Consider the following 372,483-nt stretch of genomic DNA (forward strand, 5'->3'; position numbering starts at 1 on the left):
CCGACCAGGCATCCCCCGGCACCTCACCCGGCGTCTCCCAGACCACGGCGAACTGACCGTCGGGCTGGATCTCGCCGATCATCACCGGCTTGGTGGCGTGGTGGTTCGGCATCATCGCGGCATAGCCGCCGGAGAGATTGGGCACGGTGACGCCGATCATGGCCTCCTTCACCGCGTCCACGTCCGTGGTGCCGGCCCGCTGCACCGCCTTCACCCACATGTTGAAGCCGATGTAGTGGGCCTCCATGGGATCGTTGGTGACGGCGTCGGTGTCGCCCTGGAACTCGTGCCAGGCCTGGATGAAGTCCAGGTTCTCCTCGGTGGGCACGCTCATGAAGTAGTTCCAGGCGGCGAGATGCCCCACCAGCGGCTCGGTGTCCATGCCCGAGAGCTCCTGCTCACCCACCGAGAAGGCCACCACCGGGATGTCCGAGGCGGACACGCCCTGATTGCCGAGCTCGGTGTAGAAGGGGACGTTGGCATCACCGTTGATGGTGGAGACCACCGCGGTCTTCTTGCCCTGGCTGCCGAACTCGCGCACCTCGGAGACGATGCTCTGCCAGTCGGAGTGCCCGAAAGGCGTGTAGTTGATCATGATGTCCTCGGCGGCGACGCCGCTGTCCTGCAGGTACTGCTCGAGGATCTTGTTGGTGGTGCGCGGGTAGACGTAGTCGGTGCCAAGGAGGGCCCAGCGTTCGACGCCCACCTGGTTCATCAGGTAATCCACCGCGGGGATCGCCTGCTGGTTCGGCGCCGCGCCCAGGTAGAACACGTTCTCCGAGGACTCCTCCCCCTCGTACTGCACCGGGTAGAAGAGCAGCCCGTTCAGCTCCTCCACCACCGGCAGCACGGACTTCCGCGAGACCGAGGTCCAGGCACCGAAGATGACGTCCACCTCGTCTTCGGAGAGCAGCTGGCGCGCCTGCTCGGCGAAGCGCGGCCAGTCCGAGGCCGGATCCACCACCACCGGCTCCAGCTCGCGACCGAGCAGCCCGCCTTCGGCGTTCTGCTGCTCGATCAGCATCTCCACGGTCTCCTTCAGCGTGGTCTCGCTGATGGCCATGGTGCCGGAGAGCGAATGCAGGATACCGACCCGGATGGGGTCGTCCTGGGCCATCGCGGGGCCGGCGGTGAGTCCGGCCAGGGCGAGCGCCCCGGCCACCAGTGCCCGACGCGGCGAATGCGCGCGCAACCGTTGCTCGGTCATTGTTCAGCTCCCTCGTCTGTGCGGTAGCGACCGCGGGCGCGCCACCCTGGGGCGATGGCGACCCGGCCGGACGTTGCATTGCAGCAGACGTGCCAGCCGAGGGAACCGCAGACGCAGCGCGGTTCGCCGACGATCTGCGCGCGGCCGGCGGCATGTGGATGCCCGAAGATGGGGCGGCGGCCAGGGCGGGGTCACCATTCTGGTGCAGCGCTGGTCGCTCGCCCGCTCCCCCACGCCACCGGCGTGGGGGAGAGTTCAGGCGGGAGGCAGGCATGCGCTACTGACGGGAAGGGCCACTCGGCGGGCACTCTCCCGTCAGCTGGGCGCGGTCACCACTCGGCGCGATAGCTGAGGCTCACGGTCCGCCCCTGGCCCTGGGCGAAGGCGCTGTCGGTGCCGAACGACTGGGCCGCCACCGGGAAGTAGTCCTCGTTGAGCAGGTTCTCGACGCCGAGCTGCAGCTCGCCCGGCCCGATGTCGAAGCCGGCGTGATAGTCGAAGATCACGAAGGAGTCCACTTCGTCCGGCGTGCCGGCAAAGTTGGTGGCGCCGTCCGGCTCGCGGTCACCGGAATACAGCAACTGCAGGCGGTTGCGCCACCAGCCGTACGGGCTGTACTCCGCGAAGCCGGTAATCTTGACCGGCGGGACCCGGCGCGTCGGCAGCTCCTCGTCGAGATCGCCGTCGCCGTCCGCGTCCGTGTTGCTGTCCGCCCAGGTGACGGTGCCGCCCGCGGACCACTGCGGGTTCAGCTCCGCCTCGAGGCTCAGCTCAACGCCGAAGATTTCCTCGGGCTCGCGAACGGGCTGGGCGAAGCCCTCGAACGTGGTGCCGAGATCGGACTCCGAGTAGAAGCCGACCAGCGAGCCCTCGATCCTGTCCCAGCTGCCGCGCAGCCCCAGCTCATAGTGATCCACCTTCTGGGCCTCGGGATCGAGGTCCTCGGCGGATCCACCGCCCCCCGCCCAGGCCGAGGCCGCGGACTGCAGCTCGCCGATCGCCTCCGTCACCGTGAAACCCTGGGAGAAGCCACCGAAGAGGTCGATGTTCTCGGTGATGAAGGCCACCCCCCGGGCATTGAACAGCGTCTCCGAATAGTCGAGCTCGCCCCCCTGCACGGTGCCCCCGGGCCCCGAGAACGTGGGGACGTCCAGCTGGATTTCCTCGTGGCGCACCCCGGAGGTGATCGTACCGATACTGCCCACGGGCAGCTCCAGCTGGGCGAAACCCGCAACGGCGTCCTGCTCGACGAACGGCACGGACGCCGTACCGAAGGGGTTGTCCCCAACGATGATTTCGTTCGTCTCCGAGTTGAGGTAGTCGACGCCCCATTGGACTCGAGGGCCCGCGGGGTCGCCGAGCACCGGTGTGTCGATCGTCAGCCGGGCACCGGTTTTCTCCGCCTCGTTGGTTGACCCTGCGAGAAAGTCGGGATCGATGGGAAAGGTCGCCAGGTAATCCTGATAGTACCCCTGGAGGTCGACGCTGCTGCCCCCGATGTCCCGGTTCGTGTAGGTGAGGTTGACCAGCTCGTTCTCCGTACGGCCCTGATTGCCCAGGGGTTCGCCGGGAACCGCCGTCGCCTTCTCGCGCTCGCCGAAGTCACCTGCGGAGGTGACGAAGTCGGTGTCCTGCTCGATGTCGTAGCTGTTGACCATGACTTCCAGACGCTGACGGCCCTGGTCGAAGTCGTAACCGAGCTTGCCGAGGACGTTTCTCTCGTCCGAGTCGGCGAGGCCGCCCTGGCCACCCAGCGGATCCGGCGGGATGCGGTCCCCGTCGGCGTCGAAGAAGCCATTGCGCTGTGCGAAGCTGCCGTTGAGGATGAAGTCGACGCCCCCGCGCTGGCCGGAGACGCCAAGGCTGGCGTGGCCCTGTAAAGACCCGTCCGGATGCTCGGTGGAGAACCGCATACCCGCCTCGGCGAAGCTGCTGAGCGCCTCGCGGCCCGGGTCACGGGTGATGTAGTTCACCAGGCCGCCGGTGGCGCCGAAGCCAAAGGCCGCTGTCCCGCCGCGGATCACCTCGATGCGCTCGATCGCACTGGGATCGATGATCTTCAGATCGCGGGCGCTGTCACGAAGGGGGGTCGAGATCGGCACCCCATCCACGAGCACGAGGAAGTTCCGGCCGCGCAGATTCTGCGTGAAATTGGTCGAACCCTCGGTGCTTATGCCGAAGCCGGGGACCGTCTTGCCGAGGATGTCGCCGATATCGCGGCTGATGGCGGACTGCTGCTCGATGGTCTCGCGATCGACCACGGTGGTGGCGCGGGTGAGATCGGCCGCGGTCCCGCCCGGACGGGCCGCGGTCACGCCGATGGCCTCCACCCGGAGGGCCTGCCCCTGACCCGGGGTGTCCTCCGCGGCCTCGGACGGGCTTGATGAGGTGCCTTGCGACTGACCAAGCACCGCGGGTGAAATGGCAAGCAAGGTTGCGCAGACAGTGGCCGGCGCGTTGCGAGCGCCTAGCCCGCATATCTCACCGATTCGCGAAGCGAGGGCGTGGAGATGGCGGGCAGGACAAGGCGCGCGAGAGTCCGGGCGCGCAGGCGTACTCGACAGTACGTCGAGCACCCGGGCCGAGCGCAACGCCGGCCTGCCTGCCAGATCCGCGCCCGCAGCCGTGAATCGGTGAGATATGCGGGCTAGGCCGGCCCGAAGGAAACGGATGGGATCCACGATGCCCCCCTGAAGTCATTGGTTTTGGGTTTACACACCTCCTGTCAATGCGAATGATTCCGTTTTTGGGAAGCGAGTGCCTGTGGGCAGCGCCAGGAAAGCTATGCGATGTGCCGCATCCGCCGAACAGCCCGGGGCGGGATACCGAAGCGCGCGCGGAAGGCCGTAGCGAAGTTGCTCGGGTGGGTATAACCCGCCGTCTCGGCCGCGGCCTGGACCGTCTGCCCCTCCTCCAGCAGGCGCCGCGCCAGGGTAAGCCGCCGTTCCCGCAGATAGGTGAACACCGAGCACCCGTAGGCCTGAGCGAACTTCTCGCGCAGCGCGCTCGGGCTCATGCAGGCAAGGGCGGCAAGCCCATCCAGGGTGTGGGATTCCCCCGGGCGTGTTTCGAGCCGCTGGCGTACCCGCTCCAGCAGAGCGCGCTCGCGGACCGGACGCGCGCCGGACTGCTCCATCGGCGCGGCCATCGGGAGGGCGTGCGCGAGTAGCTGAAGGGCAAGCCCCATCGCCTCGAGCTCCGCCAGCGCGGCGCGGCGCCCACCGCGGAGCCATTCGTCCAGCCCCGCCGCGAGCCCGCGTGGCAGCGGCACCGGCCAGAGCCCCGGTGTCGGGCACCGAAACCGCGCGCCGAATCGCGCCGCCAGCGTCGGCTCCGGAAGCGGTGAGCCCTCGAGCAGGGAGACATTCACCGCGCGGATGTGCTGGCCGGCCGGGTGCAGCGCCGAGAGTGCTCCGCCTCCCGGATGGACGACCAGAGCTGCCCCACCGCCCCGCAACGGCAGCAACTCTCCCGCACATTCGAGCTCCGCAGTGCCCTGCAGGAGAACGATCACCGAGGCGTGCGCCGGTGCCTCCGGCTGCGCGACCGCTGCATAGGTCCGGTGGATAATGAGGTCGGAGCCCACCATCCGCAGGCCGTCGCGTGGCTCCAGCTCCTCCACCCGCCCCTCGGCCACCGCCGGCAGGCAGGTCGAGCCAGCATCATTGGCAGCCCGCGCAAAACGATGGCGCAGCCGGTAACGGGTCTCGAAGGCAGACAGCTCCGCCGGCGTCAGTATCTGCCCACCCCGGCTGTCGGCGTCCCGGGCAGCGCCTACGCTGGCCATGACACATCCCGGCACGCGCGCGGGTTCGAACCGCCTGCCTCAGTGATTCGCGCAACGAAGGCGGGGAGATGGCGCGCTGGGGTACTCGACAGTATGTCGAGCACGCGGGCCGGGCGCGACGCCGGACTGCCCGCCAAGTCCGCGCCCGCAGCCGCGAATCGATGAGATACGGGGATTGACGAGGCGATGAGCAGCCAGTGAAGGCGAAATCTCGTGGCGGACATGGTCGCGAGGGCTGCCTTACTGTGGTGGTGCAAGCGGGCCGGCATGCCGCAAAGCGCGCGGCGCACGCACCCCGCGCGCGCCCGCAGGAGGCACGGCAGCGAGGCGCGAGGCCCTGAAGACTATAGCGCGACAAAAGCGTTTATGCGAACACGTTGCGTTCGCGTATGCGACTCAGGCCACCGCGTCCCTGAGCATCCCCTCGCGCAGAATGAAGTCGATCACCTGGTCGACGCCCTCGCCCCGGGCAATGCTGGTGAACACGAACGGCCGCTCGCCGCGCATGCGGCGGGCGTCCCGGTCCATGACCTCCAGCGACGCACCGACATGGGGCGCGAGGTCGGTCTTGTTGATCACCAGGAGATCCGAGCGGGTGATGCCGGGGCCGCCTTTGCGCGGGATCTTGTCGCCGGCGGAGACGTCGATGACGTAGATCGTGAGATCCGAGAGCTCCGGGCTGAAGGTGGCGGAGAGATTGTCGCCGCCGCTCTCGATGAACACCACGTCCAGGTCGCCAAATCGGCTCTGCAGGTCGGCCACGGCGGTGAGGTTCATGGAGGCGTCCTCTCGGATCGCCGTGTGCGGGCAGCCGCCAGTCTCCACGCCGACGATCCGCCCCGCGGGCAGGGCCTCGTGGCGGGTGAGAAATTCGGCGTCCTCGCGGGTGTAGATGTCGTTGGTGACCACGGCAATGGAGAGCCGCTCGCGCAGGGCCTTGCAGAGCGCCAGGGTCAGTGCCGTCTTGCCCGAGCCCACCGGGCCGCCGATGCCGACGCGCAGGGGGTTGGAACGGGGTTGGGTCATGGCTGCCTCCTGGGGCGATACCGTTTCGTGTTTCGGGTTTTTGGAGCCGTGCTCCGCGCGGCCGTCGGCGAGCGCTGCGCGCTTGCCGACCTACGCCGTATCCTGCGATGTCAACAGATTCCCTCCAGCGGACCCGCGCTGGGCTAAGCCGAAAGCGTCCGTTCAACTTCGAAACAACCGCGTGTATTGCGTCTCGTGCCAGCTGCTGGCCAGGGAAACGCCGGGTGCGGTTGCGCCGAGATCGTCGTCCGGGAGCGTGGCGGCGTGGGCGACGGCCGCCGGCATTTCCGCGGCGACGTCCCGCAGCACCCGCTGACCCGCCGTCTGGCCAAGCGGGATGATCTTCACGCCCGCCGCCACCTGGCTCTCCAGCCAGGCCCAGAGATAGGCGCGGGCCGCGGCCCAGGCACTTACCTGCCAGCCCACGGCGGCGAGGGCGAAGGCGGTAGCCCAGGTCACGTCGCCATCCACGTCGAAGGCGGCAGCCCGGGGCTCGCCGAGGTCCGCCAGAAGCCGCGCCAGGGCACGGCCGAGATGGCGATCCTCGGCCCGGAGCTCGGCGGTCTCGCGGGCGGCCAGCAGCCGCAGGGTCCAGGCGGCCACCGCGGCGGGCTCATCCGCCGCCCAGGCACGGTGCAGGCGCAGCAGCACCGGTACGTCGAGCCCGGCGAGGGCGTGCCGGATCTGGCCGCCGGTCCAGGCCGCCAGGCCTTCGGCATCCGTCACCCAGCCCTGCTCCACGGCCGTCTCGAGCCCGGCCGAATAGGCGTACGCCCCCACCGGCAGCGACGGGCTCACCAGCTGCCAGAGGCGCAGCTCCGCCATCGCCTCAGCGCCGGTCACCGGTTTCCCCTTCGCCGTCACCGGCGCTGGTCGAGACGCTGGTGGACGCGCTGGCCGTGGCGTCGCCGCCGGCGCGGGCAACCGCCTCGGCATGGGCGCGGCGGTGGGTCTCGAAGTGGGCGTCCGGCCCGGCCCCGTGATCATCGCCATGGCTGTGAGTGTGGCTGTGGGCATGGCTGCCGGACTGGCCGTGGCCGTGGGCGTGGCCGTGGGCGTAGGCGCCGGCCTCCGGTTCGAAGGGCGCCCGCTCCGGGAACACCCGCAGGCCGAGCCCCGTGACCATTTCGTCGAGGACGTGGTCGTGGCGGTAGCGCACCCACGTGTCCCCCACCTCCAGCGCCACATGCCGGTTGCCCAGGTGATAGGCCGCCCGGGCCACCATTCGCGGATCGCGGTGGAAGGCGGTGGAGACGCTCTCCGGGGCGGCGGCGATGCGCACCACCGTGCCGTCCTCGGCCCGCAGCCGCTCGCCGCCCCGCAGCGGCTGCCCACCCCGGGGCAGCATCACCCCGGCCTCACGGCCGTCATCCAGCCGGGCCCGAAACCGCGAGCGCTCCCGCAGCTCGAAAGGCAGCGTCAGCGAGGCGTCGGCCTCCTCCCCCGGCGGCAGTCGCTCGGTCAATCTCATCATGGTCGTCGCTCTCCGATATCTCTGCATCGGTGCTGCGCGCAGCGATTCAACACAACGACACCACGAGCACAACGTCAGAGAAGAAAAGCAGGGTCTTCCGTTGTGATTCGTTGTGCCCTTTGTGTCGTCGTGTTGAATCCCCGCGCCAAGCCAATAATCCCAGCATCAGAACAGGTAATACCGCTGCGTCAGCGGCAGCGCCTTCGTCGGCTCGCAGGTGAGGAGCTCGCCGTCGGCGCGGACCTCGTAGGTCTGGGGGTCGACGTCCACCTCCGGCTGCCAATCGTTGAGCTTCATGTCGGACTTCTTCACGTCGCGGCAGTGGGCAACGGCTACCGCGCGCTTGCCGAGGCCCAGGCGCTCGGCGACGCCGTTCTCCAGCGCCGCCCGGGAGACGAAGGTCACCGAGGTCTTCGCCAGGGCACCGCCGTAGGCGCCGAACATGTAGCGGTAGTGCACCGGCTGCGGCGTGGGGATGGAGGCGTTGGGGTCGCCCATGGGGGCGGCGGCGATCATGCCGCCCTTGATGATCACCCCGGGCTTGGCGCCGAAGAAGGCGGGTTTCCAGAGCACGAGATCCGCGAGCTTGCCCACCTCGATGGACCCTACCTCGTGGGCGATGCCGTGGGTGAGCGCCGGATTGATGGTGTACTTGGCGATGAAGCGCCGGGCGCGGACGTTGTCGTTGCGGTCGTTGTCCTCCGGCAGCGGGCCGAACTGGCCCTTCATCTTGTGCGCCGTCTGCCAGGTGCGGCTGATCACCTCCCCCACCCGGCCCATGGCCTGGGAGTCCGAGGCGATCATGGAGAACGCCCCGCGGTCGTGGAAGATGTCCTCCGCGGCGATGGTCTCGCGGCGGATGCGGGATTCGGCGAAGGCCACGTCCTCGGGGATCGACGGGTCCAGGTGATGGCAGACCATGAGCATGTCCAGATGCTCGTCGATGGTGTTCACCGTGTACGGCCGGGTCGGGTTGGTGGAGGACGGGAGCACGTTGGCCTCGCCGCAGGCCTTGATGATGTCCGGAGCATGGCCGCCGCCGGCACCCTCGGTGTGGTAGGTGTGGATGGTGCGGCCCTTGAAGGCGGCGATGGTGTCCTCCACGAACCCGGATTCGTTCAGGGTATCCGTGTGGATCGCCACCTGGACGTCGTACTCCTCGGCCACGGCGAGGCAGTTGTCGATGGCCGCCGGGGTGGTGCCCCAGTCCTCGTGGAGCTTGAGCCCCATGGCTCCGGCCTCCACCTGCTCGCGCAGCGGGTCCGGCAGGCTGCCGTTGCCCTTGCCGAGGAAGCCGAGATTCATCGGAAAGGCATCGGCGGCCTGAAGCATGCGCTCGATGTTCCAGGGCCCCGGAGTGCAGGTGGTGGCGTTGGTGCCGGTGGCGGGCCCGGTGCCGCCCCCGAGCATGGTGGTCACCCCCGACATGAGCGCCTCCTCCACCTGCTGCGGGCAGACGAAGTGGATGTGGGCGTCGATGCCACCCGGGGTGACGACGCTGCCCTCGGCGGCCATGACCTCGGTGCCGGGGCCGAGGATGATCTCCACGTCCGGCTGGGTATCCGGGTTGCCGGCCTTGCCGATGCCGACAATGCGCCCGTTCTTGATGCCGATGTCGGCCTTGACGATGCCCCAGTAGTCGAGGATCAGCGCGTTGGTGATCACCAGATCCACCGCCTGGTGGCGGCCGTGCTGGCTCTGCCCCATGCCGTCGCGGATCACCTTGCCGCCGCCGAACTTCACCTCGTCGCCGTAGGTCGTGAAGTCCCGCTCCACCTCGATCAACAGCTCGGTGTCGCCGAGGCGAACCCGGTCCCCGGTGGTGGGCCCGTACATCTCCGCATAGGCCTGCCGGCTGATCTTCGCCATCAGAGCTCCCCCATGATCTCGCCGCGGAAACCGAACACCCGCCGCGCACCGGCGTAGGCCACGAGCTCCACCTCGCGCTCCTGCCCGGGCTCGAAGCGCACCGCCGTACCCGCCGGGATGTTCAGCCGAAAGCCCACCGCCTGCTCGCGGTCAAACCGCAGCGCCGGATTCACCTCGTGGAAGTGGTAGTGGGAGCCCACCTGGACGGGCCGGTCCCCGGTATTCGCCACCGTCACCGTGCACGTCTCGCGCCCGGCGTTGAGGGTGATCTCCCCGGGCTCGGCAAGGATCTCGCCTGGAATCATCTGCGTTCTCCTGTGTTCCTGACAGGCAAAGCGGCCAACCGAAAAAGGCGCAGCAATCGCCGGGGGATTCAACACAACGACACCACGGACACCACGGAACACAACGCGGGAACAGAACAATTCTCCGTTGTGGATCGTTGTGCCCATTGTGTCGTTGTGTTGAATCTCATACCGCCTGCAATCCCGAGCCTGCGCCTGTGTTCGTCGTCGGGAGAGGGACCAACCGCAGGGACGCGCAGGACGCGAAGGCAAAGTATTCGCCGCGGGATTCAACACGACGACACCACGAGCACCACGGGGCACAACGCGAGAACGGAAAACAATTCCTTCCCTTGTGAATCGTTGTGTCCGTAGTGTCGTTGTGTTTATTCCCATCCGTCTTCATCTTCGCGCCCTTCGCGTCTTTGCGGTTGTCCCCGCCCCTCACCCGATCGGTTCGTGGACCGTGACCAGCTTGGTGCCGTCGGGGAAGGTGGCCTCCACCTGGACCTCCTTCAGCATCTCGGGGATACCGTCCATGACCTGCTCGCGGGTGAGCAGCTTCGTGCCCTCGCTCATCATCTCCGCCACCGTGCGCCCGTCGCGGGCGCCCTCGACGATGGCGTTGGCGATGTAGGCCATGGCCTCGGGGTAGTTCAGCTTCACCCCCCGCTGCAGGCGCCGCTCGGCGACGATGGCCGCCATGGACAGCATCAGCTTGTCCTTCTCCCGTGGTGTCAGCTCCATGGGTCCTCCTCAGGTGTTCCAGATCCGCGGGCGGCAGGGCTCGCGGCCGTGCAGCGCCGGGCGCAGCGCCGCCCAGGCACGCTCGCGCAGCCGGTAGCCGGCGAGCGTCCCGGGTCCGCGCCAGCGCAGTACCAGCAGATCGCCCAGCAGGGTCACGCCGGCCTCACCGGTGACCCCGGTCACCGCCTCCCGTACCGCCCCCACCTCGGCCTCCCCGGCGCCGGCAGCCACGAGGGTGGCGAAGGCGCTCCAGCCGGCGAGCCCCCAGGGCGAATCCAGGACCTGGCCGTCACCGGCGTAGCGGCCGTGCTCCAGCAGCAGCGGCCGGCCGTCGCGCCAGACCTCGAGGCCCTGGCGGTACTGGCCGCTCGCGAAGCGCTCGCCCGCGGCAGGGCGCCCCAGGCAGCTCAGCTCCCAGGCGATGCAGCGGGCGCCGCCCTGCAGCTCGATGCGGGTGAGCGAGCGGGCCCGGGCGCCGGTGAAGGCGATCTGCTCCTGGGGCAGCCATTCCAGCGTCCCGCCATCGGCCACCTGCAGGGTCTGTACCAGCTGCGACTGCGCCCCCAGGCTGCGGTAGAGCTTGGTGGCCCCGGGGCTGGTGAGCAGGGCCCAGGCGCCAGCGGCCACCTCCAGGTCCAGCGCCAGCCGGTCGCCGCCCACCACGCCCCCCGGCGGGTGGAGCAGATAGCTGTGGCAGGGCCCGCCCTCCGGGTGGAAGCTGCGCTGCACCCGCAGGGGGCCCTCATGGCGGCGATGCACCAGCTCGGTGCGCCCATGGCGCGGGGCAAAGGCGAGCTCGAGCCGCGCCCGCCAGCCTGTGGGCTCCGCCGTGGCGGCCGCCGGGGACAGCCAGTGCTCCCGGGCCAGGGCCATCAGCCGAGGCCGGCCAGCAGCGTCGCGCCGGCCGCCGCGGTGGCCGCCCCGCCAGCGCGCACCAGCACCGCGCCAAGCCGGTAGCGCCCGAGCTGCCCGGCGATCATGCCGGCGGCGTGCAGCAGCGCCGTGGCGGCAAGGAAGCCTCCCCCGTACAGCGCCGCCGAGGCCCCGGCCGCCATCTCCGCGCCGTGGGCGAAGCCGTGGAACAGGGCGAAGGCCCCCGTCAGGGCGATGCCGGCGCCCAGCGGGATGCGCGCCGCGCAGGCCACCAGCAGGCCGAAGGCAAGCACCGACCCGGCGACGCCGAGCTCCACCGCGGGCAGGCCGACGCCGGCAAGGGCGAGGCCACCGCCGGCGGCCATCAGTGCGAGGAAGCTCGCCGGCACGGCCCATAGCGCCCGGCCGCCGGCCTGGGCGGCCCAGAGCCCGACGGCCAGCATGGCCAGCAGGTGGTCGAGCCCGCCCAGGGGATGGGCGAAGCCGTAGCCGAAGCCGCCGACATCGTGGCCGGTGTGGGCGAGGGCCGCACCGGGCAGGGCCAGGGCAGCGAGAGCGAGCAGCGGTGTACGTATGGGCATGATGGTTCTCCTCTCGGGATGAAGGGGTTCAGACCTCGCCGGCGCCGTAGTCGCGCAGCAGCTTGCGGTGCTCGCCGAGCTTGCCGTGGGCGACGGTGGCGCCGAGCACGTCGACGATGGCGCGCACGCCGAGCAGGGCGGTGATCTCGGAGGTGTCGTAGGGCGGCGAGACCTCCACCACCTCCATGCCGCAGATGCCCTCGGCGGCGACCCGGCCGAGCATGTACAGCACCTCCCGGGGCAGGAAGCCGCCGGGCTCCGGCCAGCCGGTGCCGGGGACGAAGCCGCAGTCGACACTGTCGATGTCGAAGCTGATGTAGACCGCGTCCGCGTCCTTCCAGGCCACCTCCAGGGCGATCTCCACCACCTTGTCCAGGCCCAGGCGCTCGACGTCGTGCATGGTGAGGATGGTGGTGTCGCGCTTGCGCGCCTCCTTGATCGCCTGGCGCGGCACCTGCCAGCCGCCGATGCCCACCTGCACCAGATTGGTGGCAGGGACGTTGGGCAGGTCGGTGGCGTGAAACCAGGGCGTGGTGTGCATGCGCTCGTCCAGGTCCTTCTCCTGGATGTCCGCATGCCGGTCGAAGTGGACGATGCCGATGCGCCTGTCCGTGCAGCGGGCGATGCCGCGCACGCAGGGGAAGCCGATGGAGTGGTCGCCGCCCATGATCACCGGCAGCGCTCCCGACCGGAACACGTGCTCCACGCCGCGGGAGATCTGGTCGAAGGTCTTCTCGATGTTGGCCGGGATGGTGAAGATGTCGCCGGCATCACACAGCGTCATCTGCTCGCGCAGGTCGACGCCGAGCTCGTAGTTGAAGGGCGTGTACAGCGCGGAGATCTTGCGCATGCCCTGGGGGCCGAAGCGCGTACCCGGGCGGTAGGTGGTGCCGCCATCGAAGGGCACGCCGAGAACGGCGGCGTCGTAATGGCCGACGTCGCCGATATCCTCGCAGTAGGGCGCCTTCATGAAGGTGTTGATGCCGGCGAAGTGCGGCAGCTCACCCCGGGCGAAGGTGGGGATGGAGCGGTCCTCGATGGAGTCCGCCCCCTGCAGGCCGAGCGCCAGACAGCGGCGCTCCTCGGCGTCCCAGGCGTCGTGGGGCAGCTCCGCCTCCCGGTGCATCATCCTCCAGCCCTGGAGCTGGGTGCGGTCGAAGGTCGGGTGATGCCGGCGCGTGCGGCCGGCGCTGCCGGCCCCGGGCGCGGGTCGGTGACGGTATCTAGGCATGGCGGAGAGCCTCCTGCTGGGTCGGGTCGAGGCCGGCCAGCTCCGGCGGCGGCTCGCCGCGCCGGGCCACCGGCAGGTCGTAGGTGATGGTGGCGCCGTAGCGCTCCGGGGCCTGGGGGTCGTGCCGGACCTTGTCGAAGACCAGCAGCCGGGTGCCCAGGTGGAAGCCCTCCTCGAGGTCGTGGGTGACCATGAAGATGGTCAGCCCCTCGTTCTCCCAGAGCTCGAGGATCAGGGCGTGCATATCCTTGCGGATGCCGGGATCAAGGGCGCCGAAGGGCTCGTCCAGCAGCATCAGCGGCGGCCGGCGCACCAGCGACTGGGCGATGGACAGGCGCTGCTGCATGCCGCCGGAGAGCGCCGTGGCGTACTGATCCCGGGCATGGCCGAGGCCGACCCGCTCGAGCATGGCCTGGCCCTCCGCGACGGCGCGGCGGCGGGACGCGCCGAACAGCCGCCCGAGGCGCGACTCCCGCAGCTCGATGGCGAGCAGCACGTTGCCGAGCGCCGTGAGGTGCGGAAACACCGAGTAGCGCTGGAAGACGATGCCGCGGCGGGCATCCGGCTCGGCAGGCAGCGGCTCGCCGCCGAGGCGGATCTCGCCGGCGCTCGGCGGCTCGGCGCCGAGCAGCAGGCGCAGGAAGGTGCTCTTGCCGCAGCCAGAGGCGCCGACGATGGTCACGAAGGCGCGCTCATCCACCGTCAGGCTGAGCCGCTCGAGGACCTCGGTCGCCCCATAGCGCTTGGCCACATTGTCGATCTCGATATAGGCCATGGCTGCTCCCTAGGCGCTGGCCGCGGTCCACGGGAACGCACGCCGGCGCAGCAGGCGCAGCAGCGTGTCCGCCGAGAAGGCGATCAGGGTGATCCAGGCCACGTAGGGCAGGATCACGTCCATCGCGAGATACCGGCGCAACAGGAAGATGCGGTAGCCGAGCCCTTCCTCCGCGGCGATGGCCTCGGCGGCAATGAGGAACAGCCACGCCGGCCCGAGACCCAGGCGAACGGACTCGATCAGCCGCGGCAGGATCTGCGGCAGCGCCACCCGCAGCAGGATCTGCCCGCTGCTCGCGCCAAGCGTCTGCGCCTTGATCAGCTGCTCCTCCGGGATCTCCAGGGTGCGCTGCTGCAGGTCCCGGGTCATGAACGGGGTAATGCCGAAGACGATCAGCATCACCTTGGCGGCCTCGCCGAGACCGAAGGTGATGAACAGGATCGGCAGCACCGAGAGCGGCGGTATCAGCGAGAAGGCCTTGACCACCGGCGACAGCCCCGCCCGCGCATAGGGCAGCAGGCCGGTGAGGATACCGATGCAGAGCGCGGTCACCGCCGCCACGGAGACACCGAGGCCGATGCGCTCCAGGCTTGCGAGGGTATCGGTCCAGAGCAGGTACTCGCCGGTGCGCCGGCTCGGCTCGAAGGCCATGCGCACGATGGCGTCGAGGAACTGCCCCGGCGCCGGCAGCAGGCGGTCGTCCGGATTCGCCGCAAGCCGTGCCCGCGAGGCGCTCAGATAGACCGCGGCGAGCACGACGAACGGCAGCGCCCCGAGCAGTACCGCGCCGACGCGCCCGGGGCGCCGGTTGATCAGCCGGCGGGCCATGGGCTCGCCATGCGGCGGGGGTGACTGGGGGTCTGGGCGGGCATGGGCTCAACTCCCGTTGCCGTGTCGGGTCCAGGGGGACAGCGCGCCGACCTCCCGGGCTTTTGTCCCGCCGTGTACCCCCCGCAGCAGGAGGCGACGACTCTCGGACCAGACATCCCTCCCGGGACCGGAACCCTAGTCGTCCTTCGCCAGCGCCGGGCCGCTGTCGGCGGCCTGGCAGGGCACGCCCCTGGGCTGGTGAGACCAAAGGAGCAAACGCCGTGCCAGACGCGTGATAGGTCGAGGGATCAGGCAGTTGCACCGACTCGGCGCAGCGACCGCCGAGCCCGGGGCCGGGAAACGCCCTGGCGTGGTGCAGCCACAAGGGCCGGCGCACCGGTGCGGTGCGAGATGATCCCGCCGCGCGTCGCCCTTCCGCCCCGAACGGCAGCCGGACGTCTGCCCGAGCGACCCGTGGCACGCGCGTTGCTTACGGTCCTGCCCGACGCCGATGGACCTTCATCGGCCCGCCCATCGTCCGAGGGAGAGACCCCATGACCGTCCGCAATCCCCTTCGCCCGCTCACCGGCCTGCTCGTGGCCAGCGCGCTCATGTTCGGACCGGGCGCCAGTGCCCAGGATGACGGGCCCTACCGCATCGCCTGGTCCATCTACGCCGGCTGGATGCCGTGGCAGTACATCGGTGACTCCGGGATCATGGATCGCTGGGCCGAGCGCTACGGCATCGAGGTGGAGATCGTCCAAGTCAACGACTACATCGAGTCGATCAACCAGTACACCGCCGGCGCCTTCGAAGGCGTCGTGGCCACCAGCATGGACTCGCTCTCCATTCCGGCCGCCAGCGGCGTCGACACCACGGCACTCATCGTCGGCGACTACTCCAATGGCAACGACGGCCTGGTGCTCAAGGGCAGCGACGACCTCGCCGACGTCGAGGGGCGGGACGTGCACCTGGTGGAGCTGTCGGTGTCGCACTATCTGCTCGCCCGGGCCCTGGACAGCGTCGGCCTCCAGGAGCGGGACGTGAACGTGGTCAACCTCTCCGATGCCGATCTGGTGGCCGCGTTCGACGACGAGGCCGTGACCGCCACCGCCACCTGGCAACCGCTGCTGGACGCCGTGCTCGAGCATCCCGAGGCCAACCTGGTGTTCGACTCCTCCGAAATCCCCGGTCACATCAAGGATCTGCTGGTGGTCAACACCGAAGCCCTGGAGGCCAACCCGGACCTCGGCCGCGCGCTGGTCGGGGCCTGGTACGAGATGATGACGCTGATGTCGGGCGATGACGCCGAGGCGCGGGAGATCCGCACGCAGCTCGGCGAGGCCTCGGGCACGGACCTGGAGGGCTACGACCGCCAGCTCGCCGGCATGCGCATGTTCTACGAGCCCACCGCGGCGGTGGACTTCATCGAGAGCGAGCAGGCCCGCGAGGCCATGGCCCAGGTGCGGGACTTCTCCTTCCGCCAGGGCCTGCTCGGCGAGGGCGCGCCCTCGCCGGACTTCATCGGCATCGAGTTCCCGGACGGCGAGGTGCTCGGCCGCGAGAGCAACGTGCGACTGCGCTTCACCTCGGAGTACATGCGCATGGCTGCCGAAGGCGCGCTGTGACGGCGGCCGCGGCGGCACCGCCGCGGCCGGCCGAGCGCCTGGCCAACGGCCTGCCCCTGCTGCGCCGGCCCGGGGCCCTGCCCTGGGTAGCCGCCGGTATCTGGTGGCAGGCCGGCAGCCGTTATGAACCCGCCGCGAGCCCCGGGCTCGCGCACTGCCTGGAGCACCTCTGGCTCGCCGGCAGCGCCGAGCGCGATCGCCGCATCGACGGCCTCGGCGGGCGCGTCAACGCGGAGACCGGCCGCGAGCTCAGCGGGCTGTACGGCGTCGCCCCGGCCGCGGACGCCGCCGCGCTCGCCGAATTGCTCGCCGACGCCTTCATGGAGCCGCGGCTGGATGCGGCTGCCATCGCTGCCGAGCGCCCGGCCATGCTGGCGGAGCTGGCCGCCCTGCGCGCCAACCCTGCCGAGCGGGCCGTACAGCGTGCCATCGCCCGCGCCTGGGCAGGCCATCCGGCCGCCCGCGCGCCTGAAGGCACACCCGACGGGATCCGAAACCTCGACTCCGCCGGTGTCGGCGACTACCGCGATCAGCGCCTGCACGCCGGCCGGCTGGCGCTGGTCCTGCTCGGCGACTGGCCCAACAGCGCCGTGCAGCCGCTGACCAAGGCTCTCGCCCGCCTGCCGGCCGGCCAGCCACCAAGCCTCGACCCCCTGCCGGTGAGCACGCTGACAGAGCCGGTGCCGGCGGGCGCCTGCCATCTGGTCTGGGCCCTGCCCGCCGCGAACGGCGGCGCGGCCGCCGCCCTCGCGGATCTGCTGGCCGGCGGCCTCGGCAGCCGTCTATTCCGGCGGCTGCGCGAGACCGGGCTCGGCGTCTACGACATTCGGGCCGCGACGGAGGTCGTCGCCGGGGGCGCGCTCTGCCTGCTTTGCACCTCGGCCCCCGCGGGTGCCGGGGCAGAGGTGGCGGCGAGAGTGGAAGCCATGCTCGACGAGCTGGCCGCCGAGGGCCCCAGCGAAGCCGAACGGGCGCTCCTGGCCGCCCGCCAACGGGCCATGGAGGGCCTCGCCGGTCTGCAGCCCGAGGACTGGATGCGACGCCTCGTCCTGGAGCGCCTCGCGGACGCCACCCCGGCCCGGATGACCCGGCCCTGCATTCGCGTCGCCGAGCCGCTGTAACGCGCAGGCGTTGAACGGATCCTCACCGGTACAATCCGATTCAGGTGAACCATCATCCGCATCCCGGGGGGTTTCTTGCGCGTTCTGGTCATCGGCGGCGGCGTCATCGGCACCACCACGGCGTGGTTTCTCGTTCACGACGGTCACGAGGTAACGCTGATCGAACGCGAGCCGGCGCTGGCCGCGGAAGGCAGCCATGCCAACGGCGGCATGCTGCACGCGAGCCACACCGAGCCCTGGAACTCCCCGGCCGCCATCCGTCAGCTCCTGCGCTGGCTCGGCCGGGAGGACTCCCCACTGCTGCTGCGCCCGACCCAGATCCCGCGGCTCGCCGGCTGGGGGCTCGGCTTCCTGCGTTACAGCCGCGCCCACCATCACGCCCGCAACACGCAGGTCAACGCGCGGCTCGCCGTCTACAGCCTCGAGGTCATGCGTGCGCTGCGCACCGAAACCGGGCTGCACTACGACGACAGCGCGGGGGGCATCCTCAAGATCTTCCGCAGCGCAGCGGAGCTTGCGACTGCGCTCCGCACCTCGGAGCTGATGGCGGCGCTCGGCGTCGACTTCGAGCAGCTCGACACGGCGGGGGTGGTAGCCCGGGAACCCGCACTCTCCGACGTACGCGACGAGCTCTGCGGCGGTCTGTTCTACCCCCAGGACGAGATCGGCGATGCGCGCCTCTTCACCGAGCGGCTTGGCGCGCTCGCCGCCGAGCGAGGTGCGGAGATCAGGCTCGGCGAGCGGGTGCAGCGCCTAGAGCGGGATGGAGACCGGATCGGCGCCGTGGTCACGGACCAGTGCCGCCACCGCGCGGACGCCTACGTGCTTGCCACCGGTGCCGAGGCGCCGCTGCTCGCGCGCCAGGCGGGGCTGCGTCTGCCCATCCGGCCGGTAAAGGGCTACTCGGCCACGCTCGACGTCGGCGGCAAGCCCGGCGCGCCGTCCCTGCCCATCATCGACGACGGGCGCAAGATCGTCATGTCCCGGCTGGGGGATCGGCTGCGCATCGCCGGCACGGCCGAGTTCGCAGGCTATGATCGCGAGATCCGGCCCCAGCGGGTGCAGACGGTGATCCGCCAGGGACTCGCCAGCTTCCCGCGGCTCGCCGCCGCGGTGGACCCGGCGACGGCCACCCCCTGGGCCTGCCTGCGGCCGATGACCATGGACGGCCCGCCGATCCTGGGCGCCACACCGGTTCGCAACCTGTTCCTGAACACGGGACCGGGCCACCTGGGCTGGACGTTCGCCGCCGGTGCCGGTCGGGTGGTGGCAGACGTGGTGCAGGGGTGCGAGCCGGCGATCTCTCTGGAGGGGCTCGGCCTGGAACGCTACCGCGGATAGCCGTCTGCGCCGTGGAACGTGCCCCGGCCGCGGCGCGGACTGATAGCCCGCATATCTCACCGATTCGCGGCTGCGGGCTAGGCCCGCTACACCGTCAGGACTCCGGGATCTCCAGGCCGGTCTCGTCCTCGACCATGTACTCGATGGCGGCGCGGATCTCCTCCTCGGTCGCCGATCCGCCCTGGGCCGGCATGTTGCCGTAGCCGTCGTACACGTTGCTCACCAGAGTCTCCCAGCCCTTGCCGATGCGCTCGCCCCAGGCGTCCTGGTCACCCACGGCCGGGGCATTCTGGAAGTTGCCCTGATGGCAGGCGATGCACACCGCCTGGGTCACCTCCTCGCCACTGCGCGGTTCGTCGCTCGCCTCCTCCGCCGAGGCCTGCTGCATGGTGGCCGGCATCGGCTCGCCGGTGAGCCGCACCTCGCCCACCGGGGCAAGGTTGCGCTCGGCACGCTCAATCGCGAGCTCGCGCTGACCTTCGGTATCCGCCTCGTAGAGCACCGTCGCGATGATGATGAGCAAGATGGTCACGCCCACCAGCATGCCGATGACGCCGATGAAGTTCCGGATGAAGATGCTGTCCTGCTCGTGACTCACCGCGTTCCCCTGATCATTGCTGGTAGGGGCCCGTACGAATGCACGCAGTCCCCGGCCCCCGGACAAATCGGCCACCGAGTATAGCGGTAATGCCCAGGGCCGAAAACTCGCACGGCCCCGCGTCCGGGGCTATCGCAGCACACGGGCTTGCGGTTACACTTTGCGGCCGACATAGCGCACCTGCGCCCGTAGCTCAGCTGGATAGAGCGTTGGCCTCCGGAGCCAAAGGTCAGAGGTTCGAATCCTCTCGGGCGCGCCATACATTCAAAGGGGCCACCCGCCAGGGTGGCCCCTTTGCATGTCAGGACCCGCATCTGAGGATTCGAACCTCTGACGAACCAACCCCGGTTCGACAACCGCGCGCAAGCGCGGTTGGACGGCCGGCAGGCCGGGCCCGAAGGGCCGAGGGGCGCAGCCCCGAGCAATCCTCTCGGGCTGCAGTCTCCTCCCGGCGAGAGCCCTCGCATCCTGGTTCCCGATGTTCGATGCTTGGGCGTCACGCACTCGCCTGAAGGAGTCCGCCCCGTGTCCGAGCTCATCCTGCACCACTACCCGCCGTCCCCCTTTTCGGAGAAGGTACGCATCGCCTTCGGCATCAAGGGGGTTGCCTGGCGGTCGGTGGAGATCCCGCGGGTACCGCCGCGGCCCCTGCTCTTCCCCATGACCGGCGGCTACCGGCGCACTCCCGTGTTGCAGGTGGGTGCGGATATCTACTGCGATACTGCACTGATCCTCGCCGAGCTGGAGCGCCGTTACCCCCGGCCGACGCTCTTCCCCGAGCCGGATCCAGGCCTGACCCTCGCCTTCGGGGAGTGGGTGGACGGACCACTGTTCCGCGCCGCGGTGGCGGTCGTTCTGGGTACTGCGGCCGAGAACCTGCCGGAGGACTTCGCACGGGACCGGGTTCGGATCTACTTCGGCCCCGGCGCGCGCCTGGAGGACCTGGTGGCGGCGCTGCCCGACTGGCGCGAGCAGCTCCAGGGGCGGTTGCGCTGGCTGGAGCAGTCACTGCCGGCAGGGGCGGACTACTTCTGCGGCGGGCGCCCCGGGCAGCGGGACGCTCAGGCCTGGTATCTGTGCTGGTTCCTCAATGGCCGTCACCCCGAGGGTCGCGCCATGGTGGACGCCCATCCCCGGCTCGCTGCCTGGTATCTGCGGATGGAGGCCATCGGCCACGGCAGTGAGTCGCCACTCTCGGGGGAGGAGGCGCTGGCCCTCTGCGCCGCCAGCGAGCCGGGGGCCACTGCCACCGGCGTGGCGGACAACCCCCAGGGCCTGCGGCAGGGTGATGCGGTCGCCGTGCGCCCCCAGGGTGAGGGGGGCGATCCTGAAGTGGAGGGCACGCTGCAGTCCCTCGACGCCGTGCGGCTTTCTCTCCAGCGGCGCGATCCGGAAGCGGGCACCGTCACCGTTCACTTCCCCCGGGTGGGCTACCGGCTGCGGGCCTGAAGCCTCATCCGCACGCGTGCAAACGCGAATGCGAGCGGTTAGTGTAGCGGCCAGCCGCGGCGGCGTGTCCCCGCGGCGCGCTGGAACCACGGCGACCGGATTACCTGCATGGCAGCCACCACCGCGTACACCGTCGAGGCCGCGGCCGCGCAAACGCTCTTCGCGCTCCAGGACGTCACCTTCCGCGTCGACGGGCGGACGCTGCTCGGGCCGGTGGATCTGACCCTCGCTGCCGGGCAGGTGCACGGGCTCATCGGCCACAACGGCTCCGGCAAGACCAGCCTGCTGCGCCTGCTCGCGCGCCAGCAACCCTGCAGCAGCGGCCACATCCGCTTTGCCGGCCGCCCGCTGGACGCCTGGCCCCAGCGCGCCCTGGCGCGGGAGATCGCCTATCTCGCCCAGAGCCTGCCCGCTTCCACCGGGCTCACCGTGCGCGAGCTGACCGCCCTCGGGCGCTATCCCTGGCACGGCGCACTCGGGCGCTTCGGCGCCGAGGACCGGGCGCAGGTGGAGGATGCCCTGGCGCTGACGGACATGCAGGGCCTGAGCGAGCGACTGGTGGACACGCTCTCCGGCGGCGAGCGCCAGCGCGCCTGGATCGCCATGCTGGTGGCGCAAAACGCCCGCTGCCTGCTGCTCGACGAGCCCATCTCCGCCCTGGACATCGCCCACCAGGTGGACGTCATGGGCCTGCTGCAGCGGCTCAGTCACGAGCGCGGCCTCACCGTCATCACCGTGCTGCACGACGTCAACATGGCCGCGCGCTACTGCGACGAGCTCATCGCCCTGCAGGCCGGCCGTCTCATCGAGCGCGGCGAGCCCGCGACGATCCTGCAGCCCGAGCGCCTGGAGCGCATCTACGGCATCCCCATGGGGGTGATGACCCATCCCCGCCTCGGCGTGCCCATCGGCTACGTGGCCTGAGGCTCTAGCCCTCACGCCGGTGCAGCAGCCACATGAAGTAGAGCCCTCCGAGCAGCGAGGCGGTGAGGCCCGCCGGCAGCTCGTAGGGCGCCAGCGCCTGGCGCCCCAGCCAGTCCGCGGCCACCATCAGCGCCACGCCGATGGCCGCGGCACCCGCCAGCTGATCCCGCGCCCGGCGCAGCCCGAGCAGGCTTGCGAGATGCGGCGCCATGAGGCCGACGAAGCTGAGCGGGCCCACCACCAGTGTCGCCGCCGCGGTAAGCAGCGCCGCCAGCATGAGCAGCACGAGCCGCCCCCGCCGCACGGCCAGGCCCCGCGCCGCCGCCTGCTCGCCGCCGAGGGCGAGCAGATCGAGCCAGCGATGCAGCGCGAGGCAGACGGGCAGGAGCAGCAGCGCGACCGCGAGGGTGGCCAGCGCCCCCGGGAGGCTCACGCCGTAGGTCGACCCGGATACCCAGTCCAGGGCCCGGCTCCACTGCAGGCTGCCGCTCGCGAGCACCATGCCGAGGCCGCCGTCGAACAGGGCCTTCATGGCGATGCCCACCAGCAGCAGCTGCTCCGGGGCGTAGCCGCCGCGCCGCCCGAGGGCGAGCAGCAGGGTCACGGTCACCAGCCCGCCGGCCGTTCCCGCCGCCATCAGCGCCGGGGTCGACGCGGCCGGCAGCGCCAGGGCCAGGGCAACGACGCCCGCCAGCGCGCCGCCGCTGATGCCGAGCACCTCCGGGCTTGCCATGGGGTTGCGGGTGAGCCGCTGCAGCAGCACGCCGGCCAGCGCCAGGAGGAGCCCGGCGCTGGCTGCCCCGAGCACCCGCGGCAGCCGCCAGGGCGCGAGCTCGGTCACCTGCCACGGGATATCCCAGCGCCAGCCAAGCGGGGTCTGGACAACGGCCACGGCGATCAGGCCGGCCACCGCAGCCGCGGACGCCAGGCCGGCAATGCGCCGGCCCGGCCGCGCGCTGGCGGCCACCGGGGCGGCTCCGGTACGCGGCGTCGCCGGCAGGCGCTGGCGGTGCAGCAGCCAGAGCAGCAGCGGCGCGCCCAGCACCGCGGTGAAGGCCCCCGTGGGCAGCAGGCCCGGAAGCCGGGCATCCAGCGGCTGCACCACCTGATCGGCCAGCCAGAGCAGGCCGGCGCCGAGCAGCGTCGCGCCGAGCAGGCGCTGCGCGAAGGTTCGGGCGCCGCACAGGCGCGCCAGCGCCGGGCCGGCGAGACCGACGAAGCCGATGACGCCCACGGCGCTGACCACGCAGGCCGTCAGGTACACCGCGACCGCGAGACAGAGCAGCCGCAGGCGCTGCAGTGACAGGCCGAGGGCCCGCACCCCCTCGTCACCCAGGCTGAGCAGGGTCAGCGGGCGCACCAGCAGCACGAGCCCCGCGAGCCCGAGCGCGATCCGTGGCGCCAGGAACGCCACCTCGCCCCAGCCATGCTGCGCCAGCGCGCCGCCGCCCCAGAGCAGCAGCCCCTGCAGGTCGTACTCGAAGAACAGCAGCAGCGCCGCATTGAGCGCGCCGGCGTAGAGGCTGACCACCAGCCCCGCGAGCACCAGGGTGAGCGGCTCGAGTCCGCCCCGCCAGGCGAGCGCCACGGTGAGCCCGAGGGCGGCACCGGCGCCCAGCACCGCCACCGGCTCGGCGAGCGCACCAAGCCCGGCCGGCACCAGCAGCGTGCCCACCGACAGCGCGAGCTGCGCGCCGCCGGCCACCCCCAGGGTGAGCGGCGAGGCGATCGGGTTGCGCAGCACCTGCTGCAGCACCGCCCCCGCCGCCCCCAGGGCCGCGCCGGCAAGCAAGGCGACGGCCAGTCGCGGCAGCCAGCCGTAGAGCGTGGCCGTGACCGTGTACGGCGCCGTCGCCGGGTGTAGCCAGCCATCCACGAGGGTACCGATGCCCGGCAGTGCCGGCGCGTTGTGCAGGCACAGGGCAAGCCCAGCCAGCAGCAGCGCTGCGCCGGCGATGCCCGGCCACCGGTCAGCCGCCGCGCGCAACGGCGGGCTCCAGGGCTTCGGCGAAGCGGATGGCGGCGTACATCCCGCCAAAGGCCCAGACCGGCGGCAGCCGCCGCAGGCCGCCGGAGGCGACCGCGGGCAGCGACTGCCAGACCCGGCTCCCGGTCATCATGGTCGCGGCGGCGGCCGGCACCGGCTCGACGATCACCAGCCGCGCCGCCTCGGCGTTCAGCCGTCCCAGCGGCACCAGGGCGAACCCCCAGTGGTTGGTCCCCCCCTGCCAGGCGTTGGCAAGGCCCGCCCGCGCCAGCACCGCCCCGTACAGGCCGTTATCGCCGAATACCCGCAGGTGGGCCGCGTCCATGAACTGCGCGATGTAGATGGGCCCGTCCAGCGCCGCGGCGGTGCGCCGCAGGGCCGCGATGGCAGCCTCGAGGCGGGCGCGCAGGCGCTCGAAGGCCGGCTCCCGCCCATACTCCCCGGCCAGCTCGCGGGCCAGCCCAATGGCCGTCTCCAGCGCATCCGCGCCGGGCACGTGCAGGGAGCGCTCGCGCACCGGGGCGATGCGCTCGAGCCCGGGAGTCCGCCGGTAGGGGGTGACCAGAATGGCCTCGGGCGCCAGAGCGCGCAGGGTGGCCCGGTGCGGGGCGCCGCGGCGGCCCACGTCCACCGTCCCGGCGGGCAGCACCGGCTCGCCGACCCAGTCCCGGTAGGCCGCCGCGTCGGCGACCCCAGCGGGATGCACGCCGAGCGCGATCAGGGTCTCGGCGAAGGGCCAGTCGATGGCCACCACGGGCGCGCGCTCGGCCGCGGCATGACTGCCGGCCGCCAGCATGAGCCAGGCGGCGAGGATCAGCCTGAAGCCGGCGGTGGCCGGCGCCACCGCCGGCGTGCCGGGGGTACTGGCGCGCATCGGGCGGGCTTCCGCTGTCCGAAAGGCAGGCTACGGTATGCAAGTCGCGTCTGATTCGCAATACGGTTCCCGAGGCGGACCGCGGCCGGGTCACCCGCCCAGCGCGGTGAACACCGCCGCGCTCCCCTGCCCGCCCATGGCGGGGACGGCGGCGATGCCGGTCTCGTCTGGGGCGAGGTCGTGGAACAGCCGGCAGACCAGCAGCGCCCCGGAGGCGCCGAAGGGGTGACCGAAGGCGAGGGCGCCACCATGGAGGTTCGTCCGCGCCTCGGGGAGCCCGGCGCCCCGCAGACAGGCGAGAGCCTGCCCGGCGAAGGCCTCGTTCAGCTCGATGCGCGCGGCGCCCGTGAACGGCGCGCGCTCGGCCAGCCGCGCGAGGGCGGGGACCGCCGAGTAGCCGGCACGGCCGGGGTCGCAGCCCGCGCGGGCGGCAGCGACCAGGCGCAGGCTGCGGCCTGGGGCAAGGCGTTGTGCCAGCGCGCTGGAGACCACCAGTGCCACCACCGCCGCGTCCGCCTCTGCGGCGACGTTACCCACGGTGGCGCTGCCGCCGGGGCCGAGGAGCGGCGGCAGGCGCGCGAGGCGGCGCTCGTCGAGATCCGCCCGCGGGCCCTCGTCGGTGTCGTCGCCAACGCACTCGGCGCGCAGGTGCCCGGAGCGCAGGGCCGCAGCGGCCCGGGCGTGGCTGCGTGCGGCCCAGGCGTCCTGCTCGGCGCGGGTGATGCCCTCCGCGGCGGCGAGCACGTCCGCCCCCGCCACGGGGTCGGGATCCGGATACGGCGGCGCGCTGAACGGGGCACGCGGCAGGAACGCGGGCGTGCCGCCGCGATGCGCCGGGCGAGCGACCCGCCAGGGCGCGGTGCTGCAGCTCTCGACGCCGCCCGCGAGCACCGCCTCCGCCTGCCCGGCCGCCACGCGCTGGCAGGCGTCGATGATCGTGTCCAGGCCGCTGGCGCACTGGCGGTCCACGGTGAAGGCAGGGACCTCCACCGGCAGGCCGCCGGCAAGAGCGACCCGGCGGGCCACGTTGCCGCCCTCGAGGGCGTTGCCGAGCCAGACCTCGTCAATTGCCCCCGGCGGCAGGCCCGCGTCCGCCAGCACGGCCCCCACGAGGGGGGCGCCCAGCCGGTCCACCGTGCGCGTGCGCTGCCGGCCGCCGGCACGGCCGACGGCGGTGCGCCGGCAGGCGATGATCAGCGCCTCGGCCCGTGCGCTCACAGCAGACGCTCCCCACGCTCGCCGCCGCCTGCGAGGGCGGCGGCGAGGGCACGGCGATCGAGCTTGCCGCCTGGCGTGCGTGGTGGCACTCCGATGACGCGCGCGACGCGCAGCGGCGCGGGCGCGAGCCCCCGGATCACCCGCCGCAGCGCGGCCCGTGCGCCGGCGGGAGGAGGCCCGGCAGTGACCACCGCCGCGACTGCCCGTGTGGTGCGCCGCGCGTCCGGCACCGCGACCAGCGCCGCCTCCTCGATCCAGGGCAGGGCCTCGAGGCCGTGCTCCAGGGGCGCGGGGTCCAGCAGCACCCCGCCCGCGTCGATGCACGCGTCCGCCCGCCCGAGCAGGCGCAGGTGCCCGCTTCCGGTCACGGCGACGCGATCGTTCACGGTGATCCAGCCGCGGGCATCGGCGAGCGGTCGCGGCGCCCCGTCCGGTCCCTCCTCCGCCAGCGCAGCATAGGGCGTGCGCACGCGCAGGCGGCCGCCGGCGCCAGCCACCGCCTCCACGCCCGGGAACAGCGGTCCGACGTCCGCCAGGTCGCGGGCGTCCAGCTCCGGTTGCAGGGCCAGGAAGCTCGTCTCCGCCGTGCCGTAGAAGGTCGCGATCCGGACCCCCGGCCAGGCGCTGTGCAGGAGGGCGATCTGCGCCGGAGTAGGCCGGGTGCCACCGGTGATGATGCGCTGCGGCCGGGGCCCGCCGCGGGCGGCCGGGGCGAGTCGCGCGAGCCCGGCCACCAGCGCCGGGGCACCGTAGACCACCGTCGGCGCAAGCGCCGTGAGCAGGCGCCGGGCGACGCCAGGGCGCACCCGCGGCAGGACGCCGAGGGCAGCGCCCAGGTGAAGCGCCCGCAGTGCGGCATAGGGCACCAGGGAGAATTGCGGGCCGCCGAGCACGAGGACACGATCCGCCGGGCTCAGCCCAAGCAGTGATTCCTCGGCCGCAAAGCAGCGCAGCCAGGCGCCGCGGTCCCGCAGCAGGCGGCGTGCCGGGCCGGTGGTGCCGGTGGTGCGCAGGGCCATGCACGGGACGTCTTCGGGGCCAGGAGCCGGCGCCTCGCCGGATGCCGGCGGCCCCTCGGAGCGCCCCATTGGGTCCAGCGTCCAGACCGAGCCGCGCAGGGCGCAGCCGGCGAGCCAGGGCAGCCAGATGCGGACGTCCTCCCCTGCGACGGGACAGCGCTGCCCGGGTGCGAGAGATGCCGCCGCCCCAAGGGCACGGCACAGGAGCTCCTCGCGACAGAGCGCGCCCACGGGGGCGAATACCGCCGGTGCCTCCGGGGCCGTTCCGGCCGCCCTGGCCCAGCGCGCCAGCAGCCCGGGGCCAGCGGCGCTCATGCTCGCTGCAGCACCGGATAGCCCCGCTGCACCGCCGCTGCGACCAGGGCCGCCGCGACGGCCTTCAGCAGGTCACCGGGCAGGAAGCCCGCCGAGAGCAGTAGCACCTGGGCGATCGAGGTGTCGGTGATCAGCGCCCAGTAGGGCACGCCCGGCAGATACAGTCCGCCAATGCCGCCCACGACGCTCGCGATCAGGAAGCGTGGCACCGGCGGGCGCACCGGCAGCCGCTCGGCGAGCAGCCCGGTGATCCAGGCGCCGAGGACGAAGCCGAGCAGGAAGCCCCCCGTCGGTCCGGCAAGGATGCCGAGCCCGCCACGCCCGCCGGCGAGCAGCGGCAGGCCCAGCAGGACCAGCAGCACGAAGATCGCCATGGCCCCGGCGCCACGGCGCGCGCCGAGGATGCAGCCGGCGAGCATCACGCCCATGGACTGCGCGGTGATGGGCACGCCGAAGCCGAGGGTGATCTTGGGCATGAGGCCGAGCGCCGCCATCACGGCGGCGAACAGTCCCATGAGGACGAGGTCGCGGGTCGGGTGGCTCATTGCGGTTCTTCCTGCTCCCTGTGGTCATGGTGGTCGTCCGTCTCCCTGGCCAGCGCGCCCCGCGCCTCCACCGCCTCGGCCACGCGGTCGGAGAGGCGCAGCGCCCGGATTGTGAGCGGCACGGCGAGGGCCAGGGGGTTGCGGCGAAGCCCGCGCGCCGCCTGGGCTGCGCGCGCCTCCTCGATCATGCCCTGGAGCATGGGCACGAATCGCACCGCCATGGTCAGGGCAAAGGCGATCCGGGCCGGGGCGACACCCAGGCGGCGCAACGGCGCCAGGACCCGCTCGAGCACCGCCATCATCTCGGAGAAGGGCGTGGTGGCCGTCACCAGGCCTGCCGCCCAGACCAGTCCGAGCACCCGCGCCACGGTGAGCGCAGCCGCCGTCGGGCCGTCGAACCAGGCCTGGGCGAGCGCGATCAGGGCAAGCAAAGGCGCCAGGTTGCGGGCCTGGTGCCAGACCGCGGCAACCGGTACCCGGCCAAGGGGATAGAGGGCCGCCACCACCGTGGCACCGGCAACGGTGACCGGCAGGCTCGGGACGGCGAAGGCCACGGTGCCGAGCAGCATGAGCGCGAGCAGCTTGGCACCCGCCGGCAGGGCGTGCACGGGGGACGGCCCGGGGACGTACAGGCCGGCGATCATGCGGCTGCCTCCGCCGCCTCACGCGCCTCGACCAGCGCCAGGTAGGCGTCGACGGCCGTGCCCGGTGGGGCGTCGGCGTGCAGACGGCCGCCGTCGACCACCAGCACCCGGTCGAAGCCTTCCAGCAGCTCGAGATCGTGAGTGGCGACGATCAGGCGCTGGGACAGCGGCTCCAGCAGTCGCCGCAGGCGACGCTGCCCGGGCAGGTCCAGCATGCTGGTGGGCTCATCCAGCACCAGGATTTCCGGGCGCATGGCGAGGATGCAGGCAAGGGCAAGGCGGCGCTTCTCGCCGCCGCTCAGCAGGTGCGCGGAGCGCGCGGTCATTCCGGCGAGACCGAACTGCGCCAGCGCCGCCTCCGCGCGCTGGCGGCGGGCCTCTGGCGCCAGGCCCAGCGCCTTCAGACCCAGATCCATCTCCTCCCCCACCGTGGGCATGAGGATCTGCGCATCCGCGTCCTGGAAGACGAACCCCACCCGGCGGCGCACCCGGCGCGTGGCGCGGGCCACGTCCAGACCGTCCACCCGCACCCGTCCGGCAGTGGGGGTGACCAGCCCGTTCAGGCAGCGGAGCAGCGTGCTCTTGCCGGAGCCGTTCGCCCCGATGAGGCCGATGCGCTGCTCCGTCAGCCGCAGCGCCGGGATATCCAGGAGCTGCTGCCCGTGGGCCTCGACTCGCAGCGCCTGCAGCTCGATGGCGGGCTCAGCGCCCATTGCCCGCCCCCGCGACGATCACGCTGAGGAACCGACCGGTGAGGGCCGCGCGCCCGGCCCCCTCTCGCTCCAAACGGGCCGCGGTCTCCAGCCAGTAGCGCCCGCCGCCGAGCGGGCGGAAGCGCTGCGGCCGCCCACGCAGGCGGATGCGCTGGCCGGCGGCCACGGGGCTGCGGATGCGCAGGCCGTCGTAACCCGCCTGCAGCAGGCGCTCGGCCCAGGGCAGCGGGTAGAGGCCCTGCAGCAGGCCGGCGGCGAGCCCGACCAGCAGCGCGCCCTGGGCGACAACGGGCTCGCCGGCAGCCAAGCCGCCTCCGTGGATCGGCTGGTCGTCGCCGGTGAGCGCTGCGAACTCACGGAACGCGGCCAGCGGGACCGGCTGCCACGCCGTCGGTGGCAGCTCGCGACCGACGGCCTCGGCGAGTGAGTCCGGCGTCGGCCAGGGCGTTGGCGCCGCGGGGGCGTCCGGGCACGGCATGGGGCTCTCCGGTGAGTGACGGCGGCATCGCTGTTCGCTGCCGCCACGACGAAACGGAATGAACGCCAGTCTGCCGGGCGGGACGGGGTTCGTAAACCTGAGATGGATCGGTGGGGTTTACGGCAGCCGCATGGCGGGACCACGGGCTCCGGGCTTGCGCGCGGAGCGCAGTGCCGGACGCCGCGCAGCGGCGTTTCGCGGTCGGAGACCGCTCCCAAGGGGATCGCGCCGGAATCGGCGCGGCGGCGGGGACCTGCCCCGCCTCGCGTCCGGAACGCCCGCTGGAGCGGCTCCAGCGCCGCGGCGCACAGGCCCGCTGAGACCTGACAATACTTCCGAAACGATTAGTAACCAGGTCCCCTGATGCCGGCGAGGCGCTCCCGCCCGATGTGGCGGGAGAGGCCAACGAAGGCCTCGACATAGGGCAGAGCCGCGTCCTCCTCGCGCACCGCGGCGTAGAGGGTGCTCCAGAGCCCATCGCGCCCGAGGGCGACCGAGGTAACGCGTCGGCGGTCCTGGTGCTCGGCAAGGGCCCAGGCCGGCAGCGCCGCCACGCCGCGCCGGCTCGCCACCAGCTGCACCAGCAGCGCGGTGAGCTCGGCGGTGCGCACCGCCGCCGGCTCCACCCCGGCCGGGGTGAGAAAGTGCTGGAAGATATCGAGGCGGCTGCGACAGACGGGGTAGGTGATCACCGTCTCGCCGGCGAGATCCTGCGGCTCGACCGAGGCACGTCGGGCCAGCGGCGCCTCCGCCGCCACCGCCAGCCGGACCTCGTGGCGGAACAGCGGCAGATAGCGAATGCCGCCAAGCAGCGGATCCGGGTCCGCCGTCACCACCAGGTCGATGGCGCCGCGCAGCAACGCCGGCAGGGCATGGAAACTGAAGCCGAGGGAGACGTCGGTCTCCACCTCCGGCCACTGCGCCCGGTAGGCGTCCAGCGCCGGCAGCAGCCACTGGAAGCAGCTGTGGCACTCGAGGGCGAGATGCAGACGCCCACTCTGCCCGCCCTGCAGGCGCTCCAGCTGGCGCAGGGTGCCGTCGACCTCGGGGAGCACCCGGCGCGCCAGGTCGAGCAGCCGCTCGCCGGCGGCAGTCGGCCGCAGCGGCCGGGCTGCCCTATGGAACAGCACCGTGTCGAGCTGTGCCTCGAGCGCCTTCACCTGGTGGGACAGTGCGCTCTGCGTGAGATGCAGGCGCCCGGCCGCCGCCACGAAGCCGCCACCCTCCTCGATGGCGAGGAGCGTGCGCAGATGGCGGAGCTCGATCTTCATGAGACTACCTCATATTGATGATGAACATCATGAGCTTGCCTCACCTCGGATCGGATGCCTAGGCTCCCGGGTCACCCCACATCACGGTGAGGCAGCCCCATGCCACGGATTCACAACCTCGGATTCCCCCGTATCGGCGCCCGACGCGAGCTCAAGCGCGCCCTCGAGGGCTACTGGGCCGGTCGGCTCGACGCCGACGAGCTGCAGCGCCGCGGCGCCGAGCTCCGGCGCCGGCACTGGCGCCAGCAGGCCGCCGCCGGGGTCGACCCGGTGCCGGTGGGCGACTTCTCCTGGTACGACCATGTGCTGGACGTCACGGCCATGCTCGGCGTCATCCCCGAGCGCTTCGCCGGCAACCCGCTGGATCTGGATACCCGCTTCCACATGGCCCGGGGGCGTGCGGCGGGTCGGCCCGACGTCGCGCCCTGCCCGATGACCAAGTGGTTCGACACCAACTACCACTACATCGTCCCCGAGCTCGAGGCGGCGAGCCGCTTCCGCGCCGACCCGGCGCCGCTGGTCGCGGAGCTCGCCGAGGCGCGGGCCGAGGGCCACACCCCCAAGCCGGTGCTGGTGGGGCCACTGACCTGGCTGCGGCTTGCCCGGCCCATCGACGGCAGCGACCCGCTTGCCCACGCGGACGCCCTCGCCGAGGCCTACGCGCGGCTGCTGCAGGGGTTGGGCGAGGCCGGCGCCGACTGGGTGCAGCTGGACGAGCCGGCGCTGGCCACCGATCTGCCGCAGGACTGGTGGGCCGCCGCCGAGCGGATCTACGATGCCCTGCGGACAGGCCCCGTGCGGGTGCTGCTGGCGGTCTACTTCGGTGACGCCGGGCCCTGGCAGCCCCGCCTGGAGTCGCTGCCGGTGGCCGGCCTGCACCTGGACGGGGTGCGTGCCACGGAGACGCTGGCCACTGCACTGGAGCGCTGGGACGGCGAGCGCGTGCTCTCGGCCGGGGTCATCGACGGCCGCAACGTCTGGCGCAGCGACCTCGACGCCCTCGCCGGCCGCCTCGGGCCGGCGGCACGCCGCCTCGGCGATGCCCTCTGGCTCGCTCCCTCCTGCCCGCTGCTGCACGTGCCGGTAGACCTGGAGGGCGAGACCCGCCTGCCCGAGGGGCTCCGCCCGCGGCTCGCCTTCGCCGTGCAGAAGCTCGACGAGCTCGGCGAGCTGGCGCGCCGGCTCGACGCCGCGGAGTTGCCGGCATCCGCCGGCGGCGCCACCGCCACGACCAGGGCAGAGGACGTGGTGTTCCCGCCGGAGCGGCTGCGCCGCCGCCGTCCCTACCCCGAGCGGGCCCCACGCCAGCGCGAACACCTGCGCCTGCCACGCGTGCCCACCACCACCATCGGCTCGCTGCCGCAGACGGCGGAGATCCGCCGCACCCGCCGGGACTGGCGCGCCGGGCGACTCGACGATGCAGCCTACGAGACGCGGATGCGCGAGGAGATCGGCCAGGCCATTGCCGAGCAGGAGGCCCTGGGGCTGGATGTGCTGGTGCACGGCGAGGCCGAGCGCAACGACATGGTGGAGTACTTCGGCGAGCGTCTGGAGGGCATTGCCACCACGGCCGGCGGCTGGGTCCAGAGCTACGGCAGCCGCTGCGTCAAGCCGCCCATCGTGCACGGGGCGATAAGCCGGCCTGGCCCGATCACCGTGCCCTGGTTCCGGCATGCGCAGTCGCTCACCGAGCGCCCGGTCAAGGGCATGCTCACCGGGCCGGTGACCATCCTGCAGTGGTCCTTCGTGCGCACTGACCAGCCCCGGGCGGAGACCGCACGGCAGCTCGCCGAAGCCCTGCGCGCGGAGGTGGCGGAGCTGGAGGCCGCCGGCGCGCGCATCATCCAGATCGACGAGCCTGCCCTGCGCGAGGGCCTGCCGCTGCGCGCCGCCGAACGCCCCGACTACCTGCGCTGGGCGGTGGACGCCTTCCGCCTCGCCTCCGCCGGGGTGGACGACAGCACCCAGATCCACACCCACATGTGCTATTCCGAGTTCGGTGACATTCTCGACGCCATCACCGAGCTCGACGCCGACGTCATCACCATCGAGGCGGCGCGCTCGCGCATGGCCCTGCTGGACGCCTTCGCCGAGCACGGCTATCCGAACGAGATCGGCCCAGGGATTTATGACATCCACTCCCCCCGGGTGCCCGAGCAGCAGGAGATGCTGGCCCTGCTCGAGGCCGCGGCACGCGTGTTCCCGCTGGAACGGCTGTGGGCCAACCCCGACTGCGGGCTGAAAACCCGCAGCTGGGCGGAAATCCGCCCGGCGCTCGCCAACCTGGTGGCCGCGGCGCGCACGCTGCGGGCACGCCACGAGGACTGACCGCCTACCGGCACAAGGGCCAGGGGCGGTCCGACCCCTGGCCGAAGCCCGCACAGGTCCATCCGCTCTGCAGTGATACAGTCCAAAGAATCGAGGCCGCGTCCGGGGCCATGATGTGCGGGGCTCCCGGTGGCGCCATCCGGCAGTGGGGGCAAATGCAGCGGCGGTGAAGAGGCGGCCAATGCTCCACGTCTTCGTCGTGGACGATCAGAATACCAATCGCAAGCTCCTGGCGAAGCTGGCTGGATCGCTCCGCCCGGCCGTTCGTGTCCACGAGTTCGCATCGCCCCTGCAGGCGCTGGATGCCGCCGCCACTGCGGCGCCGGACCTGGTCGTGACCGACTACGTCATGCCCGAGATGACCGGGGCCGAGCTGGTGCGCGCCCTGCGCGCGATCCCGGAATGCATCGAGCTGCCGGTGATCGTGGTCACCGCCTACGGCGACCGCGAGTACCGCTACGACGCTCTGGCCGCCGGCGCCACGGACTTCCTCCTGAGCCCGGTGGACCACGCCGAGTTCAAGGCCCGCGCCGGCAACCTGCTGGTCCTCCGGCGCCAGCAGCGGATCATCCGCCGCCGCGCCGCCCTGCTGGAGGCGCGCCTGAGCAGCCGCACCCGCCTGCAGGAGGAGGAGCTGCGGCACAGCGAGGAGAAGCTGCGCCTGGTGGTGAATACCGTGCCGGCCATGGTCAGCGCCATCGATCCGCAAGGCCGCTGCGTCTACATCAACAACCGCCAGGGGGTGTTCTTCGGTGTCGATCCGGAGATCGCCGCCGGCCAGCCGCTGGACAGAGTCTTCGATGCCGACTATGCCCAGCGTCACCAGGCCCTGAACGCCACCATCCTGCAGGAGCGCAGCGGCATCCAGGACATAGAGGAGCGCCTCGCCGACACCCATGGCCGCGAGCACGTGTTCCTCACCACCAAGGCCCCGCTGTACTCGGTCAATGACAGCATCTCCAGCATCGTCACGATCTCGGTGGACATCACCGAGCGCAAGGAGCTGGAATCCAGCCTCTGGAACCAGGCCCACTACGACGCGCTCACCGGCCTGCCCAACCGCAGCCTGCTGCACGACCGGCTCACCCATGCGCTGACGCGGGTGCACCGGGAGCATGCCCTGCTCGGCGTGTTCTACGTCGACCTCGACGGCTTCAAGGACATCAACGATGCCTACGGCCACAGCGTGGGCGATCAGGTCCTGCGCGCCTCGGCCGAGCGCCTCGGACAGAGGGTGCGGGCCGCGGATACCCTCGCCCGCCTCGGCGGCGACGAGCTGGTGGCGGTGGTCGAGGGCATGCGCTCCGCGGACGAGGCCGACACCTTTGCCAGCAAGCTACTGGACGCGCTGCGCGATCCGCTGCCCGCCGCCGGTCTGCGCTTCCAGCTGCGGGCGAGCATCGGCATCGCCCTGAGCTACGATGGCCAGGAGAGCCCGGAGAGCATCCTCTCCCAGGCGGACGCCGCCCTCTACGACGCCAAGGCCCAGGGCGGCAACCAGTGGGCCTACTACACCCCCGCCCTCACCGCCCGCGCCCAGCGCCGAATACAGCTGGAGGGCGCGCTGCGCCATGCGCTGGACCAGGATCTCGCCCAGCTCGGCCTGGCGGTGCAGCCGATCCGGACACTCGAGGGCGACGTGCTCGGTCACGAGGCGCTGGTGCGCTGGGAGCACCCGGTGGACGGCTGGGTGCCGCCGCACGAGTTCCTCGCCGTCGCCGAGTCCACCGGGCTCATGTCGGAGCTGGGCCGGCTGATGCTCACGGCGGCGACCCAGTGGGCGATGCGGGAGGACGCGGGGCGGATCGCGGTCAACGTCTCGCCGGAGGAGCTCGCGGCCCAGGGCTTCACGGCCACCTGCCTCGGCATCCTGGAGCGTACCGGCCTGCCACCGCAGCGACTGGAGCTGGAAATAACCGAGGGGGGGCTGATGCGCCAGGACGAGGCCACGCTTCACCGCCTGGACAGCCTGCGCCGGCGCGGGGTGAGCATTGCCATCGACGATTTCGGCACCGGCTATTCCTCGCTCCAGTACATCAAGGCCCTGCCCGTGGACCGGCTCAAGATCGATCGCAGCTTCATCGCCGGACTGGCCGGAGATGCCGATAATCGCGCCATCGTTGCCGCCGCCCTGACGGTCGCCCAGCATTTCGGTCTGGAGGTGGTCGCCGAGGGCGTGGAGAGCGCCGCGGATGCCGAGGCCCTCGCACAGATCGGCGTACGCGAGATGCAGGGTTTCCACTGCGGGCGCCCGACGCTCGTGGCACGCTTCTCGGAACTGCTGTGACTGGGCTCCGCCCAGTGGGAGAACGGCTGATGGCACGCGCGGCGCCGCATTCACTGCTCGCCCGCATCCGGGCGCGCCTCGCCGGGCGGCCGGACAGCGAGCACAACCAGGCCGTCGTGCGCCTGGCCATTGTCGCCCTCATCGGCGGCTACTCGCTCGCCCTCTGGAGCGGCGGCGCGATCACGGCCGCCGAGTTCCGCCTGTGCGGGCTCATCGCCGCCGGCTATCTTGCGCTGTCGGCGCTCTATTTCGGGCTGATCCTGCACCGGCCGGGGCGCTCGCCCACCCGGCGGCTACTCGCCATGGCGACGGACATGGGCACGCTGACGCTGTTCATCGCCGTCAGCGGCGTCTGGGGCACGGCGCTGTACCCTGTCTACCTGTGGATCACCCTCGGCAACGGCTTCCGGTACGGCCTGTTCTACCTCGGGGCCTCGGCGGTGACGAGCCTGGCGGGCTTCGGCTGGATCGTCGCCACCGCCGACTACACCCACGCCGGCTGGCGCATCGAGCAGTACGGGCTGCTGGCGGGGCTGGTCATCGTGCCCGCCTATGCGGCGAGCCTGATCCGCCGGCTCACCCAGGCGAAGGCCGAGGCGGAGGCGGCGAACCACGCCAAGAGCCGCTTCCTCGCCAACATGAGCCACGAGCTGCGGACACCGCTGAACTCCATCATCGGCATGAGCGATCTGCTCCGGGCAACCCGCCTGGACACCGAGCAGCGCGAGATGGTGGGCACCGTGCAGACCTCTGGCCGGGCCCTGCTCGGGCTGATCAACGACATCCTCGACCTCTCCCGAATCGAAGCCGGCCGCATGCCGGTGGAGCGGGTAGACTTCGACCTCGATCACGAGCTTGCCCAGATCGGCGCCATCCTTCGCCCGCAGACCGACGCTCGCGGGCTCTCCCTTACCCTGGCCGTCGATGCCCGCGTGCCGCCCCGGCTCACGGGCGACATCCAGCACCTGCGGCAGATCCTGCTCAACCTCGGCTCCAACGCGGCCAAGTTCACCGAGCGCGGGGGCGTGCGCATCGCCGTGCAGTATTGCGGCGAGGGGGCCGACGGCGTGCAGCTGCGGTTCAGCGTGGCGGACACCGGCGTCGGCCTGCCGGCCTCCGCCTTGCAGGAGATCTTCGAGAGCTTCAGCCAGGGGCGTAATGCCGTGGCCGGCCAGCGCGGCGGCACCGGCCTCGGGCTCGCCATCTCGCGCCAGCTCGCCGGCCTGCTCGGCGGGCAGATCCATGTCGCGAGCCAGGAGAACGTCGGCAGCACCTTCACCCTGGAACTGACGCTGGCGCCCGCGGCGGCGGAGGAGGCGGCCAGGACGGCCGCAGGCGGTGCGCCGACGCTGCTCTGCCTGAGCGGTACCCTGGCCAGCCCGGCGCTGCTGCGCCCGGTGATGGCCGACAGCGGCTGGCGCCTGCAGACGGTGGAGGGTCTCGAGGAGGCGGCGCGCGAGGCCGCCGCCGGCGGCAGCGGGCGCGTTTTCCTGGCGCTCGACAGCGAGGCCGCGGCGGACGCCCTCGGCACGCTGCACCGGCGCCTGCCGCGACTGCGCTGCGCCTGTCTGCTGCTCGGCGAGGCCACCACGCCAGTGGCATTGTCGGCGGAGGCGGTGGTGGAGCTGCCGACAGACCCCGATCAGGCCAGCCTGGCGCGCGCCCTGCGGGCCCTGGCGGCGCTGGATCCGCTCGGCGCGAGCGCCGCCTCCGGCGATGCGGCGGACGGCACCCAAACGCACCGGCGGCCACTGCGGGTACTCGGGGCCGATGACAACGCCATCAACCGCCGGGTCACGGCCAAGATCCTGGAGGGCGCGGGACATGAGGTGGAGATGGTCGAGAGCGGCGATGCCGCCCTGGACCGCCTCGAGGAGGCGCGGTTCGACGCCGTGCTGATGGACGTCAACCTGCCCGGCACCAGCGGCATCGACGCGGTGAAGCTCTACCGCTTCGCCCACCCCGGCGACGACGGTCCGCCGTTCATCGCACTCACCGCCGACGTCACCGAGGAAACCCGCGCGGCCTGCCGCGATGCGGGCATGGCCGGTTTCCTCGCCAAGCCCATCGACGCCGGGCGGCTGCTCGACACCCTGGACAGCCTCACCGGTGGCGCAGCCGAGGCCCGGGCGGAGGACGCCGCGCCGAGCAATGTCACGCCCATCGAGCGCCATCCGACCTTCGCCGGCGACCTCGGCCCGGTGCTCGACGAGCGCACCCTCGCCCGGCTGCTCGAGCTGGATCCGGATCCGGCCTTCGTGCGCGACGTCCTCGAGGACTACCTCGGCGACGCGGGCAACCTCATCGAGCAGCTGGTGGCGGCTCTCGAGCGCGGCGCCATCGGCGAGGCACGGGACGCCGCCCATGCCCTGCGCGGCACCTCCGCCAATGTCGGGGCGCAGCGCCTGCAGCGGCTGGCCAGCGAGCTCCACGGCGCCCCGGCGGCACGGCTCGCCAGCGACGGCCTGCGCCGGTCGCGGGAGCTGCCGGCGGAGCTCACCCGCTTCCTCGAGGCTGCGCGCCGCTACGTCGGCCACCGCGCAGGGCAGCGGCACAGCCGCTGACCCCACGCGGGCCGACGGTCAGTCGCGGACACGGCGGTCCTGTGCCGCTGCCAGGCGCGCCATGCGCCGCAGCTCGGGCTCGCCCAGGGTGAGCGCCGAATCCACCCACACCTCGGTGATATCCACGAGCTCCTCGTGACTGACGGGATGGACACGCTCCCGGATGCGCTGCAGCGCCCGCCGGGTGCGAAGCTGACGGCGCTCGCGGCGGATGAAGTCGTGCACGCCGCTCTCGCCTTCGCCGTCCTCGACCAGCACGTCCACGATGCCCGCCTCGTGCATCTCCTCGGCGCTGTAGACCCGCCCGCTCAGAATCAACCGCTCCGCGTAGGCGGGGCTCACCCGGCGGCTGAGGAAGCTGTAGGCCCCCATGCCGGGAAACAGGCCGAACAGGATCTCCGGCAGGCCGAACTTGGCGCTACGCTCGGCGATGATGACGTCGTCGGCGAGGGCGCACTCGAAGCCGCCACCGAGGGCGTCCCCCTGCACCAGCGAGATGGTGCAGATGGGCAGGTTCAGGTTGGTGGCGCGACGATGCTGCCCGTCGACGCAGGCCCGCGCGTAGTGCAGCAGACCGGCGCGATCACCGGCGCGAATCAGCTCCATGAAGCTGGCGAGATCGCCACCGAGGTTGTAGATCCCCGGCAGACGGGAACCGGTGACCACGAACTCGAACGGGCAGGCCCCTTCGAACGCCGCGCGGCGGCTGATGTAGTCCAGCGTTGCCGTCATCTCGCCGAGCAGGTTGAGCGTAAAGCTCGGCCGCCCGCGTGGCGCCATGTACTGCCAGAGCACACCGGCCTCGGCATCCTCGACCACCTCGAGGTCGCTGAAGCTGGGCAGCACCGGGCGCTCGGGGGCCGCCGGCTGCAGGCGGCGGGCAGTGCCGCCGTTCTCGATCAGCCCGCTCCGTCCCTGGAGGGAAGTCGCGTCCTGCGGGGCTGCACTCTGTCCGGAAAGGGCGTTCATGAACATCAGGGGTCTCCTGTGATGGGTAGGGAGGCCCTAGCAGCATGTTCCGCCCTCCGGGGGGCATCAACGGAGAAGCGTTAATACTGTGAAACAGTTCCTTGCGGGTTGCCCGCCATTGTAGGCGGACAACCGCAATCCGAGGGGGTACCACTCGCGGGCGTAGCTCAAGCCCACGGTGCGCCCAGCCCCCTTGGCGTACACGGGGGGGAATCCTGAGCGCCTGGTTGATGGCGGACCGATAGCCCTCACTGAGCAGGCGGCCCACCGCTTCTTCCGCCGCCGCACAGGTGCTGGGAACGCGGCGATTCGCCGTTTTGCTGCACCGCACGATAGGGTGATGCCGAACGAGCTCACGGCGCCTTGTGCGCCATGCACAGCCTCAGGGAGGCCAGCATGATCGGCATCCTTTTCCTCACCATCGCCGTCGCCGTCGTTCCCGCAGTGGCCGCGCTGGCCGACCCGAGCGGTGACCGCGCCCGCCTGCGCGAGGCCCGCCGGACCCTGCGCACCCACGGCTACCGCTTTGCGCCGGGCTCCGCGGCCGAGCGCCGGGCCCTGCGCATCGTGCTCGAGGGCGACCCCATCGAGACGATCTGAGGCGGGGAACGCCAACGGCCCGGGTCCGCCCGGCGCAGCCGGGTTCCTACAGGACGGGCTATAGCTCCTCGCGGCGCGGTGGGTCGGCGCCATGGCGGGAGCAGGTGATCGCGGCGACGCGGCCGGCGAAGTCGAGCGCCGCGGCGAGTTCCGCCTCGCCCGCGGCGGCAAGGGGCTCGCGGCGCAGCAGGCCCTGCGCGCGCAGGCTGGCGAGGAGCCCGGCGTGGAAGGCGTCGCCGGCACCGACGGTATCCGCCACCTCCACCGACCGCCCGGGCATCGCCAACCGCCGGTGGCCGGTGAACGCCACAGCGCCGTCCCCGCCGCGGGTCATCACCACCAGCGCCGGGCCGCTCGCCTGCCAGCGGCGCGCGACGGCCTCGGGCGCCTCCTCCGGATAGAGCCACTCCAGGTCCGCACGGCTCACCTTGACCACATCCACCAGGGTGATCCAGCCCTCCAGGCGGCGCGCCCAGTCACGGCGGTCCCGGATCACCCCCGGGCGCACGTTCGGGTCCAGCGACAGGACGCGGCGGCCGCTTTCGCGGCGCATCAGCCCCTCCAGCGTCGTCGCCGAGGGCTCCTGCATCAGCGAGATGGACCCGAGCTGCAGGCACTCCACCGCTGCGGGGAGCGCCCGCGGGAGGTCCTCCGGCGCCAGGCTGCGATCGGCGGCGTTCTCCGAGTAGAAAGCGAACTGCGGCTCCTCGCCCGGTGCCAGGCTGACGAAGGCGAGGGTGCTGGGCTGTTCGGCGCGGGTCACGTAGCCGAGGTCCACACCGTTACCGGCGAGCCCGTCGGCCAGCTGGTCACCGAAGAAGTCAGACGACAGCCGGGTGAGGAAGCCGGTGGGCACCCCAAGGCGGGCCGCCGCGATGGCCACGTTCAGCGGCGAGCCGCCGATGCAGGGCCGGTAGCCCCGGGCACCATCGGCGCCGGTCATGGGCACGAAATCGATCAGGGCCTCTCCGCAGCAGATGATCACTTGCTTTCCTCGCTTTGCCTGCCTGCAGTCAGCCCGCATATCTCACCGATTCGCGGCTGCGGGCGCCACCACCAGGGTGAGTCCCCGATGCGCCACGACCACCACCTCCGTGCCCGGATCGAGGGGCTGGCCGTCGGCGCTGCGCGCCCTCCAGCGCTCGCCGCGCAAGCGCACCTGGCCGTGTGGGCACAGCCGCGTCGCGACCGTCGCCCGCTCGCCGAGCAGCGCTGCCACACCGTGGGGCGGCGCATCGCGCAGCGCATGGCGGTACAGGGGATAGAGGGCGACGTCCTTGACGAGCCAGAGGGCGAGGGCGATCCAGACCCAGCGCGGGGGGAGCCAGCCCGCGGCGACCGCGACGTAGAGGAGCACCGCCACCAGTGCCGCCTCAGGCAGCTGGATCAGCGTGTAGCGCAAGGCCACCGGCAGGCGTCGCCCCGGCTCTGAGGTCATCGGGCCGAGCAGCCTCCAGGTGGTTCCGCCCGCGCAGGCGGCGGCGTAAGGTACGCGGCGGAGCGCGACGCGGGTCGGCGGTGGCCCGGATCGCGCCAGGCAACACTACGAACCGGGCCGTGGAGTGCGTCGCCGTGAGAGCCTATTTCGACGAGCGTCAGGACCTGCACCATCCGAAGACCTATTTCACCCGGGGGCAGATGCGCGCGCCCCAGGAGATTCCCGCGCGCACGGCGCGTATCCGCGCCGGGCTCGAGCAGGCGGGGATCACCGTCGCCGCGCCTGCCGATCATGGCATGCGCCCGATCAACCGGGTCCACGATCTCGGCTATCTCCGCTTCCTCGAGTCCTGTCATCGGCGCTGGGTGGCCATGCCGGACGACTGGGGCGAGGAGGTGCTCTCCAACATCTTCGTGCGCAGTCCCAACCCGCTGCGCGGCATCCTGGCCGAGGCGGGCCGCTACCTTGCCGACGGCAGCTGCCCGGTAGGGGCCGGCACCTGGGAGGCGGCCTACTGGTCGGCGCAGGCGGCACTGTCGGCGGCCGATGACGTGCTGCGCGGCGAGGGCATGGCCTATGCGCTCTGCCGCCCCCCGGGCCACCATGCCCGGGTGGATGCCGCCGGCGGCTTCTGCTACCTGAACAACGCGGCCATCGCCGCCGAGGCGCTGCGCGAGCGCTTTCCCCGCATCGCCATCCTGGACAGCGACGTCCATCACGGCCAGGGCATCCAGGAGATCTTCTACGAGCGCAGCGATGTGCTCTACCTCTCCATCCACGGCGATCCGACCAACTTCTACCCCGTGGTCAGCGGCTTCGAGGACGAGCGCGGGGCCGGTCCCGGCCACGGGTACAACATCAACCTGCCGCTGCCCCACGGCTCGGGGCCGGACGCCTTCTTCGAGCGCCTGGACGAAGCCCTCAATGCCATCCGGCTGTTCGGGCCGGATGCGCTGGTGCTCGCCACCGGCTTCGACATCTATCGCGAGGATCCGCAGGCCAAGATCGCCGTCGAATCCACGGACTTCGCGCGCCTCGGCCAGGCCATCCGGGAGCTCTCGCTGCCCACCCTGGCGGTACAGGAGGGCGGCTATCATCTGGACACGCTGGCGGAGAACACGGTTCAACTGATGCGGGGCCTGCGCCGCCAGCCCGCATAGCTCACCGATTCGCGCGGCGGGGGCGGCGTCGCCGCGCCCCGTCACTCACGGCGCGGACCCGCATCGAGCCCGCTGAGCTCAGAGCGCGCCTGCTCGTAGGCGGACTCCAGCTGACGCTGCCACCGCTCGGCCCCGAGCACCTGCCGCCGCGCATCCAGGCCAAGCCCGTAGAGGTAGGTCTGGAACCGCGGGCCACGCAGCGCTCGCAGCAGCAGCTGCTCGAGCCGGGCGACCAGGGGATCCGGGGTGTCGGCCAGCACGGCATAGCCGCGTGTGGTGGCCACCGTGACCGGGTGGCCAAGCTCGTAGCTGGTCGGCACGTCCGCGAGCGTGGTCGGGCGCTCGCGCTGGAGCACCGCCAGCGCGCGCGCGGTACCCTTGGCGAGCACGGGACGTGCCTCGCTGAGGTTCGCGAGAATGGCGTCCACGGCGCCCGCGCGCAGCGCCGCCACCATGTCGCCGCCGCCCCCGAACGGGATCGCCCGCGTCTCGACGCCGGCCAGGGCCGCCCAGCGACGAATGCCGACATGCTCGGTACCGCCGATCTGCGCCACGCCCCAGAGGATCGGCTCGCGCCGGCCGGCGTCGATCAGCCCGGCATAGTCGGCCGGGCCGGAGCCGGCATCCACGAGGATGACCTGCGGATCCTGCACCGCGCGAGCGACGCCCTGCAGTTCCCCGATGTCCGCGAACGGGGACTGGTCGCGAGCGATGGTGTAGAGATGGGTCTCGGTGAGCGCAAGCACGGTGTGGCCGTCGGTACCGCGGCTCGCAAGGTACTCGTGGGCCGCGCGGGCACCACCGCCCTGGCGGTAGACCACCTCCAGCTCGGCGCCCGCCGCCTCCGCCGCCGGCAGCCACTCGCGAATGGTCAGATCGGTACCGCCACCGGCGGAGGCATGGGAGACCACCTGGATCGGCGCGCAGGGCCAGGCATCGGCGGAACAGGCCTGCGCCGGCCCGATGCCGGGGAGCCCCGGCACAAGCAGCATCAGTCCGATCAGCTGCACCATCCTCATGGGGTTCTCCCCGCACACGGCACCTGCTCGCTTATCCTATCGAATGCAGTATCAGGCCTCAGAGCCCCGGAGCGGGCCTGTGTGGGGGCCGACAAGACGTGCGATAGGCTCAGTCCTCGCTGCCGGTGCGCCGATCGGCCGACGGGTCGTGGACGAAGCCCGAGTCGATGAACATCGCCAGCTTGTGGCGCAGGTGCGCGCGCAGGATGCGGGCGAGGCGCTCACCGTCGCGGGCGGCCAGGGCCTCGTTCATGGCCTCGTGATCGGCCACCGCCTGAGCCCAGTGCGCCTCGCTCAGCCGGGTGGCGTAGCGGGCCTGGCGCACGCGGGCACTCAGCCGCTGGTAGACGTCGCTCAGCGCCTCGTTGCGGGCTGCGGCGATGATGCCCTCGTGGATGCGGCGATTGAGGGCGAAGTAGGCCTCGCGCTCGCGGCGCCGGTAGTGGGCGAGCATCCGGTAGTGCAGGGCCTGCAGCTCGGCGAGCTCGGCCTCGCTCATCCGCTGGCAGGCGAGCTCGCCGGAGAGCGCCTCCAGCGACCCCATCACGGCGAAGGTGTCCTCGAGCATGTCGCGGGTCAGGCGCACGACTCGGGCGCCGCGATTCGGCAGCAGCTCCACCAGACCCTCCGCCGCCAGGACCTTCAGCGCCTCCCGCAGCGGCGTGCGCGAGACGCCGAACTCCTCGCACAGGCGCTTCTCCGGGATGCGGCTGCCCGGCGCCAGCTCACCGGCCTCGATCAGCGCCCGGAGGCGCTGGGCGGCCTCATCGTGCAGTGCCCCTTGTCGGATTTTCTCCATGGCTGGCCTCCAGCCTCCTTCGCCGTGATGTCGCCCGCGCAGTGTTACCCAGGCAGCCGGGGCTGACCACCCCGCAACGACCCGACGAGCGGTGCCGCGGCGCCGAGCCGGCCCATGCCGCGGCTCGCGCCGTCAGCCAAGTGCATAATGCATGCAGTTTGAGCGGCAACGACTTGCAATGGCGTGTCCAGGGGCTATATACCGGTCCCACGGGGCGGCATACTGCAGCGGATTGCATTATGCACGCATAATCACGAACCGGAGGAGAGCCCAGCCGTGACCTACCACGCCGGCCGCCACTTCCTGCAGATCCCTGGACCCACCAACGTGCCGGACCGGGTTCTGCGGGCCATGGACTACCCCACCATCGACCACCGCGGCCCCACCTTCCAGCGGCTCGGGGAAGAGATCCTGAGCGCGATCAAGGCGGTTTTCCGCACCGAAGGGCCGGTGGTGATCTACCCCGCCTCGGGCACCGGCGCCTGGGAGGCGGCCCTGGTCAACACGCTCTCGCCGGGCGACCGGGTGCTGATGTTCGAGACCGGGCACTTCGCCACGCTCTGGCAACAGATGGCCGAGCGCATCGGCCTGCGCCCGGAGTTCCTGGAGGGCGACTGGCGCAGCGGCGCCGACCCGGAGCGCATCGAGGCGGTACTGGCGGAGGACCGCGAGCACGCGATCAAGGCGGTAGCGGTGGTCCATAACGAGACCTCCACTGGCGTCACCAGCCGCATCGCGGACGTTCGCGCCGCCATCGATCGCGCCGGACACCCGGCCCTGCTGCTGGTCGACACCATCTCCTCGCTCGCCTCGATCCGCTACGAGCACGACGCCTGGGGCGTGGACGTCACCGTTGCCGGCTCGCAGAAGGGGCTGATGCTGCCACCGGGGCTGTCCTTCAACGCCATCTCGGAGAAAGCCCTCGCCGCCTCGCGCAAGGCGCGCTGCCCGCGCTCGTACTGGGCCTGGGACGACATGCTCGGCCCGAATGCCAAGGGCTTCTTCCCCTACACGCCGGCCACCAACCTGCTCTACGGCCTGCGCGAGGCGCTGCGGATGCTCGAAGAGGAGGGCCTGGACAACGTCTTCGCCCGCCACGACCGGCACGCCGCGGCCACCCGCGAGGCGGTGCGGGCCTGGGGGCTGGAGCTCCTCTGCCGCAATGAGGACGAGTTCTCCAGTTCGCTCACCGCGGTGATGATGCCCGAGGGCCATGATGCCGACGCCCTGCGCCGGGTGATCCTGGAGCACTTCGACATGTCCCTCGGCGCGGGGCTAAGCAAGCTGGCCGGGCGGGTGTTCCGCATCGGCCATCTGGGCGACTTCAACGATCTGACCCTCGCCGGGACACTCGCCGGCGTGGAGATGGGCATGGCCCTGAACGGCACGCCCCACCGTGCCGGAGGCGTGAACGCCGCCATGGCGAGCCTGGTACAGGCGCACGGGAGCTGATCCCCGGCGCGGACGGAAAAAGAGAGACGGCGGGGCACGGACCGTGCCACGTCCATAACAGCAACCCCAAGGGGAGGAGAGAGCAATGCGCTCATTGAAGACGATGACTCGCTGCAGCGCCGCGGTGGCCGCCCTGGCCCTGTGGCTCACGCCCGGCGCCGGCATGGCTCAGACCGAGCTGCAGTTCGGCCACGTGGGCAACCCGGGCTCCCTGTTCTCGCAGTCCGCCGACGAGTTCGCCAAGCGGGCCAACGAGCGCCTGGGCGACGACTACGAGGTGGTGGTGTACGGCTCGAGCCAGCTCGGCAGCGACACCTCCATGCTGCAGAAGGTCAAGCTCGGCCAGGTCACCTTTACCCTGCCCTCCACGGTGATGTCCTCGGTGGTGCCGCAGTTCGGCGTCTTCGAGATGCCCTACCTGGTGTCGGACCGGGAGCACATGGCCCGCATCGCCGAGGAGGTGGTCAAGCCGATGCTCTACCCGCTGGCCGAGGAGCAGGGCTACAAGATCATCGGCATCTGGGAGAACGGCTTCCGCCAGATCACCAACAATGTGCGCCCGATCAACGTGCCGGCGGACCTGGACGGCATCAAGCTGCGCACGCCAAAGGGCAAGTGGCGCGTGCGCATGTTCGAGGAGTACGGCGCCGACCCGTCCCCGATGGCGCTCTCCGAGGTCTTCACCGCGCTGCAGACCGGCACCATGGACGGCCAGGAGAACCCGCTGGTGCAGATCTACTCGCAGAAGTTCCAGGAGGTGCAGGACTACCTCTCCATCACCAACCACGTCTACACCCCGGCCTACGTGACCGTGTCCGCCAACCACTGGCAGCAGCTGCCGGCGGACGTGCGTGAGGTTCTGGAGAGCACCGCCGAGGAGCTGCAGGGCTACGTCTACGAGATCGCCGCTGCGCAGGACGAGGAGCTGCTCGGGGAGATGGAGGCCGCCGGCATGGAGATCAACGAGGCCGATCAGCAGGCCTTCGTCGACGCCAGCGGACCCATCTACGACGCCTTCGCCGAGGAGGTGGAAGGCGGCCGTGAGCTGATCGACAGCGCGCTCGAGCTCGCCGAGTAGGGCCCCCGCGGCCACCCCTTACCGGCCCGCCCCACCGGGGCGGGCCGTTTCCGCACGGACGGAGAAACGTCCATGACCACTGCCAAACTGCGCGCCGGCTTCGAGTGGCTGCTGGAGGCGATCACCATCCTGCTGGTGGTTGCCCTCGCCATCGTGGTGCTGCTCGGCGTCGGCTTCCGCTTCGGCGGCAACGCGCTCAACTGGTATGACGAGGTGGCCTCGGTGATGCTCGCCTGGGTCACCTACTACGGTGCGGCGCTCGCCGCGCTCAAGCGCGGCCATATCAGCGTCCCGGGGCTGGTGGCCAGGCAGCCGCGCACGCTGCGGGTCATACTGGTCGCTATCGGCGAGGCCATCATTATCGGCTTTTTCGCCCTGCTCGCCTGGTACGGCTGGCACGTCATCCAGGTGCTGTCGGGCAGCACGCTGGTGAGCGTGCCGATCCCGGTGGCCGTGACCCAGTCGACCATTCCCATCGGCGCCGCGCTCTACGTCATCGCCGAGCTGCTCAACCTGCCCACAATCCTGCGCGAGGCCTGGGAGGGCCGCTCTCCGCCGCGTGAGGAAGATGTCGTGGAGGCGATGCGATGACCGGGGCACTGCTGATAATCGCCGCGCTGGCGATGATCTTCATCAACATTCCCATCGCCGTCGCCCTGGGCGCGGTGTCGATCCTGGCGATGGTCGTGACCCAGGGCTGGGGCTCGCTGCTGAGCTTCCCCATCGTCATGTTCGACGGCGCCACCAAGTTCCCGCTGATCGCCATCCCGCTGTTCATCCTAGCCGGGGCGATCATGAACACCGGCGGCATCTCGCGGCGGCTGATCGACTTCGCCTCGGCGCTGCTCGGTTTCATCCGTGGCGGGCTGGCAATGGTGAACATCGGGACCTCGCTGTTCTTCGCCGAGATCTCCGGCTCCGCCGTGGCGGACGTGGCCGCGCTCGGCTCCATCCTGATGCCGGCGATGAAGCGCAAGGGCTACCCCGCCCCGTTCGCCGCCGCCATCACCTCGTCCTCCGCCTCGCTCGCCATCATCATCCCGCCCTCGATCCCCATGATCCTCTACGCGGCCATGGCCGACACCTCGGTGGTGCAGCTGTTCGTGGCGGGCATCGTGCCGGGCCTGATGGGCGGGCTGATGATGATGGCCCTCGCCTGGTTCTTCGCCGTCCGCTACAACTATCCGGTGGAGGAGGCCTTCCAGCTGCGCCGGGTCTGGGTGACGTTCAAGGCCGCGGGGCTCGCTTTCGTGCTGCCACTGATCATCCTCGGCGGCATCTTCGGCGGCATCATGACCGCCACCGAGGGCGCGGCGCTGGCGGTGCTGGCGGCGCTGGTGATCAGCTTCCGTTACGGCGAGCTGCGCTGGTCGACGCTGCGCGCGGCCATCGTCGAGGGCGGCGTGCAGACGGCGGTGGTGATGCTGCTGGTGGCGAGCTCGGCGTTGCTCGGCGACTACCTCACCCGCGCCCAGCTGCCCCAGACCCTGGCTCAGATGATCAGCAGCTGGACCAGCGACAAGTACGCCGTGCTCGCGCTGCTCAACGTCTTCCTGCTGCTGATCGGCATGATCCTGCACTCGGCGGCGGCGATCATCCTCACCGTGCCCATCGTCATGCCGCTGGTGCTCGCCGTCGGCATCGACCCGGTCCACTTCGGCCTGATCGTGACGCTGAACCTCGCCATCGGCCAGCAGACGCCGCCCGTGGCGAGCGTGCTGATGACCGCCTGCTCTGTGGCCAAGGCGGATATATGGGAGGTCACCAAGGTGAACATCCCCTTCATCATCCTGCTGTTCGGGCTGCTGATGATGGTGACCTATCTCCCCGTGATCCCGATGGGCCTCGTGGAGCTGTTCTACCGATGAGCCGCCGAGCCGGCCCGGGAGCTGTGTAATGGAGACCGACGAGCTGCTGATCCGGCGCGAGGGCCACCTTGCCTGGATCACCTTCAACCGCCCGGCGGCGCGCAACGCCATGACCTGGGCGATGTACGACCGCCTGGAGGAAGTCTGCGCGGAGATCGAGGCCGACCCCGAGGTGGCGGTGGTCATCCTGCGCGGGGCCGGGGGCGAGGCCTTCGTCGCCGGCACCGATATCGGCCAGTTTCGGGACTTCCGCGAGCCGGCGGACGCCACCGACTACGAGGCCCGCATCGAGCGCATCGTCGGCCGCCTGGAGGCCCTGCCCCGGCCGACCATCGCCCTCATCGAGGGTGCCTGCGTCGGCGGCGGCGCCGCGCTGGCGCTCGCCTGCGACTTCCGCTTCGCCACCCCGGGGCTGAGGCTCGGCGTGCCCATCGCCAAGACCCTGGGCAACACGCTGTCCGTGACCAATCTCGCCCGGCTGGTGGATCTCGTCGGCGCCGCGCGCACCAAGGAGATGCTGATGCTGGCACGCCTGCTCGGCGCCGAGGAGGCGAAGGCCGCCGGCGCGGTGACCGACGTCTTCCCGCCGGAGCGCATCGAGGACGAGGTGCGGGCGGTGGCGGAACGCCTGGCGGGGCTCGCGCCGCTCACCCTGCGCGCCACCAAGGAGGGCATCCGGCGGGTGCTCCAGGGTCGGCGGCCGGCACTGGAGCAGGGCAGCGATCTGGTGCGCGAGTGCTACATGAGCGAGGACTTCCGCTCGGCGGTGCGCGCCTTTACCGAGAAGACCCCACACGAGTGGCGCGGCCGCTGATCGGCCGCGAGGAGAGATGACCATGCTGCCTCTGGACGGACTGCGCGTCCTCGACCTCTCCCAGATCATGGCCGGCCCCTACTGCACCATGGTGCTGGGCGACCTGGGTGCCGAGGTGATCAAGGTCGAAAAGCTCAACGGCGGCGACGACTCGCGCCAGATGGGCCCCTACGTGGACGGCGAGTCCACCTGCTTCATGCAGATCAACCGCAACAAGAAGAGCATCGGGCTCAACCTGAAGAGCGACGAGGGCCGCGGCCTGTTCCACGACCTCGCCCGCCGCGCCGACATCATCGTCGAGAATTTCCGCCCCGGCGTGACGGCCTCCCTCGGCGTCGGCTTCGAGGACATCCGCGCCCTCAACCCCGGCATCATCTACTGCTCCATCTCCGGCTTCGGCCAGACCGGCCCGTACAGCCAGAAGGGCGGCTTCGACCTCGTCGCCCAGGGGATGACCGGGCTCATGAGCATGACCGGTGAGCCCGACCGGCGCCCGGTGAAGACCGGCATCGCCGTCTACGACATCGGCGCCGGCATGACTGCCGTCTACTCGATCCTGGCCGCCGTCATCCACCGCCAGCGCAGCGGCGAGGGCCAGCACATCGACGTCGCCGTCGCCGAGTGCGGCCTGCCCTGGTTTACCTGGGAGGCGGCCGCCTATTTCGCCGAGGGCACCGTGCCCGAGCGCACCGGCTGGCGGCACCGGGTGTCCGCCCCCTATCAGGCGCTGCGCACCGCCGACGGCTATCTCATGCTCGGCTGCGCCAACCAGCGCACCTGGGAGCGCTTCTGTCGCGAGGTAGTGGAGCACCCGGAATGGGAGACGGACCCGCGGTTCGTCACCAACCAGGACCGCGGCCGCAACGTCGAGGCCCTGGAGGCGCTGATCGAGGCAGTCCTCGAGACCCACGACACCGCCTACTGGCTCGAGCGCTGCGACGCCGCCGGCGTGCCGGCGGGGCCGATCAACCGCTTTGATCAGGCGCTCGCGGACCCGCACTACCAGGCCCGGGGCATGGTCCAGTCCTTCGAGCATCCAGTGGCCGGGACGGTGAACACGCTGGGCTTTCCCAGCAAGTTCTCGGCGACCCCGCCCAGCATCCGCGCCGCCGCGCCCACCCTGGGCCAGCATACCGAGGCGGTGCTCGGCGAGCTGGGACTGGATGCGGACCGGCTCGCCGCACTGCGGGAATCCGGCGCCATCGCGTAGCCGGTCAGGGCTCGATACCGGGGGTTAGGCCGGCGGCCTCGATACCGGCGGCGGCGGCCACCTCGTCGTTGTCGGAGCTGTCGCCGCTCACACCCACGGCACCGATGACGAGCCCCTCGCCGTCCAGCACGAGCACGCCGCCGGCCACGGCCACGAAGCCGTCCGGCGCAGTCGCTGCCACCGCGGCCAGGAAGGCCGGCCGAGCCTCGTTGCGTGCGCCCACGACGCGGCTGGCGGTGCCCGTTCCGAGCGCGGCCTGGGCCTTGCCTGCGGCCACGGGAAAGCGTAGCGGCCCGCAGCCGTCCTCGCGCTCGGCGGCCACCAGATTGCCGCCGCCGTCGAGCACCACCACCGTCACCGGCTGCAGGCCCCCGGCCCGTGCCCGGGCCAGAGCCCCGTCCACGATGGTCCGCCCCACCTGCCGCGACAGCGCCACCCGATGCCGATAGACTGCCCCCGCCATGATGCCCTCCTTCTCGTTGTCTGACCCCCCGGCCGGGGCGGTTGCTGCACGTTACCAGCTTCCTCTGGCAGGCGCGGCATGCCGGCTCCCGGCGGCAGGCGCATGAGCACCCCCCGCGCGGAGACCGACGCCACGCCGGCGGTGCTGACCGCCACCACCGCGGCGCTGACCTTCGCCGCGATGACCGCGCTCTTCCCCGCCGCCATCGCGCCGGCGCTCGGCGCCGCGCTGGGCGTGCCGGCAGCCCTGGTCGGCCTGCAGATCAGCCTGGTCTACGGCGGCGCCATGACCAGCTCCCTCATCGGCGGTGCGCTCACCCGGCGCGTCGGCGCCTGCCGCGCCACCCAGGCGGCGCTGCTGCTGCTCGGCGGCGGCGCAGCGCTGGCGGCGCTGCCGAGTCTGGCCGCGTTCGCCCTGGCCTCGGTGCTGATCGGGCTCGGCTACGGCATGACCAACCCGGCCGCGTCCCATCTGCTCGCCCGCTTCACGCCGAGCGGCCGGCGCGGGCTCGTCTTCAGCATCAAGCAGACCGGGGTACCCCTCGGCGGCGTCCTCGCCGGGGCGCTGGCCCCGGCGCTGGCGCTGGGCCTCGGCTGGCAGTGGGCGCTGGCGGCACTGCTGCTGCCAGCCGCCCTGGGCGTGCTGCTGCTGCAGCCACGACGCAAGGCCTGGGACGACGACCGCGAGCGGGGCGTGCGCTGGCTCGCCTCGCCGCTGGCGGATCTGCGCCTGGTGTGGGCGCATCGCCCGCTGCGGCTGCTGTCGCTGGCGGGCTTCTGCTTCGCCGCCATTCAGCTCAGCCTGTCGGTGTTCACGGTGACGCTGCTGGTGGAGGATCTGGGCGTGCCGCTGGTGCAGGCCGGGCTGGTGATGTCGGCGGTCCAGGTCACCGGTGTGGTCGGCCGCGTGCTCTGGGGATGGGCGGCGGACCGGCTGGGCAGCGGCCTGGTCACGCTCATGCTCGCCGCCGGGGTCACCGCGGCGGGTACGCTGGCGACGGCCGCCATGACCCCGCTCTGGCCGCTGTGGCTGGTGGCCGCCACGCTCTGTGCCTTCAGTTTCTCGGCGCTCGGCTGGAACGGGGTGTATCTGGCCGAGGTGTCCCGGCTCGCACCACGGCAGGCGGTGGCCCGGGCCTCGGGCGGGTCGCTGTTCTTCACCTTCGGCGGCGTGCTGGTGGGGCCGCCCCTGTTCAGCGCCCTGCGCCTCGCCCTCGGCAGCTACAGCCTCACCTTCGGCGCGCTCCTGGTGGTCGCGGCCGGCGGGATTGCCTGCGTCTTCCAGGCTCGCCGGCTGGCGGGCCGCGACTGAGCTTTTCGGAATCCGCGAGGCGGCAGGAACTTTCACCGCCGTGCCCGGGGCGGGCCGTGCGGGATCGTAGCGAAAGACCAGGCATCACCCCGCCAGACGCTGCAGCTCCCGCCAGATCCCGGGATCGACCTCCAGACCCTCGCCGAAGCAGCGGTCCAGGTGCTCGCGCATGAATTCCGGGGTCGGCGACTGTCGGGGGCGTGGACGGACGCGTTCGCTCTGGGGCACGGGCACGAAGGTGAAATCCGGGCTGGCGACCAGGGTGAGGTCCCGGGTGAAGGCGGGCTCGCTGTCCGCCACGTCGTAGACGCGCACGCTCGGCAGCTCGTCCTCGGCGGTGATCGCCACCATGGTCACCGCCGGCTGCTGGCCGTGGTTCTCCCAGTAGGCGAGGAGGTTGAGCCCCTCCCGGGCGAGGCGGGTCAGGTAGCCCGTGATCAGCAGGCGGTTGTGGCAGTTCTTCACCCTTACCGTGGCGAGCCGGCTTTCGCGCACGTCGGCGCAGAGAAGGTCCACCGCCTGGCCGACCACCGCGAGCACGCTGGCGCCGCCGGCGTCGATCACCGCGAGCCGCGGATCGCGGTAGAGCACCTCGGCGCGGGTCCCGGCTTCCGCCTCGAGGTAGCCGAGCCCCTTGCCGAGCTCGCTCAGCCCGCCAAGACCGTGCAGCTCCAGCCAGGCCACCATGTCCGCGGCATCCTCCTGCTCGCCCGGGGCGAACCCGAGGCTGGCGAAGGCCCGCCGTGCGGTGGCCAGCAGTTCCTGATGGTTGATCCTCACGGTGGCTCCTTGTGGCTAGCCCGCATATCTCAGCCACAAATACTAATCGTTTCGGCGGTGTTGTGAGGTATCAGCGCGGCGGCCGGGCAGAGCCATCGTTCCCGACCGCACGCCCGGCCCGAGCGCCTGCGCCGGCGAGAATGCGGGCCCGGCCTGCAGCCGGGCGGCATAGCTCTCCCGAGCTGGCGACCCCGCGGGCCATGCCGCCGCGAACCGCCGCCACCAGGCGGCGGTATCGTAGGCCACCGGCACGGCCTCCACTATCGCTTCGCCGAGGCATGCCCGCCACAGGGCATCGGCCGCAGGCGTGCGGGCGATGCGCGTACACAGGCCGCGCCGGTCGCCGCTCAGGTTGGGCAGGCCGGCGCTGCCGTTGTTGAACAGCGCCCGCCATCGCCCGCCCGCCTGCAGGGCACGGGCGTGGGGCAGACAGGTATGGGTGGCGGCGATGACGTCCGCGCCGCTGACCACGAGCGCGTCCCGCAGGTGCGCCGCGGCCGCGGCCGGCGTGCGCGCGAACGCCTCCACTGCCAGCGACCATCCGGCGAGCGACGCGGCGTCGCCGTGCAGCACCAGCACCTCCAGCCCGGCCGCCCGCACCCGCCCGAAGTAGGGCAGCGCGGCCAGGGCCTGCCGTGCCGCCGGATCAGGGGCGCCCTGGAGCGCTGCCATGATCGCGTTGGAACGCTCCACGGTGGCGGCGTCCACATGCTCGGGGTAGGCGCAGCCGCAGCCGGCCCCGCTGGCGGCGGCGAGCTCGGCCTCGACGTTGCCGGCGAGGGCGGCGTGGGCGAGCACCCGCGTCTGGATGGCCGCAAACCAGGCGGGCTCGGCGTCGAACCAGTGGAAGTCGCCGTTGAACACCAGCGCGGCGCCCTCCCGGGCGGCCCGGTCCTGGAGGGCGTCCAGGGCCTCCGGGTTGCCGTAGAGCCCGCCCGCGATGAGCACGCTGTCCGCCTCCACCAGCGGCGCCAGCGCTGCCAGAGGGCCAAGGCGGTAGCGGTAGTGCAGCGGACAGCTGCGTCCGGGCTCATCGGACATGGGTCATCATCTCCCCGGACCGGCAACGACCTTCTGCCAGCCCGATGTCGCGAACCCGCGAGGTCGCGGGCGATTCACGGCCGTGCCGGGCGCTCCTGCCCCACATCGCCTGTCAGTCCTGGGTGCCCGCCTCCGCGAGGATGATGGCGCCTTCGGCGAAACTCACTGCCGACCGGCTCTCCCTGGATCCGGCGCCAATGATACCGGCGCGCGGGCGTCGGGGCCGCCCATCGTGCAGTGCGCAATAACACGTATTCCGGCGGCCTGGCGCCTCCGCTAGCCTGCGGCCTTCGCTCTGGCCGGCACGGGCAGCGGCGGGCCGCATCCGCGGCCGCTGCGGGCCGGGCCACACGCGCAACCGGGAGTGACGCCATGCCCACGCTGCCCCTGCCCGCCCTGGTCGGCGCCCTGCTCGCCCTCGCCGTGCTGATGCTCGCCGTCGCGCCCCGGGTGCGCACGGCCGAGGGATTCTTCCGCGGCTGGAGCGAGGCCGGCGTCGCCCCCGGCGTGTTCACGCTGACGCTGTCCCAGGTCACCACCTGGATCTTCGCCCGCTCGCTGCTCAACGCCGGCATTCTCGGCTACTTCTACGGCATCGCCGGCGCACTGGCCTACACGGCCTACTACGCCTCCTTCCTCACCGGCTGGCTGATCGTCGACCGGCTGCGCTTCCGGCACGGGGCGGACAGCGTGCAGGCGTTTCTACATGAGCGCTTCGGCCGCCTCGGTACCGGCAGCTACAACCTGCTGGTGGGTCTGCGCCTGGCCAGCGAGGTGTTCGCCAACCTGCTGGTGGTGGGCATCGTCTTCGGCGCCGCCGGCAGCGTCTCCAACACCACGGCCATCCTCGCGGTGACCGCGGTGACGGTGGCCTACTCCATGAGTGGCGGGCTGCGTGCCTCCCTGCGCACGGACGTGGTGCAGATGCTGCTGCTCGGCGTCCTGCTCGCCGCGCTCACGGGCCTGATGCTCGGCCATGCGGACTTCGGCCTGGGCGCGATCGTCAGCAGCTCGCCGGACCCGACCAGTCCGGGCTGGATCCTGCTCGCCGTGGCGGCGCTGCAGGTACTGAGCTACCCGCTGCACGATCCGGTGATGATGGACCGTGGTTTCCTCGCGGCGCGTGACGTCACCCGCCGCAGCTTCCTGCATGCGTTCTGGCTCTCGGGGCTGTGCATCCTCGCCTTCGGCGTGCTGGGGGTGTTCGCGGGGCTGCACGCCGAGGGCGACGGTGAGCTGCTGGTCACCCTGGAGCGGCTGCTGGGCACGCCGGCGATGCTGATGCTGGCGCTGGCGCTGGTGATCTCGGCGGCCTCCACCCTGGATTCCACCTTCGCCAGCGCCGCGAAGCTGGTGGTGATGGACATGGGACTCGGCCCGGCGAGCCCCGGCCGGGGCCGGCTGGCGGTGGCGGCGTTCGCCCTTCTCGGCCTGGCGCTGACCTTCACCGGCAGCGACGACCTCTACGCCGCCGTGGCCGTCAGCGGCACCGCGGCCCTCGGGCTGGCGCCGGTGATCGTCTTCAGCATCCTGGGCGGGCTGAGCGTCGCGCGCTGGAGCCTGGGGGCGAGCTTCGTGACCGCCTTCGCCGGCGCCGCGCTCTATTTCCTCGAGAGCAGCGGCTACACCGGCGTCGTCGGTGCGCTCACCGGCCTGGAGCACGACTACGCGAAGCTGCTTGCCATCACCGTGGCGATCCTGGCCTTCGGCTTTCTGAGCTTCGCACTGGGTCTGCGCCGGCCGGCGACCACGGGCTGAGCGGCGGGTGCGGGCAACGCAGCGGTGCGCCTGCGAGGCCCGGGACGCGCGCCCGGCGGCGACAGCCGCGATAGCTTCGAATGCCAACCAGGCCACACTGTTAAGTGCTTTCCCCGATAGTCCGCGCAGGCATGCAGCATAGACTGGGGTGACCGATTGTGAGGCCAGCCCGGAGTTGCCCGTGCCACTTGCCGTTCGCCCTTGCCGGATGCTCTCTGCCGCGCTGCTGCTGCTGCCGCTGGCAGCGGCTGCGATCGAGCGCTTCACGCCCGCGCAGATCCTCGACTGGGAGCCCCACAGCTTCACCGGCAGCACCCGCTACGCGCTCGCCGATACGGCCAACGGGCCGGCGGTGCATGCGCGCTGCGAGGGGGGCAGCGCCTCGGGGCTCTTCTACCGGGGCGAGATCGACCTCACCGAGACACCGGTGGTGGAATGGCGTTGGCGCGCGGGCCAGCGGCCGCAGGATGTGGACGAGCGCAGCAGGGCGGGTGATGACTTCGCAGCGCGTCTGTACGCCGTGGACGAGCACACCATCCTGCGCTGGCGCACGCGGGCGCTGAACTACGTCTGGAGCGCGGGGGAGCCCGTCGGCAGCCACTGGCCGAATCCGTTCGCGAGCCAGGCCCGCATGATCGCCGTCGCCAGCGGCGAGCCGGACAGCGAGGGCTGGGTGGTTCACCGGCGTAACCTGCGCGAGGACTTCCGCCGCTACCACGACCGCGATCTGACGGAGCTGGACGCGCTGGCCATCATGACGGACTGCGACAACACCGGGGAGCCTACCGAGGCCTGGTACGGCAGAATCCGCCTGCTGCCCGCCGGAGCGGGGTAGCGATCATGGCGCGCGGCCACGAGCTGGTCATCATCGGCGGGGGGGTTGGCGGCCTGGTCACGGCCAGCGTCGCCGGCCAGCTGGGCCTGGACGTGGTGCTGGTGGAACGCGCGCCCCGGCTCGGTGGCGACTGCCTGCACTACGGCTGCGTGCCGAGCAAGACGCTGCTGCGCAGCGCCGGCGTCGCCCACCAGGCGCGCCAGGGCCAGCGCTACGGCCTGCGCACCGCGCTCGAGCCCGTCGACCTCGGCCGCGTGATGGATCATGTCGCCGAGGTGGTTCAGCGCATCCAGAACCACGACGACCCGCAGCGCTTTCGGGATTACGGCGTGGACGTGCGCTTCGGCGAGGCGCGCTTTCTCGACCCGCGTCACATCGAGGTGGCGGGCGAACGCATCCGCGGCCGCCGCTTCGTCATCGCCACTGGCTCGGAGCCGGCGCTGCCGGACGTCGCCGGGCTCGCCACCACCGGCTACCTCACCAACGAGTCCGTCTTCGCCGAGCGCCGTCTGCCCCGCCGCCTGCTGGTGCTTGGCGGCGGCCCGGTCGGGGTGGAGATGGCCCAGGCCTTCCGCCGCCTCGGCAGCGAGGTGACCCTGCTGGAGCAGGGCGAGCACCTGCTGCCCCGGGACGATGCCGAGCTCAGCGGTGAGCTCGCCGACGTGCTGGCACGGGAAGGGGTGCGCATCCACACCGATACGCTCGCCGTCGAGGCCGGGCGCACCGACACCGGCACCCGCGTGGTGCAGGCCCGCATCGGCAACGAGACGGTGGCCTTCGAGGCCGATGAGATCCTGGTCGCCACCGGGCGGCGCGCCAACGTGGCGGCCCTTGATCTGCCGGCGGCCGGGGTGGCGCTGGACGCCGAGGGGCTGATCCGGGTGGATGCGCGCCTGCGCACGAGCGCCCGGCACATCTTCGCCTGCGGCGACTGCACCGGGCCGTTCCCGTTCACTCACGTGGCGGAGTACCAGGCCGGCATCATCGTCGCCAACGTCGCCTTCCGGCTGCCGCGCCGGGTCGACTACCGGGCCGTGCCCTGGGTCACCTACACTGATCCCGAGCTGGCCCACGTGGGCCTGACGGCCGTGGAGGCGCGCCAGCGCCGGCTTGACGTCGAGGTGGCGCGTTTCCGCTTCCGCGACGTCGACCGGGCCCTCACCGACGGCCGGGAGGACGGACTGGTGAAGCTCATCGTCCATCGCGGGCGGCTGGTCGGCGGCAGCATCCTCGGCCCCCAGGCGGGCGAGCTCATCCACGAGCTGGCGCTGGCGGTATCGGCGCGTGTGCCGCTGCGGCGCCTCGCGGCTGCGGTCCATGCCTACCCCTCGCTCAGCCAGGTCATCAAGCGCGCCGCCGGCAGCCTGTATGCGCCACGTCTGTTCTCCGCCCGCAGCCGGCGGCTGGTGGGTCTGCTCAACCGGGTGCTGCCCTGACCATGGCCGCGCCACAGCACATCGACAGGCCGCTGGGGACCGGGGAGCCACCGCGGCAACCATCGTCCGGGCCGCGGGACACGCAGCGGCTCGTCACCGCCGTGCATCGCCCGGATAGCCGGCTGCGCCGGCTCGCCCGGGATCTGGGCCGCCACCTGATCGTGGCCCTGCTGCTGGTGGCGGGCAGCCTGTGGGCCGGCGAGTTCCGCCTGGTCGAGCCGCCGGTGCCCCTGATCTGGCCGGCCACCGCGGTGACCCTGGCGCTGGCGCTGCGCTGGGGGCCCTGGACCCTGCTCACCGCCGGCCTCACCGTGGCGGCGGTGCAGCTCGGCCACGGCGCCGCGCCCATGGCGGCCGGGCTGATGGGCGCCGGCCTCAGCCTCGCGGGCGCGGCAGGGCGGGCACTGCTCCTGCGGCTGGACTTCGATCCCGAGCTGGCGCGGCTGCGGGACGTCGGTCTGTTTCTGCTCGCCGGTGCCGGCGTCAGCGGGCTGTTCAACGCCCTCTCCGGAACCCTGGCGCTGGCCGGCCTGAGCACCGGGTTCGCGGAGACGCTAGGGCTGTGCTGGATCGCCGACAGCATGGGCCTGCTGCTGTTCGGGCCGATGCTGCTGACGGCCCGGCTGCCGGCGCCGCACCACCAGCCGTTGTGGGAGCTGCCGCTCTGGCTCGCCGCCATGCCGCTGGTGGTCTACCTCATCTATGGCGACAGCATGCCCGGCGCCATGGCGCTGCCGCTGTCCTACGGCGTGTTCCCCCTGGTGATGCTGGCGGCGCTGCGCCATCCGCTACCGTTAGCGAGCCTGGTGGTGAGCGCCATCGCGGTCATCGCCATTACCTGCACCGGCCTTGGCAAGGGGCCCTTTGCCGGCAGCGGCATGCGCGCCGACATGCTGGCCCTGCACGCCCATCTGGCCATACTCGCCCTGACCGGCCTGCTCCTCGCTGCCGCCCGCCACGAGCGCGACCGGGCCGAGGCGCGGGCACGTTCCCACCTCCAGGCGCTGGCCCAGGCCGGGCGGCTGAATGCCATGAGCACCATGGCGGCGGGCATCGCCCACGAGATCAACCAGCCCCTGTGCGCGGTCAGCAGCTATGCCCAGGCGGCCCGCCGACTGCTGCGCCAGGGCCACCGCGGCGAGGAGCTCGAGGCGGCCCTCGAACGCATCGTCAGCGGCAATCAGCGCGCCTCGGATATCGTCCGCCGCATCCGCGATTTCCTGCGCAGCGGCGAGCACGCGCGCCGGCGCTGCGACGCCAACACGCTGGTGACCGAGGCCTGCGAGCTGATGCGTCCCGAGCTGCGCCGGCGGGGCGTCGAGCTCTGGCTTGACCTGGACGACGGGTCTCTGTCCATTGACGCCGACCCGGTGGCGATTCAGCAGGCGGTGGTGAACCTGCTGCAGAACGCGCTGGAGGCCGTCTCGGGCCGGGCCACGCCGGAAGAGCGCTGGGTCCTGGTGCGCAGCCGGCGGAACCGCGGCCGCGACACCGTGGAGCTCACGTTCTGCGACAGCGGACCGGGGCTGCCCGCCGGGGATACCCGGGAGCTGTTCGAGCCCATGGTCACGCAGCGGCCGGACGGCTCGGGCCTCGGCCTCGCCATCACCCGCTCCATCGTCGAGAGTCACGACGGGCACATCGACGCCGGCAACCGACCCGGCGCCGGTGCCGAGTTCCGCATCCTGCTGCCGCTGAGGGAGGAAACATCGTGAGCGAGCAGATCTGGCTGGTTGACGACGAGGAGGACATCCGCGAGGCAGTGGGCTTCCTGCTGGGCACGGCCGGCTACAGCGTGCGTACGTTTGCCGGTCCCTCCGAGCTGCTGGCGGAGGTGACGCCGGCACACCGCGGCTGCCTCCTGCTGGACGTGCGCCTGCCGGAGATGGACGGCCTGGAGCTGCAGACCCGCCTGCGCGAGGCGGGGGTGAACATGCCCATCCTCTTCATCTCCGGCCATGGCGACATCCCGATGGCGGTGCGTGCCGTGAATGCCGGGGCGCTGGATTTCCTCGAGAAGCCTTTCGACGACGAGACCCTGCTGGAGCGGGTGGCCCGGGCCCTGGAGCTGGATCGCGAGCAGGCCGAGCATGTCGCCGCCATCGGCGATATCGAGCGCCGCCTGGGCAACCTCACTCCGCGCGAGCGCGAGGTGATGGAGCACATGCTCGAGGGCAAGCTGAACAAGATCATCGCCGCCGACCTCGGCATGAGCGTGCGCACAGTGGAGGTGCACCGGGCGCGGGTGCTGGAGAAGCTCGGCGTGCGCAACAGCTCGGAGATGGTACGCAAGGTGCTCTCCACCGAGACCTATCGCGACTGGCTGGTTTAGTATCCCGTTTCGTAAGTTCCTTCTCACCGATTCACGACTGCGGACGCGGATTCTAGGATCGGTGAGACAGGCGGGCCGGCAAACCGGCTCAGGCACCGAACCAGGCCGGCGCGCCGCGGCGGCGCTGAACGAGGCGCGTCGCCGCCAGCAGCAGCACCGACAGCGGCACCAGCCAGCCGAAGAACGCTGCCAGCGCCCCCAGCGAGGGGATGCCGAGGAGGAGCAGCAGCCCCGGGGCGCAGCAGGCGGATCCGGCCAGGAGCGCAGGCAGGGCCGCCAGGACGCCTCCGGTACCGGAGCCGCAGACCGCCCTGCCCCGGGCGAGGCTCACGGCGCCGTGCAGGTTGAGGGCCACCAGCCCGCCGAGGGCCGCTGCAAGCAGCACGTCCAGCGGGCTCACCAGCCACACCAGGGCGCCGGCGTCGAGCCGGGCCACGGGCTCGAAATGGAACAGCCCCCGCGCCTCCAGCCAGCGCCAGGGGTCACCGGCCCACTGCCAGCCCCACCGCGCGCCGCGGCCGAAGCCGATATCCCCGAGTGCCACCAGATAGCCCAGCGCGTAGGCCGCGCCCACGGTTCCCGAGACCAGACGCAGCATCAGCGGTCACCCCCGCCGATCACGGCCGTCTCCGGATAGAAGCCGGCCCAGGCGAACCACATGGCCTCGAACGCATTGACCGCGGTCAGCGAGTCGCGCCCGGGGATGCGCGGGCCGTCGGGGCCGAACTCGATGTCCCCGGGCGCGACCGGCGCCTCGCCGCGAAAGACCCAGCCGGTGTCCAGCCCCGGGTCGTGCACGATCAGGTAGTGCCGGCCGTTGGCCTCATGGCGCAGCACGCCCGTCTCGCGCAGTGCCGCGCGGTCCACCGCGTAGGCGTGGTCCGCATCGCGGAAACCGAGCACCTCGTGCTTCGGCGGATACCGGTCGCTCTCGTGCATGACCGGGAATACCGGGGGCGCGTCCTCGGCATAGTAGCCGCCGCGCGGGTTGTACTGGCCGTAGGGGTCGCTGCCGTAGCGCCGCAGACTGCCCGTGTCCTCGGTGAGCACCCGGGTGTGCGGATAGCGCTCGCGCCAGCGCGCCCAGGTGGTCCAGACGACACGCAGCTCCTGCAGCCCGTCACCGGCATGCGGCCCGTCGATGCCAGCCGCGAGCATCTGCGGCCACTGGGTATCGCTGGCCCGGTCGTACATCACAAGATTGCTGTTCACCAGGCGCCCGCTGACGCCGAAGGTCGTCTCGCCGCGGCGGAAGCCGAGGGCGGTCCCCGTCAGCGGACAGTAGGTCACGCTCACCGGCGTGTCGCCCACGGTGTCGTTGACGATCTCGTGCCAGACCAGGATCGCCTGGGGATAGGCGCGCGCCTCGCCATCGATGTGGATGCCGATGATGCGGTCGCCGTCGGCGAGCCGATCCCCGGCGGCGGCGGCGGACTCGAAGCGCGGCTCGTCGATGGACGGGATGCCGTCCTTGGGCGGGCCGCCGGAGAGGCGCGCCTCGCGATACTCGGCCGGGGCCTGCGGCAGAAATGGCGGCTCGGCCAGGGGTGGCCCGGCGAGGGCGGCGGCCACGGGCGCCAGCGCCATGAGACCGAAGAGGCTGCGCATGATCAGGCCTCCCGAAGCGGACGATAGCCTCATGGGAACGCAACGCCGGCGCGCCTGCCCATTCGGGGAACGACGTACTGATTGAGCGTCAGAAGTGATCCAGCAGGATCAGCGCGAGCCCGAGCAGCAGGGTACCCACCAGCCAGAGCCGGCTATAGCCACGATCCCCGTCCATCGTCAGTTCTCCAGCCCGAAGCGCGGGCGCAGGCGGATGCCGAGCAGCGAGCCGAGGAAGGCGAACACGAACCAGACCCAGCCGTGCAGGCTGGCCGAGGCAATGCCGCTGAACATCGCGCCGATGTTGCAGCCAAAGGCGAGCCGCGCCCCATAGCCCATCAGCAGGCCGCCGAGCACTGCCCCGGCCACGCTGCGCGCCCCAAGCCGGCGCTGGCTGCCGGCGTTGTAGCGCCCGGCAAGGCCGGCGGCGAGCATGGCGCCGAGGATGAGGCCGAAGTCCATCACGGAGGTGACGTCGTTCAGCACGCTCGCGCTGAGCGCCTGCGCCGGATAGGGCCAGGTCCAGTACTCCCACTGGGCGACGTCCACGCCAAGTGCCGAGAGCCCTTTGGCGCCCCAGAGTGCGAAGGCGAAGGTAATGCCCCAGGGCGTGCCCGACACCAGCAGCGTGGCCAGATTCAGCAGGGCGAGCGCCAGCGCACCCCAGAGCAGCGGCCAGCCGCCGGTGAGCAGCGTCGCTCCGGCGCCGCGCTCCGGCCCGCGCCAGAGACTGCGCTGGACGTTGCCGTGACGGGCACGCTCGGCCTCCATGAGGGCGACGCCGAGGGCGCCCAGCACCGCGAGCTGAATCAGCACGGCGCCGAGCGGATCGAGCGTGCCGATGAGGCTCACCGCCCCGATGCCAGGCCCCTCCAGCCACCAGGGGAGGTGCAGGGTGCCGAGCACCGAGCCGACGATGAAGAACGCCAGGGTGATGAGCATGCGCCGGTTGCCGGCGCCCACGGTGAACAGCGTCCCGGACCCGCAGCCGCCGCCGAGCTGCATGCCGAGGCCGAACAGAAAGCTGCCCGCCACGATCCACAACCCCACGGGCGCGACGAAGCCGCTGGCCGCGCCGGCGGCCAGCACCGGGGCGAACAGCACGCTGGCGATGCCGATCAGCAGCAGCTGCGCCCTCAGCCCGCCGCTACGCCGATGGACCACGAAGTTGCGCCAGCCCGCGGTGAAACCGAAGGCCGCGTGATAGAGCGCGACACCGAGCCCGCCACCGATGAGGAACAGCAGCACCCGGTCCGCCGGGGCCTGCCACCAGAGCAGACCCGCCAGCACGAACGCGAACACGGCGACGGTCGCGATCACGAAACGGTCCATGCCGGCGGTGAGACCCGCCGGCATGGACCGCGTGGCCGCGTGTGGGGCGACGCTCGCCATGGGTCAGCCGCCGAAGCCTTCCAGCAGACGGCTCAGGGCGCGCTGGGCCAGCGCCAGCGGGCGCGATTCGTCCTGGGTCCACTCGGTCATCGAGCCGTCGTACATGGCCACGTCCTCGTAGCCCGCCACCTCGGAGAGGGCGAACCAGGCGGTGGCCGCCCAGTGGCCGGTGTTGCAGAAGGTGACGATGCGCTCATCGGTGCGGATGCCGGCGACCTCCACCAGCTCGAAGACCCGCTCGCGGTCGACGAACTGCGCCGTGCCCTCCTGCACCAGCAGCCGCTCCTCGAGGCTCGCCGCGCCCGGGATGGTGCCCGCGCTGCGCGCGGCCGGGTGCTTGGCCTCGCCTTCGTACTGCGGGGCGGGGCGGGCGTCCACCAGCTGGTGATCGGCCTCGAGGGCCGCCTCCACCTCCTCGGTGGTGGCCAGCAGCTCGGGGCGGAAGTCGGCCTCGAAGCTCGTGCCCACGGCCTCCACCGGCCCGGTCTCAAGGGCGCCGTCCGCCTGCACCCAGGCGCGGTGGCCGCCGTTGAGGATGGCGACGTCGTCGTGCCCCAGGACCTTGAACGTCCAGTAGACGCGGGCGGCGCTGCCGAAGTCCGTCGAGCCGGAGCCGGCGGGCACGATAACGACGGTGTCGTCGTTGTCGATGCCCAGGCCGCCGATCAGGGCCTCGAGATCCTCCACCGGCGGCAGCTTGCCAGGCACACCGTTCTCGGTGACGCGCCAGCCGCCCCCGGTGTAGCTGGAGTAGACCGCGCCCGGGATGTGGGCACGCTCGAAGTCGCTGCGGTCGCTGCCGTCGATGGCGCTGCGCACGTCGAGCACGACGAGATCCTCGGCATCCAGGTTGGACTGGAGCCACCCGGTATCCACCAGCGGCGTCACGGCCGGGCCGGCGGCAGCGAGCGCCGGCGCCAGTCCGGCCGTCAGCACCGCGCTACCGACAAGACGGGTGAAACGATTCATGGCATGACCTCTGTTTGAATGGTTGCTCAAGTGGACTCCACTATAGCGTCTCGCCATGCCACGTAAAGTAATGAGTATGCACACCTTTAGAAGAATTCCGCATAAACGAGGTGTCCGCGACCGGGCTTGCCGCCCCGCTTGTGCGACCCGGGCGCTGATGCGGCTTTCCCGTATGTGACGACGGCACGGTTCGCGCGACACTGGGGGCTGACACGGGGTGTGCACGCCGGGGTCGACGCCAGCCGCCGACTGCGGCGAACACGGCCACGCCTCCACGGTCGGAACATTCCAGAGGCCGGGCGCGATGGCCGCGGCCGGCAACAGGGAGATACGACATGCCAGAGACCGCCCCCGCCAAGCCCTACTTCCTCGACCCCCGCAAGTTCCGGGATCCCGCGGTCACGGCGGATGGCGAGCCGCGGGCGAGGGTGCGGCTGAACCGGCTGGAGATGCTCTGGTTCAATACCGGCACGCTCTGCAACCTCACCTGCCGCAACTGCTATATCGAGTCATCGCCGAGCAATGACCGGCTGGTGTATCTGACCCTGAATGACGTCCGCGGCTATCTGGACGAGATCGAGCGCGACGGGCTCGGCACCCGCGCCCTCGGCTATACCGGCGGCGAGCCGTTCCTGAATCCGGCCATGCCGGACATCCTCGAGGAGAGCCTGGACCGGGGCTACGAGGTGCTGGTGCTGACCAACGCCATGCGGCCGATGATGCGCCCCAGGGTGCGCGAGCGGCTGCGGGCACTCGACTCGGAGGCCCGCTCGCGGGTCGTCATGCGCGTCTCGCTGGACCATTACAGCCGCGACCTGCACGAGGCCGAGCGCGGCCCGGACACCTTTGCACCCGCAATGGAAGGCCTGCACTGGCTGACCCGCGAAGGCTTCCGGGTCGACATCGCGGGCCGGCTGTTCTCCGGCGAGAGCGAGGCCGCCATGCGCGAGGGCTATGCGCGGCTGTTCCGTCGCGAGGGGATCGCGCTGGACGCGCATGATCCGCATGCCGTTGTGCTGTTTCCCGAGATGGACGCCCGGCTCGATGTGCCCGAGATCACCGAGGCCTGCTGGGGCAAGCTCGGCCTGTCGCCGGACGGCGTGATGTGTGCGAGCTCGCGCATGGTCGTCAAGCGCAAGGACGCACCCCGGCCTTCCGTGGTGGCATGCACCCTGCTCCCCTACGACCCGCGCTTCGAGCTCGGTCATACCCTTGCCGAGGCGGCCGGCAGCGTGGCGCTGAACCATCCCCACTGCGCCCGCTTCTGCGTACTCGGCGGGGCAAGCTGCAGCGGGTGAGGCGTACGCCACCACTCCGAGAGTTCCGTCACAGCCTGTGCCTGCCGCTCACAACCGCTCGTCCGCCGGGGCTATTCCCGAGCCGGCAGGCGGCCGATATCCTGTTCGACAGTTAATCGGCGGCCACATCGAGACAGCCGCCAACCGATCTCTCCTCCTCTTGGCCGACCGCCTGGTCGGCTTTTTTTTTGTCCGCAGTTGCCGCCCCGGCCGGCTCAGGCCACCAGCTGCACCACGGGATCGAGCTCGACCTCCATGGTGATGGGCAGATGGTCCGAAAGCGGGTAGTCCAGGACCTCCGCATGGTGCACGCGCACGCTCGGCGAGACCAGAATGTGGTCGATATTGCGCGCCGGGCGCCAGCTCGGATAGGTGAGCAGATCGTGCAGCGGCTCCCGCAGATGGGTGTTGGCCCGCAGGTAGGCCATCTCCGCACTGCGTGAGTGGCAGTTCAGATCCCCCATGATGATCACGTGGGGGCAGCCGTCGATGAGCTCCGCCACGTAACCGAGCTGGCGCAGCCGCGTGCGCTGGCCGAGTGCCAGGTGCAACAGCACCACCGTGAGATCCTCTCCGGGGCCGCCGAAGCGCAGGCTGAGCGCGCCGCGCCCGGGGATCATCCCGGGCAGCCGATGCTCGCGCACCTCCAGCGGCCGATAGCGGCTGAGCAGGCCGTTACTGTGCTGCGCCAGCTGTCCGATGCGACGGTTGGTCTGGAAGTGCCAGTAGGGGAATTCCCCGCGGCGGGCAAGGAATGCCGTCTGGTTGACGAAGCCGCTGCGCAGGCTGCCGGCGTCCAGCTCCTGCAGGCCGACGATGTCGAAGTCGCTGATGAGCTCGCCGATGCGCTCGAGATTGGGCAGCCGCCGGGCATCCGGCAGCAGGTGACGCCAGCCGCGGGTGATGTACTCGTGGTAGTAGCGGGTCTCGATGCCGGCCTGGATGTTGTAGCTCATGAGGCGCAGGCGTGTGCCTGCGCCAGCCGCCGCCGTCACCCCCTCCGGCGTGCCCATGGCGCGGCGCCTATTGCGCCGCAGCCTCCTCGCGCACCAGATACTCGGCCACGTCCAGCATCCCCTGCTGGCCGCCGGCGCGACGCACGTCCACCACGTAGCGTCCGGCCACGGTCACGGTGGGGGTGCTGCGGATGCCGTAGTCCTGGCCGAGCCGCTCGGTTCGGCGCATGCGGGAATCCACCGCGAAGGAGTTGAGGGTATCCTCCACCTCGCTCGTCTCGAGACCGGCGGTCTCGGCGAGGAAGGCCGCGATGTCCGCGTCGCTGCGGAACCGCCGGCCCTCGACGTGGATTGCCTCGAACATCGCCTGGTGGGTCTGCTCGGTGATGTCGAGCACCTCGGCGGCGTGATAGGCCCGGGCGAGCCGTGCCCATGCCTCGCGGTTGAAGGTCACCGGTGTGTGCACGAGGTTGATGTCGTCGCCCATGCGCTCGGCCCAGGCGGCCAGACGGGGCTCGAAGTCGTGGCAATGGGGGCAGCCGTAGGAGAAGAACTCCCGCACCTCGACCCCTTCGCCCTCCGCGGTGGCCACGGGCTCGTCCAGCACCTGGTAGTGCTCCTCGGCGCGGTACTCCTGGGCGACGGCGCCGCCAGCGATGGCAAGGAGCACGACGGCGAGGCCGAGTGAGCGCAATCCCAGCATGATCAATCTCCCGAATTGCCGGTGGGGTCAGAGCTCACCGTAGGAGTGCAGCCCCGAGAGGAACATGTTGACCCCGAGGAAGGCGAAGGTGGTCACGAACAGCCCCGCAATGGCCCACCAGGCCATGGGCGTCCCGCGCAGCCCCTTGGTGAAGCGCAGGTGCAGCCAGGCTGCGTAGTTGAGCCAGACGATGAGGGCCCAGGTCTCCTTCGGGTCCCAGGACCAGTAGCCGCCCCAGGCCTCCGCCGCCCAGAGGGCACCGAGGATGGTCGCCACGGTGAAGAACGCGAACCCGAGCGCGATGACCTTGTACATGACGTCGTCGAGCTGGGCGAGGGTCGGCAGGCGCTCGGCGAGGGCGCCGCCCTCGCGGGCGCGCACCCGGATCAGGTAGGCCACCCCGAGCATCGCGGCAATGGCGAAGCAGCCATAGCCGACGAAGTTCGCGGGCACGTGGATCTTCATCCAGTAGCTCTGCAGCGCCGGCACCAGCGGCTCGATGGCATAGGCCTGGCGGTCGAAGTGGTACCAGAGCAGAAAGGCCACCGAGGCGGAGATGATGGTGAGCACGAACACGCCCATGGCGCGGGTGCGGTAGGCGGCCTCGTAGTAGAGGTAGATCAGCGCCGTCATCACCGCGAACAGGACGAACACCTCGTAGAGATTGCTCACCGGGATGTAGCCGATATCGGCGCCGTGCAGATAGGTCTCGTGCCAGCGCACCATCAGGCCGGTGAGCCCGGCACCGGCGGCGGTCCAGGTCAGCGCCGAGGCGACGCGGCCGGTGAAATCGCTGTTCAGCGCCAGGGCGAGGCCATAGGCGAGGGTCGCCGCCGGGAACAGCGCGCTCATCCACATGATCGCGGACTGGCTGGAGAGCAGATAGCGGAGGAGGAAGTCGCTCTGCGCCGCCGCGAGCTCGGGATAGCGCATCACCGCGAGCAGGCTCGCGGCGCCCACGGCCACCGAGTACCAGCGCATCGCCGGCCAGTGCCAGCCGAGACCGATCAGCGTCAGCGCCGAGCCGATGAGGATGGTGAGCTCGAAGCCGGTGATGGCCTCGCGCAGCACACCGTAGGCGCCGCCCGTCGCCAGCGCCACCAGGGCTGCCCAGCCCCAGTCGGCCAGGCTCAGGCGCTGCCAGAGGCTGGGGCGGCGCAGCTCGCGAAGCAGCTCATCACGGGAGACGGCCATGGCCTTGTCCTCACTCCTCGTCGCGGGGCGGGAGGTGGCGATCGACGCCGGCCTCCAGTGATTCGAACTCGCCCTCGAAGCCCTCGGGACGTCGTTGACTCACGCCGGCGAGCAGGAGTTCCGTGCCCGCGCCGCGCGGCGTGACCAGCGCCCAGACCCGCCGGTGGGAGACGTAGAACAGCAGAAAGATGCCGGCCACCAGCAGGCCACAGCCAGCGTAAACCACATTCTTCCCGGGAGCGCGCGTGATCTGCAAGCCGGTGGCCTGGCGGTGCTCGAAGTCCTCCAGCTCCAGGAACACCGGTGCGCCGTACTCGGCCAGCGCCGAGACCCCGTCCACCGCATCCTCGAAGAAGGCACGCTGGCCGGCGTCGGTCTGCACCTCGTCGAGGGGGCGATCGCTGCCCGCGGCGAGGACGTCGCGATAGACCTCGAACAGCGTGCGCTGGAGCACCGCGCGGGAGAACTCGAGCAGCATCTCGGCGCGTTCCGCGCCGGCGACCCGCGCCTCCAGACGCTCGCGAACGACGCCGAAGCCGCCCGCCAGGAGCTCGCTGATCATGTCCTGCGCCGTGACCGCCACGCGCCCGGCAAGGTCGCCGTCGGCCAGGCCCATGCCCGAGAGCAGCTGCTCCGCCGCGCGGCGCGAGGCCGCGGCGACCGCCTGTTCGTCATGCAGGCGGGTGTGGAACGCCATGAAGGTCTCGAGGCTCATGTCCGCGTCAGCGGGCAGGTGCAGGTAACGGAAGGTCTCTGCCGCGGAGTCGCGCACGCCGCTGAGGTAGTACCAGCGGCCATCCACCTCCACCGGCGCCATGTAGGTGTGGTACTCCCTGGCCTCGCCCGAGGGCCGGCGCAGGCGGTAGGTGAACGACGGGCCGACGTTGCGGAAGCCCTCCTCGGAGCCCGCCTGGCGCACCGCGCGGGGGTCTGCGCGCGGGTCGCCGGTGACGTTGAACAGGTTGAAGTCGTCCAGCTCCAGGGTGCGCTGGACGCCGCCGGTCTCCAGCCGTAGCTCGTCGAACACCCGGCCCTCCAGCGTGGAGTGGGCGCCGGAGCCATCCAGCGCCCACGCCCGCATCTCCAGGGCGGAGCCGCCGTCACTGAAGCTCGCCTGGTAGATGGTGTAGCCGTCGTGGGTGAGCGGATCATTCACCGAGATGGTCTTGCGCACCGGCTCGTCGAGGTCCGGATCACGCACGACCAGATCGCTCTCGAAGGACTTGGGCTGGCCGTTGGGGTAGTGGCGGATGCGGAAATCCTCCACCAGGATGTCGAAGGGCAGGTCCTGCACGACGTAGCCATCCCGCAGCTGCAGAAACACCACGCCGGCACCCGCGCCCTCGGGGATGGTCACCGAGCCGCGGATCGAGCCGCTGCCCACCGGCAGCCGGCTCTCCGCCGGCACCTGGGAGACCGGGATATTGCGCGTCTCGACGCGCAGGTCGCCGGTCAGCTCCCGCAGCTTGAGCGGCAGGTTGCCGTCCGCCAGCGCGCCCACGGCGATCACCACCACGGCAATGTGCGTGAACAGATAGCCGAGCCGGTTGGCGCGCCCCTTCATGGCCGCGATCACTGTGGTCTCGCCGCGCTGGCGCGTGCGCACGCGATAGCCGTGCCCCTCCAGCAGGCCCCGGGCGACCAGGGCCGTGTCCTCGACGGATGCGGCCAGCTGCCAGCGGCGGTGATGGCGCAGGGCGGTGAGCGAGCGCTCGCGGACGTGATCCCGGTAGCGGGTCACCTCGCGCCAGACCATGGGCAGGTGGCGCCAGACGCAGACGCTGGTGGACACCACCAGGAACGCCATGATGGCCAGGAACCAGCCGGCGGAGTAGACATCGTAGAGCCCGAGGCTCGCGAAGACCTCGAACCAGAACGGCCCGAATTTCAGCACGTAGTCGGCGTAGGGCTCGTTCTGCTGCAGTACCGTGCCGATGACCGAGGCGATTGCCACCGCCACCAGCAGGGTGATGGCGAGATTCATCGACCCGAGGAACTCGAGGACGATACGCCCCGCGCTCTTGCCGCGGCTCGTACTGCGCTCGCGGGGCGCGGCGCTGAGGGAGAGTTCGCTGTCGGTCATCGCCCGGGGCTGCTGCTCCGCCGTGATGGGCCGCCGGATCAACCCGGCCCGTGCTGCCAGTCAAGCATCCGGACACATGCTGCCGCATGAGCTGGGTCAAGCCGACGAAAAAGGGCGGCCCCGGCGGCCGCCCTCCCTGCCAGCCGCGCCGCGTGTGCCGCGCTATTCCTCTTCGGCGTCTTCCCCGTCGGCCGGATAGAGACCGTAAACATAGCTCGATACCGCCTCGATCTCCTCATCGGAGAGGTTGGCCGCGATGCTGGTCATTACCGACGCCTGACCGTAGCCGGCCCGGTCCCCGGACCGGTAGGCCTGGAGCTGCTGGCTGGTGTAGACGGCCTTCTGACCGCCCAGACGCGGATAGCCGGTCCCCGGGATGCCCTGACCGGCAGGGCCGTGGCAGGCCGCGCAGGCGGGAACGCCCTTCTCGCCGATGCCGCCGAGATAGATGCTGCGGCCGAGCTCCGCGAGCTCCTCGCTGGTCTCGCCCACCTCCATCTCGAGGGTGGCGTAGTAGGCGGCGAGGTCCGCCATGTCCTCCTCCGAGAGGTTGGCCGCCTGCCCCTGCATGATGGAGTTCTGACGCTCGCCGGACTTGTAATGCTGCAGCTGCTGGAAGATGTAGTCCGCGTGCTGGCCGGCCAGGTTCGGCCACTCGGGGTTACCGCTGTTGCCGTTGGCGCCGTGGCAGGCCGCGCAGGCCTGGGCCTTGCTCTGGCCGGCCTCGGGGTCACCATCCACCATCTGCGCCGCCACCGGGATGGCGAGCAGCAGGAGGGTCACAAGCGCCGACAGCTGCCTGATCATCATGGTCGCGGGATTCTCCTGTGGGGCACCGCCTGTGCAGGGGATACCGGCGGTCGAGGGTAGCTTGAAAGCCGTCCAAAAACGGTCGCCAGTTATACCAGCGCCCCCCAGGGCGGTCAATTTGACGCCAGGAGTCTGCGCCGTAGAACGTCTCCCGGCTGCCCTGTCCGCTCCGAAATCCGGTACCCTCTGCGCCGCACCCCCGGAGAGCCCATGATCGCCAGCGGACTCGACTACCGCAGCACGCGCTTCCTCATGAGCGCCCCGAACCCCGAGCAGCTGCCGCCGGACGAGGGTGCCGAGGCGGCGTTTGCCGGGCGCTCCAACGCGGGCAAGTCCAGCGCCCTGAACGCCCTTACCGATCAGCGCCAGCTCGCCCGCATCAGCAAGACCCCGGGGCGTACGCAGCAGATCAACGTCTTCCCGGTCACCGATCACCAGCGCCTGATCGACCTGCCCGGCTACGGTTACGCGAAGGCCCCGGCGGCCCTGCGCGCCCACTGGCAGCAGACCCTGCCACGCTATCTGGAGACGCGCCGCAGCCTGCGCGGGCTGGTGCTGATCATGGACATCCGCCATCCCCTGACCGACAGCGACCGCCAGATGCTCGCCTGGTGCGCCGCCGCCGGCCTGCCCGCCCACATCCTCCTCAACAAGGCCGACAAGCTCCGCCGCGGCCCCGCCGGCAACGCCCTGCAGAAGGTCCGCGCCACGCTGGCGCGCGAGTTCCCCGGGACGAGCGTGCAGCTGTTCTCGTCGACGGTGCCGATGGGCGTGGACGAGGCGCGCGCCCGGCTGGACGATTGGCTGGCTGGCTGAGCCACGGCGGCGGCACGCGCTTCGAGGGTTAGCCTTGAGGGTTTGGCGCGCGAGCTCGGCGAGTGAGTTCAAAGTGGCAAGTTCAAAGTTCAAAGCCCCCTGCCGGGGCTCTGTGCAACAGCGCCCCTCACCCTTTGAACTTTGAACCTTGAACTTCCAACTCCGGGGTTTTTTCTTGTCGGCCAACCGGCCGACAAGAAAAAACCCCGGGAAGCCATGGGGGCTGGCTACCCGGGGTAAGTGTGACCCGGCCCTGGGGGCGGGGCCGGGTCCATTGGCCCGCTATGCAAAAGGAGGGAGTAGCGGGCCGCGCCGGGCACTGGCGCACCTGTTATGACTACAGCCGGCGGGCGGAAGTTTCGCTCCTCGTGCATCCGTGTTTTCCCTCATCCGTCATGGCGTTGCGCCAGGCAAGCGCTGAGCACCGATTGGCGGCTGCGGGCGTCAGTGCGCCTCGTCCCAGTTGTCGCCGACGCCGATCTCCACCTCCAGCGGCACGGCGAGCTCCGCCGCGCCGGCCATGTACCGGCGCACCTGCTCGCCGACGGCGTCCACCGCCTCCGCAGGCACCTCCAGCACCAGCTCGTCGTGCACCTGCATCACCAGCACCGCACCATGGCCCGCGCGGGCCAGCCACTCGTCCACACGGATCATGGCGCGCTTGATGATGTCCGCGGCGGTGCCCTGCATGGGGGCGTTGATGGCGGTGCGCTCGGCGTACTGGCGGCGCTGCTGGTTGCGGCTGGTGATCTCCGGCAGATAGAGCCGGCGGCCGAACACGGTCTCCACGTAGCCACGCTCCCGGGCCTCGCGGCGGGTACGGTCCATGAACGCGCGCACCCCGGGATAGCGCTCGAAGTAGCGGTCCACGTAGGTCTGGGCGTCGCCGCGCTCGATGCCGAGCTGGCGCGCGAGCCCCCAGGCGGACATGCCATAGATGAGCCCGAAGTTGATCGCCTTCGCCGCCCGGCGCTGCTCGCCACTCACTGCCTGGGCCTCGACGCCGAACACCTCCGCCGCGGTGGCGGCGTGGATGTCGCGGCCCTCGGCGAAGGCGCGCTTCAGGCCCTCGTCGCCGGAGAGGTGGGCCATGATGCGCAGCTCCACCTGGGAGTAGTCGGCGGCCAGCAGGCGGCAGCCCTCCCGCGGCACGAAGGCACGGCGGATGCGCCGGCCCTCGGCGGTGCGCACCGGGATGTTCTGCAGGTTGGGGTCGGACGAGGAGAGCCGGCCGGTGGCCGCCACGGCCTGATGGTATGAGGTGTGCACGCGGCCGGTGCGCGGGTGGATCAGCGCCGGCAGCTTCTCGGTGTAGGTCGAGCGCAGCTTCGCCACCGCCCGGTGCTCGAGGATCAGCCGCGGCAGCTCGTGGCCCTGGGCAGCCAGCTCCTCGAGCACCGCCTCGGCGGTGGAGGGTGCGCCCTTGGGGGTCTTCTGCAGCACCGGCAGCCCCTGGCGCTCGTAGAGAATCTCCTGGATCTGCTTCGGCGAGCCGAGGTTGAACGGGCCGCCGGCGGCGGCATGGGCCTCGGCCTCCAGGCGCTGCATGGTCTCGGCGAGCTCGCCGCTCTGAGTGGCGAGAAGCTCCGGGTCCACCCGCACGCCGGTGCGCTCCATGCGCGAGAGCACCGGCAGCAGCGGCATCTCGATGTCCTCGAACACCGCTCGCGGGCCCGGCCGCTCGGCGAGCCGCGGCCACAGCGCCTGATGCAGGCGCAGCGTGATGTCGGCGTCCTCCGCCGCGTACTCCGTGGCCGCGTCCAGCGGTATCTGGTCGAAGGTGATCTGTTTCGCCCCCTTGCCTGCCACCTGCTCGAACGAGATGGTGCTGTGGCCGAGGTAGCGCTGGGCGAGGCTGTCCATATCGTGGCGGCTGGCGGTGGCGTCCAGGCAGTAGGACTCGAGCATGGTGTCGTAGCGCACGCCATCGAGCCCGATGCCGTGGTGCGCGAGCACGCTCATGTCGTACTTCAGGTTCTGGCCCACCTTGGCCCGCCCGGGGTCCTCCAGCAGCGGGCGCAGGCGCTCCAGCACCCGTTCGCGGTCGAGCTGCTCGGGCCCGTCCGGCCCGCGGTGGGCAAGTGGCACGTAGGCGGCATGGCCCGGCTCCACGGCCAGACACACACCCACCACGCGGGCATCCATATAGGCAAGGCTGTCGGTCTCGACGTCGAAGGCGAAGAGCTCCGCGCCTTCCAGGCGCGCCATCCAGGCATCCAGCCCGGCGTCGTCCTGGACGCACTCGTAGCGGGCCTCGATGCGCTCGCTCTCGGGCTTGCCGGCGTCCGGGTCCGCCTGCTGCAGCTCGCCGAGCCAGCTGCCGAACTCCAGCTCGCGGTAGAGCTCGGCGAGGGTGTCGTTATCCGGCTCGCCGAGGCGGATGTCGCCCGGGGCGAGATCGAGCTCGACGTCGCAGCGAATGGTGGCGAGCTCCCGGGAGAGGGCGAGGTCCTCCAGGTGCTCGCGCAGGCTCTCGCCCACCTTGCCGCCGATCTCCCCGGCGTGGGCGATGACGTCATCCAGCGACCCGTACTCGCCGAGCCACTTGGCGGCGGTCTTCGGGCCCACGCGCGGCACGCCGGGGATGTTGTCGGAGCTGTCCCCCACCAGTGCCAGGTAGTCGACGATGCGCTCCGGCGGGACGCCGAACTTCGCCACCACGCCGTCCACGTCCAGGAGGGTGTTGGACATGGTGTTGAGCAGGGTCACCGAGTCGTTGACGAGCTGCGCCATGTCCTTGTCGCCGGTGGAGACCAGCAGCGGCATGCCGGCGGCGCGGGCCTGCACCGCCAGCGTGCCGATGACGTCGTCCGCCTCCACCCCAGGCACCTCGATGAGCGGCAGCCCGAGGGCCCTCACCAGGCGCTTCAGCGGTTCCAGCTGTACCGCGAGGTCGTCGGGCATGGGCGGGCGGTTGGCCTTGTACTGGTCGAACAGGTCGTCGCGGAAGGTGCGGCCCGGGGCGTCGAAGACCACCCCCATGTGGCTCGGCCGGTAGTCCCCCATCAGCTTGCGCAGCATGCTCGCCACGCCGTAGACGGCGCCGGTGGGCCGGCCGGAGGCCGTCGTCAGCGGCGGCAGGGCATGGAAGGCGCGATAGAGATAGGACGATCCGTCCACCAGGATCAGCGGCGCTTCCGGGTCGCTCATCGCGGGCTCCTCAACCGGTACCAGGGCGGCTGTCGATCTTCCGACAAGCCGAAGTGGCCAGATCATACAAGCCTGCGCCCGGTTTCGACGCGACGTTGGCCTGCCGTCAGATCCCGCGCGTTCGCCCCCGTCCGCATCGGGCAGGGCCATGGCGGCCCCCGCAGCGCCACGGATATGGCCGCCCTTGCCGCGCGGGCGTAGAGTACACGGCCCGAAATCCGATACCGCCCGGAGGCATTCCGCGCCCATGTCGAGGCAACCCCCTTTCCCGCCCCACGAGCGCACGCCCATCAACGATTCGCTGATGACCCGCGAGTCCTGGAAGATCTTCCAGATCATGGCCGAGTTCGTGGAGGGCTTCGAGCGCCTGGCGCGGATCAAGCCCTCGGTGAGCATCTTCGGCTCCGCGCGGGTGGCACCCGATCACCCCTGGTACCAGCTCGCCGAGGACACCGCCCGGCTGCTCTCCGACGCCGGCTTCTCGGTGGTCAGCGGTGGCGGCCCCGGAATCATGGAGGCCGCGAACAAGGGTGCCCATGCGGGCAAGTCACCGAGCATCGGCCTCAACATCCAGCTCCCCCACGAGCAGGCCGGCAATCCCTATCAGGACATCGCGCTCAACTTCCGGCACTTCTTCTCGCGCAAGGTGATGTTCGTGAAGTACGCCTCGGCCTATGTGGTGCTGCCCGGGGGGTTCGGCACTCTGGATGAGCTTGCGGAGATCCTCACCCTGGTGCAGACCGGCAAGACCCAGCGCATACCGATCATCCTGGTGCAGTCGGACTACTGGCAGGGGCTGATCGACTGGCTGCGCGACCGCATGGCCGGCGAGGGCAACATCGACCCCGAGGACCTGAATCTCTTCCAGGTGCTGGACGAGCCTCAGGCAGTGGTGGACGCCATCTTCGACCACTACGAGCGCCGCGGCTTCGAGCCCTCCCAGGCCGAGCGGGAGATGCTGCTGGATCTCTGAGCTCATCTCCTTCGGCTGGCGCTCGGTGTGCACTCTGCATCGTGTGATGGCGCTGGATGTGCACTCCGCACCTTGCGTGCCTGGGCCCGAGGCGGACGGAGACTCGGGGGCGGCCTCGCTTGACGCCCCCGGGAGCGCCCGCTAGCGTTCGCCGCTACGGCCGTGCGGCGCGGCGGCCGGCTCGCCCCGCGAAGCCGCAAGAAGACCAAGTACATCATGCACTTCCTCCTCAGGGTGGCCGCCGGCATCGACTGGCTCAACGAGCAGGTCGGCCGGATCGTGATCTGGCTGTCCGTGCTCATGATCCTGATCGGGGTCTACAACGCCGGCGCGCGCTATATCGGCGCCTTCCTCGGCATGCACCTGGGCTCCAACGCCTACCTCGAGGCCCAGTGGTACCTGTTCGGCATCATGTTCATGCTCGGTGGGGCCTACGCCCTGCGCCACAACGCCCACGTGCGCGTTGACGTGATGTACGGACGCCTCGGCCAGCGCGGCCGGGCCGCGATCGATCTCGCCGGCTCGGTGATCCTGCTGATGCCCTTCTGCGCCGGGGCGATCTGGCTGTCCTGGGACTGGCTGATGTTCTCCTGGAGCATCGGCGAGACCTCCTCCAACCCCGGCGGCCTGCCCCGCTACCCGATCAAGACGGTGGTACCGCTCGCGTTCGCGCTGATCTTCCTGCAAGGCGGCTCCCAGGCCATCAAGTCCCTCGCCGTGCTCATCGGCCACCGCGGCGGTGACCGCTCGGCGAGCGGAGGCGCGGCGGAGGGCAGCAGCCGGTGAACATCGAGTGGTTCGGCGGGCTCATGTTCGCCTGCGCCCTGCTGCTGATCTTCTCGGGCTATCCCGTCGCCTTCGCGCTGGCCGGGGTGGCGCTGCTGTTCCTCCCCATCGGCATCGGCCTCGACTTCTTCTCGCTCAGCCTCATGGGCGCACTGCCGCACAACGTGTTCGGCATCATGGAGAACTACGTCCTCCTCGCGGTGCCGTACTTCATCTTCATGGGCACCATGCTGGAGCGCTCCGGGCTCGCCGAGGATCTGCTCAAGACCATGGGGCAGACCTTCGGCAGCCTGCGCGGCGGCCTGGCGCTGTCCGTGGTGGCGGTAGGCACGCTGCTGGCGGCGGCCACCGGCGTCGTCGGCGCCACGGTGGTGGCCATGGGGCTGATCTCGCTGCCGGTGATGCTGCGGCACAACTACTCACCGACGCTTTCCACCGGCGTCATCGCGGCCTCCGGCACCCTCGGCCAGATCATCCCGCCGAGCATCGTGCTCATCGTCATTGCCGACCAGCTCGGCGTCTCCGTCGGCGACCTGTTCCGGGGCGCGCTGCTGCCAGGGCTCGCCCTGGCCGTGCTCTTCGCCCTGTACTGCGGCACCGTGGCCATGATGCGCCCGGACACTGCGCCGGCCCTGCCCGCCGCCGAGCGCCCGGCGGATCTGCGCGCCCTCCTGCTGCGGGTGCTGCTGGTGATGGTGCCGCCGCTGGTGCTGATCATCGTGGTGCTGGGCTCGATCTTCGCAGGCATCGCCACCCCCACCGAGGCCGGCGCCTTCGGTGCCGTGGGCGCGTCGCTGCTCGCGCTCGCCAACCGGCGGCTGACACTCGCCACCGTTCGCGAGACGGCCGAGAGCACCATGCGCCTCACGGCGATGGTCATGTTCATCCTCGTTGGCTCACGGGCCTTCGCGCTGGTGTTCCGGGGCTTCAACGGCGATCTCTGGCTCGAGGACTTCCTCACCGGCCTGCCGGGGGGTGAGTGGGGCTTCCTGATCATCGCCAACCTGGCCGTGTTCCTGCTCGGATTCTTCATCGACTTCTTCGAGATCGCGTTCATCGTGCTGCCGCTGCTCGCACCGGCCGCCGAGACCCTGGGCATCGACCTGGTCTGGTTCGGCATCATCATGGCCATGAACCTCCAGACCTCGTTCCTCACACCACCCTTCGGCTTCTCGCTGTTTTATCTGCGCGGCGTCACCCCGGCTGAGGTCCGCACCTGGGATATCTATCGCGGCGTGATCCCCTTCATCGGGCTGCAGCTCGCCGTGCTGGTGCTTGTGGTGCTGCAGCCCGGACTGGTGCACTGGCTGCAGCCGGGCTGAACCGGCCAGCTACTCCGGGCTAGGCTTGAGAAGGCGCTGAATCATCATGGGAGGAGGAGAGAACATGGAACGCCGTCGGTTTCTGCAGACCGCCACTGCCGGTGCCCTGGCCGGGGCCGGTGCCGTCGCGGCCCCGTGGGTGCACGCCCAGGAGCCCCGGCTGCGCTGGCGCATGGCCACCAGCTGGCCGGAGAGCCTGGAGCCGCTGTTCGGTGGGGCCTCGCACTTCTGCCAGCGGGTGGGGGAGCTCACGGGCGGGCGGTTCGAGATCCGCCCCTACGCCGGCGGCGAGCTGGTGGGCGGCCTGCAGGTGCTGGACGCGGTGCGCTCGGGCACGGTGGAGACCGGCCATACCGCCTCCTACTACTACACCGGCACGGCCCAGTCCCTCGCCTTCGACACCGCCGTGCCCTTCGGCATGACCGCGCGCATGCAGAACGCCTGGCTCTACCAGGGCGGCGGCCGCGAGCTGATGAACGAGCGCGTGTTCCGCCCGCTCGGCATCGTCGCCTTCCCCGCCGGCAACACCGGTACGCAGATGGGCGGCTGGTTCCGCGAGGAGGTACCGGACCTCGCCGCGCTGCAGGGCCTGCGCATGCGCATTCCGGGCCTTGGCGGGGAGATCATGCAGCGGCTCGGGGTGAGCGTGCAGACCCTGGCGGCAGCGGAGATCTATCCGGCGCTGGAGCGGGGCGTGATCGACGCCACCGAGTTCGTCGGCCCCTGGGACGACGAGCGCCTCGGGTTCTGGGAGGTGGCGAAGAACTACTACTACCCCTCCTGGTGGGAGCCGGGCGCGATGGTTTCGGTGTACGTGAATGCCGAGCGCTACGACGCCCTGCCCGAGCGCTACCGCCAGGCAATCACCGCCGCCGCGGCCGAGACCAACGTGCGCATCACCAGCGACTACGATCAGCGCAACCCGCCGGCTGTCCGCCGCCTGCGCGAGAACGGCGTGCGCTTCCGCCGCTTCAGCGACGACATCATGGCCGCCGCCGAGCGCGAGGCCTACGCGCTGTACGAGGAGCTCGCGGAGGACGACGCGCAGTGGCGCGAGATCTACGGCGAGTGGAAGGCCTTCCGCGACCTGCAGTACGAATGGTTCGGGCTCGCCGAGCAGGGCTATGCGCGGTTCGCCTATGGCCGTGGGGAGGTGATGGGTGACGGGTGACGGGTGACGGGTGACGGGTGACGGCAGGACTTTGAGTCGGTGCCGCGCAGTGTGCGATCTACCCGGCCGTTAGTCGGTGATTAGGTGATTAAGCGATTGTGATGGAGAGAGCCTGAGTCACGGGATCAACCGCCGGTGCGTGCCTCGTCACCCGTCACCCGTCACCCGTTACCCGTCACCCGTCATCAACCCGTCAGACCGGCTGCAGGTTCGCGTAGGCGGCGACGAGCCACTTGGCGCCGGCGTCGGGGAAGTTGACCTGCACCCGGGCGTTGGCGCCGCTGCCCTCGCAATCCAGCACCACGCCCTCGCCGAAGCGGCTGTGGTAGACGCGCTGGCCGAGGCTGAAGCCGGGCTCGGCGGCGGCCGAGGCCGCCGGCGCCATGGCGGGCTGGCTCACCGAGAAACGTGCCCGCACCTCCTCCACCAGCTCCGCCGGCAGCTCGCGGATGAAGCGCGAGGCGATGCCGTATTCATCCCGCCCATGCAGGCGGCGCCGCTCGGCGAAGGTGAGGACCAGATGCCGGCGGGCGCGGGTGAGGCCGACGTAGGCGAGGCGACGCTCCTCCTCCAGGCGCCCGGGCTCCTCCACGGACATGCGGTGGGGGAACAGCCCCTCCTCCAGACCCGCCAGGAACACCACCGGAAACTCCAGGCCCTTGGCCGAGTGCAGGGTCATGAGCTGGACGCAGTCCTCCCAGGCCCCGCCCTGGCCCTCGCCGGCCTCCAGCGCGGCGTGGGCGAGGAAGGCGGTGAGGGTGTCCATGCCCTCGTCGATCTCGGCGTCCTGCTCGAAGGTCTGCGCCGCCGAGACCAGCTCGTCCAGGTTCTCCAGGCGATCCTGCCCGCGGTCGGAGCGGTCCTTCCCGACGTGGGCCCGCAGGCCGCTGCCCTCGAGGGTGCGCTCCACCCGTCGCGGCAGCGGCTCGCCTTCGAGCTCCGCGGCGAGCCCGTCGATGAGCTCGAGAAAGGCGGCCAGCGCCTTGGCCGCCCGCGCCGGCAGTGCTCCGCGGCTCGCGGCGAGCCCACGCGCCGCGGCCCAGAGGCTCACGCCCTGCTCGCGGGCGGCGAGACGCACAGCCTCCACGGTGCGGTTGCCGATGCCGCGGGTGGGGGTGTTGATCACCCGCTCGAAGGCGGCGCTGTCGTCCCGGTTGGCCAGCAGGCGCAGGTAGGCCAGCGCGTCCTTGATCTCGGCGCGCTCGAAGAAGCGCAGCCCGCCGTAGACCCGGTAGGGAATGCCGCGACCGAGCAGCGCCTCCTCGAAGGTGCGGGACTGGGCATTGGAGCGATAGAGGATGGCGAAGTCGCTGCGGGCAAAGCCCTCCTGCTCGCACATCTGGCGCAGCCGCTCCACCACGAAGCGGGCCTCGTCCTGCTCGTTGAAGGCGGCGTAGAGGGCGATGGGCTCGCCGCGCTCGCCGGCGGTCCAGAGCTTCTTGCCGAGGCGGTCGCTGTTGTGGGCGATGAGCGTGTTCGCCGCCTCGAGGATGGTCTGGGTGGAGCGGTAGTTCTGCTCCAGGCGCCGCACCTGCGTGTCCGGGTAGTCGCGACGGAAGCGCTGGAGATTCTCCACCCGCGCGCCGCGCCAGCCGTAGATGGACTGGTCGTCGTCGCCGACGATGAACACGTCCGCATCCTCGCCGGCGAGCAGGCGCAGCCAGTCGTACTGGATGGCGTTGGTGTCCTGGAACTCGTCCACCAGCACGTGGCGGAAGCGCCGGCGATAGTGCGTGAGCAGGTCCGGATGACCGCGCAGCAGCTCCACGGTACGCAGCATGAGCTCGGCGAAGTCCACCACCCCGGCGCTGCGGCAGGCCCTCTCGTAGGCGTCATAGACCCGGGCCATCTGGCCGGTGTAGGGGTCGCCGGTATCCAGTTCCTCGGGACGCTGGCCACCGTCCTTGCGGGCGTTGATGAAGCCCTGCAGCTGGCGCACCGGCCAGCGGCTCTCGTCCAGCTCCAGATCCCGCATCACGCGCTTGACCAGCCGCCGCTGATCCTCGCTGTCGAGGATCTGGAAGCCCTGGGGCAGGCCGGCCTCCTGCCAGTGCAGCCGCAGCAGGCGATGCGAGAGCCCGTGGAAGGTGCCGACCCACATGCCGCGCCCGGGGATGCCCAGCAGCTGCTCGATGCGCCCGCGCATCTCGGCGGCAGCCTTGTTGGTGAAGGTCACCGCCAGCAGGTTGTAGGGCGTCGCGCCCTCCACCCGCACCAGCCAGGCGGCGCGGTGGGTGAGCACGCGGGTCTTGCCGCTGCCGGCGCCGGCCAGCACCAGGGCGCGCCCGAGCGGGGCGCCCACGGCCTCGCGCTGGGCCTCGTTGAGCGGATCGATGAGGTCGGAGACATCCATGCACGCGGATTCTACCAGCGCCCCACCGGTCTGGGCGGTCGATTCGCGAAGCGGCTAGCCTTCAGCGGCCAGCGGCAGCTCCAGGCCACGCACCGGCTCGAGGCCGGCGATGAGCTCGCCGAGGGCCTCCACGGCTGCCTCCCGGGCGCAGCCCCGCCGCCAGAACAGGGCGATCTCCCGGGCCGGCGGCTCGCCCGCGAACGGCCGCAGCACCAGCCCCTGCGCCGGGGCACCGCCCTGCGGGCCCGCGGCGAGGGCCGGCAGCAGCGTAATACCCGCCCCCGAGGCCACCATCTGACGCAGGGTCTCGAGGCTGGTGGCGCGGAACTCCGCCTCCTCGCGGGCGCCCACCATGGAGCAGACGTCCAGCGCCTGATCCCGCAGGCAGTGGCCCTCCTCCAGCAGCAGCATGGACTCGGCGCGCAGGTCGTCGAGTCGCAGCCGACCGCGCGCCGCCAGCCGGTGGCCGGCGGGCATGGCGACGTGAAACGGCTCGCGGAACAGGGTGCGCCACTCGAGGCCCTCGTCCGGTACCGGCCTGGCCATGATGGCCGCGTCCAGGCCACCCCGGCGCAGCCGCTCCAGCAGGCCTGCCGTGCGCTCCTCGTGGAGCAGCACCCGGAGCCGCGGGTAGGCCTCGCGAAGCAGCGGGAAGAAGTGCGGGATGAGATAGGGGCCGAGGGTCGGGATCACCCCGAGGCGCAGCTCACCGGCCAGCGGATCGCCGGCGGCGCGTGCGGTATCGACGATGTCCTCCACCTCGTTCAGTACCCGCCGGGCACGCTCCGCGATGCTGCGACCCACCGGCGTGACCATGACCCGCTTGCTGGTGCGCTCCACCAGCTGCACCCCCAGGTACTGTTCCAGCTTCTTGATCTGCGTGCTGAGGGTGGGCTGGCTGACGTAGCAGGCCGCCGCGGCGCGGCCGAAATGCTGCAGGTCGGCCACCGCCACCAGATAGCGCAGGTCGCGGAAGTTGATATGCGTCATGGCGATGCGATCTATCAATCCTTCGCTCAACGATTGACTGCCCCTACTATAGGGGCCAGCGCCGGCGCCGGCATCCCGGTCCGCCATGCGGGGGCGCATTGATGAGACCCCGGGGCGCTGCTAGCTTCAGGGGGTTACCGGCGCCGCGGAACGCCCCCGGCCGGCCTCCGACAACAACGATCACTGAGGGGTAGCAGCGACATGGCAAAGTCACTCTCCGGCCTCGTAGTCACCGGCCTCGCGGCCTGCGCCTTCGCCACCGCCGCGGAGGCACGCACGCTGCACTGGGCATCGGCGGCGGACAGCCTCACCCTCGACCCTCACAGCCAGAACGAACGCCCAACCCACCGCATCTCCCACCAGCTCTACGACACTCTGGTCTACCGCGATCTGGAGCTGGCGCTGCAGCCGCGGCTGGCCACGGACTGGTATCCGCGGGAGGACGACCCGAGCGTCTGGGTGTTCGAGCTGCGCGAGGGCGTGACGTTCCACGAGGGTCAGGCGCTGACCGCCGAGGACGTGGTCTTCTCCCTCGAGCGCGCCATGCACGAGAACTCGGACATGCGCGGCCTGCTCACCTCGATCAGCGAGGTCCGGGCCGCCGGCGACTACACCGTGGAGATCGTCACCGACGGGCCCAACCCCCTGCTGCCGAACAACCTCAGCAATCTCTTCATCATGGACTCTGGCTGGGCCGCCGAGCACGACGTGGAGACCCCGCAGGACTTCGCTTCCGGCGAGGAGAGCTACGCGGTGCGCAACGCCAACGGCACCGGCCCGTTCGAGCTCGTGAGCCGGGAGCAGGACACGCGCACGGAGATGGTGCGCAATGACGACTACTGGGGCCGGGACCAGTACCCGATGGAGGTGTCCCGGCAGGTGTTCCAGCCCATCGAGTCGTCGGCCACGCGGGTCGCCGCGCTGCTCTCGGGGGAGATCGACATGATCCTGGATGCGCCGGTGCAGGACATCGCCCGGCTGCGCGAGGCCGAGGGCATCAAGGTGGAGCAGGCGCCGCAGAACCGCACCATCTTCCTCGGCATGCACCAGGGCCGGGAGACGCTGCGCAACTCCGAGACCGACGGCAACCCGTTCGCCGACGAGCGCGTGCGCCGCGCCCTCTACCACGCAATCAACGCCGAGGCGATCCGGCGCTCGGTGATGCGCGGCAACAGTCAGCCCGCGGGCATCATCATGCCGCCGTTCGTCAACGGCTACACCGAGGCCCTGGACGAGCGCCTGCCCTACGATCCGGAGGCCGCCCGCGAGCTGCTGGCCGATGCCGGCTACCCGGAGGGCTTCGACGTCACCCTGCACTGCCCGAACGATCGCTACATCAACGACGAGGAGATCTGCGAGGCCGTCACCGGCCTCCTCGGGCGCGTGGGCATCGACGTCAACCTGGTGGCGCAGCCGAAGTCGGTGCACTTCGCCGAGCTGCAGCGCGGCGAGTACGACTTCTACATGCTCGGCTGGGGCGTCCCGACGCTGGATTCGGAGTACGTCTTCAACTACCTACTGCACACCAGCGAGGGCAACCGTGGCAGCTGGAACTTCACCGGCTACTCCAACGAGCGGGTGGACGAGCTGATCCAGGCCATGGGCCGCGAGGTGAACACCGAGGCCCGTAACGGGCTCATCGCCGAGGCCTGGGAAATAGTGCAGGACGACGTGGTCTACCTGCCCCTGCACCACCAGGTGCTCTCCTGGGCCATGCGCGAGGAGATCCAGCACCCGGTGCAGAGCGAGAACAACCCGTACATGCACCACGTGGAGTTCTCGGACTGACCGGGCACGCGATGCCGAGCGCGCATGACGAAGGGCGCCCGCATCCCGGCGGATGCGGGGCGCACGGGCCGTGACCGCCTTCATCATTCGCCGCCTGCTGCAGGCGCTCCTGGTGATGGCGGTCGTGGCGCTGGTCGCCTTCTCGCTGTTCCGCTACGTGGGCGACCCGGTCCACAACATGCTGGGCCAGGAGGCAACCCAGCAGGACCGGGCCGAGCTGCGCGCCGCCCTCGGGCTTGACGATCCGGTACCGGTGCAGTTCCTGCGCTTCGTCGGCAACGCCCTGCAGGGGGATTTCGGCATCTCCTACCGGGCGGCGCAGCCGGTCTCCACGCTCATCGCCGAGCGGCTGCCGGCGACCCTCGAGCTGGCGCTGACCTCGGCGCTGTTCGCCGTGGTGCTCGGCATCGGCCTCGGCATCTACACCGCCCTGCGCCGCGGCGGCTGGCTGAGCCGCGCGGTGATGACCTTCTCGCTCATCGGCATCTCGCTGCCCACGTTCCTCATCGGCATCGTGCTGATCTACGTGTTCAGCGTGGAGCTCGGCTGGTTCCGCGCCTTCGGCCGCGGCGAGACCGTGCTGCTCTGGGGCTGGTGGGAGAGCGCCCTGCTGACCCCAAGCGGGCTCGCGTCGCTGGTGCTGCCGGCAATCACCCTGGGGCTGTTTCAGCTCACGCTGATCATGCGCCTGGTGCGCGCCGAGATGCTGGAGGTGCTGCGCACCGACTACATCAAGTTCGCCCGCGCCCGGGGGCTGCCGGACCGGGTGGTGCACTTCGGCCACGCCCTGCGCAACACCCTGGTGCCGGTGATCACCATCATCGGCCTGCAGACCGGAACCATCATCGCCTTCGCGATCATCACCGAGACGGTGTTCCAGTGGCCGGGGGTGGGACGGCTGTTCATCACCGCCATCCGTTTCGTGGACATACCCGTGATGTCCGCCTATCTGGTGCTGATCGCCTTCCTGTTCGTGGCGATCAATCTCATCGTCGACCTGCTCTACTATGCCGTGGACCCGCGCCTGCGGGTCAGCGACGGCGGCTGACGGGGAGCGCCCATGGCCACCCGCGAGCTCGACATCGCCAGCCCGGGCCGCCTGCGCAGCAGCTGGCGCGCCTTCCGCGACAGCGACCTGCTGTACTCCTTCCTGCACCAGCCGCTGGTGATGCTGTCCGCGGCGGTGGCGCTGCTGATGGTGCTGGGGGCGGTGTTCGCGCCCCTGCTGACGCCACAGAACCCCTTCAACCCGGCGGAGCTGGAGCTCATGGACGCCTTCGTGGCACCCATGGGCGAGTCGCTGATGGACCCGGACGTGACCTATCTGCTCGGCACCGACAGCCAGGGCCGGGACATCTACTCGGCGATCCTCTACGGCACCCGCATCTCGCTGCTGGTGGGCTTCTCCGCGGTGCTGTTCGCGATGATCCTCGGCACCAGCATCGGCCTCTATGCCGGCTACCGCGGCGGCTGGCCGGATGCGGTGCTGATGCGCGTCGCCGACGTCCAGCTCACCCTCCCCAACATCCTGCTGGCGCTGCTCATCTTCGGCATCATCAGCGGACTGCTGCCCGCCGGCGAGCGCAGCGAGGCCGCACTCATCGTGCTCATCGTCTCCATCGGGCTTTCCGACTGGCCCCAGTACGCGCGCACCGTGCGCGGCGCCACCATGGTGGAGAAGCAGAAGGAATACGTTCAGGCGAGCCGGGTGATCGGGCTGCCCGTGGCGGCGATCCTGTTCCAGCACATCCTGCCCAACGTCATGCGCCCGGTGCTGGTGATCGGCACCATCGGCCTGGCGCTTGCCATCATCGCCGAAGCGACGTTGTCCTTCCTCGGCGTCGGCATGCCGCCCACCCAGCCCTCCCTCGGCACCCTGATCCGCGTCGGCCAGGACTACATGCTCTCCGGCGAGTGGTGGATCACCCTGTTCCCGGCCATCGCCCTCCTCCTGCTCGCGCTCTCGGTGAACCTGCTGGGAGACTGGTTGCGCGACGTCCTCAACCCGAAGCTGCGCTGATGACCGAGACCCGCAACCGCCCGGAGCCCGAGGCATGATCCGCACCCGGCAGCAGAGCGGCCGGGGCGACGCTGCGCTGCTCAGCGTCCGCGGCCTGGAAGTGACCTTCCCCACCCGGCACGGCACGCTGGTGGCGGTAGACGATATCTCCTTCGACATCGCCGCCGGGGAGATCCTGGGCGTGGTGGGGGAGTCCGGCGCCGGCAAGTCCATGACCGGCAACGCCGTGATCAACCTCATCGAGCCGCCGGGCCGGATCAGCGCCGGCGAGATCCGGCTCGCCGGCGAGCGCATCGACGACCTGGGCAGCACGGCCCTTCGCCGGATACGCGGCCGGCGCATCGGCATGATCTTCCAGGACCCGCTGACCAGCCTGAATCCGCTCTACTCCATCGGCTACCAGCTCGCCGAGACCATCCGCGCGCACCTCGACCTCAGCGCCGGCCAGGCCCGGGAGCGCGCCGTGGACCTGCTGGACCAGGTGGGCATCCCGGACCCGGCGGCGCGCCTCGACGCGTATCCGCACCAGTTCTCCGGCGGCATGCGTCAGCGGGTGGTCATTGCGCTGGCGCTCTGCGCCGACCCGGAGCTGGTGATCGCCGACGAGCCCACCACGGCGCTGGACGTCTCCGTGCAGGCCCAGATCCTCACCCTCCTGCGCCGCCTCTGCCGCGAGCGCGGCACCGCCGTGCTGCTCATCACCCACGACATGGGCGTGATCGCGGAGACCGCGGACAACGTGGCGGTGATGTACGCCGGGCGGCTGATCGAGCACGGCCCTGCCACCACCGTGGTGCAGCGCCCGCAGCACCCCTACACCGTGGGGCTCATGGGCTCGATTCCCCGCCTCGACACCGAGGTGGACCGGCTCACCCAGATTCCGGGCAGCATGCCGGGGCTCGCCGCCATCCCGCCGGGCTGCGCCTTCCATCCGCGCTGCCCTCACGCCTTCGGCCGCTGCCAGCGCGAGCGCCCGGACCTGATGCCCGCCGAGTCCACCCGCGCCGCCTGCTGGCTGCACGCGGCGAGCGGCGACCGCGGCCCCGGGCCGGCAGTGCTGCGGGGGCCGCATGACGGCTGATCGGGCCCGCGCCGGCGAGGCGCCATTGCTGCAGGCGGAGAATCTGCAGCGCCATTTCGATGTCAGCAAGCCGCTGCTCAACCGCCTGCTGGAGGGCGGCGGCCGGCGCATCCTGCGCGCGGTGGACGGGCTGGACTTCAGCATCCCGCGCGGGGGCACCTACGCGCTGGTCGGGGAGTCCGGCTGCGGCAAGTCCACGGTGGCGCGGCTGACGGTCGGGCTCTATCCGCCAAGCGGCGGACGGCTGACCTTCGATGGCCAGGACATCACCGACCTCGCCCGCCAGCGGGGCCGGCGCGCGATGGCCGTGCGCCAGCGGCTGCAGATGATCTTCCAGGACCCTTACGCCAGCCTCAATCCGCTCTGGCGGGTGGGCGCCATTATCGCCGAGCCGCTGCGCGTCCTCGGCCTCGAGCCGAGCCGCCGCCGCCGCGACGTCCGCGCCGGCGAGCTGCTGGAGCAGGTCGGCCTCGCCGCCCGCGACCGCTACAAGTACCCCCACGAGTTCTCCGGCGGCCAGCGCCAGCGCATCTCCATCGCGCGGGCGCTCGCCAACAGCCCGGAGTTCATCGTCTGCGACGAGCCGACCTCGGCGCTGGACGTCTCCGTGCAGGCGCAGATCCTCAACCTCATGCGCGACCTGCAGCGCGAGCACGGGCTGACCTATCTCTTCATCAGCCACGACATGGCGGTGGTCAAGCACATGGCCGACCACGTCGGCGTCATGTACCTCGGGCGCATCGTCGAGGAGGCGCCCAAGGGCCGCCTGTTCAGCGCCCCCCGACACCCCTACACGCAGATGCTGCTCCAGGCGATCCCCTCGCTGGACAAGCGCGACGACCCCCGCGAGGCCATCCGCGGCGAGGTCCCGAACCCGCTCGCCCCGCCCACCGGCTGCCTGTTCCACCCGCGCTGCCCCCACGCCAACGAGCGCTGCCGCCAGGAGGTCCCGCGCCTGCACGCCACCCGCGAGGGCAGCCGCGTCGCCTGCCACGGCGTAGAGGAGGGCCGGCTGACGCTGGCCCAGGCACGTGAAGCTCGCGCCGGTTAGCCCGCATATCTCACCGATTCGCGAAGCGAGGGCGTGGAGATGGCGGGCAGGAGATGGGCAACGCGGAACCCTTCCCGCGGGCCTCTGGCCGCAGGGCGCTTCAGAGCGGCGCCCTGGACTGCGTTGGCGTTCTTGCAAAGGGCTACGGCCATTCGCTGCGAACGCCGCCTTGCCAGGTCGCCGCTCTGAAGCGCAGAGGTCCGTGGGAAGGGCTCCGCGCTGCCCAACGCGCGGGAGAGCCCGGGCGCGCAGGCGTACTCGACAGTACGTCGAGCACCCGGGCCGAGCGCAACGTCGGACTGCCCCGCCAGATCCGCGACCGCAGCCGTGAATCGGTGAGATATGCGGGCTAGCCCTGCTCGGCGTCCTGCAGCCTGAGCCGGTACTCGCGCTCGCCGTCGCTCCAGTCGATGCGCAGGGGCAGGTGCTCGAATTCGGGCGCCAGATAGAGGGTCATGCGGAAGGGGCCGTTGACCTCCTCGCGGGCCAACGGAATGGTCTGCCAGGTCTCGCCCAGGGCCTCGAGGGCCACGGGCACGCCGCGCTCGACGCGGAAGCGGCGCAGCAGGCCCGTTTCGGTGACCATGGGGTAGCTGCCCTGCAGCCCGCCGCAGCGCTCCGCCCGGATCAGCGCGAGCAGCAGGCCTGGCGGGTCGTAGACCGCATCCGGCACCGCCAGCAGCCACTGGCCGGCATCGCCCTGGTAGCGCGGCATCGGCCCGAGGTCGAGGCGGTGCCTCGCGACCTCGCCGCCGCGCTCGCGCTCCTGCTCGTGGCGCACGGGGCGCGGACCCGCGGCGGTCCACATCCCCTCGCTGCGCTGCTCGATGCGCTGGCCGGCGAACAGCGCCGCCAGTCCCGTGGTGCGGGTATCACTGCGGTAGCTGTACCGACCTTCGCCCTCGTAGCGGAAGCGGATCACGACCTCCCCCACGGTGATGCCGCCACGCTCCAGGGCATAGGTGAGCGCGAACGGCGGGAGCCGACAGGCACCCGCCTGGGCGGCGGCGAGCAGGGCGAAGAGCGCGACGACGGCAACGGGAATACGGCAACGGGCGGACATCGCCACAGAGCAACACGCCCGCATTGCAGGGTGATGACTAGCCCGCCTATCTCACCGATTCGCGAAGCGAGGGCGTGGAGATGGCGGGCAGGACAAGGCGCGGGAGAGTTCGGGCGCGCAGGCGTACTCGAGAGTACGTCGAGCACCCGAACCGAGCGCAACGCCGGACTGTCCGCCAGATCCGCGGCCGCAGCCGTGAATCGGCGAGATAGGCGGGCTAGCCCTCAGGCGCGGCCGTCGATGCCGGTGCGCCGCGCGAGCGCCCGCCAGAGGCCGGCGTAGGCGTGGCTGACGGCGGCCCGTGGGGCGAAGTGGCCGAGGGGCGCGCGTTGCACGCTCATCTGCTCCACCTGGGAGGCGTAGGGGATCCAGGCCCGCAGGCAGTCCTCCAGGCCCTCTGGCGGGTGATCGCTCCAGGCGCGGTGCAGCCCGCGCCGGCGGTCCACCATGGAGAGGAAGGGCAGCAGCTTGCCGCGGCCGTAGCGGCCGCGGTCGAAGTGCCCGCGCATCTGCAGCCAGGCGTTGCGCGCGAGCGGGGTGGGAATCACCGGCACGAGGACCGTATCGGCGAGACGCACCACGGCCTCCGCCAGGCGCGAGAAGCTGGGCGGGCAGTCGAGCACCAGCAGGCCGGCGGTCTCCGAGAGCGGCTGCACCATGCGGCGCAGACGCTCGGCGCCGTCGCTGCCCTTGTCCAGCTCGCGGTCGAGATGGCGCAGGGAGGCGTCCGCCGGCAGCAGCTCCAGCGCCGGGAAGCGGGTCGGGCGGATCTCCCGGCCGAGGGGGCTCTTGCGCCCGAGGAGCTTGCGCGCCGGCTGGTCCAGCCCTGGCTCGACGCCGAGGCACCAGGTGGCGGCCCCCTGGGCGTCCAGATCCCAGAGCAGTGTCGGCAGGCCGCCGCGCGCCGCCTGCCAGGCCAGGTTCACCGCCGCCGCCGTCTTGCCGACGCCGCCCTTGAGGCTGTACACCGCGAGCACCTTCATGCGGCAGCCTCGCCCCGCCAGACCTGCCAGTAGACGCCGAGGCGGCGTGTGTAGGCACCGGGTTTCTCCGCGTAGAGCAGAGTGCCGAGGCGGGCAGCCTCGGCCTGGAGCCGGCTCTGCTGGCGGGCGATGGCCGCATGGACCGCCTCTCCGTCGCCTCCGCCCACCAGCACCGGCTCGGCGGCCAGCAAGGCGTCCAGCACCGCCAGGTCGTGGTCATCGCCGAGGGTGTCGGACAGCGCCTTCAGCGCCTGGCGCCGCGGCACCATCAGCGCGGGCCAGACCGGCTCCAGCAGCCGGGTGTGATACCAGAGATCCTTCACGCGCTTGCGCCACTCGTGGTGCGCCGCGACCCCGCCGCCGGCGAGGGCAAGGCGCATCTCCCGGCGCCCCTGGCGGTAGCTGCGCTCGAGGCCCGGTGACAGGGCGGCGAAGCCGCCACCATTCAGTGGCCAGCGGGCGATGCGCTCGCGTGCGGCCAGCAGCCCCTCGAGGGTGGCCGTGACCGGCGCCGTGTCGGTGACGCCGGCGGCATCATCGCGCCGGGCCAGCAGCCGCTCGCGCGTGTCCTGTGCAAGCCCGGCGTCGAGCTCCTGCCCCCGAGCGGCCACGAGCTTGTCCCATGATTCCACCACCGCCTGGGCGTCCCGGGCCGCCGACAGGCCCCGGGCGGTGTCGCGGTACCAGCGGTTCTCCACCGCGAAGCGGTCGCCGAGAGCGAAGCGCACGAGACGGAGCAAGGCGCGGATCTCCTTGATGCGCTTGCGCGCCTCGTGGATGCCCTCGTGGCGGGCCTCGCCGGTGGCCTGGAGGCGGCGGCGGGCATCGTCGATGCGCTCGCGTACCAGCCGGCGGACGCCGCCGGGGACACTCTCGCTGCGCTGGAAGCGGAACGCCAAGACACGACCTCCATGGGCGGCGGGAATCGCGGCTCAGGATGGCACAGCCGCGAACCGGTGAGATATGCGGGTTAAAAAAAAGGCGGCCCGGAGGCCGCCTGGGTGAGAGACGCGTGCCAGCGTCAGTTCATCATTTGCTGGATGCGCTCGGCGAGCTCGGTGTCGTTGGAGGCCGCGCGGGCGATCTGGCCGTACTCCTCGACACTGAGGCCGGTGTCGGTGACCGCCTCGACCATCTTCTCGTTGGCCTCTTCCTGCAGGCTCATGGCCTGCTCGCGACCCTCGGCCTCCTGCAGGCGCTGGGTGTAGTCGTCACGGACTTCCATGACCTCCCCGTGGGCCTCGGCGAAGCTCTCCAGCTGATCCTCGGAGAAGTCCGCCGCGCTCGGCGCCTCCTGCTGGGTCTCGGGCTGGGCCTGGGCGCCCTCGTCCTGGGCCCACAGCGGCATGGCGAGGCCGAGGCCGAGGATGAGGGCGGTGGCGACAGTCATGCGACGGAACTGCATAGGATCCTCCGTTGGCCGGTTCCGATAGTCCTGGCCCGCGCCTTTCGCGCAGGCCTCACTCCAGAGCAAGCAAACCGCGTGCCAGATGCTGCAGCCCGCGGCCGGAGGGGGGCTTCGCCGCGAATGGGCGAGCCGACAAACCGATATGTGCCTCGGCAACCGTGCCCCGCTGGCACATCCGGTCAGAGTGACACAGCGCCCCTGGCGCAGAGCCTACCTAGCCCGCATCTCTCACCGATTCGCGGCTGCGGGCGCGAATCGGTGAGAGATGCGGGCTAAGTCTCAGGCGTCGAGCACCTGGCGCACCCGCTCGGCCAGATCCTGCCGGCGATAGGGCTTGCCGAGCAGCTGGACGCCGGGGTCGAGTCGCCCCTGGTGGACGATGGCGTTCTCTGTGTAGCCGGAGGTGAACAGGACCTTCAGCCCCGGGCGCAACACCAGAGCCTGGTCGGCGAGCTCGCGGCCGTTCATGCCGCCGGGCATGACCACGTCAGTGAGCAGCAGGTCGACGTCGTCCCGCGCACGCAGCTGCTCCAGTGCCTCCGGGCCGGATGCGCTGCTGGTCACGCGATAGCCGAGACTGACCAGCTGCCCGCTCAGATACTCGCGCACGAGGTCGTCGTCCTCCACCACCAGGATGTGCTCGTGGCCGCCCGCCACGATCTCCACCTCGGGCGGTGCCTCTGCGGCCGCCTTCGCGTTCACCCGGGGGAAATACAGCTTGACCGTGGTGCCCTGGTCCGGCTCGCTGTAGATCTTGGCATGGCCGCCGGACTGCTTGACGAAGCCATAGACCATGCTGAGCCCGAGACCGCTGCCGCGGCCCACCTCCTTGGTGGTGAAGAACGGCTCGAAGGCCTGCTCCACCACCTCCGGCGACATGCCGGCGCCGGTGTCGCTGAAGGACACCTGCACATACTGGCCCGGGCGCAGCTCCTGGTGGTGCCGGGCGTATTCCGCGTCAAGCCGGGAATTGGCCGTCTCGATGGTGAGGTGGCCGCCGCCGGGCATGGCGTCGCGGGCATTGACGGCGAGGTTGAGCAGGGCGACCTCAAGCTGCCCGGGGTCGACCTCTGCCAGCCACAGACCACCGCCCCGAACCAGCTCGATGTCGATGCTCTCCGGCAGCGTCCGCCGCAGCAGGCCATCCAGCGAGGCGAGCAGGCGGTTTAGGTCCACCACCTTCGGCTCCAGCGCCTGCTGGCGGGAGAAGGCCAGCAGGCGGCTGGTGAGCTCGGCGCCGCGCTCGGCGGCGCTGCCGGTCATCTCCGCGAGCTGGCGCAGCGGCGGATCGTGCCGCAGCGACTCGCCGAGCACCTCGGCGTTGCCCAGGATCACCGTCAGCAGGTTGTTGAAGTCGTGGGCGACGCCGCCGGTGAGCTGGCCGACGGCCTCCAATTTCTGGGACTGACGTACACGCCGCTCCAGCTCCCGCTGCTCGGTGACGTCCGTGATGCTGCCGAGCATGCGCACCGCCTGGCCTGCCGCGTCGCGGATCGCGAAGCCGCGGTCGATCACCAGGGCCACGCTGCCATCGGCGCGCTGGAAGCGATACTCGTCCTCCCAGTTCTGCTCGCGGCTGCCGACAAAGGCGTGGATCCCCGCAAGCACCCGCTCCCGGTCCTCGGCGTGGATGCGATTGATCCAGGATTCCAGGCCCTGTTCCACCTCGTCAGGTGAATGCCCGAACAGGGCCTCCAGATTTTCGTTCCACCAGAGCTGGCCCCGGCGCAGGTCCCAGTCCCAGATGACGTCGTTGGTGGCCCGGGAGAGCAGGCGGAAGCGCTCCTCGTTGACGTGGGCCTCTTCCTCGGCGCGCTTGCGCTCGGTGACGTCCCGCTCCACCGCCACCCAGTGCGTGTACCAGCCGGTCTCGTCCGCCAGCGGCACGATGTCGAGCTCGAGCCAGAACGGCTCGCCCGCCTTGGTGTAGTTGACCAGCTCCGAGCGCACCGGCTGCCAGCGGCGCAGGGCCGCGCCGATGCGGTCGAGCTCTGCGCGGTCCGTCTCCGGCCCCTGCAGGAAGCGAGGGGTGCGGCCAATGGCCTCCTCGCGGCTGTAACCGGTGCGCCGCTCGAAGGCCTCGTTGACGAACAGGATCTTCGGGCCCTCCGGCTCGCGCTGTGGCTCCGCCTCGGTGATGATCACGATGTCGTTCAGGCGCGCCACCGCCGCGCGCAGCAGCTGCAGCTGCCCCTGCTCCCGTCGCTCGCGGGTGACATCCTCGAGGCTGTGGACGATGTAGCAAAGCCGCCCCTGCGCATCGTGCACCGGCTGATTCACCGGCGCCCAACAGCGTGCTTCGTCATCGGGCTTGTCCGAGGACAGCATCGGATAGCGCCCCACGGCCATGGCGTCGCGCTGCCCGCGCGCCAGCACGCGCTCCAGCGAACGGCGCAGCTCGCCCGCCCCGGCGGCGTCGGCGAAGAGGTCGCACAGGGGGGCACCGAGGAGCCCCTCGCGGGTGTGTCCGGTGGCTTCCAGGAAGGCACCGCTGACGGCGAGGATGCGGAACGCCTCCGGCTCGACCACCGCATAGCGCCCCGGGAGGCCCTCGAACAGCAGCCGGAACGCCTCCGGCGCCGGCGCGGCGGTGCGGGCATGGTCATTCTGTCGCGCCAAGGGAGTGCCTCTGTCTGCTGTCGGTGAGGTTGGGTCGCCCGCGACACCCGGCGGGTGCGCACCGGAGGCGCCGGGCGATGCGCTACGCCGCCCCGGAGAGGAACTGCTGCAGGCCCTGCTCGTCGGAGAGGTCGCCGTACAGCGACCGCGTCGCCCCGTCGGCCCGCAGGACGAGGGCAGGCGTCGCGAACACCCCGTGCTCCAGCGTGCGCTCCGGCTCCGCCAGCACGTCCACCAGCTCCAGCGCGCCGGGGTCGAGGCCGCGCTCGGCCAGCGCCCGGCGCAGTACCTCCCGGGCGTGACGGGAGCGCGGCGAGTCGCCGGCAACGAACAGCGTCAGCTGAGCGTCCCCCACACCGCTCATCGGTTCGCCTCCGCATCGTCCGACGGCGGGGTCCGGTCCGCCCCCTCGCGGCTGCGCAGGATGCGCTCGCGGTGGCGAGCGCCCGCCTCCTGATCGCTCCGGCGGGCGTCTTCGGTATCCTGCAGCTCCTCCTCCAGGCGCTTCGCCTCGCGCTCCAGCTCGGCAACGCGCAGGCGCGTCTGCTCGAGCTGGCGGCTGACGTCGCGCACCCGTGCATCCCGGGCCCGGCGCTCACTTTCGTCGGCCGCCGCCGCCTCCGCCTCGCGCTGCAGCCGCATGGTGCCCATGAGCACCTCGCTGCCCAACGTGTAGACGTCCTCCAGATCGGGCCCGCTGTCCGCCAGCACCAGCTCGCGGACCTGGTTCGAATGCCGCGTGCCGCGCGACTTCACGATGGACAGGGAACGATTGCGCTCGCCGGCGCTCACCTGGTAGCCGAGCACGAGCCAGGTATCGGCGATGGTGGACACCCGAGCCACTGTGCCCTCGACACCGGTCTCGTCGTTCGCGAGCGAGGTCAGCACCGTGGTGATGCCCCGCGCCTTGACCTCGTCGATCAGGTGCTCGATGGACAAGGACGCCTGATCGCTGCCGCCGGCCTTGAACAGCGCGGAGACCGGGTCGATCACCACGCACGCCGGCGCCTCCTGCTCGATCAGGTCGAGCAGGTCCATGAAATGCGCCTCCACCAGCGCGTTCCAGGTGCGGCGGGACTCGATCAGCAGCCGCCCGGCGCGCCGCGGCGTCTCCAGGTCGATGCCGACGGCGCTGACGTTGCGGACTATCTGGTCCGCGGCCTCGTCGAAGCTCACCATCAGGGCCTTCTCGCCGCGCGCGGCCGCCGCAGCGACGAAGGCGCTCGCCAGGGTGGTCTTGGACGTGCCCGGAGCCCCGGAGATCAGCGTGCTGCTGCCGCGGTGGACGCCGCCCCCGAGCAGACCGTCCAGGCGCTGGACGCCGGTGCTGACGCGCTCGGTGAACACCTGCCAGGCGGGCGCCGCCGGTCGCGCCATCGGCATGCGAACGCCTTCCGCCGACATCACCATCGGCACTTCGTCGGCCACGTGCTCGCTGCCACGGTACTTGGCGATGCGCAGCTTGCGCATCAGGCGATGGTCCACCACCTCGGTGTTGAGCCGGATCAGCGTCGGCACGAGGTATTCCACGCTCTCCATGTAGCCCGGGTAGGCGGAACGCTCCCGGGCGTCGCGCTTGGCGGTCACCAGCGCCGTCACTCCGAGCTCGGTGAGCCGCAGGAGCAGGCGGCGCATCTCGGTGACCGCCGCGGCCCGCTCCCCCAGCAGATCGAGCAGCTGGTCGATCCCGTCCACCACCACCCAGGCGGCGCCGGTGCGCGTGACGGCGGCGCCGAGCCCTGCCAGCAGGCCATCAAGATCGAAGCGGCCGCTGGTCTGCGCGTCCGCCGGGGGACGGGCGTCGATCAGCGCCAGCGCGCCCTCGGCATGGCGCTCCAGCTCCCAGGGGAACGATGCCGTGTTCGCGAGCACCTCCGCCACCGGCTCCTCGAAGCTGACGAACACCGCACCGTCGCCGCCGGCCAGGGCGTTGGCGAGAATGTTCAGCCCGAGCAGGGTCTTGCCGCTGCCGGGCTCGCCCACCACCAGGCAGGGCCGCCCCGCTGGCAGCCCGCCGCGGGTCATGTCATCCAGACCGGCGATGCCCGTGGCCCGCTTGGCCAGACTGCTCATGCGCCTCTCCCCCGAGTGCCGGCGATCAGTGGCCCCCACGCGCTGCCTCCCGTCTGCGCGGCAGCGTAGGAAAGTCGTCGACTGCGTCAACCCGCCGTCCAGGCAGGTTCTCTATGCTTGCTGCCTGGAGTCCATCCATAATTGGCGCCGGCCCGGTGCCACAGCCTCCAGCGCGATGCGAGAGCCGCCTTGAGTCATTCATGCCCCGATCCAGCGGATGCCAACGCCGAGCTGCGCGCGCTTGTCGAGCAGCTGCACGCGACCCATGAGCGCATTCTCGCGCTCACCGGCGGCGGCATCGATGCCGTCCATCATAGCTCCGGCGCCACCTATATGCTGCGCGAGGCGCAGCGGGATCTGCAGGACGAGCGCGCGCATCAGGCGGCCAATGCCCGGGAGCGCGGCGCCATCCTGGACGCCCTGCCGGCCGCCATCGCCCTGCTCGACCACGCCGGCCGCGTGCACTCGACCAACCAGGGCTGGCGCAGGCATGGCCGGCCCTTCGCCGGTTGCAACGCGCGCCCCGGGGACGACTACCTGGCGGCCTGCCGGGCCTCCCCCGACCTGCCGGACACCGTGGCCGGCGGGCTCGGCCAGCGCATCCACGCCCTGCTCAACGGCGACGGTGAGTCCGCGTCGCTGGAGTACGCCGTGGGCGAGAAGGAGAGCGCCTATCATTTCCGCGCCACCCTGGCGCCGGTGCTCATCGACGGAGAGGGCGGTGTTGTCCTGATGCATGCCGACATCACCGAGCAGCGCCAGCTGGAGCGCGAGCGCCAGCGGGGTCAGCGCCTGGAGGCCCTGGGTCAGCTCACCGGTGGCGTCGCCCATGACTTCAACAACCTGCTCACCGTCATCTGCGGCAACGCCGAGATCCTCCAGCGTGGCGACATCCCAAGCGACGAGACGTCCCGGCTGTTGGCCAACCTGCGCACTGCCGGCGAGCGGGCCACGCGGCTGACCCGTCATCTCCTCGCCTTCGCCCGCCAGCAGCCGCTCGCCCCGGAGCGCCTGGACCTCTGCCGGCACCTGGAGGGGCAGCGGGAGCTGCTGCAGCAGAGCGTTACCGAGGCAGTCACCCTTGAGCTGTGCCTCGCCGACACGCCATGCATCACGCGCGTGGACCCCGGGCAGCTCGACGCCGCCATCCTCAATCTTGCCGTCAATGCCCGCGACGCCATGCCCGGCGGCGGCCATCTGCGGATCGCGGTGGACCATGCAGCCCCGCGCGATCCGGAGATTCCGCCGGGCAGTGGCCCCTATGTGCGCCTGCGCGTGGTCGACACCGGCGCGGGGATGCCGCCCGAGGTCCGTGACCGCATCTTCGATCCGTTCTTCACCACCAAGCCCCGGGCCCACGGCACCGGGCTCGGCCTCAGCATGGTGCATGGCTTCGTGCGCCAGTCCGGGGGTGACCTCAGCGTCCGCTCGGAGCCCGGTGCGGGGACCGCCATCACCCTGTTGCTGCCGCGCATCCCGGGGGTCGAGGCGAAGGCCGTGGCGCCTGTCCCGGGCGGGGAGGACGCCTGCTCCGGCGCCCATGTGCTGGTGGTGGAGGATGATCCCCTGGTGCGCGATTACGTCGTCACCCTCCTGGGTGGCCTGGGCTATTCGGTCAGCGCTGCGGGCGATGCGGCCGAGGCGCTGGCCACCCTCGAGGCATCGACGCCACTGCCGGACCTGATGTTCTCGGACGTGGTGATGCCCGGCGGCCAGGATGGCCATCAGCTGGCAGCCGAAGTGGCCCGGCGCTGGCCCGCCGTGCGGGTACTGCTCGCCTCGGGCTATCTCGAGCGGGACGCTGGCGAGCCCCCCCCGGGGCAGACGCCGCATTTCATTCCCAAGCCGTACCGCCGCGCGACGCTGGCGGCGAAGCTGGCCGAGATCCTCGGGACGCAATGAGGGCTCAGGGCCCGGCCGCCCGGGGTCGGTACTGGCGATACCAGTCGGCCACGGCGTCGCCGGGCATCGGGCGGCCGATGTAGAAGCCCTGGGCCAGGTCGCAGCCGGCGGTGGCGAGCAGCTCCAGGGTTGCCCGGTTCTCCACGCCTTCCGCCACCGCCTGCAGACCGAGGGCGTGGCCGAGTTCCACAATGCTGCGCACGATGGTCCGGGACTCCTGGGAGTCCAGCGCGGTCATCACGAAGGACTTGTCCAGCTTGATCTCGGAGAACGGCAGGCGCGCCAGCTGTATCATGGAGGAATAGCCGGTGCCGAAGTCATCCAGAGCGAGCCGAAAACCCTTGACACGCAGGCGCGTCATCAGCTCAAGGGCGGTGGAGGGGTCGTCCATGGCGGCGGTCTCGGTCATCTCCAGGGTGATTCTCCCCGGATCCACCTGCGCCGCCTCGCAGAGACTCGCAAGCCCATCGGCCATGTCCAGGCGGTCGAGATTGCGCGCCGAGAGGTTCATGGACAGGCCGCAGTCGGCGGTGGGGGCATCCCGCCGCAGCCAGTTCACGCCGAGCTCGAACACCTGCCAGCTGATGGCCCCCATCAGCCCTTCCCGCTCGGCTAGCGGGACGAAGCGGCCCGGCGGTTCCAGATGGCCGTCCGCACGCCGCCAGCGCAACAGCGCCTCGACCCCCCGTAGGGAGCCATCACGACAGGCCACCAACGGCTGGTAGTGCAGCTCGAAGGCGCGCTCGGCCACCGCCAGCGAAATCTCGCCGGCCGTGGGCAGCGCCAGCACCGGCGCGGCCTCGCCGGCCTGCGCACCGGCCGGCGGATCCGACGCGCGCAGCAACAGCTCGCGCAGGCTCCCGAGCCGGAACGGCTTGGGCAGGCGGCCGGCCACCTTGAGCCTGTGCTCGGCGGCGGCGCGCCCGGCCGCGTCGATCACCCGCTCGTTGAGGCCGCTGGAGATGATGATCCGCGCCTGACAGTTCTGCTCGCCCAGTCGCCGCAGCACCTCGACGCCATCCATGTCCGGCATCATCAGGTCGAGCAGGATATGGCTCGGCCGCCACTCCGCAAGCAGGCGGAAGAAGGTCTCGGCATCGCCCGCCGCGCGCGGCTCCAGACCGCAGGCCGCCACCATGGCACTTACGGTGTCTGCCACGTGGGCATCGTCGTCCAGGATCAGAACCCGCCCGGCCTCGGCCATCCGGTCACTCCACGCCCCGCCTTCCGACCCGCTCTCCGCAGGAATTTCCCGGGTAGACTAGACTTTCCGCTGAACCGTGACTATGCATCGATCGGCATAGTGTCACGGCGCCGCAACACGGACCATCGCGGCTACCCGGCCGCGCCGAAAACGCCCCAGGGGTCCTTCTTGCGCTGGCCGTTGCAGAGGCAGCTTGCCGGGGTGCTGCTGATCCTGATGCTGGCGCTGTCGGCGCGGGCGGGCTACGGCTATCTGTTCATTCGCGACTACCGCAGGAGCGGGGTGGCCGACAGGGGTACGCCGCTTCAGGCGCAGACGCGGTTTCGGCCCGCCGCCTTGGCGCGGTAGAGCGCCTGGTCGGCCCGGTTCAGAACGGCTTCGTGGCTCGCGTCGGCGCGCTTCAGGGCGGCCACCCCCAGACTCGCCGTGCAGACGATCTGCCGAGCCGCGACGCGGGCGGGCGTCGCGGCCAGCGCCCGGCACAGACGCTCGCCAATGACCATGGCCGCCTCGGCGTCGCCGTCGGCCAGGAGCACGGCGAACTCCTCGCCGCCGATACGTGCCGGCAGATCCACCGGCCGCAGCGTCTCCTCGAGCACCGCCGCGATGTGCTGGAGCACTGCGTCCCCCGCTGCGTGCCCGTACATGTCATTGATGTCCTTGAAGTAATCGAGATCGATCATGAGCACCGCCGCACCCGGCCCCGTGGGCTCGGTGCGCCGCCGCCAGGCGTCTTCCAGCGCCTCGAGGAAGCGGCGGCGGTTGGCGAGCCCGGTCAGGGCGTCAGTGTTGGCGAGACACTGCAGGTGCCGCTCCATCTCGCGGCGCACGGCCAGCTCGGCGTCCGCGGTCTGAGTGCGGAGCTCGGCTTCGCGCCGCGCCTCGCCCTCGGCGGCGAGCTCGTTGATGAGCTCGATGTTGCGCACGGAAATGGCGGCCTGGGCGGCGAGGAACTCCACCAGGGGCGCCTGGCCCTCGTCGAAGGCGTCGGTGGTCAGGCTGTGTTCGAGATAGAGCACGCCGATCAGGTTGCCGAGATAGCTCAGCGGTACGCACCAGGCCGTACCGCGGAAGCCTGCGCCGTCCCCGCCTCCCAGGTACGGGTCACCAGCGAGCAGCTGGGTTCGGCTCACGTCGCCAGCGGTGAACCGCAGCGTACGCTGGCTGCGCGCCACGTAACGGATGACCGCCTGCGGCAGGCTAGCCACGGTTTCGAGATCGGGCGGCCGCTGGTAGTAGCGAGCGCCCTGCAGGCCGCTGTCCATGCTCACCTGCAACCCGTCGCCACGCGCAAGCAGGAGCACGACCCGCTGAGCACCCGTCTGCAGGGCCACGTGGCGAATAATCTCGGGCACCAGCCGCGACAGCTCGGTATGCAGGGACAGGGCCTGGGCGATGCGGATCACCGTGTCGATGCGCTCGCCACCGCGGCCCGCAACGGGCACATCGCCACGCGCATCCTCGGCGAGCAGGGCGTACGCCGCACCCTGGCGCAGGGCAAGCCGGCGGGGCTCCAGGTAGACCTCCGCGAATGCGGGGCAGTCACGCTGCAGCCAGTAGCTGGCGGCGCGTGCCGCAATCAGTGCCACCGCGGGCCAGCAGGACTGGTGCCGCGCAGCCTGGAGGGCGGCGTCGTAGGCGTCGATCAGCAGGCTGACGTCGCCCCGCCGCCGCGCCAGCTCCGCCACCAGCAGCTGGTGCCAGTGGCGGAAGTTCTCCGGCGCATGCCGCTGCCAGGCGGCGTAGCGCGCGACCGCGCTTTCGAGCTCGGCCTCGACGGTATCGGCCTCGACACCCAGCGCCTCCGGTGCCTGGACCACGGCCAGCGCCCGCAAGGCCGGAAACAGGGCGGCGGGGAGCAGCCCCTGCACGGAGATGCTCGGCAGCCGTGCTTCCGCCTCGGCGATGCTCGCCGCCGCCATCGCCGGGTCATCGCGGATCAGGCAGGCGGCCGCGCGCAGGACATGGTAGATGCAGAGCACCTGCAGGTTGCCGTTGGCCTCGCAGCGGGCCAGATAGTCGGCCTCGGCGTCGTCGCGGTCCGGCCAGTCGTCGTGCTGCCAGGTGCCATGCAGACTCTCGAACACCCGCAGCGCGCCCGTGATCAGGTCCACGCCCCAGCGGTTGCGGCGCTGACGGCTATAGGCGAGGTACCCGAGCACCGCCGGGATAAGCTCATCCAGCGGCTCGCCGGCAAAGAACCGGCAGTAGGTGTCATGGCCGAAGCCATAGACGGCGTACTGCAGATTCCCCGAGGCCTGACCGATTCGGTAGGCCTCCCGGTAGTCCCGGCTCGCCTCGGCCAGCGGCGCGAACCAGTGGCGCAGCGAGCTGCCTGTCATGAGATGCGCGACGCTGCGCTCCGCCGGTGTAGCCAGCCGCTCCATGGCCCGCCGGGTGGCGGACGCCAGCGCCCGCGCGCCGGCACCGTCGCCCTGGCCTACGTGCATGAGAAGGCCACCGTAGGCGGGGTAGGCATAGCCTGCCGCGGCCACGCAACCATGCTCCACGCTCAGGCGCACGGAGCGGGCCACCAGCACCGACCAGAGACGCGGATGGGCCCGGTAGCAGGCCGGGCCTAGGGTCGTGAGCAGTTTCATGACCGCCTGCCGGCGCGGTTCGGTCATGGCCGGCAGCTCGCCGAGTACGCTCAGCGACCGGCCGCCGAGTCGCTCGCTGACGGCGGCAAGCTCCGCATCCCGCGCCGCCTCGAAGTCGGCCCTCGGCAGGTGCTCGCCAAGGGGGGCGAGCCCTTCGGCGGCGGCCGCGACGGCATCGCCGTAGCGGGCACGCAGGGTGCACTGAACCACCCGCAGGTGGTGCAGATCCGCCGCCCGTACCGGATCCGGCTCCCGCGCAATGGCCTCGGCGAGGAAGCGCTCGGCGGTCTCGAACTCGCTGTTCAGGTATTCGAGCTCGCTGCGCTCGCGCCACAGATCGGCGGCCAGTGCCGGCTCCCGCTCCCAGATGTCCGCCGGCAGCGCTTCCATTCCCTGGCGCAGGTAATCCACCGCCGACGGGAAGGCGGCGGCACTCGCCGCGCGCCTGGCCGCCTGCAGATCCAGCCGCGCAAGCTCGAGGCGCTCCGCCACCGAGCTCAGGCGCCCACGCGCAAGGTTCAGATGCGCGGCAATCTCCAGCAGCCGCGCCTGGCGCTCCGCCGGTGCCAGTCGCTCGAGCAGAAGGCGGCCGATCCGCTCATGCAGCGCCGCCGCCTCGGCAGCGGAGAGGGCAGCATAGGCCGCCTCCTGCATGCGATCGTGAACGAACCGCAGCCGCGCGGGGTGCGGACCGGTCCCGGCGACCTCGAGCGGGAGGATGAAGGCATCCCGCAGCGCCGGCTCGAGGCGGCGGTGGAGGGTTTCGGCATCCTCGCCCGCGAGTCCGGCGAGCAGGTCGAACTCGAAGACGGTGCCCATGCCTGCGGCAGCGGACAGCAGCGCCCGCGTCTGCTCCGGCAGACCCTCGAAACGCTGGGCCATTAGCGCTAGCACGTGGTCGGCGAAGCCGGCGTCGCGCAGACCCTCCAGGTCCCAGCGCCAGCCGCCGGCGCCGTCGCTGCCGAGCCAGCCATGCTCATGCATCGTGCGCAGCAGCTGCCACAGGAAGAACGGGTTGCCGCCCGTGCGCCGCTGAACCTCGGCGGTGAAGTCGGCCAGTTCCGCCGCGGGCCGCCCGAAGGCCTCGCTCAGGATGCCACCGACTGCCTGCTCGTCGAGTGCGCCGACGTCGATTTCCGTGACCGCGAGCCGCCGCTGCTGGCGCAGCGGTACCAGCGTCTGCATCAGCGGATGCGCCGCATCCACGGCCTGGTCGCGGTAGGCACCGATGATCAGCACGGGCGCGGGATCCAGCTTGCCGACCAGGGTTTCGAGCAGCTCCAGGGAGGCGGGGTCGATCCACTGCAGATCGTCCAGGAACAGCACCAGCGGTCGATCCTGGGCACCGAAGACCGCCAGCAGGCGAAGCAACGCGTCGTGGAGCTGGGCGCGCGTCTCGGTGGCGGGCGCCGGCCGCGGCGGCGCGAGCTCGCCCATGAGCGCCTGCAGGCTGGGGATCAGGCCGGCGAGTCGACCCGCCTCGGAACCGAGTGCCTCGGTCAGGCGCTGCCGCCAAACCGCCAGCGCAGGCGCGGGCTCCGCAAGGAGCAGCACCATCAGCTCCTCCAGGGCCGCGGTCCAGGCACTGTACGGCTCGCCGCGCTGGAGCTGGTCGAACTTGCCGCTGACGAACAGGCGCCGCGCGTCGCCTTCCCGCTGGCAGACCTCACGGATGAGTGCGGTCTTGCCGATGCCCGAGGCGCCCGCCACCAGCAGCAGTTCCGGGCGATGGTCGCGGGTGCGCTCCAGGGCGGCGGTGATGACCGCCCGCTCGCAGTCACGCCCGTGCAGCCGTTGCGGCGAGGCGGGCGGGCGCTGTTGCGACGCGCCGTGCAAGGTGCCATGCCCGGCGCCGCGACGCACCGCCGAGAGCGCCTCGAGCAGGGACGCCGCATCCGGCAGACGCGCGTCCGGCGCCTTTTCCAGCAGGCGGAGCACGAGCTCAGCCACCGGCGCCGGCAGGTCCGGGACGAGACTGCGCGGGTCCGCTGCGCCAACGGCGAGATGCTGGTAGAGAAGTTCGTCCGGCGGCTCCGCGGTAAACGGGGCCTGGCCGGTCAGAAGCTCGTAGAACAGCGCACCGAGGCTGTACAGGTCGGCGCGCGCATCCGCGGGCTGGGCGAGGCGGCCACTCAGCTCCGGGGCCCGATAGCGCAGCCGCACGGCGGCAGGCAGGGGCGGCGCGCTGGCGACACGATCCAGGCGTACGGCTTGGCTGAGGTCGGTGAGGTAGAGGCCGCTTTCGGCGCGCAGGAAGGCGTCCGGCCCGAGGTCGCCATGCAGCAGCCCGGCGTCATGCAGCTTGGCCACCACCGCGGTAATCTCCAGGGCGAGCTCGAGCACGCCTGCCACCGGCTGCGGGCCGCAGCCGGTGAGGGTCGCGCCCCCGGGGTCACGAAAGTGCAGCTCGGCATCCTGACCGGAGCCGGCCAGGCCCTCCAGCGGCAGCATGCAGTCGAGATTGTGCCGGCTGAGCAGGTCGTGCTCGTGGAGCAGCCGTTCGGCCTTCTCGGGCGCCGGCGCTCCCGCCCGCCGCTTGACCAGCCGCCTCGTCACTGGATCGGCACGCCGGGCGACTCGCAGCAGCTGCGTCGCGCCATCGTCCCGCAGGACACTCAGGGTGTACCAGTCCGCGCTCAAGGTGCCCGCCCCATTCCGGATCGAACCGGGATCCATTGCTGTTCGCCGTCGGGGCCGCCCTCCCCGGTGGCTCTCCAGTTAACCAGAAGGTAATGCGGTCTGCAGGGTGCTTGTGCCCCACTGGTCGCGACACCTGCCCGGGTCTCCGATGAACGTGCGCCTCAGCGGCGGAACACACCGGCAGCGGTCCTTGTCTGCAGCGACACGTCCTTTGCTAGCTCCTAAACCGATTAACCCGGAGGATGTTCATGCCCGAGACGCATCACCCGGTACGACGCCGGCTGATTACCCTGCTGGCCGTGCTTCTGCTCCTGCCAGGTCTCGCCAGCGCCCAGTCCGCGGCTGCGCCCATGCCGAGCCTCGCGCCGCTGGTGGAGGAAGTCTCGCCGTCGGTGGTGAACATCGCCACCCGCGGCACCGTGGAGGCCGAGCGCAACCCGCTGATGGAACACCCGTTCTTCCGGCGCTTCTTTGACGAGATGCCGCAGCCGCGGGAGCGCCAGGTGCAGTCCCTCGGCTCCGGCGTCATCGTCGATGCCGACGAGGGCTACGTGCTCACCAACCACCATGTCATCGCCAACGCCGACGAGATCACCGTCTCGCTGCAGGACGAGCGCACGTTCGAGGCGGAGGTGATCGGCTCCGACCCGGAGACGGACATCGCCGTGATCCGCATCGATGCCGACAACCTCGAGGCGGTGACGCTCGGGGACTCCAGCGAGCTGCGCACGGGTGACTACGTGATGGCGCTGGGCAACCCCTTCGGCCTCGATCACACCGTGACCAGCGGTATCGTCAGCGGCCTCGGCCGCAGCCTGGGACCGCGGGCCAGCGGCGCCCGCATTCAGGACTTCATCCAGACCGACGCCTCCATCAACCCGGGCAACTCCGGCGGCGCACTGGTGAACCTGGAAGGCGAGCTGGTGGGCATCAACACCGCCATCCTCTCCCGCAGCGGCGGCAACATCGGCATCGGCTTCGCCGTGCCGGTGAACATGGCCGAAACCGTGATGCAGCAGATCATCGAGTACGGCGAGGTCCGCCGTGGGCAGCTCGGTGTGCGCGTACAGGATGTTACCCCGGCCCTGGCGGAGGCCATGGGTCTCGAGACCGGGCGCGGCGCCCTGGTCGCGCAGGTGAGCAAGGGCTCGCCGGCGGACGAGGCCGGGCTGCAGGCGGGCGACGTGATCACCGCGGTCGACGACGAATCGGTGGACGATGCCAGCGACCTCGGCCGCGCCATCGGCCTGAAGTCGGCGGGCAGCGAGGTCACGCTGAGCCTCATGCGCGACGGCGAGAGCCGCGAGATCACCGCCACCCTCGGCGAGCGCACGGTGGAGACGGACGACCGGCGGGGCGGCGGCGATGCCGCCGCACTCGGTCTGCGCATTGTGCCGCTGGATGACCGCCATCCCCTCGCCGGCGAGCTCGACCGCGGCGTCGTGGTCGCGGCGGTGTCGGCCGAGTCCCCCGCCGCCGGCCAGCTGCGGCAGGGCGATGTGATCACCTCGGTGAACCGGCAACCGGTAGCCTCGCCGGCGGACTTCCGGCGCGCGGTGGAGGGTGAATCCCGTCTCCTGCTCCGGGTCCACCGTGGCGAGGCGGCGCGCTTCATCGTCATCGAGCGCTGACGGCGCGTCCCGGCAGCCCTGATACCGCCAGTAGCCCGCCCGGGGGCGCCCTGTGCCCCGGGCGGGCTCATTGGTGCGGCAGACTGAACTGGAACGCCATCATTGCCGCGAAGGCAAGCACTACCACGGTACCGATGCGGGCCGGCGTCAGGTGCTCGCCGGCGTCCGGCAGCAGCTCCGCGAACACCATCCAGATCATGGCCCCCGCGGCGAGTCCGAGCCCTACGGGCAGGAACGGCTGGAAGGTCGTGACCAGCAGATACGCAGGCACCGCCATCAGCGGCTGCGGGAGACTGGAGAAAATGGCCCATCCGCTCGCCTTCCAGACCGGCGCGCCCCGGGGCACCATCACCAGCGCGATGGCCAGTCCCTCCGGAATGTTATGCACGGCGATAGCGGCGGTGATGTAGATGCCAAGCGCCTCGCCGCCACCGTAGGCGACACCGACACCGACCCCCTCGGCAAACGAATGCGCCGTCATCACGCCGATGATCAGCAGGGCCTTGCGCGCGTCCGCCCCGTGCAGCTCCCCGACATCCAGAGCACCACGACGCTCGATCCAGGCGTTGGCGAGCAGGATCAGCACCAGCCCCGTGACCAGCCCGCCGAGGCCGCGCCAGGGAGCGATGGCGTTCGCCTCCTCGAGCAGGCTGTGACTCGCCGCCAGCATGAGGCCGGAGGCCACGGCCGCGCCGATACCGAGCCAGTGCACCGGCACCCGTCGCGCAAAGGCTAGCGGGACGGCGCCAAGCCCGGTGGTGACGGCGGTGATGAGCGCGGCGACGAATACGGCAGGCAGGCTGGTTTCCAGTGCCATGGACTCCCCCGGTTCGCGTGACGCCGGCCCGCCGGCGATGGCCGGGCATGGAGTCTGGCGCACGCCGCGTGGCAGCGTCAGTGACTGAGTCACCGCGCCGGTTCAGGAGCGATCGCCTCCGCCAGTACGGAATCTCTTCGGAAGTTGCTGCCAGGCCCCGCACCCGATGTCCTGACTGTACAGGGTAATCCCCGGCGCTTATGCTCCCGGCCTTCGTGCCCCCGGGCGTGACGCGGGGCAGATTGCTTTCCGACTGCCTGCTCGTCGTGCCATGACCTTACTCGCCAACCTCACCGTGGTCACCGTTGGTGTGCTCTGGGGCCTGTACTGGCTGCCGTTGCGCGCGCTGGACGACGTTGCCACCGCCGGGCCCTGGGCCACACTGGCAACCACCGTAACCGGGCTGCTGGTGCTCGCGCCCGCCGCCTGGCGCGGGCGGGGCGAGTTGCAGCGGGCAGGCTGGCCCGCGCTCGCGAGCCTGCTGCTCGGGGGCGCCTCGTTCGTGCTCTACTCCAACGGTCTGCTCTACGGCCACGTGGCCGTGGTGATCCTGCTGTTCTACCTCACCCCGGTATGGAGCACACTCATCGGCCGCATATGGCTCGGCCAGCCCATGACCTGGTGGCGCTATGCCGCCGTGGGGGTGGGACTGGTGGGCGTCGCCCTGGTGCTTCGGGGCAGCCATGGCGGGCTGCCACTGCCCCACAGCGCAGGCGACTGGCTCGGCCTCGCATCCGGCATCGGCTGGGCGATTGCCTCGGTCGGGATCAACCGGTACTCCCGCACGCCACCGGCGACGACCAATTTCGTCTTCTGCGGCGGCGCGGCCCTGGCGGCGGGCCTATTCGTTCTCGCTGCCGGCAGCCCGCCGCCGCTGCTCGCGGCCTCGGCGCTGGCGCCGGCCATCGCCTGGACGCTGGTGATCGGCGGCCTGTGGTGGGCGGCGTCGCTGACGCTCTTCCTGCACGCGGCACAACGCCTCGAACCGGCCCGGGTCGGCATACTGCTGATGAGCGAGGTGATCGCCGGCGCCGCGTCCGCGGCACTGCTCACCGACGAACCCTTCGGCATGCTGATGGGAATCGGTGCCATGGTCGTGGTGGTCGCAGCGCTGCTGGAGACCTTGCCGGCGCCGGCGTATGCATCCGCCTCCGAATACCGGACCTGACGCAATACCTCAGCAGCTTCGCAGAAAGGACTCGACCGCTGCCGCACTGCGTAGCAGCTGAACGTCGTCGCCTGACCGGCCCAGCAGCGTCATGCCGACAGGCATGGCCCCGGCCTGGACGGGCACCGGCAGCGTGATGGCCGGCCAGCCGAGCAGGTTCGCCGTCAGGTTGGAGAAGGTCATGGCGTCCTGTGTGGTGACCGTGCCACTGGGCAACTCCACGGTCTGCTGCCCGATTCGCGGTGCGACGGTCGGCAGGGTAGGCATGCAGATGACGTCGTATCCCGCCGCGAGCTCCCGGATACGGCGGGCGTAGAAGGCCCGGAAACGCTGTGCCCGCAGGTAGCTGGTCGCGTCGATGTGGCAACCGGCCTCGAGTTGGGTGCGCACGGCAGGGTCGAAGTCCTGATAACGCGACGCCAGGGCCTCGCGGTAACGGGCGGACGCTTCGGGGTACATGATCGCCAGCCAGCTGACGTGCGCCTCGCGGGTATGCTCCAGCTCGAAGCGCGCGATGTCGCAGCCGGCCTGCTGGAGGCCAGCCAAGGCGGCCTCGAAGGCCGCCTCCACCGCCGGTTCGAGAGCCAGCCCGGGAAACCGCGCCACACCGACCCGCGCCGGAAGCACTGCGGTGTCGGCGGCGAGCCCGCTCACTGCCGCCAGCGACGTCCCCGGTTCGGCGAGGGCGCCTGCCAGGCATGCGGCATCACGCACCGTGCGCGCCAGTGGGCCGACGTGGTCCAGGGTCCAGGAAAGCGGCATCACGCCACGCGTGCTGATCGCACCGAGCGTGGGCTTGAAGCCTACGACGCCGCAGGCGGCGGCCGGAATCCGCACCGAACCGCCGGTGTCGGAGCCAAGCGCTGCCGGTACCATGCCGGCCGCCACCGCCACGGCCGAGCCGCTGCTCGAGCCACCCGCCAGGCGATCCGGGTCCAGCGGGTTGCGGGCGGGCCCTGCACTGGAGACCTCGCCGGTACCGCCGTAGGCAAGCTCGTGCATGTTGGTCTTGCCGATGATGATGGCCCCGGCCGCGCGCAGGCGGGCAACGCTCTCGGCGTCGCGCTCGGCGATATTGTCCCGGAATGCGCGGCTGCAGGCCGTCGTGGGCTCGCCGGCGCAGTCGAAGTTGTCCTTCAGAGCCACCGGGATACCGTGCAGGGGCCCACGGTCGATACCCGCCGCCCGCTCGCGGTCACAGCGGTCCGCGGTTTCCAGTGCAGCCTCCGCATGCACCGCGACGAAGGCGTTGAGCTCCCGGTGACGCGCCTCGATGCGCCGCAGGCAGGCCTGAACCACCGCCTGCGAGGTGGTGCGCCCCTCGCGGAGTGCCTCCCGGGTTGCCCGGATGGTGCCGCCGTTCGGGTCGCTCATGATGGCTCACCTCCGAAGCCGTCCGTTTCCTCCTGGTACACCAGCGGCAACCCGGCGCCGAGACGGCTCTCGGGAATCTCATCGACGCTGGCGATGTAGCGGACCAGGCCGCACACGGTTTCGACTTCATCGGACGCGAGCCCGCGACCATTCAGCGCCTGGCGGAGGCGTTCAATCTTCTCGTCCATTGGACTGTCCCTCCTAAACCCCGAGCATCTCCTGCACGAGGGCAGGGTCCTGTCGGATCTCACCCATGCTCAGATGGCGCTCTATCCGACCGCGGTTCATCACGTAGCACTCGCTGGCCAGCCCCGTGACGAAATCGAGATTCTGCTCAGCCACCAGGATCGCGACGCCGTCGCTGCGATTGAGGTCACCGAGAAGGGCCTGGATAGCCATGATGATGGAGGGCTGAATGCCCTCCGTGGGCTCATCGAGCAGCATCACCGCCGGGCGCAGGGCCAGCGCACGCGCCAGGGCGAGCATCTGCTGCTGGCCGCCACTGAGATTGCCCCCCATGACGTGGGCGCGCTCCTGCAGCGCCGGGAAGCGCTCGAATGCCTGGGCCACGGCCGCCTTCGCATCGTGCCCGCAGGCATGGGCGGCCACCTCGATGTTTTCGGTGGTGGTCAGCCGCGGGAAGATATCCCGTCCCTGCGGGACGTAGGCGATGCCGCGCCTGGCCCGCTTCGCGGCCGAAGCCGGGAGCACGGTATCCTCCAGCAGGACGCTGCCCTCGCGCACCGGGAGGACGCCGGCGATGCTCTTCATCAGGGTGCTCTTGCCCACCCCATTGCGCCCCAGCACCGCCTTGATTTCGCCGGGCCCGAGCCGGAGGCTGACGTCCTCGATCACTGTTGCCGATGTGTAGGCCGCGGTGACGTTGCGCACCTCAAGCATCCGACTGTCTCCCGAGGTAGATATCGAGCACGCGCTCGTCCTGGCGCAACTCGTCGATGGTGCCGCTGGCAAACACGGCGCCTTGGTGCAGCACGGTGACCGGCGCATCGAGGTCACGGATGAAGTCCATGTCGTGCTCCACCACCACCACGCCCGCGAATCGCGAGATCCGCTTGAGCAGGGCGACGGTGTGCTGGCGCTCCTGGCCGGTCATGCCCGCCGCCGGCTCATCGAGGAAGATCAGCTTTGGCTCGAGGCAGAGCACCATGCCCAGGTCGAGCCACTGCTGCTCGCCATGGGAGAGGGCCCCGCCGGGCTCGTGGGCACGATGGGTCAGGCCGATGACGGAAAGAGTGCGCCGTACCCGCTCGCTGGCCGTGTCGGGATCCTCGTGGCGGCTGTATGCGGCGAGCCAGAGGTTCTCGCGCACGCTCAGCTCCTCGAGGATCCTGGCCACCTGCAACTTGATCCCGAGCCCGGCCTGCACCCGGCGATACGGCGCCCAGCCGGTGATCTCCGCGCCCTCGAACAGCACCTGGCCGCCGTCCGGCTTCAGTAGCCCCAGACAGGTGCCGAGGAAGGTGCTCTTGCCCGCACCGTTGGGCCCGATCAGGCAGTGGATGCCACGGTCATGGAACTGCATCGACACGTGGTCGGTGGCCGTGACACCGCCGAAACGCTTCTGCAGGTCCTGCGTCTCCAGCACCACGGCTCCCGTGGACTGACGGTCGAACAGGGCGTCAACGCCGCCGAGCTCGGCCCGGTCGGCAGGCACGCTGCCGGCCTGTGCGGATCGCTGGCGGCGGCGGCGAAGCATGCCGAGCAGGCCTCGCGGGGCCAGCAGTACGAGAGCGATCAGCCCGCCCCCCAGCACCAGGGCCGTCTGCCCGCCGACCACGCCTCCGCCAAGCCAGAAGGACAGCCCGCCGACGAACACCGCACCGACGAACGCCCCCCAGAGGGTGCCGCGGCCACCGACCAGGACGTAGATGGGGATGAGCAGTGCCTGGGCCACGCTGAACACGTTCGGACTGACATACAGGGCCCAGGCCCCGTACAGGGCACCGCCGATGCCGGCGATGGCCCCGGAGATCGTGAACAGCACCAGTCGGTAGCGGCGCACGTCGTAGCCGAGCAGCTCGGTCTTGAGCAGATTCTGCCGCACGCCGCTGATCACCAGGCCGAATGGCCGGCGCAGCAGCGCCTTGACGCCCAGGAAGATCAGCAGCGCCACGGCGAGCGCGAAGTAGAACGCCCCCGCGGTGCTGGCCGGCGCCGCATCGGGCCCGAAGCCGAGGGTCAGCATGGGCACTGTGGTCATGCCGTTTGCGCCGCCCACCCGGGCCTCGCCGAGCTCGAAGGTCCAGCCCACGGCCACCGTGTACATGATCAGCACCAGGGTGTAGGTGATGATCGTGGTCTGCAGGGCCCCGAGCCGCCCGTAGAACAGGAAGTAGGCGACGCCGGCCGCCGCCAGCGCGCCGATGGCGGCGCCGGACAGCAGCCCGATCAGCGCCGTGCTGCCCAGTAGCGGCCCGAGGTTGCTGCCGGCAATGCCGTAGACATAGGCGCCGAGACCGAAGAACACGGTGTGCCCCAGGCTGAGGTCGCCGCCCTTGCCCCAGACCAGGTCGAGACCGAGGGCCACGAGCCCAAAGGCAAGCCAGGACGTGGCGATGTAGATCGCGTACTCGTCCGCGTTCATCGCCAGCAGTGCAACCACGCCCGCCACGGCCGTCGGCAGCGCCCACCAGGCCGAGCGGCCGGCCAGGGCCAGCGGGCTCGGCGTGGTGATCGATTCAGAGTTTTCCACGCCACCCCCTGGAGATTCCGCCCGGGAAGAACCGGAGAATGATGATGGTGACCACGAAGAAGGCGACGTCCCCGGCCACGGAGGTGAGGATGCTGCTGGTCAGACTGGAAAGCCCGCCGAGGCCGGTCATCGAGGCGACCGTGCCGGTCAGCGTGAGCGGGCCGGCGACGACCACGGCGAGGAAGGCCTTGGAGACGAAGGCGAGCCCCATGTCCGGGGTGGCGGGGAAGGCCGGCACCAGCAATCCGCCGGCGAGGCCGGCGAGCGCCGCGCCGAAGGCGAAGGTCACGGTATTGATGCGCCGGGTCTCGATGCCCACGGAGCCCGCCATGGCCGGGTTCTGGATCGCCGCCCGCGCCATGATCCCGTAGCGCGTCCGCACGAAGACCAGGTAGACGGCAACCGCCATCAGCGCCGCCATGGCGATCAGGAACAGGTAGTACACGGGCATCGAGTAGCGCCCGATGGAGAACGACCCCATGGGCAGACCGATGCCGGTCGTGGAGGCGCCGAAGGTCAGGATGGCGCCCTGGTAGAGCACCATGCCGAGCCCCCAGGTCGCGAGCAGGGTGTCGAACAGCCGCCCGTAGAGAAACTGGATGATGGCGCGTTCGATGAGCGCCCCGAACAGGCCCAGAGCGAGCGCCGCCAGCACCACGGCAAGTGCGAATGGCACCCCGGCCTTGGTGGCGAACAGCGTGGCGTAGGCACCGAGCATCAGGAACTCGCCGTGGGCGAGGTTGATCACGCCCATCATGCCGAAGATGACGGCAAGCCCCATGGTCGCGATCAGCAGAACGCTGATGCTGAACAGCGCGGTGATACCGGTCGAGGCCAGCTGATCCATGCCCGGAACCTCCTGCGGTGGTGGTGTCTAGGCCCCGGCAACAGCTGCCCTGATCGGGCGGCCGTCGCCGGGGGAAGGGGCCGCTCTGGCTCAGTCCTGGGGCGTGAACTGCTCGGAGATGCCGGGATTCGCCGCCAGGTCGCAGACCTGCTGCTCGTAGGCGGGCATCACGTCCTCGAAGTGCTGGATGACCTCGAAGCTGTGGTTGTCGTCGCCCCGCACGAGGTAGACCTGGTGCATGAGGTGGTGCGAGGGCAGCATCCGCACCCGGCCTTCGGGGCTGTCGATCTCGATGCCGCCTTCGAGGGCGTCGATCACCTGCTCGGACTCCACGGAGCCGGCCTGCTCGGCCGCTGCCGCCCAGAGCATGACGGCATTCCAGGTGTCGTTGGCCTCGGAGATGATCGGCTCCTCGATCTCACCGTAGGCCTCGCGCCACAGGCGCACGAACTCCTCGTTGGCCGGCGTATCCACGACCATGAAATAGTTCTGCGAGGCGATGATGCCGTCCCCGGCCTCCGAGGACACCACCACCTGCTGGTTGCCCGAACCGTAGTTGGTGGAGATGACGCTAATGTCCTCTTTCAGCCCCGAGGCAGCGAACTGCTCGTAGAAGGAGGTCTGGCTGGCCCCCACGGGCAGGGCCACCACCACGTCGGCCTCGGCGTCCTGGATCTTCTGCAGCGAGCTCGAGAAATTGCTCTGCGACAGCGGCAGGAAGTCCTGGCCGACCACCTCGCCACCGAGTTCTTCGGCGTAGTGCTCGACCCAGTGCGCGGAGATGGTGCCGAAGTTGTAGTCCGGCGCGACCACGTAGAAGCGATCGCCGTAACGCTCGGCCGCCCATTCCATCATCACCCCCAGCTGCTGTGAGGGAGTGACGCCGGTCAGGAACGTGTAGCGGTCGCAAACGCCGCCCTCGTAGAGCGCGCTGTAGAAATACGGCACCTTGCGCTGCCGCGCCACGGGTCTGACCGCCTCCCGCGAGGAGCTCGCCAGCCCGCCGAACATGGCATCGACCTGATCGCGCAGGATGAGCGTGCGCGCATACTGGGTGTACTTGGCGTCATCGGACTGGGTGTCGTACTCCACCACCTCCACGTCCATGCCATTGACGCCCCCATCGGCATTCAGCTTGTCCACTGCGAGCTGCAGCGCCTGACTCTGCTGGATGCCGTAGATGTTGAGGCCGCCGGTGAGATCGTGCATGGCCCCGATGGTGACCGTCTCCTGGGCCGCTGCCCCGGTGGCGAACGCGAGGGTCAGCGCCGCGCCGATCCCCTTGAGCATGCCGGCCTTGTTCTGCCCGTTCGGGCCGCTTACTTCGTGCATCCTGTTTCCCCTTGGTGTCGTGTCGTTGTTCCGATGGCGGCCTTGCCGCACAAGCGGTGGTGGCTGCTCATAGCAGCCGGTCGGTGAGAAAGCGGTAGCTGGTGCGCGCGGCGACGAGATCCGCGGTCGCTAGCGTTGCGGTCAGTGTTTCTGCCTCGTTGGGCCCTGCCCGCTCGAGGATTTCGCCAGTGGGAGCGACGATCTGGCTCAATCCGAGGCGTTCCCAGACACCCGCCTGCGGCCCCATGTCCAGGCGCCCGCAGGCGTTGCAGGCCACCACGAAGGCCTGATTCTGGATCGCCGTGACCATGGGCAGCGCATTCCAGTAGTCGCGCTTCGCGCTCTGCAGGCCGACGCCCCCCTTGGCACCGCCGGCCCAGGTGGACGAGGTGATCGCAATGATATCCACACCCTGGTCGGAGAGGGCCTTGAAGTACTCGGGAAACATGGCGTCATAGCAGATCGCGATGCCGATCCGCCCGAGCGCGCAATCGAACGCTTCGACGTGTTCGCCGGGCGTATAGTAAAGCTTTTCTATACCCGGCATGTGCAGCTTCCGGGTGACCCCGATGACGCCCTCCGGGCCGACCAGCGCGGCACTGTTGAAAATCATCCCGGCGATCTCCGAGCGTTCGGCAAAGCCGACAACGGCATGGATGCCGCACCCGCGCGCCGCCTCCGCGATAGCCCCCAGCTCCGGACCATCCACAGCGATGGTGCCGCCGTCCCAGTACGCCTTGAGCCCCCCGGGCGCGTGACGGAAGAAGCTCGTGATGCCGACCTCCGGGAACACGGCCAGTTGGCTGCCAAGCCCTGCCAGGCGCCGCAGGCTGTCGACGATGAAGGCCACGTTCTGCGGGCGCGCCTCCATGCCACCGGGCTCGTGCTGCACCACCGACACCTGTACGTCCCGCTCCATCACGCCTCCGCTTCGCCTGGTCCGGAGCCGGCGTTCGGCCCCGCTCTGAGCTCCAACTTAGAAGCATCGGGGCGGCAGGGATATGCGAGCGGAATTACAGCGGATGTAAGAAAATCAACGGCGAGCTTAGCCGGTCGCCTCGCTGCCGCTGTCGCCGCCGACCTGGAACAGCAGCGCCTGGTCGCGGCGGCAGCACTCGAGGATGAAGTTCCAGACCAGGTTCACCGCTTCGAAGCGGTGCAGATCGCGGTTGGTCGAGATCCAGTACTGGCGCACAAAGCACAGTTCGGGGAGCACCCTCTGAAGCTGTGGATCCTCGAGTGCCATGTAGTTGGGAAGTATGGACAGCCCGAGGCCTTGCCGGGCCGCCTGTTGCTGGGCGCGGATACTGGTGCTCTGGAACACGAAGTTAAGGTTCGTGGCGAGCTCGTAGTGATACTTCAGCTCCTCGGCGAAGAGCATGCTCTCGATGTAACCGATCCAGGGATGCCCAAGCAGCGCCTCACGGCTGCTCATCGGACCATGTGCAGCGACGTACTCGGGGCTGGCGTAGACCCCGAGGACGTACTGCGTGAGCAGGCGCCGAATGACATATTCACCCCTTGGCTTCTCCAGCGTAATGCTGATGTCCGCCTCGCGGCTCGTCACGCTGGTGGACTTCGGGAGCGAGATGAAATCCACGTCGATTGCCTGGCCACGGAGCCAGGCGGCGATGCGCGGCGAGAGGTAATTGTCGCCAAGGCCCTCGGTGACCCCGACCCGCACCTTTGGCTGAACGCTGCCACCCGGCTCGGTCCGCTCGAGGCCGAGAATCAGCTGACGCTCCAGCGCCTCGGCATGCCGGAAGAACTGCTCACCGGCCTTGGTCAGCCGATAGCCCTCGCTCGACTGTGCCAGAAGCTGCACGGAGAGCGCCTTCTCCAGCGCGGATAGCCGGTTTGCCACGGTGACGTGCGTGGTGCCAAGAGTGCGCGCCACCCGCGTCAACCGCTTCTGCCGGACCAGCGCCAGGAAGAACTTGATATCGTTCCAGTTGAGCCCGTGCAACGTGTCTTCATTCGGCATCGAACCACCCCGGGCTTCACCCGGCTGGCGTTCAGCGCGCACCCGGAGGCTACTACGCTAGCAGGCATGGGCTCCTCGCGGGGCATCGCCACAACGGCGGTTAGCTAGCAAACCGACGTGCATGGTCGGCCGCTGGCAGAGATCACTCGGGAGTCGTTCACAGGCAGATCAAGCCCGCCTGGCAGGCGCTGCAGGCGTTCGCCGCCAGAGTCCGGCAGTCTGCCCGGGTGGCTCTGCCCGGGCAGACCTCGCCCCGCAGGTCGGTGGCGGGCTCTCAGTGGCTCGCCTTCAGCGTCTGCCTCACCGTCGCCGCCACACCGTCGCCGTCGAGGCCGTAGTGGCGGTATAGGTGCGTGGGCGGGCCGAGCAGCGAGTACTCGTCGGGCAGGCCGATGCGCACCTGGCGGCAGCCGAGGCCCTCGTCGGCGATGACCTCGGCCACCGCGGAGCCGAAGCCACCGGTGACGTTGTGCTCCTCGGCGGTGAACAGCACGCCCTGCCGCGCCGCCGCCCGCACGGCCTCGCGGTCCAGCGGGCGGATCGAGTACATGTCCACGACGGTCAGCTCGATGCCCTTGCCGGCGAGCTGATCGGCGGCCTCGAGGGCGGCGGAGACCAGGTTGCCGACGGCGAGCACGGTGGCGTGGCTGCCCCCGCGCAGGGTGTTGGAACCCCCGATGCGCCACTCCGGCGGCGCGTCGTAGACCGGCTTCTCCCGGCCGCGACCGGCGCGGAAGTAGATCGGGCCCTCATGGTCCAGCGTGCTGCGGAAGGCCGCCCGAATGGCATTGCCGTCACAGGGGGCCATGAGCGTGAGGTTGGCGAGGGTACGCAGGGCGCCGATGTCCTCGTTGCTGTGGTGTGAGGTGCCGTAGAAGCCCATGGCAATCCCGGAGTGGGTACCGATCATGCGCACGTTGAGGTTCGGATAGCAGATATCGTCGCGGATGTTTTCCAGGCCCATGAGGGCGAGGAAGAACGAGTAGTTGGAGATCACCGGCAGCAGACCGGTGGTGGCCAGCCCGGCGGCAGCGCCGATCATGTTGCGCTCGGCGATGCCGAAGTTGAACAGCCGGTCCGGGTACTGCTTGCCGAAGTTGATCACCTGGGTCGGCCGCGCCAGGTCGGCGGTGCAGACGACGAGGTCGTCGCGACCTTCAGCCGCCAGCTCGCACAGCACCTGGCCGGTGGTGAGCTGGCTGGATAGGGCCAGGGAACCGGGCATGTCCCAGGTCTTCTCGTCGAAATCGGGGCCGACGGTGGACTCGGAGAGGTCCACCTGGGGCCGCTTGCTGGGGTCCATGTAGCTGTTGCGCTCGGTCATGTCGCGCTCCTGTCTGATGTCCGTGGGGGGGGCGGCGCTCAGCCGATCTCGCCGGCCTCGACCTCGCGGTAGGCCCGCTCCAGGTCCTTCGGGCCGAGGTAGCCCAGATGCCACTGCCAGCCGCCCTCCATGAAGGAGACTCCCTTGCCGGCGACGGTGCGGGCGAGCACGCAGCAGGGCCGGTCGCGCTCGCCGTTGAGCGCCAGCTCCAGCGCGGCGCTGGTCTGGGCGAGGTCGTGGCCGTCCTCGAGGTTGACGACGTCCCAGCCGAAGGCCCGCCACTTGTCCTCCAGCGGCTCGCTGGCTAGGGTCTCCTGGGTGTAGCCGTCGGAGCCGGCGGCGTTGATGTCGACGATGCCGACCAGGTTGCCGAGGCCCCAGTGGGCGCCGGCCATGGCCGCCTCCCAGATCTGGCCCTCGGCCTGCTCGCCGTCACCCATCATGCAGACCACCCGCGCGGGTGAGCCGCGATGACGCAGGCCGAGCGCCATGCCCACGGACACCGAGAGGTTGTGGCCGATGGAGCCGGAGGAGAAGTCCGCACCACGGACCTTGCGCATGTCCGGGTGATCGCCGAGGGGCGAGCCGAGTCGGGTATAGCCGTCCAGGTCCTGGCGCGGGAAGTAGCCGAGATCCGCCAGCACCGGGTAGAGGGCGATGGCCGCATGGCCCTTGCCCATGGTGAAGCGGTCACGGTCCGCCCAGTCGGGGTGCTGCGGGTCTACCTGCAGGAACCGGTAGTAGAGCACCGCCAGCAGCTCGGCGATGGAGAAGGCGGAGCCGTAGTGGCCGGAGCCGCAGATGTCGGTAAGCCGCAGGACCTCGCGGCGGATCATGCGCGCCTTCTCTCGCAGCTCCGCGCGGGGCACGTCTTTGGTCTCGCGTCTTGCCATGGTCTTCTACCTCGAAGCGTCGTCTGGAATCGTTCAGTCGATGTGCATGCCGCCGTTGACGTCGATCACCTCGCCGGTGACGTACTCGGAGAGCTCCGAGGCGAGGAACAGACAGATGCGGGCCACGTCCAGCGGCCGGCCCGTGCGCTGCATCGGGATCGACTCGCGGATCTGGCGGTGCTGCGCCTCCGTGAGCTTGCCGGCGGTGATGTCGGTCTCGATGAAGCCGGGGGCGACGGCGTTGACGCGGATGCCGTCGGCGGCGTGGTTGCGGGCGAGCGCCCGCATGAGCCCGAGCATCCCGGACTTGGCGGCGCTGTAGTGCGGCCCGCCGAAGATGCCCCCGCCGCGCTCGGCGGATACCGAGGACATGTTCACGATGCTGCCGCGACCGGCCCGCGTCAGGTGGGGCATGAGCGCCTTGCTGCAGAAGAACGCGCCCTTGAGGTTCACGGCCATGACGGCGTCGAAGTCGCCCTCCTCGATCTCGAGCAGGCCCTTCGGCTGGGTGATGCCGGCGTTGTTCACCAGCGTATGCGGCACCCCGAGCCGCGCGACGACGGACTCGATGGCCCCCTGCACGCTCTCCCAGTCGGTGACGTCGCAGACGTAAGCGTGGGCACGCTCGCCCAGCTCGCGACAGGTGGCCTCGAGGGCCTCACGGTCACGGTCGAGCACCGCCACGGTGGCGCCGTGCTCGAGGAAGAGCTCGGCAGTGGCGCGGCCGATGCCCCGGGGCGAGGCGGCGCCGGTGATCACGGCGATATGGTCGTTGAGTAGCATGGGGTCATCACCTCCGGAGAATTGACGGCGCGGCTAGAAACGCAGCGTGAAGGCCGGCACGTAGCTGACCAGCGCAAGCACCAGCAGCGCGAAGAGATAGAACGGCACCAGCGCCCGCACGGTTTCCTCTATGCGCACGCCGGCGATGGATGAGGAGATGTAGAGCGTGGTGCCCACGGGGGGCGTGAACAGCCCGATACCGAGGTTCAGCGTCATCATGACGCCGAGCTGCACCAGATCGAGATCGATCGCCACGGCGAGGGGCACCAGCACGGGCCCGAGCAGAAGGATGGCCGGCGTCATGTCGATGACCGTGCCGACCACCAGCATCAGCACGTTCATGAACACAATCACCGCCGTCCGCGGCAGGTCCATGCCGGTCACCATGGCCGTGAGCTCGTCCGGGACCCGGTCGATGGTGATCATCCACGAGAGCACGGACGAGGCCATGATCAGCAGCAGCACCGCGCCCGTGGCGCGGCCGGCGTTGATCATGGCGCCAACGGCGTCACGCAGGGAGAGATCCCGATAGCAGAGGCGCACGATCAGGGCGTAGAACACGGCAATGACGCTGACCTCGGTGGGTGTTGCCGCGCCGCTGATGATGGCGGTCAGGATCAGCACCGGCATGGCAAGCGCCGGCAGGGAGTCGATGCCGGCGCGCCCCAGCTCCGAGGGCCGCGTACGGTGCTCCCGGCGCGGGAAGCCCTGTCGCCGGGCGATCAGATAGACCGCGGCGAGGCTCGCGCCCCCGAACAGAAGCCCCGGAATGATGCCGGCGAGGAACAGCGCTCCCACCGACGTCCCGGCCACGCTCGCGTAGATGATGAGCGGAATTGACGGCGGGATGATCACGCCGATCACCGAGCTCGCCGAGTTCACCGCCGAGGCGAAGGCGGCGGGGTAGCCCTCCTTCTTCTGCCAGGGGATCAGCACCGAGCCGAGCGCCGAGGCATCCGCCACGGCCGACCCCGAGACGCCCGCGAACAGCATGGAGGTGACCACGCTCACCTGGCCGAGCGCGCCGCGGATGCGGCCTACCACGAGGCTCGCGAAGTGGATCAGGCGCTGCCCCAGTGCCCCGGATATGAGCAGCTCGCCGGCCAGGATGAAGAACGGGATGGCCAGCAGCAGCGGGTTCTGGGACGGGCTGTAGAACTTCTGGATGACGATCACGAGATCGTAGCGCTCGCTCACTGCCACGGCGGCAGCGCTGGCGCCCAGCAGCGCGTAGCCGATGGGCACCGCCAGCAGCATCAGCAGCAGGAAGGCCGGCAGGGCGACGGCACTCATGCGCGGCCTCCCCGCCCGGCCAGCGGCTGCGTGGCGACCTCCGCCAGCCGCAGCAGCGCCACGGCGGCCACCGCCAGCATGCCGATGGGCACGCTGTAGAACGCCCAGGTGCTCGGCAGCCCAAGCACCGGCGTCGAGCGGTACTGCATGAAGCTCAGGATCGACGGCGCCTGCGCCGCCAGCGCCAGCATGAGCGCGGCGACAAGGACGAGCACCGCGAGCTGCAACGCCCGCTGCCACGCCGGCGGCAGCTTGCGGGCGAAGAAGTCCACACCGAGATGCTCCTCATGCACCGCCGCCAGCACGATCCCGGCCATGATCAGCCAGGGAAAGAGCATCACCGGCACCTCCGAGGCCCAGGCGACGCTGCCGGCGAGGATGTAGCGGACGATCACCCCGAGCATGAGCGTGCAGCCAATGGCCACCGTGGTGGCCAGCACCACCGCGGAGGCAGCGATCCGAATCCCGCTGCGCAGCCGCACGATGCCGGCAAGGAAGGTCTGTACGGACATGGCCACCTCCCGGGAGCCTGCCGTGGTCCGAGGGCCGGCGGGGCAATTCCCCGCCGGTGATCGGGTGGGCAACCCGCCTGCCTCACTCCCGGGCCACACCCGGCGCACAGGAGCGAGACAGGCGGGTCCGTCGCTCAGCGGTTGTCCGCCGCCGCCTCCTGGGCCAGGTCCACGATGTCCCCGAGGCGCTCGCGCCAGTGGTCGTAGACCGGCTGGGTGGCCTCGCGGAAGGCCGCCACGTCCGCCTCGTTGATGGCGACGCCGGCCTCTTCCATGCGCCCGCCAAGATCAGCGCTCTGGCGCACCAGCTCCATGCGCTGGTAGGCCCCCGCCTCCTGTGCGGCGCGCTCGACGGCCGCCTGCTCGTCGGCGCTCAGGCTCTGCCAGGTCTGCATGCCGACGATGAACGGCGTCACCTCGTACTTGTGGCCGGTGAGGGAGAGGTAGTCCTGAACCTCGTGGAGCTTGGACGACCAGATGTTGACCAGCGGGTTCTCCTGCCCGTCCACGGTGCCCTGGCGCAGGGCGGTATAGAGCTCGCCGAAGGCCAGCGGCGTCGGGTTGGCGCCCAGCTCCTCGAAGATGGAGATGGTCATCGCGTCCTCGGGGGTGCGGATCTTCAGGCCGTCCACGTCCTCCGGCTGCTCGATCGGGCGCGCGTTGTTGGTGATGTGCCGGATGCCGTTGTCCCACCAGGCGAGCACCTTCAGTCCGCGCTCCTCGGTCAGATCCGCGACGCGGTCACCGAGCTCGCCGTCGACCACCTCCCAGGCGGCCTGCGGGGAGTCGAACAGGAACGGCAGGCCGAACACGTTCGCCTCCGGCACGATGTTCGCGAGCGGCCCCTGGCTGTTGGCGGTGAGGTCGAGCTGGCCGCTCAGCACCTGGTCCAGCATCTCGACGTCGGAGCCGAGCTGCTCGGAGCCCTGGATCTGCACATCGAGCGAGCCGTCGGTGTAGTCATGCACCAGCTCGGCGAACAGGTCGGCGGCCATGGTGCGCGGGTTGCCTGGAGCGGCCCCGTGGCCGAGCACCAGGGTGCGGGCGTCGGCGGCAAGGCTGACACCCAGGGTGAGCGCCACGGCGGGCGCAATCGTGCGCAGGGCACGGCTCGAGAAATCGAACATGGTTGCTCCTCCTCTTGCGGCCGGGTCGCGACGCCATTCGTGCAGCGCCGTCGTGTCCGGCTCAGTCAGTCATCGCTGGCGGTTCCCTCATCGTTGGACCCGGCCTTCGCTGGCCGGGCACTCAGCACCCGGGCCGACTCCTCGTCCCAGACGCGGAAGTGCTTGTCCATTGCCGCCACCGCCTGAATCGGATCGCGCGCGGCGATGGCCTCGACAATGGGGATATGGGTGGCATTGGTGCGCTCGGCGCCGCGGGGTACCTGGCGCACCCGCACGCGGCGCTGGTGCACCACCTCGCGCAGCACCGTGGACAGGCCCTGGATCATCAGGATGATCACCGGGTTGCGCGTGGTGTAGGCGAGCCGCATGTGGAATTCGTGGTCGGCGCGCAGGCCGTCCGCGATGGTCTCGGCATGGAGAATGCGGTCGCGCAGCTCGGCGAGCGCGGCGACGTCGTCATCGGTTGCACGGATGGCGGCCTGGCGGGCGATCTCGCGCTCGAGCATCTCCCGCGCTTCTTCCATCTGGTCCACGGAGACGTAGCCCAGGCGCACGGCAAGATCGAAGTAGAGCTGGACGAAGCCGGGCTTCGGCATCTGCACGTAGGTGCCGCTACCGGGCGTGCGCTCGATGAAGCCCAGGTTCTCCAGGGTCGCCAGGCGCTCACGCACGGTGGAGCGCTGTACCCCGAGCTGCTCGGCGAGCCGCCGCTCCGCAGGCAGGCGAATACGGCCATCGCTGCTGGTCTGGGCGGTGAGCACCACGGCCTTGAGACGGCCGAAGAGATCGTCGTCTGGCTCTGACACGATAACGCTCCTCCAATTGGCCGGACCAATATGGTCGGACCATTTGAAGGCTAGTTAAGCGCCCTGGCATCGTCAATGGTCGGACCGATGAGCGGCAGAGGCCGTCAACCGCGCCGCCACCGACGCCCTCTGTGGCGCCGGACATAGCGGAGACACCCTATGCACACGGCCTGAACGGCACCGGACCCTGACCTGGATCAGGATGGGGGCCCGGCGCGAGGTTCAGACTGGGGCCGCATTCGGGAAAGCAGGTCGCGCGATGCACCGGGACGCATGCATGGAGCTCATCCGCCACGCGGTCATGGCGCCGTCGAGCCACAATACCCAGCCATGGCGTTTCGAGCTGGGCGACGGCGCGATCCGGCTGCGCCCGGATTTCCACCGCCGGCTGCCGGTCGTCGATCCGGACGACCACGCGCTGTTCATCAGCCTCGGTTGCGCGCTCGAGAATCTCGTCATCGCTGCCGGCAGTGAGGGCATTCAGCCCTCGCTTGCCTATTTCCCGGAAGATGAAGAGGCCAATACCATCCGGGTCAGGCTGGCCCGGCCCGACGCGGACAGCCAGCAGACGCCGGGCGGGACAGCCGCAGCATTGTTCCGGGCCATCCCCAAGCGCCAGTCCACCCGCCGCGCCTTTGACAGCCGACCGCTGCCTGCGGCCGTTGTCCGGGCCATCGCGGAGCTGGCCGCGGAGCCGCTGGTGAGCCCTCGCCTCGTCACCGACCGCGACCTTATCGGCAGGGTGGCCGAACAGGTCGAGAGCGCCTGCCGGACCCAGCTGGCCGACCCGGCGTTCGTCGAGGAGCTGATCTGCTGGATCCGCTTCGGGCGCCGCGAGGCCGAGGCACGCGGGGACGGCCTCGCCGCCCGTGTCATGGGGTTGCCTTCCATGCCCCGCTGGCTCGGCAAAAGGCTGATGCGCCTCGCCCTGACGCCCGCCCGGGAGGCGGCGCGTGCAGCGGCCCAGGTACGCTCATCCTCGGCGCTGATGATCTTCAGCGTGGAAACCGACACCCCCGAGGCCTGGGTTCGGGCGGGCCAGAGCTTCGAGCGCGCCGCCTTGCTGGCCACGAGCGAAGGCGTCAGGCACGCCCACGTCAACATGCCCTGCGAAGTGCCGGAAGCCAGCGAGCGCCTGCGCGTGGCGTTCGGTCTCAGCGGACGTCCGGTGCTGCTGATCCGGCTCGGCTACGCCGAGCCCATGCCATTTTCCTACCGCCGCCCACTGCCGGACGTCGTCCGGTATGCCGCGGACCAGGCGCAGGCACAGGCGGCTTCGGGTCACCGCGGACCGGCGGCATGACAGGTGCCAGACCGAGAGCCCCCACCGCGCGGCCGCCGGTCCTGCTCCGCGCAACGATTCTGTGGGTGGCCATCTGCGCGCTCGCGATTGGCAATGGCGCTGTGCGCGAGGCGGCGCTCGAGCCGGCGCTGGGCCCAACGCTCGGACTGGTGACCAGTGGCCTGCTGCTCTCGGTGCTGGTCCTCGCCGTGGCCTACGCAGGGGCACCCTGTTACGGCCGTCAGCCGGCGACGGTCCTGGCGGCTCTGGGCGTTTACTGGCTCGTGCTCACCGTCGCCTTCGAGCTCGTTCTTGGCGTGCTCGTGCTCCGGCAGTCCGGGGACGAGCTGCTGGCCCAGTACAGCCCCGCCGGGGGCAACCTGTGGCTGCTCGTCCTCGCCACGATCACGATCGCCCCATGGCTGGCCGCCCGCCTGCGCCGCCTCATCTGACGCCCAGCGATTACACGAACGCTCCTGCCGCGGCCCCGGGCCACCCCGTCACGCCGCCCCTTCGCCCAGCATGTTGGCCGTGACCTCCCGCAGGTGGTCGCGCATCGCGCTCTCCGCGGCCATGCGATCGCGGTCCGCAATCGCGTCGCGAATCGCCTGGTGCTGGCGCACATACCGGCTCATGCGCTCGCGGGTGAGGGAGGCCTGCTTGAGCCGGCCCCACAAGTCGCCCTGCCGGGCTTCGTTGAGCGCCTGAAACAGGCTCATCAGCATGGCGTTGTGGCAGGCATCCGCCACGGCGCAGTGGAAGGCGCTGTCGGCGACCTCGAAGTCCGCGAGCACCCTAGCCGTAGCGCATTCTCTCAACGACCGGTCCAGGCGCGCCAGATCCTCGGGGGTGGCCCGCAACGCCGCGATCGCGGTCATACGGGGTTCGAGCACGCTTCGCGCCTCCAGCACCTCGGCGGGATTGGTCGTCTGGAGGCCGGCGGCAGGGCCCGCGTCCCAGCGCAGGGGCGGCGAGCGCTCAGGCGGGGGCGGCCCCAGAAAAGTGCCCCTGCCAACGCCTCGCCAAAGCAGGCCTTCCGACTTCAGGGCATCGAGCGCGCGGCGCATCGTCCCCCGACTCCCACCGAGCACACGCACCAACTCGCGCTCCGGCGGTAGACGGTCTCCCGGGCCGAGGCCTTCGCTCCGGATGTACTCACGAACTGTCTCGACGAGGTCACTGCTGCGCATTAACCGACCTTCGCTAGCCTGCGTTTGACCCAATCAATATTGGATCACAAATGCGGCCCTGTCACGGGTGATCTTGACGAATCGGGAAACCATGATTTACTTAGCGGAGGCCCCAATTTTAGTCCATTTAGAGAATGGATCACCCATGAGACTGATCACCTTCACATCGGCGGAGTCAGCCGCACCCCGGGTCGGAGCCCTCGTCGACGGCGGCGATGCGGCTGTCGACCTCAGTGCGGCCGGGGTGGCCGATACGCTTGAGGATCTCATCGCCGGCGGCCAGGAGTCGCTTGCCGCGGCACGGGACGCAATCGACTCCGGTGCGTCCAGGCGACCGGCCAGCGACATCACCCTGCATGCGCCCTTAAGCCATCCGCCGAAGAACGTCATGTGCGTGGGCAAGAACTATCACGCACACGCCCAGGAGTTTCATTCGAGCGGTTTCGACGCCTCGAGCGGCAAAGACGCAGCGGCACTGCCGGAGCATCCAGTGGTGTTCACGAAAGCGCACACCAGCATCGTCGGCCCCGGCGTGCCCATCGACACGGGACTGGACCCCACCCGCTCGACGGACTACGAGGGTGAGCTCGCGGTCGTCATCGGTCGTGGCGGGCGCGGTATCCGGCAGGCCGACTGCTGGTCGCACGTCTTCGGCTACACCATCGTCAACGACGTCACGGCGCGCATTACGCAGCAGACCCATCGGCAGTGGTTCCTTGGCAAGAGCATCGACACCTTCTGCCCCATGGGACCGACCCTGGTGACCGCGGAGGAGGTTCCGGATGTCCGCGAGCTCACCCTGACCACGACCGTAAACGGCGAGCCCCGGCAACAGGCCCGCGTCGCCGACCTTGTCTTCGACATTCCCACGCTCATCGAAGTCATCTCGAGGAGCATCCGCCTGGAGCCCGGCGACATCATCGCCACCGGCACCCCGGCCGGAGTCGGCATCGGGTTTCAGCCGCCCCGCTATCTCCGGCCGGGGGACTCGGTGGCGATCACCATCGAGCCCATCGGCACATTGGAGAACCCCGTCACCTGAACGGGGATGCATAAGACCTGGACCAGTAGGAGGAGAGTGATGAAGAAGCATCTGATAGCGGCATGCCTGGGCGGCGGCCTTGCGGCCGCCATGGCGGGGCCGGTAGCGGCCCAGACACAGATTGCCTGGGGCGGCTCCAACCCGGGTGGCGTCATGTACTACATGGTCGGCGTCGCCGGGACCCTGTTCTCGGACCAGATTGACGATCTGAACGTCACCCAGGTCACCACCGGTGGCTCCACCGAGAACGCCAAGCGCCTCATCGCGGGGGAGCTGGACATGGGCATCGTCTATGGCGCCCACGTCTACATGTCCCTGCACAACGAGGGGCCGTTCCAGAACGACCCCAAGGGCGAGATGCTGCGCGGAGTGGCCAAGGCCTACGAGGGCCCGACCTACTTCGTGACACTGCAGAACTCCGAGATCGAGCGGATCGAGGATCTCGCCGGCAAGCGCGTTGCGCTCGGCCCGCCCGGTTCCGGCACGGTCTTCAACTGCTCCAACATGCTGCGCGCCCTGGAGCTTCTCGACGACGTCGACCCGACGATGATGACGTTCGCGGACGCCGGTCGGGCGCTCGCCAACGGTCAGGTGGATGCCGTCTGCCAGTCCTCCGCCCCCGCGGCGGCGGTCTCCGAGCTCGCCGAGACGCGAGGCGTGCGGATCCTGGAGTACACCGAGGAGCAGATGGCAACCATCCGCGAGATGTACCCCTTCTACAACACCGGATACCTATCGGAGGACGTGTATACCGGCGTCCCGGAGACGCGGATGCCCTTCATGACGGTGTACTGGGTGGCGCATGAGCGCGTTCCGGCCGATGTCGTGGAGCGCATGCTGGAAGTGGCATACCAGGAGGACAATCGTCGACGGCTTGCGGAGGGGCACGCCGCCTGGGCACAGATGGAGCCCGACACGGCGAACTTCCTGGCCCTGGGCGCGCCCATGCACCCTGGGGCGGAGGCCTACTACAAGCGCGAGGGTCTCTGGGAGGAGTAATCCCCGGCCGTTCCCCATCGCTGGCCGCCTGGGAGCACCGGGCGGCCGGTTCGGCGTGTCCCCGGCAGGCGCGCGTCGCACGCCGGCTTCAGAGCGCACCCCATGAGCAGTGACCTCTGGTTCGGTCCCGTCGAGGGCCCAAAGCGCCGGCTGAGCGGCTGGTTCGCCGTTGCCTTCCGGCTGGTGGCGGCCGGATTTGCCGGCTTCTACCTGTACACCTCCGGCTTCGGCCTGATCTCGACGGAGACCAACCGCGGGGTCTATCTCATGCTGACCTCGGTGCTGGTCTTTCTGCTCTACCCCGCGAGCCGCCACTCGCCGACGCACCGTCCCAGCGTCGTCGACTTCGCGTGGATCGCCGCCGCTGTCGTACCCATCGTCTACTGGATGGACCAGTACGTCGCGTACGCAATGTTCCGCGTCAGTTCGCCGAGCGAGATGGATCAGATCATGGCGGCGATCGCCATCGTTGCCATCCTCGAGACCAGCCGGCGCGTGCTGGGGCCCGTGCTCGTCATCATCGCCGTTGCCTTCCTGACCCAGCTCTACTTCGGCGCGTACCTGCCGGGCAAGCTCGCCCATTCGGGCATGTCGGTCACCCGCATCCTGGAATTCACCTTCTCGACCCAGGAAGCGCTGTTCGGGGTGGTCACCGCCACGTTTGCCACCTTCGTGTTCCCGTTCATGATCTTCGGCGCATTCCTGGAGCGGTGCGGGGCGGGGACCTTCTTCATGGAGCTCGGCACGGCACTTGCGGGGCGCTGGCGCGGCGGCCCTGCCAAGATCGCCGTGCTCACCTCGGCGCTGCTCGGATCCATCTCCGGATCTTCGGTGGCCAACACCGTAACCACCGGCAGCTTCACGATCCCGCTTATGAAGCGCACCGGCTTTAAGCCGCACACGGCGGGCGCCATCGAGGCCATTGCGTCCACCGGTGGGCAGTTCATGCCGCCAATCATGGGCGCGGGCGTATTCATCCTGGCCACGCTCACGCAGACGAGCTACCTCACGATCGCGCTGATGAATATCATCCCGGCGGCGCTGTTCTTCATCTTCCTGCTGGTCATGATCGACCTGGAGTCGGTGCGCCGCGGCCTCGAGGGACTGCCGGCGGCGGAGATCCCCTCCGTGGGCCGCGTGCTCCTGCGCGGCGGCCACTTCTTCCTGCCGCTTGTCGTGGTGGTAGGCCTGCTGGTCATCGGCTATTCGCCGGAGTTCGGCGCTTTCTGGGGCACGGTGGCGGCGTTCGTACTTTCCTGGCTACGCCCCGAAACCCGCATGGGTCCCAAGCGCCTATTCCAGGCGCTGTCCTGGGCGGGGCACAGCAACACCGCCGCGGGTTCGGCGATCGGCACCCTGGGCATCATCATCGGCGGCATCATCCTCGCCGGCCTTGGCCTCAAGTTCTCCGCAGTGCTCGTCGAGGCTGCCGGCGGACACCTGCTGCCGGCCGTGGTGATGGTCACGCTGATCTCGATCATCATCGGCATGGGGAGCTCCACCACCGGCTCCTACATCATCCTGTCGGTGGTCGCCGCGCCGGCGCTGGTGGCGCTCGGCGTGCCCATGATCGCCGCGCATCTGGCGGTCTTCTACGCCGCCTGCCTGTCCAACATCACACCGCCCGTCTGCGTATCCGCCTATGCGGCTGCCGCCATCGCCGGGTCGGACCCCATGCGCACCGGCTTCGCCGCCCTGAAGTTCGGCGCAACGCTGGTCCTCATTCCGTTCGCATTCGCCTACACGCCGGAGCTGCTGACCATCGGCACGACGCCGGAGATCATCCACCGCAGCATCGCGTTCCTGCTCGCGAGCGTGGCCCTGGCAGCAGCGCTGCAGGGCACCATCTGGTGGCTCGGCACGCTGGACTGGCTGTCGCGCGGCGTTTTCCTGGCCGTGGCAGGGGTCCTCTTCGCGCCAGCCAGCCTGACGCTCGATGCGATCGTCATCGGGGCGGCGGGCGCCACCCTGGCACTGCGACGGTTCGTTCCCGTGCAGAGTATCCCCTGAATCCCGACGGCCGGCGGCTGGCCACTTGACGGCTCGAATCGGGCTCACCGCCAACTCGAAAGCCCCTTGGAAAGCCGGCGCAGATATGCGCCCTGGCCGTCCCGGCCCAGCCAGGGCTTGCCCGGCGTGAATCGCCAAGCAGCTGCACCGGCATCGATCCAATCGCTCCCGTAGCCTCACGGGTTGCAGCCACTACGGCGAGGGCGGCGGCTGCCCCGGGCGGCCGAACAGGCAGCCCCGAAAGCCCGTGCAGCCGTTGTCCAGCAGCCAGTCATGCTGGTCCGGGGTCTCCACACCCTCGGCGACCACCTGCAGCCCAAGATGGGTCGCCAGGCTGATGATGGACCGCGCGATCAACTGGTCGTTGCCGTCGTCCAGCAGGCCACGGACAAAGGACTGGTCAATCTTCAGCACGTCCACCGGCAGGCGCTTCACCTAGGCCAGCGAGGAGTAGCCGGTACCGAAGTCGTCCAGGGCCAGCCGAATGCCGAGCATCTGGAGCGCGCTGCACGTCGCCGCACGGTCGCTCCAATCGGCCAGCAGCACGCTCTCGGTTTTCTCCAGAACAAGACAGGCGGCATCGGCGCCGGTCTCGTGCAGAATCGCGGCGAGCTCGGCGACGAACTCCGGCTGCTGGAACTGCAGGGCAGCGCCTTATACCGCGTCCCAGTGTCCAGCACCAGTGACCTTTCGCCCCGCGCCACGCCATCCATCGGAAACCCCCGACACCCAATCGGTTGCGGCCCAGCTTCCGCCCCGCCGCCCACCGCGTTAGCCTCGGCGGATTGCGGCCGACGCGGCCCACCCCCCGCAGCCACCCGGAAGCAGCCCAGGCATGAAAGGACAACCCTCCCGTCCCTACGAACTGCGCCACCGGCCCCGCAGTGGGACGGCGCCGGGCACGCTGGTGGCCCCGCCGGGCGCGCGCCCGCCGACGATCAACGTCATGGCCTATGGCGACGACGAGCTCATCGAGCGGGCCGACGTCAGCCTCGACGAGGTGGAGCGGCTGCTCGGCCGTCACGCACTGGTCTGGGTGGACGTGCGGGGCCTTGGCGATGCGGAGACCATCGCGCAGCTGGGCCAGTTGTTCGACCTGCACCCGCTGGCGCTCGAGGATGTGCTCAACACCCACCAGCGCCCCAAGGTGGAGCACTACGACGAGAGCAGCTTCATCATCACGCGGCTGCCGCATTTGACCGATGAAGCGCTGGAGCTCGAGCAGATCAGCCTGTTTCTCGCCGACGGTCTGGTGGTCTCGGTGCAGGAGCAGCCGGCGGACTGCTTCGACCCCGTTCGTACCCGCATCCGCAAGCACGCCGGCAACCGCGGACGGCTGCTGCGCGCGGACTACCTTGCCTATGCCCTGCTGGACGCGGTCGTGGACAGCTACTTCCCGCTGCTCGAGCAGTATGCCGAGCGCATCGAGGGGCTGGAGGAGCGCACCGTTTCCCGGCCGGAGCACGCCGGCATGCTGGAGATCCAGCGCCTGAAGCGGGAGCTGCTGCAGATCCGCCGCGCCATCTGGCCGCAGCGCGAGCTCTTCCGCGGCCTGCGCGAGGGCGAGGGGCGCCTCGCCGGCGACACCGGGCTGTTCCTGCGCGACTGCGAGGACCACGTCCTGCAGATCATGGATCTGCTAGAGATCTACCGCGAGCGCCTGGGCACGGCGGTGGATCTGCATGTCTCCGCGCTCAGCCACCGCATGAACGAAGTGATGAAGGTGCTCACCATCATCGCCACGCTGTTCATGCCCATGACCGTGATCACCGGGATCTACGGCATGAACTTCGACCCCGCCGTCTCGCCCTGGAACATGCCGGAGCTCGGCTGGCGCTACGGCTACCCGTTCGCCCTCGGCCTGCTGGTGGGCGTCGGCGCGCTGCTGCTGTTCTACTTCCGGCGGCTGGGCTGGCTCGGGCGGTGAGCTGAGCCCCCCCAGGCCCTGGCTCCCTCGCCCCCTGACACTTGCCGGCACTGTTCGTCCCCCCGATGAATCTTCGGGAAATCCTGCCCGATCGGGCGCCGCGGGTGAGAAGGCAACGGCATGAATTGCAGACGGTTCTGGCACCGGCAGGGGTTGGTTCTGGCGCTTCTGATGGGCCTCGCGGCGGCACCGGGGGCCTCGGCACAAGGCAGCGTTCACGCCCTGCTAGTCGGCGTCTCGGAGTATCCGGAGCTGTCCGAGTCGGTGCAGCTCGCGGGGCCACGGAACGACGTCCGTCTGTGGCGCGATTTCCTCGCCCGCCGCGGCGTCGCGTCCGAGCAGGTTCATGTGCTGGCGGATGGGGTGGACGGCGGCGGGCTACCGACCCGCGAGGCCATTCTCGATGCTCTGGAAGCACTATCGGCCACCGCTGGCCAGGGCGATGAGGTATTCCTGTTCTTCGCCGGCCACGGTGCACAGCAACCGGTCTCTGCCGAAGGTGCCGGGGACGAGCCGGATGGCCTTGACGAGATCTTTCTGCCCCGGGACGCCGCCGGCTGGAACGCGCCGCGTCAGGCCGTGGACAACGCGATCGTCGACGACGAGCTGCGCACCGCCATCGCCGCCATCCGGCGCAGCGGTGCCTCGGTCTGGGCCGTGTTCGATACCTGCCATTCGGCGACAGCCACCCGCGCCGTGCGTGCCGAGGGCGTTCGCTATCGGCAGGTGCCGCCAGCGGAGCTCGGCATCCCGCCGGAGGCCCTCGAGGCCGCCCAGGCCCATGCCGGTGTCCGTACACGGGGCGCTGGCGGCGGCGAACCGGAATCGCCGGCGGATCTGCAGGGCGGCGATGGCGGTCTCGTCGCCTTCTACGCCGCCCAGAGCACCCAGGAGACGCCGGAGTACCGGTTGCCGCGGGGCGCGGCTGAGGCACGCGAGCACGGCGTGTTCAGCTTCACGCTGCACGAGGTGCTTGCCGAGGCGCCGGGCGCCACGTACCGGCAGGCCATCGACGCGGTGATCCAGCGTTTCCAGACCATGCCGAGGGCGACGGCGGTCCCCCTGGCCGAGGGCCTCGACCTCGACCGTGGCGTGCTCGGCGCCGATGCGGACGCCATCACGCAGTGGCAGCTGGTCTCGGACGGACGCAATCTGGCGCTCAAGGCGGGCAAGCTGCATCGGATAACCGCAGGGGCCGTCCTGGCGGTGCTGCCCTCGGCGACCGCCGACGATGATGCCCGCCTCGGCTACGTGGAGGTCACGGACGCCGACCTCACCTCGGCGCGGGTTCGACCCGTAGCCCATAACGGCATGCCGGCACCGGCAGTGCTGGACCTGCCGCTGATTTCCTTCGCCCGGCCGGCGGTACTGCCGGTGGATTTCACCCTAGCGGTGGCCGTGCTGGGTGACGACAGCGGCGCAGGCCGATGCGCGGCCCCAGACGCCGCGCTGCAGCGTGCGGTGGCGACCGTTCGCACCGGCGGCAGCGACCTTGCCGAGCGGCTGGACTGGCCGGGTGAGCCGGGGGCTGCCGACGTGTGGCTCTGCCGTATCGGGCAGCGGCTGTACCTGCTCGGCCCCCAGACACCCGTGGACGAGACGGATGGAGCGCCCCTCGCGCCCTACCTGGACCTCGCCGCGGCCGGCTCCACCGCGCTCGCGGACCGGCTCGAGGACGCCCTCGGCCGTGTCTCACGGGTGCGCAATCTGCTGCGCGTCGCGCGGCAGTCCGCGTCAGCCGCGGCCCCGGCGCTGGAGACCGCCCTGCACGTGCGTCCCATCGGTCGCGAGGGCGATGGTCGTGCCTGCGAATGGCTCTACGCCCCCGAACCGCCGCCGGACAGCGAGCGTCACCGCGCCGGCCGCGAGCTCGAGCTGACCGCGGGGGACTGCGTCAGCCTCGTCATCACCAACCGTGGTCGCAGCCCGGTGGACATCACCGTCCTCTTCGTCGACGCACAGTTCGGCATCACCGCCCTCTGGCCGGGGCCACGGCAGCTGTACAACGGCCGCATCGAGGCGGACGGCCGCATCGCCGTCGGCGAGTTCGCGGCCCATGCCGATACCGTCGGCCGGGAGCAGCTGATCGTGCTCGGAGTGAAAGTGGAAGCCGCCTCCCAGCCGGCAGACCTGCGCTTCCTGGCCCAGGCCGGCGTGCGCACGCGGAGCGCAGCTCCGTCCCGTCCGCTGGAGGCCCTGCTGGCAGAGGGCGGCTTCGGCGCCAGCCGCACCCGGGGCATGGGGGCACCGGGCGGCGGCGGCGCGGGCCTGGAGGCCGCCGTCTTCCCCACCCGCGTCCGGCCAGACAGCGAGTGAGAGCGAGGCGATGGCGGCGGCCGGAGCGCCGCTGGCGACGGCCGCTCGGGTTCGCCTGGCTTGCCCTGGCGGCGACCACCAGCCATGCCGAGCTGGTGGTTCAGGACGCCGAGCCGGCCAGCTTCTTCGCCACCGAGACGGCAGTCACCGTGGCACCGGACGGGTATACCGCCGCCATCGGCGATGCCGAGGGGGCCGTGACCCTCTGGGATCTCTCGAGTCGCCGCCGCCTCACCCGGCTCCCCGCCGGCTCGCTGCTGAACGGCGTACGGCGGCTGCGGCTGCTCGACCGGGGCCAGGCGCTGTTCGCCGCCACCACCGAGGAGTTTGCGCTCTGGCACACGGGACGGCGCGAGGCGGTGCAGCGCTGGCCGCGCGCGCCGCACCCTGGCGCCGAGGGCTTCAATGACTTCACCGCCAGCGCCGACGGCCGCAGCTACGCCGGCAGCCATGCTGGCGGCACGCTCGTCGTCCTCACCAGCGCCGAGGGCAGCCGCCAGCTGCCGGTGCCGGGCGTCGCGTCCGCGCGCCTCGCGCTCAGTGACGACGGCCGCAGGCTCGCCACCGCCACCGCCGGGGAGCTGGTGGTGTGGCGCACCGACGGCGAGGCGATACGGGAGGCACAACGGGTCGCACTGCCCCAGGGCGTAGGGGCCTCCCCGGAGACACTGCGCTTCTCGCCGGATGCCCGCTGGCTGGTGATCGGCAGCGGCACGCAGGCGCACCGACTCCACCTGCCGAGCGCCCGACTGGAGAACCTCGAGAGCGCCCGCAGCCCGCGGTTTCTCGACGATGGCCGCCTGGCCTACTTCGGCGCTCGCGGCTGCCTGTGGCTGAAGCCGCCGTCGCGCGAGCCGGCCCGCCGGCTCGCGGCCACCCCCTGTCGCGACGATCCCCAGCCGGCCCTGGCGGTAGCGGCCGGGGACGTGCTCTTCAGCGGTCGCCGGCTGCTCGACGCCGAGACCGGGGACACCCTGGGCGAGCTCACCCGGCGCACGCGCGAGCGCCGGCTCATGGCCGTGGACGAAGCCAGCGGGCTACTGACGCTGCGCACGGCACCGGCCCCCGGCACGGCCGACCCCTGGGGAGACGGCGGCGAGACGCTGGAGCGAAACCGGCGCCGCGGCATCGAATTCCAGCGCTGGTCCCTCGGCGAGCTGGAGCGCTCCGTCATAACCCGGCCCGCCGAGCTGGAAGCGCTCCGCCGCCGCCACCCGAACTCCTCCGATTGCGGCGCGCCGCAGGGGCGCGACGGTTGGCGCACCGGGCAGAGGCTCGCCAATGGCCGGGTGCTCGTCGCCGATGCCGACGGCGTCTGGATCTGCCGGGGGGCGACGGTGCGGGGCCATCTTGCCTGGCCCACACCTTACCCCCCCGGCGAGCGGGCGACCCTGGTGCGCTTGCGCACCGGGCCGGACGGCCGCGAATACCTCTTCGTGGTGGACACGCGCGGCCAACTTGCGATCTGGGACTGGTCCAGCCAGCGACGGCTCTCACGAACCAGCATCGGCCCGGCGGCATCCGGCGGCGCAAGCGTGCTGAATATCGGCTTCGCGGCGCAGGACGGAGTCTGGACGGTCCTGCCAAGCGGTGTGCTCGACAGCCGCCGCGAGGCACCGCTGCTGGAGGGCGCGGTACGGGCGAGCGCCTTCGATCCGGACAGCGGGCGCCTGGTCGTCGCGGTCGACCAGGGTATCGCCGTGCTCGACATCACCAGCGGCGAGCGGCTCGCGATGCGGGAGCTCGGTCCCTTCGCAGTCGACCAGCTGCTGCTCACCGAGACGCGCATCTACGCCAGCGCCCGCAACGGGGGCATCCATGTCATCGCCCGGGCGGGCCACGAGCTCCTCGGCACGCTCTACCCGGTGGGCGAGCGTGGCAGCGTCGTCCTCGCGCCAGACGGTGAGTACGCCGCGAGCCGGGACGCGGTGGACGCACTCTCGGAACGCGACGGCCTGACCCTGCGGCATTTCGCGGACTTCGACCTGGCACGCAACCGGCCCGACCGGGTGCTCGCCCGCCTCGGCATGGTGCCGGAGGAGCGCATCACGGAGCTGGCCGCGCTGGTGGCGGAACGCCGTGCACGCCTCGCCACGCAGGCCACAGGCAGCAGGCCGGAGCGGCCAGCCGCAGGCTGGGCCGGTCCGCCACCGCTCGTCACAGGCCAGCGGCAGCTGACGTTGCGGCTCGAAGGCCCCGCCAGCGGCCGCGCCCACGTCTTCGTGGACAACGTGCGGGTCACGCCCGCCGGGGGGCGTGCCGGGGATCCGGGCGGCGAGATCGCCGTCCCCGTCGAGCTGACGGCCGGGGACAACCGCATCACCGCCTACCTCGAAGACGCTGCCGGACGCCGCTCCCCGCTGCTGCTGGCTCAGGTGCACGCACGGATACCCGCGCGCGGCGGACGCACGTTCTTCGTCGGCATAGGCGTTTCGGACTACGCCGACGATGCCTATGACCTGCGTTACGCGGCGCGTGACGTGGCGGACGCCGAGCGCCACTTCCGCCTGAACAGCCCCGGGGCGTTTCATAGTCGCCTGCTGCTCGATCGCGAGGCCACTCGGACCGCGATATTCGCCTTGCGCGGCTTCCTCGCCGAGGCTGCACCGGGGGATCGCGTCATCCTCTACCTGGCCGGACACGGGCTGCGCGACGCCGCGGGGCGCTACCGGTTCGCGCCGACCGACATGGACTTCCAGGACCCCGCCGCCCGGGGCCTCGGCTTCGCCGCCATCGAGGGTCTGCTTGGCAGCAGCGGCGCCCGGGAGCGGCTGATCTTCGTGGACAGCTGCCACGCCGGGGAGGTCCGCGGTGACGGCCTGTCGGCAGAGCCTGCGCAGGCGGGGCGCGAGACGGACCTGGGCCTGGTGTCGACACGGGGCATGCGTCAGGCGCAGGGTGCCGAGCCCCCGACGCTGGCGGCACGCAGCCTGCTCGAGGACGAGTTCCTGGATCTGCGGGAGGCGAGCGGGGCCCACGTGATCGCCGCGGCGGGAGCGGCGGAGTTCGCCCTCGAGTCACCCCGCTGGGCCAACGGCGTGTTCACCGCGGCCGTGCTGCATGGCCTGGAGACCCGGAGCGCCGACCTCGACGGCGATCGGCGCATCCGCGTCGACGAGTTGCGGCGCTACGTCTCGCAACGGGTGTCCCAGCTCACGGCGGGTGCCCAGCGTCCAACGAGCCGCCGCAGCAACTACGCCCGGGACTTCGCCCTGGCCGCGGCACGCGCCCCGGACACTCGCCTGCTGCAGGGACCGCCCGCGGTGTCCGGGGGCACGGCTCCAGCGGCCGTCGCTTACAGCGGCGACGGGCGTCATCTCCTGATCGCCCGCGGCAACGGCGTGACCCGTCACGCGCGCGATGGCAGTGAGCAGCCGCGGCACATCATGCTGGCCGATGGCACCATCCGGGACCTGGTGGCCGGCCCCAGGGGCCGCTATGCGGCGTTGCTCGTCCATGGGTCGGAGGGCTCGCCAAGGCTCATGCTCGCCGACCTCGAGAACGGCGAATCGAGAAGCCTGAGCGCGCCGGCCGGCGCGACCCTGCGCCTGCGCGACCCGCTGGTTGCCGGATTCAGCGGCGACGCCGGGTGGCTGGTGGCGGAGTCGGGGCTCGAGCGCCACGGCGTCGTGGTCTGGCGCGCCGGCGACGCCCGGCGTCCGGCCCGGCACTATGCCCTTGGGCTCGATGGGCTGCTCGCAGACATCGAGCCGCTCGACGACGGCCGCTTCCGGCTGGCCGACGACCGCGGCACCGTGATCGATCTTGCGGCGCGCTCCGGAGATGTGCTGTCGCGGTGGACCGTGCCGGCGCCGCCCGCGGACCGGCGCTATGCCGCTGCCGCATCGGGCGCGGTGCAGCTGGGCGCGGCGGGCCGGCTTCTGGTGCGGCGCCATCCCCTCGCCTCCGGCCCGGAGGCGGGCACGGACGACGGCGAGCCGGTCACGCACCGGATCGAGGCCTGGGATATCGCTACCGGCCAGCGAGTGCTCAGCCGCGACTTCGCTGGGGCCGTCACTTTCCGCATCGCCGCCATGGCGCCCCGCCTAGTGGTCCACGACAGCAATCCCCGCACGCTGCAGGCGCTGTTCGCGGGCACACCGGAGCGACCGGCGGGCTTCCGGGTCATCGACGTCATGGCGCGTGCCGATACGGCCTGGCTCGACGCGGGCAGCTCGGGAGTACGCGGACGTTGGGCAGTGCACCCGGCGGGCCTGGCGGTTGCACGCATCCGGTCTGACGAGGTGCTGGAACAGTGGGCGCTGGCTGGCCCGGAGGAATGAACGCGAGGCGGCCTCGGCCGCCCCGCGCAGGTGGCCGACCCGGGCGCGCGTCGGCGCCCGGGCAGCGGGGACATCAGTTGGTGACCATGCGATAGCCGTTCCAGACGCCGCCCAGATTGGCCACTTCGATCCGGAACGGTCCGGTCCAGCGGGGCCGCCAGGTGCAGGTCTCGCGATCGCTGTAGCTCACGCTCGCACAGATCTCGTTGCCGTTCTCGTCATAGACGTAGAGGTCGAGATCGGTGTCGCCGTCACCACGAATACTGACCGACGCGGTACGCCCGCCGTCAAAGTAGACGTTGTTGAACACGTCCGTGGAGCGGGCCAGCACGCGGAAGTTGCCAGCCGCCGCGCCGCCCGAGCGGCCCCGCGTGGTGCCGGAATCCCGCACCTCGTCGACGATGGCCATGACCTGCTCGTCGCCCCCGGCCAGCACCTGTGCGCGGTCCAGCAGCGCCGAGACGGAGAGATCCAGGGTTTCGTCCTTGTCATCGCCGGCCTCGCCGCCGCCGCTGCTGTCAGCGGCCACGTCCAGCGAGCGCGTGTCGATACCGGCCTTGATGCGCGCGGCCTGGACCACGAGCATCGCGTCGCCCTGTTCGATGCCGTAAAGGGCCAGCTCGTCTGCCAGCGTCAGGGCCCGCACCTCGGCCGAGGCCGAGCCGTCGGGCTTGTCATCGGCGACATTGGTGCCACTTTGGTCGGCCAGCGCCAGGCCGCCGAGGCCAGTCATCAGCAGGGGGAGGCTCAGCACGAGAGCCCGCCGGAATGTCACAGTCTTCATACTTTCGCACCTCGAGATGGGCGTTGGGTTCAGCACCGCGCACAGTCGGCGCGTGCCGGCGGTGTGACGCGGCACCGACAGAACTGTCAGGCCGCTCGACAGCACTCCGATTGCCGCAGGATCATCTGCGCTGGCCTGACGTTGCGCGGGCGCGCGCGTCCCCACCCAGCGGAGAGGTCCGAGATCGGTGGCATCCGGCATGCAGCGCCAACAACCACGACGACAATCGACCCATGACTGCCGATAGCTGGTGGAGACGACTGTCCGCCGGCTCTCGGCCGCGTGCGGGAGCCGCCGGGCATGACGGGCCCGATGCACCGGAACCCCTGGGGGAGAGGCTGCGGACCCGGGAGCGCGAGCGGCGCGCCATGGCGGATCAGGCCGGACTGGACCGACTTCTCGCCCGGGCCGAGCGTGATGGCCTGCTCAGGCCGCGCCATCGCTGGCCCCGATGGAGCCTCCCGGGCGCCATCGCCGCCGGCCTCGCGGCAGCCGTGATCGTGATCGGGCCATGGGGGGAGCAGCCAGCGCCGACGGATCCCATCCGTTACCGCGGTCTGGGGACGCCGATCGAGGTGGCTGCCACGGATCCGGAACGCTGGATCGAAGACACCATGGCTGACCTGAGGTCGGCAGGCTGCGCGGCCGATCGGGACCGACCGGCAGCGGATGGCTCCCGAACCCTGGTGGCCGATGTGGCACCCGGATGCCTGGAGGCCTTCCAGCGCCGCCTCGGCGACGAAGCCTCCGAGGTGGAGGCGCCCGGGCGCTACCGCATCCGGGTCAGCAGGCCATAACCCATGCCCCTTCAGCCCACCCTAGGAGTCTGCGCCGAATCTCAGGGCTCTGACTCCTGACAGCGCTCCAGGAAGGGGCGCAGCTTCTTGCGGCACTGGGAGAGATATTCGCGGGTGGCGCCGGGCGTGCGGCTCAGAAGATCGCCAATCTCCACCATGGACAGGCCATCGACGGCTGCCCAGATCAGGCACTGCGCCCGGTCCGGGAAAGCCTCCGCGAACCGCTCGAACTCCCGCCGGAGGCAGTCCTGGTGCTCATCGCGCTGGATCTGCTCGAGCGGTGGCGCATCGGGATCCACCAGCCGCTCCGCGACCTCGTCACTCAGGGCGAAAGTGCCGCGGCGCCGGCGGATCGCATCGATCATGACGTGCCGTGCAGTCGTCCACAGCCACGCGCGCAGGCGGCGATGGTCGCGGACGGTGTCCGCCCGGCGCAGCACCTGAATGAAGGTGTCCTGGGTCCAGTCCGCCGCCTCGGCGGATGACGCCCCATGCCGGCGATAGTAATCCTGGAACCGGCCGGCGTAGGCAAAGTAGAGGTCTTCGATCGCCTGCCGGCGCGCCGCATCATCACCATCCTGCAGCGCAGCGAGCAGAGCGGCGTCCTCATCGGGAGCCTCCTCGCCCGATCCCGGAGTGAGCGGTAGCCGCCCCAAGCGTCCCGTCACCACACTTGCAGATTCCCAGACTGTTCTTGGTATTGATTCTTGCCCGGAAGAACCGGGCTGCAGCCCCGGCTGCTGACTGCCATCTCCGGCACTGTTTCGCAGAGTCGCCGCGCCCGCAAGCCTCGGCCGGCGAAACGTCACGAAAATGCGACCGGCTGCCGCACCGTCTGAGAACCCTATCGCGGAAAGCGCACGGAGCGCCAACGCGCAGCCGGCAGCCGGCAGCCGGCCAGCAAGTCAGTGCCTGACCAACGTTCACGTCGGCCGTCCCTCCCCGAACCGCTGCAGACATCCAGGAGTGCCACCCGCATGACCTTCAGTCCAACACGCCGCCGCCTGGGCGCCCTGGGGCTTCTGCTCGCCGGTCTGCTCGGGCAATGCGCCGCGGCGGCCGATTTCGGGGACGACGCGGTGGCGCACTGGCGCGAGCCCTTCTGGCGCGGCGAGCCCGCCACCGTGATCGCACGGCTGGAGGCCGAGCTCGATCGCGAGTCGCCACACCCCCTCGCCGCGCAGGCATGGACGGCGATGCATCGGCGTACCGATACCCTGGCGTCGGCGCTACGGCGCCTGCCGCCCGCACGGGTGCAGGCCCTCGGTGCCTATCCCGAAATGCGTCGCCTCGAGGACGCCGGCCGTGCGGATCTCGTCATCGAGCGCTACGCCGACGTCGAGCGCCGCGACCCGAGCTCGCTGTGGACGGCCGATCTGGTGGCACGCAGCGCCGAGGACCTCGGTCAGCTCACGCTGGCCCAGTCGATCCGGATTGCCGCGATCGCCCGCTGGCCGCAACAGTTTCAGCTGGTATGGCCGCTGCTCGGGGATCGCTACCGCGGAGAGGCGGCGCGCGGCGCGCTGCAGGAGGCGCTGGCGAACGGGCCAATCCCGGCAGGGTCGCCAGCGGCAGAGGCCTTGTCTGCCTGGCTGGCGAATCCACGGCCCTCGGCATCGGACCGTGTCGCCCTCGCCCGCGCCTGGCTGCGCCGGGAACCGGACGACGTGCGCGCTCGCATGTACCTCGCCAACCGGCTCTACGAGCTCGGGCACATGGCCGAGAGTCGCCAGGAGGCCATGAAGGCCCTGCAGGCGTACCCCTTCTACACCAACTGGGATCGCCTGCTGGCCGCGGACACGCGGCTGGGCGAGCCGTTGCGGGGCGAGCTGCTTCTGGACCGGCTGATGCGCGGCTATCACCGTCTGGCCCCGGAGCGGGAGCGCGACGTCAACCATTATCTGGCGGCCGCCCGACGCTTCGAAGGTGACCTGGGCGAGGCCCGGGCGATCCTGGACCACGAGCTCGCCGAAGCTCCGGACACCCCCCGCGTCCACGCCGAGAGCGCCCGACTCGAGCGCGAGGCCGGGCGACTCGCCGAGGCCGTCGCCCACGCACGGCAGGCCGTAGCACTGAGCGATCGCGACCCGGGTCACTGGACGCTGCTGATCGATCTGCTGCGCCGCGACGGGCGGCATAGGGAGGCGGTCAACGCCTTCGAGCAGGCCCTGGAGGGGGTACCCGGGCTGCCGCCGCGAGCGTACTGGGCGGCGGCGGGGGCACTGCGTGCCCTGGAGCGCAACGAGCGCATGCTGGCGGTCACCGCGGCCGCGGTGGATCGGTTCCCGGAGTCCGCGTGGATGTGGCGGGAGCGCGCGCTGGCCCTGCACACCGTTGGGCAGACCGGACGTGCACTGGACACGCTGCGCCGGGCGATCACACTGGCGCCCTCCAGTACCTGGGCCATACGGCAGGCAGCCCGGTGGTCCGCCGAGCGGCCCCGCGAGCCGGGAGAGCCGGATCTGCTGACCGCGTTGGCGACGCGCTATCCCTGGCAGGCCGAGCTCTGGGAGCAGCTGGCGGAGCGGGCCGGCGAGCAGGGTGCCAGGCTCGCCGTCTGGCGGCGTGCCGCCACCGCCAATCCGCACCACGCCTGGCCGGTGGGCCGGCTGGCACAGGCGCTCGCCGCAGCCGGGAACTGGGAGGAGGCGCTGGCCACGGTGCGTACCTATCGCGACGGAGTCGTTAGCAGCGGGGGCGAGTCACGGCAGGTCCGCCTGTTGCTGCCACGCCTGCTCGATGCCAACCCTGCGCGGCAGATGCCCGCAGAAGCGGTGGTGCAGGAGGCACTCGCCGACCTGCGGCGCTACCGCGAACTTGGCGGCAGCACGGTCACCTATCATGAGCTGGCCGTGCCGCTGTATCAGGCCCTTGGCGACGCCCCGGCGGCCGCCGAGAGCGCACTCGCGGCCGCACGCGTGGACCCCGGACCCGGCCGGCTGCACGAGCTGATCGCCGAGCACGGCGCCGAGCTCGGCGCACGGGCCTGGCGCTTCGGGCGACGCACCCTCGAGCGCCGGCCGATGGACCCCGAGGTGATCGTGGAGCTGGTCCACAAGCACGTGCTCTGGGGCGGCAGTCCGGTGGTGGCACTGACGCTGATCGAACAAGCCCGCGGCCGCGGCGTCGCGGACCATGAGCGCCTCGCGGGGCTGGAGGGCCGGGCCTACGGTCAACTCGGCGATGCCGTGCGCGAGTACGAGGCCAACTATGTGCGCAGCAATGCCATCGGCCCGAGTCAGCGCTATGTCGACTGGTACGAGGATGCGCGGGCGGCGGCCATGGGGGACGAGCGCATGCGGGTGCGGCTGGTCAGCGACGCCGAGCAGCCCAGCGTGGATCTGATTGACCCTGACGGCAGCGTTACCCGCCGCAGCGATCACCCGGTCACCGGCCGCACGACGCTGCTTCGGCGCAACGGCGCCTGGCTGCGGGCCGACTTCGAGCCCGAGCGGCTCCAGCTCGCCCGCGTGGAGGATTCCGCCGGCCGCTGGCTCGCCCTCGACTACACAGAGGGGCGCGTCACCCGCCTGCGCTCGGATCGAGACCCCACCGTCACCATCGGCTACGCGGCCGGAGGCCGACCCGCGCGGGTCGAGGTGGCAGGCGTGGGCCGCCTGCGGATCGAGTATGCCGATGACGGCGGGATCGCCGCCCTGGAGGCCAGCGACCAGGAGGGCGATGCTGCCGGGACGGAGCTGACGCTGCGGATCACCCAGGCATTCCAGACCCTGCAGGGGCGCATCGCCGCACTCAAGCGCGCGCTCGAGGCCAGCGAGCCGCGGGCACTCGATGACTCGGATCCGGAACACGAGCGGCTGTTCGCCGCCCTGCAGCGCGCCCCCCGCGGATCCGAGGCAGAAAGCCGGGCGGCGCTCGCGCTGGCGGGGCATGAGGCCGCCCACCGGGGGCTCGACCCCGGGTACGGCGCCGCTGCCGAGCAACGTCTGCGTCGACTGGTGCAGACGGGTATCGGCGACGCCCATGCGATGCCGGATCCGCTCGTGCACGAGGCGATCAACGCCTGGCAGGCGCTCCTGCGGGACCTGCGGCCCTACGGCGTGACCGACGACGAGGACGCGCTGTGGCGCGAGGCACAGCGCTGGCGCGCGCTGCGCGGCGAAGACACCCCGGCCGCCGGCGACTCCGGCCGCCTGCCGGCCCGGCTGGAGCGGCCCTGGCTGGATACCCACGCGCTTGGCAACCCCGCCCACTGGCGGCGTTTCGGGCGCGCCAGCGTGCTGCCACCGGCCATGCGCGAGGCCGACGCCCGGGCGATGCTGGTGCGCCGCAACGGCGACGTGGTCATCGGCACTCGCGCGGGCCTGACGGTGCAGCGGCGCGGGTATTGGGAGTGGTTCGGATTCAACCCCGCCGAGGCGCGCATGTCGAGCATGCTGGAGCGATCCGACCTTGACGCGCGCTCCAGTGTCCTGGCGCTGGCCGAGGACCGGGCGGGCACCCTCTGGATCGGCACCGAGGACGGTCTGCTCGCCGTGGAAGGCGACTACGACTCGGGTGCGCGGGTCTGGCGTACCCGCTCCGATGGCCTGCCCTCGGGCCGGGTGACCGCCCTGGCCGCGCTGGATGGTGCGCTGTGGATCGGGACCTCCGCCGGTCTGCGGCGCTGGGACGGCACGGCCATGTCCACGCCACCGGCAACCGTGGCGGACGCGGATATCCGCTTCCTCGATGCGCCACCGCCGGGCGAGACCACGGCGGACACCCTGCTGGTGGGGACGGCGGAGGGGCTGGCCGCCCGTCATGGCGGGCACTGGCGGACACTCCTGGAGCGCCCCGTCGATGCGGCACTGCTGGACCTGGAGGCGGAGCTGATCCATGTCCTCGAGGGCGACCGCCTGCGGGCGCTGGATTTCGGCGGCACGGGTCGACTGACCGCCCTGCCGGGAGCGGAGGCGGTCCGCTTCCAGCGCCGGATACACGGTCTGGCCCGGCTCGAGGTCGCACCGCTGGGAACGCTGCCCGTGGTGCTCACGGACACCGGCCTGGCCTTCGTCCATCGTTTGCAGGTCAACTTCATGTCGCTGCCGCTCGCTCACGAGCGCGATGGACGCACCGTGGGCCCGCGGCTCGCGGCGTCCGGCGACGGCGCCAGCTGGCTGCTCACCACCGAAGGGGTTTACGGCTTCGAGCCCGAGCGCAGCCGCATTGCCACCCGGGGGCGTGTGCACGATCTGCTGACGCTGGACGCGCCCGGCCTCACCCTGGTCGCCGAAGGCGATCGCCTCGGGTACGTCGACCACCAGCAGCCCGGCGCGGGCGTGCAGACCTTCGACACGGTACGCAGCACACGGCTGGCTGCCACGGCTGACGGCGGCGTGATCACCAACGACGGCCTTGCCGTGCTGCACTATCCGCCGGGTGAGAATCGCCCGCGGCAGCTATTCCGTGCCGAGCAGACGGTCCCCGAGGACTGGATGCGCGGCCCATTGCGGGACCTCATGGTGAGCAACGACGGCGCCATCTGGGCGGCCGCCGGCCCGACCGTGTTCCGCTACCACGACGGCGAGCTCGAGCGTTTCAGCTGGTTCCAGGACGCGGAGCGCTTTCCTGCCCGCAGCCATATGATCTCGCGGCTCATCGAAAGCGTGGACGGCGAGATCCTGGCCGTGGCCTCCAACGAGCGCCACCTCAGCCATCGCGGCGTGGCACTGAGTGGCGGGCTCCTGCGCCTGCGCGGCGATCGCTTCGAGCGTGCGGGGTGGGGCGATTACGGCGCGGACTGGTTCATCACCGGCTACACCGCCATCGATCCGGACACCGCCATCGTCGGCAGCCATCGCGGCTTCGGTCGGGAGCAGGCAGGGGATTACGCCGCGTTCGCGGATCTCGGGGATCCCGGTTACAGCGCGCTCGCGGCCGCGCATCCACAGGTCTGGCTCGGCGGCGACGGCGCCCGCGTCAGCGAGGATAGCTGGGTGTTCCCCTCGGCCGCTGGCGTCCTGCTCTGGCACGAGCAGCGCTGGCAGTATCCGGCAAGGCTCAATCGGCTGCTCCCCGATGACGTCGCCGTTGGCCAGTACGGCGGGCGGACCGTGCATGCCGTGGAGAGCGACGCGAGCGGTCGCATCTATGCGGGCACGGATCGCGGCCTGCTGGTCTATGACGCCGGGGGCGAGGCTGCCTCGCTGCTGGTGGACAACGGTTTCGCCGACATCGCCTTCACCGGCGAGAACCTGCGCACCCTGCGTCGGGAGCGCGAGATTCTGTTACCCGAGACGCCGCGCGCAGGCATGGATGGCCGACTGCTGGCCGGGATCCAGGCGGCGGAGGGCGAGATCTCGGAGCTCGAGGCCCAGCTCGGGGACACGCAGCGACCCGCTACTGCCGCCTCCCGAGCGGCAGACACTGAGGGCGGTGCCCAATCACTGCGTGCCCGCCTGGAGGAGCGCCGGCGGGCCCGGGATCGCCTGCTCGCCCGGCTCGAACGGGAGGACCGGGGCCTGCATCAGATGCTCACCCTCGACCCGCGCGCGCTGTCGGCGCTCCATCGCCAGCTGCAGCCCGGCCACACCGTGGTGCAGTACATCCCGGACCGAAGACGTCTGCACATCCAGGTGGTGACTCGGGAAGGTACCCGTCTCACCCAGGTGGAGGTGGGTCGCGAGGCGATTCGCGAGCGCGTCACCCGGGTGACCAGCGCGATGGCGGCGCGGGTGGGTCGGCTCGGTGCACTGCCATCCGAAGCCCGCGGCCTGTCGGCTCCCGATCTCGCGGCGGTGGATGACGCGCTGGTGGATGCAGACCTTGAATGGCTGTACGACCATCTGCTGCGCCCCGTGCGCTTCGCGCTCGAGGACGCCGATCGGGTGCTGATCGTGCCTTCCCGGAGCCTCTACTACCTGCCGTTTGCTGCCCTGCGCGAGCGTAGCGGGGAGGCCGTGCGTTTCGTCGCCGAACGCCATGCCATCGGCATGCTGCCAAGCCTGTTCCACCTGAGCCTGGTCCTTCAGCACAGCCCGAGCCTCCTCACCGAGGCGTTCGTGGTCGGTGACCCCGATGGCACTCTGCCGGGCGCCCGCTCGGAGGCGCAGCGCGTGCACGCACTGCTTGGCGGCAGCGGAACGCTGCTCACCGGATCGGAGGCGACCTACCAGCAGCTGAGTACCCGCGCCCCGGAGGGCCGCTATGTGCATCTTGCCACCCATGGCGTGCTGGACCACCAGGACCCGGCAAACAGCCATCTGGTGCTGGCCGGCGGTCGGCGGCTCGACGTCCTCGACATTCAGGCGCTCGAGCTGGCCGAGACCGATCTAGTGGTACTCTCCGCCTGCGAGACCGGCATCGGCACGGATGGTCTGGAGGTGGCCACCCTGGCCCGGGCCTTCGCCCACGCTGGGGTGCCATCGGTCGTGGCGAGCCTGTGGCGGGTCGACGATCGTGCAACGACCGCGCTCATGACGCGTTTCTATGAACGCCTGCGGCAGGGGGGCGATATCTACGCAGCCCTCGCCGGCGCCCAGCGAGACATGCTCGCGGACGGCGAGTTCGCGGATCCGGCAGCCTGGTCCGGCTTCATGGTGCTGGGTAAACCGTGATCGGCGGACGTCTGCAGGGGGTGCACCACAGTGCGGTGAGGCCGGTGGCGGTCCCGGCCACGTGGTCTCGAACGTCCGCGGCAACTCGCGGCGACGCAGAGCTGTCGAGAGTGCATCGGCATGCCCGTCATCGACCGCAGGAGCACACATTTGCCGCTTCCTCGCATCAGCCTCGCTCTTGCCCTCACATTTGCCGTGGTCCCGGGACTGCAGTCGCCGCCGGTGTGGTCGCAGTCCCGCGACGCGCTGCGCCTGGGCGAGCCGGAGCTCGCCATGGCGCGGGCGGAGCGGCGGGTGGAGTACCGGGACACCACACTGCTCATGGAGGCTGTGGCCGTAGACGGCAGCCTCGAGTGCCGGCGCTCGCGCGGCGCGCATGACCGTATCGATCGCTGCCAGGTGAGCCTGACCATGGTGGTCTCCGCGGAGAGCCGGCCGCGGGGCCGGGCGACGGTCGAGTGTGCGGTGACCCTGGAGGCGCAGGCGGGAGGCGATGAGGGCGCGACGGAACGCCCCACCGCCGCGCGCGAGCGCTCCGTCAGCCTCAGCCAGGGGCAGGGCCGGACACTGCTCACCATCAGCCTGCGCGCGGCGACGCCCGCAGGCTGGGATCGGGTCGATCTCCGCAGCATCGCCTGCCGCATGCCGCGGGTGACGCTGTTCTGACGAAGGCTGCACGCCGGCAAACCGCCGGCCGGCTCATCAGCCGCCGCGTGCCCAGAGCTCCGGACGGTCGAGTACGCCTGCGCACCCGGACTCTCCCCCACACCTTGTCCTGCCCGCCATCTCCACGCCCTCGCTTCGCGAGTCGGTGAGATATGCGGGCTGGCACCGCTCAGCGGCCGCGGGCGGCGTCCGTCCCCCTCACAGCGCCCCCGCCAGCCCGTTGATGAGCAGGCGCAGGGAGAGCAGCGTCAGCAGGATTCGCAGGATCTGGCGGAACAGCTGATCATTCAGGCGCTGCACGGTGGCGCGCCCGAGCAGGGTGCCGATGAAGCCGACGCCGATCATCACCGCCAGGAAGACGACATAGTCCCCGAACGCGAAGCCGAGGGCGCCGAAGGCGGCGATCTTCAGCGAGTGCTGCAGCATCATGCACGCCGAGAAGGTCGCGACATGCCGCAGCCGGTGGAGGTGCAGTGTCCGGAAGTACGCCGCCACCAGCGGCCCCGTCGCCCCCACCAGCAGGGTCAGGGCATTGGTCACCGCTCCCACCGCGACGGTGATGCCGCGATTGCCCCGCGGCGGCAGCGGCATCCGGCCCCACAACGAATACAGGATGAAGGCGCCGAGAAGCGCCTCCACCCAGCCCTCGGGCAACTCCACCAGCAGCTGCGAGCCGGCCACCACGCCAATCACCGCGCCGACGGCAAAGGCACCGAACAGCGGCCACTGCACGTGCGGCAGCATCACGCCCATGCGCCCGGCGTTGGAGCCGAGCTGGATCACGCCATGCAGCGGAATCGCCGCGGTAATCGGCAGCCACAGGGTCATGCCCACCAGCAGCAGGGCGCCGCCGCCGGCGCCGAAGGCCGCGGAGACGAACGAGCCGAGCAGGCTCAGCAAAAGGAGTCCGGCCGTGGCCCCGGCTGTGAGGCCGGGGTGAAGGGTGGTGAGGAAGGTGTCCAGCATGGGCGCCGATGCTGCCACAGTCGCGCCGGCCCGGTGCCGGGACGGTCAGGCGCTCGCGCTGGGGCAACTGAAAGGTCTACAGTTGACAGTTATCCGGGGAGCGTATCACCGGGAGACGTGCCGGGCGAGACGCCACCCGGCCGCAGCCCCGGCCCTCTCCGGCAATCGACCTTATGCAAGGGAGCACAGACTATGGAACCGGGTACGCGCACGGCACTGATCACCGGCTCCGGCCGCAAGAGCGGCCGCGCCACGGCGCTCACGCTGGCCGCCAGCGGCTTCAACATCGTGGTCAATGGCTCGAGCAAGACCGCGGAGTGCGAGGCAGTGGCCGAGGAGATCCGCGCCGGCGGCGGACGGGCTGCGGTGGCCATGGGCAACGTCGGCGAGCGCGACGCGGCCATGGCCGTCGCCGAGGCGGGTCTGCGCGAGTTCGGCACCATCGACGTGCTCGTCAACAACGCCGCCGTGCGCCCCAGCGCCGGCTTCCTCGAGGTCAGCGAGGCGGAGTGGGAGCGGGTATTCAACATCGACTTCAAGGCAGCGTTCTGGCTGTCCCGGGCCTGCCTCCCCGGCATGATCGAGCGCGGCTGGGGGCGGATCATCAACTTCACCGGCATGAACGCCCAGGAGGGCTATCCCGGCAAGCCCCACGTCACGGTGGCCAAGCATGCCGCCCTCGGTCTCACCAAGTCCCTGGCGAAGGAATTCGGGCCGAAGGGCGTGACCGTGAATATCCTTTCCCCGGGCACCATCGTCGACGAGGGAACGGACATCGCCGCAGACGAGAAGCTGCGCCAGCTGCTGGCGACCAACCCCGCGGGGCGCCTCGGTACCCCCGCCGACATCGCCGCCACCATCGACTTCCTGGTCTCGGACCGGGCCGGCTTCATCAACGGGCAGCTGCTGCAGATCAACGGCGGCGTGGTCACCTGACCCGCGGGGCCACGGCCTGACGCGCTGGCTTGCTCCGCCTTCCCGAGGGTGGTTGTCATAGCAACTACTCTCGCGATAGGCTCCCCCAAGGCTCCCGTAAGAACCGGTGGCCATAACACCGGCGCCCGCCAGAAGGAGCCCGGACGGAGCGAGAGATCCGCATGAATATCAGCTCGATCAACCTGCGCTGGCTGCGCCTCCCCCTGGAGGTCCCGTACCGCCTTTCCTACCGCACGTTCGAGGAGTTCGAGCCCTTCTACGTCGAGATCCGCACGGGCGACGGCGCCGTCGGCTTCGGCGATGGCCATGTCTCGCCCGGCTCCAGCGCGGAGACCCGTGACGGCGCCTGGGCCTTCAGCCAGGCGCTTGCGGAGGCCCTGGTGGGGCTGCCGGTCACCGCAGCGGAACGCGTTGTCGCGAGCCGTCAGGAGGAGAGCAAGGTCGCGGCCAGCGCCTTCGCGACAGCCCTCGAAGTGCTCAGTGGCACGCCGCTGATCGACGTGCGCGAGCGCGCGCAGCTGCCGCTGCTGGTCCCGGTGAACGCAACGGATATCGACGCCATCCCCGCCGAGGTGGAGCAGCTTCTGGCGCGGGGCTTCCGTACCTTCAAGGTGAAGGTAGGCAAGGATGTGGACGCGGATCTGGCCCGGGTGGCCGCGATCCAGACCGCGGTGCCCGGGCGCGCCACTCTGCGTCTCGATGCCAACCGTGCCTTCGACAGGGAGCAGGGCTGCCGCTTCGCCGCTGCCCTCGACCCCGCCGGCATCGAGCTCTTCGAGCAGCCTTGCGCCGCCGAGGACTGGGACGCCAACGGCGCCGTGGCCCGCGTGTCCACCGTCCCGCTGATGCTCGACGAGCCGATCTGCACCCTCGATGACATCCGCCGGGCCGGAGACATGCCGGGCGTTCGCCTGTGCAAGCTCAAGCTCAAGCGATTCGGCAGCATGGCCGCGCTGCACCGCAGCCTCGAGGCGGTGCGCGCGCACGGCATGGAGCCGGTGCTCGGCGACGGCCTCGGCAGCGACATCACCAGCTGGATGGAGGCCTGCGTCGCCCGGGACACCATCCGCAATGCCGGCGAGTTCAACGGCTTCCTCAAGCCCACCGGCGGCCTGCTGTCGCCACCGCTCACCTTCGCGGACGGCGCCGTGATCCTGCCGGCGGGCTATCGGCCGGCGATCGATGCCGACGCCCTGGAGACGAGCACCACCCAGAGCCTGCTATTCGGCAGGCCATAGAGCGAACGGAAGAGGACCATGGCACACGACGAGCTGATGAAGGAGCTGGACCGCCGGCGGGAGAACGCCCGCGCGATGGGCGGCGAGGCGAAGCTGGCCCGGCGCCGGGAGCGGGGCAGCCTGAACGCCGAGGAGCGCCTGGCGGCGCTGGTGGACTCGGGCAGCTTCATCGAGGTGGGTCTGCTCGGCACCGCCGCCGGCGGCGGCCTGGATCCGGCGAAGACGCCCCGGGATGGCAAGCTCACGGGGTACGGGCGCATCGACGGGCGCGATGTCGCCGTCTGCGTCAACGATTTCACGGTCAAGGGGGCCTCCACCGGCGCCACCAACTCCAAGAAGCTCGGCCATATGCGCAAGGTCGCGATGGAGCGCGGCATTCCGTTCGTGCATGTGGGCGAGTCCACCGGGGCCCGCCTGCCCGATGCCATGGGCTCGAAGGGCATGGGCGCGATGCTCGGCAACGACGTCACGCAGTTCCGGCGCATCCGCACCAACCCGTGGGCCGCCGCGGCGCTGGACACCTCCTTCGGCTCCTCAGCCTGGCTCGCCTGCTGCTCGGACTTCGCCGTGATGAAGAAGGGCTCGGTGATGTCCGTTTCCAGTCCGGGCCTGGTCTCCATGGCCATTGGCGAGAAGGTCGACCCCGAGGATCTCGGCGGCTGGCGCATCCATGCGGACATGACCGGGCTGATCGACCGCTTCGTGAACACCGACGAGGAGGCGATGCAGGAGATCCGCCGCTTCCTCGGCTACATGCCGAACAACAGCTCGGAGCTGCCGCCGGAGGCGGACGTGCCCGCCGGCTCGGGGGATCGCCAGAACGAGATCCTGGACATCCTCCCCGAGAAGCGCACCCAGGTGTATGACATGAAGAAGATCCTGGAGGTGATCTTCGACACGGGGAGCCTGTTCGAATTCAAGCCGCGCTTCGGCAAGCCCGCCATCGCGGCCCTGGCCCGCCTCGGCGGCAGACCGGTGGGCATCATCGCCAACAACCCCATGGTGGGCGGCGGCGCCATGTCGGTGGAGGCGATCCGCAAGCTCATCGACATGACCGTGCTCTGCGACTCCTTCAACATCCCCATGGTCCGCTTCATGGACACCCCCGGCTTCGTGGTCGGGACCGGCGCGGAGAAGAAGGGCGCCCCGGGGCACATCATGAATCTGATGAACGCCACCTGCCTGACCACCGTGCCCCAGATCACGGTGCTGGTGCGCAAGGCCTACGGCCGCGCCTACGTCGCCCTCGGCGGCGGCGAGCACAACGACGAGATGGTGGCCTGGCCCACCGCCGAGATCAGCTTCATGGACCCGGTGTTCGCCACCCGCATCGTCCACGGCCTCGCCCCGGGGGACGATGGCTTCGACGACGCCCTGGCCGAGATCCAGAAGGACATCGAGGTCTGGGACATGGCGTCGATCTTCTCCGCCCACGACGTCATCAAGCCCCAGGAGACGCGGGACTACCTGATCCGCATGTTCGACGTCCACCGGCGGCGGCGCAGCGGCGGCCTCGGCCAGCATCTGATGCAGACCTGGCCCACCAGCAGCTGAGGACCGCGAGCCATGACCGAGACCCTGGACCCGATCGCAGCGGCACGCCGTGCCGGCCGCAGTGCCCTGAGCGAGGCCGCGGGCAAGCGGCTGCTCGACCGCTTCGGCGTGCAGACGCCGTGGTCGGTGGTGGTGGATGGCCCGGACGAAGTGGCGAACGCCCTCGTCGGCCGTGAAGGCCCCTTCGTGGTGAAGGTGGTTTCGCCGGACATCCTGCACAAGAGCGACGTCGGGGGCGTCGCGCTCGATCTCGCGGACGCCGACGCCGTCGCAGGCGCGATGCGCGCCATGGCCGGGCAACTCGGGATTCGCTCGGCACGGGTCGAGGGCTACCTGGTGGAGGAGATGCTGCCCGCCGGTCAGGAGCTGGTGGTCGGCGCCGTGCGCGATCCGTACTTCGGCCCCCTGCTCATGGTCGGGCTCGGTGGCGTGTTCGTCGAGGTGATGCAGGATGTCGCCTTCCGCATCTGCCCCGTCACCCGCGACGACGCCTTTGCGATGCTCGACGAGCTGCGCGGCGCTGCCGTGCTCGACGGCGCGCGTGGCGGCCCGCCGGCGAGCCGGGAGGCGATCGTCGACGTGCTGCTGCGTCTCGGCGGGCCCGAAGGGCTCCTGATGCAGAGCGGCGACGAGCTGCAGGAGGTGGACGTCAACCCGCTGATCGTCTCCCGCACCGGCGCCGTGGCCGCGGACGCGCGCTTCATCCTGCGCGCCGACGCGCCCCCTGCCGGGCAGCCGGCCAGCATGCCCGGGCCGGAGGACGCCGCGACCGTGCTCGAGCGCTTCACACCCCTGTTCGAGCCCAAGGCCATCGGCGTCCTCGGCGCGTCCACCTCCAGCGCGACCATGGCCAACACGTTCATCCGCCGCATGCGCGACTTCGGCTACGCCGGCGGGCTCTACCCGATCCACCCGAAGGCCGGGGAGATCGAGGGCCTGAAGGCCTATCCGAGCCTCGCCGAGGCACCCGAGCCCATCGACTACGCCTACATCGCCCTCGGCGCCAGCCGCGTGCCCGAGGTGCTCGCCGGCGCCGCCGGGCGGGTCAGATTCGCCCAGGTCCTCTCCAGCGGCTTCGCCGAAGTGCCGGAAGGCGAGGCGCTGGAGCAGGAGCTGGTGGCGGCCGCCCGCGCGGGCGGCGTGCGGGTCATCGGGCCGAACTGCCTCGGCCTGTACTCGCCCCGCGGGCGCGTCACCTTTCCGGTGAACCCGCCGGAGACGGTGGGCAGCGTCGGCGTCATCTCCCAGAGTGGCGGCCTTGGCACGGACATCATCAAGCGCGGCCAGTGGCGGGGGCTGACCTTCAGCGGGGTGGTCACCGTCGGCAACAGCGCCGACATCGGCCCGGTGGACCTGCTGGAGTACTACTTCGCCGATCCCCAGACCCGGGTCATCGGCCTCTACCTCGAGGGCATCCGCGACGGCCAGCGGCTGTTCCGGCTGCTGCGCTCGCAGCGCGCGGGCAAGCCGGTGGTCATCCTCAAGGGCGGGCGTTCGGCTCAGGGCAATGCCGCCGCGGCCTCGCACACCGGTGCGCTCGCCGGCGATCAGCGCGCCTGGGAGGCGCTCTGCCGGCAGACGCCGTGCACCATGGTCAGCTCGCTGGAGACCTTCATCGACGCGCTGCTGGCGTTCCAGAACCTGACCCTGCGGCCGCAGCGCCCGACCCGGAACGTGGTCCTGTTCGGCAACGGCGGCGGTACCGGGGTGCTCGCCACCGACTACTTCGCCGAGCGCGGCCTCGACATCCGGCCCTTCGAGGCCGCGACCCGCGAGAGCCTGGAGGCGCTGGCACTCCCGCCGGGGACCAGCGTGGCCAACCCCATCGACACGCCGGTGGCCACCCTGCAGCAGCAGGATGGCTGGGTCGCCGGCGAGATCCTGGACCGGGTGTACGCCACCAGCCAGCCCGACGCCATCGTCATGCATCTCAACCTGGCGGCCTTCGTCGGCCGCGGCGACAGCGATCCCGTGGACAATCTGATCCAGGTGGCGGAACACTCCCAGACCCGACACCCGGGCCGCGCCCATTTCCTGCTCGTCCTGCGTTCCGACGGTTCGCCGCAACTGGACGACATCAAGCGCAAGTACCGCGAGCGGGCGCTGGCCGTGGGCATTCCGGTGTATGACGAGGTGACGAACGCCGCCGATGCGCTGGCCCAGGTCCAGCAGATGGAGGAACGCCTCGCGGCCGGCGCCAGCCCCGACCACTGAGCGCCACCGCCCCGGGGGGCCGGAGGCGTTCAGCCGAGATTCACCTGCCGGTGGAAGCGCTCCAGCTGCTCGGGGGTGAAGCAGGCCTCGCGCAGCCGCTGCAGGTGGGGGCCGAAGGCGGCGTCGATCTCCTCGCCGAAGCGGGCCATGATCTCCGCGAGGTAGTAGTCGTGGCGGATGAGAGACTCCGCCGTAATCACGATGGGGCGATTGCGGGTATAGGACGCGAATACCTTGCCGGCGACATTGGCCGTGAGCAGCTGCTCATGGTCGACGGTGATGGTGAACAGGTTGTCCGCCGTGCCGATGGTGCGCCCGTTGCTCTCGTGCAGGAACACGCGCACGTTGTCGCCGAAGCGGAACTCCTCAGCCGCGTCGCCGAACAGGATCACCAGGATCTCCACGCCGCGGGCAGCCATCTCCCGCAGAGCGGTTTCGTGGTGCCGCAGGGAGGCGGCCTGGGCCTTGATCCAGATGCTGCTCTCGGCGCCGCGGATCATCTGCGTGACCCGTTCCTCGACCGCGGCCTCGCCGGAGATGGTCCACACGTAGTGGGTATCCTCCGGGCCACCGACGCCGCGCAGGTCTTCGGCGAGGCGGTCGCAGAGCCGCTGGGTGGAGCTCGCGATACCCTCCAGCAGGACTTCCGGCGGCACCGGCACGAAGCGCACCGGGTCCTCGCTCACCGGCTGCACCGCCTCCTTGCGGGTGAGGCTCTGCAGGGCATGATAGGCATTGGCCCGTGGCACGCCGGAGGCCTTGCTCAGCTCGTAGGCGGTGACGGGGTTGGTGCGCAGCAGCTGGATGTAGATCTTGGCTTCGTAGTCGGTGAAGCCGAGCCGCTGCAGCTCCCGGGAGAGATCCCCGGGTACGCTTTCCTTGAATCGCAGTTTGCTGGCCAAGACTCCCTCCGGCGGTGTCAGCGGCGCGCGAGCCTCCGCTTAGGGTACTGCATCTCCCCTGCCCGCTTAAGGAAGCATCGATTTTCCGCGCGCGTGTGACATGAGGCCGTGGTCCCCGACGCCTGGTGCAGCGCGATGACGGTCGCCAGCCGCAGGGCCGTGCCTGGCATGTCACGGCCGGTCACTCCCCCCTGCGCTCAATGGCCTCCGCAAGCGCGACGATGCGATGCGCATCCTCGACATGCAGGTTCTCGATGAGTTTGCCATCCAGCAGCACCACCCCCTCGCCGCGGCGCGCCGCCGCCTCGTGGGCCTCGATGACGCGCCGGGACCAGGCCACCGTGTCGGCGTCCGGGGCGAACACCTCGTTGGCTGTGGCGATGGTCTTCGGGTGGATCAGGGTCTTGCCGTCGAAGCCGAGGGCGAGGCCGTCCTCGCAGGCGCGGCGGAAGCCGGCCTCGTCGTTCAGGTCCAGGTGCACGCCGTCGACGATGGCGAGCCCGGCGGCGCGGGCCGCGAGTAGGCACCGGGAGAGGCTGTGCAGCAGGGGCAGGCGCATCTGGGTGTGGGCGCAGTGCAGATCCTTGGCAAGGTCGGAGGTGCCCATCACCAGCACCGCCAGCCGGGGATGGGCGTCGGCGATCTCCTCGGCGTGGAGCACGCCCCGCGGGGTCTCGATCATGCACCAGATCGCCAGATCCTCGGGGGCACCGGCGGCGCGCAGGACGGCATCGGCCCGGCGCACGGCGTCGGCGCTCTCGACCTTGGGTAGCACTGCGGCATCGGCGCCGGAGCCGGCGACGGCGGCCAGGTCGGCATGGCCCCAGGGCGTGTCCAGGCCGTTGACCCGGATCGCGACCTCGCGGTGGCCATAGCCGCCGGCGGCGACCGCCGCCAGGACCTGATCCCGCGCGTCGGTCTTCGCCTCGGGGGAAACGGCGTCCTCGAGGTCGAGGATCAGGGCGTCGGCGGCCAGGGTGCGGCCCTTGTCCAGGGCGCGGGCGTTGGAGCCCGGCATGTAGAGGACGCTGCGGCGGGGTCTGGCGGTGGTCGACATCATGTTAACTCCAGGTGACGTCCGCCTGCATGGCGAGTCCGCCTTCCGCGGTGCGCGCCCAGAGCGCCGACTCGCCCTCGGCCTCGCCCGGCCGGCCTTCGGCGTGAAAGGGCGCGCCGCAGTACAGGGGGCTCATGGCCCGGAACGAGAAGCTCTCCAGTTGCCGCTCCGGGTGCTCGCGCCGCCAGGCGTCGAGCAGGAAGGTGGCAATGAGCTGGCCGTGGACGATCAGCCCCGGATAGCCCTCGACCTCGGTCGTGTAGGGCTGATCGTAGTGGATGCGGTGGGCGTTGAACGTGACCGCCGAGTAGCGGAAGAGCAGCGGCTCGTCGGGATGGATCTCGCGGCTCCAGGCGGCATCGGCGGGCGCAGGCCTCGGCTGCGGCGGCGGCGCATCGGCCGGCGGGTTCTCCCGGTAGACCAGGTCCTGTTCCTCGACCAGCGCCGGGCCGGCGGCGCCGGCATAGCTGTACTCGACGGTCACGAACGCCAGCAGACCGCTGCGGCCCTCCTTGGTGGTCACGCTCTTGACGGTGGCGGTGCGGGTCACGTCCTCGCCCAGGGTGAGCGGCGCCAGGTAGCGGATGCGGCTGCCGGCCCACATGCGCCGGGGCAGCGGTATCGGCGGCAGGAAGTCGCCGCGCTCGGGGTGCCCGTCCGCGCCGATCCGGCTCTGGCGGACCCGGGGCACGAAATAGGTCCAGTGAGCGGTGGGCGGGATCGGGTCGCCGGTGGCAGGCCAGTCCTCGGGCGGCCTGTCCAGGGCGGCGAGCAGGGCGGTCACCGGCCAGCGCTCCAGCTGCTCCGTGGCGGACTCGGTCCTGCCGATCCACTGCTCGAGGTGCGCCGTATCCAGGGCCATGATCACTCTCCCGTGGGCTTGCCACTGCTGCGGTATGGCGCCGGCCGGGCGGCGCCGGGGACGCGGCAGAGGCTAGTCGAGGGCGTTAGTGGTTGCAAGTGAGACTACCAATGCCTAGTATCCATCCGAACCGGCGCGAAGGCCGCGTCACCGCCCAGCCGCGAATCGGTGAGATAGGCGGGCTAGAGCAGGGCACCGTTGGGGGAGGACCGAGCATGGCGACCGTGGAAGTGAAGACCGAGATCACCGGCAACGTCTGGAAGGTTCAGACCACCGCCGGCAGCGAGGTGGCGGAGGGGGACGTCCTCGTCATCCTCGAGTCCATGAAGATGGAGATCCCGGTGATGGCGCCGGAGGACGGCGTCGTGAAGAGCGTGCACGTTGAGGAAGGCGGCGTGGTGACCGAGGGCGAGACGGTGGTGGTGCTCGAGGCCTGAGCACCTGCCGAGGAGGCAAGCCATGCAGAAGGTCCTGATCGCCAATCGCGGGGAGATCGCCTGCCGCATCATTCGCAGCTGCCACCGCCTGGGCCTTGCCACGGTGGCCGTGTTCTCGGAGGCGGACGCCGACGCCTTGCACGTCGCCCTGGCCGACGAGGCCATTCCGATCGGCCCCGCCCAGGCCCGCGAAAGCTACCTGGATACGCGCCGTGTGCTCGAGGCCGCCACGAGCTCCGCGGCCGATGCCGTGCATCCCGGTTACGGCTTCCTTGCGGAGAACACGGCCTTTGCGCGCGCGGTGATGGACGCCGGGCTGGTCTGGATCGGCCCTCATCCGGACAGCATCGACGCCATGGGCGACAAGGACCGGGCCCGGACGCTGGCGACGGCCGCCGGCGTTCCGGTGCTCCCGGGCAGCGCGCGCTTCGCCCCGGATGCCGCCGACGCAGACATCGCCCGGGCCGCGGAGGCGGTGGGCTATCCGCTACTGGTCAAGGCATCGGCGGGTGGCGGCGGCATCGGCATGAAGCGCGTGGACGATCCGGCGCAGCTCGTGCCGATCGCGCGCGCCACGCAGTCGATGGCCGAGAAGGCCTTCGGCGATGGCGCGGTATTCCTCGAGCGCTACGTCGCCAACGCCCGGCACGTCGAGGTCCAGGTGTTCGGCTTCGGCGACGGTCATGCCGTACATCTCGGGGAGCGTGACTGCTCGCTGCAGCGGCGCTACCAGAAAGTTGTCGAGGAGAGCCCCGCCCCCGGACTGCCGCCGGCGGTGCGCGAGCGGATGTGCAACGTGGCCGCGGACCTGTGCCGGCAGCAGAGCTATGTCGGAGCCGGAACGGTGGAGTTCGTGGTGGATGCCGACAGCTTCGAGTTCTTTTTCCTGGAGATGAACACGCGCATCCAGGTGGAGCACCCGGTCACCGAGATGTGCACCGGCACCGATCTGGTCGCCATGCAGATCGACCTTGCGCGCCGCCGGCTCGAGCCGCTGCCGCAGGATGCCGTGCGCCATGCCGGCCATGCCATCGAGTGCCGGCTGTATGCCGAGAATCCGGACAAGCGCTTCATGCCCTCCCCCGGTCGGCTGGAGCGGTTCGTGATGCCCACGGAGAGCGACGGCGTGCGCGTCGACTGCGGCGTGCGCGAGGGCGACGAGATCACCTTCTACTACGATCCCATGATCGCCAAGCTGATCTGCCATGCGGACTCACGCGAGGCGGCCGTCGAGCGCATGCTGGAAGCCCTGGGCGAGGTAACGATCCAGGGGGTACGCAGCAACGTCGAGTTCCTGATGAAGAGCCTGGGTCACCCGGACTTCCGGGCGGGGCGCGTCAGCACCGGCTTCGTGGAGACGCATCTTGCGGAGCTGACCAACGCCTGAAGCCACGCGGTCGCGGCACGGGTGCGGCGGCGGTGGCCGCCGGCCCAGCCGCCGGCCACCAACCCCTGGAGCGATCCCATGACCACCCCCGCAACCCTCGCCGAAAAGCTCATCAGCCGTCACCTCGAATCCGGGGCGGACATGACGCCCGGCGAGGAGATCCACCTCGCCGTGGATCAGGTGCTGCTGCAGGACGCGACGGGCACGCTCACCATGCTGGCCCTGGAGGCCATGGGGCTCGACCGTATCCGGGTGGATACCGCGTGCCAGTACGTGGACCATAACCTCCTGCAGGCGGACTACCGGAACCGGGACGATCACGTCTTCCTGCAGACGGCGGCGGCGCGCTTCGGCATGCATTTCGCGACGCCGGGGACGGGCGTTTCCCACCCCGTGCACATGGAGCGGCTCGGGGTGCCGGGGGCGGTCCTTGCGGGCTCGGATTCCCATACCTGCGCGGCGGGATCGCTTGGGATGCTCGGCTTCGGCGCCGGCTCGGTGGAGATCGCCAGCGTCCTCGCGGGCGAGCCCCTCAGCATCCGCATGCCCGAGATCATGGGCATCCGCCTCACCGGCCGTCTGCCGGCCTGGGTGAGCGCCAAGGACGTGATCCTGGAGCTGCTGCGGCGGCACAGCGTCAAGGGCGGCGTCGGCCGGATCCTGGAGTACTACGGGCCCGGGGTGGAGACCCTCACGGCCATGGACCGGCATGTCATCGCCAACATGGGCGCGGAGCTCGGGGCGACCACCAGCATCTTTCCGAGCGACGAACAGACCCGACGGTTCCTCGAAGATCATGGCCGCGGCGACGCCTGGGTGCCGCTCAGCGCGGATGCCGAAGCCCGCTACACCCACCATGACGAGATCGACCTCGGCGCGCTGGAACCTCTCATCGCCACGCCCTCCAGCCCGGACAACGTGGTACCCGTACGCGAGGTGGCCGGCACGCCGGTGCATCAGTCCTATATCGGCTCCTCCGCCAACCCCGGCTACCGGGACCTGGCCATCGCCGCGCTCATGGTCCGCGACCGCCAGGTCCATCCGCAGGTGTCCTTCGATCTCAACCCGGCCTCCCGCCAGGTGCTGACGGATCTGGCCAACGAGGGCCTGCTCACCGAGCTGCTGAAGTGCGGCGGGCGGCTGCACCAGACCGGCTGCAATGGCTGCATGGGCATGGGCCAGGTGCCGGCCACCGACCAGAACAGCCTGCGCACGACCCCGCGCAACTTCCCCGGGCGATCCGGTATTGCCGACGATCACGTCTATCTCTGCAGCCCGGAGACCGCGACCGCGGCGGCGCTCACCGGCGAGATCACCGACCCGCGGGCGCTCGCGGAGCGCCTCGGGCTTGAGTGGCCGGGCGCCGAGCTGCGGCCCCGCGAGCCAGCCGCCGAGGCATCGGCGCTGCTGCCGGTGCTGCCGCCGCAGCAGGCGCGCCGGGTGGAAATCCGCAAGGGGCCGAACATCGCCGATCTGCCAGCCATAGAGCCGCTGACGGACACCCTATCGCCGGAAACGCTGCTCCGGCTCGGCGACAACGTCTCCACCGACACCATCTCCCCGGCGGGCGCCGAGGCCATGCCCTACCGCTCCAACGTCCAGGCCATCAGCCAGTTCTGCTTCCGGGACGTCGATCCGGAGTACCCGAATCGGGGGTGGGCGACGCGGGACGGCGCCGGCCATGCCCTCGTCGCCGGGTACAACTACGGCCAGGGGTCGAGCCGCGAGCACGCGGTGCTCGCCCCGCGCTACCTGGGCCTGCGCCTGGTGCTCGCACGGAGCTTCGCCCGCATCCACCAGCAGAATCTCGTCAACGCCGGCGTGCTGGCGCTGACCTTTGCCGATCCGGCGGACTATGAGCGTCTGGAGGCGGGAGACGTACTGACCGTGCATGACGTCCACGGTCAGGTGGATGCCGGCGCGGAGGTCATGGTGGAGGTCCCGGCGAAAGGCCTGAGCATCGCGGCCCGCCACGGCATGTCGGCGCGTCAGCGCGAGATCTTCCACGCCGGTGGCCTGATCAACTGGCTGCAGGCGCGGGTGGCGACAGCCTAGGCGAACCGGAGCGGCGGGCTACGCCGGCGCGGCGGGACCAGCCGGAAATGCGCCCGCTCGCCCGGCGAGAGGGCGGCCACGAGGCCGTGCTCCCAGGCAAGATAGCGCTTCGCCGCCTCCAGGTTGCCGTGATGGCGGTCGTGGACGAAAAACAGGAAGTCCAGGCACTCACCGTCAGAGGGCGTGCCGGGGCTCGCGGTCACCGGCTGGCCGGCGTTCTGCCAGGCCTCGACGCCCCCCGCAAGCACCGCGACATCGCTGAAGCCCAGCGCGGACAGGTCCTTGGCCAGCAGGTCGGCCGGGCCTTCGCCCCGCCCCATCAGGCGCACGGGGCGGGTACGGTCGCGGTCCGCCGCCAGCGCCGGCAACCGCGGGCGGATCACCCACTCAGCCTGGGGAGCGTGGGCCTTGCGGTAGTCCATGCCCGGCTGGCAGTCCAGCAGCCATGGGGGCTCGGCCGCCGCAAGCTCCGCAACGAGAGCCGGAACGTCGAGGCGGCGTGCGGGTGAGGGCGCCACCGGCGCCGGTGTCGAGCCGGACTCGGTGGCCCACCAGGCGGCCTCGCCGCCGGCAAGCACGGCGACCTCGAAATCCATCTGCGCGAGCCAGAAAGCGCACGCCGCGGCCCGCACCTCGGTATCGTCCACCAGCACCAGGCGTGCCCGGCGCACGCCGACCCACTGGTCCGTCGCCTGAATGAGCTGGCCACCCGGCGCCGAGACCGCGCCCTCGAGATGGCCGCGCTGGTACTCCCGCGGGTCGCGGACGTCGAGGAGATAGGTGGTGCGCCCGCTGTCATCCAGCCAGTCCCTGACCTGGGCGGCCGACAGGCGCCGGACTCCGGCGCGCTCGGCCATGGCCTGGGCCTGCCGCCGCCGGGTCTCGAGGTCGGGCGGGGGCGCATCCGTCGCTACCCGACGCTCGGCGCCATGGTCCAGCTCCATGCCGGCGAGGCGCCAGCCCATCGTGCCATTGCGCAGAGCGTACACGGGATTGTTCACCCCGAGCTGGCGAAGCATCTCGCAGCCGATGAGGCTGCGCGTGCGCCCGGCGCAGTTGACCACCACCGGCGTCTCGTCGTCGGGCACCAGCTCCCCTATCCGGTAGGGCAGCTCGGCATTGGGGCAGGACATCGCGCCAGGAATGCTCCAGGCGTGGTACTCCTCCCAGGGCCGGCCGTCCAGCACCAGCACCCGCTCGCCCCGCCGCTGTCGCTCGGCGAGGGCCTCCGGCGTGAGGCTTGGCGTGCCGTAGGCGGCCTCCACCAGCTCGCCCAGGGTCTTGCTCGGCACGTTGACGCCGGCAAAGATGCCATAGCCGGCTGCCCGCCAGCCCTCGAGGCCGCCATCAAGCCGCGCCACGTCGGTATAACCCAGGGCCTCGGCCGCCTCCGCGGCCGCCCCGGCCACCGCGCCATCGGCCTGATCGTAGATCACCAGGCGAACGCGGCGGTTGGGCACCCGCCGCGGCAGATCCAGCTCGAAGCGCGACCACGGCACCGAGACGCAGAAGAACAGATGCCCCTCGCCGTACTCACCGTGCTCCCGGGCATCGACGACGGCGATCTCGCCGCCGTCGCCCAGCATCCGCTCGAGGGTCTCGGGGGAGACATGGCGGCCCGTCATCGCGTCAGCTCCCGCTGTCGGTCTGCTGGGTGGCCCGCTTAGCGCGGAAGCTGAAGCGCCGCCGCAGCCAAGGACCGAGAATCGGGCTGGAGAGGCTCAGCGCCGTCAGCACGAAGAACAGATTGGCGATCCAGCTGTGGAAGAACAGCGTCCAGTCGCTGTCGAAGATGATCATCGCCTGGGACCAGTTCTTCTCCAGCAGGTTACCCAGCACCAGCCCCATCACGAAGGGCGCGGGCCCGAAGCCGTGGCGCAGGCCCACGAAGCCCACCAGGCCGGCGATGAGCATGACCCAGACGTCGAACATCTGCTGGTTGTAGGCGTAGGCGCCGACCACCGCGAAGATGAACACCGAAGGCCAGAGGAAGGTCCGCGGGATCAGCGTGACCATGGAGAACACCCGCGCCCCCGCCAGGCCGACGAACAGGAACGCGAAGTTCGCGATCAGCATGGCGGCGAAGATCGCGTAGAGGATCTCCGGGGTTTCGCGCATCAGGAACGGACCCGGGCGGAAACCGTGCATGATCAGCGCCGCCAGGATGACGGCGGTGGTGCCGCTGCCGGGGATGCCCAGGGCCAGGGTGGGCACCATGGCGCCACTGGTGCCGGCGTTGTTGGCCGCCTCGGGGCCGGCGATGCCCTCGATGGAGCCCTTGCCGAACTCCTCCGGATGCTTCGACCAGCGCTTGGCCTCGTTGTAGCCCATGATCGCCGCCACCGTGGTGCCCTCGGCGGGCAGGATGCCGACGATGGTGCCGATGCCCGAGGAGCGCAGGATGGTGGCCCAGGTGCGGCGCAGGTCGTCCCGGCCGGGCAGCTTGATGGCGAGGTTCTTCACCCGTTCCATGATCTGCTCGGGCGCCTGGGACTGCTTGAGCATCTCGGAGATGGCGAACACGCCGATCAGCACCGGCACGAAGTCGATGCCGTCGTACAGCCAGGTGGTGCCGAAGGTGAAGCGCTCGACGCCGGTGACCAGGTGGATGCCCACCACGCTCACCAGCACGCCCAGCATCCCGGAGATGAGGTTGCGGGGCGCCGATTTGCCGCTGATCGCCGCCAGCATGGACAGGCCGAACAGGGTGAGCGCGAAATACTCCTGCGGGCGGAAGCTGAGCGCCACCGCCGCCAGCGCCGGCGCCGCGAAGATGAAGATCACGAGGCTGATAAGCCCGCCGCTGACGCTGGCGATGGCCGCCATGCCAAGGGCGCGGCCGGCCTCGCCCCGTTGCGCCATCGGATAGCCGTCGAGCGCCGTGGCCACCGCAGGCGGCGCCCCCGGCGCGTTGATCAGGATGGCGGTGATGGAGCCGCCGAAGGTGCCGGCGCAGTAGAGCGCCGCCATCATGGAGATGGCCACCACCGGCTCCATGCCGAGGGTGAACGGCAGCAGCAGCGCCACGGCCATGGTCGAGCTGAGCCCCGGCAGCGCGCCAATCGTCACACCGATGAGCACCGAGAGCATGATCAGCAGCAGGCTCGTCGGCGTCAGGATCAGCGTTACGCCGGTGACGATCGAATCGATATCCACAGGTATTCCCCTCCTGCGACGCGTCGCCGCCCGGCGACCGCCTGAGCATTCTTGGTGGTCGTGCCTACCAGAAGATGTGGCCGACGATGCCGGGCAGGAACGTTACCCGCAGCACCTCGGAGAAGAACCACATCACCCCCGTAGGGAAGATCACGACATAGGGCACGAGGATCTTCCAGCGGCGTTCGCCCCAGAGCAGCGGCAATAGCGCAGCAATCATCAGCAGCCCGACAAACGTGCCGAGCCAGGGCATCACGCCGACGAACACCAGCAGCGCGGCACCGGTCAGGAAGACGATCGGCGGGATGGGCTCGCGGCGATCGCTGTCGAGATCGATCCCGGCCCGCCACTTCTGCCCGAACTCGAAGGGCAGGATCAGCGCGATGATCATGATGACGATCAGGACCAGACGCGGGAACGTCGTTGGCTGCACGTTCTGCGCCAGCGACGAGGGCACCGAATCGAAGGCGAAGGTGCGCGCGAACAGGAGCCCGCAGATGATCAGCACGGCGGCGCTGACGTAGAGGTCGGGGCGGTGGAGACGGGAGAGTGCGGAGCCCGAGGGCTCCGCACTCCGGTCGCCACGCCCAGTGGGCTGGTCAGTCATGGCTACAGCTCCCCTTGGGTCGTGACGATGGCCGGCCTTAGCGGTCGGTCATGTCGAGCTTGCGCAGGGCCTCCAGGGAGACCTGGTACTCCTCCTTGATCTGCTTGTCCCAGACGTCGGCGCCGGCGACGTTAGTCTCCGGATCCAGACCGCTGGAGCGCAGATAGTCCTTGAAGCGCTCGCTGTCCATGCCGGCCAGGATCAGCTGCTCGATCCGCTCGACGATCTCGGGATCGGTCTCACCGTGGACGTAGTAGCCGCGCGTGGTGGTGACGCTGACCTCATGGCCATGCTCATAGGTCGAGGGGGTATCGGGCAGGTCCCCGACGCGATCGTGGTAGAGCACCGCGATCGGCTTGAGGTCGCCCTCCTCGATCTGGGCCAGGGCCTCACTGATGTTGGCCAGCGAGGCGTCCACCGCCCCCGAGCGCAGCGAGGTGATCATCTCGCCACCGCTGCCGAACGGCACTACGCGGGTCTTGGCGCCGGACTGCTCGGCCCAGCGGGAAATGCCGATGTGCTCGGTACCGCCGACCTGCGCCACGCCCCAGGTGAGGGCCTGGTCCTCGGACGCCTCGAGGAACTCCTCGTAGGTGTCATAGGGGCTGTCCGGATTGACCACGATCACCGAGGGGTCGTCCATGGCACGCGCCACGCCCTGGATCTGGTCCATCTCCTTGATCGGGGAGTTGCCCCGGGCAATGGTGTAGAGATGGGTCTGGGTGAGCGCCATGATGGTGTGGCCGTCCGGGCCGCGGCTCATCATGTACTCGTGCGCCGCCCGGGCGCCGCCGCCCTGCTTGTAGACGACGCGCATCTCCTCGTCGATGGTTTCGCGCGCGGCGTCAAGCCACATGCGGATCGTGGTGTCGGTACCACCGCCGGCGGAGGCATGGGAGACCACCTCGATGGTGTCGCAGGGCCACTCCTCGGCGGAGCAGTCCTGGGCACTGGCGGTGAGCGGGGCGGCGAGCATCGCCGCGGCGGCGACCGCCCCGAGGGCGGCCCGATGGGTCACGTTGGGCGAGTGAATCATGCTTCTCTCCTCTCCTACTTCGCGTGGCAAAGCCTTGGTTGTCGTCACGGGCCCGGAGCACGCTCCAGCCCGATCCAGCCTTGATGTTGTTGTTCGCGTTATTTGGAAAGTAGCAGCTACTGCAACCACTTTCGAGTCTGAAGCGCCCCGGGGGCTCCTTGAAGCTCACTGAGTAGCGCTATAACGGGCCATTCCAGTTAGACACGTCGGTCTGTCGATTGTCAACAGCGAACAATTACAGCCCTCTCGCGCCGGATCGGCCCGCCAGAGCAGCCGTGCGTCACCGGCTAAAGAACCCCACCAGCTCAGTATAGGTTTCGTCCGGGCACTGTTCCGCCGGGTAGTGGCCCGACGGCAGACGTCGCCCACCGGCGATATTGCGCGCATACGGCGCCCAGGCCTCCAGCGGGCGAAAGCTGCGCTCGACGTGGCTGCGCTCGCCCCAAAGCACCAGCACGGGGCACTCGATCAGCCGTCCGGCCTCCAGATCCTCCGCGTCCATCTCGAAGTCCGGCCCGATGGCGGCCCGGTAGTCCTCGCACACGGCATGGATGTTCTCCGGCGTGCAGCAGCGGACATACTCCGCCAGCACCTCCTCGGTAAAGCCGCCAAGCCCTACCCCCGGCTTGTTCAGCTTGCGACGGATGTAGTAGTCCTCGCGTCCGGCCAGCAGTTGCTCCGGGAAGTCGTAGGGCTGCGCCATGAAGAACCAGTGGTAGGACGCCCGGGCCCATTCGCGGGTGATGTGGGTGAGCACCCAGTGGGTGGGCACGATGTCCAGACTCGCCAGCCGCAGGACCCGTTCCGGGTGGTCCAGTGCCATGCGGTAACCTGCGCGCGCACCCCGATCGTGGCCGGCCACCAGAAAGCGCTCGAAGCCGAGCGCCGCCATGACCTCGACGCCATCCTGGGCCATCCGGCGGAAGGTATAGGTGCTGTGGTCGGGCTCGCCGAAGGGCTTGTCGCTGTCCCCGTAGCCGCGCAGATCGATGGCGACCACGGTGAAGTCCTCGGCCAGGCGCGGCGCGATCTTGTGCCACATGACATGGGTCAGCGGATTGCCGTGCAGGAGCAGCAGCGGCGGGCCGCTGCCGCCGTGGCGCAGATGGATGGTGACGCCGTCACTGACCGTGACGCGTCGCTCGGTGAAGTGCTCGAACACGATTGTCTCCCCCCGGAACAGCAGCTTGCATCGGTCTGCCGCCGGCCATGCTCGGCCGGCGGCGCCTAGCCCGCATCTCTCACCGATCCACGGCTGCGGGCGCGGATCGCTGAGAGATGCGGGCTGGGATTCAGATTGACAGTATTGTCAATTGTCGGCAATTCTGCCGGTCGATTCGTCAGGGTGTCGGTCCCGACCTGCCTCGGGCAAGCGCGACACCGCCGCCCCGGAAGAGAGAGAACATAATGAAGATCAAGGATATCCGCGCCAGCCTCCATACCACCTCCATCGAGATCCCGCTGCTCGAGGGCCGCGTATCCGGCTACGGGCGCGAGGAGCAGAAGCTGTTCGTCGTCTGCGAGGTGGAGACCGACGAAGGCATCACCGGCATCGGGCTGACCGGGCACTTCCTGGCCCACTCGGTGGTGGCCGCGCTGGAGAAGCATTTCCTGCCGGTGGTGCGCGACATGGACCCCCGCGATCTGGAGGCCATCCACCAGCGGGTGTTCGCCAAGCTCAACCCGCGGGCGATGACCGGCACCGTGTCCATGGCGCTGTCCTGCCTCGACATCGCCCTCTGGGATATCCAGGGCAAGCACGCCGGGCGCTCGGTGGCCCAGCTCCTCGGCGCCGCGCGCGACCACGCCCCGGCCTACGTCACCTTCGGCTTTCCGCAGTACGACCGCGAGCAGCTGGCCGAGGCGGCCCGGCTGCATGTCCGCAACGGCTTCAGCGCGCTGAAGAGCGTGGTGGCGGTGGACAAGGGCGGCTGGCGCGAGGATGCGGCGCGGGTGCGCGTGATCCGGGAGGCCGTGGGGGACGACGTCGACATCATGATCGACGCCAACTACCTCTTCAATCCGGTGGAGGCGAAGATGCTCTGCCGGGCCATCGAGGACTGCAACATCACCTGGTTCGAGGAGCCGCTGCAGCAGAACGACGCCCGCGCCCTGGCGGACCTGCGCCGCAGCACCCGCATTCCCCTCGCCGCCGGGCAGATGGAGGGCCACCGCTGGCGCCTGCGGGAGCTGGTGGAGAAGCAGGCGGTGGACATCCTGCAGCCCAACGTCACCTACTGCGGCGGCTACACCGAGGCGCGCAAGGCGGCCCACCTGGCCCAGACCTACAACATGCCCATCGCCAACGGCGGCGGCTGGCCGCTGTTCAACATGCACATGATGGCGGGGCTGATGAACGGCTGGATCGTGGAGTGGCACCTCGGCATGGTGTCGGTCGGCGAGAGCATCTTCGTCGACCCGCCGCGCCCGGAGAACGGCGTGATCCGCATCCCGGACGCCCCGGGCCTGGGGCTGACCGTGGACCGCGACGGCCTGAAGGAGACCCGGGTCGAGGGGTGAGGCCCACGGTAAGCGCGCGGGATCCGGCAACTCCACGGCACATCACGGCGTGGTGCCACGCTCAGGAGCCCTGTGCTTCCGAGGGGACGCGCCTTCCCCGTGCACAGGGAACCCGTCCACGAGGCCACGCGGAATCCGCGACGCTGCCAGGCAAGGGCGCTCGGTGCCAGGGTCAGGAGCCGTGTGCCTCCCGGCGGGACACGTCGTGAATCCGTCCATGGAGACTCCACTGCGACATCCCTGTCGCAGAGGGTCCCGCCGGGAGGCACACGGCTCCTGACCGGCCGACGCTGGTGCTCGCCGCCGCGGGATTGGGGACGGGCAGCAGAAGTAGTCGTAGGTCTGGAACCGCCGCAGGCGGTACCCGACACGCCGGCAGGCGAATCGGCGGACCTGATTAGCAACGAGCTTCAGGTATGCCGCCCGCCGGTATCGGCGCGGCGGCGGGCACTCACGTCGGCCGAGCGAGGCGGGGCAGTACTCGCGTAGGTCGTGCGCGGCGCAGCTGCGTGCGACATCCCTTTGCCCGGCCCCTCGCGGATCGGCCACCGCGCGTTACAGGCCGGCCTCGTGTCCGGGGCGGCGGGACCCTCTGCGGCAGGGATGCCGCAGTGGAGGCTACATGGATGTATCCACGCCGTGTCCCGCCGCCCCGGACACGAGGCCGGCCCCGGCACCACCACAGGCTGTCTCTGACGCCTCCGCGGGCATCGGGCCTACAGCACCTGACTGTCCCGCCCCACTTGCCCCGCAGGACGCAGTCCACGTCCCGTCAGACTACAGAACCGCCGCCTCGATCCGCCTCGCCACCGCCTGGCCGACCTCGCCCGTAGACGCGCTGCCGCCTAGGTCCGGGGTCATGACGCCGTCCTGCTCGAGCACCGACACCATGGACTCCTGCACCAGCTCCGCCGCCCGGTGCAGGCGGTCGTCCCCGTGCTTCTGACCGAGCCAGTCCAGCAGCATGGCGCCGGAGACGATCATGGCGTAGGGGTTGGCGACGCCGCGGCCGGCGATATCCGGTGCCGAACCGTGGGTAGCCTGGGCCATGGCGTGATCGTCGCCGGCGGAGAGCCCCGGCGCGAGCCCGAGACCACCGACCAGGCCGGCGGTGAGGTCGGAGAGGATGTCGCCGAACATGTTGGTGGTGACCACCACGTCGTAGTCCGAGGGCTTCATGGTCACCTTCATGGCGAAGGTGTCGACGATGACCTCGTTGTACTCCACGTCCGGGTAATCGGCGGCCACCTTCCGGCACTCCTCGGCGAACATCCCGCAGCCAAGCTTGAACACCGTGTTCTTGTGCACGGCGGTGACCTTGCTGCGCCGGCGGCGGGCGAGCTCGAAGGCGGACAGGGCCACGGCGCGGGAGTTCTTGCGGGTGATCACCCGCACCGAGATGGTGGTGTCGTGGGTCGGGCGGAACTCGCCGCAGCCGGCGACCACGTTGCGATCCGGCTGAAAGCCCTCGGTGTTCTCGCGCACGATCACGAGGTCCGTGTCCCGGTGGATCGCGGGCAGGCCCTTGAGCGCCCGCGACGGCCGGATATTCGAGTGCAGCTCGAAGTGCTTGCGCAGTATCGGGTGCGGATTGACCGCCCGCGGATCGTCCGGGTACTCGCGGTGGCCGATGGGCCCCAGCACCCAGCCGTCCAGCCCGGCGAGCTGCTCCAGTGTGCCGTCGGGCATGGTGGTGCCGAGCTGGTCATAGGCGGGGCGGCCGATGGGCATGTCGAGCCATTCCGCCGTGACGCCGACGCGTTGCAGCGCGGCCTTCATCGCACGCACTGTTTCCGGGACAACCTCGAGGCCGATGTCATCCCCTTCCAGTACGCCGATCCGGTAATTGTCCTTCATTGCTCCCCCTCATGGGTTGGGCGCCCTGGGCGCCGTGAATGCCGGGGGGAGGCGGTCGGCGGCGGGCGCGCCCGGGTGGCGAATACCGGCTAGCCGGACTCACCGCTTGCGTGCCGCTCCTCCTCTTCCCGGCTGCGCGCGGGATGGGCCAGCATGCGGCGCATGCCCCCCTCGACGTGGGCATGCAGCGCCGCGAAGGCGACCTGCGGCTGGCCGGAGGCGATCCCCGCGACGATGTCCCGATGCTCGCGATTCGACTCCTCCAGGCTGCCCGGCTGCACGAGGCCCGTGGTCCGGAACAGGTGCAGCTGGTCCACGAGCGTCTGGTAGATCCGGACCAGCTCGGGGTTCTCCGTCGCCTCGAGGATGGCCCGGTGGAAGTCCAGGTTGGCGGGGTAGTAGTCCGCCACGTCGCCGGACGCCACGATGGCCTCCATGTTCTCCAGCATCGCGGTCAGGCGTTCGATGAACGCCGGATCCGGGTTGCGGGCCAGCAGATACCCGGCGTAACCGAAGACCCCGGCGCGTGCCTCGTATAGCTTCTTCGCCTGCTCGACGCTGATCTTGCGCACGAAGGCGCCGCGATTGGGGATCACCGTGAGGAATCCCCGCTCCGCCAGTCCCCTGCAGGCCTCCCGGATCGGGCCGCGGCTTACGCCGAAGGTATTGGCGAGGGCGACCTCGTTGATGCGGTCGCCCATGCGGAGCTCGCCGCGGGCGATCATCCGCTCGATCTCGGCGCGAATCGCCGACGTCAGTCCCTGCACCTGGATCCTTGTCATTGCGTCAGTACTCCCGTCCCGTCTCCCGCGGGCGTTCTCAGGCTTCGGTCGCGTCTCGACCGCCGGCATTCTAGCCTGCCGAGCCTGCCACGCCACCGACGGGGGCGCCGCCGTCTCCTCGCGCCTTTGGCATCGGGCGGCCCGGGAGTGCTGATAAACCGAGCCTCGCAGAGGCGGGCCATACTGTCAACAATTGTCAGTTAACTTTCAAACACCGCCTACGCCGAGCGTCCCCCCAGCACCGCCGCCTTCTCCCAGAGCGTGGTGATCGGCGCCGCAAAGGCGTTGACGACGAAGATCCGCAGGATCTGGAAGCTGGCCACGATGGGCACGGAGAGCCCGAGCGCGCCGGCCGTGAGCACCATCTCGGTAATGCCGGCCGGAGCGCCGGCGAGGGCAAGCGTGTACGGGTCGAGGCCCGTCGCCAGGGCCACCAGCACCGCGCTCGTCAATGTGCAGGCGGAGGTGGTCAGGGACACCAGCAGCCCCACGACAGCCACCCGCGGCAGGCGGACGATGTCCTCGCGCCGGAAGCGGGCACCGATGGACAGGCCGATGGAGACCTGCGCGGCCACCACCAGGATGCCCGGTACGGTGGCGTGCAGCAGGCCGGTGGCGGTGTCGGTGAGGGAGACCAGCAGGGCACCCAGGATGAAGGCGTTCTTCACGCCGATGCGCTGAAGCACCCAGCCCGCCGCGAGGCCCAGGGCGAGGATCGCCACGGTCTCGACGCCAATGGTGGCATGGCCCTGGCCGAGCGCCATGCTCTCGCCGGTGGTGCCCATGAGCAGCGCCATGCCGAACGGGATCAGCACCACCATGGAGGTCAGGCGCATGGTCTGCACCACGGCGATCATGGGGCTGGTGGGCTTGCCCATCTCCTGGGCGAGGAAGGCCATCTCCGCCACGCCGCCGGGCATGTTGGCGAGCAGCGCCGAGGTGCGGTCCATGCCGGCGAAGCGCACCAGCAGCAGCGAGCAGATCGCGGCCATCAGCACCGACCACAGCGCCATGCCGACCATCAGCGGAATCAGGGCGACCAGTGCGCCCATGACCCCGGCCGAGAAGCTGTGGCCGATGGCCGTTCCGATGACCGTCTGGGATAGGCGCCGCACCTTGCCGGACTCCGGCGCGGCCCAGCCGCTGAGGGCGGCTGTCGCGGAGACCGCAAGCGGGCCGAGCAGCCAGGGCAGGGGCATGCCGAGGCCACTGCCGAGCCAGCCGGCCACCATACCGGCGGCCGCCACCACGCCCCAGTGCGCGATCGCCCGAGCCGCCGCCCTCACGCGGGACACCGGCCGGCCAGTGCGCTCTCCCCGCAGCTGCAGAGCATCCCGTATCCCCCGAATGGTGCTGCCGCCCCCGCCTGGCAGGGGCGGCGCTAGCGCGCCAGCAGCGGCGTCAGCTCCCGCACGGAGCCGATCGACTCCAGCTCCCGCACCGCCTCGACGATGCGCTCGGTACGGGCGCTGTCCCAGCGGGCGAACTCCGCGCAGCCGCGGAACTTGTCCGCCGCCTCATCGTAGGTCATGGGGTTGGCGGGGCTGCCCTTGCCGAAGTCGGCGCGGCCCGAGATGGTCCGCCCGTCCTTCAGGTGGATGTCGATGATGGTGGTCATCTTGTCGTAGCCGGCGGCCTCGGCCTCCGGATGCACGCCGAAGTGCACGCGGCCGATCAGCTCCTGGACGTCGGCGCGGTTGACCACCTCGTCGGTGAACTCCGGCAGCCCCCCGCGGCGCTCCAGCAGCAGGATCGCCATGCAGAACTCCATCGAGAACTTCGCCTGCAGCTCGTTGGTGGGGCGATGATGGATCAGGGCGTTGGGCATGTTGTGGTTGGTGCCGACGTCGACACGCTCTACCTGCTCCGGCCGGATGTCGTTCTCGAGGATGAGCTCCAGCATCTTCGTCATGCCCGGATGCGTCAGCGAGCCCGAGGGGTTCGGCTTGATGGACACGCCCGGCTCGATGAACGTCCAGGGATTGCCGAGCTTGCCGTGGATCGCCTCGAGCATGAAGCCGCCGCCGTGGGCCTGGAAGAAGCCGCGCGGGGACTCGAGGATGCGGTCCGTTGCGGTCCAGCCGGCGCGGGCGAAGTCCACGGCCACCACCCCGGACTCCGAGGAGCGCCCGGCGTGGAAGGGCTTGGTCATGGTGCCGAAGTTCTCCCGCAGGCCGGCCGACTGCGAGGCCGCAATGCCCAGCGCCCGCAGGGTGGTCTCGAGATCCAGCCCGCGCAGCCGGGCCGCGGCCGCCGCGGCGGCGAAGGTGCCGCAGGTGGCGGTGGCATGGAAGCCGTGCTGATAGTGCCGGGGCGAGATCGCCTCGGCGATCTTCGTCTCCACCTCGACGCCGATCTGATAGGCGAGCATCAGGTCGCGGCCGGACAGATCGTTCACCTCGGCGATGGCAAGCGCCGCCGGCAGGCAGGGGGCGGTGGGGTGGGTCAGCAGGCCGTAGACCCGGTCCTTGTGCACCGCCAGCTGCGTGTCGTCGTAGTCGTCGGCGTGAATGCCGACGCCGTTGGCGAAGGCGGCGAAGCGCTCGGGCACCTTCATGTCGGTGCCGATCACCGTCGCCTCGCCGCGCACGCCCTGGCCGGCGAGATACTGCTGCACGATGCGCCCGCTCTCGGCGACGGAGCCCGAGAGCGCGAGGCCGAAGCCGTCCAGGATCGACTTGCGGCCCAGATCCAGCAGCTCCGTCGAGAGCGCCGAGAAGGGCGTGTTGAGCACGAACTCGGCGACTTCCCGGGTCAGACCCTCGGCGTGCTTGGAATCGATGTCCGGCGTGTAGTGCTTGATGTCGTCAGCCATTCTCGTCGCTCCTCGTAACGTCTGCGCGGTCGGGCCGCCGCGGCCGGTGATTCCGCCGAGCGCGCCCGACCGCCGCCCCGAGGGTCAGCAGAAACCGCCGCGCCCAACGCCGACGAGGGTACCGGACAGGCGCAAACTGTCAACAGTTGCCAGACTGATCGAGCCTGGCAACTGTTGACACTTGCCCGGGGCGCCGGCACGCTCCCGGAGGAAACCGGCTGCGGGAGCGGCCCCCTACCCTTGTTCCTGGCCCGGCGATGGGGCGGCCCCGCTGGCGGCCCTGGCACCGGACAGGGCCCACCCAGGACGGAATCATGAGCACATCCCACGCCATCACCGATCAGGCCGTCGCCTTCGTCGAGGGCCTCGCTTACGAGCGCCTTCCCGAAGAGGCCGTTCACCTCGGACTGCGCTGCATCCTGGACAGTGTCGGCCTTTACATCGCCGGCACCACCGAGCACTCGGTGCGGATCCTCATCGACGAGGCCCGCGACCAGGGCGGCCGGGCGGACGCCACCCTCCTCGGCGCCACGGATACGCGTGTCCCCGCGGCCATGGCGGCCCGGGTGCTGGGGACCGCGGGCCACGCCCACGACTGGGACGACACCCAGGTCTCCCACGACCCGGCCCACGTCTACGGTCTGCTCACCCACCCTTCGGTGCCACCGCTGACCGCTACCCTGGTGATGGCGCAGCGCCTCGGGGGTGTCGATGGGCGGCGCTTCATGACCGCCTTCCTGGCCGGCTTCGAGGTCGAGTGCAAGATCTCCGAGTGGATGAAGCCGGACCACTACCGCCGCGGCCACCATACCAGCGGCAACGTCGGCACCTTCGGCGCCGCCGTCGCCGCCGCCAGCCTCATCGGCCTTACCGGCGAGCGGCTGCGCCACGCCCTGGGCATGGCGGCGAGCTTCTCCGCCGGCATCCGCTGCAACTTCGGCACCATGACCAAGCCGCTGCATGTGGGGCGGGCCGCGGAGAACGGCGTCATCGCCGCACTGCTCGCCGAGCGCGGCTTCACCGCCGACCCGACGCCGCTGGACGGGCGCTGGGGCTACCTGCAGGTCATGGGCAACGGCTTCAGCGAGGAGAAGGTGGCCGAAGGCTTCGCCAATCCCCTGACCATCGTCTCCCCGGGGGTGAGCATCAAGCCCTACCCGTCGGGCATCCTCACCCACCAGTCCATGGACGCCATGCTCAAGCTGGTGACCGACCACGACGTGAAGCCGGACGAGGTGGAGCGCATCACCTTCTACGCCGGCAGCAACATCCTCGAGCCGATCCGCTACGACATCGCCGAGAATCACCTGCAGGCGAAGTTCTCCATGGCCGCTCTGCTGGCAATGATGGTGCTCTACCGGGGGGCGGGGCGGCGCGAGTTCACCGACGAGTGCGTCGGCTCGGCGGCGATGCAGGACATGCAGCGGCGCATCACGACCCAGCTCGACCCGGAGATCGAGGCCCGGGGCTTCGACCGCATCCGTTCCCGGATCGAGCTGGTGACCCGCGATGGCAGGACCCTGACCCAGTGGGCCGACGAGCGCTATCGCGGCGGCCCCTCCCTGCCCATGACCGACGACGAGGTCGCCGACAAATTCCGCGCCTGCACCGACGGCCTGCTCAGCGCGGCGCGCCAGCAGGCCGTCATCGACGGCGTCATGGGCCTCGTGGCGCTGGACGACACCGCCGTCATCGGCGACTGGCTGCGGGTACAGCCGGCCTGAGGCTACGGCTCATGGCTTCCCGCACCAGAGCAGCCAGCACACGTTGCACACGGCCCTGGCACTGTCCTGCCTGGGCCAATTGAACCGCGGAACACAGCACCGGCGCCGGCAGTGCGAGGTGGGGCGGGCGTCCTCGGGACCGTAGGCGAGATGGACCTCGCCTACGAGCGTACAGGGACGTATTCACAGCGTGTCCCGAGGACGCCCGCCTCACCTCGCACCGGGCACGGCCTGGGCCCCTGCTCTGCCTAGCGGCCCCGTTGCCGCAAGCAGGCCGGCGCCAGGAACGTCCTCAGGCAACCCGCCGTGTCGGCGACGGTCAGCCGCGACCCGCGGCCTGTATCCGGCGGCGGTCGCGAATGCCCTTCACGATCGGCCAGAAGAACGAGGCCACGGCGAGCGCCAGCAGCGTGGCGCTGATGGGCCGGGTCAGGAAGGTGGTCCAGTCCCCGTCGGCCGTGATCATGGCCCGCCGCAGCGAGGTCTCGATGAGAAAGCCGAGCACCATGGCCAGCACCAGCGGCGCCGCCGGGAAGCCGCAGCGGCGCATGAGATAGCCGATCAGCCCGAACAGCACCGCGAGCCGCAGATCGAAGATGCTGCTGGAGATGGCAAGCCCGCCCATGCAGGCGATACCGGTGATGCCCGTGACGAGGTAGGGGCGCGGGGTGTGCACCGCGTAGATGAGCCAGCGCGCCGCGAACAGGCCGGCGAACAGCAGGAAGAACGCGCCGATGGCAAGCCCGATGAACAGGCTGTAGACCAGCACGGGCTGCTCCTCGAATACCTGCGGCCCGGGCTGGATACCGTTGATGATCATCACCGCGAGGATGACCGCCGCCGCCCCTGAGCCGGGCACGCCCAGCGTCAGCAGCGGGATGAGCGCGCCGCCCTCGGTGGCGTTGTTGGCGGACTCCGGCGCGGCGATCCCCTCCAGCGAGCCCTTGCCGAAGCGCTCGGGATGCCGGGAGAAGTTCTTCGCCTGGCCATAGGCGATAAAGGCCGCAATCGAGCCACCCGCCCCGGGCGCGGAGCCGACGAAGGTGCCGAGCACGCTGGAGCGCAGGACCGTGGGAATTACCGAGCGGATCTCCGCCCAGCTGGGCAGCTCCGCCGAGTAGCGCTGTGCGCCGCGCTCCGCCTCGGCGGCGGCACGGCTCGCCTGCACCAGCACCTCGGAGAGTGCGAACACGCCGATCATCACGATCAGGAAATCGATACCCTCGAACAGCTCGATCTGGCCGAAGGTAAAGCGCGGTAGCCCGGAGAACGGGTCGGTGCCCACCGTCACCAGCAGCAGGCCGACCACGGTGGCGATAAACCCCTTGAGCAGGTTCTCGCCGCTGACCGCCGAGACCATGCTCAGACCGAAGATGCCCACCGCGAAGTACTCCGCCGGGCCGAAGCGCAGGGCGAACGCGGCGATGGGGATGGCGAGCAGGACCAGGATGATGGTGCTGATGAACCAGCCCGTGGCGGAGGCGATGCAGGAGATACCCAGCGCCTTCCCGGAATGCCCCTGCTCGTGCAGAGGATGGCCGTCGAAGATGGTGGCCGCCCCGGAGGCCGCCCCGGGGGTGCGCACCAGAATGGACGTCACCGATCCGCCGTAGTTCTCCCCGCCCCAGAGCCCGAGGGCCATGAGCAGCGCGGTGACCGGCTCCATGCCATAGGTGAACGGGATCACCAGCGTGATGCCGATGGCCGCGTTGATGCCCGGCAGGATGCCGGCGAGGATGCCGATCACCACGCCCAGGCAGAGGAAGAACAGATTCTCGACGGCGAATACCGTCGACAGGGCGCCCGCGAGAGCGGCGGCGTCGATCATTGCTGTCCTCCGGCGGTATGGGGCGCGCTCACTGGAACAGTGTCCCGACGGGCAGGCGCACGCCGAATAGCACGCCGAATAGCAGGTAGAGCCCGGCGGTGATGCCGGCGGCCGCAAGCGGCGCCTTTACCGGATGGCGCTGCCCGAGCACGGTAATGAAATACGTGAAGGCCACGAACGAGCTGAGGAGGAAGCCGATGACGGGCATCAGCCAGACGTAGGCCACGAGGCCGGCGGCATAGGCGAGCACTCGCCGGATGGACTCCGGCGCCGGTTCCGCCGTGTCCTCCTCCTCGCGGCGGGTTGCCGGGGTGCCGGGTTTCGGCGCCGCCGCCTGGCCGCCCGGCACGCCGATGCCAAGCAGGCCGGTAATCGCCAGCGCCGCGCCGAGCAGGGCCAGCACCACCGCCAGCGCCTTCGGCAGGAAGGCGCCGCCAAGGGGATCCAGAGCCCCCGCCGTGGGCAGCGACAGCGCCATCCAGTACACCCAGCCGGCGAACGCCACACAGGCGAGGCCGGAGGCGACGTTGACTCGATTCATTGCTTCCGCCCCTGAGAAAGGGCGGGCCCCGGGACGGCGGTCCGGGGCCCGCGCCGCCGTCACTGCTGCTCGGCGAGGAATGCCGCAATGCGGTCGTTGCTGCGGCCGAGAAACTCGACGAACTCGTCACCGTGGATGAACGCCGGCTGCAGGGCGCCCGGGACGTAATACTCCTTGAACGTCTCGGCGTCGTAGAGCTGCTCCAGGCGGGCGGCGATGCGCTCCACCATGGCGTCGTCCAGACCCGGCGGGCCGAAGACGCCGCGGAACTTGGTGGAGGCCACGTCGTAGCCGAGCTCCATCATCGTCGGCACGTCGGGCAGGATGTCCAGCCGCTCCTCGGTATAGGTGGCCAGCACCCGGATGTCGCCGCTGTCGATTTGCGACACCAGCTCCGCCGGTTCGCCCAGCGCGGCGTCCACGTGGCCGCCGAGGACGGCCGTCTTGGCGTCGCCGCCGCCCTCGTGGGGCACGATGCGCACGTCCACGCCGGCCGCCTCTTCGGTCTGCTGGATCACCAGCTGGTCCAGGGAGCCGGCGCTGCCGATGCCCCAGGTGATGTCACCCGGGTTCTCGGTCAGGGCGTCCATCATGTCGCCGGCGTCCTGGTAGGGGCTGTCCGCCCGGACATAGAGCAGCGCCGGGTCCATGAACAGCCGGGCGATGGGGGTCATCTGCTGGTAGTTGGGGATGCCCTCGCTGCGCAGCGGGGTGATGATCTGCGTCGGGGTGACGGTCATCAGCGTATGGCCGTCGGTCTCGGCGTTGTTCGCCATGTACAGGAGTGCCACCGCGCCGGAGCCCCCGGTGTGGTTCTCCACCGTGCACGAGTGCTCGGTGATGTCCTGCATGGCCCGGCAGATGGCGCGGGCGAGGACGTCGCTGCCGCCGCCCGGGCTCGAGTGGGTGACGAACAGGACGTCGTCGGTGGGCCAGTCGTCCTGGGCCAGCGCCCCGCCGGCCGTCAGCATCGCCCCGAGGGCGGCCGTCGCTATGAGTCTCTTCATCGTTCCTCTCCTCCTCCTTCCACGGGTGCCGCCGGGTCAGTCCGTACGGCAGAGGGCCAGCACCGCGTCGATGCCGGCCTCGTTCTCAAGGCCCAGTATCCGCTCCACGATCTCGTCGGCGGCTGGCCTCGTGAGCAGGCCGGCGACGTTGCCGTGGAACTTGCGCACGATGTGCTCGGTGGTGGCCGGGTTGTCGGGGCTGCCGGGGCTGTTCGGCACCCGTCGCTCCAGCTCGCGTCCATCCTGCAGACGCACCACGACCCCACCGGGATACTTCTTCGGGAACGGCATGCTGTCGTCGGTGCGGTAGCGCATGTTCGGCAGCAGCGCCTGCATCCGCGGGTCGCGCACGTGCTCGTCGGTGTAGCTGGCGCGGGTGACGTTGCCGCTGAGCAGGGCCTCGGCCACCGCGTACTGGATGCTGAACTTCGCCTGATAGCCGCTCTGCGGATCCAGCTTCTGGTGCTCCGGCTCACAGATGGTGGAGACCATGCCCGGCGGCACGATGCAGGTCGCGCCGGCAATCTGATCGGGATCCAGGTTCTCCTCGGCGCGCAGCCTGAGCGCGGCGTCGATGCAGCCATGGGAGAGCGAGCCGCAGGGAAACAGCTTGTAGACGATGTTCGGCGTCTCCCAGTGGCGGCCGAGATCGTCGGTCAGGCGCTCGATGTCCCAGGGATCCGGGGAGACGAAGGCGTTGTAATAGCCGAAGCGGCCCTCCAGCACGGTGCTGGCGCCGGTGAATCCCCGCGCCGCCAGACCGGCGGCGACCAGCCCCGCGTGGCAGGCCCAGCCGGCGTGAAAGGCCTTGGTGTCGGTGGCCTCGCCCAGGTACGCCTCGCGCAGGCCGCTGGCCTGGGAGCCGGCGACGCCGAGGGCGTGGGTGATCTGCCGGACGTCGAGTCCCAGGGCGCGGCCGGCAATGCCGGCCACCGCCAGCGTGCCGCAGAGGGACGTCGCGTGCAGGCCCCGCTCGTGGAAGCGCGCCGGCGCGACCATCCCGATCCGCACCAGCGCCTCGAAGCCCGCCACCGCCGCGGTGATCAGGGCACGGCCGTCGAGCCCGGCCTGCTGGGCCGCGGCGAGGGTCGCCGGCACCACCACGGTGCTCGGGTGGATGCGCACCTCATGGTGGGTGTCATCGAAGTCCATGCTGTGGGCGAGAGTGCCGTTGGCGAGCGCCGCCAGGGCCGCGGGCACGCGATCCCCCCAGCCAACGATCTCGGCCTGCTCGCGCCCGCCCCACTCGCTGACCAGGGCGCGCACGGCCTGAGGGCCGGACTCCTCGCGGGCGGCAACGCAGATGCCGAGGATGTCGAGGATCCGCAGGCGAGCCGAATCCACCACCTCCGGGGGGATATCCTGGAAGCGCAGCCCGTGCATGAAGGTCGCGAGCTTGGCGGCCGCCGTCGGGGCCTCGCTGGGGGATCCTGCGCTCACTGTCCGGGCTCCTGTCTCGGCTGCGGTGGTCGGCGAACCCGGTAGCAGGCCGGCTGCGACTCGCCGCAGGGTGGTTCGGGGAAGGGGCGCAGCTCAGTGGCGGCGGTCCCGCGCAAATACGCCCCTGGCGAGCATGCCCACCAGGGCAGTTTGGCAGATGGTGAAACGGCCGCCGGAGCGTTCATCGTATGCCGCAATTGATAACTGCCAACAGTCAGCATTGAAGCCCCGCCCCGGGCGTCTGTCAACGCAGGGGGTTGTGCGCATGCAGCATGGTGAACGCACCATGACGGCTGCCGCACCTCGCGCCGCCAATCTTCCGGGCAGTATGCGGATTCGTCGCGGAAGCCGACGCCAGCGCCGGCAGTGCGAGTTGGGGCGGGAGCGGCCAGGCCTCAGAGAAAGGCACCAACCAGCATCGCCGCGCCGCCGACCACGACCAGCGCCTCGACCGCGGCGGTGTGGATGCGCACATCGGTGCGCCGCACGATCCACGCCGCCACCCAGGTGCCGGGAATCGTGCAGGCGCCCATGATCAGCGCGATGATCGCGAGCTCGGCGTTGAGGGTCTCCAGGGACCCAAAGGCGGCGATCTTGACCAGGTTCACGGCGACGGCAATGGCGGCGTCCGTCGCCAGCAGGCTGGCCCCCGCCAGCCCGGCACCGAGCAGCAGCGGCACCACCAGGATGCCGGCCCCCACCACCAGGCTGCTGAGGAATCCGAAGCCGCCCCCGAAGGCGATCATGACGCCGTTATTGGGCGCCACCTTGCGCCCCGCCAGGTACCGCCGCAGGGGAATCGAGCCGATCAGCACGACGCCGATCATCGCCTGCACCACGGCCGAGTCCAGTCGGTCGTAGAGCACCGCACCGAGCAGCGCCGTCACCGTGGCCGGGCCGGCCACCAGCGCGATCAGACGCCAGTGCAACTCGCCGCGGAAGAACCACACGCGGCTGAAGTTGTTGATCATCATCACCACCGAGAGCACCGGCACCACTGCCTTGGCACCGAGAATCGGGGTCAGGAACAGGGCAATGATCAATCCGGCCCCGAAACCGCTCATCCCGCTCAGGGCGGCGGCACCGAAGCACACGGCAATGACCAGGAGGATGGTCGTGATCTCGATGTCCGCCAGCAGCGGAAAGCCCCAGTCCGGCATATTCGGTTCCAGCCGCGGCGTATCGGGCCGCTGTTCCGCGATCCGTGCCGGCGGCGCGGACGCGGCCACGCGATGGCTTCGGCAGGATCGATGGCCGATGGCAAGCGGGGTTGGCGGGAATCCGCGCCGCTGCCCCGTGGACTCGACGAATGCCGGGGTATGCGTTGCATCCTGCGGATGGCCCGGCAACGGCCGGCCCGGCGTCCGGATCGCGGAACATAATGCGCCGGGGCCCGCCCCGCAACTCCGGGCATTCGTGCCCATCCGGAACCAGGGGTCAGGCCACCGCCCTGCGGGACACAGCGGTCAACCTGTCGCCACCATCGTGGTCGCCATGAGGGCCAGCACGCCTGCCATTGGCTGCAGGCATCCCCTCATAACGACGTCGCAACCCTCGCACTCGCCCCGGCGCCGCAACGCAGATGACCCTGGCGCACGCCCTCGAGGCCCTCCGCCTCGGGGAGCCGGAACTCGCCATGACACGGGTTGCGAGACGGATGGACTGCCGCGACTACACCCTGCGGATGGAGGTAAGTCATCCCGGCCGGCGGGTGTCATTCCAGCAGCCGAACCGCGGCTCCGTCGCCGGCAATCTCGTGCGTGCGCACGCGGCCGCCGCCGTTCACGGTCACACGGAAGGTGGTGCGCCCGGCCAGTGCCGGACTGATGGTCGGCGTGAAGGCGAGCGCGTCTTCGTGCTCTCGCCAGCCCACAAACCGCACGTCCACGAAGCCGCGAGAATGGTGGACTTCGCGCGTCTGCCGCCCGGCCCCGACCTGGGTCCTGGCCTGCTCGTACGATCCGAAGGCCGTGTTCTCTTCCCGCGACAGCCGGACGTCGTGCGTGGTCAGCTCGATCAGCTCGCCCGCGCTGGAGAGACGGATCGCCGACTCCACGGCGTTGGCCGCACGTTGTGCGTAGGTCAGGTCGCCCTCGACATGCGGGTCCACCGAATGGAAGGCACGGATGTCGACATGCCCCTCGCCGCGCAGGGGTAGACCCACGTTCGCGAAAAGAAACAGCGGGGTGCGAACGAGCACTTCCACCTGCTCACCGGCCAGACGCACGTGCACGTCGATCACGAAATGCTCCGGCAGATGCTCCGGGTGGGCATCAACCGCGGAGACCCGGCCCAGAATCGCGACCAGCACGATCACACCGATCCGGCGCCACACGCGAGCCATGACCGTCTCTCCGACTCCGACCCGGGGCCGGGGCCCGCCGCGCCCACGGTGCGCAACGGACCTCGGCCCCCGCGAGGCTCGGTTCAGTCCTCGGCCGCTTGCTCTCGGCAGTTGCGGCGTCCCACACGCTCGAAGCGCTGAGCCCGCTTACCGGTATCCACCTCCGTGGTGTAGAGGTTGCCGTGCGAGTCCGCGGCCACGTCGTGCAGCCAGTGGAACGCGCCGGCCTGACGCCCCGACTCGCCGAAGCTGTCGAGGATGTTCAGCGTGGGCCGATGAAGCGTGTACAGCCGCTGGTTCGAGCCGTCCGCCTGGTGCACGCAGGACTGCGCGCGATCCGAGGAAAGGGCGAGATCCCACACGGAGCCAGGGCCGAGCGTGTCTGCGCGCACGAACTTCTCGAAGAGGAAGCCGCACTCGTTGTTCTTCTGCTGGCTCGGCTCGGTGCAGCGCTCGTCCGTGCCCACGCTCTGATCGAACACCTGGATCCGGTTGTTCACCCGGTCGCAGACGTAGATGCGCTCGTTGTCGTCGGCGACCCGCACGCAGTGCACGGGCGTGCGGAACTGCGACGGCCGGTTCGCCGTCACTGGCCGCTCCTCGGCGAACGGGCCCGGCGCCGTGTCGTCGACGGTGACGTCACCGTAGGCACCCCAGTGACGCTTGTACTCCCCGGTCTCCTTATCCACCACGACGATGCGACGGTTTCCGTAGCCGTCGGCGATGTACAGGTTGTCGCCATGCACGTGCATGTTCGCCGCGCGGAAAAGCTGCGGGGTGCCGTTGACGCCGCCGTCGGTGTCGTTGCTGTCGGCCAGCTTGTCCGGCCGTCCGGGGCCGAGCGGTTCACCGACCTGCAACAGGCACTCGCCCTCGGCGCTGAACTTGAGCAAGTGGCCGTCCCAGCCACGGTCGTTGAGCGCCACGCCGGTCGTTCCGTCACCCTCGCCGTTGGCGGCGATGTAGACATGGCCGTCGTCATCGACGTGCAGGCCATGCTCGTTCGCGGGCCACTGGCAGTCCGCGCCGGGCGCCGAGGTCCACAGAGGATCGGGCCAGCCCCAATCCTCGCCATGGTGGCGTGGCCCGCCCCAGGCATCGAGCAGGTTGCCCTCCTGGTCGAACTTGAGGACGGCCGGAGCCGGGATGGAGTTGTCGGATACTGGACCGTGAGGGCGTGGATGACCGAATGCGTCAGCCGCGGTGGCCTCCTCGAACTCGTCGGTCGACCGGCAGGTGGTCCCCCGCTCCACGAGCTCGCCCTGTGCATTACAGACATAGACGCCCGGCTCGGCATCCGTGGCGCCGGCCTGCGAGCTGGAAAGCGAGCGCGGACGATGCAGCACGTAGATGTTGTCGTTCGGGCCGACCGACACGCCGGCGACCTGGCCTACCTGCCAGTTGTTCGGAAGCGGCTTCGGCCAGTCCGGATCCACCCTGAACTGAGGCGCGAGCGCGCTCCCTGTGGCACCGGCTCCTTCGTCCGCGGCCTGGGTAGCGACGGGGAATGTAAATATGATCAGGGCGCCGCTGATGATCGTTTTGGGTATCAACTGATTCCTGGAGGGCATGGCAACCTCCTACGGAGCTCTCCTCCTCGATTGGATGTGGCTGGTGCACCAGCCACTGTAAACACTGGTCCCTACCTGCCGATCCGTCAAGTCAAAAAAAATTGTGAAATCAGTCGTTTGTGTGCGCCTGCGCACAGTAGAGCACGGGTCAGGTCAGCGCCGTGCCGGGCGGGCGCAGGGCCGAGACCCGCTATCCGCGCCCCGCAGCCGGGGCCCTTTTCTCGAAAAGTCCGGCTCGGATCGCCATCCGCGTCAGGGCGGGGAGCTCCCCGGCACCGGTCTTGCGCAGGACCCGCGAGCGCTATGCCTCTACGGTCTTTTCAGTCACCCCGAGCCTCCCGGCGATGCGGCGGTTGGTCCAGCCCTTAAAACCTCCCTGTCATCTTCGACAGCTAGCCTGCCAGCGTCTCTGGCAGCCATACGGGCGGTTCGTCTATGGGAACCTCGCATGGGGCGGGTTCGCGGCTCGGTCGGGCAGCGCACGATCTGTTCTTCCGCAACGTCCACAACCGGCATCTCATCTACAACACCTGCTGGGAAGACCCGCGGATCGATCGGGAGCTGCTGGCGCTGGATGGAAGCAGCCGGGTGGTCATGGTCACCAGTGCCGGCTGCAATGCCCTGGACTATCTGCTGGACAGCCCCGCGACGATTCATGCGGTGGATGTGAACCCCCGGCAGAACGCCCTGCTGCAGCTCAAGCTGGCGCTGTTCCGTCTCGGCGGGTTCGACGACCTCTACGCCATGTTCGGCAAGGGCAGCCACGACGGCTATGCCCGCGTCTATGCCGCCGCCCGCCCGCACCTGGACGCCCCCTCGGCGGCATTCTGGGACCGGCGTATCGGCTACTTCGACCGCCATCGGGGCCGCCCGTCCTTCTACTATCACGGCACCGCGGGCACAGCGGCCTGGCTGTTCACGCGCGTGCTGCTGCGCCGCCCTGCACTGCGGGCCGGACTCCTGGACCTCATGGATGCCGACAGTCTGTGCGAGCAGCAGGCCATCTACACCCGCATCGAGCCCCTGATCTGGGGCGGCCTTATCTCCTGGCTCGTGCGCCAGCCGTGGGTGATGTCCCTGCTCGGCGTGCCCCGCTCCCAGCTGCAGCTGATCCGCGACGGCTACCCCGGCGGACTGGCGAGCTACCTCGCGGACAAGCTCCGCCATGTGGCCACCGAGGTGATGACCCGGGACAACTACTTCTGGCGCGTCTACCTGACGGGCTCGTATGCGTCCGGCTGCTGCCCGGAGTACCTGCGCGCGGAGCACTTCGACAGGCTTGCCGACCGGGTGGACCGGGTGCGGACCCACACCACCACCGTCAGCGACTTCCTGCGCCGCAACCCGGGGACGTACAGCCATTTCGTGCTGCTCGATCACCAGGACTGGCTGGTTCGCCACGACCGGCCCGCACTGGAGGAGGAATGGGAGCTCCTGCTGGCCAACAGCCGTCCGGGCAGCCGCATCCTGATGCGCTCGGCGGCCCAGGACGCCAGTTTTCTCCCCGAGTTCGCCCGCCGATCCCTCCGGTTCTTCCCCGAGTGGGCGGCGGCGCTGCACCGCCGGGACCGGGTCGGCACCTACGGCAGCGTCCACCTCGCGGAAGTGCTGTGAGCACGGCGCCGTCGCCCCGCGCCACCGCCGCCGTGGAGCGCTACTACCGGCGCCACGCCGGGATCTACGACCTCACCCGCTGGAGTTTCCTGTTCGGGCGACGGGGCATCATCGAGGCACTGCCCGCCGACCTGCATCCGGCCTCCATCCTGGAGGTAGGCTGCGGCACCGGCGTCAACCTGGTGCGGCTGGGGAGACGCTTTCCGACGGCCCGCATCACCGGCCTGGACGCCTCGGCCCGGATGCTCGGGCGGGCTGCCCGGCGCCTGGCGCGGCTCGACGTCCGGCCGCGTCTGCTGCACCGGCCGTACCTGAGACCGGAAGGGCCGAGCGGGGGGTTCGACCTGATCCTCTTCTCCTATGCCCTGTCCATGTTCAACCCCGGCCGCGACGACGCGCTGGACCACGCTCTGGAGGATCTCGCCCCGCGGGGTCTGGTCGCGGTGGTGGACTTCGAGCACTCGGCGTCACCGCTGTTCCGCCGCTGGATGCGGCTCAATCACGTGCGCATGGAGGGGGATCTGCGCCCCGCCCTGCAGCAGCGGTTCAGGCCGCTGCTCGCGGACTCCCGGCCCGCCTACGCCGGGTTGTGGCGCTACCTGATGTTCCTCGGAGGGCGCCCCTGAACCGCATGGGATACGGCGACGCCCGGGACGGCGGCAGAGGACCCGGGGCAGCAGAATCACGGACGTGATGGGCGAGGCCGAAGACGGCTCTGGCCGACGCCCGGCGGCTGGGCGTCCGCCGAAGCCTGCCGGAGGGGATCACCGGAACCGCGACATGGCGCGGTCGAAGGCCGCGCGGAGGTTGTCCCACGCCCTGTCGAAACCGGACCTCATGTCCTTCCAGGCCTCATCGCTCGCTGCCTGCATCTCGTCGAGCTGCTCCTGGGCCTCATCGCGCTTGCGCCGCAGCTCCTCGATCTGCTGCTGATACTGGATCTTGGCATCGGCCTCGGCCTCGTCGGCCTTCGCCTTGAGCTTATCGATCTCCGCAGCCCACTGGTCCAGCTGCGCCTTGGCCTTCTCGATGTACTGGTCTTTGTCGTTCATGGCTGGATTCCCGCTTGCGTGTGGAATTCCGGGGGCAGCCTGCGCCCGATGCGGTCACAGTCCGTCCAGGCAGCGGGTCTGCTGCCTGCCTGCTCCGCCGGCCTTATTGGGGGGCTCGCAATGTGTTTGAAGCATAGCAGCGGTGCGGACGGACACACGGCCACCACTTTCCCGGGGTCCGCCAGTCATCCTGGCTGATGGCCATCCCGTGCCGCCCCGCCGCGCACCTCAGCATGCCCTTACCCTTGCCCTGCCTCAGCGCAGGCCGAAGAACGAAAGAACGACAAGCACGATGACCACCACCCCGACCAGGTAGACGATACTGTTCATGGAATCTCTCCAGGTTGTGCCCGCAGGGCCGCAGGCGCCCCTGCGGGATGGAGGCTGAGGCGCGCCCGACCGGCCGTCAGCCGCGGTTGTCGTCCCGGTCGCTGGCCGTCTGCTCGAACTGCCTGATCTGGTCCTCGGCCTCGTCCTTGCTGACGCCGTAGCTCTCCTGGATCTTGCCTGCCAGCTGATCGCGCTTGCCGGCGACGACATCCAGCTGGTCGTCGGTGAGCTTGCCCCACTGCGACCGGACCTTGCCCTTGAACTGCTTCCAGTTGCCTTCGATGGTGTCCCAGTTCATTGCCTGTTGCCTCGCATTCCGCGGAATCGTGTTCCGACCGGGTGTTCCCCGGACGGTCCCAGAGCCGGCTCCAGCAAGTGGCCACGCAGGTGGATCGCGGAGCTCGGCGTCACCCTCGAGACTGCACCCCCCGGGTACACGCCGTCGGTACGCTGGAACACCTACTTGGTGGCGGGAGGCGGATTTCGGGACTTCCTGGCGAGCCTGAAACGGGAGAACATCGGCACCATGTGCAGCACCATCCAGGCGAGCACGGTGCACAGAATGGCCGTCTGCTCGCGCCCGAGACCCACCGCGGTCCCGATCGCGGCGGTAAACCAGATGCCCGCCGCCGTGGTCAGCCCCGATACCCGCTGCTCATCCCTGCTGTTGATGATCGTGCCCGCGCACAGGAAGCCGATGCCGGCGATGACGCCCTGGATCACGCGGCTCATCTCCGAGTCGGAGATGCCCGCCTGCTGCGGAATCAGGATGAACAGGGCCGCGCCCATGCAGACCAGCATGTGCGTGCGCACGCCGGCGGCCTTGCCCTGCTGCTCCCGTTCCAGCCCGAGCGCCCCGCCGAGCAACGCCGCCAGCATCACCCTGATCAGGACGACGATTACCTCGCCGAGGTCGTTCAGGCCGGCGAATTCGGCCATGACGGTCCGGCCGATCAGCGTCATCGCGTCATTCATGCGCGTCTCGGTCTATTTGACCCGCATGTCGTTGCGCACGGACCGCACGCCCTCGACGGCACGTGCCACTTCCACCGCCCGCGTCGCAGCGGCCCGGGAGCTGACGAAGCCGCTGAGCTGAACGTCGCCGCGGAACGTCTCGACGGTGATCTCCAGGACCTCGAGCTCCGGTTCATTGAAGATAGCCGTCTTCACCTTGGCGGTGACGACGCTGTCGTCGAGGTACTCGCCGGGGGCCTGGCGGGTCTCGGTCGAGGCGCAGGCCAGCAGGGACGTGACCATCAGCGCCAGCAGGAGCAGGGACGTCAATCGGATAAGCGATCGCATGGGGCGGACTCCGAAGTGGTGGTAACGCAACGCCTGCCAGCACAGCTGCGCAGGCGTACCCGACATTGATCCCCGGCTACCGGCGCGTCGGTGCGGTGGCGTACCCCCGCAGCACCGGGAACAGACGCTCCCCAGGCCGCGGACGCCGGATGCACTTCTAGTTCGCCGCCAGCCGGGCCCTGCGAGCCCGCACGCGCAGATTGAGCAGCTCCACCAGAACTGAGAAGGCCATGGCGAAGTAGATGTAGCCCTTGGGGATATGGAAGCCGAGCCCCTCGCCGACCAGCGAGACACCGATCAGGAGCAGGAAGGAGAGCGCCAGCATCTTGATCGTGGGGTGCTGCTCGACGAAGCGGCTGATGAACCCCACCGAGAGCAGCATCACGCCCACCGCGATGATGATCGCCAGCGCCATGACCGCGACATCCTCCGCCATGCCCACGGCGGTGATCACCGAGTCCACGGAGAAGACCAGGTCCAGCAGCGCGATCTGCAGCAGCACGCCGGCGAAGCCCGCGGCGGCCCGATTCGGCAGGTGTTCCGCTGCGCCCTCGCCCTCGAGCTTGGCGTGGATCTCCACGGTGGCCTTGGCGATCAGGAACAGGCCGCCGGCCAGCAGGATCAGATCGCGCCCCGAAGGCGCCATGCCAAACAACTCAAATAACGGCCTCGTCAGGCCCATCAGCCAGACCAGCGAGAACAGCAGCAGGAGGCGCGTGGCCATCGCCACCATCAGGCCGATCCGGCGGGCGCGCGCCCGCTGCGCCTCGGGCAGGCGATCGGCAAGGATGGAGATGAAGATGATGTTGTCGATGCCGAGCACAATCTCCATCGCCGTCAGCGTCGCCAGGGCGACCCAGGCGTTGGGATCAGTGATCCATTCGAACATGGCTGACTTGTCCTCTCTGCGCCGGAGAGATGAAGCTCCGCCGCGGCCGCGACCGCACACCCGGGCGGCATTGCAGCCGCCGGCCCTTAAGGCGGCCAGTGTGATCGATCCTGCTCCTGGCTTGCGTTCGCCAGCGCACAGACGCCCGGAGGTCCGCCCGGCGACGTTCGGGCATCGGGTATGCGGCTGCCGAAGGGCAGCCTCCGGCCGCAGGCAGTAGCCCCTGCCCGAGCACGTTGACGCGGAGGCGGCGCCGGATCAGCGCAGTATCTGTCAACGCCGGCTGACTACCGTGGCGCGGACGCGCCGGAGTGATCCGACAAGGGCCGGGATATGACCGCAAAATGGATCAACTACCTCATCCGAGGCATCTTCGTGCTGATCGGCCTCTCGCTCCTGCTCCTGTCCGTGAGCATGGTCGCTATGTCCCTGATTTCAGTGATTCAGGATGCGCTTAAAGGCGAATTCCATGTCAGTGCGCTGCTGGACAATGCCAGCATCATCGTGATCAGCGCGGCCGTTCTTGATCTCGGCAAGTTCTTCTTTGAAGAGCAGGTCACTGGTGGCCGCGACATGAGCCACATCGATGAAGTCCGCTCGTCACTGACGAAGTTCATGACGATCATCCTGATCGCCATGAGCCTGGAGGGCCTGCTCATGGTCTTCGAGGTCTCGACCAGCGAACAGCTCAGCGAGCTTGTCTACCCGGCCATTCTGTTCGCGACCACGATTTCCGGAATTGTTGCCATCGGACTGTTCCAGTGGCTGACCCGCCGCGCGCCGCCCATCATAGGGCGCGGCAACGCGCCGGGACGGCGTGAGGAGGAAACCCCGAGTTCAGACTCTTAGAGAAGCGTTGATCGTCATCGGGCGCCCGTCATGTGATCCAGTCCCCATACGCTCGCGCGCCGCCATCGTAGCGTCGACCCGTGCCTGTTCAGGCATGCCGGTTCGGAGACTACGGTGGAATCAGTCATGCGTGCGCGCCGTCCATTGCGGGCGGTCGTGTTGGCCGGCCTCCTGCAATTGGCGAGCCCGCTGCCGGCCCATGCCGGCGACGATGGGTATCGGCTGCTCGAGCTGGACGGCTACAAGGTCAAGTGGGGCGAGCAGGCACTAGGAGTGGGGGCGCGAGTCAGCTACGCCCTGGCCGACGAGACGCTGCGCTTCGATGATGCGCGCAATTGTCGTGAACTGGCGCCGATGGCGGCGCTTTCCCGGCAAGGTCTGACCATGGAGATGCTGGCGCGGGAAACGGCGGCGGCGTTTCGGGTCTGGGAGCGCGCCGCCGGGCTTTCCTTTTACCAGGTCGACGACGCGCGGGATGCCGATGTCGTGCTCGGCGCCCAGGGCCAGCCGCGCGGGCGGGCATTCGCCAACGTGGCCTATGCACCCGAGCCGGCGGCGGGTGTGCGTGCAATCGAGCAGGCGCTGGTGTGCCTGAATCCCGAGCAGGCGTGGAAGGTCGGCTTCGGCGGCGACAAGACTGTCTACGACATCCGCTACACGCTCATTCACGAGATCGGCCATGCCATCGGCCTGGACCATCCGGGACCCTCCGGGCAGGTGATGGCATTCCGCTACACCGAGGCCTTCGAAGACCTGCAGCCAGGCGACCTGCGCGGAGTCCGGCGGCTCTACGGACGTCGCGCCGATAGCCTAGCCCTGGCCACCGCGCGCGACGACGCAGACCGCTAGCCAACGGCCCGGGCGAAGCGGCACTCGCTACCCTCCCCCGCGATAGCCCCGCCCGCGATTACCGCCCCAGCCGCTGCGGAATCCGACGGCCGCCGGATCGGCGGCGGACCGAGTGTGGGATGCCGCACCGAACCCTCGGTGCCTGACAGGTCAGGATGCGGTGTCCTCCCACTGCTTGGAGAGCCGCGCGGCAGGGCTCGCCGTAGGCCCGCGCCGACGGTCCCGACGACGTGCCCGCCCGCATGGTGCGCAACATCGCGGTGGATGCCGTGCATAACCGCGGATGATGGAATCATGCCCCAGTCGACATGGATGACCTCGGACCGGCTGCGCTTTCTGGTCAGCGGCATCAAGGAGCACCTGTGGGTCAAGCCGCTGGTGCTTTGCGTGCTCTCGGTGGGCGGGATATTCGTTGCAAAGCTGGCCGACTTTGCGGGTCTGTCCGGTTGGTTGCCGGCGATCAACCTGGCCTCCGTCGAGTCGCTGCTGTCCATCATGGCTTCCAGCATGCTCGTCATCGCGACGTTCGCCGTGGGGTCCATGGTGGCCGCTTACGCATCCGCCAGTACCGGCGCCACGCCCCGCTCCATCCCCATCGTAATCGCGGACGACGTGACTCAGAACGCCCTGTCCGCGTTCATCGGCGCCTTCATCTTCAGCATCGTTTCCCTGGTCGCGGTGCAGAACGGCATGTTCGAGGCCGCCGGCCTGTTCGCGATCTTCGTCCTCACCCTGCTGGTGTTCGCCATCGTCATCATCACCTTCGTTCGCTGGGTGGACAGAATCGCCCGGCTGGGCCGGGTGGTGAACACCCTCGAGCAGGTGGAACGGGCCGCCGGCAACGCACTGGATCGCCGCCGCCATGCGACCACGCTGGGCGCGTTGCCAGTCCGCGCGAGGCGGTCGGGAGACGGGGGCGTCGCCGTGTGCTCCCCGACGGTGGGTTATGTCCAGCACATCGATCTGCAGACGCTGCAGTCCCGGGCCGTGGAATTCGGGGGCCGCGTGACGGTGAGGGCGCTACCCGGCACGTTCGTGAGCACGCACCGCCCGCTGCTCCATGTCGAGGGCTGCGACACCTTCAAGGCCGAGGCCTTTTCCAGCGCCTTCAAGATCACGCCGAACCGCGCCTTCGAGGATGACCCCCGATTCGGCCTTCTCGCGCTGTCCGAGATCGCCGACAAGGCCTTGTCGCCCGGCATCAATGATCCGGGCACCGCGATCCACGTCATCGGCGCGATGGTGCGACTGTTCACGCTCTGGCAGTCGCCGCTCGAGCCGGACAAAGTCGTGGCGATCACCCATGACCGGGTGTCGGTGCCGGAACTGGCGATCGACGACCTGTTCGACGACGCCTTCACGGCCATCGCACGGGACGGCGCCGGTATCGTCGAGGTATCCGTGCGGCTGCAGAAGGCATTCTCCGCCTTGGCGGAGAGCGGTGACCCGGAGATGCTCGCCGCCGTCAGGCGGCATTCCCGAATGGCACTGGCTCGCTCCGAGCGCGCCCTGTCACTTCTGGACGACATCGAGGCCGTGCGTCGAGCGGCTGCATGCGCGACCGCCGGCGCGGGCGAACGCATGGCCGCCTCGGCCGACCCGAAGCCTGCCGCCGCGGTTCGGCAAGATCCCCTCACCACTCGGGCTTAACCGGGGCCGGCACCTCGGCACCGGTCCGGAGGCCGGCGATAAGTGCGCGGCCCTGAGCGGTGCATATGGCGGCCTGCCAAACAAGAAGGTGAGCGAAGATGAATGACGCCGACGCCTTCTTCGGGCTATCTCCGACCCACGTACTCATGGCGGCCACCGGCGGCGCGATCTTCCTCGGATACTGGCTGCCGCACCTGTTGTTTCGGCGCACGGCGTTTTCGTCCGTGCTTCTCATGATCCTGGGACTGATCATCTACGTCTTCGTGCCCGGGATGCCCGACGCTCTGGATCCGACGGTCTCGCCCCGGCTATGGGAAGTCGTAAGCGAGATGGCGGTGATCATCGTGCTGTTCGCAACCGGCCTGCGGATCGACGACGTGAGCAGCTGGAACCGCTGGCGGCCTACCGTCAGGATGCTGCTCATTGCGATGCCGCTGACGATCGCCTGCGTCGCGTTCCTGGGATGGGCTCTGGCCGGGATGACCGTAGCGGGTGCCGTGTTGCTTGGGGCGGTGCTTTCTCCGACAGACCCTGTGCTCGCTGGCGACGTTCAGGTCGGGCCACCGCTCGAGGGCAAGGAACATCCTGTCCGGTTCACCTTAACCGCAGAAGCTGGCCTCAACGACGGTCTGGCGTTTCCGTTCGTCTACCTCGGGCTCGTCATGGGCACGCAGGGCATCGATCCGTCGCTATGGCTCACGGAGTGGGTCGTGCGCGATGTGCTCTACCGGATTGCCGTCGGAGCCGTGGTCGGAGGCTTTGTCGGCTGGCTACTCGGGAGAAGCCTCTTTTCCACGTGGGGCGCCTGGGCCATGGAGAAAAGCGGCCCCGGCGTACTGGCGCTGGGAGCGGTCCTGATGACTTACGGGGTCGTCGAGCTCGTGGAAGGATATGGCTTTATCGGGGCCTTCACGGCCGGACTGTGCTGTCGCCAGGTGCAGAAGAGGCATAGCTTTCATACCCGCCTGCACGCGTTCAGCGAGGCCATCGAGCACGCTATCACGGCGGTCCTGCTGGTGCTCCTGGGGAGCGCGTTGCCCGCTTTATGGCCCGTGCTGGACTGGCGGCACTCGCTGATCGGGTTCGGCCTGCTGCTCGTGATCCGCCCTCTCGTTGGATGGCTTTCTCTGCTGGGCGCTGGCATGCCGTCCGGGGATCGCTGGATCGTGGGATTCTTCGGTGTACGCGGGATCGGCTCCATCTACTACGTGGGATTTGCGACGGGTCATCTGGAGTTCATCAACGAGGATCAGATCTGGGCGCTGGCCGCGTATACGATCTTTGCATCGGCCTTGATCCACGGGGCGACGAGCTTTCTCGTGGATCGGCACGTATCCCGCTGAGATCATCTCGAGACACGCTCATCGCCCGGTTGCTGGCGACCTGCGACGGTGCCTGGTCCCGCCGCGGCGGTTGCCGAACGTGCGCTCCGCGCGGGCCCCGGTCAGAAAGACGTCCCCGTTCCGGCCGCACTCGGCCGGGCATGCCTCGCACGGAGATCCTCAGTCCGCGGCCCCCGCGCACGTCGTCCCGAACGATGTTGCGGATCAGCCGCCGTCGGTGGCGTCCTCGACGGCGTCGCCGGCATCCTCGACGGCGTCATCGGCGTCCTCGCCGGCCTCCTCGAGGGGGCCCTGGTCGTCGCAGCCGGAGAGCGCGAGCAACAGGGCGCTCGCGAGCAGTGAGCCGGCAATGGCGTTGCGGATTCTCATGGTGCTTGTCCTCTTCGATCGGTTGGCGGAGATGCCCGGATGGCTCGCGGCGGCCCGCGCTTGCTAGTGCACGCAGCATCCAAACGGCGACGACGATGCGGCAGAACACCGCGACGCGTCGGCCGCGGAACGGCGCTGCGCGCGGCGAACCGTGCATGGCCGAAGCCCGAGGCCGAGGATGAGGCCATGGCGCGGAAAACTCCGTGCGCCTGCGTACACAAAAGGCACCCTCCAAAACCGTTCGACGGCCGTCGCCGGGCGCACGGAGTCGGGTGTAGTGGGAAGGCACCGCGCCGCCTCCGCGGGCCTCTGTTCGCTGCCGCGCAGACACCGGGGCGCGATTCCCTAAGACTCCCGGTTGTATGTCAGCGACGCCGAACGCCGTCGACCGGCTTCCCCAATAACGCGATGGAGAATCCCATGAGCAAGACAGCCAGTAGCGACCACGCCACCACCGACCGCCTCTCCGAGCGGGCCCACGAGTCCGTGGACCGGATTGCCGAGACCGCGGGCCGGGGCGAGGAGCGCGTCCGCCAGGGGGCGGATGAGGCGGAAGCCCGGATCCGGGAAGCCGGGCAGAAGGCCAGGGAACGATCCGACGAAACGGTACAGACCATTACCGGGTACGTGCGCGACAACCCCCTGACGTCCCTTGGCCTCGCCTTTGCCGCCGGGGCCATACTGGCCGCCCTGACCCGCCGGTCGTAGTGTCCCGCCGCACCCGGTTGCGGCGGGAGGCCGCGCACTTGCGCGGCCAGGTCGATCGCCGGGCCCGTCGGATTCACCAGCGCGTCGACGGGCTGGTGAGCCAGCTTCGGACGTTCGCCCGCAGCCCCGTCGCCCTGCCTGTCGCCTTCGTGGCCGGCATTCTGGCGCAACGTCTGCCGGTGCCCGTCGTCAACCGTGCCTGCCGCCTGCTGACCGGCCTGGCAGGCCCGGCGCAGGCCCTGCGGAGCGTCGCCGGGCTCGCCGCGTCAGCTGCCCGCTGAGCGGTTCAGCCCTCCCCCGGGGACTGCCCCGAAGCGTCACCCGGCGAGCGAGCGCGGGCGAGCAGGCCGTTCACGCTGGCCCGGCTCTCTCGGAACGTGAGATCCCGCGTAATGTGCCGAAGCCGCCAGAGGGCGAGCCCGGCAAGGGCCAGGTGCGCCAGCGCCACCGTCAGCAGGGCGCCCGTCGCGCTGAAGGCCTGCAAGCCCGTAAGCGCCACCACCAGGGCCGCCCCGCTGAACAGCCAGGCACCCACCAGCAGCAGCGCGATCGCCACGGCCAGCCCGATCATGGCCAGCGCCGTGTGCCCAAACAGCTGCGCCTCCACCAGCACGAGACGGGCCATGTCCGCGGACAGGGCCTTCACGGCACCGGCGATGTCCCGGAGGCCGTCGCCGTCCGCGGCCGCATCTTCGGAGCGCTCCGCTTCCGTCACGGTTCGGGCTCCGGACCATTCAGGGTGCACTTCAGGCCAGCCTTGATCTCGCTCCAGATGGCCACGAAGAACGCCGTCAGGGGCACCGCGAGCACCATGCCGATGATGCCGCCCAGCGCCGTACCCCAGAAGAACAGGGAGATCACCACCAACGCCGGGTGCAGGCCGGAGCGGTTGGCCATGATCTTCGGCGTCAGCAGCCAGCTCTCGATCAGCTGCACCGCCGCGAACGCGAGCCCGGTGAAGAACAGCAACTCGGCACCGCCGCCCGGCTGCAGATAGGCCGTGGGCAGCACCACCAGCAGCCCGATCAGGGTGCCCAGGAAGGGGACGATGTTGAGCAGCCCCAGCACCAGCCCCACCAGCACGCCGAACTCCAGGCCGATGAGCGTGAAGCTGACGGCGTACAGGGCCCCCATGCTTACGGCGATGATCAGCTGGCCCTGAAAGAACGTGGTGACGTACTCCACGAACATGTCCATGAAGTACAGCACCTTGCGCCGTGTGCCCGCCTGGAACACGGACAGCAGCTCCGACGCCTGCCCCCGGAGCAGATCGCCGGAGAGCAGGGTGAAGAACAGGAGCAGCGGCACGAAACTGATCCCGGCGAGCAGGCCCAGATAGGACAGGACCGTCCGGCTCGTGACCTCCAGACCCGTCAGGACGCCGGCGGACGCCTCCCCTTCACTGCGCTCCATGCCGGTGGAGATCATCGAGGTGAGCCCCGGGAAGTGGAACGAGAAATACGCCTGCCAGCGATTCAGGATGTCCGGCAGAACGGTCATCAGCTGGATGGCCTCGCTCACCACGATGGGCACCAGCAGAAACACCAGGCCGCCGATGCCGAGGAAGAAGGCAAGCAGCAGCAGGAGGGTGGCGGCCAGACGCGGCAGACGCAGCCGGCGCTCGAGGAGACCCACCACCGGGTAGAGCACCAGCGCCAGGATACCCGCCAGGGACAGCGGCAGAAGCAGATTGTAGAAGACGTTCAGTATCCAGCCGAACGTCCACACGATGATGCCCACCAATGCGGTCAGCGCCACCAGGCACAGCAGGACCGCCGTGTAGCGAAACAGGCGAAGCTCCACCGCGTTGAACAGCCGCCTGTCCGCGGACAGCGCAGCGGCGTCGGGGTCGGCGGCCCTCGGCGCGCCTGCGGCAGGTGCCTGCGTGTCGAAGGGCAATGCCGTTCCCCGCGTCAGCGGCTCGCGGACCGGCCGGACAGCAGCAGCCCGACGCCGGCGGCCGCGGAGGCCGCCCCAAGGATCAGGAACCACGTGGTGGACTCGGTGAAGCGGCCGGTGACCGCCTCCGTCACCTGATCGCCCAGGCTCTGGGACGACTGGTACGCGAAGAAGAGCAGTATGCCGCCTACCGCCAGCAGCACCAGCGCAAGAACTCGGTTGTTCGCCATCTCGATGAACTCCGGCCGCGCGCGGCATGGCCGCGCCTTCTGATCCATGTGCCAATGCAGCCTGCGCTCGCCGAGGCGGCGCCGTCAGTGCGCTGACCCACGGACGCCGTCGCGCCGGTTACGGGCCCGCCCGCCCTGGCGATGCCCCGCAACGGCCTGCGTTCGCAAGCGCACAGACACCCCCGGGGCCTCCCGGGCACCTTCAGGTTTCACACTGGACGGGGGTCCAAGGCCATGCACGGCAACTCGCAGACGGACGCGGACGCGGTACCGCTGTCCCTGGCTCTCGGGGACGACCGCTTCGCCACGGTACTGCTGGTGGAGGCCGACACCGCCGCCGCGGAGACGGTTCGCGCATCGCTCGACGGCGTGCTCGGCGCGGCCTTGCGCCTCGAGCGGGTGTCCGGCCTCGGCGCGGCTCGTGCGCGGCTCGCGAAGGGAACCGTGGAGGTGATCCTGGTCGGCACCAGCCTGGGCGACTGCGGGCGCGAGCGGGCGCTGGAGCAGCTCGGCCTGGGGGCGCCGGAAGCCCTGCTTCTGCCGCTGAGCAGCGCCGGGTTGGCCGGCGAGGGTCCGGGTCCCGGCATCGACGGCCACTGGCTGCCCCGCGTGCTGAACTACGTCACCCGGCGCCAGCGGGTCGAGGCCGCGCTGCGGGCCACCGACGAGGCCCTGTACGAGGAGATGGAGCGCGCCGAGGTCACCCTCAGCTCCATCGGCGACGCCGTGCTGGTGACCGACGCCGAGGGTCGGGTGACCTACCTGAACCCGGTGGCCGAGGGGCTCACGGGCTGGTCCGCGGTGGAGGCGTCCGGGCGCGCGCTCGCGGAGGTCTTCAACATCGTCAACGCGCGCACGCGCGGCCCGGCCGTCGACCCGGCCCGGCGGGCGATGCAGGAGAACCGCACGGTGCTGCTGGAGTCCAACTGCATCCTGCTGCGGCGGGACGGCACGGAGCTCGGCATCGAGGACTCCGCCGCGCCGATTCACGACCGTCATGGCGCGGTCTCCGGGGCGGTGATCGTATTTCGGGACGTCAGCCAGTCGGTGGCCATGACCCGCAAGATGGCCTACCTGGCCCAGCACGACCCGCTGACCGGGCTGCCCAACCGGGTCCTGCTCGAGGAGCGCCTGGAGCAGGCCATGCGCTTCGCCCGCCGCCATGGCACGCGGGTGGCGCTGCTGTTCGTGGACCTGGACCGCTTCAAGGAGATCAACGACACCCTGGGGCACGTGACGGGCGATCACATGCTGCAGGCCGTGGCCGAGTGCCTGACCGGCTGCGTGCGCGCGACCGATACGGTATCCCGCCTCGGCGGCGACGAGTTCGTGATGCTGCTGACCGAGATCGACACCACCGAGGACGCCGAACGCGTCGCCGACAAGGTGCTCGCCCTCCGCGGCCACCCCCTGGTGGTGGATGGTCATAGCCTGGACGTCTCCCTGAGCGTGGGCATGAGCGTCTACCCCGAGGACGGCGAAACCGTGGAGGCCGTGCTGGCACACGCCGACGCCGCCATGTACCGCTCCAAGGCGCGGCCCGCCCGGCCCGACGGCCTGGTGGGGGTGCAGCGCCGGGCCTTCGATGCCGTGGCCTGCGGCCTGGAGAGCCGGCTGCGGGAGGCACTGGCCGAGGGGCAGTTCCTGCTCCACTACCAGCCGCAGGTGGATCTCTCCTCTGGCGCGGTGGTCGGGCTGGAGGCGCTGCTGCGGTGGACGGATCCGGAACGCGGCCTGATCACGCCGGACCGCTTCATCGCCCTTGCCGAGCGCACCGGGCTGATCGTCCCCATCGGCCGCTGGGTGCTGACTGAGGCCTGCCGCCAGGTGCGGGCGTGGCAGGCTGCCGGGCTGACGCCGCCGCCGGTCTCCGTCAACGTGTCCGCGGTGGAGCTGCGGCAGAAGGGCTTCGCGGCGGGGGTCGCCGAAACCCTCCGGGAGAGCGGGGTGGCGGCACCCGGAATCGGCCTTGAGCTGACCGAGAGCGCGCTCATGCGCCATGCGGACGGCTCGCTGGCGGCCCTGCGCAGCCTCCGCGACCAGGGCGTGGCCCTCGCCATCGACGGCTTCGGCACCGGGCACTCCAGCCTCGACTACCTCCGGCGCTTCCCGGTGGACACCATCAAGGTGCATGGCTCGTTTCTCGAGGACATCACCACCGCAGCGCAGAGCGCGGTGGTGATGCGGGCGATTCTCGAGCTCGGCCGCCAGCTCGGCCATCGGGTGATCGCCCAGGGCGTCGAGAGCGAGGCCCAGCTCGCATTCCTGCAGGCAGAAGGCTGTGCCGTGGGCCAGGGCTTTCAGCTCGGGGCCGCGCTCGATGCCGCCGACACCGCGCTGCTGCTCGCCGCCAGCCCCCCCCCCAGCTTTCCGGGAGCCGGCGGCACGCGACTGATGCCGAAGCCACCGTGATCAGGCCATCCGACCGGCGACCGGCCGCGGCCGGGCAGACGGCTGACACCTAGTGTATGTTCCCAGACAGCGATGCGGAGTGAACCATGTCCGATTCGGCAGCGGCGCAGGCCATCGTCGAGGCGCTCCGGCGCGAGGCGGAGCAGCGGCTGAGCACCGGCCAGGCGCCGGCAAGCCGCGGCTGGACGGTGAGCTCCGAGGCCCTCGCGCTGCTCTACCGGCTGGCGAGCGCGCCGGATACCGCCTCTGATGCCCTCAAGCTGCTGCACGAGCTGCAGGCCTATCAGGTGGAGCTCGAGCTGCAGCAGTGCCAGCTGGAGGCAAACGAGCGCGAGCTCGAGCAGGATCTCGCGCGCTACCGTGGCCTGTTCGAGGCCGCCCCGATAGGCTATCTCATCGTCGCCCTGGAGGGGCAGATCCTGGAGGGCAATGCCGCCGCGGCGGAGCTGCTCGGCATGGAGCCGGAGGCGCTGGCGGGTCGGCGGGTCGACAGCTTCCTCGCGCCCCACAGCCGGCCAGGGCTGATGAATCTGCTCAACCGCCTGCGGGCCGGCGCGCCGCGGGCCGGCCTCGATGTGCGGGTCGGCGGCGGCGACGGCGACTCCCGGGCGGCACGGCTCACGGCCACGCGCTCCCCGGGCGGCGAGGCGATACTGATGGCCCTCACCGACGCTGCCTGACAGGATACGGCCACTGCGGGCGCGCCCGTGGGCGCGCCGGGGATCCTCCGGAGATGGTGGGCGCCAACGACTCCGACAGCTCCACCGAGACCACGCGGGTCGTCGCGATTGGCGCCTCCGCCGGCGGCCTGGCCGCACTGGAGGCCTTCTTCGCAGCCACCCCGGCCAACACGGGCATGGCCTACGTGGTCGTGCAGCACCTGGACCCCACCCAGAAGGCCCTGCTGCCGGAGCTCCTGCAGCGCGCGACCGCCATGCCGGTGCGCGAGGCGGAGCCGGATATGCCCATCCAGCCCGATTGCGTCTACGTTATCCCGCCGAACGCGGAGCTCACCATCGCCGGCAGCACCCTGCATCTGGCGCGGCCGACCGAGCCCCGGGGCATGCGCCTGCCGGTGAACGTGCTGTTCTCCTCGCTCGCCAGCGCCCGCGGCGAGGGGGCCATCGCGGTCGTGCTCTCCGGCATGGGCGCCGACGGCACCGTCGGGCTGCAGGCGATCAAGGCGGTGGGCGGGCTCGGCGTCGTCCAGGATCCGGCCAGCGCGCAGTTCGATGCCATGCCGCGCAGCGCCCTCGCCGCCGGCGGCGGCGACATCACCGGCAGCCCCGGGGAGCTGCCGGAGCGCATCCTGGCCTACCTCCGGCGCACCGGCGTAGCGCGGTCACAGGCCGCTGGCCCGCTCGCCGAGGACGGCTTGGATGCGCCCCTGCAGCGCATCATGAAGCTGCTGCAGGCGCGCACGCGCCACGACTTCTCGCTCTACAAGGCGACCACGGTGAGCCGCCGCATCGAGCGGCGCATGGCGATCCACGGCCTCCACGCGATGGCCGCGTATGCGGATTTCCTAGAGGGCAACCCGCAGGAGATCGATCTGCTGTTCCGGGAGCTGCTGATCGGGGTAACCGGGTTCTTCCGGGACACGGCGGTCTGGGACTACCTGGCCGGGACCGCCCTGCCGGCGCTGCTGCAGCGGCGCGTGGAGGCGCCGCACCTGCGCGCCTGGGTCATCGGCTGCTCCACCGGGGAGGAGGCCTATTCCCTCGCCATGGCCCTGCGCGATGCCGCCCGCAGTCTGGGCCGAGAGGGGCACTTCAGCTTCCAGATCTTCGCCTCCGACCTCAGCCCCGAGGCCATCGCCGCCGCCCGTCGCGGGCAGTATCCCCACGCCATCCGCGAGCACGTCTCGCCGGAGCGGCTGGCCCGCTACTTCACCGCCCACGAGACCCACTACCGGATCGACAAGCGCATCCGGGACATGGTCCTGTTCGCCCAGCACGATGTCGCCCTGGACCCGCCGTTCACCCGGCTCGACCTCATTGCCTGCCGCAATCTGCTGATCTACTTTGACCCGATGCTGCAGCGCCGGCTGCTGCCGCTGTTCCACTACAGCCTGCATCCGGGCGGCGTGCTGGTGCTCGGCAGCTCGGAGACGGTGGGCCGGTTCGGGCGGCTGTTCGCGCCGATCGAGCAGAAGCTGCGTATCTACCGGCGCCAGGACAATGCCGCCACGGGCGGCCCGGATTTCCTGCTGAAGTCGTTTCCGCCACTTTCACGCCGATCTCAGGAGCGCGCCGTGCCGCCCCGTGAACGCCCCCCCGAGTTCTCCGACAGCCTGCAGGCGGCAGCCGATCAGGTCCTGCTGCAGGTCTATGCGCCGGCCGCCGTGCTCCTGAACGGGGACGGCGACATTGTCTACATCAGCGGCCGTACCGGAAACTACCTGGAACCCGCCGCGGGCCGGGCCAACTGGAACATCCACGCCATGGCCCGGGCAGGCCTGCGCGAGCCCCTGGGCCTCGCCCTGAATCGGGCACGCGCACAGCAGGCCCCCGTACAGCTGCACGGCGTCGCGGTGGAGACGCCCACCGGCAGCCAGCTGCTCGACCTGACCGTGCAGGGCTTTCACGAGCCCGCCGCGCTCCAGGGCATGACCATGGTGGTGTTCCGCGAGGGCACGCCTGCCGCGGCCGGGGCGGGGGACGACGATGCCCTGCGGTCCTCCCACGAGGCCCATCTGCAGCAGTACCGGGACGAGATCCAGACCCTGCGCGAGGAGGCCCGCGCGTCCCGGGAGGAGCTGCAGTCGGCCAACGAGGAGCTGCAATCCACCAACGAGGAGCTGCAGTCCACCAACGAGGAGCTCACCACCTCGAAGGAGGAGATGCAGTCCATGAACGAGGAGCTGCAGACCATCAACTCCGAGCTGCAGACCAAGCTGGACGATCTCGCCCTTGCCCAGAGCGACATGCAGAACCTCCTGAACAGCATCGAGATCGCGATCCTGTTCCTGGACCAGGACCTGAACGTCCGCCGCTACACCGAGCGGGCGGCGAAGATCATCAACCTGCGCGAGAGCGACATCGGCCGCCCCCTGAGCGACCTCACCACCAGCCTGGAGTACCCGGCCCTGCACGAGGACGCCCACGAGACGCTGCGCACGCTGGTGGTCTCCGAGAAGCAGATCGGGACCAGCAACGGGCGCTGGTTCTCCGTGCGCATCATGCCCTACCGCCGCCTCGACAACGTCATCGACGGCGTCGTCATCACCCTCCTGGACATCACCGAGACCAAGGCGCTGGAGACCTCCCTGCGCGGGGAGTAGACCCCCGACGCAACCCCGCCGCCCCGCGTCCCGGCCGGGCCCGTACGCCGAAGGCGGCGCGCGGCGCCGTGGGTGCGCCAGCGTACAGACGCGCGGGCGCGCAACAGACACCCTCTCCCGAAGGCTGGGGCAACCCCCCGGCAGCTCATTGGCTCGACCCCGGGTCGGGCCTTCTGCCCCGCGGTGGCGATACCGCCACCGGGGCGTTCGGAACGAGAGGTCCAGAATGAAAAGACTCGCAGCACTCGCCTACTGCATCTTCGCCGCCACGCCCGCCGCGGCACTCGCACAGGGCTCCTCCGGCATGCAGTTCGGCCCCGACGCCGGGGAGCGGGAGTTCTCCATCGCCGGCTCCGGCAGCAGCGACCAGGACTTCGACAACTCGAACTTCGGCCTCACGGCCGATCTCGGCTGGTACCTGCAGCGCAACGTGATCGCGGGCATCCGCCAGAGCGTGAACTTCGCCGACATCCAGGGCGAAGACGCCACCAACGACTTCTGGAACGGCACCACCCGAGGCTACCTCGACTATCAGTTCGGCACGCACCGGGCACGGCCATTCATCGGCGCGAGCCTCGGCGGGATCTACGGCGACGGCGTCGACGACAGCGCATTCGCCGGCCTTGAGACGGGACTGAAGTACTACGTGCTGGAGAAGACCTACATTCTCGGCCGGCTCGACTACCAGTTCTTCTTCGAGAGCGGCTCCGGCGCCGACGAAGGCTTCGAGGACGGCGCGTGGGCCTATACCGTGGGCATGGGCTACAACTTCTAGCCCGGCGCTTTGCCGCAGCCTCCGGCGTCGCGGGGCGCCGGAGCGGGCGGAGGGGCGGCGGCATTCGCCGCCCCTGTCAGCGTCCATGCTCACATTGCGGATGGCCACCTGGGAGCCACTGCCATGAACAACATCATCTACATCGTCGGCTTCGTCGTCATCGTCCTGGCCATCCTGTCGTTCCTCGGCCTGCGTTAGCCCGCAGATCTCACCGATGCGCGCAGCGATGGCGTGGCCCCGCCGTCGTCGGCCCAGCGCTGCGCCGCCGCAGCGGGGGGTGGTGTGACGGCGACCGGCCGCAGCCGGTTCAGCCGCTCACGATCGCGCAATCGTGGCTGTGCAGGCAGCGGTGTGAAGCTCTTGTATTCGCGCATCGGTCCGGCCCTCGGGTCTGTTGGTGGTCAGGCCATCATCCTGCGCCGAACCGCCGCCGGCGTCGGTGCGGTAGCCGTGGCCGGCCGTCGGCGGCCTGCCGGCATCCGTGCGCTGGCGAACGGACGCGGATCGCCTCGGTGCGGTGCCATTGCGGGGGCAAACCTTCACCTTGGGAGGGAAGCATGAAAGCGCTTCGGCAACTCTATGACTTCCTGGGCGTTCCGGTATCGGCACCGCGCAACGCGCCGCTGGCAGCCGGCGCGGCAGACCGGGCCGAGCCTCACCGAATCACCGCCCGCATCGAGATCGCCCTCGCCAGTGATCGACAGCTCGCCCGGTCTCCCATTCGGGTGGAGGTCTGCGACGGTGTCGTGGTGCTCAGCGGCTACGCCGACTCCGAGGCGGAGGTGGCCCGGGCCGTCGAGATCGTGAGCGCCATCGCCGGTGTGGACACCGTGCGCAATCGCCTCGCGCTGGCCTGGTGGTAATCGCCTTCGGCCGATGTCCGGCCAGCGGCCCTGCGTGGCTATACTGGAAGGGCTGCCTCCGACCCCGGCCGGGGCGAGGCGGGTTCTGGAGCGACCATGAGCGACCACGCGCAAGGGGTTCGACCCATGCCCGATCAGGTGGTGCGGCCTGCCCGCAATCATTTGCTGGCAAGCCTGCCGGCTGCGGACTACGAACGCATCCGGGGTGATCTGGAACGGGTCACGCTCTCGCTCGGCGATGCCGTCTGCGAGCCCTACGTGGAGATGAAGCACGTCTACTTCCCGCTGGACGCTATCGTCTCCCTGCTCTGCGTCATGGAGGACGGCGGCTCGGCGGAGATCGCCATCGTCGGGGGCGAGGGCGTCGTCGGCGTGTCCCTGTTCATGGGCGGGGAGAGCACCCCGAGCCGGGCGGTGGTCCAGTCCGGCGGGGAGGCGTACCGGCTCCCCGGACGCCTGGTGAAGGACGAATTCTACCGCGGGGGACCACTGCAGCACCTGCTGCTGCGCTACACCCAGGCCCTGCTGACGCAGATGGCGCAGACCGCGGTCTGCAACCGGCATCACACGGTGGACCAACAGCTCTGCCGCTGGCTGCTGCTCAGCCACGACCGGCTGGCGGGTGACGAGCTGCTGATGACCCAGGAGCTGATCGCCAACATGCTCGGCGTGCGCCGGGAAGGGGTGACCGAGGCCGCGGGCAAGCTCCAGCGGGCCGGGCTCATCTACTACCACCGCGGCCATATCACCATCCTCGACCGGACCGGCCTGGAGGCGCGGACCTGCGAGTGCTATCAGGTCGTGCAACGGGAGTACGCGCGCCTGCTGCCGCGGGAGATCGCGGATTGAGGGCGCCACGATCAGGAGCTAGCGAGGGCTTGCCTGGCAACCGGTGGCCAGGCACGCACACAGCCACTGGGGGCCGGGGTCGGAAAGCCCCGGCCCCCAGCGGCAGGCGCTTAGGATCCCAGACCTGACATCTGCCGCGGGTTCTCGATGATGATCTCCACGCGGCGGTTCTGCTGACGCCCGGCCGCGGTGTCGTTGGTGGCGACCGGCCGGCCTTCGCCGAGGCCGCGGGCGGACAGCCGCCGCTCGCCGATGCTGCGGCGGGCGAGGTAGTCCCTAACCGCGTCCGCGCGCCGCTGGGACAGGCGCTCGTTGGCCTGCGCGCTACCGACGCTGTCGGTGTGCCCCTCGATCAGCACCGCCTGATCCGGATACCGCTCGAGAAAATCCACCAGTCGGTTGAGGTTCTCGTAGCCGCCGGTCTGGAGCGTGGCGCTGCCGCTGGCGAAGAGCACGTCCCCCAACGTCAGGACGATGCCGCGCTCGGTGGCCTCGGCCTCGAGCGCCTCGATCTGCCGCTGCAGCTCGGCCTCGCCACGGCGTGCCTGAAGGGCGTCCTCGCGGGCGCTGGCCGCTTCGCGACGTGCCCGGTCCGCCTCCTCGGTACGGCTCGCCAGGCGCGCGGCATCCCGTTCCTCGCCGAGACGCTGGCGCTGCTCCTCGGTATAGGCGGTGGTGGCGGTGGCCCGCGCGATCTCGACCTTGCGCTCCGCCATGTACACGCGATGCGCGCCAAGACCGCCCTCGGACGCCGGCAGAGGCGCCTCGGCGAGGCGCACCGCCGTTTCCGCCTCCCGGCGCTCGACCCGGGCCCGCCCGGCGAGCTCGGGATCGTTCTGGAGCGCCTCCAGGTTGCTGCGGGCGCTGGCGGCACCGGCCGGGCTTTCCGGCGTCGATGCGCAGCCGGCCAGCAGCGCGGCGGACAGGGTCAGGGCCGTGACGGCGCCACCGCTCCGAAGCCGGCCATGGTTTCGGTTGTTCATCGCTGCTCTCCCGTACGCTGCATTTCCTCGGTCAGGGCGTCGGCGCCGCGCCCCATCTCCCGGTTGACTGCCGCGGCCTTGGCGGCGGCGGTTCTGGCCGACGCCAGCTCGGCCGCGATCTCTGCCTCGCGGGCGAGGCGCCCGGCTGCCACCATGTCCTGCCGTTCCACGGCGACTTCCGCCATGGCCAGCTTCTGCTGCGCCTCGTCAAGCTCGCCGCCGGCATGCTGCCGGCTGTCGGCCTGTTCGGCGCGGGCAATCGCCTCCCGCGCCTCGGTCAGAGAGGCGGTCGGTGCCATGGGTGTCGAGGCGCAGGCACCGAGCAGCAGCAGGCCGGTCGCGAGCGCCGATGCGAGCAGAACGGCCCGTCGGGGGCCGGCTCCGTGTGGAATGTTCATCGTGTTTGTCCTTTGCGGCCCGGGGGGCGTGGCACCGATCCCTGTGGTTCATCGGCTGCGCTTGACCCTACCCCGGCCGTGAGCGCGGGTCGGTGCGGTCGCGCACGCTCACTGGCCGCCTTCAGCCGTGCGCTTCCGTACATACCGGGATGCGGGGTCAGGCCTACCGTGGGTGACCAGGCGCGTAGCGCCCAACTCGAGCCGGAGCCGCGCCCGGGTTCGCGCCCGGACCTCGAGCAGACCCTGGCGAGGCGCCCGGTCCACACAACCCCAGAGGCATCCATGCAGCCAATCCCTCAGCGATTACGAGGCCGCGGGCCTACCATAATCCGCCGACTCTGGTCGAGCGAACGCGGCCAGGTGGCCGATCATCTACTGCGACTCTCGGAACACGACCGCTATATGCGCTTCAGTGGCCGGATCGCGGACGCCAGCGTCCGGACCCACGCCTACGGTGGAGACACGTTGCGACGTCACTTCATCGGTGCGTTCGTCGACGACGTGCTGCGCGGCGTCGCCGAGTTCGCGCTGATCGGGAACGCCCCCCGGGCACAGGCGGAGCTGGCCTTCAGCGTCGAATCCGATTTTCAGGGCAATGGCGTCGGCACCGATCTGTTCCGGCGCATGCTGGTCTTCGCCCGCAACCGCGGGGTCGCCCGCGTCTTCATCGTCACTGCGCCGGGGAACCACCGCATGCGACACATTGCCGCCAAGTTCCAGCTTGACGCCCGCGCCGCGGATGGCGATATGGAAGGGCGCCTGGAGCTGGTATCCCCGGACTACCTGTCGGTGCTGGAGGAAGCCGTGGGAGAAGGGGGCGCGCTGCTGCAGAGAAGTGTCGCCGGCCTCCGCTAAGGACATTACGCCAGACCGGTTGCACGTCAGCGCCATGTTCGGCGCGCAGTCCGGCCTGTCGCTGATTGTTCCGCTGGTAGGCGGCTGGCTGGCCAACCGCCATGCCGTGGCGGCGGTTTTCTATTTTCTGGCCTTCAACATGCTGGTGGCGAACATCCCGGTGTCGATGCTACCCCGCGCCGCACCGGGGAGGAGCAAGGCGGCGGACGCTCCGCCGTCATGGCAATGTCCGTACCCCGCGGGAAAGCCGCGCGTGCCCTCCCCGCATGCGCCCGGGAGGCCAGCGCCGCATGGCCCTCGGCGTGCCAGTCAACTGTTCCTCGCCTCGGTCAGGCGGTCGAGGCGTAATCGCTCGCGGCGGTCGAACAGCCGTCGGCCAGCGGCAGCGACGGCGGCGAAGGTACCGAATCCGGTACCGACGGTGATCAGAAACATCACGAGGATCTGATATTTAACGGCCAGCGCCGGGGCGGTTCCGGCAAGAATCTGCCCGGTCATCATGCCCGGCAGGCTCACCACGCCGGCGGCGGCCATGGCGTTGATGGTCGGGATCATGCCTGCGCGCATGGCGTCCCGCCGTACGTCGGCGATCGCCACCGACCATGGCTGCCCCAGCATCAGCCGCGCCTCGATCATCTCTCGCTGCTGCCAGGCGGTGTCGGTCAGGCGATCCAGCGCAACCGCCACACCGGTCATCGTATTGCCGAGCATCATGCCGAGCAGCGGAATGGCGTATTGCGGCGTGTACCAGGGATTCGGCCCGATCAACACGGTCAGGGCGAGCACGGTGACCGAGAACGACGACAGGAACATCGAGGTCGTGCCGATGCCGTACGTCCACCCGCGGCTGAACCGGCGCTTCTGCCGGGCGGTCACCTCGCGCCCGGCGATGACCAGCATCGCGGCGCCCATGAGGGCCACCCAGTGCAGGCCGCCCAGCGAGAACAGCGTCTCGAGCAGAAAGCCGACGAGTGCGAGCTGGACGACGGTGCGCACCGCGGCGATGACGAGCTCCTGCGCCACGGCAAGGCGGGCGGCGTAGGTACAGGCCGCCAGAGCACCAACCAGCACTGACGCGAGCGCCAGTTCCCACCAGGAAATGGCGATGACGCTCATGCCACCACTTCCAGCCGGCCATCACGGACACGCAGGTGCCGGCTCGCGACGCGGGCAATCTGGGCCAGGTCGTGGGCCACCCACAAGGTCGGCAGGGCATCCGCCCGGATGCGCCGAAGCAGCCACGCCTCAACGCGCAGTGTGGTCGCTGCATCCAGGTTGGCCGTGGGCTCGTCCAGAAGCAGGGCATCGGGTCCGTGGGCCAGTGCGCGCAGGAGCGCGGCCCGCTGGCGCTCGCCGGACGACAGACGGGTGACCGGCCACTGCGGCAGGTCCGGCGGCAGGTTCAGTGCCTGCAGGTCCGTGGCAGCGGGTGCCTCGGGGAAATGGTCGCCCACGCGCGGGTACCACCACGCCGCTTCCGCGGGCAGCAGCGTCACCCGTCGGCGCCATGCATGGGCGGGCGCGCTTTGCTGGTCGCAACCGTCAAGCCGGATGTTGCCGCCGTGGGCGTCGAGATCCGCCACCGCGCGGAGGAGCCGGGTCTTGCCCGCGCCGGAGGCGCCGGACAGACCGACCACCTCGCCGGGCGCGACCGTCAGCGTCGCTCCCGAGACGCTCTGGCAGTCCACCTCGCTCAGCACAAGACCGGCAGTAATTGCTTGCATGGGTCGGCAGTATCGCAGATCGGCCTGACGAGCTCGGCTCCGGCGTGCGTCCTGACACGGCTCGCGGTCAATCGCGCAAGACAGACCGGCGCAGGGCGGCTGGATTGGCCGATCCCGCGCCGGAGACGGAACACTATCCGGACCGAAGCCTTGGGAATAGGGTGGGGACATGGCGGTGGAGCACGGCAGCAACCTCACGCTCTTCGGCGGCCTTGCCGTGGCCCTGGCGGTGGGTCTGCTGATCGGGCTCGAGCGCGGCTGGCGGCTGCGCGACGCCGCCGAAGGCGAGCGTGTGGCGGGGCTGCGCACCTACGGGCTGTTCGGGCTATTCGGCGGCCTTGCCGCCGTGCTCGCCGAGCGGCTCGGCCCGGCTGTGCTGGCGGTGGCCCTGGCAGTGGTCGCGCTGGTGGTGGTGACCGCGCACTGGATCAGCAGCCGCGAGACCGCCGAGTACGGTATCACCAGCCTGGTGGCGTCACTGGTGACCTTCGCCCTCGGCGCGCTGGCAGTGGCGGGGGCGCCGGCCGCGGCGGCGGCCGGCGCGGTGGTCACCGCCCTCATGCTGAGCCTCAAGCCGGAGCTGCATGGCTGGGTGGCCCGGCTCGACCGCCGGGAGCTCATTGCCGCGCTGCAGCTGCTGCTCATCTCGGTAGTCATTCTGCCGCTGCTGCCGGACGCGGGGCTCGGGCCCTGGGGGGCAATCAACCCTTATCGGCTGTGGTGGCTGGTGGTGCTGATTGCCAGCATCTCCTTTGTCGGCCACTTCGCCGTGCGCATCGCCGGCGCCGGCCGCGGCATCCTGCTGACGGGCCTGTTCGGCGGCATGGCCTCCTCCACCGCGCTCACCGTCGCGCTCGCCCGGGAGCGGGCACGACTCGGCGGCAACACCACGCTTCTGGCCCTGGGCATCATGCTCGGCGCCAGCACCGCCGTGCCCCGGATGCTGCTGCTGGTCGCGATTACCGCACCGGCGCTGCTGCCGCAGGCCGGGCTGGTGCTGGCCGCACCCTTCGCCGCCGGGGTGGTGGTCGCGCTGGCCCAGAGCTGGCGAGTGCGAAGCCAGCGCCTGGCCGGCCCGGTACAGCCGGGGCGGCCCTTTCAGCTGGCGCTGGTGCTGCGCTTCGCGCTGCTGCTCGGGGCGGTCGGCATCGCCGGTGAGGCCGCCTGGCGCTGGCTCGGCAGCGGCGGCGTGCTCGCCGTCGCCGCGCTGGCCGGTCTGGCGGAATTGAACGCCATCACACTGACCCTCGGGCGGCTGGCCGAGGCCGCGCTGGAGCCGGCGCTCGCCGCGCGGGCGCTGCTCGCGGCACTGGCGGCGAACACCCTGCTCAAGCTCGCGCTGGTGCGGCTGGCCGGCGGCCCTGAGCTGCTGCGGGCGCTACTTCCGTTTGCCCTCGCGGTGCTGCTTGCGGCGCTGGCGGTGGCGCTGTACGCCGCCTAGCCAGCCCTGACCATGACACTCATTCGCGAGAGCTCTGGTCGCAGGAATCGATCAGCGTTTCGCTAAAGGAATATTGTCCGCCCAGCAATCGCGCCCGGGCATCATCAGCAAGCGCTGGCAGCCATGCTTCTTGCGCCAGCTGTAGAGCGTCGTATCGCTCACGCCCATCTTGCGGCAGACCTCGGCGACCGGGGTGCCGGGCTCCCACCGCTTGAGCGCGAAGGCGATCTGTCCACGGTCGTCTGCGTGCGAGAATCCGAACCTGTCCGCAGCCGCACCCGGTTCAGGATCACCGGCCATGCTCCAGGTTCTCGACATCGTCGTACCCGTGTTCGCCATCGTGCTGGTGGGCTTTGCCTACGCCCAGCTGCGCCCGGCGGACATGGACACCGCAAACCGCCTGAACGTCAGCCTGTTCTCTCCGGCGCTCATCTTTCACGCGCTCTCCGAGCAGGTGGGCGATATCGGCGGCTTGGGGAGCCTGGCGCTCGGCGCCGCCGTGATCGTGCTCGGCTCGGGCGTGCTGGCGTGGCTGCCCGCCCGCCTGCTTGGCTGGCAATGGCGCACCGTGGTGCCGCCGGCGATGTTCAAGAACGTCGGCAACATGGGGCTGCCGCTGATGGTCTTCGCCTATGGCGAGGGCGCACTATCGGCGGCGGTTACGCTGTTCGTGACCTCGACGCTGATCCACTTCACGCTGGGGGCCTGGCTACTGTCCCGCGGCCTGAACCTCCTTGGCCTGCTGCGCAACCCCATCGTGCTCGCAACCATTGCTGGCATCGCGGCCCAGGCGCTGGACTGGCGCGCCCCGGAGATGCTTCGCCCCGGCATCGCCATGCTCGCTGACGTCGCCATCCCGCTGATGCTCGTCTCCCTCGGCGTGCGCCTGACCGATCTCGACCTGAACCACTGGCGCATCGGGCTACTGGGCGGCCTGCTGGCACCGCTGACCGGGCTCGCCATCGCCGTGCCCTGGATCCTCGCCGCCGGTCTGTCCGGCCAGCAGGCCGGACTGCTGCTCCTGCTCGCCGCCCTGCCACCCGCGGTGCTGAACTACATCCTTGCCGAAAGTTTCCGCCAGCAGCCTGCCGAGGTGGCCGCCATCGTCGCCTTCGGCAATCTGGCCGCCTTGGCGGTGATCCCCGCGGTCCTCGCCATGCTGCTCTAGCGCGACCGACCTGCCGGGCGGACGGGTCACCCGCGGCCTGGCCACGGGACCGCGCCGTTCACGGCTGCCGGATCAGTGGCACTTACGGAGCGCCATCGGCTGGGCGGGCAGCGGGGGATACAGCAGATTCCTCGCGGCAAGCCCCAAGGCCTCACGCAACCCGAAGAAGCCGAGAGCGTCGAGCGTCAACCCGCTGGCGAGGGAGAGCAGCAGAAGCAAGGCCACGGTCCAGTGCACCAGACGCTGCGAGAGCGCGTAGCGGCGGTCGCTCACGCTTAGTCCCGGTCAACGCTTGTGATCTCTTGAAATAAGGATCGCGACATTGCGCACGGAAAACCCGCGTGGTTGGCGGGTCAAATCTCCAGCGCCCAAGATTAACTTGGAACTGTCTGAATCCTATTCCCAAACGCCAAAAGACAGATGCGTAAAGCCCTGGGGAACACGACGACGGCAAGTCGGTATGCAGCTGCCTGGGCTCCGCCCCGGGTTTGGCCCACGTCAGCGGCAAACCGGAGGATCAGCGCTCGATCGAGCAGCCCAATGAACCATCGACAGGCTTTGAATCTCCGCTCGCTGGTCGACGGCCGCCGGCACAATCAGCCGATACGGGCAGAACTCGTTCGGATCAGCAATTAGTCATCATGAAAATCTTGTCAAACCCGGCGATTCGGAGAATGCGTGCCGTGCGTTCGTTGGCGTCAGCCAACTCGACTGTCGCGTTCCGCGCTTGTGCATACTCGTGCAATAAAACAAGCATTCCCAATCCCGCACTGTCGACATATTCCGTCTCCGAGAGGTCGACGATGTAGTGCCTGACGTCGCTGATGCCATCATACACAGCCCGGAAGTCTCGGTGATTCTGTAAGGCAAGCCGCCCACGGACTCTTATGCGCATACATCCATTTGACTCCCGGTATGCTGAAATGTGAGCAATTGAGTCAGCCATCCCTATAGACCCTCGCGTTTCGCGATCGCACCTCTTTCGGGCAGGCCCAAGAAACGTCCGGCCAGGCCTAACGGCCCTAAGGCGACGCTTGAGAGCAAGCGGCTGCAGAGCCTGGTCTCCGGCTTGGGCTTCGAGCAGTCCTCGGGAAGGTCGCTTGAAAAATCAGCGACTTCTTCCGGTCGTGGATTCCGACGGCAGCGGATGCGCCGCTCAACGCAGCGCTCGCCGCGCTCAACGCTCCGCTCCCCCGCAGGGCACGAGCCACCGTCGCGCGACCGCCGGTCCGACCTTTCGAGGAGCGTGTTGTGTGCTTCACGCCCCGACACCTGTTTGCGGTCCAGACGCGATCGCCGGCGGGTCGCAAGCCGGGTGGCCGCAAGGTGTGTTCACGGATCCATGAGCCCGCAACGCGCCCCGGCGTCCACACTCGCAGCGCCGGGCGGCGCTATCGGGTCGAGGGTCAGTTGAGGAATCTCTTGAGGCGGCAGGGCCGGGCTTGCAAGAAATCCCTGCCCGAGCCTGCAGCCGATTGCCTCGAGCCGATCGCGTTGTGCCCGGGTCTCGACGCCTTCCGCCACGACGGTCAAAGCCAGATGCCGGCCGACGTCGACGATCGCGCTGACGATTCCCTCGCCCTGCCGCCCGTTTCCCAGGCAATCCACGAACATCTTGTCGATCTTCAGCGCGTGCAGTGGCATCGACTGCAGGCGTGCGAGCGAGGAGTACCCGCGCCCAAAATCGTCCAGCGCCAACCGAAACCCCGCATCGCTTAGCGCCTGCATCGCCACCGAGACATCGTCGGGGTCGCGCATCAGCACGTCCTCGGTGAGCTCCAGCGACCATGCACGCGGCTCCGTCCCCTCGGCGGTAATCAGATCGCGGATCCGGGCCGACGCCGCGGTACCCTGCAACTGACTGACGGAGAGGTTCACCGCCATGCAGAGCTCGATCCCCTCGCGCTGCCAGTGCGCCAGCTGCCGGGCGGCGCTCGCCAGCACCCAGTCGCCGAGGGGCTCGATCAACCCGATGTCCTCCACCACCGGCATGAAGTCCCCGGGGGACATGGGCTGGCCTTCACGGTTGGTCCAGCGCAGCAGTGCCTCGACGGCCACGACGCGCCCTGTCTCGAGCTCCCAGATCGGCTGGTAGTGCAGGCGGAACTCCTCCGCCTCGAACGCCTGGTGTAACTGCGCCTCGAGGGAGAGGCGCTGCTGGCGGTGATGGCCCATCTCGGGCGAATAGGTCTCCGTTCGCCGGCGCGACTGCTTGGCCTCGTACATCGCCATGTCGGCCTGGTCGATGACCGTCTCGGCATCCGCTCCGAGGTAGGGCAACAGGCTCACGCCGATGCTCGGAGCAAGGCGATGTCGATAGCCCTGGATGTCAAAGGGCTGCTGCAGGGTCTCGACGATGCGGCTTGCAAGGGCATCTGCCGCCTGCCGCAGACGCTGCTCGCCGTCACGGCCATCGCTTGCCGGCTGGCGGGGGCTGTCCACGAGCACCACGATGAACTCGTCACCCCCCTGGCGTGCCACCAGGTCGTCCTTGCGCAGCGTCTGCTGGATACGCTCGGCCGTGCAGCGCAGCACCTCGTCCCCGGCGGCATGCCCGAGCGCGTCGTTGACGAGCTTGAAGTCATTCAGGTCGATGAACAGCACCGCCGCGGTCTGATCCTCACCCTGTGCCGAGACGACCTGCTCCAGGCGCTGCAACAGCCAGCGCCGATTCGGCAGCCCTGTCAGCGCGTCGCTGTAGGCAAGCTGCCGGATCCTGGCATCCTGACGCTCCTGCTCCTCCTTAATGCGCAGGCGGTCAATACCGAACGCCAGATTGCTGGCGAGCCGCTCCAGGAGCTGGCGCTCCTCGTCGCCGAAATCGCCCGCCCGCGTGGAATAGACCACCAGCACCCCGGGCACGCCGCGCTCAGGTTCGAGCGCCATCGCGATCACGGCCTTCAGCCCCCAGTCATCGAGGTGGGTGCGCCAGGGCGCCAGGCATTCCGCCGCCGCCGTATCCGAGATGATCTGCGTCGTGCCGCTCGCAAGCGCCCAACCGGCGGGCCCGTGCCCCTTCGGACTGTCGTCCCAGCGAATGTCGAGACCCCGGACATAGCCAGCCGAAGGCCCCGACGCCGCGTGAACCATGATCTTCGCGCGCTCGCCAGCATCGATGCCGGCGAAACCCACCCAGGCAAGCGCATAGCCTTCGGACTGCGTGATCATCCGGCAGACGGAGTTGATCAACCCCGACTCGGTGGTCTCCCAGAGCATGACCTCGTTGCAGGCGTGCAGGATGCGCAGCGCCCGGCTGACCCCAGCAAGAGCCTGGCGCGTCCGCCCATGGGCTGCCGACTGCTCCACCGAGAGCGCCCGCAGCCGGATGAGATTCCGGACCCGGGCGCGTAACTCGTGCCCGGTGCTCGGGATCCGGAGCACGTCATCGACGGTGTGACCAAGCTCGCTTGCGACGAGCGTGGGGGACACATGCCCCTCCTTAGCGAGCAGGAGCACGGGCAGAGCAACCGGACTCGCGGCAGCACGCAGCGCCCTGATCCGGTCGCGTCGTCCCTTGAGCGACGGCTGATCGATGATCAGCAGATCAGCATCGGTGCCAGCTGAGCAGTCCTCATCGAAGGCCTCGATTGCGTAGCCCTCAGGGCTTAGCGTTCGCATCAGCAAGGCGCGATCCGCGGCGCCCTGCAAGGCGACTTCCACCCGGCTTGCGCGGGTGCTTTGCTCTACCTCTGACGTCATCCGGGCGTCGCGCCCCCCGCCCGGTCGACGACTTCGGGGATGCCACGCAGGATGCCGCGCAGGTCGTGCAGGGGCTCACCAACCACCAGACCCTCCGCGGTCACCTCGAACTCCCGCAGCGTCTTCTCGAAATCACCCGTGCGCTTCTTGAGCATCCCGATGGTCTTGCGAATCTCCCCCCCGATCTCGATGTAGCGCAGGAGCAGCACCGCATCGGAGAGGTAGCTGATGCCATGTTCGGTCACCCGCAGCTCGCCGCCGGTGATCGAGCCGATCTCGTTGATGAGCAGAACGGTCACGCCCATGTTCGCCATGTAGCGGCACAGGGCATGCGCATGTTGGCCAACATCCTCGCCGCGGACGGACTGCCGATAGCCGGCGAGACTGTCGATCATGACCATGCGTGCGCCGCGCGCCTCGATCTCGTCTCGAACCCGCCAGGCAAACTCGTCCGGCGTCAGAGCGAGTGGCTCGACTTCCACAACCGTGAGGGCGTCGCGCTCAACCATCTCGTCGAGCGGGATACCCACGTGCTCGCAGCGATGCCGCAACGTGGCGAGGCTTTCCTCGAAGCTGAAGATTGCCGAGCGCTCGCCACGTCGCGCCGCCTCATGGAGGAATTGGGCGCCCAGCGATGTCTTGCCGACCCCCGTCGGGCCGGAGATGATCGACACGGTCCCTCGATCCAGACCGCCGCCAATGAGCCTGTCCAGCGCGGGGATGCCGGAGGGAACCGGTTCGGGAGAGAACTGCCGGCAGTGCTCGTCCGGGACGAGGCGCTCGTAGACCCGCATGCCTTGACCACCGAGGCGCAGGGTGTGACGCCCCTCAGCGAATCGCGAACCGCGGAACTTCACCACCGACAGCGCGCGACCGGATTCCCTCCAGTCCAGCTGCAGAATGCCATCACCGAGGTAGCGCAGGTCCTGCTCCGCGGGCGAACCCTGCTCGGCCGTGAATACGACGGTGGCACCCGCGCCGGTCAGGTAGTCCAGCAGGTTCATGACCTGTTTGCGGAATTGATAGGCATCGGGGGCGAGCAGCTGAAACTGGCTCAGGGCGTCGATGAAGACACGCCGGGGCGGCCCCGCCGGGAACGCCGCCTCGATGCGAGCGCGGATGTCGGGCTGCTCGGCCTCCCACGGTTCGAGCAGGGAATAGGTTGCCGCCCCCTCACCCTGCGCCCCCGGCGAGAGATCGATGACCTGAATCCCGTCGAGTTCGAGTCCGATGGAGGCCGCGTCGTCGCGGATATGGCGCTCCGCCTCACCCAGGCTCACCAGCACGCCCTCTGAAGGTTCGCCGGCGGCTAGAAAATGGAGGCCCAGGGTCGTCTTGCCCGTGCCTGGCTGGCCGCTAACCAGGTAGGACCGGCCTGGTAGCAAACCCGCACCCAGGATGGAATCGAGCCCCGGCACCCCGGTGCCAAGCCGCTCCTGTTGCCCTTCGCTCATCTCGTCCAACCCTCGTTTACCTCGAATCGGAAGGCACCGAATCTGCCGGGAATTCTGTTAAGACTCCCTGGAGTGCCGACGCCCCAACCTGGGAGATCGAACCAGGCGCCGGAGCGCGCGGACCACTGGTCCAACGCACGCGACGGACGACACGCGCATACGGGCTCGGTTTCATACCGGTCCAAGCGCAGATCCTGTCCGCGAGGTAGTGCAATCCGGGACAAGGGTGCTTGGCGCCAGGGCGGCTGCCCCACAGAATGTCGGGGTCCTCCACAAGGAATCGTCGGGACAGGGCGCTACCGAACTCAGCCGGCGCATTGCTCGCAACGCGGACACGCTTCAAGTGAGTCATAAACTGGTTAGCAATTTCACATCCAACGATTTGCCGCTTGGTAGGAGTTGGCGATATGCCCGAATCAACCAGTAATGCCCTAAGAATTGCGACGGCAGCGGATTCAAGGCTTTGGGATATTCAGCGAAATGGGATCCACATGGCTCACCAGGCCGTCTTGGAGGCGCGCGACCACCCATCGGAACTGCTCATACATACAAGGGTGGGCCGGCGTCTCACGGTGAGGCGGAGAAGCGGCAACCGTGTGGGCGTCCCGTTTGGCAGCCCATTGCAGAGAGATACCCTGCCGAGGGCGTTTCGCCGGAACCCGGCCACGGCGTCTGATTCACCTCGGGCGGTAGCGCCGGGAAAGGCGCGTTGCACCAATGGCAGGTGTGAAAGACTTTTCGCGGCGGCCAGGGGCGTTTTCGTGCCATCAGTCAGGCACGTCCATTGCGACATCGAATCTTCCGGAGACGGAACGTACGCAAGACAAAAAGTGCCCACAGGCTACATGCTAAAGCATGTCAGTCAATAGCAGGTCGCCGGAAGCACTCGCTTATGGTGGTCTACGCGCCGTCAACACACGCGGACGGCGGCATGGCGAAACACGGCAGCTACGGCAAGGCGATCCGCCGCATGCGGCGCTATCGTGGTATCCCTCAGGATGGCATGACCTCGGTCGTCTCGCGCGCGTACATCGGGGAGCTTGAGCGGGGACTCAAGGAGCCGACGTGTGCCAAGGTCAACAACCTCTGTCGTGCACTCGATTTTCCACCGCTCACCGTGCACATACTCGCTTTCGCCGATTGCTCCGACGACATCGGGGACATCGTCGGGCCAGCGGCTGACGCGGCCCGGGCGATTCTCGACGGCACCGGAACCGACGAGAGCTGAGCGACGCAGCTGCGCATCGCCCCGTGAAGGGAACGGCGCACAGTGCTGCGGCAATCGCGCTTGTGCCGCGCAACCTGCATAGCCAGAGCTTTGTCTCGCGCATCATCGAAGCCTTCGACCGTGCGAGCCTCGCTCCCGGAAGCATTGAGGTCGAGATCACCGAGACCGCCATCATCCAGGACAGTCGCGCCATGCACCGGCGCTTATCTCAGCTCAAGGAGGCGGGCGCCACCATTGCGCTCGACGATTTCGGCGACGGCTACACCTCGGTCCGACACCTGACCTCGCTGCCGATCGATCGGCTGAAGGTGGATCGCTCACTGGTAAGCCGTGTCGGAGCGGACCGCGCCAAGGCGCGCATCGTGTCGGCCATTATCCTGATGGCGAAGGATCTCGGTCTGGTAACAGTCGCCGAGGGCGTCGAGGACAAGGGGACCGAAGCATTCCTGCGCCAGCACGATTGCGACCTCGTGCAGGGCTTCCTGTACAGCAGGCCTGTCGAATCCGAGCGCGTCCGGCAAACCCCTCTCGCCCCGCGCAATACCGAGCGTAGCGGCTGACTCTCGGCAACGGTCGCTCGCCTCATGCCATTCGCGCTGCCAGGCAAAAGCCACCCAGGCGGTTGAATCCCCTGCGACGGGACCGCTCGGCGGATAATGTGCGGACGGCCTGCCCTACATTGTGGGGCGGCCGGTGACCCTTACGAGCACCGCCCAGGGTGGGACCAGTCACCCCTTCCCACACCTCGAACACGATGCGCGGCGTTGCCAGCCCCCGCCGCCCCCTTGCATTCCTGGCTTCCACCCACAGAGTCCCGGTAACGGCCCGCCACTTTAAGGAGCCGTTCATGCCGAGGAACGCCGCCCAGAAGCTGATCGAGCCCCATCTGGTGGAAGGGATGCCGGAACCCGGCCGGGAGATCGGGCTCACCATCGACCAGACACTTACCCAGGACGCCACCGGAACCCTGGTGATGCTCGAGTTCGAGGCGATGGGCCTGCCTCGGGTGCGCACCGAGCTCTCGGCCCAGTACGTGGACCACAACCTGTTGCAGGAGGACTACCGCAACCCGGACGACCACGTCTTCCTGCACAGCGCGGCGCGCCGCTTCGGTCTGCACTTCTCGCCGCCCGGCAACGGCGTCAGCCACCCCGTGCACATGGAGTGCTTCGGCCGCCCCGGGAAGACGCTTCTGGGCTCGGACAGCCACACGTGTGCGGCGGGCTCTCTGGGCATGCTCGCCATCGGCGCCGGCGGCCTCGAGGTTGCCATGGCCATGGCCGGGGAGCCGTTTCACGTGAAGATGCCGAGGGTGCGGGGCATCCGCCTCAGCGGCGAGCTGCCCGACTGGGTGAGCGCCAAGGACGTCATTCTCGAGGTGCTCCGCCGCTACGGCGTCGACGGCGGCAAGGGCTGGATTCTGGAGTACTTCGGCCCGGGAGTCGCTGGGCTGAGCGCCATGGACCGCCACGTCATCGCCAACATGGGCATGGAAACCGGCGCCACGGCGACGGTCTTTCCCTCTGATGAGCGCACGCGCGAGTTCCTGGAGAGTCAGGGCCGTAGCGACGACTGGGAGCCACTCGCCGCGGACGGGGGTGCCGTCTACGACGATACCGTGGAGATCGACCTATCGCGACTCGAGCCGCTCATCGCCCTGCCCGGCAGCCCCGGGAACGTCGTGCCGGTGCGCGAGGTGGCCGGACGGCCGGTGTTCCAGAGCTACATCGGGTCCTCGGCAAACCCGGGGCTGCGAGACTTCGGCATCGCCGGCCACATGGTCGCGGGCCGGCGCATTGCCGACGGCGTCTCCTTTGACGTCAACCCCACCTCGCGGCGCGTGCTCGACGGCATGGTCCAGGACGGCACCCTGGCGCGCCTCATCGAGGCAGGAGCGCGGCTGCACCAGACCGGCTGTAACGGCTGCATCGGCATGGGGCAGGCGCCAGCCACCGGGCGCAACAGCCTGCGCACGGTGCCGCGCAACTTCCCCGGACGCTCGGGCACGCCGGAGGACTCGGTGTATCTCTGCAGTCCGGAGACCGCCACTGCCGCTGCCCTTACCGGCGAGATCATTGACCCGCGCCACCTCGGCATCGCCTATCCGCGCTTCGACGAGCAGCCCGCGGTGGATCCGGCGATCGGCGTGCCGACACCGCCCCCGGCGGATGGCAGCGACGTAGCGCTCGACAAGGGCCCAAACATCGCCGATCTGCCGGATTTCGCGCCGGTGGCGGACCGGCTGGCGGGGCCGGTGCTCCTCAAGACCGGGGACGATGTCTCCACCGACGAGATCATGCCCGCCGGGGCCAGGGTGCTGCCGCTGCGCAGCAACATCCCCGAGATCAGCAAATTCACCTTCTCGCGCCTGGACGAGGGCTACTACGAGCGCGCCATTGCCCACCAGGCGCGGGGCTCGTTCGTCGTCGGCGGCGACAACTACGGCCAGGGCTCGAGCCGGGAGCACGCCGCGATCGCGCCCGCCTACCTGGGCGTGAAGGCCGTGTTCGCGAAGAGCTTCGCGCGCATCCACTGGCAGAACCTGGTGAACTTCGGCGTGGTGCCGCTGGAGTTCCTCGACGCCGCCGACGGCGAGCGCATCGCCGAGGGTGACGAGCTCGTGGTCGAGGACCTGCACCAGGGCCTGCGCGACGGTCGCATTAAGGTACAAAACCGTACCCGCGGCGCTTCGCTGACAGTCGGCCATAGCCTGAGCGAACGCCAGCTGGAGGTGCTGCTCGCCGGCGGGTTGATCAACTGGGTGCGGGCCCGTAGAGCGGCGTGAACCGGGCGGGGGCCTGATCGGGACCAAGCGAGAGAGGGCGAGTAGGCCGGCCGGCGCTTTCGCACGCACATGCTCATTGCCGGTGCCGCGGCGCTACTGGTCGGCGCCATCGGATGGGCAGCGAGGCGCCGACCTGCACGTCTGCGGCAGGAACCCGACGAATGGGATACAACGCCACGCAGGCGACATGACGCAAGTGGCCCGGGCGAACTTTTCAGCCTTTCCGTAGCTGGCAGCGGCGGCATGCCCCTCAGCCGCTGCCGTGGCCGTGCCATCGCGGCCCGGGCTCGAACAGCCCCGCGCGGATCGCCATGCGCATGAGTCCGGGCAGGTTTCCGGCCCCGGTCTTGCGGATCACCCGGGCCCGATAGACCTCGACGGTCTTCTCGCTGACACTGAGGGCATCGGCGATACGCCGGTTCGGCCAGCCCCTGACCATAGGCTCCATCACATCCCGTTCCCTTGGCGTCAGCCCGCGGAAACGGTGGGCGCAGTCCTCCCGCCGCTCGCGATCACGCCAGGCACGCCGACTAGCGTCCAGTGCGCGGTGGACGCTGTCGATCAGCCTCTGGTCGTTGCAGGGGAACTCCAGGAAGTCTGCCGCGCCGGCGTGGAACGCCGCCACCGTCTCAGCAACGGTCGTGCTCTCGGTGAGATACACGGTGGGCAAGCGGATCCAGCGGGAGGCAAGCAGGCGCTGGAATTCCGGCGTAGAGCAATCGAGTCCCGCCACATGCACCAGCATGCAGCCCCAGCTTTGCGCCCGGAGCCCTGCCAGCGCCTCGACGCCGGACCGGAACCGAAGGCACTCGAGGTGCACCGAGGCCAGCAATGCCTGAAAATCCTCCGCGCGCTTTGCATCCGGCACCACCAGAACGACGGTCGCGCTGTCGATCCCAGGCATGCCCCACCTCCCCCGACACTTGGCTGCCGCCTGCAGGAGGTCGTCACGGCGCGGCGCGCGGGGCCAATTCGGGCGGAATGCCCCCTCACGCCCGCTACACGCCTCTCATCCCCAGTATAGTTACTGGCTGCCTAGGGGGACGGCGGGACGACTCGCGCGGCGATGGCGCAAGGGATGACCTGCAGCGGGCAGTGGTTACCCCTCATTCACCGGCGGCAGCCCCTCCTGTAGAAGGGCCCTCCCACACGCGAGCGAATCTCCCCATGGCCCCCGATGCCACCGTGTACGTAGTGGACGATGACGCGGCCGTCCGCGAGTCAATCGCCGCCCTGCTGCAATCCCAGGGAATCCGCACCGAGATCTTCCCGGAAGCACAGGCGTTCCTGCAGGCGTTCTCGCCGGAGCGCCCGGGCTGCCTGATCGTGGATGTACGCCTGCCGGGGATCAGCGGGCTCGACCTGCAGCGGCAGCTCGCAGAGATGGATGCCCAGCTGCCCGTGATCGTGATCACCGGACATGCTGACGTCCCCATGGCGGCGCGAGCCATGCGGGCGGGCGCGCTGGACTTCATCGAGAAGCCCTTCCGGCCCCGGCGGCTGCTAGAGGTGGTGGGCGAGGCGCTGGCGCTGGATGCGCGGCGGCGCCTGCGCCAACAGGAGGAAACCAGGCTGCGCGCAGGCCTCGCCCGCCTGACGGCCAGCGAGCGCACGGTCCTGCATCGCGTGGCTGAAGGCACCTACAACAAGGTCACCGCTGCCGAGCTCGGGGTCAGTGTCTCGACGGTGGAGGCGTATCGCCGGCGCCTGATGCGCAAGCTTGGCGCCGAATCCCTCTACGATCTGGTGCGAGCCGCGGAGCTGGACGCCGGCACGGAGGAGTAAGCCCGCCTTACCCGGAATCCCCCTGCCGGCCCTCAGGCGGCCGCGGCAGGGTGAAGCGCAGGCAGGCGCCCTTCCCCGGCGCACCCCCCGCCTCGGCCAGCCACAGGCGGCCGCCATGGGCCTCGACGATCGCCCGGGTAATGGCGAGGCCGAGCCCCATGCCCTGCGGGCGGCTGGTGACGAACGGATAGAACAGTCGCTCCCCAGTCGATGGCGGAATGCCGGGACCGGTATCCGTCACCGACACGGCCACCTCCGCGGCTGCCGCTTCGGCAATGATGCGCAGCTTGCGGGGCGTCTCGGGGGCATTCGCGGCCATGGCCTCAATACCGTTGCGAATGAGGTTCACCAGCACCTGCTGGATCTGTACCCGATCAGCCCACACGGGCACGGCGCCGTCAGGCAGCTCGGGGCACAGCTCCACCTGTGCTTCGCGGGCGTCCATGGCCACGAACCGCAGCGTCTCGCCGATCAGCGCACCCAGGTCCACAATCTGCTGGTGCGGCGCGGTCTGGCGGGTGAACCCCCGCAGGCGCCGAATGACCTCCCCCGCGTGCTCCGCCTGCTCGACGATCCGCTGCAGCGAGTCGAGAACATCGTCCAGGGCGGTCTCGCCGCTGCGCAGCCGGTTGATGCAGGCCGCACCATGGTTGGCGATGGAGGTAAGGGGCTGGTTGAGCTCATGCGCGAAACCGGCGGCCATCTCCCCGGCAAGTCCGAGCCGGCCGAGGTGCGCCAGCGCCGCCTCCAGCTCACGCTGGCGCTCTTCCCCGCGCTGCCGCTCACTGATGTCCAGCAGGACGTTGATCGCGCCAACCACCGCGCCGTCCTCGCTGCGGAGGGGGTTGGCATGCGCCAGTGCGGTCAACCGGGTGCCATCGGGGCGCTCGATGACGATCTCGCGGCCCTCGTAGCTCACCTGGTCCTCCAGGGCCAGCGCCATCCAGCACTGGTCGTGCCGCAACGGCTGACCGTCCACCGTAAATAGCCGCAACGAGCCGCAGAATCGATGCGCTCCGTCATGCAGGTCCGGCTGCCGGCCCCAGAGCTCCGCCGCCCGCTCGTTGTAATAGACGATCCTGCCGGTCGGATCGCAGAGATAGGCGCCCACCGGCAAGCGCTCCAGCAACTGCCGGAAATCCGGCTCCAGAGGCCCCGTGCCATCCGCCGCCGATGGCATCTCCGAATGCACCGTGCCTGCATCAGCCATCCTCGTACCCTCGTCGTCTGCCCGGCGCGGCGATCACCTGCCGCCGCCACACCGGCAGGATAGCGCTGCGCGTGCGCCCGGGAACTACCGCCCGACGGCCGCCAGGGCCACGAGTGTGACGCACGCCACAGCAGACGGGCGAGCATTAGGGTGTGCCCACAGCCTGCTCAAGGCATGGCCCAATACTCTCCCGCAACCTCCCCGCCTAGACTTTCCATTCGGGTTTCTCGCCGGCTCCCCCTTGGAGCTGACTTCCGCAACCGAAGCCCTTCGGGCAGGAGGAACTTGCATGCCTCAGGAAAACCGGACCGCGTTCCCTGACGCCATGTCGCTGCTTAGCGGCCTGAACGCCATCCGAGACGAGTTCTGCCGCCAATGGCTCACCACGGACACCGAGTCGCTGCAGGACCCCGTCCGTGGCCTTGAGCACACCTACCGCCAGCAGCTGCGCGCGGCGCGCACCGCCGTGGACGGCGTGCTCGCCCTCGAGCACCGGTATATCGAGCAGTGGCAGGGACTGCTCCCGGAGACGACGGGGAGCTGGGAAACGCCACGGACGCTGTTGGCGGTCTCGGACGCCGCCGTGGACACCCGGGCGCAGCTCTGGCACGCCTGGTTCGAAGCCATCGAGCAGGTCGGAACGGCGTACCCGTTCAACCAGCCCGTCGCCCCGGAGGCCGGCGCGGAGGGCGCCGCCGCCTCGCATGATGCCGATGCCAGCGTCCCCGGTGAGCAGCCCGCCGCCGATGCCGAGCCCGCCGCCGGCGTCGAGAGGCGACAGCGGTCCTCGAGCCGCGCGGCACGCTGATCCGTCCCGGCCCGGCCCCGGGGAATGTGTGCGCATCCCGCGGGCCGGGCGGCCAGGAGGAGGAGAGACCTCATGCATGCGTCGGAAGTCAGCTCGCTGCTGCGCCGGGGCGCCACCGGCCACGTGGAGATCCGCCCGGCCTGGGACGGCTGCGGAAGCTTCGTTCTGTGGGCGGAGGTCCGGAATTCGGGGCAGATGCACGCCGGTGTGCTTGGGCACGAGGACGGTTCGCCGCTGCGCTTCATCGACCCGCTGCGGGCCCACGCCATGGCCCTGCGCTGCGGCTTCTCGGACAGCTATATCCGCATGCGCTGGCCGCCGGCGGCAGGCGCCACCCGGGGCACCCGCGCCCAGCGCGCCTGAGCCCCTGACGCGATGCGGGCGCACGCCCGGGCCGCCGCTGCACGGCTCGGCCGTGCCACCCGGGGTGCCTGTCGGCGTCACAGACAGGCATCCGGAACGGGATATCCTCACGATTCAGCCCCCGGCCGCTCACCTCCAGGTGGAGGTCGCTCACGTAGCGGAGTTTGATGGCGGTACTGCTCCCCGACCGTGGACCTCCGCGCCGAGAAGCCGTGGGGCGACAGGCTCGGCGCTCTCGTGTCGCGCGCGCTGCGGAGCGTTGAGGATGAGCAGGCGGAAAAGATTGGCCCCTCTCAGGGCTTCAAAATTGGCACTTACTTCGTACCGGAGCGAGCCGTAGGGTAACGATCCAGGCATGGGCAGCGAGCAGCACCACTGTGACCACACACCAAACGCAGCCGGCATACCGGCGGGTTCGCCGGCACCCTGAGCGAGCGAGCTACTGCGTCGAGGATGCCTACTCGATCCTCGATGAGGCGCTGGTGGCGCATGTCTCATTCACGATGGACGCGCGTCCTTTCATTGTGCCCATGGGGTTCGGCCGCGACGGAAACCGACTGCTGCTGCATGGCGCGCGTGGCAGCCGAATCTACCGCCAGCTTGCCAAGGGCATACCGGCGACGGTGGCGGTCACCCTGCTCGACGGATTAGTGCTCGCCCGATCCACGTTCCACCACTCCATGAACTACCGTTCGGTGGTGGTGTTCGGGCAGTGCGAGCCGATCACGGATATCGAAGACAAGGATAAGGCGCTCGAGCTACTCGTCGAGCACATTGTCCCGGGGCGGTCGCAAGACGCCCGCAGGCCAACCCGGCAGGAGCTGGAAGCCACGGGACTGCTGGCGATGCCGATCGAGGATTTCTCCATCAAGCGTCGCAGCGGACCGCCCGTCGACGATCCGGCCGACCTGGACTTCCCCTGCTGGGCCGGGGTTCTACCCACCCATCTCGCGCTCGGGCAGCCGCAACCGGATTCGAGTGGTTCCCCTCCGCCCGAGTGCCCCGATTATGTCGAGCGTTATCGGAGGTGAGCCTGTCCGGCAGGCGGCCAGCCACAACCGAACTACCGCGTCAGTAGAGCCGCTTCGGTACCTCGCCGGGCTCAGGGGCATGCGAAATCCCAGTTGCACACCCTGGCGGCGCCGTGGTTCAGGGCCATTGGAGCAAACGGCATTCCGAACCGCCGCATCACGGACGCTGCACTCCTCGAGGTCCTTCTTGCCCCGAGATCCAACGACCGCGCTCGACATTGGCTATGGCGAGGGCTCCATCGGGCAAGCAATCCCATCGCGTGGCTTTGCCGTAACGGGTGTCGATGCGATTCCCGAACTCGTCGCGCAGGCGCGGTGAACCGGCACCGGCGAGTACCGCGTTCTCGACCAGAGCGCGCTGGCCGAGTGCGCCGCTGGCCGGGTATTTGACGTCGCCCGCTGCAGCTTCGCCCTTCTCGGCTGCCAGTCCACGGATATCGCCCTGTTAACCCCTGATGAACTCGATACTCATCACACCGCCGGCAGACCCTTAACGCCGGCAGTAAGACAACGCTCATTGTGCTTCGCGTGTATTCATTATCTGCGGGCCCAAGTGGTGAGAAAGACTCAGGTGTCGCCTTCACCCGCAAAGAGCGCCGTGTACTCGCCGAGGGCGACGTGCAAGAAGTCGAGCAGCGCCCGGATGCGCGCCACCCGGCGAAGATCCCGGTGGGTAAGTAGCCATAGGCCCACTGTCAGCTCCGGTATTGGCGGCGTTACCCGCTCCAATCCCGGATCCGGGTCGGCAAGGAAGCACGGTATGGGGGCGAGACCGGCGCCACCGCGCGCGAGGACGTGCATGGCAGCAACGCTGTTGCACTCGATCACCGGCTCAAGACCGGGGAGCGTTCGGCGCAGCCACCGCGCCGATGGTAAATGAGCAAGGCTGTCGTCGGGCGCGATCCAGCTCTGCTCCTCCAAAGGCCTTCCGCCACCGGCGCGCTCCAGGTACCCGGAACTCGCGTAGACCGCGGTTGCAACGTCAGCGACCCGGCGCCCGACCAGCGTCTCCGGCGGATCGGCCGTGGGGCGCAGTGCCACATCCGCATCTCGGCGGCTGAGACTCAGGAACGGGTTACCGCTCACCAGCTCCAGGCGTATCTCCGGGTGCTCGGCACGGAAGGCACCGAGCACCGGGCCCAGCACCCCGAGCAGGAGCGTATCCGTGGTGGTGACTCGCACGATGCCGCTCGGGCGCATGTCGCGACCGGCGAGCCGTCTCTCCAGGGCTTCAACCTCGGTACCCATGCGCTCGGCCAGTGCGAGCGTCTCCTCACCCGCGGGCGTAAGGCTGAATCCGTCGCGGTGGCGGTCGAAGAGCCGCACGCCCACACGCGCTTCGACCTGCCCAAGGCGGCGGTAGACGGTCGAGGCGTGCACGCCCAAGTGCTCTGCCGCGCCGCCGAGCGTACCGGCGCTCCCCAAAGCACGAACGTAGCGGAGATCGTCCCACTCGAGCATTGCGCCATTGCAACAGAAGTTTCGATATTTGCCTATTCCGCATGCGCAAATGCATTCCTACGCTACAGATCGCCCCCATCGGAATAGGAGTAACGCCATGGTTGAACGCGATCTGACCCCTTATGCGGTGACGCTGCTGCGCGTCGCCCTTGGCGTGATGTTCCTCGCACATAGTCTCATGCTGAAGCTTCTCGTATTCGGCCTGGCGGGGAACGCGCAATTCTTCAGCTCCCTTGGCCTCCCCGGGTGGCTCGGGTACGTAGTCTTCGCCGCTGAGGTGATCGGCGGCACCATGCTCGTGCTCGGCATCCAGGCACGTTGGGCGGCGCTCGCTCTCACTCCGATCCTCGCGGGGGCCACCTGGGCTCACTGGGATAACGGCTGGATGTTCGGCTACGAGGGCGGGGGCTGGGAGTACCCGCTCTACCTCACGGTGCTTGCCATTGCCCAGTTCCTGCTTGGCGATGGGCGCTTTGCCCTACAGCCTTCGGGCGGCCTGTCGCGGCTGCTGCAGCGTGCAACGCCCTCCCACCGGGCCTCGGACCGTGCGGTGAGTGGAGGTGAAAGCCATGCCTGAGCAGCGCCTGCAGCTCATCAGCCACGACCTCTGCCCCTACGTGCAGCGGGCCATGATCACGCTGACCGAAAAGGGTGTCGGACACGAGTGCATCTACATCGATCTCGCCAACAAGCCCGACTGGTTCCGAGCCCTCTCGCCGCTGGGACGCGTGCCGGTCCTGCGCGTGGGAGATGCGGTGCTCTTCGAGTCGGCGGTCATCTGCGAGTACCTCGAGGAGACGACGCCGGGGCGAATGCACCCCGAGGAGCCGGTGGCGCGTGCCGTGCACCGGGCCTGGATCGAGCATGCATCGGCCACTCTGGCGGCCATTGCGGGGCTCTACGGCGCTCCCGATGCCGAGGCGCACGGCGCCCGTCGCCGCACGCTCCGGGAGCGGCTGGCGTGGCTGGATCGTCAACTGGGCAACGGGCCGTATTTCGCCGGTGAGCGGTTCCACCTGGTGGACGCCGCCTGGGCGCCGGTCTTCCGCTACTTCGACACCTTCGAGGCTGTCGGTGAGCCGGCGTTACTCGACGGCCTCGAGCGGGTGACCGCTTACCGCAAAGCGCTTGCCGCGCGCCCGTCCGTGCGCACGGCCGTGCCGGAAGGCTACCCGGAGCGCCTGCGAACGTTCCTGGCGCGCCGGGAGAGCCCGCTGGGAGCCCTGGCCCGGGCGGCTGCCTGACGTCATGGCTCGCGTACGCGCACTGGTCGAAGGCCGCTGGCACCCGGAGCTCCATGTGGGGGACCCGGCATTGCAGCGGCTGCGATCGGCCCCGAGCACCTATCGTGAGTGGGTCACCCCGAACGGACGCCCAGCCCCCGAAGGCTAACCGGCCCGGCCGGCGGAGCCGGGCCGTTATCACCTGTACGTCTCCTACGCCTGTCCCTGGGCACACCGGGCGATTCTCTACCGGCGCCTGAAGGGTCTTGAGACGGTCGTGTCCATGTCCGTGCTCCACCCCCGCATGGCGGGACGGGACTCCTGGCGCTTCGAGGGCCGGATCCGCTCACCGCGTGACGAAGGAGAGAGACCCGATGATCGAATGGTCCCTTTCTCACACGTACCACTCGCCCGAAGGCCGCGTCCGCTGGGAACGTTTCGGCGAGGGGCGCCCCATCATCCTGCTGCATGGCACGCCGAACTGGTCGGTGATCTGGCGCAACATCGCGCCCCGCCTGGCCGAGCGCTGGGCCGTGTATGCCTTCGACTGGCCGGGCTTCGGCACCTCCGATCGCTACCCGGGGCAGAACGTCTCCTGGGACGAACAGCCAAGGCGCCTGGTGGAGCTCGTCGCGCATTGGGGCCTTGAGCGCCCGGCGATCGTCGCCTTCGACTTCGCGCCGATCTTCGCGCTGCGAGCACAGCTGCTGGAGGGACTGGAGCTCGGCCCCCTGGTGCTCGCCGACGCCGCCGTGATCCCGCCTTTCGTCACCGACTTCTCGCGCCAGGCGCGGGAGAACATCGGCACCTTCAGGCAGCTGCCCACGCACATCGCCGAGGGCATGATCCGCGCCCACATCGAGCGCACCACGCGGCACCCCATGCCCCCGGAGGTGATCGACGCCTACATGTGGCCGTGGAGCGGCCAGGAAGGCGTTGCCGCGTACTGGCGCGCCGTCGAGTGCTACGACGAACACCTGGCGCGCCCGCTGGTACCGCGCCTTGCGGCGCTGTCTCAGCCGGGATGTCCTGCACTGCCACTGTAGCTTCTGCCGCAAGGCGCACGGGGCGGCGTTTCGCACGCGAGCCCAAGGCGCCCGGGCGAGCGTTATGCGAATATCCTGATGTCCAGGCAATCGAGTGGCCGCTGAACCGGTCAACGCAACCAGTGAGTCAAGCTGCCCAGCGGGTGCGCCCGGAGAGGCCGGGCGACGAGCCGGCCATCGCGCGAGTCAACGAAGCCGCCTTCGGGCGCCCGGACGAGGCCCGACTGGTGGCGGCCCTGCGCGCCACGGCGTCTCCGTTTGTCTCCCTGGTCGCCGAAGACGCCGACTCGGCCCTTACCGGCCACATCGCCTTCTCGCCGGTAACGGTAGGCCATGAGGAGGGCCTCAGCGTGATGGCCCTCGCTCCCATGGCGGTCATGCCAGCACGGCAGCGCAGTGGCGTCGGCACGGCACTCATCCAGCATGGCCTATCCGCCTGCCGCGCCATTGGCGTCGGCGCGGTCGTAGTACTGGGCCACGCGGATTACTACGCCCGCTTCGGATTTGCGCCCGCGAGCCGGTTCGGACTCCGTTGTCCGTACGACGCCCCTGAAGAAGCCTTCATGGCGATTGAGCTGATCGCCGGCTACCTCGAAGGCATCGAGGGCACGGTGGCCTTCCATGCCGCGTTTGCAGACCTCTAGCCGGTCGCGGCTCCGGCGGTCTGCATGCTCTCGAGCATCCCCGCATGCGTACGGGTCATGCCGGATGTGCGCGAAGGTCACTTGTGGCCTCTGATCGCGCACCGGTTCACTGAGGTTGGCGTCGACCAACCACGCGCGGCTCGGGCGCCATCTAGCGACCCGGAGCCCGCCTGGCTGCGAAGAGCAGCATGGGGCGTGATTTCGCTTCTGAGGGAGTGCTCAAGGGGCAGTAAGCAGGCCGTGTCGCGTAGACGCTTCTCGACAACCACCGCAGAAGGGCAGCCCCTATGAGCGACAGGGAGCGGGCACGTGGGAGCACCGCGCCGACGCTCGAATTCTGGATCGATCTTGCAAGCAACTACAGCTACCTGAGCGCGATGCGCATCGAAGCACTCGCGGCACGGTACGGTGTCCCCGTCATCTGGAAGCCGTTCCTGCTGCAGCCGATCTTCCGCGAGCTCGGCTGGACGACCCCGCTATTCGTCGCGCAAAAGGAGAAGGGACGATACGTCTGGTGCGACATGGCACGTCAGTGCCGCAAGTACGGTTTGCGCTGGAAGCGACCCAGCGAGTTCCCCCGGAACACCTTACTGGCGACACGAGTCGCTGTCGCAGGTGACAAGGCCGGTTGGGTTGCCCCGTTCTGCCGGGAAATCATGACCCTGAACTTCGGATATGACCGCCCGGTCGACTCCGCGGGCGTCATTGCGACCGTCCTCGAGAGGCTAGGTGTTGATGCGGACGAAGCGCTTCGCGCCGCGACCTCCCCGCAGAACAAGGAAGCGCTTCGTGAGCAAACAGCGCAGGCCCGTGCACGCGGCGTTTTCGGCGCGCCCACCTTCTTTGTCGGACCCGAGCTCTTCTGGGGCAACGACCGGCTTGAGGATGCCCTCGAGACCGCCATCGGCGCCCTGTAAGCAACGTTCCGCGCTCTCTGGCTGTCGGGGCTGCGCCATGGCGCCGGCTCCCTCAAGCGTTCATGGCGCGTGGCGAAAGCGTTCAGGCCACCGCCCGTGCGCTCGGCTACCGCGACACGGGCGGCTTCATCCTCACGTTCCAGCGTGTCGTCGGACTGCCCCCTGTTGCCTACCTAGAGATCCTCCGCCGGGGCGCCCCGCCCGCCGAGATCGCTCGAGCAAACGATACCGAGATGGGTGGCCAGGCGCAGGCGCTCCGAGAGGGCGTCCGCCGCGACCTGCAGCGCACTGGCAGTCTCGGGCCGCATCCGCCGTGTGAGGCTCAGGAATTCCACGCCCGGCTCGCTCTGCCGGTCGACGACCCAGCCGATCAAGTGCTGGTTGATGCGCTTAAGCTCGGGCCCGAGCGGCCCGCTCCAGCGTCACGCGACCGGCAGTGGCACGAGGAAGCGAAAGCGCTCACCGACGTCCCGCTCGATGACGCCGAGGCGTTCCAGATCACCCAGGTAGAGATCGACGCTTGCCTGGCTCAGCTCCCGCAGATGCAGGCGGGTGAAGTGGCCGCTTCTCAGCGGTTTGAGGAGGCGCCGGCCGCACGCAGCAACCACTCGCGAAAGGCCTCAACGGCCTCGTCGCTCGAACGCGTATCGGAGACGACCACCCAGTACGCCGTCTGTCCGGTAACGGGAGGGACCTCAGCGCTCACCAGGGCTCCTGTGTCGAGATCACCATCGATTAGCGGGCGTCTTCCCATCGCAATGCCGACACCCGCGCGCGCGGCCTGTAGCGCCAAATCGACGCTATCGACCTCGATATGGCGCCTTGCCGCGGGATAGGGCCGCCCCGCCCCCTTCGCCCAGGCCGCCCACTCCTCACGGGCCCGACTCACCGAGATCAGCGTCTCCCCATCCAGACCGCCGGTCATTCTCGCGCGGTCAACGACCTCCGGGGTGCCGACCGGCACCAGCACCTCGCTGAACAACCGCTGCGCGTAGACGCCCTGCCAGCCCCCGCGCCCCATGCGCACGGCAATATCGACGGCCTCGGAGTCGAGCTCCCGGCGTTGCGGCTGCGTATCGAGGACGAGGTCAAGCCCCGGGTGGCTGTCGAGGAAGCCCGGCAGCCGCGGAACCAGCCAGAGCTTCGCGAAGGTCGGCGCGGCCGTGACGCGGACGCGTTTCGCCCCTCCACGTGTGCGAAGCTCGTCCGCGCCACCGGCGAGCACTTCCAGCGAATGCGCGACGCACGGGTAGTACTCACGCCCGGCGTCAGACAGCACAAGGCCTCGGCTTGTGCGAAGAAACAGTGGGACACCGAGCCAGTCCTCGAGGCTCTGGATGCCGTGGCTAACCGCACTCGGCGTAACCGAAAGCTCCTCGGCGGCGTTCTTGAAGCTCTCCAGGCGCGCGGCAGCCTCGAAGAGTCTCAGCGCGTTCAGCGGCGGCAGGCGTCGGCTCACGGCATACCCAGCCTTCAGCGGAAAGTCTGAGGCATAGCAGAGACTCACCGGCGCCACAACGCAGCTGAATTCTGCTCATCGCGAACCGAAAAACCCTCGTTTGTCGGGCTTGAGGCCGGGCGGCAACCTCCTTCCGCGAAGCGCCCGGGTGCAACCGGGGCGCAACCCGGAGGAGACAGCCATGACCGAGATCCTGCTTTGCGAGCGCCGGGATGAGATCGCGATTCTCACCCTCAATCGCCCGGAACGACTGAACGCGCTCAGCTACGCGCTCATCGACGCATTAATGGCCACACTCGGCGAGCTCGAAGGCGACGACACCGTGCGCGGCATCGTGATCACGGGCGCCGGCGACCGGGCATTCAGCGCGGGCGCGGACATCAGCGAGTTCCAGCACAGTGTCCGTGCTGGTCCCGGCGCCGCCGTCAGGGAGTTCTGCCGCCGCGGCCAGGAGTTCACGCGCCGCCTCGAGAGCTACCCGAAGCCCATCGTCGCCGCGATCAACGGGCTCGCCTACGGCGGCGGCTGCGAGATCAGCGAGGCCATGGCCTACACCATCGCCGCCGAAGACGCGCTGCTGTGCAAGTCGGAGATCCGTCTGGGCCTGATCCCGGACTTCGGCGGAACACAACGCCTGCCGCGCCTGGTGGGGCGCAAGCACGCACTCGACATGGTTCTCACAGGTGACCCGATCACCGCACAGCGGGCTACCGAGATCGGCCTCGTGAACCGGGTGGTGCCAAAGAGCCGGGTTCTCGAGGAGGCGATCGGTTGGCTGCGACGGGTCACACGCCACTCGGCCCTTGCCGTGGAGGCGGCACTCACGGCCGTCAACCGCGGCGTGAACGTCTCCATCGATGAGGGCCTCGCCATCGAGAGCGCGCAGTTCGCCCGCCTCGTGCCCACCCAGGATCTTGCCGAAGGCATCGCCGCCTTCCTCAACAAGCGCGAGCCCGAGTTCCTCGGGCAATAGCCTGCGCCCCCGGACTGACACGCAGCGGAGTAAACCGATGGAGGCTCTCCCAGTGCATACGCACTACATCGGTGGTCAATGGCAGGAGCCCAGGGCCGCCGCCACCGCGATCGTACGCAACCCGGCGACTGAGGTTGCCGTCGGCGAGGTATGCCTGGCCTCAGGGGATCAGGTAGCCAGGGCCTGCCAGGCGGCAGCCGAGGCGCTGTCGGGCGGGTCCGCTACCCAGGAGGAGATATTCGGCCCGGTGCTCTGTGTGCTCGGCGCCGAGAGCGATGAGCACGCCACTGAGCTCGCCAATGCGACCCGATATGGGCTGGCAGCCAGCGTGTGGTCGACAAATCCAGAGCGCGCCGAGAACGCCGCGCGGTCGCTGGTCGCCGGACAGGTCGACATCAACGGTGCCCGGTTCAACACCAGGGCTCCATTCGGGGGCTTCAGGGACTCGGGTTTCGGTCGCGAGCTTGGGGCCTATGGCGTCGAGGAGTACGTCGAGCTCAGGGCCGTACAGCACCCCACATAGCCTCTCTGGCACCGTTGCGATTGGAGCTTGATGACCTGCCCCCGAAGGCGGATGCGAGGGTTTGCGCCCCGCCCACCCCAGCGCATCTGGCGCATCCAGGTGGGGTAGTGCGGTGGATACCTGGCGATCGCCCCGCGCAGCACCACCTGGATCCAGCCCTTGAGCGTGCGCGCGCCAGGACCCGGCGCATAACCCGGATATCTCACCGATTCCCTGCCGCGGTCGGTGAGACATCCGGGTTAAGCCCTGGCCCGCCAATCCGCTCGCGACTACAGAATGCGCCGACGCAGACTTGCGCTCAGACGCTCGACCGCAACGACCATTGCGAAGATGCAGAGAATGATCGTCGAGACGTTGCGGTAATCGTACATATCCACGGCAGACATGAGCTCGATCCCGATGCCACCGGCCCCAACCAGCCCCAGTACCACGGAAGAGCGCGTGGACTTTTCGAAGGCGAATAGAGAGGTAGCGATCATCGAGGGAAGTGTCGCCGGCACCACGGCGCTGGCAATCATATCCAGGCGCCCGGCGCCGAGGGAGCGCAAGGCTTCCGGTGGGCCATCGTCGGCCTCCTCCATCGCCTCGGCGAAGAAACGCGCGCAGAATCCGATCGTATCGACCATCAGTGCCAGCACGCCGGCAAAGGGTCCAAGCCCCACCGTAATGACGAAGATGATGGCCCAGATGAGATCGGGCACCGTCCGGCAGAACGTGATCAGGCCCCGGGCCAGGTAGTACAGCGCCGGGTGCGGCGAGAGATTCCGCGCCGAGAGTACTGCCAACGGGAGGCTCAACAGTACACCGAGAAAGGTGCCCGCCACGGCCATCTGGAAAGTCTCCAGCATGGTCCGGCCGATCGAGGGCATGCGGTCGAAAGCGGGCGGAAACATCTCGCCAACAAGCCGGCCGATCTCAGGCACCCCGTTTGCCAGCCGGGTGACCGAGAGTTCGCTGTCGGCAAGCGACCAGATCACTACCACCGCCGCCAACAGGTAGGCGGCAAACCCAAGGAGCCCCGTACCCGGCAGCCGCGGTGGCAGCGACCCGGAGGCCCGACTTGCCCGGGCGCTCATCCTGCCTCCTGCCGGTAGAGCCCATCCAGCCCCTGGAAATCGACCGCCTGCACCGGGCGGTCGAGCACCACCCGGCCGGCCTGCAGCGCGATAATGCGGTCCGCGTAGCAGCGGGCATGCTCGAGATCGTGGGATGCGAACACCAGGGTCATGCCATGTGAGCGGACCAGGCGGGTGAACAGAGTCATCATCTCGTGTCCTGCCGTCGGATCGAGGCTCGCCGCCGGCTCATCCGCGAACACCAGGCGTGGCTGCTGCATCAAGGTGCGGGCGATGGCCACTCGCTGTGACTGCCCGCCCGAGAGCCGATCCGCCCGGCGCGCGGCATACTCGCTCAACCCGACCTCCTCGAGACACCGAAAGGCCCGCTCGCGCCAGTGCCCGCTGGCCATCGCCTGGCACCAGAGGGCGGGGTGACGGGCGTGTCCAATCGCGCCGTGAATGACATTGGAGAGCACTGAGAGGCGCCCGACGAGGTTATGCCGCTGGAAGATGAAGCCGACCCGGGAGCGCAGCGAGCGAAGCTGGCGCGAAGGCAACGACCGCACGTCGCTGCCAAACAGCTGAATCGCGCCCGCGTCGGGCTCGACCAGACGCAAGCAGCAGCGCAACAGCGTGGACTTGCCACTGCCATTGGCGCCGAGCAGGGCGACCCGCTCGCCCGCCTGGATGGAAAAGCCCACGGACTGCAGCACCGGCTCGGAACCCCCTGTGTAACCCTTGCTCAGCCCTTCAACCGTGAGCTCCGGCGCCGCCGGCGCCGGAGCATTCACGGGTTCGGGGCGGCGCAGGCGCTCCGCCACAGCCATCGGATTCACTCCCCCGCGAACCGGTCGAAGCGCTCCTGCCCGATCGCGCCGTAGGCGTCCCGAACATAGTCGTAGTCGGAGTCGTCGATATTGGCGATAAAGCGCATGCCCTCGTACTTGAGGTTCTCTTCGCCGCCGTCCTCGACGATGGCCGCGACCAGTGCGTCGGAGTTCTCGACGACCGCATCGCGCAGGGTCTCGATGGTCTGCTCCGGGACATGGGAACCGGCGACCAATACATCGTTGGGGAGATCGGGGCCGCGCGCGATCACGCGGAACGCTCCCGGGGAGAGCTCCTCCTCGCGCGAGCGAAGACGGATGTAATCGTCCATGTAGTTGGTGCCCCAGGCGGCGACGTCACCGCGCTTGAGGGCCTCGTAGGCGACTCGCTCGGCGGTGTGTGTGAGCTCGACGTCTTCCTGCGGGTCGAGGCCATAGTCCGCGAGCAGCTGCAGCGGCGCGAGATGCGAGGAAGTCGAGCCGACGTCACCGACGGCAACGCGCTCGCCGCGCAGGTCATCGACCGAGGTGATGCCGCTGTCCGCCATCGTGATGATGCCGGAGAAATAGTCCGGGCGACTGAAGCCCAGCACGGGCTCGGCGCCAGTGAGCTCCTGCATGACCACGTACTCGGCCGGACCGGTGAGAACGAAGTCGACTTCCTCGGAGCGCAGCAGCTCCACGGCGGCCGTGCGGCTCGTGACCGGCGCGAACTCGACACCGAAGCCGGTGTACTGCTCCAGTGCCTCGGCGAAAGGCCCCCAGTCACGCCGGAGCTCCTCCAGGCCCGCGACGTCGGTGACCGCCATGGTCACCGTCTCCTGGGCTTGGAGGGGAGCGATGGATGACATCATCAGTGCAGTCGACGCGATGGCGCCCGCGAGGAAACGCTTGTGGCTCATGACGGCCTCCAGGTGGCTTGTTGAATGCCACTCAAGCGTGCCGTCGCCTTGTGACAGCAACGTTAGGTTATTGTTGATTTTACAAAAAGTTATTTTGACCGGGACTCCGACCAAAGCGGTCAATGGTGCGCAAACACCCGGCTATCGCTTCATCACCGGGCAACAGCCAAGGGCTATCGTGAGCCTTCACCGTGGGTTGCCAGGAGCTGGAAATGACGGAGGAAGCGCTCGCGCCGGAGAGTCAGCAGGGCCGGCCGCTGGCCATACGGGGAGCGGAGGTACTGCTGCCCGGCGAGGGCCTCACTGAAGCAACGGTGGTCGTCGCCGATGGCCGTATCGCCGAATGCACCAGTGGCCCTGGCGGAGACGCCAGGGCCATCGATGCCCGCGGGCTCCTGCTGCTCCCCGGCATCATTGACCTGCACGGCGATGCCTTCGAGCACTTCCTCATGCCGCGCTCCGGGGTGCCGTTTCCCGCAGCGGTGGCGTTGGCCGAGGTAGATCGCCAGCTCGTCGCCAACGGGATCACCACCGCCTACCACGGCATCACCTATTCCTGGGAGCCGGGTTTGCGGGGGCGCGAAACGGTGCTCGCCGTGCTCGACGCGCTCAACCGCCTGAATGGGGTCCTCGGCTGTGATACGCGGATCCATCTCCGACACGAGCTCTACAACGTCGACGCCGAGACCGAGATTCTCGAGTGGATACGCGCCGGGCAAATCGGGCTGATCGCGCTGAATGATCACTTGAGCATGATCCGTGAGCGTCTCGGGCGCGCCGAGAAACTCTCACAGTACACCGAGCGCAGCGGCCTGAGTCCCGACGCGTACCGCACTCTGGTCGAGGATATCGCGGCCCGCGCCGACGAGGTGGCCCCGGCGACAGCGCGCCTCTGCGCGCAGGCCCGCGCAGCCGGAGTGCCGATCGCATCCCACGACGACGAAAGCCCCGCGATGCGGGCGGCGTATCGGGAGCTTGGCGTGCAGCTCTGTGAATTCCCGTGCAACGCGGAGACGGCGGCCGACGCCATCGCCGCCGGAGAACCCGTCATTCTCGGCGCACCGAACGTACTGCGCGGGGGCAGCCACGACGGCCGGCTGCACGCCGGCGACGCCATCAACGAGGGACTGTGTACCGTGCTCGCCTCGGACTACTACTATCCGGCGACGCTGCACGCGGCCTGCCAGCTCTGGTCGGATGGTGGGATGGAGTTGGCCAGGGCCTGGGATCTGGTGGCCGGTGGTCCGGCACGCGCTGCCGGACTCACCGACCGCGGAATGATCCACCCCAGCCTACGCGCGGACCTCGTGCTGGTAGACCCGAATGGGGCACTCGGCCCGGCTGTCGCCGCCACCATAGCTGGCGGGCGCGTTGTGCATGCCCATCGCGGTCTAGGCGATCAGCGCCACCCCGTGCTTCCGTGAAGCACATGACCGCGGCAACCGAGCGAGCCGCCTGTACCGGAACTCGCCACGATGCCCGCTCCGGGCCGGGTACAACGGCCGAGCCTCTCTCGCCCCACCCGGCAGCGCCGCGTGCTCGGGCCAACGCGGCAGGAACGCGCCACCGGCATCCCGCCCGCCTTCAGTGCACCCGGTACCAGCACGGGGGCGCACGCCAGACGGGGTGCCAGCGCTCGGCGACGGCGGCGAGATCATTGCCAGCTCGGTGATGCGGCCGTGCGGTCCGAGCTCTGAGCCGAATGGCCAAGGCTCCCGGGGCGCTCAGCCGAGCGGAATGCGCTCGACCAGATGGAAGGGCGTGCTGCGATCCGGTTGATGGTAGAGGGCGAGGGCATCAACCGGCACCGGGCCACGAAGGGCATCGCCAGAGAAGAAACGCGTGAGCACCGACAGCACCTCCGGCGCGTCGGCCTCGGCGACGGGTTCGGTTAGCGTGAGATGGCAACGGAACTCATCGAGCACGAACGGGTAGCCCCACTGCGCCTGCAGCGCCCGCTGCCGGTGACTGAGTCCTTGCTCGGAGCGTAGTGCATCGGCGCCCCGGAAATCGTCGAGCCTGCGTACGCACTCGGCGGCGAGTGCCGCCATGGCCGCACTCTCCGGCTCCGGGCGCAATGCGAAGAAGGTGCCGAGGCGTGCGACGCGCAGCCCCGGCAGCGCGAACGGCTCACGCCCCGCAGCGATCGCCGCAACTGCCTCCCGCAGGTCATCGGCAGTGGTGCCCTCTCGCAGCGGCATCGGCGGACGCACCGTCGCGTGGAAGCCATAGTGTGCGGGGCGCGCGACCAGTGCCCGCCAGCGCAACGCGGGCATAGTCCTCGGCGGCGGGAAGACCTCACCCGTCTCCGGGTTGCGGCCGAGCCAGCGGCAGCCGAGGCGCCAGAGCGGGTGGGTCGAGGGCGGCGCGTAGTAGACCGCCCAGCGTCCGCCGTGCGGGCGCTCAGGCAAAACGCCGAGGCGGCGTGTCTCGCCCGCCCCCGGCACTCAGGCGTCCCTGCGGATGGGCTGGCTGCTCATGCCGCGTTTCGCCCCGCATCCAGGTTGAGCTCGCGGGTGGCCACGGCGTTGCGCACGGACTCGTCGTGGAAGATGCCTACGATGGCCGCGCCGCCCTCCAGCGCAGCCCGAATGAGCTCGATCACCCGCTCTCGGTTGGCCGCATCCAGGGACGCCGTCGGTTCGTCGAGGAGCAGCACTGGATGGCCCGCAGCAAAGCCGCGGGCGATGTTCACCCGCTGCTGCTCACCGCCGGAGAAGGTGGCCGGCGGCAGTGACCATAGGCGCCGGGGCAGGTGCAGCTGCTCCAGCAACGCTTCCGCCCGCGCCCGCGCTGCCTCCGGGGCATGACCGGTGCGCAGGAGTGGCTCGGCGACCAGCTCAATCGCAGGCACCCGGGGAACGGCGCGCAGGAACTGGGTGACATGCCCGAGGGTGTGCCGGCGCAGATCCACCACCTGCCGCGGGCTGGCGGCGCCGAGATCCAGCCACTCGCCCCGATGGCGCACGTGGACGCTGCCAGCCGGTGGCAGATAGTTGCCGTAAAGACAGCGCAGCAGCGTTGACTTGCCGCAGCCGGAAGGCCCGGTGAGGGCGACACACTCACCCGGCACGACGTCAAGCGCCACGCCGCGCAGCACTGGCAGCTCCAGCCCGCCCTGCAGATGCAACGTGAAGGTCTTGTGCAGGTTGCCAACACTCACCACCGGCTGCTCCGGTGCGGGCTCAGCGGCCGCCGTCGTGCCCGACCGCGCCTTGCTCATCGCGTAGCCTCCCGGGTGCCAATTCGACCGGCTTGGGTCCCAAGACCGGACGTCATCTGCCCCTCATCCACGAAGAATCGAGGAGACCAGCAGCTGGCTGTACGCATGCTGCGGGTCGTCCAGTACCTGATCGGTGAGCCCGTGCTCGACGGCACGCCCGGAGCGCATCACGAGCAGCCGGTCGGCGAGCAGCCGCACCACCCCGAGGTCGTGGGTCACCACGATGGCGGCGATGCCGAGCTCGCCCACCAGGCGCCGCAACAGGTCGAGCAGCCGCGCCTGCACCGATACGTCGAGGCCGCCGGTGGGCTCGTCGAGAAACAGCAGGCGCGGGCGCGTCACCAGGTTGCGGGCGAGCTGCAGGCGCTGCTGCATGCCGCCGGAGAAGGTCTGCGGGGTGTCGTCTATGCGCCCCTCCGCGATCTCCACCGCCTCCAGCCAGGTCCGGGCGCTCTCGCGGATGCGCCCGTAATGGCGCTCCCCGATCTGCATGAGCCGCTCGCCGACGTTGCCGCCGGCGGAGACGGCCATGCGCAGGCCGTCCCGCGGGTTCTGGTGGACCAGACCCCAGTCGGTGCGCAGCAGCATGCGCCGCTCGGCCTCGCCCAGGCGGTAAACGTCACGCAGCCGGCGATCACGGGTGCGGTAGGCCACCTGCCCGCTCTGGGGTGCGGCCTGGCCGGCGAGGGTCTGCAGGAGGGTGGACTTGCCCGCCCCCGACTCCCCAACGACGCCGAGCACCTCGCCGGGGTAGAGCACGAGATCGATCCCGGTGCAGGCCACCTGGGCACCGAAGCGGCGCTCGACGCCAGTGGCGATTAGCAGAGGCTCCGCGCTCATGCCTGCACCTCCCGCGGCTCGCCGGCGCGCCGGCGGGCGCAGTAATCGGTGTCCGAGCAGGCGAACAGCCGCGTGCCGGCATCGTCGGTGACGATCTCGTCCAGGTAGCTGTCGGCGGCCCCGCAGAGCTCGCAGGGCCGCTCCCAGCTCTCCACGGTGAACGGGTAGTCCTCGAAGTCCAGCGGCACGACATCGGTATAGGGCGGCACGGCGTAGACCCGGCGCTCACGTCCGGCTCCGAAGAGCTGCAGCGCCGGGCTGCGGTGCAGCTTCGGATTGTCGAAGCGCGGGATGGGCGAGGGGCTCATAAGATGGCGGCCATTGACCATCACCGGGTAATTGTAGGACTGGGTGACGCGCCCGCGGCGGGCGATCTGCTCGTAGAGCAAGACACGCATCGCGCCGTAGTCCGCGAGCGCATGCATGCGCCGGGTCTCCCGCTCGCTCGGCTCCACCCGGCGCAGCGGCTCGGGGATGGGTACCTGGTAGACCAGCGTCTGCGCCGCGGTGAGCGGCGTCTCGGGGATGCGATGGCGGGTCTGGATGATGCTCGCCTCGTCCGTGCGCTCGGTGGTGGCCACCCCTGCGGTACGGGCGAAGAAGCGGCGGATACTGACCGCGTTGGTGGTGTCGTCGGCGCCCTGATCGATCACCTTGAGGCAATCTTCGCGGCCGATCACGGCCGCCGTGACCTGGATGCCGCCTGTGCCCCAGCCGTAGGGCAACGGCATCTCCCGGGAGGCGAACGGGATCTGGCAACCCGGCACCGCCACCGCCTTGAGCAGCGCACGTCGCACCATGCGCTTGGTCTGCTCGTCCAGGTAGGCGAAGTTGTACCCGCCGTCGGCCGCGCTCATGACGCCTCCTCGTCGCCGGCGTCCGCGTACGCGGCCCGCAGGCGGCGCAGCGTATCCAGCTCGGCCTGGAAGTCGACGTAGTGCGGCAACTTCAGGTGCTCGACGAAACCGGTGGCCTGCACGTTGTCCGCGTGCTGCAGAACGAACTCCTGCTCCTGGGCCGGAGCGCTCACCGGCTCGCCGAGCTCATCGGCACGTAGCGCCCGGTCCACCAGCGCCATCGCCATGGCCTTGCGCTCGCCATGGCCGAAGACAAGGCCGTAGCCGCGGGTGAACTGGGGCGGCGCCTCGGCGCTGCCGGCGAACTGATTGACCATCTGGCACTCGGTCACCGTGAGCTCGCCGATGTCCAGGGGAAAGCCGAGCTCGGCGGGCTCAATGACGATGCTCACCGACCCCGTGCGGATCTCCCCGGCGAAGGGGTGGTTGTTGCCATAGCCGCGCTGGGTGGAATAGCCCATGGCAAGCAGGAACCCCTCGTCGCCGCGGGCGAGGGCCTGCAGGCGGCAGTCGCGCGACGCCGGGAAGGCGAGCGGCTCCTCGGTGAGATCGCCCACCGGCTCGTCGTCCGCCGGCGCCTCGTCCTCCACCAGGCCCTCGCTGCGAAGGAGCTCGCTCACTCCGGGCAGCGGGGCGTCGGGGTCGGCGTCCGCCTCCGGCGCCGGTGGCGGCGGCTCGCCCGCGGCGAGCCGGAAATCCAGCAGGCGATGGGTATAGTCGTAGGTCGGCCCGAGCAGCTGGCCGCCGGGGACGTCCTTGTAGATCGCCGACACTCGCCGGTGCACCCGCATGGCGGCGGTATCCAGTGGCACCGAGGCGGCGAGGCGCGGCAGGGTCGTGCGGTAGGCTCGGAGCAGGAACACAGCCTCGATCATGTCGCCCTGGGCCTGCTTGATGGCAAGCGCGGCGAGCTCCCGGTCATACAGCGAACCCTCGGCCATCACCCGATCCACCGCGCGGCCGAGCTGCTCACGGACCTGGTCGAGACCGAGCTCGGGCACGTCGCGGTCCCCGCGCCGGTTGTCCGCGAGCCAGCAGTGGGCGTTGTCGATAGCCTTCTCGCCGCCTTTCACGGGGACGTACATGCTTCCTCCTCGCTGATGCGCAGGGAGCGAGGCAGACCGACCACCTCGCCTCCGGCCACCAGGAACACGTCGCTGCCGAGGGGGTAGCGCGCGTGCATGGCCTGCCAAGCAGAGACGAAACCGGCCGGCAGGCCACGGCAGCGGAGCTGCCCACGACCCTGGATACCGGGCCCCTCGAGATACAGCACCGGACCGTCGGTTACTGAGTCCACTGCCAGCACCAGCGTGGTGTCGGTCTCCGGATAGCGCTCGTCGCTCGCCCCAAGATCGACCAGGGGCGGCGCCTCGGCGGCGCCCGCCAGCGCGATGGCTGCCCCCCGCGGATCCGCGCTTAGCGGGCAGCCGCAGTGGAAGCGGAGGTACTCCGCCGCGCCGGCGAGCGAGGGGGCGAGCCATACCGGCGTCGCGGCGTCAGCTAGCGTCAGGGCCAATGCGGCCATTGCCGGCGGCAGCATCGTCGGGTGCTCCTGCGGCGCGACCGGCCGGCGCCGGCTGCCGGGGCGCGCCAAGGCGTCAAGCAGGGCGCGGAAGCTGCGCTGGGCGTCATCCACCGGATCGGCGAAGCCTGCGAGCGACGGTGCGGCAGTCATGCTCCCCCCTCGCGGGCCATGGTGAAGAACTCCACTCGCGTCGCCGCGGCGCGGCGTGCGGTGCGCGTTCGCTCGCCCTCGAGCCGGGCGCGGACGGTAGCGAGCAGCTCCTCCAGGTCAGCCCTCTGCGGCCCGTCGGCCTGCAGCAGAGCGTCCAGCACGGCGATACGCTCGGCGCACCGCCGGCGCCGGCCGAGCAGATAGCCGTGGCCCACACGGCCATCCTCGAGCCGGGCGCTCGCCCGGGAGACGGTGACCTCACCAAGGTTGAACTGCCGCCCGGTGGCGCCGGCACGGCCCCGCACCATCACCAGCCCGGTCTCCCCGGGCCGCAGCAGGCGATAGTCCGGCAGGGGCCGCAGCCGCTCCCAGGCGGCACCCAGCTCCGCTGGCTCCGCCCGTGCCAGCAGCGCCAGTCGTGCACTGCGGCCGCCGCCGGACCCAACCTCCGGTCCTGCTGTGGTCATGCCGGAGCCCTCCGCTTGACACGTATAGACGTATAGACCAATAGTTCATCAACGAGGTGGCGCGACGCAAGAAACGGTTGCGTTACAGGCCTCCGGACGAATCAGCAAAGAGGTGCGGCGATGGCGCCAGCCGATATCCTTTGGCGACAGATCAGCAACCGGCTTGCCGACGAAATCGCCGCCGGGATCTATCCACCGGGTTCCCGCCTGCCCACCGAGGCGGCGCTTGCCGAGCGCTTCGCGGTGAACCGCCACACCGTGCGTCGGGCGATGGCCGAGCTGCGCACGCGTGGGCTGATCCGAATCGAACAGGGCCGAGGGACGTTCGTCCAGGACACGCTGATCGACTATCCGGTCTCGCGCCGGACACGCTTTAGCGACAATGTCATTGGCGCCGACCGCGATCCGAACTCGATCGCGCTGCGCAACCTGGAGCTGCCCGCCGATACAGAGATCGCCCAAGAGCTCGGTCTCCCCGCCGGCTCGCCCGTGGTCCTGATCGAAACGCTCCGCCTGGCGGATGGGCGGCCTCTGTCTGTCACCGCCCACTATTTCCCGGCTGCGCGCTTCCGCGGCATTGGCACGCATTTCCAGAACACCGGCTCGGTCACCCAGGCGCTCTACCAGATGGGAGTTCGCGACTATTTCCGTGATACCACGGCAGTCACTACCCGCCTGCCCGATGCCTGGGAGGCCAAACACCTGCGTCAGCCCCGATCCGAGCCGATCCTGGTTGCGCACTCGCTGAACGTCGACGCCGAGCGCCGCCCGATTGAATACGCCGAGGGCCGTTACGCCGGTCGGCGTGTGCAGTTCGTCTTTCACCCGCACTAACGCCCTTGGTCCGGATTGCCGTTGCGCACGAGATCCAGGACGCGTCGCGCGACACCTTCCACCGGGCCTTCGGCGGCGATAAAGCGAGTATCCGCCGGCAAGCTCGACTGCAGGGCGGCCGCTCGCGCAAGCCGTGCGCGGACTTCGTCCTCGTCCTCGCGGGCACGCCCAAGCAGTCGGTCGCGGAGCACATCCGGCGGCGCATGCAGGGCCAATGGCACCAGGGCAGGAACGCGTGCTCGGGCCTGCGGCAGGTATTCCCGCGAGCCATTGACCAGGACGGGCGTGCCCGCGGCCAGTGCTCGGGCCGCCTCAAGACCGATTCCATAGCAGCGCCCGTGGCTGCGCCACGCAAATAGGAACTCCCCGGCGGCCTCCCGCGCGGCGAACTCCGACTCGGGTACAGCTTCGTGCTGCTCGCCGCCAGCATTCACCGGACGCGTGATAACGCGCCGCGGCAGAAACAGTTCCCCGCCCTGTACGAGCGTCTGCAGGACCTTGATGACGCTGTCTTTACCAACCCCCGAAGGCCCGACCAGATAGAACAGTGGAACGGCCGACGACGCAGGATTCCCGGGTGACGCATTCATGGACCCAAGCTCACCACAACGACGTTATGAGCATGTGACGCGTTTCCGGCCCGGGTGCCGCAATCGTTGCCTCGACTTTGGCCACCATGCGCCTGGACCGCACTGAGTTACGTGCTTTGCCAAGGGCCGGCGAGGGCATACGGTCGGTAATTCGAGGCCATCAGCCGGCCGTCGGTACGGGCACTGCTGAGCCGCGGAGTCCGTCGCGGCGTGTGCAGGGCGGCTCCTTGCCGGTGGCATCCCGGCGGAGGACTGTTCAGCGGGGGCTAGATGCATCGAGGCTCGATGTATAAGATATCGGGATGGCATCCGAAACCGCCACGCACGCCAGGACTGATATCCCGGACTTCCTGAGCCGGGCCTACTGGAACGGCACCATCAAGATGAGCCTCTCGAAGTTCTTCATCCTGTGCGTGCTGCACCGGGGGCCCTTGCATGGCTACGAGATCACGCGGGAGGTTGCGTCGCTCACGAACGGCTGCTGCTCCCCCGCTGAGGGCACGATCTACCCCGTTCTGCGCCAGTACGAGCAGGGCGGCTACGTCACGGTCGAGAGCGAGACAGTGTCCGGGCGACACCGCCGCGTCTATCGCCTGACTGACAAGGGCAGGGAGGCGTTCCGGGTCGCCGTGGCTGCGTGGATGGATATTACCGAGTGCCTCCTCGCGTGCCGCAACGTGCTCGACGGCGAGGAGATGCCCCGTGTTCTCCGGGAGGAGTGAGTTTTTTTGCCCTGTGACTTTGACCATCGATGCATCGATGGTCACTCCATCAACCAAACACTGCTGAGGGAGCCAACCACCATGAATTCACCAGACCCCGTCGCGGTCATCGGCGCCGGCCCCGTCGGCCTCGCCGCAGCTGCCCGGCTGGTAGAACGCGGCCTCACCCCGTTGCTCTTCGAGCGTGGCCCGGGGCCGGCCACCGCGGTCCGTGAGTGGGGCCACGTGCGTGTCTTCACCCCCTGGCGCTACCTCGTCGATGAGAGCGCGGGGCGGATGCTTCGCCGTGCCGGCTGGATTGCTCCCCACCCGGAGCACCTTCCCACCGGTGCCGAGATCGCGGAGGCGTATCTCGGGCCCCTCGCCCGGCTTCCGGCCATCGCGCGGGGCCTTCACACGCGGGCCCTGGTCACGGCCGTCACGCGCGAAGGCGCGGGCAAGCTTCAGACCGCGGGCCGGGAGCGGTCGCGTTTCGCCGTCCACTGGCGAGATGCCGAGGGGAACCACAGGCGCACGCTCGCCCGGGCGGTTATCGACGCGTCCGGGACCTGGCATCAACCGTCACCGCTTGGCGTTGCGGGCATCGCCGTTCCGGGGGAGCAGGAGGCGAGCGATCGTCTCGCCTATGGCATTCCGGATGTCCTCGGCAGCGCGCGGACCCGCTATGCCGGGCGCCGCGTGCTCGTGGTCGGCGGCGGCCACTCGGCGATGAACGCGGTCCTCGACCTCCTGCGCCTGCGTCAGGAAGCGGCCAGCACGGAGGTGTTCTGGGCACTGCGCCGGTCCGGGCTCGATCACGTTATCGGCGGTGGCCGTAGCGATGAGCTGCCGGCACGGGGGCAGCTGGGCCTGGAGGCGGCCGAGGCGATCGAGCGCGGCGAGCTGACACGGCTCGCACCGTTTTCGGTCACCGCCCTTGCACGCCGGGACAACGGCCTCCGGGTCGACGCCGTACACGACGGCAGGCACGACTCGCTCGACGTGGACGAGGTCATCGCCTGCACGGGCTTTCGCCCGGACACGGCGATGTTTCGGGAGCTGCGGGTGGAGCTCGATCCCGTCATGGAGGCACCGCCGCGGCTGGCGCCCCTCATTGATCCCAACGTCCACAGCTGCGGCACCGTGCCGCCCCACGGCGTCGACGAGCTCCGCCACCCGGAGCCTGGTTTCTACATCGCCGGGATGAAGTCATACGGCCGCGCGCCCACCTTCCTGATGGCGACCGGCTACGAGCAGGTCCGCTCGATCGCTGCGGAGCTCGCGGGGGATCCTGTAGCAGCGCGGGAGGTGCGTCTGGAGCTGCCGGAGACCGGCGTGTGCAGCGCCGGGCCCGTTGCCAGCAGCTGCTGCGGAACAGCACCGCAACGTCGCACGGCGCCCGCCACGCTCAATCTGAGCACGTCGAGCTGCTGCGGCGGACGCTAGGGCCCGGGCGAGCTGATGAACCGGTTCATCACGGCCCTCGGCGTCAGCCAGATCTGCGCCTGGGGGACGCTCTATTACAGCTTCCCCCAGATCGCGGAGGCGATGGGCGCCGAGCTTGGGTGGACCAAGGCCGAACGCTACCTCGCGCCCACGCTGACACTGCTTATCGCCGCGGTGAGCGCAATCCCGGTGGGCATCGCGATCGACCGCGGCCACGGGCGTGCCGTCATGACCTTCGGGGCCATCGCCGAGGCGCTCGACATGGAGCCCTCCTCGCTCACCCGCTCACTCAGCCCGCTCCTGCGTCGGGGGCTCGTCGAGCTCGCCTCCGGGCCGGATCGTCGCGAGCGGCGTGCGCGGGTCACGCACGAGGGCAAGCGTGTGCTCGAACAGGCCCATGAACGCTGGCAGCACATCCAGGCCCGCCTCGCCGAGGACATCGGCGAGGAGGACTTCCAGAAGCTCTTGGCGCTGCTGCAGCAGGGACGGCAGCGAATCGCGAACCGAAGCGCCGCTCACCAGGAGGAATCTCGGCCATGACGACATCAACCCTGACGTTCGGCCGCCGCGCGGCACCCAGCCCCACCTTCCTCACCATCGCCGCCGGCGTGGTGATGCTGTGGCTCATCGCCATCGCAACGCTGGCGGCCGATGGCGTCTTCAACGTACCGCCCTCGGCACCGCCGGTGACAACGCTCACGGCCATGCTGTTGCCGCCGGCTGCCTTCCTCCTGTTGCTGCGGCTACGGCGCGTCCGGGAGGCGATCCTCGCCATTCATCCGGTCTGGCTGGCCGCCGTGCACGGCCTGCGCATCCTCGGCGCGGGATTCCTGTTCGTCTACGCGTTCGGCCACCTGCCGGGCCTGTTCGCGCACACTGCCGGCTGGGGCGATGTGCTCGTCGCGGTGCTCGCACCGTTTGTCGCTGCACGCCTCGCCGTTGACCCGGACTTCCTGCGCTCGCCCTGGCATCTCGGCTTCCACGCGCTTGGCTTGCTCGATTTCGCCGGCGCCGTGCTCTCGGGACTGATCGCGCGCGGTACGCTGCCACTGCTCGGCCTCTCCGAGTCGACAGCCGCCCTTGGTGCCCTGCCGCTCGCCCTTGTCCCTTGCTTCGCCGTGCCGCTCTGGATCTGCCTGCACATTGCCGCGATCGTGCAGATTCGCGACGCCCGGCGCCGCGACCGCCAGGGCGAGGATGACGTGACCGGGGACGCCTTGGCCTCCCTGTGAGCGCCGGGACCGAGGAGGCCCCATGAACCACGCGATGGAGATCCGTGCCAGCAACCTGGATGCCTCGATGCTGCACCTGCTGGTGCACTGTGGGCTGCCTATCGATGATCTGGGGACGGCCGAGGGGCGAGCGCGGGTCTGGTGGTTCGCCGCGCGCTCGGGGCGTGAGACCGTCGGCGTCATCGGCCTCGAGGAAGCCGGGGGCGACGCACTGCTGCGCTCGCTTGCCGTGCACCCCGACCATCGCGGCACTGGCCTGGGCAAAAGACTGCTCGCGCACGCGGAGCAATGGGCCCGGGAGCGGGGGATCGCGCGGCTGTATTTGCTGACAACGACCGCTGCGGCGTTCTTCTCCGCGTGCGGTTATCGGTCCCTGGCCCGGGAAGCAGCACCCACTGCGATTCGCGGGAGTGCGCAGTTCGCCGACATCTGCCCCGGATCGGCCGAGTTCATGGGCCGAACGCTATGAGGGGTCGCCCGCAACCCGGATCCGGGGCTCGCAGCGCACCGGGAAGTTCATCGACCGCGCGATGAAGCACTCGTGGTGAGCCGCCTCGTGGAGCGCGAGGGCCGAATCGGTGCGGGACGCCTCCCGGATGACGACCTCCGGATGGAGAACGACCTCGCTGAAGCGATTCTCTTCGCCACCGAGCCGCAAGGTCCCCTCGGCATGGTCAACGTAGCTCTCCACCGTGATGCCGGCATCGGCGCAGAGGTGGAGGTACCAGAGCTTGTGACAGGCCGAGAGGGCGGCGACGAGCAGGTCCTCCGGGTTCCAGCGTGCGCCGTCGCCGAGAAACTGCGGGTCGGCGGAGCCCGCGATGAGCGGCTTGCCCGCGACCTTGATCTCGTGATCGCGGCGGTACGCCCGATAGTCTCCCGTCCCTTCGCCCGTGTTGCCGGTCCACTCCACCGTGACCGCGTAGTGGTGATCCCTTGCCATACCCAAAGCCTCCGCATTGACTTCCCGGTCGTTACGTCCTCAGGGACACCAGAACGGGCGGTACGCGACTCGCAGCAGCTCCCGGCGACTGACGCCAATGTCCCGCAGCATCCGGTCATCGAGGCGAACGAGGTCCTCCCGCAACTGCCGACGCACGGCGCGCCGCCCGCGCCACGTCCTCAGGCAGCGCCTGATGGCCAAAATCCAGCCGACCTGCCTGGAGCTCCCCGTTCCCCTCGATGCCCCACACTCACATGGCCCCACCTGCTCGAACATGACGCTGCCTTCCTGCCGGCCACTTCGCCGGCATCTGCAATGGACACACCACGAAGCTAGGCCGACATCGGCTTGCCAGAAAGATCCGTTTTTGAGTAAAAGAAGGTGCCAATCGGGAGAGACCGCTCCATGGCCCATGCCTCCTATCCCCTCGCGCAGCGCTTTCAGCCCGTCCGCAGTGGGGTGCGAACGCTCCAGGATCAGCTCGTTGCCTTCCTGCGCGGCGCCGTGGCCGAGGGGACGCTGCGCCCGGGCGAGCGCCTGCCGGCCTCCCGGGAACTGGCGCGCGAGATGGGGCTATCGCGCAACACGGTGCTCGTCGCCTTCGAACGGCTCATGGCGGAGGGTTATCTCGAGTCGCGGCGTGGTGCCGGCACCTATGTAGCCGCGGGCCTGCCGGCTCCGGCCACGGCCGACTCACATGCGAGCTCTGGCGACGATGCCCCGTCACGCCGATATTCCCGCCGTGCGCAGGCCGTGCGCGAGCATAGGTCGCCGATGGTCTCCGGCAATCCGCCGGGTCCGATGACGCCGGGGCTGCCCGCCCTCGACGAATTCCCGTTCACGCAGTGGGCGCGCCTCAGCGGCCGCTACTGGCGAGGCCGCAACGCCGCCGAGCTCGCCTACACCGATCCGGCCGGACTGCCAGCGCTGCGCGCGGCCATCAGCCACTACCTGCGCGCCTACCGGGGCGTTCTCTGCGAACCCGACCAGGTGGTCGTGGTCGGTGGCACCCAGGCGGGCATCGATATCACCGCCCGGGTCTTGCTCGAGGCCGGGGAAACGGTCTGGGTCGAGGACCCGGGCTACGGCGCCTGTCAGAAGGCGCTGCTCGGCGCCGACGCGCGCCTCGCACCGGTGCCGGTGGACGAGGACGGAATCCAGGTCGAGGCCGGCGAGCAGCTCGCACCAGACGCCAGGCTCGCCTTCGTTGCGCCGGCACATCAGTATCCGACGGGCGCGGTGATGAGCCTGGAGCGCCGCCTCGCGCTCCTGGACTGGGCACGGCGCGCAGCCGCCTGGGTGCTGGAGGACGACTACGACGGGGAGTTCCGCTACGGGCGCCCGCCGATCAGCACCCTGCACGCGCTCGACCAGGGCAAGCGCGTGATCTATCTCGGCACTCTCAGCAAGGTCCTCGCGCCTGCGCTGCGAGTCGGCTACCTCATCGTGCCGCACGACCTGCACGAGACATTTGCCGCGATGAAGGCCGCCACCGACCGCCAGATGCCCATCGGCGAGCAGGCGGTCGCGGCGGAGTTCATCGCTTCCGGCCGGCTCGCAGCCCATGTACGGCGGCTTCGAACCCTATATGGTCGTCGTCGGGAAGCGCTCCGGGGCGCGTTGTCGTCGCACCTTGGCGAGCTGCTCGACATCCAGGACAGCGGAGCGGGCCTGCACTTCATGGCCCGATTCGCCAGCACGCTACCGGCGGACACGGCCATCGCCCGGGAGGCACAGCGGCGTGGGCTCGGCGTGCGTGCCCTCTCGACGTCCTCACCGCTGAAGCGCCAGCTGCAGGGACTCATCATCGGGTTCGCGAACGTACCGCAAGAGCGCGCTGACCCATGCGCGCAGATGCTCGCCGATGCCATCAAAGCCGCGCACCCCCACACGGCCCTTGCCTAAGCGTCGCAGGCGGACGACATCGCCCGCCCGGTCGATAGCGCAGGGTTCGGCGTGTTCGCCTCACCCGAGTATGTGGCTCGCAACGGCGCGCCAGCGGACCCGAGAGCCCTGGCAGGTCACGAGTGCCTTGCGTACGTCTACCCGGGCACGGATCGACGCTATCCCTGGCAGCTCTTCGAGCGGGGCGCCGAAATCTCGATCCCGCCGAGCGGGAGACTTGCGCTCGACCATGGAGAGGCGCTGGTGGACGCCGCCGTCGAAGGCCACGGCATCCTTTACGTCCAGGACTACATGGTCGAGCAGGCAATCCATGAGGGGCGACTCACGCCCATATTGCAGGCCTACTGGCCGGCACGTATGAGTGTCGCGCTCATCTACCGCGAGCCGCAGCACCTCTCCCGTCGCGTTTCCGCACTGATTGGCTTTCTCCGAGCGCATTTCCAGCCACACACGGAGGGAAACGAAGGCCCTGCCGAAGCGTGATACGCGACCCGCAAGAACCTCCCAATCCTGATCAGGACGCCCCAACGTCCGGATCTCATCTCGCCGGCGAGAGACAGCGCCGAGGCCCACGAGATCGAACCTGCCGGCATCCGCGGCATCGAGGGCCGCCACGGGCATGGCTTCGGATCTGCGCCCGGCGGATCAAGGATCCTGCTCGTTGTAGTGCCTGGCCTCGGTGAGAATCCAGTCCCGGATCGCGATGACCTCGGCGGCCGGTTCGGATTCCGCCTGAACGAGCCAGTAGGCATGCTCGGTGGACGCCGCGGGCCCGCGCCAGGCAAGCGCCTTCAGTCGCCCATCGGCCAGCATCGGCTCGACCAGCGCGCGGCGACCGAGCGCCACCCCCTGGCCTGCGATCGCGGCCTGAATGACCTGATCATACTGGTTGAAGTGGACGACACGCCTGGGTGCGTCGCGGTCGAGGCTGGCGGCGTGCAGCTGCTCACTCCATTGCAGCCACGGGCGTCCCGGATCGCCGAACTCAAGGAGGGTGAGCGCGGGCAACGTCTCGGCGTCCACCCGATCCACCGCGAGCGATGGATGGGCGACAGGGACTGTGCACTCCCCGAACAGTCGGAGCGCGCCTGGCGGGGCGTCGCGCCCCGAACAGTAGCGGATCGCGAGGTCGATGCCTGCCGCGCGCAGGTCGAGCAGCGCGTTATTCGCCTCAACGCGGACATCGATGCCAGGCAGCTCCCCTTGCAGACGACCGAGTCTTGGCAGGAGCCAAAGCCCTGAGACACCGATGCTCGCGGTAATCGTCACGCCCGCACGGGTCTTCTGGCGTCCGAGGTAAGCGACGGCGGCCTCGATCTGGCTGATCGACTGCTCCGCCACGCGGAAGAAGTGCTCGCCCGCCGGTGTCAGCGAGATTGAGCGGTGGCCGCGCTCGAGAAGCTCCACGCCAAGGTAGTCCTCGAGAGTTCGCAGCTTCCGGCTGACCGCGGACTGCGTGAGAAAGAGGTCCTCGGCGGCGAGGGTGACGCTCATGCGGCGTCCGACGGCGACGAAGCCGCGCACGGCATCGAGTGGCGGAAGGCGGACGGCGGATTTACTCATGGCAACCTTCTTCCCCGCGAAAAGCACCCGACACGACAGGGTCGCCGCTTGTTGCAGACCGGTGCCATTGGGTAAGGCAACTCACCCGGTTCGGACCGGCCCCGATGCCAGGGGCAGTGCGCCCAACAACCTACCCGGCCAGCCGTAACCTGTTCAGGCCGATCATCGTGAAATTTCGTCTGCTACCGGGTGCCCAGACGAATGCCAGCGCCCACCGTCAGATCGGGCGTGGCGACGCGGGGCGACCAGACTTGCCCCAGGGGAATGTGAGTGGCGCAAATTCCGCATTTGCCTCGATAGCGGGGTGGGGCGCGAAATCAGGCTCAGGTCGGCCGCTTTGGCGACACACTGGATCCCGTGCACCTCGCCCAAGGTCACGCGCCGCGCGCGACGGGCTCGTCTGTCGCCCCCCGGCGCCCGGTCGGATCACCGCCCACCCGCCGAGGGAGGAATAGCCGCCCTATGTACTCTTCCTTGACCCACAGCTGCATGCCGTCCCCCTGCCAGCGCCTTGGGCAATCGGTCTTCCAGGGGCTGCTCACCGGTGTTCTCTCCCTCGCCGCTTATAGGACAGCGGTGTCATTGCTCGGGGCAATGCGGACCGCCCTCACAACCGCCGCGGTGCCGGGCGTAGCGGTGCGCGGCCGCATCCTGCTTCCTGGCGAAATCCCCAGGGCCGTGGCCTGGGCAGGCCCTGGCACGACGACGCTCGGGATGCTTGTAAGCCTCCTCCCGCCGCGACCCAACAAGAGTCCCCGCTCCCGGGGCACGGCCGGGAGCACGCCGCTGGCCGCCGGAGACACAGCCGCAGCGAGGATCGAGCGATGAAGCTGGAAGAGGCCCTTCGCGCCAGGCGCTCCTGTCGCGAGTTCGCCCACGAACCCATCGAGGGCGAGTCATTGCGCCGCATTCTCAATGCCGCGTTTGGTCGCCCCAAGACGCAAGGCGCACGCCGCCACATCCCCTCGGCCGGGGAGTCTTATCCACTGCTGGCTCGGGTAGTTGCGTCGCGGGTCCTCGAGTTGCCCCGGGGCCTTTATGAGCACAACCCGGACGCGGATCGCCTGGAGCGAATCGCGCTCGCGGACCTCGGCGGGACCGAGGAGCCGCAAAAGGCCCTGGTCGGCGCCACGATCGGCCAACAGACCTGGATCGGGGACGCGGCCGCGGTAGTCGGGGTTTTCGGGGCAACGGACGGGCTCGAGGCGCGCTTCGGCTCGCAACCACCGCCGGGTCGCTGGCAGCGCTACCTGTGGATGGAGGCGGGGGCTGCGGCCCAGAACGCCGCCCTGCGCGCCGCGGAGCAGGGGGTCGGGATGACGCTTGTCGGCGGCTTTGATGATCGGGCCGTTCAGCGCCTGTTCGGGCTCGGTGACGAGCCCCTGGTCGCGACCGCGCTTCTGGTGCTTGGCCGCCCCCTCCCAGGCGGCGCCGCGGGCGGGCACAGGTGACGCGCCCGCCTTCGCGTCAGCGCTTCCACTCCCCGTAGGGATTCGGATCGTGGTGGTCGCCGGGCCCGTCGTTGGCCTAATCCAGGTCAAAGCTGGTTGGAGGTGGACCTCCCGCGCTACCGCGAGCACTCCGGCGCCTCATTTCGAAGTTTGCTCAAGGCCTCGGCACTGACGGCGCGGGGCTGGCGGAGGGCAAGCTGGCAGTTTCGTGCTCCTCGCCGGGCTGCCCCCTGGGCGGTGCTCAACTACTTGCCCGCGTAAAGCCTTCGGCAGAAACCAACCCAAGTCGCCCCGATCATGACCTTCGGCAACCTATCGACGGTCGTCATCGTGCTGCCAGTTCTGGCCGTGCTGCAGCCCGGGTAGGCAGATACATCACAACCACGCGCTATCCCTCATCGAGATGCAGCGTTGTAACCTTCGCGGACTCGCGGCGCCAGACCCGGAAATGCTCGTCCATCGCCATTCGTGCCTCCTCCGGATCCCGGTACCGTATCGCCGAGAGAATGGCGCCATAGGTTTCGCGGACGCGCTCCTCGGCGCCTGGCACCTGGCGCACATTCTCAACGCGGCGCTCGAGAACGTGTCGCAGCACGGACGCCAAGCCGTCCACCAGCAACACGATCACGGCATTATGCGAGGCCCGGGCAAGTGCCGTATGGAACCCGTGGTGGGCATCCACAACGCCTTCGCCCTCGGCTGAGCGCGTGCGCTCCAGGTACCGATTCATGGCGTCCACCTCGTCGGTGCTCGCGTGTAACGCCGCAGAGTAGGCGATCTCGCGCTCGATCATTTCCTGGGCGCGCATCAGCTCCTCCACGGAGATGTAGCCGAGTTTGAGGGCCACCTCGAAGTACATCTGCACGAACTGCGACTGGGGAAGCACTAGATACGTGCCACTGCCCTGCACGCGCTGAATGAGGCCTAGGCTTTCCAGTGCCGCCAGCCGCTCCCGCAGCGTGTGACGCTGGACCCGCAGCTGGCGCGCGAGATCGCGCTCGGTCGGCAGACGCACCCGTCCATGCGTATCCGCCTTGAGCTTGGCAATGATCTCCTCGGTCAGTCGGCGGAAAAGGGAATCGCCCTCGCGGTTGCCGTTATCCAATGTTCCCTTCCCGACACCTGAACTGACTCGAAGCGGCCCTGGCTATTGGTCATCGCTAGCAAGCGCGCTCATGGACTCCGCCAGAGCAGGGTACAGCCCGTCATAGATCCGGGCCATCCGCTGGTACTTTTCCCGGCGGTGGTCATCGGCACTCGGCAGAATGGCATCGCTCTCCGAGTGGACCGTCGGCAGCCCCGCATCCGTGACAGCCCGGAAAACCCCACCGGCGATGCCGCCGAGCAGCGCGCCCCCGAGCGCAGACGCGTCGGTGATGTGCCCGGGCGAGAGTTCGATACCGAGGATATCCGCCTTGATCTGCAGCCAGAAGCGGCTCCGGGTGCCCCCGCCGACACTGAGCATACGTTGCGGTCGCCAATGCCAGCGCTCCTCCGCACGGCGCACGATCTGGAGCAGTCCGTAGGCCGTTCCCTCGAATACCGCACGCACCATGTCCGCACGCCGGCTATCGAGCCGCAGCCCGACCCATGCACCGGAGGCGTTCGGGTCCCAGAGCGGACTCCGCTCACCGGCGAGATAGGGCAGGAAGACCACACCATTGGCTCCCGGCTCCGATTCGGCGGCAAGCTGCTCGAGCTCGGCAAGGCTGCGGAGCTCCGGCCACACCTTGCTGTGGAGCCATCCGAACGCGCCGCCTACGGTCGACATGGCGCCGTGCGCAAGCCACAGACCCGGAATGATGTGCTGGCGGTTCAGGAAGGCCGGGTCAAGGGCGGGTTCGTCCAGGCAGAACGTCACCACTCCGGACGTACCGATGGACTCGAAGGCCGTGTTGCCCTTGTTGATACCAAGCGCAAACGCCGCCGCGGCCGTATCCGCAGCGCCTGTGGCAACGGGCGTCCCCGCACTCAGGCCCGTTGCCCGCGCGACCGCCGCCGTCACGCCGCCCACGGCCTCCTCCGGCGGCCGCACCGGCACCATCTGCTCCCGACTGACACCGACGGCATCGAGCAGCTCAGAACGCCAGCCACACTCCGGCTCGCGAACCGACAACAATCCGGAATACGAAGCCTGGGTCGGATCGGTTGCCAGCTCCCCGGTCAGCCGTGCGGCGAGGAAGGTGTTCAGGAACCCGATGTGCCTGACCCGCGACCAGACCTGCGGTTCGTGCTCCATCACCCAGCGCAGCGTGCCGGCGGAACAGGTCGATGGGCTCATGCGGTTGCCGATGGCCTCGAACGCGGCCTCCTCCCCACCCAGCCGCTCGGCAAGACCGCGCATCATCACACTCGCACGATTGTCGAGATAGGTGATACCGAGGCGGACCGGCTCGAGCGATTCGTCCAGCAACACGGTGGTGGGGCAGGTCGTGGACATCCCGATACCCGCCACGGCCCCAACACGCTCGGCCACCTCGGAGAGCGCCTCGACGACGAGCTCCCAGTAACGCTCGAGGTCGATTTCGGCCCAGCGCGGATGGCTCGTGACCAGCGGCACCGAGCGCTGCGCCTTGGCGTGGAGGCGGCCCTCGGCGGTAAACGCGCACACCTTGACCGCGCTGGTGCCGGCGTCGATTCCGAGAAGTACCTCAGTCATGTCGTATCGCCACCTTCACCCCGTCACCGCTCTCGGCAAGCGCAAACGCTTCGCCGATATCCTGCAGTGCGAGGCGATGCGTCACCAGCTCGCCGGCCGCAATCACACCGGCCTCGATAAGGCGAAGCGAGCGCTCGTACTGCCGGCGCGTGAGCGCGCTGGCGCCGGTGACATGCAACTCGTTGTAATGGATGAGGTTCGGATCGATCGCGGCGGTTTCACCCTTGGTGAAGCCTGCGAACAAGTTTACGCGCCCCTGCTTACGCACGACCTCGAAGGCCTGGTTCACGAGTACCGGCAGACCGATAGCAACAATCGCCACGTCGGCCCCTAGGCCGTCACAATGCGCGCGCACGGCCTCGACCAAATCCTCTGAACCCGGGTCAATCACGACCTCTGCACCGAGCGAGCGTGCGAGCTCACGCCGGCGAGCGTTCGGCTCGCTGACGATCACCTGGCGCGCTCCCGCCACACGGGCAAGTTGCAGATGCATAAGACCGATCGGCCCGGCCCCCATCACGACCACGCTGTCGCCGATGCCCACCTCCGCGTTCTCCTGACCGTTCAGGCAGCAGGCGAGCGGCTCGGCGAGGGCCGCCTGCTCCCAGGACGTGCCCGGTGCGAGCTTGTAGACGTTGCCGGCGGCAACCCCAGTCGCGGGGATGCGCATGTATTCGGCGAAGGCGCCATCGTACTCGTAGCCCATGGCCGTGCGGTTCGCACAGAGATTCTCGCGCCCCTGCTTGCAGTAATCACAGCGCAGACAGGGGATTACGGGATCCATGGCGACGCCATCGCCGAGCTCGAAGCCACTGACGCCACTTCCGACGTCAATGATCTCCCCGGCAAACTCGTGACCGATGATCGATGGCGTGCGCACACCCTTGGTCTTGCGTCCGTGGAAGATCCGCAGATCGGTGCCACAAATGGTGGCCGCCCTCACCCGCAGCAGCAGCTCACCGGCGCCGGCGGTCGGGGTCTCCACCTCCGCGTAGCGAATGTCCTCCGGGGCATGGAATACCGCAGCACGCATCACCGACCCTCCCGGCGGCGCGCGGCCTGCTCCTCGTAGATGTCGAGGGCCTCGGATACGGTGGCTTCATCGTGCATGAGCGAGGCGATCGCCCGGATGACGGCGGCGGTGTCCTCGTGCTGCCACACGAAGCGCCCGTAGGTCACGCCGGCAAGGCCGACATCGAGCGCCTCGCGCGTCATCCTCAGGTAGTCCTCGAGGTTGTCCCCCATGTCACCGCCGGCCAGGGCGACCCGCGACGGGCAGGCCTCGACCACCTTGCGGAAGCTCTCGCCGGAACCCGTCCAGAGCGTCTTGATCAGGTCCACCCCCAGCTCCGCGCCCGCCCGCGCGGCGTAGGCCACTGCATCAGCGGAACTGGGATCCTTGATCATCGAGCCCTTCGGGTAGATGTGGGCGATCAGCGGCATGCCCGCGAGTGCCGCTTCGCGCGACAGGCGGCCGAGGTTCGTGAGCTGGGTCGTCTGCTCGGGGCCGCCAACAATCATCCCCACCGAGATGGCGTCGGCGCCGTAGCGCACAGCCTCGTCCACCTCCGCGACGATGGCCTCCTCGTGCGGGTGGTACTGGGTCGAGTAGGCGCTCGCCTTGAAGATCATGGAAACCTTGCCCGCGTGCGGTGGGAAGACCTTCTCGGCGATGCCCTTGTGCATGGTGACCGCCTCCGGACCACCGTCGACGACGCGATCCAGGACGCTCGAAATGTCCTCTATGCCCGGCAGGACACCACGCGTGATGGGGTGATCGACGGTGATGCCTAGCATGCGGCCAGACTTGCGGTTGAGAAGCCGGCTGAGACGAATCTGCTTGCCTACGAACATTGGTTTGTACCTCCGGTTCAGCGGCCGCCGCCATACAGGTCGAGCAGCTCAAGCGGATAGAGAGTGATGGCAGGGAAGAGCACGAGCAGCAGTACGGCGAAGCCGAGCACGCCCATGAGCGGCAGCGAGGCACGGATCACCGACTCGATCCGCATGTTCGCCACCTGCGCCGCCGTAAACAGACACACACCTACGGGCGGTGTGATGAGTCCCAGGCCGAGCGCGATAACGGTCACCACGAGGAAATGGATCGGATCGACACCGACCTGCTCGGCGCCCGGGAGAAGAATCGGAATGAGCACGAAGAGCGCCGCAATGGCGTCCATGAACATCCCGACGATCACGAGGAAGGCGAAGATCAGCAACAGAGCGATGCGCGGATCCTCGGTCACCGTGGCCAGCACCGAGGCCACCTGGGCAGGCAGCCCATCGAAAGTGAACACCCAGGCCGCAATCTTTGCGGTGGCCGCGATGAACAGGATCGTGCCGCTCAGCTTCGCGGTGGCGAAGAGATAGCGCGGTATGTCCCGCCAGCGCAGCTCCCGGAAGACGTAGATCGACAGGAACAGAGTGTAGAGGACCGCCACGCCTGCCGCCTCGGTGGGTGTGAACAGGCCGCCGACGATGCCGTAGAGCAGAATCACGGGCGTCATCAGCGCGGGCAGCCCCTCAACCGCGCTCGCCAGCAACTCGCGCCCGGTGAAGCGCACGGTCTCCAGCTCGGTACGCCGGGCATAGAGATGGTTGTAGCCCATGAACAGAAGCGCGACGAACACGCCGGGTACCAGGCCCGCGATCAGCAGCACGCCGATCGACTCACCGGCTACCGAGCCGGCGATGATCATCAGGATCGACGGCGGAATGATCGTGGCGAGCACGCTCGTGGTCAGCGTCAGTGCGACCGCGTAACCCCGGGAATAGCCGTGCTGGACCATCGCCGAGATTTCCACGCGACCGAGAGAGGCGATGTCCGCGACCGACGACCCCGAGATCCCGCCGAAGATGACCGAGGTCACCACGTTCACATGGCCGAGGCCCCCGGGGAGCCAGCCGACAACGGCGTTGGCGAAACGGAATATCCGCGCCGCGGTGCCGCCGTGCTCCATCAGCAGCCCCACGAGGATGAACAGTGGCACGGCGACGAGAAGAAAGGAGTTCATGCCCGAGAACATCGTCTGGGGCACCAGACTCATCGGCATCGGCGTGAACAGCGCGAGCGTCGCCACCCCGGAGATGCCGAGACTGACGGCCAGCGGGACGCCGAGCAGCGAGAGCACGAAGAACCCGAGCAACAGGAACAGGCTCATGCTCATCCCTCGGTCTCCTCCTCGCCCTCAATGCGCCGACGATGCACAAGCAGCGACTCCGTCACTGCGAGGATGCCGACGACGCCTGCCACGGGCACGGCAAGCCCGACGATCCACATCGGCATCGGAAGGGCCGTAGCAGTCTGGCCGCTATTGAACTGACGGATCAGCAGGCCACTGCCCTGAACCAGTAGAAAGGCGAAGAAGCCGACGCTGGCGACGCTGTATAGCCCGACCGCCAGGAACCGTCGCAGCGGCTGCGGCAGAAAGAGCACGAACATCGACACACGCGCCGACGAGGCGTCACGGAACCCGATGCCCATACCGAGAAAGACCAGCCAGATGAAGAAGTACCGGGTCGCCTCCTCGGTCCACGCCGACGAGATGCCGAGCCAGCGGCTGGCCACCTGTACCGCGACGCTGACGATCAACATCGCCACGGCCACGGTCGCCAGCGCGTCAGGCAAATGGTTGATGCGCTGCAGCCATCGTGTTGGGGCGCTGAGCCGGCGTCGATGAGCGGTCAGCGCCGCGCTCTGCTCGGCCGAATCCCGGGGCTCACTCATGACGGGCTCCGCACGAGTTGGACAGGTAAGTGTCAGGCAGAGACCGGCGCGGCGGATGGCCGCGCCGGCATTGGGACCGGGAGTCAGTCCTTGCCCACGAACTCGAGCGTGCGCTCGAAGAACGCCTCGTCCTCCACGAGCTCCGCGAACGTGGGGTACAGCGGCGCTGCCACATCCACGAACATCTGCTGCTGTTCGTCGGTGAGCTCGTAGACCTCCATACCGTTCTCACGCAGCGTGGCCAGAGCCTCGTCGTGCTCGGCGGCATCGAACTCGAGCTTCCACTGCAGCGTCTCGTTCGCGGCCTCGCGGATAGCGGTGCGCTGCTCTTCGCTCAGGCCCGACCAGCGGCCCTGATTCACCCCGAGCACCCAGGCGTCCGCCATGTGGTTGGACAGCGTGATGTAGTCCTGAACCTCGTAGAATTTCGCGGCGACCGGGATATTGACGGGGTTCTCCTGACCGTCGATCACGCCGACCTGGAGGGCGTTGTAGACCTCGCTGAAGGCCATCGGCGTCGGCGCGGCACCGGTTGCCTCGAAGAACTCCACCCAGAGGGGGTTGTTCGGCACCCGGAACTTCAGCCCCTCCATGTCCGAGGGCTCCTGGATCTCGCGCACGGAATTGGTGATCTGGCGGAAGGGTCGCGGCCACATGTCAATGCCGACGATATCGAGCCGCTCCAGATCACCGAGCAGCTCTCCCCCCAGATCGCTGTCCAGATAGTTCACGATCTGTTCGGTGTCATCGAACAGGTAGGGCACGGAAATGGCGGTGAACTTGGGGTTGAAGCTGGCGTATAGCGAGCTCGAGAGCAGCAGCATGTCGAGCGACCCCGACCCCAGCTGGTTGACGCCCGCCGGCGGGTCGCCGCCGTAGAGCGTGCCGTTCGGAAACACCCGGACGTCGATGGAGCCGTTGGTCTTCTCCTCGACCAGCTCGGCGAAATGGTTGCCCGCCCGGGTGATCGAGGACGACTCCGGGTCAGGCGTGGACAGGGTCAGTGTCGTCTGCGCCGCAGCGCCAAGGGACATGACGGACAGGGCCGCGGCAAGGGCCCCGCTGATAACAGGCGTCGATCGCATGGTCTCTCCTCCTGCGATGTCGTTAGCTCAAGACCACCTAATTGGTGGTACCAATATGAGTAGCAGCAACGAGGGCGGCCTTCAAGTGGTCCAACCTTTGGTGCGACGGGCGGAGGATGAGTGGCCAGGTCAGGACTGCGGGCTGCAGAAGGGAAGCAAGTGCGTCGGTTCGCTGACTGGGGAGGTGGCGTCGTTGGAGTTATCGTTTCCGACTACGCCGCTATCCGGGCGCTCCTGCGGTCACCACCAGCGCAAGGCCACTGGAGATCGTTGATTGATCCCCCTCCCGCAGGATTCCGGACCGCCGGCAGCTGTAAAACCGGCCATGTTCTACGGCCCGCACCGCGCATGGTCATGCCGGGAAGGGGCGGCGCGCTTTACCGAGTGGCTGATCGCCTTTGCGCTCAAGTACCTCTGCTGATTTCTTGAAATAAGAACCGAGACATTGTCAGCCGCCAACCCGCGCGGTTGTCTGGTCAAACCTTCGCCATTTTGAAATGAAGTTCCAAACAGTCTGAGTCCTATTCCAAAACCCAACAAAACCAAGGAAATACAGCACTGGGAACTCGAGCTCAGCAAACCGGCATGCCGCTAACTAGCGCTCCTCCGGCGACTTCCAAGAGCGAAACCGCTCAAGCGCGTCCGTTCCGCCAGCCAGCGCCCTCGCATGCCGCAGCCGCTCAAGCAGCACGGTACGCTCTTCGTCCGGTAGCCCGGCCACCCTGCGCTCAGCGTCTGCGAAAAACTCCGCAAGCCTCGTCGCCTCCGCCCAGGCCTCGACAATACCCATCAGTTCCTCGCGGCTCTCCTTGATTGCATGCTGCCGCCGGCGCTCCGCCTCCTCCTCTTGCCACTTCTTCCACTGCGCCTCTCGCTTCTCACGTTCTAGCGCCGCCTCCCGCTCAGCCACCTCTACGAGCTCCGCAATCGTCGGCGCTGCCCCCTCTAATTCACGGACCACCGATTCGAGCCTGCCCGCCAGCTCGCCGGGCTTCACCTCACGCCACTGCTTGACCCACTTCGTGCCCGGATACGGCGAGTACGCCTGCAGGCACAGCCGCCCGCTCGGACGATCCCGGGTGGTCGTCCACGAGTAGCCAGGCCCATACGCGCGCCGGCGCGTCGCCGCGATTTCCGTCACCGGCACGTAACGGCCGTTCACGTAGCGCACCTCTACCGACTCGCTCAGCTCGAACAGCGTCAAGCCGATGGCAACCGTTCCGACGTAGGCGACTGTCGCGCGATCAGGACGCCACGGCTCCCGGTGCCACTCCCGACGTTCCTTCTCCCGCTCATCGAATCCCACGCAATGGAGTTGTTCGCCTGCAGGCGCTAGCGTTACGCGATGGCCGCGCGCCTCGAGGTGCTGGTACAGCCTGTTCGCAAGCCCGAGGGCGCGCTCCAGCGTCTCCTTGGAGACGTAGAGATCCATCAGGAGGCGCTTGTAGGGCCGGAAGTATCCCTCCTCATTACTGCGTGTCTTGAGAAAATGCGCCTCCGCGCCGGCAAGCAACCGATGGTTGCTGCTGGCTGGGGTACCCCGCCGCATCGTCCGCCTGCGCGGTGGGTGCTTAGGAGCCTTCGGTAGTGGCTGCGGATTCCACGATCCTTCGCCCTCCCGCGACCACACCACCTCGTCGCCTGGACGCGCGGCGGGCAGCGCCGGGCGCGGGCTCGGCTTGCCGGCGGCGAGCTTTGCCCAGTGGCCGCGCGGCGGACGCGGGACATTGAGTGCTGCACACACACGTGCGAGGAACGATGAAGAGACGTCATAGCGCGCCGCCACCTTCGTCATCGGTTCCGCCCATACCTCCTCGTACAGTTGCTCCCGGGTCACCGCCATCGCACCGGCTCCTCTGCGTACCGCCACGAACCCATGCTCCGCCTGCGGCAATCATGGCCCAACGGGACCTCCTCCCGCTCCCGTGTCGATCTGGTCGCGTGTGTGAGCAGCGGACGGGTACCTATGCAGGCAGTCTGGTGAGGCAACTTTCCGAATACCCTCGGGAACACGCGACTTCAGCGGAGGCTCGAACGCAGTTGCGAGGGGGATAACCCATATCCTGCGCGGAAGTGGCGTGAGAAGTGAGCGCCGTCCGAAAAGCCACAGTCGTTCGCAATGGTCCCGACCGAGAGCTCCGTATGCCGGAGCAACCAGGCACCGTAGCGCAACCGTAGCGAGCGGTAGTAGCTCCCCGGCGTTGTGTTGAGTTGCTCCCTGAAACGGCGCTCGAGTTGCCGCAGACTGACGTCAACGTGCCGGGCAATCTGTCGCGTGGTGATCGGCTCGTTAAGGCTCTGCTCCATGAGGTGCGCGGCGCGGCGAACGCAGTCATCGCGAACGCCACTCAGGTCGCTGTAGAAGTGCGCCTGCGGATAGGTCGCGGGGCGCATCTCCTGGAGCATCATGTGGCGGATCACCTGCTGTGCCGGCTCGGATCCGCAGTGCCGCGTTATTAGGTGCAATGCCAGGTCTGCGGCGCCGGCGGATCCCGCGCAGGTGATGCGCGAGCCGCCATCCAGGAAGATCTGATCAGGCACTGCGTCAATGGTCGGAAACTGATCCCGGAATGCGTCGTACACGTTCCAGTGCACGCAGGCGCGATAGCCGTGCATCAATCCGGCGCGCGCAATGTCGAACGTCCCGGTGCACACCCCGATGAGCGGGACACTGGCGCTCACGGCGTCCTGCAGGAAGGTTGCGAGCTCCGGATCCTCACGGTTATCGAGGTATCCATTGCCACCACACACGGCAACATAGTCAAAGCGCCCCGGCTCGCTCATCGGCTCATCCGGGGTGGCGAGCAACCCGCAGCTCGCGCGCACCGGCCCGTCCCCCATCACCTTCCAAGCACAGCGCAGCTGGCGGCTTCGCCCGCCGCGGTCGGCGGCGAGGCGCAGCGCATCGATGAACGAGGAGAAGGCGTTGAGCGTGAACTTCTCCCTCAGTACGAAACCGACCTTCAAGCGGGCCGCTTCGGGCAGAGGGGCCTCCGGAGCGCTCTCCGGCGAGACGTTTCTGTGCAGGCTCATGACGCAAATCTTCTCATGCCATGCCCCTCCAGGCACTAACCTAGGGATGCACGCACCCAGGGTCCGGTCGGACCCGACTACACAAGCACGAGCAGGAGGGGAGCGCGATGCAACGACCTCACACCCGAGCGGCCATTCTTGGCCTGGGCATTGTCTGCAGTCTGGCGGCGGCCGTTGGTACGGCGAGCGCCCAAACCGTGGAGTTCCGCGCCAACACGATCGGCAACAAGGACAGCATTGCCTACGCCGGCCTTGAACGCTTCAAGGAGCTTGTGGAGTCCCGTTCCGATGGTGACATCCGTCTACGGCTATTCGACTCCGGGGCTCTCGGCGACCAGGTCAGCGGCATCGAGAGCATGCAGTCCGGAACGCTCGCCATTGCGACCGTGGAGACGCCGATCACGGAGGTGGACCCGCTGCTCGGGGTCACCGCTCTACCCTACATCTTCCGCGACCGCGAGCACGTTGCGGCCGTGCTGAACGGCCCCGTGGGAGATCTGTTTGAGCGCCGTCTTGCCGACGAGGGGCTCAGAGTGCTTGGCTTCATGGAGGGTGGCTTCCGCCAGATCACCAACAACACTCGCCCAATCAACGTTCCCGAGGACCTCGAGGGGATCAAGATGCGCACGCCGGACAGCGCATTGCGCGTCAAGATCTTCAACCACTACGGAGCCAATGCTTCGCCGTTACCGTTCACCGAACTCTACTCCGCACTGCAGACCGGAGTCTTCGATGGCCAGGAGAACCCGGTGATCTGGGCGAAGTCCAGCCGCTTCTACGAGGTTCAGGACTATCTCTCCATTACCAACCATCTCTACACCGTCACGTACCTGCTGATGAGCGAGGAGAAGTTCCAGGAGCTCTCCGAAACACAGCAGCTGCTGGTCCAGCAAGCCGGTGCTGAGGCCGCGGGCCACACCACCGAGGTCGGTCGACGTGCCGACTCGGAGATCATCGGCTTCCTCGAGGAGCAGGGCATGGAAATCAACGAGGCCGACTCCGAAGCCTTTGCGAGCGCCTCGCGACCACTGTGGGATGAGTGGGCTGCGGAGCAGGATAACCCTGACCTCGCCCGCGGTCTGATTCACGTCATCAGCACGGCAGGAACGCCCGCCGAGTAGGAGTTCAGGACCCTCATGCGCGCACTCGACCGCACCATCAACGCCCTACTGGCGCTGATACTGCTTGCGCTCGTGGGGGTCGCCTTCACAGCGGTGGTCTTCCGCTACGTTCTCGGATCGGCGCTGTCCTGGTCTTTCGAGGCGTCGCTGATTCTGCTGACCTACCTGACCTTCCTGGGCGCTTTCGCCGCCTTGCGGCAGGGCGCCCACCTTCAGGTGCTTGTCCTGGTTGCCGCACTGCCATTGCCGCTTAGAGGTGCGGCGTTCGTCGCCACGCACCTGATCGTTCTCGGCATATGCGTCGTGATGACCGTATGGGGAACCGAGCAGACGCTGCGGTTCGCCGGCGACACCACGACCATGCTGAATCTGCCGCGGGGGCCCATCTACGCGATCGTGCCGTTGAGCGGTCTCGCGATGGGAATAGAGACCTTTGTCCGGCTTTTCCAGGGACTGCAGCGGCTCGCCCGCGGCGAGTCCCCGGATCCGGCTTTGGAAGAGCCGCAACCGGGGCAGGAGCTCTAGCGCGATGACGCTAGCCTGGGTCCTGCTGCTCCTCCTCGGCATGATCGGCCTCGGCGTGCCCATCGCGTTCGCGCTGGTCGGTGTCTCCATCACCATCCTGGCGCTCGCGGACGTCGACATGATTGTCGTCGCCCAGCGCCTCTACCGGGGCGTGCAGAGCTTCCCCCTGGTTGCGGTGCCGCTATTCATCCTCGCCGGACAGGTGATGAATCGCAGCGGCATCTCCGGCCATCTGGTGGACTTCGCCCGCACCCTCGTGGGTCAGATGCGTGGCGGGCTCGCCGCGGTGAACATCGTGACCAGCATGCTGTTCGCCGGCATGAGCGGCACCTCGATGTCGGACACCGCGGCCGTTGGCGGGATCATGATTCCATCCATGATCCGGCGCGGGTTTGATCGCGCGTTCTCGGCAGCGGTGACGGCCGCCTCCTCCACCATCGGCATCATCATTCCTCCGAGCGTGCCCATGGTGATCCTCGCCGCCTACATGGGGGCATCAACTGGGGCGCTGTTCGCGGCCGGATTGATCCCAGGCCTGCTGCTCGGCCTCGGTCTCATCCTTATGGCGTGGCTGGTCTCGCGCCGGCGTGGCTACCCGGCGGAGGCGGCATTCAACCTCGGTGCACTCGCCCGCGCACTGGTCAAGGCAGCCCCGGCGCTACTCATGCCCCTCATCATCCTGGGCGGCATCCTCGGCGGCGTGTTCACGCCAACCGAGGCCTCTGCCGTGGCGGTGGTCTATGGCATCGCCGTCAGCGTCTTCTACTACCGCACACTCGGCCTGCGGGACCTCTACGCGGTGTTCGTCGAGAGCGCCGTGCTTAGCGGCGCGGTCATGCTGGTCACCGCAACGGCCCATGTCATGGGTTACACGTTTACCTATGAGCAGCTCGCCGACGCGGTGCTCGGCCCGATCGCCGAGAGCGATCTCGGCCCGACTGCGTTCCTCGCGGTCGCGAGCATAGTGTTCATCATCGCCGGTACATTCCTCGACGGCATCGCGATGATGTTCATCATCGTGCCGCTGTTCCTGCCCATCATCGAGGTGCTCGGCATCGACCCCGTGCACTTCGCGATGGTGGTCATCATCTGCTGGGGCATCGGACAGCAGACACCCCCGGTGGGTGCAGCGCTATTCATCACCAGTGTCATTGCACGGGTGGACCTGATTTCGCTGACGCGCGCGAACCTGCCGTTCATGTTCGTGATGCTCGTCATCCTCGCGCTGGTCATCGTGTTCCCCGAGATCATGGTGCTCTGGGCGCCAGGCCTATTCGGGCTCTGACGAGAGAAGCGCACATTACTTGCCCGCCGTGACCGAGTACCGGCGTAGCCACACCCCGGACCTGACTACTAGAAGGCATCTCCATGAAGCGCACACCGTTCATCGACGTCATCTACACGCACACCGAAGGCGAACCCACCTGCATCGTTCACTCCGGTGTGGCCTATCCGCCCGACACAAGCATCATCGAGAAGCGTGAGCATCTCCGGACACATTACGACTGGCTGCGCCAGGGGCTGATGCGCGAGCCGCGCGGGCATCACCACATGTTCGGTGTCTTCCTGACGCCGCCCTCGGGCCCGGACACCGACGCCGGCATGATCTGGATGGACGGTGACCGGTTCGTGGACATGTGCGGGCACGGCACGATCGCGCTGTCGATGGCAATCGTCGCGCATGGCCTCATCCCGAGGGCAGTGGACACGGGAGAGATCCGATATGAGACGACGGCAGGCCCGGTGACCGCTGAGGTCATGCGCCGCGGTGATGACGTCGAGCGCACACGCTTCCAGAACGTACCGGCGTTCGTGGAAGCACAGGATGTGCCGCTGGAGTTGCCCGAATTCGGGACGCTCAAGGCCGACATCGTCTTCGGAGGAAACTACTTCGGCATCATCAAGTGGCCGAAAGACCGACTCGCCATCGGGCCGGACACCGGCACGCGCTTCTCGGAGCTTGGCCGACTCGCAAAGCAGCAGCTCAACGAGCGCGTTCGCGTGCGCCACCCGGAGAACCCGAACATCGATCACATCAACTTCGTGACCTTCTGGCACGAGCCGGATCGCAGCGACTCACTGTACCGGAACGTGCACGTGTTCTCGGACGGGAAGTGTGATCGCTCGCCCGGCGGGACGGGCACCAGCGCCATGATGGCCATGTTCGAGGCCCGCGGGGAGCTCGGCCTGAACCAGCCGATTCGATCCGAAGGGTTGCTCGGAAGCGGACAGTTTGAGGGTTGCCTGGTCGGCGAAACACGGGTTGGCGATCGCCGTGCCGTGGTGCCAACAGTGGCGGGCACGGCCCATACCATCGGTTACGCGAAGTGGCTGCTCGACAGTGATGACCCGCTGCGCAACGGCTTCACGATCCGTTGAGCCATGCGCCAAGCGGTTACCACCGACCTGCCTTCGTGGCACGCAGCGTCAAGGGCTTCACCACAAGGGATACCATTCGATTGCGCGTCACAAGACAGTGTCGAGTCGAGGGACATCGGACAGCGACGGCCACTCAGGGTAGGCGCATCGACACAGATCATTAAGACCATCATCTCGGCCCCACTGGTCTTGAATCAATGCGCGCTCCAGCCGGACAGGAACGCCCGTCGCTCCGCCAGACACTAGCTCGCCGTATCGCTCATTTCCTTCGCGACGGACACTAGATGCTGCACCACAGGGTTCGCTGATTGGCTGATCCATACAACCTCCGTCGACAGCCGCCGCTCCAGGCCCTGGAGCGTCAGCACGCGGACACCGGGGCGACGATGGTTGAGCTCCCGCTCGGGGTAGATGCTTACGCCAACTCTCGCAGCAACGAGTCCGAAGATACTGTCGGTACTCCCCGTCTCGTAGACCACGCGCGGTAGAAAACCGGCCTCCAAACATAGCGCATGAATGTGGGGATTGAAGTGGCGCCATGCGCTTGAATCACCCAGCACGAACGACTCATTCTGCAGTGCGGACAGGGGGATGCTGTCCCGCGACGCCAGCGGGTGGCTGTCCGGCACCACGGCGACATAGCGGTCCTGTTGCACGGGAAAGTGACTGAAGACGTCTCCGGGAACCGGGCTCGTCAGAAAGCCGATATCGATTCGGCCCTCACGAAGATCATCAAGCTGCTCATGCGAATTTCGTCGCAGCAGCTCGATATTCGCGCCCTGGACCCGACTATGGAAAGCGGCCAGGATTCCCGGTAATCGGCCGCTGATCGCGAAGTCGGTATAACCAACCACGACCCGGCCGAGCTCACCCTTGCTTGCCTGGATCGCTCGCGCCTCGGCATCGTCCATGGTCCGCCCCGCCTCACGGCAGCCCTCGAGAAACGCCCACCCGGCGGCGGTGAGCTCGACGTGGCGTCGTGTCCGCGCCAGCAGCGTAACCTCCAGCTTGTCCTCAAGTTTCTTAATGGCACGGCTGAGCGCTGGCTGCGCGACGTGGAGCCGGCGCGCGGCTTCGCGAAAATGAAGCGTCTCCGCGACAACCATGAAATACCGGATGTGTGGCTGAAGATGCCAAGCCATATTGATACGCCGGAAGCATCAAAAGATTACCGATTGATATTTTACAGGTGAGACACCCTGTGCCTAGCTGTACGCAGGCGGCACGCAAACGATGCCGCCGCGACAACAGCGCGCTACCGGAGGAGGTAGAACCCCCATGCGAATCCGTCACACAGTCAGGACTGGGGCGCTGGCTTCAGTCCTCAGTCTCGCCACGTTTCCCGCCTATGCCGCCGAGCCCGAGGTCACGCTGGACCTAGGCTACGCGTCGGCAGAGAGCGGTACCTACCATGTGCTCGCGACCGAGTTCGAGAAGCACGCCGAAGAGCTCACCAACGGCACTGTCGATGTGAAGCTTCGCTGCTGCACCCAGCTTTCCACCGAGGATGAAGCCTTCCGCGGGTTACAGCTCGGAACGCTGGACATGTATATCATCACGCACAGCAACGTCTCCCCGCACTACGAACCCATGGACGTATTCACGCTCCCCTACGTTTTTGAGGATCGGGAGCACGGCCGCCGGGTCGTGGACGGCCAGATCGGAGACGCTTTTGTCGAGCAGCTCTACGAGGACACAGGCATTCACCTGCTGGCCTGGGGCGCGCTCCTGCAGCGGGACTTCTACAACACCGAGCGGCCGATCAACGAGCCCGCGGACATGGACGGCCTCAAGATCCGGGTGCCGCGCAACGAGGTAATGATCGCCACGCACGAGGCCTTCGGCGCCTCGCCCACGCCACTGGCTTGGTCTGAGACGGCGGCAGCGCTGCAGACCGGAACGGTACAGGGCGGTGATAACGGCACCACGCTGATCAAGTCCCAGAAGTTCTACGAACTCGCGGACCACCTCGCGATCCTTGGCCATTTCAGCTACTTCAATCCGATTTTCGCGAGCGACCGTGCGCTCAGCCAGCTAAGCGACGAGCAGCGTGAGGCGATCATGGAAGCGGGTCGCAGGGCGAGTGAATCGCATGCCGAGATCATGACCCAGCGCGTCGAGGAGGTCCGGGCATTCCTTGGTGACGAGGGCGAAATGCAGGTCACTCGTCCGGATCGCGCGCCCTTTATCCAGCTCGCACAGGAAGTACAGGACCGGTTCGCGGCCCAGAAAGGTGAGGCTTTCCAGAACTTGCTGGAACGGGTTCGGGACGCGGCCGACAACTGACACGCCTGCCCGGGGGCGACGCGCATCGCCCCCGGGATCCCCACGCTGAATGGGCCATTGAATGATGTCGCGCAAGATCTGGCGCACCGTCGAGGCGCGCTTCGAGGAAGTCCTCTGCGCACTCGCCCTCGCTGTCACGGCTTCGTGCATCCTCACGCAGGTCGTGATGCGGGTGATCGTCTCCGAGGCTGCCCCATGGGCCGAGGAAGCCGCTGTCTACGGCATGGTCCTCGCCATCTACATGGGAGCGTCACTCGGTGTTAGGGAAAGGGCGCACCTGAGAGTGCTCCTAATGGTCAATGCGCTACCTCATCGACTGAGGGTCGCATCCATCGTCCTGGCCGACGTGATCTGGCTTGCGTTCCTTCTTGTTCTGCTCTGGCAGTTCGCAATCTTCCTCGAGCTCGCTTTCTCAAGACCCTACATAACACCCGGACTTGGCGTGCCGAAGGTGTGGTTCCAGCTCTTCGTGCCAGCCGGGCTCGGCCTGATGATCGTGCGCATGGCCCAGGTCTACTACCGCTGGCTGATTCGCGGTGACGGGGAACTTCCGCTATGAATGGCCCCCTTGTCATGGCTGTCCTGTTCGTCGGTTGCCTCGCCATCGGCGTCCCCGTCCCGTTCGCCGCGGGGCTTGCGACGATCTGCGGCCTGCTGATTGCCGACATACCACTGACGCTGCTGGCGCAATCCGCTTTCACCGCCTTCGAGCCCTTTCCGCTCACGACGATTCCCATGTTCATCCTCGCCGGACAGCTCATGGAGAAAGGCGGGATGTCCGATCGACTCATCGAGATCGCAAAGCGCCTGGTGGGCGCTTACCGCGGCGGGCTGGGGCTTGTCACGGTCGTCGCCTCCATGTTCTTTGCCGCCCTCTCGGGGTCCGGGCCCGCAACGACCGCGGCGGTCGGCTCCGTGACGATTCCCGCCATGATCAAGGAGGAGTACTCGGCGCGATTCGGCGGCGCCCTGGCCGCCGCCGGCGGGGCCATCGGCAGCATCATTCCGCCGAGCAATCTGCTGATCATCTACGCGCTCGTCAGCGATACCTCCATTCCACGCCTGTTCCTCGCCGGCATCGTGCCCGGCGTGGTTGTCGGACTGCTGCTGCTCGTGGCGGCCTACGCAATCGCTCGATACAAGGGCTTTGGCGAGAAGACCGAGCCGTTCACATGGGGGCCACTACTGCGCGCAGCATGGGACGGTAAATGGGCGATCGGCGCGCCGATCATCGTGCTCGGCGGCATCTACGCGGGCATATTCACCCCTTCCGAAGCTGCTGGCGTCGCCGTTTTCTATGGTCTTTTCGTCGGGCTGTTCGTCTACCGAGGGCTGACCCTGGGCAAGATCATGGAATCGGCCCGTTTCACGGCGATCACCATTGGCACCGTCCTGATCATTCTCGGCACGACGAAGGCCTTCGGGCAGCTCGTCACCGTCTATGACATCCCCTCGGATATGGCTGCCCTTTTCGCCCCGATCATGGAGCACGCATGGTTGGTGCTGATCTGCATCGCGATTTTCTACGTGCTGGTGGGAATGTGGCTGGAATCGATACCGCAGATCATCATCTTTACGGCCGTATTCCTGCCGATCGCACAGCAACTGGGCGTCGATCCAGTGCTGTTCGGCATCATCACAGTGATGACCTGTGAGATCGGTTTCCTCACGCCTCCGATCGGCGTGAATCTGTTCGTTGCCTCGAAGATCGCCAACGTCACTCTCGAGGACATATCCGCCGCGGCACTGCCCTTGCTCATACCGTACGTAATCGTCCTCTTGATGATGATCCTGATTCCGGAGTGGGTCACGTTCCTCCCGGATCTACGTTACGGCGAGTGATAGCGGATCGGGTATGTCGATGCTGCGATTCCCAGAAGGCAAACACCAATTGCAATCCGCTTTGGAGCCCTGAGGATGACTGTCCACTCATTCCGCGATAGCTGTCTCATTCATGGCGGCCCGATCCACACGATGGCTGATGATCGGTCGCAGGCCGAGGCAGTACTGATCAAAGACGGGGTCATCGATTATGTGGGCTCGCTCCGCGAGGCCCGGCGCCGCGCCCCGAAAGACACCGCCTCCGTTAACCTAAAGGGACGCACGGCTCTTCCGGGGTTCATTGAATCCCACACGCACCCGTTCGCGTTCGGGAAGGCGCTGGAGCAGGTGGACTGCAGGCACTGCCGTTCGATCGATGACATCGTGGCCGCGCTACGGGAGAGAGCTGAGGCGACGCCCGAGGGTGAGTGGGTGCTGGGCTGCACATACGATGACATGCTTCTGGCCGAGCGTCGGCATCCCACACGGCAGGACTTGGACCGCGTCAGTGAACGGCACCCGATTCTGCTGATGCACATTTCGGTACACGCCGCCGCGGTGAACACCCAGGCCCTGCGTATCGCAGGTGTCACCGCCGATACGCCGGATCCTGGCGATGGACGACTCGAGCGAGAGGCGGATGGCACCCCGAATGGGGTTCTCTGGGAGTGGGCGCAGAAGCTCTTTACCCGGCATCTGCCCGCGCCGACGGCGGACGACATGCGCCGCCAACTGCGTAATGCCTCGAACCAATACATCGCAGCGGGCGTTACTTCGGCGGTTGAGGCCGCGCTCGGCCTCGCCGGCGGCGGCACGCTGGAGGCCGATGCTGCTGCCCTCGCGGCCCAGGAGCCATGGCTGCCTCTTCGCCTCGGTGTGGCGATCACGCATCCGCTTTGGCAGGAGCTGAAGGCGGGCAGCGGGCCCGGGCTTGAATGGGGTGGAGATCCGCAACGATCCCGCCCGCTAGCCGTCAAACTCTTCCAAGACGGATCGATTCAGCTCGGCACCGCAGCCTTGCGCGAGCCCTACTACAGGCAATCTGAGGATGCTCGGCATCATCTGATATGGGCACAGACCGAGCTGATGAGCTTCGTCCAAGAGGCACACACTGCCGGGTGGCAGGTCTGGACCCACGCGAACGGCGACTACGCCATCGACTCCGTGATCAATGCCTACGCCACGGTCGGCGGCAACGGCACCGCGCGGCGCCTTCGGCATCGGATAGAGCACTGCCAGCTTGCCAACGACGAGCAACTCGATCGCATCGCCCAACTGGGCTTGGGCGTTTCCTTCTTCGCCGCCCACGTCTGGCAGTGGGGCGACCGGCACCGGGACGTATTCATTGGCCCGGAGCGGGCAAGTCGCATGGACCCGCTGCGCTCCGCGCAGCGCAGGGGCATTCGCTTTGGTCTGCATAACGACACGCCGGTTACTCCGATCGATCCACTGCTGTCCATTTCGACGGCCGCGACACGGCTAACCTCCAGCGGCGAGCAGCTCGGTGAGGACGAGACGGTCTCCGTCCGCCACGCCCTTCGTGCGATGACGCTCGACAGCGCCTGGCTGGCACACGAGGAAAACGAAAAGGGGTCGCTTGAGGTTGGCAAGCTAGGCGACGTCGTCATTCTGGGGGCGGATCCGCTTGAGGTCAGCCCAGACGAAATCCGTCGAATCCCCGTAGAGGCAACTCTCGTCGGTGGCACACCGGTGTATCTCCGGCAAAACGGCGGAGGCATCTATGACTGACCAGCTCAGGATCGACGGGGCTCGCCTTTGGCGTCGAATCATGGATATGGCGGAGATCGGCGCAACGCCCGGCGGCGGAAGCTGCCGTGTTGCCCTCACCGAGGAGGATGCCGAGGGCCGTGCCCTGCTGTGTCGGTGGTGTGAGGGGCTCGGTCTTCGAATCACCAAGGACCGAATGGGCAACATCTTCGCGCGGCGTCCCGGGACAGACGGAGATCGCGATCCAGTAGCGTTCGGCAGCCATCTCGATACCCAGCCCCATGGCGGCCGGTTCGACGGCGTGTTCGGGGTGCTGGCCGGCCTGGAGGTCATCGAGACGCTCTCGGACCAGGACGTGCAGACACGGGCACCGCTTGAGCTCTGCGTGTGGAGTAACGAGGAGGGCGCACGCTTTGCTCCGCCAATGCTCGCCTCCGGCGTGTTTGCCGGCAGCTATGAGCTGGACTTCGCGCTCTCCCGCACGGACAACGACGGAGTCACACTCGATCAGGCGCTAGAGCAGATCGGCGCCAGAGGCGAGCGCGTCTGCGGCGATCACCGCCTGGCGGCATTTATCGAACCCCATATCGAACAGGGCCCGATCCTTGAGCGCGAGGGGCTCAAGGTCGGTGTGGTCACCGGAGTTCAAGGCTCTCGCTGGTTCCGGGTCTCGTTCACCGGGCAGGACGCCCACACAGGTGCAACACCGATGCCCGGGCGCCGTGACGCGCTCGTCGGAGCAGCCCGTTTCGTCGTGGCGATGCAGGAGCTCGCACTCGCGCAAGCGCCCCACGCTGTTGCGACCATCGGTCACATCGACAACCAACCCAACTCCCACAACACGATACCCGGGCACGTCACCGTGACCGTGGACATGCGCCACCCCGACGCAGAAGTGCTCGACGCGATGGAAGCTGAGCTTCGCAGCGCGGCCGAGACACTCGCGGCGGGCGAGAATCTCGAACACGGGATCGAGCGTATCGCCAACACACCGCCAGTCCACTTCGCGGAGCCATGCGTGCAGGCGCTCGATGCGGCGGCTCATGCCTGCGGCTATGCCTACCGCAGGCTGATCTCGGGGGCGGGCCACGACGCCTGCCACATCGCCCGCGTGGCCCCGACGGCAATGATCTTCGTCCCCTGCGCGGGTGGCCTCAGCCACAATGAGGCCGAAAGCGCCGAGCAGGAAGATCTAACGGCAGGGGCTAACGTTCTCCTGCAGGCAATAATCCGGCTGGCGAATTCATAGCGCGGCAGGATCCACTGCATTGCGGGACGATCAAACAAGCGCCGGCGCAGGGGGCGGAAGGTCCCCTGAACTGCCGCGGCCCGATTTGCTCGGTAGATCGGCCCCGGCTCCAGGCTGCCGACGAGCAACCGCCGCTACAGGTAGGCCGGCAGGATCTTCTCGCCGAACGCGCGCAAGCCATCCATGGGCGGCATGGGCTGGATGACAAGGTAGTCGACACCCGCCTCGGCCCACTCCGTGATCCGCTCGTGTATGCGCTCCGGGCTGCCGAGCAGGTTGGAGGCCAAAACGTCGTCCACCGTGGGCGGCACGGTGAAGCGATGCTTGCGCTCCTCGGCATACATCTCCGCCCAGCGTTGCGCCTCAGCGTCGCTGTCTCCACTCAGATAGACAATGAACAGTGTTCGTGGACTTTCCCCCTGTCCCATGGACGCTCCAGAACTGGGCGATCGGTTGTGCCCGCAGGCGTTGCTCGGTCGGCGCAGCTCACGGAGGGGTTGGCCAGCGGCACTCACCAAACGTTGGGGCTGCATTGCCAACACAGGGGCGACACGTGCATGCGAGACAGAGAGCGGAGCCCGAAGGCTCCGCTCTCCTTGTATTGGTACGTCACTACTACTGCGGCCTGCCTCCAGCCAGCGTGACGCCAAGCGTCATCAACGGTCCGTCATTTCCAGCTTGCGCAGCGCCTTCAGCGCGACCTGGTACTCCTCCTTGATCTGGGTGTCCCAGATCTCGGCGCCAGCGATGTTGCGCTCCGGATTCAGGCCCGCACTGGATAGGTAGTTGTGGAAGCGCTCGCTCTCCATGCCGGTAAGGATGAACTCCTCGATGCTGCTGACGCACTCCGTGGACGTGTCAGCATGCACGTAGTAGCCACGGGTGGTGTTCACCGAGATCTCATGGCCATGCTCGTAGGTGGACGGAACATTCGGAAGGTCTTCCAGTCGCTCCGGTGACAACACCGCCAGTGGACGGAACACACCCTCATTGATCTGATCCAGAGCCTCGCTGGCGTTGGCAACGGTGATATCCACCGCGCCGGACCGCAGCGCCGTGAGGGTGTCACCGTCACCGCCAAAGGGCACCACGCGAGCCTCCGCATCGGCTGCCTCCGACCAGCGGCTGATGCCGATATGGGCAGTACTGCCGATGCTTGTCACGCCCCACGTCAGCGCCTGGTCCCTGGAAGATTCCAGCACCTCTTCGTAGCTCTCGAGAGGGCTGTTGGAAGACACGACGATGACCGAGGGGTCACTCATAGCACGCGCAACGCCCTGGATATCATCGATTTCAATCGGTGAGTTGCCCCGGGCGATGGTGTAGAGGTGGGTCTGCGTTAGCGCCATGATGGTGTGACAGTCGGGACCGCGCTGAACCATGTACTCGTGGGCAAGCCGTGCACCGCCGCCGAGCTTGTAGACGACGCGCACGTCCTCGTCCACTTGCTCGCGCGCACCTTCTAGCCACATGCGAATGGTGGTGTCCGTGCCGCCACCGGCCGAGGCGTGAGATACGACCTCGATGGTGTCTGTCGGCCAGTCATCCTGCGCGCCCGCCGAAAACGGAATCGCTGCCAACACGGCCATCGAGACGCCGGTGGCCAGGTACTTCCTGAGCTTCTCTGGCTGGAAACTGTTGAGCGTGTTCTCCATCTGAACTCTCCTACCTCTGTGATTATCTGAGGCCGATCAAGTGCTCGGGCATGCGCCCGTAGGTTGTGTCTGCGCCCTCCTCCTCCAGGCCGTGCGGTGGGTCCCGCCGGCGTGATAGTTCATTCGAGCCCGGGGTGTTTCCGCGGGGTAGGCGTCGCCCCCGCGAAACGGCCGGATATCATTGGGCGAGGGACCCGGTGCTCGCGTCGATGGTCACGGTCTCTACCGCCATGCGGTCGAGCACGCCTTCGTCCAGCGCCACACCGAGACCCGGCTTGTCGCTGAGCTGCACGTGACCGTCCCGGACTTCCGGGTAGGCGGCCTCGGCGATGTTGATGAGGGGGGACTCCTCCTCCCAGTATTCGGCCACGGTGCGCTCCGGCGCCGCGCCAGCGAGGTGGAGCGCACACAGTCCGTTAACGACAGACGACGCGCCCACATGGCCGGAGAAGCGGATGGAGTGCGGCAGCGCGGCGTGCTGCATGTAGCGCACGCCCGTCGGGCCGCCAACACGACCGGCGTTAGGCTGGAAGAAGTCGATAAGCCCTTCCGAGAGCAGCGGCTCCGCGGCAAAGGCCGTGAACTCGGACTGTCCGGCTGCTATCGCCATCGGCGATGCCTGGCGCAGGCGTCGGTAGCCCCTTAGGTTGTCCGGCGGCACCGGCTCCTCAAAAAAAGTCAGCCCGATATCTGCGGCGGCCACGGCGAAGCGCACCGCCTCGGTAGTCTCGTAGCTGGAGTTCGCATCCACGCACAGGTCGATGTCGTAACCCCATCGCTCGCGCAGACCGCGCAGAACGGCGAGGTCATAGGTCAGATCCTTACCCGCCACCATGACCTTCACGGTCCGGTGACCGGAGTCGACGAACTCCTGGCCCTTGGAGATGGCCTGCTCCGGCGTATCGAACACACGCACGGCCGAGGCATACACCGGTACACGCGGGCGCCCCATGCCCCGCAACGCCTGCCACAGCGGCTCCTGCCGTCGCCGCGCATCGAGGTCCCACAGAGCCATGTCAATACCACTCATGGCCTTGAGGTAGAAGCCTCGGGTATGGCCACGGGGCCGGCCGCGGGTAAACATCGACCACCAGATCCCCTCGATATCCCGAGGATCAGCCCCGATAACGTGCGGCGAGAGGTGATCACGTATGATCGCGACACCGGCGCGGGGCGCGGTACGCAGATTCGTCTCGCCGATGCCGATTGAGCCGTCATCCGTGCGGATGCGCACGATGACCGTGTTAATGCGGCTCCAGCTCTGCCCCGAGATACGCCAGGAACCGCCCAGGTCCTCCGACAGCGCCCAGCACTTGATCTCCTCGATCCTCATTCGGTCTCTCCTTCGATTGTCCGTCCCCACACCGGCGCCGAATGGCGGCCCGAGCGACGCGCTGCGCCGTTGACGACGCCTCGCGGGCAGTTCCCGTTTAGATTCAAAGGAGAGAAGCTATAATTCAAATATATATAAATGATGTTTCCATAACGAAAGCTAATGACATGAATCTCAATCTGCTGCGTACCTTTGCCGCCGTGGCGGAGAACCAGAGCTTCTCTCGGGCCGCGGAATCCATCCACGTCAGCCAGCCAGCGGTATCGCGCGCCGTGCGGGAGCTCGAGGAACAGCTGGACATCCCGCTGGTGGAGCGGGGTCGGCGGCAGATTCGCCTCACCGAGGCGGGTGCGGCGCTTTTCGCGCACGCACGAGCGATCTTCGCGCTGGAACAGGCAGCACTCGCTGACATCAGGGGGCGGCGGGATATCGAGCACGGCTCGCTGACCATGGGAGCCAGCAAGATGATTCAGGCCTATCTGCTCCCCGAGCTCATCAGCCGCTTCACCGATCTGTATCCCGGGGTAGAGGTGCGCATCCTGAGCGACAATACCGAAGCCATCGAGCGCAGGCTTCTGGCCTACGAGCCCGATATCGCCTTCGTAGAGGCACCCATCCACGATTCACGCGTCGAACTGACTTTCTGGCGTGATGACGAGTTGGTCATCCTCGCGGCACCACACCACCCCGTGGGCATTCGCCGGGATGTCGAGCCGGCCACACTGACCCGGGAACGCTGGATCCTGCGTGAGGAAGGATCTGGCACACGGGCCATCACCGAGCGTCTTTTACGCGAGGCGGGTGTGGAAGTGCAGCGCATGCTGGAGGTGGGGAGCAACGGCGCCCTGGTCCAGAGCGTCGCCGCCGGCCTTGGCATCGCAATGGTCTCTGTGGAAGCCGCACGCGATCAGATCGCGCTGGGTAGCGTCAGGGTCGTGAAACTACAGGGCGAGACTTTGAGCCGCCCCCTCTACCGCGCCCGGTTGCACTCGCGCCCCGCCAGCCCGACGACGCAGGCCTTCGAAGCCCTGGTGGAGGCTGGCTTGAGCCGGCACAAACCGCACGGTGGCCGGCAGCATTGATCGAATTGTGTGACAGCCACGCGCGGTACCGGGGCCCTCCGAACCCTCTGGGAACTCGACCACTCCGGCGCACTCTTCAAACGGCGACTAACACCGCGCTCTAATCTCCCGCCGCGTAGCACGGATAACGCCTGTCACCACGGTAACGATCGCAGCGCCGAGCAGCAACGCAGAGTAGGGGCGTTCGAAGAATCCGAGCCAGTTGTACTGCATCAGCTGCATCGATTTCACCAGACTCGCTTCCCCAATGGAGCCGAGCACCAGTCCAAGAATCATCCCGGCCGCGGAATAGCCGTACTTCCGGAGAAAGAATCCAATAAACGCAGCGGCGAACATGATCCAGACATCAACGATGAGGTTGCGCACCGCAAAGGCACCAATGATTGCAAGCAGTAAAACCGCCGGCGCCAAGTATTGAAAGGGCACGCGAAGCAGGTGCACGACAGACTTCGTCTGTATCCACCCGAGCGCCAGGATGCATACATTAGCGATCAGCATAGCCGCAAAGGTTATGGAAACCAGATCCGGCGACATCACGAATATCATCGGCCCCGGCTCCATGCCATGGATCTGAAAAACGCCCATCATCATGGCCGTGAGCGCGCCCCCAGGCAGCCCCAGCGCTAGCAGGGGAATCATCGCGGCGCCGGTCGCGGCGTTATTCGCGGTCTCCGAGGAGACAACACCGCGAATATCACCCTTCCCAAAACGCTTGTCGCCCTTAGACCACCGAACGGCCTCGTTGTAGCTCAAGAATGCCGCAAGTGTCGCCCCGACGCCCGGTAGAATACCCGAGAAAAAGCCGATCCCCACGGAACGCACGATGGCCACTTTCAGGCGCCAGAATTCTCTTATCGAGGGAAGGTCCATTGAGACCTTGGGCACTACGCGCTCGCGATTAACCATCTGGCGCGCCTGCTCGAGCACCTCAGAAACCGCAAAAAGCCCGAGAATGACCGGGATAAAGTGAATGCCGGCGAGCAGGTAGTACGTATCGAAGGCGAACCGCTCGACCCCGCCTGCCGGGTCTGTCCCTACCGTTGCAAGCAGCAAACCCAGCGCCACGGATATCCACCCCTTGAGCACCGTTTGGGCACCTACGGAGGCCGCAACGCTTACGCCGAAAACAATCAGTGCAAAAATCTCCTGGGCAGAGAAAGCGGAGACAGCCCAGCGGGCAATTGCCGGCGTGGCCGTTATCATGAGAATTGCCGAAGCAATACCTCCAAGCGCCGAGCATAGAACGGTCGCGCCCACCGCCTTTCCAGACTCACCATTCTGGGTCATTGGATACCCGTCGAAGGCCGTCGGGGCATTTTCTGGAGAGCCAGGAATATTAAATAGAATCGCCGTTATTGCGCCCCCGAAAACACCGGAGCAGTAGATCACGGAGAACAGCATTATTGCGTGCTCGGCGCTCAGGTAGGCCGTAAACGGAAGTATAATCGCGCCCAGTGTTAAAAGGCTAATTCCCGGGATGACTCCGAAGATCATGCCCCCGAAGAGTCCCGCGGCGAAGGCTAGAAGTCCCATCGGGTCAGTTAGCAGAGCCGCCGCCCCGCCGAGAAGGTCGTTCCACATGATGGCCTGCCCCGCTTTAGACGCCGGCTCGAACGCCGATCAAAATCCAGTTGTTGATCTCGTAGAATCCCGGCAGGTTACCTACCGGCAGCGGAAGATAAAGCAGTCTGCCAAATACCAGAAGTATGAATCCGTAAATTGCCGCCGTAACCAGGGTTAAACGCAAAGGCCGGCGCTCGCCAAGGGCGAACAGGCACGCGAGAAGTAGAAAGGGCGTCGCCAGGTAAAAACCGACATAGCTGACAGTAGCGATATACACGACCGGCAACGAGCCGATCAGGAAGGGAAACTGCGCCGGCGCCGTGGAGCCCTCTTCCTGGCTATCATCGATGCGGCGTCGGATATCTGGCGCCACTGCCCAGAGCACCTGGCATACGCCAAGAAGCGCGAGCAGCGCCAGCAGTGCACGCGGCCAGGATGCCGCGCCGTAGCGGTAGTTCGGGATCGGCTCATCAAAGCCGAACGACAGCACAAACCCCAATAGCGCCAGAGCGATCCAGAAGCAGCCCTGGACAAGCTCTCGGTTTTTGGTGGGCGCGATTGTTTGCATCACTCCCCTCCTTAAGCCCAGCCGCAACGCCAATGGCGCTGCGGCTGAAGAGACGCGCTGCGGGTTAGTCGGCGTTTCGGAACGTCTCGATCATCCCGTCGATGAGCGCAACCGAGCCCTCGCGGCCCCTGTAGTTATTGAGCATTTTCATGTTCTTGCGCTCGAGAAACGCTTGGAAGCTTTCACTCTCGTAGGCAGCTTTGAATACGGCCTCCAGGTATTCTTTTCGCTCCTCAGGCACGTCACCCCGAACAACCATCCCCCTTACCCGGAAAATGGGCTCAAATTCCACGCCAATATCCGTTAGCGTTGGCACGTCCGGGAAACTCGAGGGTGCCTCCTTAAGGAAGGAGAGGATTGGTTTGAACTGGCCGGAGTTCAGCAGATTGGCGACGTCGCCCGGCTGCTCGAACAATGTGTCAGTGTGGCCGCCCACAAGCGCCGCGTAACGCTCGGTTGGCTTGTCGTAGCTGACCTGCTGAAGTTCAATTCCAACTGACTCAAGCAGGGCGCGGGTACTGATAACCTCCAGTGAGCCCTCATGGCTGATGTTTGCCATGGTGGCACTACCTGGGTTTTCCTCAGCGTACTCAACGAAGCTCTCCCAGTCGGTGAAGCGATCTTCGTCGCCGCGGATATAGATCTGGCTGAACGTGATGTTTCCGATGCCGATAGGCGTCCAGTCGACGGTCGGATTCTCGTCGATGCTGCCCGATGAGTAGAGGGTCAGGACATCGTCGCTGAACTCGAGGATCGTGTAGCCGTCCGCCGGCGCGGCCATGAAATCCGGTATACCGGCACGGCCTCCACCGCCGGGCTTGTTCACGACGGTGATAGGCACGCCCATTATCCGACCCATCGGCTCGGCCATTGCACGGGCGAACTGGTCGGACCCGCCTCCCGCCCCGAAGGGGACGATCATTGTGATCGGACGCTCAGGAAATCCGCCCGGCTTATCGGGTACGTCCGCAGCAACGGCGGCGCCTAGCGTCTGCAGTGCGAAAATGCCCGCAACGAGCCCGTACTTTGTGGTCTGCAAGAGTTTCATTGCTCTCCTCCTGTTATCGGTGCTTTAGCACCGCTATCTCCTCGCCATCGAGGACTCAATCGCTCATCTCACCTTTACGGAACTTGGCGGCTAGCCAGCCTCCCTCAACCTTGAGTTCCGCACCGGTCACGAAGTCGGACTCCTCGGATGCGAGGAACACCGCGGCCATTGCGATGTCTTCGGGCTTGCCCCACCTTCCGACGAAATTCTCTTTCTTCCATTCGGGACCGGTTTCCGGGTCATCGGCGAACATCGCGTTAAACGGTGTCGCGATCATCCCGGGGGCTAAGCAGTTCACCCGAATATCCGCCTCTGCCAGATCGACTGCCATGGACCGGGTAAGCCCGAGGACACCCGTCTTCGCGGCGACATAGCCCGCACGGTCAGGGCGGCCCATGAAACTGGCGATCGACGCGAGATTTATGATTTTTGCTTTCTCGTTCTTCTTAAGCTCCGGCACGGCAGCGCGGGAGCACAAGAAAGGGCCGGTCAAGTTGATGTCCAGCATTTTCTGCCAGTCCGCAGTCGTGTGCTCCTCGAACGGTGCCATGGTGCGCGCGCCGGCGTTGTTGACCAGAATATTCAGTGTGCCGAAGTGCGCGACGGCGTCACGCACGAGGTCTTTTGTGGACTGCTCGTCGGTGACATCGACCTTGATGGCGTGCGCCGCTCCATTCGCCCGCTCGTTGAGCTTCAATGCGACCGCTTCAGCATTGGGGAGGTTAATGTCAGCAACGACAACGCGTGCACCTTCGCGCACAAAAGCATCGCAGATGCCCTGCCCGATGCCACTTCCGCCTCCGGTCACGATCGCGACCTTGTCTTTCAACCTCATGATCTTCCTCGCCAAGCGTGGGTTTGCAGGCGACGCCATCGCCGGGTCCGAAATCTTCCCGACCCGGGCGCAAGGTGTCGTTCTTCGTTGGGAGGTGCGCTCCCGTGTAAATTCACGCTAGGCCTTACGCCCCCAGTGTTCTGTCAGCTAGCTGACACACGAATCGGAGCCGGGCACGGCATCCGCCAAAGAGGCAGCAGTGGTGCCGGGTCCACAGGACTTACAACTAGGGCACAAAGCCGCGCCGGCGCAGGTGTGTTACACGAACTGGCAGAGGAGTCCGAAGGGCGGGGACGCCATGGCGCATCCCCTTAAAGAAAAGCGGGAATTTAACGCGTGTGCGGACCCGGCAGTTACGCTTCTAGCCTCTTCACGGGTTGCAGGGGACGAATCGACGAAGGGATTCAGGTTCACGGACCAAGATCCGGCGGCGTACCGTCTCGATGTACCCAGCTGCGGCGAAGCGATTGAGTATCATCGTCACTGTCTGCCGTCGGGAGGCAACAATCTGCGCCAGCTCTTCGTGTGAGAGCTTTATCCCCTCAGGCAGTGGCGATGCTGCGGACGTTTCCGGCTGATAAAGCGCGAGCAACACACGCGCCACACGCTGCTCGACCGTATTGCCAAGGACTTCGTTGATACGTGAATGAAATGAGCACAGCCGATGGATGAGAACCCGGCTGATGCAAATGGCAAGCAGCGGATCTCGCATCATCAGCGAAAGCACTTGCTCACGGTCCAGACACACGAGGACTGCGTCGGTCAGGGCGCAGGTACTCGCGTCCCGAATGCCGTCGGAATCCAACGCCGTCAAGCCGATAATTCCACCGGGCACGTGAACACGGAGCAAGGTCTCCTCGCCGTCACGACTAACCGTCGCAGCCTTTACTGCCCCTTCGAGTAGCAGCCACACGGAATCCGCAGGATCACCCTGATGGTAGATCGACTCACCACGGCACTTGCTTACCTGCACTCCTTCCTGGGCCAGGCGCGCGATATACTCATCCGGGTCCGGGTAGGACCGTTCCTGCTCTGCGCCGAAATTGTACTCTCGCATTGCGTCACAGCCGCAGGCGCCTTCTGCTCAGTCCTCAATCGAGGAGCGAGTAAACACCACCACGGGCGTTCCTTTTCGTGTGCTCTTCGCTTCTATGCCATCCGGCGCTTGCTGTCAAACTGCGAACGAATACCGCTCTCCGGCTCGTCGCGCCGCTAGGTAAGCGATGCCGCGCGCCATGCTCCTGCTGTGACCTGCCCCCGGAATTAGTACCGGACGACAGTTAGAGCAGTGTATTTCATGAGCCACTGCCTGTGTTTGGACCATCCTCAGGCACAATCCGACCTCCCAATACCGAGCGAGCTGAAGGCGCGGCCACGGGCGGGCGCATTCGGCTGATCTAAGCTAGGCACGCGGGGTGCGGAGGCATCACTCTGGGTCAGTCGGCATCGATGGCGGCTTACCGAGCCCCTCAAGACGCGCCCGGCAGACATCGATATATCCAGCGAGCAGCTCCAAATCGAGTTCGCCAGCGGTGGACTCCACGCGCGAGATGTCCGCGTGGTCCTTGGCGAGGGCTGTAGCGATTTCGTCTCGGGTGAGCCCAGCGGCACGCCGCAGGCCAACCAAGGCGGTCGCCAATTCCCGACGCGGCGCCGTACTCAGAATCTCATGGTCTAGCGCCGGGTTCCTGTGGCGCAGCTCCCGGAACGCCTCACGCAAATCCGACGAGTCCGTCATCGCAGCCACCGTGGCGATCGTCGAGTGTGGGCTACCAGTATAGCGCCACTACCTGACCCCGAGCCGGGGCGGCGAGCTTGTCCCGCGCACGCCAGACGTGCCCCCGCTCCGATCAATGGTTCACCTGCCCGAGAAGTTGAACGCCTTGGCATGTCGTCGGGTCGGATTCAGCCCCTCCCCCGGGGGGGGGGTGGGGTCCCTGGGACTGTCTAAAAGGCATTACGGGATCACCGCCGGAAGTTCATCCGAACGCCCGGAGCTACACCGAAACGCGTCAACTCCAGGAATCTCGGCGGGCGAGGTCCTACGGCTTGCGGTGGGTGCCTATACCGGGCCCGCAGTTAGACGGCAGCCAAGGTTCTCGCGCCTGCGATCGACGACATCCGGAGAACCATCCGGCCAGCCGCGGGAATTCGGGGACGTTGCGCAGGAGAAGCGCGATGAGCAGATCCGGCAAGGGACTCCCGAGGCCATCGAGCAGGACCCTGTCCTGGTGGATGGGCTGCGCGAGATGCTGAATGGCCGCCCTCGGAAGGCAGCTATGACCGGTAGCTGTAGACCTTTCGGACACCTGGCGCCCCGTTCCGTCGCGACCGCCTGCGTCTCGATGGCCACACGCCACCACACCGTCAACGCCAATCAGCTCTGGGGCTGTCGGCGACTCTAACAGCTCGGGGGGCTCGCCGAGTCGACCGGACGCTCGGCACTGACCCTGGTCCCGGTGCGCGTGGCGGCCAGCGAGCCGCCACCGGCGTGACCTGAGGTGAACAGCCCACTGCGCTCCGGCAGCCTGGAGATCCAGCTCACCGGCGACCACCGCATGGTGGTGCGCAGTGGGGCAGACGCATTAAGCGGCTATGCCATGCTCGAGCCGACCAAGTCATGCTTCCACATAACGACCGTAAGCGTCCGGCCAGCACCCACTTCTCGTTGTGACGTCGCCTCGCCGATGATCAGCGCTCACGCATAGGCGGGCACTTGTGAGGTGCCCACTTGGAGGCGAGGTGGACACCATCGATGGGGATCAGACGCTGAGCCGCCAGCGCCGGCGGCGCTTCAGCATTGAATACAAGCGCCGCCTCGTTGAGGAGAGCCTCGAGGGCCCGGACTCGGTCTCGGTGGTCGCGCGCCGCCACGACGTCAACGCCAACCAGCTCTTCCGCTGGCGCCGGCTCTACCGCCTCGGGGAACTTGGGGCGCCGAGTGAGGGTTCGGCGCTGAGCCTGCTGCCGGTGCGCCTGGCCGCCTCCGAGCCGCCGCCGGTGCCGCCGGAGGTGAAGAGCGCGGCGCCGTCGGGCAGCCTGGAGATCGTGCTCGCCGCCGGCCACCGCCTGGTGGTGCGCGGCGCGGCGGACGCCGCGGCCCTGCGCGTCGCGCTCGAGGTGCTCGGGCGATGATCGCGCTGCCCTCGGGGGTGCGCATCTACCTGGTGGCCGGCGTGACCGACATGCGCAAGGGCTTCGACGGGCTCGCGGCGCTGGTGCAGCAGGCGCTGGCGAAGAACGCCTTCTCGGGGCAGCTGTTCGTCTTCCGCGGCCGGCGCGGGGATCGGATCAAGGTGCTCTGGTGGGACGGCCAGGGGCTGTGCCTCTATGCCAAGCGCCTCGAGCGGGGCCGGTTCATCTGGCCGCAGGTGCGCGAGGGGGCGGTGCACCTCACCGCCGCACAGCTCTCGATGCTGCTCGAGGGCATCGACTGGCGCCTCCCGCAGCGCACCTTCGACCCGCAATGCGCGGCCTGAATCGATCCGAAAAAGAGCGACTTGGCCGATCTGCCCGGGTATAATTAGCCGGTGCAATCCACCACTCCCCATCCGCCTGACGCCCTGCCCGTCGACGCCGCGGCGCTGCGCGAGCTGCTGCTCGCGAGCCGCGCGGAGCTTGCCGCCTCGCAGGCGACGGTGCGCCGCCAGGCCGAGGAGCTCGAGCGGCTGCGCCTGCAGCTCGCGAAGCTGCGCCGGATGCAGTTCGGGCGCTCCTCGGAGCGGCTGCAGGCGCAGATCGCGCAGCTCGAGCTCGCCATCGAGGCGCTTGGCGGGGAGCCGGCCGGGGAAGCGGTGGCGGCTCCCCCTGCCACCAAGCCGGCACGGCAGAGCGCGCCGCGCACCCCGCGGGCGCTGCCGGCGCACCTGCCGCGTGAGACCCAGCGCCATGAGGGCCCCTGCGCCTGCCCGAGCTGCGGCGGGGTGCTGGTCACCTTCGGTGAGGACGTCTCGGAGGTGCTCGAGTACGTACCGGCCTCCTTCCGGGTGATCCGCCACGTGCGCCCCAAGCAGCGCTGCCGCGCCTGCGCGGCGGTGGTGCAGGCGCCGGCTGCGGAGCGGCCCATCGCCCGAGGGCTCGCCGGCCCGGGGCTGCTCGCCCACGTGCTCGTGGCGAAGTACTGCGATCACCTGCCGCTCTACCGCCAGGCGCAGATCTATGCCCGCGAGGGCGTTGCCATCGAGCGCTCCACGCTCGCCGACTGGGTGGGCGCGGCGAGCGCGCTGCTCGCCCCGCTCGGCGAGGCGCTGGAGCGCCACGTCCTCGGTGGCGCGAGCCTGCACGCCGACGACACGCCGGTGCCGGTGCTCGATCCCGGGCGCGGGCGCACGCGCACCGCGCGCCTGTGGACCTACGTGCGCGAGGAGCGCGGCTGGGGCGGCGCGGCCGCCCCCGCGGTGGTCTTCCGCTACAGCGCCGACCGCAAGGGCATCCACCCCCAGCGCCACCTGGCCGGCTACCGCGGCACGCTCCAGGCCGACGGCTATGCCGGCTTCGGGGCGCTGTACGCCAGCGGGCGCATCGAGGAGGCGGCGTGCTGGGCGCACGTGCGCCGCAAGTTCCACGACGTGGCCGCGGCCACCGACTCGCCGCTCGCGCGCGAGGCGCTCGCGCGCATCGGCGCGCTCTACGCGCTGGAGGCCGAGATCCGTGGCCGCCCGGCCGAGGTGCGCCGCGCTGCCCGCGAGGCCCGCGCCGGCCCGCTCGTTGCCGGGCTCAGAACCTGGCTCGAGGAGATCCTGCGCACGCTCTCGGCAAAATCCGCGCTCGCCGCGGCAGCGGGCTATGCCCTTGGCCGCTGGGAGGCGCTTGCGCGCTACCTCGGCGACGGGCGGCTTGAGATCGACAACAACGCCGCCGAGCGGGCGCTGCGCACGGTCGCCCTCGGGCGCAAGAACTACCTGTTCATGGGCTCCGACCACGGCGGGGAGCGCGCCGCACTGATCTACAGCCTCATCGGCAGCGCCCGACTCAATGGGCTCGACCCCTTCGCCTACCTGCGTACGGTGCTCGAGCGCATCGCCGAGCATCCGATCCGGGAGATCGACGCGCTGCTGCCCTGGAACCTGGCCGCCGAGCTGGGCGACCATCGCCGTCAGGCTGCCTGAGCGAAGATCCCATGACCGAGCCCCCGCCACCGGCACTGCCGAACATCGAGGCCCTGATCGAGGAGGATGGCCAGATCACGGTCGGCCACCTCGACCCGGTCGGCGTCGTCGCCATCGCCAACGACGAGCACAACGCCCTGGCCATGCTGCGGCGTCGCCGGGGTGAGAACCTCGCCGCGCTGCTGCGCCGGCTCGACGCCGCCGTCCACCTCGCGCTCGAGGAAGGCGAGCGCACCGACGAGATCAACCCGCCGCGTTAGACCATCCGCCGGCCTGCGCAAGGGGTGGTCGTCGTACGCTTACTAACGACCTCCTGCCTCGTTACGCAACAGGTCAGCAGGCGCGGCTCCGTCGAGTGTATGGTTCGCTCGCGTCAACCAGATCACGGCGCGACTGCGGTCGCCGAATACCTCGGTGGCTCGGGCGAAGACGCGGGCCACCCGCAGAGCCCGCTCCGAGTGGAAAGCCGACAGCCTTGCCGAGCGAGCCTTCGACCGGAGTGTGCTCCTCGAGATGACACATTTCTCGAATGCGGCTGCGCCCACGCGGCCTAGCATCCGAGCGGCGCTCGACACGGGGACCCCCTTCTCGATGAGTTGGTAGAATACCCGCCAGTCGACCTCGCCCAACGCCACATCCTCGAGACCATCAAGGTCACCTAGGAAATAGGCGAGGTCCGTTCCGTGTGTGCGCCTAACGCCCATTGCCACCACCGTCCGACGTCGATCGCTGCCCAGTCCGCACGCTACGTTGGCGCTTCCTGTGCGGTGGTGCAAATTCAACGTCTGGACAGCCGGCACATCCCATCGGTGACCCCGCGTCACTTCTGCCCGTGGTGCAGCCACCAGTCCTGCCGCGTTGCACGGATGAGCTACGCCTCGATGACGGAACCAGTCGACATGCTGGCTTCTAAGGCGTCGGCTTGCCGCCTGTTACGCAACTAGGTGTTGTGTGCCCAGGGAGTGCACTGGAGGAGACCTGCTGGGGCGATCCATAGGGTTCGCGCGGGCTTGTGCTGAGGTCGAGGGGGAGAATGTAACAACGGGTGCGCTCAAGACGGACCCGGGCCGCATCACCAACCATGCTGGCCTTGCCACCCCCAGCCATACCGACCAATCCGTCTAGCACTCGCACGCCTGCGCCGCGCAGCGCCGCGGGTTCTACCCCGTTTCCACGAACGGTGGGGGAAGTCCACACAGCTTGAGGGGGAGGCCTTAGAGCATCTGACACGGCGCGAGAACCTTCCAGCAGGGCCCGAGCACCAGCACGACCGCCTCACCTACACCTACGAGCTGATGCCGTGTTTGACCGCTTGGGAGTTCGACGTGAAGCCTCGCGCAACGCCATGATCTGCTCAGCTTCCCCAGTCGTAATCATGGCCTCATGCGCGTTCTCATGGATCACCCACTCGCTGCGGGGACGCATTCGTGTTTTGCCGACGTAGGAGCCGTCAACGATTTCGGCGTGCCGGTTCCACACCAGATGCCCCGCATAGACCAAGGCGTTCTCCTCGATGTTGAACATCGTCGACTGCTGCAAGGGAAGTTCCAGTTCCCGACGAAGCGTGGCCCGACTTTGGCCGCGCAGCCGACCTCGCAAATAGCACTGAATCTTTGGGAACATGAGGGGATCACGGACAAGCCGGGTCTTGGTGATCGGCTGACCTTCTCGTGTCCCGATCACCTCGCGCTCAATCCGGTAGCCCGTTGGCGCCCTGCCGCCGGCCCGCCAGCCGCGCTGGATGTTGAAGCGCATCCCGCGAAGACCGTCTTCCTTGCACTTGAGTGAGTGGAACTCGTCCATCGCTTCGAGCATGGATTCGATAAGGGAGTCGAGGTAGGAATCCGTCTTTGGCAGGGATTTGAAGACGACCTCGATGCCGAGTTTGCGCAGCTGGTGTTTGTAGATCTTCGCGTCGAGGCTCGACCGGGCGAACCGCGATGTGTCGAGGCAGTAAACGCGCGTGAACGGGCATTCCGTGGACTTCGCCACGGCAATCATCTCTTGGAAGCCTGGGCGTTGGTCAAGGCATTCAGCTAATGTGTTGAAAATGTCTTGGCGGGCCCATCAAAAGCCTCCTATACTCGGGCTCTGGGTATAGGGGGCTTTCACATTGGCCAGCCAAAAATCCGGCTCAGACTCTCGAAAGGTTCGTGTCCCGGAAGCGGTCGAAGGCATCCAGGTTAACCACTGCAAGAACCCAGTCTGCGAGAATTTTGGCCTTGCGGCCCGCAACAAAGGCAAGGACCCCGCTTACACCCGCGTCGGAGCTAACTCGCGGCCGCCGCGGATAGGCGAAAAAGCCAAGTCCATCCCGCCCTCGGTCCGCTGCAAGTCCTGCGGCGAGACCATCCCACTGAAGAGCAACGCCGGCGTCGTCGACACGATCGACATCCTGACGTGGCGGCCCGAGACGTTTTGTTGTCCGCAACCCGAGTGCGAGAACACCAGCGTCGATCTGCGCACCACGCCCGACGCGTACTACCGACACGGCAAGACCCGACAGGGCACCCCGCGCTTTCGCTGCCGCGCCTGCGGCCAGACGTTCGTCACGCAGGGAAGGCGCCGGCCGCAGCGCGCCGGCGAGCGCCCCTACCGGACCGAGCAGGTCGTGAAGGCGCTGCTCAACTCGATGCCCATCAATCGAATCATCGAAATATTTTCGATCCACCCGCAGACCATCTACGACATCATAGACCGCGCCTACGAGGCGTGCCTGGTCTTCGCCGCGGAGCGTGAGATCCAACTCGGCGCCAAGGCCGCCGGACGCGGGGATCTCTACATCGCCACAGACCGGCAGTCCTACACGCTCAACTGGCGCCTGCGCGCCGACAAGCGCAACACGGTACTGCGGGCGATAGTATCCACTGAGGTGCTCTCCGGGTACGTCTTTCCGGTACACCTGAACTACGACGCTCGCTCCGACGTCACACAGGTCAATGAGATCGCCATGCTGCTCGGTGATCCCCAGATGCCGGGCATCTGGCGGCGCTTCCCGCACTACTGGCTCCTCGACGACTACGCGGAGGGCATCTTCCGGGTGCGCGAGGACGCCATTCCCCAGGAGACGCTGGCACAGCTCCGCAAAGAGCCTCTGGCGCACGTTCGACGTATCTACCGACAGGCCCTCAAGCGCTGGGATGTCGAGGCCCCAAGCGACCAGCTCGACACGCAGACAAAGCTTCCGGACGAAGGCTTGCAGCTCCGGGAAGAGTACGTCCTCTACGCTCACTTCAGCCTGCTGCGTCGTTGGCTGGAGGCCTTCGATGAGGCGCACTTCTTCGTCGACCAGGAGAGCGGCATACGAGCCGCCTACATGGCGGCCTTTCACGACTGGGTGCTCGCGAACCGCAGTCATCTCTTCTACACCAAGGTGAAGGGCGCGCCGACGCGTGAGGAGCGAGAGGCGGCCGCGCGGGAACGAGACGAGATTCTGGAGGAGGCGCGACAGCAGTGGGGCAGCGTCGGGCGGGGCAAGATCGAGCTGCTGAAGATCGCGCTGCAGGCGAACTCCCAGCAACAGGGCCATTGGCACGATCGCTGGACGCCGTATCCATGGGGTTCGAGTGGGGAGGTTGAAAAGACTTTCTCCCATCAGACCGCCCGTCCGGAGCAGGACCTGGAGCGCCTGGCGGAGATACTCCTGCACTGCTCACTGCTGCCGACCGAGCGATTTCTCCAGCGCGCCCGACGTCGACTATCACCGCTTGAGCGCGGCGTCCCAACGGCAGCGGGCAATCGCCGTATCTGGACCGGGAGGGCGCCCTACAACCCGAAGATGATCATCAAGCTCCTGGAGCTTCTGCGGGTGTACGTGAACTACTGCGAGGCGCCCAACCGCAACCGCGGCAACACGCCCGCCATGGACCTGGGGCTTGCTCGCGGGCCGGTTGAGCTGCGAAAAATACTGTAGAAATATGTTTTCCTCTCTGCGTCGATAGCCGTGATCGGCGCAGAATCCGCCTTGACAAGTTGTCGACTTGTCGACAAAATGGGACTATGGAAATGGCGCAGACCAAGCCCGAAACAACCTCGAAGGAGTCTCAGGTAATAGGCATCCGCGTGCCCGTTGGGCTCGCCAGAGCTTTTAAGGCCGAAGCTGCCACGCGGGGGTTAAAGTTGAATGACCTCTTCGAGGAGATGTGGTCTGCATACCAAAGGTCTCGGAAATAGGCGCATCGAATGAGAGGCATTCACTCAGAATATGAGCTCGGCCAGGCTGCAGAGCATCTGTATTCAATGGGCTCCGAGGGCCGCTGGGCAAGGGATGGCTCGGATCCTCTCCACTCTCTTCAGAGGGAGATAGCCGCTGGTCACGACCCGCTCGGCGATGCCTTCTGCGCCATTCGCTCTCCGGAGGCGCGGCGGGGGGCGGGAGCGACGTACACGCCATGGCCGATTATCGACTCGATGCTCCGATGGGCGCGAGAGAACGCAGATCCCGCTCGCGTTGTAGATCCGGGCGCAGGCTCCGGACGATTCGCGCTCAAAGCGGCCCGCGTTTTCCCCGAGGCAAGCGTAGTGGCCATAGAGCCGGACCCGCTTGCCGTGCGCATTCTTCGGGCGAATATAGCGGCTGCCGGCATGAAGGATCGGGTTACCGTCATCGAGGATGATTACAGGCAGGCCGTGATCGAGGAGATTGAGGGTCAAACGCTATTCATCGGGAACCCGCCGTATGTCCGACACCACAATATCGCCGAAGAATGGAAAGAGTGGTTTGCCCGTAGTGCGGCAACCTACGGTATAAAGGCGAGCAAGCTCGCCGGGCTGCACATCCACTTCTACCTGCGGACGCTTCAGCTGGCTCAAAACGGCGATGTAGGTGCATTCATCACTTCGTCCGAGTGGCTCGACGTGAACTACGGCGACTCGCTGCGCCAGCTCCTGAGCCGGGATCTGGGCGGCATTGCGCTGCACGTTCTCGACCCGAAGGCTTTGCCCTTCGCCGATGCGACGACGACGGGCGCGATAGCATGCTTCAAGGTTGGGCGGAAAGCGGACAAATTCCGTGTTCGCAATGTTGATTCAGCAGCAAAACTCAATGGGCTATCCGGCGGACGGGGTATCTCCTGGGACAAGCTTGCCGGCACCAGTCGCTGGTCGGCGATCATACGCCCAGGGCCTAAGCCACCCGCGGGCTTTGTGGAGCTTGGCGAGATCTGCCGGGTTCACCGGGGGCAGGTGACTGGTGGAAACCGCGTTTGGGTTGCAGGGGAGGAAGCTTCTAAACTGCCTACGCGGCTTCTCACACCTGCGGTTACGAAGGCCAAGGAGCTGATAGGCGCCGGAAACGTCTTGTCGGATGCACGTCACCTCAAGCGGATCGTGGACCTCCCGCAGGATCTCGATGATCTGGATGCTGACGAGCGCAAGAGGGTGATGCGGTTTCTGCGCTGGGCAAAGAAACAGGGCGCAGACCAGTCTTACATTGCACGCCATCGGCCAGCTTGGTGGTCAGTTGGGCTCAAACCAGCTGCTCCGATTCTATGCACGTACATGGCTCGACGCCCGCCGGCCTTTGTGCGCAATGAGTGCGAGGCTCGCCACATCAACATTGCCCATGGCCTGTACCCCAGAGAGAATCTGTCGAGCGAAACACTTGATGCGATAGCTTCATTTCTCAGAGAGAATGTCGGCGTCCATTCTGGTCGCACATACGCCGGAGGGCTTACCAAGTTTGAGCCCAAAGAACTCGAACGAATTGCTATTCCACCAATAGAACAACTAACGGCATGATCAAACCACCCAGATGGAGCGATTCGGACCTCAAGGCTGATGTTGACCGCTCTATAGCGCTATTTCGCCACGAGCGCCTCGACGAGCCGGTTGAAATATGGCGTAAGACTTTTGATGCGCATGAGGCTCAGTTCCGGACGCTTTTCGAAAAGCATGGCGCCCTCGACCTCAAGAGCATGACCGCGGATCAGGTCGCCAGGGTTTTCGAGGATAATCTAGGCGATGCCTTGCGATATCTTGCTGGCCCACCGATTTCGGAGGACGACTTGAAGGTCCTAGCGGACGCCTCATTGGCGCCGAGCAAAATCAAGGAGGATAACCACGCCGCTGAGCGCATCCTAAGCACAATCGTTCAGGCGCTTGACTCCAAACGGTTCCCCTGGGTGGTTGATAACCGTCAACCGACAGACGCCGAAAAGCGGGCCGCAGTCCTCACGTCCGCAGCTTTGATAACCGCGCAACGTGTCTCGACGCTTCGGCGCAACGATGGAAAGAACAAGCAGGAGGGCGGCGTTAAAAACTTTCTGCGCGGCATTGGCTTCCAAGAAGTTTCTTCGCGGACGATTCGTACGCTCGCAGACGCCCCAAGTGTCGGAGAATTTTGCTCGGAGTGTCTCGTGGGGTCTAGGAAGGCAGACATACCCGTCCGGCTCTATGACGGCCGCCTGATGCCAGTCGAGTGCAAGGTCTCCAACAGTTCGACGAACAGTGTTAAGCGTGTCAACAACGACGCTGCGGTAAAGGCAGGTATCTGGCGCCGCGAGCTCGGCGAGAATCAGGTGGTGCCAGTGGCAGTTCTATCAGGCGTGTTCAACGTCTTGAACCTGATCCAGGCTCAAGAGAGTCACCTGACCCTGTTTTGGGCTCACGATCTCGGCAAGATGGGTGAGTTCATAGAAAAGACACGTCAAGGATAGGCGCCAACACCCGCATCAAGGGGCAAACGCCCCTGAGAGATAAAGCAATGCCTCCGACACTTTTTGGTGCCGGAGGCCTTTTTGCTCGGCTAAGCCAACTTTCAACACATTAGCTGAATGCCTTGGGCGTTGGTCGGTCTTTGCGGATTGCACCCTGTCCTCGAAAGTAGCGACCACCGTAGCACCGCCGCTGCGGCAGTAGTTCGTTAATTCGCCTCGCTGGCTCTCGACGCTGATATCGTGCCGATCTTTCGTCGAGCGCAGGTAAAGCGCTGCCTTTTCAGCCATGCCACGTACTCCTGTGCAAGCAAGGGGAGTAACTCTTGTGGAGCAGCGTGCTCGAGCTGACCTGAAGTTACCCCGCCCCGGTGAAGATGTTGGGCTTTCGGTAGACTTGCCAGAGTGCACATCCGTGCGGAGTTGCGCTCCGGCACCTCATCCTGGATCGGCCGGTGCAGTACAATCCAATCACCCCACTGCCAGGCCATTAGCTCGTGGGACTCGAGGTCTCCGAGGCAGTACACCAGCTCAGGGCCAAGGGCACACTGGGATTCCGTCCCCTTCTCCACTCGTGGCAGTCCGGGCGAGCACTATTGGATTCCGCCGGTTCGTTCACTCCGCCCGATTTCGATCTCGGGCCTTCCTCAGCAATGAGTTCCGCACGTGCTCCCTTATAAGGTCTTCGAGAAAAATCAGATCGATACGGATAGGTGACTCGAGGTCGCTGACACGGCAATAGAGCGTCTCGCGGGTGACGCCTCTAGGACGTTCCGTGACGAGGATGTCGATATCCGAACCGGTGCGGAAGTGATCCTCATCCTCTGCAAGGGAGCCCGTAAGAAAGGCCGTCGCGCCCATACCTTCGAGCACGTCGAGGGCCTCGCTCGCGAAGCGAATCGCCACTTCCCGGCGAGCCCTCGCGCGCCGCCGTTTGAGTGCCTGATAGCTCGGATATGAGTGCCGCACGATGCGATGTCACCTCAACAGAGCCGGCATTGCGCCTTGGCGATCAGATAAGGTATCGGCCGCCATCCGAAAAGCCGGGTTCGAGCCGATTCACGGCACTCGGACGTATTGGTGTGGGTCGAACCGCTCATTCTCCGCAATGCCACCATAGCCGCGCGCGTTCGACACGACACGGCATCCAGCGACGTACGTATCGACGGTGTCATGGGTGTGCCCGTGGATCCATAGGCTTGGGCGCACGCGCGCGATGACCTCGCCTAAATCAGAGCCATAGCTGAATGAAATCTGCGGCCCCCAAGGCCCGTCGGGATAGTAAGGGGCGTGGTGAGTGATCACTACCGGGATAATCCCTCGCTCGCGAGCGCTTGTGACCTCGCGCTCGATGTAGTGGGTGGATTTCAGGTGAAGGGCCTGCGCATCCCGCGGTCGAAAGCGGTATGCGTAAGGCTCAGCGGGAGGGCCGTGGCGGATACGGCGGAAATCCCGCATGCCCCGCTGCGCCGCCTTGAGGGCCAGCGGCTTGCCGCCGCGGAAGTCCGTCCATAGCGTCGCGCCGATAAACACCACGGTTCCGATCTCTACGAAACCGCGCTCGAGGACATGGACGTTGCCTATGCCTTCGGCGGCGACCGCATCGCGCAGCTTCTGGACAACGCGCGGGATTGAGCCGTCGTAGTACTCGTGATTGCCGGCGACGAGCACGACCGCGCGAAAGGCCCCGGCGTACTGCAATGCGAATTGGGCGGCCCACTCGCCGACGTCGATATCTCCCGCCAGCACCAGGACGCGGTCAAGATCGGCCTCGGTAACCGGTAGCTCGAAGCGCGGGTCATGGCGTCTGAGCCCCCGCCCACTGACTTCGAGATGCAGGTCACTGACATAGCGGATCTCCATACCCCGCCAGCGCCTCACTCGGCGTCCATGCAACCGAAAGCCGCACGGTGTGCTTCCACCAGGGCGCGGACATCCGTGCCCGCGCGATGACGGCGGCCGCCGATGCGCCGGTAAGCCGCTTCCCTGTATCCCTCCAGCTCAGCGAGCCTGGTGCCGGGAAATGCCTCTATGGCGGGCGCAATGCGAAACTCCGGCACCAAACCCGCGGCCTCTAGGAGCGTTTCACACCAGAATGCGTCGAATGCCGAGGCGTCGCTGAATGCGACCCCCACTGGCCGAAGCGCCGCATTCAGCCGGTAGGCAACAATCTCCGCTGGTAGACCCTCGGCTTCGAGAGTCTCGCGACTGAGACCATGGATATCTGCCGCGTTGGGGTCCCAGTAGGTCCACATGGATGCGGGACGGATCAGATAGGACGTAACGGTTCCATCCGGGGCTGACCACGCCACTTCTACGGGGTAGCTCTCCGGGTCCAGTCCGGATGCCTCGAAGTCGATAAAGCTCGGAAGTCCTAGGGCGCTGCTGGGATTCATGGCCGTGAGTCACCTGAGGCCGCCAATGCGCTGGCGACGATAAGTTCGTGCCCTTCGGCGAGTGCTGCCTTCATGGCGTCTTCCCGGCCGAGCACTCGGGACTTTCCGGGATCCAGAGCTCGCCACTCGGACGGTCACGGAGCTGCCTGTACTCTGCTGCGAGCTCCACACCTGCCTCGGGATCGAAGCCTCCCTCCACGATGACGCACCCGCGTCCATCAATCACAGCGCCGAGCCCCACGCCAAGGGCGGTGAGCGGGCGCTCGCGGTACGTGACCCCGTAGGTAACGTGGTGGTGGCCGTGAACGATGAGCGTTGCCCCCATTGCCTCTGCGAGGTCGTCGATGATGCGAAAGCCGTGGGGATGGCAGGACGGCGCCTCGTGCGTGATGAGCACATCGGCACGCTGATGCCATAGCGCCTCAACATCCTCGGGGAAAATCGCGGCGCGCGCCTTGCGTGGGAGCCCGCCGTTCCAGCGCTCCTGCATCGGCACCGTCGCCAGGTACTCCTCGCGTGTGCGGTAACGCGGTCGACCTTCATCCCGGAGCGGATGCCAGATCCGACCTAGGAAATGCCCCCCGAGGCCAGCAACCCGGAGATTGTCGATGGTCACCACGCCACCCGATAGGCAGCGGTGTGCCAACCCCGACCCGAAGAGATAGTCGTAGTGGTGCGCTCGGGTCACGTCGTGGTTGCCGTGAATCCACCACAGATCGGTAACCGCTGCCGCCTCATGCACCATGTCATCGAGGCTGGCCTCGAGCTCGAAATCCCCGAGCATGAACATGGCACGCGGGCGGTGTGACAACGCCGCGTGATTCAGCCCCGAAAAGTCCCCATGCGGATCACCAGCGAAGAACACCGTCTTCAGCAGCTCAGGGTCAACCGCCACTTCGCACTGTCCTCCATCCTGCCGGCGAGCCAATCAGGTAGTCTTGAAGTCCCAATGCCAGACTCCTCGTGGACGTTATCGAGCGGGCTCGAGAGCAGCGCCACCCACGCGCCAGACGATCCAGCAATACCCCTCGGCACCAGGCTCGAATTGCCAGTGCGCTCGCCACCGGCGTTAGCGCTGCGCGGTCATATCGGTCCGTGAGGGCTCGGCATTGGCGAGCACGACACTCAGGTCGGTCTTCCGCTTCTGTGCCCCCGCCTCGGAGCGGACCCGCTCAGCCTCGAGGCGAATCTCAAAGCCACAGGCTTCCGCGATTCTCTGTATCTGATCAAGGCCCGGGACGCGGCCGGCGTTGCCGCCCTCCAGGCGAGAGATCACAGTGCGGCTGGTCCCGACGCGCTCAGCCAGTTGCCTTTGCGTCAGGCCACTCGCCTCGCGCATCCTGAAGGCCAAGTGCCCGAGGTCGAGGGCCATCGACGCGCGGCGCATGGCGTCACGATTCTCCGGGCGCTCGGCGAGTTCATCGAGCAACCCACGCACCTCATCGGCCATCACCAGCCCCTCCCCGTGCAGCGCCTGGCTTGTGTGCCTTCGCTTCCTGACCGCGCCTGCGCTGCGTATGTGACGGATACCTCACCGGCGGCTCGGCGACGTGGCCCTCTACGTTACGGAGTAGCGTAGCACATTTGCGACATCAGCTCCTGCCGGCACGATCGTGGACCGCTAGCCAAACAGGGCCCAGCTGCTTCGCCTTTTGAATCTGAGAGGCGCTACTGCTAGGTGGCGGCCGCAAGACGTCGCCCGTACTTCGAGCTCCGGCGGGCCGAGGTCAGGGCGCTATTCCAGGCCTCAGTAGCGGACGAGGCTCGCCTCTCAGGGCAGCCGATATGTCCCGGGCTGAATTGACGGGTCGCGCTTGACGTTGTCGAGGGTCAGGCACGTGGCAGGGACTTGCACGGCCTCGGCTGCGGTGACCATGGATAGCATCAAGCTACCGGGGCTTTCACTACGCAGGGGGAAAGCCCAAACGCCCGCTGGGTATCCGTTTGGAGTTGGCCAGAATAGTCCTGCTGGCATGCAGGCAGCGACGCGCGCTCATCGCCTTGAGCCTGCTTTGCCCGTCAAACTCCCGGATTCCGGCGCTTAACGTGCGCGAGTGGCCAGCCACCTCAGTCAGTGCAGAAACGAGAAAAGATTGGCATTTCGCCCCATCCTGACAGGCGGTGCCGGATTATCTAGCTTTTAAGGTTCCGCAGACTATGCTTCATCAAACAGCGAAAAGCGCGGAGGCGGGCGATGAACGCGCCCAATTGGAGCCCTGCAAAGGAAGAGCGGTCGTGTATGCCTTTGGCGGGACTGCTCACCGCGCTACTGACTTTGGTCGCAACCCTGACCGCTGTGCCGGTAAGCTTTGCGCAGCCTGCGTCACTGTCCGGTCCGTTCGTCGAAATCGATTCCGACCGCACCATTATTCTGCAGCGTGAAAACGACCGCGCAAAGATCAGCGCTATTGTCCACCAATCGGACGAATTTTTTAACCGGGAAGCGGTCATTAAATTCGAGTCGAGCGCTCCGGACGCGGTCCGCCTTGAGCAGGTGGATGGTGAAAGCAACGCCGTTATGGCCATTGCAACGACGGACGACGTCACTTCTGCCACAATCACCGCGCGCAGCGAGGGCGCGGAACCGGCCGTAGCCACCGTTGCCATTGCGACGCTTGCCGAGGGAACACACCTCATCACGCACGAACAGGTCGTTCGCATAGAGGGTTCTGACCAGAACGACCCGCTGCTAGTCCTTGAGACTACCGCGGCGACTCGAGCCATCGCGAAGGACGACATTGTGGTGAGTGGCGATCGCCTGGGCCTTTTGAACCGTGTGGAAGCGGTATCCCTGGACGAACAGGACGAAACCATCACTCTAAGCCTCGAATCAACCGCGTTAACTGAGGCGTTTGAGGCGTTGGACGTGGAGGTAACGGCGCCGGAGAGAAGCTACATCGCGGAACTTTCGATGGAGGGCGGCGAGCAGAAACTGGGGGTGTACCCGGCTCGAACTGCCGATGGCGGCTCCTCTCCGCTGTTGCCAGTGGCACGCATAACTGAAAGTAACGCGCCAAAGTTCCATTGTGAGGTAGCACGTGCCGCGATGGAGCCAATTATCGACGCAGCTCAATTCAGGTTCCAGGCGAGCTTTGCGCCGCGCGCCGATGTGAAGATTGACGGCGGGGAGCTAAGGCGTTTCGAAGTTTCGGTGACGGGCAGCGCCGAACTGTGGGCCTTCACCGGAGCCATAGATTTTCCCCTGACTGCTGGGGGAACCGTGGTCTGCCGAGTGATTTCCGGAGGCCACCCACTGGCCTATCTTCCGATTGTTGGCCCGTTGGGACTCGCCCCAAACCTAACCCTGGAAATCGGCGTGGAATCCATGGTTCACCTTAGCGCGGGCAGAGTGACGGTATACGAGCGGGAGTTTTCCCAGGCGATGGACCTGACTATGGGGCTGGCCTGGGAGGCGTCAAGCGAATTCGTTACTACCCACAAGCAATCCATATCTGGTCCCGACCCAGAGCAAATGGATATTATTGATTACGAGCACGAAGACAACTTCACGCTGCGCGTCTCACCGTACGCCGGGGTAACCGTGGGCCTGCGGCCCGCCGTCGGCCCTTGGCTGCGGCTCGGGAGCCTAAATCTCGTCAACGGAGAAATCTCCGCCGGCGCCGGCATGGATGTAGGCCAAGGCTCTGATGCTGGTGTCTGCGGGGCTAACGACGCTAACGGCTGCGTAGCTGCCTGCGCGTCGGCGAGCCTGGATCCCCTGAAGGCCGAAGCGAGACGCATGATCGCGCTCTTGGAGCGGATCTCGCGACCGCCCGCTAATGCCCTCGCTCAATGGTTGGGCAAAGCCGATCTGGAACTGCTGTCTATCCACGACTTCATTGGAACCCAGGATCGCTGCAAGGAACCGTGGCGTGCCGCTGTAACCCACAGTGGTCGGCAGCACTCGGTCGCAGAGGCCGTACCAAGTGTTGACGTGCGAGCAGGAGGCCGGGCGAGCTGGGCATGGCCGCCGTAGTAGGCGCCGACCACACTATGGAACGTACCCGATCCTCAAAGCTGTGGCCAGAATTGAGCCGATCTGGAGTTGACCCGCATCGGTGGAAATCCGAGCCTTTGTGAAGCACTCGAAGTGCACCCCGCCACAGTCTAGCCCCCAATGCCCGGCAGCCTTCCGGGAGCAGATGACCGATCTTGTGCGCGCCGGGCGCGCGCCCGAGGAACTCGCCCAAGAGTTCGAGCCCTCGGCGCAGATGACCCGCAGCCGGGTGACCCAGGCCGACCGCGACAGCGGCCGGGGTTAATGACGGCCCGAACAGCGCCAAGCAGCTGGAACTGCGGCGCCTACGCCCTCAGGTCAAGCGGGCTGCGCGAGGGGCGGGAGATCTTGTCTGCTGTCAGTTAGTGGGCCACTGACAGGCGTGCCCGCTGCACCTATGGGTTGCTCGCACGGAAGTCGGTACGGGCCACAGGGAGGGGTGCGCTCCGGCCGATACGTATTCCTATCGGGCAAACGCGCCGCTCTCCTCATAGACAGCAGCGAGCTCGCTCATCGATGTCGCCAGCGCGGGATATAGCCCATCATAGATACGGGCCATACGTTGGTAGCGCTCGAGGTGCTGCTCGTCCGCGCTCGGCGATACGGCATCACCCTCGGAGCGCACCGTGGGCAACTGTGGGTCCGTGACGCTCTCGAACATTCCACCCGTTATGCCACCGAGCAACGCCGCGCCGAGCGCTGAAGCATCCGTGATATGCCCTCGGGAAAGCTCCATGCCGAGGGCATCCGCCTTAATCTGCAACCAGAAACGACTCTTGGTACCGCCGCCCACGCTGAGCATGCGCTGAGGGCGCCAGCCCCAGCACTCCTCGGCGCGTCGCACGATTTGCAGTATCCCGTACGCGGTGCCCTCAAACACGGCACGAACCAGGTCCGCGCGGTCGTTGCCCAAACGCAGGCCGATCCAAGCGCCGGAGGCGTTGGGATCCCAGAGAGGGCTACGCTCGCCGGCCAGGTAGGGCAGAAAGACAACGCCGTTCGCTCCCGGCTCGGACGACGCTGCCAGCTGCTCAAGCTCGGCGAGGTCATGCAACTCTGGCCAAACTTTGTCGTTAAGCCAGCCAAAAGCGCCACCTACGGTGGACATGGCACCGTGGGCCAGCCACAGGTTCGGGATGATGTGCTGGCGATTGAGGAACGCCGGGTCCAGGGTCGGCTCGTCCAGGCAAAAGGTAACCACGCCCGAGGTGCCGACGGACTCAAACGCCTTGTAGCCGCGGTTGATCCCAAGCGCGAAGGCGGCGGACGCGGTGTCCGCAGCGCCGATCGCGACCGGTGTGCCTGGCGCGAGCCCAGTCGACCGCGCCGCCGTTGCGCTCAGGCTCCCGACCCGCTGCTCGGGCGGGTGGATCGGCACCATGTGCCCCCGTGGCACGCCCACGGCCTCCAACAGCTCCGGGCACCAACCCCGTGCCGGCTCGCGCACTGAGAATAACCCCGAGTAGGACGCCTGAGTCGGATCTGTGGCTAGCTCACCCGTCAGCCGCGCCACGAGGAACGTATTGAGAAAGCCCACATGCCGCACCCGAGCCCAAGCCTCCGGCTCGTACTCCATCACCCAGCGCAGCGTCCCGGCCGAACAGGTGGAGGGGCTCATGCGATTACCGGTCGCCGCAAAGGCAGCCTCCTCGCCGCCGAGGCGCCTGACAAGCCTATGCATCATGCCGCTGGCACGGTTGTCCAGGTAAGTGATACTGGGGCGGACAGGTTCGAGCTGTGCGTCCAGCAGAACCGTTGTCGGGCAGGTGGTCGCTATGCCGATGCCGACCACCGGTCCGGCGTCCGCGCTCACCTCACGCAGCGCATCCGTTACCAGTTCCCAGTAGCGCTCAAGATCCAACTCCGCCCAGTGCAGGTGACTTGTAATCAGCGGCACGGGGCGCTGTGCCTTTGCATGCAGCTCGCCTGCCGGCGTGAACGCGCAGACCTTAACGGCACTTGTGCCGGCATCGATTCCGAGCAGAATTTCATTCATCGCGGATCGCCACCTTCACACCGTCCCCGCTCTCAGCAAGCTTCAGCGCCTCGCCGATGTCGTGTAGCCCGAGACGATGGGTGACCAGCTCGCCGGCAGCGATTACGCCGGCTTCGATCAGACGCAGCGAGCGCTCGTACTGCCGCCGGGTGAGGGCGCTCGCGCCGCTCACGCGAATCTCGTTGTAGTGGATGAGGTTCGGGTCCACCGCAGCGTTCTCCCCGGCCGTAAAACCGGCAAAGAGGTTCACGCGCCCCTGTTTGCGCACGAGCGCCAGCGCCTGGTTCACGAGCACCGGCAACCCGATGGCGACGATCACGACGTCGGCACCGAGCCCATCACAGCGCTCACGCACACTGGCGGCCAGGTCATCGGCGTTCGGGTCGACCACGGCGTCGGCGCCCAGGCTGGCGGCGAGCTCCCGGCGGCGGGCGTTCGGCTCGCTCACGATCACCTGGCGGGCGCCGGCGACGCGGGCTAGCTGCAGATGCATCAGCCCGATGGGCCCGGCCCCAAGCACCACGACGCTGTCGCCGAGCCCGACCTCGGCGTTCTCCTGGCCGTTCAGGCAGCATGCGAGCGGCTCTGCGAGCGCCGCCTGCTCCCAGGAGGTGCCGGGAGCCAGCTTGTACACGTTGCCCGAAGCGATGCCGGTGGCAGGGATGCGGACGTACTCCGCGAAAGCGCCGTCGTACTCGTATCCCATGGCGGTGCGATTGGCGCAGACATTCTCCCGGCCCTGCTTGCAGTACTCGCAGCGCAGGCATGGGATAACCGGGTCCATGGCGACGCCATCGCCCACCGCGAAGCCGGAGACTCCGCTACCCACGTCCACCACCTCACCGGCGAACTCGTGGCCGATGATGGAGGGCAGGCGCACGCCCTTGGTCTTTCGGCCGTGGAAGATGCGCAGGTCCGTGCCGCAGATGGTGGCGGCCCGCACCCTGAGTAGCAGCTCGCCGTCGCCGGCCTTCGGGGTCTCGACCTCCGCGTAGCGGATGTCTCCCGGCGCGTGGAATACGGCGGCATGCATCAGCGCGCCTCCTGGCCGCGGGCGACCTGCTCCTCGTAGATCTCGAGCGCCTCGGCCACGCTCGCCTCGTCGTGCATGAGTGCCGCGATGGCGCGGATGACCGCCGCGGGGTGATCGTGCTGCCAGACGAAGCGCCCGTAGGTAACCCCGGCGAGCCCCACGTCCAGCGCCTCGCGTGTCATGTTCAGGTAGTCCTCGAGATTCTCTCCCATCTCGCCGCCGGCAAGCGCGACGCGCGAGGGGCAGGCCTCCACCACCTTACGGAAGCTCTCCCCGGAGCCGGTCCAAAGCGTCTTGATGAGGTCGACGCCGAGCTCGGCGCCCGCGCGCGCAGCATAGGCCACGGCGTCGGCGGAGTTCGGGTCGTCCATGCGCGAGCCCTTGGGGTAGATGTGCGCCACCAGCGGCATGCCGGCGAGCGCGGCCTCACGGGAGATGCGCCCCAGGTTGGTGAGCTGGGTGGTCTGCTCCGGGCCGCCCACGATCATGCCAACGGAGATGGCATCCGCACCAAAGCGCACGGCCTCGTCCACGTCGGCGACGATGGCCTCCTCGTAAGGATGGAACTGCGTGGAGTACGCGCTCGCCTTGAAGATCATGGACACCTTGCCGGCGTGCGGCGGGAACACCTTCTCGGCGATGCCCTTGTGCATGGTCACCGCCTCCGGGCCGCCGGCGACGACCTCGTCGAGCACCCGGGCGATGTCCTCGATGCCGGGCAGCACGCCGCGGGTGATCGGATGGTCCACCGTGATGCCCAGCATGCGCCCGGACTTGGTGTTGAGAAGGCGGCTGAGACGAATCTGCTTGCCTACGAACATCGGTTTGCTCTCCCAATACAATGGATGGTGCGCCTGCGCTCCACGGCGGCAGCCCTCAGGCGCGCGCGGCCCCGTTAGCGGGAACCACTTCCAGCGCCCGATCGATCCAGCTGCGGTCCAGCCTGCCGTTGTCGATCTCCTCGGCCTGCTGGCGCTCCATCTCGACGACGCGCTCCGCGGCGGCCACGGTGGCCTCGGCGCGCCAACGCGGGACCACGACCACGCCATCGGCGTCGCCTACCAGGATGTCGCCGTCATCGACGGTAATCCCACCGATGTGCACCGTGCCGTGGATCTCTCCGGGGCCGCTCTTGTAAGGCCCGAGGTGGGATGCGCTGCGGGCGAACACGGGCAGAATGCCGGCGGAGAGCGCGTCGAAGTCGCGGATCGCGCCATCGAGCACAATGCCGGCGATCCCCCGCGAGCGGGCGTACCGGCACATGAGCTCGCCGAGAATCGCATTGGTTACCTCGCCGCGGGCATCGATCACCAGGATGTCGCCCGGTTGCGCCAGGTCGAGGGCCTTGTGCACCACGAGGTTGTCACCCGGGCGCGTGCGGACCGTCAGCGCCGGCCCGGCCATGGCCTTGAGCCCGAGCGCGGCGAGGCAGCCGCCCACCGGGTAGAGGCCGACGCTGCCGTGGCAGCGCTCCAGATTGTCGGAAACTGCCGGCGTATTCAGGCGCGAGAAGCGCTCGACCAGCGCTGGGTCGGGCCGCTCGGCGGCATCGAAAAGGGTCAGTCGATTCACTTTGTCACTCCATGTTCGTTTTCGGGGCCGGGCCGCGCAGTCGGCGTCAGGGACGCCGACAGCGGACTGCCGAGGGTCTCAAGCTGCGCCACGGTTTCCGCGGGCAGCGGGATGCCCCTCTCGCGACGCCGCTCGGCGGTGCGGCGCTCGATCTCCCCAGGCAGGAAAATCTCCTCCACGCCCGCCGCGCGGCGGGCGGACTTGATCTCCTCGATCATTTCGTCCATGCGGGCGCGGAACGTCTCCATGGGCAGGAACGCGCCCACGTCTGTGAGGTGTATGAAGGCGCCCACGTTCTGCGGCTGCTCCAGGTCCCGGTAGAGGTCTCCGATGCGGGGCCCGAAGCCAGCACCCGTCAGCACGCCAGCCATGATGTCCACCATCAGTGCGATGCCGTAGCCCTTGGGCCCACCAAAGGGCAGAACACTGCCCTCCAGCGCCGACTGCGCATCCGTGGTGGGCCGGCCCTCTCCGTCAATCGCCCAGCCCTCAGGAATCCGCTCCCCGCGCTCGGCGGCGAGAATGATCTTCCCGCGGGCGACCACGCTGGTCGCCATGTCGAGAATGACCGGGCGATAGCGCCCCGCCGGCACGGCGAAGGTGTACGGATTGGTGCCGAGGTACGGATCGACACCGCCCCAGGGGGCCATCGTCGACGGCGCGTTCGAGTACAGGAACGCAGCTGCGCCCGCATCCGCGGCACGCTCCGCGTAGTACGCACCGGAGCCGTAGTGGTTGGTATTGCGCACGCCCACCGTGACCGACCCATGCTGCGGCAACCGCTCGAGAGCAATGTCCAGCGCACGGCTAGCCACCACGGCACCCATGCCGTTATCGCCGTCCAGCAGCAGCGACGCCCCCCGGTCCTGCACGACGCGAATGTCCGGGCGAGCCGCGACCAGCCCACGCTGCAGGCGCTCCACATAGATTGTCATGCGGGTCACGCCATGGGAGTCGACGCCACGCAGATTGGCGTCCACCAGCGAGGCCGCCACGACCCCGGCATCTGCCGCCGGGAGGCCGTGGTGGGCGAGTATGGCGGAGCAATGCTCCTGCAGCGCCTCGGGCGTTACTACCAGGGCACTCATCGCTCCGCCCCCCTGCGGGCCGTTCGACCCGCGGGCCGGTTTCCCGCCCGCATCACAGACACTCCCGCATGATGGCCACGAGGTCCTCGCGCGTGGTGGCACGCGGATTGACCGGCACGTTGCCGGACTGAAGCCCCCCCTCGGCCATGCCTTCGAGGTCGGCTTCGCGCACGCCGTAGGCGGCAAGCGAGTTCGGCGCACCCACGTCGCGGATGAGCCGCTCCACGCTGCGCACACCCGCCTCCGCCGCGTCGCGCAGCGGCAGGTGACTGACCCGCTCGCCGAAGAGCTCCGCGATGTGCGCGAACTTCTCGAGGTTGGCCACCACGTTGAACCGCATAACCGGGGGCAGCAGGATGGCGATGACGTCCGCGTGGGGGATCTTGGCGTTCGCGCCGAGCGGCATGGCGAGTGCGTGCGCGAGGCCAAGGCGAGTCGGGTTGAAGGCCATGGCGGCCATGCTCGAGGCAAGCAGCATGTCGGCCCGGGCGGTGAGCGTGTCCCCCGCGAAGACCGCGGTGCGCAGAGAACGCCCGACCAGGGCGATGGCCCGCTCCGAGAGCGCCTCGGAGATCGGCTGCGTCGCCTTGTTGACGTAGGATTCGAGCGCGTGAGCCAGCGCATCGATGCCGGTGACCGCGGTTACCCGCGGCGGCAGGGTCACCGTGAGCTCGGGGTCACAGAGCGCGATGTCCGGGACCGTCAACGGGCTGCCGACGCCGTACTTGCGCCCCTTGTCTTTCTCGGAGATCACCGCCCAGATCGTCGCCTCGCTGCCGGTGCCGGCAGTGGTGGGAATGGCGATGAATGGCGCCCCCTTCTCCTTCACCACGCCGAGGCCGGCGTAGTCACGAATATGACCGGGGTTGGTGAGCATCGCCGAGACGGCCTTGCCCGTATCCAGGGCGCTGCCGCCGCCCACGGCCACGATCACGTCACAGCCCTCTGCGCGGTAGCGCTCGACGCTCGCCTCGACACCGCGTGCGTCCGGCTCCGATTCCACGTCGGAGAAGACCGTGTAGCCGATAGCACCGCGGTCCAGCGCCGTGGTCACCCGGTCGACCACCCCCGCGGCGATAAGCCCCGGATCGGTGATGACCAGGGCTTTGCTCCCCCCGAGGGAGCCTGCGAAGTCACCGAGCCGCGCGGTGAGCCCGATTCCGAATTCGAGCCGCGTGGGCAGCTCGTAGCTGAAAGGCCGGTGATAGTTCATTCAATCTCTCCGCAATGCCTGTGTGGGATCAGCCGCGATGCATCCGGTATACCGCCTTCAGCGTCGTGTAGAAGTCCGCGGCGGTATCCCCGATGCCGAATGCGCCCTGGCCGGACTGCTTCCAGCCACCGAAGGGGAGGTGACCCTCGCTGTTGGTGCCGTGGTTGACGTGCACCATCCCGGCCTCTGCCCGCCGGGTGAACGCATGGGCGAAGTCCATGTCGTCGGTGAAAACCGACGAGGTGAGCCCGTAGCGGACACTGTTGTGGACGCGAATGGCCTCTTCACGGTCGGCCACGGGAACGACCACCAGCACCGGCCCGAAGATCTCCTCGGTAGCGAGCGCGGATTCAGGCGACACGTCGGTGATCACGGTAGGCGCGTAGTAGTAGCCGTCTCCTTCCAGCGCGCGACCGCCGGTGAGAACCCTGCCCTCACCCTGCTGCGCGAGTGCGACGTAGTGCTGCACCTTGTCGAGCTGCTCCCGGCTCGCGAGAGGGCCCATTCCGGTCTCGGAGTCCAGGCCATGACCGACCTTTAGGGCCTCGGCCCTGGCGACCAGAGCCTGCTCCAGCGCCGCGCGCTCGGCTTGCGGCACGATGACGCGGCTGATCGCAGTGCAACGCTGCCCGGATACGGCAAAGGCTGCGGCTGCGATCTCCTTCGCCGCATGCTCTACGTCCCCGTAGCCCGCCACCACGGCACCGTTCTTGCCGCCCATCTCGAGCTGCACCTTCGCGTTGCGCTCGGCGGCAAGCACTCCGAGACGAATGCCGACGTCCGTGGAACCGGTGAACGTGATGCCGGCGATGGCGGGGTGGCGCACCAGGCGATCCCCGACGTCACGGCCAGCGCCGATCAGCAGGTTCGCGACCCCGGCAGGAAGCCCGGTTCGCTCCAGAAGCCGGAGGAGCAGCACGGCGGCGCCCGGTGCCTGCAGTGCGGGCTTCAGCACGACCGTGCAGCCACAGACCAGGCCCGGAATGAGCTTGCGGATGGGCGTGAGGATCGGGAAATTCCAGGGCGAGACGGCCGCCACCGGCCCTATGGGCTGGCGAATCGTGTAGGCCTCGGTGTGGGGCCGCGCACTCTCGAACGTGCGGTCGCCGAGGCGCAGCGCCTCGCCGGCCCAGAAGCGCATCTCGTCGATCGCCCGGTTGGCCTCGGAGCGGGATTCCGCAAGGGGCTTCCCCATCTCCCGAGTCACCGATTCGGCAATCTCGTCGACGTGCTCTCGCCACAGATCAATGAGCTTGTAAACGTAGCCCGCCCGGGTCGCCGCCGGTGTCCCTGCCCAGGCCGGGAATGCGGACGCCGCGGCGTCCACGGCCGCGTCCGCATCGTCCGCCGTTGCCAATCGGTAGCGCCGCGTAACCTGCTCCAGGTCACCCGGATCATGGATGCTGTGAGTCTCTCCACCAGCGAGCCAGTTACCGTTGACGTGGCTCGCCCAGGCGGGTTCGGCAATATCGTTCATATTGAAATGACCTCCTCGAATGCGGATGCGTCGGGGCCTGTTGCACACGCGACCGCTCGGACGGTGCCCGCTACATGAACAGGCGCACGGGGAACAGCGTGAGCGCCGGGAACGCCGCCAGCACGACCAGCCCGATGAGCATGACCACGTAAAAGGGCAAGGCCGCCTGCGTGATGCGCTCGACGCTGATCCCCGAGACCTGCGCCGTAGCGAACAGGCAAATGCCCACGGGTGGTGTCGATAGCCCCACGGCAAGCGCGGTGACCAGGAACACGACGAAATGGATCGGGTTGATGCCCACTGTCATTGCCGTGGGCATAAGCACCGGCGTGAGAATGAGGATCGCGGCGATGATGTCCATGAACATGCCGACGACCACCAGCACCACGCCCATCAGCAGGAGCACCATGGTGGGGTCCTGCGACAGTGAGAGGATGGCGTTGGTGACCTTCCCGGGCAGCCCGTCGACGGTGAACACGTAGGTCGCGACGGATGCACACATGGCGATGAACAGGATCGTACCGGTGGTCACGCCCGTATCGATGATCATCCGCGGGACTTCCCGCCAGTTCACCCGCCGGTAGATCAGGGCGCCCACGGCCAGTGCATACAGCACCGCCATGCCCGCCGCTTCCGTGGGCGTCATGATCCCACCGAAGATGCCACCGAGGATGATCACCGGGGCACCGAGCGCCGGTATGGCGATCAGCACGTGCCCAACCGCCTCGCGGAAACCCGTGGACACCACGTCGCCATAGCCACGGCGAAGTGCGAGCCAGTAGTTGAGCGCAATGAACATGACGGCGAAGACCACGGCCGGGCCAAGGCCGCCCGCCAGAGAAGCACCCACCGACTGCCCCGCGGCAGTCGCGGCGATGATCATGAGGATGCTCGGCGGCACCACGGACGCGAGGGTGGCAGTCACCATTGTCAGCGCCGCCGCATAGGGCTTCGGGTAGCGGCGCTCTTCCATGGCCTTGATCTCCAGCGGGCCGAGCCCGCTCACGTCGGCCACCGAGGATCCGGAGATGCCGCCGAAGATCATGCTGGCGATGATGTTCACCTGCCCCAGCCCACCCCGCCAGCGGCCGACCACGGAGTTCGCGGCGAAGAAGATGCGGTCGGAGACGCCCCCACGCCCCATCACGCTGCCGGCGAGGATGAACAGCGGCACAGCCACCAGCAGGAAGCTGTTCATGGAGCTGTACATCCGCTGCGCGATCAGCGAGAGCGGCAGGTCGAAGAGCACCAACGTGAGAATGGTCGCCAGCCCGAGGGAGATCGCCAGCGGAATCCCCACCAGGCTCAGGGCGAAAAAGGTGCCTAGCAGAACCCAGCTCATGAATCCGAGCCTCCGGTTTCCAGATAGCGGCGGGTCCGGCGGTCGAGATAGACCGACTCGAGCTGCGCCCATAGCGCGAGCGCCGCTCCGGTCACGACGGCGGCCGTGACCAAGTACATCCCGATGCCAAGCGCCGGCGAGGTTTCCCCGTTGCGGATCTGCTGCAGGACGAGCCGCAGGCCTGTGTAACCAAGCACTGCGAAGAAAAGACAGCCGGCCGCGAAATACACGTGCAGGGCCCAGGAGCGAACGCGTGCGGGAGCGAGCAGGAGCAGAATGGTGATCCTCGCGTGGCCCGCCGAACGCGTGCCCACCGCAAGCCCCAGGAACGTCGTCCAGATGAACAGGTACCGGGTCAGTTCCTCGGTCCAGGGCAACGAGATCGGTGCGAGGCGCGCCAGCACCTGTAGTGTTACGGTGATCAGCATTCCCGCGACGCCACAGAAGAGGAGCACTTCGATTACGCGCCACACCACCCCGAGTCTGCGGTGGGTCGGCAATTCGGCATCGACGCTCCCACCGCGAGCCTCACCGACGGAATCGCTGGACTCCCGCAAGGTGCCGGCCGTAGCGGCCGGCACCTCCGCGGGCGTGTTGCGCTTGCTGCGCACAGCCGTCATGCCTCAGTTCCGTCCGAGGTAATCCAGGGTGTCGGCCATGCACTGCTCGCCCACCAGGGACTCGAACCGCGGATAGAGCTCGAGGGCACGCTCCTGGAAGGCTTCGCGGGCCTCGGGTGTCAGTTCGTTGACCTCCATGCCTCGATCCTCGAGCTCGGCCACCATCCGCTCTTCCTCGCCGAGGTCATGCTCGAGCTTGAACCGGGCCGTGTCCTGAGCGGCCTGCCGCAGCGCCGACTGGGTTTCGTCGTCGAACTCCTCCCAGAGGTCCTGGTTGAATGCCAGGATGTAACCGTCGGCGATGTGTCCGGTGAGGGACAGGTAGTCCTGCACCTCGTAGAACTTGTTCGCCAGCGGCACTTCCACCGGGTTCTCCTGCCCATCGATCGTTCCGAGCTGCAGCGCGGTGTACACCTCGGTGAAGTCCATCGGGGTTGGATCCGCGCCCAGGGGGCCGAAGAACTCCACCCAGAGCTTGTTGTTCGGGACGCGCAGCGTCAGCCCCTCGAGATCCTCGGGCGATTCGATGGGACGCACGCTGTTCGTGACATGGCGGAACGTGCGGATCATCAGGGCCAGACCTTCAGTGTTCAGCCGGTCCATCGAGGCCAGTAGCTGCTGCCCGGGCTCGCCCTCGAGGTAGTCCACGAACTGGTCGTAATCGCTGAAGAGGTACGGCAGGCTGATGGCGTTCATGCACGGCTCAAAGGAGGCGTACACGGACGTCGAGAGAATCACGGCGTCGAGCGAGCCATTCTGAACCATGTTCACGGCGGCATTCTGGTCACCGCCGAACAGGACACCGTCAGCGAACACCTCGACCTCCACTTGGCCGTCGGTCGCTTCCGCCACCTGCTCTGCGAAGTGCTCTGCGGACATGCCAACCGCGGAACCAATCGGATCGCCCACGGCAAGACGTACGGTCTCCTGGCCCTGTGCGAGCGTCGCGACGCCGGAACATGCAAGGACGCCAGCGAACACGGCCGCACGCCGCAGGTAGTTTGCAGATTCAGTCATCTTCTCCTCCTCCGAGAATGTACTGTCTGAGTGATGGCCCCCATCGCGGAGGCAGCAAGGCTTGCTTCGAACTTGGTCGATCTTTCTTCCGGTCTTCACCTCCTTTCTGCGGCGGCGGCACTGACGGCATCCAACAAGTCGACAAACTTGTGCTGGACGTTCAGTAGGTGGGCATCGAGAGCGGCAACAGCCGCCGAAGCATCTCGCCGTGCAAGGGCACGGGTGATCTCGCGGTGTTCCTCCAGGCTCTCGGCGACACGGCTCTGGGCCCGGTATGAGATGAAGTGACGCACCCGGTCGATCTGCAGCTCAACGTAGCGGTACACCTCCTTGATCCGACTGTTGCCAGTCGCATTCACGATGGTGATGTGGAGCTCGCGATCACGGCTCAGGTATTCGGCCGTGGTTTCCGAGTCGAAGGGCTGCTCAAAACCATCGAAGAGGGCACAAAGCTCGTGGAGTCTCGAATCGCTCCAGTGCACGAGCTGACGAATGCCTGCCGCTTCGAGCACGCAGCGCAACTCGATGAGCTCCTCGACGTCGCGCCGCGTGAAGTCCGTCACGACCCAACCGATGCGTGATCGGCGCTTGACCAGCCCAACGGACTCAAGCTGATGGAAGGCTTCGCGGATCGGTGTGCGACTTACGTCAAGCTGGTGCGCTAGCGCCCGGTCGCTAAGCACCTGATTGGGCGGCAGAGCTCCCTCCACAATGGCTCGAACCAGGTGCTCGTAGACCTGCTCGCTGACCGAACGGACGCCAGGCGAGGAGAGGTTGAGAACGCTGTCATCCACAGTTGGTATACCACATACCGCTGGTGTTCAGTACGTGGTATACCAATCGCCCTGCGCGTTGTCCAACCTTGCATGGGGAAAACCGACGACCGGTCGCACGGGCTTACGGTGATCTAGGCCACGCCTTCCCGCCTAACCAGGGGATGGTGTGAACTCTCCCTCGCAGTTCTCGCGGCTGTGCCAGAGCATCGTTGAGCGGGTGGCGGCGCGCTTAAAGCGCCCCATCGAGGGGCACCGGCCGTACGTGTAGCTGATTGCGCCGCAGGTAAAGGCGCGCGAGGGCGGTCGCTTACGCGCCCCGCGCGTACCTGAGCTGGCGCATGGAGACGATACCGGCCAGCGGGCCGAGGGCCAGGATCGCGAAGGCGAAGCGCCAGCCGATGGACTCCGCGATCAGCGGGATGATCCAGATGGTGGGAATGGTCAGGATGAAGCCGATGGCGAGCTGCAGGGTGAGCGCGGTGCCCACGTAGTCCTGCCGCCCGAGCTCGGTCACCGCCGTGGAGAACTGGGCGGAGTCGGCCACCACCCAGAAGCCCCAGAGCAGACCGACGGCCAGAATCACCGGAATGGGGGCGGTCTGCAGCAGGCCGATGCCGAGCGCGCAGGCCCCGGAGATGGCCATCGCGATAATGGTCGCGCGCGCCCTGCCGAGCCGGTCGCCGAGCACGCCACCCAGCCAGCAGCCCAGGGCACCGATGCCGATGACGGCGAAGGTGCCGATGGCCGACCAGCGCCCGGCCTCGCCGACCCCCTGCAGGCTCAGCGTCTCGCCGAGGAACACCGAGAACCACGCCCACATGGCGTAGAGCTCCCACATGTGGCCGAAGTAGCCGAGGGAGGCGAACAGCACGCCGCGATCCGTGAATACCCGCCAGGCCATGCGCGGGTCGAACCGGCCCTTCGGAAACGGGAACGGGCCATCCCTGCCCACGACCTCCGCAAGCACGCCGCCGGCCACGGTCAGAAGGCTCGTCACCACGATCACCAGCTGCCACTGCAGCCCGCCCAGGCCGTTCACCAGATGCGGGGTGGCGGATCCCAGCGTGAGCGCCCCCACCATGATGCCGAGCGCCGTCCCCCGCTTGAAGCGGAACCACGTGGCCATGGCCTTCATGGCCGGCGGGTACACCCCCGCCAGGAACAGGCCGGTGAGCCCGCGCAGGGCGATGGCGACGGTGACATCCGGCGCAGTCAGCAGCAACGCATTGGTGGCCGCCGCCCCCGTCGCGCCGTAGAGCATCAGCCGCCGTGGGGGTACCAGATCGGCGATGTTGAGAATCGCCGATCCGAGCGCCCCGACGACGAAGCCGAGCTGAACGGCGATGGTCAGCCACGCCGCCTGCCCCGGCGTGATCGCCCAGACGGCCTCGAGCTGGGGCACCACGGCCGTGGCCGAGAACCAGGTGGTCATGCCGAAGAGCATGGCCGAGGCCAGCACCGCCAGACCCGCCCAGCAGCCCGGCGGATCCCTCGCCTCGTCCACCGTCGCGTCGGCCGTCCGTACCGCCGTCGACATGGCTAAACCGGGTCGAGCGGTGCCGTATAGGTAACAGCCTTGCCGGTCACGCAGACATCGCCGTGCTGGTTACGCACCTCGGTCTGGATGGTGCAGATGGGCTTGTCTGGCCGGGCCTCCACGACGCGTACCGTGCCCGTGATGGTGTCGCCCACGTAGACGGGCTTCTGGAACTTCCACTCCACGTTCAGGAACACCGACCCTGGCCCGGGCAGATCCTCGGCGACGACGGCGTTGAGGATCCCCGTGGTTACGCCACCCTGAACGATAAGTCCGCCGAACCGGGAGCCCTCGGCCGCGGCACGGTCAGTGTGCAGCGGATTGCGATCACCTGTCATGGCGCTGAACAGCTCGATGTCCGCCAGGGTGACGGCCTTGCTGCGCTCGGCGACGGCCCCATCGGCCGGACGGCCGTGGCGTACGCCCGCCCAACCGTCACCCGATTTGTCCTGCCTGGCGGTGGTGTCCTGACTCATGAGTTCACTCTCTCTATGACGATGGCGAAGCCCTGGCCGCCGCCGCCGCAAAGCGTGGCGACGCCATAGCGCCCCTCGCGCTGGTGCAGGGCGTGGGCCAGGGTGAGAAGCAGGCGGAAACCCGTGCCGCCAAGGGGATGACCCAGGGCGATGGCACCGCCGTTGACGTTGACGATATCGATGGGGATATCCAGCGCATCGGCGCTGGCGATGACGACGCCGGCGAAGGCCTCGTTGATCTCGAAGAGGTCGATGTCCGTGGTCCTCAGCCCGGCGCGCTCCAGGGCCGCCCGCGTGGCGTTGGCCGGCTTGAGGTGCAGTGTGTTGTCCGGCCCGGCGGTCTCGGCACAGGCCAGTATCCGGGCGAGGGGCCGGCGCCCGAGGCGCTCAGCGGTGGCCATGGACGTCACCGCCCCCACCGAGGCACCGTCGCTCATCTGCGAGGCGTTGCCGGCCGTGATCGTGCCCTCGGCGGCAAAGGCCGGCCGCAGGCGGGCAAGCCCCTCTGCTGTGCTGTCCCGTCGAATGCCCTCGTCGGCCGCCAGCGAACCACCGGCCACCTCGATGGGCGTGATCTCGGCGCTCAGCCGGCCAGCGTCGGTGGCCTCGGCGGCAAGCTCATGGGAACGCGCCGCGACTTGGTCCTGGCGCTCCCGGGTGACGCCAAGCTCGGTGTTGGCGCGCTCGGAGAGCTCGCCCATGCCTTCGTCCCCGAGCGAACACCACAGGCCGTCCATGACCATGGTGTCGGTGAGCTCCACCGGGCCGGGCTTGCGCAGCCCCGGACGAATCACAGCGGCATGGGGTGCCCGGCTCATGGAATCACCGCCACCCACCAGGTAGGCACCGCCTTCCTCCAGGCGGATGCGGCGCACGGCATCGCTTACGGCCGAGAGTCCCGCGATGCAGACGCTGTTCACCGTAGTCGCCGGCACCTGCCAGTCCACCCCGGCGTCCGCGGCCGCGAGGCGGGCGGGATTCTGCCCCTGGGCAGCCTGGACCACCTGACCCAGGATCACGCCGTCGGGGCGCGCGAGCTCGGGATTGCGCCGTATGAGCGCCCGCAGCGCGTGGCTGATCAAGGCGCGCGACCCATGGTCCTGCAACGCTCCGCGGTACTTGCCAAAGGGCGTACGCAGGCCATCGAGCAGCACGGGGGTGGTGGCGCCACTCATTGCTGGGCCTCCTTCGCGCCGGCAGGCGCGAACGTCGGCAGAGTGAGATTCTCGCGCTCGGTCCAGCGCAGGCGGACCGGCATCCCCACCTCCACGGCATCCGGGTGGCAGTCCACCACGTTGGAGAGCATGCGCGGGCCCTCGGCGAGGTCGATGAGCGCGACGACGTAGGGAACGTCCTCGAGGAATGCAGGGTGGCCGGGCTTGTGGACGATGATGCGCGCGGCCACGGTTCCTTCGCCGCTGGCATCACGCCAGCTCAGCGCGTCCGACCAGCAGTACGGGCAGCGTGCGCGCGGGTAGAACACCCAGCGCTGGCAATCGTCGCAGTACTGAAGGGTCAGCCGGTGGTTCCGGGCATTCTCCCAGAACGGCGCGGAGACCGGACTCGCGTTGGGCCCGGGTTTGGGCATGGCCTTGTCAGTCATCGCGTCTCCTCCCGATGCAGCACCAGCGCCGTCGCCTCGCTCATGGTGGCGCCGTTGCCGGTGACCAGCGCCCACTCGCAGTCCGCCACCTGGCGGCCCTCGACGTCGCCGCGAAGCTGGCGCACCGCCTCGATGATGTGGGACATGCCGCCGGCGAGATCCGCCTGGCCGCAGGCGATCTGACCGCCGTGGGTATTCATGGGCCGGTCGCCGGACCAGGTGAGGTCATGCTCGAGCAGCCACGGGCCGACCTGGCCCTTCGGGCAGATACCGGCGTCCTCGATGGTCACGGCCGCCATGATGCTGTAGCAGTCGTACAGCGAGAGCAGGTCCATCTCCCCGGGGCCGACACCAGCCTGCGCATAGGCGTTGTCGATGGCGGACTTCAGCGGCCCGGTCGTGAGATCCGGCGCGCAGGAGATGGCCCGGTGGGTGACCTTTTCGCCGGCCCCGGCCAGGACCACTGGCGCCTGGCGCAGGGTCCTTGCCCGCTCGGTGGTGGTCACCACGAAGGCCGCACCGCCGGCGCAGGGCATCACGCACTCGTAGAGGTGCAGCGGGTCCATGACCATGGGCGAGTCCAGCACGTCCTGCACGGTCAGCGGCTGCCCGTGGAAGACCGCCGCCGGGTTGCGCTGGGCATTCTCGCGCTGGGCCACCACCAGGTGCGCAAGCTGCTCGCTGGTGGTGCCGTACTCGGCCATGTGCCGGTTGGCGATCAGGGCGTAGGCGGTGTTGGCCCCCGAGGCCCCGAAGGGCACGTCGAACTCGCGAATGGGGTTGCGGTTCGGCGAGCGGGGCGGGTTCTCCTCACGGGTGTTGGCGAGCACGCAGAGCACCGTCTCGCACATGCCCGACTGGATGGCCGCGGCCGCCCGCCAGGCCATGCCCGCCCCCGAGGCACCGCCGAGGTCGACGACATTGGACATGGTCGGCTGCAGCCCCAGGTACTCGGCCACGGTCGCCGGCACGTGCTGGGGCGTCTCGCCAACCTGAGGGCCCACGAGCAGACCGTCTATGGCCGCCGGCTCGAGCCCGGCATCGGCAACGGCCTGCGCGGAGACTTCCGCGATCATTCCAAGAGTGGTGGCGCCGCGCGTACGGCGCACGGGCGGCAGCTCGGCGATGCCGGCGATCGCGGTCTGCCATTTCATGACGCCGCCCTCCCGGACTCGCACTCGAACGCCTCGAGACTCTCGGGATTGGAGAGCGAGCCTTTGTTCTGGACGGTGCGGCCGGTGAGGATCTGCAGCACCGCCTTCTCGACCTTCTTGCCGCTCAAGGTGTAGGGGACGTCCGGCACGCTCATGATCCGACGGGGCACGTGGCGGGGTGAGGCCTCGCTCTTCAGGCGCTGGCGGATGCGCTGCTCGAGCTCATCGTCCAGCGTGACCCCCTCGGCAGTGACCACATACAGCCACACCTCCTGGTCATCCTCGGTCGGGTAGCCGATGACCAGCGAGTCGCGGACCTCGTCCAGGGCCTCCACCACCCGGTAGATCTCGGCCGTACCGATGCGCACGCCGCCGGGCTTGAGCAGGGTGTCGGTGCGGCCCGTGATCACCAGGCCACCGGAGAGTCGCCACTCCGCGAGATCGCCGTGGGTCCAGATCTCCTTGCGGTCACCGAAATAGGTGTCGAGATAGCGCTGGTAGCCGCCCTCGCCCCAGAAGGTCAGCGGCATGGAGGGGAACGGCTCGGTGCAGACGAGGTCGTGCTTGCGCCCGAGCACCGGCGCATTGCGTTCGTCCATGACGTTCACCGCCATACCCAGGGCGGGGCACTGGATCTCCCCGGAGCGCACCGGCAGGGTCGGATTGCCCATGACGAAGCAGCCCAGGATCTCGGTTCCGCCGGAGATGGAGGCGAGACACAGGTCCGGCTTGACCTCGGAGTACACCCACTCGAAGTGCTCCTCGGTGAGCGGCGCCCCGGCGGACATGATCATGCGCAGGGGGCTGAGGTCGTGATGCTCGCCCGGCGAGTACCCCTCACGCTGAACCAGTGACAGATACTTCGGGCTGGTGCCGAAGTGGGTGACGCCGGTCGCCTCGGCGATGCGCCAGAGCACCCCCGCGTCCAGGCCGGCCCCGGTCTTCGGCAGCGGCGAGCCGTCGTAGAGCACGACGGCCGCGCCGCTGGCGCGCGCCGAGATCAGCCAGTGGTACATCATCCACGCGGTGTTCGTGTAATAGAACATCCGGTCCCCGGGCTTCACGTCGCAGTGGAGCATGTGCTCCTTGCGGTGGGTCAGCAGGGTGCCGCCCGCGCTGTGGACGATGCATTTCGGAAGCCCGGTGGTGCCGGAGGTGTAGATAATGTAGAGCGCCTGGTCGAAGGGCACGTGCACGTAGTGAGGCACCTGCCTGCCGTCTGAATCGAAGGCCTCCAGCCACAGGTGGTTGCACGGCAACTCCGGGAGCGGCTCCTCGGCACCGGTAAGCAGCAAATGTTCGAGGCCGTCGATCCTGCCTGCCACCTCGGCCAGCCGCTCGCGGATGTCGTGAACCTTGCCGTTGTAGAGATAGCCCGGTGCCGCCACGAGCACCTTCGGGGCGATCTGACCGAAGCGGTCCAGTATCCCGGAGACGCCGAACTCCGGGGCACAGGCGGACCAGATGCCTCCTATTGAGGCGGTCGCGAGCAGCATGACCAGGGCGTCGGCATTATTCGGCACCAATCCGGCGACGCGGTCACCGGACTGCACACCCAGGGACTCGAGTGCGGCCTGGGCGTGAGCTACGCGCTGGCGCAGCTCTGCCAGATCGATCTCACGGTGGACGCCATGCTCGTCGGTCTCGATGACCGCGACCTCGTCGGGGTCGCCGGCGAGCATGTTCTCGGCGTAGTTCAGCTGCGCGTCGGGGAAGAACTGGGCGCTGGTCATGCGAGCGTCGTCCCTGACGCTCAGCACCCGGTGATTACCCGAGCCGATGATCCCGGCGAAATTCCAGAACGCACCCCAGAATCCCTCGAGGTCCGAGACGGAGAAGCGATGCAGCTTCTCGTAGGGTGCGTTCTCGAGGCCCACGGCACGGGCGAAGCGGGTCATCTCCGCCTTGGCTACCGTGTCCCTAGACGGCTGCCAGAGGATTTCCGGCTCTTTCTGTTGGGTCATCATGATCTCGTCCTCTCCCTGGAGGCCTTAGAGGAACATCGGGGGCAGCAGCGTGACGCCGACACCGAAGATCACGAAGGCCACCAGCATCATCACTGCCGTGTAGCCGAGGATCTCCCGGGCCTTGAGGGCGGTGATGCCGAGCAGCGGCAACATCCACATCGGCTGGATGCCGTTGGTGAGCTGGTCGCCGTAGCTGAAGGCCATCACGGTCAGGCCGAGGTCGACATTGAGCTGGCGCGCGGCCTCGATCAGGACGGGACCCTGCACGGCCCACTGCCCACCGGCCGAGGGCACGAACAGGTTCACGACGCCCGCACTGAGCAGCGCCGCGAGCGGGAAGGTGCCGGCGGTGGAGACGGAGACCATCCAGTCAGCGAACACCGTCACCAGGCCGGAGCTCGCCATCATGCCCATGATCCCGGCGTAGAAAGGGAACTGCAGGACGATCTGCCCGCAGGCCCGGATACCCTCATCGATGGCGTAGACGTACGCGATGGGCGTCTTGTAGGCGATCAACCCCAGGATCAGCAGGGTGAAGTTCATGATGTTGAGGTTGAGATCGAAGCCGTTGGTGGCGAAGTGATACCCGATGTAGCCAATGCCAGCGACGGCGATGATCCAGGTCAGCAGCCGGGAGTTCTCAAGGCGCTCCGCGAGGCTCATATCGGATTTCGCCACCGCCTCCATACCCGCGGTTATGGCTGCGGCGCCCCCGGGGCCAGGCTCAGGCAGATCGGAATCATCCTTGCCCGGGCTTGAGCCGGCGGTGTCCGACTGCCCGCTGCGGGCCTGCCGGTTCGACGAGGTCTCCCCCCCGGTCTGCTTCTCCTCGTCCGGCACCTCCTCGATCTCGGACTTCGACGGATGCATGTTCCGGTAGACGAATGGGATGATCAGCAGGAAGGCAGTGATCACGATCAGGTTATAGGGCGAGAGAATGGTCTCGGTGACCGGGATCTTGCCCATCTGCTCCTGCAGGAAGTGGCCCTCGGTGTTGACCAGCAGCGGAGCGGAAGCGGAAAAACCGCAATTGAAGATGATCAGGCCGGAGAAGCCGGCGGCTGCGGTCAGCGGGTAATGCACCTTGATGCCACGCCTCTTGGCCTGCTGGCAGACCTCGCGGGTGGCAATGGCGCCGACGATGAGCCCGAGGCCCCAGCTGATGAAGCCGAAGATCACCGCGAGCGCGGTCACCAGCATCACGGCCTGGCCGGCGTTACGCGGCACGCTTGCAACCCTGGAGATCACCGCCCGCACTGGTGGCGAGGAGGCCAGCACGTAGCCGAAGAGCAGGATGGCGACCATCTGCATGGAGAAGGTCAGCAGGTTCCAGAAGCCGTCATACCAGTGCCCGACCATCTCGAACGGACCGGAATCGGTCAGCCCGATTCCCAGCAGGTAGACCACGGCGGAGAGGATGATGGCGAATACGAACGGATTGGGGATGATCCGTCGCGAGATGCGCGCGGAAATCGCGCCTGCGGTCTGAAGCATTGTTATCTCCTCCATATCTCTCTCGGAAAGCGAGCGTGCTTCCGAGCGGACGGCCCCTGGCATCTGGCGTGCCGGGTGCGGGGTCGGCATCTATCTAACGTTTTATGAACCGACCGGTCCATACACTAGCAAGGAGATCACGGGCGTCAAGGTATGCTTGCCACGCGCCCGATAGGCGGAGTGTCCTGGGGAGCTAGTCGGGCATCGGTTTCAGAGGAGCGCAGACACCGAGGGGCAAACCACTGAAGGCCGGAGGCGCGCTGGTACGCAGGCTTTGGGGAACCTGGCGGCGGCCAGGCAATGAGGCTGTGAGGGACCTGCGGGACCTCGGATTACGTCAGCGGCCGCTGAAGCAGGCCGTTGAGGAACAGGTCGACAAAGGCGTCCGCAACCTCCTCCGGGCTGCGGGGCCCGTCAGGCCGGAACCACAGGTAGCTATAGTGGTGCATACCAAGCAGCGCCTTGACGGCCACGGCGCTTGAGGTGCGGAAAACCCCATCCCGCACGCCGACCTCCAGGACGTCCGTCCACACTTGCTCGTAGCGACGGTGGAGGTCCATCAACTCACCGCGGCGCGACTCCCCGATCGCGTGCACCTCGCGGAAGCAGACCGTGAGTTCGGGCAGATCGCGGGCGATGGTGCGCATGACGCCGCGCGATAGCAGGCGCAGGCGCTCCTCGGCGCCCATGTCCCGGCTCATGAGGTCGTTGCCGTAGTCGATCAGCTCACGCAGGTAGCGCGTGACGATCTCGAACAGCATCTCTTCCTTGCTGGAGAACTGGTAATACAGCGAGCTGCGGCCGAGGCCAGTAGCCTTCTCCAGCTCCTTCATGCCGGTGGCGTGATAGCCGTTAGCGGCGAAGAGCTCCGCGGCGACTCGCAGCAGCCGCTCTCTCGTATCAGCATCGCTCCGTTGCCGGCCTTGGGCCTTACCCATACGGGTCACCTATTGCGCATCAAACACAGTCAGCATGATACCGAACGGTCCATACACTCGCGATACTGCTTCGCGCCTACCCGACTAGAACGACTTTGGTGGGTTATAGCGGCGACAATCGAAGACTGGCGGATCGACAGACTCGCGACTTGCGGCGGCCGACCTAAACGCAAGCTAGCAAACCGCTCCCGCTGAACCCACTACAGCCGACCGCTCTCGGCCAGGAACGATCATTCAACAACCGCGCTGCTCTTAGAGTGCCGCGCCACGAGGGCCGGGGCTACTCCCGTCAACTGATCCGCGCCCCACTCACGCCAGGCCCACTCCAAACACGTCAAACCAGTTCGGCTTGATGGCACCTAGCCCCTTGATAGGTGTACCCGACGTAACACTTCACCCTATCCCCCGCCTCAAGCATTTCCCATACCTCCGGGTCCATACACTCCTCTGATGCGTACACACTCATTCCCCAACCGTCAATTTGTACAAACCCAAACCGATCCTTTTTCTCATAAAGCGTACCAAACTTTCGAGTTGGCGCGCTCCACCCCCCCATTAGGTCGCGCACCTTACTCCGCGCTGCATATGAAATCCTCGACCGCTGCAACTCCCTAAAGATATCCAACGCTCTATTTCTCTCAGCCGGGTCATCAGATTCAATCGCATACCGTGCGTCCCAAAACTTAGCTTCGTAGTTCCTATCTCCTGGCGTGTACGCTCGCCGATAGTGATACGACAATTCTGACTTGTCCGCGCCCACCCGCCTCAAGATCTCACCGTAATAAAAGTGAAGACGACGATCTGCCCGCCGACGGTCTAAGGCCCTCCCAAGAACATCCAATGCCTTCTCTGCATCTCCTGCATCTTCATACAGCGCCGCGAGTCGCGCAGCGATCAGTGGATCTCGATCATTTTCGCGAAACGCCCGCTCCAAAGCATCTTTAGCTCTCTGACTATCCCTAAGCGTCCGGGCAAGGTCCGCTTCCAGCTTGAACAAATATCCATCTCCTGGAAACCTACGCTTGCTTTCGCCCAACTCCGCTTCAGCTCTCCGCATCGCTTCATCGATTACGCGCTCAGAGATCTTGTCATCCGACAGCGCGTCCTGAAGATCAGCCAGCGCCAACTCAACGAGCGTCCCATCAATGTAGGGCGTGTGCCCCTCTCGTTCCCGAAGGCCATATAACAAGGACCGTGCTTCACTCCGCCGTTTTCCGCGTATAGAGGAGTCCCCTGCTTCCGAAGCCATATCCCTCCATACAACAGCAAGACTATGAACTATGCTTTCATCCAGCGGATCCACAGAGCGTGCTTCCGCCAGTAACTCTCTTGCCGACTCCAAACTACCATTCGGCCGAATCCGCTCAAAGTTAGCCATCTGCTGAAGCAAATATGAATCGCGCCCAACCTTTTCCAAGGCGCGAATGTAAATGCTGCTTACGTCTTGATACTCGGGAAACACTTCGGTTAGCTTTTTCGCCCTAAGCAGCCCGCGAAAAGACATCCGATCCGACTGGTAAGAGATATTTATTTTATCTAAAATTCTAGCATACTCGTTAAATCGGTCATCAGAGTCAACGAAGGCTTGTTCAAAAACAATCTCCGCAATGTCTGGGTGCCTGGCGACGTAGTGCGCGTCAGCCCCATTCTGACCTTCCCACAAGACCACTCTTTCCAAAGGTTTGTGCAACCGACTCTTGAAGTCATCGAACGCTATACCATAGATCCTACCGATTAGTCCTGCGCGTACTGGAACGCGAAGCCGATTGAGCGTACAAACTGTTCTATACAGTAGTTTTGCTTCCTTAGGTTCAATGGAGCGGTACTCATCACCAATAATATCTTCGAAGCGCTTCCCCATCGTCGCTTCGTGGAGCGCTACCAGCAACTGTCGCCCATGAACCTCACGAAGTTCCCTGACCCGCTCATCGTGCGACTTCTTCTCTAGATTCGGCCCAAGACAATTCGACTTATCAAGCAACTCAACCAGTTGCTCAATCTCGCTCTCGTTTAGATACCGAACCTCGAAAATCAACGTAACCAACTCGTCAAGACCGGTGCACCGGTTGTTCCATTCACTAAACCGTTCCGCTGTGATGATCGTTAGAGGAAGACTCTGTCGCGCCGCTTTATGGAAAAGCCTTTCAATACTACGCACGTTGTTCGCCGCGTTGTCCCAAAATAGGAGGATTCGTTCCTTCGTCGCCCGATATATCTCCTGCAGTATATCAATGTCGACGTCACCGAGTGACTGCACCCAAAGAACCGCACCCAGTCCGGCGTCCTTCGCGTCCCACGCAGCCTGTCTCAGAATTACCGTTTTCCCAGAGCCTGCTTCTCCCTTGAGTACGACCAACTCAGACGGCGCGGGACGGTCTTCTTCAGGGGTAAGCTGGGCTGCACTCCTAAGCTTGTCTCCGAGACTACGGTGGACATTGAGACCGTCCGCAATCGGGTACCAACCGAGATCGGATCCACTATAGAAGAGGGCGGGCCTTGAACTTTCTACGGCCATCCCTTTATAAAGATACTCGACATCGTCAGTGAGGAATCGGACCAGTTCTTCTGAGGGGGCGTCGTGTGTAACAAAAAGTGATTGAATGGGATGCTCTACCGGAGGACGAGCAAAACTCAGCGTACGCTCATTGGTTGGGATTCTTTCGGCTAGTTCATTAAGAAATTCCTCAAAGGTTTGATTCAAGACTGTTATTCTTCGCGTGGACCAATAATCGACTTCCGGCTGCTTCACATTGGGACGTACGATATAATACTTCGGCCGTTCCTGAAGGTTCCTTTCCCCCGCCCCCCGGTTTTCTTGGACACCGCACTGGGGGCAAGGTCCCAGGTGAGTAGCCGGGGCCATCCCCTTGCTGGCAGCAGTGAAGGAGGTGTCCATGAGCCAGCGCGATACGCAGGGGAAGAAGGACAAGGGGCGCTTCTCGAGCAAGCGCAAGACCGAGGCCGTGCTGCGCCTGCTCCGGGGCGAGGACCTGGACACGCTGAGTCGCGAGCTCGGGGTGACGGCGGCATGCCTGAGCCGCTGGCGTGAGGAGTTTCTCGCCGGCGGTGAAGCGGGGTTGAAGAGCCGTACGGCGGACGGGCGCGAGCAGCAGATCCGCGAGCTGCAAGCCAAGGTCGGCGAGCTCACCATGGACCTGGAGGCCTCGCGCGAGGCGGTCAGCCGCCTCAAGGAGGGGCGCCCTTTGGACCTGAGGAGGTCGAGCTCATGAGCCGGGCGTGCTCGATCTCCACGGGCAAGCCCTTCGGTGTGGTCCGGCTCTGCCGGGAGTGGGGCATCCCCCGCTCGACGGTCTATGCGCACCGTCACAGCGGCGCACAGCCGGCACAGCCACCCGCCCGGCGGGGGCCCGGCACGGTTCAGGGTGACGCGGAGTTGATCGCGGCCATCAAGACGACCATCCAGAGCTCGCCGTTCACCGGCGAGGGCCATCGCAAGGTCTGGGCCCGGCTGCGCCAGCAGGGCATCCGCACGGGCAAGCCCCGCGTGCTGCGGCTGATGCGCGACGCCGGGCTGCTCGCCCCGCAACGCCCCGGCCGCGACCATGGCCCCTGGGTGCATGACGGCACGATCGTCACCGAGGCCCTGGACCTCATGTGGGCCACCGATGCGACCAGCACCTGGCTGCCCGGCAGCGGCCAGGCCACCGTGTTCGCCGTGATTGATCACTGCACCAACGAGTGCCTGGGGCTGCACGCCGCGCGGCCGGGGACGCGCTTCGAGGCGCTCGAGCCGCTGCGCCAGGCCGTACGGCGCGTCTTCGGCGGCTTCCATGAGGGCATCACCCGAGGGCTGGCACTGCGCCATGATCATGGCAGCCAGTATGTCTCGGACGCCTTCCAGGACGAGGTCCGCTTCCTCGGCATGGTCTCCTCGCCGGCGTTCGTCTACGCGCCCGAGGGCAACGGCGTGGTGGAGCGGTTCTTCCGCACCCTCAAGGAGCAGTTCCTCTGGTGCCACGGCGCGCGCACCCTGGAGCAGCTGAACGAGCAGCTCCAGCAGTGGCGACATCGCTACAACGAGCAGTGGCTGATCCAGCGCCACGGGCACCGCTCACCGGCGGAGGTCCGGAGAGCCTTTCAGGCCACGACGGCAGCAGCGTGAATACAGTCATCCTGGTGTCCAAGAAACCGAGAGCGGTTCACCTTCCAATCTGCTTTATCACTTCTCGGATATTTTGGTCCTGCAAGCTGTGGCCAACAAAAACGATTGTGTTCTCGTGGCCTAGATCGTAAAGATAGCCAAATAGGCGATCACGATATTTCTTATAATCTATATACTGCTCTGTCGAAAGGATCAGCGGCAGACTGGAATCATGCGTACGCGTGATGCAGCCATGGAGCTTTACTAGCGGCACAATATCATTTGTTCGTCGGGTTTCATCTAGATTGTCGGAATTGGACAGGATAACCCGTGGCGATTGAAGTCGGTCGTGGCATTGTTCGTAAACGATCTCCGGCAGTCTGTCGTAGTTGGTCGTGAAAATTGCGCGCCAGTTGAACTGCGGTATCTGCAGGTGAAAATCAGCCGGAGCAATGTCTGCGAATTGACTGGCGACAAAGTCTTGGACTGAAAACAAGCTGTCAGCCTCGACAGCTAGATCCGCAACGAATGCAAGACTCTCATTTTTATACTCGCCATCTAAAAACTGGTCCGAGATAAGTTCGCGTAACCCTTCACCAAGGACTGGTTTCTTTTCCCGAGGAAGTGTTGTCCCTTGCAAAGCTCCAGCACCCAAGAAGAGGATGACACGTCCCTCAGTTAGTCTGTTTATTAAAGCCTCGGGAACAGACATGGTGGTCATCCTTATCGTTGGATGTTGGAGGTGCACGTAGCGCTTATGACATTGGACGATCTACCGGCATCCCGGTCAACCTCCGGAACCGGTACGCCAAACGGCGTGGCCGTGCATTGCCAAAGCCTAGTTGCGTTCTGGGGCGCGGAGTCGAACCGGTAAGGAGGGTGACCCAATAGATCACGGTTCTTGAAGTCCGAGTGTCCGATCTGGGTCCAGGCTGTGTGAAAACCCGGGGTATACTGGGTTCCTCGGCGGTAAGGCGGGGACCAAGCGATGAAGCGCTTCGTTGTCGGCGAGGCCCGTGGTCAAAGCACCCTGTTCCCGGCTTACCTTGATGACTTCATCGCAGACGACAATCCGGTCCGGGCCGTCGAGGCGTTCGTGGAAGGTCTCAATCTCCGGGCCTTGGGCTTCGACGGTGTCGATCCGCACGCCACGGGCCGCCCCGCCTATCATCCCGCGACGCTGCTCAAGATCTACATCTACGGTTACCTGAATCGGATTCAGTCGAGCCGACGCCTGGAGCGCGAGACTCAGCGCAATGTCGAGCTCATGTGGCTGGCCGAGCGCCTGTCACCGGACTTCAAGACCATTGCCGACTTCCGCCGCGACAACGGCAAGGCGATCCGGGGGGTGTGCCGCGAGTTCGTGCTGCTGTGCCGGCGGCTGAATCTCTTCTCGCAGGCGTTGGTGGTCATCGACGGCAGCAAGTTCAAGGCAGTCAACAATCGCGACCGTAACTTCACCGCCGCCAAGATGAAGCGGCGCATGGAGCAAATCGAGCAGAGCATCGAGCGGTATCTCGGCCAGCTCGATTACGCCGATCGCGACGAGCCCTCGGTAGCGGAGGCGAAGACGACACGCCTCAAAGAGAAGATCGCACGACTCAAGGAGGAAGCGCAGCGCCTTGCGGCCATCGAAGTACAGCGCCGCCAGGCGTCCGATGAACAGATCTCGCTGACCGACCCGGACGCGCGCTCCATGGCCACCAGTGGCCGCGGCACCGGCATGGTGGGATACAACGTGCAGACCGCCGTGGACAGCGAGCACCACCTGATCGTCGCCCACGAGGTGACGAACATAGGTAACGATCGCGGGCAACTGGCCAGAATGGCCACGCAGGCCAAGGAAGCGCTGACAGCGGAGGAACTCACGGTGGTCGCCGACCGAGGCTACTTCAAGGGCGAGGAGATCCTCGCCTGCGAAACCGACGGCATCACCACCTATCTGCCCAAGCCCCAGACCTCGGGGAACCAGGCGAAGGGATTATTCCCGCGACACGCTTTCCGCTACCGGAGCGAAGACGACGAGTACGAATGCCCGGCCGGCGAGCGCCTCCGATGGCGATTCACCACCGTCGAGAAGGGACAGACGCTTCACTGCTACTGGAGTTCGGCCTGCCCTGGGTGTTCGCTGCGCCCCCGGTGTACCGGTGGTCAGCAACGGCGCATCAAGCGCTGGGAGCATGAAGCCGTGCTGGAGGCGGTCCAGGCAAGGCTCGAACGTCGCCCGGAGGTCATGCGCATCCGGCGGCAAACTGTCGAGCATCCATTCGGCACACTGAAATCCTGGATGGGCTCAACGCACTTCCTGACGAAGACGCTCGAGCACGTGAGCACCGAGATGAGCCTCCATGTGCTCGCCTACAACCTCAAACGGGTCGTCAACATCCTCGGTTGCAGACCCCTGGCCGAGGCCATGCAGATTTGAGTGGCAGGGCGGCATACCGTCCCGAAACCGCCCAACGGCCCTCCTAGGGAATAATCGGCCTGTAGATACATCGGCAGAGGAGTCTCTGCTGCGACCGGGTACAGATTCCGGCACGGCAGCTGTGGCTGCCCACCGCCGGTCCGGAACCGCCCTCTGCGCTGCTCAGAGGGTGTTTTCACACGGCCTGGGTCGCTACCTGCCACCCGCCAACTCGATGAAACTCCCGGTTGCGTAGGAAGCTTCGTCTGACAGCAGCCAAAGGATGGCGCTGGCGACCTCTTCCGGCTGCCCACCGCGCTGCATGGGCAAAGATGCCTTCAGGCGATCGACCCTGCCCGGCTCTCCGCCGTCGGCGTGCATGTCGGTGTATATGAATGCCGGACGCACGGCGTTAACCCGGATCCCCTCGCCTGCAACCTCACGGGACAGGCCGATGGTCAAGGTATCCATTGCCCCTTTGGACGCCGCGTAGTCGACGTACTCTCCGGCCGCCCCCAGACGCGAGGCCGCCGAGGAGACGTTCACGATGGCACCCCCCTGACCGCCGTGCCTCGTCGACATGCGCCGCACCGCTTCCCGGCAGCAGAGGAACGCGCCGGTCACGTTGGTCGCGAGTATCCTGGTCAGCCGCGCGGCATCGATGTTCTCCACGCGGCACTGCTGCTCGAGCACGCCGGCATTGTTGACCAGGGCGGCCACCGGCCCGAGCGCCTCTTCCGCCTGCTCGAACAAAGCCTGCACATCGGTCTCGGAGGCCACGTCCGCCGCGAGCGCCCGCGCCTGCCCGCCGTTGGCCGTGATCTCGGCGACCACTCCCTCGGCCGCCTCGCGATTGCGGTAATAGTTGATGCAGACCGCATAACCGCGCCGCGCCGCCAGGCGTGCGGTAGCCGCACCGATTCCCCGGCTTCCGCCGGTGACAATGACCATCGGCTGCCCTGCCCCCATTACTGCGGCTCCAATGACGGTGCTCCCCCGGAGGTCGAGCGGTGACGGCGACCAGGCCGGAGTCCCTGCTCGTCACGCATCTTCGTCCTTGGGGCCGATCCAGAACAGGGGATTGTGGGCGACCTCCCAAAGGTAGCCGTCGGGATCAGCGAAGTAGCCAGAGTAGCCGCCCCAGAAGACCTTTCGGGGCGCCCTCACGAGCCTGGCGCCGGCCGCGGCGGCCTGCTCCATGACCTCGTCCACCGCCGGCTCGGACTTCACGTTGTGAGCGATTGCAATGCCGGCAAAGCCGCTGCCGTCCGGCGCGATCCCCGCATCCTCCGCCAGCGCCTCGCGGCCGTATAGCGCCAGCCAGCTGCCGTTCAGCGTGAAGAAGGCCACTTCCGGCGGTGAGTCCATCCTCGGCAGCCCAAGCCCGTGCTCGTAGAACCGGACCGATGCTTCCAGGTCCCTGACGCCGAGGGTAATCATGCTGATTCTCGGCTGCATCCTGACTCCCTCCCGCTCCGGCGCGGGAACGCACGCCACCGCCGCTCAGTGTAGCCCCCGCGGTCGCGCCCGGTTGCGCGCCGGGGCGAGCGACCGCGGTGGGTCGGCTTTGTCCCCCCTGGGTGGTCGAGCGAGAAACGACTCGAGCTCACTCTGGCTGCGTCGGAGTTTCAGCACTGCGCTGACAGGGAAGACGCGCCGATGCTGGGTCCCCAAGGCTCGTCGCGCGTCTTGTTCAGCGTCCGGCTCTCTGGTCATTGCCCGCGGTCGGTGGAACCGACGTGGCGAGGACGATCGCCTGTGCCACGTACATCCAGTAGATATCAGCATAGCGGCTGGCCGTGCGATGCCCCCAGGCCATGAGCAGTGCCAAGGCAACGAAGACGCCCGCGGCGATCGCGGCGGCTTGCGCCGTGAGGTTGCCCGCAGTGAAGCGCACTGCGAGCGTACCCAGTATCCAGACTGCGCTCGCGCCCGCCGTGAACGTCACCGATGCGGCGAAGCGCGCGGTTGAGGCGATGCGATCCACTACGCCCGCGATGGGCGAGGCGTAAGCCGCTGCATGGAGACGATTCTCTGTCCAGCGTTGTTGGCGGAGGCGGCATCCGGGGAGCGCGATACCGTTCCAGGTGTTCAATTTGCTCTCCAGCTGCTGCCAGGGAATCTGGCCGTCGCCATGAAATGGATGGTTGGGCGGCGCCGGGAACAGCCTTCGCACGCGCCCGGTCGTCCCCCGATAGTAGAGATAGACCATCCTCGAGGTGCCAAGGCCAAACACATACGCGAAAGCCAGCGCGGCTGCACTGCCGAGAATGCCAGGGTCCGGTGCCGAGACGATGTAGCGGCCCCAGGCGGGGATCGAGGCGCTGACTGCCAGCAGAAACAGGCCACCGCCGACCAGGCCGGAGAAGAGGAAGCCGACCACCTCGAAGATGCCGAGGCGGGAGGTGGTGTTCTGCATGCCTGGCCCTCCGCGCCGTCGCGAGTCTTGGGCACCATTGGTACGCAGAGTTTAGTCGGCGCGGCAGAGGCGGCGTCGTTCGCCGCGCTCCTGGCAGGGGCGAGTGCGCCATGACTTGGCAGCACTGCGCGGAACCCGCGCGAACACGGAGCACGCGGCTCACCGCGGCCCTCCCTGGCGCCGTGAGCGCGTGCTACACCCCGCTGCCGTCAAACCGCCGGTCCGCGTCATACCCGCCGCCCGAAACGGCGCGCGCGACTCCGAGTATCTAGCGGTCGTCTCTTAAGAGGTTCTCCGCGGTGAGGCCCTTCCCGCGGCCCCAACGCCTCCAGGGTCTCGACCTTGTCGAGCCTCAGCGATCCGCGGGGGGCAACCACCACCACGTGACAAGACGGCAGGGCTGGTCGAGCGCGTGTTCTTCACGGGTCCGGGGGAAGCGTTCTCCCCAGAAGATCGTAGCCGTCGTTGCTCACCAGGCTAGCGTTGCCACCCGAAATAGTCCGCTAGGGCGTCCAGCTCCCCGGGATGCGCGGCAAAGTGCGCACGCACCTCGTCACGGCTCTGCTTACGCAATCGTTCCCGATACGCGTCCGACGTCGTCTCGTCGAGCCTTTCCCGCAGCGCCGCGAGCTGGGACCGTGTGTCGCGAATGCTCTCGCCCATGACTTCGAGCGCTGCCTCCAGCTCGCGCTCACAGTCGAAGTTCGGGTCGTAGGCCTCGATGGCACGGCGGACCACTTCAGACCCCGAGATCTGCTCCCGCTCACTGATTTGCCGCACCGTGTCAATTTGCTCCGGCGCGAGAAGCCAGTGCCGGCGATTGAGACGCTCTCGGGCTGGCATGGGACCCTCTCCGACTGACACCCGACGACCCACACCCCGACACTATAGGACCTAGGCAGCGGACCTTCATCGCAGCCGTGTGGGCTGGAACTTACTACGGCTGCAGCCATCGTTCGACACCCTCACAGGTTCACGGCCATGCGGTCGCCACTGGCGAGGTGCACCAGTTTCCGGCAGGCGAAGGCGAGTTCGACCAGCGGTACCTTAAAGCCCTCGGTAGTTCCGTACGTCTGCAGCTCCTTCCAGGCGATGCGGTGATATGCGCCAAGACAGGAACACTCGCACTCGAGCCGGCGGGCGGTCTGGCAGGAATGCGTGCACCGCTGCTCGGGCTTGTACATATGGATGAAGTAGGCGGCGCCGAGATCCTCAAGGCTCTGCTCGATGACGCTGTCGAGCCAGGAAACCGGGAGCCTCCAGGCACCCGCATCGGGCTGCCACTGGGGATTGCGGACACGTCCCGCCCGCAGCCACACTCGGGTTCCTGCATCCGGCGGCAAACGCACGAGAAGAACCCTCCGGGCACACGTGTCGGCGCCACCAGGGAGCAGGCAAAAAACTGGGATCTGGGCGTTATTCCAGACCTTCTGGATCCGGTCGTTAGCGAGCAACTGCTTGAGCACCTGCATGGCTCTTCCTCTCTTTTGGCGAATGAAGCCTGGAGGGCGTCGGCTCCAACAACTGCCGAAGCGCCGAATGCAGATGCCTGCAGCACCCTGCTCGCGCTGAGCTGGGTGCGCTGCATCCAAGCTGGCGAAGTGGCTGCGCGTGGCCAAGACTGAAGGACTCTTCCGTCGTGCCTGGTGCACTAACCCGTCGAGGGCAACGGTCATGACCAAACCGCGCCACCCGGGACTGCCGCTGATCCCAGCGCCCCTTCCCGACGAAACGCTCTACAGCTTCGTCACCCGGATCCACCTCGTGAGCGGAAACCGCCATCCTGATGAAACGCTCGAGGCGCTGGCGGGTAGGCGCGCCTGGGCGCCTCGGTCGGTATTCCCAAGCCGGCTCGCGCACCTCGCCTCGGCGACGGGCATCCACGCGGAAGCGATCCGCGAGTGCTTGACCTTCTTCCCATTGCTGCGCCCGTTCATTAGCACGCAGCGCGCCCGGCTCATTGCGGAGGGGATGGACGGCGGCAATGGCCGCGCGCTCGCGATGGCGAGCGGTCACTTGCGCGGTGGCTTCCGCTGGCCGTCGCGGCCGCGCTTGTGCCGCCGGTGCGTCGAGCAGGATATGGAACGGTTCGGGCTCGCCTACTGGCACAGGGCGCATCAGATGCCCGTGGTCCTCGCGTGCCCCGAGCACCCCGAGCAACGGCTCTCCACGGCCGAACTCCGCGATGTCCGGCGCGCGAGACGGGTCGATCTCCGGCTGCCGGATGAGTGCATTGCCGACGCTGAGCGAGATCTCCTCCCGCGAGGGCTTCGGCCCGGAATTGCCCGACTGGCCGCCGACCTCCTCCTGGCCGCGTTGCCCAGCATTGGGAGCGAACGCCTCACCGTCCTCTACCGTGAACGGCTGGCAGAACTCGGATTCCTCACCGCGAGCGGCCGGTTGCGCCAGAGCGCCATCCACGAAAGTCTGCGCGGTCACCTCGCGCCTCTGCGAGCCGGGCTCCTGGCTCCCGCACTCGCAATCCAACCGAACAGCCACAGCGACTGGCCGGCGAAGACGTTGAGGGCTCCGCGCGGCGACATCAACGCGCTGAAGCACGTCCTGCTGATCGAATGGCTGTTCGGTGACCTGGCGACCTTCCGGGCGGCACTCCACGAGGCGCCCGCCAGGACTCACCGTGAGGAAAAGGCCTCTTGCACTAACGAGGGGCCAAGCGATGAGACCATTGCCGCACTGCTTCACGAGAAGGACGCGACTCTGCGAAGCGTCGCGGCAAACCTCGGCTGCTCCGTGACGAGCCTGGCCGTCAAGGCGCGTGCGCTGGGCCTTGAGCCGGGACGGCGTCCGAAGCGCGTCACCGATGCGGTCGAGCAGCGCATCGTCGCAGCGTTGCTCACCGGCCAGCGGGTGCAGGACGTGGCCGTCCAGAACGGTGTCTCAGAGGTCACGGTGCGTCGGGTGATTCGCGCGCAGCCGAGGCTCCGTGCCCGGCTCGAGGCAAGGCGGCTGGGCCGGGAACGGGCTCGCCGCCGGGCCCAGGCGAGGCGCTTTCGGAAGCGCCACCCGGAGGCCACGATCGGGGGCTTCCAGAGTGCGGAGCCCGCAACGTACAGCTGGTTCCAGCGACACGACCCCGAGTGGCTCCGAGGCCTCTTTCCCAGAGCAGGCCGACACGCGGGCGGAAACCCCGCGGTCGACTGGCCGTCGCGGGACCGTGCCCTTGCCGATGCGATCGCGCATGAGGGACAGGCGATGCTCGGGGCGCCGGGGAGACCCAGGCACCTCTCGTGCGCCGCTCTGCTCAGGGCAGTGGACGCGCAGGTCACCTTCGACAAGCACCGCGCCCGTCTGCCGATGACGGAGGCGGCCTTGCAGCAGTGGACCGAGTCCAGGAACGCTTACCAGCTCCGCCGTATCGTCTGGGCAGCAGGGTCTCTGCGGGCCACCTGCGGCGAAGCGCCTGCATGGCGAATTCGCCGCCTGGCCGGTTTGAACGCGTCGACTGCCGCTGACGTGGAGATCCGCGTGCGGGAGTTGAGCGACGCCCCCTCGATCCAGCCACCGGGAGCGGGGTGCCCAGGGTGATCCTGCTGGGTAGCCGCTACTTCCGCTGCGCGTGCTCACTGCCGATCTCCTGAGCGACGCGAGGAGGTTTCACTCGCGGCTGCAGCCGGGAGGCCTGCGGAGGCAGCGGGAAGAGTCGCTCCCTCGGAAACGTCGGCAGAGCCGGCGGCCACCTGGTCGGGCGTAAGCCGCAGGGACCAGAGCAGGACCAGGAAGTAGAGCGGATGCCGCGCGGCCCCGAACGACTCGGCAAGCGACGTCCAGACGATATTCGGTCGCGCTCGGCCGCGGAAGGTGGCGCCCTCCGTGCGGTAAAAGTGGAAGATGCGCGCGAGCGAAGCCTCTCCGGTCCTCGCCTCGATCCGCTTGAGCCTCTCGGCCGTCGCCGGCCGGTCACGCACCTTCAAGGGATGCGGGAGATCCAGCACCTCGGAGAGCATCTTGACGATTGCCTCCACGGACACCCCCTCAGCGTCCCGGAGCCGAAACAGGAGGGCGCCGAGCCACTCGTCCCAGGGCAGCGCCGACGACAGAGATCGCTCGGGCTCGCAGCCACAACGGGGGCGCGGCAGGGTAAGGTCATTGAGCTTGAGCTGGCTGAAGCCACAACTGGGGCAGCGTCCGCGGAGGGGCACAGCGTGCAGCGGACAACGCTCGAGACCCGGAATTTGGTGGAGTACGTGCCAGTACTCGACGCCGTGCCGGAGCACGTCCTCCTCGGCGCACCGCGGACAGTAGCGCCATGAGGCATCGTGGCAGAGCACATTCGGGTTCAGCGTTGCGATGGCGTCGTCGCTGGCGTCATCGCCAATCTCCCAGCGCTTCTCCCAAGTTGAGAGCACATTGGCCGGGAGGGCAATCCGGTAGAGGGGCAGCAGGCTGTGCCGGCGCACGAGCTCTCCCGGCGACATCCCGAGTCCTGCGGCCAATGAAGGCACCGCGGAGTGAAATGCGGCATTGAAGACGTTCTGCGACCTCAGCGGTCCAGGCTCGATGTCCAACCGATTCAGGGTATCCACCGCCGTGCGTCCCGCCGAGACCAGGTGGTGCCTCGCGATCACGCTGAAGAGATGCTCGTCCGGAAGCGGTTGCACGAGCAGGTGGCCACCGGTTCGCCGCATGACGGCCATCACGCGCACCGCCGAGACGCACTGCGCGTAAACTGGCGCGCCCGCAGTGGGGAGCGGTTCGGATGGCTCGCGGCCGCACGTAGGTCTGGCGACCTCCGTCCACAGGCGATACTCGCGGGATGCAGACCCGGCAAGGGCTGGTGTCCCAGGTGCACCTTGGCTCCCGGACCGGCAGTTTCGCACTGAGCCTCAGGCATGATTCGCCCCCTGGAGGGCATCACCCAGCACGCCCTTCAGCCGCACGATCTCCCGCTCCTGGTTGGGAGTGAGATCGAACTCGCACTCGACGTCCCTGATCTGCGTGAGCAGCTCCCGGCAGAGGTCCGGAGCGAACTGCCCATGCTTTACGCGCTGCGTGATGCGTCGGATCGAGCCCGCCGCGCCGCCCGAGGCGATGAAACGATCGCCCTCTACGAGATCCTCGTATGCGCCCGAGCGACCGCGCCGCAGCTGCTGCAGGGCGTGCCTCATCAGCCCGAACTGCTCCTTGTAGACGCGCTTGAGAAGCTGCGCATCGATGCGCTCACTGCCATCGGAGATGGCCGCCTCGTGGGCGAGCGCGAAGAGGCGAAACACGCACGCCGGAAGCCCCTGGGTGAGGTCGTAGACGAGGTCGTCCAGCTTCTGCGTGAGCTCCGCGGGCCGCCGCACCCATTGCCTCTGCCAGACGATCTGGATGAGGATCCGCCACTCCTCGCTGCCAGGTTTGATGCGATCGATCTCCACGTGCCCCCCGGTGCCGGCGCGGCGGGCCGAGCGAAACTGGTCCTCGTACACGCGGATGGCGGCCGGGGTGCCGATCTGCACCACGGGTACGCGTACCTCGTTCACCAGGGAGTCGAAGAACTGCAGCAGTGCCTGTCGGCCGCCCGCCCGCGCGAGGCTGAGATTCTGGAACTCGTCGACGAGCAGCACCGCCACCCCATAGGTTCCGAACAGGGTCTTGATCGCATGCTGCATGTCGTCGACGGAGGTCTTGGGCTTGCGGTATTCACGCCCATGGCCTGTCCCGAGGGCACGGTCGATAGCATCCAGAATCCCGAGACACAGCGCTCGCCGCGAGGCGTCAGCCGGGACATCGACACAGACGTAGACCAGCTGCCGGCACTTGAACGGGGCGCCGTCGTAGGCATCGTGCTCGATGACCTGCGGAATGCATCGGAGCAGGTTGCGTACGAGCGTGGTCTTGCCAGCACCGGAGATGCCGCAAACCACCATGCTCTCGGCGCTCGAGGTCTCGGTGACCTGCCGATTGCGGGCCAGGTCGTAGTGCCAGCGAACGGTCTCGGGAGACAGGGGATTGCGCTCCACGTAGCCCGAGCAAAGCAGGCGGTGCAGCTTCCGGTACACCTCGAGGTACTGGCGCGTCGGCACGACACAGCGGAGCAGCCGCTGCGATGCCGCGACACGGTCCTCGGCAGGCAACTCGCGCTCCCCGGGCGTGAACTCGGGCAACACCCGAAGCGCCTTGATCACCTCCCGGTCCGGGCGCAGCGGCGGTAGCGCCTCGGCGTACGGGTTGCCGGCAAGCTCCGGAAGCGTGCTCGGAGTGTACTCGGCGGTGGCCACGCTAACCGGCATCATCGTCTCCCATCAGCACATCGGACATGGATTCCCAGTAACTACTCGTAGACTCCGCGTGCGGGCCCCCCGAGTCCTCATCGACGTCGCCCGGCGAGGGCTCAGCGCCTGGATCGACCGCCCCCAGTTCGCTCTCCGCGATAGCCTCGAAGCGGTCGGCATCCCGGAGCACCTCAACGCCCTTCTCCTGCGCCCTCTGCTCGGCGATCGGCTGGCGGCTGACCTCACCGGGGGTCAGTCGCTCGCGCTGCGCACGCGCGGCCTTCGCCTTCTCGGCCATCTCTTCCTTAACGGCGAGCTTGTGCTCGAGGGCCGGCGTCTCGCGGGCGGCCTTCTCCCTGGCTTCCTCGTGCAGACGAATCTCGATCTCATCGAAGGAGCATCGGAGGAAGCGCTGGAAACGCGCTGAGAGGGTGGCCCATGCGAAGGACCCGTCGGGCAGCACCACGAGGATGTACCGCGCGGTATGGCGCAGATACCGGACCTCGAGCTGCGGCGAGCGGTGCCTCCGGGGCTTTCTGTCCTGGAGCCCGAGGTCACGCACCTCCTGGCACACGTAGATGCATCCCTCGAAGATGAGGCCTTCTCGCTCCACGCGCGCCACGCCACGCTCCAGCAGGCTCAGATACAGCTGCCGGTCGTCCATGACCTTTCCGAGCCAGGGCCGATGACGGATGCCCCAGCGCCAGATCGACATCGCCGTAGGCGCCACCCCGTCGCGAATCATCTGCTCGTCCAGCCGTTCGTAGGGCAGTTCATGGTGATGATTTCGGTTGATGACGATGCGCATGAGATGCTGGTAGACCTCCTCGAGCGTGAAGAGGGCGTCCCGTTTCGGGTCTCGCCGCCCGGGCCGTCCCCGGTCCTTGGGGATGTAGCCGTCCAGGGACTGCAGCTCCAGGTTCAGCTGACCGAGCTCGAACTCGATCGGGCCCTTGTCGTCGCCGCGGCGGGCACGGCCGTACTCGACGATGATCTGGAGGTCCCGACCCACCGTTTCCGAGAGAGCCGTTGCAAACTCTTGGTTATCCACAAAGAGGATTTGTGGTACTCCCCCCTCCGGGAGCTCCTCCTCCGGGAGCTCCATGCCTAGCTCGGCGAAGAACGCCTCGCCTTTCCTGCGGATGGCGCAGTAGAGCGCGAGTCGTGCGTTCGCCCAGGAAGGCTCGCCCAAGCAGACGTAGAGCCCCACCGTCACGTTCGAGAAGGCGTCAATTACCTGGTAGACGGTGGCCCGCCCGACCAGCAGTGTCTGCGATGAGCAGAATCGGGATCGCAGCTCCATGTCGAGCGGTGTGGAGTCGAGCTGGAAGACGTGACCGGGGCCCTCCGGGCGGGGTGCCGTTCCCGTGCGCCCCTCGAAATCTTTCTGGTACTCGGACCGCGCCCGCCGAATCTGCCCGGGGCGGATACCCGATCGGTCCAGAAACTTCCTCGCGTAGTAGCGGAACTGGTGAAGGCTCGGCCGATCGTCGTGGTCGTACAGTGCGGGCGTCACCTTCCCCGTTGGCATGGCCCGTTGTCCCGTGCTGTAGAACGTCGGCAGCAGCTCGTCGTAGTAGCAGTCCTTAAGTGTTCGCCTCGAATCGGTCGGCAGGTACCACTTTCGGATGACGAACTCGATATTGCGGACGTCCTCAGCCGCAACGTTCCTGCCCATGAAGCCGTCCCGGCGCGGCGCCCCGCGCTTGACGGACCCACGGCCTTCTGGTGAGGAGCAGCCGCAGCGGTGGTACTCGGGGAGCAGCGCGTTGATGTGCTGCCCGTGGCGGAGAAAGCGGTTGAGACGACGGTAAAGGGTTTCTCGTGAGCAGCCGAGCTCCTTGGCACGCTCCTGGACGAGCCGGTTGCGCTCCGAGCCGAGGAGAAACTCTTCGAGCCGATCGACAATCGGCCGGATCGACTCGAACGATCGATCGCGGCTATCCAGCGTCTTTCGGGGGAAGGCGACGTCGGCACGCAGCATCCAGTCCGGCAGATCGAGCGTGCTGCAGATGATCTGATCGGTGTCGAGCCAGTGGCGGACAGCGCTCAACGCAAAGCACCTCGGCTGCCGCCGGGCGCCGGTCAGCTCCACGCCGAACAAACGGTCCACCCCGGGCTGGAGCAGCGCGACCACGTACGAGTGATCGAGCGGTCCATGCTCGAACGCCGGGTGCGGCTGCAGCACCGCATTAACCGCAAGCATGGACCACCAGCTCCAGTTCCTCGGCGGAGTGCTCCAGGCGGAGAGGGTGCTCGAAGGCCATATCCGCCAGCCGCCACCACAGCGCGTGGTAAAGGATGTGCACGCCGTCCCGGTACTCGAGCCCGGTCTGCTCGCAGGCCCGGTCGATGAGCTCCGCAACACGGAGATAGGGGCGCGAATCGATCGCGCAGCCAAGCTCCCAGAGCCAGGCGTCGCGGTGAGGCACGAGTTCCTGCCTCAGCTGTGCGAACCCATGGAGCAGCAGGAGCGTCCCGTTCTCTTGGGTACGGATCTCCAGGTCCGTGATGAGCCGCCAGCCAATGCCCCGATCCCGCCAGTATGTCTCCTCGACCAGGAGCTTCTCGCGAGTACGCGGCTTCTCGAGCGCATACGCGGCCTTGACCGAGTGCACCTCCTGTCCGCCATCCACCCGGTCCACGAGGAAATCCGAGGTCATGACGATGTAGGTCGATGAGGCTGGGTAGCGCGGGTGCCGAATCTCGAGGCGGTCTGCGATGTCGACCGTCACCACGACCGGCAGCAGGGGATACTGCTCCCGGATCGCGACCACGCGGGGGTCACGCTCCAGTCGGCAGACATAGAGGCTCTCCGAGTGGGACATCAGGTGGTAGATCCGGCCCGGACACAGCAGGCTCGGGATGCGTCCCCGGGTGCCGTTCGAGCGCACGTCCTGGGTGTTCAGGAACGGCTCGTACCGGCCCTCGGCGTCAGCGCGCCGCCACTTCTCGACCCATCGGTCTCGCCGGGCCGGCGTTGCCCCGCGCATGCGCTTCATCGCTTACCCCACGCATGGTTGAGTCGGCAACTGCGCTGCCCGGGTGCCTGCATCATCTGGCCGGCGGCCGCCATGAGGACGGGGCCGGTCCTCAGGAGTAATTGCTTTTGCATTCGGCTTCGGGGCATCGGTGCTCCTGATTTTCTCGCTCCCGCCTGCGGCATCTCGAAAGACCCATACTCAGCTCGACACGAATCGCGCTTATAGGACAAAACCTACCCTCCCGCAATACCCATGAGCAGGCCTTTGTTACTGATTTATATGGATTTTCAGGAAATTAATACGGGCGGATTCGTTTCCTGTAAGCGTACTTGAATTCGCAAACCGTGGAGCGCGAATGGGTTTTCATGCGGAGGCGCGATCGACAAGAATTAATATCCCGAATACTAATGCTCGCGCGCCCGATTTGCGGAACAGAAGCCGAGAGGAGCGGATTTCCGGGTCTGAGACTTCCGTCACACTTTCTCTCCGCCCTCGAGGTGCTTGTCGACATGGTCGGCGGCATCTTCACGCTGGACATGGGCGTAACTCCCCTGTTGCGCACGATACGAACCGTGCGCGGTGGCCTATGAAGTACGTTTAAGGGGGAGGGTGCCCTAGCCTATTCGCTGCCACGCCCGGGTGGCCGTGGACTGAAGCAGGCGCGGCAGAGTGACGTGCACACCGAAGGTGGGCGGATCTTGCACCCAGGCACGAACGCGTTGCTTCGGGGCATTCGTCGGGAGGGAGAGGTTGTGCATCACCAAACACCAGATGTGAAGGTGATCACTAAGTGTATGGAATCGCACCACCTGGGTCAAGTATTTCTTGACACTCTGGCGCGACTATGTTTCGCGCAGGCAGGCTAGGTGTCGAGTGAATCAAGCAGTCAGCTGCATTGACGCACCTAGTCGTTCAGGTACGACTCTGACATCCCATCGAGCGTCATCTTTGCCTCCTGCCATTCCGGCATGGCCCGCTTGAGCAGTCGGTAGAAGCGGGAACTGTGGTTGTGCTCCCGCAGGTGGCAGAGTTCGTGAAGAATTACGTAGTCGATACAGCGGATCGGGGCCTTCACCAAGTCGGGGTTGAGAATGATTCTCCCGGCAGGGGAACAGCTACCCCACTGGGTTTGCATCGCCCGGATGGACCAGACGGGTGGCTCGTCCACCCATGGAAGCCGCTGGCTCACAGCAAGTAGTCGCCGCGCGAATATCTCGCCACCACGATACCGATACCAGCGGGCGAGCCGCCTCTTGATGGCGGCTGGGGAGTTATCCCGGGTCGTGACCCGGATCTGCCCCCGGAGCATCTTTACGTTTTCCTCGGCGCTGGAGGGAATGACCTTCAACATATACCGGCGACCAAGGTAGAAGAGGGTCTCGCCACTGACGTACTGGCGTTCGAGCACTGAGGCGCGGCGTGCCTCGATGTCGTCAAGGTGTCGACTCACCCAGCGGGCGCGCTTCAGGAGCACCTCTTTGGCCTCGGCCAGAGTGGTGTCTTGCGGCGTTTCTACTTCGACCAGGCCGTTTGGATAGACGTGGATTCGCGCTTCGTGCCCATCAGCCTCGCGTGCGTGCCAGTAGAACTTCAGTTTGCGTTCCCCGTATTGCACCGCGTGCGTCTTGCCGTGCAGCCGCTGGATATCAGTCACGTCTCAGCCCGACTCTCACGATGTGGACGACTTGATCCAGGATTCGGTTGGCATTGTCCAGGCCGAAGCGCCTGAACAAATCCGGGAGCAGCGCCTTGCGGATGCCGGCGTCGATACCACCGGGGTTCAGTGTGTTCTCCGCCACCACGTCGGCAACCGTCTCGTCGATCTTCAGCGCCAGCTGGATTAACTCGTCGGCGTCCTCCTCCATCCGTGCGTCAACCTCCTCATCGCCCATCACCAATCGGAAAACACCAAAGTAGGCCTTGGCGTGGGGCCTGCTGGCCAGCGCCTCCGGAATGCCCGGGGTGCGCCGCTCGTTCACGCGGTCCTCGAACGCCCGGAACAGTGCATATTGCTTTACCGGATGATCGAACAGCGCGTCGGCCTCCTCGATGGCCTTCTTCAACAGCTCGGAGAACACCTTCTGCGCATATGGGTCATCCCGCAGATCCTGCTCGATAGTCTTCCGAGTGCGCGTGCGAATGGTGTCCGCCTCGTTGCGGGTCTTCTGGTCGTCCCACTCTTCGGGGTTCTGGCCCAGACGATCCACCTCGTATGTGCCTTCGCCCTCCTTGACCTTAAGCCCGACGACGTCCCGATCCACGAGCTTGCGGATCTGCTTCTCGTAGGCGCTGTAGTCCACCGTCTCCTGCGCGTCCTGACGGGCGATTTGGCGGAGTTCGGTGAAGAACTTGAGGTCGCGCTTATATGTGTTGAGCATCGCCTCGGTAAAGGACTTGTCCTCGAAGAACGAGTGAGATGAACGGGCCACCTGCAGGCACACGCCGAATTCCGTCAGCGCCTCATAGAAGTCCTCGCGCAGTTTCTGACGCGCGTCGTACTCGACGCCCTCGCTGTCGGTCTCGTAGCGCGGCATCAGCACCTGCCGGAACGCTTCCTGATCGTAGGTGTTTTCCACCCCCTGGAAGAACGACCACAGTTTCTCGTGCAGCTTCGGAAGGCGCTTGTACTCGGTGCTCACACTCCGGTAGAGGCCATCGATGTCGTCGATGTCGTAGCCGCCCTGGGTATGTTCCTCCAGGTTCTGGTACTGCTTGATGGCGGTATCCAGCTCGGCGAGGATGCCCCGATAGTCAATCAGCAGTCCGTAGGCCTTTTCCTCGTGCAACCGGTTCACCCGCGCAATGGCTTGGATCAGGTTGTGCCCCTTTAGCGGCTTGTCGATATACAGCACCGCGTTGAGCGGCTCGTCGAAGCCGGTGAGCAGCTTGTCCACCACGATCAATAGATCGGGATCGCCCTCCATGCCGAAGTGCTCGATGGCCTGGCGCTCGTATTCGTAGGGGTCACCCTGGACGTTGTTCGACCACCACTGCTGCACCTCCGGCAGCTCGGCCTCGTCCACCTCACTGTGGCCCTCTCGAGTATCCGGCGGCGAGATCACCACACGGGAAGTGACTAGCTCAGTCTCGTCCAGGAATTTCTTGAAGCGGATGGCGGAAAGCTTGCTGTCACAGGCCACTTGGCCCTTCAGGCTCTTGCCCAGCTTTTTGAAGTGCTGATTAAAATGGATCGCGATATCCCACGCGATCAGTCGGATGCGGTTCTCGGCGCCGTAGATGGCACCGCGCTTGGCGTACTTCCGTTTGAGGTCCGCCTTCTGGTCGTCGCTCAGCCCCTGGGTTATGGTCTCGAACCAATTGTCGATGGCCTCCTGGTTCACATCCAGCGCCGGGCGACGCTCTTCGTACAGCAACGGCGCCACCGTTTTGTCCTCCACGGCCCGACGCATCGTGTAGGCGTGGACGATGGGCCCGAAGGTATCAACCGTCTCTTGGCGATCCTTCTTGAGCAGCGGGGTGCCGGTGAAAGCGATATAGCCCGCCCGCGGCAGCGCCTTGCGCATGCGCTGATGGTTCTCACCGCCATGGCTGCGGTGACCCTCGTCCACCAGCACCAGCAGGTTCTCTCTGGGGTTGTAGCACTCCTTGTACTTGATCGCGGACAGGAACTTCTGCACCAGCGTGAAGATCACGCGCTGGTTGCCCTTGCCGATCTGCCAGGCCAGCTCGCGGCCGGAGCCCACCCGCGCATGGCCTGCCTCACCGGTACTCACCGAGGCTAGGCCCAATGCGCCCGCGGCGGCAAAGGTGCGCGAAAGCTGCTTCTCCAGATCCACGCGGTCGGTGACCACCACCACGCGGCACTGCTTGAGGGACTCGTGCAGCACCAGCAGCTTGCTGAGAAACACCATGGTGAACGACTTGCCGGAGCCGGTGGTATGCCAGATCACCCCACCCTGGCGGGAACCCTTGGCGTCCACCTGGCTGACCTTCTCCAGCAGTTCCTCTATACCGAAGAACTGCTGATAGCGGGCGATGATCTTCTCGTTCTTGTAGAAGAGGATGTAGTAGCGCAGCAGCTTCAGGAGCCGCGCCGGACTGAGAATGCCGATGAGCAGTTCGTCCTGCTCCGTGGGCAGCACGGGTCCGGACCACAACTGCTCGAAGTGATCACGAACGGCCGGGGCACGGTCGGCGAAGAGCGCGTCGACTTGCTCGTCGCTCAGTGGTCGGTTCTTGATCGCCTCGCGTTCGACCTCGCTGATGCGCTCCTCCTTCCAGAGAGACCAGAACTTCCTCGGCGTGCGTGTGGTGCCGTAACGTCCTTGGGTCTGACTCACCGCCACCAGCACCTGGGCGAAAGCGAACAGGTAAGGGATCTCCTGCACGCCCTGGTTGCGCAGCATCTGGCTGATGCTCTCGTCGATCATGGACTTGTTCGGATTGCCGGAAGCGGCCCGCTTGGCCTCGATCACCACCACCGGGATGCCATTGAGAAAGCCGACCACGTCAGGACGCCTGTGGCCCGTAGCGGAGGCGTTCTGCACCTCCATTTCCTCGGTGACCAGGAAGCTGTTCCGATCGATATCGTCCCAATCAACCAGCGGCACGGTGACCGCGTGCCGCTTACCATCAGGCATGAACTCATTGACGGTGATGCCCAGGGTGAGCATGTCGTGCACCGCCTCGTTGGCCGACATCAACCCCTCGGCCAGTCCCGGCGCGGCGAGCGTGCTGAGCACCTGCTGGATGCCTTCGCTGGAGAGCCGATAGGTCTCGGCCTTGTACTCGAAGCGGTGCTGGCGCAGAAACTCGATCAGCGTCGGGCGCAACAGTACCTCGCGCGCGGAGTCTCCGCGCAGCTCCATAACCTCCGCCGGCGAGCGGTATTCCCAGCCCAGCTTCATCAATGTCACCAAGGCCGGAATATGCGAAGCGTAGAGCTCCCCGGTGTTGGGGGTTACTTTATCCAACAAGATGCTCTCCGGTTCCTGGTCATGATCGGCCTCAGGCAGTGGCCTGTTCCGCCTCGTCCACTTTGACGCGGCGCTTTCCAGTGAGGAGCTGCTGCATCAGAGCCTTCTTTTCCTGCTCCAACTGCTCCACCTGTTCCTTCAGGTAGCTAATAACCTCATCTTCTTTGCTCAACACTTCAGCTATCGCTCGCTGCTCGCTACGCTCAGGCACAACGACCTTGATCTTTGAGAACTGCTGGTACTTCAGATTTAACGTATCTGATACTAAGCCCTGGGAATTCCGGTAGAAGCGATGCACCATTCTCGGCAACTTAAAGAGATAGGATGCGAAGCGTGGGTCAATGTCCTTTTTGGGCTTAAGGACGGTATATGCCGGACTAACAATACCTTCACGGCTGGATAACCCCGAAACGCCTTGCCACATGCGCATGGTGTTATAGGCAATATCGCCGGGACATACTCTAAGATACTTCGATTTGTCGTCGCTGGAGGTATCCTTTCTTCCAACCTTGCCTTGGCTAATGATGCCCTGTTCCGAGGTGACCGAGAGGAGCGGCAACCCTATAGCTCCAAACTCCTTTCTTTCCTCAAACAGGTCGCCGAGGGGCGCTTCAATCCACGCGCGCTCATACCCTGGCAACCGCTTCTTCCCCGTCAGCAACTGCTGCATCAGGGCCTTTTTCTGCTGCTCGCTATTGGCCAGAAGCTGCTCTGTGGTGGCAATGGCTTCGCCCCAGGTGGAGAGGATTTTGGCAATTTTTTCTTGTTCTTGCAGCGGCGGAACAAGAACTGGAAACTCTTTAAGCTGAGTGGAATTTATCGAGGCAAGATTCGTGCTTCGCTTAGAGCAATTCAGAAAGTACGTTTTTCCATAATTACTTGCGGCCAATGCAGCGAGGAAATATGGCTCAATGACGCCACGGTTTACTCTCACCGCAAAAACATGGTTCTGATGAAGGCACGGATCTACTCTCCCATCCCACACATCGCCGCGGCCGAGCTTGTCGAAATCTCCCCCCTCGTTCATGAGGACATCGCCTACTTTGAGTGAATAACGCTCGAGCTGGCTCTTTTCTATTTCGATGGTTTTAAGTTCGGTTGTGTCAATATATCCATCTTGAACATTCGCAACACGAAGATAGGGGACGCTAACCCCATCTTTCAGTCCGCTTTTGCCCTTGGCCACGCCCGAACGTACCTCAGCAATTTTAACCAACGGCACTCTTTCCCACCCCTCAGGAACCATATCCCAGCTCCTTCAGGTAGCCGTCCATCTCCTGCTCCAGCGTTGCCAACTTGTCCTTGAGCTGCTTGCGCTCGGCCCGCACCGCCATCAAGTCGATCTCTTCCTCTTCCTCGAAGGTATCCACGTAGCGGGGAATATTCAGATTGAAGTCGTTCTCCGCGATTTCCGCCGGCGTGGCGAGGTGAGCGTATTTGTCCACTTCGACGCGAGCTGTGTAGGTCTCGACGATCTTGCGGATATTCCCTTCGGACAACGCGTTCTGGTTCTTTCCCGGCTGGAACTCCCGGCTGGCGTCGATGAAAAGCACGTTCTCGTCGGTCTTGTCCTGGCGGAACACCAGGATCGCTGCCGGGATACCGGTGCCGTAGAACAGCTTCTCCGGCAGACCGATAACGGCATCCAGCAGGTCCTCCTCGATCAAGTGCTTGCGGATCTTCCCTTCGCTGGAGCCGCGGAACAGCACGCCATGGGGCACCACCACGCCCATACGGCCCGTGCCGGGCTTCAGCGTTTCGACCATGTGCAGGATGAAGGCGTAGTCGCCCTTGGTCTTCGGCGGCACACCGCGGCGGAAGCGGCCGTAGGGGTCATCGCCGGCGCCTTCGTGGCCCCACTTGTCCAGAGAGAACGGCGGATTGGCGGCCACTACATCGAAATGCTTTAGGCGACCTTCATCGTCCAGCAGCTTCGGGTTTCGCAGGGTGTCGCCCCACTCGATCTTGTGGTTATCCACCCCGTGCAGAAACATATTCATCTTCGCCAGCGCCCAGGTGCTGCCGATGGCCTCCTGACCGTACAGGGCGAAGCGCTTCGAGCCGTTGTAGGCGTTCTTGATCTGGTTGGCGCATTTCAGCAGCAGCGAACCGGACCCGCAGGCTGGATCGCAAATCTCGTCGCCTTCCTTCGGGGCCAGCAGCTCAGCGATCAGTTCGGAGACCTCAGCCGGCGTGTAAAACTCGCCGGCCTTCTTACCGGACGTCGCCGCGAACTGGGCGATCAGGTACTCGTAGGCGTTGCCGATGATATCCAGCCGACCAATGCGGCTGGGACGCAGGTTCAGTTCCGGCCGATAGAAGTCCTCCAGCAGCGCCCTGAGGATCTCGTTTTTGTGCTTCTCGTCACCGAGCTTGGTAGAGTTGAAGCTGATGTCCTGAAAGACGTCACTCAGCTTCTGACTGTTGCTTTCCTCGATGGCGTGCAGCGCCTTGTCGATGCGCTCACCGTTACCCGGCTCATGCCGGCGCTTGTACAGGTCGTAGAAGTTGGCGCCCTCTGGCAGCACGAACCGCTCGTTCTTCATCAGCTCCTGGATCAGTTCCGGGTGGTCGCCATGCTCTTCCTGATACTGCTCCCAGTGGTCCTGCCAGACGTCCGACAAGTACTTCACGAACAGCATGGTGAGCACATAGTCCTTATAGATGCTCGGGTCCACGGTGCCGCGGAAGGTGTCGCAGGCGCGCCAAACGGCCTTATTGATCTGGTCCTGGTTGATCGTGTTGCTCACTTCTCTGCCCCGTTCAGTAACCGCTGGAACATGCCGTGCACCAAGGTTTCTCCGTTCTCAATAAGTGCTTCCGAGAGCCGCCGCTCCTTTTCCCACAGGGCGTTCAGTCGAAGGATCTTCTCCTGTGTCTGACGGGCGGGCAGCGACAACTCGAAATCCCGAAGGGCCTTCTTGTTGATGGAGAAGATGCTGGTTCCCGACTGAAGCTCGGCAAGCCGCCTCTGGGTATCTTCGTAGTTCAAGGTCCAGCACAGGAACTCCGGCGAGATAGGACCGCTATTCCGAACTCTAAGCACGAGGAACTGGTTCGACGGCACGACCTGGCTTTTCTCGTCGCAAAATACTGCGGCTCGGTTGTAGCTACCCTTCGCCGCGAACACCACTTCGCCCGGTTCAAGCACTGGCGGCCGACCTTCACTGTGCCACTCGATGACGGAAAGACGCGATGGATCGACGACGGTGGTGTCCCGGACATCACGAATCTGGAGGCCTAGCAGTCCGCTGGCATACGACTCCGATGTGGCTTTGCGGAATGTATACCCGCTGCGCACCTGAGCGATTTCTCCGATTGATACGGTTCGTGTCATCTGTCCCTCTTTCAGTTGGGCGCCGTCCTTGGCACCTCGCCAATCAGGCCGCCTGACGTTCCAACAGCTCCTTCAGGTAGCGGGAAGCCCGGTCGTCGGACACGTTGGCCCACGCAGCCTCGCCGCTGAGCCTCGTTACCAGTATCCCGTCGTCGGGGTCCATCGCGCCCTTCAGGTAGTCCCGAACCTGGGCCGCCGTCTGAGTGGTTCCAATAATCCAGGTCGACTCCAGAGGGCGACACCAGACGCTGTAACTTCTGAGCCTCTCGTAGAGGGCCTGATAATCCCGCTGCTCGCGCAGGTCGTAGTCGACTTGATAAATTCGCATGCTTTATCGCCTCTCATAACGAACAGGTTCTATAGCACTGCGGCAGGTGGCGGCCTGCCGCAGACCTTCGGGCCCTGACTGAGAAGTTATAGAAGATCTACTGTGAAGCCAGCGCCCTCAAGAACGCTACCTGCGGCGGCGGCTACTGTCAATGCGATCGGGGCACAGTAGAGTTGCTATCAGCTATGAGAGCGGACAGCAAAACAGCGGCACTCCTCAGAACTCCGCCATTCGCGCTGCCTGGGGGCTGCGTTGGCACCAGCTGGGCACCGACCAGACGGGGTAGCTGGGTTGGGCTCTTTTCGGCGGGCTGTACGCGCGGCCCAATGGGTCTGCGGGCCAGTTCCTTCGCCTCGTCCCACGCAGCGGCAGGCACGCAGTGTCTAGCCGCGAGGGGCAATGTGGTTTGCGTGATGCCAGAACGGAGGCCTTGGCTGGGCCGCTCGCGGTCGGTGACCAACACGTAATTTCAAGAGCGCCGTGTGTATCATCGAGTAGCGGGTGCACCTCTCATGGAAGGCCCTGTCGGTGGCGCCCTTCAGTCGACGTCAGTGGGGATATTCCCACGCGTGGTCCTTGCGCTCCCTCGTCCCATCGTGTTCGCGAAGGAGCGACTGCAGCCCCCTTATCCTGCACGCCGATTCGATGAGCCTAACGGTGCGTTCCGCGGTGAAACTTCGTGTACCCCTGAAAGCAGATCGGCCACCGTTTGCCACGGTGGCGCATCGGTTTTGTCTCTAACCTCTTCCAAATTGGGACGGAAGAGTCTCGAACCTTTTCCAACTGTCTCAAACCTTATTCCACCGATCCATCTGCGCCTGACCGGGCCCCTGCTATTCCACGGTCACGGATTTGGCGAGATTCCGCGGCTGGTCCACGTCCGTGCCCTTGAGCACGGCGACGTGGTAGGCGAGGAGCTGCAGTGGGAGCGTGTAGAGGATGGGCGCGGTGACCTCGTCCACGGCCGGGAGGGTGATCACCCGATAGCCGTCGTCGTCGCGGGGGGCGGTGGCGGCGTCGGCGAACACGTAGAGGCGACCGCCGCGGGCGCGGACTTCCTGCAGGTTGGACTTGAGCTTCTCCACCAGGTCGTCGCGGGGGGCGACGGTGACCACGGGCATCTCGCTGTCCACCAGCGCCAGGGGGCCGTGCTTGAGCTCGCCCGCGGGGTAGGCCTCGGCGTGGATGTAGGAGATCTCCTTGAGCTTGAGCGCCCCCTCCATGGCGATGGGGTACTGCACGCCGCGGCCGAGGAAGAGGCTGTGGCGCTTGTCGACGAAGTCCTCGGCGAGGGTCTCGATCTCCGATTCCAGCGCAAGCACCTCCTCCATCTGCCGCGGCAGGTGGCGCAGCGCCTGAACCAGGGCCTGCTCGCGCTCGGCATCGAGCCCCTGGTGGCGGCCTGCCGCGATGACGGTGAGCAGCAAAGCCGTCAGCTGGGTGGTGAAGGCCTTGGTGGAGGCGACGCCGATCTCGGGGCCGGCGCGGGTCATCAGCACCAGATCCGACTCGCGCACCAGGGAGCTCTCGGGCACGTTGCAGATGGCGAGGGTCGCCATGTAGCCCATGCGCTTTGCCTCGCGCAGGGCGGCCAGGGTGTCGGCGGTCTCGCCGGACTGGGAGATGGTGAGGAAGACCGTGCCCTCGGGCACGACGTGGGTCCGGTAGCGGAATTCGCTCGCCACCTCCACGTCGCAGGGCAGCCCGGCGATGCCCTCGAACCAGTACCGGGCCACCAGGCCGGCGTGGTAACTGGTGCCGCAGGCGACGATCTGCACGCGCTGGGCACGGTCGAGCACCGCGGTGGCCTCCGGCCCCAGCGCCTCGGCCAGCACCCGGCGCTCGGAGACGCGGCCTTCCAGCGTCTCGGCGATCGCCCGCGGCTGCTCGTGGATCTCCTTGGCCATAAAGTGGCGGAAGTTGCCGCGCTCGGCAGCCTCCGCAGTGAGCTCGGAGGTCTTGATCGGGCGCTCGACCCGGCGGCCGTCGCGGTCGTAGATGGTGACGGACTCCCGCGTGAGATCGGCGACGTCGCCCTCCTCCAGGTAGATGAAGCGCCGGGTCACGGGCAGCAGGGCGGCGACGTCGGAGGCGATGAAATGCTCGCCGATGCCCACACCCACTACCAGCGGGCTGCCCTGGCGGGCGGCGATCAGGCGACCGGGCTCGCGCCGGCTGATGACGCCGAGGGCGTAAGCACCGTCCAGGGCGCGGATGGCGTGGCGGGTCGCGGCGAGGAGGTCATCCCCAACCTCGAGGCCGGCGTGGATCTCGTTCACCACCACCTCGGTGTCCGTCTCCGAGCTGAAGACGTAACCGCGGCCCTCGAGGTCGCGGCGGATGGCCTCGTGGTTCTCGATGATGCCGTTATGGACGATGGCGACGTCGTCGCGGGCGACGTGGGGATGGGCGTTCGCCTCGGTGGGCGCGCCGTGGGTGGCCCAGCGGGTGTGCGCCAGGCCGGTGTGCCCGCCAAGGGGCGTCGTCGCCTGGGTGTCGGCCAGCGCCGCGACCTTGCCCACGGCACGGTGCCGGCGCAGGGCGCCCTCGCCATCCAGGACCGCCAGGCCGGCCGAGTCGTAACCTCGATATTCCAGGCGCCGCAGACCTTCAAGCAGGATGGCCGCAACATCACGTTCCGCGACCGCGCCGACAATTCCGCACATGGTGTCCCCCTTGCGGGGGAGTTCAAGGTTCAAAGTTCAAAGTTCAAAGTCGAGACGCCGGCTGGCGCGGTGCTTTGAACTTTGAACTTTGAACTTTGAACTACCCCCTATCCCTTGTCCGATTTCCGCCGCCAGCCCTCGATGGTTCGCTGCCGCGACCCGGTCACGGCGAGGGCGTCGTCCGGCACGTCGCGGCGCACGGTGCTGCCGGCGCCGATGGTGGCGTGCGCGCCCACCGTCACCGGCGCCACCAGCGCGGTGTTGGAGCCGATGAAGGCGCCGTCGCCGATCACCGTGCGGTGCTTGGCGGTGCCGTCATAATTGCAGGTGATGGTGCCGGCGCCAACATTGACGCCTTGGCCGAGTTCGGCATCCCCCACATAGGAAAGGTGATTGATCTTGCTGCCGGGCCCGACCTCAACGTTCTTGGTCTCCACGAAATTGCCGACCTTCGCGTTCTCCGCGAGCCGGCTCCCGGGGCGCAGCCGCGCGAACGGGCCCGCGGCCGCTCCCGCCGCCAGCACGGCGCCGTCCAGCACACTGTGGCCGGCGATGTGAACGCCCGCCTCCAGCCGGCAGTCGCGGAGCAGGACGTAGGGGCCGACGGTCACGTTGTCCCCCAGATGCACTTCGCCCTCCACGACGACGCCGACGTCCAGGAAGCAGTCCCGCCCCACATGCAGCTCGCCCCGCAGGTCGAACCGCGCGGGATCGGCGAGCCCTAGACCCTCCTCGCGCATCAGGCGATGCGCCTCGCGCCGCTGCCAGGCCCGTTCCACGCCGGCGAGCTGGGCGCGGTCGTTGACGCCCTGGACTTCCCAGGGATCAGGGCAGGCGACCGGGTGCACGGCGGTGCCCTCCCGCCGCGCCAGGGCGATGACGTCGGTGAGGTAGTACTCCCCCTGGGCGTTGTTGGCGTCAAGGCTGTCGAGCCAGGCCCGCAGCCGGCCCGCCGGCAGGCACATGAGGCCGGTATTGATCTCGCGAATGGCGCGCTCGTCCTCGCTGGCATCCTTTTCCTCGACGATGCCGGCCACATCGCCGCCAGCATCGCGCAGGATACGGCCGTAGCCCGTGGGATCGTCCAGAGTGATGGTGAGCAGGGCGGCGTCGCCGTCGCCGGCGGCCGCACAGAGCCGCTCCAGGGTGGCGGGGGTGATCAGCGGCACGTCACCGCAGAGCACCAGCACGCGGTGGCGCTCCGGGATCGTGGGCAGCGCCTGGGCCACGGCATGCCCGGTGCCGAGCTGCTCGGCCTGCAGCGCCCACTCCAGATCGTCGTCGATCAGCGCCGCCCGGACCCGCTCGCCACCGTGGCCGTAGACCACGTGCAGGGCCTCCGGCCGCAGGGCACGGGCGGCATCGAGGACGCGCTGCAGCATCGGCCGCCCGCCCACCGGGTGCAGCACCTTGGGCAACGCGGAGCGCATGCGCTTGCCCTCGCCAGCGGCGAGGACGATGACACTGATCGGGGAAGCGGGCATGCGCACTCCTGCGATGGCTCCGGGACGGAGCGCAGTGTAGCCGGCCGGTCGCAGGGGGCGGAAGGGCGGGCGGCAGCTGCCTGCCGCCGCCGGGCGGGGGTTGCGGTCAGTTGCCGCGGCGCTTGCGGAGCTTCTCGATGGTGCGCAGCTGGGCGGCGGCCTCGACCAGCTCGGCCTGGGCGCGGGCGTAGTCCATCTCGCCGCTGCGGTCGCGCAGGGCTTCCTCGGCCCGCCGCTTGGCCTCGGCGGCGGCCGCCTCGTCGATGTCCCGGGCGCGGGTGGCGGCGTCGGCGAGGATGGTCACCACGTGGGGCTGGACCTCCATCATGCCGCCCGAGACGTAGTAGAACTGCTCCTCGCCGCCCTGCACGCGCACCGTGACCTCACCGGGCTGCAGCTGCACCAGCATGGGGACGTGCCGGGGCAGTATGCCCACCTCGCCCTCGGTGGCGCGGGCCAGGATGAACTCCGCCGTGCCGGAGAAGATCGACTCCTCCGCGCTGACGATGTCGATGTGCATGGTCATGGCCATATCGCTACCTGGCGTTGCGGGCCGTTCGGCCCCGGACTCACAGCTTGCGTGCCTTCTCGGCGGCCTCGTCGATGGTGCCGACCATGTAGAAGGCCTGCTCCGGGAGGCTGTCGTACTCGCCGTCAACGATGGCGCGGAACCCGCGGATGGTCTCCTTCAGCGAGACGTACTTGCCCGGGGAGCCGGTGAACACCTCGGCCACGAAGAACGGCTGCGACAGGAAGCGCTGGATCTTCCGCGCCCGGGTCACGGTGAGCTTGTCCTCCTCGGAGAGCTCATCCATGCCGAGGATGGCGATGATGTCCTGCAGCTCCTTGTAGCGCTGCAGGATGGTCTGCACGGCGCGGGCGCAGTCGTAGTGCTCCTGGCCGACGACCTGCGGGTCGAGCTGGCGGGAGGTGGAGTCCAGCGGGTCCACCGCCGGGTAGATGCCGAGCTCGGCGATGGAGCGGGCCAGCACCACCGTGGCGTCCAGATGGGCGAAGGTGGTGGCCGGGGACGGGTCGGTGAGGTCGTCCGCGGGCACGTACACCGCCTGGATGGAGGTGATGGAGCCCTTCTTGGTGGAGGTGATGCGCTCCTGGAGCACGCCCATCTCCTCGGCGAGGGTCGGCTGATAGCCCACCGCCGAGGGCATGCGGCCGAGCAGCGCGGAGACCTCGACGCCCGCCAGGGTGTAACGGTAGATGTTGTCGATGAACATCAGCACGTCACGGCCCTCGTCGCGGAAGTACTCCGCCATGGTCAGGCCGGTGAGCGCGACGCGCAGGCGGTTGCCCGGCGGCTCGTTCATCTGGCCGTAGACCAGCGCCACCTTGTCGAGGACGTCCGAGTCCTTCATCTCGTGGTAGAAGTCGTTGCCCTCGCGGGTGCGCTCGCCGACGCCGGCGAACACCGAGTAGCCGGAGTGCTCGATGGCGATGTTGCGGATGAGCTCCATCATGTTGACGGTCTTGCCCACGCCGGCGCCGCCGAAGAGGCCGACCTTGCCGCCCTTGGCGAAGGGGCAGAGCAGGTCGATCACCTTGATGCCGGTTTCGAGCAGCTCGGTGGAGCCCGCCTGCTCCTCGTAGGAGGGGGCCTTGCGGTGGATCGGCATGCGCTCTTCCTCGCCGATCTCGCCGCCTTCGTCCACCGGGTTGCCCAGCACGTCCATGATGCGGCCGAGGGTCTTCTGGCCCACGGGCACGGAGATCGCGCTGCCGGTGTTGCTCACCGAGACGCCGCGCTGCAGGCCGTCAGTGGTGCCCATGGCGATGGCGCGCACGGTCCCGTCGCCGATCTGCTGCTGCACCTCCAGCACCAGCTCCTTGTCGTCCACGCGCAGGGCGTCGTAGACGTTCGGCACGGCATCGCGGGGGAACTCGATGTCCACCACGGCGCCGATGATCTGGACGACCTTTCCTGAACTCATAGCTCGGTTCCTCTTCGCAAATTCGGACTGTCCGGGTGTCGCGGTCGGCGCGGCCTAGACCGCCTCGGCGCCGGCGACGATCTCCGAGAGCTCCTTGGTGATCGCCGCCTGGCGGGCCTTGTTGTAGGCAAGCTTCAGATCGTCGATGAGGCTGCCGGCGTTGTCGGACGCCGACTTCATGGCGACCATCCGCGCGGCCTGCTCACAGGCGATGTTCTCGACCACCGACTGGTAGACCAGCGACTCGATGTAGCGCTCCAGCAGCAGGTCCAGCGCCTCGGGTGCCGAGGGCTCGTAGATGTAGTCCCAGCCGTGGCGGGGGGCGGCCTCTTCGTCCTCGCTCGCCGGCAGCGGCAGCACGGGCTCCAGCGTCGGCTGCTGGGTCATGGTGTTGACGAAGCGGTTGTAGCAGAGCACAAGACGGTCGATCTCGCCCTCGGCGTACTGGTCCATCATCACCTTGACCGTGCCGATGAGATCCTGCAGGTGCGGCGTGTCGCCGAGCTGGGAGGTCTCACCCACCACCGGCGCACTCAGTCGGCTGAAGAACTGGATCGCCTTGGAGCCGATGGTGCACAGGCGCGCCTCGCGGCCGTTGCGCTGATCGTCCCGCAGCTCCCGCAGCACTGCCCGGAACAGGTTGTTGTTCAGTCCGCCGCAGAGGCCGCGATCGCTGGAGACGATGATGTAGCCGACCCGCTTGACCTCCTCGCGCTCCTGCAGGAACGGATGCCGGTACTCCGGGTTGGCCCGCGCCAGATGGCCGATCACCTGACGCATCTTCTCCGCGTAGGGCTGGGCCGCCTCCATGCGCCGCTGGGCGCCACGCATCTTCGAGGCGGCCACCATCTCCATGGCCGTGGTGATCTTCTGAGTGTTCTGGACACTCTTGATCTGGGTGCGGATCTCTTTTGCGCCGGACATGCCGTTGCCGCCCTATGCCGTTACCAGGAGCCGTTGGCCTTGAAGTCTTCCAGGGCGTTCTTCAGCCCCTCGGCTACCTCGTCGGTGTACTCGCCGACCTCGTTGATCTTCTTCACCAGCTCGGCGTGGTTGGCGCCGATGTGCTGGTGGAGCTGCTCCTCGAAAGCGGTGACCTTGGAGACCTCGACTTCGTCGAGATAGCCCTCGTTCAGCGCGAACAGCGACACCGCCATGTAGGCCACGGACAGCGGGCTGTACTGCTTCTGCTTCAGGACCTCCATCGCCCGCTGACCGCGCTCGAGCTGCTTGCGGGTGGCCTCGTCCAGATCCGAGGCGAACTGCGAGAACGCCGCGAGCTCGCGGTACTGGGCCAGCGCCAGGCGGATGCCGCCGCCGAGCTTCTTGATGACCTTGGTCTGCGCCGAGCCGCCGACCCGGGAGACCGAGAGGCCGGCGTTGATGGCCGGACGCACGCCAGCATTGAACAGGTCCGACTCCAGGTAGATCTGGCCGTCGGTGATGGAGATGACGTTGGTCGGCACGAAGGCCGAGACGTCGCCCGCCTGGGTCTCGATGATCGGCAGCGCCGTCAGCGAGCCGGTCTTTCCCTTGACCTCGCCGTTGGTCCGGCGCTCCACCTCGTGGGCGTTGATTCGCGCGGCCCGCTCCAGCAGCCGGGAGTGCAGGTAGAAGACGTCACCCGGGAAGGCCTCGCGGCCGGGCGGCCGGCGCAGCAGCAGGGAGACCTGGCGGTAGGCGACGGCCTGCTTGGAGAGGTCGTCATAGATGATGAGCGCGTCCTCGCCGCGGTCGCGGAAGTACTCGCCCATGGTGCAGCCGGCGTAGGGGGCGATGAACTGCAGCGCCGCGGACTCGGCGGCGGCGGCCGCCACCACCACGGTGTGCTCCATCGCGCCGTGCTCTTCGAGCTTGCGCACCACGTTGGCGATGGAGGAGTTCTTCTGCCCCACCGCGACGTAGATGCACTTAATCCCGGTGCCCTTCTGATTGATGATGGTATCGACGGCCACCGCGGTCTTGCCGGTCTGGCGGTCGCCGATGATCAGCTCGCGCTGGCCGCGGCCGATGGGCACCATGGAGTCGATGGCCTTGAGGCCGGTCTGCACCGGCTGGTCCACCGACTGACGGGTGATCACGCCCGGCGCCACCTTCTCCACCGGGGCACTGCCTTCGGCCTTGAATTCGCCCTTGCCGTCGATGGGGGCGCCCAGGGCATTCACCACGCGGCCGAGCAGGCTCTCGCCCACCGGCACCTCGAGAATGCGGCCGGTGGTCTTGACGCTGTCGCCCTCGGACAGATGGGAGTAGTCGCCGAGGATCACCGCACCGACGGAGTCGCGCTCGAGGTTGAGCGCCATGCCGTAGGTCTCGCCCGGGAACTCCAGCATCTCGCCCTGCATGGCATCGGCGAGGCCGTGGATGCGGACGATGCCGTCGGTGACGCTGACCACGGTGCCCTCGGTCCGGGCCTCGGCCACCGCCTCGAAATTCTCGATGCGCTGCTTGATGAGGTCGCTGATTTCCGTCGGATTGAGTTGCATCTCTGTTCCTCTTAGCGGCTGAGGGCGCCGGTCAGACGGGTAAGCCTGCCGCGCACCGAACCGTCGATGACCATGTCGCCCGCGCGCACGATGGCGCCGCCGATGAGCGATTCGTCGATTTCCGAAGCGAGCGTGACCTTGCGCTCCAGGCGGGTGGAGAGCGCCCCCTCGAGGCGCTCGCGCACGCCCTCGTCCACCGGCTGGGCGGTGATCAGGCGCGCCTCCAGGGTGCGCTCGTGCTCCGCCCGCAGGGCCCGGTACTGGGCCGCGATCTCCGGCAGCAGGAGGATGCGGTCGCGCTCCACCAGCAGCCGGATGAAGTTGCGCACGGTCTCGCCGAGGTGCTCGCCGCCGATGTCGATGATCAGCTGGGCCTTGCGCTCGTCGTCCAGGCGCGGACTGCGCAGGGCGGCGGCCACCCGTTCGTCGGCGACCACGGCCGCGGCCAGATCGAGCGCATCGGACCAGGCGGGGAGCTCCTTGCGCTCCCGGGCGAGGTCGAACACCGCCTCGGCGTAGGGCCGGGCGACGGTAGTGCTCTGCGCCATGGTTGCCTGCCTCAGAGTTGCTCGGCGAGCTCGTCGAGCATCGCCTGGTGCGCCTTGGCGTCCACCTCGCGCTCGAGGATGCGGGAGGCGCCGAGGATGGCGAGGTCCGCGACCTGCTTGCGCAGCTCGGTACGGGCCTGGTTCACCTCCTGCTCGATGCGCGCCTCGGCCGCCGCGCGCTCGCGCTCGGCGACGGCACGCGCCTCCTCCCGGGCCTCATCCACGATGGAAGCGCCCTGGCGGTTGGCCCGCTCGATGATCTCGTTGGCCTGTTCCTTGGCCTCGCGGATCTTCTCCGCGGCCTTCTTCTGCGCGAGCTCGAGCTCGTGCTGGCCGCGCTCGGCGGATGCCAGACCGTCGGCGATCCGCTTCTCGCGCTCGCTCATGGCCTGTTTGATCGGCGGCCAGACGAACTTCATGGTGAACAGGATGAACACCAGGAAGGTGATCATCTGTCCGATCAGCGTTGCGTTGATGCCCACGGTCTACGCTCCCGGTTGCTGGCTCGTTGCGATTGCCCTGCGTTGGCCGTGGCCTAGCCGAGGGCGGCGAGCAGCGGGTTGGCGAACATGAGCAGCGCGGCGAAGGCGACGCCGATGATGGCGAGCGCGTCGAGCAGGCCGGCAACGATGAACATGCGCACCTGGAGCAGGCCGGTCACCTCCGGCTGACGGGCAGCGCCCTCGAGGAACTTGCCGCCGAGCAGACCGAAACCGATGCCGGTGCCGAGGGCAGCGAAGGCGAAGATGAGACCGATGCCGATGGCGGTGAACGCCTGGACCTGAGCGATGGCTTCCATGATTCCTCCCGAGTGGAGACTTTGGCGTTGGGGTTGAGAGTTAAGGGTGATCGGCCGGGGCCGCGGTTCAGTGCTCCTCGTACGCCAGGCTCAGATACACGACCGTCAGCGTCATGAAGATGAAGGCCTGCAGCGGGATCACGAGGATGTGGAAGATCGCCCACGCCGTGCCCGGGATCCACTGGATCCAGAACGGCAGCAGGGCGATCAGGATGAAGATCATCTCGGCGGCGTAGAGGTTGCCGAACAGTCGCAGCGCCAGCGAGACCGGCTTGGCGATCAGCTCCACCACGTTGAGGATGATGTTGGGCAGCCACAGCAGCGGGTTCCGGCCGAAGGGATGGAACAGCAGCTCCTTGCCGAAGCCGCCAAAGCCCTTGCCCTTGATGCTGTAGATGATGATCAGCGCCAGCACCGTCAGCGACAGGCCGAAGGTCGCGTTCATGTCCGCCGAGGGCAGAACGCGCAGGTACTCGATCCCCATGGCCATGGCGATGTTCGGCAGCAGGTCCACGGGGATGAGGTCCATCAGGTTCCAGAACAGGACCCAGACGAAGATGGTCAGCGCCAGCGGCGCGACGAACTCGCGCGGCCCGTGGAAGCTGTCCCGTACCTGCTCGTCGATGAAGTCGACACAGGCCTCGATGACGTTCTGCAGCCCGCTCGGCACGCCGCTGTGGGCCTTGCGCGCGACGCTGTAGAACAGACCGAGGAAGATCAGACCGGTGATCCAGGAGAAGATCAGCGTGTCGATGTGGACGGTCCAGAAACCGCCCTCGCCGATCTTCAGGTGCTCGAGGTGGTGCTGGACGTATTCGGTGGCCGAGCCAGTCGCCATGAGTGCCGTGTCCCCTTGCCTCGTTCAGTCGATGTCGCCGAGCAGCACGAACCAGTAGGCGGTCAGTGTCGCCGCGAGGGTCGTCACCAGCGGCACCGCGTTGTCCCGCAGGACGTACACCGCCGTGAAGATGAGGCCGGTCCCGAGGAACAGCTTCATCATCTCCGCGCGGTAGAAGGCCCCCAGGACCGCCTTCGGGTCCGCGTTGCGGCCGCGGGCGCCCAGCCGCGCGGCGAAATAGAAGGTCAGCGCGGCACTGATACCGCCGCCCACCAGCGCCGCGAGCGCTGCCGTCAGGCCACCGGCCAGTGCCCAGACCGCAGCCCCTGCGAGCGCGATGGCGAGTTGCAGCCGGGCGATGCGCCCCGCAACCCTCATGAGCACGGATGTCTCCTGCCGGCGACCTCGCAAGGCCGCCGAAGTATAGGGAAATCCCCCCACCGGTTCAACGAATGTGCTCGAGGATCCCGTCCAGCTCGTCCAGACTGTTGTACTGGATCACGAGCCGGCCCTTGCCGCGCTGCCCGTGCTGGATGCGTACGCTGGCGCCGAGGCGCTCGGTGAGGTCCTCCTGGAGCCGGCGGATGTTGGGGTCGGGGCGCTTCTCCTCGCGCTGCGGCCCGCCTTCCAGCAGCTGGCGCACCAGGGCCTCGGTCTGGCGCACCGTGAGCCCCCGCTCGGCCACCTGACGGGCCGCCTCGGCCTGGCGCCCCTCGTCCAGGGCAAGCAGCGCCCGGGCATGGCCCATCTCCAGGGTGCCGTCCGCCACCAGCGCCTTCACCGCCGGCGCGAGCTCCAGCAGTCGCAGGAGGTTGGAGACGCTCACCCGCGAGCGCCCCACCGCCTCCGCGACGGCCTGGTGGGTCATGCCGAACTCGCCGGTGAGGCGCTTGAGCGCAGTGGCCTCCTCCAGCGGGTTCAGGTCCTCGCGCTGGATGTTCTCGATCAGCGCCACCGCGATGGCGGCCTCGTCGGGGATATCGCGCACCAGCGAGGGGATGGTCTCCAGCTCGGCGAGCTGCGCCGCCCGCCAGCGGCGCTCGCCGGCGATGATCTCGAAGCGCTCGCCCCCCGGCAGCGGCCGCACCACGATGGGCTGCACCACCCCCTGGGAGCGGATCGAGTGGGCGAGCTCCTGCAGCGCGGCGGGGTCGAACTCGCGCCGCGGCTGGTAGCGGCCGCGCTCGAGCCGCTCCAGGGGCAGCTCACGCAGCTCGCCGCGTCGCGCCGCCTCGGCGGCATCCTCGGGAACGCCCCCCAGGAGCGCGTCGAGCCCACGACCGAGTCCGCGCCGGCGGCTGTTCATGCGCGCATCTCCTGCATCGGGCCCTGCTCCGTCATGGGGTTGTTCCTGGCCATCGCCGCTATCCAGCCGTGGCGAGCCCCGCCGCGCCCTCGCGGCGGAGCAGCTCCGAGGCGAGCGCCATGTAGGCGATGGCGCCGCGCGAGGTGCGATCGTACTGCAGTGCCGGCAGGCCATGGCTCGGGGCCTCGGCCAGGCGCACGTTGCGCGGGATCTGGGTACGGTAGACGCGGTCGCTGAAGTGCTCGAGCAGCTGCGCCGCCACCTGATTCGCCAGGTTGTTGCGCGGGTCGTACATGGTCCGCAGCAGACCCTCGATCTGCAGCGACGGGTTCACTGTCTCCTGCACCCGGCGGATGGTATCGAGCAGCGCGGTCAGCCCCTCCAGGGCGTAGTACTCGCACTGGATGGGAATGAGCACCGCATCCGCGGCCACCAGGGCGTTCACGGTGAGGATGTTCAGCGACGGCGGGCAGTCGACGACGATGTAGTCGTAGCGCTCGCGCAGCGGCGCCAGCACCTCCTGCAGGCGCCGCTCGCGCCCTTCACGCGCCTCCATCAGCGCCACCTCGGCGGCGGTGAGATCGCCATTGGCGGGCAGCAGGTCGAAGCGGCCGGACTCGGCCGGGCGGAGCACCGCCTCCACACCGCACGCGCCCACCAGGAGCTCGTAGTTGGTCCGCTCGAGGGCGTCCTTGTCGAAGCCGGAGCCGACGGTGGCATTGCCCTGCGGGTCCATGTCCACCAGCAGCACGCGGCGGCGGTTCGCCACCAGCGAGGCGGCAAGGTTGACGCAGGTGGTGGTCTTGCCGACGCCACCCTTCTGATTGGCCACGGCGAGGGTCCGGCTCATGACGCTGTCCTGTGCTCGGGGCCCGAGTCACCCAGCACCAGCAGATGGCGCTCGGCGTCCAGGCCCGGTACGGCGAGACGTTGCACGCGGCATGATACGCCCTCCGTGGAAAGGGCGGCCAATTCCATCTCGTCCCGCCGGCCCTTCATGGCCAGCGCCCGACCACCGGGCGCAAGCAGCCGCGCCGTCCCGCGCCAGAACGCGAGCGCCTCGCTGAAGGCCCGGCAGATGACGACGCCGTACGGGCCGCCGGTGTGCTGCTCGAGACGCTCATGGGCAACACTCACCTGCGCGAGGTCGAGCTCCAGGACCGCCTGGCGCAGGAAGCGCGCCTTCTTGCCGTTGCTCTCGAGCAGGGTTATCGGCCGCCCGGGCGCCATGATGGCGATGGGCAGACCCGGCAGACCACCGCCGCTGCCGACGTCCAGCAGCGGACCGGCGGGCAGATGCGGGATCACCGCCAGACTGTCCAGCAGATGCCGCTCGACCATGGCCTCGGGATCGCGGATCGCGGACAGGTTGTAGACCCGGTTCCAGCGCGCCAGCAGGTCCCGATAGGCGAGCAGGCGCGCCGCAGGCGCCGGGGAAAGCCCCAGGGCCTCCAGCCCCTCGGCGAGACGGGCCTCGGCGCTCGCCGCCATCAGGCGCTGGCGCGCTCGGCGCCCCGGCGCAGGTGCACCAGCAGCAGCGACAGCGCCGCCGGCGTCACACCCGGGATGCGCCCGGCCTGGCCCAGCGTCGCCGGGCGATGGGCGGCCAGCTTCTCGCCGACCTCCGCAGACAGTCCGGACACCGCCCGATAGTCCATGTCCGGCGGCAGCGGCCAGTGCTCGTGGCGGGCGGTGCGCTCGATCTGGGCCTGCTGGCGCTCGAGGTAGCCCGCGTAGCGCGCCGCGATAGTGACCTGCCGGGCGACCCGCGGATCGCCGACGCCGGGCCCTGCGCCCGGCAGCGCCATCAGCGCCGCGTAGTCCACCTCCGGGCGCCGCAGCAGGGCGAGCAGATCCTGCTCGCGGGCGAGCGGAGCGCCCAGCACCGCCGCACCGGCGTCGCCGCCCAGCGCCCCGGGATGGATGACCGTGCGCGCCAGGCGCGCGGTCTCATCGTCGATGGCGCCCCGGTAGCGCTCGAAATCCGCCCAGTCGGCATCGGCGACCAGGCCGTAGGCCCGGGCCACCGGCAGCAGCCGCAGATCGGCGTTGTCCTCCCGCAGCTGCAGCCGGTATTCGGCGCGGCTCGTGAACATGCGGTAGGGCTCGCGGGTGCCGCGGGTGGTGAGATCGTCCACCAGCACGCCGAGATAGGCCTCATGGCGGGCGGGTCGCCAGGGCTCTGCCGCGCGCACGCTGGCTGCCGCGTTGAGCCCGGCCAGCAGCCCCTGGGCCGCGGCCTCCTCGTAGCCTGTGGTGCCGTTGATCTGCCCGGCAAGCCACAGACCGGGCAGGTGCAGGCTCTCCAGCGTCGGCGCCAGATCCCGCGGGTCCAGATAATCGTACTCGATGGCGTAGCCGGGGCGCGTGATCACGGCCCGCTCGAAGCCCCGGATACTCCGTACCAGCGCCTCCTGCACATCGAACGGCAGGCTGGTGGAGATGCCGTTGGGGTAGACCTCGGCGCTGTCGAGGCCCTCGGGCTCAACGAAAATCTGGTGGCTGTCGCGGTCGGCGAAGCGCACCACCTTGTCCTCGATGGACGGGCAGTAGCGCGGCCCCACCCCTTCGATCTCGCCGCTGAACAGCGGCGAGCGGTCGAGCCCGGCCCGGATCAGCTCGTGGCTGCGGGCGTTGGTCCAGGTGATGTGGCACGGCACCTGGCGTGGATGCTCGTCGCCCCGGCTCCAGCGCGAGAAATACGGTGCCGGCGCGTCTCCCGGCTGCGGCTCGAGGGCATCGAAGTCTATGGAGCGGGCGTCGAGGCGCGGCGGCGTGCCGGTCTTCAGCCGCCCGACCCGCAGCGGCAGCTCGCGCAGGCGCGCGGCCAGGGCGTTGGCGGGCGGGTCGCCGGCGCGACCGCCGGCATGCTGACGGTCACCGACGTGGATGCGGCCACCGAGGAAGGTACCCACCGTCAGCACCACCGCCTGCGCGCGCAGCGTGAGCCCGAGGCGGGTCTTCACCCCGGTGACCCGCCCGGCCTCGACCACGAGGTCCTCCACCCCGTCCTGGAACAGGGTGAGGCCAGGGATTCCGTCGAGCAGCCCGCGTACCGCCTGGCGGTAGAGCTGCCGGTCCGCCTGGGCACGGGTCGCCTGCACGGCGGGCCCCTTGCGGCGGTTGAGGACCCGGAACTGGATGCCCGCACGGTCGATGGCCTGGCCCATGATCCCGCCCATGGCATCGATCTCGCGCACGAGATGCCCCTTGCCGATGCCGCCGATGGCCGGGTTGCAGCTCATCTGGCCGATGGCGTCGAGGCTCTGGGTCAACAGCAGCGTCCGGGCGCCGGCCCGTGCCGCCACGGCGGCGGCCTCGGTGCCAGCGTGGCCGCCGCCGACCACGATAACGTCATAGGGGTTGGAGGCAGTCATGGCTTCGGTACACAGGGCGTTGAATGGCCGCGGAGTTTAGGCAAGGCGAGGGCGTTTTACCAAGCGTTGTTTCACGTGGAACGCGGTCGCATCCCTGGGTGCTGTATCCATGACGGCGTCGGACAGCGGCCGGGCACAGCGGTAACAGCTTCCACGTCTGGTGCCGGGGGCGTTCAGGGCCTGCCCCTCGCGGGACACGGCGTGAATACCTCCCTGTAGCCTCGGATGCGGCATCCCTGCCGCATACGGTCCCGCGAGGGGCAGGCCCTGAACGCCCTCAGACCGCCGCGGCTGGCCAGTCTCCAGGAGACCTCGGCATCCACCCACGGCGGCTGCCGACCCGCTCCGTTCATGCTCTGTAGCGCGGCTCTCTGACGAGCCGGTCAGCCGCGCTACCCACGCCGCGGAAGATGCCACCACCGCTGGAGGTGCGGGTGGCGGCGGGCGACATCGCGGATTCCGCCTGCAACCGGAACGGTTCCGGGCGCTGACCCCGATCCGCGCTGCGCGCACTGGTACCGCCTTCCGCGACAGCGAGAATGCGACCATGGCCAAGCCAGACTCGCAGTCAGGAAACTACTTGCCGATGCAGAAGCTCGCGAAGATGCGGCCAAGGAGGTCCTCGGTGGTGACCTCCCCGGTGATCTCGCCGAGGCGCTGCTGGGCCATGCGCAGGGACTCCGCCACGAGCTCCTCCCCGGCGCCCGCCTCGGCGGCGGCCTGCGCCTCGGCCAGGGCCTCGCCGGCAGTATCCAGGGCCTCCAGATGCCGGCGGCGCGCAGTGAACGTGCCGACCTCGCCATCCGCCCCCATGACCGAGCGCAGGTGCGCCCGGAGCTCATCCATGCCCGCGCCCGTGAGCGCGGAGACCCTGAACCCGTCCTCGTCGGCGGGTCCGGCCGGATGCCCGCTCAGGTCGCACTTGTTGCGGACCAGGGTCGTCGGCCGCGCTGGGAGCTCCGTACGCAGCCGTGCCACGGCCTCCGCCGGGTCGCGGTCATCCACCACCAGCAACAGGCGATCGGCTTGCGCCATGGCGGCCTGGGCGCGGCGGACGCCCTCGCGCTCGACGGCGTCCCCCGCCGGCCGCAGCCCGGCCGTGTCGAGGACGCGCAGGGGCAGGCCGTCGATATGCAGATGCTCATCGATCACGTCCCGCGTGGTGCCGGCGATCTCGGTGACGATGGCGGCATCCCGCTGCGCGAGGCGATTCAGGAGGCTGGACTTGCCGGCGTTGGGACGACCGGCGATGACCACGGTGAGGCCCTCCCGCAGCAGCTGCCCGCGGCCGGCGGCGGCCCGGGTGGCAGCCAGACGCTCCGCCAGAGCCGCGAGACGGTCAGGCAGCGGGTCGTGGCTGAGCCCCTCCAGGGGTTCGTCGGCGAAGTCGATGCGGGCCTCGAGCTGGACCCGCTCCTCGGCGAGCGCGTCGGTCAGGGCGTGTACCTGGCCTGCCAGCTCGCCCTGCAGCGAGCGCATGGCCGCGCGCGCGGCGGCTTCGCTGCGCGCGGCGATGAGATCGGCCACCGCCTCGGCCCGGGAGAGGTCCATGCGGCCGTTCAGGAACGCGCGCTCCGAGAACTCGCCGGGTCGTGCGAGGCGGGCGCCGAGGGCCAGCAGGCGCTGCAGCAGGCGATCCAGCACCACCGGGCCGCCATGGCCCTGGAGCTCGACCACGTCCTCGCCAGTCAGCGAGTGCGGGCCGGGAAAATACAGCACCAGCCCCTCGTCGATGGCCTCGCCGGCGGCATCCCGGAAACGGCGCAGCGCGGCGTAGCGCGGTGCCGGGAGCGGGCCCGCCACCGCGGCCGCTAGCGCTGCCGCGGCAGGGCCGGAGAGGCGGACGACGCCGATGCCGCCCTGACCGGGGGGCGTCGCGACGGCGCAGATGGTCTCCGCACCGCCGGCAGCGCCCGAGCCGTCAGCCATTGCGCGACTTGTCCGCCGCCTCGATGCGACGGGTGATGATCCACTGCTGGAGGATGGACAGACTGTTGTTGGTCACCCAATAGAGCACCAGGCCCGCCGGGAAGAACATGAAGAACACCGTGAACACCAGCGGCAGGGCCATCATGACCTTCTGCTGGATCGGGTCCATGGGCGCCGGGTTGAGCTTCTGCTGCAGGAACATGGTCGCGCCCATGATCAGCGGCAGCACGTAGAAGGGATCACGCACGGAAAGATCGTCGATCCAGAGAATCCACGGCGCCTGGCGCAGCTCCACGCTCTCCAGCAGCACCCAGTACAGCGCGATGAACACCGGAATCTGCACGAGGATGGGCAGACATCCCCCGAGCGGATTGACCTTCTCCTTCTTGTAGAGGGTCATCAGCTCCTGGTTCATCTTCTGGCGGTCGTCGGGGTAGCGCTCGCGCAGGCGCTGCATCTCCGGCTGCAGCTTGCGCATGCGGGCCATGGAGCGGTAGCTGGTCTCGGAGAGCTTGTAGAACACGAGCTTGATGCCGAGCGTCAGCAGGACGATGGACCAGCCCCAGTTGCCCACCACGCCGTGGATCCAGTCCAAGGCGATGAACAGCGGCTTGGAGATGACCGTGAGCCAGCCGTAGTCGACGGTGAGCTCGAGGCCGGCGGCGACCTCGTCGAGACGGTCCTGCTCCTTCGGGCCGACGAACAGCCGCGTCTCGAACTGCCCCCGCTCGTCCGGTGCAACGGTCCGCCACGGCGAGCTCATGCCGAGGATGTACTCGCCGTTGTTGACGCGGGTGTAGTAGCGCAGGGTTTCATCCCGCGGCGGAATCACCGCCGCCAGGAAGTAATGCTGAATGAACGCCGCCCAGCCGTTGCTGATGTCCCGCGACAGATCCTCGGAGGCCATGTCGCCGAAGTCGATCTTCTCGTACTTCTCGGCGTCGCTGTAGATGACGCCACCGGTGTAGCTGGCGGCGCCGAGGAAGCCCGGCCCCTCGGCATCGGAGCTGCGGCGCAGCTGGGTGTACTGGTAGCCGCGCCACGGCGCGTCTCCCGCGTTCTCGATCTCGTGCACCACGCGAACGACGTAGCTGTCCCGCTCGAGGATGTAGCGCCGGACGATCGTGACGCCATTGTCCGCCGTCCAGCGCAGCGGTACCTCGATGCGGTCGGCGCCGTCCTCCAGCACATAGCGCGCCTGCTCCACCTGCCAGCGGGCCGTGTGGTCAGGGGCGCTGACGCCGTCGCCGACCAGCCCAGCCTGGGCCACGAAGAGCAGATCGCGCGTGTCCTGAAGCAGGTGATAGGGGGTCGGGTCGTCCACCGACACGGTGTGCTTCAGCAGCCGCGCCGAGCGGATATTGCCCCCCTCCGCGGTGATCTCGAGCTCGAGGAGGTCGGTGACCACCTCAACCCGCTCGGCATCGCTGTCCGGCGTCGTTTCCGTGCCCTCGGCCGCCGGGCGGTCGCGTCCCCCGCCACCGGCGGCTTCCGGGGCGTCCGGCGCCGCCCCCTGCTCCCCAACGCCGGCAGACTCGGGTGCCGCGCCTGGCGTCGCCCCCGGCTCGGACTCGGCACTGCGCTCGGCCACGGGAGCGGGCTGACTGGCCGGGCCGTAGTCCTCCTGCCATTGCGTCCAGATGAGCAGCAGGACGAGTCCGAGGGCCATGAAGAGGAAGATGCGTTGATTGTCCATCAGTGCTGACTGTCCGGATCCGAGTGGGGGACGGGATCGAAGCCGCCGGGATGCCAGGGGTGGCAGCGGAGCAGGCGGCGGAGCGCAAGATAGCCACCGCGCATGACACCGTAGTGATCGAGTGCCTCGATGGCGTAGCTGGAGCAGGTGGGGTGGAAACGGCAGTGGTGCCCGAGCAGCGGGCTGATCAGGTAGCGATAGCCACGTACCAGCGTCGTCAGGATCCTGCGCATCGCTGAGCCATCCGTCTCCAGAGCCGGTCGAGCGCGGCGGCAAGCTCGGCATTGCCGGCGTGGCGTGCCGCGGGCCGGGCCATCACCACCGCATCCACCGCGGGCAGAGCCGCCCGTTGCGCCCGAAAGGACTCCCGCACCAGCCGCTTCAGACGGTTGCGGTCGACGGCCCGTGGCGCAACCCGACGCGAGATGGCGAGCCCGAGCCGTGGCTCCGGCGCTCCCCCCGCGGCAAGCAGGGTGAAGTAGCGATCGGCAAACCGCTCAGCGCCCTGAAATACCCGCCGATACTGCGCCGGGCGAGTGAGCCGTGCGCTGCGCGGAAACGCCCGGGTACCGGGCGGCGGCACCGGCAAGCTCAGGGCGTGAGGCGCGCCCGGCCCTTGGCGCGCCGGCGCGCGAGCACCTTGCGCCCGTTACGGGTCGCCATGCGTGCACGGAAGCCGTGCGTGCGCTTGCGCTTGATCACGCTGGGTTGGAACGTCCGCTTCATGACGATTGCCGCCTGTATTCCGAATCTTTCATGAAAAGGCCCGGACGGGGGCCCGGGCCGGAAAAACCGAGCCGGCGAATGTACTGCGGGGCGTGTTGAACTGTCAACGAACGGCGCGTCCAGGCGCTGTGGATAACCCCGAGGTCAGGGTATAGACTCTTCCGGCGCGGCTGATCGACCCCACACCCTGGCACGCCAAGAGGACCGCATCC

329 protein-coding genes, 1 tRNA gene, 3 pseudogenes and 1 riboswitch (1 of these 334 running past the window's edge) are annotated in these 372,483 nt (G+C 68.4%); of the genes and pseudogenes, 119 read left to right on the plus strand and 214 right to left on the minus strand.

The window, feature by feature from the left end; all coding sequences use genetic code 11:
• From urtA to LMH63_RS17780, 14 genes and pseudogenes are all read right to left on the minus strand, one after another.
• Nucleotides 1–1,207, minus strand: partial view of an urea ABC transporter substrate-binding protein gene (gene urtA / locus LMH63_RS17715; protein ID WP_109674993.1) — the 5' portion only. 110 nt of this gene lie to the left of the window's left edge; only the first 1,207 of its 1,317 coding nucleotides appear in the window; its start codon is at nt 1,205–1,207; its stop codon lies off the left edge, out of view.
• A gap of 329 nt (nt 1,208–1,536) precedes the next feature.
• On the minus strand, nt 1,537–3,522 hold the full coding sequence (locus LMH63_RS17720; RefSeq protein WP_146205147.1) for a TonB-dependent receptor: 1,986 nt from the start codon (nt 3,520–3,522) through the stop codon (nt 1,537–1,539).
• A 467-nt stretch (nt 3,523–3,989) separates the two neighbouring features.
• Nucleotides 3,990–4,994, minus strand: a complete 1,005-nt coding sequence (locus tag LMH63_RS17725; RefSeq protein ID WP_109674997.1) for a helix-turn-helix transcriptional regulator — start codon at nt 4,992–4,994, stop codon at nt 3,990–3,992.
• A gap of 396 nt (nt 4,995–5,390) precedes the next feature.
• On the minus strand, nt 5,391–6,020 hold the full coding sequence (gene ureG / locus LMH63_RS17730; RefSeq protein ID WP_109674999.1) for an urease accessory protein UreG: 630 nt from the start codon (nt 6,018–6,020) through the stop codon (nt 5,391–5,393).
• A gap of 162 nt (nt 6,021–6,182) precedes the next feature.
• Nucleotides 6,183–6,863: an urease accessory protein UreF gene (locus tag LMH63_RS17735; RefSeq protein ID WP_308443939.1), complete on the minus strand. Its 681-nt coding sequence runs from the start codon at nt 6,861–6,863 to the stop codon at nt 6,183–6,185.
• A 154-nt stretch (nt 6,864–7,017) separates the two neighbouring features.
• Nucleotides 7,018–7,494, minus strand: a pseudogene (gene ureE, locus LMH63_RS17740) (urease accessory protein UreE); the annotation flags it as partial.
• Nucleotides 7,495–7,659: 165 nt separating this feature from the next.
• Nucleotides 7,660–9,363: an urease subunit alpha gene (gene ureC / locus LMH63_RS17745; RefSeq protein ID WP_109675003.1), complete on the minus strand. Its 1,704-nt coding sequence runs from the start codon at nt 9,361–9,363 to the stop codon at nt 7,660–7,662.
• On the minus strand, nt 9,363–9,668 hold the full coding sequence (locus tag LMH63_RS17750) for an urease subunit beta (protein ID WP_109675005.1): 306 nt from the start codon (nt 9,666–9,668) through the stop codon (nt 9,363–9,365). Before LMH63_RS17750 ends, ureC begins: the two co-directional genes overlap by 1 nt.
• A gap of 423 nt (nt 9,669–10,091) precedes the next feature.
• A complete protein-coding gene (locus LMH63_RS17755) occupies nt 10,092–10,394 on the minus strand; it encodes an urease subunit gamma (RefSeq protein WP_109675007.1) in 303 nt (100 codons plus the stop codon).
• Nucleotides 10,395–10,403: 9 nt separating this feature from the next.
• A complete protein-coding gene (locus LMH63_RS17760) occupies nt 10,404–11,267 on the minus strand; it encodes an urease accessory protein UreD (RefSeq protein WP_109675008.1) in 864 nt (287 codons plus the stop codon).
• Nucleotides 11,267–11,848: a HupE/UreJ family protein gene (locus LMH63_RS17765; RefSeq protein ID WP_109675011.1), complete on the minus strand. Its 582-nt coding sequence runs from the start codon at nt 11,846–11,848 to the stop codon at nt 11,267–11,269. The genes LMH63_RS17760 and LMH63_RS17765 overlap by 1 nt, the downstream gene beginning before the upstream one ends.
• 28 nt (nt 11,849–11,876) lie before the next feature.
• On the minus strand, nt 11,877–13,079 hold the full coding sequence (locus LMH63_RS17770) for an agmatinase family protein (protein WP_109675013.1): 1,203 nt from the start codon (nt 13,077–13,079) through the stop codon (nt 11,877–11,879).
• A complete protein-coding gene (locus LMH63_RS17775) occupies nt 13,072–13,854 on the minus strand; it encodes an ATP-binding cassette domain-containing protein (protein ID WP_109675015.1) in 783 nt (260 codons plus the stop codon). The genes LMH63_RS17770 and LMH63_RS17775 overlap by 8 nt, the downstream gene beginning before the upstream one ends.
• Before the next feature lie 9 nt (nt 13,855–13,863).
• On the minus strand, nt 13,864–14,682 hold the full coding sequence (locus LMH63_RS17780; protein WP_109675017.1) for an ABC transporter permease: 819 nt from the start codon (nt 14,680–14,682) through the stop codon (nt 13,864–13,866).
• A gap of 91 nt (nt 14,683–14,773) precedes the next feature.
• A riboswitch (guanidine-I (ykkC/yxkD leader) is annotated at nt 14,774–14,874 on the minus strand.
• A gap of 344 nt (nt 14,875–15,218) precedes the next feature.
• On the opposite strand from LMH63_RS17780, the gene LMH63_RS17785 reads away from it, so the two are divergent.
• The 3 genes from LMH63_RS17785 to LMH63_RS17795 all read left to right on the plus strand — a co-directional run bounded on the left by LMH63_RS17785 (nt 15,219) and on the right by LMH63_RS17795 (nt 18,754).
• The gene (locus tag LMH63_RS17785) at nt 15,219–16,292 is read left to right on the plus strand and encodes a putative urea ABC transporter substrate-binding protein (protein WP_109675019.1); all 1,074 of its coding nucleotides are present in this window, start codon (nt 15,219–15,221) and stop codon (nt 16,290–16,292) included.
• Nucleotides 16,289–17,413, plus strand: a complete 1,125-nt coding sequence (locus LMH63_RS17790) for a M16 family metallopeptidase (RefSeq protein ID WP_109675021.1) — start codon at nt 16,289–16,291, stop codon at nt 17,411–17,413. The genes LMH63_RS17785 and LMH63_RS17790 overlap by 4 nt, the downstream gene beginning before the upstream one ends.
• Before the next feature lie 75 nt (nt 17,414–17,488).
• A complete protein-coding gene (locus tag LMH63_RS17795) occupies nt 17,489–18,754 on the plus strand; it encodes a D-amino acid dehydrogenase (RefSeq protein ID WP_109675023.1) in 1,266 nt (421 codons plus the stop codon).
• Nucleotides 18,755–18,848: 94 nt separating this feature from the next.
• Here LMH63_RS17795 and LMH63_RS17800 read toward each other — a convergent pair whose 3' ends face one another.
• On the minus strand, nt 18,849–19,352 hold the full coding sequence (locus LMH63_RS17800; RefSeq protein WP_109675025.1) for a c-type cytochrome: 504 nt from the start codon (nt 19,350–19,352) through the stop codon (nt 18,849–18,851).
• Nucleotides 19,353–19,534: 182 nt separating this feature from the next.
• Between LMH63_RS17800 and LMH63_RS17805 the strand changes: the two genes are divergently transcribed.
• The 3 genes from LMH63_RS17805 (at nt 19,535) to LMH63_RS17815 (ending at nt 21,725) form a co-directional block, all read left to right on the plus strand.
• Nucleotides 19,535–19,611, plus strand: a tRNA-Arg gene (locus LMH63_RS17805).
• A 266-nt stretch (nt 19,612–19,877) separates the two neighbouring features.
• A complete protein-coding gene (locus LMH63_RS17810) occupies nt 19,878–20,801 on the plus strand; it encodes a glutathione S-transferase family protein (RefSeq protein WP_146205148.1) in 924 nt (307 codons plus the stop codon).
• A gap of 108 nt (nt 20,802–20,909) precedes the next feature.
• Entirely contained in the window at nt 20,910–21,725 is an 816-nt protein-coding gene (locus tag LMH63_RS17815) for an ATP-binding cassette domain-containing protein (protein ID WP_109675029.1), read from the plus strand.
• Nucleotides 21,726–21,729: 4 nt separating this feature from the next.
• Here the strand turns inward: LMH63_RS17815 and fhuB are convergent, their stop codons facing one another.
• From fhuB to LMH63_RS17860, 9 genes are all read right to left on the minus strand, one after another.
• Entirely contained in the window at nt 21,730–23,712 is a 1,983-nt protein-coding gene (fhuB, locus tag LMH63_RS17820) for a Fe(3+)-hydroxamate ABC transporter permease FhuB (RefSeq protein WP_109675031.1), read from the minus strand.
• Nucleotides 23,696–24,586, minus strand: a complete 891-nt coding sequence (locus tag LMH63_RS17825) for an ABC transporter substrate-binding protein (protein WP_109675033.1) — start codon at nt 24,584–24,586, stop codon at nt 23,696–23,698. The genes fhuB and LMH63_RS17825 overlap by 17 nt, the downstream gene beginning before the upstream one ends.
• Nucleotides 24,587–24,676: 90 nt before the next feature.
• The gene (locus LMH63_RS17830; protein ID WP_199225547.1) at nt 24,677–25,804 is read right to left on the minus strand and encodes a thiolase family protein; all 1,128 of its coding nucleotides are present in this window, start codon (nt 25,802–25,804) and stop codon (nt 24,677–24,679) included.
• The gene (locus LMH63_RS17835) at nt 25,801–27,138 is read right to left on the minus strand and encodes an AMP-binding protein (protein ID WP_109675035.1); all 1,338 of its coding nucleotides are present in this window, start codon (nt 27,136–27,138) and stop codon (nt 25,801–25,803) included. Before LMH63_RS17835 ends, LMH63_RS17830 begins: the two co-directional genes overlap by 4 nt.
• The gene (locus LMH63_RS17840; RefSeq protein WP_109675037.1) at nt 27,135–27,683 is read right to left on the minus strand and encodes a biotin transporter BioY; all 549 of its coding nucleotides are present in this window, start codon (nt 27,681–27,683) and stop codon (nt 27,135–27,137) included. Before LMH63_RS17840 ends, LMH63_RS17835 begins: the two co-directional genes overlap by 4 nt.
• Nucleotides 27,680–28,327: an energy-coupling factor transporter transmembrane component T family protein gene (locus LMH63_RS17845; RefSeq protein WP_109675039.1), complete on the minus strand. Its 648-nt coding sequence runs from the start codon at nt 28,325–28,327 to the stop codon at nt 27,680–27,682. Before LMH63_RS17845 ends, LMH63_RS17840 begins: the two co-directional genes overlap by 4 nt.
• A complete protein-coding gene (locus LMH63_RS17850; protein ID WP_109675041.1) occupies nt 28,324–29,040 on the minus strand; it encodes an energy-coupling factor ABC transporter ATP-binding protein in 717 nt (238 codons plus the stop codon). Before LMH63_RS17850 ends, LMH63_RS17845 begins: the two co-directional genes overlap by 4 nt.
• Nucleotides 29,030–29,518 carry a hotdog family protein gene (locus LMH63_RS17855; RefSeq protein WP_109675043.1) on the minus strand — a complete coding sequence of 163 codons (489 nt, stop codon included), beginning with the start codon at nt 29,516–29,518 and terminating at the stop codon, nt 29,030–29,032. The genes LMH63_RS17850 and LMH63_RS17855 overlap by 11 nt, the downstream gene beginning before the upstream one ends.
• Nucleotides 29,519–29,862: 344 nt before the next feature.
• Nucleotides 29,863–30,789 carry a LysR family transcriptional regulator gene (locus LMH63_RS17860; RefSeq protein WP_109675045.1) on the minus strand — a complete coding sequence of 309 codons (927 nt, stop codon included), beginning with the start codon at nt 30,787–30,789 and terminating at the stop codon, nt 29,863–29,865.
• A 99-nt stretch (nt 30,790–30,888) separates the two neighbouring features.
• Here LMH63_RS17860 and metE point away from each other — a divergent pair, with 99 nt between their 5' ends.
• The 3 genes from metE (at nt 30,889) to LMH63_RS17875 (ending at nt 37,968) form a co-directional block, all read left to right on the plus strand.
• Complete coding sequence (gene metE, locus LMH63_RS17865) at nt 30,889–33,117, plus strand: 5-methyltetrahydropteroyltriglutamate--homocysteine S-methyltransferase (protein ID WP_109675047.1); 2,229 nt, start codon at nt 30,889–30,891, stop codon at nt 33,115–33,117.
• A 181-nt stretch (nt 33,118–33,298) separates the two neighbouring features.
• Nucleotides 33,299–35,404: a two-component system response regulator gene (locus tag LMH63_RS17870; protein WP_109675049.1), complete on the plus strand. Its 2,106-nt coding sequence runs from the start codon at nt 33,299–33,301 to the stop codon at nt 35,402–35,404.
• A 29-nt stretch (nt 35,405–35,433) separates the two neighbouring features.
• Nucleotides 35,434–37,968, plus strand: coding sequence for an ATP-binding protein (locus LMH63_RS17875; protein ID WP_109675051.1), 2,535 nt, complete (start codon nt 35,434–35,436; stop codon nt 37,966–37,968).
• An 18-nt stretch (nt 37,969–37,986) separates the two neighbouring features.
• Here LMH63_RS17875 and LMH63_RS17880 read toward each other — a convergent pair whose 3' ends face one another.
• On the minus strand, nt 37,987–38,943 hold the full coding sequence (locus LMH63_RS17880; RefSeq protein ID WP_199225548.1) for a crotonase/enoyl-CoA hydratase family protein: 957 nt from the start codon (nt 38,941–38,943) through the stop codon (nt 37,987–37,989).
• 390 nt (nt 38,944–39,333) lie between these two features.
• Here LMH63_RS17880 and LMH63_RS17885 point away from each other — a divergent pair, with 390 nt between their 5' ends.
• The gene (locus tag LMH63_RS17885; protein ID WP_109675053.1) at nt 39,334–39,537 is read left to right on the plus strand and encodes a hypothetical protein; all 204 of its coding nucleotides are present in this window, start codon (nt 39,334–39,336) and stop codon (nt 39,535–39,537) included.
• A 58-nt stretch (nt 39,538–39,595) separates the two neighbouring features.
• Here LMH63_RS17885 and LMH63_RS17890 read toward each other — a convergent pair whose 3' ends face one another.
• Both LMH63_RS17890 and LMH63_RS17895 read right to left on the minus strand, forming a co-directional pair.
• Complete coding sequence (locus LMH63_RS17890) at nt 39,596–40,522, minus strand: carbohydrate kinase family protein (protein WP_109675054.1); 927 nt, start codon at nt 40,520–40,522, stop codon at nt 39,596–39,598.
• 42 nt (nt 40,523–40,564) lie between these two features.
• Nucleotides 40,565–40,975, minus strand: coding sequence for an NfeD family protein (locus LMH63_RS17895; RefSeq protein WP_109675056.1), 411 nt, complete (start codon nt 40,973–40,975; stop codon nt 40,565–40,567).
• 134 nt (nt 40,976–41,109) lie between these two features.
• Here LMH63_RS17895 and LMH63_RS17900 point away from each other — a divergent pair, with 134 nt between their 5' ends.
• Entirely contained in the window at nt 41,110–42,135 is a 1,026-nt protein-coding gene (locus LMH63_RS17900) for a histone deacetylase family protein (protein ID WP_109675059.1), read from the plus strand.
• 41 nt (nt 42,136–42,176) lie between these two features.
• Here the strand turns inward: LMH63_RS17900 and LMH63_RS17905 are convergent, their stop codons facing one another.
• Together LMH63_RS17905 and LMH63_RS17910 are read right to left on the minus strand one after the other, a co-directional pair.
• A complete protein-coding gene (locus LMH63_RS17905) occupies nt 42,177–43,154 on the minus strand; it encodes a Bug family tripartite tricarboxylate transporter substrate binding protein (protein WP_109675061.1) in 978 nt (325 codons plus the stop codon).
• 109 nt (nt 43,155–43,263) lie between these two features.
• Nucleotides 43,264–43,953 (minus strand): GntR family transcriptional regulator, encoded by a 690-nt coding sequence (locus tag LMH63_RS17910; RefSeq protein WP_109675063.1) that lies wholly within the window; start codon nt 43,951–43,953, stop codon nt 43,264–43,266.
• Nucleotides 43,954–44,229: 276 nt separating this feature from the next.
• On the opposite strand from LMH63_RS17910, the gene LMH63_RS17915 reads away from it, so the two are divergent.
• The 6 genes from LMH63_RS17915 to LMH63_RS17940 all read left to right on the plus strand — a co-directional run bounded on the left by LMH63_RS17915 (nt 44,230) and on the right by LMH63_RS17940 (nt 50,375).
• A complete protein-coding gene (locus LMH63_RS17915; RefSeq protein ID WP_109675065.1) occupies nt 44,230–45,405 on the plus strand; it encodes a pyridoxal-phosphate-dependent aminotransferase family protein in 1,176 nt (391 codons plus the stop codon).
• Between the two features lie 85 nt (nt 45,406–45,490).
• On the plus strand, nt 45,491–46,483 hold the full coding sequence (locus tag LMH63_RS17920; RefSeq protein ID WP_199225549.1) for a TRAP transporter substrate-binding protein: 993 nt from the start codon (nt 45,491–45,493) through the stop codon (nt 46,481–46,483).
• Between the two features lie 72 nt (nt 46,484–46,555).
• Entirely contained in the window at nt 46,556–47,074 is a 519-nt protein-coding gene (locus tag LMH63_RS17925) for a TRAP transporter small permease (protein ID WP_109675069.1), read from the plus strand.
• Nucleotides 47,071–48,351: a TRAP transporter large permease gene (locus LMH63_RS17930; protein ID WP_109675071.1), complete on the plus strand. Its 1,281-nt coding sequence runs from the start codon at nt 47,071–47,073 to the stop codon at nt 48,349–48,351. Before LMH63_RS17925 ends, LMH63_RS17930 begins: the two co-directional genes overlap by 4 nt.
• A gap of 28 nt (nt 48,352–48,379) precedes the next feature.
• Nucleotides 48,380–49,165, plus strand: a complete 786-nt coding sequence (locus LMH63_RS17935) for an enoyl-CoA hydratase/isomerase family protein (RefSeq protein WP_109675073.1) — start codon at nt 48,380–48,382, stop codon at nt 49,163–49,165.
• 16 nt (nt 49,166–49,181) lie between these two features.
• A complete protein-coding gene (locus LMH63_RS17940) occupies nt 49,182–50,375 on the plus strand; it encodes a CaiB/BaiF CoA transferase family protein (RefSeq protein WP_199225550.1) in 1,194 nt (397 codons plus the stop codon).
• Between the two features lie 4 nt (nt 50,376–50,379).
• Here the strand turns inward: LMH63_RS17940 and LMH63_RS17945 are convergent, their stop codons facing one another.
• The gene (locus LMH63_RS17945; RefSeq protein WP_109675075.1) at nt 50,380–50,838 is read right to left on the minus strand and encodes a GlcG/HbpS family heme-binding protein; all 459 of its coding nucleotides are present in this window, start codon (nt 50,836–50,838) and stop codon (nt 50,380–50,382) included.
• 102 nt (nt 50,839–50,940) lie between these two features.
• Here LMH63_RS17945 and LMH63_RS17950 point away from each other — a divergent pair, with 102 nt between their 5' ends.
• Nucleotides 50,941–52,149: an MFS transporter gene (locus LMH63_RS17950; protein WP_158280250.1), complete on the plus strand. Its 1,209-nt coding sequence runs from the start codon at nt 50,941–50,943 to the stop codon at nt 52,147–52,149.
• An 84-nt stretch (nt 52,150–52,233) separates the two neighbouring features.
• Here LMH63_RS17950 and LMH63_RS17955 read toward each other — a convergent pair whose 3' ends face one another.
• Nucleotides 52,234–52,929 (minus strand): DUF3726 domain-containing protein, encoded by a 696-nt coding sequence (locus LMH63_RS17955; RefSeq protein ID WP_109675079.1) that lies wholly within the window; start codon nt 52,927–52,929, stop codon nt 52,234–52,236.
• A gap of 42 nt (nt 52,930–52,971) precedes the next feature.
• Nucleotides 52,972–53,970, minus strand: a complete 999-nt coding sequence (locus LMH63_RS17960; RefSeq protein ID WP_199225551.1) for a metallophosphoesterase — start codon at nt 53,968–53,970, stop codon at nt 52,972–52,974.
• 372 nt (nt 53,971–54,342) lie between these two features.
• On the opposite strand from LMH63_RS17960, the gene LMH63_RS17965 reads away from it, so the two are divergent.
• From LMH63_RS17965 to LMH63_RS17985, 5 genes are all read left to right on the plus strand, one after another.
• Nucleotides 54,343–55,728: a sodium:solute symporter family transporter gene (locus LMH63_RS17965; RefSeq protein ID WP_109675081.1), complete on the plus strand. Its 1,386-nt coding sequence runs from the start codon at nt 54,343–54,345 to the stop codon at nt 55,726–55,728.
• 181 nt (nt 55,729–55,909) lie between these two features.
• A complete protein-coding gene (locus tag LMH63_RS17970) occupies nt 55,910–56,563 on the plus strand; it encodes a DUF3047 domain-containing protein (protein ID WP_229332657.1) in 654 nt (217 codons plus the stop codon).
• A gap of 5 nt (nt 56,564–56,568) precedes the next feature.
• Nucleotides 56,569–57,999 (plus strand): dihydrolipoyl dehydrogenase family protein, encoded by a 1,431-nt coding sequence (locus LMH63_RS17975; protein WP_109675085.1) that lies wholly within the window; start codon nt 56,569–56,571, stop codon nt 57,997–57,999.
• A gap of 2 nt (nt 58,000–58,001) precedes the next feature.
• The gene (locus LMH63_RS17980) at nt 58,002–59,714 is read left to right on the plus strand and encodes a sensor histidine kinase (protein WP_109675087.1); all 1,713 of its coding nucleotides are present in this window, start codon (nt 58,002–58,004) and stop codon (nt 59,712–59,714) included.
• Nucleotides 59,711–60,331 (plus strand): response regulator transcription factor, encoded by a 621-nt coding sequence (locus tag LMH63_RS17985; RefSeq protein WP_308443940.1) that lies wholly within the window; start codon nt 59,711–59,713, stop codon nt 60,329–60,331. Before LMH63_RS17980 ends, LMH63_RS17985 begins: the two co-directional genes overlap by 4 nt.
• Before the next feature lie 88 nt (nt 60,332–60,419).
• On the opposite strand, the gene LMH63_RS17990 is transcribed toward LMH63_RS17985, so the two are convergent.
• The 4 genes from LMH63_RS17990 to LMH63_RS18005 form a co-directional block, all read right to left on the minus strand.
• Nucleotides 60,420–60,929 carry a hypothetical protein gene (locus LMH63_RS17990; protein ID WP_109675091.1) on the minus strand — a complete coding sequence of 170 codons (510 nt, stop codon included), beginning with the start codon at nt 60,927–60,929 and terminating at the stop codon, nt 60,420–60,422.
• Nucleotides 60,929–61,939, minus strand: a complete 1,011-nt coding sequence (locus LMH63_RS17995) for a DUF3179 domain-containing protein (protein ID WP_229332658.1) — start codon at nt 61,937–61,939, stop codon at nt 60,929–60,931. The genes LMH63_RS17990 and LMH63_RS17995 overlap by 1 nt, the downstream gene beginning before the upstream one ends.
• Before the next feature lie 177 nt (nt 61,940–62,116).
• A complete protein-coding gene (locus LMH63_RS18000; RefSeq protein ID WP_109675096.1) occupies nt 62,117–63,328 on the minus strand; it encodes a YeeE/YedE family protein in 1,212 nt (403 codons plus the stop codon).
• A gap of 3 nt (nt 63,329–63,331) precedes the next feature.
• Nucleotides 63,332–64,297: a sulfurtransferase gene (locus tag LMH63_RS18005; protein ID WP_109675098.1), complete on the minus strand. Its 966-nt coding sequence runs from the start codon at nt 64,295–64,297 to the stop codon at nt 63,332–63,334.
• 335 nt (nt 64,298–64,632) lie between these two features.
• On the opposite strand from LMH63_RS18005, the gene LMH63_RS18010 reads away from it, so the two are divergent.
• Nucleotides 64,633–65,595, plus strand: coding sequence for a radical SAM protein (locus LMH63_RS18010; protein ID WP_109675100.1), 963 nt, complete (start codon nt 64,633–64,635; stop codon nt 65,593–65,595).
• A 215-nt stretch (nt 65,596–65,810) separates the two neighbouring features.
• Here the strand turns inward: LMH63_RS18010 and LMH63_RS18015 are convergent, their stop codons facing one another.
• The 5 genes from LMH63_RS18015 to LMH63_RS18035 all read right to left on the minus strand — a co-directional run bounded on the left by LMH63_RS18015 (nt 65,811) and on the right by LMH63_RS18035 (nt 71,338).
• On the minus strand, nt 65,811–66,608 hold the full coding sequence (locus LMH63_RS18015) for an endonuclease/exonuclease/phosphatase family protein (protein WP_229332659.1): 798 nt from the start codon (nt 66,606–66,608) through the stop codon (nt 65,811–65,813).
• Between the two features lie 10 nt (nt 66,609–66,618).
• The gene (locus LMH63_RS18020; protein ID WP_109675102.1) at nt 66,619–67,254 is read right to left on the minus strand and encodes a thiol:disulfide interchange protein DsbA/DsbL; all 636 of its coding nucleotides are present in this window, start codon (nt 67,252–67,254) and stop codon (nt 66,619–66,621) included.
• Between the two features lie 27 nt (nt 67,255–67,281).
• The gene (gene ccsB / locus LMH63_RS18025) at nt 67,282–68,448 is read right to left on the minus strand and encodes a c-type cytochrome biogenesis protein CcsB (protein WP_109675104.1); all 1,167 of its coding nucleotides are present in this window, start codon (nt 68,446–68,448) and stop codon (nt 67,282–67,284) included.
• A 10-nt stretch (nt 68,449–68,458) separates the two neighbouring features.
• Nucleotides 68,459–70,531 carry a cytochrome c biogenesis protein ResB gene (locus LMH63_RS18030; RefSeq protein WP_109675105.1) on the minus strand — a complete coding sequence of 691 codons (2,073 nt, stop codon included), beginning with the start codon at nt 70,529–70,531 and terminating at the stop codon, nt 68,459–68,461.
• Between the two features lie 162 nt (nt 70,532–70,693).
• Entirely contained in the window at nt 70,694–71,338 is a 645-nt protein-coding gene (locus tag LMH63_RS18035; protein WP_109675345.1) for a c-type cytochrome, read from the minus strand.
• A 213-nt stretch (nt 71,339–71,551) separates the two neighbouring features.
• Between LMH63_RS18035 and yihA the strand changes: the two genes are divergently transcribed.
• Nucleotides 71,552–72,157, plus strand: a complete 606-nt coding sequence (gene yihA, locus LMH63_RS18040) for a ribosome biogenesis GTP-binding protein YihA/YsxC (protein ID WP_109675107.1) — start codon at nt 71,552–71,554, stop codon at nt 72,155–72,157.
• A gap of 444 nt (nt 72,158–72,601) precedes the next feature.
• Here yihA and polA read toward each other — a convergent pair whose 3' ends face one another.
• Entirely contained in the window at nt 72,602–75,307 is a 2,706-nt protein-coding gene (gene polA / locus LMH63_RS18045) for a DNA polymerase I (protein ID WP_109675109.1), read from the minus strand.
• 247 nt (nt 75,308–75,554) lie between these two features.
• Here polA and LMH63_RS18050 point away from each other — a divergent pair, with 247 nt between their 5' ends.
• From LMH63_RS18050 to LMH63_RS18065, 4 genes are all read left to right on the plus strand, one after another.
• Nucleotides 75,555–76,280 (plus strand): LOG family protein, encoded by a 726-nt coding sequence (locus tag LMH63_RS18050; protein WP_109675111.1) that lies wholly within the window; start codon nt 75,555–75,557, stop codon nt 76,278–76,280.
• A 216-nt stretch (nt 76,281–76,496) separates the two neighbouring features.
• Nucleotides 76,497–77,066: a TRAP transporter small permease subunit gene (locus tag LMH63_RS18055; RefSeq protein WP_109675347.1), complete on the plus strand. Its 570-nt coding sequence runs from the start codon at nt 76,497–76,499 to the stop codon at nt 77,064–77,066.
• A gap of 2 nt (nt 77,067–77,068) precedes the next feature.
• Entirely contained in the window at nt 77,069–78,388 is a 1,320-nt protein-coding gene (locus LMH63_RS18060; protein ID WP_229332809.1) for a TRAP transporter large permease, read from the plus strand.
• A gap of 64 nt (nt 78,389–78,452) precedes the next feature.
• Nucleotides 78,453–79,559, plus strand: coding sequence for a TRAP transporter substrate-binding protein (locus tag LMH63_RS18065; RefSeq protein ID WP_109675113.1), 1,107 nt, complete (start codon nt 78,453–78,455; stop codon nt 79,557–79,559).
• A 193-nt stretch (nt 79,560–79,752) separates the two neighbouring features.
• On the opposite strand, the gene uvrD is transcribed toward LMH63_RS18065, so the two are convergent.
• Together uvrD and LMH63_RS18075 are read right to left on the minus strand one after the other, a co-directional pair.
• Entirely contained in the window at nt 79,753–81,912 is a 2,160-nt protein-coding gene (gene uvrD, locus LMH63_RS18070) for a DNA helicase II (RefSeq protein WP_109675115.1), read from the minus strand.
• Between the two features lie 54 nt (nt 81,913–81,966).
• Complete coding sequence (locus tag LMH63_RS18075; RefSeq protein WP_109675351.1) at nt 81,967–82,902, minus strand: LysR substrate-binding domain-containing protein; 936 nt, start codon at nt 82,900–82,902, stop codon at nt 81,967–81,969.
• 201 nt (nt 82,903–83,103) lie between these two features.
• On the opposite strand from LMH63_RS18075, the gene LMH63_RS18080 reads away from it, so the two are divergent.
• The 5 genes from LMH63_RS18080 to LMH63_RS18100 all read left to right on the plus strand — a co-directional run bounded on the left by LMH63_RS18080 (nt 83,104) and on the right by LMH63_RS18100 (nt 88,842).
• The gene (locus LMH63_RS18080; protein WP_109675117.1) at nt 83,104–84,690 is read left to right on the plus strand and encodes an ABC transporter substrate-binding protein; all 1,587 of its coding nucleotides are present in this window, start codon (nt 83,104–83,106) and stop codon (nt 84,688–84,690) included.
• Between the two features lie 70 nt (nt 84,691–84,760).
• The gene (locus tag LMH63_RS18085) at nt 84,761–85,738 is read left to right on the plus strand and encodes an ABC transporter permease (protein WP_109675353.1); all 978 of its coding nucleotides are present in this window, start codon (nt 84,761–84,763) and stop codon (nt 85,736–85,738) included.
• Nucleotides 85,739–85,750: 12 nt separating this feature from the next.
• Complete coding sequence (locus tag LMH63_RS18090) at nt 85,751–86,710, plus strand: ABC transporter permease (RefSeq protein ID WP_109675119.1); 960 nt, start codon at nt 85,751–85,753, stop codon at nt 86,708–86,710.
• Nucleotides 86,711–86,744: 34 nt separating this feature from the next.
• Nucleotides 86,745–87,791: an ABC transporter ATP-binding protein gene (locus LMH63_RS18095; RefSeq protein WP_109675120.1), complete on the plus strand. Its 1,047-nt coding sequence runs from the start codon at nt 86,745–86,747 to the stop codon at nt 87,789–87,791.
• A complete protein-coding gene (locus LMH63_RS18100; RefSeq protein ID WP_109675122.1) occupies nt 87,781–88,842 on the plus strand; it encodes an ABC transporter ATP-binding protein in 1,062 nt (353 codons plus the stop codon). The genes LMH63_RS18095 and LMH63_RS18100 overlap by 11 nt, the downstream gene beginning before the upstream one ends.
• Nucleotides 88,843–89,191: 349 nt before the next feature.
• On the opposite strand, the gene LMH63_RS18105 is transcribed toward LMH63_RS18100, so the two are convergent.
• The 7 genes from LMH63_RS18105 to kaiC form a co-directional block, all read right to left on the minus strand.
• Nucleotides 89,192–89,905, minus strand: coding sequence for a DUF3108 domain-containing protein (locus LMH63_RS18105; RefSeq protein ID WP_158280251.1), 714 nt, complete (start codon nt 89,903–89,905; stop codon nt 89,192–89,194).
• Between the two features lie 224 nt (nt 89,906–90,129).
• On the minus strand, nt 90,130–90,888 hold the full coding sequence (locus LMH63_RS18110) for a ParA family protein (RefSeq protein WP_109675126.1): 759 nt from the start codon (nt 90,886–90,888) through the stop codon (nt 90,130–90,132).
• Complete coding sequence (locus LMH63_RS18115; protein WP_158280252.1) at nt 90,885–91,787, minus strand: CHAD domain-containing protein; 903 nt, start codon at nt 91,785–91,787, stop codon at nt 90,885–90,887. Before LMH63_RS18115 ends, LMH63_RS18110 begins: the two co-directional genes overlap by 4 nt.
• 122 nt (nt 91,788–91,909) lie before the next feature.
• The gene (locus LMH63_RS18120) at nt 91,910–92,293 is read right to left on the minus strand and encodes a DUF4168 domain-containing protein (protein WP_109675130.1); all 384 of its coding nucleotides are present in this window, start codon (nt 92,291–92,293) and stop codon (nt 91,910–91,912) included.
• A 282-nt stretch (nt 92,294–92,575) separates the two neighbouring features.
• Nucleotides 92,576–94,915: a PAS domain S-box protein gene (locus LMH63_RS18125; RefSeq protein WP_158280253.1), complete on the minus strand. Its 2,340-nt coding sequence runs from the start codon at nt 94,913–94,915 to the stop codon at nt 92,576–92,578.
• Nucleotides 94,916–94,997: 82 nt separating this feature from the next.
• Nucleotides 94,998–95,279, minus strand: a complete 282-nt coding sequence (locus LMH63_RS18130) for a circadian clock KaiB family protein (RefSeq protein WP_109675132.1) — start codon at nt 95,277–95,279, stop codon at nt 94,998–95,000.
• Nucleotides 95,276–96,988 carry a circadian clock protein KaiC gene (gene kaiC / locus LMH63_RS18135; protein ID WP_109675134.1) on the minus strand — a complete coding sequence of 571 codons (1,713 nt, stop codon included), beginning with the start codon at nt 96,986–96,988 and terminating at the stop codon, nt 95,276–95,278. The genes LMH63_RS18130 and kaiC overlap by 4 nt, the downstream gene beginning before the upstream one ends.
• 189 nt (nt 96,989–97,177) lie before the next feature.
• On the opposite strand from kaiC, the gene LMH63_RS18140 reads away from it, so the two are divergent.
• Nucleotides 97,178–98,890 carry an ATP-binding protein gene (locus LMH63_RS18140; RefSeq protein ID WP_146205149.1) on the plus strand — a complete coding sequence of 571 codons (1,713 nt, stop codon included), beginning with the start codon at nt 97,178–97,180 and terminating at the stop codon, nt 98,888–98,890.
• 4 nt (nt 98,891–98,894) lie between these two features.
• Here the strand turns inward: LMH63_RS18140 and LMH63_RS18145 are convergent, their stop codons facing one another.
• Both LMH63_RS18145 and LMH63_RS18150 read right to left on the minus strand, forming a co-directional pair.
• Nucleotides 98,895–100,094 (minus strand): EAL domain-containing response regulator, encoded by a 1,200-nt coding sequence (locus LMH63_RS18145; protein ID WP_109675138.1) that lies wholly within the window; start codon nt 100,092–100,094, stop codon nt 98,895–98,897.
• Nucleotides 100,095–100,399: 305 nt separating this feature from the next.
• A complete protein-coding gene (locus tag LMH63_RS18150) occupies nt 100,400–105,334 on the minus strand; it encodes a diguanylate cyclase (protein WP_158280254.1) in 4,935 nt (1,644 codons plus the stop codon).
• A 248-nt stretch (nt 105,335–105,582) separates the two neighbouring features.
• On the opposite strand from LMH63_RS18150, the gene LMH63_RS18155 reads away from it, so the two are divergent.
• A complete protein-coding gene (locus tag LMH63_RS18155; RefSeq protein WP_109675142.1) occupies nt 105,583–106,965 on the plus strand; it encodes a DegQ family serine endoprotease in 1,383 nt (460 codons plus the stop codon).
• A gap of 67 nt (nt 106,966–107,032) precedes the next feature.
• Here LMH63_RS18155 and LMH63_RS18160 read toward each other — a convergent pair whose 3' ends face one another.
• Nucleotides 107,033–107,782 carry a ZIP family metal transporter gene (locus LMH63_RS18160; RefSeq protein ID WP_109675144.1) on the minus strand — a complete coding sequence of 250 codons (750 nt, stop codon included), beginning with the start codon at nt 107,780–107,782 and terminating at the stop codon, nt 107,033–107,035.
• 271 nt (nt 107,783–108,053) lie between these two features.
• Here LMH63_RS18160 and LMH63_RS18165 point away from each other — a divergent pair, with 271 nt between their 5' ends.
• A complete protein-coding gene (locus LMH63_RS18165; RefSeq protein ID WP_109675146.1) occupies nt 108,054–108,950 on the plus strand; it encodes a DMT family transporter in 897 nt (298 codons plus the stop codon).
• A gap of 9 nt (nt 108,951–108,959) precedes the next feature.
• On the opposite strand, the gene LMH63_RS18170 is transcribed toward LMH63_RS18165, so the two are convergent.
• The 15 genes from LMH63_RS18170 to LMH63_RS18240 form a co-directional block, all read right to left on the minus strand.
• Nucleotides 108,960–110,324, minus strand: a complete 1,365-nt coding sequence (locus tag LMH63_RS18170) for an amidase (protein ID WP_109675148.1) — start codon at nt 110,322–110,324, stop codon at nt 108,960–108,962.
• Nucleotides 110,321–110,512, minus strand: coding sequence for a hypothetical protein (locus LMH63_RS18175; RefSeq protein ID WP_109675150.1), 192 nt, complete (start codon nt 110,510–110,512; stop codon nt 110,321–110,323). Before LMH63_RS18175 ends, LMH63_RS18170 begins: the two co-directional genes overlap by 4 nt.
• Before the next feature lie 13 nt (nt 110,513–110,525).
• Nucleotides 110,526–111,224, minus strand: a complete 699-nt coding sequence (locus LMH63_RS18180; protein WP_109675152.1) for an ABC transporter ATP-binding protein — start codon at nt 111,222–111,224, stop codon at nt 110,526–110,528.
• Entirely contained in the window at nt 111,217–113,037 is a 1,821-nt protein-coding gene (locus tag LMH63_RS18185; protein WP_109675154.1) for an ABC transporter permease subunit, read from the minus strand. The genes LMH63_RS18180 and LMH63_RS18185 overlap by 8 nt, the downstream gene beginning before the upstream one ends.
• Nucleotides 113,024–113,884, minus strand: a complete 861-nt coding sequence (locus LMH63_RS18190) for an ABC transporter permease subunit (protein ID WP_109675156.1) — start codon at nt 113,882–113,884, stop codon at nt 113,024–113,026. Before LMH63_RS18190 ends, LMH63_RS18185 begins: the two co-directional genes overlap by 14 nt.
• A 90-nt stretch (nt 113,885–113,974) precedes the next feature.
• Nucleotides 113,975–115,216: an ABC transporter substrate-binding protein gene (locus LMH63_RS18195; protein WP_199225552.1), complete on the minus strand. Its 1,242-nt coding sequence runs from the start codon at nt 115,214–115,216 to the stop codon at nt 113,975–113,977.
• Nucleotides 115,217–115,283: 67 nt separating this feature from the next.
• Nucleotides 115,284–116,135, minus strand: coding sequence for a carbon-nitrogen hydrolase family protein (locus tag LMH63_RS18200; protein ID WP_109675158.1), 852 nt, complete (start codon nt 116,133–116,135; stop codon nt 115,284–115,286).
• A 126-nt stretch (nt 116,136–116,261) separates the two neighbouring features.
• A complete protein-coding gene (locus LMH63_RS18205) occupies nt 116,262–117,200 on the minus strand; it encodes a LysR family transcriptional regulator (protein ID WP_109675160.1) in 939 nt (312 codons plus the stop codon).
• Nucleotides 117,201–117,474: 274 nt separating this feature from the next.
• Nucleotides 117,475–118,524: a transketolase family protein gene (locus LMH63_RS18210; RefSeq protein WP_109675162.1), complete on the minus strand. Its 1,050-nt coding sequence runs from the start codon at nt 118,522–118,524 to the stop codon at nt 117,475–117,477.
• Nucleotides 118,525–118,562: 38 nt separating this feature from the next.
• Nucleotides 118,563–119,417 carry a transketolase gene (locus tag LMH63_RS18215; RefSeq protein WP_109675164.1) on the minus strand — a complete coding sequence of 285 codons (855 nt, stop codon included), beginning with the start codon at nt 119,415–119,417 and terminating at the stop codon, nt 118,563–118,565.
• A 33-nt stretch (nt 119,418–119,450) separates the two neighbouring features.
• Nucleotides 119,451–120,200, minus strand: a complete 750-nt coding sequence (locus LMH63_RS18220) for an SDR family NAD(P)-dependent oxidoreductase (RefSeq protein WP_109675166.1) — start codon at nt 120,198–120,200, stop codon at nt 119,451–119,453.
• Between the two features lie 33 nt (nt 120,201–120,233).
• Complete coding sequence (locus tag LMH63_RS18225) at nt 120,234–121,493, minus strand: TRAP transporter large permease (protein WP_109675168.1); 1,260 nt, start codon at nt 121,491–121,493, stop codon at nt 120,234–120,236.
• Nucleotides 121,490–122,005, minus strand: a complete 516-nt coding sequence (locus tag LMH63_RS18230; RefSeq protein WP_109675170.1) for a TRAP transporter small permease — start codon at nt 122,003–122,005, stop codon at nt 121,490–121,492. Before LMH63_RS18230 ends, LMH63_RS18225 begins: the two co-directional genes overlap by 4 nt.
• A 134-nt stretch (nt 122,006–122,139) precedes the next feature.
• On the minus strand, nt 122,140–123,132 hold the full coding sequence (locus LMH63_RS18235) for a TRAP transporter substrate-binding protein (RefSeq protein WP_109675173.1): 993 nt from the start codon (nt 123,130–123,132) through the stop codon (nt 122,140–122,142).
• A gap of 65 nt (nt 123,133–123,197) precedes the next feature.
• A complete protein-coding gene (locus LMH63_RS18240) occupies nt 123,198–123,938 on the minus strand; it encodes a FadR/GntR family transcriptional regulator (RefSeq protein WP_158280256.1) in 741 nt (246 codons plus the stop codon).
• A gap of 277 nt (nt 123,939–124,215) precedes the next feature.
• On the opposite strand from LMH63_RS18240, the gene LMH63_RS18245 reads away from it, so the two are divergent.
• Complete coding sequence (locus LMH63_RS18245) at nt 124,216–125,241, plus strand: Acg family FMN-binding oxidoreductase (protein ID WP_229332660.1); 1,026 nt, start codon at nt 124,216–124,218, stop codon at nt 125,239–125,241.
• Between the two features lie 65 nt (nt 125,242–125,306).
• On the plus strand, nt 125,307–125,672 hold the full coding sequence (locus tag LMH63_RS18250; RefSeq protein WP_109675179.1) for a hypothetical protein: 366 nt from the start codon (nt 125,307–125,309) through the stop codon (nt 125,670–125,672).
• 48 nt (nt 125,673–125,720) lie between these two features.
• Here the strand turns inward: LMH63_RS18250 and LMH63_RS18255 are convergent, their stop codons facing one another.
• On the minus strand, nt 125,721–126,410 hold the full coding sequence (locus LMH63_RS18255; protein ID WP_109675181.1) for a FadR/GntR family transcriptional regulator: 690 nt from the start codon (nt 126,408–126,410) through the stop codon (nt 125,721–125,723).
• 145 nt (nt 126,411–126,555) lie between these two features.
• Between LMH63_RS18255 and LMH63_RS18260 the strand changes: the two genes are divergently transcribed.
• The 3 genes from LMH63_RS18260 to LMH63_RS18270 all read left to right on the plus strand — a co-directional run bounded on the left by LMH63_RS18260 (nt 126,556) and on the right by LMH63_RS18270 (nt 130,461).
• Nucleotides 126,556–127,452, plus strand: a complete 897-nt coding sequence (locus tag LMH63_RS18260) for a fumarylacetoacetate hydrolase family protein (protein ID WP_109675183.1) — start codon at nt 126,556–126,558, stop codon at nt 127,450–127,452.
• Nucleotides 127,453–127,491: 39 nt separating this feature from the next.
• On the plus strand, nt 127,492–128,451 hold the full coding sequence (locus LMH63_RS18265; protein ID WP_109675185.1) for a TAXI family TRAP transporter solute-binding subunit: 960 nt from the start codon (nt 127,492–127,494) through the stop codon (nt 128,449–128,451).
• A gap of 102 nt (nt 128,452–128,553) precedes the next feature.
• Complete coding sequence (locus tag LMH63_RS18270) at nt 128,554–130,461, plus strand: TRAP transporter permease (protein WP_109675187.1); 1,908 nt, start codon at nt 128,554–128,556, stop codon at nt 130,459–130,461.
• Nucleotides 130,462–130,653: 192 nt separating this feature from the next.
• Here LMH63_RS18270 and LMH63_RS18275 read toward each other — a convergent pair.
• A pseudogene (locus LMH63_RS18275) lies at nt 130,654–131,106 on the minus strand (EAL domain-containing protein).
• A 190-nt stretch (nt 131,107–131,296) separates the two neighbouring features.
• On the opposite strand from LMH63_RS18275, the gene corA reads away from it, so the two are divergent.
• From corA to LMH63_RS18290, 3 genes are all read left to right on the plus strand, one after another.
• The gene (corA, locus tag LMH63_RS18280; RefSeq protein WP_109675189.1) at nt 131,297–132,388 is read left to right on the plus strand and encodes a magnesium/cobalt transporter CorA; all 1,092 of its coding nucleotides are present in this window, start codon (nt 131,297–131,299) and stop codon (nt 132,386–132,388) included.
• Nucleotides 132,389–132,508: 120 nt separating this feature from the next.
• Nucleotides 132,509–134,704, plus strand: coding sequence for a caspase family protein (locus LMH63_RS18285; protein ID WP_109675191.1), 2,196 nt, complete (start codon nt 132,509–132,511; stop codon nt 134,702–134,704).
• The gene (locus tag LMH63_RS18290; protein WP_109675193.1) at nt 134,701–138,987 is read left to right on the plus strand and encodes a caspase family protein; all 4,287 of its coding nucleotides are present in this window, start codon (nt 134,701–134,703) and stop codon (nt 138,985–138,987) included. Before LMH63_RS18285 ends, LMH63_RS18290 begins: the two co-directional genes overlap by 4 nt.
• Nucleotides 138,988–139,060: 73 nt before the next feature.
• Here the strand turns inward: LMH63_RS18290 and LMH63_RS18295 are convergent, their stop codons facing one another.
• Complete coding sequence (locus LMH63_RS18295) at nt 139,061–139,771, minus strand: hypothetical protein (RefSeq protein WP_109675195.1); 711 nt, start codon at nt 139,769–139,771, stop codon at nt 139,061–139,063.
• A 368-nt stretch (nt 139,772–140,139) separates the two neighbouring features.
• Between LMH63_RS18295 and LMH63_RS18300 the strand changes: the two genes are divergently transcribed.
• Nucleotides 140,140–140,568 (plus strand): hypothetical protein, encoded by a 429-nt coding sequence (locus tag LMH63_RS18300; RefSeq protein WP_109675197.1) that lies wholly within the window; start codon nt 140,140–140,142, stop codon nt 140,566–140,568.
• A gap of 41 nt (nt 140,569–140,609) precedes the next feature.
• Here LMH63_RS18300 and LMH63_RS18305 read toward each other — a convergent pair whose 3' ends face one another.
• Nucleotides 140,610–141,236 carry an RNA polymerase sigma factor gene (locus LMH63_RS18305; RefSeq protein WP_158280257.1) on the minus strand — a complete coding sequence of 209 codons (627 nt, stop codon included), beginning with the start codon at nt 141,234–141,236 and terminating at the stop codon, nt 140,610–140,612.
• Between the two features lie 309 nt (nt 141,237–141,545).
• On the opposite strand from LMH63_RS18305, the gene LMH63_RS18310 reads away from it, so the two are divergent.
• Nucleotides 141,546–148,127: a CHAT domain-containing protein gene (locus LMH63_RS18310; protein WP_109675201.1), complete on the plus strand. Its 6,582-nt coding sequence runs from the start codon at nt 141,546–141,548 to the stop codon at nt 148,125–148,127.
• Between the two features lie 150 nt (nt 148,128–148,277).
• The gene (locus LMH63_RS18315) at nt 148,278–148,793 is read left to right on the plus strand and encodes a hypothetical protein (RefSeq protein WP_109675203.1); all 516 of its coding nucleotides are present in this window, start codon (nt 148,278–148,280) and stop codon (nt 148,791–148,793) included.
• A gap of 198 nt (nt 148,794–148,991) precedes the next feature.
• On the opposite strand, the gene LMH63_RS18320 is transcribed toward LMH63_RS18315, so the two are convergent.
• A complete protein-coding gene (locus tag LMH63_RS18320) occupies nt 148,992–149,759 on the minus strand; it encodes a sulfite exporter TauE/SafE family protein (protein ID WP_109675204.1) in 768 nt (255 codons plus the stop codon).
• A gap of 192 nt (nt 149,760–149,951) precedes the next feature.
• Between LMH63_RS18320 and LMH63_RS18325 the strand changes: the two genes are divergently transcribed.
• The 4 genes from LMH63_RS18325 to LMH63_RS18340 all read left to right on the plus strand — a co-directional run bounded on the left by LMH63_RS18325 (nt 149,952) and on the right by LMH63_RS18340 (nt 155,701).
• Nucleotides 149,952–150,695 (plus strand): SDR family NAD(P)-dependent oxidoreductase, encoded by a 744-nt coding sequence (locus LMH63_RS18325; protein WP_109675206.1) that lies wholly within the window; start codon nt 149,952–149,954, stop codon nt 150,693–150,695.
• A gap of 161 nt (nt 150,696–150,856) precedes the next feature.
• Nucleotides 150,857–151,933, plus strand: coding sequence for a mandelate racemase/muconate lactonizing enzyme family protein (locus LMH63_RS18330; protein ID WP_109675208.1), 1,077 nt, complete (start codon nt 150,857–150,859; stop codon nt 151,931–151,933).
• Nucleotides 151,934–151,951: 18 nt separating this feature from the next.
• Nucleotides 151,952–153,487 carry an acyl-CoA carboxylase subunit beta gene (locus LMH63_RS18335; RefSeq protein WP_109675211.1) on the plus strand — a complete coding sequence of 512 codons (1,536 nt, stop codon included), beginning with the start codon at nt 151,952–151,954 and terminating at the stop codon, nt 153,485–153,487.
• Nucleotides 153,488–153,499: 12 nt separating this feature from the next.
• Nucleotides 153,500–155,701 carry an acetate--CoA ligase family protein gene (locus LMH63_RS18340; protein WP_109675213.1) on the plus strand — a complete coding sequence of 734 codons (2,202 nt, stop codon included), beginning with the start codon at nt 153,500–153,502 and terminating at the stop codon, nt 155,699–155,701.
• A gap of 29 nt (nt 155,702–155,730) precedes the next feature.
• Here the strand turns inward: LMH63_RS18340 and LMH63_RS18345 are convergent, their stop codons facing one another.
• From LMH63_RS18345 to LMH63_RS18355, 3 genes are all read right to left on the minus strand, one after another.
• The gene (locus LMH63_RS18345; RefSeq protein WP_109675215.1) at nt 155,731–156,603 is read right to left on the minus strand and encodes a TrmB family transcriptional regulator; all 873 of its coding nucleotides are present in this window, start codon (nt 156,601–156,603) and stop codon (nt 155,731–155,733) included.
• Between the two features lie 181 nt (nt 156,604–156,784).
• On the minus strand, nt 156,785–157,663 hold the full coding sequence (locus LMH63_RS18350) for an HpcH/HpaI aldolase/citrate lyase family protein (protein ID WP_229332661.1): 879 nt from the start codon (nt 157,661–157,663) through the stop codon (nt 156,785–156,787).
• Between the two features lies 1 nt (nt 157,664).
• The gene (locus LMH63_RS18355) at nt 157,665–158,522 is read right to left on the minus strand and encodes an HTD2 family dehydratase (RefSeq protein ID WP_109675217.1); all 858 of its coding nucleotides are present in this window, start codon (nt 158,520–158,522) and stop codon (nt 157,665–157,667) included.
• Nucleotides 158,523–158,737: 215 nt separating this feature from the next.
• Between LMH63_RS18355 and LMH63_RS18360 the strand changes: the two genes are divergently transcribed.
• The 3 genes from LMH63_RS18360 (at nt 158,738) to LMH63_RS18370 (ending at nt 162,401) form a co-directional block, all read left to right on the plus strand.
• Nucleotides 158,738–158,959 carry a biotin/lipoyl-binding carrier protein gene (locus tag LMH63_RS18360; RefSeq protein WP_109675219.1) on the plus strand — a complete coding sequence of 74 codons (222 nt, stop codon included), beginning with the start codon at nt 158,738–158,740 and terminating at the stop codon, nt 158,957–158,959.
• A gap of 22 nt (nt 158,960–158,981) precedes the next feature.
• Nucleotides 158,982–160,346 (plus strand): acetyl-CoA carboxylase biotin carboxylase subunit, encoded by a 1,365-nt coding sequence (locus LMH63_RS18365; RefSeq protein ID WP_109675221.1) that lies wholly within the window; start codon nt 158,982–158,984, stop codon nt 160,344–160,346.
• A gap of 78 nt (nt 160,347–160,424) precedes the next feature.
• A complete protein-coding gene (locus LMH63_RS18370; RefSeq protein WP_109675223.1) occupies nt 160,425–162,401 on the plus strand; it encodes an aconitate hydratase in 1,977 nt (658 codons plus the stop codon).
• Here LMH63_RS18370 and LMH63_RS18375 read toward each other — a convergent pair.
• The 5 genes from LMH63_RS18375 to LMH63_RS18395 all read right to left on the minus strand — a co-directional run bounded on the left by LMH63_RS18375 (nt 162,398) and on the right by LMH63_RS18395 (nt 168,362).
• On the minus strand, nt 162,398–164,026 hold the full coding sequence (locus tag LMH63_RS18375; protein ID WP_109675225.1) for a rhodanese-like domain-containing protein: 1,629 nt from the start codon (nt 164,024–164,026) through the stop codon (nt 162,398–162,400). The two genes, LMH63_RS18370 and LMH63_RS18375, sit on opposite strands and share 4 nt — an antisense overlap.
• Before the next feature lie 4 nt (nt 164,027–164,030).
• Entirely contained in the window at nt 164,031–165,557 is a 1,527-nt protein-coding gene (locus tag LMH63_RS18380; protein ID WP_199225554.1) for a tripartite tricarboxylate transporter permease, read from the minus strand.
• A 64-nt stretch (nt 165,558–165,621) separates the two neighbouring features.
• On the minus strand, nt 165,622–166,164 hold the full coding sequence (locus LMH63_RS18385) for a tripartite tricarboxylate transporter TctB family protein (RefSeq protein WP_109675227.1): 543 nt from the start codon (nt 166,162–166,164) through the stop codon (nt 165,622–165,624).
• 37 nt (nt 166,165–166,201) lie between these two features.
• Nucleotides 166,202–167,200, minus strand: coding sequence for a Bug family tripartite tricarboxylate transporter substrate binding protein (locus LMH63_RS18390; protein WP_109675229.1), 999 nt, complete (start codon nt 167,198–167,200; stop codon nt 166,202–166,204).
• 280 nt (nt 167,201–167,480) lie between these two features.
• Nucleotides 167,481–168,362 (minus strand): alpha/beta fold hydrolase, encoded by an 882-nt coding sequence (locus tag LMH63_RS18395; protein ID WP_109675231.1) that lies wholly within the window; start codon nt 168,360–168,362, stop codon nt 167,481–167,483.
• 245 nt (nt 168,363–168,607) lie between these two features.
• On the opposite strand from LMH63_RS18395, the gene LMH63_RS18400 reads away from it, so the two are divergent.
• A complete protein-coding gene (locus tag LMH63_RS18400; protein WP_109675233.1) occupies nt 168,608–169,720 on the plus strand; it encodes a mandelate racemase/muconate lactonizing enzyme family protein in 1,113 nt (370 codons plus the stop codon).
• A gap of 777 nt (nt 169,721–170,497) precedes the next feature.
• On the opposite strand, the gene LMH63_RS18405 is transcribed toward LMH63_RS18400, so the two are convergent.
• The 4 genes from LMH63_RS18405 to LMH63_RS18420 form a co-directional block, all read right to left on the minus strand.
• Entirely contained in the window at nt 170,498–171,577 is a 1,080-nt protein-coding gene (locus LMH63_RS18405) for an isocitrate/isopropylmalate dehydrogenase family protein (RefSeq protein ID WP_109675235.1), read from the minus strand.
• Nucleotides 171,578–171,666: 89 nt separating this feature from the next.
• Nucleotides 171,667–172,359 (minus strand): GntR family transcriptional regulator, encoded by a 693-nt coding sequence (locus LMH63_RS18410; RefSeq protein WP_158280258.1) that lies wholly within the window; start codon nt 172,357–172,359, stop codon nt 171,667–171,669.
• A 218-nt stretch (nt 172,360–172,577) separates the two neighbouring features.
• The gene (locus LMH63_RS18415) at nt 172,578–173,645 is read right to left on the minus strand and encodes an AbrB family transcriptional regulator (RefSeq protein WP_146205151.1); all 1,068 of its coding nucleotides are present in this window, start codon (nt 173,643–173,645) and stop codon (nt 172,578–172,580) included.
• A 95-nt stretch (nt 173,646–173,740) separates the two neighbouring features.
• Nucleotides 173,741–175,174, minus strand: coding sequence for an MmgE/PrpD family protein (locus tag LMH63_RS18420; RefSeq protein WP_109675241.1), 1,434 nt, complete (start codon nt 175,172–175,174; stop codon nt 173,741–173,743).
• A 314-nt stretch (nt 175,175–175,488) separates the two neighbouring features.
• Here LMH63_RS18420 and LMH63_RS18425 point away from each other — a divergent pair, with 314 nt between their 5' ends.
• Nucleotides 175,489–176,898 (plus strand): MmgE/PrpD family protein, encoded by a 1,410-nt coding sequence (locus tag LMH63_RS18425; RefSeq protein WP_109675243.1) that lies wholly within the window; start codon nt 175,489–175,491, stop codon nt 176,896–176,898.
• A 319-nt stretch (nt 176,899–177,217) separates the two neighbouring features.
• Here the strand turns inward: LMH63_RS18425 and LMH63_RS18430 are convergent, their stop codons facing one another.
• The 7 genes from LMH63_RS18430 to LMH63_RS18460 all read right to left on the minus strand — a co-directional run bounded on the left by LMH63_RS18430 (nt 177,218) and on the right by LMH63_RS18460 (nt 185,629).
• Nucleotides 177,218–178,726 (minus strand): tripartite tricarboxylate transporter permease, encoded by a 1,509-nt coding sequence (locus LMH63_RS18430; protein ID WP_109675245.1) that lies wholly within the window; start codon nt 178,724–178,726, stop codon nt 177,218–177,220.
• Nucleotides 178,727–178,754: 28 nt separating this feature from the next.
• On the minus strand, nt 178,755–179,267 hold the full coding sequence (locus LMH63_RS18435; protein ID WP_109675247.1) for a tripartite tricarboxylate transporter TctB family protein: 513 nt from the start codon (nt 179,265–179,267) through the stop codon (nt 178,755–178,757).
• Nucleotides 179,268–179,326: 59 nt separating this feature from the next.
• The gene (locus LMH63_RS18440; RefSeq protein WP_109675249.1) at nt 179,327–180,274 is read right to left on the minus strand and encodes a Bug family tripartite tricarboxylate transporter substrate binding protein; all 948 of its coding nucleotides are present in this window, start codon (nt 180,272–180,274) and stop codon (nt 179,327–179,329) included.
• Between the two features lie 36 nt (nt 180,275–180,310).
• Nucleotides 180,311–181,714: an MmgE/PrpD family protein gene (locus LMH63_RS18445; protein WP_109675251.1), complete on the minus strand. Its 1,404-nt coding sequence runs from the start codon at nt 181,712–181,714 to the stop codon at nt 180,311–180,313.
• Between the two features lie 395 nt (nt 181,715–182,109).
• The gene (locus LMH63_RS18450; RefSeq protein ID WP_109675253.1) at nt 182,110–183,138 is read right to left on the minus strand and encodes a sulfite exporter TauE/SafE family protein; all 1,029 of its coding nucleotides are present in this window, start codon (nt 183,136–183,138) and stop codon (nt 182,110–182,112) included.
• Between the two features lie 290 nt (nt 183,139–183,428).
• Nucleotides 183,429–184,058: a hypothetical protein gene (locus LMH63_RS18455; RefSeq protein ID WP_109675255.1), complete on the minus strand. Its 630-nt coding sequence runs from the start codon at nt 184,056–184,058 to the stop codon at nt 183,429–183,431.
• A gap of 83 nt (nt 184,059–184,141) precedes the next feature.
• A complete protein-coding gene (locus tag LMH63_RS18460) occupies nt 184,142–185,629 on the minus strand; it encodes an NHL repeat-containing protein (RefSeq protein ID WP_146205152.1) in 1,488 nt (495 codons plus the stop codon).
• 435 nt (nt 185,630–186,064) lie between these two features.
• On the opposite strand from LMH63_RS18460, the gene LMH63_RS18465 reads away from it, so the two are divergent.
• Nucleotides 186,065–187,243, plus strand: coding sequence for a BtaA family protein (locus LMH63_RS18465; protein ID WP_109675259.1), 1,179 nt, complete (start codon nt 186,065–186,067; stop codon nt 187,241–187,243).
• A complete protein-coding gene (locus LMH63_RS18470) occupies nt 187,240–187,869 on the plus strand; it encodes a class I SAM-dependent methyltransferase (RefSeq protein ID WP_109675261.1) in 630 nt (209 codons plus the stop codon). Before LMH63_RS18465 ends, LMH63_RS18470 begins: the two co-directional genes overlap by 4 nt.
• A gap of 138 nt (nt 187,870–188,007) precedes the next feature.
• Here LMH63_RS18470 and LMH63_RS18475 read toward each other — a convergent pair whose 3' ends face one another.
• From LMH63_RS18475 to LMH63_RS18495, 5 genes are all read right to left on the minus strand, one after another.
• Nucleotides 188,008–188,295 carry a sll1863 family stress response protein gene (locus LMH63_RS18475; protein ID WP_109675263.1) on the minus strand — a complete coding sequence of 96 codons (288 nt, stop codon included), beginning with the start codon at nt 188,293–188,295 and terminating at the stop codon, nt 188,008–188,010.
• Nucleotides 188,296–188,701: 406 nt separating this feature from the next.
• On the minus strand, nt 188,702–188,923 hold the full coding sequence (locus tag LMH63_RS18480) for a CsbD family protein (protein WP_109675265.1): 222 nt from the start codon (nt 188,921–188,923) through the stop codon (nt 188,702–188,704).
• 161 nt (nt 188,924–189,084) lie between these two features.
• Entirely contained in the window at nt 189,085–189,588 is a 504-nt protein-coding gene (locus LMH63_RS18485) for an MgtC/SapB family protein (protein WP_109675363.1), read from the minus strand.
• Nucleotides 189,589–189,612: 24 nt separating this feature from the next.
• The gene (locus LMH63_RS18490) at nt 189,613–189,927 is read right to left on the minus strand and encodes a BON domain-containing protein (protein WP_109675267.1); all 315 of its coding nucleotides are present in this window, start codon (nt 189,925–189,927) and stop codon (nt 189,613–189,615) included.
• 157 nt (nt 189,928–190,084) lie between these two features.
• Nucleotides 190,085–190,816, minus strand: a complete 732-nt coding sequence (locus LMH63_RS18495) for a TerC family protein (protein WP_109675269.1) — start codon at nt 190,814–190,816, stop codon at nt 190,085–190,087.
• Between the two features lie 333 nt (nt 190,817–191,149).
• On the opposite strand from LMH63_RS18495, the gene LMH63_RS18500 reads away from it, so the two are divergent.
• The 4 genes from LMH63_RS18500 to LMH63_RS18515 all read left to right on the plus strand — a co-directional run bounded on the left by LMH63_RS18500 (nt 191,150) and on the right by LMH63_RS18515 (nt 195,507).
• Nucleotides 191,150–191,665, plus strand: a complete 516-nt coding sequence (locus LMH63_RS18500) for a hypothetical protein (RefSeq protein WP_109675271.1) — start codon at nt 191,150–191,152, stop codon at nt 191,663–191,665.
• A 114-nt stretch (nt 191,666–191,779) separates the two neighbouring features.
• Nucleotides 191,780–192,514, plus strand: coding sequence for a matrixin family metalloprotease (locus LMH63_RS18505; protein ID WP_229332662.1), 735 nt, complete (start codon nt 191,780–191,782; stop codon nt 192,512–192,514).
• Nucleotides 192,515–192,808: 294 nt separating this feature from the next.
• Nucleotides 192,809–194,164: a DUF2254 domain-containing protein gene (locus LMH63_RS18510; protein WP_109675273.1), complete on the plus strand. Its 1,356-nt coding sequence runs from the start codon at nt 192,809–192,811 to the stop codon at nt 194,162–194,164.
• Between the two features lie 98 nt (nt 194,165–194,262).
• Entirely contained in the window at nt 194,263–195,507 is a 1,245-nt protein-coding gene (locus LMH63_RS18515; protein ID WP_109675275.1) for a cation:proton antiporter, read from the plus strand.
• A 204-nt stretch (nt 195,508–195,711) separates the two neighbouring features.
• Here the strand turns inward: LMH63_RS18515 and LMH63_RS18520 are convergent, their stop codons facing one another.
• Complete coding sequence (locus LMH63_RS18520) at nt 195,712–195,876, minus strand: hypothetical protein (protein WP_199225555.1); 165 nt, start codon at nt 195,874–195,876, stop codon at nt 195,712–195,714.
• Between the two features lie 420 nt (nt 195,877–196,296).
• Here LMH63_RS18520 and LMH63_RS18525 point away from each other — a divergent pair, with 420 nt between their 5' ends.
• Nucleotides 196,297–196,584, plus strand: a complete 288-nt coding sequence (locus LMH63_RS18525) for a DUF883 family protein (protein ID WP_109675277.1) — start codon at nt 196,297–196,299, stop codon at nt 196,582–196,584.
• Between the two features lie 38 nt (nt 196,585–196,622).
• Complete coding sequence (locus LMH63_RS18530) at nt 196,623–196,865, plus strand: hypothetical protein (protein ID WP_109675279.1); 243 nt, start codon at nt 196,623–196,625, stop codon at nt 196,863–196,865.
• Nucleotides 196,866–196,870: 5 nt separating this feature from the next.
• Here the strand turns inward: LMH63_RS18530 and LMH63_RS18535 are convergent, their stop codons facing one another.
• Genes LMH63_RS18535 through LMH63_RS18545 form a run of 3 tightly spaced genes read right to left on the minus strand, consistent with a single transcriptional unit; the run spans nt 196,871 to nt 198,713 of the window.
• Nucleotides 196,871–197,299, minus strand: coding sequence for a hypothetical protein (locus LMH63_RS18535; RefSeq protein WP_109675281.1), 429 nt, complete (start codon nt 197,297–197,299; stop codon nt 196,871–196,873).
• Complete coding sequence (locus tag LMH63_RS18540) at nt 197,296–198,483, minus strand: AI-2E family transporter (RefSeq protein ID WP_109675283.1); 1,188 nt, start codon at nt 198,481–198,483, stop codon at nt 197,296–197,298. Before LMH63_RS18540 ends, LMH63_RS18535 begins: the two co-directional genes overlap by 4 nt.
• Nucleotides 198,484–198,497: 14 nt before the next feature.
• Nucleotides 198,498–198,713 carry a DUF3185 family protein gene (locus tag LMH63_RS18545; protein ID WP_109675368.1) on the minus strand — a complete coding sequence of 72 codons (216 nt, stop codon included), beginning with the start codon at nt 198,711–198,713 and terminating at the stop codon, nt 198,498–198,500.
• A 234-nt stretch (nt 198,714–198,947) separates the two neighbouring features.
• On the opposite strand from LMH63_RS18545, the gene LMH63_RS18550 reads away from it, so the two are divergent.
• The 6 genes from LMH63_RS18550 to LMH63_RS18575 all read left to right on the plus strand — a co-directional run bounded on the left by LMH63_RS18550 (nt 198,948) and on the right by LMH63_RS18575 (nt 206,895).
• The gene (locus LMH63_RS18550) at nt 198,948–201,125 is read left to right on the plus strand and encodes a putative bifunctional diguanylate cyclase/phosphodiesterase (protein WP_109675285.1); all 2,178 of its coding nucleotides are present in this window, start codon (nt 198,948–198,950) and stop codon (nt 201,123–201,125) included.
• Between the two features lie 86 nt (nt 201,126–201,211).
• Nucleotides 201,212–201,805 carry a PAS domain S-box protein gene (locus LMH63_RS18555; protein WP_109675287.1) on the plus strand — a complete coding sequence of 198 codons (594 nt, stop codon included), beginning with the start codon at nt 201,212–201,214 and terminating at the stop codon, nt 201,803–201,805.
• 56 nt (nt 201,806–201,861) lie between these two features.
• Nucleotides 201,862–204,408, plus strand: a complete 2,547-nt coding sequence (locus tag LMH63_RS18560; RefSeq protein WP_373317943.1) for a chemotaxis protein CheB — start codon at nt 201,862–201,864, stop codon at nt 204,406–204,408.
• A 226-nt stretch (nt 204,409–204,634) separates the two neighbouring features.
• A complete protein-coding gene (locus LMH63_RS18565) occupies nt 204,635–205,183 on the plus strand; it encodes a hypothetical protein (RefSeq protein ID WP_109675291.1) in 549 nt (182 codons plus the stop codon).
• 557 nt (nt 205,184–205,740) lie between these two features.
• On the plus strand, nt 205,741–206,046 hold the full coding sequence (locus LMH63_RS18570) for a BON domain-containing protein (protein WP_109675295.1): 306 nt from the start codon (nt 205,741–205,743) through the stop codon (nt 206,044–206,046).
• A 96-nt stretch (nt 206,047–206,142) separates the two neighbouring features.
• On the plus strand, nt 206,143–206,895 hold the full coding sequence (locus tag LMH63_RS18575) for a Crp/Fnr family transcriptional regulator (protein WP_229332663.1): 753 nt from the start codon (nt 206,143–206,145) through the stop codon (nt 206,893–206,895).
• Nucleotides 206,896–207,005: 110 nt separating this feature from the next.
• On the opposite strand, the gene LMH63_RS18580 is transcribed toward LMH63_RS18575, so the two are convergent.
• The gene (locus LMH63_RS18580; protein ID WP_109675300.1) at nt 207,006–207,878 is read right to left on the minus strand and encodes an OmpA family protein; all 873 of its coding nucleotides are present in this window, start codon (nt 207,876–207,878) and stop codon (nt 207,006–207,008) included.
• Nucleotides 207,875–208,276 carry a DUF4398 domain-containing protein gene (locus LMH63_RS18585; protein ID WP_109675302.1) on the minus strand — a complete coding sequence of 134 codons (402 nt, stop codon included), beginning with the start codon at nt 208,274–208,276 and terminating at the stop codon, nt 207,875–207,877. Before LMH63_RS18585 ends, LMH63_RS18580 begins: the two co-directional genes overlap by 4 nt.
• A gap of 360 nt (nt 208,277–208,636) precedes the next feature.
• Between LMH63_RS18585 and LMH63_RS18590 the strand changes: the two genes are divergently transcribed.
• Nucleotides 208,637–209,131 carry a GNAT family N-acetyltransferase gene (locus LMH63_RS18590; protein WP_158280260.1) on the plus strand — a complete coding sequence of 165 codons (495 nt, stop codon included), beginning with the start codon at nt 208,637–208,639 and terminating at the stop codon, nt 209,129–209,131.
• A 309-nt stretch (nt 209,132–209,440) separates the two neighbouring features.
• Here the strand turns inward: LMH63_RS18590 and LMH63_RS18595 are convergent, their stop codons facing one another.
• Both LMH63_RS18595 and LMH63_RS18600 read right to left on the minus strand, forming a co-directional pair.
• Entirely contained in the window at nt 209,441–210,247 is an 807-nt protein-coding gene (locus LMH63_RS18595; RefSeq protein ID WP_109675304.1) for an ABC transporter permease, read from the minus strand.
• On the minus strand, nt 210,244–210,855 hold the full coding sequence (locus LMH63_RS18600; RefSeq protein WP_109675306.1) for an ABC transporter ATP-binding protein: 612 nt from the start codon (nt 210,853–210,855) through the stop codon (nt 210,244–210,246). The genes LMH63_RS18595 and LMH63_RS18600 overlap by 4 nt, the downstream gene beginning before the upstream one ends.
• Before the next feature lie 169 nt (nt 210,856–211,024).
• Between LMH63_RS18600 and LMH63_RS18605 the strand changes: the two genes are divergently transcribed.
• On the plus strand, nt 211,025–212,296 hold the full coding sequence (locus LMH63_RS18605; RefSeq protein ID WP_109675308.1) for an MgtC/SapB family protein: 1,272 nt from the start codon (nt 211,025–211,027) through the stop codon (nt 212,294–212,296).
• A gap of 120 nt (nt 212,297–212,416) precedes the next feature.
• Here the strand turns inward: LMH63_RS18605 and LMH63_RS19600 are convergent.
• Nucleotides 212,417–212,524: pseudogene (locus LMH63_RS19600) on the minus strand (transposase); the annotation flags it as partial.
• 70 nt (nt 212,525–212,594) lie between these two features.
• Between LMH63_RS19600 and LMH63_RS18615 the strand changes: the two are divergent.
• On the plus strand, nt 212,595–213,464 hold the full coding sequence (locus tag LMH63_RS18615) for an AEC family transporter (protein ID WP_109675309.1): 870 nt from the start codon (nt 212,595–212,597) through the stop codon (nt 213,462–213,464).
• Nucleotides 213,465–213,536: 72 nt separating this feature from the next.
• Here LMH63_RS18615 and LMH63_RS18620 read toward each other — a convergent pair whose 3' ends face one another.
• The 4 genes from LMH63_RS18620 to LMH63_RS18635 form a co-directional block, all read right to left on the minus strand.
• Complete coding sequence (locus LMH63_RS18620; protein WP_109675311.1) at nt 213,537–213,737, minus strand: hypothetical protein; 201 nt, start codon at nt 213,735–213,737, stop codon at nt 213,537–213,539.
• A 352-nt stretch (nt 213,738–214,089) separates the two neighbouring features.
• Nucleotides 214,090–214,410: an STAS domain-containing protein gene (locus tag LMH63_RS18625; RefSeq protein WP_109675313.1), complete on the minus strand. Its 321-nt coding sequence runs from the start codon at nt 214,408–214,410 to the stop codon at nt 214,090–214,092.
• Nucleotides 214,411–214,796: 386 nt separating this feature from the next.
• Entirely contained in the window at nt 214,797–217,082 is a 2,286-nt protein-coding gene (locus LMH63_RS18630; protein WP_158280261.1) for an EAL domain-containing protein, read from the minus strand.
• 77 nt (nt 217,083–217,159) lie between these two features.
• Nucleotides 217,160–218,617 (minus strand): ATPase domain-containing protein, encoded by a 1,458-nt coding sequence (locus LMH63_RS18635; RefSeq protein ID WP_109675372.1) that lies wholly within the window; start codon nt 218,615–218,617, stop codon nt 217,160–217,162.
• An 892-nt stretch (nt 218,618–219,509) separates the two neighbouring features.
• Between LMH63_RS18635 and LMH63_RS18640 the strand changes: the two genes are divergently transcribed.
• The 3 genes from LMH63_RS18640 to LMH63_RS18650 all read left to right on the plus strand — a co-directional run bounded on the left by LMH63_RS18640 (nt 219,510) and on the right by LMH63_RS18650 (nt 222,630).
• Nucleotides 219,510–219,845: a helix-turn-helix domain-containing protein gene (locus LMH63_RS18640; protein WP_109675318.1), complete on the plus strand. Its 336-nt coding sequence runs from the start codon at nt 219,510–219,512 to the stop codon at nt 219,843–219,845.
• A 23-nt stretch (nt 219,846–219,868) separates the two neighbouring features.
• Nucleotides 219,869–220,405 carry an EAL domain-containing protein gene (locus LMH63_RS18645; RefSeq protein WP_158280262.1) on the plus strand — a complete coding sequence of 179 codons (537 nt, stop codon included), beginning with the start codon at nt 219,869–219,871 and terminating at the stop codon, nt 220,403–220,405.
• A gap of 287 nt (nt 220,406–220,692) precedes the next feature.
• The gene (locus LMH63_RS18650; protein ID WP_109675322.1) at nt 220,693–222,630 is read left to right on the plus strand and encodes an aconitate hydratase; all 1,938 of its coding nucleotides are present in this window, start codon (nt 220,693–220,695) and stop codon (nt 222,628–222,630) included.
• A 250-nt stretch (nt 222,631–222,880) separates the two neighbouring features.
• Here LMH63_RS18650 and LMH63_RS18655 read toward each other — a convergent pair whose 3' ends face one another.
• Nucleotides 222,881–223,534, minus strand: coding sequence for a response regulator transcription factor (locus LMH63_RS18655; protein ID WP_109675324.1), 654 nt, complete (start codon nt 223,532–223,534; stop codon nt 222,881–222,883).
• A gap of 263 nt (nt 223,535–223,797) precedes the next feature.
• On the opposite strand from LMH63_RS18655, the gene LMH63_RS18660 reads away from it, so the two are divergent.
• Nucleotides 223,798–224,415, plus strand: a complete 618-nt coding sequence (locus LMH63_RS18660) for a response regulator transcription factor (RefSeq protein WP_109675325.1) — start codon at nt 223,798–223,800, stop codon at nt 224,413–224,415.
• A 7-nt stretch (nt 224,416–224,422) separates the two neighbouring features.
• Here the strand turns inward: LMH63_RS18660 and LMH63_RS18665 are convergent, their stop codons facing one another.
• Nucleotides 224,423–225,625, minus strand: a complete 1,203-nt coding sequence (locus LMH63_RS18665; protein WP_229332664.1) for a two-component system sensor histidine kinase NtrB — start codon at nt 225,623–225,625, stop codon at nt 224,423–224,425.
• A 289-nt stretch (nt 225,626–225,914) separates the two neighbouring features.
• Here LMH63_RS18665 and LMH63_RS18670 point away from each other — a divergent pair, with 289 nt between their 5' ends.
• The 3 genes from LMH63_RS18670 (at nt 225,915) to LMH63_RS18680 (ending at nt 227,827) form a co-directional block, all read left to right on the plus strand.
• On the plus strand, nt 225,915–226,433 hold the full coding sequence (locus LMH63_RS18670) for a hypothetical protein (protein WP_158280263.1): 519 nt from the start codon (nt 225,915–225,917) through the stop codon (nt 226,431–226,433).
• A 72-nt stretch (nt 226,434–226,505) separates the two neighbouring features.
• On the plus strand, nt 226,506–226,796 hold the full coding sequence (locus LMH63_RS18675) for a hypothetical protein (RefSeq protein WP_109675327.1): 291 nt from the start codon (nt 226,506–226,508) through the stop codon (nt 226,794–226,796).
• A gap of 377 nt (nt 226,797–227,173) precedes the next feature.
• Nucleotides 227,174–227,827, plus strand: a complete 654-nt coding sequence (locus tag LMH63_RS18680) for a pyridoxamine 5'-phosphate oxidase family protein (RefSeq protein ID WP_158280264.1) — start codon at nt 227,174–227,176, stop codon at nt 227,825–227,827.
• A 567-nt stretch (nt 227,828–228,394) separates the two neighbouring features.
• Here LMH63_RS18680 and LMH63_RS18685 read toward each other — a convergent pair.
• Nucleotides 228,395–229,288: a LysR family transcriptional regulator gene (locus LMH63_RS18685; RefSeq protein ID WP_229332665.1), complete on the minus strand. Its 894-nt coding sequence runs from the start codon at nt 229,286–229,288 to the stop codon at nt 228,395–228,397.
• A gap of 97 nt (nt 229,289–229,385) precedes the next feature.
• Here LMH63_RS18685 and LMH63_RS18690 point away from each other — a divergent pair, with 97 nt between their 5' ends.
• The 5 genes from LMH63_RS18690 (at nt 229,386) to LMH63_RS18715 (ending at nt 233,118) form a co-directional block, all read left to right on the plus strand.
• Nucleotides 229,386–229,865: a DoxX family protein gene (locus tag LMH63_RS18690; RefSeq protein ID WP_229332641.1), complete on the plus strand. Its 480-nt coding sequence runs from the start codon at nt 229,386–229,388 to the stop codon at nt 229,863–229,865.
• A complete protein-coding gene (locus tag LMH63_RS18695; protein ID WP_229332642.1) occupies nt 229,858–230,532 on the plus strand; it encodes a glutathione S-transferase family protein in 675 nt (224 codons plus the stop codon). The genes LMH63_RS18690 and LMH63_RS18695 overlap by 8 nt, the downstream gene beginning before the upstream one ends.
• Before the next feature lie 353 nt (nt 230,533–230,885).
• Nucleotides 230,886–231,557 (plus strand): alpha/beta fold hydrolase, encoded by a 672-nt coding sequence (locus LMH63_RS18705; RefSeq protein ID WP_229332666.1) that lies wholly within the window; start codon nt 230,886–230,888, stop codon nt 231,555–231,557.
• Nucleotides 231,558–231,679: 122 nt separating this feature from the next.
• A complete protein-coding gene (locus LMH63_RS18710) occupies nt 231,680–232,201 on the plus strand; it encodes a GNAT family N-acetyltransferase (RefSeq protein ID WP_229332667.1) in 522 nt (173 codons plus the stop codon).
• A gap of 287 nt (nt 232,202–232,488) precedes the next feature.
• Complete coding sequence (locus LMH63_RS18715) at nt 232,489–233,118, plus strand: 2-hydroxychromene-2-carboxylate isomerase (protein ID WP_109680137.1); 630 nt, start codon at nt 232,489–232,491, stop codon at nt 233,116–233,118.
• Nucleotides 233,119–233,291: 173 nt separating this feature from the next.
• On the opposite strand, the gene LMH63_RS18720 is transcribed toward LMH63_RS18715, so the two are convergent.
• From LMH63_RS18720 to LMH63_RS18730, 3 genes are read right to left on the minus strand one after another with little or no spacing between them, the layout of a single operon-like run.
• Nucleotides 233,292–233,492 carry a hypothetical protein gene (locus LMH63_RS18720; protein WP_109680138.1) on the minus strand — a complete coding sequence of 67 codons (201 nt, stop codon included), beginning with the start codon at nt 233,490–233,492 and terminating at the stop codon, nt 233,292–233,294.
• 48 nt (nt 233,493–233,540) lie between these two features.
• Complete coding sequence (locus LMH63_RS18725; RefSeq protein WP_109680139.1) at nt 233,541–233,726, minus strand: hypothetical protein; 186 nt, start codon at nt 233,724–233,726, stop codon at nt 233,541–233,543.
• Nucleotides 233,687–234,577 carry a LysR substrate-binding domain-containing protein gene (locus LMH63_RS18730; protein WP_158280480.1) on the minus strand — a complete coding sequence of 297 codons (891 nt, stop codon included), beginning with the start codon at nt 234,575–234,577 and terminating at the stop codon, nt 233,687–233,689. The genes LMH63_RS18725 and LMH63_RS18730 overlap by 40 nt, the downstream gene beginning before the upstream one ends.
• Before the next feature lie 181 nt (nt 234,578–234,758).
• Between LMH63_RS18730 and LMH63_RS18735 the strand changes: the two genes are divergently transcribed.
• Nucleotides 234,759–235,550, plus strand: a complete 792-nt coding sequence (locus LMH63_RS18735) for a crotonase/enoyl-CoA hydratase family protein (RefSeq protein ID WP_109680141.1) — start codon at nt 234,759–234,761, stop codon at nt 235,548–235,550.
• A 37-nt stretch (nt 235,551–235,587) separates the two neighbouring features.
• Nucleotides 235,588–236,073 (plus strand): aldehyde dehydrogenase family protein, encoded by a 486-nt coding sequence (locus tag LMH63_RS18740; protein ID WP_199225755.1) that lies wholly within the window; start codon nt 235,588–235,590, stop codon nt 236,071–236,073.
• A gap of 269 nt (nt 236,074–236,342) precedes the next feature.
• Here the strand turns inward: LMH63_RS18740 and phnE are convergent, their stop codons facing one another.
• Genes phnE through LMH63_RS18755 form a run of 3 tightly spaced genes read right to left on the minus strand, consistent with a single transcriptional unit; the run spans nt 236,343 to nt 238,860 of the window.
• Nucleotides 236,343–237,149 carry a phosphonate ABC transporter, permease protein PhnE gene (phnE, locus tag LMH63_RS18745; RefSeq protein ID WP_109680143.1) on the minus strand — a complete coding sequence of 269 codons (807 nt, stop codon included), beginning with the start codon at nt 237,147–237,149 and terminating at the stop codon, nt 236,343–236,345.
• On the minus strand, nt 237,146–237,958 hold the full coding sequence (locus tag LMH63_RS18750; RefSeq protein WP_109680144.1) for a phosphonate ABC transporter ATP-binding protein: 813 nt from the start codon (nt 237,956–237,958) through the stop codon (nt 237,146–237,148). The genes phnE and LMH63_RS18750 overlap by 4 nt, the downstream gene beginning before the upstream one ends.
• Before the next feature lie 5 nt (nt 237,959–237,963).
• Nucleotides 237,964–238,860, minus strand: coding sequence for a phosphate/phosphite/phosphonate ABC transporter substrate-binding protein (locus LMH63_RS18755; protein WP_109680145.1), 897 nt, complete (start codon nt 238,858–238,860; stop codon nt 237,964–237,966).
• 212 nt (nt 238,861–239,072) lie between these two features.
• Here LMH63_RS18755 and LMH63_RS18760 point away from each other — a divergent pair, with 212 nt between their 5' ends.
• Nucleotides 239,073–240,284: an alpha-D-ribose 1-methylphosphonate 5-triphosphate diphosphatase gene (locus LMH63_RS18760; protein WP_109680146.1), complete on the plus strand. Its 1,212-nt coding sequence runs from the start codon at nt 239,073–239,075 to the stop codon at nt 240,282–240,284.
• Nucleotides 240,285–240,584: 300 nt separating this feature from the next.
• Here LMH63_RS18760 and LMH63_RS18765 read toward each other — a convergent pair whose 3' ends face one another.
• The 7 genes from LMH63_RS18765 to phnG all read right to left on the minus strand — a co-directional run bounded on the left by LMH63_RS18765 (nt 240,585) and on the right by phnG (nt 245,922).
• A complete protein-coding gene (locus LMH63_RS18765) occupies nt 240,585–241,307 on the minus strand; it encodes a DUF1045 domain-containing protein (RefSeq protein WP_146205283.1) in 723 nt (240 codons plus the stop codon).
• A gap of 29 nt (nt 241,308–241,336) precedes the next feature.
• Complete coding sequence (phnL, locus tag LMH63_RS18770; RefSeq protein ID WP_109680148.1) at nt 241,337–242,083, minus strand: phosphonate C-P lyase system protein PhnL; 747 nt, start codon at nt 242,081–242,083, stop codon at nt 241,337–241,339.
• 63 nt (nt 242,084–242,146) lie between these two features.
• On the minus strand, nt 242,147–242,923 hold the full coding sequence (gene phnK / locus LMH63_RS18775; protein WP_109680149.1) for a phosphonate C-P lyase system protein PhnK: 777 nt from the start codon (nt 242,921–242,923) through the stop codon (nt 242,147–242,149).
• Nucleotides 242,920–243,780: an alpha-D-ribose 1-methylphosphonate 5-phosphate C-P-lyase PhnJ gene (locus LMH63_RS18780; RefSeq protein WP_109680150.1), complete on the minus strand. Its 861-nt coding sequence runs from the start codon at nt 243,778–243,780 to the stop codon at nt 242,920–242,922. The genes phnK and LMH63_RS18780 overlap by 4 nt, the downstream gene beginning before the upstream one ends.
• On the minus strand, nt 243,777–244,865 hold the full coding sequence (locus tag LMH63_RS18785; protein ID WP_109680151.1) for a carbon-phosphorus lyase complex subunit: 1,089 nt from the start codon (nt 244,863–244,865) through the stop codon (nt 243,777–243,779). Before LMH63_RS18785 ends, LMH63_RS18780 begins: the two co-directional genes overlap by 4 nt.
• The gene (gene phnH, locus LMH63_RS18790) at nt 244,850–245,455 is read right to left on the minus strand and encodes a phosphonate C-P lyase system protein PhnH (RefSeq protein WP_109680152.1); all 606 of its coding nucleotides are present in this window, start codon (nt 245,453–245,455) and stop codon (nt 244,850–244,852) included. The genes LMH63_RS18785 and phnH overlap by 16 nt, the downstream gene beginning before the upstream one ends.
• On the minus strand, nt 245,452–245,922 hold the full coding sequence (gene phnG / locus LMH63_RS18795) for a phosphonate C-P lyase system protein PhnG (RefSeq protein ID WP_109680153.1): 471 nt from the start codon (nt 245,920–245,922) through the stop codon (nt 245,452–245,454). The genes phnH and phnG overlap by 4 nt, the downstream gene beginning before the upstream one ends.
• Before the next feature lie 120 nt (nt 245,923–246,042).
• Between phnG and phnF the strand changes: the two genes are divergently transcribed.
• Complete coding sequence (gene phnF, locus LMH63_RS18800; RefSeq protein WP_109680154.1) at nt 246,043–246,756, plus strand: phosphonate metabolism transcriptional regulator PhnF; 714 nt, start codon at nt 246,043–246,045, stop codon at nt 246,754–246,756.
• On the opposite strand, the gene phnN is transcribed toward phnF, so the two are convergent.
• Nucleotides 246,753–247,346 carry a phosphonate metabolism protein/1,5-bisphosphokinase (PRPP-forming) PhnN gene (gene phnN / locus LMH63_RS18805; protein WP_109680155.1) on the minus strand — a complete coding sequence of 198 codons (594 nt, stop codon included), beginning with the start codon at nt 247,344–247,346 and terminating at the stop codon, nt 246,753–246,755. The two genes, phnF and phnN, sit on opposite strands and share 4 nt — an antisense overlap.
• A 302-nt stretch (nt 247,347–247,648) precedes the next feature.
• Between phnN and LMH63_RS18810 the strand changes: the two genes are divergently transcribed.
• From LMH63_RS18810 to arsN2, 5 genes are all read left to right on the plus strand, one after another.
• On the plus strand, nt 247,649–248,068 hold the full coding sequence (locus LMH63_RS18810) for a PadR family transcriptional regulator (RefSeq protein WP_199225756.1): 420 nt from the start codon (nt 247,649–247,651) through the stop codon (nt 248,066–248,068).
• Nucleotides 248,069–248,149: 81 nt separating this feature from the next.
• Nucleotides 248,150–249,493: an FAD-dependent oxidoreductase gene (locus LMH63_RS18815; RefSeq protein WP_109680156.1), complete on the plus strand. Its 1,344-nt coding sequence runs from the start codon at nt 248,150–248,152 to the stop codon at nt 249,491–249,493.
• A gap of 15 nt (nt 249,494–249,508) precedes the next feature.
• A complete protein-coding gene (locus LMH63_RS18820; protein WP_109680157.1) occupies nt 249,509–250,033 on the plus strand; it encodes a MarR family winged helix-turn-helix transcriptional regulator in 525 nt (174 codons plus the stop codon).
• On the plus strand, nt 250,030–250,725 hold the full coding sequence (locus LMH63_RS18825; RefSeq protein WP_109680158.1) for a DUF8737 domain-containing protein: 696 nt from the start codon (nt 250,030–250,032) through the stop codon (nt 250,723–250,725). The genes LMH63_RS18820 and LMH63_RS18825 overlap by 4 nt, the downstream gene beginning before the upstream one ends.
• A 22-nt stretch (nt 250,726–250,747) precedes the next feature.
• Entirely contained in the window at nt 250,748–251,194 is a 447-nt protein-coding gene (gene arsN2 / locus LMH63_RS18830) for an arsenic resistance N-acetyltransferase ArsN2 (RefSeq protein ID WP_109680159.1), read from the plus strand.
• On the opposite strand, the gene LMH63_RS18835 is transcribed toward arsN2, so the two are convergent.
• Nucleotides 251,189–251,668 carry an OsmC family protein gene (locus tag LMH63_RS18835; RefSeq protein ID WP_109680160.1) on the minus strand — a complete coding sequence of 160 codons (480 nt, stop codon included), beginning with the start codon at nt 251,666–251,668 and terminating at the stop codon, nt 251,189–251,191. The genes arsN2 and LMH63_RS18835 overlap by 6 nt on opposite strands.
• Nucleotides 251,669–251,707: 39 nt before the next feature.
• Nucleotides 251,708–252,082, minus strand: a complete 375-nt coding sequence (locus tag LMH63_RS19605) for a DUF1127 domain-containing protein (protein ID WP_369406047.1) — start codon at nt 252,080–252,082, stop codon at nt 251,708–251,710.
• Here LMH63_RS19605 and pdxR point away from each other — a divergent pair.
• Nucleotides 252,074–253,573 (plus strand): MocR-like pyridoxine biosynthesis transcription factor PdxR, encoded by a 1,500-nt coding sequence (gene pdxR / locus LMH63_RS18840; RefSeq protein WP_229332668.1) that lies wholly within the window; start codon nt 252,074–252,076, stop codon nt 253,571–253,573. The genes LMH63_RS19605 and pdxR overlap by 9 nt on opposite strands.
• A gap of 51 nt (nt 253,574–253,624) precedes the next feature.
• Nucleotides 253,625–254,056, plus strand: a complete 432-nt coding sequence (locus tag LMH63_RS18845; RefSeq protein ID WP_158280458.1) for a substrate binding domain-containing protein — start codon at nt 253,625–253,627, stop codon at nt 254,054–254,056.
• A gap of 162 nt (nt 254,057–254,218) precedes the next feature.
• Here the strand turns inward: LMH63_RS18845 and LMH63_RS18850 are convergent, their stop codons facing one another.
• Complete coding sequence (locus LMH63_RS18850) at nt 254,219–255,136, minus strand: LysR substrate-binding domain-containing protein (protein WP_109679883.1); 918 nt, start codon at nt 255,134–255,136, stop codon at nt 254,219–254,221.
• 824 nt (nt 255,137–255,960) lie between these two features.
• Between LMH63_RS18850 and LMH63_RS18855 the strand changes: the two genes are divergently transcribed.
• Nucleotides 255,961–256,587 (plus strand): nitroreductase family protein, encoded by a 627-nt coding sequence (locus LMH63_RS18855; protein WP_109679881.1) that lies wholly within the window; start codon nt 255,961–255,963, stop codon nt 256,585–256,587.
• A gap of 388 nt (nt 256,588–256,975) precedes the next feature.
• Here LMH63_RS18855 and LMH63_RS18860 read toward each other — a convergent pair whose 3' ends face one another.
• The 9 genes from LMH63_RS18860 to LMH63_RS18900 form a co-directional block, all read right to left on the minus strand.
• Nucleotides 256,976–257,692 carry a FadR/GntR family transcriptional regulator gene (locus LMH63_RS18860; protein ID WP_109679880.1) on the minus strand — a complete coding sequence of 239 codons (717 nt, stop codon included), beginning with the start codon at nt 257,690–257,692 and terminating at the stop codon, nt 256,976–256,978.
• A gap of 42 nt (nt 257,693–257,734) precedes the next feature.
• A complete protein-coding gene (locus LMH63_RS18865; protein ID WP_109679879.1) occupies nt 257,735–259,246 on the minus strand; it encodes a xylulokinase in 1,512 nt (503 codons plus the stop codon).
• Complete coding sequence (locus tag LMH63_RS18870; RefSeq protein WP_229332669.1) at nt 259,239–260,231, minus strand: zinc-dependent dehydrogenase; 993 nt, start codon at nt 260,229–260,231, stop codon at nt 259,239–259,241. Before LMH63_RS18870 ends, LMH63_RS18865 begins: the two co-directional genes overlap by 8 nt.
• 47 nt (nt 260,232–260,278) lie before the next feature.
• The gene (locus LMH63_RS18875) at nt 260,279–261,100 is read right to left on the minus strand and encodes a class I fructose-bisphosphate aldolase (protein WP_109679877.1); all 822 of its coding nucleotides are present in this window, start codon (nt 261,098–261,100) and stop codon (nt 260,279–260,281) included.
• A gap of 17 nt (nt 261,101–261,117) precedes the next feature.
• Nucleotides 261,118–262,413 carry a TRAP transporter large permease gene (locus LMH63_RS18880; RefSeq protein WP_199225737.1) on the minus strand — a complete coding sequence of 432 codons (1,296 nt, stop codon included), beginning with the start codon at nt 262,411–262,413 and terminating at the stop codon, nt 261,118–261,120.
• Nucleotides 262,410–262,973 carry a TRAP transporter small permease gene (locus LMH63_RS18885; protein WP_109679876.1) on the minus strand — a complete coding sequence of 188 codons (564 nt, stop codon included), beginning with the start codon at nt 262,971–262,973 and terminating at the stop codon, nt 262,410–262,412. The genes LMH63_RS18880 and LMH63_RS18885 overlap by 4 nt, the downstream gene beginning before the upstream one ends.
• Before the next feature lie 83 nt (nt 262,974–263,056).
• Complete coding sequence (locus LMH63_RS18890) at nt 263,057–264,058, minus strand: DctP family TRAP transporter solute-binding subunit (protein ID WP_109679875.1); 1,002 nt, start codon at nt 264,056–264,058, stop codon at nt 263,057–263,059.
• Nucleotides 264,059–264,653: 595 nt separating this feature from the next.
• Complete coding sequence (locus LMH63_RS18895; RefSeq protein ID WP_109679874.1) at nt 264,654–265,901, minus strand: hypothetical protein; 1,248 nt, start codon at nt 265,899–265,901, stop codon at nt 264,654–264,656.
• A gap of 176 nt (nt 265,902–266,077) precedes the next feature.
• Nucleotides 266,078–267,091 (minus strand): GlxA family transcriptional regulator, encoded by a 1,014-nt coding sequence (locus tag LMH63_RS18900; protein WP_199225736.1) that lies wholly within the window; start codon nt 267,089–267,091, stop codon nt 266,078–266,080.
• 107 nt (nt 267,092–267,198) lie between these two features.
• On the opposite strand from LMH63_RS18900, the gene LMH63_RS18905 reads away from it, so the two are divergent.
• The 4 genes from LMH63_RS18905 to LMH63_RS18920 all read left to right on the plus strand — a co-directional run bounded on the left by LMH63_RS18905 (nt 267,199) and on the right by LMH63_RS18920 (nt 271,116).
• Nucleotides 267,199–268,212: a TRAP transporter substrate-binding protein gene (locus LMH63_RS18905; RefSeq protein WP_109679873.1), complete on the plus strand. Its 1,014-nt coding sequence runs from the start codon at nt 267,199–267,201 to the stop codon at nt 268,210–268,212.
• 15 nt (nt 268,213–268,227) lie between these two features.
• Nucleotides 268,228–268,737 (plus strand): TRAP transporter small permease, encoded by a 510-nt coding sequence (locus LMH63_RS18910; protein WP_109679872.1) that lies wholly within the window; start codon nt 268,228–268,230, stop codon nt 268,735–268,737.
• A 4-nt stretch (nt 268,738–268,741) separates the two neighbouring features.
• Nucleotides 268,742–270,022 carry a TRAP transporter large permease gene (locus LMH63_RS18915; RefSeq protein WP_109679871.1) on the plus strand — a complete coding sequence of 427 codons (1,281 nt, stop codon included), beginning with the start codon at nt 268,742–268,744 and terminating at the stop codon, nt 270,020–270,022.
• Between the two features lie 83 nt (nt 270,023–270,105).
• Nucleotides 270,106–271,116: a proline racemase family protein gene (locus tag LMH63_RS18920; protein WP_109679870.1), complete on the plus strand. Its 1,011-nt coding sequence runs from the start codon at nt 270,106–270,108 to the stop codon at nt 271,114–271,116.
• A gap of 242 nt (nt 271,117–271,358) precedes the next feature.
• Here LMH63_RS18920 and LMH63_RS18925 read toward each other — a convergent pair whose 3' ends face one another.
• A complete protein-coding gene (locus LMH63_RS18925) occupies nt 271,359–272,258 on the minus strand; it encodes a LysR family transcriptional regulator (protein WP_109679869.1) in 900 nt (299 codons plus the stop codon).
• A 136-nt stretch (nt 272,259–272,394) separates the two neighbouring features.
• Between LMH63_RS18925 and LMH63_RS18930 the strand changes: the two genes are divergently transcribed.
• The 5 genes from LMH63_RS18930 to LMH63_RS18950 all read left to right on the plus strand — a co-directional run bounded on the left by LMH63_RS18930 (nt 272,395) and on the right by LMH63_RS18950 (nt 278,200).
• On the plus strand, nt 272,395–273,402 hold the full coding sequence (locus LMH63_RS18930) for a TRAP transporter substrate-binding protein (protein WP_109679868.1): 1,008 nt from the start codon (nt 272,395–272,397) through the stop codon (nt 273,400–273,402).
• A gap of 61 nt (nt 273,403–273,463) precedes the next feature.
• Complete coding sequence (locus LMH63_RS18935; protein WP_109679867.1) at nt 273,464–273,961, plus strand: TRAP transporter small permease; 498 nt, start codon at nt 273,464–273,466, stop codon at nt 273,959–273,961.
• A gap of 14 nt (nt 273,962–273,975) precedes the next feature.
• Nucleotides 273,976–275,244, plus strand: a complete 1,269-nt coding sequence (locus LMH63_RS18940) for a TRAP transporter large permease (RefSeq protein ID WP_199225735.1) — start codon at nt 273,976–273,978, stop codon at nt 275,242–275,244.
• Nucleotides 275,245–275,376: 132 nt separating this feature from the next.
• Nucleotides 275,377–276,972 (plus strand): amidohydrolase, encoded by a 1,596-nt coding sequence (locus tag LMH63_RS18945; protein ID WP_158280456.1) that lies wholly within the window; start codon nt 275,377–275,379, stop codon nt 276,970–276,972.
• Nucleotides 276,965–278,200: a Zn-dependent hydrolase gene (locus tag LMH63_RS18950; RefSeq protein ID WP_109679864.1), complete on the plus strand. Its 1,236-nt coding sequence runs from the start codon at nt 276,965–276,967 to the stop codon at nt 278,198–278,200. The genes LMH63_RS18945 and LMH63_RS18950 overlap by 8 nt, the downstream gene beginning before the upstream one ends.
• A gap of 134 nt (nt 278,201–278,334) precedes the next feature.
• Here LMH63_RS18950 and LMH63_RS18955 read toward each other — a convergent pair whose 3' ends face one another.
• The 3 genes from LMH63_RS18955 to LMH63_RS18965 all read right to left on the minus strand — a co-directional run bounded on the left by LMH63_RS18955 (nt 278,335) and on the right by LMH63_RS18965 (nt 281,188).
• Nucleotides 278,335–278,628 (minus strand): hypothetical protein, encoded by a 294-nt coding sequence (locus LMH63_RS18955; protein ID WP_146205272.1) that lies wholly within the window; start codon nt 278,626–278,628, stop codon nt 278,335–278,337.
• Nucleotides 278,629–278,856: 228 nt separating this feature from the next.
• Nucleotides 278,857–279,855: a Bug family tripartite tricarboxylate transporter substrate binding protein gene (locus LMH63_RS18960; protein WP_109679862.1), complete on the minus strand. Its 999-nt coding sequence runs from the start codon at nt 279,853–279,855 to the stop codon at nt 278,857–278,859.
• 178 nt (nt 279,856–280,033) lie between these two features.
• Nucleotides 280,034–281,188, minus strand: a complete 1,155-nt coding sequence (locus LMH63_RS18965; RefSeq protein ID WP_109679861.1) for a mandelate racemase/muconate lactonizing enzyme family protein — start codon at nt 281,186–281,188, stop codon at nt 280,034–280,036.
• Nucleotides 281,189–281,355: 167 nt separating this feature from the next.
• Between LMH63_RS18965 and LMH63_RS18970 the strand changes: the two genes are divergently transcribed.
• Nucleotides 281,356–282,270 carry a LysR substrate-binding domain-containing protein gene (locus tag LMH63_RS18970; RefSeq protein ID WP_109679860.1) on the plus strand — a complete coding sequence of 305 codons (915 nt, stop codon included), beginning with the start codon at nt 281,356–281,358 and terminating at the stop codon, nt 282,268–282,270.
• Nucleotides 282,271–282,357: 87 nt separating this feature from the next.
• On the opposite strand, the gene LMH63_RS18975 is transcribed toward LMH63_RS18970, so the two are convergent.
• From LMH63_RS18975 to LMH63_RS19000, 6 genes are all read right to left on the minus strand, one after another.
• Nucleotides 282,358–283,851, minus strand: coding sequence for a tripartite tricarboxylate transporter permease (locus LMH63_RS18975; protein ID WP_109679859.1), 1,494 nt, complete (start codon nt 283,849–283,851; stop codon nt 282,358–282,360).
• Between the two features lie 16 nt (nt 283,852–283,867).
• A complete protein-coding gene (locus tag LMH63_RS18980; protein ID WP_109679858.1) occupies nt 283,868–284,401 on the minus strand; it encodes a tripartite tricarboxylate transporter TctB family protein in 534 nt (177 codons plus the stop codon).
• A gap of 64 nt (nt 284,402–284,465) precedes the next feature.
• Nucleotides 284,466–285,449 (minus strand): tripartite tricarboxylate transporter substrate binding protein, encoded by a 984-nt coding sequence (locus tag LMH63_RS18985; protein ID WP_109679857.1) that lies wholly within the window; start codon nt 285,447–285,449, stop codon nt 284,466–284,468.
• 55 nt (nt 285,450–285,504) lie between these two features.
• Nucleotides 285,505–286,284 (minus strand): SDR family NAD(P)-dependent oxidoreductase, encoded by a 780-nt coding sequence (locus LMH63_RS18990; protein WP_109679856.1) that lies wholly within the window; start codon nt 286,282–286,284, stop codon nt 285,505–285,507.
• A gap of 370 nt (nt 286,285–286,654) precedes the next feature.
• A complete protein-coding gene (locus tag LMH63_RS18995; RefSeq protein WP_109679855.1) occupies nt 286,655–287,341 on the minus strand; it encodes a Crp/Fnr family transcriptional regulator in 687 nt (228 codons plus the stop codon).
• 369 nt (nt 287,342–287,710) lie between these two features.
• Complete coding sequence (locus LMH63_RS19000) at nt 287,711–288,022, minus strand: hypothetical protein (RefSeq protein WP_109679854.1); 312 nt, start codon at nt 288,020–288,022, stop codon at nt 287,711–287,713.
• A gap of 1,004 nt (nt 288,023–289,026) precedes the next feature.
• On the opposite strand from LMH63_RS19000, the gene tnpA reads away from it, so the two are divergent.
• The 4 genes from tnpA to LMH63_RS19020 all read left to right on the plus strand — a co-directional run bounded on the left by tnpA (nt 289,027) and on the right by LMH63_RS19020 (nt 291,652).
• A complete protein-coding gene (gene tnpA / locus LMH63_RS19430; protein ID WP_146205305.1) occupies nt 289,027–289,419 on the plus strand; it encodes an IS66-like element accessory protein TnpA in 393 nt (130 codons plus the stop codon).
• Entirely contained in the window at nt 289,416–289,763 is a 348-nt protein-coding gene (tnpB, locus tag LMH63_RS19010) for an IS66 family insertion sequence element accessory protein TnpB (protein WP_109680413.1), read from the plus strand. Before tnpA ends, tnpB begins: the two co-directional genes overlap by 4 nt.
• A gap of 84 nt (nt 289,764–289,847) precedes the next feature.
• A complete protein-coding gene (gene tnpC / locus LMH63_RS19015) occupies nt 289,848–291,392 on the plus strand; it encodes an IS66 family transposase (protein ID WP_373317936.1) in 1,545 nt (514 codons plus the stop codon).
• Nucleotides 291,393–291,403: 11 nt separating this feature from the next.
• Nucleotides 291,404–291,652, plus strand: coding sequence for a hypothetical protein (locus LMH63_RS19020; protein WP_109680411.1), 249 nt, complete (start codon nt 291,404–291,406; stop codon nt 291,650–291,652).
• A gap of 42 nt (nt 291,653–291,694) precedes the next feature.
• Here the strand turns inward: LMH63_RS19020 and LMH63_RS19610 are convergent, their stop codons facing one another.
• Both LMH63_RS19610 and LMH63_RS19025 read right to left on the minus strand, forming a co-directional pair.
• Nucleotides 291,695–292,096, minus strand: coding sequence for an antitoxin Xre/MbcA/ParS toxin-binding domain-containing protein (locus tag LMH63_RS19610; protein WP_109679822.1), 402 nt, complete (start codon nt 292,094–292,096; stop codon nt 291,695–291,697).
• Nucleotides 292,097–292,667: 571 nt separating this feature from the next.
• On the minus strand, nt 292,668–293,384 hold the full coding sequence (locus LMH63_RS19025; protein WP_158280453.1) for a recombinase family protein: 717 nt from the start codon (nt 293,382–293,384) through the stop codon (nt 292,668–292,670).
• A gap of 121 nt (nt 293,385–293,505) precedes the next feature.
• On the opposite strand from LMH63_RS19025, the gene LMH63_RS19030 reads away from it, so the two are divergent.
• The 3 genes from LMH63_RS19030 to LMH63_RS19040 all read left to right on the plus strand — a co-directional run bounded on the left by LMH63_RS19030 (nt 293,506) and on the right by LMH63_RS19040 (nt 298,048).
• The gene (locus LMH63_RS19030) at nt 293,506–295,305 is read left to right on the plus strand and encodes an IS1/IS1595 family N-terminal zinc-binding domain-containing protein (RefSeq protein WP_146205268.1); all 1,800 of its coding nucleotides are present in this window, start codon (nt 293,506–293,508) and stop codon (nt 295,303–295,305) included.
• A gap of 497 nt (nt 295,306–295,802) precedes the next feature.
• Nucleotides 295,803–297,131 (plus strand): Eco57I restriction-modification methylase domain-containing protein, encoded by a 1,329-nt coding sequence (locus LMH63_RS19035; RefSeq protein WP_229332811.1) that lies wholly within the window; start codon nt 295,803–295,805, stop codon nt 297,129–297,131.
• Nucleotides 297,128–298,048 carry a XamI family restriction endonuclease gene (locus tag LMH63_RS19040; protein WP_199225733.1) on the plus strand — a complete coding sequence of 307 codons (921 nt, stop codon included), beginning with the start codon at nt 297,128–297,130 and terminating at the stop codon, nt 298,046–298,048. The genes LMH63_RS19035 and LMH63_RS19040 overlap by 4 nt, the downstream gene beginning before the upstream one ends.
• A gap of 15 nt (nt 298,049–298,063) precedes the next feature.
• Here LMH63_RS19040 and LMH63_RS19045 read toward each other — a convergent pair whose 3' ends face one another.
• The 6 genes from LMH63_RS19045 to LMH63_RS19070 all read right to left on the minus strand — a co-directional run bounded on the left by LMH63_RS19045 (nt 298,064) and on the right by LMH63_RS19070 (nt 301,891).
• Nucleotides 298,064–298,336: a recombinase family protein gene (locus LMH63_RS19045; protein ID WP_109679826.1), complete on the minus strand. Its 273-nt coding sequence runs from the start codon at nt 298,334–298,336 to the stop codon at nt 298,064–298,066.
• 324 nt (nt 298,337–298,660) lie between these two features.
• A complete protein-coding gene (locus tag LMH63_RS19050; protein ID WP_109679827.1) occupies nt 298,661–298,951 on the minus strand; it encodes a nucleotidyltransferase domain-containing protein in 291 nt (96 codons plus the stop codon).
• A 153-nt stretch (nt 298,952–299,104) separates the two neighbouring features.
• A complete protein-coding gene (locus LMH63_RS19055) occupies nt 299,105–299,908 on the minus strand; it encodes a metallophosphoesterase (protein ID WP_109679828.1) in 804 nt (267 codons plus the stop codon).
• A gap of 14 nt (nt 299,909–299,922) precedes the next feature.
• Nucleotides 299,923–300,441, minus strand: coding sequence for a 3'-5' exonuclease (locus LMH63_RS19060; RefSeq protein WP_146205269.1), 519 nt, complete (start codon nt 300,439–300,441; stop codon nt 299,923–299,925).
• Nucleotides 300,442–300,511: 70 nt separating this feature from the next.
• Nucleotides 300,512–301,336, minus strand: coding sequence for a metallophosphoesterase family protein (locus LMH63_RS19065; RefSeq protein ID WP_158280454.1), 825 nt, complete (start codon nt 301,334–301,336; stop codon nt 300,512–300,514).
• Nucleotides 301,337–301,510: 174 nt separating this feature from the next.
• Entirely contained in the window at nt 301,511–301,891 is a 381-nt protein-coding gene (locus LMH63_RS19070; RefSeq protein WP_109679831.1) for a helix-turn-helix transcriptional regulator, read from the minus strand.
• 744 nt (nt 301,892–302,635) lie between these two features.
• Here LMH63_RS19070 and LMH63_RS19075 point away from each other — a divergent pair.
• The gene (locus LMH63_RS19075; RefSeq protein WP_146205270.1) at nt 302,636–304,417 is read left to right on the plus strand and encodes a hypothetical protein; all 1,782 of its coding nucleotides are present in this window, start codon (nt 302,636–302,638) and stop codon (nt 304,415–304,417) included.
• 484 nt (nt 304,418–304,901) lie between these two features.
• On the opposite strand, the gene LMH63_RS19080 is transcribed toward LMH63_RS19075, so the two are convergent.
• The 20 genes from LMH63_RS19080 to LMH63_RS19175 form a co-directional block, all read right to left on the minus strand.
• Nucleotides 304,902–306,434, minus strand: a complete 1,533-nt coding sequence (locus LMH63_RS19080; protein ID WP_109679833.1) for a xylulokinase — start codon at nt 306,432–306,434, stop codon at nt 304,902–304,904.
• Nucleotides 306,427–307,467 carry a zinc-dependent dehydrogenase gene (locus LMH63_RS19085; protein ID WP_109679834.1) on the minus strand — a complete coding sequence of 347 codons (1,041 nt, stop codon included), beginning with the start codon at nt 307,465–307,467 and terminating at the stop codon, nt 306,427–306,429. Before LMH63_RS19085 ends, LMH63_RS19080 begins: the two co-directional genes overlap by 8 nt.
• Complete coding sequence (locus tag LMH63_RS19090; RefSeq protein ID WP_109679835.1) at nt 307,467–308,288, minus strand: class I fructose-bisphosphate aldolase; 822 nt, start codon at nt 308,286–308,288, stop codon at nt 307,467–307,469. The genes LMH63_RS19085 and LMH63_RS19090 overlap by 1 nt, the downstream gene beginning before the upstream one ends.
• A gap of 55 nt (nt 308,289–308,343) precedes the next feature.
• On the minus strand, nt 308,344–309,039 hold the full coding sequence (locus LMH63_RS19095; protein WP_109679836.1) for an RraA family protein: 696 nt from the start codon (nt 309,037–309,039) through the stop codon (nt 308,344–308,346).
• A complete protein-coding gene (locus tag LMH63_RS19100) occupies nt 309,036–310,127 on the minus strand; it encodes an Ldh family oxidoreductase (RefSeq protein WP_109679837.1) in 1,092 nt (363 codons plus the stop codon). Before LMH63_RS19100 ends, LMH63_RS19095 begins: the two co-directional genes overlap by 4 nt.
• 52 nt (nt 310,128–310,179) lie before the next feature.
• The gene (locus tag LMH63_RS19105; protein ID WP_109679838.1) at nt 310,180–311,340 is read right to left on the minus strand and encodes an iron-containing alcohol dehydrogenase; all 1,161 of its coding nucleotides are present in this window, start codon (nt 311,338–311,340) and stop codon (nt 310,180–310,182) included.
• A 28-nt stretch (nt 311,341–311,368) separates the two neighbouring features.
• Nucleotides 311,369–312,817 carry an aldehyde dehydrogenase family protein gene (locus tag LMH63_RS19110; RefSeq protein ID WP_109679839.1) on the minus strand — a complete coding sequence of 483 codons (1,449 nt, stop codon included), beginning with the start codon at nt 312,815–312,817 and terminating at the stop codon, nt 311,369–311,371.
• A gap of 70 nt (nt 312,818–312,887) precedes the next feature.
• The gene (locus LMH63_RS19115) at nt 312,888–314,159 is read right to left on the minus strand and encodes a TRAP transporter large permease (RefSeq protein WP_109679840.1); all 1,272 of its coding nucleotides are present in this window, start codon (nt 314,157–314,159) and stop codon (nt 312,888–312,890) included.
• Entirely contained in the window at nt 314,156–314,779 is a 624-nt protein-coding gene (locus LMH63_RS19120) for a TRAP transporter small permease (RefSeq protein ID WP_109679841.1), read from the minus strand. Before LMH63_RS19120 ends, LMH63_RS19115 begins: the two co-directional genes overlap by 4 nt.
• 3 nt (nt 314,780–314,782) lie before the next feature.
• Nucleotides 314,783–315,796 (minus strand): DctP family TRAP transporter solute-binding subunit, encoded by a 1,014-nt coding sequence (locus LMH63_RS19125; protein ID WP_109679842.1) that lies wholly within the window; start codon nt 315,794–315,796, stop codon nt 314,783–314,785.
• A 95-nt stretch (nt 315,797–315,891) separates the two neighbouring features.
• A complete protein-coding gene (locus LMH63_RS19130; protein ID WP_109679843.1) occupies nt 315,892–316,590 on the minus strand; it encodes a GntR family transcriptional regulator in 699 nt (232 codons plus the stop codon).
• A gap of 289 nt (nt 316,591–316,879) precedes the next feature.
• On the minus strand, nt 316,880–318,109 hold the full coding sequence (locus LMH63_RS19135; RefSeq protein ID WP_109679844.1) for an MFS transporter: 1,230 nt from the start codon (nt 318,107–318,109) through the stop codon (nt 316,880–316,882).
• A gap of 2 nt (nt 318,110–318,111) precedes the next feature.
• Complete coding sequence (locus tag LMH63_RS19140) at nt 318,112–318,585, minus strand: MaoC family dehydratase (RefSeq protein ID WP_109679845.1); 474 nt, start codon at nt 318,583–318,585, stop codon at nt 318,112–318,114.
• Nucleotides 318,582–319,760 (minus strand): thiolase family protein, encoded by a 1,179-nt coding sequence (locus tag LMH63_RS19145; RefSeq protein WP_109679846.1) that lies wholly within the window; start codon nt 319,758–319,760, stop codon nt 318,582–318,584. Before LMH63_RS19145 ends, LMH63_RS19140 begins: the two co-directional genes overlap by 4 nt.
• Nucleotides 319,757–320,188: a Zn-ribbon domain-containing OB-fold protein gene (locus LMH63_RS19150; RefSeq protein WP_109679847.1), complete on the minus strand. Its 432-nt coding sequence runs from the start codon at nt 320,186–320,188 to the stop codon at nt 319,757–319,759. Before LMH63_RS19150 ends, LMH63_RS19145 begins: the two co-directional genes overlap by 4 nt.
• Nucleotides 320,185–321,342: a thiolase family protein gene (locus tag LMH63_RS19155; protein ID WP_109679848.1), complete on the minus strand. Its 1,158-nt coding sequence runs from the start codon at nt 321,340–321,342 to the stop codon at nt 320,185–320,187. The genes LMH63_RS19150 and LMH63_RS19155 overlap by 4 nt, the downstream gene beginning before the upstream one ends.
• Nucleotides 321,339–323,306 carry an acetoacetate--CoA ligase gene (locus tag LMH63_RS19160; RefSeq protein WP_109679853.1) on the minus strand — a complete coding sequence of 656 codons (1,968 nt, stop codon included), beginning with the start codon at nt 323,304–323,306 and terminating at the stop codon, nt 321,339–321,341. Before LMH63_RS19160 ends, LMH63_RS19155 begins: the two co-directional genes overlap by 4 nt.
• Nucleotides 323,307–323,333: 27 nt before the next feature.
• A complete protein-coding gene (locus LMH63_RS19165; protein ID WP_109679849.1) occupies nt 323,334–324,803 on the minus strand; it encodes a short-chain fatty acid transporter in 1,470 nt (489 codons plus the stop codon).
• Nucleotides 324,804–325,135: 332 nt separating this feature from the next.
• Nucleotides 325,136–325,741 (minus strand): TetR/AcrR family transcriptional regulator, encoded by a 606-nt coding sequence (locus LMH63_RS19170; RefSeq protein ID WP_109679850.1) that lies wholly within the window; start codon nt 325,739–325,741, stop codon nt 325,136–325,138.
• A 334-nt stretch (nt 325,742–326,075) separates the two neighbouring features.
• The gene (locus LMH63_RS19175; protein ID WP_146205271.1) at nt 326,076–328,442 is read right to left on the minus strand and encodes an ATP-binding protein; all 2,367 of its coding nucleotides are present in this window, start codon (nt 328,440–328,442) and stop codon (nt 326,076–326,078) included.
• A gap of 178 nt (nt 328,443–328,620) precedes the next feature.
• Here LMH63_RS19175 and LMH63_RS19180 point away from each other — a divergent pair.
• Nucleotides 328,621–329,864, plus strand: a protein-coding gene (locus LMH63_RS19180) for an IS3 family transposase (protein ID WP_439654556.1) whose coding sequence is annotated in 2 segments (ribosomal slippage) — nt 328,621–328,923 and nt 328,926–329,864 — 1,242 coding nt in all. Because the reading frame shifts where the segments join, the coding sequence is not laid out codon by codon here.
• Between the two features lie 37 nt (nt 329,865–329,901).
• Here the strand turns inward: LMH63_RS19180 and LMH63_RS19185 are convergent.
• Nucleotides 329,902–330,555, minus strand: a complete 654-nt coding sequence (locus LMH63_RS19185; RefSeq protein WP_158280455.1) for an SIR2 family NAD-dependent protein deacylase — start codon at nt 330,553–330,555, stop codon at nt 329,902–329,904.
• A 276-nt stretch (nt 330,556–330,831) separates the two neighbouring features.
• Between LMH63_RS19185 and LMH63_RS19190 the strand changes: the two genes are divergently transcribed.
• Nucleotides 330,832–332,268 (plus strand): IS1182 family transposase, encoded by a 1,437-nt coding sequence (locus tag LMH63_RS19190; protein WP_109680425.1) that lies wholly within the window; start codon nt 330,832–330,834, stop codon nt 332,266–332,268.
• Between the two features lie 192 nt (nt 332,269–332,460).
• On the opposite strand, the gene LMH63_RS19195 is transcribed toward LMH63_RS19190, so the two are convergent.
• From LMH63_RS19195 to LMH63_RS19215, 5 genes are all read right to left on the minus strand, one after another.
• Nucleotides 332,461–333,198 carry an SDR family oxidoreductase gene (locus LMH63_RS19195; protein ID WP_229332670.1) on the minus strand — a complete coding sequence of 246 codons (738 nt, stop codon included), beginning with the start codon at nt 333,196–333,198 and terminating at the stop codon, nt 332,461–332,463.
• A gap of 90 nt (nt 333,199–333,288) precedes the next feature.
• Nucleotides 333,289–333,705 (minus strand): VOC family protein, encoded by a 417-nt coding sequence (locus LMH63_RS19200; RefSeq protein ID WP_109678244.1) that lies wholly within the window; start codon nt 333,703–333,705, stop codon nt 333,289–333,291.
• Nucleotides 333,706–333,940: 235 nt separating this feature from the next.
• Nucleotides 333,941–334,666 (minus strand): hypothetical protein, encoded by a 726-nt coding sequence (locus tag LMH63_RS19205; RefSeq protein ID WP_109678246.1) that lies wholly within the window; start codon nt 334,664–334,666, stop codon nt 333,941–333,943.
• 477 nt (nt 334,667–335,143) lie between these two features.
• Nucleotides 335,144–335,509 (minus strand): hypothetical protein, encoded by a 366-nt coding sequence (locus tag LMH63_RS19210; protein ID WP_109678248.1) that lies wholly within the window; start codon nt 335,507–335,509, stop codon nt 335,144–335,146.
• 122 nt (nt 335,510–335,631) lie between these two features.
• Nucleotides 335,632–336,138, minus strand: coding sequence for a hypothetical protein (locus LMH63_RS19215; RefSeq protein ID WP_146205199.1), 507 nt, complete (start codon nt 336,136–336,138; stop codon nt 335,632–335,634).
• A 202-nt stretch (nt 336,139–336,340) separates the two neighbouring features.
• On the opposite strand from LMH63_RS19215, the gene LMH63_RS19220 reads away from it, so the two are divergent.
• Complete coding sequence (locus tag LMH63_RS19220) at nt 336,341–338,212, plus strand: TnsD family Tn7-like transposition protein (RefSeq protein WP_109678252.1); 1,872 nt, start codon at nt 336,341–336,343, stop codon at nt 338,210–338,212.
• Between the two features lie 35 nt (nt 338,213–338,247).
• Here the strand turns inward: LMH63_RS19220 and LMH63_RS19225 are convergent, their stop codons facing one another.
• From LMH63_RS19225 to rpmH, 30 genes are all read right to left on the minus strand, one after another.
• On the minus strand, nt 338,248–339,321 hold the full coding sequence (locus tag LMH63_RS19225) for a TniQ family protein (protein ID WP_109678254.1): 1,074 nt from the start codon (nt 339,319–339,321) through the stop codon (nt 338,248–338,250).
• A 189-nt stretch (nt 339,322–339,510) separates the two neighbouring features.
• The gene (locus tag LMH63_RS19230) at nt 339,511–340,902 is read right to left on the minus strand and encodes an ATP-binding protein (RefSeq protein ID WP_158280353.1); all 1,392 of its coding nucleotides are present in this window, start codon (nt 340,900–340,902) and stop codon (nt 339,511–339,513) included.
• Complete coding sequence (locus LMH63_RS19235; RefSeq protein ID WP_109678258.1) at nt 340,892–343,090, minus strand: TnsB C-terminal domain-containing protein; 2,199 nt, start codon at nt 343,088–343,090, stop codon at nt 340,892–340,894. The genes LMH63_RS19230 and LMH63_RS19235 overlap by 11 nt, the downstream gene beginning before the upstream one ends.
• On the minus strand, nt 343,077–343,886 hold the full coding sequence (locus tag LMH63_RS19240) for a TnsA endonuclease N-terminal domain-containing protein (RefSeq protein WP_109678260.1): 810 nt from the start codon (nt 343,884–343,886) through the stop codon (nt 343,077–343,079). The genes LMH63_RS19235 and LMH63_RS19240 overlap by 14 nt, the downstream gene beginning before the upstream one ends.
• A gap of 886 nt (nt 343,887–344,772) precedes the next feature.
• Nucleotides 344,773–345,522, minus strand: coding sequence for a M48 family metallopeptidase (locus LMH63_RS19245; RefSeq protein ID WP_199225646.1), 750 nt, complete (start codon nt 345,520–345,522; stop codon nt 344,773–344,775).
• A complete protein-coding gene (locus LMH63_RS19250; RefSeq protein WP_109678262.1) occupies nt 345,515–348,736 on the minus strand; it encodes a type I restriction endonuclease subunit R in 3,222 nt (1,073 codons plus the stop codon). The genes LMH63_RS19245 and LMH63_RS19250 overlap by 8 nt, the downstream gene beginning before the upstream one ends.
• Before the next feature lie 100 nt (nt 348,737–348,836).
• The gene (locus LMH63_RS19255) at nt 348,837–350,051 is read right to left on the minus strand and encodes a restriction endonuclease subunit S (RefSeq protein ID WP_109678264.1); all 1,215 of its coding nucleotides are present in this window, start codon (nt 350,049–350,051) and stop codon (nt 348,837–348,839) included.
• Nucleotides 350,041–351,555 (minus strand): type I restriction-modification system subunit M, encoded by a 1,515-nt coding sequence (locus LMH63_RS19260; RefSeq protein ID WP_109678266.1) that lies wholly within the window; start codon nt 351,553–351,555, stop codon nt 350,041–350,043. The genes LMH63_RS19255 and LMH63_RS19260 overlap by 11 nt, the downstream gene beginning before the upstream one ends.
• On the minus strand, nt 351,552–352,142 hold the full coding sequence (locus LMH63_RS19265; protein ID WP_109678268.1) for a restriction endonuclease subunit S: 591 nt from the start codon (nt 352,140–352,142) through the stop codon (nt 351,552–351,554). Before LMH63_RS19265 ends, LMH63_RS19260 begins: the two co-directional genes overlap by 4 nt.
• Nucleotides 352,143–352,185: 43 nt before the next feature.
• Nucleotides 352,186–352,470, minus strand: coding sequence for a hypothetical protein (locus LMH63_RS19270; RefSeq protein ID WP_109678270.1), 285 nt, complete (start codon nt 352,468–352,470; stop codon nt 352,186–352,188).
• An 833-nt stretch (nt 352,471–353,303) separates the two neighbouring features.
• Entirely contained in the window at nt 353,304–355,136 is a 1,833-nt protein-coding gene (gene glmS / locus LMH63_RS19275; protein ID WP_109678272.1) for a glutamine--fructose-6-phosphate transaminase (isomerizing), read from the minus strand.
• A gap of 107 nt (nt 355,137–355,243) precedes the next feature.
• Nucleotides 355,244–356,620, minus strand: a complete 1,377-nt coding sequence (gene glmU, locus LMH63_RS19280; protein WP_109678274.1) for a bifunctional UDP-N-acetylglucosamine diphosphorylase/glucosamine-1-phosphate N-acetyltransferase GlmU — start codon at nt 356,618–356,620, stop codon at nt 355,244–355,246.
• A 106-nt stretch (nt 356,621–356,726) separates the two neighbouring features.
• Nucleotides 356,727–357,152 (minus strand): F0F1 ATP synthase subunit epsilon, encoded by a 426-nt coding sequence (locus LMH63_RS19285; RefSeq protein ID WP_109678275.1) that lies wholly within the window; start codon nt 357,150–357,152, stop codon nt 356,727–356,729.
• 37 nt (nt 357,153–357,189) lie between these two features.
• Nucleotides 357,190–358,566, minus strand: a complete 1,377-nt coding sequence (atpD, locus tag LMH63_RS19290; RefSeq protein WP_109678277.1) for a F0F1 ATP synthase subunit beta — start codon at nt 358,564–358,566, stop codon at nt 357,190–357,192.
• Between the two features lie 54 nt (nt 358,567–358,620).
• Nucleotides 358,621–359,490 (minus strand): F0F1 ATP synthase subunit gamma, encoded by an 870-nt coding sequence (atpG, locus tag LMH63_RS19295; RefSeq protein WP_109678279.1) that lies wholly within the window; start codon nt 359,488–359,490, stop codon nt 358,621–358,623.
• A gap of 20 nt (nt 359,491–359,510) precedes the next feature.
• Nucleotides 359,511–361,052: a F0F1 ATP synthase subunit alpha gene (gene atpA / locus LMH63_RS19300; protein ID WP_109678281.1), complete on the minus strand. Its 1,542-nt coding sequence runs from the start codon at nt 361,050–361,052 to the stop codon at nt 359,511–359,513.
• Between the two features lie 11 nt (nt 361,053–361,063).
• Nucleotides 361,064–361,600: a F0F1 ATP synthase subunit delta gene (locus LMH63_RS19305; RefSeq protein ID WP_109678283.1), complete on the minus strand. Its 537-nt coding sequence runs from the start codon at nt 361,598–361,600 to the stop codon at nt 361,064–361,066.
• 11 nt (nt 361,601–361,611) lie between these two features.
• Nucleotides 361,612–362,082, minus strand: a complete 471-nt coding sequence (locus LMH63_RS19310; RefSeq protein ID WP_109678285.1) for a F0F1 ATP synthase subunit B — start codon at nt 362,080–362,082, stop codon at nt 361,612–361,614.
• 53 nt (nt 362,083–362,135) lie between these two features.
• A complete protein-coding gene (gene atpE, locus LMH63_RS19315; RefSeq protein WP_109678287.1) occupies nt 362,136–362,399 on the minus strand; it encodes a F0F1 ATP synthase subunit C in 264 nt (87 codons plus the stop codon).
• 67 nt (nt 362,400–362,466) lie between these two features.
• Nucleotides 362,467–363,237, minus strand: coding sequence for a F0F1 ATP synthase subunit A (gene atpB / locus LMH63_RS19320; protein ID WP_109678289.1), 771 nt, complete (start codon nt 363,235–363,237; stop codon nt 362,467–362,469).
• Between the two features lie 24 nt (nt 363,238–363,261).
• Complete coding sequence (locus LMH63_RS19325; protein ID WP_229332812.1) at nt 363,262–363,615, minus strand: ATP synthase subunit I; 354 nt, start codon at nt 363,613–363,615, stop codon at nt 363,262–363,264.
• Between the two features lie 67 nt (nt 363,616–363,682).
• Nucleotides 363,683–364,543, minus strand: coding sequence for a ParB/RepB/Spo0J family partition protein (locus LMH63_RS19330; RefSeq protein ID WP_109678293.1), 861 nt, complete (start codon nt 364,541–364,543; stop codon nt 363,683–363,685).
• Nucleotides 364,544–364,601: 58 nt separating this feature from the next.
• Nucleotides 364,602–365,393, minus strand: a complete 792-nt coding sequence (locus tag LMH63_RS19335) for a ParA family protein (RefSeq protein WP_109678295.1) — start codon at nt 365,391–365,393, stop codon at nt 364,602–364,604.
• Entirely contained in the window at nt 365,390–366,034 is a 645-nt protein-coding gene (gene rsmG, locus LMH63_RS19340; RefSeq protein WP_109678297.1) for a 16S rRNA (guanine(527)-N(7))-methyltransferase RsmG, read from the minus strand. Before rsmG ends, LMH63_RS19335 begins: the two co-directional genes overlap by 4 nt.
• Entirely contained in the window at nt 366,034–367,920 is a 1,887-nt protein-coding gene (gene mnmG, locus LMH63_RS19345) for a tRNA uridine-5-carboxymethylaminomethyl(34) synthesis enzyme MnmG (protein WP_109678299.1), read from the minus strand. Before mnmG ends, rsmG begins: the two co-directional genes overlap by 1 nt.
• 576 nt (nt 367,921–368,496) lie before the next feature.
• Nucleotides 368,497–369,849, minus strand: coding sequence for a tRNA uridine-5-carboxymethylaminomethyl(34) synthesis GTPase MnmE (gene mnmE, locus LMH63_RS19350; protein WP_109678301.1), 1,353 nt, complete (start codon nt 369,847–369,849; stop codon nt 368,497–368,499).
• Complete coding sequence (gene yidC / locus LMH63_RS19355) at nt 369,842–371,545, minus strand: membrane protein insertase YidC (RefSeq protein WP_109678303.1); 1,704 nt, start codon at nt 371,543–371,545, stop codon at nt 369,842–369,844. Before yidC ends, mnmE begins: the two co-directional genes overlap by 8 nt.
• Nucleotides 371,545–371,778 (minus strand): membrane protein insertion efficiency factor YidD, encoded by a 234-nt coding sequence (gene yidD, locus LMH63_RS19360; RefSeq protein WP_109678305.1) that lies wholly within the window; start codon nt 371,776–371,778, stop codon nt 371,545–371,547. Before yidD ends, yidC begins: the two co-directional genes overlap by 1 nt.
• Nucleotides 371,763–372,128 (minus strand): ribonuclease P protein component, encoded by a 366-nt coding sequence (rnpA, locus tag LMH63_RS19365; RefSeq protein ID WP_229332671.1) that lies wholly within the window; start codon nt 372,126–372,128, stop codon nt 371,763–371,765. The genes yidD and rnpA overlap by 16 nt, the downstream gene beginning before the upstream one ends.
• Nucleotides 372,129–372,136: 8 nt before the next feature.
• Entirely contained in the window at nt 372,137–372,271 is a 135-nt protein-coding gene (gene rpmH / locus LMH63_RS19370) for a 50S ribosomal protein L34 (protein ID WP_109678309.1), read from the minus strand.
• Nucleotides 372,272–372,483: the final 212 nt, after the last annotated feature.

The sequence above is a fragment of the Spiribacter halobius genome (assembly GCF_020883455.1).
GTDB classification, from domain to species: domain Bacteria; phylum Pseudomonadota; class Gammaproteobacteria; order Nitrococcales; family Nitrococcaceae; genus Sediminicurvatus; species Sediminicurvatus halobius.

What these genes read in the sequence shown, in the direction of transcription:
- LMH63_RS17725 (WP_109674997.1), bottom strand. Translation starts at nt 4,994, where the DNA reads ATGGCCAGCGTAGGCGCTGCCCGGGACGCCGACAGCCGGGGTGGGCAG.
- ureG (WP_109674999.1), bottom strand. Translation starts at nt 6,020, where the DNA reads ATGACCCAACCCCGTTCCAACCCCCTGCGCGTCGGCATCGGCGGCCCG.
- ureC (WP_109675003.1), bottom strand. Translation starts at nt 9,363, where the DNA reads ATGGCGAAGATCAGCCGGCAGGCCTATGCGGAGATGTACGGGCCCACC.
- LMH63_RS17750 (WP_109675005.1), bottom strand. Translation starts at nt 9,668, where the DNA reads ATGATTCCAGGCGAGATCCTTGCCGAGCCCGGGGAGATCACCCTCAAC.
- LMH63_RS17755 (WP_109675007.1), bottom strand. Translation starts at nt 10,394, where the DNA reads ATGGAGCTGACACCACGGGAGAAGGACAAGCTGATGCTGTCCATGGCG.
- LMH63_RS17760 (WP_109675008.1), bottom strand. Translation starts at nt 11,267, where the DNA reads ATGGCCCTGGCCCGGGAGCACTGGCTGTCCCCGGCGGCCGCCACGGCG.
- LMH63_RS17765 (WP_109675011.1), bottom strand. Translation starts at nt 11,848, where the DNA reads ATGCCCATACGTACACCGCTGCTCGCTCTCGCTGCCCTGGCCCTGCCC.
- LMH63_RS17770 (WP_109675013.1), bottom strand. Translation starts at nt 13,079, where the DNA reads ATGCCTAGATACCGTCACCGACCCGCGCCCGGGGCCGGCAGCGCCGGC.
- LMH63_RS17775 (WP_109675015.1), bottom strand. Translation starts at nt 13,854, where the DNA reads ATGGCCTATATCGAGATCGACAATGTGGCCAAGCGCTATGGGGCGACC.
- LMH63_RS17780 (WP_109675017.1), bottom strand. Translation starts at nt 14,682, where the DNA reads ATGGCCCGCCGGCTGATCAACCGGCGCCCCGGGCGCGTCGGCGCGGTA.
- LMH63_RS17785 (WP_109675019.1), top strand. Translation starts at nt 15,219, where the DNA reads ATGACCGTCCGCAATCCCCTTCGCCCGCTCACCGGCCTGCTCGTGGCC.
- LMH63_RS17815 (WP_109675029.1), top strand. Translation starts at nt 20,910, where the DNA reads ATGGCAGCCACCACCGCGTACACCGTCGAGGCCGCGGCCGCGCAAACG.
- LMH63_RS17825 (WP_109675033.1), bottom strand. Translation starts at nt 24,586, where the DNA reads ATGCGCGCCAGTACCCCCGGCACGCCGGCGGTGGCGCCGGCCACCGCC.
- LMH63_RS17835 (WP_109675035.1), bottom strand. Translation starts at nt 27,138, where the DNA reads ATGAGCGCCGCTGGCCCCGGGCTGCTGGCGCGCTGGGCCAGGGCGGCC.
- LMH63_RS17840 (WP_109675037.1), bottom strand. Translation starts at nt 27,683, where the DNA reads ATGAGCCACCCGACCCGCGACCTCGTCCTCATGGGACTGTTCGCCGCC.
- LMH63_RS17845 (WP_109675039.1), bottom strand. Translation starts at nt 28,327, where the DNA reads ATGATCGCCGGCCTGTACGTCCCCGGGCCGTCCCCCGTGCACGCCCTG.
- LMH63_RS17850 (WP_109675041.1), bottom strand. Translation starts at nt 29,040, where the DNA reads ATGGGCGCTGAGCCCGCCATCGAGCTGCAGGCGCTGCGAGTCGAGGCC.
- LMH63_RS17855 (WP_109675043.1), bottom strand. Translation starts at nt 29,518, where the DNA reads ATGCCGTGCCCGGACGCCCCCGCGGCGCCAACGCCCTGGCCGACGCCG.
- LMH63_RS17860 (WP_109675045.1), bottom strand. Translation starts at nt 30,789, where the DNA reads ATGAAGATCGAGCTCCGCCATCTGCGCACGCTCCTCGCCATCGAGGAG.
- metE (WP_109675047.1), top strand. Translation starts at nt 30,889, where the DNA reads ATGCCACGGATTCACAACCTCGGATTCCCCCGTATCGGCGCCCGACGC.
- LMH63_RS17870 (WP_109675049.1), top strand. Translation starts at nt 33,299, where the DNA reads ATGCTCCACGTCTTCGTCGTGGACGATCAGAATACCAATCGCAAGCTC.
- LMH63_RS17875 (WP_109675051.1), top strand. Translation starts at nt 35,434, where the DNA reads ATGGCACGCGCGGCGCCGCATTCACTGCTCGCCCGCATCCGGGCGCGC.
- LMH63_RS17880 (WP_199225548.1), bottom strand. Translation starts at nt 38,943, where the DNA reads ATGTTCATGAACGCCCTTTCCGGACAGAGTGCAGCCCCGCAGGACGCG.
- LMH63_RS17885 (WP_109675053.1), top strand. Translation starts at nt 39,334, where the DNA reads ATGATCGGCATCCTTTTCCTCACCATCGCCGTCGCCGTCGTTCCCGCA.
- LMH63_RS17895 (WP_109675056.1), bottom strand. Translation starts at nt 40,975, where the DNA reads ATGACCTCAGAGCCGGGGCGACGCCTGCCGGTGGCCTTGCGCTACACG.
- LMH63_RS17905 (WP_109675061.1), bottom strand. Translation starts at nt 43,154, where the DNA reads ATGAGGATGGTGCAGCTGATCGGACTGATGCTGCTTGTGCCGGGGCTC.
- LMH63_RS17910 (WP_109675063.1), bottom strand. Translation starts at nt 43,953, where the DNA reads ATGGAGAAAATCCGACAAGGGGCACTGCACGATGAGGCCGCCCAGCGC.
- LMH63_RS17920 (WP_199225549.1), top strand. Translation starts at nt 45,491, where the DNA reads ATGCGCTCATTGAAGACGATGACTCGCTGCAGCGCCGCGGTGGCCGCC.
- LMH63_RS17925 (WP_109675069.1), top strand. Translation starts at nt 46,556, where the DNA reads ATGACCACTGCCAAACTGCGCGCCGGCTTCGAGTGGCTGCTGGAGGCG.
- LMH63_RS17930 (WP_109675071.1), top strand. Translation starts at nt 47,071, where the DNA reads ATGACCGGGGCACTGCTGATAATCGCCGCGCTGGCGATGATCTTCATC.
- LMH63_RS17935 (WP_109675073.1), top strand. Translation starts at nt 48,380, where the DNA reads ATGGAGACCGACGAGCTGCTGATCCGGCGCGAGGGCCACCTTGCCTGG.
- LMH63_RS17940 (WP_199225550.1), top strand. Translation starts at nt 49,182, where the DNA reads ATGACCATGCTGCCTCTGGACGGACTGCGCGTCCTCGACCTCTCCCAG.
- LMH63_RS17945 (WP_109675075.1), bottom strand. Translation starts at nt 50,838, where the DNA reads ATGGCGGGGGCAGTCTATCGGCATCGGGTGGCGCTGTCGCGGCAGGTG.
- LMH63_RS17950 (WP_158280250.1), top strand. Translation starts at nt 50,941, where the DNA reads ATGAGCACCCCCCGCGCGGAGACCGACGCCACGCCGGCGGTGCTGACC.
- LMH63_RS17960 (WP_199225551.1), bottom strand. Translation starts at nt 53,970, where the DNA reads ATGTCCGATGAGCCCGGACGCAGCTGTCCGCTGCACTACCGCTACCGC.
- LMH63_RS17965 (WP_109675081.1), top strand. Translation starts at nt 54,343, where the DNA reads ATGCCCACGCTGCCCCTGCCCGCCCTGGTCGGCGCCCTGCTCGCCCTC.
- LMH63_RS17975 (WP_109675085.1), top strand. Translation starts at nt 56,569, where the DNA reads ATGGCGCGCGGCCACGAGCTGGTCATCATCGGCGGGGGGGTTGGCGGC.
- LMH63_RS17980 (WP_109675087.1), top strand. Translation starts at nt 58,002, where the DNA reads ATGGCCGCGCCACAGCACATCGACAGGCCGCTGGGGACCGGGGAGCCA.
- LMH63_RS17990 (WP_109675091.1), bottom strand. Translation starts at nt 60,929, where the DNA reads ATGCTGCGTCTGGTCTCGGGAACCGTGGGCGCGGCCTACGCGCTGGGC.
- LMH63_RS17995 (WP_229332658.1), bottom strand. Translation starts at nt 61,939, where the DNA reads ATGCGCAGCCTCTTCGGTCTCATGGCGCTGGCGCCCGTGGCCGCCGCC.
- LMH63_RS18000 (WP_109675096.1), bottom strand. Translation starts at nt 63,328, where the DNA reads ATGGCGAGCGTCGCCCCACACGCGGCCACGCGGTCCATGCCGGCGGGT.
- LMH63_RS18005 (WP_109675098.1), bottom strand. Translation starts at nt 64,297, where the DNA reads ATGAATCGTTTCACCCGTCTTGTCGGTAGCGCGGTGCTGACGGCCGGA.
- LMH63_RS18010 (WP_109675100.1), top strand. Translation starts at nt 64,633, where the DNA reads ATGCCAGAGACCGCCCCCGCCAAGCCCTACTTCCTCGACCCCCGCAAG.
- LMH63_RS18015 (WP_229332659.1), bottom strand. Translation starts at nt 66,608, where the DNA reads ATGGGCACGCCGGAGGGGGTGACGGCGGCGGCTGGCGCAGGCACACGC.
- LMH63_RS18020 (WP_109675102.1), bottom strand. Translation starts at nt 67,254, where the DNA reads ATGCTGGGATTGCGCTCACTCGGCCTCGCCGTCGTGCTCCTTGCCATC.
- ccsB (WP_109675104.1), bottom strand. Translation starts at nt 68,448, where the DNA reads ATGGCCGTCTCCCGTGATGAGCTGCTTCGCGAGCTGCGCCGCCCCAGC.
- LMH63_RS18030 (WP_109675105.1), bottom strand. Translation starts at nt 70,531, where the DNA reads ATGACCGACAGCGAACTCTCCCTCAGCGCCGCGCCCCGCGAGCGCAGT.
- LMH63_RS18035 (WP_109675345.1), bottom strand. Translation starts at nt 71,338, where the DNA reads ATGATCAGGCAGCTGTCGGCGCTTGTGACCCTCCTGCTGCTCGCCATC.
- yihA (WP_109675107.1), top strand. Translation starts at nt 71,552, where the DNA reads ATGATCGCCAGCGGACTCGACTACCGCAGCACGCGCTTCCTCATGAGC.
- polA (WP_109675109.1), bottom strand. Translation starts at nt 75,307, where the DNA reads ATGAGCGACCCGGAAGCGCCGCTGATCCTGGTGGACGGATCGTCCTAT.
- LMH63_RS18050 (WP_109675111.1), top strand. Translation starts at nt 75,555, where the DNA reads ATGTCGAGGCAACCCCCTTTCCCGCCCCACGAGCGCACGCCCATCAAC.
- LMH63_RS18055 (WP_109675347.1), top strand. Translation starts at nt 76,497, where the DNA reads ATGCACTTCCTCCTCAGGGTGGCCGCCGGCATCGACTGGCTCAACGAG.
- LMH63_RS18065 (WP_109675113.1), top strand. Translation starts at nt 78,453, where the DNA reads ATGGAACGCCGTCGGTTTCTGCAGACCGCCACTGCCGGTGCCCTGGCC.
- uvrD (WP_109675115.1), bottom strand. Translation starts at nt 81,912, where the DNA reads ATGGATGTCTCCGACCTCATCGATCCGCTCAACGAGGCCCAGCGCGAG.
- LMH63_RS18075 (WP_109675351.1), bottom strand. Translation starts at nt 82,902, where the DNA reads ATGACGCATATCAACTTCCGCGACCTGCGCTATCTGGTGGCGGTGGCC.
- LMH63_RS18080 (WP_109675117.1), top strand. Translation starts at nt 83,104, where the DNA reads ATGGCAAAGTCACTCTCCGGCCTCGTAGTCACCGGCCTCGCGGCCTGC.
- LMH63_RS18090 (WP_109675119.1), top strand. Translation starts at nt 85,751, where the DNA reads ATGGCCACCCGCGAGCTCGACATCGCCAGCCCGGGCCGCCTGCGCAGC.
- LMH63_RS18095 (WP_109675120.1), top strand. Translation starts at nt 86,745, where the DNA reads ATGATCCGCACCCGGCAGCAGAGCGGCCGGGGCGACGCTGCGCTGCTC.
- LMH63_RS18100 (WP_109675122.1), top strand. Translation starts at nt 87,781, where the DNA reads ATGACGGCTGATCGGGCCCGCGCCGGCGAGGCGCCATTGCTGCAGGCG.
- LMH63_RS18105 (WP_158280251.1), bottom strand. Translation starts at nt 89,905, where the DNA reads ATGTCCGCCCGTTGCCGTATTCCCGTTGCCGTCGTCGCGCTCTTCGCC.
- LMH63_RS18110 (WP_109675126.1), bottom strand. Translation starts at nt 90,888, where the DNA reads ATGAAGGTGCTCGCGGTGTACAGCCTCAAGGGCGGCGTCGGCAAGACG.
- LMH63_RS18120 (WP_109675130.1), bottom strand. Translation starts at nt 92,293, where the DNA reads ATGCAGTTCCGTCGCATGACTGTCGCCACCGCCCTCATCCTCGGCCTC.
- LMH63_RS18130 (WP_109675132.1), bottom strand. Translation starts at nt 95,279, where the DNA reads ATGAGCGGTGTGGGGGACGCTCAGCTGACGCTGTTCGTTGCCGGCGAC.
- kaiC (WP_109675134.1), bottom strand. Translation starts at nt 96,988, where the DNA reads ATGAGCAGTCTGGCCAAGCGGGCCACGGGCATCGCCGGTCTGGATGAC.
- LMH63_RS18145 (WP_109675138.1), bottom strand. Translation starts at nt 100,094, where the DNA reads ATGGCCGAGGCCGGGCGGGTTCTGATCCTGGACGACGATGCCCACGTG.
- LMH63_RS18155 (WP_109675142.1), top strand. Translation starts at nt 105,583, where the DNA reads ATGCCCGAGACGCATCACCCGGTACGACGCCGGCTGATTACCCTGCTG.
- LMH63_RS18160 (WP_109675144.1), bottom strand. Translation starts at nt 107,782, where the DNA reads ATGGCACTGGAAACCAGCCTGCCTGCCGTATTCGTCGCCGCGCTCATC.
- LMH63_RS18165 (WP_109675146.1), top strand. Translation starts at nt 108,054, where the DNA reads ATGACCTTACTCGCCAACCTCACCGTGGTCACCGTTGGTGTGCTCTGG.
- LMH63_RS18170 (WP_109675148.1), bottom strand. Translation starts at nt 110,324, where the DNA reads ATGAGCGACCCGAACGGCGGCACCATCCGGGCAACCCGGGAGGCACTC.
- LMH63_RS18175 (WP_109675150.1), bottom strand. Translation starts at nt 110,512, where the DNA reads ATGGACGAGAAGATTGAACGCCTCCGCCAGGCGCTGAATGGTCGCGGG.
- LMH63_RS18180 (WP_109675152.1), bottom strand. Translation starts at nt 111,224, where the DNA reads ATGCTTGAGGTGCGCAACGTCACCGCGGCCTACACATCGGCAACAGTG.
- LMH63_RS18190 (WP_109675156.1), bottom strand. Translation starts at nt 113,884, where the DNA reads ATGGATCAGCTGGCCTCGACCGGTATCACCGCGCTGTTCAGCATCAGC.
- LMH63_RS18195 (WP_199225552.1), bottom strand. Translation starts at nt 115,216, where the DNA reads ATGCACGAAGTAAGCGGCCCGAACGGGCAGAACAAGGCCGGCATGCTC.
- LMH63_RS18200 (WP_109675158.1), bottom strand. Translation starts at nt 116,135, where the DNA reads ATGGAGCGGGACGTACAGGTGTCGGTGGTGCAGCACGAGCCCGGTGGC.
- LMH63_RS18205 (WP_109675160.1), bottom strand. Translation starts at nt 117,200, where the DNA reads ATGCCGAATGAAGACACGTTGCACGGGCTCAACTGGAACGATATCAAG.
- LMH63_RS18210 (WP_109675162.1), bottom strand. Translation starts at nt 118,524, where the DNA reads ATGACCGAGCGCAACAGCTACATGGACCCCAGCAAGCGGCCCCAGGTG.
- LMH63_RS18215 (WP_109675164.1), bottom strand. Translation starts at nt 119,417, where the DNA reads ATGGCAAGACGCGAGACCAAAGACGTGCCCCGCGCGGAGCTGCGAGAG.
- LMH63_RS18220 (WP_109675166.1), bottom strand. Translation starts at nt 120,200, where the DNA reads ATGCTACTCAACGACCATATCGCCGTGATCACCGGCGCCGCCTCGCCC.
- LMH63_RS18225 (WP_109675168.1), bottom strand. Translation starts at nt 121,493, where the DNA reads ATGAGTGCCGTCGCCCTGCCGGCCTTCCTGCTGCTGATGCTGCTGGCG.
- LMH63_RS18230 (WP_109675170.1), bottom strand. Translation starts at nt 122,005, where the DNA reads ATGTCCGTACAGACCTTCCTTGCCGGCATCGTGCGGCTGCGCAGCGGG.
- LMH63_RS18235 (WP_109675173.1), bottom strand. Translation starts at nt 123,132, where the DNA reads ATGTTCGATTTCTCGAGCCGTGCCCTGCGCACGATTGCGCCCGCCGTG.
- LMH63_RS18245 (WP_229332660.1), top strand. Translation starts at nt 124,216, where the DNA reads ATGGAGCTCATCCGCCACGCGGTCATGGCGCCGTCGAGCCACAATACC.
- LMH63_RS18255 (WP_109675181.1), bottom strand. Translation starts at nt 126,410, where the DNA reads ATGCGCAGCAGTGACCTCGTCGAGACAGTTCGTGAGTACATCCGGAGC.
- LMH63_RS18260 (WP_109675183.1), top strand. Translation starts at nt 126,556, where the DNA reads ATGAGACTGATCACCTTCACATCGGCGGAGTCAGCCGCACCCCGGGTC.
- LMH63_RS18265 (WP_109675185.1), top strand. Translation starts at nt 127,492, where the DNA reads ATGAAGAAGCATCTGATAGCGGCATGCCTGGGCGGCGGCCTTGCGGCC.
- LMH63_RS18270 (WP_109675187.1), top strand. Translation starts at nt 128,554, where the DNA reads ATGAGCAGTGACCTCTGGTTCGGTCCCGTCGAGGGCCCAAAGCGCCGG.
- corA (WP_109675189.1), top strand. Translation starts at nt 131,297, where the DNA reads ATGAAAGGACAACCCTCCCGTCCCTACGAACTGCGCCACCGGCCCCGC.
- LMH63_RS18285 (WP_109675191.1), top strand. Translation starts at nt 132,509, where the DNA reads ATGAATTGCAGACGGTTCTGGCACCGGCAGGGGTTGGTTCTGGCGCTT.
- LMH63_RS18295 (WP_109675195.1), bottom strand. Translation starts at nt 139,771, where the DNA reads ATGAAGACTGTGACATTCCGGCGGGCTCTCGTGCTGAGCCTCCCCCTG.
- LMH63_RS18300 (WP_109675197.1), top strand. Translation starts at nt 140,140, where the DNA reads ATGGCGGATCAGGCCGGACTGGACCGACTTCTCGCCCGGGCCGAGCGT.
- LMH63_RS18310 (WP_109675201.1), top strand. Translation starts at nt 141,546, where the DNA reads ATGACCTTCAGTCCAACACGCCGCCGCCTGGGCGCCCTGGGGCTTCTG.
- LMH63_RS18320 (WP_109675204.1), bottom strand. Translation starts at nt 149,759, where the DNA reads ATGCTGGACACCTTCCTCACCACCCTTCACCCCGGCCTCACAGCCGGG.
- LMH63_RS18325 (WP_109675206.1), top strand. Translation starts at nt 149,952, where the DNA reads ATGGAACCGGGTACGCGCACGGCACTGATCACCGGCTCCGGCCGCAAG.
- LMH63_RS18330 (WP_109675208.1), top strand. Translation starts at nt 150,857, where the DNA reads ATGAATATCAGCTCGATCAACCTGCGCTGGCTGCGCCTCCCCCTGGAG.
- LMH63_RS18335 (WP_109675211.1), top strand. Translation starts at nt 151,952, where the DNA reads ATGGCACACGACGAGCTGATGAAGGAGCTGGACCGCCGGCGGGAGAAC.
- LMH63_RS18340 (WP_109675213.1), top strand. Translation starts at nt 153,500, where the DNA reads ATGACCGAGACCCTGGACCCGATCGCAGCGGCACGCCGTGCCGGCCGC.
- LMH63_RS18350 (WP_229332661.1), bottom strand. Translation starts at nt 157,663, where the DNA reads ATGATGTCGACCACCGCCAGACCCCGCCGCAGCGTCCTCTACATGCCG.
- LMH63_RS18355 (WP_109675217.1), bottom strand. Translation starts at nt 158,522, where the DNA reads ATGGCCCTGGATACGGCGCACCTCGAGCAGTGGATCGGCAGGACCGAG.
- LMH63_RS18360 (WP_109675219.1), top strand. Translation starts at nt 158,738, where the DNA reads ATGGCGACCGTGGAAGTGAAGACCGAGATCACCGGCAACGTCTGGAAG.
- LMH63_RS18365 (WP_109675221.1), top strand. Translation starts at nt 158,982, where the DNA reads ATGCAGAAGGTCCTGATCGCCAATCGCGGGGAGATCGCCTGCCGCATC.
- LMH63_RS18370 (WP_109675223.1), top strand. Translation starts at nt 160,425, where the DNA reads ATGACCACCCCCGCAACCCTCGCCGAAAAGCTCATCAGCCGTCACCTC.
- LMH63_RS18375 (WP_109675225.1), bottom strand. Translation starts at nt 164,026, where the DNA reads ATGACGGGCCGCCATGTCTCCCCCGAGACCCTCGAGCGGATGCTGGGC.
- LMH63_RS18385 (WP_109675227.1), bottom strand. Translation starts at nt 166,164, where the DNA reads ATGACTGACCAGCCCACTGGGCGTGGCGACCGGAGTGCGGAGCCCTCG.
- LMH63_RS18390 (WP_109675229.1), bottom strand. Translation starts at nt 167,200, where the DNA reads ATGATTCACTCGCCCAACGTGACCCATCGGGCCGCCCTCGGGGCGGTC.
- LMH63_RS18400 (WP_109675233.1), top strand. Translation starts at nt 168,608, where the DNA reads ATGAAGATCAAGGATATCCGCGCCAGCCTCCATACCACCTCCATCGAG.
- LMH63_RS18405 (WP_109675235.1), bottom strand. Translation starts at nt 171,577, where the DNA reads ATGAAGGACAATTACCGGATCGGCGTACTGGAAGGGGATGACATCGGC.
- LMH63_RS18410 (WP_158280258.1), bottom strand. Translation starts at nt 172,359, where the DNA reads ATGACAAGGATCCAGGTGCAGGGACTGACGTCGGCGATTCGCGCCGAG.
- LMH63_RS18420 (WP_109675241.1), bottom strand. Translation starts at nt 175,174, where the DNA reads ATGGCTGACGACATCAAGCACTACACGCCGGACATCGATTCCAAGCAC.
- LMH63_RS18425 (WP_109675243.1), top strand. Translation starts at nt 175,489, where the DNA reads ATGAGCACATCCCACGCCATCACCGATCAGGCCGTCGCCTTCGTCGAG.
- LMH63_RS18430 (WP_109675245.1), bottom strand. Translation starts at nt 178,726, where the DNA reads ATGATCGACGCCGCCGCTCTCGCGGGCGCCCTGTCGACGGTATTCGCC.
- LMH63_RS18435 (WP_109675247.1), bottom strand. Translation starts at nt 179,267, where the DNA reads ATGAATCGAGTCAACGTCGCCTCCGGCCTCGCCTGTGTGGCGTTCGCC.
- LMH63_RS18440 (WP_109675249.1), bottom strand. Translation starts at nt 180,274, where the DNA reads ATGAAGAGACTCATAGCGACGGCCGCCCTCGGGGCGATGCTGACGGCC.
- LMH63_RS18450 (WP_109675253.1), bottom strand. Translation starts at nt 183,138, where the DNA reads ATGGGCACGAATGCCCGGAGTTGCGGGGCGGGCCCCGGCGCATTATGT.
- LMH63_RS18455 (WP_109675255.1), bottom strand. Translation starts at nt 184,058, where the DNA reads ATGGCTCGCGTGTGGCGCCGGATCGGTGTGATCGTGCTGGTCGCGATT.
- LMH63_RS18460 (WP_146205152.1), bottom strand. Translation starts at nt 185,629, where the DNA reads ATGCCCTCCAGGAATCAGTTGATACCCAAAACGATCATCAGCGGCGCC.
- LMH63_RS18465 (WP_109675259.1), top strand. Translation starts at nt 186,065, where the DNA reads ATGGGAACCTCGCATGGGGCGGGTTCGCGGCTCGGTCGGGCAGCGCAC.
- LMH63_RS18475 (WP_109675263.1), bottom strand. Translation starts at nt 188,295, where the DNA reads ATGAACGACAAAGACCAGTACATCGAGAAGGCCAAGGCGCAGCTGGAC.
- LMH63_RS18480 (WP_109675265.1), bottom strand. Translation starts at nt 188,923, where the DNA reads ATGAACTGGGACACCATCGAAGGCAACTGGAAGCAGTTCAAGGGCAAG.
- LMH63_RS18485 (WP_109675363.1), bottom strand. Translation starts at nt 189,588, where the DNA reads ATGACGCTGATCGGCCGGACCGTCATGGCCGAATTCGCCGGCCTGAAC.
- LMH63_RS18490 (WP_109675267.1), bottom strand. Translation starts at nt 189,927, where the DNA reads ATGCGATCGCTTATCCGATTGACGTCCCTGCTCCTGCTGGCGCTGATG.
- LMH63_RS18495 (WP_109675269.1), bottom strand. Translation starts at nt 190,816, where the DNA reads ATGTTCGAATGGATCACTGATCCCAACGCCTGGGTCGCCCTGGCGACG.
- LMH63_RS18500 (WP_109675271.1), top strand. Translation starts at nt 191,150, where the DNA reads ATGACCGCAAAATGGATCAACTACCTCATCCGAGGCATCTTCGTGCTG.
- LMH63_RS18510 (WP_109675273.1), top strand. Translation starts at nt 192,809, where the DNA reads ATGCCCCAGTCGACATGGATGACCTCGGACCGGCTGCGCTTTCTGGTC.
- LMH63_RS18515 (WP_109675275.1), top strand. Translation starts at nt 194,263, where the DNA reads ATGAATGACGCCGACGCCTTCTTCGGGCTATCTCCGACCCACGTACTC.
- LMH63_RS18520 (WP_199225555.1), bottom strand. Translation starts at nt 195,876, where the DNA reads ATGAGAATCCGCAACGCCATTGCCGGCTCACTGCTCGCGAGCGCCCTG.
- LMH63_RS18525 (WP_109675277.1), top strand. Translation starts at nt 196,297, where the DNA reads ATGAGCAAGACAGCCAGTAGCGACCACGCCACCACCGACCGCCTCTCC.
- LMH63_RS18545 (WP_109675368.1), bottom strand. Translation starts at nt 198,713, where the DNA reads ATGGCGAACAACCGAGTTCTTGCGCTGGTGCTGCTGGCGGTAGGCGGC.
- LMH63_RS18550 (WP_109675285.1), top strand. Translation starts at nt 198,948, where the DNA reads ATGCACGGCAACTCGCAGACGGACGCGGACGCGGTACCGCTGTCCCTG.
- LMH63_RS18555 (WP_109675287.1), top strand. Translation starts at nt 201,212, where the DNA reads ATGTCCGATTCGGCAGCGGCGCAGGCCATCGTCGAGGCGCTCCGGCGC.
- LMH63_RS18565 (WP_109675291.1), top strand. Translation starts at nt 204,635, where the DNA reads ATGAAAAGACTCGCAGCACTCGCCTACTGCATCTTCGCCGCCACGCCC.
- LMH63_RS18570 (WP_109675295.1), top strand. Translation starts at nt 205,741, where the DNA reads ATGAAAGCGCTTCGGCAACTCTATGACTTCCTGGGCGTTCCGGTATCG.
- LMH63_RS18575 (WP_229332663.1), top strand. Translation starts at nt 206,143, where the DNA reads ATGAGCGACCACGCGCAAGGGGTTCGACCCATGCCCGATCAGGTGGTG.
- LMH63_RS18580 (WP_109675300.1), bottom strand. Translation starts at nt 207,878, where the DNA reads ATGAACAACCGAAACCATGGCCGGCTTCGGAGCGGTGGCGCCGTCACG.
- LMH63_RS18585 (WP_109675302.1), bottom strand. Translation starts at nt 208,276, where the DNA reads ATGAACATTCCACACGGAGCCGGCCCCCGACGGGCCGTTCTGCTCGCA.
- LMH63_RS18595 (WP_109675304.1), bottom strand. Translation starts at nt 210,247, where the DNA reads ATGAGCGTCATCGCCATTTCCTGGTGGGAACTGGCGCTCGCGTCAGTG.
- LMH63_RS18600 (WP_109675306.1), bottom strand. Translation starts at nt 210,855, where the DNA reads ATGCAAGCAATTACTGCCGGTCTTGTGCTGAGCGAGGTGGACTGCCAG.
- LMH63_RS18605 (WP_109675308.1), top strand. Translation starts at nt 211,025, where the DNA reads ATGGCGGTGGAGCACGGCAGCAACCTCACGCTCTTCGGCGGCCTTGCC.
- LMH63_RS18615 (WP_109675309.1), top strand. Translation starts at nt 212,595, where the DNA reads ATGCTCCAGGTTCTCGACATCGTCGTACCCGTGTTCGCCATCGTGCTG.
- LMH63_RS18625 (WP_109675313.1), bottom strand. Translation starts at nt 214,410, where the DNA reads ATGGCTGACTCAATTGCTCACATTTCAGCATACCGGGAGTCAAATGGA.
- LMH63_RS18630 (WP_158280261.1), bottom strand. Translation starts at nt 217,082, where the DNA reads ATGCGAACGCTAAGCCCTGAGGGCTACGCAATCGAGGCCTTCGATGAG.
- LMH63_RS18635 (WP_109675372.1), bottom strand. Translation starts at nt 218,617, where the DNA reads ATGAGCGAAGGGCAACAGGAGCGGCTTGGCACCGGGGTGCCGGGGCTC.
- LMH63_RS18640 (WP_109675318.1), top strand. Translation starts at nt 219,510, where the DNA reads ATGGTGGTCTACGCGCCGTCAACACACGCGGACGGCGGCATGGCGAAA.
- LMH63_RS18650 (WP_109675322.1), top strand. Translation starts at nt 220,693, where the DNA reads ATGCCGAGGAACGCCGCCCAGAAGCTGATCGAGCCCCATCTGGTGGAA.
- LMH63_RS18655 (WP_109675324.1), bottom strand. Translation starts at nt 223,534, where the DNA reads ATGCCTGGGATCGACAGCGCGACCGTCGTTCTGGTGGTGCCGGATGCA.
- LMH63_RS18660 (WP_109675325.1), top strand. Translation starts at nt 223,798, where the DNA reads ATGGCCCCCGATGCCACCGTGTACGTAGTGGACGATGACGCGGCCGTC.
- LMH63_RS18665 (WP_229332664.1), bottom strand. Translation starts at nt 225,625, where the DNA reads ATGGCTGATGCAGGCACGGTGCATTCGGAGATGCCATCGGCGGCGGAT.
- LMH63_RS18670 (WP_158280263.1), top strand. Translation starts at nt 225,915, where the DNA reads ATGCCTCAGGAAAACCGGACCGCGTTCCCTGACGCCATGTCGCTGCTT.
- LMH63_RS18675 (WP_109675327.1), top strand. Translation starts at nt 226,506, where the DNA reads ATGCATGCGTCGGAAGTCAGCTCGCTGCTGCGCCGGGGCGCCACCGGC.
- LMH63_RS18685 (WP_229332665.1), bottom strand. Translation starts at nt 229,288, where the DNA reads ATGCTCGAGTGGGACGATCTCCGCTACGTTCGTGCTTTGGGGAGCGCC.
- LMH63_RS18690 (WP_229332641.1), top strand. Translation starts at nt 229,386, where the DNA reads ATGGTTGAACGCGATCTGACCCCTTATGCGGTGACGCTGCTGCGCGTC.
- LMH63_RS18695 (WP_229332642.1), top strand. Translation starts at nt 229,858, where the DNA reads ATGCCTGAGCAGCGCCTGCAGCTCATCAGCCACGACCTCTGCCCCTAC.
- LMH63_RS18705 (WP_229332666.1), top strand. Translation starts at nt 230,886, where the DNA reads ATGATCGAATGGTCCCTTTCTCACACGTACCACTCGCCCGAAGGCCGC.
- LMH63_RS18715 (WP_109680137.1), top strand. Translation starts at nt 232,489, where the DNA reads ATGAGCGACAGGGAGCGGGCACGTGGGAGCACCGCGCCGACGCTCGAA.
- LMH63_RS18735 (WP_109680141.1), top strand. Translation starts at nt 234,759, where the DNA reads ATGACCGAGATCCTGCTTTGCGAGCGCCGGGATGAGATCGCGATTCTC.
- LMH63_RS18740 (WP_199225755.1), top strand. Translation starts at nt 235,588, where the DNA reads ATGGAGGCTCTCCCAGTGCATACGCACTACATCGGTGGTCAATGGCAG.
- phnE (WP_109680143.1), bottom strand. Translation starts at nt 237,149, where the DNA reads ATGAGCGCCCGGGCAAGTCGGGCCTCCGGGTCGCTGCCACCGCGGCTG.
- LMH63_RS18750 (WP_109680144.1), bottom strand. Translation starts at nt 237,958, where the DNA reads ATGGCTGTGGCGGAGCGCCTGCGCCGCCCCGAACCCGTGAATGCTCCG.
- LMH63_RS18755 (WP_109680145.1), bottom strand. Translation starts at nt 238,860, where the DNA reads ATGAGCCACAAGCGTTTCCTCGCGGGCGCCATCGCGTCGACTGCACTG.
- LMH63_RS18760 (WP_109680146.1), top strand. Translation starts at nt 239,073, where the DNA reads ATGACGGAGGAAGCGCTCGCGCCGGAGAGTCAGCAGGGCCGGCCGCTG.
- phnL (WP_109680148.1), bottom strand. Translation starts at nt 242,083, where the DNA reads ATGAGCAAGGCGCGGTCGGGCACGACGGCGGCCGCTGAGCCCGCACCG.
- phnK (WP_109680149.1), bottom strand. Translation starts at nt 242,923, where the DNA reads ATGAGCGCGGAGCCTCTGCTAATCGCCACTGGCGTCGAGCGCCGCTTC.
- LMH63_RS18780 (WP_109680150.1), bottom strand. Translation starts at nt 243,780, where the DNA reads ATGAGCGCGGCCGACGGCGGGTACAACTTCGCCTACCTGGACGAGCAG.
- LMH63_RS18785 (WP_109680151.1), bottom strand. Translation starts at nt 244,865, where the DNA reads ATGTACGTCCCCGTGAAAGGCGGCGAGAAGGCTATCGACAACGCCCAC.
- phnH (WP_109680152.1), bottom strand. Translation starts at nt 245,455, where the DNA reads ATGACTGCCGCACCGTCGCTCGCAGGCTTCGCCGATCCGGTGGATGAC.
- phnG (WP_109680153.1), bottom strand. Translation starts at nt 245,922, where the DNA reads ATGACCACAGCAGGACCGGAGGTTGGGTCCGGCGGCGGCCGCAGTGCA.
- phnF (WP_109680154.1), top strand. Translation starts at nt 246,043, where the DNA reads ATGGCGCCAGCCGATATCCTTTGGCGACAGATCAGCAACCGGCTTGCC.
- phnN (WP_109680155.1), bottom strand. Translation starts at nt 247,346, where the DNA reads ATGAATGCGTCACCCGGGAATCCTGCGTCGTCGGCCGTTCCACTGTTC.
- LMH63_RS18810 (WP_199225756.1), top strand. Translation starts at nt 247,649, where the DNA reads ATGGCATCCGAAACCGCCACGCACGCCAGGACTGATATCCCGGACTTC.
- LMH63_RS18815 (WP_109680156.1), top strand. Translation starts at nt 248,150, where the DNA reads ATGAATTCACCAGACCCCGTCGCGGTCATCGGCGCCGGCCCCGTCGGC.
- LMH63_RS18820 (WP_109680157.1), top strand. Translation starts at nt 249,509, where the DNA reads ATGAACCGGTTCATCACGGCCCTCGGCGTCAGCCAGATCTGCGCCTGG.
- LMH63_RS18825 (WP_109680158.1), top strand. Translation starts at nt 250,030, where the DNA reads ATGACGACATCAACCCTGACGTTCGGCCGCCGCGCGGCACCCAGCCCC.
- arsN2 (WP_109680159.1), top strand. Translation starts at nt 250,748, where the DNA reads ATGAACCACGCGATGGAGATCCGTGCCAGCAACCTGGATGCCTCGATG.
- LMH63_RS18835 (WP_109680160.1), bottom strand. Translation starts at nt 251,668, where the DNA reads ATGGCAAGGGATCACCACTACGCGGTCACGGTGGAGTGGACCGGCAAC.
- pdxR (WP_229332668.1), top strand. Translation starts at nt 252,074, where the DNA reads ATGGCCCATGCCTCCTATCCCCTCGCGCAGCGCTTTCAGCCCGTCCGC.
- LMH63_RS19605 (WP_369406047.1), bottom strand. Translation starts at nt 252,082, where the DNA reads ATGGGCCATGGAGCGGTCTCTCCCGATTGGCACCTTCTTTTACTCAAA.
- LMH63_RS18850 (WP_109679883.1), bottom strand. Translation starts at nt 255,136, where the DNA reads ATGAGTAAATCCGCCGTCCGCCTTCCGCCACTCGATGCCGTGCGCGGC.
- LMH63_RS18855 (WP_109679881.1), top strand. Translation starts at nt 255,961, where the DNA reads ATGAAGCTGGAAGAGGCCCTTCGCGCCAGGCGCTCCTGTCGCGAGTTC.
- LMH63_RS18865 (WP_109679879.1), bottom strand. Translation starts at nt 259,246, where the DNA reads ATGACTGAGGTACTTCTCGGAATCGACGCCGGCACCAGCGCGGTCAAG.
- LMH63_RS18875 (WP_109679877.1), bottom strand. Translation starts at nt 261,100, where the DNA reads ATGTTCGTAGGCAAGCAGATTCGTCTCAGCCGGCTTCTCAACCGCAAG.
- LMH63_RS18880 (WP_199225737.1), bottom strand. Translation starts at nt 262,413, where the DNA reads ATGAGCATGAGCCTGTTCCTGTTGCTCGGGTTCTTCGTGCTCTCGCTG.
- LMH63_RS18885 (WP_109679876.1), bottom strand. Translation starts at nt 262,973, where the DNA reads ATGAGTGAGCCCCGGGATTCGGCCGAGCAGAGCGCGGCGCTGACCGCT.
- LMH63_RS18890 (WP_109679875.1), bottom strand. Translation starts at nt 264,058, where the DNA reads ATGCGATCGACGCCTGTTATCAGCGGGGCCCTTGCCGCGGCCCTGTCC.
- LMH63_RS18895 (WP_109679874.1), bottom strand. Translation starts at nt 265,901, where the DNA reads ATGGCGGTGACCCGGGAGCAACTGTACGAGGAGGTATGGGCGGAACCG.
- LMH63_RS18900 (WP_199225736.1), bottom strand. Translation starts at nt 267,091, where the DNA reads ATGAGCCTGCACAGAAACGTCTCGCCGGAGAGCGCTCCGGAGGCCCCT.
- LMH63_RS18905 (WP_109679873.1), top strand. Translation starts at nt 267,199, where the DNA reads ATGCAACGACCTCACACCCGAGCGGCCATTCTTGGCCTGGGCATTGTC.
- LMH63_RS18910 (WP_109679872.1), top strand. Translation starts at nt 268,228, where the DNA reads ATGCGCGCACTCGACCGCACCATCAACGCCCTACTGGCGCTGATACTG.
- LMH63_RS18915 (WP_109679871.1), top strand. Translation starts at nt 268,742, where the DNA reads ATGACGCTAGCCTGGGTCCTGCTGCTCCTCCTCGGCATGATCGGCCTC.
- LMH63_RS18920 (WP_109679870.1), top strand. Translation starts at nt 270,106, where the DNA reads ATGAAGCGCACACCGTTCATCGACGTCATCTACACGCACACCGAAGGC.
- LMH63_RS18925 (WP_109679869.1), bottom strand. Translation starts at nt 272,258, where the DNA reads ATGGCTTGGCATCTTCAGCCACACATCCGGTATTTCATGGTTGTCGCG.
- LMH63_RS18930 (WP_109679868.1), top strand. Translation starts at nt 272,395, where the DNA reads ATGCGAATCCGTCACACAGTCAGGACTGGGGCGCTGGCTTCAGTCCTC.
- LMH63_RS18935 (WP_109679867.1), top strand. Translation starts at nt 273,464, where the DNA reads ATGATGTCGCGCAAGATCTGGCGCACCGTCGAGGCGCGCTTCGAGGAA.
- LMH63_RS18940 (WP_199225735.1), top strand. Translation starts at nt 273,976, where the DNA reads ATGGCTGTCCTGTTCGTCGGTTGCCTCGCCATCGGCGTCCCCGTCCCG.
- LMH63_RS18945 (WP_158280456.1), top strand. Translation starts at nt 275,377, where the DNA reads ATGGCTGATGATCGGTCGCAGGCCGAGGCAGTACTGATCAAAGACGGG.
- LMH63_RS18950 (WP_109679864.1), top strand. Translation starts at nt 276,965, where the DNA reads ATGACTGACCAGCTCAGGATCGACGGGGCTCGCCTTTGGCGTCGAATC.
- LMH63_RS18955 (WP_146205272.1), bottom strand. Translation starts at nt 278,628, where the DNA reads ATGGGACAGGGGGAAAGTCCACGAACACTGTTCATTGTCTATCTGAGT.
- LMH63_RS18960 (WP_109679862.1), bottom strand. Translation starts at nt 279,855, where the DNA reads ATGGAGAACACGCTCAACAGTTTCCAGCCAGAGAAGCTCAGGAAGTAC.
- LMH63_RS18965 (WP_109679861.1), bottom strand. Translation starts at nt 281,188, where the DNA reads ATGAGGATCGAGGAGATCAAGTGCTGGGCGCTGTCGGAGGACCTGGGC.
- LMH63_RS18970 (WP_109679860.1), top strand. Translation starts at nt 281,356, where the DNA reads ATGAATCTCAATCTGCTGCGTACCTTTGCCGCCGTGGCGGAGAACCAG.
- LMH63_RS18975 (WP_109679859.1), bottom strand. Translation starts at nt 283,851, where the DNA reads ATGTGGAACGACCTTCTCGGCGGGGCGGCGGCTCTGCTAACTGACCCG.
- LMH63_RS18980 (WP_109679858.1), bottom strand. Translation starts at nt 284,401, where the DNA reads ATGCAAACAATCGCGCCCACCAAAAACCGAGAGCTTGTCCAGGGCTGC.
- LMH63_RS18985 (WP_109679857.1), bottom strand. Translation starts at nt 285,449, where the DNA reads ATGAAACTCTTGCAGACCACAAAGTACGGGCTCGTTGCGGGCATTTTC.
- LMH63_RS18990 (WP_109679856.1), bottom strand. Translation starts at nt 286,284, where the DNA reads ATGAGGTTGAAAGACAAGGTCGCGATCGTGACCGGAGGCGGAAGTGGC.
- LMH63_RS18995 (WP_109679855.1), bottom strand. Translation starts at nt 287,341, where the DNA reads ATGCGAGAGTACAATTTCGGCGCAGAGCAGGAACGGTCCTACCCGGAC.
- LMH63_RS19000 (WP_109679854.1), bottom strand. Translation starts at nt 288,022, where the DNA reads ATGACGGACTCGTCGGATTTGCGTGAGGCGTTCCGGGAGCTGCGCCAC.
- tnpB (WP_109680413.1), top strand. Translation starts at nt 289,416, where the DNA reads ATGATCGCGCTGCCCTCGGGGGTGCGCATCTACCTGGTGGCCGGCGTG.
- LMH63_RS19020 (WP_109680411.1), top strand. Translation starts at nt 291,404, where the DNA reads ATGACCGAGCCCCCGCCACCGGCACTGCCGAACATCGAGGCCCTGATC.
- LMH63_RS19610 (WP_109679822.1), bottom strand. Translation starts at nt 292,096, where the DNA reads ATGGGCGTTAGGCGCACACACGGAACGGACCTCGCCTATTTCCTAGGT.
- LMH63_RS19035 (WP_229332811.1), top strand. Translation starts at nt 295,803, where the DNA reads ATGCTCCGATGGGCGCGAGAGAACGCAGATCCCGCTCGCGTTGTAGAT.
- LMH63_RS19040 (WP_199225733.1), top strand. Translation starts at nt 297,128, where the DNA reads ATGATCAAACCACCCAGATGGAGCGATTCGGACCTCAAGGCTGATGTT.
- LMH63_RS19045 (WP_109679826.1), bottom strand. Translation starts at nt 298,336, where the DNA reads ATGGCTGAAAAGGCAGCGCTTTACCTGCGCTCGACGAAAGATCGGCAC.
- LMH63_RS19055 (WP_109679828.1), bottom strand. Translation starts at nt 299,908, where the DNA reads ATGGAGATCCGCTATGTCAGTGACCTGCATCTCGAAGTCAGTGGGCGG.
- LMH63_RS19060 (WP_146205269.1), bottom strand. Translation starts at nt 300,441, where the DNA reads ATGAATCCCAGCAGCGCCCTAGGACTTCCGAGCTTTATCGACTTCGAG.
- LMH63_RS19070 (WP_109679831.1), bottom strand. Translation starts at nt 301,891, where the DNA reads ATGGCCGATGAGGTGCGTGGGTTGCTCGATGAACTCGCCGAGCGCCCG.
- LMH63_RS19075 (WP_146205270.1), top strand. Translation starts at nt 302,636, where the DNA reads ATGAACGCGCCCAATTGGAGCCCTGCAAAGGAAGAGCGGTCGTGTATG.
- LMH63_RS19080 (WP_109679833.1), bottom strand. Translation starts at nt 306,434, where the DNA reads ATGAATGAAATTCTGCTCGGAATCGATGCCGGCACAAGTGCCGTTAAG.
- LMH63_RS19085 (WP_109679834.1), bottom strand. Translation starts at nt 307,467, where the DNA reads ATGCATGCCGCCGTATTCCACGCGCCGGGAGACATCCGCTACGCGGAG.
- LMH63_RS19090 (WP_109679835.1), bottom strand. Translation starts at nt 308,288, where the DNA reads ATGTTCGTAGGCAAGCAGATTCGTCTCAGCCGCCTTCTCAACACCAAG.
- LMH63_RS19100 (WP_109679837.1), bottom strand. Translation starts at nt 310,127, where the DNA reads ATGAGTGCCCTGGTAGTAACGCCCGAGGCGCTGCAGGAGCATTGCTCC.
- LMH63_RS19105 (WP_109679838.1), bottom strand. Translation starts at nt 311,340, where the DNA reads ATGAACTATCACCGGCCTTTCAGCTACGAGCTGCCCACGCGGCTCGAA.
- LMH63_RS19110 (WP_109679839.1), bottom strand. Translation starts at nt 312,817, where the DNA reads ATGAACGATATTGCCGAACCCGCCTGGGCGAGCCACGTCAACGGTAAC.
- LMH63_RS19115 (WP_109679840.1), bottom strand. Translation starts at nt 314,159, where the DNA reads ATGAGCTGGGTTCTGCTAGGCACCTTTTTCGCCCTGAGCCTGGTGGGG.
- LMH63_RS19120 (WP_109679841.1), bottom strand. Translation starts at nt 314,779, where the DNA reads ATGACGGCTGTGCGCAGCAAGCGCAACACGCCCGCGGAGGTGCCGGCC.
- LMH63_RS19125 (WP_109679842.1), bottom strand. Translation starts at nt 315,796, where the DNA reads ATGACTGAATCTGCAAACTACCTGCGGCGTGCGGCCGTGTTCGCTGGC.
- LMH63_RS19135 (WP_109679844.1), bottom strand. Translation starts at nt 318,109, where the DNA reads ATGTCGACGGCGGTACGGACGGCCGACGCGACGGTGGACGAGGCGAGG.
- LMH63_RS19140 (WP_109679845.1), bottom strand. Translation starts at nt 318,585, where the DNA reads ATGAGTCAGGACACCACCGCCAGGCAGGACAAATCGGGTGACGGTTGG.
- LMH63_RS19145 (WP_109679846.1), bottom strand. Translation starts at nt 319,760, where the DNA reads ATGAGTGGCGCCACCACCCCCGTGCTGCTCGATGGCCTGCGTACGCCC.
- LMH63_RS19150 (WP_109679847.1), bottom strand. Translation starts at nt 320,188, where the DNA reads ATGACTGACAAGGCCATGCCCAAACCCGGGCCCAACGCGAGTCCGGTC.
- LMH63_RS19155 (WP_109679848.1), bottom strand. Translation starts at nt 321,342, where the DNA reads ATGAAATGGCAGACCGCGATCGCCGGCATCGCCGAGCTGCCGCCCGTG.
- LMH63_RS19160 (WP_109679853.1), bottom strand. Translation starts at nt 323,306, where the DNA reads ATGACCCAACAGAAAGAGCCGGAAATCCTCTGGCAGCCGTCTAGGGAC.
- LMH63_RS19165 (WP_109679849.1), bottom strand. Translation starts at nt 324,803, where the DNA reads ATGCTTCAGACCGCAGGCGCGATTTCCGCGCGCATCTCGCGACGGATC.
- LMH63_RS19170 (WP_109679850.1), bottom strand. Translation starts at nt 325,741, where the DNA reads ATGGGTAAGGCCCAAGGCCGGCAACGGAGCGATGCTGATACGAGAGAG.
- LMH63_RS19185 (WP_158280455.1), bottom strand. Translation starts at nt 330,555, where the DNA reads ATGTCTGTTCCCGAGGCTTTAATAAACAGACTAACTGAGGGACGTGTC.
- LMH63_RS19190 (WP_109680425.1), top strand. Translation starts at nt 330,832, where the DNA reads ATGAAGCGCTTCGTTGTCGGCGAGGCCCGTGGTCAAAGCACCCTGTTC.
- LMH63_RS19195 (WP_229332670.1), bottom strand. Translation starts at nt 333,198, where the DNA reads ATGGTCATTGTCACCGGCGGAAGCCGGGGAATCGGTGCGGCTACCGCA.
- LMH63_RS19200 (WP_109678244.1), bottom strand. Translation starts at nt 333,705, where the DNA reads ATGCAGCCGAGAATCAGCATGATTACCCTCGGCGTCAGGGACCTGGAA.
- LMH63_RS19205 (WP_109678246.1), bottom strand. Translation starts at nt 334,666, where the DNA reads ATGCAGAACACCACCTCCCGCCTCGGCATCTTCGAGGTGGTCGGCTTC.
- LMH63_RS19210 (WP_109678248.1), bottom strand. Translation starts at nt 335,509, where the DNA reads ATGCCAGCCCGAGAGCGTCTCAATCGCCGGCACTGGCTTCTCGCGCCG.
- LMH63_RS19215 (WP_146205199.1), bottom strand. Translation starts at nt 336,138, where the DNA reads ATGCAGGTGCTCAAGCAGTTGCTCGCTAACGACCGGATCCAGAAGGTC.
- LMH63_RS19220 (WP_109678252.1), top strand. Translation starts at nt 336,341, where the DNA reads ATGACCAAACCGCGCCACCCGGGACTGCCGCTGATCCCAGCGCCCCTT.
- LMH63_RS19225 (WP_109678254.1), bottom strand. Translation starts at nt 339,321, where the DNA reads ATGGCCGTCATGCGGCGAACCGGTGGCCACCTGCTCGTGCAACCGCTT.
- LMH63_RS19230 (WP_158280353.1), bottom strand. Translation starts at nt 340,902, where the DNA reads ATGCCGGTTAGCGTGGCCACCGCCGAGTACACTCCGAGCACGCTTCCG.
- LMH63_RS19235 (WP_109678258.1), bottom strand. Translation starts at nt 343,090, where the DNA reads ATGCTTGCGGTTAATGCGGTGCTGCAGCCGCACCCGGCGTTCGAGCAT.
- LMH63_RS19240 (WP_109678260.1), bottom strand. Translation starts at nt 343,886, where the DNA reads ATGAAGCGCATGCGCGGGGCAACGCCGGCCCGGCGAGACCGATGGGTC.
- LMH63_RS19250 (WP_109678262.1), bottom strand. Translation starts at nt 348,736, where the DNA reads ATGAAGCTGGGCTGGGAATACCGCTCGCCGGCGGAGGTTATGGAGCTG.
- LMH63_RS19255 (WP_109678264.1), bottom strand. Translation starts at nt 350,051, where the DNA reads ATGGTTCCTGAGGGGTGGGAAAGAGTGCCGTTGGTTAAAATTGCTGAG.
- LMH63_RS19265 (WP_109678268.1), bottom strand. Translation starts at nt 352,142, where the DNA reads ATGACACGAACCGTATCAATCGGAGAAATCGCTCAGGTGCGCAGCGGG.
- LMH63_RS19270 (WP_109678270.1), bottom strand. Translation starts at nt 352,470, where the DNA reads ATGCGAATTTATCAAGTCGACTACGACCTGCGCGAGCAGCGGGATTAT.
- glmS (WP_109678272.1), bottom strand. Translation starts at nt 355,136, where the DNA reads ATGTGCGGAATTGTCGGCGCGGTCGCGGAACGTGATGTTGCGGCCATC.
- glmU (WP_109678274.1), bottom strand. Translation starts at nt 356,620, where the DNA reads ATGCCCGCTTCCCCGATCAGTGTCATCGTCCTCGCCGCTGGCGAGGGC.
- LMH63_RS19285 (WP_109678275.1), bottom strand. Translation starts at nt 357,152, where the DNA reads ATGGCCATGACCATGCACATCGACATCGTCAGCGCGGAGGAGTCGATC.
- atpD (WP_109678277.1), bottom strand. Translation starts at nt 358,566, where the DNA reads ATGAGTTCAGGAAAGGTCGTCCAGATCATCGGCGCCGTGGTGGACATC.
- atpG (WP_109678279.1), bottom strand. Translation starts at nt 359,490, where the DNA reads ATGTCCGGCGCAAAAGAGATCCGCACCCAGATCAAGAGTGTCCAGAAC.
- atpA (WP_109678281.1), bottom strand. Translation starts at nt 361,052, where the DNA reads ATGCAACTCAATCCGACGGAAATCAGCGACCTCATCAAGCAGCGCATC.
- LMH63_RS19305 (WP_109678283.1), bottom strand. Translation starts at nt 361,600, where the DNA reads ATGGCGCAGAGCACTACCGTCGCCCGGCCCTACGCCGAGGCGGTGTTC.
- atpE (WP_109678287.1), bottom strand. Translation starts at nt 362,399, where the DNA reads ATGGAAGCCATCGCTCAGGTCCAGGCGTTCACCGCCATCGGCATCGGT.
- atpB (WP_109678289.1), bottom strand. Translation starts at nt 363,237, where the DNA reads ATGGCGACTGGCTCGGCCACCGAATACGTCCAGCACCACCTCGAGCAC.
- LMH63_RS19325 (WP_229332812.1), bottom strand. Translation starts at nt 363,615, where the DNA reads ATGAGGGTTGCGGGGCGCATCGCCCGGCTGCAACTCGCCATCGCGCTC.
- LMH63_RS19330 (WP_109678293.1), bottom strand. Translation starts at nt 364,543, where the DNA reads ATGAACAGCCGCCGGCGCGGACTCGGTCGTGGGCTCGACGCGCTCCTG.
- LMH63_RS19335 (WP_109678295.1), bottom strand. Translation starts at nt 365,393, where the DNA reads ATGAGCCGGACCCTCGCCGTGGCCAATCAGAAGGGTGGCGTCGGCAAG.
- rsmG (WP_109678297.1), bottom strand. Translation starts at nt 366,034, where the DNA reads ATGGCGGCGAGCGCCGAGGCCCGTCTCGCCGAGGGGCTGGAGGCCCTG.
- mnmG (WP_109678299.1), bottom strand. Translation starts at nt 367,920, where the DNA reads ATGACTGCCTCCAACCCCTATGACGTTATCGTGGTCGGCGGCGGCCAC.
- mnmE (WP_109678301.1), bottom strand. Translation starts at nt 369,849, where the DNA reads ATGGCTGACGGCTCGGGCGCTGCCGGCGGTGCGGAGACCATCTGCGCC.
- yidC (WP_109678303.1), bottom strand. Translation starts at nt 371,545, where the DNA reads ATGGACAATCAACGCATCTTCCTCTTCATGGCCCTCGGACTCGTCCTG.
- yidD (WP_109678305.1), bottom strand. Translation starts at nt 371,778, where the DNA reads ATGCGCAGGATCCTGACGACGCTGGTACGTGGCTATCGCTACCTGATC.
- rpmH (WP_109678309.1), bottom strand. Translation starts at nt 372,271, where the DNA reads ATGAAGCGGACGTTCCAACCCAGCGTGATCAAGCGCAAGCGCACGCAC.